Genomic DNA, 459,008 nt, shown 5'->3' on the forward strand with positions numbered 1-459,008 from the left:
CCAGGCCGCCACGTTCGGGTATGGCTGCAGCTTGCCGCGCGCCTTGGCCAGCTCGCCGATGAAGCTCATCTGGATGTCCGCGCCTGTCAACTCTTCGCCCACCAGGTACGGCGTCAGGCCCAGGGCTTCGTTCAGATAACCCAAGTAGTTGGCCACTTCCGATTCGATACGAGGGTGCAACGGCGCGCCCGCATCGCCCAGACGCCCAACGTACAGATCGAGCATGAGCGGCAGCATGGCCGAGCCTTCGGCGAAGTGCAGCCATTGCACGTATTCGTCGTAGGTGGCAGTGGCAGGGTCCGGCTGCAGACGGCCATCGCCGTGGCGACGGATCAGGTAGTCGATAATGGCGGCGGACTCGATCACCACATGAGGACCGTCCTGAATGACCGGCGACTTGCCCAGCGGGTGAACAGCCTTGAGCTCGGGCGGGGCGAGGTTGGTCTGGGTGTCGCGCTCGTATCGCTTGATCTCGTAGGGCAGGCCGAGTTCTTCGAGCAGCCAGAGAATACGTTGTGAACGCGAGTTATTGAGGTGGTGAACAGTGATCATGAGGGCTCCGCTGTTAAAGAAGGTGTAAGGAGCAGACTGCTGTGTCATCGCAGAGTGCCCTGAAATCATGCGTGCTCAGCGACACCGGTTTACACGCGTCCGGCATACAGTGGAAAAGAGCCATTCCACTGCGCCGAACATTCGCAAAGCGTTTTCACGCATCGATCATTTCGCGCACCTTGGTGGCCAGCGTATCGATCGAAAAAGGCTTCGTGAGCACCTCCATCCCAGGCCCCAGACGGCCACCGCCAATGACTGCATTTTCGGCATAGCCGGTGATGAACAGGGTTTTCAGGTTGGGCCGTACTTCACGTCCTGCATCGGCCATTTGCCGCCCGTTCATGCCACCAGGCAGGCCGACATCTGTAATGAGCAGGTCGATGTGAACGTCAGACCGCAGCACCTTCAAGCCCGCGACACTGTCTCCTGCCTCGATCAGGCTGTAGTCCAGACCGCCCAGCACATCCATCAGCAGCATGCGCACGCTCGGCTCGTCATCCACGATCAGAATGGTTTCGCCGGACTGGGTCGGCGCTGCAGACATGTTGTCGATCTCGCGGGTCTGCTTGTCTGCGTCTCCGTGGTAGCGAGGCAGGTAGATGCATATCGATGTGCCCAGTCCGACGGCTGAGCATATGCGCGCCTGACCACCGGACTGCTTGGCGAACCCGTAAATCATCGACAACCCCAGCCCGGTGCCTTGGCCGATGGGTTTGGTGGTGAAGAACGGGTCGAATGCCTTGGCAATGATGTCTGGGGCCATGCCCGAACCGGTGTCTGTCACGGTCAGCGACAGGTAGTCGCCTTCCGACATCTCGTGCGCACGGGCCGTGTCAGGGTCCATCCACACATTGGCCGTCTCGATGGTGATGCGTCCGCCATTCGGCATGGCGTCGCGGGCATTGATACAGAGATTCAGCAGAGCGTTTTCAAGCTGGCTGGCATCCACCAGCGTCGGCCAGACATCGACCGCGCCCAACGTCTCGACGGTAATGCTGGGCCCCACTGTACGTTGGATCAGCTCGCCCATGCCTTCCATCAGCATGTTCACATCCGTGGGTCGCGGGTCCAGGGTCTGCCGGCGGGAAAAGGCCAGCAGGCGGTGAGTCAGCGAGGCGGCACGGCGGGCAGCGCCTTGTGCGGTCAGGATGTACTTTTCAGTTTCTTGCCATCGGCCCTGCGAAGTCCTCAGTGCTATCAGTTCCAGAGCGCCCGAGATACCTGCCAGCAAATTGTTGAAGTCGTGAGCCAGGCCGCCAGTCAATTGCCCGACGGCTTCCATTTTCTGTGACTGGCGCAGTTTTTCTTCGGCCTGCATCAGCTCGACGGTTCGTTCTGCCACGCGCTGTTCCAGGGTTTCGTTCAGTGCGCGCAAGGCGGCGGTGGCGCGGTCGCGCTCGGCTTCCACCGAGCGGCGGCCTTCGACGTCAATGACCACGCCTGGCAGGCTCAGGGCAGTGCCGTCTTCGGCGAGGTCCACCCGGCCGTTCGCTTCGATCCAGTAATATTTTCCATCGGCGCGACGTACGCGGTACTGGTGAGCGTAGGCGCCTCCTTTCTCGATGGCCTCTTCGATTGCGGTCTTGAGCCCGGCCCTGTCCTCGGGATGAACGGAACCGATGACCTGCTTCATGGTGAGGCCTTCATGTCCAATGGCTGGGTCGAGGCCGAATGCACGCGAGAACGCCTCATCGATAGTGAGGCTGTCACTCTGCACGTCCCAATGCCAGGTGCCGATGATCGCGCCCGCCGCCAGGGCAAGCTGAACACGCTCCACGTTCTGCCGAGCGACGGCTTCGCTGATGCGCAGACGTTCCTGAGCATTTCGCCGCTCGGTGACGTCGCTGAAGATGATCGCGATCTGCCTGTCGGCCAGATCTCCGACGCTGACGGCGCGGACATCGAACCAGCGCTTGAACGCCTCGGCATAGTTCTCGAACGTTGCGGGTTCCCCTGTTTTGGCAACGTGTCCATACGTCTCGAACCAGAAACGCTCCAGGTCCGGTGCGAACTCGGTGACCCATTTCCCCCGCAGGTTGACGCCCGCCTGACGCTCGAAAGCCGGGTTGGCTTCCACAAAACGGTAGTCGATCGGTCGGTCGTCGGCATCGAATTTCACTTCCACGATGGCGAACGCGGATTCGATGGTTTCAAGAATGGTTCTGAAACGTTGTTCACTCTGACGCAGTGCGGTTTCGGCCTTGCGCATACCCGACATATCCAGCATCGCGCCGATCATGCGGACCGCCTGGCCTTCGGCATTACGCAGAACGTGGCCTCGATCCAGGACATCGGCGTAAGTGCCGTCCTCGCGGCGGAAGCGGTACTCGTGCGACCACGCAGTATCGGTGCCGTCGATGACCTGATGGATCGACGCGTAGACGTGTGCGCGTTCATCCGGATGGATCTGGGAAAGCCACCATTCTCCCGTCACGTCCACCGAGGCCAACGGGTGTCCGTACGCGTCTTCAAGCGCTTCATTCCACAGCACTTGGTTGGCCTGTAAATCCCAATCCCAGATGGCGTCACTGGTGGCTTTGGCGGCCAACCGGTAACGTTCCTGGGTGTGCTGGGCAGTCACGCTTGCAACGTTCTTGAGCATGCCGTTTGGCGTCGACTCAAGACCTGCGTCCTCAATAACCCTGCGCAAACGCGCGACTTCAGCCTCCAGCTCTTCATGAGTCAGATCTTTCAAGCTTTTACACTCTCGCTTTGTAATAACGGCCTCAATCCATAACACCGATGCGTTGGACGGGTGATCGTCATTATCCGTACTTTATGTCATTAATCATATGATCCTGTTGAGCGCGCGTTGCAGGGCGACCGGTCATCTGAAAAAGGTTCGCTTTGATAAGTTAAATAAAACTTAATCTTGCGCCAGGCCTTGTAAACCGCGGGTTATGGCGAGGTTCTATCAATTGATCAGTTATTCCAATCAAGGGGCCTATCAAGTTAACAGGTGCAGCGCCGATTGACGGGCATTCCGAAAAATCGAAGGCACCCGCTATGAGCGCAAAATGGTTAAACAATCTCAATGTCAGCAAAAAACTCGGGCTGGGCTTTGCCGCTATTCTGCTGGGCGTGTTAACGGTCAGTGCAATTGGTTATTCAAGCACCAACCTGTTGATCGAGCGTTTAGGTAAAAGCAGCAAGATTGCAGAGATCAAGGATGACGTGCTCAATGCGCGCATTGCCGCACAAGCCTACGCAACCGGCCCAAGTGCAGCGGGTGTGCAAGTGTATGCCAGTGCGCTGGACACCCTGAGCGCCAGCGTCGAACGTGGGCTGAAGGTCTTTGTCGTTTCCAGCAACCTGGCCAAACTCAAAGACATCAAGGAACAGATCGGCGGTCTGAAGCAGACGTTCGATCAACTGGTCAGTATCAACCAGAAAGTCGATGATGCCTTGAAGCCGCTGATCAAAGTGTCGGACGAGGTGAGCGCAACCTTCGAAAACCTGTTGCAGAAAACCATCGACGACACCTTGCGTGCGCCCAGTGAAACCGGGATTCGGCAAGTACAAATCGCCGGTGACCTGCGCAACGGCATGACCAACTTTCGCCTGGTGTTCCGCCGCTACCTGAGCATTCCGACCGCCGATAACCGGCAGGCGACGTTCAATGCGGCTGACGCGCTCATCGCCCAGGTCACGGCTGCACGCAGCCAGTTGCCGGTAGAGGCCAATAGCGCTGTAGACACCGCGCTGTCGGCCCTCAAGCAATACAAGGTGCTGATGGCCTCCATCTCCGAGATGCTGCAACAGACCGATCAAATGCGCAGCGCCCTGCAACAACAGTCCATCGCAACGGCGGCCCGTGCCGACGAGCTTGCAGCCGCTCAAGTGGTCAGCGCCAAGCGCGAGCAGGACACCGCAATCGTCCAGTTGTTGAGTGTGGCGCTGGTCGTGCTGCTGATCGGTATTTTCGCGGCGGTCATCATTACCCGGCAGATAACGATTCCGTTGAACGACACCGTCATCGCCGCTCGCCGAATCGCTGGCGGGGATCTGACTCAAGACACTGCAACCACGCGTCAGGACGAGCTGGGTCTGCTGCAAAACACCATGCAACACATGACCGTATCGCTGCGCGGCCTGATTGGCGGCATCGGTAACGGCATCACCCAGATCGCAACAGCGGCCGAGGAACTGTCGGCCGGAAGCGAGCAGACCAGCGCCGGTGTTGCCCAGCAAAAGCACGAAGTGGATCAGGTTGCCACGGCCATGAACGAGATGGCCTCGACCGTCCAGGAAGTCGCACGCAATACCGAAGACGCGTCCAGCGCAGCCAAACAGGCCAGCGAGCGGGCCGCCCACGGCAGTAGCGTGGTCCAGCATGCGACTCGGGAAATCGGCCAGTTGGCGGGTGAGGTCAAAGAACTGGGCCAGGCCATGCAGCGCCTGACCGAAGACAGCAGCAAGATCGGCAGTGTGATCGATGTGATCAAGGCGGTTGCCGAGCAGACCAACCTGCTGGCGCTCAACGCCGCCATCGAAGCGGCGCGGGCTGGTGAACAGGGCCGTGGTTTTGCGGTGGTGGCCGATGAAGTCCGCTCGCTCGCTCAACGTACCCAGAACTCGACAACCGAGATCGAAGCGCTGATCCAGGCTTTGCAACAAGGCACCGGCGCTGCATCCGGCCTGATGGACGCCAGCCTGCAACGCACCGAAGGCACTGTGGTATTGGCGCGCCAGGCCGAGCAGGCCTTGGTGGAAATCAATCAGTCGATCAGCACCATCGAGCAAATGAGCCAGCAGATTTCAGCCGCTGCGGAGCAGCAAAGTGCCGTGACGGACGAGATCAACCGCAGTGTACTCAGCGTCCGCGACATTGCCGATCAATCCGCAGCAGCCACCGAGCAAAGCGCAGCCTCGACCGTGGAATTGGCCCGCCTGGGCAGCGACCTGCAGAACATGGTGGCGCGGTTTCGGATCTGAGGCATGAGAAGGGGGCTTGCAGCAGAATGCAGGCCCCCATCAAGCAGCCGTAGTGCTCTGAAAAATGCTTCTTTGTTTTTGTAGGAGTGCGCTTGCCCACGATCGCGTTAGCTCATCGCTGATGGGCTGCCTGGAAGAATGCCTTGCCGGTAAGTTGAACCTGCCTGAAGACGTTTTAAAAATCAAAAGGCGCCTGATGCCCCTCGTACAAGTCAAAGGTATGGGCTCAGACGTGACACGTAAGAAAAAGCTCCAGATTTTTGGGGAGCTCAAGTGAGTAAAGCTGTTCTATAGCGCTAATTTGCTGATCGGTAAGCCGATAGTCGTACACACAATCGTCATCCTTCACCCAACCCATTAGTGATTTTAGGTCTGCGGCAGAGGCCGGAATCTCCTTTTCATAAGAAGCAAAATCCTCACCGTGAGGAACTCCCATAATCATATGCTTCATGGCTCTACTTTCCTTGCGGGATCTGCAGGTTTGTTTTGATGGCCAGTTTCGTGGTCGAACTCGCCTAAGTGCTTGCCTCGTTTGTTATATTTCTCAACAGCACCGTGCTGAAAATCCCATTCGTAAATGGTGCCATCCTTGCTCTTCCATCGTGGCCGCAAACCGTGACCGCCTTGAATTGACGTTTTCGACTTTGCCCATTTGGCATCTGGAAACGCGGGTAAGAAGTCAGGTTTAGGTTGATAGCTCAGTCCTGAAAGACTCAGCACAATGTACAGAGGTTTTATGCCCGAATTAGCCGGAAAAACAAGGATAAAGTCTTTGTAATCTGGTGGGTGAATCGGGTCAATGATCATGTTATCCGCTTGTTCGGTTGGCGGATAAATCCAGATGTGTGGGGCTCGTGGTGAGGCTCCCAGTGCCGGAATTCCCAAAGTGTCGGAGGGTTTTACGGCCGGCGTCCAAATTAACGTAACGCCGTTACCGAAATCTGCCACTTGCTGCGAGCGTTGTGCCCTGAACTGCACGACCGGAATCATTTCCCAATCGCGACGCTTCTGCGTGTTGTAACCGTAACCTTTCAGGGTCCCGTCGGATTGTTGCTCAACATGAAACCTGACACGTGTTCGGCCTTTCTTGAGCGACCTAAGCTGTTCGTCGGTGTAGAGGCTGCTATCACCGAGGCTTGATGGCCAGAGCAGCGCAACCACTCCGACCAAGACACCCGTTGCAACACCAGCTGTGACTAGGCCAGCTCCAGTCTCCGATCCAATTGCAGCAATCCCTTTACCCGCGGCAAAAGCCGCTCCGTCAAGTGAGAGGGTTCCCAGTGCAGTAGGTAACGCGTTACCGTTGATTTTTTTTAGCGGGATGCTGCTGTGGGGATCCGTTTGACGAGCGCCGAGCAGGATAAGCTCGCCATACTCGTTGACCGCGTCGGTAGGAATAGCTCCAGATGGACTGACGTAGTCAATGGTGCCGTTAGGTAGCTTGCAAGGTTTGGTAAATGAACACCCGATAGGTATCGGTTTCTCTGTAGAGACAGGCTTTGGAGGCGTTGTGTATTCTCGATTTTGAGCATCTGGAGCGTCCGCAGCGCGTTTCGGTGATCCATTCATTGGCGCAGGTCGCAGTACGTTCGGCACTGGGCCAGGCCTTGATTACTCGCCATAAGACATCCTTGTTTCTGATACAAAAAAACCTCCGGATATGGAGGCTTAAAAGCAAAGAAGTAATTTCCAACAAGCCCAACCTTACTCGAAAAGCTGATCATATAAATGTAGGGCTTTTCTGAAGTTCGCTGGCAAGGCGTCTCTCAGATAACTCGTTGAAAAAAAGCAATTTTTTGAGAGAAACCTGATCTGGATGGTGCTCAGAGGATGGACGATACGCTGTTCGGCTGACACACCGCGCCGAATTCATACAAGGCAAGTCGCCTCCCACGATCGGATATTTGCTGCGAAATAGCGCAGCCTAGGAGGGGTAGTGGAGACTCATAGCCACCCATCTATTGCGCGTGCCGTGTCAAACACACAGCACAGCTCAGGCGCGCTCTGCCTTGGGCTTCTCCGCTCGGATCACCACCCAGATACCGACCCCGGACACCACCATCCCCAACGCCATCTGCCATGACAGCGATTCATCGAACATCGCCCACGCCAGCAACATGGTCACCGGCGGGCTGAGGTAGAGAACGCTGGCCACTCGCGTTTCCGTCGCTCGACGCAGGCATGCCCAGTAAAGTCCATAGCCGCCCAGGGTCGACAAGCCTGCCGTCCACAGCACACTCAGCGCAAACCCGGTGTTCGGGACGGGGGCAAGGCCGCCTTGCATGCCTTCGACGACGGCGAAGACGATCCCGGATACGGCGCACTGCAACCATAGGTTGGGCAGCAAGCCCAAGTGTTGGGACGCGGGGAGCTGCTTGCGCCAGAGCGTCGCGATGGCCAGCGACAGCATGCCCAACAATGGCAGGCCATAGGCCCACCAAGGCGCTTTGCCCCATGCCAGCGCGCCGTGGGTGGCGATGACAACGCCCAGCAGGCCGGCCACCAATCCGACCCAGACCCGCGCACTTAACCGTTGCCCCAGCACGCCTGCCGCCAGCAGCGCCATGCCGATGGGCAACAAGTCAGCGAACAGCGCGGCCAGTCCTGTCGGTACGCCGAACGCGATGCCCTGGGTGATGCCCGCCAGGTAGCCGGTCATTGCCAGCAGGCCGATGCCTGCGTTTTTCAGCAGCGAGATCAGTGACGATCGCCTCAGTTGTCGAAAAACGAAGGGCGTCAGAATGAGGCACACCAGGACGCAGCGCCAGAGCACCACCAGCAAGGGGGAGGCGTAGTCCATCGAGAAGCGCGCGCCGATAAAGCCCGAGCTCCACGTCAGAATCAGTCCCGCTTCGAGCAGGGGGAGCGGCACGGATCGGCGATGAGCGGGGAGGGTGTTTTTGCTGTGGGGTAACGCGATTGGCTGGTTCATGCTCACAGACTACGAAACAGGTGTAATCTAATAAATCAAAATAAACCGCATCAGTTATTCAAGAAGATTGAATCATGACGCCGACCCTGGATATCGAACTTGTCAGAACCTTTCATGCCGTAGTGCGCACCGGAAAGTTTTCAGCGGCAGCCGACCAGCTTCATAAAAGTCCGGCAGCCGTGAGCGTCCACGTTCAGCGACTGGAGGCTGTGGCAGGTGGTCGCTTGCTCAATCGCGACAATCAGTCGGTCTCTCTGACGGCGTTGGGCAAACGTTTGCTGGTGTCCACCACCGAATTGCTGGCGACGCATGACCGGGTGTTGGCGGACCTGCACGGGACTCACCTGGCCGGTCGCATCCTGTTGGGCGTACCCGACGAGTACGCGACGCATGTCATCCGCGACATCCTGCCGACATTCATGGCCGCTTGGCCCAACGTGGTGCTGGAGTTGAAGACCGGGCCGAGCTACACCCTTCGCGACCACGTGCTGCGCGGTAAGCTTCAAGCCGCCGTGCTGGCGTTGCCGAAGGGCGAAGCGGGTGAACACACACAGGTGCTGGTATCGACCCAACCGGTCTGGGTGGGGGCGGCCAATCAGGCCTTCAATCCTGCTCAACCGCTTGCGCTGGCGGTACATGCGGCGCAGTGCCCGTATCGGCAAGCCATGATGGCGTCACTCAAACAGAGCGGGCACACAGTGCGTGTGGTGCTGGAGAGTCCGTCCAATCAGGCGGTAAAGGCCTGCGTGGAAGCGGGCCTTGGGCTCAGCCTCATAGACCGAGCGCGTGTCTCGCAGGGGATGCAGATTTTGGAAGGATTGCCCGCCATTGCGGAGCATGAGGTCGTGTTCATGCGCTCGGCAGGTTCACGGCAGGATGAGGCCGTCGACCTTCTGGCCTTGGCCATGCAGCAGTCTTTTCGGCTTCAGTGACGCGTCCGGTTCAGGCGCCATTCTGAACGAGGTGCGCCAACCGGGAGGCAATGTCCTGACGGCGGAAGGGTTTGGCCAGGATCTCGAAATCGTCTGTCGGCACTGGCTTGGCATTCGCGTAGCCGGTAATGATCAGAATGGGCAGGTCGTTCATGCGCTGACGTATCTGTCTGGCCAGTTGAACGCCAGTGGTGTCAGCCATGACGTAATCGGTCACCAGAATGTCCGGTTTCAGGCCTGCATCGAACAGGTCCAGCGCGACCGCCGCTGACGGCGCTTCGGTCACTTGATAGCCCAGATCTTTGAGCAGGTGTGAAGTGCTGTCCCTGACCAGATCCTCATCATCGACCAGCAGTACGTGGACAGACCCCTGAATGAGCGGTGCTTCCAGGTGCTTGGTGTCTGCCTGTGCTACGGGTCCACTGGCCACTGGAAGCCACAGTGTCACATCGGTGCCTCGGTCGGGTTGTGAACGAATGTCGAATTCACCGCCCGATTGCAGGGCGAGCCCTTGAACCATCGACAAACCCAGCCCGGTGCCTTTGCCCACGCCTTTGGTGGAGTAGAACGGCTCCACGCAATGCTTGAGCGTGTCGTCAGTCATGCCGCAGCCGTTATCGCTGACGGTCAACCGGACGTGGCCACCGTTGGCAGAGACTGCAAGCGTATCGATCACGTCGGATCGCGCACTGATGCTTACCCGCCCTCCGTCTTCCAGTGCATCGCGTGCGTTGACCGTCAGGTTGAGGATGGCCAGTTCCAGTTGGTGCGGATCGACGAACACTGCAGGCAGGTGCTCGGGGATGTCGATCTCGACCGTTATCATGGGGCCCAGTGAACGTTCGATCAGGTCTTTTAGCTCAGCGACCAGGCAGTGAAGGCTGATGGCTTCCGGGTTGAGCGTTTGCCTTCTGGCGAAAGTCAGCAGCCTGCCGACCAAAGTGCGGGCCCGATCGGCTGCCAGCATGGCGCTGTCGAGCAGTCGGGTGGAGCGGGGGTCTTCGACGCGGCGACGAACCAGTTCCAGCGATGCCATGATCGGTGTCAGCAGGTTATTGAAGTCATGGGCGACGCCGCCGCTCAACTGGCCGACCATCTCCATTTTGCGTGACTCATGCAGTTGGGCAACGGCTTTTTCACGCTGGGCCAGCATGGTCACGACCCGCTGCTCCAGGCTCTCGTTCAGATCGCGCAAGGCCCGCTCGGCACGCGCCTGGTTGATCCACAGCCAGGCTTGCTTGGCGGCCTCTTGAGCAAGCTCCAGCTCGTGGTCGCCAAAGGTCGTGGTGATCGATGGCTGAATCGTCAGTACCGCTTCCAGCCTGCCATGCAGCACGACCGGCACATAGATCGTGCAGGGCGGCTCGTCCTGAAGGTAGCGCGCCATGCGGGTATTGACGGGAATGATGGGACTTCCCGCACTCTCGTGCAGCACCGCGCGGTCTGCCCGCAAGTCCGCCGACATGCTGTCGGTCCAGCACGAGGGGGTGGCGGAGGAACTTGGCCGATTACTCATTTCGGCCTGACGGATCGTCAGGCAATGGCCATCGTCTTCGATCACGTTGAGTGCAATGTGCTGAACGGCCAATTCATCGCTCAGGCGGCTCAGCACATGGCACTCGATTGCGCAGGGGTCGGACGTGGAGGGCAGCGTTCGTCCCAACTCGATCAGGAACGCCTGACGCCGCTCGAACTGCACACGCTCGGTGGTTTCCGTGACGATGCACAACACGCCGCCAATCGAACCGTCGGCCTCGCAAACCGCCGAGTAGGAAACATTGAAGTAAACGGTTTCCCCGGCTCCAAAGCGCTTGATATAGAACGGCCGATCTTTGGCCGAAAAGGTTTTTCCGGTGTCACGGACACCTTGCAGCAACGGCTCCAGATCATCCCAAAGTTCGCCCCAGTTCTCGATGGCAGGACGGCCCAGTGCGCGCGGATGCTTGTCACCAATGCTGGGCGCATAGGCATCGTTGTACAGCGCAACGAACTGCGGCCCCCAGAACACCACGATCTGGGCATGCACGGGCAGGGCCGTGGCAATCAGATTCTTGAGGCAGCCGGACCACTGGGAAGGATGGCCCAGCGGCGAATCATTGAGAACGGCCGTTTGCAGAAGTGCGCCGATCTGCGTGCCGTCGTCGAGAAAGGACAGCTCATCAGGGTTGGCTGATTGTAAGGAGTTGACGTTGTCCATCGACCTTGACGCTCTGGTAAATAGGCGAAGCTTGCGCGATTAGAGCGTGCAAGTGCGCCGAGCGTTCACTGATTAGTTGAATTTAAACAGTCCAGGCGAGTTAGTTTGATACGGATTTCATGCATTGACCCGCCCGGCGCTGAATCAGCGTGATGCAACTAAACGCCTGAGGCGATATTGTTCAAGTACCGCGATAAAGCCAGCCCGCGATAGTCGCGGGCTGCCGAGCGTGCGTACGGCTCGGTGAACCAGGCTCAGCCGTCTTTGAACAAAAAGCTGTAGGCATTCAAGGCCGGCACGCCGCCCAAGTGGGCGTAGAGCACTTTCGAACCGTCCGGAAATTCGCCGTTGCGGACCCTGTCGATCATGCCGTGCATGGATTTACCTTCGTAGACCGGGTCGGTCAGTACGCCTTCCAGACGCGCGCACAGGCGGATCGCTTCCAGGGTACCTTCATTGGGCAGGCCGTATTCGGGGTAGGCGTAACGGGTGTCCAGCACCACATCCTCGGCGGTAATGTCGCGGCCCAGCTCGACCAGCTTTGCGGTGTTGCGGGCAATGCGCAGGACTTGTTCGCGGGTCTTGTCCGGCTTGGCCGAGGCATCGATACCGATGACCCGCTGCGCACGACCGTCGGCGGCAAAGCCTACCAGCATGCCAGCGTGGGTACTGCCGGTTACCGAGCAGACGACGATGTAGTCGAACTTGAAGCCCAGTTCTTCTTCCTGCTGACGCACTTCATCGGCAAAGCGCACGAAGCCCAAGCCGCCGAACGGGTGCTCCGAGCAGCCTGCCGGGATCGGGAAAGGCTTGCCGCCGCTCTCGACCACATCGGCCATCGCTTTTTCCCAACTGGGACGAATGCCGATGTCAAAACCTGCCGAATCCAAGCGCACATCAGCGCCCATGATGCGCGACATCTCGATGTTGCCGACCCGGTCGTAAAGCGCATCGGAGTAATTGACCCAGTTTTCCTGCACCAACACGCACTTCATGCCCAGATGCGCTGCCACCGCTGCCACCTGACGGGTCTGGTTGGACTGGATGCCGCCAATTGACACCAACGTGTCGTATCCCCCCTCGATGGCCTCCGGCACCAGGTATTCCAGCTTGCGCGTCTTATTGCCGCCAAAGGCCAGGCCACTGTTGCAGTCCTCTCGCTTGGCATACAGCTGCACCTTGCCACCCAGATGTTCGCTCAGGCGCTTGAGCGGTGTGATGGGCGAGGGGCCGAACGTCAGAGGGTAGCGTTTGAACTTGCTCAGGTTCATATCGAGTCTCCGTTGAGAGGTGAAACCAGGCAGGGGCGTTAACGCTGTGCCTGAGACAGGACCTATCATAGGAAATGCACGGATAATCGTGGTTGCAAAGAATTGTTCAATTAATGAATTAACGTTAGTGTCGAGCCAGTAAAACTTTTATTTATTTCGTGGAAGTGCACATGAAAGCAATAAATGAACGAAGCAAAAAGCTCACGCCAGATGCGCCACCCCCGCTGGACCGCATTGACCGCACCATTCTCAAGACGTTGCAGCGTGATGCGTCCATTTCCAACGTGGCGCTGGCGGAAAAAGTCAGGCTGAGCCCGCCGGCTTGCCTCAGGCGTGTGGAAAGACTCAAGGAAAGCGGCGTCATCAAGGGCGTGGTGGCGCTGCTCAATGGCGAAATGCTGGACGCGGGGATGGTGGTGCTGATCGGCGTAGTGCTGGACCGCTCGACGCCGGACTCTTTTGCGCAGTTCGAAGCTGCAGCGCAGAAAGTGTCCGGCTGTATGGAGTTTCATGTGGTCACAGGGGAGTTCGACTACTTCATGCTGCTGCGCACCAAAGACAGCCAGAGCTTCAATCGTCTGCATGCCGAACAGTTGCTGTACTTGCCGGGCGTGCGGCAGATCCGTTCCTTCATGGGGTTGCGGCAGGTGCTGTCGACGACGCACATACCGCTCTGAGCGTCCGAATGCCGACAGTTCGCGACAAATCAGGGACGTGTGCTGCTCGCTAGTGCCATCGGTGCCCAGCGTTTCAATGCGCGACGCCGGGCTGCGGACTGACGAATTCCAGATAGCCGGACACCACCACATACAGCGTGAAGTAGGCGAAGATCAGGGCCGAGACGATGTAGGTCCATCTCAGCATCCGCTCCCCCAGCAATTGCCCGCCATGATAGGCCAGACCGCACAGCACCAGCGTCCAGACCACCCCGGCGCTGAAAAAACCGGACAGGAACAGGATCGAGCTGTCCATGTCGGCACCCTGTTTGGCGATGATCGCGCCCCCGACGGCGGCGAACCACAGGATCGCGCTGGGGGATGACATGGCCAGGACGATGCCCTTGGTGAACAGCGCACCGTTTGTTCGCCCCCATTGAGTATCCGACGTGCTAACGGCGGCCGTTGCCTGCAGGGCGCTGATCACCATCTTGACGCACAGGTAGGCCAGGACCGCAGAGCCGCCCAGCCACAGCACCCAGCGCACCACTTCGTACTGAAGCAACACCGCCATGCCCGCCAAAGCAAGAATCGCGTACACCATGTCACCGATACAGGTCCCGAAGCCCAGCCATACGCCTTGCCTGAAACCGCGCTGCATCGACAGGGTGATCATCGCCATGTTGGCCAGACCGATTTCCAGGCACAGCGAAAGGCTCAGTAAAAATCCGTTGTAAAACTCCACTTACGCGTTCTCCAGCAAGGACTGTTCAGATAAGAAATATTTCGCACAGCGACAGTCCGAACACTTCATCCGTGTTTTTGACTAATAGGTGTATCAGGTTCGCAGGAAACGTTCGAAGGTTTCCAGATCCATCGTAAGGCTGCAATCAGAACACCCTGCGCGGGGGCACATATTGGAAATAATTGCGCTTAGGCACCAGACTGTTAGGCGCGCCACACAACCTTCGCGCTGAGTGCGGGTCAGAGTGGTGCGCTGTCCTGTTCCGGGCGCTGGCCTGTGATTCAATAAGCGCCGTTATTGGTTATCTACTTTGCTCAAGGACTTTGATTTTGGCTGCTGGAAGCTTGCTTACTCTACTGGACGATATTGCGACCCTGCTCGACGACGTGGCGCTGGCCACCAAGAAGACCGCAGGTGTATTGGGCGACGATCTGGCGCTCAATGCGCAACAGGTCACCGGCGTGACGGCCGACCGCGAACTGCCGGTGGTATGGGCCGTGGCCAAGGGCTCGCTGCTCAATAAGGCGATTCTGGTGCCGACTGCGCTGTTGATCAGCGCCTTCGCGCCTTGGGGCATCCTGCCGCTGTTGATGATTGGCGGTGCGTTTCTGTGCTTCGAAGGCTTCGAAAAAATCGCCCACAAGTGGCTGCACAAGGAAAGCGGCGACGAGCACGAGCAGCGTAAACAGGCCACGAGCGATGCCTCGGTGGACATGGTGGCATTCGAGAAAGAGCGCATCAAAGGCGCGATTCGTACGGACTTCATTCTTTCGGCGGAAATCATCGTGCTGGCGCTGGGCGTGGTTGCGACACGGCCGTTCATGGATCAGGTGGGCGTGCTGGTCATTGTAGCCGTGTTGATCACCGTCGGCGTGTACGGCCTGGTGGCCGGTATCGTGAAACTGGACGATCTGGGGCTGTACCTCAAAAAAAGCGCCAGTTCGTTCGCGCAAAACATCGGCGCAGGCCTGTTGTGGCTGGCGCCGGTGTTGATGAAACTGCTGTCGATTCTCGGCACGGCAGCCATGTTCATGGTCGGTGGCGGGATTCTGGTTCATGGCCTGCCATTCGCCCATCACTGGGTCGAAGGCGTGACAGCGGGTGCTGCGGGTGCGGTAGGGGGGCTGTCGGTCATTATCCCGACGCTGATCGATGCTGTCGCAGGCGTCATCGCCGGTGCGCTGCTGGTGGTGATCGTCACCTTCGCGGGCAAGGCGTGGAAGGCTGCGCGGGCTTAGTGCTGATCGGGCATGGAGTGCCAATGGGACGCGCAGCGTTCTGCTTATCCGCGAAAGCGGGTACATCCGACGAGGATGCTGCATCTGAAACACAGTATTCGCGGACACGTCCGCTCCCACGTGTTGGCATTTCATTAATCCGCGAGGATTTGTGGATAACGATGAGCGCAGAGCGTAGGCACGATCGGTGTATTGATCGTTCCTATGCTCCGCCTGGGAATGTCGCTCAGGACGCTCCGCGTCCGGCGTTTTATCAGAAGAACACTTTCACCAGCAGGCTTGCGGTGTTCTGGTCGGTGTCGAATGAACCGCTGTCCTTGATGCCGTATTTGTTGGTCCAGTAGTCATACTCGATACCCACATACAGCTGCCGCTCCGGGTAATTGAGCGCTTTGCCCAGGTCGTATTTGATCTGTGGGTTGAAGTGCAGGTTGGAGTGGTAAGTGCCGCGTGACGTCTCGTCGTTGTCCACCACCCAGTCCATGAAACCGTCGATCAGCACATCCGATTTGCCGACCGCAATGGTGTACGACCAGACTGGCGTGATCTGCCAGACGCCGTCGCCCGGACGGTTGCCCTCAGTGTGACGCTGATAAAAGTTGAGCTGGAAGTAGTCGAAACCCGGAATCTTCAGATCGAACGCAGGGCCGATCAGGTACGACTCGTTATCGCCTTCGCCGAACTCGTAAGTGGCGGCCAGCAACACGTCGGTAATCGGCCCGAACTCGAACTTCTGCCCGAATATCTTGCCCATCGACAAGCGCGGAGAGATTTCACCGTAGTAGGTGTTATCGCCCGCAGCCGCATCTTTTTTGCCGTTGTAAAAGATCTTGTCGACGAATAAGAAGTTGTCGCCATACTTCCAGCTGTCCGCGTGCTCAAAGGTGAAGGTCTGCTGTATTTCCGGATTGACGGCAAAGTCTCTGCCATTCAGATAGGTCAGGCTGTTGCTCTGCCACTGGAAAATATCCCCCGCCATAGCTGGCGTTGCCGCCAGCAGACTGCTGGCCAGTAACACGCTGGAAAGTGTGCGATTCATTCGGTGTATCCCTTGAGTTAGAACATCATGGAGCAGACTGGCGCTCTGAATGGCACCTTGTCCGGGGGTAATAATTTGTCTGTCTGGTCAACTTCCACTAGTTAGCAAGAGCTGCGCCAACCATCGAGAAAAAGCCGACGTAACACCAAAACCGCCACATGGATGTCGGTTTCAGCTGTTTTTCGGAATTCAGGACGCGTTAACGCACAGCCATTCAACGGGCTGCGCAGTTTGCGTTGATCAATGCGTGGGTGATCGGCACGTTCTGAAGCGGCGGCGGAGGATACTGGCTCGCGCTGTCTGGCTCAAGTGCTCCAGCGCAGGGCGGCCGGGGCGAAAACGGGGCGGCGTTCAGGTTGATCGCCGCCCGATTGAATCAGTCCAGTTTCGCGCCTTGGTCGATCCAGGCCCCGACCAGTTCGCGCTCCTGCGGCGTCATCTGGGTGATGTTGCCCAGTGGCATGATCGGCGAGGTGACAGCTTGAGCCTTTATCCGCTGAGCCTGCTGCTGCATCTGTTGAGGCGTGTCGAACATTACCCCGGCAGGCGCAACGCTGAACAACTGGCTGGTAGGGCTGGCTGAATGGCAAACGGTACAGCGTTGATGGATCACGTCATTCACTTTGTTGAAGTCGGCACCGGCTACCTTGGGCGGCTCTGGCTGAGCGGGCGCTGCGACCGGCTCAGGCGGCTTTTCATCGGCACGATGCCCACCCACGGCCGTGCCGGGCAACGGTTGATAGACGATCTTTGTTGCCTGCGGCGGTTGCGCGGGGCCGGTGACGTAGGCCAGGCACAGCATGCCCAATGCCGCCACCGGCAGTGTCCAGGCAAAGCGATGGCTGTCATGCCGGGTATTGAAGTAATGGCGCACCAACACCGCCAGCAGCGCGATGCCCGCCAGGATCAGCCAGTTATATTCGCTGCCATAGGTGCTCGGGAAGTGGTTGCTGATCATGATGAACAGCACCGGCAGGGTGAAATAGTTGTTGTGCCGCGAACGCAGTAGACCCTTGGCCGGCAGGCTCGGGTCCGGCGTGCGGTTTTCGGCAATGGCGGCGACCAGTGCGCGCTGCGCTGGCATGATGATGCGGAACACGTTGCCGACCATGATGGTGCCCATGATCGCCCCGACATGCAGGTATGCCCCGCGTCCGCTGAACACCTTGCTGAACCCGTAGGCTGCCGCGACCAGCAGAACGAACAGGATCAGGCCCAGCAGAGCAGGGCGCTTGCCCAGCGCCGAGTCGCACAGAAAGCTGTAGATGAACCAGCCGACGAACAGCGAACCCAGTCCGATGTGCACACCTTCCGCGCCCGACAGGCTGCTGCCCGGTGCCAGCAGGTACAACGTCGGGTTGGCATAAAACACCACGCACAATAGGGCCACGCCCGACAGCCAGGTCGAGTAGGCTTCCCATTTGAACCAATGCAGGTTCTCCGGCATGGTCGGCGGGGCGAGTTTGTATTTTTCCAGGTGATAAATGCCACCACCGTGGATCGCCCAAAGATCGCCTGAAAGTCCGTCACGCGGGTTTTTGCGGTTGAGGTTGTTTTCCAGCCAGACGAAGTAGAACGATGCGCCGATCCAGGCAACGCCCACAATCATGTGAATCCAGCGTATGCCCAGATTCAGCCATTCCATCAGATGTGCAGCCACGGTGCTTACCTAAATACCTGTCACCACTTCACGGGTGCTCAGGCCCTTCCTGGGTGTCGGGATCGAGCACCATCAACTGATGCTCTGCAAAGTAATGCTCATCGCAGTTATTGCCGGTTCCACTGCGATCAACCACCAGGAAATCATCCCGCTTTTCGATCGTCAGCACCGGATGGTGCCAGACGCCGCGATGGTAATTGATACCCTGCCTGCCGTTGGACACGAAGGCACGGGTCAGCCCTGAATCAGGTGCATCGCCAACTGGCGCGACCACGATCAGAAAAGGATTGCCGAGCAGCGGTATGAACGCCTGACTGCCCTGCGGATGACGCTCCAGCATGGTGATGGTCAACGGCATCGGCAGCGCCTCGGCGCGGAAGATGCTGATGATCGCCTTGTCGTCCGGCTGTGCGGTTTGCACCTCGGCCAGACGATGAAAGCGCATGGTCGAACCGTTATTGATCATGAAATGATCGCTGCCATCGGTTTCAATCACATCGCCGAACGGCGCAAAGGCTTGCTTGGTCAACGGCTCGATTATCAGTTTGCGCATGCGGGTTCTTCTGTTTTCAGGATGATCATCGTCCCAGTACAAACACGGATTCGGTGGGAGCGAGCTTGCTCGCGAAGAGGCCAATGCTCCCGGTCATTGCGATGCGTGAAACACAGCCTTCGCGAGCAAGCTCTCTCTCACGGATGTACGTGTCTGCCCAAGCCTATCGCGACACCTTGCCCAACACCCGCAACCGGCTCACGCCACCATCCGGGAACACGTTCAGGCGGATATGGGTGATAGGGCCGATGGCGTTGATCTGCTCGGCGAATTCGTGCTCGGCGTGCATGGTCAGTTTCTGGCTGGGCAGCAGTTCGCGCCAGAACAGGCTCTGGGTTTCGATCTGGCTGTCGGTGCCACCTTTGACGAACGCGCCCTGGATCGAGCAGCTGTCCGGGTAGTTGCCCTTGAAGTGCAGGGTGTCGACGATGACCTTCTCGACTTCTCCCGGATGCCCCAGCGCAACGATGACCCAGTCGTTGCCGGGCGTACGGCGGCGGGCGGTTTCCCAGCCGTCGCCCATGTTGACGCCACGGCCCGGATTGAGAATGTTGCTCATGCTGCCGTAGTGCTCATCCGAGCAGGCAATCGAACGACCGCCATTGAGCGCGGCCACCAGATCGATCTGCTCGCCGTCACCGACCGTGGTCCAGTCTCGATGCGGCACACCATGCACGCGCAGGCGGGCCACACCGCCGTCCGGGTAGATGTTGAAGCGCAAATGGCTGAACGGCTGCTCGTGGCTGATTTCGTGATAGTGATGGCTGTTGCCTTTCAGCTCCACTGAAGGCAGCACTTCGGTCCATGCGGTGTTTTCGTCAGGTTCGCCCGAGGCCAGAAAGCAGGCCTCCAGCGAGGCGGACGGCGGGAAGTTGCCCGTGAAAAAAGAGGTGTCGATGTCCACGCCCTTGATGGTGCCCGCCACGCCCAGGCGGATCACTGCGCTGTCGTAACCTTCGAAGCGTTTGCGACGCGACTCCCAGCCGTCCATCCACTTGCCGTTGTCATCGAACACGCCTTCCTTCCAGACCGCAGGCGTCGGCTGGAACAGGCGGTTGGCATCGGCAAACCAGTCGTCGGTCACAGACAAAACCTTCGTGCCCAGACGCGCATCAGCCAGGTTCACGAACTTCTCGAACGGTGCGGCGTAAACTTTCATGTTTCTTGTCTGCCTTCTAAACGTTGGATGAGCGCGGCGCTTCAAGCGCCTGCAAACGGAACAGCGCGATTTTGTTGATCTCGGCCAGGGCGCAAGCGAACTCGGCCTGCGGCGAGTGATGGAGGCGTTGTTCGAACGCCGCCAGTATCTTGTGCCTGTCGCTGCCCTTGACCGCCATGATGAACGGAAAGCCGAAGCGGGCCTTGTAAGCCTCATTCAACTCGGTGAAGCGCTGGAACTCTTCAGGTGTGCAGAGGTGGATGCCTGCGCCTGCCTGTTCATGGCTGCTGGCCTGGGTCAACTCGCCCTTAACTGCGGCCTTGCCAGCCAGGTCCGGGTGCGCATTGATCAGTGCCAGTTGTTGCGTTTGCGTGGCGCCAAGCAGGATATCGCTCATGCGCGCATGCAGGGTTTCGATGTGGTCCAGCACGTCTGGCGTCCCGAGATCGTAGGCGTGTTGCGCAACCCAGGGAGAGTGTTCGTAGATGTCGGCGAAGGTCGCGATGAACGCGTCGCGGCTTAGTGAAGAAGGCTTCAGGCCGGCAAAGACGGTCATTGTGCAACCTCGGTGAAGGGGTGTTCGGCGTGCCAGTGACGCGCGATGTCGATACGCCGTGCACACCACACCCGCTCATGGCCTTTGACGTATTCGATGAACCGCTTGAGCGCTGCGAGCCGGGCAGGGCGCCCGATCAGACGGCAGTGCAAGCCTATCGAAAGCATTTTCGGGGCCTCTTCGCCCTCGGCGTACAGCACGTCGAACGCATCCTTGAGGTACTGGAAGAACTGCTCGCCGTTGTTGAAGCCCTGCACTTGAGTGAAGCGCATGTCGTTGGTGTCCAGCGTGTACGGAATCACCAGATGCGGCTTGCCAGTGGGGTTGTTCGGTTCCCAGTAGGGCAGGTCGTCATCGTAGGTGTCGCAGTCATAAAGAAAGCCGCCTTCTTCCATCACCAGCCGACGGGTGTTGGGGCCGGTGCGGCCGGTGTACCAGCCCAGCGGACGTTCGCCGGTGATATCGGTGAGGATGCGAATAGCCTGGCGCATGTGTTCGCGCTCCAGGGCTTCGTCCATATTCTGGTAGTCGATCCAGCGATAGCCGTGGCTGCAGATTTCATGACCGTCGGCGACCATCGCGCGAATCACGTCAGGATGACGTTGCGCAGCCATCGCCACGGCGAAGATCGTCAGGGGAAGATCGAACTGTTTGAACAGCTTGAGAATGCGCCACACACCGGCGCGGCTGCCGTATTCGTAGAGCGATTCCATGCTCATGTTGCGCTGGCCCTGCAGCGGTTGCGCAGCGACCATTTCGGACAGAAACGCTTCGGACTCTTTGTCGCCATGCAGGATATTGCGCTCGCCGCCTTCCTCGTAGTTCAGCACGAAGGACAGCGCAATCCGTGCATTGCCCGGCCAGTGAGGGTGAGGCGGGTTGTTACCGTATCCGATCAGATCGCGTGGGTATTCGGCGCTCACTGCAGGCTTCCTTATGGGCGTGAAATCAGGTTCGGTGCGCAGGCTGAACGGCCCCGCAGCGCAAGGATTGTATACAATTTATTTTTGAAATTGTAACCTCGCATGCTGTCCGCCTTGGCGATATACAGCGTGCGAAGCCTCCGCATTCTTTGCACAAGCAAGAAACCTGCCTGACCGGTCAGCTTAATATGAAAAACCTGATTGATTTCCTTCGCTTCACTGTTTCTCGCCTTGGCCCGGCCAAATCAGCGCATTCAGCCCCAGCCGTTTTCAAGCCGAGCATGTACAGGTTTTTTGAAAGGTGTCTTAATCGCTGACAGCAGCCTCATGACGGGCACCCCTTTGGTGCAGTTTCGTCGCAACCATCACGGCAAGGAGCAGTGCCTTGGGAAAATTGACCACACACGTACTGGACGCCGCGCATGGCTGCCCAGGTGCCGCCATCGTTATCGAGCTGTACCGGGTTGAAGGCGAGCAACTGCGCAAGGTTGCAAGCACTGTCACCAATGACGATGGCCGCTGCGACGCGCCCTTGTTGCAGGGCGACGATTACCGATCCGGCGTCTACCAATTGCATTTCCATGCAGGCGATTATTACCGGGCGCGAGGTGTGGCGCTGAACGAACCGGCTTTTCTCGATGTGGTGGTACTGCGCTTCGGCATTGACGCAGGTCAGGCCCACTTCCATGTCCCGCTGTTAATCTCGCCCTACAGCTACTCGACCTACCGGGGCAGCTGATACTCGCTTGCCCGCGCACACTGCGGGCTTTTTTTCGGACGCTGTTCAGGTGTTCAGGTGTTCAGGTGTTCAGGTGCGCAGGCGCGAGTGAGCCATTCCGGTTTGGCCCTGTGTACAATGCGCGCGTCGCAACGCCGTTATCCACCTGCGCCCGAGTGCTCATGAACGATCAGTCCCTGCCCCTCAAGAAACCGACGCGACCTGCCAAAGCCAGCGTTAGCCTGACCCAGGACGACATCGTCTATGCGCATATTTTCGACGCCATCCTTGAGCAGCGTCTGGCACCGGGCACCAAGCTGAGTGAAGAGGCATTGGGGGACATCTTTGGTGTGAGTCGCACCATCATTCGTCGCGCGCTGTCGCGTCTGGGGCATGAGGGGGTTGTGCTGTTGCGGCCCAATCGGGGCGCAGTGGTCGCAAGTCCCAGTGTCGAGGAAGCCCGGCAGGTGTTCTTCGCCCGACGCATGGTGGAAAAGGCCATCACCGAGCTGGCTGTCGAGCACGCCAGTGCCGCACAACTCGCTCAGTTGCGCCAGATGGTGAGCGAGGAGCGCGACAGTTTTTCCCGTGGAGATCGAGGTGCAGGCATTCGCCTGTCCGGCGAGTTCCACCTGCAGTTGGCGGTCGCGGCCAAAAACGCACCGCTGATCAGCTTCCAGCGCAGCCTGGTGTCCCAAACGTCATTGATCATTGCCCAGTACGAAACCGGCAACCGCACGCACTGTTCCTACGACGAGCACAACCAGTTGATCGACGCCATCGAGGCCCGGGATGCGGTGCTGGCGGTCGAGCTGATGATGCATCACATGGATCACATCGACAGCAAGCTCAACCTGGATGAAGACGCGGGTTCGGATGATCTGCAAGCGGTGTTCTCGCACCTGCTGGCCAAGAAGAAGCCCAAGACACACTGACGCGCAATCAGCCTGCCTGCTGCTGCCTCAAGGCCTGCGCCTGACGGTACAGATAAACGCTCAGGCCCAATCCGCTCAGCGACGCGAGGGCGGCGAACAGGAAGATCGATACAAAGCCGAAACCGGCGGCAATCGCTCCGGCTAGCGGTCCTGTGATGCCCAGCGACAGGTCGATGAACAGCGAATAGGCACCCACTGCCGCGCCTCGGCTTGAAGCCGGAACCAGATTGACGGCTTCCACGCCCAGCGCCGGAAATACCAGCGAAAAGCCAAAACCTGTCAGTGCCGCACCCGCCAGCGCCAAGCCCGGCGTGGGTGCCATCCACAGGAACAGCAGGCCCAGTGTCTCGACCGACAGGCAGGCGATTGCCACTCGAAAGCCGCCCAGACGATTGATCAGGTTGCCGAACAGCAAGCGTGCCGTGATGAAGCTGGCACCGAATAGGGTCAGGCACAGGGCAGCGTTCGGCCAGTGATTGCTGGCGTAATACAGGGTAATGAAGGTCGCGATGGTGCCGAAGCCGATACCGCCCAGCGCCAAACCCATGCCGTGGGGAAAGACGCGTCCCAGCACGTGCATGAACGGCAAGCGCTCGCCATGAACGATAGGCGCACCCGGTTTCTTCCACGTCAGCAGCAGCCCCGTCGCGCACAGCAGCATGATGCTCACGCCCACCGTCCACAGGCCCAATTCTTTGACCATCCAGACACCCAGCGGCGCACCGATGGCCAGCGCGCCATAACTGGCGATGCCGTTCCAGGAAATCACCTTGGCGGTGTTCTGTGCGCCGACCCGGCCGATGCCCCAGCCAATCGAGCCCGAACCCACCAGACTTTCCGCGCTGCCCAGAATCACCCGACCAATCAACAGCACCACCAGGCTCGCCATCGGCCACGCTTGCAGCCAGACAGGCACCAGCATGAACACACCGCTCAGGCCGCACCCGGTGAGGCCTATCTGCACGGCTTTCTTACTGCCCAGGTTATCGATGATACGGCTCGCCCACGGGCGGCTGATCACGGTGGCCAGGTACTGCACGCTGATCACCAGGCCCGCCATTACCGCGCCGAACCCTAGATCGCTGTGGACATAACCGGGCAGGACGGCGAGGGGGATGCCGATGTTCAAGTAGCCGATGAAGGTGAACATGACGATGGACACCACCGTCAGCGTGATGGCCATCGGGGTTTGCGGTGCAGCAGTGTGTGTCTCGGGCATGGAGAAGGGTTTCATTCTGGTAACAAAGTGGACGTGTGACGTTAAGCCTTGCTATGGGACAGCGTGCAGGAAAAAATCCTTAGCAAGCTCTCGATCTGGTCATCATACGGCGCATCGGGCGATGCTGGTAACAGATTGAAATAAATCTGCGAGAGAAGGGCGGCGAGTCAAGGCTGCGCCGGTGCTACGAGATGGGTCGTGACCAGTGCGGCCAGGGCATTTTCCTGAGTGCTGAAGCGGGCCAGCAGAGCTTGCTGTTTTTCCGGGCTCAGGCGTGACCAGATTTCGATCATCTTTTCGGCGGTGCCGATCAGTGCGCTGGCTTGGGTTTCGGTGAAATCGTTCATGGGGTTTCCGGTTGTGCTGGCTGGTTTTCCAGGCGTATTGAAAATCGGCAACACCGTTTTTCGATACGCCTGAAAAAATCGCCGTCAGTCTTTGCTTCGGGCTTTTTGGCTGTCTTGAGCCGAGGGTGCAGCTTTCATTGCGGCAGGTTGACCGAGCTCCTGTTGAGCCAGAGTCGACTGCTGTGGTTCCTGTTGGCCTGGTGGGAAGTTAGGGATTTCATGCATCGTCATCGCTCCTCGCAAGGGGTTGCAGATAGAACCGTGCTTTAAAAAAGCCTGCGCAGAATACCCCACTAAAAATGACAATCCCGATATTTTTTTCAACGAATTGACTGAGTGGCGAAACAAAAAACGGATTTCACTGTCCGGGGCATGCTGGCTGGCGATAGGCCTTTATGGAGTGGCTCAATGCCACTTATGTAGGAGCTGACTCGTCCGCGATAGGCCGGTACGTCCAACGAAGATAGGGTGGCTGAAGTGCTGCATTCGCGGACAAGTCCGCTCCCACGGAACCGGTGTTTGTTGCTCGGCGGCACTGCGTTGAAGAGGGGGTGGGACCTCCACGTTTTCAGAGACGTCTTGGCCCAACACTGCGCCTGCTGCCAACTACTGCCCTTTATCCTTTGCACACCGCTGCAATCGCCTGCGCCAGTTGGTCCAGACGGCTGGCATCGATACCGGCCATGTTGGCTCTTCCATCGCTGACCATGTACACGCTCTGCTCTTCACGCAGCCGTGTCACGTGTTCGCTGTCGATGCCGGTGTAGGAAAACATGCCGCGTTGCCGGGCGATGTGGGCGAATCGGTCACCCAGCCCCAGAGGTGTCAGGGCTTCGACCAGCCCGTTACGCAGTTGGGCAACCCGTTGACGCATTTCTTCAACTTCGTCGGCCCACAGGCTTTTCAGCTCGGGATCGCCCAAAATCTCCGCCACCACCGCAGCCCCATGATCCGGTGGGTTCGACCACAGGTTGCGGGCGATGCTCGCCAACTGACTGCGTGCATCCAGCAGTTTCGGTGCATCATCTGCACAGACGATCAGCGCACCGGTGCGTTCACGGTACAACCCGAAGTTCTTCGAACACGAACTGGTCACCAGCAGTTCTGGCAACGCTTCGGCAAACAGGCGCACTGCCCAGGCATCTTCTTCCAGACCGTCCCCAAACCCTTGATAGGCGAAGTCGATCAGCGGCAGCAAGTCGCGGCTTTGCACGATTGCCAGCACTTCTCGCCACTCGTCATGAGACAGGTCAAAGCCGGTCGGGTTATGGCAGCACGCATGCAGCAGCACCACATCGCCCTGCGGAACCTGGCGCAGAGCGTCCAGCATGCCTTCCACGTTCAGCACGTTGTCGCTGCCCACGTAAGGGTAGTGACCGACCTTGAGGCCTGCATTGTTGAAGATGGTTTCATGCAGCGGCCAGGTCGGGTCGCTCAGCCAGATGCTCTTGCCAGGCAAGCATTGGGCGATGAACTCCGCCGCCAGCCGCAGTGCACCAGTGCCGCCCGGCGTCTGGGTCGCGCCTGCACGTTTGGCCTTCAGATGCGATGAATCGCCGCCCAACACCAACTCACTGATCAGCGCACCGAAGCGAGGATCGCCGTGGCTGCCGATATAGGTCTTGGTCATCTGCCGCTCGACCAGACGTTGCTCGGCGGCCTTCACCGCACGGGGGACAGGCGTCTGGCCCTGCGAATCCTTGTAGACACCCACGCCCAAATCGAACTTGCCCGGGTGCGTGTCGTTGGCATACGCCTCGATCAGGCCCAGGATCGGATCGCCCGGTACGCGCTGGATGTCCTTGAAATGCATTATTTGCGTCCCTCGGCGTCTTTGGCCACCTCGTCGGTGCGGGCGGCCATGATGAAGTCATTACGGTGCAGCCCTTTGATCGAATGGCTCCACCAGGTCACGGTCACTTTGCCCCATTCGGTCAGCAGGCCGGGATGATGGCCCTCGGCCTCGGCGATGTCACCGACCGCGTTGGTAAACGCCAGAGCAAACTTGAAATTCTTGAACAGGAAGACTTTTTCCAACTGCATGACGCTGTCGCGTACTTCGATGTTCCAGTCCGGGATCTGCTTGATCAGCGCTGGCAGCTCGGCTTCGCTGACTTGAGGCGCGTCGGCCCGGCAGGCTTCACAGTGGGCTTGGTTGAGTGTAGTCATGAAAAGGGTTCCTTATGACGCGTGGCTGCCGATCAGGCCGCGTGGTTTTTGGTTTTAGGCGGAAATTTTGGCGCATGCAGACCCATCTGCATACCGCGCTCGACCAGCCCCATGATGTCTTCCTGCGCCACATCGAACAGGCGCTTGAGGTCGGGCAGGACAAAATACACCGGTTGCAGGATGTCGATGCGATAAGGCGTGCGCATGGCTTCGAGGGGGTCGAAGGGCTGATGCTCGGGCTCAGACGACAGGCTGTACACCGCTTCCTTGGGCGAAGACAGAATGCCGCCGCCGTAGATTTTGCGCCCTTGGGGTGTGTCCACCAGACCAAATTCGATGGTCATCCAGTACAGCCGGGCCAGATAAACACGCTGTTCCTTGGTCGCGCTCAGGCCCAGCTTGCCGTAAGTGTGGGTAAATTCGGCGAACCAGGGGTTGGTCAGCAACGGGCAGTGGCCAAATATCTCGTGAAAGATGTCGGGCTCCTGCAGGTAATCCAGTTCTTCCTCAGTGCGGATGAATGTCGCAACGGGAAAGCGCTTGCTGGCCAGCAGTTCGAAAAAGGTCTGGAACGGAATCAGTGCGGGCACGCGCTCGACCTGCCAGCCGGTGGTTGCCCCCAGTACCTTGTTGATTTCGCCCAGTTGCGGGATGCGGTCATGGGGCAGGCCCAGTTGCTCGATGCCGTCCAGGTATTCCTGACAGGCACGGCCTTTGATCACTTTCATCTGGCGAGTGATCAGCGTGTTCCACACCGCGTGTTCGGCGGCCGGGTAATCGATGAAACCCTGTGCGTCGGGCTCACGCGCGACGTAGTGCGTCTGGGCCATGCTGGTCTCCTGAAGAGCGCTGTTGTTGTTATGCGGCTGCTTTCTAAGCAAAGAGCGATGAGCCAGAAATAGCGCAAATCCTGGGTAACGTCAGCGTCTTACCCTGAACGAGGCTCATCATTGATGGTCTTGTGCGTAACGAAAACTTTACGATCGCTTGGTCTGTTCGGTAAATAAAGGCCTCTGGAGCAGGTATTTGCGCTGGGCTGTCACGTATTGTTGACGCTAGACTTTGTGCAACCACAAAAACATCGACGCCAAGAAGGGCGAGCATCCATGCGCATCAAGGTCCATTGTCAGAATCGCATCGGCATTCTGCGCGACATACTCGATCTGCTCGTCGCCTACGGGGTGAACGTGGCCAGAGGGGAGGTGGGTGGCGAGCATGGCGATGCGATCTATCTGCACTGCCCAAACCTGATCAACATGCAGTTTCAGGCCTTGCGCCCCCGGTTCGAGGCGATTACCGGTGTGTTCGGCGTCAAACGCGTCGGTTTGATGCCCAGCGAACGTCGCCACATGGAGCTGAACGCTTTGCTGGGGGCGCTTGAGTTTCCGGTGCTGTCCATCGACATGGCTGGGGCCATCGTGGCTGCCAATCGGGCAGCGGCTCAACTGCTCGGCGTGCGGGTCGATGAAGTGCCCGGGATTCCACTCTCGCGCTATGCGGAGGATTTCGACCTGCCCGCGTTGGTGCGCGCCAACAAATCACGCATCAACGGTCTGCGCATCAAGGTGCGCGGCGATGTGTTCCTCGCCGACATCGCGCCGTTGCAGTCCGAGCATGACGACAGTGAGGCAATGGCGGGCGCGGTATTGACGCTGCACCGGGCGGACCGGGTGGGCGAGCGCATTTATCACGTGCGCAAGCAGGAACTGCGCGGCTTCGACAGTATCTTCCAGAGTTCGAAGGTCATGGCTGCCGTGGTGCGTGAGGCTCGGCGCATGGCGCCGCTGGACGCGCCGCTGTTGATAGAAGGCGAGACAGGAACCGGCAAGGAACTGCTGGCCCGCGCGTGTCATTTGTCCAGCCCGCGCGGGCAGTCACCGATGATGGCGCTCAACTGCGCGGGGCTTTCGGAATCGATGGCCGAAACCGAACTGTTCGGCTACGACCCCGGCGCGTTCGAAGGGGCTCGGGTAGAAGGTCGGCTGGGCCTCCTGGAGCTGACCGCAGGCGGTACGCTGTTTCTCGATGGTGTCGGCGAGTTGAGCGCGCGAATGCAGGCCAAATTGCTGCGATTCATTCAGGATGGCTGCTTTCGCCGCGTCGGCAGTGACGAAGACATGTACCTCGATGTGCGCGTGATGTGTTCAACCCAGGTCGACCTGTCCGAACTCTGCGCCCAGGGCGTCTTCCGGCAGGACCTTTATCACCGGCTCAATGTGCTCACACTGCACATTCCGCCGTTGCGCGAATGTCTGGATGGCCTGACGCCTCTGGTCGAGCACTTTCTCGATCAGGCCAGTCGCCAGATTGGCTGCGCGTTACCCGGTATTGCGCCTGCGGCTTTGAAACGACTGAGTCAGTACCACTGGCCGGGCAATGTGCGGCAATTGGAGAACGTGTTGTTCCAAGCTGTCTCGTTGTGCGAAGGCGCTCAGGTTCAGGCCGAGCATATCCGGCTGCCGGATTACGGCGTGCGCCAGACCCTGACCGACGTGTCACTGGACGGCGGGCTTGAGGCCATTGTCGGGCGGTTTGAAAAGTCGGTGCTGGAGCAACTTTATGCGCACTATCCCAGCAGTCGGCAGTTGGGTAAAAGACTGGGGGTTTCACATACGACCATTGCCAACAAGTTGCGTGAATATGAAGTGGGCAAACACGTTGAATAACACGGTGAATCTATTAGGAGGCGCCTCGCACGATCCGTCTGCACAACCATCTGCGAGGCGTCGCGCCCATCGAGCGGGTGTCAGCCGTTGCTGCAACCGTTGCCCATCACCTGATAACTCATGATGTGCTGCTTGCCCTGCGAGTCTTCATAAACCATGCGTGCCGGCACGACCTGACAGACGTCAGGGATCTGACTGGTGGAAATCACTTTGGCGATGTCCAGATGCGTGCCGTAGGTATATTGCTCGATGCGTGCCTGTTGCGCGGCGACCTTGGTTTGCGATTCTTCGGCCATTGCCAGAGTACTGAGACCGCAAAGTGCCAGAATCGCGATTGAAGCTTTCATTGCTGTTTACCTTCTTGAGTGCGAGCGAATGCGCCTGACGAATAATCGAGTTCAGGGGAGCATGGCGATTGAGTTGATTAAAACCGGGCCTGTGTGGGGGCTGCTGGTAGTTGCCAAGTTGGCGGAGTTGATTCTAGGCTTCTGGTGGCACGACATATATAAAGGCTTTTGATAAGCCTTTTTATCGAAACGGTAACAATCATTCGGCAAAGCTTGAAGTCGAGGCTTGCCGACCGTGCGGACAGGCCCGTGCCATTTCGGTAAGACCAACGTCGAATGGCCCTGTAGGATGGGGCGGGATACAACGGAGTCATAAAACAACAACTATCCACCGAGGTAACCAAGATGAGTGCAGCTTCCCTGTACCCCGTCCGCCCAGAAGTCGCAGCGAACACGCTGACGGATGAGGCAACCTACAAGGCCATGTACCAGCAGTCGGTGGTCAACCCCGATGGCTTCTGGCGTGAGCAGGCCAAGCGCCTCGATTGGATCAAGCCCTTCACAAACGTCAAACAGACTTCGTTCGACGATCACCGCGTCGACATCAAGTGGTTTTCCGATGGCACGCTGAACGTTGCCTATAACTGCCTGGACCGTCATCTGGAGGAGCGCGGCGACAGCATCGCGATTATCTGGGAAGGCGACGATCCTTCCGAACACCGTGAAATCACCTACCGCGAACTGCACGCCGAAGTCTGCAAGTTCGCCAACGCCTTGCGTGGCCAGGATGTACACCGTGGCGACGTGGTGACCATCTATATGCCAATGATCCCCGAGGCTGTGGTCGCCATGTTGGCGTGCGCCCGGATCGGAGCCATTCACTCGGTCGTGTTCGGCGGCTTCTCGCCGGAAGCGTTGGCCGGCCGCATCATCGATTGCAGCTCCAAAGTGGTCATCACCGCTGACGAAGGTCTGCGTGGCGGCAAGAAAACCCCGCTCAAGGCCAACGTCGACCGCGCCCTGACTAACCCTGAAACCAGCAGCGTGCAGAAAGTCATCGTCTGCAAGCGCACCGGCGGCGAGATCGAGTGGAACCGCCACCGCGATATCTGGTATCACGCGTTGCTGGAAGTGGCGTCGAGCATCTGTGCGCCGAAAGAAATGGGCGCTGAAGAATCCCTGTTCATCCTGTACACCTCAGGTTCCACCGGCAAGCCCAAGGGCGTGTTGCACACCACGGCCGGCTATCTGCTCTACGCAGCACTGACCCACGAGCGCGTGTTTGACTACAAGCCGGGCGAAATCTACTGGTGTACTGCAGACGTCGGTTGGGTGACCGGCCACAGTTACATTGTCTACGGCCCGCTGGCCAACGGTGCAACCACACTGCTGTTCGAAGGCGTGCCGAACTACCCGGACATCACCCGCGTGTCGAAAATCATCGACAAGCACAAGGTCAATATTCTCTACACCGCACCGACGGCCATTCGCGCCATGATGGCTGAAGGCACGCGTTCGGTAGAGGGCGCAGACGGTTCCAGCCTGCGTCTGCTGGGGTCGGTGGGCGAACCTATCAACCCTGAAGCCTGGGGCTGGTACTACGACACGGTGGGCAAGAAAAACTGCCCGATCGTCGACACCTGGTGGCAGACCGAAACCGGTGGCATCCTCATCAGCCCGTTGCCGGGTGCCACCGCGCTCAAGCCGGGTTCGGCAACGCGTCCTTTCTTTGGCGTGATTCCCGCGCTGGTGGACAACCTGGGCAACCTGATCGAAGGCGCAGCCGAAGGCAATCTGGTGATTCTCGATTCCTGGCCGGGTCAGTCGCGTTCGCTGTACGGCGATCATGACCGTTTCGTCGACACCTACTTCAAGACCTTTCGCGGCATGTACTTCACCGGTGACGGCGCGCGTCGTGACGAGGATGGCTACTACTGGATCACCGGCCGCGTGGACGACGTGCTCAACGTTTCTGGCCACCGCATGGGCACGGCCGAGATCGAAAGTGCGATGGTCGCGCACCCCAAAGTTGCCGAAGCGGCGGTGGTCGGTGTGCCGCATGACCTAAAAGGGCAGGGCATCTACGTGTACGTCACGCTCAACGCCGGTGAAACGGCTGACGAGGCGCTGCGTATCGAACTGCGCAACTGGGTGCGCAAGGAAATCGGCCCGATCGCGTCCCCGGACTTCATCCAATGGGCGCCGGGGCTGCCGAAAACCCGTTCGGGCAAGATCATGCGCCGTATCCTGCGCAAGATCGCCACGGCCGAGTATGACGCGCTGGGCGACATCTCGACCCTGGCCGATCCAGGCGTGGTGCAGCACTTGATCGACACCCACAAGACGATGAGCGCTGCCTGATACCTCTCTGATCATTCCCACGCTCCAGCGTGGGAATGCCTCTCAGGCGCTCCGCGCCTTCACATCTGCGTCAACCGAGCGATTGGGGATGCAATAGCTGAGTATTGATGCCATCCACGTCAGTCATCGTGCCGGGATATATCGACCTGTTACGCGTCTACCCGCCGTTTCTCCCGACGGCTACCTTGTGGGACATTCGTCCCGATATTTGTAGGAATAAGCCGCGCGTGGCCGTATTTCTCAAGCCCGGCGACACGCTGGGCTTGCCGGATTAGAAGGCTTTGCCAATAATGGGCGCGCTTTTTGCTGCATCAGCAGGTTAAATCTGTTTTGCTGGATCACGGGATTTCCTCTTCGTCAACAGGCTCGGCGTGCTTTTCAAGTGCTTCTGTAACTTGTTGTCGCATTGAAGAAATATCGACTTCAAGCCTGTCGTTAAAATGCCCCTCACTCGTCAGAGGCCGGTGACCCGCAACCCGGTATCGGATGCCTGACGTCGCTCTCTCTCTGGATGGTCCTTTCGCATAATGGGCGCTGCCCACTCTGCCACTTGTCGTGCTTTACCGATGGAGTTCTGTAAATGAAAAAGCTCATGCTTATTGGCGCGCTGGCGTTGTCCGTGCTTGCCCAGCCGACATTCGCTGATGAAAAGCCGCTGAAAATCGGTATTGAAGCCGCGTACCCTCCGTTTGCATCCAAGGCACCGGACGGCAGCATCGTCGGTTTCGACTACGACATCGGCAACGCGCTGTGTGAAGAAATGAAAGCCAAATGCACGTGGGTCGAGCAGGAGTTCGACGGCCTGATCCCTGCGTTGAAAGTGCGCAAGATCGACGCGATCCTGTCTTCGATGTCCATCACCGAAGACCGCAAGAAGTCCGTGGATTTCACCGGCAAGTACTACAATTCGCCGGCTCGTCTGGTGATGAAGGAAGGCACCAGGGTCAGCGACAACCTCGCTGAGCTCAAAGGCAAGAAAATCGGTGTGCAGCGTGGCGCGATCCATGAACGCTTCGCCCGTGAGACACTCGCGCCGCTGGGCGTAGAAGTGATTCCTTACGGTTCGCAGAACGAAATCTACCTGGACATCAGTGCCGGTCGTCTGGACGGAACAGTGGCTGACGCTACCCTGTTACAGGACGGTTTCCTGAAGACCGACGCGGGCAAAGGCTACGCATTCGTCGGCCCGTCGTTCACCGATCCGAAATACTTCGGTGACGGCATCGGCATCGCCGTGCGCAAAGGCGACAAAGCCAACCTTGACCGCCTCAATGCCGCTATCGCTGCTATCCGAGCCAACGGCAAGTACAAGGCAATACAGGACAAGTACTTCGACTTCGATATCTACGGCAAATAAAACCGCCGCAAGGTACCGACCTAAATGGCGCAAGCAGATCTGCTGGCTTGCGCCATTTTTTATTCCACGCTTGAGGACCGCACATGATGTTGAAAGGCTACGGGGCTGTGATCCTCGAAGGTGCCTGGCTGACGTTGCAGTTGGCGCTGTCGTCGATGGCCCTGGCGATCGTTCTCGGTCTGATCGGCGTGGCGCTTCGTCTGTCGCCGGTGCGCTGGCTGGCCTGGATGGGCGATCTGTATAGCACTGTGATTCGCGGTATTCCCGACCTGGTTTTGATCCTGCTGATCTTCTACGGCGGCCAGGACCTGCTCAATCGGGTCGCACCCCTGCTCGGTTTTGAGGATTACATCGATCTCGATCCGTTCGCGGCCGGAGTCTGCACGCTGGGCTTCATCTTTGGCGCATACCTGTCCGAAACCTTCCGTGGTGCGTTCATGGCCATCCCCAAGGGACAGGCCGAGGCGGGCATGGCGTATGGCATGAGCAGCGGCAAAGTGTTTTTCCGCATATTGGTGCCGCAGATGATCCGTCTGGCGATTCCCGGCTTCACCAATAACTGGCTGGTTCTGACCAAGGCCACCGCGCTGATTTCGGTGGTCGGTCTGCAGGACATGATGTTCAAGGCCAAGCAGGCGGCCGATGCCACCCGCGAGCCCTTTACCTTCTTTCTCGCGGTCGCAGCGATGTACCTGGTGATCACCAGCGTGTCGCTGCTGGCCCTGCGTTATCTGGAAAAACGCTACTCCGTAGGCGTTAGGGCGGCTGACCTATGATCTTCGATTACAACGTCGTCTGGGAAAGCCTGCCGCTGTACTTTGGCGGTCTGGTCGTCACTCTCAAGCTGCTGGCGATTTCTCTGGGCTTCGGCCTTGTTGCAGCCTTGCCGCTGGGCCTGATGCGGGTCTCGAAAAACCCGTGGGTGAACATGCCGGCCTGGCTCTATACCTATGTGATCCGCGGCACGCCGATGCTGGTGCAGTTGTTCCTGATCTATTACGGCCTGGCCCAGTTCGAAGCCGTGCGCGAGAGCGTTCTTTGGCCGTGGCTGTCCAGTGCAACGTTCTGTGCGTGCCTGGCATTCGCTGTGAACACCAGCGCCTATACCGCAGAAATCATCGCGGGCAGCCTCAAGGCCACGCCTGCCGGTGAGATCGAAGCCGCTCGGGCAATGGGGATGTCGCGCGCGAAGATGTACCGCCGCATCCTGCTGCCCTCGGCGCTGCGTCGGGCGCTGCCGCAGTACAGCAACGAAGTGATCATGATGCTGCAGACTACCAGTCTGGCCTCCATCGTGACCCTCATTGACATCACTGGCGCGGCGCGTACGGTCAACGCCCAGTTCTACCTGCCTTTCGAGGCGTACATCACCGCAGGCGTTTTCTATCTGTGCCTGACATTCATTCTGGTGCGGCTGTTCAAGATGGCTGAACGTCGCTGGCTGGGCTATATGGCCCCACGGAAGGTCTGAAATGCAAAGAATCGATCATGTATTGCCTTGGAGTACCTTGGGCACCGAGCGGAAACTGAGCGTGTTCAGTTTTGGCTCCGGCGAGCGCAAGGCCTACATCCAGGCCAGCCTGCACGCCGACGAGCTGCCCGGCATGCGCACGGCATGGGAGCTGAAAAAGCGTCTTGTCGAGCTTGAGCAGCAGGGTGCGCTCAAAGGCATCATCGAGCTGGTGCCGGTCGCCAACCCGCTGGGCCTTGGTCAGTTGCTGCAAGGTGCGCATCAAGGGCGTTTCGAGTTCGGCAGCGGTAAGAACTTCAACCGCGATTTCACCGAATTGAGCGAGCCGGTCGCCGAGTTGCTGGAAGGGCAACTGGGTGATGATCCGCGTGCCAACACGCACATGATCCGCCAGGCCATGAGCACTGTGCTCGATCGCCTGCCTGCGCCGCAATCCGAGCTGCAGGGCATGCAGCAGATTCTGCTCAAACATGCCTGCGTCGCTGATGTGGTGCTGGATCTGCACTGCGACGCCGATGCCGCATTGCACATGTACGCCTTGCCCCAGCACTGGCCTCAGTGGCGCTCGTTGTCGGCGCACCTGAACGTCAAGGTGGGGTTGCTGGCCGAGGATTCGGGCGGCAGCTCTTTCGATGAAGCCTGTTCGCTGCCGTGGCTGCGTTTGTCGCGCATGTTCCCTCAGTCACAGATTCCGTTGGCCTGTCTGGCGACCACCATCGAGCTGGGCGGTCAGGCCGACACTGGCAAGCCTGAGGCCGAAGCCCATGCCGAAGGTATTCTGGCGTTTCTGGCCGAGCAGGGTTTCATCAGTGGTGACTGGCCTCAGCCCGCCCACGAAGCCTGCGAAGGCATGCCGTTCGAAGGCACTGAGTTGCTCTACGCGCCGCACCCCGGCGTGGTGACTTTCCTGCGTGCCCCTGGCGAGTGGGTCGAGCCCGGCGAGCCGTTGTTCGAAGTCATCGATCCGCTGTCCGATCAGGTCAGCACCCTTTGCGCGACGACTGCCGGTGTGCTGTTTGCCATCGAGCGGCTTCGCTACGCTCAACCCGGTTTCTGGCTGGCCAAAGTGGCGGGGCGCACGGCGCTGCGCCAGGGACGCCTGCTCAGTGATTGATCGTTCTGTGAGAAACCAAAGCATGAACAAACTGGAAGTCCAGGACCTGCACAAGCGGTATGGCAGCCATGAAGTGATCAAGGGTGTGTCCCTGACCGCCCGCGCTGGCGATGTGATCAGCATCATCGGCTCCAGCGGATCGGGCAAAAGCACGTTCCTGCGCTGCATCAACCTGCTGGAACAACCCCATGCCGGCAAGATCCTGCTTAACGGTGAAGAGCTCAAGCTGGCCCCGAACAAGGACGGCGGCCTCAAGGCTGCAGATGGCAAGCAGTTGCAACGCATGCGTTCACGGCTGTCGATGGTGTTCCAGCATTTCAACCTGTGGTCGCACATGACGGCCCTGCAGAACATCATCGAGGCACCGGTGCATGTGCTGGGTGTTCCAAAGAAGCAAGCCCTGGAAAAGGCCGAATACTACCTGGCCAAGGTCGGCGTCGGGCACCGCAAGGATGCTTATCCGGGGCACATGTCCGGTGGCGAGCAGCAGCGCGTGGCGATTGCCCGGGCGCTGGCGATGGAGCCCGAAGTGATGCTCTTCGACGAGCCCACCTCGGCGCTCGATCCAGAGTTGGTCGGCGATGTGCTCAAGGTCATGCAGGGGCTGGCTCAGGAAGGTCGGACGATGGTGGTGGTGACGCACGAAATGGGCTTTGCCCGTGAAGTCTCCAACCAATTGGTGTTTTTGCACCAAGGTGTGGTGCTGGAGCGCGGTGATCCGCGTGAAGTGCTGGCCAACCCGCAGACCGAACGCTTGCAGCAGTTTTTGTCCGGCAGCTTGAAGTGATGAGCGGCACCGTCCTGGCGGTGCCTTTTTACAACAGAACAGGGCATGCTGCGCGACACGCGACATGACCTGGAGTTTCCAGATCGAGCCTGTTCGCGGGCTTGGCTTTTGCGGCGCTACGTATCGGATGTCCCAATGACTGCCCATCGAATAGGTTTCCTTGTCTGGCCTGGCACCAAAGCCCTGACCCTGGCGCTTGCCGAGGAAGCCTTGCGCGTGGCCCAGCGCGTGCACCCTGAAGTGGTCTATGAGTTGTCATTTCTTCAGGCCGAGCCTGCCGATCCCGCCGCGAGCGGTGGCTGGCAATTGCCGGGCCAGCCGTGGGCGGGGCGTCTGGATGGGCTGCACAAACTGTTTCTGTTGGCTGACGAGCCTCCTGCTCCGGTGGCATCGGTGCTGGGCAGTGCGCTCAAGCAGTTGGTGCGTGCAGGCTGTTCGATTGGGGGGTTGTCGGCAGGCGTCTATCCGCTGGCGCAACTGGGGCTGCTCGACGGCTATCGCGCCGCCGTACACTGGCGCTGGCAAGATGATTTCAGCGAGCGGTTCCCAAAAGTCATTGCCACCAGCCACTTGTTCGACTGGGACCGCGACCGCCTGACAGCTTGCGGCGGCATGTCGGTACTCGACCTGTTGCTGGCGGTGTTGTCCCGTGATCATGGCGCGGAACTGGCGGGGGCGGTTTCAGAAGAGTTAGTGGTCGAGCGCATTCGTGAGGGTGGCGAGCGTCAGCGCATTCCGTTGCAGAACCGTCTGGGTTCCAGCCATCCGAAGCTCACCCAGGCGGTGCTGCTGATGGAGGCCAATATCGAAGAGCCACTGACGACCGACGAAATCGCTCAGCACGTCTGCGTGTCGCGTCGTCAGCTGGAGCGCATCTTCAAGCAATATCTCAACCGCGTGCCGAGCCAGTACTACCTGGAACTGCGCCTGAACAAGGCGCGCCAGATGCTGATGCAAACCAGCAAGTCGATCATCCAGATCGGCCTGTCTTGCGGGTTTTCATCGGGGCCGCATTTCTCCAGCGCGTACCGCAACTTCTTCGGCGCCACGCCCCGTGAAGACCGCAACCAGCGACGCAGCAGCAGCCCCTTCGAGCTGTCGCCGGTGCCAGCCGAGCGCGGCTGAACGTTCAAAAAAGCATAAGCTGTCGAGGACGTTATTTGCTGTGGGAGGTTCCGTCTTGTCTAAGACGTGGTGCTTTCGCGCAGCAAACACTGCGGACTTGTCCGCGAATACTGCATTTCGATCGCTGAATATTCGTCGGATGTACTGGCCATTTCGTGGACAAGTCCGCTCCCACGAAGTTTGTCGTGCGACAGCGCCACGTCAAAGATACGGCGAGGCCTCCCACAGCGCTGTGAATCGTGTCCGCATCGAAACAGCGCCGGGCCAGACACCGGACTTCAATCGGTTTAAACTGCGTCTTTGTGACGCAATATGTCGCATTGCCGAAAACCCTGAAAAAACACGGTTTTGCGCTGTAACAAGTTGTCGCCTGGCGGCAAGGTCCAAGCCGAATCAATCCTTACAATCTTTCCATCGCTTGCCCGTTTCAGGCAGGCGTTCCTCATCAGGAGACTCCGATGTCCGTTGAGCATGCTGCGGTGCAACGCGCCGATTTCGACCAGGTAATGGTCCCCAACTACGCGCCGGCCGGGTTCATCCCTGTGCGTGGCGCGGGTTCCCGAGTCTGGGACCAGGCGGGCCGCGAGTTGGTGGATTTTTCGGGCGGGATCGCCGTCAACGTATTGGGCCACTGCCACCCGGCGCTGGTCGGTGCCTTGACCGAGCAGGCCAACAATCTGTGGCACGTGTCCAACGTCTTCACCAATGAGCCGACGTTGCGCCTGGCCAAGAAACTGGTGGAAGCAACGTTTGCGGATCGTGTGTTCTTCTGTAACTCCGGTGCCGAAGCGAACGAAGCGGCTTTCAAGCTGGCCCGTCGCGTAGCGCATGACCTGTATGGTCCGGAAAAGTACGAAATCATCGCCGCCGTGAACAGCTTTCATGGTCGCACCCTGTTCACCGTGAGCGTGGGCGGCCAGCCAAAGTACTCCGACGGTTTCGGCCCGAAGATCACCGGCATCACGCACGTACCGTACAACGATCTCGACGCGCTCAAAGCGGCTGTGTCCGATAGGACTTGCGCCGTGGTGCTGGAGCCGATTCAAGGCGAAGGCGGCGTGCTGCCCGGCGAGCTTGAATACCTGCAAGGCGCGCGCGCATTGTGCGACGAGCACAAAGCGCTGCTGGTGTTCGACGAAGTGCAGAGCGGCATGGGCCGTAGCGGTCACCTGTTCGCCTACATGCATTACGGCGTGACCCCGGACATTCTTTCCAGCGCCAAGAGCATTGGCGGCGGCTTCCCGCTGGCGGCGATGCTGACCACCGACGCGCTGGCCAAGCATCTGGCGGTCGGCGTACACGGCACCACGTACGGCGGCAACCCGTTGGCTTGCGCGGTGGGCGAGGCGGTCATCGATGTCGTCAACACTCCGCAAGTTCTGGCGGGCGTCAAGGCCAAGCACGAGCGCTTCAAGACCCGTCTGGAAAAGATCGGCCAGCAATACGGCGTGTTCAGCCAGGTTCGGGGCCTCGGTCTGTTGATCGGCTGCGTACTGTCCGATGCCTGGAAAGGCAAGGCCAAGGACTTCTTCAACGCAGCAGAAGCCCATGACCTGATGATTTTGCAGGCCGGTCCTGATGTGATTCGTTTTGCGCCAAGCTTGGTGATCGAAGACGCCGACATCGACGAAGGCCTGAACCGCTTCGAGCGCGCCGTCGCCAAACTGACGTCCTGATTCAACGCAGGACCTGCCGGTGTTCGCGTTGGCGGACACCGGCCACTTTCTGGCACCTTGCGGACATGACGCCGCGTGGTGCTTTTTTTAGCGCCGGTCGTTCCGGCCTGTGGATCTACAAGGAGTGGCACCATGCTGGTGATGCGCCCCGCGCAAATGGCTGATCTGGCCGAGGTTCAACGCCTCGCCGCCGACAGCCCGATTGGTGTCACGTCCTTGCCCGACGATGCTGGCCGCTTGAGCGACAAGATCGGCTCTTCGGAGGCGTCGTTCTCGGCTGAGGTCAGCTTCAACGGCGAAGAAACCTACTTCTTCGTGCTCGAGGACAGCGAGAGCGGCCAGTTGGTCGGCTGTTCGGGCATCGTCGCGTCGGCGGGTTACTCCGAGCCTTTCTACAGCTTTCGCAACGAAACCTTCGTGCATGCTTCTCGCGAACTGAAAATTCACAACAAGATTCACGTGTTGTCGCAGTGCCATGACCTGACCGGCAACAGCCTGCTGACCAGTTTCTACGTGGCGCCTGAGTTGGTGGGCACGGCCTGGTCGGAACTCAATTCTCGTGGCCGTCTGCTGTTCGTCGCCAGCCATCCTGAGCGCTTTGCCGACTCGGTGGTGACCGAGATCGTTGGCTACAGCGACGAGAATGGCGACTCGCCGTTCTGGGACGCCATCGGTCGCAACTTCTTCGACATCAACTACGCCGCCGCCGAACGCCTGTGCGGGCTGAAAAGCCGGACATTCCTTGCCGAGTTGATGCCGCATTACCCGATCTACGTCCCACTGTTGCCCGACGCGGCGCAGGAAGCGATGGGGCAGGTCCATCCGCGTGCGCAGATCACCTTCGACATCCTGATGCGCGAAGGCTTCGAAACCGATCATTACATCGACATATTCGACGGCGGCCCGACATTGCACGCGCGGGTTTCCGGGATTCGCTCGATCGCCCAGAGCCGTTTGGTGCCGGTGAAGATCGAACCCGGCCCTAACAGCGCCAGCGATGTGGGTCGCGGCGGGCGCTCGTATCTGGTTGCCAACGGGCTGCTGCAGGATTACCGCGCCGTGCTGCTGGAGCTGGACTGGGCCCCGGGACGCCCCGTGGTGCTGAGCCTGCAGGCCGCCGAGGCCTTGGGCGTCGGTGAAGGTGCCAGTGTGCGGATCGTGGCGGTCTGAGCAAGACCTGCGAATGCTGATAAGTGAGTGTCGAGGCTCTTGAGAGCCGCTGAGGAGATAACATGATCGTTCGTCCCGTACGCAGCAGTGACCTGCCCGCGCTGATTGAATTGGCGCGCAGCACCGGTGCTGGCCTGACGACTCTGCCTGCCAACGAGGAGCGTCTGGCGCACCGGGTCGGCTGGGCCGAAAAGACCTTTCGCGGCGAAGCCGAGCGGGGCGACGCGGACTACCTGTTCGTGCTCGAAGACGATGAAGGGCGTGTGGTCGGTATTTCGGCCATTGCTGGCGCCGTCGGTCTGCGCGAACCCTGGTACAACTACCGGGTCGGGCTGACCGTCAGTGCGTCGCAGGAGCTGAACATCTACCGTGAGATTCCGACGCTGTTTCTGGCCAACGACCTGACCGGCAATTCGGAGCTGTGTTCGCTGTTCTTGCGCAGCGATGCGCGCAACGGCCTCAACGGCCGCCTGCTGTCCAAAGCGCGGATGCTGTTCATCGCCGAGTTTCCGAAACTGTTTGGCAACAAGATCATCGCCGAGATGCGCGGCATGTCCGACGAGAACGGCCGTTCGCCGTTCTGGGAAAGCCTGGGTCGGCACTTCTTCAAGATGGAATTCAGCCAGGCCGATTACCTGACCGGCGTCGGCAACAAAGCGTTCATCGCCGAGCTGATGCCCAAGTTTCCGCTGTACACCTGCTTTCTTTCCGAAGATGCGCGCAACGTGGTTGGCCGTGTCCACGCCGACACCGAGCCTGCCCTGACCATGCTCAAGGCCGAAGGCTTCAGTTATCAGGGCTACGTCGACATCTTCGACGCAGGGCCTGCCATCGAGTGTGAAACCGGCAAGATTCGCGCGGTACACGACAGCCAGGCGCTGGTTCTGGCCATTGGCACGCCGGGCGACGACGCGCCACAATTTTTGATCTACAACCGCAAGCGCGAAGACTGCCGCATCACGGTCGGTCCGGCGCGTTTCGCCGCTGGCACGTTGGTGGTCGATCCGATGACCGCCAAGCGCCTGCGCATGAGTGCTGGCGACAATGTGCGGGCAGTGCCGCTGTCGGCGGCGCGGGAGGGGGTGTGATGAGTACGCTGTATATCGCAGGCGCCTGGCTGGCCGGGCAGGGTGAGACGATCACCTCGCTTAACCCGGTGACGCAGCAGGTGTTGTGGTCCGGTCAGGGCGCAACGGCCGGGCAGGTCGAACTGGCGGTGCAGGCTGCGCGACAGGCGTTTCCTGGCTGGGCGCGTCGTTCATTGCAGGAGCGGATCGACGTACTGGAAGCCTTCGCTGCACGGCTCAAGCACCACGCTGACGACCTGGCCCACTGCATTGGCGAAGAAACCGGCAAACCGCTGTGGGAGTCGGCCACCGAAGTCACCACCATGATCAACAAGGTCGCCATTTCGGTGCAGAGCTATCGCGAGCGCACCGGCGAAAAGAGTGGTCCGCTGGGTGACGCTACCGCAGTATTGCGTCACAAGCCGCATGGCGTGGTGGCGGTCTTCGGCCCTTACAACTTCCCCGGTCATCTGCCCAATGGTCACATCGTTCCGGCGCTGCTGGCGGGCAATAGTGTGCTGTTCAAACCCAGCGAGCTGACCCCGAAAGTGGCCGAGCTGACCGTCAAGTGCTGGATCGAAGCCGGTCTGCCGAGCGGGGTGCTGAACCTGTTGCAGGGTGACCGCGAAACCGGCATCGCGCTGGCTGCCAACCCCGGTATCGACGGGCTGTTCTTCACCGGTTCAAGCCGAACCGGCAACGCACTGCATCAGCAATTCGCCGGACGTCCGGACAAGATCCTCGCCCTGGAAATGGGCGGCAACAACCCGCTGGTGATCGATCAGGTGCAGGACATGGACGCTGCGGTGTACACCGTGATTCAGTCGGCCTTCATTTCTGCCGGTCAGCGTTGTACGTGTGCGCGTCGGCTGCTCGTGCCGCAGGGCGATTGGGGCGATGCCTTTCTGGCCCGGCTGGTCGCCGTGAGCGAAACCATCGAAGTCGGCTCGTTCGACCAGCAGCCTGCGCCGTTCATGGGCTCGGTGATCTCGCTGGACGCAGCGCTTGGTCTGCTGGACGCCCAGCGCGTTCTGCTGGCCAAAGGTGCTGTGTCGTTGCTGGAGATGCGCCAGCCGCTGGCCCAGTCTGCCTTGCTGACGCCGGGCATCATCGATGTGACGGCGGCCAGCGAGCGGTCTGACGAAGAGCTGTTCGGCCCGCTGCTGCAGGTGATTCGCTACGCCGATTTCGACGCCGCCATCGCCGAGGCCAACAACACCCAGTACGGTCTGGCCGCTGGCTTGCTGTCGGATTCACAGGCGCGCTATCAGCAGTTCTGGCTGGAAAGCCGCGCCGGTATCGTCAACTGGAACAAGCAGTTGACTGGCGCCGCCAGCAGCGCGCCGTTCGGTGGCGTGGGCGCGTCGGGCAATCACCGGGCCAGTGCGTATTACGCGGCCGATTACTGCGCGTATCCGGTGGCATCCCTTGAAACCGACAGCCTGACGCTGCCGACGACGCTGACTCCGGGCATCAGGCTGAGCTGACTGTGCACGCAACGATTGCTTATAAAAACAGATCCACGGAGCCTTGCCGATGAAATCCTGTGAAGTGAATTTTGACGGTCTGGTCGGGCCAACCCACAACTACGGCGGGTTGTCCTACGGTAATGTCGCGTCCCAAAGCAACAGCCAGCAATGTTCCAACCCTCGTGAGGCGGCGCTACAGGGCCTGGCGAAAATGAAAGCGCTGATGGACCTGGGCTTCACTCAGGGCGTACTGGCACCTCAAGAGCGCCCTGATGTGGCCGGTTTGCGTCAATTGGGCTTTACCGGCAGCGACGAACAGGTCATTGAAAAGGTCGCTCGACAGGACATGCCGCTGCTGGTGGCCAGTTGCTCGGCGTCGAGCATGTGGGTGGCCAACGCGGCGACCGTCAGCCCGAGCGCCGACACGGCCGACGGCCGGGTGCATTTCACTGCGGCCAACCTCAACTGCAAATACCATCGCAGCATCGAACACCCGACGACCAGTCGCGTGCTGGGTGCAATGTTTGCCGATGCTCAGCACTTCGCGCATCACGCGGCGTTGCCAGCCGTTGCCCAGTTCGGCGACGAAGGGGCCGCCAACCACACGCGTTTCTGCCGGGATTATGGCGAGGCGGGCGTCGAGTTTTTTGTGTTCGGGCGCAGCGCTTTCGACACACGTTATCCGGCGCCGCAGAAGTACCCCGCGCGGCAGACGCTGGAGGCTTCCAAAGCCGTAGCACGTCTTCACGGCCTGAACGATGACGGGGTGGTCTACGGGCAGCAAAACCCGGCGGTGATCGATCAGGGGGTATTTCACAACGACGTGATCGCGGTCGGCAACGGCGAGGTGCTGTTCTATCACGAGGACGCCTTCCTCCACACCGAGTCGATGCTGGACGAGTTGCGCGAAAAACTTGCGCGGGTCGGTGGCCAGTTGCGAGCGATCTGCGTGCCACGCGCCGACGTCTCGGTGGCCGATGCAGTGCGTTCTTACCTGTTCAACAGCCAACTGCTGTCACGCGCAGACGGCACGATGCTGCTGATCGTGCCGCAAGAGTGTCAAGCCAACAGCAGCGTCTGGAGCTACCTGCAACGTCTGGTCACTGACGATAGCCCGGTGGCCGAAGTCAAGGTGTTCGACCTCAAGCAAAGCATGCAGAACGGTGGTGGTCCCGCGTGCCTGCGCCTGCGCGTCGCACTGAATGAAGCCGAGCTGGCGGCTGTCAATTCCGGCGTGATCATGACTGCACCGCTGTATGAAACCCTGACCCAATGGGTCGACCGGCACTATCGTGATCGCATGAGCGAAAACGACCTGGCCGACCCCCGATTGCTGACCGAATGCCGAACGGCATTGGATGAACTGACGCAAATCCTTAAACTGGGCGCCGTTTATCCTTTTCAACTCGTTTGATACCTACGCGTCGAGCCAAGGCCCGACGCATGATTTCTCCTTTCAAGAGCATTCCCAACATGAGCGACGCCCTGCAGTTAATCCTCGAAGACACCGATGGCACCCAGTTGGAAACCTCCTGCACCCGCGTTGCCGTCATCTGGCAGGGCAAGGAATTGTGGATTCAGCAAGACGGCCGCGGCCAGTTGCTGATTGGCGTTGACGTCGAAGAAGACGACGCTGAATACGCCAACCTGCTGCTGCGTCCACTGGCCACCAACCTGGTCAGCCTGCAGCTGGAAATGGAACCGGCCGACATGGGCGCCGAGGAAGAAGACGGCCATGTACACGGTCCTGACTGCAACCACTGAAATAACCCGTAAGGAAGCGCGCCATGCTCGCTCTCGGCAAACTGCTTGATTTGACCCTGGCCGGACGTGAGCCGGCGGAAAAGACTCAACTGACCGTCGAAGGCGTGCGCATGCGCTGGCTGGGCGAGGGGGCGCTGGAAGTTCGCCCGCCTGAGGCTCGTGACAACGGCACTGACCTGCTGCTGTCAGCCGGTATTCACGGCAATGAGACGGCCCCCATCGAGCTGCTGGATCAACTGATCCGTAGCATTGCGCGCGGCGATCTGAAACCGCGCGCCCGTATTATGTTCCTGTTCGGCAACCCGGAAGCGATGCGTCGCGGCACTCGGTTCGTCGAGCAGGACGTCAACCGGCTTTTCAATGGCCGTCACGAACAAAGCGGCGGCTCCGAGGCCTTGCGCGCCTGCGAGCTGGAGCGACTGGCGGCGAGCTTTTTCAAGCTGCCCGACCGCTACCGACTGCACTACGACCTGCACACCGCGATCCGAGGGTCGAAGATCGAGCAGTTCGCACTGTATCCGTGGAAAGAAGGCCGTAAGCATTCACGCCGCGAACTGGCCCGATTGCGCGCCGCAGGCATGAGCGCGGTGCTGTTGCAGAACAAACCGTCGATCGTGTTCAGCGCCTACACCTACGATCAGTTGGGGGTTGAAGCCTTCACACTCGAACTGGGCAAGGCCCGGCCTTTCGGGCAGAACCAGCAGGTCAACCTTGGTCCGTTGCGCGCAAGCCTGGAGCAACTGATTGAAGGCACCGAGCCTGAGCCGGATGACTCGCTCGACGGCCTGCAATTGTTCAGCGTGGCACGGGAAGTGATCAAACGCAGTGATGCCTTCAAATTCCATCTGGCCGACGACGTGGAGAACTTTTCTCCGCTGAAAAAAGGGTTTGTGCTTGCTGAGGACGTGAGTGATTCACGCTGGGTGGTGAAGGAAGAGGGCGCTCGGATCATCTTCCCGAATCCGAAGGTGAAGAATGGTTTGCGGGCGGGGATTCTGGTGGTGCCGGTGGCGGCGGAAGGTCTTGCCTTGGCGTGAAGCGCGGCTAAGCATCGACGGGCAGAGTCGGGCTCACTGAATGAACGCGACCTTGTGGGAAGGTTCTTCACGTCTTCTACGTAGTGAGCGGGCCGCGCAGCAAACTCAGTGGGAGCGGACTTGTCCGCGAAGGCGGGTACGGCCGATGAAGGTTCAGCAACTGAAATGCAGCATTCACGGACGAGTCCGCTTCCACGACGCTCGTTGCTTACTGCGCGACAGCACTGCGTCGAAGACGTAGTGACGCCTCCCACAGGTTGCATACCTGCCTCAAATAACGCTCGCGTCGCATTCAACCCCGCACATGCACCCGCTCACCCGCCGACCAGGTTTCCTTGACGGTCCTGTCATCGCCAAGGGTCATCAGCACGAACAGAATCTCTTCAATGTCTTTCGCCTGCTTCAAGCGGTACGACAACAGCGGCGTGGCGTTGTAGTCCAGCACCACGAAGTCGGCTTCGTTGCCAACGTTGAGGCTCCCGACCTTGTCCTCCAGACGCAGCGCCCGTGCGCCACCCAGTGTCGCCAGGTACAGCGACTTGAGCGGACTCAACCGTGCGCCTTGCATCTGCATCACTTTGTAGGCTTCGTTGAGCGTTTGCAGGATGGAAAAGCTGGTACCGCCGCCCACGTCGGTGCCCAACCCAACGTTGACCTTGTGTTTCTCGGCCATCGGCAGGTTGAACAGGCCGCTGCCCAGGAACAGGTTCGAGGTCGGGCAGAAGGCGATGGCCGAGCCGGTCTGCGCCAGACGAGCGCATTGCTCGTCACACAGATGCACGCCGTGGGCGAACACCGAGCGTTCGCTCAGCAGGTTGAAATGGTCGTAGACATCCAGGTAATGCTTGCGCTCGGGGAACAGCGCCTTGACCCATTCGACTTCCTGCAGGTTTTCGCTGATGTGGGTCTGCATGTACAGGCCGGGGTATTCCTGCAGCAGTTGACCGGCCAGCGCTAGTTGCTCCGGGCTGCTGGTCGGGGCGAAACGCGGTGTGACGGCGTAGCTCAAGCGACCCTGGCCATGCCAGCGTTCGATCAGCGCCTTGCTGTCGGCATAACCGGATTCGGGCGTATCCACCAGATAGTCCGGTGCATTGCGGTCCATCATCACTTTGCCCGCGATCATGCGCAGGTTGAGCTGTTGCGCAGCGCTGAAGAACGCTTCCACCGACGCCTTGTGCACGCTGCCGAACACCAGTGCCGTCGTGGTGCCGTTGCGCAGCAGTTCTTTGATGAAAATATCCGCCACCTGCGCCGAATGCTCAGGATCGGCGAACTGGCGCTCGCAGGGGAAAGTGTAAGTGTTGAGCCAGTCCAGCAGCTGCTCGCCATAGGCACCGATCATGCCGGTTTGCGGCAGGTGGATGTGGGTGTCGATGAAGCCGGGCGTGATCAGGGCGTCAGGGTATCGAATAAGCTCAACATCGTCATTCAGCGTCGCCAGCAGCTCTTGGGCATGACCGATGGCCGTGATCTTGCCGTTTTCCACGAGTATCAGACCGTCCGCGAAGTATTCGAAGGACGCCTCAGGCCCGACGTCGGCAGGGTCGGCGATGCTATGGACGATGGCGGCGCGGTAGGCTTTGCGGGACGTAACTGAACTCATGGGCATCTCATGACGACCTGCTGCGACGCGAGGCGGGCAGCAGTTTGGCGATAGGTTGGGTGTTGGCGCTTTGCTGGCCGAAGTCTGCGTTATAGGTCGCAATGACCTCGGCGGCGATGGATACGGCAATCTCGATGGGCAGCTTGCCTTTGACCTCGGCAAGCCCCATCGGGCAGCGCATGCGTTGTAAAAGACCTGCGTCGAAACCGCGTTCACGCAGACGGTGTTCGAATTTGACCCGTTTGGTGCGCGAACCAATCAGGCCGAAGTAGCCGAAGTCCCCACGCTGGAGGATGGCAGCGGTCAGTTCGAAGTCCAGTTGATGATTGTGGGTCATCACGATGCAGTAGCTGCCAGCGGGCAGATTCGCGATTTCATCGACCGGATCGTCGTTGATGATTCTGGTCACGCCATCAGGCATCGATTCCGGGAATTCGTTCTCGCGCGAATCGATCCAGCGCACGCGGCACGGCAGGCTGGCCAGCAGCGGCACCAGGGCGCGGCCCACATGACCGGCGCCGAATACGGCGATCTGCGCGACCGGCTCGCCCATCGGTTCGAACAGCAGCACGTTAACACCGCCGCAGCATTGCCCCAGACTCGCGCCCAGATTGAAGCGCTCCAGCCGGGTTTGCCGTGTGCCACTGGCCAGCATTTCGCGGGCGATGTGCATGGCCTTGTATTCCAGATGCCCGCCGCCAATGGTGTCGTGAATCCGCTCGGCACTGACCACCATCTTAGAGCCGGCATTGCGTGGTGTGGACCCCAGTTCTTCGATGATCGTCACCAGAATCGCAGGCTCACCACGGGCCTGAAGATCGGCAAGGGCGCTTATCCAGTTATTCATGGCTCTGTCCGCCAAACCCGTGGGAGCGAGCTTGCTCGCGAAGACCGTGTTTCAGGCAGCCTAGGCGCGGCGAGTGTTCTGCACCTTTCGCGAGCAGGCTCGCTCCCACGGCTGGAGTGATCATCGTGCCTGCATGCTGCGTCCCAAAGGGTTGGGTTACGCAGGTGTTTCTGTGTAAACGCCTGGACGCGGAGCAAGGGAGACGATCAGCGATGGTCACAAGCATGTGGCTTTCCCCAGTTCGCGCATCTGTTCACAGCCCCACAACACCTTTTCTGGTGTTGCAGGCGCGTCAATGCGGGGTTGGTGGCGGTAGTCGCCCAGGCTGGCCACGGCGTCCTTGATGGCGCACCAGGCGGCAATGCCCAGCATGAACGGCGGTTCGCCCACGGCCTTGGAGTGGAACACCGTGTCTTCGGGGTTCTTGCGGTTTTCCACCAGCTTTACCCGCAGGTCCAGCGGCATGTCGGCCACCGCAGGGATCTTGTACGACGCAGGCCCTGTGGTCAGCAGTTTGCCCTTGGCGCTCCACACCAACTCCTCGGTGGTCAGCCAGCCCGCGCCCTGAATGTAGCCGCCTTCGACCTGGCCAATGTCGATGGCCGGATTCAGCGAGGCGCCGACGTCATGCAGGATGTCGGTGCGCAGCATCTTGTATTCGCCAGTCAAGGTGTCGACGATCACCTCGGCGCAGGCTGCGCCAAAAGCGAAGTAGTAGAACGGCCGTCCGCGTGCCTGGCTGCGGTCGTAGAAAATCTTGGGCGTTTTGTAATAGCCGGTGCTGGACAGCGACACCTGGCCCATCCACGCCAATTGCGCCAGCTCGGCGAACGACAGCAGCGTCTCGCCAGCCCTCACATGGCCGTTACGGAACTCGACCTGGCTCTCCTCAATCTTGAAGTGCTTCGCGGCAAACTCGACCAGCCGCTGCCTGAGGATTTCGGCGGCATTTTGCGCGGCCTTGCCGTTGAGGTCGGTGCCGCTGGAAGCGGCCGTAGGCGAGGTGTTGGGCACCTTGTCGGTGTTGGTCGCCGTGATCTGGATGCGTTCGATATCGACCTGAAACACCTCGGCCACGACCTGCGCCACCTTGACGTTGAGCCCTTGGCCCATCTCGGTGCCGCCGTGGTTCAGGTGAATGCTGCCATCGGTGTAGATATGGATCAGCGCCCCGGCCTGATTGAGAAAGCTGGCGGTGAACGAAATGCCGAACTTGACCGGCGTCAGGGCCAAACCCTTTTTCAGAATCGGGCTGCCCGCGTTGAACACGCGAATCGCCTCACGACGCTCCGCGTACTCGCAGCTCTGCTCAAGATCGGCGGTCATTTCTTCCAGCAGATTGTGCTCCACCGTCTGGTAGTAGTGGGTGACGTTGCGCTCAGTCTTGCCGTAATAGTTGGCCTTGCGCACCGCCAGCGGGTCTTTGCCCAGGTAACGGGCGATGCAGTCCATGACTTCTTCAATAGCGACCATGCCCTGCGGGCCACCGAAGCCGCGATAGGCCGTGTTGGACGCTGTATGAGTCTTGCAGCGATGGCCATTGATCGTGGCTTCGCCCAAGTAATAGGCGTTGTCTGCGTGAAACATGGCGCGGTCGACGATGGACGCCGACAGGTCAGGTGAATAGCCGCAGTTGCCCGCCAGGTCCAGTTCGATGCCCTGCAACCGACCGTTATCGTCGAACCCCACGTCGTACTCGATATAGAAGGGGTGACGCTTGCCGGTCATGATCATGTCTTCGACCCGTTGCAGGCGCATCTTGGTCGGTTGCCCGGTCAAGCGTGCGACCACGGCACACAGGCACGCAGGGCTGGCCGCCTGGGTTTCCTTGCCGCCGAAGCCGCCACCCATGCGGCGCATGTCGACCACGATCCGATTCATCGGAACGTCCAGCACTTCGGCCACCAGCTTCTGAATTTCGGTGGGGTTCTGGGTCGAGCTGTACACGATCATGCCGCCATCTTCGGTGGGCATTACTGAAGCGATCTGCGTCTCCAGATAAAAATGCTCCTGCCCGCCAATGTGCAGGCTGCCTTGCAAGCGGTGAGTGGCGCCTTGCAGCGCGGTCGCCGAATCGCCACGCTTGTGGGTGTGGCTGTCGAGCACGAAATGCTTTTGTCGCAGGGCCTGTACCACGTCCAGTACCGGCTCCAGGTCTTCGTATTCGATCACCGCCGCCATCGCCGCTTTGCGAGCGGTGTCCAGATCACGTGCAGCGACGGCCAGCACCGGCTGACCGACGAATTCGACCTTGTCGATGGCCAGCAGCGGGTCGCCGGGCAGCAGCGGGCCGATGTCTTTCAGGCCTGGAATGTCCTCGTGGGTAATGACGATGCGCACGCCTTCGACGGCATGGCATGGGGCGGTGTCGATGCTGAGGATGCGCGCATGGGCGCGGTCCGAAAGCCGCGCATACACATGCAGTTGATTGGGAAATTCCAGCCGGTCATCGATGTACACAGCTTCGCCGGACACATGCTTGTCGGCGCTGTCGTGCTTCACGCTGCGTCCTGCCCCCGTGGTGATCCCTTGCTGGAACAGCTCGGCCATCTCGGCCTGAGTCTTTTGCGGGGCGTGATCAGACATAGTGAGTCACCCGCGTTGGTGTGTGAGGCGTCTGCAACTCTATAAAGCACTTGCGCAGCAGGTTGCGGGCACTCAACAGGCGGTATTCCTTGCTGGCGCGGAAGTCTGATAGAGGGGTGAAGTCGTCCCCCAATGCGGCGCAAGCGTGCTCGACGGTTTCACTGTTCCACGGCTGACCGATGAGTGCTCGTTCACAGGCCGCAGCGCGTTTGGGAATGGCCGCCATCCCGCCGAACGCAATGCGAGCTTCCTCAATCGCGCCGTCTTTTATCTGCAAACGGAAGGCCGCACAGACCGCCGAAATATCGTCGTCCAGTCGCTTGGACACCTTATAGGCCTTGAAGATCTGATGGTGATTGGCAGTCGGTACGATGATTTTCTCGATGAACTCGCTTTCCTGCCGTGCCGTGACCTTGTAATCGATGAAGTAATCTTCCAGCGCCAGGGTGCGCCGGGCCTCGCCTTTGCGCAGCATGATCTGCGCGCCGAGGGCGATAAGCAGGGGCGGGGCGTCGCCAATCGGGGAGGCGTTGCCGATGTTGCCGCCCAGCGTGCCCTGATTGCGAATCTGCAATGATGCGAAGCGTTGCAACAATTCGCCGAAATCGGGGTACTCGGCTTTCAAGGCAGCGTAACAATCGGTCAACGGTGTGGCGGCACCGATTTCCAGCCGATCCTCGAAACGCTCGACGCGCTTCATGGTCTCGATATGGCCCACATAGATCATCACCGGCAGCGACTTGTGAAACTGGGTGACTTCCAGGGCCAGGTCAGTACCGCCTGCCAGCAGGCGCGCATGGGGATTGGCGTCGTACAGGTCGGCGAGGTCGGCCACGGTCAGCGGAACAAGACAGCGTTTTTCGCCGTCGTTCAGCTCGCCGGTCTGCTGCGGGGCGATGGCGCGCAAGCGTTCGAGGGTCTGTGCCTGATGCTGGTCGAATTGATCCGGCTGGCGTTGCCCGCACGCTTGCTCGGCGGCGGCCAGGATCGGACGGTAACCCGTGCATCGACACAGATTGCCGGCCAGTGCTTCATGAGTCTGATGCGCATCGGCCTGCTCGCTGTTCTTTTGCAAGGCGAACAGCGACATCACAAAACCCGGCGTACAGAAACCGCATTGTGAGCCGTGGCACTCGACCATCGCCTGCTGAACGCTGTGCAACCGGCCCTGGTGCTTGAGGTCTTCGACGCTGATCAACTGCTTGCCATGCAGCGACGCCACGAACGTCAGGCATGAATTGAGACTGCGATAGCGCAGGCGTTGCTCGCCTGTGGCGTCGGTGTGCAGCTCGCCGATCACGACAGTACACGCGCCACAGTCACCGCTGGCGCACCCTTCCTTGGTGCCGGGCTTGTGTGCCTGCTCGCGCAGGTAGGTCAGCACCGTCATGTTTGGATCGAGGGTTCGCTCGGTCTTTAGCTCTTGGTTCAAAAGGAACTGAATCACGGCGTAATGCCCTCAATTAACTGTCATCGGACATGTCGATGAATCTAGCAGTTTTGCTTATTGGGTCAATTTGTTTCTGACTTCAGAGTCAGGAAATCAGGTTTTTTGCACCTCTGCCGATCAAAGGCGTCACAAGCGTTGAATCCGCCCTAGGGCGATGTGCGAGGTTTTGCGTGTTTCGTGCCAGTTTCATGGGATATGGCCCTGCGCCATCCCCTTGGCTTGCGATACACTCCGCCTCTTGTATGTAGAACTGGTTTTTGAAGGATAGTCATGACGTTCAAGGCACCGGACAGCCTCGCTGAGCAAATAGCCCATCACCTTGCAGAAAGGATTATCCGCGGTGAGCTCAAGCCAGGAGAGCGAATTCAGGAGCAAAAAGTCACGCAGGCATTGAACGTCAGCCGTGGTTCGGTGCGTGAAGCATTGCTGATTCTGGAACGCCGCCATCTGGTGGCGATCCTGCCGCGCCGTGGTGCGCAGGTCACGATACTCAACGCCCACAATGTCACCAGCTTGTGCTCGTTGATGAGCGAGCTTTATATTCTGCAGGCCAATGCCGTTGCCGAACGCTGGAAAACCCAGGATGATCTCGCCCCGTTCCTGGCGATCCAGCAGCGTTTGCAGGCCAGTCTGGACAGCGAGGACGTCAAGTCCTTCGTCGAGGAGAGCTTCAACGTCATGCGCGCCGCGTATCCCTTTGCCAATAACCCGTACCTGGAGGAAACCATCGAAAACCTTCAGCCTTCCATGAGCCGCAGCTATTTTCTCGCCCTCGAACAGCGCAAGACGGAGATGAGGGATTACCTCGACCTGTTCGGTCGCTTGCTCGAAGCCGTGGTCGCGCGGGATCTGGCGCAGATTCGCGTTGTATTGGTCAGCTACTGCCAGCGCAGTTGTCAGTTGGTTCTTTCCGCTTTGGCAGCAGGCTGATGAGATGCGTCTGAAGTGCATCAAGCTGGCGGGGTTCAAGTCCTTCGTCGACCCCACCACGGTGAACTTCCCCAGTAACATGGCGGCCGTTGTCGGCCCTAACGGCTGCGGTAAATCCAACATCATCGACGCCGTGCGCTGGGTCATGGGCGAAAGCTCGGCCAAGAACCTGCGCGGCGAGTCGATGACCGACGTCATCTTCAACGGGTCCACCAGCCGCAAGCCGGTCAGTCAGGCCAGCATCGAGCTGGTGTTCGACAACTCCGACGGCACGCTGGTGGGTGAATACGCGGCCTACGCGGAAATCTCCATTCGCCGCAAAGTGACCCGCGACAGCCAGAACAGCTATTACCTCAACGGCACCAAATGCCGTCGTCGTGACATCACCGACATCTTCCTTGGCACCGGCCTGGGGCCACGCAGCTACTCGATCATCGAGCAGGGCATGATCTCCAAGCTGATCGAAGCCAAGCCGGAGGACCTGCGTAACTTCATCGAAGAAGCGGCCGGTATCTCCAAGTACAAGGAACGCCGTCGCGAAACCGAGAACCGCATTCGTCGCACCCACGAAAACCTGGCACGCCTGACCGACCTGCGTGAAGAGCTGGAGCGTCAGTTGGAGCGGCTGCACCGTCAGGCCCAGGCCGCCGAGAAGTATCAGGAATACAAGACCGAAGAGCGTCAGCTCAAGGCGCAACTGTCGGCGTTGCGCTGGCAGGCCTTGAACGATCAGGTCGGCCAGCGTGAAGCGGTGATTGGCGGTCAGGAAGTCGGATTCGAAGCGCTGGTCGCCGATCAGCGCAGTGCCGATGCCAGCATCGAAAGGCTGCGGGACGGCCATCATGACCTCTCTGAACGCTTCAATCTGGTGCAGGGCCGCTTCTATTCGGTGGGTGGCGACATTGCCCGCGTCGAGCAGAGTATTCAGCACGGCCAGCAGCGTCTGCGTCAGTTGCAGGACGATCTGCGCGAAGCCGAGCGTGCCCGTCAGGAAACCGAATCGCACCTTGGGCACGACACCACGTTGCTGGCCACCCTCAGTGAAGAGCTTGAGATGCTCGAACCCGAGCAGGAGATGACCAGCGCGGCTGCCGAAGAGTCCGCCGTCGCCCTGGAAGATGCCGAAGCCGCGATGCACGGCTGGCAAGAACAGTGGGATGTGTTCAATCAACGGTCCGCCGAGCCGCAGCGCCAGGCCCAGGTTCAGCAATCGCGCATTCAGCAGCTAGAACAGAGCATGGAGCGGCTGGCCGAGCGCCAGCGGCGTCTGGGTGAGGAGCGTCAATTGTTGGCGGCCGACCCTGAAGACGCCGCCATCCTGGAGCTGAGCGAAGACCTTGCCAGTCGCCAGATGACCCTCGAAGAGCTGCACATGGGCGAGGAGCAGGCAGTTGAACGTCTTGAGCAACTGCGCGATGCCTTGCAGCGCGCCAATCAGGATCAGCAGCAGGCTCAGGGCGAGCTGCAACGCCTCAATGGGCGGCTGGCCTCGCTGGAAGCCTTGCAACAGGCTGCACTCGATCCCGACACCGGCACCGCCGAATGGCTGCGCGATCAGCAACTGGATCAGCGTCCGCGTCTGGCGGAAAACCTCAGGGTCGAGGCTGGCTGGGAAATGGCAGTCGAAACAGTGCTTGGCGCTGACTTGCAAGCCGTTCTGGTGGATGACTTCGGTGAGCTGGACGTCGCCAGCTTTCAGCAGGGCGATTTGCGTCTGTTGAGTGCGGGTGCCGATACCCCGCGAATGGCAGGCAGTCTGCTGGACAAGGTAGAAAGTGACATTGATTTGTCTGCCTGGTTGGGGCAGGTGATTCCGGTCAACGATCTGGACGAAGCGTTGGCGCGCCGGGGCGAGCTGGCGGCAGGGCAGAGTCTGATCAGTCGCGACGGTTATTGGGTCGGGCGGCACTTTTTGCGGGTGCGACGCGCCAGCGAAGCGCAGAGCGGGGTGCTGGCGCGAGGGCAGGAATTGCAGCAGCTCGGGCTTGAGCGTGACGAACGCGAAGTCACGCTGGTCGCGCTAGAAGAACAATTGCTGAGCCTGCGCGAGCAGCAAGCGCAGCAGGAGGAATCAAGAGAGCAGTTGCGCCGCCGTGTGCAGGATGAAACCCGTCAGCAAAGCGAACTCAATGCGCAACTGTCGGCGGCCAAGGCCAAGGTCGAACAGCTGACGTTGCGCCGCACACGACTGGACGAAGAGTTGGCCGAACTGGCCGAGCAGCGAGCGCTTGAACATGAGCATCTGGGTGAGTCTCGCCTGGAGTTGCAGGACGCACTGGACGCAATGGCGCTGGACACCGAACAGCGCGAGGTGCTGCAGGCTCAGCGCGACAGCCTTCGCGAGCGGCTGGATCGCGTGCGTCAGGAAGCGCGCCTGCACAAAGATCGCAGCCACCAGTTGGCAGTGCGTCTGGGTTCACTCAAGGCCCAGCATGATTCGACGCGCCAGGCCCTTGAGCGTTTGCAGATGCAATCCGAGCGCCTGACGGAAAAGCGCGAGCAGTTGAGCCTGAATCTTGAGGAGGGCGAGGCACCGCTGGAAGAATTGCGGCTCAAGCTGGAAGAATTGCTTGAGCGGCGCATGGTGGTCGATGACGAGATGCGCATCGCCAAGAACGCACTGGAGGACGCCGACCGTGAGCTGCGGGACGCTGAAAAGCGCCGCACCCAGGCCGAACAGCAGTCGCAATTGTTGCGTGGCCAACTCGAGCAGCAACGGCTGGAATGGCAGGCCCTGACAGTCCGTCGCAAGGCGTTGCAGGATCAGTTGCACGAGGACGGCTACGACCTGCACGGTGTGCTTGCCACGCTGACGCCGGAAGCGAGTGAGCAGGCCGCCGAGCAGCAACTGGAGAGCATCGCCGCCCGCATTCAGCGACTGGGCGCCATCAACCTGGCGGCCATCGATGAGTATCAGCAGCAGTCCGAGCGCAAGCGTTATCTGGACGCTCAGGATGCCGACCTGGTGGAAGCGCTCGACACGCTCGAAAACGTCATCCGCAAGATCGATAAGGAGACGCGCAATCGCTTCAAAGATACCTTCGATCAGATAAATAGCGGAATTCAGGCACTTTTCCCAAAAGTTTTCGGTGGCGGCTCCGCTTATTTGGAACTGACGGGCGAAGATTTACTCGATACAGGGGTGACAATCATGGCGCGTCCCCCCGGCAAGAAGAACAGCACCATTCATTTGCTGTCCGGCGGGGAAAAAGCACTGACTGCGCTGGCATTGGTTTTTGCCATTTTCAAACTCAATCCCGCGCCGTTCTGCATGCTCGACGAAGTCGATGCGCCGCTGGACGACGCCAACGTCGGACGCTATGCGCGGCTGGTGAAGGAGATGTCGCAAACGGTGCAATTCATCTACATCACTCACAACAAGATCGCCATGGAAATGGCCGATCAGCTGATGGGTGTGACGATGCATGAACCCGGGTGTTCAAGGCTGGTTGCGGTGGATGTCGAAGAGGCTATGGCCTTGGTGGATGCGTAGGCTGATAACCGCCGAATGATCTGCAAAACGACATCTGAACGGCTGAAAATGTGACGCGCGTGAGGCAGATATCAGTTTGCGCACCAAAGAGGTGTAACAGACGGTGTAAAGTTACCTTTGGTCGTGCTAGTTTAGGGACCACTTTTTATTTTTTCGTGGGCAAAATGCCAGTCAGAACATAGACTTGGCTCCACGTATTAAAGGGGTTTAGGCCCTTATTTTCAGAATTCTTCATTAGAGGCACTGGATTACATGGAAATCGGTCTGCGCGAGTGGCTGATCGTCATCGGCATAATTGTCATTGCCGGTATTCTCTTCGATGGCTGGCGCCGTATGCGCGGCGGTAAGGGAAAATTGAAATTCAGGCTTGATCGGAGCTTTTCCAACCTTCCGGACGACGAGGAACCTGCCTCCGCCGAAGTGCTGGGGCCGCCCCGTGTGCTGGATACCCACAAAGAGCCGCATCTGGACGAGCACGACCTTCCGTCGATGAGTGCCAGCCCGCGAGACAACGTGCGCGAGAGCGCTCGTGAGAGCAAGCGCAGCAATGGCGACAAGAAGCGCAAGGGCGAGCCGCATCAGGGCGACCTGAATCTGGACATGGACGGCCCGAGCCTGTTTACCGGCCGTGACGAAGACTTCCCGGACGACAAGCCTGCGCAACGCATCACTGAAGACAAAGACCTGCCTCCGGTTGAGGAAGTGCTGGTCATCAGCGTGATTTCCCGCAGCGAAGGCGGTTTCAAAGGGCCTGCGCTGTTGCAGAACATCCTGGAAAGCGGCCTGCGTTTCGGCGAGATGGACATCTTCCATCGTCACGAAAGCATGGCGGGTAACGGCGAAGTGCTGTTCTCGATGGCCAACGCCGTCAAGCCGGGGATTTTCGATCTGGACGACATCGACCATTTCAGCACCCGCGCCGTGAGCTTCTTCCTGGGTCTGCCGGGTCCTCGTCATCCCAAGCAGGCGTTTGACGTGATGGTCGCAGCAGCACGCAAGCTGGCGCATGAACTGGACGGCGAGCTGAAAGATGATCAGCGCAGCGTCATGACCGCGCAAACCATCGAGCACTACCGCCAGCGCATCGTTGAGTTCGAGCGTCGCGCACTGACTCAGCGTCGCGGCTGAGGCTCGCTTGCCAGCCCTTGTTGAACGGCGTTCTGCAAGGGCTGCGCACCGCAACGGCAGAACCACCCGATTGAGCAGCCCAGGCTGCTCTTTTGCTTTTTGAGAGAACACCGTATGAAGGCCGTCGAAACCCGAATCCTGGAACTGCGCGCAGAGCTGGATCAGCACAACTACCGCTATCACGTTCTGGACGAACCCAGCATCCCCGATGTCGAGTACGACCGCCTGTTCCACGAACTCAAGGCGCTTGAAGCCGAGAATCCGCATCTGGTCACGCCTGACTCGCCCACTCAGCGTGTCGGCAGCGCGGCGTTGTCGGCGTTCACTCAGGTGCGCCACGAAATGCCGATGCTCAGTTTGGGCAACGCATTCGAAGAAAACGACATGCATGAGTTCGACCGTCGTGTGACCGAAGGGCTGGACTTGCCTGAAGGCAGCCGCAAGGTTCAATACAGTTGCGAGCCCAAGCTGGATGGTCTGGCAGTCAGTCTGCTGTACCGCGACGGGGCGCTGGTGCGCGGTGCGACGCGGGGCGACGGTACGACGGGGGAGGACATCAGCGTCAACGTGCGCACCGTCCGTAACATCCCGCTCAAACTGCACGGCACCGGCTGGCCTGAGGTGTTGGAGGTGCGCGGCGAGGTGTTCATGTCCAAGGCCGGTTTCGAGCGGCTCAACGCAAGCCAGCTGGAAGTCGGCGGCAAGACCTTCGCCAACCCGCGCAACGCCGCAGCGGGCAGCCTGCGCCAACTGGATTCGAAGATCACGGCCAATCGTCCGCTGGAATTCTGTGGTTATGGCCTGGGTCAGACCTCTGCGGAGGTCGCCGACACTCATGTGGGCGTGCTGAACCAGCTCAAGGCATGGGGCGTGCCGGTCAGCCGCGAGCTCAAACTCGCCAATGGCATCGAAGAGTGTCTGGCGTATTACCACGACATCGGCGAGCGACGCCTGTCGCTGAGCTACGAAATTGATGGCGTGGTGTTCAAGGTCAACAAGCTCGCTGATCAGCGCGAGCTGGGTTTTCGCGCCCGGGAGCCGCGCTGGGCGATTGCGCATAAATTTCCCGCAATGGAAGAGCTGACCGAGTTGTTGGACGTCGAATTCCAGGTGGGCCGCACCGGCGCGGTCACCCCCGTTGCCCGCTTGAAACCCGTCAAGGTTGCGGGGGTGATGGTTGCCAATGCAACGCTGCACAACATGGACGAGGTGGCACGGCTGGGCCTGATGATCGGTGACACCGTGATCATTCGCCGTGCCGGTGATGTCATTCCGCAGGTGGTGCAGGTGGTCATGGAGCGTCGTCCTGAGGACGCCAGGCCGGTCGAGGTCCCGCAGACCTGTCCGGTGTGCGGCTCCCATGTCGAACGCACCCAACTGGTCAAACGCAGCAAAGGCAAGGAAACGGTTAGCGAAGGCGCGGTGTATCGCTGCATCGGGCGTCTGGCCTGTGGCGCGCAGCTCAAGCAGGCGATCATTCATTACGTGTCGCGCCGCGCAATGGACATCGAAGGCCTGGGCGACAAGACCATCGAGCAATTGGTGGACGAAAAACTCATCGGCTCGCCGGCTGATCTCTACAAGCTTCAGTTTGATCAGATCATCGACCTGGAGGGCTTTGCCAAAATCTCCAGTGAAAAGCTGCTCAAAGCGATTGCCGACAGCCGCCAGCCGACTCTGTCGCGCTTCATCTACGCGCTCGGTATCCCTGACGTAGGCGAGGAGACGGCCAAGGTACTGGGGCGCTCGCTGGCGTCGCTGGATCGTGTCAAGCAGGCGTTGCCGGAAGTCCTCACCTACCTGCCGGATATCGGCATGGAAGTCGCTTACGAAATCCACAGTTTCTTCGAAGACGAGCACAACCAGAACGTGATCGACGCGTTGCTGGGTGAGTGCGGCCTGCAGTTGCAGGATCAAGGCGAGTTGGGCGCCGAGTTTGCTGCGAGCACCACGCTGGGCGGGCTGATCGACAAGCTGCACGTGCCCTCGGTCGGGCCCGGTGCGGCGCAGAAGCTGGCCGACAAGTTCGGCACGCTGGAAGCGATCATCGGCGCAGACTGGCTGGACATGCGTCAGGCGCTGCCCGAGAAACAAGCCAAGGCGGTACGCGATTTCTTTGACAGCGTGGCCAACGCTGAGCGCGCACGCGCCATCGAAGCCCAGCTCAAGGACTTCGGCATGCATTGGCGCAGCGAGAAGAAAGCCGTAGAAGGTTTGCCGCTGGCTGGGCAGACCTGGGTCCTCACCGGATCGCTGGAGCGCATGAGTCGCGACGTCGCCAAGGAGAAACTCGAAAGCCTGGGCGCCAAGGTGTCCGGGTCGGTGTCGGCGAAAACCCATACGGTGGTCGCAGGGCCGGGCGCGGGATCGAAGCTGACCAAGGCTCGGGAATTGGAGATTACCGTTCTGGACGAAGATGAACTGCTAACGCGTCTGACCGAACTGGGCGTAAAGATAACGTGAGCCATGCGCTCGGCTCACTGAATGCGCAGCCTTACCATTTGTGACGCGGAGCATCCCGGGATGCATGCCCACCGGAGCGGTGGGCACGATCAGTGCTGAGGCGGGTTTGTGTATAAAGCGAGCGATTGATCGCTCTCATGCTCCGCGTGGTAATGCCTCTCAGGACGCTCTGCTTCCCGGGCGGCATGCCCACGCGGAGCGATGAGTATGATCAGGTTGGGTTGTGTGTAATGACAGCACCATTCTGGTCTGGAAAACCTGCGCTTTTCGCCTTTATTCACTGGGCCCAATTATATTTTGAACCCCTGAAGCTCCCGCACGATCTAGTCCATGCAAGGCCCACGGGAGATCGCCATGTATCGCTTTTTCGAACAATTGAGTTCACGTATTACCGCGCCCTTTGTCGGTGAAACCAAACGCAACAGCAAAGTCTGGCAATGTCAGTGCGGACAATCGGTGTTTTTCCCTAATACCCAATGCCTGGCGTGCTCGGCAGCACTGGGTTACCTGCCGGAGCAGGGCCGTATTGCGGCGCTGGAGCCGGGGCCTGAGCCTACCACATGGCGTTTGAGCGATGAGCCGGGTGCAGGTGTCTATCGACGCTGCGCCAATCTCGACACGCCGGCTGCGTGCAACTGGTTGTTTCCGGCCCACAACATGGGCGAGTTCTGCGTAGCCTGCAGCCTGAATCGCACCATCCCTGACCTGTCCATCCCGGAAAACGGTGAGCGCTGGCGTAAGGTCGAAACCGCAAAGCGGCGTCTGGTCGCACAGTTGATTTCATTGGGCTTGCAGGTCATTCCCAAGGCAGTCGATGAAGAAGCCGGGCTGGCGTTCGACTTTGTCGGCGTAGATCTGGAAGGCAATCTCCCCACCACTGGCCACGCCAATGGCCTGATCACGCTGAACATCGAAGAGGCCGACGACGCGCACCGCGAAGCCATGCGCGTACAGATGCACGAACCTTACCGTACCTTGCTTGGCCACTTTCGCCATGAAGTCGGGCACTACTACTGGGACAGGCTGATCGCCAATACCTACTGGCAGGAAAGCTACCGCAACCTGTTTGGCGACGAGCGAGCCAGTTATGCCGACGCGCTGGATCACCATTATCAGAACGGTGCGCCTGATAATTGGCAGGAAAGCTTCGTCAGCGCGTACGCCACCATGCACCCGTGGGAAGACTGGGCCGAAACCTGGGCGCATTACCTGCACATGATGGATGCGGTCGACACGGCGCTGGGCTTTGGCATGAGCGCACGCGACATGGAGCTCGACTACCAGCCATTCCCGCTGGAAACGCTGTTCGACCCACAGCACCCTGGCGGCCCGGCGTTCTTGTCGTTCGTCAACGCCTGGATCGAACTGGCGGGGATGCTCAACGAGCTCTCACGCAGTATGGGTCAGCCGGATTTCTACCCGTTCGTGCTGTCGCCCGCGGTCATCGCCAAGCTGCACTTCATCCATCTGGTAATCCAGGATGCCGGTGGCAAGGCGGATGAGGTGTTGCAGGCGCAATAAACAGTCGGGAAAAGACACCCGACCGTGGGCGGCGGCTTGCTGGCGATGGCGTTGATGCGTGTATCAGCTGATCTGCGTGATCGCACATGGCCGGCCAGCCGCCTCTTATCAAGCAACCTGTAATCCACTGAAGAAACGCGTTTTTGTGGGAGCGGACCGGGCGGCGCTCCGTCGAAGACGTGGTGGTGCCGCCGACTAGAGCATGCCTTGGCGTTCGTCAAAGCTTCAACACTAGCCGCCGCTCAAAGCCTATCCGTCCGCGGTAGGCTTCGCCGGTATCGATCCAGCCTTGCCCCACATACAGCCCGATAGCTGCCGCATTGTCGGCATCCACCGAGAGCATCAGTTGCGTGATGTCGGGCCACTTCAGACTCAACGCCGCTGGCAGCGCTTTCAAGCATGCCTTGCCTAATCCCTTTCCCTGTTCGCGACGATCGATTTGCAGTGCATGCAGGGTCGCGGTCGCCTCTTCCAGTGCCCAGTGCGGCAGGCAATCCCCACGTTTGAGCATGAAAAAACCTTTGGGCAGCTCATCGATCAGCAGCACGAAACCCGCAATGTTGACGCTGGGATTGACGAGAAGTGTGTTAAGCGCGGCGTGGATATCGCCCGAAAACTGAATCTGTTCCGGCGCGATCTCCAGCGTTTCGAGCTGCTGACACTGGGTTGGAGTGAGTTCTTCGTAGCTGACCAATCGAGTCTGCATGGGCAACCTGTCGGCTGAGGGTGATCGGACGGGCAGGGTACAGGATCATTCTGTCTCTCTTCCAGCGCCCGAAGCCCATCCCGGCCCCGTCACACAAGTGCTTGAGCCTGATCGAAATTTTTATCCAGCCAGTGGTTGTAAACTCGTTCCAGACCGGTACAATGGCGCGGCTCGCCAACTGGTGAGCGTCGTTATGGTGACCCCATCGGTCCCCCCGCAACGATTACCCGTGAACCTGGTCAGATCCGGAAGGAAGCAGCCACAGCGGGAACATTGTGTGCCGGGGTGTGGCTGGTGGGGGCACCACCTTAACGAACCTCTGTCGGTCCTCGACGCAGCATTACCTCCCAACATCCAATCTCCTGTTGCATCCCCTTCAAAGCCTCGCGTCTGAAAAAACAGGGCTGATGCACGAAGTCGGCAAATAATCTGAACACTCGCGTCAGCAGACCACCTAAAACCCTACGCGTCGCTTGAAACCGTTTTACGGCAAGGGGCATATCGGGTCGCTGCGGGTGTCAAAGGCTTTTCGGTCGGGCGTCTCGCAGCTATGCAGCCGGAGGACCGAATGGAACATGACATCATCCTTTTTTTCACCGAATCGGAATTTTTAGGCATTTCACTGGCGAACTGGATTTTGGCCATCGTCGCTTCGACGCTGAGCTTCGTCCTGGTTCGCGGTGCGATTGGTTTTGTATTGCGCAAGATCCGCACGCGTTCATCCGCGCCCAACGCGCAGTTGAGTTATATCGCCGTTGAGGTGCTATCCGGCACCAGCAATACGCTGATTTTGCTGGCGTCACTGCTGATCGGCGTCGGCATGCTCGATCTGCCGGAGCGCTGGCTCGGGCGTGTCAGCAGCCTGTGGTTCGTGGTTGCGGCGCTCCAGGTCGGGCTGTGGGCGAACCGGGCGATTGCGCTGGCGTTGTATCGCTATTTTGCACGGCACAGTACGACCAGCACTTTTCAGGGCAGCGCGCTGGCGACCTTGAGTCTCTGGGGTGCGAAGGTTCTGTTGTGGGCCACGGTGCTGATGGCAATGCTGTCCAACGTTGGGGTCAACATCACGGCGTTCGTAGCCAGTCTTGGCGTGGGCGGTATCGCCGTGGCGCTGGCGGTGCAGAACATTCTGGGTGATGTGTTCGCTTCGCTGGCCATTGCCGTGGACAAGCCCTTTGAGATCGGCGATTTCATTGTGGTGGGCACGTTGTCCGGTACGGTTGAGCATGTGGGCCTCAAGACCACGCGCATCCGCAGTCTGGGCGGCGAGCAGATCGTCATGGCCAATGCCGACATGATCGGCAGCACCATTCAGAACTACAAGCGATTGCAGGAGCGGCGCATCGTGTTCGACTTCAGGCTGACCTACGACTGTTCCGTGGATCAGGTGCGTGAAGTGCCGAAGAAGGTCGAAGAAATCATCCGCCGCCAGAAGAATGCGCGCTTCGACCGTTCGCACTTTCGCAGCTTTGGCGAAACGTCGCTGGAGTTCGAGACGGTCTACATCGTGCTCGACCCCAGTTACAACATCTATATGGATGTGCAGCAGGCGATCAATCTGGACATCATGGAAGCGTTTGCCGACATGGATGTGCGCTTCGCCTTTCCGTCACGCACGGTGTACGTGGCATCCTTGCCCGAGTCCAGAGCGTCGAAGCAGACCGCTCTGGAGATGGACAACGTTCAGGCCTGACACCCGATTCAGGCCTTGTGGTGGCTGAACTGCAAGGCATTGGTCAGATCACCCATCGGCTGTTGCCCGCGGGCGATCATTGCGTCGTCGCGGCGTTTGAGGCCGTCGAGCTTTTCCAGGCCGTGAACACGGGTGATCAGGCGCAGGATCGATGCCGTGTCGTAAACCGTATGGTCGACCGTGCCCTTGCGGGCGAACGGTGAGATGACCAGCGCCGGAACGCGTGTGCCGGGGCCGAAACGGTCGCCTTTGGGCGGCGCTACGTGGTCCCACCAGCCGCCGTTTTCATCCACGGTGATCACGATCACCATGTTTTCCCACTGCGGACTGTTGCGCAGCACCTTGACCACACGGTCTATGTGTCGATCACCCGAGGCCACGTCGGCGTAGCCCGCGTGCATGTTCAAGTTGCCTTGAGGTTTATAGAACGTGACGGCAGGCAGCTTGCCGGCTTCAGCGTCGGCCAGAAAGCGGTTGGTGCTCGACTCGTCACCCAGGCCGCCGTCACGCAACCGGCGTTTGCGCTCGGCAGGGTTTTGCGGGCCTTGCTTCACGAAGTAGTTGAACGGTTGGTGATGGTATTGGAAGTTGGGGATCTTGGGGATGCCGGTAGAGTCCTTGAATTCATCCAGCGTGACCTGCCACGCGCCTGCGTACCACGCCCAGTCGATGTCTTTTTTCGACAGCTTGTCGCCAATGTGCTCATGGCTCTGAGGCACCAGCACGTTGGCCAGATCCGGTTTGGAGTAGTCGGGGTTTTGCGGATCACGCAGCCAGGTAGGCCAGTAGGGCGGGGCCAGGGTGTTGACCGCGTAGCCGTCCGGGGTGATCGCGCTGGGGCCGAACTGTGGCGGTCCTTCCATCGCGCTGGCGGGGGACTTGTCCAATGGCTTGAGGCGCGGGTCTTGCGGGTCGTCACTTTGCAGCGTCGCGATCTGCGATTTGGCAGGCGAGTTTGCAGCGTCGGGGTAGACCGGCGCCGTCGCTGAAATCAGGTACTGGTGGTTGAGGAACGAGCCGCCGAAGGCACCCTGGAAAAAGTTGTCGCACAGCACGAACTCTTTCGCCACGTCCCACAGGCGCAGCGAATATTGCGTCTGTGCGTAATGGCCCATCGTCAGACCGCCGGAATCGGCCCAGGCCACGAAGTGGTCGTTTTTGCCTTCGTTGATCTGCATCTGGTTCTGATAGAACACATGCCACAGGTCGCGGGTGACTAGGCTCAGCGGCAAGTCTTCGCTGTTCGGCCCTTTGAGCGGGAAGGGCGCATTGGGCAGATTTTCCTGAAACTGCACGCCGGCCGGGTAGCTGACCCCATCCACGCTCTGCGGACCGACCTGCAATACGCCGCCCCAGGCTGGCGGGAGTTTTTCCAGTAGATGGCCATCTCGGTCGCGCTGTTGATAGTCGGCAGGCTTAAGTGCAGACAACGGTTTCTCTACGCCTGGGAAATTGCCAAACAGGTTATTGAAGCTGCGGTTTTCCGCGTAGATCACCACGACCGTCTTGATGTTGTCGCTCAAGGCTTTGTCCAGCGCGGCACCGGTCAGGTGTTTTTCAGCGGCAGCCGGTGGCTTTTCACCCGCAGTGACATAACTGCTGAGCGTAACCCCCGCGCCTAGCGCCGCCATGCCGCCCAGAAAGCGACGACGGCTGGGGTGGAGGGTGGAATCGTCGTCGGGTCTGTCGGTCATCGCGAATACCTGTCTGAATTATGTGTTACCAAAGATTTCAGGCGAGCGTAGCGATGGAATATGACGCTATTGCTACAACGCCGGCAGCCTCTTTTGATGAAAACATGTTCATGGGCAGGCAAATTCGGCCGTCAGGCCACAATAAGCAGGACACCGGATGCAATTTTGTCCCTGCTCGGCTAGCATTGGCGGTCTTCCGCTTACCAGTCGCGACGGTTTTCAATGAGTTATCAGGTTCTTGCACGTAAATGGCGTCCGCGCTCGTTCCGCGAAATGGTCGGCCAGACACATGTGTTGAAGGCCCTGATCAACGCGCTCGACAGCCAGCGCCTGCACCACGCCTATTTGTTCACCGGCACCCGTGGCGTGGGCAAGACCACCATCGCGCGCATCATCGCCAAGTGCCTGAACTGCGAAACCGGCATTACCTCAACGCCCTGCGGCGTGTGTTCGGTGTGCAAAGAGATTGATGAAGGCCGTTTCGTCGACCTCATCGAGATCGACGCCGCGAGCCGTACCAAGGTCGAAGACACCCGCGAGCTGCTGGACAACGTGCAATACGCGCCCAGCCGTGGTCGCTTCAAGGTCTACCTGATCGACGAAGTGCACATGCTGTCCAGTCACTCGTTCAACGCCTTGCTCAAGACGCTCGAAGAGCCGCCGCCCTACGTCAAATTTATCCTCGCAACCACCGATCCGCAGAAGCTGCCGGCGACCATCCTGTCGCGCTGCCTGCAGTTTTCCCTGAAGAACATGACGCCGGAACGCGTGGTCGAGCACTTGACCCACGTGCTGGGTGTCGAGAACGTGCCGTTCGAAGACGACGCGCTCTGGTTGCTGGGCCGCGCTGCCGACGGTTCGATGCGCGACGCCATGAGCCTGACCGATCAAGCGATTGCCTTTGGTGAAGGCAAGGTCATGGCCGCCGACGTTCGCGCCATGCTGGGCACGCTGGATCATGGTCAGGTGTTCGACGTGCTGACCGCGTTGCTGGAGGGCGATGCCCGTGGCGTGCTCGAAGCCGTGCGCCATCTGGCCGAGCAGGGGCCCGACTGGAACGGCGTGCTCTCGGAAATACTCAACGTGCTGCACCGCGTGGCGATTGCCCAGGCGTTGCCTGAGGGCGTCGACAACGGTCATGGCGACCGTGATCGGGTGTTGGCGCTGGCGCAAGCGCTGCCTGCCGAAGACGTGCAATTCTATTACCAGATGGGCCTGATCGGTCGACGTGATCTGCCCTTGGCTCCGGACCCGCGTGGCGGCTTCGAGATGGTGCTGCTGCGCATGCTGGCGTTCCGGCCTGCCGACAGCGATAACGCGCCGAGGCAGCCGCTAAAGCCAGTGGGGATCAGCCAGGCCACGGTTGATTCCCAGAAGGCGGTGGCCGATGCGACCCCTGTTGCATCGGTCGCTTCCCGACCGCCTGTCATGGCTGCACCTGATCCAGCGTTCGAAGCGACGGTTCCAGAGCCTGAGCCGGTAAAGCCTGCGCCTGCGCACCCAGAGCAGAAGCAGGCTGAGCCCACACAGCCCACACCCGTACAGCCCGAGCCTGTGGAAGACATCGACCTGCCGTGGAACGAGCCTAAAGCGCCCGCTGCCGAGAAGATGCCTGAAACCGTTGCGCAACCAGCTGAAACGCCTGTTGCCGAGCCAGTACTGGAAACCCTCGGCGAACAGCCCGATCTGACCCCGATGCCGACGCCCGCGCCTGCGAGTCCGGTGCCTGATGCACCGCAGATGGATGAGCCGCAGGAGCAAGAACTGCCAGCCGAGGAGCCTAAGCCGGTTGCCGAGCAGGCTGTTACCCCTGCGATGCTCGAAGCCATCCCGGATGCGGCGTATCTGTCTGCGCCGATGGATCGCGACGATGAGCCACCACCGGACGACGATTATGTCGAGCCGGATGTGGACATCGATCCTGCCTCTTACGCTTATCTGGATGAGTTGGCGCACGAGAGCGTCAGCGACGCCGAACCGGTCGAGCCAGAACCCGCACCGGCCGCGATGCCCGCGACAGGACTTGCCCTGGAATGGCTGGAGATGTTTCCCGGCTTGCCAATTTCCGGCATGACCGGCAGCATCGCTGCCAACTGCACGTTGATGGGCAAGGAGGGTGACCACTGGTTGCTGCACCTGGACCCGGCGCACAGTGCGCTGTTCAACGCGACTCAGCAGCGTCGTCTGAACGATGCGTTGAACCAGTTCCTGGGGCGCACGATCAATTTGTCTATCGAGCTGATCAAGCCTGAGCAGGAAACCCCTGCCCAAGCCGCTTCGCGTCTGCGTGCCGAACGCCAGCGACAGGCCGAGGCCTCGATTCACGCCGACCCGTTCATCCAGCAGATGCTGCAACAGTTTGGCGCGATGATTCGAGAGGATACGATCAAGCCTGTGGACGCTCCGGCAGCGCAGGCTCAATAACTGACGGCACGGCGTTTAAGCGCCGCGCCAACGAACCATCCATATTCGAGGAGATTTCCCATGATGAAAGGTGGCATGGCTGGCCTGATGAAGCAGGCCCAGCAAATGCAGGAAAAAATGGCCAAGATGCAGGAAGAACTGGCCAACGCGGAAGTCACCGGTCAATCGGGCGCAGGCCTGGTGAGCGTGGTGATGACCGGTCGTCATGACGTCAAGCGCATCAACCTGGATGACAGCCTGATGCAGGAAGACAAGGAAGTGCTGGAAGACCTGATCGCCGCAGCCGTCAACGACGCTGTGCGCAAGATCGAACAGGCCAGCCAGGACAAGACCGCTTCCATGACCGCCGGCATGCAACTGCCGCCGGGCATGAAGCTGCCGTTCTGACGGTCGCTCTTGCGGGTATCAATGCCAGGCCATGTGCCTGGCATTTTTTTGGGCGCAGGATTGTGTCTGCCACTGAACCCTCTATGTGGCCAGAGGAATAGGGCGTTCCGCGTCCCGGCGTACCGACTGACGCGTCCGCTGCCGGGTTCACTCCGCCCCAAACCCCACAATCGCTTTGGTTTCCAGATACTCCTCGAACCCCTGCACGCCATACTCGCGCCCGTTGCCTGAACGCTTATAGCCACCGAACGGTGCCATCGGATTCCAGGCCGGGTAGTTGAGGTGCACTTGCCCGGCGCGGATCCGCGAGGCCACGGCGCGTGCCTGCTGCAGGTCCTCGCCCTGTACATGGGCGCCCAGCCCGTACACCGTGTCATTGGCGATGGCGACCGCTTCGTCGAGGGAGTCGTAGGCGATCAGACACAGCACCGGGCCGAAGATCTCCTCCTGAGCGATGCGCATCGAAGAGTCTACGTCGGAGAACACGGTCGGCCGGGTGTAAAAGCCTTTTACATGGCCCTCCACGCGGCCCGGTCCGCCACAGATCAGTTTAGCGCCTTCGCCGATGCCCGCCTCCATCATCGCCTGCACGCGATGAAACTGGGCTTCGTTGGCGATCGGGCCCAGTACGGTGTGTTCCGATTGGGGGTCGCCCACGATGATCGCGTTGGCGGTTTCGATGGCCAATGCTTCGACGTCTGCCAGCCTGTCCCTGGGCACGATCATGCGGGTCGGAGCACTGCACGATTGGCCGACGTTACGGAATGCCGCCATGACGCCCAGCGGTACGGCCTTGGCGAAGTCTGCATCCGGCAGCAGCACGTTGGGGGACTTGCCGCCCAGTTCCTGGGTGACGCGTTTGACGGTTGGTGCCGCCGCCTGCGCGACAAGCGCGCCCGCGCGGTTGGAGCCGGTGATGGAAATCATGTCGATGTCGGGGTGGGCCGCCATCGCGCCGCCGACGTCAGGGCCGTTGCCGTTGACCAGGTTGAATACCCCGGCAGGCAGCCCGGCGTCGTGTATCAGTTTCGCGAACAACAATGCGCTCAAAGGGGACAGTTCGCTGGGCTTGAGCACCACCGTGCAGCCTGCGGCGATGGCTGGCGCGACCTTGGCCGTGATTTGGTACAGCGGCCAATTCCACGGTGTGATGAGACCGCACACCCCGATGGGTTCGCGCTGAATCGCGGTGGTGCCTTCGACGGTTTGAAACGGATACGTCGTCAGCAGATCCCGGGCAACCCGAACGTGTTCAGCCGCCAGTGGAACCTGCATGGCCCGCGCCGAGCTGATCGAGGCCCCCATTTCCAGCGACAGCGCCTGCGCCAGATCTTCCTTGCGTTCGATGATCAGCTTGTGGAGCCGGCCGATCACCTTGGCCCGCGCTTCAGGCGAGGTAGCAGACCAGGCAGGGAAGGCCGCCCGCGCTGCCGCCACTGCGCGATCCACGTCCGCGGCCGAGCCGCTTGCAACGTGTGCGACGACTTCTTCGGTGGCCGGGTTGATCACCGGCAGGGTCGCCGGAACCACGGGCGAGCACCAGCGGCCATCAATGTAAAGCTGCTGCGCGGTCTGCGGATCGACGCGATGGCTGTTCAAGGAATAGGTAGTCATCCAGCGGGCTCCCCGGAGCGATAAAGGATCGACGGCAGTGGATGGCCTGTGAAGCCAATCCGTTTCATATCAATAAGCTAACAAAGCGATCTGGATAAAAAGCGCCGATCTGTAGGGCTGCGAAGAATAATCTGCTGTATGCGGCCTGCTAAGCGCATACAGCCGGTTTTCAGCTACAACGTTTATGTGCGAGCGCTTCGATTTCGATCAGATAGCCGTGGTGCAGTTCTGGAACCGGCACCACGGCACGGGCCGGACGGTGTTCGCCCAGAGACCCGGCATAAAGACGGTCGAACGCAGGCCAATGGGTTACACCAACCACGTAGACCGTGACCTTGATCAGGTCGTCGGCGCTGCACCCGGCGGCATTGAGAATCGCCAGCAGGTTGTCCAGCGCGACGGCTGCCTGGACCTCGAACGGCTCGTCGACACTGTGGCTGCCGTCGGCGCGCACCGGCAGTTGTCCTGAAACATGCAGCACGCCCTGATGCAGCACCGCCTGGGAATAATGCCCGCCCGGCGCTGCGGCGCGGGGCGTGCTGATCAGTTCGATATCACCAGCCATGTAAGCGACCCCACGTGTTTACGTCACCTTCGCCATCCAGCGCGTGGTAGTCGGGGAATTGCGCCCCCGTGGCACAGGCGTGGTTTGGCAGGATGCGCAGACGGCTGCCGATCGGGAAGTGCACAGTGATATCGCTGCTATCCTGGGCGGCAAGGGTGACGATGCCGTGCTCCTGATTGGCACCGGTGACGCGCGCACCCTCGATCCAGTCGCCCGTTTCGGTACAGACCTGGCCATAACCGAAATCCTGCCGCTGGCGCTGGGTGCCGCGATCTCGGCTCATGGCCATCCAGCCGGCATCGACGATGATCCAGCCTTTGTCCCGCTGATGGCCGATGACGGTGGTCAGCACGCTCAAAGCCAGTTCATCGGCCGCGCACACACCAATGTTATGCATGACCAGGTCGAAGAACACATACACACCGGCCCTGACTTCGGTTACGCCTTCCAGGTTTTGCGCCGACAAGGCGGTTGGCGTCGAGCCGATGCTGACACCGGGGCAGGGCAGTCCTGCGTCACGGAGGCGCTCCGCAGCCCAGACGCACAGATGGCGCTCCTGTTCGGCCATCGCTTGCAGTGCGTTGGGCGTATCGAGGTCGTAGCTGGAGCCGGCATGGGTCATCACGCCGCGCAGTTGCTGGCCGCCCTCGACCAGCACGCGGGCGACATCCAGCAGCATGTCGTCATCAGCCGCCAGGCCGGATCGATGACCATCACAGTCGATCTCGATCCACACCTCGAAACGTTCGTCCTGCGCCTGACCGAACGCAACGATGCTCTGCGCCGCGACGACGCTGTCCGTCAGGATGCTCAGGCGGCATCCCTTGCGGCGCAGCGCCAGGGCCTGGCCCAGCTTGCCGGGGGCAATGGCGACGGCATAGAACACATCGTCGATGCCATCGGCGAAACAGTGTTCGGCTTCTTTAAGGGTCGAGACCGTGACACCGCTGGCACCGGCGGCCAGCTGCGCCTGGATGACTGGCAGGGATTTGCTGGTCTTGACGTGCGGACGTAAACGCACCCCAAGGTGGTTCATGCGTTGCTGCATGCGCTGAATATTGCGCTGCATGCGCGGCACATCGATCAGGGCGACAGGGGTGTCGAAGGCAGGCGGAACGCGGTGTATCGAAGGCGCTGACATGAGGGTTGCTCGGGTGGCTGGGGACATGTCCACTCTACTCACCGAGCATGAAGCTGTGGTTCAATCGCGTGTCATCAATCCTTAAGCTGAACTGAATGATTGCCATCGAAGATTTGCGTCTGGCCGTCACCTTGTCGCGTTGCGAATCGCTGAGTGCCGCAGCCAGAATCCTCAACGTTTCGCCCCCAGCGCTGTCGATGCGGTTGCGCAAGCTGGAAGCGCAACTGGGCATCATCCTGGCCAATCGCGATGCCCGCCGCTTGAGCCTGACCGCCGACGGAGAACGTTTTGCCCGGGAAAGCGCGTACTTGCTTGAGCAGTTGGAGGCGCTGCCTGAATCGTTCAAACAGCATGACGAACGTCTGGTCGGCACGCTCAGGTTGGCCGCGCCTTTCGGGTATGGCCGCCAGCGCATTGCGCCGCTGCTTGCACGTTTTGCCAAGCTGCACCCTCAGTTGCGATTGCACCTGGATCTGCGTGAAACACCCTGGCCTGATCGGCACGACAGCGATGCGGTGATTCACATCGGCAGCCTCAACGACAGCCTGTGGATCGCCCGCCCGCTGGCCCACAACAACCGCTGGCTGTGCGCCAGCCCGGACTATCTGGAGCAGCACGGGATGCCTGCCTCGCCTGACGAACTGGCCCGGCATCGCTGCATCTGTATTCGGGAGAATGACGAAGACGTGACCCTCTTGCACATGCACAAGGGTGCCACGAAAAAGACCTTGCGCATCGAGCCTGCGCTGTTGAGCAACGATGGCTCCGTCGCCCGCCGCTGGGCCGAGCAGGGACTGGGTATCGTCCTGCGCTCGGAGTGGGACGTCAGCGACGCCATCGCCCGCGGCGCATTGGTGCGGGTGCTTGCCGACTGGCAATTGACCAGCGCGCCAATCAACCTGCTGGTGCCGGTGCGCAAACAACGCAGCGCAAGGGTGCAGGCGTTGATGGAATTTCTGGAGGGGGCGTTGAAGGGGTGAGGGTGTTCGTCATTATCAAGGCCGTACTCAGAGGGTGGGGGCGAGCTCGCTCCTACGCACGTTGGAAACAGTTCACCAACGTTGCACATCGCAATCGGCTTGAGCCGTAAACCCCGACTATTGGTCGCAGCCCCTCATCCCCGAATTGACGCTGGCAGCAACGCGCGGGTATAAACCGCGTCTTGTGTTTTTGTCGGATTTTTCTTCATGAGCTTCAGCCCCCTGATTCGCCAGTTGATCGATGCCTTCCGCGTACTGCCGGGTGTGGGTCAGAAAACCGCGCAGCGCATGGCGTTGCAGCTGCTGGAGCGTGATCGCAGCGGCGGTTCGCGACTGGCGCTGGCCCTGAGTCAGGCGATGGAGGGGGTCGGTCACTGCCGTCTGTGCCGCACGCTGACTGAGGAAGAACTCTGCCCGCAATGTGCCGACACGCGCCGCGACGATACGCTGCTGTGCGTGGTCGAAGGGCCGACGGACGTGTATGCCGTGGAGCAGACTGGCTATCGCGGTCGTTACTTCGTGCTCAAGGGCCATTTGTCGCCACTCGACGGCCTTGGCCCTGACGCCATTGGCATCCCGCAGTTGATGGAGCGTATCGCCGAGCAGTGCACCTTCACCGAAGTCATCCTGGCCACCAATCCGACGGTGGAAGGCGAGGCGACTGCTCACTACATCGCTCAGTTGCTCAACCAGAAGGGCCTGATCGCCTCACGCATCGCCCACGGCGTACCGCTGGGCGGCGAACTGGATCTGGTGGACGGCGGCACGCTGGCGCATTCCTTTGCCGGGCGCAAACCGATCGCGATGTAGCAACGCTTCGTCGTTGCAGGCGTTTGGCCTTAGCGAAGCGGCGTAATATCCCGCTCCACGGGGGGGGCGTCCGGGTCCTGGCCTGCGGGGAACTTGCCCTTCAAATGCCAGGCAAAGGCAATGATTTCGGCGATGGTGCGGTACAGCGGTTCGGGAATGCTGTCACCCAGTTCCATGCGCGCCAGCAGTTTGACCAGCTCGGCGTTTTCGTAGATCGGCACTTCGTATTCGCGTGCAATGTCCAGAATGGCTTCGGCCAGTTGATCGTCGCCCTTGGCGCTCAGTGTCGGGGCGCTTTGTCCGTCGTAGGTGAGCGCGATGGCCTGGCGAGGTGTATCAAGGGTTTGTGTCATCAGGCGTTCTCGTCAATCCAGCGTTGTTCGACCGCCGTTCGCGGCCCTTGGGGCGGTGCGCCGTGGTTGCAGGCCAGTTCACCGACGGACAGGCCACAGGCAATCAACCGCTCGCGCAAATGCCCCAGCTCCTGCCCGATCAGCGCGGCGCTGTCGGGTCGCTCTGCCCATAACTGGCTCGACAACGTACCGCGCAACAGTTGGGCATGCACCTGCATTGGCCCCAGTGGATCGAGGTCGAAGGCCAGGTCCACCTTCCAGAGCTTTTCCCGGGTTTCCTGAACGTCGCCGTCGCCTTTTTCGTTGGCCGTGTCCTCGTCCGGTTTGTCTTCGCGCTGCACCTTCACCTGCAACGGCACGAGGTCGTGAGCGTTGCGCATCGGCACTTCCATCTGCCAGGTGGTGACCTGCGTACCGTCAGCGTTGGTGCGTGTCTGGTCCAGACCACCCAGTTGATGGCTCTGCACGCGTGAAACGGCAGCGGCGGCCAGTTTGAGAAGGATTTCCAGATCGCCTTCCTTCTCGCCGCCGACCGAACGCGATGGCAACGGAAACACACTGGGCTGGGTGCGTGCCGCCACCAGCCCCAGGGTGCCCAGCGCGTTGCGAATGGCGTTGGGCATGACCCGTGCCAAGGTGTTGGCCGCCGCCGCAGCATTGTAGGACGCGTTGTCAGGCAACCCCGGCAGAACCTGGGCAATCAGGCGCATCAGGTTGGCCTTCATGTCCGGCACCTGCATCGGATTCAGGCCGGCCTGCAATCTGGCTTCCAGAAACACGCCGCTGGCGTTCAGGGCCTGGGCGACGGTTCTGGGTGATGTCATCTGTTCGACATCCGGAATGTCGGCCAGCAATTGATTGATGCTCGCCTGCAACGGCGCGCTGATCGCCGGGCTGTTGCGCGGCAAGGTCTGCAGCACATTGATCAGGTTTTCCAGCGAGCCTTGGCGGCTCTGCTGGGTCGCGAGTTGCTGCGCCACCGCCAACTGGTCGAACCGACCGGGCAGGGCGACGAAATTAAGTGCCTGATTGCCCTGCACCTGAGCGCTGAGCAAGCTGCCGACTTTCAACGGCTGAGGGCTGTCGATGGTCAGGCTGGAACCTGCGAGGGCGGTATTGAGCAGCATCACGATCGAGCGGTAGGTCGCCGGTGTTGCCGCCGCCGAATTCGGAAGGGCGCTGGTCAACTGATCGACGGCCTGGGCCATGATCTGGGTGGTCAACACCTTGCCTTGCAGCAGTGTGCCAACGGGCAATTGCCGGGTATCGATCGTGGTCAGCGAGTTTTTCAGCGCGCTGTTGAGCTGCTGCAGAGTCAGGGTCAGTTCATTGGGCGAGGCCTGCGTCAACTGCAACAGGCTGCCAGGGGTGAACGGCACGGTGCTGCTGACCGGCAAATTGGCCTGAGTACCGTTGGCGAGTATCAGCTTGAGCAGCAACTGAAAGTTCTGATCAACCTGCTTGAGGGTCAGCACTTCGGCTTCGGCGGTCTGGCCTTCCGGTATCAGTTGAGCGGAGGCCTGGAGCAGTGTCAGGACCTGCGCCTGGGTAATCGTGGCGCGTAGCTGCGCAGCCGTCGGGGCTGTTGCAGGAACACTGGTGATATCGCCTGTCATTGAATAGTCGACCTGAGGAAATTGCCCCTTGGGTGTCAGGAGTCGTATGTATAATACCGACCCAAAGCGGTCTGGCCGTCATTAAGTTCCCTTCATTTAACGGCCGTTTCATGCTCGACTTGAACTGCCATTTCCTCCGTTTGTGCTGTTTTCGGCGCATTTCGAGACACCGCGACACTGGAAGCGCTCGATGACTGCTGCGACCCCACTTCTGCAGGCCACTGCGCTCACATGCGAGCGTGATGGACGCCTGCTGTTCGAAGACCTCGATCTTGCGCTGCATGCCAGCGAGATGCTGCAGGTCAGCGGCCCCAATGGCAGTGGCAAGACCAGCCTGTTGCGATTGCTGTGCGGGCTGATGCAACCCACTTCGGGGCAGGTATTGCTCAGCGGGCGGTCGGTGAGTCGGCAGGGCGCCGAGCTGGCCGGGTACTTACTGTGGATTGGCCATGCGTCGGGACTGAAGCAGTGGCTGACGCCGCTGGAAAATCTCTCCTGGCTGTATGCGCTGCATGGATCCGGCGAGCCTGCCGACTTCGACCGGGCGCTCGACACTGTCGGTCTGGCCGGTTTCGACGACGTACCTTGCCATACCCTGTCCGCCGGCCAGCAACGCCGCGTTGCGCTGGCACGACTGTATGTGCCGAGTCCGCCCATATGGATGCTCGATGAGCCGTTCACCGCCCTCGACCCGCAAGGCATCGCCCAACTGGAAGGGCGTCTGGCTGAACATTGCGCGGGCGGCGGCGTGGTTGTCCTGACCACTCATCATGACTTGGTCCTCAAACCTGCCGGTTATCGACAACTGGATCTGGGAAGCAGGCCGGTATGAGCAACGTGTTCGTCCTTTTGTTGCAGCGCGAGGCGCGATTGCTGGTTCGCCGTCCTGCAGAGCTGGCCAATCCGCTGATTTTCTTCGCCATCGTGATTGCGATGTTTCCGTTGGCGGTCGGGCCGGAAGCGCAATTGTTGCAAACCTTGTCGCCTGGTCTGGTCTGGGTGGCGGCGCTGTTGGCCGTCCTGCTCTCGCTGGACGGGCTGTTTCGCAGTGATTTCGAAGACGGATCGCTGGAGCAGTGGGTCCTTTCGCCGCACCCCCTGGCCCTTCTGGTTTTGATCAAGGTGCTGGCACACTGGGTCTTCTCGGGACTGGCGCTGGTGCTGGTCGCACCGGTGCTGGCCTTGATGCTGGGCTTGCCCGCAGGTTGCCTGCCGGTGCTGATGCTGTCGCTGCTGTTGGGCACGCCGGTATTGAGCCTGCTGGGCGCGGTCGGCGCTGCGTTGACGGTCGGGCTCAAGCGCGGTGGTCTGTTGCTCGCGCTGTTGATCCTGCCGTTGTATATACCGGTGTTGATTCTGGGCAGTGGCGCGTTGCAGGCCGCTCTGCACGGCATGCCAGCGACTGGCCATCTGCTGTGGCTGGGCAGCCTGACGGCACTTGCGGTTACCCTGACACCCTTTGCGATAGCGGCTGGCCTGAAGATCAGTGTCGGCGAATAATTGAGGTTCCGCGGCCTGCCTGTCGGGCGCTCGGTAAAACCCTGGATACACCGTGATGAAAAGCGATTCACTCAAAAAGAGCAGCATCGGTTGGGCCTGGCTGCACCGGCTCGGCTCGCCGAAGGTTTTCTACGGCCTCAGCACGCGCCTGTTGCCGTGGCTGAGTGTCGCGGCGCTATTACTGATCGGCATGGGTGTGGTCTGGGGCCTTGCGTTCGCGCCACCGGATTACCAGCAGGGCAACAGCTTTCGCATCATTTATATTCATGTGCCTGCCGCGATGCTGGCCCAGTCCTGTTACGTGCTGCTGGCGATCTGTGGCGTAATCGGGCTGGTGTGGAAGATCAAACTTGCGGACGTGGCCCTGCAATCAGCCGCTCCCATCGGCGCATGGATGACCGCGCTGGCGCTGGCGACCGGCGCGATTTGGGGCAAACCAACCTGGGGCGCCTGGTGGGTCTGGGATGCGCGCCTGACCTCGATGCTGATTCTGCTGTTTTTGTATGTCGGGCTGATCGCGCTGGGTAATGCCATCAATCACCGTGACAGCGCGGCCAAGGCGTGTGCGGTGCTGGCAATCGTGGGAGTGGTGAATATCCCGATCATCAAATACTCGGTCGAGTGGTGGAACACCCTGCATCAGGGCGCGACGTTCAGCCTGACCGAAAAACCGACCATGCCCGCCGAAATGTGGCTGCCGTTGCTGTTCACCACGCTGGGGTTTTATTGCTTTTTCGGTGCCGTGCTGTTGATGCGCATGCGCCTTGAGGTGTTGAAGCGTGAATCACGTGCCCAGTGGGTGCAGGCTGAAATCCTGCGCTGCCTCGGTCAGCCGGAGCGCACAACGTGAGTTTTGAATCATTCGGCGACTTTTTGGCAATGGGCCGCCACGGACTCTTCGTCTGGTCCGCGTATGGCCTCTGCCTGCTGGTGCTGCTCATCAACGTGGCGTTGCCGGTAGCAGCGCGTCGCCGCTACCTGCAACAAGAGGCGCGTCGTGTGCGTCGGGAGAAACGCACGTGAATCCACTGCGCAGAAAGCGCCTGTTGATCATCCTGGCGGTTGTAGCGGGCGTCGGTCTGGCCCTGACGCTGGCCCTCAGCGCATTGCAGGAAAACATCAACCTGTTCTACACCCCAAGCCAGATCGCCAATGGCGAGGCGCCCATCGATACCCGCATCCGGGCGGGCGGCATGGTCGAAAAAGGTTCGTTGCAACGCTCGGCCGACTCGCTCGACGTGCGCTTTGTGGTGACCGACTTCAGCAAGTCCGTGACGATCACTTATCGCGGCATCCTGCCGGACCTGTTCCGCGAAGGGCAGGGCATCGTCGCACTGGGCAAACTGAACGCACAAGGCGTGGTGGTCGCCGATGAAGTACTGGCCAAGCACGATGAGAAATACATGCCCCCCGAAGTGACCAAGGCGTTGCGCGACAGCGGCCAGGCCGCACCGGCTGCGCCTCCCACTCCATCGAAACAGGGTTGATCCATGATTCCCGAACTCGGCCATCTGGCCATGATTCTGGCGCTGTGCTTTGCCCTCGTGCAGGCCGTCATTCCGCTGATTGGCGCGTGGCGCGGCGACCCGCTGTGGATGGGGTTGGCGCGCCCTGCGGCGTGGGGCCAGTTCAGTTTCCTGATCTTTGCGTTCGGTTGCCTGACCTACGCCTTCATGGTGGACGATTTCTCGGTCGCTTACGTCGCGCAAAACTCCAACACGGCGTTGCCCTGGTTCTACAAGTTCAGCGCCGTATGGGGCGCGCATGAAGGTTCGCTGCTGCTCTGGGCTCTGATTCTTGGCGGCTGGACCTTTGCGGTTTCGGTGTTCTCGCGTCATCTGCCGCAAGTAATGTTGGCGCGCGTGCTGGCCGTGATGGGCATGATCAGCCTGGGTTTTCTGTCATTTCTGATTCTGACCTCCAATCCGTTTGCGCGAATCCTGCCGCAAATGCCAGCCAACGGACGCGATCTCAACCCATTGTTGCAGGACATCGGCCTGATCGTGCACCCGCCGATGCTCTATATGGGCTACGTCGGTTTTTCCGTGGCGTTCGCCTTTGCCATCGCGGCGTTGCTAGGCGGACGACTGGATGCCGCCTGGGCCCGTTGGTCGCGTCCCTGGACGTTGGTGGCCTGGGCTTTTCTCGGTGTCGGGATCACCTTGGGTTCCTGGTGGGCCTACTACGAGTTGGGCTGGGGTGGCTGGTGGTTCTGGGACCCGGTGGAAAACGCCTCGTTCATGCCCTGGCTGGTGGGCACGGCACTGATTCATTCATTGGCCGTCACGGAAAAGCGCGGCGTGTTCAAGAGCTGGACCGTACTGCTGGCCATCGCTGCGTTTTCCCTGAGCCTGCTGGGGACCTTTCTGGTGCGCTCGGGGGTGTTGACCTCGGTACACGCGTTTGCCTCCGACCCCGCCCGCGGCGTGTTCATCCTGATCTTCCTGTTGATGGTGGTGGGCGGCTCGCTGACCCTTTTTGCGATTCGTGCCCCAGTGGTGAGAAGTCAGGTCGGCTTTGGCCTGTGGTCGCGGGAGACGTTGCTGCTGGGTAATAACCTGGTGCTGGTGGTAGCGGCGTCGATGATCCTGCTCGGTACGCTGTACCCATTGGTGATCGACGCCATGAGCGGCGCAAAAATGTCCGTCGGTCCGCCGTACTTCAACGCCTTGTTCGTGCCGCTGATGGGGCTTTTGATGGTGGTGATGGCGGTGGGCGTGCTGGTGCGCTGGAAAGACACTCCACTCAAATGGCTGCTGAGCATGCTGGCCCCGGTACTGGTCGCCAGCGCAGGGCTGGCCGTGATCGCTGGCTGTGTGCTGGGCGATTTCCAATGGGCTGTGCTGGCGACGTTCATGCTGGCGGCCTGGGTGCTGCTGGCTGGCATGCGTGACCTGCTCGACAAGACCCGTCACAAAGGCTTGATCAACGGCGCGCGAGGCCTGCATCGCAGTTACTGGGGCATGCAACTGGCGCACCTCGGGATTGCCGTGTGCGCGCTGGGTGTGGTGCTGTCGAGCCAGAATAGCGCCGAACGCGACCTGCGTCTGGCGCCTGGCCAGTCCGTCGAGCTGGGTGGCTACGTATTTGTGTTCGAAGGCGCAAAGCATTATGAAGGACCGAATTTCACCTCCGATCGCGGCACGATCCGGGTTTTGCGTGATGGCGAAACGGTCACGGCGTTGCATCCGGAGAAACGCCTGTACACCGTCCAGCAGTCGATGATGACCGAGGCGGGCATTGATGCCGGTTTCAGTCGTGACCTCTATGTCGCGCTGGGCGAGCCTTTAGGCGAGGGCGCCTGGGCGGTGCGTGTGCATGTGAAACCGTTCGTGCGCTGGATCTGGCTGGGTGGCCTGCTGACCGGGCTGGGCGGCGTGCTGGCAGCCATAGACCGGCGTTATCGCGTCAAGATCAAAGGCCGGGTGCGTGACGCACTCGGTTTGTCGGAGGCCACCGCATGAAGCGCTGGATCATGGTGTTGCCGCTGGTGGGCTTTCTCGGCGTGGCGGCGGTTCTGTTTCGCGGTTTGTACCTGGACCCGGCCGAGCTGCCGTCGGCCTTGATCAACAAGCCGTTTCCCGAGTTTTCCTTACGTGAAGTGCAGGGTGAGCGGACATTGACCCGTGCCGATCTGCTGGGCAAGCCTGCGCTGGTCAATGTCTGGGCGACCTGGTGCATCGCCTGTCGCGTAGAACACCCGGTACTCAACCGGCTGGCGCAGCAGGGCGTGGTGATCTATGGCGTGAACTACAAGGACGCCAACGCCGATGCGCTCAAGTGGCTCAAGGACTTTCATGATCCCTATCGGCTCAATATTCGCGACGACGAAGGCTCGCTGGGCTTGAACCTGGGGGTGTACGGCGCGCCGGAAACCTTCCTGATCGATGCCAAGGGTGTGATTCGTCACAAGTACGTTGGCGTGATCGACGATACCGTCTGGCGCGAGCAGCTTGCCGCGCTGTATCAAGGGCTGGTCGACGAGGCCGGACCATGAACCGGTCGCTAAGCGCTGTACTGCTGATGGTGGGGCTGGCGTTTTGCGGTCTCGCTCAGGCGGCCATCGACGCTTACACCTTTCGTGACGAGGCCGAGCGCGCACGCTACGCCGAGCTGACTCGCGAGCTGCGGTGCCCCAAGTGCCAGAATCAGGACATCGCCGATTCCAACGCGCCGATTGCCGCAGACCTGCGCAAGGAAATCTACCGCATGCTGGGCGAAGGCCGGAGCAATCAGCAGATCATTGAGTTCATGGTCGATCGTTATGGCGATTTCGTGCGCTACAAGCCCGCCCTCACCAGCCGAACCTGGCTGCTGTGGTTCGGTCCGGCAGGCCTGCTGCTCGGCGGTCTGGCGGTGATGACCGTGATCGTAAGACGTCGCCGCGATCTGACTGCCGGGCACGTCGATACGCTGTCCGATGAGGAGCGGCAACGCCTCGCCCATTTGCTGGATGAACACCGAAAATGATCGATTTCTGGATGGCAACCGGGCTGTTGCTGCTGGTGGCGCTGGGCTTTTTGCTGATACCTGTGCTGCGCGGACAACACGCACAGCGCGAAGAGGACCGCACCGCGCTGAACGTTGCGCTGTATCAGGAGCGACTCGCCGAGCTGCACCGTCAGCAGGAAGAGGGCATGCTGTCGGCGGCGCAGTTGCGCAACGCGCGTGACGAGGCCGCACGGGAGTTGCTGGCGGATACCGAAGGCACCGAGAACGTCCGCACCGCCAGGCTTGGCAAGCGCTGGCCGTTGCTGGCGGCAATAGTGGTCCCGGTCTTGGGCATGGGGGTTTATGTGCAGCTTGGGGCCAGCGACAAGGTCGAGCTGAGCCGCGAACTCTCTCAGCCGCCCACCTCGCTGGCCGACATGACCCAGCGCCTGGAGCGCACCGTACAGGCGCAGCCGGACTCGTCCGAGAGCCTGTATTTTCTGGCCCGCAGCTACATGGCACAAAACCGGCCGGGTGACGCCGCGCTGATGTTCCAGCGTGCGGCTGCGCTGGCCGGACGGCCCCCGGAGTTGCTCGGACAATGGGCGCAGGCGGTATATTTCGCCAGCGACAAGCACTTCACGCCACAGGTGCAGGCCCTGACCGATGAGGCGCTCAAGGCTGATCCCAGGGAAGTCACCAGTTTGGGACTGCTGGGCATTGCCGCCTTCGAGACCGAGCGCTATCAGGCGGCGGTCGATTACTGGACCCGCTTGCTCGATGTACTGCCTGCCCAGGACCCGTCGCGTTCGGCGCTGGAAAGCGGTATTGCCCGCGCCAGGGAACATCTGACGTCAGGTGCAAAAGCTGTGCAGGCCGCCGGCAAGCCGGTATCCATCAAGGTCCGGGTCGATCTTTCTCCTGCCCTCAAGGGCAAGGTACAGCCGCGTGACAGCGTGTTCATCTTCGCTCGCGCCATCGATGGGCCGCCCGCGCCGCTGGCGGTCAAGCGCATCACTGTCGCCGAACTGCCAGCCGAGGTCGAACTGAGCGATGCAGACGCAATGATGCCGCAGCTGAAACTGTCGAACTTCCCGCAAGTCCAATTGGTAGCCCGTGTGTCTCGCGCAGGGCAGCCGACCACCGGTGAGTGGGTCGGCCGCAGCCAGCCACTGGCCAGCGACGACGGGGCGCAGCAGGCGTTGATCATCGACAGCCCTGATAAATAGACAGTCAGACAAGAAGAGAGCCCGCTTATGTACCGCACTGCACGTATCACCTTGTTGGGTCTGGCCCTGGGCTTGAGCGCCTGTGCGGTTCAGCCACCGGCACCGACCAGTCAGGAACCGATTCAGTCCTTGCCCGGCGGTCAGGTGCCCGGCGCTCCGCGTCCCACGCCGACGCCAAGCAAACCGCCCGTCAAAGCACCGTCGAGTGGTCCGAAAACCTCGGCCAGTTTTGCGCCGCCGCCAGGCGGCAACAGCCATTGGGATGCGCGCATGGGCGTTTACGTAATGGATGACCAAGCCAATACCTTCTATCGCCAGCGCACCTATTATCAGTGGAACAACGGCTGGAGCTGGGCGACCAACCCGAACGGCCCGTGGCAGCCGACCGACGCCAGCGGCGTGCCGGCAGGGCTGGGGCGTCAGTTCAGCAACTGATTGCCAGAAATGAAAACGGCGACCTTGAGGGTCGCCGTTTTGCGGGGGGCGGGGTGGTGACTGGCCCAGGTTATTTGCCCGAGTAAATTTGATCGAACACGCCGCCGTCGATGAAGTGGGTCTTCTGCACGGTGCGCCAGTCGCCGAAGGTTTTCTCCACTGACAGGAAATCCACTTTCGGGAATCGGTCCTTGTACTTGGCCAGAATCGCCGGATCACGCGGGCGCAAATAATTGGCGGCGGCGATTTCCTGACCTTCGGGCGACCACAGGTATTTCAGGTATTCCTCAGCCAGAGGGCGGGACTTCTTGCGGTCCACGACCTTGTCCACCACGCTCACCGGCGGCTCGGCTTCTGCCGACACGGACGGGTAGACCACTTCGAACTGATCACGGCCGAATTCACGGGCGATCATTTCCGCCTCGTTCTCGAAGGTCACCAGCACGTCGCCGATCTGGTTGGTCATGAAGGTGGTGGTCGCCCCACGCCCACCGGTATCCAGTACCGGCACATGCTTGAACAGCTTGCCGACAAAATCTTTCGCAGCCGCTTCATCGCCGCCGTTCTTCAATGTGTAGCCCCACGCCGACAGGTAGGTGTAGCGACCGTTACCCGAGGTCTTGGGGTTGGGCACGATGACTTCCACGCCGTCCTTGATCAGGTCCGGCCAGTCTTTCAGTGCTTTTGGGTTGCCCTTGCGTACGATGAACACGGTGGCGGACGTGAAGGGCGCGCTGTTGTTCGGCAGACGGCTGACCCAATCCTTCGGCACCAACTCACCGTTATCGGCCAAGGCATTGATGTCGGTGGCCATGTTCATGGTGATCACATCGGCCGGCAAGCCGTCGATGACCGAACGCGCCTGCTTGCTCGACCCGCCGAAGGACATCTGTACGGTCACGTCTTCGTTTTTCTCGGCTTTCCAGTGCTTCTGGAAGGCGCTGTTGTAGTCCTTGTAGAAGTCGCGCATCACGTCGTACGAGACGTTGAGCAAGGTGGGCGCAGCCTGGGCGGCGGTCGAGAGCGCCAGGCCTGCGGCCAGTAGCGAAGCGGCGAAAAGTCTGTTCACTGCAAAGTCCTTGGAAGATGAATCGTCGTGGTCTGATGGCTCAATGCCGCGACACTAGCAGCCGCGCATCCTTGTGCCTAAATATCAAAAACGTCTGTGCTTATGCTTTATTTGCTTCTCTTGGGAAAAGCTGATTGCCGCAGCGTGAGCAGAAAGCGGCACCGTGCTCATGAAATTTCTTCGCGCACACCGGGCAATCATGCTTCAACTGCTCGCCGCGCAGGGCGTTGGCCAGCTCGGCGGTGAATATACCGGTGGGTACGGCGATGATCGAGTAACCGGTGATCATCACCAGCGACGACAGTATCTGCCCGAGTGGCGTCTTGGGCACGATGTCGCCGAAGCCCACGGTGGTCAGGGTGACGATAGCCCAATAGATGCCTTTGGGAATGCTGGTGAAGCCGTGCTCCGGCCCTTCGATCACGTACATCAGCGTGCCGAATACGGTGACCAGCGTCGACACGGCGACCAGAAACACGATGATCTTCTGCTTGCTGCCGCGCAACGCAGACAACAGATAGTTGGCCTGGCGCAGGTACGTGCCAAGCTTGAGCACCCGAAAAATCCGCATCATGCGGATGATCCGCACGATCAGCAGGTATTGGGCATCGCTGTAGTAGATCGCCAGCACCCCCGGCACGATGGCCAGCAAGTCCACCAGCCCGTAAAAGCTGAACGCGTACTTGAGCGGTCGGGGCGAGCAATACAGACGCAGGATGTACTCGATGGCAAACACCAGCGTGAAGCCCCATTCGACCCAGGCAAACACCTGCGAGTAATCGCGGTGAATGCTCTCGATGCTGTCAATGATCGTGACCAGCAGGCTGAGCAGGATGAGGACCAGCAGGATCTTGTCAAAGCGCCGCCCGGCAGGCGTGTCAGCCTCGAAAATAACGATATGCAGCCGCTCGCGGCGGCTGAGAGAGGTGTCCATTGTGCATTCCGAGTTGAAGATCGGGTGAGCCTAGGAGTAATGAGGGCTGGAGTGCAAGCGGTGGTGTCAACTCAGCTTGCCCATGCCCCGCGTGGGCATGCAGCCCGTGACGCTTTGCGTCACCTCACGGCCGGACGCGGAGCGTCCTGAGCGGCTTTACCACGCTGGAGCGTGGACGATCAGCGATACCTGACGTGTGGGAGCGAGCTCGCTCGCGAATAGGCAGTTGCAGACCCCGAAAATAGCGTGTCTGAACCATCGCTTTCGTGAGCAAGCTCACTCCCACAGGGATGCGTTAAACCGCCGCCCTTGTTTTATCCGCTTTTTACGGGCGTCGGTGACGTTCTGTGTCACAGGCTCAAGCTGGAACAGAGCCGGTTATTTGCCCGCAACGTCCTCCTTCTCCCAACCCCCACCCAATGCCAGGAACAGGTTGATCTGGCCCATTGCAACTTGCGTGTTGGCCTCGGCCAATTGCGCGCGGACCTCGGTGTAGGTGCGGGTGGCTTGCAGGTCGGCGAGGAATGAGGCGCGGCCGGCCTGGTAGAAGCGGTGGGTCTGGTCGGCGGCTTCTTTTGCCGATTGCTCGGCGTCTTTCAAGGCATCGCGGCGGTCGAGCAGGGCGGTGTACTGGGCGAGCCCGGTCTGGGTTTCGCGGATGGCGTTGAGCACCACGCCGTCGAAGCGAGCCAGTGAGGCTTGTGCCGAGGCTTCGGCCTGATGAATGCGCGCACGGGAGCCGTTGGAGGGGATGGTCCAGTTCAATAGCGGCCCGAAGCCCCAGCGGTTGGCTGCCGGTTTGCCCAGGTTCTCGATGCTGCCAATGGTGCCAATGGTTGCGCCGATGCTGATGTCGGGGTACAGCTCGCCGGTCGCGACGCCGATCTGCGCGGTGGACATCGCCAGATGACGCTCCGCCTGACGAATATCCGGGCGGCGCTTGAGCAGTGCCGCGCCATCGCCCACCGGCATGATCTGCGCGATGTGCGGCAGCTCATTGCAGGTGCTGACGCCCGCGGGCAACTGTTCGACAGGCCGGGCCAGCAGCATGGATAGGCGGAACAGCGCCGCCTGACGCTGGGCTTCGTAACGCGGCAGCTCGGCGCGCAACGACTTAAATTGTGTCTGCGAGCGGGTGACCTGCGTTTCGTCGCCACGCCCGGCATCACGCAGGCGCTGGTTCAATTTCACGCTTTGTTGTTGCAGGTCCAGGGATTCGCGGGCGATGTCATGCTCTTCATTGGCGGCGCACACCTGCGTGTAGGCGCGCACCACGTCGGCGACGACGGTGATGCGGGCGGTATCGACTGCCGCCTGACTGGCGTCGACATTGGCTTGAGCCGCTTCGATGCCGCGCTGCAAGGTGCCGAACAGATCAAACTGATAGGACGTGGTGAGGCCGACATCGCCCACGTTGGTCACGGGCACTTTCTCGGGCAGCAAAAACGCTTCGCCCGACTCCTGCAAGCGCTGCGCACCGATTTTCGCGCTGTTGGTGAAGCCGCCTGCGGCCTCGGCTTCGGCACCCTGATAACGCGAGCGTTGCAGGTTGGCGGCGGCAATGCGCAGGTCGGTATTGGACGCCATCGCCTGGCGCACCAGTTCATCCAGTTTCGGGTCTTGGTACAGACGCCACCAATGAGCGGGCACCGGAGCCGAAACGGTATTCACCGACTGGCCAGCCAGTTCACCTTGCAGATCCGGACGATTAATCGCGCCATCCCTGGGCAGCTCATAGTCCGGTCCGACCATCTGGCAAGCCGACAACAGCGCGCCGATACCCAGCATCATCAGGCGAGGAGCCCGTTTCATCGTGTGGCCTCCGGGGTGTCTTCGATGATCGACACGGTCGCGGTACGTCCAGCGATCATGCGGAAATCCTTGGGCACGTCATCGAACGCAATCCGCACTGGAATACGCTGGGCCAGTCGCACCCAGCTGAACGCCGGGTTGACGTTGGGCAGCATATTGGAGCCGCTGGTCCGGTCGCGGTCTTCGATCCCGGCCACGATGCTGACCACATGACCGGTCAGCCGTGCGTTATCGCCTATGACCCGTATGTCCACACCCTGACCGACATGAATGCCGTCGAGTTTGGTTTCTTCGAAATAACCGTCGATGTGGAACGACGCCGCATCCACCACCGACAGCACAGGGCGTCCGGCGCTGACGAACTCGTGTTCGCGAGGCGCTCGGTCGTTGAGGTAGCCATCGACCGGGCTCTTGATCACCGAGCGGTTCAGGTTCAATTGTGCGGCATCCACGGCCACGCGCGCTTCGCCCAAGGCTGACAATGCGCGGGCTTCGCGTGACTGGCTTTCTTCCAGTTGCTCGCGTGCCACCAGGTTACCCAAGCCACGGTTACGCTTGTTCTCGCGGCGCGCCTGCTCCCAGGTTTCCTGACGTTCGGCAACCGTGGCCTGGGCTTGGCGCAAGGCGAGGCGGAAGCGGTCCTGGTCGATGGTGAATAGCACCTGGCCTTTGTGCACCGGTTGGTTGTCGGTGACTTCGACCTTCTGGATCAGTCCGGACACGTCCGGGGCAATCTGCACGATATCGGCGCGGATGTGGCCGTCGCGGGTCCAGGGGGCGTACATGTAGTACATCACCATGCGCCAGACAACGACGGCAGCCAGAGTCACCACCAGCAGGGTCAGGACCACACGGCCCAGAGTCAGTATCGGTTTTTTCATGTCATCAGGTATCGACTGAGAGTATCCACGGCGCCGAGCAACAAAGCGTATAGACCTACGTTGAACAAAGCCCGGTGCCAGACCAGACGGTAGAAGTGGGCGCGCGACAGCACAGCGTGCACGCCGAGAAACAGCAGATAGGCGACGCCCATCATGGCCAGAAAGGTGGGGATGAAAATCCCGCTGATGTCCAGATCGCCGATCATAAAGGCGCTCCATCGATGTTATGCGGCAGTTGTTCGGTCAACTCGTCGGCCACGGTGACGATTTCCACCCCAGGCAGCAGGGCCAGACGCAGGCCGCTGAGCGCGTGCAGCAGGTGGACGCGGGCCGGGTTGCCGCCCATGTCCTGGTCGGTCAGCGAACGGCGCGCGCGATCCATGAGTATCAACAGGCCCCGTGGCGCAGGCAGGCGCTCACCGGCCTTGGTGCAGTGCCGGAAATAGCCGCTGACTTCGTTGATCACCTGGCGCAGCAGCACCTGAGCCTGTGGGGTCGCACGACGGGTGTAGGCGAGCAGGTCCAGCATGTTCAGCGCGACCCGCAACTCCCGCAGCGCAATACCCGTGTCTTGGGAAGTGAGGGTCAGGCGCGGCAATTGCTGCATCAGTCGATCCAGCATCTGCACGCCCATGCGCCGGTGTTCGGCCAGGGTCGAGTCTTCGCTCAGGCTGGCGATGTCGCGCCAACTGAAGCGGGTCAGGCGCTTGACCGCCAGATCGACACCGAACGGACGGAACACCAGGGTCCAGATGAAGGCAAATAATAAACCGGCGGGGCCTGCCAGATTGGAGTTGAGGAAGTTTAGAAAGTCCGCGTCGTACGCGCTCTGGATGCTGATGAACGACGAGGTGTTGACGATGGTCAGCAGCGTGCCGAGAAAGAAACGCGGCTGTACGGTCAGGGTTCCGACGCAGATGAAGGGCACCGAGAAGGCCAGCACCAGCATCGGGAAATCGTGCAGGTTGGGCAGCACCACGAACAGGTACAGGCTGGCGAACACCACCGACAGCATGGTCCAGAAAAAGAACCGATAGATCTGCGGCGCAGGGTCGTCCATCGCGGCAAAGAAGCTGCAGGACACCGCCGCCAGCGCCACGGCACTTGCGCCATCTTTCCAGCCCAGCAGAATCCACAGCACCGAGGCGACGATGATGGCCAACACGGTCGAGGCCACCGAATAGAGCATAAGGCCCCGGTCAAGAAACGGCGTTAGTCGACCCAGACGCCAGTGACGATAAACGGCGCGCCACTGCGATTGATCGTCAGTCTTGATCGCGTATTGCAGCGTGCGGCAGTCTTGCCACAGGTCGACCCATTCGCCCAGCCTGAACAGCACGTTGGACAGCAACAGGTGATCACGGTCGTCCAGTTGTGCCGAATCCGGTTGCAACTGATCCAGTGTGCGATGCAGCTGTTGCCATTGTTCCAATTGCGGGCCGTCGGCTGTGTTCGCCAGCCAGTCGCGAGTTTGCAGGAGCAGGAGCGACAGGCTGGCGAGCAGTTCCGGCGTGCGCCGCTCCAGCGCCCAGAGTGCATCGTCGAGTGCATCAATGACCGGCAGCAGGTGAATCATGCGGCCGCGCAGTTCGTGGGCATTGCGCACGGTCTGCTTGCGTGCGCCTTCGTGGCTCAACTGGCCAATCATCATTTCCAGCGAGTTGAAGCTGCCGACCATCGAGTTGCGCAGCGTGCCGATTTCTTCGGGCTGGCAGGTGCGGCTGAGAAAGTGTTCGCTGTAGCTTGAGGCATCCCCAAACCATTTTTCCGTGGTCGCCTGAAACACCGGGGCCAGGCGCCTTGGCCAGAACATTGCGCCCACGACAGCGGCACAAATGATCCCCAGAAAAATCTCCTCGGTACGCGACACTGCTATCTCGAACACTGCTTGCGGGTTGTCCACCACGGGCAGCGAGATCAGCGGCATGGTGTAACCCGCGAGCATCAAGGCGTAGCTGTTGGCGGTCCGTAAATGCAGGGACAGAAACAGCAGTGTGCCGGTCCACAAACCGACCACAACAGCCAGCAGGAAAGGGGTCTGCACGAACATCGGCACCAGCAGCACCGACGCTGCCGCACCCGCCAGCGTACCGGCTGCGCGGTACAGCGCCTTGGAACTGGTCGGGCCCACAAACGGACTCGACACAATGTACACGGTGGCCATCGCCCAATAGGGGCGCGGCATTTCCATCAGCAGCGCGATGTACAGCGCCAGCATCGAGGCGCCAAAGGTTCGCACGCCATAGAACCAGTCGCGTGCAGGCGGCACGCTGGAGAAGAAACCGCTCATGGCTGCGCCCCTTGGTCAGCGCGGCTGGTGTCGGAAAAGGCCTGGAACACGCGCAAGGCGGCATCCAGGTCGGCAGGGGCCACCTCTTTCAGCACTTCGGCACGCAGACGTGTCAGTTCGGTTTCGATGGCGCTTGCCAGTTCGCGGCCTTTGTCCGTCAGGCTCAAGGCCTTGGCGCGACGGTCATTAGGGTCTTCGGTTCTGCAGACGATCCCGGCCTTGCACAACTGGTCCAGCAGGCGAACCAGCGTTGGGCTTTCCATGCCAGCCGCATGCGCCACTTTTACCTGATGCACGCCGTCTCCCAGCCGCGCAATGGCCAACAACGGCCCTGCGCAGGCTTCGGAAATACCGTAGGTGACCAGCGTGGTCTGGCAGTCGCGTCGCCAGTGGCGTGATGCCGCAACCAGACCGCTGCTGATCGCCCTGTGAAGCGCATCGACAGACATGGAAAACAACCTGAAATTTAGTTAGGAGCGATATTGTTAGTGAGGATATTAGTAGCTTGCTAACTAATATCCCGTAACAACTTGTGTCAGTCAACCCGAAATCGCCAAGCGGCGCATCCCTGTGGGCGAAGCAATAAATCGTGGGATGTCAGTTGTAATACAGCGATAAACGGTCGTGCGTAGTAAGTCAAAACGACGAAAAGTTCCTTTCTTGAGGAAATATTAGCTACCGTTCGTCGGCTATTTTTGATCAATGAGTGGATTTTTTGAGCTTTCTCTTCAAAAAAATGACGCCAGGTCGAAATCAACAGGTCCGCACAGAACGACGCCTGCAGGACAAAGCTGGCAATTGGCTTTACTTTAAAAAGTAGCATCAAAGTAATGGCATTGATGCAGTTGTGACATTTTGTTGGCGCCAATGCGTTGTCGTTTATGTTTAAAAAATACCCGATTCAGCCGATAGTCTGGATGAACCGAACGGGCCACGGTGCCTGTTCTAGAGACCTTCTGCTGTTGCGCGACGCGCACCTTGCGAGTGACGCCATGATCGATCTTGCCACTTGGAACCTGTCCGTCCCTGTCGGGACTCCCGCGACCATCATCGAAACCCCTAAATTGATGAAGGGTTATCAGGACGGTTATTTTCGCTCCGGCGACACGCTGTTTTTCTGGGCGCCCGTAACCGGTTCCACGACCGAGAACGCCAAATACCCTCGTTCCGAATTGCGCGAAACGACGCCCGACGGCAGGGCGTACAACTGGAACTATTCCAGTGCCGACAATTTTCTGCGGGCCACGCTGGAAGTGGACCAGGTGCCGTCCAGCGGCAAGATCGTGATCGGTCAGATTCACTGCTACCAGAGCACCGAGCCGTTGCTGAAAGTGGAGTATCAGTACAAAGAGAAATTGCAGACCGGCAACATCGTCGCCAAATTTCGCCGCACCCCGGATGCAGAAATCGAGGTCATCACCATTGCCCAGGGCGTGCCGCTCAATCAGCGGTTCAACTACGCAATCAACCTGTCGCCTTCAGGGGAGCTGACGGTCAACGCGTTCGATGCGGTCTGGGTCGCCAAACTCGACTCTGCCTGGAGCTCCAAACTGTTTTACTTCAAGGCCGGGGTCTATACCCAGGACAACACCGGTTACACCAACGAGGGGGGGTCGGCGACGTTCTACAAGCTGGCGATCGCTCACGAGAAGAAATAATGTTTCAGCCCGTCTTGCCGGTCACGATGCCGGGAAGATCAGGCTGAAACAGATGCGCCCGGCGGCGGGCTGTGCCACGTCGACCCGACCGCCGTGCAGGTGCATGATTGCCGCGACAATGGCCAGCCCCAGGCCATTGGAGTCCGAACGCTGATGACGTGAGGCATCGCCGCGATAGAAACGGTCGAACAGGCGCGCCAGAGTGGCTTGCGGCAACACCGGCCCCCGGTTTTCCACGTCGATTTTCCAGTACTCGTCGAGTGCAACGACGCGCATCAGGATCTCGCTGTTCTCATCGGCGTAACGGATGGCATTCGCCACCAGGTTGCTCAACGCGCGACGCAGCAGAATCGGGTCGGCCTGCACGGTGCCTTGGCCGCTCGGGGTCAGGGTCATGTTGCGTTCTTCGGCCAGCCCTTCGAAATAGCCGGCCACTCGGTGCAGCTCGTCATTCAGGTCCAGCGCTTTGCGCTCCAGCGCAGACTGGGCTTCGTCGGCGCGGGCCAGAAACAGAATGCTTTCCACCAGCCGTGAAATTCGCTCCAGCTCTTCCAGATTGGAGGCCAGTAACGCCTGATACTCGTCCGCGCTGCGGTTCTGGCGCAGCGCGACCTGGCAATGGCCCATCAGCGAGCCGACGGGTGTGCGGATTTCGTGCGCCAGATCGGCGGAAAACTGGGTCAGGCGACGGTAGCCGTCGTCCAGCCGGTCGAGCATGGCATTGAACGCATCGCTCAGTTGTTGCAGTTCGACCGGCGTGTCCTGGCTGTCCAGGCGGCTGTGCAGGCTGGCGGGCGTAATGGCGGCGGCATGTGCGGCCATTCTGCGCAGTGGTCGCAGACCGCGCCGCAGCAGCACGTAGCCGAGCAGGGCGGTGATCAGAAAGGCCAGCGCCACCGCTGCATAGATACGCTCGCGGAACGTCGCAAGCATGGCCATTTCTTTGACCATCAGGTGCGCGGCCTGCAAACGCACTTCGACGCCGTTGGACATGACTTGCGCAGCGGCCGCGCGCAAGGGCACGCCTTGCAGGCTCATGCCGCTGCGCAGGTCTTCGGCACGCAACGGTTGATCCTGGGCCGCGGTCGGCAGCTCCGGCAAGGGCGCTCGCTGCGGGTTGACCGAGATCACCGGCGGCTTGCCCGGCTCGCCAATGATGAAAATGTCCTCCTCGCTGTCGAGCATGTTCTCGAACAGCTGCGGGCTGCTCTTGAGGTTGTCCATCGTCAGGTCGTAGCGCAGCAGCTTGCGAAAGTGATCCAGCCGCGCCAGCACAGCATGGTCGGAGCGCTGCAGGACGGTCTGCTCGATCGACTGATACAGGTACAGACCGGCACCGCCGACGGTGAGCATCGCCACCAGTGCGAACGCCAGCGTCGAACGCAGGGTCAGGGAAGGTTGGCGTCTGCGCTGCATGCTCGCACCTCGCACACGTAACCGATGCCGCGCACGGTGTGGATGAGTTTGACCGGGTAGGGCAGGTCAATCTTGCTGCGCAGACGCTTGATCGCAACATCCACCACATTGGTGTCGCTGTCGAAATTCATGTCCCAGACCTCCGAAGCGATCTGGGTGCGCGACAGCACATCGCCTTCGCGACGCAGGAACAGGTGCAGCAGGGCGAACTCCTTGTTGGTCAGCACGATGACCTGTTGCTGACGGGTGACCCGGCGCCGCAGCAGGTCCAGTTCAAGGTCAGCCAGATGAAAGTGATCGGCTTCGCGCACCACGCCACGGCGCAGGATGGTGCGGATGCGCAGCAGCAGTTCGGTGAACGAGAAGGGTTTGACCAGGTAATCGTCGGCCCCCAGTTCCAGCCCGCGAATGCGGTCCTGCAATTGATCGCGGGCGGTCAGAAACAGTACCGGTACGTCCTGCCGGGCGCGCAGGACTTCGATGATCTGCCAGCCGTCGATACCGGGCAGCATCACGTCGAGCACGATAAGGTCGTAGCGGTTTTCCAGCGCCAGATGCAGGCCGTCGGCACCGTGCTGGGTCCAGTCGACCTTATAGCCGGATTCGCCCAGGCCCTTCTTCAGGTACTCCCCGGTCTTGGTGTCGTCTTCGATCAGAAGGATATGCATCGTAATGTCCGCTACGCTCTGCAGGCGCCCTCAACGCGCCGATGCCGAAGTCTAACCAGTTGCCGGGAAGGTGTCCGGCGAATGACAAAAATGTCATTGCCCGGTCATTCTGCGGTGCCGGTAGCGGTGTAAAGATGCGTCCAGACCCCCTCTGCCAAGGAATTACCGATGAAGACTGCACTGTCCACTACGTTCGGCCTGTTGCTGCTCAGCGCCGCTGTCATGACCCAGGCTGCCGACATGCCGGTGGTCAAGCCGATGCGCGGCACCGTCGACAGCCTTCAGGCCGATACGCTGAATTTCACCACCCGCGCCGGTCAGCACCAGAGCATCCAGTTGACCGACAAGACCGGCATCCGCCTGGTGTCCAAGGCTGATCTGGAAACCATCAAGGCGGACAGCTTTGTCGGCTCGGCGGCCATTCCGCAGGCGGACGGCACGTTGAAAGCGCTGGAAGTCACCGTTTTCGAAGCCAGCCTGAAGGGCAGCGGTGAAGGTCACTACGGCTGGGAAAACGCTGACGGCACTACCGGCACCATGACCAATGGCACGGTGGGCAAGCTGTCCAAAGCCAACGGTCGCACACTGACCGTTCAGTACAAAGGCGGCGAGAAGCAACTGGTGGTTCCGGAAGACGTACCGATTGCCTACGTCGAGCCTGGCCAGCGCAGCGAGCTGAAAGCCGGTGCCAAGGTCGTGCTGTTCCCGGCCGATGACGGCAAGTCGGCACGTGGCGTCGCGGTCGGCAAGGACGGTTTCACGCCTCCTATGTAATCGCACCTGACGAGCGCAACGGCAGGCGACTTCGGTCGCCTGTCTGCCTTGTCGTTCTGCATCGCCTCATGTCGAGGAACAATAAAATGAAAACCCGCCCGATCCATCCTTGGCCGGTGCGCCTCACGCACTGGGTCAATGCCGTAGGCATGGTCTGTATGTTCATGAGCGGCTGGGCCATTTACAACGCCGCGCCCTTGATGCCGTTTACCTTTCCAAAATCCCTGACCCTCGGCGGCTGGCTGGGCGGCTCCATTGCCTGGCATTTCGCGGTGATGTGGCTGCTTGTCATCAATGGCTTGATCTATGTGCTTTACGGTCTGTTCAGTCGACATTTCAAGCGTGACCTGTTGCCGGTGCGTCCCAGCGAAGTGAAGCGTGATGTGGTCGACGCGTTGCGCTTCAAACTGGCCCATATCAAAGGCCAGTACAACGCTGTGCAGCGCCTGATGTACTGGCTGGTGCTGGCAATGGGTGTCCTGATTGTCGTGTCGGGCCTGGCGCTCTGGAAGCCGGTGCAGTTTCAGGAACTGGCTAATCTGCTGGGCGGCTACGATTTTGCCCGCTGGGTACATTTTGGGGCCATGAGCGCCATCGGTGCCTTCGTCGTCGTGCATCTGGCGCTGGTGCTGCTGGTGCCACGAACCCTGTTACCGATGATCACCGGCGGCCGACAGCCGAACGAAGAGGGAGCTGCCAAGCCATGAGCGAGCCACGTAAACGCATGACCCAGCGCATTCGGCTGGAGCCTGCGCAACAGACGCAATTGATCGACATTCAACGCCGTTCTTTTCTGCGGGCCGGTTTGACCGTGGGCGCGATGTCGATGCTGACCGGTTGCAACCTGCAGGATGGCGATCAGGTCGACAAAGCGCTGTGGGCCATGTCGCGTTGGAACGATCGGGTACAGGCCTGGCTGTTCAACGGTCAGAAACTGGCCCCGACCTACAGCAAAGCGCAGTTGACCAACCCGTTCCCGTTCAATGCGTTCTATCCCGAGTACAACGTGCCGGAGCTCGACCTGGCCGATTACCGATTGGCGGTGTCCGGGCTGGTGCGCGACAAGCAGCCGTGGACCATCGAAGCCCTGCGCAAACTGCCGCAGCGCACCGACATCACCCGGTTGATCTGTATTGAAGGCTGGAGCGCGATAGGGCAGTGGGGCGGCGTGCCGCTGAAGACTTTCCTGGAGTACATCGGCGCAGACACCACGGCGCGGTTTGTCGGCTTCAAATGTGCCGACCGCTACTATTCGAGCCTGGACATGCCCACGGCGCTGCATCCGCAGACCTTGCTGGCGCTGGACTTTGGCGACGTGGCGCTGTCACCCGACTACGGCTACCCGCTGCGCGTTCGCGTGCCGACCAAGCTGGGCTTCAAGAACCCCAAGCACATCGTCGAGATCTTCGTCAGCAACGAGAACCCGGGCGGGTATTGGGAAGATCAGGGGTATAACTGGTTCAGCGGGATTTGAGGGTGATTGCGGTGTGAGCAGGTGTTGCGTCACCTTCGAGAGCGGACGCGGAGCGTCACGGGCGGCATGCCCACGCTCCAGCGTGGTAACGCCTCTCAGGACGCTCCCCGTCCGCGGCTGAATGTCAGTTCAGCCCCAGTTTTCCGCGCAGGGTCGAAAGGTCTTCGGCCAGGGTGTTGACCGGGCCGATCAGGGCTTTGCGGTCGTTTTCCTTCACCTTGTCGTAGGTTTCAAAGCCTCCGTCCTTGGTCTTGTACTTGGCCAGGATCTTCTCCACGGTGGCGAAGTTTTTGTCGACCTTGCCCGCGAATGCCTTGTCCTGCTGCTCGATCTGCGGGCGGAACAGGTCGACGATTTTCTTCGCGCCGTCGATGTTGCCCTGGAAGTCATACAGATCGGTGTGGCTGTAACGGTCTTCTTCACCGGAGATCTTCGTGGCCGCCACTTCTTCCAGAAGGGCTGCTGCGCCGCCGACGACTTTTTCAGGCGGGAAGGTCAGGTCGGCCACGCGCTTTTCCAGGTCCTTGACGTCGCTCATCAGCTTGTCGGCGATAGGGCCTTGATCCTGGGTGGTGTTTTGCGAGAACAGCGCGTATTCCAGACGGTGAAAACCGGTGAAGTCTTCAGCCGTCACGCCCTTTTCGTGGTCGTCGACGCGTGAGTCGATGGACGCGTCCAGGTCACTGAACAGCTCGGCAATCGGCTCAACGGATTCGTAAAACACACGGGTCGGCGCATACAGCTTCTTGGCCGTCGCCAGGTCGCCTTTCTTCACCGCGTCGGTGAATTTCTGTGTGTGGCTGACCAGTTCATCGAGGTTCTCGGTGACGTAGATCTTGTAATCCGAAACCGGGCCCACCAGGTCCAGCGGCGCTGTGGCGGCGAAAGCGGCCAGCGGCGTCTGGAGCAGGCCAAGGGTCAACAGCAAAGCCAGGGGCGTCTTTTTCATGGTGCTCTTCCGGGTCAGGAGGTTGAAAGTCATGCGGTTTGGGTGTTCGAGACGGCCGCCAGCAATGAGCGTCCGATGAAGTCTTTGTCGTCGGTCACGCCCGGCAGGGTGAAGAAATAGCCACCACCGACCGGCTTGAGGTATTCCTCCAGCGGCTCGCCGTTGAGGCGGCTTTGCACGGTGATAAAGCCTTTTTCCAGGTCCGCCTGATAGCAAATGAACAGCAGGCCCATGTCCAGCTGGCCATTCTTGTTCACGCCGTTGGAATAGTTGAACGGGCGACGCAGGATCAGGTTGCGCTGGGTTTCGGCGGTGCGCGGGTTGGCCAGGCGTATGTGCGAATCCAGACGGGTCTTCTTGCCTTCCGGGTCGGCGGCATAGTTGGGTACGTCGGTTTCGACCTTGCCGTCCATCGGCGCACCGGTGCTTTTGGTGCGTCCGAAGATCGACTCCTGCTCCTGCAGGGGCGTGCGGTCCCAGCGCTCGACGAAGTTACGAATGATGCGCACCGCCTGATAGCTGCCGTTGGCGGCCCAGGCCGGTTCGTCGCTGCCCGGTTGCACCCATACCAGCTCGTTCATGGTCTTCTGATTGTTGGAGTCCGGGTTGGCCGAGCCGTCCCGGAAGCCCAGAAAGTTGCGGGCGCTTTCGGGAGGTTGACCGGGTTTCTTCGGCGCTTGAGGCGGCACGGTGCCTTCCTGTTTCCAGCGCACCAGCAACAGGTCGGGCAGGTTCTTGACGATGTCGCGCAGGGCGTGGATGTTGCTGTCGGCGGTGTTGGCGCAGAACTGGATGCTCAGGTCGCCGTGGCAATTGGCAGGCTCCAGCGCATCGTTGGGGAAGCCGACCATGCGGCTCAGGCGCTTGGGTTTGACGTCTGTCAGGCCAAAACGCTCATCGAACAGCGATTCGCCCACCGACACGGTGATGGTCAGGTTGTCGGGCGTGACGACCGGTCCGAGAATGCCGGAGTCCAGCGGCGGCAGTTTCGGATCGACATCCGGCACCGGCCCGCCGGTCATCAGGAACGCGATGCGCTCGTTCAGGGTACGGAACAGGCGCTCAAGGTCATCACGGTCGGCGGCCAGCACATCGAACGCGACGAACATGCCCGCAGCCGGGCGCGGGTTGACGATGCCGGTCTGGTGCAGGCCGTGGAACGCATTGCGGTCTTCGGTCTTGTCGCTGTTCGGCGCTTCGGTGACTTGCGCGGGCGCTGCGGCCAGTACGTTGCCGCTCAGGCTGCTGCCAGCCAGGGCGGCCCCGGCAGCGCCGAGGCCCATCAATACGCGGCGGCGCTGAATCGAAGCAGGGGCATTGTTGGCGTCGGGGGTTTTCATGAGGCTCTGCTGTGCTCCTGATGTGCGGAATCGGTTCGGTTCATAGCCCGGACAGGCCGAGCGCCGGGTCGATGGTGTTCAGCGCGTCGGCCAATGCCGCAGCGTTGGTCGCGATCTGCTTGCGCTGTTCGGCATCGACCTGGTCATAAGGGCGGTAGCCGTCATCGGTACTCAATGCGTCCAGCGTGGTGTCCAGATTCGCCATCGCCGCATCAATGTTCTGTAGCTGCGGGCCTGCGCTTTTGCTCAGCAAGGGGCGCAGCAGGTCGACCACCTTGCGCGTCCCGTCCAGATTGGCGGCGAAGCCATTCAGGTCGCTGTGGCTGTAACGTTCTTCCTCACCGTTGCTGCGCACATCGGCCAGGCTGCGCATGTTGCGCGTGACGATGGCGGCGAGTTGCTCCGGAGCCAGCGACTGGGCCAGCAGCTGTTGCTTGAGTTGGGTGACGTCGGTCTGCAGACGCTGGGCCACCGGGCTCAGGCCTTCGACACTGTGTTGTTCGAACAGGGCGTACTCGATGCGGTGGAACCCGCTGAAACCCGGGTCCTGCTCGCGTTTTTCGTAATAATCGGCACGAGCGTTGATGGCGTTGTCCAGTTCGGCCAGACGCTGCGCGGCGGGCGCGACGCGTTGGTAGGCGGCGCGGGCGGGCAGATAGGCCGCTTGCGCCGCGCTCAGATCGCCAGCGTCAATCGCCTGTTGCAGGGTCGTGACCGCCTTGATCAGCGCAGAACCCTGCTGGCTCAGGTACACACGGTATTCGGACAGCGGGCCGATGAAGGCGGTCATCGAAGGACGTGCCTTGGCCTTGGCGTCAGACTCGGCCGTCGGCGTCACATGCAGCGTGCCGCGCGGGTTGCTCAGCAGGCCGCAGGTGATGGCGTAGTCACCGGGCGCCAGGTTGGCATTGATGACCTGGCTCAGGCCGGGGGCGATGTTCTCCCGCTCCTCGACCACCAGCACGCCATCGAGGATTTCCCATTCGACGGCGCGTTCGGAGCGGTTGACGATGCGGAACGCATTTTGGCCTGCCGCCACGGTCAGGGAATTCGGCTCGCAGTTGTGGGCGTGAATGTTGACCACGGTTTCGGTCCCGGCGTTGGCGGCGCGCTTTTTGGCAGCCACCTGCGACGCGTAATAGAACAACCCGCCTGCGGCGATCATCAGGATCACTGAGCCGGCGACAGCCAATCGCAGGGCACGGGGAGGCCGGGCTTTCTCGGAAGGCCCTGAGGGACGGTTCGACATGGGTGCCCTTATTCGTTCGTCACGGAAGATGGAGGTTGCTGCAACGGTGTGGGGTTCGTCGGGGCGTGCGGCAGGAAAAACAGCACCAGCGCCCCAATCAGGTAAATGAGGTAGACGCTCAGCGTGCTGACGGTCGGCGCGTCCTGATAACCGAACATGCCTGCCAGCACCGAGCCGGTCGGGCCGTCCATCGGCAGCCAGGCGCTGATGTCGAAGACCACGTCCTGCAAGTGGTTCCACACGCCCGCTTCATGCAGGGCCTGCACTGAGTTGGCCAGAATACCTGCGGCCACGATCAGGATGAACAGGCCGGTCCAGCGGAAGAACAGACTCAGGTTCAAGCGCATGCTGCCGCTGTAGATCGCCACGCCAAAACCGACCGCCAACAACAGGCCGAGCAGGGCACCCAATGGCGCACCAGAGCCCTCGCTCTGCTGGAACACAGCGAGCAGGAAAAATACGGTTTCCAGACCTTCACGGGCCACCGCGAAAAACACCATTGCGATCAGTGCATAGGTCTGGTTCTTCGAGCCGGTCAGGGCGGCGTCCAGCGATTCATGCAGCGCGTGCTTGATCGAGCGCGCCACCCTGCGCATCCAGAACACCATCGAACTCAGAATGCCCACCGCGATCAGGCCGACAATACCCTCGAACAGCTCTTGCTGTTTCTGCGGGAACTCGGCGCTCATCAGCTCCAGACCGCCGCCGGCGAACAGCGAGAGCGCAACCGCCAGGAACACACCGATCCACACGGCGGGCATCCACTCGCCACGGCCGGTCTGTTTCAGGTAGCTGGCGATGATGCCAACGATGAGCGCGGCTTCAATGCCTTCGCGCAGCATGATCAAAAAGGGAACGAGCATATTTCACCGGGTTGAGACTGAAGGCGAACGTATTTCGACGGGTCTCGGCAGAGTGATCGCCAGACATAATGCATAACATAATGATATTCATTCTTGAATGGCGGTAGTGGTTTTTTGTCTGAAAGTCGTTTTTGCGATGTCGTTCAGGTGAGGTTCAGGTTTTTTCGATGCGGTGCAGGAACTCCTTAACAAGGCCTGCGTTTGCACACGCGCAGTGCTCTGCGGCAGAGTCGTGTTGCCGCAAATTGCGTTTTTATGGGGTGTCAGGATGTCAGCAGAACCGGAAATGCCCGTCGCCCACGCTCGGGCCGTTGAGTCGCTCAAGACCGTTGATGCGCGCTGGTGCGCCCTCATTAACGATGTCGGCCCTTGCCTGCATCCCGTCACTGCCGCGCAAGATCCGTTTCAGGCGCTGATCAAAGGCGTCGCGTACCAGCAACTGCATGCCAAGGCGGGCGACGCGATGGTGATGCGCCTGCGTGCGCTGTTCCCAGGTTCAGGTTTTCCCGACCCGCAGGCGCTGGTCGAACTGGACGATCAGGCGTTGCGAGGCTGCGGGTTCTCGGCGTCCAAGAGCCGGGCGATCAAGGCGATTGCCGCTGCCAGAGTCGCAGGCCTGGTGCCGGACGTGTCTGAAGCGTTGACCTTGAGCGACGATGCGCTGATCGCTCGTCTCACTCAACTGCCCGGGGTCGGCCGCTGGACCGTGGAGATGATGCTCATCTATGGGCTGGGCAAGCTGGACGTCATGCCCGCCAGTGATTTCGGGGTATGCGAGGGCTATCGACGGCTATACGGCCTGAACCTAAAACCCACGCCCAAGGCCATGACACTGCTTGCCGAACGGTTCGCGCCCTTTCGAACCGTTGCGGCGTGGTATCTGTGGCGTGTGCCGGTCAACTTCGCGGTTGGCGAGCAGGTTCCTGAAGCCTAAGGTTTGCAGTCGAAACACTGCACCTGATTCAGAATCCGGTACGCCAGTTTCACCCGTTCCTCGTTCGGGTAGTTTCGGTTGGCCAAAATCACGATGCCTAGCCGCTGCTCTGGGATGAAGGCAACATAGCCGCCAAAGCCGTTGGTGGAACCGGTCTTGTTGACCCAGGTGTTGGATTGCGCGGCAAGGGGCGGGGTGATCGGTTCGGCTTTCTGAGTCTGTAGAACCATGTTGCTGGCATTGCCTTCAAGCAGCGTGTCGAGCTTCACCGGCATCGGGTACTGCTCCCAGATCAGGTCCTGAGTCATGCCGCCGACTTTGAAGTAACCGGTTCGGGTGTCTTTGAGCGCTTGTTGCAGGGGCGCGTCGTACTGGCCCAAGCCCATGTTGGCCTCGACAAAGCTCAGCACATCGCGGCTGCTGGATTTCACGCCGTAAGCTTCGGCTGCCAGCACACCGGGGTTGACCCTGACCGGCTCATCGAGCTTGTTGTAACCCTGTGCGTAGCGCGACATCTGATCTTCGGGCACGATGAGGAAGGTGTTCTTCAGGCCCAATGCCGGAAACAGGCCTTGCTGCATGGCGTTCTCGAAAGGTACTTGCATGCTGCGCGCCGCGACCAACCCCAGCAGGCCGACGCTGGGGTTGGCGTAGCTGCGGTGGGTGCCGGGCAGGTAGTTGGGTTGCCAGGCTTTGAAGTACGCCATCATCTGTCCGGTGGTCTGGACCTTGTCGGGAAACTGCAGCGGGAAGCCGCCCGCAGTGTGGGTGCCCAGATGAAAAATCGGCACCTTGCCCAGGCGCGTGTCACGCAATTGCGGCACATAGGTGTCGATGCGCTTGGTCAGCGATAACTGTCTGTTGGCCTGCGCCCAGGTGGCCAGCGTTGCGGTGAAGGTTTTGCTGATCGAGCCCAGTTCGAACAGCGTGTCCGGGGTGACGGCTTGAACGGTATCTTTCACCGCCTTGCCGTAGGTGTAGAACTGTTGCTTGCCGTTGTGGGTAATGGCAATCGACAGGCCCGCGATGCCGTTTTCCTGCATGACCTTGCTGGCCGTTTCCCGCAGGAAGTCGTCCAGTGCCGGAGTTTGATCTTCGGCGACTACGAACGAAGAGTTCAGCGTGAGTGTGGTCAGCAGCAGGGCGGGCAATGACCGCGTTTGATTCCATCGCATGAAAGCATTCCTTGTTTTTGTGGTGCAGATCGTTGGGTTACGCGGTGGGGAGGATATTCCGGATCTGTGGGATTCCTCCACCTCGGCTTCAACGTAGCGCTGTCGCGCAGCAAACGGGTGGGAGCGGACTTGTCCGTGAAAAGGCTGGTACATCCGACGCCTATGCAGCGGCTGAAATATTGCATTCGCGGACAAGTCCGCTCCCCCCATTTTTTCTTGACCGAGACGCAGCTCAACAGGCTTCGCTACTTAAAACCTCTCTCATCATCTCCACAAACCGGTTCGCCGCAGGGCTCAGTGTTTGCCCGGAGCGGGTGATCAAGCCGATTTCGCGGCTGACGCCCGGGTGGTCGATGGGGACTTGAACCGTGTCGGACCTGCCTTCGTCGGCCGACTCCGGCAGTAGGGTCATGCCCAGTCCCTGACGCACCAGCGCCAGAACAGTCGACATGTAGTTGGCTTCAAGGCCTGGCACCAGAGCAAGGCCTTCGTCGGCGAACAGTTGCTCGACACGTTCGCGCACACTGCTGTCGCGGCCGGTCAGGATAATCGGTTGGTTTGCCAGATCCGCCAGGCCGACTGACGTTCGCGTGGCCAGCGGATGAGTGGCGCGTACAAACAGCCGCAGCCGATCCACCATCAGGCGTTCGAATTCAAGTCCGTGGGCCATTCGGGCGCGAACACCCAGCCCGAAATCCACTTCGCCTTCACGCACCAGCGCGTCGATGCGTTGCGCCACCACATCGCGCAGACGCACTTCGATGCCGGGAAAACGCGTGCGGAAGTCGCGCAGAATGATCGGCAGCGCGCTGGAACACATCGAGGGCAGGGCGGCGAGGGTCACCACACCTCGGCGCAGCGAAGCCAGATCCCGTGAGCCACTGACGATGTTGTCCAGGTCCAGCAACAGCTTTTCCATAGGTTGCAGATTGTTCTGGCCCGCCGCCGTCAGGCTGAGATGGCGCGGGCTGCGTTCGAGCAGCGCGACGCCCAGCCATTCTTCCAGTTGCTGAATCTGTACGGTCAACGCGGACGGCGAGAGGTTCAGCTCCACCGCAGCCTTGGTAAAACTGCCGCTACGGGCGACCGCCAGGAACGCCCGGATGTGTTGGATCGAATTCTTCATGGGAGCCTACTGCTCGTTGTCAGTGTTCTGTTTTTTGAAATGTCAGGTGCCGAACATTTCAATTTACAAAGCATAGCCCCGTTTCGATACTCGTTGAAAACAACAACAACTCGTCCCGCCGCATGCCGGTCAGGGATGACAAAACGGGACCTGCCCATGCTCGCCACCCTCGGTGTCATTACCATCCTTTGCCTGCTTGCGGCTGTCATGAGCAAGCGTCTTTCGCCCTTGGTCGCACTTATTGCCTTGCCGATCATTGCGGCATTGATCGGCGGCTTCGGTCTGCAAACCAGTGCGTTCATCATTACTGGTATCAAGAACGTCGCCCCGGTGGTCGGCATGTTCGTGTTCGCCATCCTGTTTTTCGGGGTGATGACCGATGCCGGCATGCTCGACCCGATCATCGACAGGATTCTCAAGGCCGTCGGCACGCGGCCCACGCGCATTGTGATGGGCACGGCGCTGCTGGCATTGCTGGTGCATCTGGACGGTTCGGGGGCGGTGACTTTTCTGGTGACCATCCCGGCGATGCTGCCGCTCTACACGCGGCTGGGCATGGACAAGCGCATTCTGGCCTGCGTCACGGCGATGGCGGCAGGTGTCAACTTTTTGCCCTGGACCGGTCCGGTGCTGCGCTCGTCGGCGGCCTTGCACGTGCCGGTGGCGGACCTTTTTCAGCCACTGATTCCGGTGCAAATTGTCGGTCTTGCATTCGTCTTCATCTGCGCGTGGTTTCTGGGCCGCCGTGAAGAGCGGCGTCTGGGACTGGGCGCCGGTGCGCAGGTGGACGTGGTGCCCAAGCGGGTGCTGACCGAGCAGGAAGAACTGCTGCGTCGGCCGCGTCTGTTCTGGGTCAACCTCTTGCTGACCATTGCGGTGATGAGCGTGATGATTTCCGGGGTGGTCGATCCGGTGGTGATGTTCATGCTCGGCACCGTGGTTGCGCTGTGCCTCAATTACCCCAATGTCGACGCCCAGCGCACGCGTATCGATGCTCACGCCAAGACGGCCCTGACGATGGCCAGCATCCTGCTGGCGGCCGGGGTCTTCACCGGCATCATGCAGGGCACTGGCATGCTCAAAGCAATGGCCGAAGTGGCGGTGCATCAGATTCCGGCCGGACACGGCAAGCTGATCCCGATGGTGGTGGGGTTCATTTCGATGCCGCTGAGCCTGCTGTTCGACCCGGATTCGTTCTATTTTGGCGTGATGCCGGTGATTGCCGAGGTCGGCAAGGCGCTGGGCGTCGATCCGTTGCAGGTGGCTCAGGCGTCGCTGTTGGGTGTGCACACCACCGGATTTCCGGTCAGTCCGCTGACGCCCGCCACCTTCTTATTGGTGGGGCTGTGCAAGATCGAGCTGGCCGATCACCAACGCTTCACCATCCCTTTCCTGTTCGCGGCGTCGGTCCTGATGACCCTGACGGCCATGCTCCTGGGAGTATTTTGAATGAAAACCCTGCGTATCGGCTCCGGTGCCGGTTATTCCGGCGACCGCATCGAGCCCGCGGTAGAGCTGGCTGAACACGGCAAGCTGGACTACCTGATTTTCGAATGCCTGGCCGAACGCACCATTGCGCTGGCACAGCAGGCCCGGTTGAGAGATCCCGACGCCGGTTACGATCCCTTGCTGAGCGAGCGCATGCGCCGGGTGCTGCCTTTTGTGGGGCGCGCAGGCGGTGATTCGCGCAGGTTGCGGGTGATCACCAACATGGGCGCGGCCAACCCGTTGGCGGCGGCGCGGGAAGTGCGGCGTATCGCTGCGGAACTGGGTCTGTCAGGGCTTAAGGTCGCGGCATTGACCGGTGATGACGTGCTGGCCGCGTTGCAGAGCGACGCTTCCAGGACGCTGGACAATGGCATGACGCTGGCTTCGCTGGGTGACCGGCTGATCTCGGCCAACGCTTATCTGGGCGCCGAAGGCATCGTGCAGGCGCTTGAAGCCGATGCCGATGTGGTGATAACCGGTCGTGTGGCCGATCCGTCGCTGTTTCTGGCGCCGCAGGTGTTCGAGTTCGGCTGGGCCAGCCATGACTGGACCTTGCTGGGGCGCGGCACGCTGGTCGGTCACCTGCTGGAATGCGCAGGCCAGATCAGCGGCGGGTACTTTGCCGATCCGGGTTTCAAGGAGGTGCCGGACCTGGCTCGACTGGGATTCCCGTTGGCCGAGGTCAATGCCGCGGGTGAGGCGACTATCACTAAGGTTGAAGGCTCGGGCGGTCGCATCGACACCGCCACCTGCACCGAGCAACTGATATATGAAGTGCATGACCCGGCGGCGTACCTGACCCCCGATGTGAGCGCCGATTTTTCCGGTGTCAGCTTCCAGGCAGATGCCGAGAACCGGGTGCGGGTTACCGGTGCGGATGGGCGTACGCGTCCCGAGACCCTGAAGGTGTCGGTCGGTTACCTGGATGGGTGGATCGGCGAAGGGCAGATTTCCTACGGCGGGCCTGGTGCGTTGGCGCGTGCGCAACTGGCGCGTGAGATTGTCCTGCAGCGTTTGACGCTGACGGCGGTAAGGGTCGAGGACGTTCGCGCCGAACTGATAGGCGTCGATGCTTTGCACGGCAGTGAGCTGGGTTCGCGCTCACCTGCCGCCCCCTGGGAAGTCCGGCTGCGCGTTGCGGCACGTTGTGTGGACCGCAGCGAGGCGGTCAGGGTGGGCAATGAAGTCGAGACGCTCTACACCAACGGCCCTTACGGCGGTGGCGGGGCGACCAAGGCGGTGCGGCAGGTGGTGGCCGTCGCTTCATTGTTTCTGGCGCGCGATGCGGTAGAACCGATGGTGCATCTGGAGGATTCGGTATGAACGGCCCCGTCAAGCTACGAGAACTTGCCCATTCGCGGACCGGTGACAAGGGCGATACCTCCAACATCTCGGTGATCGCTTACCGTGCCGAAGACTACGCAAAGCTTTGCCAGGCGCTGACCGTTGATCGGGTGACGGCCTATTTCTCTCAACTGCTGGACCCGCGCGCCGAGCCGATTCAGCGTTATGAGCTGCCCAACGTGTACGCCCTCAACTTCGTTATTCCCGGCGTGCTGCGAGGCGGGGTGACCCGTTCATTGGCGCTGGACGCTCATGGCAAGGCGCTGGGCGCAGCGTTGCTGGACATCGAAATCGCCTGACGCGCAGGCGCTTGGATGCCTGGCTGAACCCTTGCAGCGGTGGCCGATGAGGGCGTGTTTGAGTAATATGCCCCCTTTTTCGCATCGCTGCGGGTCGCCCCGCAGGCGCAGTTCAGGTAAGCCATGAAATCTATCCGTATACGCGCCGAGGTCCTGGCAGGGCTCACGACGTCCTTCGCTCTGGTGCCTGAGTGCATCGCCTTTGCGCTGGTCGCGCACCTCAATCCGCTGATGGGGCTCTACGGCGCGTTCATTATCTGCACACTGACCGCATTGTTTGGCGGACGACCGGGAATGGTGTCGGGGGCTGCGGGCTCGATGGCCGTGGTCATCGTCGCGCTGGTGGTGCAACAGGGCGTTCAGTATCTGTTGGCCACCGTGCTGCTGGGCGGTCTGTTGATGATCCTGTTCGGGGCGCTGCGTCTGGGCAAACTGGTGCGGCTGGTGCCTTATCCGGTGATGCTCGGTTTTGTGAACGGTCTGGCGATTGTCATTGCAATGGCCCAGCTTGAGCATTTCAAGGTCGGCGAAACCTGGCTGAGCGGAACGCCGCTCTACGTGATGCTGGGGATGGTGGCACTGACGATGGCCGTGGTTTACCTGTTGCCGCGTGTGACCCGCGCCGCGCCACCGGCCCTGGTGGCGATTCTGGGTGTCGGTCTGGCGGTTTATTTCCTTGACCTGCCAACCCGCACACTGGGCGACATGGCGCACATCGCAGGCGGGTTACCGGCGTTTGCGCTGCCCGACATCCCGTGGAATCTGGACACCCTGCGCATCATCGCGCCTTACGCGATATTAATGGCAATGGTGGGGCTGCTGGAAACCCTGCTGACCCTTAACCTGACCGACGAAATCACCGAAACCCGTGGCTACCCGGACCGTGAATGCATGGCGCTGGGTGCCGCCAACGTGGTGTCGGGTGCGTTCGGCGGCATGGGCGGTTGCGCGATGATCGGCCAGACCGTCATCAACCTCAGCTCCGGTGGCCGCGGTCGGGTGTCCGGGGTTGTGGCCGGCATGATGATTTTGATGTTCGTGCTGTTCCTGTCGCCCTTGATCGAGCGTATTCCGTTGGCGGCCCTGGTCGGTGTGATGTTCGTGGTTGCCCAGCAGACCTTCGCCTGGGCCTCGCTGCGAGTAGTGCGCAAGGTGCCGGTGAACGATGTGTTGGCGATCATCGCCGTCACCGTGGTCACGGTACTCACCGATCTGGCGACAGCGGTGGTGTTCGGCATTATCATCGCCGCGATCAATTTTTCCTGGCAGCAGGCCCGTGAACTGTACGCCGACAGCCATATAGAAGCCGATGGCAGCAAAATCTATCACTTGCATGGCACGCTGTTCTTCGCCTCGACCACGCCGTTTCTCGACCAGTTCGACCCGGCCGAAGACCCTGCGCAGGTCACTCTGGATTGCCGTCACCTGAGTTTCGTGGATTACTCGGCCATTGCCGCCCTGAAGACCTTGCGCGAACGTTACGCCAAGGCAGGCAAGCATTTGCGTGTGGTGCACCTGTCCGAGCGTTGCAAGCGGCTGCTCAAACGTGCGGGCGTGCAGCACGCCTGAACCGGTATAGGCTCAATGTTCTTCCCGTTGCCCAAGGAGTGTGATCGATGAGTGCCCTGTCTCCGCTGGATGCCTACGAACGTGCGGTCCAGCGTGGCTTTCAGCCCGATCAGGCGCAATTGCAGGCAGCCCGGCAGTTGCAGGCGTGCTATCTGGCGCTGAACACGCCACGAGGCAGGGCGCAGGGCGTCTATCTGTGGGGGCCGGTCGGGCGAGGCAAGACCTGGCTGATGGACCGTTTCTTCGAAAGTTTGAGCGTTCCGGCCCGGCGTCAGCATTTTCATCACTTCATGCGCTGGGTTCACAAGCGCATGTTCGAGCTGATCGGCACACCGCATCCACTGACGGTGGTGGCCAAAGAGCTGGCGCGTGAAGTCCGTGTGCTGTGTTTTGACGAGCTGTTCGTTACGGATATCGGCGATGCAGTGATTCTTGGCGGGCTGTTGCAGGTCATGTTCGAAGAAGGCGTGGTGCTGGTCTGCACCTCCAACCAGCCACCGGATCAGTTGTACAGCCACGGCCATAACCGTGAGCGGTTCATGCCCGCGATTGTGGCCATTCAAACGTACATGAATGTGGTCGCCGTCGATGGCGGCGAGGACCATCGTCTGCACCCCGGTCAGTTGCATCAGCGTTACTGGGTGGCCAAAGCTGGACGTTCCAGCGCCTTGCAGGGGATTTTCGAGGCACTCAGTGCCGGGCAGCCGGTTCACGATTCCCAAGTCATGCTCGGCTACCGCAGTATCAACGTGGTACAGCATTCGGATACGGCGGTCTGGTGCCGTTATCGCGACCTGTGCGAGCAGCCGCTGGCGGCGATGGATTTCATTGCCTTGTGTGATCGGTTTTCGGTGATTCTCGTCAGCGAAGTCCCGTCCCTGAGCGCGGCGCAGCGGGAATCGAAAATCGCCCGTGGCACCGAAGATGGTGTGGAGCAGGTCGCAGCGGGTGATCGGGAACTGCCACAGTTATCACCCCATGACGATGGCGTGCGGCGTTTCATCGCGTTGGTGGACGAGTGCTACGACCGGCGCATTCCGCTATATGTCGAAGCGCAGGTGGCGATGGACGCGCTGTACACCGAAGGCTATTTGTCTTTCGCGTTCCGTCGCACGCTCAGCCGCCTTCAGGAAATGCAGCTGGAACGCTTCACCGACCACTGAGGTTCAGACGGCATCCCGACGCCGCTGGGCCAGCATGTGTTTGGCGCCTTCGAGAATCAGCACGCCGACTGCGATCCAGATCGGGATGTACGTCAGCATCTCGTCACGGCTGATGCTTTCGCCCAGCAGCAGCGCGACGCCCACCAACAGCACCGGCTCGACGTAACTGAGCAGCCCGAACAGGCTGAACGGAAGCAGGCGGCTGGCGATGATGTAACTGACCAGCGCCGATGCGCTGATGACGCCCAGCAGCGGAATCAACAGGTAAAGGAGAGGCGTCTGCTGGATGCCCATCGGATCGCCGCTGGCAATGAACCAGAGGCCGATGGGCAACATGAACAACATGTCGAACCATAGCCCGCCCAGGTTATCGGTCCTGAGCTTGCGCCGTAGCACGAAATACATCGGATAGCCGATGGCGACCAACAGCGTCTCCCAGGAAAAACCGCCCAGCCGCCATAACTCGTGACCGACGCCAATCATGGCAAAGACCGCAGCGATCTTTTGCAGGTAGGACAGATGCTCGCCGTAAACGACGCGTCCGGTGAGAATCATGCTTAGCGGCAGCAGGAAGTAGCCCAGCGATACTTCCAGGCTACGTCCGTGCAGTGGCGCCCACATGAAGATCAACAACTGTGCGCCCAGCAGCATCGACGACAGCAGCAGCCCGAAGAACAGCAACGGTTGCTGCCTCAGCCTCGTGCCCAAGGCACGAACCAGCTTCCAGTCGCCACTGATCAGCATGAACAGGGTGGCGCACGGCACCGTCAGCAACATGCGCCAGCCGAAGATTTCCTGACCGTCCAGCGGCTTCATCAGCGAGGTATAGAGATACATGACCCCGAACAGGACCGAAGCCAGTACTGACAGCACGACACCTTTGTACACAGCGGCCTCTTTGGGTCTTTCTGAACGAAGGCCCGCCCCGGTTTGGGGCGAGCGGTCGCCAGTTTAGTGCGTGGGCGGGTAAAAAGCTTCATTGCAGACGGACAATAAACGCCGCCATCAGCGGCGATGTCAGTCCAGCAGACGATGCAGTTTGGCGTACTGCAGCAGCATGATGGTTTTGCCGTCGCAGATTTCCCCGGTGTCGATCATCGCCAGCGCCTCGTCGAGAGGGAGTTCCAGCACCTCGATTTCTTCACCTTCGTCTGCCAGACCGCCGCCATCGCTGCGCTTGTCTTCATCGAAGTATTCCCCGACGAAAAAATACAGCCGCTCGGTGACCGATCCCGGGCTCATGAACGCTTCGAACACCTTGCGCACTTCCTGAACGCGATAACCGGTTTCCTCTTGGGTTTCCTTGCGGATGCAGGTGTGGGGGTCATCTCGGTCAAGCAGGCCCGCGCAGGTTTCGATGAGCATGCCGTCATGTTCGTTGACGAAGGCCGGAAACCTGAATTGCCGGGTCAGCACGATGGTCTGTTTGAGTCTGCTGTAGAGCAGAATCGTCGCGCCATTGCCCCGGTCGTAGGTTTCACGGCTCAGGGTGCTCCACGTACCGTCGCGGCCGAGAAAGTCATAGGTGGTCTTGCGCAGTACGTACCAGTTGTCCGACAGCACCTCGATCTGCTTGATGCGCACGCGGTCCTGAGTGGCGACAGATCGCGTCATGGCGTAGTCCCTGAGTGAATGGCAGGCAGTTGTTTTGATGTCGGGTGCATAAATCAATTGTCCTTGAATAACAGGTGCTTCCCTGACGCGTCCCCGGATTGGTGGCCAAACCGTCGCGGCAGACTGGTGCACCGATTCCGTGCGAAACTGAATTTATATCCACGCTCGCAACGTGGCAAGGCGCGGTCATAGGCCGACAGCTCATTCAGGGATGTTTCAGGATTTACGCAGGTGGATGGGCGGTACGTCTGTGAGGATCGATGCTTATGATTGTTAAGGATTTTCCTCTTGATCCTTTGTCCGCTGGCTTGAGTTCACGCGCGTGTATTTAATTTTCAAGGCATATGCACTTGTTCTTAGACTTGCCTTTACGCTGTAGACCTTCAGTTAACCCAGCTTCGCCGGACCGTCACGTGTGCTGACACTGTCCGGCCTTTACAAGGAGTATGCATGACCTCTTTCAGCACCGTAGCCCAAGATGCCAAGGCACGGGCCGAACAGTCTTCCACGCGTATTGCGTTTTTCATCGCCGGTTTCAGCGTCGCCTCGTGGGCGCCTTTGGTGCCTTACGCCAAGCAACGGATGGGGCTCGACGAGGGCACACTGGGCCTGTTGTTGCTGTGTCTGGGCGTGGGTTCGATCATTGCGATGCCGCTGGCCGGAGCCTTGGCGGCACGCTTTGGCTGCCGTCGCTTGCTGGTGTGCTCGACGTTGTTGATCTGCCTGTGCCTGCCGCTGCTGGCGACTGTTTCCAGCCTGTCACTGCTGATTGCCGTGCTGTTTCTGTTCGGCGCCAGCATGGGCGGGGTGGATTGCACGGCCAACGTGCAGGCAGTGATTGTCGAACGGGCCAGTGGCAAGACCATGATGTCGGGGTTTCATGGCCTGTTCAGTCTGGGCGGTATTGCCGGCGCTGCCGGCGTCAGTGGTTTGCTCAGTCTGGGCATCTCGCCCTTCATATCGATGCTGGTCGTGGTCGTACTGACGCTGCTGGCGCTGGCCAAGGCCGCGCCCAATCTTCTTTCCTACGGCAGCCGCTCCGACGGGCCGGCGTTTGCCATTCCGCACGGCGTGGTGCTGTTCATCGGTCTGCTGTGCTTTACGGTGTTTCTGGCCGAAGGCGCGATGCTGGACTGGAGCGCCGTGTTCCTGACCTCGCTGCGTGGCGTGGAGGTCTCTTATGCCGGGCTGGGCTACGCGGTATTTGCGGTGACCATGACGCTGGGACGGCTGTTTGGCGATGCCATCGTGAAGCGAGTCGGTTCCAATCGGGTGATCATCCTCGGCGGGCTATGTGCGGCGGCTGGCCTGGCGGTGGCCACGCTGATTCCGGCCTGGGAAGCCGCCTTGCTCGGGTATTCGCTGGTCGGTGCGGGTTGCTCGAACATCGTCCCGGTGTGCTACAGCGCAATCGGTCGACAGAAAACCATGCCGGAAAGCGTGGCCATCCCGGCGATCACCACCGTGGGCTACGCCGGGATTCTGATCGGTCCTGCGGCCATCGGTTTCATCGCCCACGTCAGCAGCCTTGAAGTGGCTTTCATGATCGTCGCCGTTATGTTGCTCGGCGTGGCGATCGGTGGCAGCAAGCTGAGAGCCTGAGCGTCAACACCCGAACGCCTGTATTTGGGCGTCAGAGTCTGCGTGCCATGCCGGACACGCGGATCGAACTGCCGATCTGCGCCGGTATTTCGGCGCGCAGGCGCGAGCGGCAACCCATGTCCTCGCCTTGTAGAATGTCGATCATTGCGCCATGCGGCCAACCGATGTCACGCAGATAACCCGCCAGTGCTGCGGTGGCTGCGCCGGTCGCGGGGTCCTCATAGACCCCGCCGAACGCAAACGGATTGCGGGTATGGAAAAACTGCTCGCGCTCGGCATAGGCCAGCAGAATCGTGGCCCATCCCTCACGGACCATCAGGTCGTGCCCGATCTGCTGGTCGTAGTGCATGGCTTTGAGCTTCGCCCGGCTGTTCAACGCCAGAATCAGGTGCCCGGCACCGCCGTTGATATGGGCAGGCGCGATGCGTGGGTCCAGATCGTCATGGGTGTAGCCAAACAGTGCCAATGCCTCATCCAGCACCTGTGCACTGACCGGTTGGCTGTGTGTCGGGGGCGATTGCAGCGCTGCCGAGGTCAGCGAGCCCTGAGCGTGGCCTTCAACGGTGATCTGCGCGTGGTTGAGCGTGAGGTTGAACACGCCATCGCCTTGCTGAGCGGCAAGAGCGGCACCCAGCGCGATGGTCGCGTGGCCACAGAAGGGCACTTCAGCCAGCGGCGAGAAATAACGCACTCGCCAGCCGCCTTCGACAGGTGCTGCGAAAGCGGTTTCGGAAAACCCGACCTCGGCGGCAATGCGCTGCATGACCTGCTCGTCCGGCAAGGCTTCGCCAATCCATACGCCCGCCGGGTTACCCCCTTGATCCCCGTCGCTGAACGCAGCCAGTTTGAGTATTTCAGTCGCCATTGTTGCGGGTCCTTTGCCGTCGTCATGGCCTGACAGTGTGCGCCAGAGACTTCAAGGAAATCCAACCGGAATTCGTGATGCCAGGCATCTTTGCGCTTGATGCATCGCCGTCCTCACAGCGCCTCGCATTTCGACAGACGCCGCTGCAAAACGCGCTCGCGTACCTTGTCGTAAGCCCAGTTGAACAGCATGGTGTAGGGCAGAAACATCAGCAGCAGGCCGATATCCAGCACGAAGGCTTCGAACAGGCTGATTGACAGCCACCAGGCCGCCAGGGGCACCACCGCAAGAATCAACCCACCCTCGAAGCCCAGTGCGTGCTGGGCACGCGTCGTCAGGCTCATGGCAAACCCGAGCCGGGCACGCAGACGGTCAAACAACGCGTTGTAGACCATGTTCCAGAGCATGGCGACGGTGGAGATCATGACGGTCATGGCACCCATCATGGCCAACGAATGATTCATCAGCCACGCCAGCAGCGGGGCGACCAGAATCACACCGCCCATCTCGAACAGGGTGGCGTGCAGGACGCGCTCCTTGATGGATTTCGCCGGTACCTGAAGCTGGCTTCGGGTGTTCTGGATGATGTCGCTCATGACGCGTCGGCCCTTTGTGGTCATTCGTGGGGGCATTATCATCGGGGATTGCGTTAAGCTGAAAATCATTGCCATCGGTAAAACCGATAGAGGTCGTCCATGAGTTATTCACCCGAAGCGCTGGAAGCCTTTGCACAGATCGCAGCGCTGGGCTCGTTCAGCGCGGCGGCACGGCGTCTGGGCAAGAGCCAGTCGACCATCAGCGAGGCGATTGCCCGACTGGAAATCGATCTGGGGCTGGAGCTGTTCGACCGGTCGTCGCGCCAACCGGTGCTGACCGAGGCGGGCAAGGTGATGCTGGGCCGGGTCGATGATGTGCTGTGCGCTGCCGACCGCTTGCGCAGGGCTGCCGGAAGACTGGTCCAGGGCGTAGAACCGAGGCTGACGCTGGTGCTGTCGGACGCCAACCAGTTTGCCGATTTCGAGCGGTTGATGACCGAGCTGGATCAGCGCTTCCCGGAGCTGGAGATGGAATGCGTGTTCGCCGAGCATGGTGATGCGATCAGCCTGGTGCAGTCGGGGAGGGCGTCGCTGGGGCTGCTCTCCGCGCAGGCGAGTTACCCTCCCGAAATCGGTCACGCGACCATCGATGAAAGCGCCGACTTCGGTCTGTTCGTGTCGCACAAGCATCCGCTGGCCGCGCTGGAGCGGGTCGATTATCAGCACCTGGCGCGTTACCGGGCGTTGCGCCTGAATACGCTGGTCGAGCAAAGCATACCCACCGATGACCTGCCCACCAGCGGCCACAGGCACTGGTCGGCGCCCAATTACCTGTTGCTGATGGACATGGCGGCATTTGGCTTTGGCTGGTCGGCACTGCCGCGATGGTTGGTGTCGCGCTACTCGGGCGGGCTGCTCAAGGAGCTCAATGTTTCCGGCTGGCCGCGTCGTTCGGCGGTGGATGTGATCTGGTCGTTTCAACGCAGCCTGGGGCCTGCCGGTTCGTGGCTGCTGGACTCACTGGCGCCCTTTGCGGGGGAGTGAACAGGCCATCTTGGTGAAGCTTCATGCGCCCAGTGCAGAATCGTCCGACAGATAACGTCGAGCATGTTCTTTAGTGTCGTCACCCCTGCGTCCCGCAGGCCACTGATGATGAAGCCAAGGACCCCGAATGATCCCTTTCGCACGCCAGGGCGACCTGCATGTCTGCCCGATACCCGGGCACCTTCCAACACCCATCGTCAGCGCGTCCAGCGACGTGCTCGCCAACGGATCGGGCATCGCACGCGTGGGCGATATCTGCGCCTGCGGAGCCGTGATCGTGACAGGCGTCGCGTCGATTCTGGTCAATGGCCGCCCTATGGCCCATGTGGGCAGCCCTACCCGTCATGGCGGGATGATCGTCAACGGCAGTCTGGATGTGGTGGGCGGGATGGGTGCAGACGGATAGTTTGAATCGCGCTATAACAGATCGCGTTTCCTTGAAGGATGAATCGGACATGACATTCGACTGGCACAGCGATCTGATTACCCGCGACACGGCGGTAGATGCGCACTATCGAAACACTCAGAACGTACGGCGCTTCATGACCGAGCAGTGCGGGCCGCAGTTCAAGTTTGATCGCGCCCTCATGGCCTGGATCATTGATGGCACGCCCAAGAGCATGGGGCAGGTGGTGGATGAATGGGTGCGCAGGCGAGCGGTTGTTTGACGATGCGCGCGCGCTCAGGCGTGTGACGCGCAGCGTCACGGATGTCCGGTCGACCAGTCCTGTTTTCTACAGGTAAATCTCCATTATTTTTGCCAGCAGGCTGTTTTTCTCGTAGCGTGCTCGTGCCGGCCTGTTGAATGGGGAAACGGCGACGACCATTCTCCCAGGTACAGCCGCTTTGACCCCGACCGAACTGCAACAATTGCAGCGCCGAATGAAGGCGCTGGAAGACGAAAACGCCCTGCTCAAGGAGCGGCTGAGTATCAACGGCCGTAAAGCCGAGAATGAACTGGCGTTATCACAGGAGCGCTATCGTTTTCTGTTCGATGCAATGGACGAAGGTTTTTGCATCATCGAATTCTTTGACGGGCCTCACGGTCCGCTCAGTGACTACATTCACATTGAGGCTAACCCTGCTTACGAATACCACGCCGGCATTCCCAATGTGGTGGGCAAGAAGCTGCGCGAGATGGTTCGCGAAGAGGCCGATGACTGGGTGCAGTTTTACGGCAAGGTGTTGGCCACGGGGCAGCCGATCCGGTTTGAGCGTGAGCTTGAGGCGACCGGGCGCTATCTGGCGCTAACGGCGTTTCGCATCGAACCGGCGAGCCGCAAGCAGGTGGCCGTGCTCTTTCAGGACATCACTGAACGCAAGCGAGCGGAGCGCGCGCTTCAGCAGCTCAACGAAACCCTTGAAGCGCGTGTGGTGGAGGCTATAGCCGAGCGCAATGTGCTGGCCGATGTCGTCAATGGCACTAATGCGTTCATTCATGTCATTGACTGCAGTTACCGCTGGATTGCCATCAATGGCTCGGCTTCCCGGGAGTTCGAACGGTTATTCGGTGTGCGGCCCAAGGTGGGTGACAACATGCTGGAGGTGCTCAACGATCGGCCCGAAAGTCAGACAGGCCTTCGTCAGCGCTGGGCTCGGGCACTGTCCGGTGAAGACTTCGCCATCAGTGTCAACTTCGCGGATTCGAACGACCCCGCCAGCCATTTCGAGATGCGCTACAGCACCTTGCGCAATGCCGAAGGCCGGCCGAGCGGGGCGTACCTGTTCGCCTACGACGTGAGCGAGCGTCGGCGCGAGCAGGAGCGTCTGTCGAAGGCCGAAGAAGCGTTGCGCCAGTCGCAAAAAATGGAAGCGGTCGGCCAACTGACCGGCGGTATCGCCCACGACTTCAATAACCTGCTGACTGGCATCACGGGTTCGCTGGAGTTACTCAAGAATCGTCTGAGCCAGGGACGCTTCACCGAAATCGACCGCTATGTGGCTGCCGCCCAAGACGCCTCCAAGCGTGCCGCTTCGCTGACGCATCGTCTGCTGGCGTTCTCCAGGCGGCAGACGCTGGACCCCAAACCGGTCGATATCAACCGGCTGGTGGTGGGCATGGAAGAGCTGATCCGCCGTACGGTGGGGCCGCACATCACTGTGGAAGTCGTGACCTCGGTGGGGTTGTGGTCGACGTTCATCGACGCACCGCAACTGGAAAACGCATTGCTGAACCTGTGCATCAACGCGCGGGACGCGATGCCGAAAGGCGGACGGATTACCATCGAAACCGCCAATAAGTGGATTGACCAGCGCGGCTCTCAGACCCGTGACCTGTCCCCGGGCCAGTATTTGTCGCTGTGTGTCAGCGACACCGGGACCGGCATGACACCTGAGGTGATAAACCGCGCTTTCGATCCGTTTTTCACGACCAAGCCACTGGGCCAGGGCACCGGCCTGGGGCTTTCTATGGTCTATGGTTTCGTGCGCCAGTCCGGCGGTCAGGTACGGATCTATTCGGAACCGGATCAGGGCACCACGATGTGTCTTTATCTGCCACGTCATTACTTGGGAGCCCCGGAAGAGGTGGAATCCGAAGAGACGTCAGAATCGATACGCGCGCAGAGTCTGCAGACGGTGATGATCGTCGACGACGAGCCCACCATTCGCATGCTGGTGGCCGAGGTGCTTGAAGATCAGGGCTACATTCCCATTGAAGCCGGTGAGGGTGCTTCGGCGCTCAAAGTGCTGGAGTCCGACAAGCGTATTGATCTGCTGGTGACCGACGTCGGATTGCCGGGTGGCATGAACGGTCGGCAACTGGCTGATGCAGCACGCGTCATTCGTCCTGACCTTAAAGTCCTGTTCATTACCGGCTACGCTGAAAATGCCATTATCGGCAATGGACATCTGGACCCTGGCATGTGGGTCCTGACCAAACCGTTCACGATGGAAGCGCTGGCCAGCCGTATTTTCGAAATGATCGAGCGTCAGGACTGACTCGCCCTGCGTGCTCGGGCTCGTCCTGGTCCTGGTCCTAGTCAATAAGGAGGTGCCGGGCGTTGTTCCGTTGATAAAGACGATGAACGGTGTCGCGTCTGCCTTTCGTCGCACACTGCGTTTTCTTGCGAATCTTTCTGCCGAATTGCTCCCTCTCAACCTTGATGGCGATGTTTGCTACGTCATTGACGCGTCTTTGACGGCCATTGGCTGATTTTGCCTGATCAAGAATGCTTCATGCCTGAGAGGGGAGAAATCATGTTTCTTCATAATAAACGTTTGCAATACACCGTCCGTGTTTCGGAGCCCAATCCAGGGCTGGCCAATCTGTTGCTGGAGCAGTTCGGCGGGGCGCAGGGCGAACTCGCCGCTGCAAGCCGATATTTCACACAAGCGTTGTCCGAAGATGATCCAGGTCGTAAGGACCTGCTATTTGACATCGCCACCGAAGAGCTGAGCCATCTTGAGGTGGTGGGCTCCATCATCGTGATGCTCAACAAAGGTGCCAAGGGCAAAATTGCCGAAGGTATCCAGGAAGAAGGGGAGTTGTATCGTGATATCACCGGTGCGGGTAATGACTCGCACATCACCAGCGTGCTGTATGGCGCTGGAGCGCCGTTGATCAACTCGGCTGGCGTGCCGTGGACAGCGGCTTACATCGACACCATTGGTGAGCCAACCGCTGACATGCGCTCCAATATCGCTGCTGAAGCGCGGGCCAAGATCGTTTACGAGCGGCTGATGAATGTGACGGACGACCCGGGCGTCAAGGATGCGCTCGGCTTCCTGATGACCCGGGAAATCGCTCATCAGCTTTCATTCGAGAAAGCGCTGCACTCGATCCAGCCGAACTTTCCTCAGGGCAAGCTGCCCGGCATGCCGGAGTTCACCCGTAAGTACTTCAACATGTCCAACGGTGACGCCAGCCCACGGGGTCCGTGGAACAGTGATGAAGCGTTCGAATACGTTGAACATCCGCTTCCAGCCGTTGACGGCGGAGACGGGACGGCTTCAGTCATGTTGAGTGAAGACGATGAGGCGACGCTGATGGTCATGAAGAAGAGGACGCAATCCGACCCGGCCGCAGAAGTGCCGGTCACTGGCGCGGAGTTGGGTTCGAGGATGCTGCCTGAAAGCTCTGGCAGCGGCGGTAGCCAGATCTGACGTTGAACGTCGTCGCTCGACAAAACTGCTGTCCTGAACGGATGGCAGTTTTCCAATACAGGCAGGATCCTGTAAGCGCTGGAATCGATGTGTCAGCGTGTCGGCAAGGTCTGGAACTCGCCCTTGGACAAGCCTTCCACGTCGTTACCCATGCTGTCTCGGATGCTCAGGTCTGCGCCTTTGTCCTTTAGCTCCTTGAGCACTTCGGTGCGTTTGAACAGTGCGGCATACATCGCGGCCGTCTGCCCCGCATTGTTGGTCAGGTTCGCGCCGCAATCGGCCTGAACCAGACGTTTGGCGATGCTCAGTTCGCCTTTGAAAATCGCACCCATCAACGCTGTATTGCCGCGTTTGTCTTTGGCGCATGGATCGGCACCGGCGTCGATCAATCTGACGACCGAATCCTCGTGACCGTGATAGGCCGCCAGGATCAAACCGGTATAGCCCTGCTCGTCACGCACATTAAGGTCGTAATGGGCTTCGATGAAGGTGTCCAGCATTGGATTGTTGCCTTCACGCGAGGCGTCGAAAAACAGTGTGCGCAACTGGCTTGCGGTCTGTTCTGCGGTGAGTGTCTGGGTGGGTGGCGTGGGCGCGGGTTGCTCGGCGTGGGCAACGGCGGTCAACAGCAGCAGTCCGTAAAGAAGGGTTTTCACTGGCGTTCTCCTGGCCTGAACCGCCCCGGCCATTAAGCACCGGGGCGGAACATCCGATCATCAGTCTTTAAGGTTTGCAGCCAAGGATTTGACTTTGCCCAGATCGCCTTTGGCTACTTCGGTTACCCGAGTGCCGTAGGTTGGGTCGGCCTTGTACAGGAACGACAGGATGATGTTCTTGCTTTCAGTGTCGGTGTCAGCCAGCGACTCACCAAAGCTCTGAACCAGATCGGTCTGGTCTTTCGGGCTGTAAGAACGATACAGATCACCGGCCTGCTTGAAGTTCTGCTCACGCGTGATCTTCGCTTGCTGGGTGGTGCCACTGAGCGGCAGCTGGCTGTAGCGCGCGCTTTCCACGGAAGGACGCGGCTCCAGACGGCTTGGCTCATAGTTCACGCCGCTGGTGGTGTGGCCTGTGTTCAACGAACCGTCCTGGTTGCCATTGTTGACGGCAACTTTAGGCTGGTTGACGGGAAGGCTCAGACCGTTGGCGCCCAAACGGTACATCTGGGTATCGGCGTAGGAGAAAACACGACCTTGCAACAGACGGTCTTCGGACGGCTCGATGCCGGGCACCAGATTGGCTGGCGCCATCGCGACCTGCTCGGTTTCCTGGAAGAAGTTGTCGACGTTCTTGTTCAAGACCATCTGACCGATTTTCTTCTCGGGAACGTCAGGCCAGATTTTGGTGGCGTCCAATGGATCGAAGTCGAATTTAGCCAGTTCTTCAGGCTTGAGCACCTGAACGTAGAGGTCCCATTTCGGGAAATCGCCTTTCTTGATGGCACCGACCAGGTCGTTGGTCAGGTGGCTGTAGTCCTTGGACTGGACCTTGGCCACTTCGGCCGGATCAAGGTTCTTGATACCTTGCAGGGATTTCCAGTGGAACTTGACGTAGTGTACTTCGCCCTTGGCATTGACCAGCTTGTAGGCGTGTACGCCGTTGCCGTCCATGAAGCGATAGCCGGCTGGCGTCCCTTCGTTGGAGTACAGCAGGGTCAGGGTGCGCGTGGCTTCCGGTACGTGGGAGAAGAAGTCGAAGCGACGTGAGTCGTTATCCAGGTTGGTGCGAGGGTCAGGCTTGAACGCGTGCACCATGTCCGGGAACTTGATGGCGTCACGGATGAAGAAGGTCGGAAAGTTGTTGCCTACCAGGTCCCAGTTACCGTCTGCCGTGTAGAACTTGGTGGCGAAGCCGTGCGGGTCGCGCAGGGTTTCAGGCGAGTGGTTGCCGTGGACCACGGAAGAAAAGCGCACGAAAACCGGGGTCTTTTCACCGGATTTGAAGACGGTTGCCTTGCTCAGGTCGCTAATGTCGGCCGAGGCGGTGAACTCGCCTTTCACGCCGGTACCGCGTGCATGCACAACGCGCTCCGGGATACGTTCGCGGTCGAAACGCTGAAGTTTCTGCAGCAACTGAACGTCCTGCAACAGCACCGGGCCTTGAGCGCCGGCGGTCTGGGAGTTCTGGTTGTCGCCGACCGCGGCACCATTGTCGCGGGTCAGCGTATCGGCTGCGTACGCGGTCGGAATGGTGATTAAGCCGACAGCTGTTAAACGAACCATGTTTCTGGACCAGTTTAATAACGGCATTTTGAATCCCTCATATTTTTTTAGTAGGCCGGGCCATGTTATGCGCGCGGGGAGGATATCAGCGATTATAAAAATCAATCGGGGTGATTAAGATAAATAAGGGTGACGGTTTGGAACGGCACTATCAGTTGTCTTAAATGACGTGAACACCGGTTTATTAAAGAGTGGCCTATTAGAGGTTTAAAACGTTGTATGTCAACTTAAATATTGCAGGTCATTGAATCAATTGAGGTTTAATCTGGGTGCGGTGCCACTATTTCATACTCGAAGATCATAAATGCATGCGGCGGTAATGCAAACCAGTCGCAGTAATGACAGGTGGTTTTTAGAACGCCCGTGCCAGTTAGGCGGTGACGGATGATCGCGATAGTGGCTTTTTGAGATTCTTGTTTAGTTGAGTGTCCACTGCCCTGAAACAAACAGTAGCCTTTATAAGGGAAATAAAAGGACTGGTTCTGGCGTCTGCAAAACCCGTAAATCCAATTGGCATTCTGTGGTCAGCACCTGGCGTACCGACGAGGTATCATGCCCCGCTACCTGTCTCAGCACAGCCTTATCCCTCGGAGCCAGACGTTCAATGCCCACTGTCATGCTGTTGCAAAGCCCGCCGCCGGAATTCATTCGAAGCCAGATCCAGCAAATGGTGGTCGATTACGTCACCGATATCAGTCTGGTTGCCATCGCGCCCAGCAACCCGCTGTACAACCTCTATCAGTACGGGGTCGGTTACGAGGTACACCTTTACCTGAATGCGATGGACGGCTCCGGCAACATGGCGGTTGAACTGATCGTGGCACTGGATGACGAGGATCCGGAAACGGTATTGGGTTTCCTGCTGTATTTACCTGTGCAGGGCGATCCGCAGGCGTGCGCGGTGACCTACCTTGCGGTGCGGGAAAGCCATCGGGGGCAAGGCATCGCACGCTCGATGCTGGAGAAGATGGTCAGTCGATACCCGCATGCGGAATTGTACTGCGTGGTCGACAAGGTGCCTTACTTCGAGTGGCTGGGCTTTCAGGTATTGGGTGCCCGCGGGCCGCACGTGATCATGAACACCCGTGATCATGGCACTGAAGGGCTGCTCGCGGTGATGGACATTGCGCCCATCTACAGTTCGGTGGAAGTGCGACAGATTCACGCCTACCTGCTTAAACAGCACGGCGACAAGGCAATGGCCGATGCTGAAAAAGAACGTGATCGACGACTTGACCGCATGACGCGCGAGGCAAAGGTCTTCGTCGCGAAGCATCAAGGACAGGGTGGAGCACAGCAGCCGATTCTGCTTCACTGATCATCAATCATGAGCCTCTTGATGCGCTCGAACGGGTGCCCCGCAGCATCATATGCTGAAGTGTTATTAATTTTGCGGCGTGTTGAACGTTTGCGAGATGAGTGAAGTCACTATGACATCATTGCTGAGTGCAAAATCATTTCAGCGTAGTCGTGATCCCTCATCTTGCAACGGTCCACCCTATGAATATCCTGCGTCAGTTCAAGTTTTCGACCAAGCTTCTCTCGGCGTTCATCATCTGTGCGCTTATTACACTGGCTGTGGGTGGGTTGGGCATGACGGGCGTGACCCGTCTTGGCAATTCGCTGGAACAGACGTTCTCCAACAACCTGGTTTCAGTCAGCAACACCAACGAAACGCTGACCAGCATGACCGCACACAACCGTGGCCTGTATCGCCTGCTCGATGCACAGGATGGTGGCGTATCGGAAACTGACAAGGAGCGTGTTCGCCAGGCGCTGGCCGATGACCTGGCTCGCGCTCAGAAAGTGTTTGCCACTTATCGTGCGACGCCGCTCGAAGACGACGAGCGCGTGGCGGGCGATCAGCTTGAGCAGATGTTGCCTGCCTACGTTGCCGGTTCCCAGCAAGTGGTCGAGATGATGAGGGCCGGTGATCTGCAGAACGCCAGGACCCGCCTCAACACGCTGTCCACCGAAGGGTTTGTGAAAATTCGCGCTTATCTGCGGACCATCATCGACTCCAACAATCGCCAGATCAAGGAAGGCGCAATAGCCGCTGCCGAGTTGAGAAACAAATCCGTGATGATGCTGGAAGTCGGCGTCGTGATTGCGTTCATCGTGGCGATTCTGCTGGGTATCTTCATCACCCGCATGATCACCCGTCCGCTGGCTGTTGCCGTTGTCAGCGCCCAGCGCATCGCTGGCGGTGACCTGACCCAGCCGATCGTGTCGACCAGTGGCGATGAAGCCGGGTTGCTGCTCGATGCACTGTCAAACATGCAGGGCGGCCTCAAGAACACCATTCAACAGATCGCCAGTGCTTCTGATCAGTTGGCCTCGGCGGCAGAAGAACTCAGCGCCGTGACCAACGAAAGCACCCGTGGGCTGACTCGTCAGAACGATGAAATCCAGCAGGCGGCGACCGCCGTGAACCAGATGACGGCTGCCGTTGAAGAGGTGGCGCGCAACGCTGTGTCGACGTCTGAGGCGTCCAAGGCCGCCACCGAAGATGCCGTCGACGGTCGCGGGCAAGTGGATCATACGGTCAAGGGCATTACGACGATGGTGCACGAGATCACCGAGTCGACCGAGGCCGTTTCCGAGCTGGCCGGGCATGTACGTGAGATCAGCAAGGTGCTGGATGTGATCCGCAGCATTGCCGAACAGACCAACCTGCTGGCGCTCAACGCGGCCATCGAAGCGGCACGTGCCGGTGAACAGGGCCGCGGCTTTGCGGTGGTGGCTGATGAGGTTCGCGCACTGGCTCATCGTACCCAGGCCTCGACCGTGGAAATCGAAGGCATGATCAGCACGGTGCAGTCCGGTGCCGACGGCGCTGTCGCCGCAATGGGCAAGAGCCTGTCGCTGGCCACCAATACGCAAGAGCTGGCACTGCGTGCGGGTTCTGCGCTGGAGAAAATCACCCAGGGGGTGGTCACCATCAACGAACGTAATCTGGTGATCGCCTCGGCGTCTGAAGAGCAGGCTCAAGTGGCCCGCGAAGTGGACCGCAACCTGCTGAACATTCAGGACCTCTCGACCCAAAGCGCGGCCGGTGCCGACCAGACCAACGCATCGAGTCAGGAGCTGTCGCGCCTGGCAACATCCTTCAATACGTTGGTGGCGCAGTTCAAGATTTGACGGCGCAGATAACCATCACCTGCTGAAGAAACGCTGAATCTGCAGCCATGTGAGCGCTTGCCAGCGATGCGTTTCTTTAGTCGATGTGGAAGAGAGGGCAGGAGCCATCGCCGACAAAAAGCCTCCCACCGTGAAGTGGCGGTTGAGGCTCTTTGCTTGCTGACTGGCCAGTAAACGCTGTAACAACCTCAAAAAGCAGTTGCACCCCACCGGGTGAGGTCGCGCATGATAGGCGCTCTCAATTTTCCGGAGATTTTCATGGTATCCATCACGTCCGTCTTACGCGTAGCGATACTGTCATTTGGGGTGCTTGCCGCCCAACCGTCGCTGGCCTCTGATGAAACGCAATTGATCGAGTCGCTCAATGCGTGGCGTGGCGTGGCCCAGCGCTGTGGGGATCAGGTGTCGATGGAACTGCCGCCGCTGGTGAGCGATTCTCGCCTGGTGCTGCCAGCCAGTGGCAGTGTTGACCTTCAGCAGTCGCTGGCGCGGGCCTCCTACCCGATGGTCACGGTGCAAGCCATCAGCCTTTCCGGGCCGCGCGATGCACCATCGGCGTTGAAGGCCGTGCAGGAAAGCTTCTGCCAGGTGGTACTGGATCCGCAGTTCATTGACATCGGTGTGAGCCGGGAGGGCCGCGACTGGCGCATCGTACTGGCGCGCTCGCTGGTGGCGGCACGTCTGGGTGATTCGCAGGCCGAGGGCCAGAAAATTCTGGAAATGATCAACGTGGCCCGCGCTGCGCCGCGCCAGTGTGGAGCCCAGTCTTTTACGGCTACCACACCGCTGACCTGGAACGCCACGCTGGGTACGGCAGCTCAAAGTCATTCCCAAGCGATGGCCAACCATAATTTCTTCGACCACAAGGACCGCGAAGGCCGCACCCCCGGCGACCGCGCTGAACTGGCTGGCTACATCGGTCAACAGGTCGGTGAGAACATCGCCGCAGGACAAGACACAGCGCGCAAGGTCGTGGATGGCTGGCTTGGCAGCCCCGGGCATTGTGCCAACCTGATGAACGCAGGCTTTCGGGAACTGGGCGCGGCCTATGCGACCGATCCCAAGAGTGATGCAGGCATTTACTGGACGGCGATGTTTGGTACACAGGAGTGACAGGCGTCACTCCTGTGGGATCAGTGTGTTACAGGCTAATGATCAGAAGCGGAACGCCTGACGGCCGATCAGCAGCCACTGGCCTTTCTGCTTCTGCCATATCTGGAAGTTTTCGATTTCGGTTGGCACCACTTTTCCGCTGTTCACGGCCTGTGCCGAAAAGTGGTTGCGAACCATCGCGACGTCGCCGGACAGGGTGATTTTCTGGTTGAGCATTTTCAGGTCATTGAATGCGCTCTTGCCGGTTTCGATGTCGGCAATGAACGCCTGCTTGTCCTGGATGTTGCCGCTGGAGTGCCCGTAGGTCAGGTTGTCGGCGGTCAGCGCTTGCAGTTGCGCTATATCCTTGTGCCACATGGCTTGGGTCAGCTTGTCCACGGCTTGCGCGACATCCGCCTCATCGGACGGTGCGGCGACCACATAGCCTGTGAACAGGCACACAAATCCTACGAGCAGTTTGAGTTTTCTCATACACGTTCCTTCTTATTGTCATTGTCAGGTGGGTTGTCGAAGCGTGCCTTGACGGCAGCGTGGCAGATTGACGTTCATCTGTCGTCGTACAACTTAGTCGAGCGCCGGGTGCATGACAAGCAGGACAGGTGTCGAGGCCGTGGGAATGGTATTTAGGGGGAGCCGGGAACCTGAGTTCCCGGTGAAGCGAGAGGGGGCTTAGACGACGCGGAACTGTTTGGTCAGACGGCTGAGGTCAGACGCCAGCTTGGTCAGTTCTGCCGTGGCGACAGCGGTCTGGCCGGCGCCTTCGGACGTCTGGCTGGACAGGTCGCGAATGCTGACCAGACTGCGGTCCACTTCACGTGCGACCTGCGCCTGTTCCTCGGCAGCCGTGGCGATCATGAGGTTGCGCTCGTTGATCTGGCTGATGGAGTCTGTGATGTCGAGCAAGGCTTTGCCAGCGCCATTGGCCATGTCGAGGGTTTTTTGGGCCTGGAAGCTGGTCTGCTCCATCGCTGTTACGGCGTTGCCTGTCCCCAGTTGGATAGAGCTGACCATCTGCTCGATTTCGCGGGTCGATTGCTGGGTGCGGTGCGCCAATGCACGCACCTCATCGGCGACCACGGCGAAGCCTCGACCGGCTTCACCGGCACGGGCCGCTTCGATGGCAGCGTTGAGCGCCAGCAAGTTGGTCTGTTCGGCGATGGCCCGGATCACATCCAGCACTTTGCTGATGTCGGTTGCCATGACCGCAAGACCCTGTACCTCGGTCGAGGTGACCTGAACCTTGGAAACCATCAGGTTGATCGCAGTCACCGTTTCATCCACCTGCGCACGCCCGGCTATCGCCGCGGTACTGGACTGCGAGGTGACTTGCGAAGCCGACGCGGCGTTGCTGGCCACTTCCTCGACGGCCGCGCTCATTTGGTTGACCGCTGTGGCCGCCATTTCGATTTCGTTGGTCTGACGTTGAATGGTGCGTGAGGCGTCTTCGGTCACTGCATGCATTTCTTCCGACGTGGCCGCAAGTTGAGTCGAGGAGTCGCCAATCAATGTGAGCGCACTGCGCAGATTGGTCTGCATGGTCGCCAGCGCTGCGATCAGTTTGGCGGCTTCGTCGCTACCGTCAACCTTGATGTCCATGCTCAGGTTGTTGGCTGCAATGCGCTCGGCAATTTCCAGGGAGTCGTTAATAGGGCCGGTCAGACTGCGGGTGTACATCCAGGCCAGCACCAGGGTGGTGAGGACACCCACGGCGATAAACAGACCGACCATCCAGAGAGTCTGGTTATAGGCGGCGTCCGCACTTTCACCGGACCTCTTTGCTTTGCCGTCGTTGATGGCAATAAGGTTTTTGAGAGACGTTTCTACCAGATCAGCCGCGCTCTTCATTTCATTATTGGAAATCGCCACTGCGGTTTCCAGGTCGCCGGCAGCCACGGACGCCAGGTAACGATCCTGATTGGTCTGGTAGTCGGCATTGGCTTTGGTCAGTTCATCGAACGCCTTGCGACCTTGGGGCGTCACGATCAGCTTGCTCAAGGCACTGGTGTAGCTGGCGATCACTGTCCTTGCCTGTTGGATATCGCTCAGGGCTTTGGTCTTTCGCTCTTGAGGTTCGATCGGGTTACGCAGGCGTGCGTTATTACCGCGAATGCCGACAAACTCCCGGTCTAACGAGCCCATCAGTTTCACGCTGGGCAGCACGTTTTCTTCAATGAATTTTTCCGCCTCGTTCAATATCGAGGCTTGGCGTAAAGACAGCACGCCTAGGGCAACGATCATGAGGCAGAAAAAACCAAAGCATAAAGCCGAGCGGGGTGCGAGGTTCAGCTTGCGCAAAATCATGAGCCTTCTCCGTGATAGGTAAGAAGACTATCGCCTGCTCGGGGTTTTTCTTGATGATGCCTGCCATATAAACCGCGCCGGCCACCCGAATGAGTGCATGGCTGGAAATACGCGGTGGCTCGAAGGCAAGTCTTTGCAGAAGAAATACGGCCGATATGCCGGATTTAGCGACACAGTGTTGTGAACTCAGCGTTGACCCATGCCCGATAGAAAGGTGTCGACGGCTCGTTCAACCATCACATGAATCTGCGCGAAGCTCAGGGGCATCGGGCACTCCTGATAAAGCCGTATCTCGGTTTCTGCAGTCAACAACGAAGTGAGTTGAAGGGCCGCAATATCCGGATCGGCTGCGCGCAATTGCCCATTCTTCATGGCATGGGCCATCAGCGTAGAAACGGTCTGCATGCATTGGCGGGGGCCTGACTCGTAGAACATCATGCCAATGTCCGAACGGCCCGACTCGGCGACCACCATGCGATACACGGCCAGCGCGGTATTGTCATTGATCAGCACCGTCAGCATCCGCTCACCAAACCGTATGAGAACTGCACGCAGGTCCGGCACTTTATCGCTGTAAGCCGTCAGTTCCGACACCGCGTCGGCCAGGTGAGAGGTGGCGTGTCGGTTGACCACCGCGATAAAAAGCTCTTCTTTTGAAGGGAAGTAGCTGTAGATCGTTGCTTTGGAGCCGCCCATTCGTTTGGTGACTTCGTTCATCGACGTGCGCTCGTAGCCCATTTCGAGGAACACGCTTGCTGCCGCGTCGATGATGGCTTCACGGCGAGCTTCAGTACGCACCTTCATTTGAATCCTCAATCCTTCAGGGAAACTTCATTTGCATGCCTGACGCAAAATAACATAGACGGAAACTGAACCGTTCGGTACGATTTAATCCGTCTCCGTGGAGCTTACTGGAAACCAGGCTTCAAATAAACGCCGTTGCATCACCGCTGCGTCAGGCGGATGCTTCAGTTCTACCGTTGCTGACGCCTTACCATTGTGTTTTTACCGAACCTTGGAGTGAGCGGACCTATGAACATCATCGACTTCAAGAAGCCTCGCAACCCATCCGTTCGTGACGTTCAGGGCGGCAGGGCGCCCCTGTTGGAAAAAGTGCTGACCATCACCCTGAAGACCGATGCCCCCACGCTGATGGGCATTTGCAGCGATGGATTGCGCAGCAACAGTTCCATTCTTGGCGGTGAGTTTCAGGGAGAGAACATTCGGGGTTCGGTGCTGTCTGGCGGCAGTGATTTTTTCGTCGAACTGTCGAGCGAACTGGCCTTTTTCAATGCACGTTTCACCTTGCGAACCCGGCTGGGGGAATTGATTAACGTGGAGAGCTCGGGTGTCCTGATCATGGACGAAGTGGGTCAGGATGAATTACAGGGCGGCAACTGGCCCATTTCCGAAGGGCATTACCAGTGCACCTGCACGCCAAAGTTTCAGGTGTCACTGGGGCCCAACGACTGGTTGGAAAAGAGTGTATTCATCGGGACCATCGAATACCTGTTTTTCAACGAGAAGGTCATGAATATCTATCGCATCAGACACTGATCGTCGCCCATTCGGTCATTCCTGTGAGGGGTGTGGGCACGTCACGGGAATGATTCGATCAGGTTGCAGGCCAGCGTTTATCCGGCCCAACGGCGTTAGAACGTGACGCTGGCGCTCAGGCGTGCGGTGCGGGGCTCGCCCACGTTGACCTGTAGCTGACTGCCGGTGCTGGACGGGTAGTACTGTTTGTCGAACAGATTATCCACGTTCAATTGCAGGCGGGTCTTGTAACCAGCCATCGGTACATCCCAACGCAGAAAGGCGTCCGCCACGGTGTAACTGCTCATGTAGAACGAGTTGGCGTCGTCACCGGCGCGCTCGCCCACGTAACGTGCGCCGCCCCCTGCATGCCAATCCCCCATGCTCGACGGCACCTGCAAGTGATGCGTGAGGTAGAGGCTGGCCGTGTGTTCGGGCGCCTGGCTCAAGCGGTTGCCTTTGTTGCTCGGGTCATCCAGCACTTCAGTGTGGGTGTAGGCGTAGGTGCCGATCATGTCCCAGCGCTCGGCGATACGGCCCGTCACGTCCAGTTCCACGCCCCTGGAACCGACCTTGCCGGCCGCTTCGCTGACGCCCGTTACTCCGGTAGGGGTGACGACGTTTTTCTTCTCGATATCGAACATGGCCATGTTGAAGTCCAGGCCTGGGGCAAGGGCGTACTTGGCACCCACTTCGTAGCTGCGGCCTTCCTCGGGGTCGAAGGTCGTACCGTCATCGTTCACGTCTTCGTTGGGTACGAACGAGCGGCTGTAGTTGCCATACAACGACAGGTCTTCGTTGACCTTGAACACCAGCCCGGCCATTGGCAGGAAGACGTCATCATTCTTGTCCAGGTTCGTAACGCGATTGTTGCCCAGGCCTTGCGCGGTGTATTGATCGTAGTGCTGATAGCGACCGCCGAGTACCAGAATCCAGCGCTCGTTCAGGTGCCAGTTGTCCTTCACATAGAGCGAGGACGACGTCAGCTGACTACTCAAGTTGCTGGTGGTCGGACTCACCACGCTCGGTTCAGCCAGGCTGCCATAGACCGGGTTGAAAACGTTGAAGCCGTTCTGCGCGGTATTGCGGTACGTCTTGCCGCGAAACTTGTCGGAGTCTTCTTGTTCGGCACCGATCAACAGGTCGTGCTCCTGGCCCAGAAACTCCTGCTTGCCGATGAAATCCCAGCTGGCGTAGCGGGTTTCATAATCGTAATGCCCGCCATTGGCCTGACGGCGCAGTACCCCAGTGCTGGACAAGGTACTGGGTTGGGCGATGGAAAGGCTGTAGCGGTCGTTGTTCCAACCGTAAGTCAGGCGGGTTTTCCAGTCATCGCTGAGTTGGTATTCGAAGCGCGCGGTGGCCGTTTCGCTGATGCCCACGGTATTGGCCCATTTCTCGTCCAGACGCTTGTTGTAGCTGACGTCGGCAGGATGGCCGCCGCTGAACACGGTGCCACGGTCGAATGGGCTGAGGTAATCGTTGTATTCGTAGGCCAGCGTGAGGCTGGCGCGCTCACCGGTCCAAGACAGGGAGGGCGCAATCAGCGTGTGCTGGTCGATGCCGTAGTTGCGCCAGTAATCTTCGCTCTGGCGCTCGGCAACCAGGCGATAGGCCAAGCCGCTGTCGCCCAGCGGACCGGTGGTGTCCACGCCGAAACTGCCGCCGCCTTCACTGAACGCCGAACCGCTCAATGTCGTGCTCTGGACATACTGGGGCTGCTTGCTGATCACGTTGATCACACCGCCCGGTTCCATCGCGCCGTAAAGCAGTGAGGCCGGCCCCTTGAGCACTTCGACCCGGTCGGTGGTTGCGCTGAAGTTTTTCGACACCACCGAGCGCACGCCGTCTCGCAGGATCGAGCCATCATCGTTGGTCCCGAAGCCGCGTTTGACCAGCGAGTCCTTGGTATTGCCCAGCGTGTTGCCTTGGCTGACGCCACTGACGAACTTCATGGCGTCGTCCAGCGAGCGCACGTTGTAGTCGGCGATGGTCTGGGGTGTCACCACGTTGACTGACTGAGCTTCTTCCTTGAGCGGCACGTCACTTTTGCTGGCGGTACTGGTGCTTCTGGCGCTATAGCCTTCCTCGTTTTGAGTGGCGGCAGACACCTGGGTCGCGGGCAATGTGGCAGCCCCTGCGGCAAAAGCCGTACCGCTGGACAACATGGCCAGGGACAGTGCGGACAGCAGAAAGGGGCCGGGGCGGCGAGGGCGATGGAAGGTGCTCAAGAGAAATGCTCTGTCAGGACGTGAATAGCAATAATTGTAATTTGATATTAATTCTCATGTAAATGAGCGAATTGCCTCACGTCGTTTGTATCGTGTTCCTACTGTTTTTTATCGAGACCGGACAAGATCCGTTTGCCCAGGCTGATAATGGGTTCCTGAACGTACCCCAGCGTTTCATAGAACGCCTTTACGCCCTCGTTGCGTGTACGAACCTGCAGGTTGATCTTGATGCAGCCAAGCTTGATCAGTGCCTGTTCGGCGTGCCTTACCAGTAACGTTCCAACGCCTTGACCCCGGTGCTGCGGATCGACCGCAACCGAATACAGCCAGCCCCGATGACCGTCGTAACCGGCCATGAGGGTGCCGGTAATCCGGTCTTCCAGGACGGCGACGAAAAACAGTTCGTCCCCAACCGCCAGCTTCATGTCGATCGATAGATCCGGACGGTTGTGCGGGGCATCGTCGTCAAATACCGCCTGCCACAATTCGATGACTGCCAAGCGATGGTGTGAGTCCGCATAGTTGATCACGCGATGCATGGCGCAGCCTTGGAAGTGGGTGGCCTCAACGCTATCGCGTGATATTGCAGCTGTCTATCGCTGGAACGGTTGCCCTTATCAGCCTGCGTGTTGGCGCGCCTCGCCCTGTGCAGTGGCTTTGGGCAGCGAAGCCGGTGTTTTCAGAAGTGCTTGTATCGCCTTGCTATAAGCCTCCTGACCCAGACGCATGCTGTTGTTGTGGGTGCCCCCTGGCACCAGCAGCAGATGTTTCGGTTCTTTGGCGACCTTGAACAGCTCTTCACTGAAGCGGGCAGGCACATAACGATCGTCGGTGCCGTGCACAATGAGCACCGGCATGTGAACGTCGGCGATTTTGTCGATCGAGTCGAATTTCTGCGACAGCAACCAGCGCACCGGCAGCGACGTATTGGCGATGGCGGTAGCCACGTCTGCCAGGTTGGTGAACGTGGACTCGATGATCAGTCCCCGTGCCGCTACCGGGCCATCCTCGCTGTCGGCTTCACGGCCCAGTTCCGCAGCCAGATCCACTGCCACGGCTCCGCCCAGCGAGTGACCATAGATCACCCGTCGCTGTGGATCAGGTTGCAGCTGTTTGAGGCGCTCCCAGGCGATGCGTGCGTCTTCATAGACGGTTTTTTCGGAAGGCAACTGGCCCATGCTTTGACCAAAGCCGCGATAGTCGATGGCCAGGATCGAAAAGCCCAGCGCCCGGAGTTGCTCGATGCGGAACAGCTGACCGGTCAGGTTCCACCGCGAACCGTGCAGATACAGAACTGCTGGGGCGTCCTTGTCTGGCGCAGGCCACCACCAGCCGTGGATGTTCTGAGAGGTGCCGAAGCCGGGGGCCGTCAGTTCGAGCTCCTGCACATCGGAGGGCAAGCCGCTGTACCAACTGGCGGTGCCCGGTTCGATGCGAAATACCAGCTCGCGCTCTTTGTGTTCAAGCACCGCGCAGCCGACGGGCAGGCCCACGATGATCGCGATCATGCAGAGCCACCTGAAGGGACGTGCCTTGAAATGGTCGAACGACAAAGAGGGCATAAAATGCGTTCCGGTAAGCGACGTGGATTAAATGCCGTTTCCGCGCAGACGTTGCAAGCGTGGTCGGGAAACATCGGTTACAGGATATTGCGTACCGGTTCAGCACGGCGTGTTGTTGAGCGTTTGGCAGAACCGGCAGGGCGGGAGAATGCTGCCAATGAGTCGTTAAAGGCTATAAAAATCAATCGGTTATAACATTTTTAGCGATTTTCCGTGTTTGGCCGAGGAACAGTTCGGGCGTATTGAACCGCTCAGTGTCAGCAACTCTCACGTTTTCAGAGGCTTGCGCCAGGCAATGCAGGTAGGCTCGCCTAAGCTACGGTTTTAAGTCTGATTCGTTATTGAATTAGCCCTTTTTGATAGCCGGGGCTTATGCTGTGCTGGTCAGGGCGCTGTATTTCCGTCGTCTGGCGATGCCGGATGTGCAGTTTCTTAGCTAACCTGCTCTGCATGTTTTTCAATTTCTTCAAGAGGTTATCTCTCAATGTTTCTACATCGTCCCCTGGAAGAAAAAGACATCCCGATCATTTGTGAGCTGCCCCAGAATGCCGACGAGCTGTTTTACATGTTTCCTCGGGCCACGTACCCCCTCACACCTGCACAATTGGCCGACGCGCTGGAAACCCGCTATGACTCGATCGTGATCGAGATGGACGGCGAGGTGGTAGGCTATGCGAACTTCTCCCGGTGTGATTTTCGCGGCCGGTGCGCGCTGGGCAATGTGATAATCGCGCCCAAGGCCAGGTCCAAAGGTGTCGGCCGCTACATGATCAGTTGCATGATGGACATCGCCTTCGACAAACACGAAGCCACGGAGCTGATTGCCTCCTGTTACAACCATAATGTTCCGGGCCTGCTGTTCTACCCCCGCATGGATTTTCGTCCGTATGCGATAGAAGAGCGGCGTGACAAGCAGGGGGCTAGGGTGGCGGTCATTCATTTTCGTCTGCCTCGCTCGGTAGACTGACGCACTGCGCACTGGCCACGACGCAGATCAGGCGTCGTGGCCAGTGCTTCCTGTTTTATAAGAACATCCACTAAGTAAAGCAATGTGTCCGGAATCTGACTGTGAAGTGCAGTTTTGATGACCGTTCGTCGCTCCGTGGCTGTGCCTGAAAAAGCGCTTAGACTTTTTAATGATACAGATCATGCCTTTCGCCGCTTGAAGCCTTAAAGTGAATCGTTTTTTCAACCAGCGGTTACAAATAAATACATTTAAGCGGTGGGTAATTCACCTACGCTGTACATTGATCAGTCCGCAGCGTCAGGCGTATAAAGGACGTCAGGGATCAAGTAAGTGGCGACAATTAATTGGCAGGCAAGGGTATGCCTCGTTTCAATTAGTTAACTGTTAAAAGCGTTAGTAATCTGCCGGTGTCCGGCAGCGCTTACATCAATAAGGAGATAGCAAATGATCGCGAGTGGACTGTCTACGCTGGAGCTTCGCAGCATTGTCGAGGGTGCTTTTTTACCGTTACGTTGTACCTGCACGGTGGCACCGGATTATTCCATGACGGTGCAGGTCAATGACCCGTCTTCCGGACGCGTTGAATTATTGGTCACTGGTATTTCGTTGGGCAAGCTGAGAACCAGCCGTGATATCTCTCAGCTTGTGGCAGAGCTGCGTGACGAGCTGAACCATAGCGGCGTCACGCAAGTACACTACCGCACTGCCTGACGCCTGAACATGCCGCATCCGTTGAGTTGAACCCTTTTCTGTCCCGACCAACGCAGGCCGGGACATCCCTTTTTCAGGCAGGGCATTGGCGCAAGTGAATGCTCTGTCTTGCCATGTTCACGATTTAATAAAACGTCTTTAACGTGCCACCGCTGTCAATAGATAGGCGCTGGGTTTCTATGGGTTTAAATGCGTTCCATATAGAATCTAAAACCCGTTGAGTGGAGCATTATCCGTTCAGGCAGAACGTCCTGTTTACGGCGTGCGTTTTCCGACGTTTAAAATCAGCGGTTTGCAGGGGCAAGCGGTAACGTCCAAGAGGGCGCAAGCTGTTATTTGACACCTCGTCGTTTCTTTGCAACTATCAGTGCACGCTGTACACCCGGTTGCGTTACACCCCTCCTGATAAAACACTGCCGCTTGAAACCTCCGGTTTGAAGGTCTGGCGGTAGCATGGCGCATTGTGTTTCCCGTCAGGGTATTAACCCCTGTGACGGGTGCTTATTCTGGATGTAAAAAATTGAAGTAATAAATGAACGGCGCTTTCAAGTGCCGTCAGAACGCTGTGCGTGCGTTGTTTATTCTCGTGCCTTCTTTTTAACGTGTGCATGGACGCTGGTTCGTCGTGTTGGCCAGGTATTCGATCATCCAGCATTTCTGGAGTGCACCAACGTGTCGCTATGACGATGGAGCATCATTATGTTTGAAGAACCTTTGGAAACAGTCTGCGGGTGTGTCGTAGGCGGTGCGGGGCTTGCTGGAATGGGGTTTCTGTTCAACGCCTTGAAAAGTGGCACGCTGGCGGACATTGCAGCGAGCGGGCTGATTGTCATCGACGCCAGTGACCGGCCGGGGGCGGGTGTGCTGGGTCAGTACCGGATTACCGCCAATTCGGTGGGCGACGTCTTTATCGACTGCCTGCGTGACCCCGCACTGCGAGACATATTCGAACCTCTGGAATATTCGCCCGCCTATTGGCGTATCCGTGGCCAGGCCCACAGTGCTCCGCAGTTGTCGGATGTGGGGCAATTGATGGTGGAAGCGTCCCGATTGGTACTGGAGCACATGGCGCGGTATTACGGGGTGAAAGTCTGGCACAGCACGACCATCACCGATGTGATCAGCGAAGACGACGAGTTTTGTGTCAGGGTGGAGATCGAGGGCTGTGTCAGGCACGTACGCTGTCAGACGCTGGTACTCAATCTGGGTGGACGTCAGGACCCTCAACATCTGATCGACAGCTTCGCGCAGCAAGGCATTACGCTGTCCCCGGCAACCAATATCCAGAGTGCGGACCAATTGCTGCGAATGAACGCTGTGCAATTGCGTGAAGTGTTCGCCCTGGCGCTGGCCGGTGGCGGTCGTATCTGCGTCGTAGGTGGCTCACACAGTGCGTTTTCGATGCTGGAAAATCTGGCGGACGCCCTGGAGTTCGCAGGGCTTGAAGAGTTGACCCTGATTCATCGAACCCGAATCAGACTGTTTTATGAAAGCGCCGGGCATGCCGAGGCAGCGGGCTACGCGTTCGATTCGCAGCTGGATGTATGCCCGGTGTCGGGGCGCATCAATCGCTCCGGTGGCTTGCGTTATCGGGCGTTGGACATCGGTCGCGAAGCGTTGAAGAACGGTCGTATTGGCAAAACAGGCGTGCGCATTCAGATGTTACAGACCAAGGACGGTCCGGCCGGTGCGCTTGAAAAGGCGAAGCTCGCCTTGGCGCAGTCTTGCGTGGTGGTGCAATGCTCCGGGTATCAGCCACGATTGCCCACCCTGCGCTACAGCGATGGCAGCTTGATCACGCTGCGTGAAACCAAGGGTGGACTGGATTCGGACCAGGCAGGTTGCCCGTTGGATCAGAACGGACGACGACTCAAAGGGCTCTATCTATTTGGCTTGGGGGCCGGTCTGGGAGCCGATCCGCAGTTGGGCAGCGAACCCTCGTTTGACGGCAAGATCTACGGTGTCTGGCAATTTCACCATGATGCCAGTCGAGCGGTCATTCAGGCCGTCACCGCACGATTGCATCACAAGGCATCTGCATTCGATACTTCATGCCTGACCGGTTTCATGCAGTTGGAACCCCGTTTCCAGGCCTGATTGCAGGTGCCGGGCAATTCCCCGCCGCGAGGGGGCCGGGCAGCGCTTGAGGCCGCCAACTATCCGCTGTACGCGAAAGTAAGCCGTCGGTACTACGAGCTGCCGACTGCGAAAGCCTCGACGCTCACGGCATCCATGATGAGAGATATCGAACGGGGTGCACCCACCGAGGTCGAACAGATTCTGGGCGATATGCTGGTGAGGCGTAACGCTCTGGGTGTCGTTTCAGGTGATCTGTCCGTGCTGAAATTTGCCTGCACACATGTCAGGGCCTATGAAGCGCGCCGCGTTCGGGGTCCGCTGTGAGGTATCGATTCATCGCGGCTGCCCTTGCATTCAAGTAGTCATTTGGAGGTGCTACTCATGCCAGTCAAACACGATTTATTCGCGGACCTGAACTTGACCCGAGACGAGGTGGTCGAGCGCAGCCGAAAGGATGCCAGATTGCAGCAATTGCTCAGTGACTACGACAGTGCGGATGTTGAGGTTCTGGCTGCGGAAAAAGGACCGGCCGGCGGCATCGGCGATGATGAGCTGAGAAAACTCAAGGAAAAGCGCCTGCTGGTAAAAGACCGGATCGTGCAGCGTCTTTCCGAGATGCAGTGACGTCGCAGCGTTTGTTTGAGTTTTTAAGTTAATAAAAAACGGCCCCGCACAGGGGCCGTTTTCGTTGAGGGACATTTCAGAATACGGTGACGTTCAACCCAGTCCCGGCGAAGTCGGGCGTTCGGCCGCAGAAGCATCCCTCGTGCTGCCATCCTGCGCAGTGCCCTGCTGATTGCTGTAGCTGCCGGACGTCGAACCGGACGCCGTTGCAGACCCCAAACCTGTGCCTGACGCAGGCGATGCAGACGAAGAACCGCCGGCGCCTCGCAGTTTTCCCCGTGCCTGATCGACGATACGTTTCTCGGGTTCCGTCGCTGGCAACACTGCGCCTATCACAGCGCCTACGGCAATGCCCAATGCTGCAAGCGTCAGTGGCTGCTCATGAATCATCTGGCTGGCGCTGGACTTGATCCGCAGTTGTGTTTCCTGAAGTGACTGGCCCACATGATGAGCTGATCCGGAATTGCCGGAGAATGTATCGCCAACGCTGCCCGTCAGGTGCGTCGTCTTGTCTTTCACATGGCTGGCCTTGTCTTTCATGTGGGAAACGGTTTCCGCGACCCGTGCCTTGGCGCTGCCCAGGCTGTCGCCGACCGAGCCGGCTACGCTGCCGACCCGTTCACTGACACTGCCCAATACCGATGAGCCGGAAGACGAAGTCGAAGATGAATAGGGCGTGCGATTGCTGCCCATCATCATCCAGAGCACACCCACCGTGGTCAGCACAGCAGGCACCGGATTGGCCTTGACGTTATTGCCCAGATTGCCGAAGAACTCCCCGCCGTTGTCCTTGACGTAAGCCAGTGCCTGATCGACCAATTGGCCAGGCGACATTTTTTTTTCGAGCGCATCGACGATATTGCCAATGCTGGAGCGCTGCTGGTCGATTTCCCGCTCAAGGGTTTCCGGGCTTTTTTGGGACTCTTCTTCAAAATGTTCGGGTGTGTCGAAGCTGCTGTCGATGCTCATGAGACTTTCCTCTGAATGGCGTCCTTGTCTTTTTGCAGGGTGCTTGCGGTGCGCTCGGGAACCAGATTCGAAGGTTCCAGCTTCTTGTTGCCGGCCTGAACCATGAAGAAGCCGATGACCATCGCGGCGACACCGACAATCAATGCTGCCAGCCACGGATCCATCACGTAACTGAGCGCATATACGCCGGCCAACAGGACCATGATCAGCCCGCCGAGCATGATGATCGCGCCAATACCTACCGTCGTGGCACCTTGTTTAGTGGAACGAATGGATTCGCGAAATTCCGCTTTGACCAGCGCCATCTCCTTGGTGACGAGCGCTGGCACTTCATGGGCCAACTGGCGTATCAGACTCAGCACCGAGGTTTCGTTTTCGGGATTTGAACCCTGCCGAGTATTGGGTGGTGTACTCATTACACGCCTCCTTTGGGCAGACCGGAGCTTGAGCCATCTCTGGAAACGTCGCCGTCCAGATCATCGTTGAATTCGGTCATAGCCGGACTGTCAGGAATGCCGGTTCCGGGTCGCGCGCTGTGCAGAACGTCGTTGTCTTGGGGATGGGTCGCGACCATTTCTTCAGCAGCCAGCGCCGAAGGGCTGATGGGGTCATAGGGCGCTGAAGAGTCGACATCCGTCAGATCGCTTTGCGTCGATGTGTCCATAGACAAAGGTCCGGAGGCGCGGGTGCCGCTTGAAGTGTCGGTCGACGCACTGGACGCGGTAGAGGAGGTGGTCGCCTTTAACAGCCGCGACAAACCCAGCCCCAACGCTACGCTGGCACTGATGAACAGCGCCGGATTTTCCTTGGCCAGCCTGCGCGCATCCTGCAACAGCTGTTCGGCGTTTTTGTGCCGCAGGTTCTCTGCCAGGCGTGTCATGCTCTGCGCCACATCGGTGACGTAGCCAGAGATTCCCAATGTATCGCTGCCCTCCATCTGCCGGGCGGCAGACTCGGCGTTCTGCGCAAGGTTCTCTATCTGTTGCGCAGCGCTGTCGCGGTACTGTTCAAACTGTGCGCCTCCCTGTTGGGTGACGTTTTCTGCGTTGCCGTGGCTATCGTCGTGCAACCCTTGCAGGTGGTCTTGACCTGCGGTGCTGCTGGTATGGGCGTTGCCGCTCATGGAGGTTTCGTTGGTAGTCACCATTATCATTCACCGTTTCCGTCGCCAGATAAGAGAATGCTCGGCTCACTGCTTACTACGGGCTGGCATTGTTATGCGTACTTGCAAAGTGTCGACCGGTCATTTTTCGACGACGTTCCGAGCGGGTGACAAATGGTCGTATCGCGATAGGGCGGGTAAACGGCGGGCATAAAAAACGGCGTCTAGAGAGACGCCGTACGGCTGATGATCCGCCACAGGAGCAGATCAGCATGAATAAGGGGGGGGCGCGAGGGACTTATTGTGGGTCCTGGTTGGGAGCCAATTCCGCCTGGATACGTTTGTAGATTTCTTCGCGGTGTACAGACACATTTTTGGGTGCGTTGATGCCCAGACGGACTTGAAGCCCTTGAACGCCAAGAATTGTCACGGTGATTTCGTCACCGATATTTATGCTTTCGCCAACTTTGCGAGTGAGTATCAACATAATCTTTTCCTTGATGGCCTCTTGAAAACGCCTCTCTCAAGAGGCTGGCGTTTGCCTTTGCGTGGTGATTGTTGCCGAGTGCATCCAAATGCATCCGTCACTAAGACGTTGCGGTGGTGAATTTAATTCCCTCGGTTCATTTTCTTGTCATCGAGATTTGCATCTCCGATACGACGAGCGCGCCAATTCTGCCCGTTTTGGCCTGAAAATGCCCGTATTTACTGGCCTAACCTAAAAAGTAACGTGACGCGGTGCGCAAATCGGGTGTGCCATGACTGTGCTGGAGACGATCAAGCGCGCTGATTTCAGGTTGTTCCTAAGCGTAGGCATGACTTTAAGACATTGCCCGAGCTTTCTGAAAATTCAAATGAAAGAGATGTAATCATGCGTAGGAAACAGCGCGCAGACAGGTTCTCAAGTCAACATGATGGGCGTCATATCAGGTTGTCGGCCGCGGGGGCAAAGGCTTGAATGGCTAAAAAGGGAGGTGACTGCAAGAGGGGAGTGCACCTTCGCGGGTCTGGTCACCCGCGAAGGTGTTGAGGAATGTTGACGCTTACAGCGCCATCGACAGCAGCATGATGAAAATCAGGCCCACCACCGACAGGATCGTTTCCATCACGGTCCAGGTTTTGAAGGTTTCGGCAACGGTCATATTGAAGTACTGCTTCACCAGCCAGAAACCTGCATCGTTGACGTGCGACAGAATCAGCGAGCCGGCGCCAGTGGCCAGCACCAGCAATTCACGGTTCACGCCTGGAATCAGACCCACCACTGGAGCCACGATGCCTGCGCCCGTGATGGTCGCAACGGTCGCTGAACCGGTTGCGACACGAATGACCGCCGCCACCAGCCAGGCGAGCATGATCGGGTTGATCTGCGCCTGCACCGCCATATGGCCAATCACGTCACCTACGCCGCTGGCGACCAGCATCTGCTTGAAGCCACCGCCCGCGCCCACGATCAGCACGATGGCCGCGACCGGAGCCAGGCTTTGATCCAGGAGTTTCATGATTTTGGAACGATCGAAGCCACGCGCCGCGCCGAAGGTGTAGAACGCCAGCAGCAACGCCGCAAGCAGCGCGGTGATCGGGTGACCGATCAGGTCCATCCAGATGCGGAACAGGTTGCCTTCCGGCAACGCAACGTCAGCGAAGGTCTTGAGCAGCATCAGAAAGACCGGCAGCAGAATCGTCACCAGGGTAATGCCGAAGCCAGGCAAGTTCTCGGTGCTCGATTCCTTGGCGATCTGATCCATCAATTCCTGCGAGGGGGTGCCTGGAATGTATTTGGAAATCCACTTGCCGTAGATCGGGCCTGCAATGATGGCGGTCGGCAGCGCAACGATCAGACCGTAAAAAATGGTCTTGCCGATGTCCGCGTTAAAAATACCGATCGCCAACAACGGACCCGGGTGCGGCGGAACCAGGCCGTGTACAGCCGACAGGCCAGCCAGCAGTGGGATACCGATCTTCACGATCGACACGCCGGTGCGACGCGCTACGATGAATACCAGCGGAATCAGTAGCACGAAGCCAATCTCGAAGAACAGCGGGATGCCCACCAGAAAGGCCGAGAACATCATGGCCCAGTGGACTTTCTGCTTGCCGAACGTACGGATCAGCGTCTGTGCGATCTGGTCCGCACCGCCCGAATCGGCCATCAATTTGCCGAGCATGGTGCCCAGGCCAAGAATGATACCGACGAAACCCAGTACGCCGCCGAAGCCGTCCTGGAAGGATTTCATGACTTTTTCCACCGGCATCCCGGAGGTCAGCCCGAGGAAGCCGGCCGCCAGGGTCAGCGCGATGAAAGGGTGAACCTTGAACTGGGTGATCAGCAGCACAAGGCCGACAATGGTCACTAACGCATCGACGAGCAGGAACGTCTCATGGGTCATACCGAACATGGGTGTCTCTCCGGTTATTATTCTAAGGTGCTGCTACCAGCGCCATCCTTACTGAGTGTGTGAAAGACAGCGCTGTCTTTTGCACTCACTCCTTTATCAGGCGTGGGAGTCTTTCCACCAGGCTGCCGCTTGCGTACCAATCTCTTCGATCGATTGAGTCGCATCGACCACCAGCGTCAGCGGTTCGCCGTACGGTGCTTCAAGCGTTGCAAACTGGCTGTCTACCAGACTGGCAGGCATGAAATGGCCCGGACGGTGTGAGCAGCGTTCGGCAGCGAGTTCTTTGGTGAGTTCCAGAAAAACGAAGCCCAGCCCCGGAACGGCGTCGCGCAGGCGCTGGCGGTAGATCAGCTTGAGGGCAGAGCAGGTCAGCACAGGGTGCTCGCCTCGGGCGAGGGCGGCGGCGAGTTCTTCACCCAGGCGGGTGAGCCAGCCGGCACGGTCCTGATCGTTGAGCGGGGTTCCTGCGCTCATCTTTTCGATGTTGGCGGGCGGGTGGAAGGCATCACCTTCGATCAGACGACCTCCGCTCTTGAGTGCGATTTCGGCACCCACAGCGCTCTTGCCGCAGCCCGAAACACCCATCACTACAAGGGAAGAAATAGCAGTAGTCGCAGTTGTCACAGTAGGCACCTCGTCTGGAGACAGCGCTGTCTTTGATCGGAGGGCGTCATGCCCAGCCGTGGCTGTTCCAGTTCTTGTCGTTGTTTTGGGTTCAACAATTAACATCGGAGGCTGTTCTCCGTGCAACCCGGTGCGGGTGGCTAAATGCGAAACCAGCGATAAAGCATTGTCACGGTCCATGAGACAGCGCTACCTTATGGGGCATTCGACACATTTGGCAACCCCTATGTTAGTTGGCAGCGCATGATACGCATCGGTTCCCGCTCTACCGGTCGTCCGACCCTTAACGAAGTTGCCCGTCTGGCTGCGGTTTCCCCCATTACAGCGTCCCGCGCATTGCGCGGCGTCAGTACGGTGGCACCGGAATTGGTGGAAAAGGTCAGGGCTGCGGCCCAGAGCCTGGGGTACGTCGCCAACGCCGCGGCCCGTGCGCTGGCTTCGTCCTGCAGCCAGACCGTCGTGGTGTTGGTGCCCTCGCTTTCCAACCAGTTATTCATCGAGACGCTGGAGGCCATTCAGGACGTCTTGCGTCCTCGTGGCCTGGATGTGGTGATCGGCAACTACCACTATTCCCCCGATGAAGAAGAAAAGCTGCTGCGCAACCATTTGGTCAACCGCCCACGCGGCATCCTGCTGACCGGCTTCGACCGCACGCAGGCGTCACGCCAGATGCTGGAAGCCAGCGGCGTCCCCTGTGTGCACATGATGGAGCTGGATGCGTCGCAAGGGGCTTACAGCGTAGGCTTCTCTCAAGAGCAGGCCGGCGCGCAGGCAGCCGCCCATTTGCTGGGCCGCGGTCGCAAACGATTGGCCTACATGGCCGCCCAGCTCGACACCCGTGTACTACAGCGTGGCGCAGGGTTTCGGCAGGTGCTGGAAAACGCCGGTCTGTTCGACGCCGCACTGCAAGTCACCACACCGCTGCCGTCCTCCATCGGCCTGGGTGGCGAATTGTTCGCGCAACTGCTGGATGAACATCCCGATGTCGACGGCGTGTTCTTCTGTAACGACGACCTTGCCCAAGGCGCCGCGCTGGAAGCCTTGCGTCTCGGTGTTGCGATCCCGCAGCGGGTATCGCTGGTCGGTTTCAACGACTTGCCAGGCTCGGCCCACATGGTGCCGCGCCTGACGTCCATTCGTACCCCGCGTCAGGAGGTGGGGCAGCGAGCCGCCCAGGTGCTGCTGGGTCTGCTGGACGGCGTCACCCAGCAAGCCCGGGTGGATCTGGGCTTTGAGCTGGTTATTCGTGAGAGTTCGTGAGTCGGTCATGAGACAGAGGCTGACCAATGGCGTCACTGCTCAAAGCCGCCTCTGACCTATCCGCCAGCCCCCGGCGGGGTTGACTCTCAGCCCCGAAACGCTCTTTCGCCACCGGTTTCAGTGCGCCGGTGACTGTCATTTCTGTCAGTACCCAAGCCGTCTTGGTGAGTATTCAATGACTTCAGGTTTTTGGATCCGAGCGGCATCAGTGCAGTCGCTGCATCGTGTGTTTGATGGGGCTCTACCTTGTTATCTGTGCCCCATTTTGGCGGTCTATCGAGACCTGTACAGGGTGAATGACATGCACAAAAAAGCATCCCAGGAAATACACGCATTGACTCAGATGGCAGATCCGTCGGGTATAGGAATACCGCTGGATATTGCATGGCTGACCGGCATCATCCCGCTGGGCTTCGTGCCCAGGGAGATGGTACTGAGCCCCGATGAAAAAACACTCTACGTGTCGAACGAAAATGGCCGGGAAATCAGCGTCATCGATGTCCAGACATCGAGCGTGGTGAATTGTATCAAGGGGGCAGGGGCGGGAAATCTCACACTGAGCCCCGATGGCAAACACCTTTACACGATCGGCTACAACAAGTGCTTTGTGATCAATACCCAGACGCATGAAGTGATCAGGGTTATGGGATCGGGCAGCGTTAACCGAATCGTTTGCAGCCTGGATGGCCGGTTCATCTACCTGTCTTTTCGTTACGCACCCGGCGGGCTGATTCGCCAGATCGAAACGCAACACTACAGCGTCGTGAACGATTTCGATCTGGGCACGCTGTCCAACGGCTCGCTGGCGCTGGGTGTCAGCCCTGAAAACGACTGCGTGTATGCCTCGGCTCCTGCGGAAGGCTCAGGCACGAGCGCTGTGTCCGCCATCGGTACGATTGATTACCTGCAGCACGATATTGCAGGCTTCACCGACCCGCGATCCCTGGCGGTGAGCACTGATGGCACTCGGCTGTACGTGGGGGGAATCGATGAGGTCTACATCGTCGACACAACGACTCGCCGCATGTTCTACCGGGAAAAAATCGGCTCGCAGGGTTATCCCGTCACAGTGATTGGCATCACGCCGGATGATCGCTATGTGTACGCGGTGTATACCTGCAACTTCGACGTGTACAGGATCGATACGATCAAAGGGACGGTCACCTGTGTTGCCTTCTTCCCGTCGCTGGGCAGTTCGGTGCTGAACAAGGCGGGGACTCATCTGTATAGCACGCACACCGACATGAACTGGGTGTCCATCTACAAGCTGTAGCGTCACCTGCACTGATCTCTGCGCTGTGAGCGGTTCGATCATTTTTCCGTCAGATGAAGGCCGAATGTTTCTCTGGGCACCGTCCGTGGTGCGCGAGAAGTATTCGGCTCTCAGCAGTGGGATGTCATTGCGGGTGCTTGAAGGCCAGTCTGGATTCATGCAGCAACGGTTCGGTGTACCCGGCAGGCTGCTCGCAGCCCTTGAATACCAGGTCGCAGGCGGCTTTGAAGGCGACGGACTGTTTGAAGTCCTTGGCCATTGCGCGGTAGTGCGAGTCACCGGCGTTCTGCTTGTCCACCACCTTGGCCATGCGCTCCAGCACACTTTGCACGTACTCCTTGTCGACCACCTTATGCAGCAGCCAGTTGGCCATGTGCTGGCTGGAAATGCGCAGCGTTGCCCGGTCCTCCATCAGCCCGACGTTATGAATGTCCGGCACCTTGGAACAGCCCACGCCTTGCTCCACCCAACGCACCACGTAACCGAGCAGGCCTTGCGCGTTGTTCTCCAGCTCTTCGCGAATCTGTTCGAGGGTCCACTGCGGTTCGGCCACCACCGGAATTGTCAGCAGGTCGTCGAGCAACTGTGAACGGGCTTCGGCCAGGCTGACTTGCTCAAGTGTCTGCTGAACAGCGCGCACATCGACCCGATGGTAATGCAGGGCATGCAACGTGGCTGCGGTCGGCGAGGGCACCCATGCGGTGGTCGCACCGGACTGTGGGTGGGCGATCTTCTGCTCCAGCATGTCGGCCATCCGGTCAGGCATCGCCCACATGCCTTTGCCGATCTGCGCCCGGCCTCGCAGGCCGCAGGCCAGTCCGACCAGCACGTTGCTGCGCTCGTAAGCCTTGATCCAGGGCGCATGCTTCATTTCGCCCTTGCGCAGCACGGGGCCTGCCTGCATCGCGCTGTGGATCTCGTCGCCGGTGCGGTCCAGAAACCCCGTGTTGATGAACGCCACGCGTGCCGAAGCGGCTGCAATGCAGGCCTTGAGGTTGACGCTGGTGCGGCGCTCCTCGTCCATGATGCCCATTTTCAGCGTATGGCGTGGCAGCGTCAGAAGGTCCTCGATGCGGCTGAACAACTGATCGGCAAAGGCGACCTCGTCCGGTCCGTGCATCTTGGGTTTGACGATGTAGACGCTGCCTGCGCGTGAGTTGCCGCGCCGCTTGAGGTCATGCAGGGCAATCAGGCTGGTCATGACGCCGTCGAGAATGCCCTCGGGAATTTCATGCCCGTCGTGATCGACAATTGCCGGGTTGGTCATCAAGTGGCCGACGTTGCGGATGAACAGCAGCGAGCGCCCGCGCAGTTTCAGCTCGCCGCCGTGGGCAGCGGTGTAGCTGCGGTCCGGGTTGAGACGACGCGTGAGCGCCTTGCCGCCTTTGTCGATCGTTTCGGTCAGGTCGCCCTTCATCAGGCCCAGCCAGTTGCGATACACCAGAACCTTGTCATCGGCATCCACGGCGGCGACCGAGTCCTCGCAATCAATGATGGTCGACAAGGCAGACTCCAGCAGCAGGTCCTTGATCCCAGCCACGTCGCTGCTGCCGACCGGATGACGCGGGTCGATCTGAATCTCGATATGCAGCCCGTTGTTCTTGAGCAAAATCGCGTCCGGCTTGTCGGGCTGACCCTGAAACCCTACGTATTTCTCCGGGTGTTGCAGCACGGTATGAGTCCCATCGGCCAGTGTGATGCGCAGTTGACCGTCTTCGATGCGGTAGCTGCGGGCGTTGATGTGGCTGCCATTGGCGAGGGGGGTGCTGGCGTCGAGCAGTTCGCGGGCGTAGGCGATGACTTTGGCACCGCGCAACGGGTTGTAGCCGGCGCTGACCTCAGCACCGTTGGAGGTCGAAATGGCGTCAGTGCCATAAAGCGCGTCATACAGCGAGCCCCAGCGCGCGTTGGCGGCGTTGAGCGCATAGCGCGCGTTGCTGGCAGGAACCACCAGTTGCGGACCGGCCTGTTCGCTGATCTCCAGGTCGACGTTGGCCGTGGTCGCCGTGACCTGTTCAGGCTCCGGGCGCAGATAGCCGATGGAGTGCAGAAACTCGCGGTAGGCAGGCATGTCGGCTATCGGGCCGGGGTGCTTCTTGTGCCACGTGTCCAGCTCGGCCTGCAAGCGCTCGCGCTCTGCCAGCAACTCGCGGTTGCGGGGAGCCAGTTCATGGATCAGCGCATCGAAGCCTTCCCAGAACGTTGTCGGGGTCAGGTCGGTGCCGGGCAGAACCTCTTCATCGACGAAACGTTGCAAGTTGACGGCGACCTTGAGGCGTTGGCATTTGATGAAGTCGGTCATGGGCGCGGGCTCCTTAGGTCCCTGGTGAGTCAATGTATGAGCGTCGCTGCACATAGTGGGTGAGAGTGAGCGTGCGTTGATCAGCCATCAATCCGCATTCAGCGCCGCAACCCCCGCCTTGGCGACCTGTGCATCCTGATCGGCCTTCACACCCGAGACGCCGACGGCGCCAATCACCTGGCCATCGACGATCACCGGCACGCCGCCTTCCAGGGAGGTCAGCAGCGGGGCGCTGAGGAACGCGGTACGACCGCCGTTGACCATCTCTTCGTAGCCTTTTGATTCGCGCTTGCCCAGCGCCGAGGTACGGGCCTTTTCGATCGAGATGTAGCTGCTGATCGGCGAAGCGTCGTCCAGGCGTTCAAAGGCCAGCAGGTGGCCGCCGTCGTCGACGATGGCGATGGCCACTGCCCATCCATTGGTGTGGGCTTCATCGCGGGCGGCGATGAGCATCTGGCTGACTTCGTTCTGGGTCAAAACGGCTTTGATTTTCATGCGTTCTCCTGAGAATGCTGTTGTAAAAATGTTCAGTGGTGAGCGTTGAGTGCCTGGTCGACCAACTCGATCCAGTGCCGCACCGGTGTTCGATTGGCGCTCGCCAGATGCGTCTGACAACCTATGTTCGCGGTTGCGATGACCTGCGGCTTGCCGTTTTCCAGCGCGTTCATGCGGTTGTCGCGTAGCTGGCGGGCCAGGTCGGGCTGCGTAATGGAATAGGTGCCTGCCGAGCCGCAGCACAGATGCCCATCCGGTACGGCCGTCAGGTTGAAGCCTAGACGAGTCAACACCCGTTCGACCTCACCGCCGAGCCTTTGCGCGTGTTGCAAGGTGCAGGGGCAATGGAACGCCAGCCGCGTGTCGGTTTTGATGCCCAGCGTCTCCAGAGGTTCGTCGCGCAGGACCTCCACCAGATCCCGGGCCTTGGCGCTGACCTGTGCGGCCTTGTCGGCATAGGCCGGATCGTGGCGCAACAGATGGCCGTAATCCTTGACGAATGCACCGCAGCCACTGGCTGTCTGAAGGATGTGTTCAGCGCCGCCTTCAAGTGCGGGCCACCACGCATCGATGTTGCGCCTGGCGCGATCCAGTCCGGCGTCCTGCGCATTGAGGTGGTAATCCACGGCGCCGCAACAGCCCGCTTCGCTGATCGGCGTAACGCTGATGCCGAGTCGGTCCAGCACCCGTGCAGTCGCAGCGTTGGTGTTGGGCGACAGTGTCGGCTGTACGCACCCTTCGAGCATCAGCACCTGGCGCGGGTGACGGGTGACGGGGCGCATGCCTGCGGAGTGAATTTCGGTCGGCAGCTTGTCTTTGAGCGCGCCCGGCAGCAGTGGGCGGAAGGTGGTGCCGATGCGCGTCAATGCCTTGAACACGCCCGCGTTGGGCACCACATTGCGCAGGCTTTCGCGCAACATTCGCTGGCCCAGCGGGCGCGGCACGGCGGCCTCGACGGCAGCCCGGCCAATGTCCAGCAGGTTGTGGTAGTCGACCCCTGACGGGCAGGTGGTTTCGCAATTGCGACAGCTGAGGCAGCGGTCCAGATGCAACTGGGTTTTTTCGGTGACTTCATTGCCCTCCAGCACCTGTTTGATGAGGTAGATCCGTCCGCGCGGGCCGTCCAGTTCATCGCCCAACAACTGATAGGTGGGGCAGGTAGCATTGCAGAAACCGCAATGCACGCAGCTGCGCAGAATGCGCTCGGCCTCTTCGGCACGGGGGAGTTGCCGGGCCTGTTCACTCAAGGTGGTCTGCATGGTTCAGAACTCCGCGTACAGTCGGCCGGGGTTGAAGATCCCCTGAGGATCGAGTCGGGTCTTGAGTTGATGGTGGTAGCGCAGCAAGGGCGTGGCCAGCGGCTGGAACGGGCTGTCGTGGTGGCCTGGGGTGTAGCAGGTCGCGTGCCCGCCGACGGCACTGGCACGAGCGCGAATGGTTTCCCCGCTGGCATCGGACTTCAGCCAGCGTTGCGCGCCAGCCCAGTCGATCAGTTGTTCGCCCGGCAGGTCCAGCACACCGGTATCGGCAGGTACGCAGACCCGCCAGAGCGGACGCGGATCGTCGAAGAATGGCAGGCGCTGTTCATTGAGCGCCTGCCAGTAAGCGGGCTCCAGCTTTTCGCCGCCCAGCCTGTCGTGTGCGGCGGCCACCGAGCCTTCGCCCCCTTCAAAGCGCAAGTGCAGGCGTTGTCCGTCATGGCTGGCGGCGCTGATCGGGATCGGCTGTTGGCCCCATTGCGTCAGGCTCGCCAGCGCTCGGGTACTGTCCATTTCCAGCGCAATGCTGCTGCACAGGCGCGGTCTGGGCAGGACCTTGAGCGAGACTTCAGTCAGCACGCCCAAGCAACCCAGGCTGCCCGCCATCAAGCGCGAGACGTCATAGCCCGCCACGTTTTTCATCACCTCGCCGCCAAATCGCAGGTGCTTGCCGTGGCCGGTGATCACGCGGGTGCCCAACACAAAATCGCGCACCGAACCGCTCCACGGGCGACGCGGCCCCGACAGTCCGGCCGCGACCATGCCGCCCAGCGTGGCGTTGCCGAAGGTGGGTGGCTCGCAGGGCAGCATCTGCTCGGCATCGTCCAGTGCCAGTATTAGCTCGCTCAACGGCGTGCCGGCACGAGCGGTAATGACCAGCTCGGTGGGGTCATAGCTGACGATGCCGCAATGGCTGCGCATATCCAGCACCTGGCCTGAGACTTCACGACCGAGAAACGCCTTGCTGTTGCCACCCTGGATTCGCAGCGGCGTCGCCTCATGCAGTGCCTGGTTGACCTGTTCCAGCAGCGCCTCACTGGTGTCTCTGTCTTCGCGGATCATCAGAAGCGCTCCAGGTCAGGGAAGGGCAGTTGGCCGGCATGTACATGCATGGCACCGAACTCCGCACAGCGGTGCAGCGTCGGGATGTTCTTGCCGGGGTTGAGCAAACCGCTGGCGTCGAACGCGGCCTTGATGGCGTGGAACAGGGTCAGTTCGTCGCTATTGAATTGCGCGCACATCTGGTTGATTTTCTCCCGCCCGACGCCGTGCTCGCCGGTAATGCTGCCGCCGACCTTCACGCACAGTTCAAGAATCTTGCCGCCCAGTTCCTCGGCGCGCGCAAGCTCGCCGGGTTGATTGGCATCGAACAGAATCAACGGGTGCATGTTGCCGTCTCCGGCATGGAATACGTTGGCCACGCGCAGGCCATACTGCTCGGACAGCTCGGTAATGCCGCGCAGGACACCGGGCAGTTCACGGCGCGGAATGGTGCCGTCCATGCAGTAGTAGTCTGGTGACAGGCGGCCTACTGCGGGAAAGGCATTTTTGCGACCGGCCCAGAAACGCGCGCGCTCAGCTTCGTCCTTTGCCTGGCGCACTTCTGTAGCACCCGCGAGGGTCAGGACCTCACGCACCCGTTCGCAGTCATCGTGGACATCGGCTTCGACGCCATCCAGCTCGCAGAGCAGAATGGCTTCGGCCTCGACCGGGTAGCCTGCGTGGATAAAATCTTCGGCTGCGCGGATCGCCAGGTTATCCATCATTTCCAGCCCGCCGGGAATGATCCCCGCGGCGATGATATCGCCCACCGCACGACCGGCTTTCTCCACCGAATCGAACGCCGCCAGCAGCACTTTGGCGACCTGAGGCCGGGGCAGCAGCTTGACGGTTACCTCGGTGATGATGCCCAGCATGCCCTCCGATCCGGTAAACAGCGCGAGCAGGTCGAAACCGGGAGAGTCCAGCGCATCGCTGCCCAGCGTCATGTATTCGCCTTCGACCGTGAGGATTTCGACCTTGAGCAGGTTATGCACGGTCAGGCCGTATTTGAGGCAGTGCACACCGCCGGCGTTTTCAGCGACGTTGCCGCCAATCGAACACGCGATCTGCGACGACGGGTCGGGTGCGTAATACAAACCGTGCGGCGCTGCCGCTTGAGAAATGGCCAGATTGCGCACGCCAGGCTGTACACGCGCCAGACGTGCGGCAGGGTTGATCTCCAGAATCCGATTGAAGCGTGCCATCACCAGCAGCACGCCTTGCTCCAGCGGCAACGCGCCCCCCGAAAGCCCTGTGCCCGCGCCGCGAGCGACCACAGGCACGTGCCGCTCATGGCACAGTTTAAGGAGCGTCTGCACTTCCTCTATGTGCCGGGGCAAGACCACCAACATCGGCGTGGTGCGGTAGGCGGACAACCCGTCGCACTCATAAGGCCGCAGCTCTTCTTCGCGGTGCAGGATGTCCAGGTCGGGTAATTGCTGCTTGAGGTCGTGCAACAGGCGCTGCTTGTCGACAACAGGCAGCACGCCATCAAGACGTTCGTCGTAGAGAATGTTCATCAGGCAACCCAGGATTGTTTTTATTGGGCTAACGGTTGAGTTGCATCATTAGGGGCGCGGGACGTAGTGTCTACGGGTGGAGTGACTGGTCGAACCAGTTTTTAAATAATAAGTTGGGTAAAATTATTTATTACTGCTTATAAATCAGTTGGTTAAGTTTTTTAATTTTGCGCCTTGTTTTAGCGTTATCAACTGGTCATACCAGTTTTATCAAGCGCAGTGGGAGCAAGCTTGCTCGCGAAAACAGGTTCGACCCATCGAGATCAATGCCTGAAATAGCATTTTCGTGAGCACGCTCACTCCCACACTGGAAGTGTTTTTCCCCGTTGGCAGGATATGCACTGCTTGATGCCCGCGTCATCCAGGAGAATTCATGAACAACGATTCCACCCCAAGACCTCCCCAAGTCGCCGATGTGGTGTGCGAGCGGATCGAGCGGCTGATCGTTGATGGCGTGCTGAAGGTCGGGCAACTGCTGCCTTCCGAGCGGCGTCTGACGGAAAAGCTCGGCGTGTCGCGCACGGCTTTGCGCGAAGGCCTCAAGTTGCTGCGGGCGCGGGGCATCATTGAAACGAGACAGGGCAAGGGTTCGTTCGTCGCACGGATGAACGCCGATCAACACACCTCGCCGCTGATGCACCTGTTCGGCTCTCAGCCTCGCACGCTCTACGACCTGTTTGAAGTGCGCAGCCTGCTGGAGGGCGAGTCGGCGCGGCTGGCGGCCCTGCGTGGCACGGATGCGGACTTCGTGTTGATTACCCGCAGCTACGACGCGCTGGTCGCCGCGCAAGGCAGTGAGCTGTCGGCCAGCGAACATGCGCGCCTGGATCATGCTTTTCACTTGGCCATCTGCGAGGCCTCGCACAACCCGGTGCTGGTGCAAACCCTGCGCTCGCTGACCGACCTGTTGCTCAATACCGTGTTCGCCTCGGTCAACAACCTCTATCACCGCGAGCCACACAAACGCCAGATCGACCGCCAACATGCCCGCCTGTACAACGCAGTCACCGGCCGCCTGCCGGAGCAGGCGCGCAAAGCCGCGCTGGCGCACATTCACAGTGTCAGCGACAACCTGCGCGAGATCGAAAACGAGGAGCAACGGCTGGTCCGTGCGACCTTGCGGCTGGAAGGCTGGACCTGAGTGGCGTGCAGAGGTGAGTTGACAGGTGACCGGCAATCCCTCAATTTACGCATTACGTAACATGATTACGACGCAGTGCCGGTCTCGACAAGAATAAGCAAAAACAGGCAACGCCAGGTGCGTTCCCGCGGGTGACTTCTGTGGATCTATTCACGTACTACCGTTCGACATCCAGTTACCGGGTGCGCATTGCGCTGGCCCTCAAGGGGATTGAGCCCGCAGCGATCCCGGTCAACCTGTTACGCGACGGCGGCGAGCAGCTCAAGCCCGAGTTTCGCATGGTCAATCCGCAGGGCAGGGTGCCTACGCTGCGGCTCGACAGCGGCGAGGTCATCACCCAGTCGCCTGCCATCATCGAATACCTCGAAGAACGCTACCCGACTCCGCCCTTACTGGCGCGGGATCTGACACTGCGCGCCCGTCAGCGGGCGGTCGCTGCGCTCATCGGGTGCGACATCCATCCACTGCACAACGTGGCAGTGCTCAACCGGTTGCGTAGCCTGGGCCATGAAGAACAGGTCGTTTCAAGCTGGATCGACCACTGGATCAGCGAAGGCCTGAAAGCCGTCGAGCAATTGATCGACGATGACCGCTTTTGTTTTGGTGACACACCCAGCGTTGCCGATGTGTACCTGCTGCCTCAGCTCTATGCGGCGCACCGCTTCAATGTCGATCTCGATGCCTGTCCGCGTATTCGACAGGTGGAGCAGCAAGCCTTGCAACATCCGGCCTTTTTGCAGGCGCACCCGGATGCACAATCGGACAAGCCGGAGTAGGCTGCACGTATGAAGATTCTTGGGCTGCAACTGATTTTTGGTGATTTCCTCGCCCGCAGTGTGCGAGGGATTCCGTGTGCGCCACCCGCAGGGTTGTGACGGTATTTGTTCTCGCTTACCCACTTTCCTGCAAGGAGCCAGACATGGCTGATCTCTACGAAAACCCGATGGGCCTGATGGGCTTTGAATTCATCGAATTCGCTTCGCCGACACCCAACACCCTTGAGCCCGTGTTCGAAATCATGGGCTTCACCAAGGTAGCGACCCACCGGTCCAAGGACGTGACCCTCTACCGCCAGGGCGCGATCAACATCATCCTCAACAACGAGCCCCACAGCCTGGCTTCGTATTTCGCGGCCGAGCACGGTCCCTCCGTGTGTGGCATGGCGTTCCGGGTCAAGGATGCGCAGAAGGCCTACAACCGTGCACTGGAACTGGGCGCGCAACCGCTGGAAATCGCCACGGGGCCTATGGAGTTGCGTCTGCCGGCCATCAAGGGTATAGGCGGGGCCCCGCTGTACCTGATCGACCGTTTTGGCGAAGGCACCTCGATCTATGACATCGACTTCAATTTCATTGAGGGCGTGGATCGTCATCCGGTCGGTGCGGGCCTTAAATTCATCGACCATTTGACGCACAACGTCTATCGCGGGCGTATGGCGTACTGGGCGAACTTCTACGAGAAGCTGTTCAACTTCCGCGAAATCCGCTATTTCGACATCAAGGGCGAATACACCGGACTGACGTCAAAAGCCATGACCGCGCCGGATGGCATGATCCGCATTCCGCTGAACGAGGAGTCTTCCAAGGGGGCGGGGCAGATCGAAGAATTCCTGATGCAGTTCAACGGCGAAGGCATCCAGCACGTGGCGTTCTTCACCGACGACCTGATCAAGACCTGGGACGCGCTGACGTCCATCGGCATGCGCTTCATGACCGCCCCACCGGACACCTATTACGAGATGCTCCAGGGCCGTCTGCCGAATCATGGCGAGCCTGAAGGGGAATTGAAATCCCGAGGCATTCTGCTCGACGGTTCTTCCGACAGTGGGGAGCGCCGTCTGCTGTTGCAGATATTCTCGGAAACCCTGATGGGGCCGGTGTTCTTCGAGTTCATCCAGCGCAAGGGCGATGACGGGTTCGGCGAGGGCAATTTCAAGGCCCTGTTCGAATCCATTGAGCGGGACCAGATCAAGCGTGGCGTACTGACCGCCGACTGCTGACGTCGATGCCCGGCGCTTTCGGCGCCGGGCATCGCTTGCCAGCCTTCAGGCGGGCATGACGCCGCCCATGCGTTCGCTGATGGCGATTGCCGTTTCCAGCAGGCGCGTCGCAGCCTTGCTGTGGACCTGGTCGGTCAACACCGAGCCTGGACCTACCACCGTAATCACCCCCACCAGCTTGTTGCCCATCGCAAACAGCGGGCAGGACGCCGCGTTGATACCAGGCATCAGCAGGCCCTGAATCTGATGCACACCCATCGTGCGGATCTGTTGCAGGTGGCGTTCCACTTCCTTCAATTGAGCCGCGTTCAGCTGTGGCGCTTCCTGTTCACGCAGGGGTGCCGTTTCGGCAGCGGTCAGGAAGCTTTCGAACACCATGCCGGTCGATGAACTGAGCAACGGCAGTACCGAGCCGACCTGCGTGACCAGCGTCACAGCCCCCAACGAGGGCTCGACGTACACCACGGTTGGGCCCTTGTTGCCCCACACCGCGAGAAAGCAGGTCTGATTCAACTCGTCGCGCAGGTTGGCCAACCAAGGGGCAGACACCTTCAGTACGTCCAGTTTGCCCAGCGAAGCCAGTCCGACCTGTAGTGCTTCGCGGCCCAGCCCGTAATGGCTGGTCACCAGGTCCTGCTCGGCAAAGCCGCTGGCGACCAGCGCCTGCAGATAGCGATGAACTTTGGCTGCCGGCATGCCCAAATGCTCGGCCAGTTTTGACAGGGAGGTGGCGGGTGACAGTTCTGCCAATGCCTTGAGCACGCCCAGGCCTACTTCGGCGGCCTGGACCTTCTGTTGGCGTCCGTTTGCCGGACTTTCAGTCGCTTGGGTCATGGGGGAGTGCGCCGGTCTCGAAAGGCAGCTTTATAGCTTGACCGACCCACAAACTCAAATTACGTTATGCGTAAACGTTTTACGTTAAACACAATAAATCCTACGCTGTGCCCTATAACAATGAGGTCGTGATGCCTGCACACTTCCCACAACAGCCGCCAGCCCCGCAACATCTCCTGGCTTATCAGACCGGTTTTGGCAATCAGTTCAGCAGTGAAGCATTGCCTGGCGCGCTGCCCATCGGCCAGAACTCGCCGCAGAAGCATCCGTTAGGCCTTTACGCCGAGCAGTTGTCCGGTACTGCGTTTACGGTGTCGCGCGATGAGGCACGACGCAGTTGGCTGTATCGAATCAAACCTTCTGCCGCACACCCGGCGTACCAACGCATGGCGCAACAGATCATCGGAACCGGGCAGGGGCCGATCACGCCCAACCGTTTGCGCTGGAATGCGTTCGACATTCCAGCAGACCCGACGGACTTTCTGGACGGTTTGATTGCACTGGCGAGCACCTGCGCGGCGGATCAGGCTGAAGGCGTGAGCGTGTACGTGTACGCGGCCAACCGGTCGATGCAGCGGGCGTTCTTCAATGCTGACGGGGAATGGCTGATTGTGCCGCAGCAGGGGCGTCTGCGACTGGTGACCGAGCTGGGGCTGCTGGACATCGAGCCGCAGGAAATCGCCGTATTGCCGCGCGGCATGAAGTTCAGCGTCCAACTGCTCGACAGCGATGCGCGCGGTTACGTCTGCGAAAACCACGGCTGTGCCTTGCGCCTGCCCGAGCTGGGACCGATCGGCAGCAACGGCCTGGCCAATCCGAGAGACTTCTTGGCGCCGGTCGCCTGGTTCGAAGAACGTGATGAACCCGTGCAACTGGTGCAGAAATTTCTTGGAGAACTGTGGGCCACGCAACTGGACCACTCGCCGTTCGACGTGGTCGGCTGGCATGGCAATAACGTGCCTTACAAGTACGACCTGCGCCGTTTCAACACCATCGGCACGGTCAGCTTCGATCATCCCGACCCGTCGATCTTCACCGTACTGACCTCGCCGAGCGCGCATCATGGTCAGGCCAACGTCGACTTCGTGATCTTCCCACCGCGCTGGATGGTGGCGGAAAATACCTTCCGGCCGCCCTGGTTCCATCGCAACCTGATGAACGAATTCATGGGCCTGATCGACGGTGCCTACGACGCCAAGGCCGAGGGTTTCATGCCCGGTGGTTCGTCGTTGCACAACTGCATGAGCGCTCACGGCCCCGACAACGTCACCGCCCAGAAAGCGTCCATCGTCGAGCTCAAACCGCACAAGATCGAGAACACGATGGCGTTCATGTTCGAAACCGGCAAAGTGCTGCGTCCGAGTCGCCATGCGCTGGACTGCCCGCAATTGCAGACCGATTACGACGCCTGCTGGAACGGCATGGCCAAGACGTTCAACAAGGAACTGCCCTGATGACTAACGTTTCTTCCCCTCGCAGCTGGGTGGCCTCTGCCAATGGTCACGCTGATTTCCCTTTGCAAAACCTCCCGCTGGGGATCTTCAGTCACGGCGGCTCAGGCCCGCGGGGCGGGGTGGCCATCGGTGAGGTTATTCTGGATCTGCGCGCTGCCGTGCAGGCCGGTGTGTTCGACGGCGCTGCTGCCAAGGCCGCAGACGTCGCCAGTCGCGATCAGCTCAACGATTTCTTTGCGCTCGGCGCGGATGCCCGCCGAACCCTGCGCGCTGCGCTGCTGCGCTGGCTGGACGAAGCGAACCCGCCTCCACAGTCGGTTGTCGAGCACCTGCTGCTGCCCATGAGCGACTGCCAGATGCACATGCCTGCCAGGGTGGGCGATTACACTGACTTTTATGTCGGAATTCATCATGCGCTGAACGTCGGCAAACTGTTCAGGCCCGACAATCCGCTGCTGCCCAACTACAAGTATGTGCCCATCGGTTACCACGGCCGGGCGTCGACTCTGTGTACGTCGGGCACGCCGATCAAACGCCCCACCGGCCAGACGCTCCCGGCGGGCCAGGAGGTTCCCGCTTTCGGGCCGTGCAAGCGGCTGGACTACGAGCTGGAACTGGGGGTCTGGATCGGACCGGGTAACGCGCAAGGCGAAGCCATCGAGATCGGCCGGGCGGCCGAGCACATTGCCGGTTTCTGCCTGCTCAATGACTGGTCGGCACGGGATATCCAGGCGTGGGAATACCAGCCGCTGGGTCCGTTCCTCTCCAAGAGTTTCGCGACCACGATTTCGGCCTGGGTGGTAACCGCCGAAGCGCTGGAGCCTTTCCGCAGCCCTCAGCCGGCACGCCCGGAAGGTGATCCGCAACCGTTGCCGTACCTGCTTGATCAGGCGGATCAACAGGGCGGTGCGCTGGACATCGAGCTTGAGGTCCTGCTGCTGACCGAAAAGATGAAAGCTGATAGCGCACCTGCCCATCGTCTGGCCTTGAGCAACGCCCTCAACATGTACTGGACCGTCGCACAGATGGTCGCGCATCACAGCGTCAACGGTTGCAGATTACAGCCGGGCGACCTGTTCGGCACAGGCACCTTGTCCGGCCCGCAGGCAGGGCAGTTCGGCAGCCTGCTGGAGATGACCGAGGGCGGCAAACAGGCGGTGACTTTGCCCAATGGCGAGGAGCGACGCTTTCTGGAGCATGGGGACGAGGTCATCCTGCGTGCCCGTTGTCACCGTGAAGGGCAGGTGTCGATTGGCTTTGGCGAGTGCCGGGGTACGGTGGTCGGCTGATCCCTCTTGTGCGGGTCAGCCTGTCGCGAACCCTTCCCTCAGCGAACCCGAGCGGGGCAGAAATTGCCCCCCTCGTTCGGCCTGACCCCGGCCTTCGGCGTAGCTCAGGCGGCCATTGACCCACACGCCGTCAATCCCCTCGGCGGCGCGTTGCGGCACCTTGAAATCGGCGATGTCCTTGATGCGTTGTGGGTCGAACAGCACCAGGTCCGCCCAATAACCCTCACGCACCAGACCGCGCTGATGCAGGCCGAAGCGTGAGGCCGAAAGCCCGGTCATCTTGTGGACGGCGGTGTGCAGCTCGAACAGTTTGCGGTCGCGACTGAAATGCCCCAACACCCGTGGAAACGCGCCCCACAGACGCGGATGAGGGAACGGGTCTTCGGGCAGCCCGTCAGAACCGATCATGGTCAGCGGGTGGCTGAGGATGCGCTCTACGTCGGCTTCGTCCATCCCGTAATACACCGCACCGGCAGGCTGCAAGCGGCGTGCGGCTTCCTGCAAGGACAGGTTCCAGTCGGCGGCAATCTTAGCCAGATCGCGTCCGCCCTGATCGGGGTGCGGGGTCGACCAGGTGATGGTTATTCTGAATGCGTCGGTCACCTGCTTGAGGTCCAGGGTCGAGGAACTGGCGGCGTAGGGGTAACAGTCGCAGCCCACCGGATGCCTCGATGCGGCATCTTCCAGCGCTGCCAGCAACTGCGGACTGCGGCCCCAGTTGCCCGCACCTGCGCATTTGAGGTGTGAGATGACCACCGGCACCCGTGCATGGCTGCCGATGCGAAACGCTTCGTCCATCGCCTCCAGCACCGGCTCGAATTCGCTGCGCAGGTGAGTGGTGTACACCGCGCCGAACTCGGTCAGTTCTTCGGCCAGTTGCATGACTTCGTCCGTTTCGGCGTTGAAAGCCGAGGCATAGGCCAGCCCGGTGGAAAGCCCCAGCGCGCCGTCCGCCAGGCTGTCGCGCAGTTGCTCGCGCATGGCGGCGATCTCGCGTGCGCTGGCGGTGCGCAGCAGGTCGTTCATGTGATTGCTGCGCAGGGCGGTGTGGCCGATCAACGCCGCGACATTGACCGCAGGCCGGGCGGCCTCAACGGCGGCGCGATAATCGGCAAAACGTGGATAGATGAAATCACGGGCTGATCCGAGCAGGTTCATCGGATCGGGTGGGGCGCCTGCCAGGCTGACCGGTGAAGCGCTGATGCCGCAATTGCCGACGATGACCGTGGTCACGCCCTGGCTGATTTTGGGCAGCATGTCGGGTCTGCGAATCACCACGGTGTCGTCATGGGTGTGCACGTCGATGAACCCGGGTGCCAATACCCGCTCGTGGGCGTCGACCTCTTCGGTTGCAGTGGCATCCTGCAACGCGCCGATGCGCACGATACGGCCCTCATGGATCGCCACGTCAGCCCGGTAACCGGGTGTGTTGCTGCCATCGATCACCCACGCGTTGCGAATCAGCAGGTCGTACAGCATCACGGACTCCTTAACGCTGGGGGACGGGTCAGGCCTCGGTCGGTTTTTCGTACCAGCCCAGAAACAGGTTCACTGCCGATTCCACCACTTCATGTTGTTTTTCGGCGCTGAGCAGTTCGGCGCTGAAGGTCACCTGTGGCCAGAACGCGAAGGATTTGAGCAGGGCGTGCATCTGTGTGGCGGCAAAGCCCGGGTCGACGGGCTTGAGCCGTCCGTCCTTCTGCGCGGCACGGATCCAGGCGCTGAAGGTTTCCTCACGTTCGTTGATGCGGGCCAGCCAGACCTGAGCGCGCTCAGGTGAGTGGATGGTTGCGCCGACCACGACCCGTGCGAGGTCCAGGAAACTGCTGTCATTGAGGGTGCGCATTTTGCCCCACAGCAGGTCCCGTAGCTGTTCGCGCAGGCCGATGTCGGCGTGATACACAACGTCCGACTGTGGGGGAGAGCAGTTCCACAGGCGCTGAAGGATCTCGGCGAAGAGTTCTTCCTTGCTGGGAAAGTGATTGTAAACCGTGCGTTTGGACACCTCGGCCCGTGCGGCAATCCGATCCATGCTGGTGACTTCGAACCCACGGTCACCGAACTCGGCGATGGCTGCCAGGACGATGGCTTCACGTTTCTGATCGGTAAGGCGCATGGGGGCTGTCATAGGTTCGCTTCAAGGGTCCGGTTCAAACGTGCGTTTAGAGAAAAAGTACACTCGGCAGTTTACTTGTCGCCACGGATCATGCAAGCTTAAAACTACACCGTGTAGTGTAATACACTGTTACACATTTGATGCCTTACGCGTTGGCGTCAACATCCTGCAACGGGATCGAGTACAGAATGCACGGCTGGAGCCCAACCTGTTTCCAGGAGTCAGCACATCATGTCAACACAGCACCAGAAAGCGGACCTCTCTTCACTGCCCGTATTGTCTCGTCATGAAGGGCGTTACCGTAACCACGCGCCGATGAAGCCCTTCAGCCTGGTGCGAACCCTGGGCATCTTCTGGGATCAAGCGTTCAACAAGCCCAAACATACACGTCCGGCGGGCGAGGTGCCGGTGCAGCCTCTGTCGCGACAGCAATTGCTCGCTGCGCCCAATAACACGGTGTATCGCCTGGGGCATTCAACCGTGTTGTTGAAACTGCGCAACCGCTTCTGGCTGACTGATCCGGTGTTTGCCGAGCGCGCATCGCCCGTGCAATGGGCCGGGCCGCAGCGCTTTCATCAACCGCCCATCAGCCTGCAAGACCTGCCACCGATCACGGCAGTGATCCTCTCGCACAATCATTACGATCACCTGGACCGCATGGCGATCAAGGCGCTGATGGCCAAGACCGAGCATTTCATCGCACCGTTGGGCGTCGGCGATACGCTGATCGAGTGGGGCGTGCCTGCACACAAGGTGCGTCAGCTGGACTGGTGGCAATCGACTGACGTAGAAGGCATTGAATTCGTCGCGACACCGTCACAGCATTTCTCGGGGCGCACGTTGCGCGACAGCAACCAGACCCTGTGGGCGTCGTGGGTGATGATCAACGATCAACAGCGGATTTTCTTCAGTGGCGACAGCGGTTATTTCGACGGCTTCAAGACCATTGGCGAGCAGTACGGCCCGTTCGATCTGACGCTGATGGAAACCGGTGCCTACAACGTGGAGTGGCCGCAGGTGCACATGCAGCCGGAAGAGACGCTGCAGGCGCATCTGGATCTGCGCGGTCGCTGGCTGTTGCCGATCCACAACGGCACGTTCGACCTGTCGATGCATGCCTGGTATGAACCGTTCGACCGGATTCTGGCCTTGGCCTGGGAGCAGAACGTGACCATCACCACGCCCATGATGGGCCAGCCGTTTTATATGGATTATCCCTGCCGCGGGATGACCTGGTGGATGACGGTGGATGAGCAGGCGGCGCCAGAAATCGAGCCTGAAACCCACAGCGCCGCCTGCACGTGCCGTCGTCAAAACGCCTGACCCGATTTCTCGATAACACCCTGCATTTTTTGATTTGCCGCCTGACAGAACGACCGGCCTAATTGTTGCCTCGATGGATCAAGGTGATGATATGCAAGGCGTTCGCGGTTCTGCTTTTCAAGGTTTCTGGCTCATGGTTGGCGTGGTGCTGGTCGCCCTGAATCTGCGCCCCTCAATGGCAGCGGTAGGTCCGTTGCTGGCGGCGATCCGTGTGGATATTGCGTTGGGGTTCTCCACCGCATCGCTGCTGACCATGCTGCCCGTCATGACGATGGGGCTGGCAATGTTCACCGGCATGGGCATTGCCCGTCGAGTGGGTTCCTATCGCACGGTCATGCTTGCCCTGGGGCTTATCGGCCTGGCGACACTGGCCCGCGGGTTCCTCGATTCTGCCGCCGAGCTGATCGTCAGCGCCGTGCTGGCAGGGCTGGGCATCGCGATGATCCAGGCGTTGATGCCCGCGCTGATCAAGTCCCGCTTCAAGGCCAATGTTTCGCTGTGCATGGGGCTGTACGTGACAGCAATCATGGGCGGCGCTGCGATTGCCGCCTCATTCAGTCCGCTGGTGGTCGCGCGCAGTGGCAGTTGGCGTTTGGGGCTGGCGGTCTGGGCCGCGCTGGCCGTGCTGGCGCTGTGTGTCTGGGTTGCCCAGCGTAGCGCCCTCACCGGGCATGCCCCGTCGGCTGCGCCGCGCAGACAAACGTTCTCGCGTATGCCAAGAGCCTGGACACTGGGCATTTTCTTCGGTTTGGGCACGGCGTCTTATACCTGCGTGCTGGCCTGGCTGGCGCCGTATTACCTGGAGAATGGCTGGAGTGAACAACAGGCCGGTCTGTTGCTGGGCTTCTTGACACTGATGGAGGTGGTGTCCGGTCTGCTCGCCCCGGCACTGGCCAACCGCAGCCGGGACAAGCGCCGGGTGCTGGCGGTTCTGCTGGGCCTGATCATGGCCGGTTTTGCAGGGCTTATCCTGATGCCTCAACACATGAGCCTGTTGTGGACCGCGCTGCTGGGGCTGGGGATCGGCGGCTTGTTCCCCATGAGCCTGATCGTGTCGATGGATCACTATGAAGACCCTCAACAAGCGGGTGGCCTGACGGCCTTCGTGCAGGGGGTGGGTTATCTGATCGCTGGCCTGTCACCGCTGCTGGCGGGTGTGATCCGTGACGTGACGGGCAGTTTTGCAGGCGCATGGTGGTCGCTGACCGGGCTGGTTGCCGTCATGCTGTTGATCGTCATGCGGCTCGACCCGCGACAGTACGCGATGAGCCTGCAGGCAGGCGATGCGCCGCGTGATATCAGCGAACGGAGAACAGTGTGATTTCGTTTTGATGTTATCTTGCGGGGGCTGACCTGATCGTCCGGTCGCAGTGCCCACGAGAACATTCGATGCTTAACAGCAATGCCCTCAGAAAGCTGGACATGCAGGACCTGATGGTCTTCGTGGCGGTATACGATCAGCGCAACCTGACCTTGGTGTCGGAAGCGTTGCACGTCAGCCAGTCAACGGTCAGCTACTGCCTCAAGAAGCTGCGGGCCAACTTCGACGACGACCTGTTTATCAGTACCCGCAACGGTATGCGCCCCACGCGCAAGGCCATCGCGATGCACAGCCATGTGCAGCAGATTCTGCAAAAGGTCAACGTGTGCCACGACGGGCTGGCACTGTTCAACCCCAGTAGCGGGCAGACGACCTTCACTGTCTGCGCCCCGGAATATTTCGAACTGCTGGTGTTGCCCCATGTATTGCGCGGGTTCACGGCGGCAGGCTTCTCGGTGGCGGTCAACGTTCAGAAACTCGACAAACAGTTGCCCGTCGATCAGCTCAATGGCGGTCATTTCGATCTGGCGCTGTGTTTCGGCCCAGGATTCCATCAAGTCCCGGACAGCCTGATCGCTCAGGTTTTGCTCGAAGACGATCTGGTCTGCGTGATGGACAGTCAGTCGGCGCCGCTAACCGCGTCGATAGACGTCGAGACATTCACCCGGCGGCAGCACATCTACCCGACCCCCTGGACATCGGACACCAACATGATCGACGGCTGGCTGCAGCGCCAGGGCCTTAGGCGCCAGATCGTGGCGCGGGCCAACAGCTACCGCGCTGCGTTGCAGTTGCTGGAAGGCACGGATTTCATACTGGTGTTGCCACGGCGTATCCAGACCCTGCTGTGCAATGAGCCTTGGGTCTGCGTTTACGAGTTGCCACCGGATCTGCACGGCTTCAGCCTGGACATGGTATGGAGTGCCCAGGCCGATCAGGACGAGGCCAATGGCTGGTTTCGCGAGCAGGTCGTCAAAGTGTGTGCCGAGCAGGGGCTGCTCTGATCAGCGGTCTTTTTGCGGATCCGGTTCGGTGGCAGGCCTTGGCTGTTCGCCTTTCTCGTTGAGCTGTTTGTTTTTCTCGCCCACCTTGCCAGCGTTTTCCGGCTTGTGATCGAGGTCTTCGCGTTCCGATTCTTGGGTCATGACCAATCTCCAGATGAAGGGGCTGTCCCTGTATTGGTCAGCATAGCGTGAGCAAGATTCGATTTATCTGAAGCGCGACCCGGCTGCAAGGCGTGTGAAGCCGGGTCGGTGGCCGATCAGCTTAACAGGGTAATCAGGTCCTTGGCGGCCTGCGCGGAGCTGGCAGGGTTCTGGCCGGTGACCAGCTTGCCGTCGGTCAGCACATGAACGCCCCAGTCATCGGTCTTGGAGTAGTCGCCGCCCAGATCCTTGAGCATGTCTTCAACCAGAAACGGCACAACATCGGTCAGGCCGACGGCTTCTTCTTCGGTGTTGGTAAAACCGGTCACGCGACGGCCTTTGACCAGCGGCTCACCGTTCTGCGCACGAACCTTGCGCAACACGCCCGGGGCATGGCACACCAGACCGTGCGGCTTGTCGGCCTTGGCGAAGGCCTCGATCAGTGCGATCGATTTCGGGTCTTCGGCCAGGTCCCACAGCGGGCCGTGGCCGCCCGGGTAGAACACGGCATCGAAATCATCGGCCTTCACATCCGCCAGGCGACCGGTCGTGGCCAGTGCCTGCTGCGCAGCCGAATCTTCGCGGAAACGCTGGGTTTCGGCGGTCTGTGCGTCTTCTTCATCGCTTTTGGGGTCCAGAGGCGGCTGGCCACCTGCGGGCGAAACCAGGGTGATCTCGGCGCCGGCATCCTTGAACACGTAATAAGGCGCAGCAAATTCCTCGAGCCAGAAACCGGTTTTCTTGCCGGTGTCGCCCAGTTGGTCGTGCGAAGTCAGAACCATCAGGATTTTCATAGTCGCGCTCTTCGTTGAAGGGTTGAACGGGTGTAGACAGACGAAAGCGGCAAGTGTTGTGCGCGCATAACGAAAAGGCCGGATTCGACGTCTCGTGTCGAATCCGGCCTAGGGGTGCAGCGGCGTCGTTGTCGACGTCAGTGAGCGATGATCACTCTTTGGTCAGGTCCACCAGGGGTTCCTGACGGACTTCAGTGTCGCGGCCTGCCTGAATGGTCCTGATCTGGCCCAGCACCTTATCGACCGCGCCCTTGTCGGCCAGCAGGCTGTAGCTGATCTGGAACTGACGCTGCTCTTTCGGTGCGATGGTCGGCACCAGATTCAGCGGACGCTGGAAGCGGCGGTTGTAGGAGAAGCTGGTGCCAGGCTCCAGGCCGGTCACATAGCCCTGGCCCTTGGTGTCGGTGTTTTTCCACAGCGAGAACACCGGCAATTGCTGGGTGTTGAAGCCTACCGCCACGCCCAGGCTACCGGCCTTGTTATGCAGCACGGTGACGGTGTCGCCCTTGGCATCGCCGTACGGCACGATGTTGTAGACGGTTTCGTCATAGTCCGGGGTCGGCCCGCGGTAAGTCTGCCAGTCGCCGAGATCACCCTTGGCCTTTTCATTGAAGGGCGACACCTGCTTGACCGGCGCTTCGAAACGCGCGCCCTGTTCCAGGAACGGTGTACTGAAATTGCTGTGGTACAGCGCCTGATATTCCTTCGGATAGTCGCCGTTATTGGTCAGCGTGTCGTTCAGCGAGAAGCTCGTGCTGCCAGGTTCGGTGACCAGTTCGGTCTGCACCGAGAAGTCGACCTTCTTGAACGCCTGCTCCTTGAGTTCGCCTTTCAGACGAATCGCGTAAGGCGGCTTCTCGTCGATGTGCAGCGTGACTTTGCTGGCCGGAATGTTGGCCGCACGGCCGTGCAGGGTCAGCAGCTCGCCGTTGTCCATGCCCGGATGGCCGACCCATTCGTAGCCGCAACGCACGACCAGCTCGTTGAACCCTTCCAGCCAGCCCAGGCCGCCACGGCCGTTCAATTCGATGAACGCCGGATTGACCACTTCCTTGACGGGCGAATCCCAGCCCATGCGCACATCACCCACCGACGCCTGCAACACGTTCATGCCACGTGTCGGTACCACTGAGAGTTTCAGGGTGCCGTTGTCGATGTCGATGATGCTCACGCCTTCCTGGCGACCGCCATGCAGGGTGCGCAAGGTAATGGTGAACGGCTTGTCGGTCTTGACGCCCAGTTGTTTGCTGGTGATCTGTTGGTTCTGCGCAGCCTTGTCGGTGTCGAGCAGAACGTAGTCCCAGGCAAAAGCGCTTGAAGCGAGGGTCAGGGCGCTGAGGCCCACCAGCAGGGGAAGGGTTTTCATGAACGGTGGTCCTTCTGAATTATTGGAATTATGGGCATGCTGGACTGGATTAAACGTTTCAGCAGTCGGTTGAGTCTAGCCAAACTCGCGGTCGCTGTGGAGCAGAATTTATGTAAGCTTGCGCGGGCAGCGCAGGTTTCATCGGCAAGCGCTGTTTTGCGGTATCAGGATTTACGATAGTGCCAACTGTCGATCATAAGGAGATTCATCGTGCACGCGCTTATCATCGTTGCTCATTACGACCCTCGGTCGCTTACCCAGAGCGTTGCCCACCAGGTTGCAGCGGGAATATCACAGACAGGTACAGGGAACAGCGCCGAGATCGTCGATCTGGTGGCCGAAGGCTTCAATCCAGTGTTCACCGCCGCCGATCATGACGTCCACCGCCAAAAGGCCGGACCGCCTGCCGATATTCTCGCCGAACACGCCCGGATCGAGGGTGCCGATGCGCTGGTGCTGGTTTACCCGATCTACTGGTGGTCTATGCCTGCGCTCATGAAAGGCTGGATCGACCGGGTCTTCGTCAACGGCTGGGCATTTGACTTCAGCCCGAATGAAGGACTGGTGAAGAAGCTGGGGCACATGAAGATTCATCTGGTCGGGGTAGGCGGTGCCGACGCAGGCACTTACCAACGACACGGCTACGAACAGGCCATCAAGACCCAGATCGATCACGGCATCTTTGGCTATTGCGGCGCGCCTGTCTTGCAGTCAGCGTTGTTGCTGGATTCCGAGACTGCAGACCCTGCCGTCACGCTGGCGACGGCATTTGAGCTGGGGCGTGGGGTGTTTTCGCAGGCTTGAAGCTGCAGGTCGTGATCAGTCGATCTGCCCTACCAATCGCTCGATCTGAGCCTGCTCCCACCCGCTGAGCAGGCTCACCGGGTCGGTGCGTGGCCAGTCTTCGGTGGAACCTTGTTGCCCCTCCGCATTCAGGCAGTGCAGGCAGCCTGTCACGCGGTTGCCTGAGATTTCCAGCGTCAGGCGCCAGTCTTCGATGTCGACCCTGATCAGGTTCGACTCGTAATCATAAAGGCGGCGCAACGAGCGAACGCCCAGCGCGGCTTCTTTCAAGCGCTGATAGACCTCGCGGGCGCTCAGGGTCGCAGTGGTTGTCATGGCATCGTTGATCAGGTTGAAGGACGACCAGCATAAAAGCCGGTTGTCCTGCTGTCACTCGGCGGGTGTTTCATCGGGCTGAGATGCACCGAACAGGGTCTCGACTTCAGGCTCTGTCTGGTTGATTGCGCCCAGTTGGCAAATCAGTTGGGCCTGACGACTGCCGCGAATACCGGCCGTGGTCATGACCCCGTCGCGCACGTAGGTGTAGACGCCGCTGACGCCGAAGGGCGTGATATGGCTGACGTGGGCGCTGATGCCGTGGGTGATCGACTTGAAACGTTCACTGGCGTAGCAGGTGCGTCGGGTCCAGGCCGATTCGAAGGTCAGCTCCATGAACACGATATTCAGGCGCGGTTCGCTGGCGTAATGGGCGACATCCGGTGCAGGTGGCGCGGGCTGATTGTTATCGTAAGGTTCGGCCAGATGCAGGCGCAGCTTCAGCACCTCATCCAGACCGGCCAGTTCCCGGGCCAGCGTGTCGAGGGCGTTGCGGGCGGCTGCCGGATTGTTGCGGTTCAAGTGAAAATGCAGATGCAGGCGGTCCAGCGTCGAGGTTTCATTGGGCGATGGGTCGGGCAGGCGATCCATCAGCGTGTTGGAGCCGTCCGGCACGTCATAGGCCAATGTCTCCTTGAACATGTTCTGCTCATCGGAGAACAGAATGGCGCTGGCCTTCTCAAAGCGTCGCTGATCGTCGGCAGACAGAAAACCGATCTCCACATCGCCGTCCAGCACGTAGCCTTCCAGCGGCTTGACGCCTTCGATAATGGGCCACAAGTGGGCGTCCTGTTCGCGGGCCAGGTGGTGTTGCACGTACCAGCCAAGCCCGTCGAGGCGGGCGCACAGCGGGCCGTGTACGTCGCGCCAGTACGTGGCGAAGAGTTCGTGGGGCACGCCGGGTCTGCGCAATACCGTGGTGTAGGTATTGATGACGATGCGCTGGTCGCGTGCGCCGTGGTTGTCGGCAAACGTTGAGGTGGGCATGGAGGGCTCTCTGCGCTGAAGGTGTCTGAGTGAGGCGTTTACAGGGCTGCTTAAGTTCAAGGCATTTGCCGGCCGGGTCGAAATATCCAGATCCGTTGCAATGGCCCGCTCGCGTTATGATCTGCACGACGTTGCCAATGGATGACCTTATGCAGTTGCCCGACCTGAACCTGTTGATCGCTCTGGATGCTTTGCTCGACGAAGGCAGTGTGGTGGGCGCAGCGCGGCGCATGCACTTGAGCCCGGCGGCCATGAGCCGCACGCTGACACGCATTCGCGAAGCCACCGGTGATCCGGTGCTGGTACGTGCCGGTCGCGGGCTGGTCCCGACGCCCCGTGCGCTGGCCATGCAGGCGCAAGTGCGCGAGCTGGTCGAGCAGGCGGCTCAAGTGTTCCAGGCGCGTGATGAAGTGGACATGAGTACGCTGGAGCGCTGTTTCAATGTGCGCTCCAATGACGTGTTCTTCGGCTCGTTCGGGGCGCGTGTGCTGGAGGCGATCCGCGTCGGGGCGCCCGGTTGCACCCTGCGTTTCGTGCCCGAAGGCGCAGACGACGATGACGCACTGCGCGAGGGCAGGATCGACCTGTACATCTCGTCACGGCTCAATTTCGGTCCGGAGATCAAGATTCAGAACCTGTTCAATACGCGCTTCTGTGGACTGGCGCGGGAGGGGCATCCGATTTTCGACGAACCGATCACGCCCGAGCGCTTCGCCGCGTTCGATCACGTCAGCGTGTCACGCAGAGGACTTGCCCGCGGACCGATCGATCCGGCGCTGGCAGAGCTGGGGCTGGAACGGCGCATTGCGCTGATCACGCCGCATTTTCACTCGGCGATTTTTGGTGTGGCCGAATCTGACCTGGTTCTGTCGTTGCCCGAACCGGTGCTCTGGGGGCTGAAGCAGCTGGGCCTGAAGATGCGGGCCTTCGCGATTCCGCTGGCGCTGGAAACCGTCTCGGTCAACCAAGCCTGGCACCCGCGTTTCGACAAGGATCCGGCGCATCGCTGGCTGCGCCAGACCCTCAAGCAGGTGTGTTCGGTGCCCCGGCGAATCGTCCTTTAACGCGGGCCATTCGGGCACTTCGCAATGCAAGGTGAAACAAACAGGTGGCCCTGCCATGCGCCTGCTATCGTCCGGGTCGCTACCAGTGTCCACATCAGCACCAGCAGGGCGACCAGCGCCATGCCGAAGCTGTCGAAAAAGTCCAGTTGCAGGGTCGAGCCCAGCTTCAGTGTGGCCAGCGCATACACGCCAAGCGGAAAGGTGAAGGCCCACCAGCCCAGATTGAATTCGATACCCGCCTTGAAATAACGCAGCGTGATCAGCGCAGCCAGCGCCATCCACCACAGGCCAAGGCCCCAGAACAGCGTACCGACGATCACGCCGACACCTGCGGCCACCTCGCCGACCGACGCCAGCCCGTGCGCGGCGAACACCTGAGAGGCGTCGCTGCCCATCACCAGCATGCCCAGCGCGCCGGTGCCGATCGGCCCCAGTGCCAGCCAGCTCGAGGCGGCCATGCTTTCGTGGGGCAGTTTGTGCAAGGCCAGACGCAGCAGCAGGATCACCAGAATGCTCAGCGCCACCGGCACCGAGTAGGCCCACAACACGTAGCTGGTGATCAGCACAGTGAATTGAGACGCCGTGTCGATCAGGTGCGGTGTCAGCAGGCCGCCGCAGGCAGCGGCAACTTCGGCGGCCACCACGGGTAACAGCCAGACAGCCGTCATCTTTTCGATGCTGTGTTCCTGGCGTGTGAACATCATGAACGGGATCAGCACACCACATGCCAGCGCCATCGCCACATCCAGCCACCAAAGTGCCTCGGCCACGGGAATCACGCCATCGCCCCAGCGCGCGGGTCCGAACACCAGCAGGCCACTGATGATCGTCGCCAGGCCCATGGGAATGGTGCCGAAGAACATCGATACGGTGGAATGCCCGAACACCTGCTGTGCTTCGTCAAAGAACAGCAGCCAGCGGGCGGCGTACATCACACTGAACAACACGAACAGGCCAATATTGAACATCCACAATGCTTCGCCCACATCGCGCAGTAACGTGATGTCTCCTGGCAGTTGCGCCAGCGCGAGGGAAAGGATACCGGTACCCATTGTCACGGCGAACCAATTGGGGGTGAATTGCCTGACAGCTTCGCGGGGGCTCGACAGCGAGGCGAGGGGGGCGATGCCCTCTATAAAGGTTACAAGCCGGCTCATGATGCTCTCCTGCTGACGGCTAAAAGGAACAGGCGTCATTGTATAGGCGAGCAATCGATTCTCTAAACGGGTAATCTCGGTTCTAGTTACCTGTTTTTCAGGTAGGTTTGCCAGTCGGGAGTGACCGCTTGAAACTCAGCCTGCGTCAGTTACAAATCTTCTGCGCCATCACCCGGCAAGGCAGTACAACCGGTGCAGGCCAACTGGTATCGCTTTCACAATCGGCCGCCAGCGCAGCGCTCAACGAGCTGGAAAACGCGTTGGGTACACGCTTGTTCGACCGGGTCGGTAAACGGCTGGTCCTGAACGACAATGGGCATGCCTTGCTGCCGCAGGCCATGAAAATGCTGGAAAGCGCACAACAGATTGAAGACAGCTTTTTACTGCCCGACGCAGGCTTGACCACCCGATTACAGATCGGTTGCAGCAGCACCATCGGCAACTACGTGCTACCGCACATCATTGCAGCCCTGCGGGCGTCGGCCCCCTCATTGCGGGTGGACATGGACATCGGCAACAGCGCGATGATTGCTCGCAAGGTCGCGCAATTCGAGATCGACATGGGGTTGATCGAGGCGCCGTGTCATCTGCCCGAGTTGATTTCCGAGCCTTGGTTGGTGGACGAGATGGTCATTGTGGCCGGGCGAAGTCATCCGCTTGCCTCGCAGACAGAGGTTTCCTTGAGTGACCTTCAGCACGCCGAGTGGCTGCTGCGCGAGCCGGGTTCCGGGACGCGCGGCGAGGTCGAGCACCTGCTGCTCAGGCATCTTCATGACTTGGCGGACATGCGTCAGATGGGCAGCTCCGAAGCGATCAAACGTACCCTGGCTCAAGGCATCGGCATCAGTTGCCTGTCTCGCCGTGTGGTGGCTGATCTGTTGGCGAGCGGGGAGTTGCAGGTGCTCAGCAGTCCCTTGCCACCGCTGACTCGCCGGTTCTTCCTGATTCGGCACCGCGACAAATTTGTTTCGACCAGTTTGCAGCGATTCGGTGAACAGTGCAGGGAATCGGTGGGTGGAGCGTGATCTGAGCAACACCCACTGTCTTCTGCGCAAAAATGTAACCTACTGAATAAAAGCAGTTTTTGTGGGATGCCTTACCACGTCTTCGACGTAGCGCTGTCGCGCAGCAAACATCGGCCGTCGTGGGAGCGGACCGGGCGGCGTTGCGCTTGTCCGCGAAAGGGCAGCACAGCCGATGAAGGCTCAGCGACTTAAATAGAGCATTCGCGGACAAGTTCGCTCCCACGGTTTTTGAACTTTGCACGAATCATGTGGGAGCGAGCTTGCTCGCGAATAGGCCGCCAACTTCACACTGATCCCTGACTTGAAATCCGTCTCTGCCGAACAGCGAGACATCGACTGCTCATTCTTTTGATGAATTACTCAGCCCGCCACGGCTTCAGCCACAGCGCCAACCCCGCCAGCAACACCGCACCATATGCACTGCTAAGCCCCAGTTGCAGCCAAGTATTGTGCAATGGATGCAGCACCAGCGCAGCGAGTGTCATCAACCCTGCGGCGATCAGCCAGTGGCTGCGCCACGGCAGCACCGCTAGCAGTGACTGGCGACGCATCAGCAGCACCCCGGTCACCAGTGCGCCGCCCAGTGCGGCGATGGCGATGCCGGTCAGGCCGAACAGGAAGGGCAGCAGGGCAAGCAGTACGGCATTGCACAGGCTGCCGATCAGCTCACAGTTGAGTGGCAACCGCGTGTCCCCGGCCGCATAGGCATAACGGGCCAGCAAGGCATTCCAGGCACCGAACATCAGCGGTACGGCGAACCAGGCCAGCAATCCGGGCAGCGGACCGTCGTGGGTCTGGCTGGGTAATAACAAAACGACCAAGGCGCCTGCTGCGCCGATCAGGCCCGCCACGGCAGGCAGCGTCAGCAGGGTTGCGCTGCCCAGTCCCCGTTTCAGCAGGCTCAGACGTTGGTCACCTGCGCTGCCGCTCATCAGCCCCAGCAGCACCTGATTCAGGCTCATCAGGGCAATCAAGGGCAGGTTAATGAGCTTGCGCGCCAGATTGACCCAGGTCACCGCCCCTTCTCCCAGCAACGAGGCGACCATTCGCTCCAGCAAGGCGAGGCCTTGGCTGGCCAGATTACTGCTCAACAGCGGTCCGATGCGTTGCAACAGTTCACGTACCACGCCCGCTTCGGCCTGCCACTGCCAAGGTCGCCAGCCGCAGTGATACAGGCTCGGCAGCAGCACGCCCGGCATCAGCACGCTCCCCAGCACGCAGGCGCTGGCCAGTCCCGTGGGCGTGGCTGCATGACCAAGCACCGCGAGATAGGCTACCGGCGGCAGGTTGAACAGAAGAGAACCCAACCCGGCCAGTACAAAGCGCGAGCGCGCCTGCAACGGAATGCAGAGCAGACCGTGCAGCATGAAGCCGGGCGCGCACCAGGCCAGCCAGCGCAAGCCGCTGGCAGCCTGCGCATAACCCTGCGCATCCAGACCCGGTCCGATCAGGCGCACCAGCAGCCCGGCCCCCAGCGCCAACAGGACCGCCAGCAGCACACCGGTCAACGCCAGCCGCGGCACCATCGCACCCAGCCAGCGCTGTTGTCTGTCAGCCGAGCGCTGCTGGTAAAGGGGCAGTGCGGCGGCGCTGAGCAGCCCGGCAGCCAGTGACATACGCAGCGCTTCAGGCAAAAACATCGACACCAGAAACGCATCGCTCTGACCGCCCGCGCCCCAGGCGGCGACCAGTAGCCATTCGCGGGCAAAGCCTGCGGCCAGCCCGGTGAGCGTGGCCAGCGTCAGCCACAGTGTCGAACCCAGCATGGCCTTCGTTTCCGTCAGTGAAACAGGGTGAACAGGCCTTTGCCGCCCACCTTGTAATTGAGGTGGCGGGCGCGCTCGCCTTTGATTTCGGCATTGGGGCCGCTGACGATGGCGTAAGGCGGCACCGGTTTGGAAACCACGCTGTTGCCGCCGACCACCGCGCCTTCGCCGATATCGGCGCCAAACGAGAGCAGCGCGCGGCTGCAGATCCAGGCGTAGTCACCGATGAACACCGGACCGCCGACGGCCCAGAACTCGGGCTCGCCCAGGTCATGTCCGCCGGCGATGATCAGCACATGAGAAGCGATGGTGACGTGATCGCCGATCACCAATCCGCCACGGGCGTCCAGTTGGCAATGCCAGCCCACCGTGGTGTCGTTGCCGATGCGCAGGCTGTCCACGCCCAGTACTTCGGTGTTGCGCCACACCGTCGAGCCCTTGCCGATCTTCGCGCCGCCCATGCGTAACCAGAGTAAACGCAGTGTATGACTGGGGATCTTGCAAATCAGGATGTTGTACACCTGTTCCCAGGTGCGCAACATTCGGTCACGCAGCGTGGGCCAGTTGATGCCATACAGCGGGATCAGCGCGCCCAGGGTTTCGCTGGCCAGCAAGCGATAGAAACGTCGGGCCAGCGGTGGCTCGATCCGGGGCTCGATGTTCAGGTAGCAAATGAACGACAGGGTGGTGTCTTTGATGCGTGTTTCGAAACACACTTCGTTGTCCAGCATCCATTGGTAGGTGGCCTGCAACTCTTCGAGCGGCACAGCCATCTTGCGAGCGTAATCAGGCAATGCGTCGCGCAGATTGTGCGAATGCATCATGCGATGTTTCATGTGGCGGCTCCCTGCTCGGGTAAGTCGACGGGGGAAGAATACGGTCTGGCTGCGACGGCACGCAGTCGTCTGCTCTCATGCAGGCTGATGCCGATCAGCAACCAGAACAACGCGATCAATACACTGGTGAAGCTGAAATAGTGGTCAAACAGGCCGCTGCACAGGGCTGCCAGCACGCCGCTGATACAGCCCAGGTTGATGGCGTTTTCCGGCGTCAACACAATGCGGCCTGCGGCTGGGCGGACTTCCTTCCACCAGCTTATCGTCACCGCAATGAATAACAGCATCCCTGGCAGCCCCATCTTGTAGATGAAGTTCAGCCACAGGTTGGAGATCCCGAAGTCGGTATAACCCGACACCGGCGGATCGGTCTTGAAGCCGATGCCGAAGGGGAACGTGGCCATCGCATCCGGGAAATGGGTGTACTCCAGAAAGCGGATCGCGGTGCTGGTGTCGTCATCGGAAAACAGTCCCATCAGACGTTCCTGAAGCGGCGGATAGAACATCATCAACACCACGCCCGCCGCTGCGCCACCCATCAACAGTCGACCCAGGTGCGGGATGCGTCGGCGGGTCATCCACAGCATGACGATGACCAGACTGACCAATGCGCCCCGCGATCCGGTCAGCAAAAGGCCGAGCGCCCCCAGCACCGCCACCGTCAGGCCCAATGTGCGGGCAGCGCCGGTGCGGGTCATGCCGAAACAGAAGGCCAGCGGCAACAGCATCGCCAACGCACCCCCCGCCACGTTCGGGTGCATCCAGGGTGAGCCCATGCGGCTGGACAGCGATAACAAGGCTTCGCCCAACACATCCGCACCGCTGTAACCCATCACCCTGAGGATGGGCGTGATGGTCAGCGCCGAGCCGCTGATCACGTAGACCGGAATCGATAGCAGCAACAGCATCAATGTACCGCCCAGCAGCGCGATGACCAGTTTTTCCAGGGTTTGCAGGTCCAGCAGCAGGCGCGGCACCAGAAACAGGATCGACAGGTTGAATAGCCACCGTACCCAGTTGACCGGGCCGTTGCCTTCGGCGACCACGGTCAATTCGCCGACGAGAAACGGGAACGCGCTGAACATCATGAGCGCCACCAGCAGCCGTTCGGTGCGCAGCATTTTAGGAATTCTGGCCTGTTGCTGGATCACCGCTTGAAGCAGGTAACTGCCCCAGGTCAGCATGATCAAGGCTTCGGACACGGTGGTGCGGATACCGATTTGTACGGTGGAGTAGGGGATGAACGTACCGATCACACAAAACAGCAAAAGCCCGCGCACCGGTTTACGGATGATCGTAATGACCGAGGCGGCTCCGACAGCCGCCAGCAGCACGAATGGCACCGGCAGCACCCAGATCATCACGCCGAACAGCAGACCGAAAAACAGTCCTATGGGCATGGCCATCGGCATCAGCGAAGCTCCTCCAGCGTGGCATGCACCTGCTTGCAGAAGGCCTCAAGGTTGTAGCGTGCCGCCCAAGCCTTTGCCACGGCCGGATCTTCTTCCGGCGCGTTCGACAGGGTGCCCATCAAGTGAATCAGAGCGGCGCTGTCAGTGGGCGAGAAGTGTGGGCTGTCGGGCGGCGCGATTTCATCCAGTGACGAGCCGGTAGCCACGGCGACACGGGTGCCGACGCTCAGTGCCTCAATGACCGGCAGGCCGAACCCTTCGCACAGCGAGGGTTGCCAAAGACGGTCGGCGTCGCGGTAGACGGCATGCAGTTCTGCATCACTCAGGCCGGTGAGCACGTGCAGGCCCGGCAACTGGCGCTGGGCTTCGGTCAGCGGTTCGTCGCCACCGACCAGCACCAGGTCCGGCGTGTCGACGAATTGCATGCGTGCCGTTTGCCAGGCATCGACGAACCATCTGATGTTCTTGCGTGGCTCGCGCGTGCCTACACACAGCCAGTAGCGCAGCGGCAGCTTCAGTTCGCTGATGTCGGCCGCCTCACCTTTGAAGCCTTCGACCAACAGCGGCACGATGCGAATTTTGTCCCGCGCCTTGGGAAACAGGCGCAGCACCTCGCTCGCCGTGTACTGCGACGGCAGCCAGACCTGATCGGCTACCCGGATCGAGTGGGCAATCGAGAGGTGGTCCGTCAGGCGGTAAATACGCGCCTTGAGACGCGAGCCGTGATTATTCTGCTGGGTGATCTGAAACACATCGTGCAACTGCAACACATAGCGCATGTCAGCAGGTTTGCGGCCCAGCGGCAGCCCCATGTTGATGTTGGCAAAATAGACCTGAATATCTGCATCGCGCAGCGCATGAGGCAGGAAAAGACCCTCGAACCGCAGCCGGTCCGGGATCCGGTGCACCGAGTTCAGCGGTATGGCCCACCTGGGCGCATGGATAAGGCGGCGGATCGGATGGCCGTAAGGGGCCACGCCGAACAGCTGTAATTGAACATCGGGATGTGCGCGAAACGCTTCTTCGAGCGCAAAATTCTGGCGGCCGATACCGCTGACGGGGTAACCGGCTGCTGCGCGGTAATCAAGTCCTATACGCATGAGCGCGATCCTTGCCTGGTTGCGTGAGTCGGGTGTAGATGACTTCCAGTTGTGATGCCGAAACCGACCAGTCGTGTCGGGAGCGAACATAGGCGCGCCCGGCTTCGCCAATCTTGTCCAGAAGCACCGGCTTGTCGATATTGTCGATGATCAAGGCTGCCAGTCCTGCGGCTTCTTCGCTGCCCAGATAGTGTTCGCCATGAGTGACCGCCAGCCCGGAAACACCCTGGCTTGTGGTGATAATCGGCAGTCCGGCGGCCATTGATTCCAGTGTCTTGAGTTTCGAGCCGCCGCCCTGGCGCAGCGGGGCGAAAAAAATCGCCGTGGTGGTCTGCAAGGCGCGCAGGTCCGGCACGAACCCCAGCCATTCGATGCGTGGATCCGGCCAGCGCTCGCGCCACGACTCAGGCATCGCGAAGCCGCCGATGGCAAAGCGCACGTCGGGCGACCGGGCCCAGACCTGCGGCATGATCTCGTCCAGCGCCCATTCGATGGCGTCGATGTTGGGGCCGTATTCATAGTTGCCGATGTACAGCAGGCGAAGGCTCGTGCGGTCGGCATGGACGCTGGCGTAGTAGCCACAATCGACACTGTTGACCACGAAAGACGTTGCTTTGCCGCTCAGGCGCGAAAGCACCTTGGCATCGTCCTCGGTCACCGCGACCAATTCGCCAGCCTGCCTGAACACCCGCGTTTCCCAACGGCGGTAACGCCAGCGGTCGTACATTGTGAAGGCGCGGGCCCAGCGCGGTATGCGCTCGTAGCTGGCGGCTCCCAAGTCCGATTCGACGTTATGTTCGGTGAGCACGAACGGTTTGCCCGAGCGCCTGAGCGCCTGCTCGAACGGCTGAAAGGCATAGGTGTGCTGAAGCTGGATCACGTCCCAGTCTTCGAGCAACAGTTCTTCAAAGACTTTTTCCAGCTTCGGTGCATAGCCATTGACGCTGGCCAGCATCGGCGGCGGTGCCAGTGCAACGGCCAGCAAGGTCTTTACGCTGTGCAGTGGCCGTCGTTCGACGACGATCAGGCGTTCAAGCCAGGGCTCCAGCGCCGAGCGGCAGCTGTCGTTGAGCGGCGTCTTGGATTGCACCAGCAGGGTGATGCGATGGCCGCGAGCGGCCAGGTTGCGCAACAGATGATACTCCCGCGTCTTGCCACCACTGGTGGTGGGCCAAGGCAGGTACGGGAGTGTCCACAGTATCCGCATGATCAGGGCTTCCATTCCAGAATTTGCAGGGTCGGCTTCAACGCCAGGGTGATGCCTTGGCTGGCGGACAACGGCACTCGGCTTCCGCTCAGCGGATCGTGCACGATGGCGTTATTGATGGCTGGAAAATTCAGTGTGACGCCGGTGGCGCTCCAGAACATCAGCAGACGCTTGCCGTCTTCGCGATTCCACGTGACCGCGTACAGGTCATCCGGCACCTTGCTGACCGCAGGTGGATCGGCCGGAGAAAGGCGCTGCCCGGTCACGTTGAGAAAGTTCTTCAGTGCGGTGTAGACCGGCTTCGGGTTGGCTTGCAGGTCCAGCAGTCCATAGCCCTGATCGCGTGCCGAGGCCCGTTCGTCCAGGTCGCTGAGGTTGAACAGAAAGATGCGTTGGAAACCCAGTGCGCTCATCAGGGCCAGACGACGCAGGGTGTAGTCGGCCTGACCGGACGTGCCGATCAGTCTCTGCATTTCGACCGGACCGTCGTAGCTTGACCAGCCCCATTCGGTGGCCCACACCTGACTGACGCCATTGCTGTGCAGTAACTGGTTCATGGCATTGGCTCGCACCAGAAAGTCCCGGTCCGGGACCGAGTCGCCCTCTGGGTATTCGGAATACGGGTGATACGCCGCAACGATATTCTGACTGCCCAGGCCATTGTCGAGCAGGCTCTGCAGCATGTAGCCGGGTGTGCTGTGCATTTGGCTGTAATAGGCCATGCCAGCGGTCACGATGGTTTTGTCCGGCAGTGCGGCGCGCAGGGCATCAGCGGTGGTTTTCAGTAATCGGCCATAGGCCGCCGGGTCTTCCTTGGGCAGCCAGACAATGTTCGGTTCGTTCCAGACCTGCCAATTGTCCACCTGCGGGTAGCGCTGGGCCAGGGTGACCATGCGGGCTGCGAATGCAGTGAAGTCCTTGGGCGGATACTGATCACGACTCTGTGCATCGGCCGGGGCGCTGCTGGCAAACGGGGCCGAGCCCACCAGGTAGGCCAGCGTGTTGTAATGGTGCGCCTTGATGGCCTCCATCGCCGCGTCCAGCTCCGTCAACGCCAGTTTGTTCTTCTGCGGTTCGATGATAGGCCAGTGAATGGTCAGGCGTACCCAGTTCAGACCCAGTTCGTCCAGGCGAGCCATCTGCTGCTGATAGATATCCGGCGCAAAATACTGGAACTGGACGTTAACGCCGAGAAAGTCCTGCCAGACCACCGGACGGGGGGCTTTCAACACGGTGGCTGCGTGGCTGGCAGAGGCCAGTGTTGCGGTGACCAGGGCAGCGGCAACGGACCGCCAGAGGGTTGAACGGAGCGACATTTCAATGCACCTCGCAGGCTTGCCGGAACACCATCTCAAACCGCTCTGCGGTGTGGCTCCAGACTCTGGCGCGTCCCATCAATGAAGCCTGTTCTGCCCATTGCCCGATTCGTTCCGGATGGGTGCAGACATTGACCAATGCATCGGCAAGCGCCTGCACATCGCCCTGCGGATAAATCATGCCATTGCCGTGGGATACCTCTTCGGCGAACGAGCGCGCATCGGACGTGATCACACCGCGACCGCAAGCGACGGCCCAGGACAACGCACCGCTGGTGCCGCGCAACTTGCCCAGGACTTTGAGCTTGCTCGACTCGCGGTACGGCAGCACCATCACATGGTGCGCCTGAATCACCTGAGGAATCTGTTCGGCGGGCAGGTCGAGTTGCCAGTCGATCAGGTCCGTCAGCCCCAGTTGCCGGATACGCAGGCGCAGTTGGTCCAGGTAGCTGCCGGATGGGCCGAACGCCATTTCCGGCTCGCTGCCACCGGCCAGGGTCAGGCGCACCGTCGAGCGCAGCGCCGGCTTTTCAGTGAACACGTTGGCCAGCGCATCGAGCAGGTCTTCAATGCCCTTGCCGCGATAGATGAAGCCGAAGTACAGCAGGCGTAGGGGTTTCATGGGGGGCAATGGCACAGGATCGATAGCCACGTTGCCGTGGTTGATAACCTCCATTTGCCCAGGCTTGAGCCCCATGCGCTGGCGCAGGCTCTGGCTGCCCGCTTGGGTCAGTGTCACCAGACGCGTCATATGACGGGCCAGATGACGCTCTTCATGCAGGCACAGCGGGTCGGCCAGTACCGTTGCGATCTCCGGCAGCGGTGAGCGCAGGGTGCTGGCGATCGATAGCGGCCAGGGCAGTTTTTCCCTGCGCCAGACCAGGCGCTCGGGATCATGCACGGTGGCCGTCAACGGCAGTTTGGGAAAGCGGCGTTGTAAGGCACGCAACGCCTGGAATTCTGCCAGTCGACCGCCACCCAGTTCGGCATGCACCATGTCGATCCCGCTCCAGTCGGCGTCTGCCACACGTTGCGTGGCGGCCCGTGGATCGTTGCCGACGCCTTGCAACGGCGTCATGACCTGCACGCCCAATTCCTCCAGGGCATGTTTGAGATGCCCCGCGTAGTCGGCAATGCCGTTCTGTTCCGGCGGCAAGGGCGCGAGCAAGGCGATTCGCATCAGACACGGCTCCCGATACGTTTGAGAAACTTGAGCACGCCCTCGGGCACTTCGAAGCGACGGCGGTTGATGATGACGCCGTCCACTTTCTTGAATGCGGTATTGAGGTTGTGCAGCGTGTCTTCAAGCATCGGCACGGTGGTGTCCTTGGCCCGCACCACCAGCAGGATCAGGTCGGCATTGCGCAACAGCACGAACGCTTCCTGGTTGGTGGAAACCCCTGAAGCGTTGATCAGTACGATTTCGCCGGGTCGGGCAGGGGCGCGGTTTTCAGTGCGCACCTGATGACCCTGTTCAATCAGCAGCGCAGCCAGGCGCTCGATGACGAACGACACTCCGGCGCCAGCTTTAACGGAGGTGAAACCGAGCGTCAGGCCTTTTTCGTCCACCTGATCCAGCGGCAGGATGCCGTACACCCGGTGCAGGTTGGAGATAAACGCTGCGCTGCGTTCCTGAGCGTGTTCCAGGTCGGGGAGGGTGGTCCAGACCGGCACCTTGAACGTGCTTTCGATCTTGTCGCCGTCGTGGATGCGCTGATCCAGCAGATAGAAGAAGTACAGCGCCAGGGCTCCCACCACCAGACTGAGCGGGAAGGCAAGCAGCACCATCATCAGACTTTTCGGGAACACCCGGCTTGGGTTGTAGGTGGCTTCTTCGATGGTTGCGATGTTGCTGATCTGACTGTTATCCAGCTCCCGGTCGATGCGGGCCTTTTCCAGGCTGTCGGTGTACAGCGCATAGCTTTTTTCCGCCGCATCCAACTCGTTTTGCAGGCGGGAAAGCTCCGGCTCCAGATTCAAGGCCTGCTGGCGGTCGGCTTCCAGTTGCGCAATTTGCGTATTCTGCTGGGCCAATTGCGTCTGTAGGCGCGCATAACTGGTCTGCTGATCGGCATACACGTTCTGCATCCGGTTGTAGATCGGATTGGGCGTGATGCTTTCCGAGCGCTGGACCGTGGCGTCCTGCTCGTTGAGCAGTTTCTTCAGGTTGTTGATTTCCTCGTTAACCGCGCGGATCGGTGGTGCCTGTTCCTTGAATGAGCGCAGCAGTTCCTGACGCTCGACTTCCTTGCCGTTGATGCGGTTCTGCAGGTCTTGGCGGTTGGGGTTGAGGGTCAGTTCACGTCCGGCGGAAACCGTCTTGGGCTGCGCGGCCAGTTGCTTCTTCAGCAGGTCCAGGCCAGCCTTGGTCGAGGCAATAGCGCGGGTGGTGTTGTTGCGCTCGGTACGCAGGTCATTCAGCCCCTGAGAAGTGTCCGCCAGACGCTGAGAAATGCTCACTGCGCTGAGCTGGTTCAGGTAATTCTGAATCTGCTTCTTGTACGAAATGATGTTGTCGCCAGTGTTCTTGACCTCCGATTCATAGAACGTATACAGGCTGACGCGGCCCAGGGTCTTGGTGCGTTGCACCTGATATTCCTCGATCCACGTCTTGAGCACGGTCTGTGCGGTGGTCGGGTCGTTCCAGGTGAACGTGAGCTCCATGACCGAGGAGCCGGGCTCGTGACGGACCTTGAAATTCTTTTCCAAGTCTTCGGCCATGCGTTCGGCCTGGGTGCGTTTTTCGACCAGGCCGATGAATTGCAGAACACCGCGTCCGGCGTCCACGACCGCCCCAAGCGTACTTTTGATGACTTGCTTGACCGAGGCCATGACGCCGGTTTCAGGCTCTGCCCGTGACAGTTCGGCCAGGTATTTCTCGGACACTTTGCGCATGATCGGACGTCCCGTCAGCATGCGCTCTTCATCCAGCAGCGGGTCGCGCAGAGCGCTCGGCACCACGATGGCCTGGCGGTTGGACAGTTCGATAGGCACGGTGCTGCTGTCACGGCCTGGCTTGACCAACAGCAGCGCGGTAGATTCATAGCGGTTGGGCAGCAGCAATGCCCCTAGCAGTACGACGATGAAGGTCGCCAGCACAGTGATCTTGACTTCGCGCCTGAAAATGAAGAGCAGGCGCAGCAGATCGCGAAATGAGCGGATATTGATCATGTCTGTTTCCCTGACAATTAATTGCTGTTGCGCAACTCGTAGTTCAAGCCCAGGCCGATCGACTTCGCGAACGGAATCAACTGGTTGAAATACAAGGTGACACCGTCAACTTTGTTGCCGACCGTGGATTTGGGAACGAACACGATGTCGCCGCGCTTGAGCAGGACCGGCCCGGTGGGGCCGCCTGCGCTTGCCCAGAGAAACTTGCTGTAATCGAAGAAATAGGTCTTGTAGAGCCCGTCGTCTTCCTGTCGCAGCAGGGCCACCTGAGACGCATCGGCGTCGAGCGCGACACCGCCAGCGCCAACAATGGCCTGGGCCAGACTGGTGGCTACATTGATGGGCAGGGTCACCGAATTGCGCACCGCACCGCCCACGAACACCGTGTTGCCGGGTGACTGTGCGATGTTGATGGTCAGTGCGGTTTCGCGATAGACGCTCTGCAACTTGCTTTCCAACAGGTCGTTGAGTTGCTGGAGTGTCAGACCGGCCGCCTTGATCGTACCGATGTACGGATAGGAAAAGGTCCCGTCGTTGAGCACCTGGAACAGGGTCAATTCGTAAATGGAGTTGGCGGTAAACGCCGAGATCGACGGCGACTCACCGGTATTGCGCACGATGCGCAAGGTGTCCCCGGCACGGATGCGCTCCGGTGGCAATGGCTTGCCCGCCAATGCGCGCCCGGCAGCCTGGCCTGCTTCGATCTGCGCGGGGTCATCGGGCAGACCCACCCTTGATGGGGTGTTGCAAGCGCTTAGCAGCAATACGCTGGCGATCAGCATCACGCTCTTCATTTATCCTGAACTCCTGTCATGCACGAATACGGCTCCCTTTCGGGTAATAAAAACATGGTTTAGGGGTACGGCCAGGTGCATTTATGTGCGCTCATCCCTCAATGTGGGGACCCGGGGGCGGTTTCATCGGCCCCGAGCATTTTCCCGTTTCAGACCTTTACAGCTTGCTCCGGCACGCGCCCGTAGACATCGGTGAAGCGCACGATGTCGTCTTCACCCAAGTATTCGCCGCTCTGCACTTCGATCATCACCAGGTCAATCACGCCGGGATTGACCAGACGGTGGGTGAAACCGGGTTTGATGAACGTCGATTCGTTGGTGTCGAGCATGAATTCGCGTTCGCCGTTGGTGACGCGGGCCATGCCGCTGACCACGATCCAGTGCTCGCTACGGTGGTGGTGCATCTGCAACGAAAGCGAGGCTTGCGGACGGACCACGATGCGCTTGATCTTGAAACGCTTGCCTTCCTCCAGAACGGTGTACGTGCCCCAAGGGCGGGTGACCGTGCGGTGCAGGCGATAGGCATCATGACCCTGGCGCTTGAGTTCCTGGGCAATGACCTTGACGTCCTGCGTGCGTGTGCCATCGGCGATCAGCAAGGCGTCGGGGGTGTCGATGATAATCAGATTGTCCAGGCCGATACCGCCGACCAGCCGCTTGGGCGAGTCGATGTAGCAGTTGGTCACGTCATGCAGCACGGTCTGGCCGTTGCACTGATTGCCCTGAGGGTCGGCACCGCTCAGTTCGCGCACCGCTTCCCAGGAGCCGATGTCGCTCCAGCCAAGCTCGCACGGCACGACGGCGACTTTGTCGGAGTGCTCCATTAACGCGTAATCGATCGAAATGTCCGGCACCAGGCCGAACGTTTCGCTGTCCAGCTCGACTTGCAACTCGCGATTGCCTTCCTTGCTCAGGCTCAGTTCCAGGCAAGCATTGACGGCGCTCACGACTTCGGGAGCATGGGTCTGGAGTTCACGCAACACGGCATCGGCGCGCATGCAGAACATGCCAGCGTTCCACAAGTGCAGACCGCCATCCAGATAGCCCTTAGCCGTGGCGGCATCGGGTTTTTCGACAAAGCGGGCGACTTGCCAGGCATCGGGGGTGAGCGATTGGCCTTTCTCGATGTAACCAAAGCCGGTTTCAGGTTTGGTCGGCACGATGCCGAAAGTGACCAGCCATCCTTGCGCTGCCAGGTCCTGCGCAGCCGTCACGGCGCGAGAAAAGGCCTCGACGTCGGTGATCAGATGGTCGGCAGGCAACACCAGCAATTGTGCGTCGCCACCGTACAGCCGGGTGACGTGCAAGGCAGCGGCCGCGATGGCGGCTGCCGTGTTGCGACCGAACGGTTCCAGAATGAAATCCAGCCGGACCTTGGTTTTGTTCAACTGACGATAGTCATCGACCGTGCGGAAATAGACTTCGCGATTGGTCACGGTCAACAGGCGTTCGACGTGGGGCAGGGTCGCCGCGCGCTTGAAGGTTTTTTGCAGCAAACTTTCCCCGTCGGGAAGGCGCATGAACGGCTTGGGCATGGCCTCCCGGGAAACGGGCCACAAACGGGTGCCGGAGCCGCCGGCGATGATGCAGGGAATGAGGGAGCTCATCAATAAGCCTCACGAGTGAAGAGCACTGCCGGAACAGTGCGCATAAGGATGTAGAGGTCGAACCAGACGGACCAGTTTTCTATGTACTCAAGATCGAATTCGACGCGTTTTTCGATTTTTTCCACGGTGTCTGTTTCCCCACGATAGCCGTTGATCTGAGCCAGCCCGGTGATGCCGGGTTTGACTCGATGTCGCGACGTGTACTCCTTCACCGCCTGCTCGAAAAGAATGCCGGCCGCTTTCGTTGCCGTTGCATGGGGGCGCGGGCCCACCATCGACATGCTGCCTGCCACTACATTGAACAGCTGTGGCAGTTCATCCAGGCTGGTCTTGCGGATGAAGCGCCCGACCCGGGTGATCCTGGCATCGCCCCGGGTGGTCTGTTTTTCCGCCGTTGCATCGGCCTGGTGCTGATGCATTGAACGAAACTTGAATACCTCAATGAGGCGATTGTTGTAGCCATAGCGCTTTTGTTTGAAGAACACCGGTCCCGGCGAGTCGAGCTTGATGGCCAGTGCGACCAGCGCCATGAGGGGAGAGAGCACCAGCAATGCCAACGAGGACAGCACGATGTCCTCTGCGCGTTTGATAAAAGGGGACCAGCCGCTGAGCGGCATGTCCGAGGCATTGAACATCGGCAGCTTCGCCACTTCGGTGATGCGGTTATGGCTGTGACGAAAGGCAACCATGTCCGGCACCAGCAACACGTTGACCGGGAACCGGCGCAGCTCGTGAATGATGTGGTCCATTCGGTTTTCCGCCGTCCAGGGCAAGGCAACCAGCACCTGAGTGACTTTTTCCTCGCGGATCAACCGCTCCAGGTCGCTGGTGTTGCCCAGCAATGGCAGGTTGGCAACGGTCTTGGGCATACGGCCGATGCGGTCATCGATAAAACCGGTCACGCCGGAACGAATATCCTGATGCTGGAGCAGGTATTCGGCCAGGCGCAGGCCGTTTTCGGTCGCCCCCAGAATCACCGAGTTCTGCAGGAAAACACCTTTGCGCATCTGATGTTTGAACAGCGCCAGCAGGATCAGCCGAACGACGAAGAACAGTACGAGGCTGGCCAGGTACCAGATCACCAGTTGCTCGTTGGAGAAATAGCTGAATAGCCCCAGGGTGCGCTGCATGAACAGCAGGAGCCCGAAAGACGCCGACCAGGCGATGACGATCGAGCGCAGTCGCAGCGCGTTGCTGAACAGTGCCTCCGAGTACACGCCCATCGCCTGGAAAATCAGCACCACGACAATGCCGAAGAACAGCTGCATCGCCACATAACTCTGCGGTTTATCCACCCCTCCGTCCTGCACGAAGGCAGCGAGCAGCAGGCCGGGCAGCATGCAGGCCAGGCCATGCACAATGCGTATCCCGAACAAAAGGTACTCCACCAGGCTGGTGCGAGTGAGCGACAGGCTGTCTACCGGTTGCAACCTCATAAGGCTCCCTTACTTCCTGTAAACCCACGGCGTTGTGGCCGACTGTTCATATGAGCTGTGGGGGTGTCGTGCAGAGTCAAAAAAACGCCTTTTCCCGATAGTTGGCTCAAGCGTAGCCAATAATTTGTCGAGTCGAGGAGTTTTGGCACCGTTATTTGTGGCTAACCCTTTGTGTATATCGGCCGACCCCTGCGTTAACGTGAGAAATTTCAACCATTTGTGAGTGAAAGCACTCAAACGAATGTTCTGGCCTTAGTAAAGCCCATGAAACAGGAGAGCGGAGGAAGAAAAATCCGTCAGTGAGTACAGGCCGAGTGCCGGTAGACGGGGGGTGGGCCATTTGCCTCAGGTTTTACGGAGCGATGGGTGGCCAGAGGGTCTGAAAAAATATTCATAAGGAAGGGGTTTTTTTGAGTTCGGCGGGGTCACAACCATGCGCTGTGCCAACTGCAGTCAGGCGCTGGCCAACACAGGCGTCACTCATACGGGGTACTCGTACCGGTCACCAGAGGGAGTTTTCATGACACAACGCAGGGCTATGCTCATTCTTCATGGCAAGCAATCGCTCAACGAAGACGTGAGAAACGGCGTCGCCGAAAAACGCAGGCAGGGCTGGGAGCTGGAGGTACGCCTGACCTGGGAGGCGGGCGACGCACAGAGACTGGTTGCCGAGGCGCTGGCAGCCGGGCATCGGCATATCGTGGCGGGAGGTGGAGACGGCACGCTGCGTGACATCGCCGAAGCGCTGGCGCAGGCGTCGACGCCCGATACCAGCCTCACCATTCTGCCGCTGGGCACCGCCAATGATTTTGCACGGGCGGCGGGTGTGCCGCTTGAGGTTGATCAGGCGTTGGAGCTGATGGACGTCACGCCTCGGGCTGTGGATCTGGGGGAGGTGGGCGGCAAGCTCTTCCTGAACATGGCCACGGGCGGCTTCGGTAGTCAGGTGACGGCTAACACGTCGGAAGACCTCAAGAAAGTGCTTGGCGGCGCGGCCTATCTGTTCACCGGTCTGACACGGTTCAGCGAGCTGCACGCTGCGTATGGCGAACTGACGGGACCTGATTTTCACTGGCGTGGCGATCTTCTCGCGCTGGGCATCGGCAACGGTCGCCAGGCGGGTGGCGGGCATGTGCTTTGCCCGACTGCGCTGGCCGACGATGGCTTGCTCGATATCAGTATCCTGCCCGCGCCTCAAGAGGTCGTCGGCACGTTGAAAAGCTTGCTGGAGGGTGGTTTGGGCTTGGACAATATGTTCGTTCGTGCACGCCTGCCCTGGGTCGAACTCAAGTCTGCGAAAGGGCTGGAAATCAACCTGGATGGGGAGCCGTTGTCGGGTGAAGATCTGCGGTTCGTCGCACGTCCGGGTGCGCTGAACGTGCACCTGCCCGAAGACTCGGCGGTGTTGGGACGTGTGGCGCAGCTCAATCGTCCAGGCTGATAATTCGCTCTCTGACGCAGAACAGTACAAGACCGGCCACATCGAAGATCTGCAGGCGCTTCATTATTTGCGAACGGTGCGTTTCGACGGTCTTGATGCTCAGGTTCAAACCCGTGGCGATTTCGCGCGTGGATTTGCCTCGCACGATCAGCCGCAGGATTTCCAGCTGGCGAGCCGTGAGGTTGTATTTTTCCTGCGGCAGTTCGGGTTTTGTCGCACGCTGTCCCAGCAGGGCGCGCTTGATGACGGTATGCGCAATCGCCGGGCTCAGGTAGCGTTCACCGTTGCGCAGCGCCTTGAGGGCCTGTTCCAGTTCTGTCGCGGTCGCATCCTTGAGTAGATAGCCGTGAGCACCGGCTTCCAGTGCGCGCATGATGACATCCGGTTCGGTGTGCATCGACAGAATCAGCACTTTGCAATCGGGCTGGACCTCAAGCAGCTGCGCCAGGGCGTCGAGACCGTCGATGTCCTTCATGCTGATATCCAGCAGAATGATGTCAGGCCTCAAGCGTTGTGCAAGGCTCGTTAACTGGCTGCCGTCGCAGGCTTCTCCCACGATGGCGTAACCGGGGATGTCCGACACTAGCGCACGGACGCCAGCTCTGATCAGTGAATGGTCGTCGACCAGTAACAGGTTGCAGGTCATGTGGGTTTCTTGTGCAAACGGGCGCGCTCGTTGGAACGGGGTGCCCAAGGAAACGATACCTCGATTCGGGTGCCCAGCCCCGGACTGCTCTGCAACGACCAGGAACCGCCCAGCAGCATCACACGTTCGCGCATGCCGGCCAGGCCTCGTTGCCCCTCGTTGAGCGGATGGACAGCCGGGTCGAAGCCTTTTCCGTCATCGGCGATGAATAGAGACAAACCGCCCGGTTGACGCTCCAGGCGTATCAACAGGTTTTTCGCCTCTGCGTAGCGCAGCATGTTGGTCGCGGCTTCCTGGCAAATTCGATACGCAGCGACGGCCATCTCGTCAGGAACACCGTTCAGACTTTGCCGACACTCCAGGCTCCAACTGATCGGGCTGCCCGCCAGGGCGGTGACCAAGTGGGCGCGCAACCCGTCTTCAAGCCCCAGGCTCGCCAATTGACGAGGATTGAGAATGGTCGAGAGGTCGCGGACTTTGTCCAACGTCTGCGCAAGCGTTGCATCCAGTTGCTCGGCGTGGGTATCGAGCTCGGCAGGCATTCGACGCTGCAGCCAGGCGAGTTGCAACTGCGCACTGGTCAGCATCTGGCCGATATCGTCATGAAGTTCACGACTGAGGTGATGTCGCTCGGTTTCCTGCACCGCCAGCATCCGCTCCGCCAGTTCCTGTGGCCGCAGCTGGATCAACCTGCTGGCGCGCCATTGGTAGAGGCCAACGCTGGCAAACGTTGCGAGATTGAGGGTCAGTAGCAGGGCGGGGAATTCTGCAGAGCGGGCGAACAGCACAAGATTGCCGAGTGCTGCGCTGGCGCACAGTGCGGCAGTGCCCCACTGGACCGTCTTGGTCGTGTTGGGCCAGTACCTGAAAGACCGGAGGATGGCATTCATGTCGATCAGCGCCGTTAATCGTCATCGCCGTTAATGTGACTGGGTGATATCAAATTGATGTCGCTCGACGTATTAATGAACAGACTCAGTATATTCATGAAAACAGAACTCGACACTTTTGATTCCTTTCCGGTCACGCCTGAGAACGATAAGTCACAGGCACCGGGCAATCTTACCTTAATGCGGCACTCGCCAAGCGTTTACCTGCGCCTTCCCGATAAAGTGAAGGCACTCAGGCCGATAATTGAAAGAGGGGGTAATGAACAGTTGGAACGGCGGCGAGCGAGGCATAACAGTATTCGGACTCCAGCGCCGTCCCTTGCGAAAGTAAGTCAGGTCGGGCACGAAGAAGGCATGGGGTTTTCCGGTACATTCCAATGTTTTTCGTTGCGCTTTATTCTCGAGCGGAGCCCGCTGCATGGTCTGCACACGCCGACAGGGAAGCGAGCTTGCCCAACAGTTCCTGCTGCTCCTCGTTGTCCATCGTAAGTTCTCCGGTCTTTGGATCCAGAAACTCCAGTTGCCAGGAAATCAATGCAAGGCAACTTTTAACCGTTGCCAGTGTTTCCTGTGACAGTCGGGTCACAGGTTCGGCACCGTCGAGTAAACCCCGCAGTTGCCGCGAAAAGTCGGCGATGCATTTGACTGATGCGTTATCCGCCTTATCGGTGAGCGTCAGCAGTGACGCCAACAGACAACGAATGGCATCTTCGTCATCACCGATCAACTCAAGGTGCGACAGGCATTCTTCCGATTTATACAGAAGCGCCTGCGACTCGGTTAGAAACTGGTCACGTTTTTCGTGCCAATCGTTACTGCTCAGCATCCTTTATCTCCACGCATCATGGATAGCGAACTCGCGCCCGCCGCGAATGGCTGACAGTTAATGTCGATTTCATTTGAAAGTCTGTAGGGCGTTTCGGAATGTATCTCCGCGATGTCGTATTGATATATGGGGGCTGGATCCTGGCGGATTCAATCGAGTTACCAGTGCGCAAAAAACGCTCTGCTTCGTCTGCAATCACAACCCCGGCGAGCGAAACGGCGGCCGCTAAAGGGTTGGTTGATTGCAAGGACTGAAAAGCAAACACAAGCCTGACTCCATTCGTGCAATGAGAATGGCGTCACAATAGTGGCAATAAGATACCGATCATATCAGGCTGCCCCCGATAGACATTCAGGCGTACCCCTAGGGTCGAAGCGATCGATCCTGTTTATGGGGATGCAGGCCCTGAGCGCGTTTGCTGGCGCGCAGGACTTCTTTTGAAGTGAGACACCAGTAAAGCATGATGTTAATGTGATATCAATTATCGAAATTGGCCGTTCATCGCCATTAAGGTCCGGCTTTTTCAGCCGATACACGGTAAGCAGACTCATAGTGACCATCGCTTCAGGAGCTAAAATGGCCGGCATTCTCGACACAGTAGATCAACGCACACAGCTGGTGGGCGAGAATCGCCTGGAAATCCTCATGTTCCGCCTTGCCGGTCGGCAATTGTTCGCGATTAACGTGTTCAAGGTTCAGGAAGTGCTGCAGCTTCCCAAGTTGACACTCATGCCGCAACGCCACTCTTTTGTCTGCGGCGTCGTTAACCTGCGGGGCCAGACGCTTCCGGTCATCGACCTGTCCCAGGCCATCGGCATGCGGCCTTTGGTGCCGGGCCCTGGCAGCACCATTATCGTGACTGAATACAACCGTTCGGTTCAGGCCTTCCTGGTGGGCGGTGTGGACCGCATCGTCAACATGAACTGGGACGCGATCATGCCGCCGCCTGCCAGCGCGGGTCGTCAACACTACCTGACGGCCATCAGTAAGGTTGACGACCAGTTGGTGGAAATCATAGACGTCGAAAAAGTGCTGGCCGAAATTGTGCCTTACAACGCCAAGGTTTCGCGCGAGAAACTCGAAGATCCGGTGCTTGAAGGCGCTCGTGGTCGTGAAGTGCTGCTGGTGGACGATTCCAAGGTGGCGCTGGCACAGCTGCGCGACACCCTGTCGCAACTGGGGCTCAAGCTGCATGTTGCCAGCGATGGTCTCAAAGCACTGAATATGCTCAAGGGCTGGGCGGATGCCGGTGAGGACGTGCATAAGAAGCTGCTGATGGTCTTTACCGACGCAGAAATGCCGGAAATGGATGGCTATCGCCTGACCACCGAGATCCGCAACGATCCGCGTCTGCGTGCCCTGTACATCGTGCTGCACACCTCGCTGTCCGGCAGCTTCAACGAGTCGATGGTCAAGAAAGTCGGCTGTGACAACTTCCTGTCCAAGTTCCAGCCCGACAAGCTGGTTGAAGTGGTGCGTGAACGTTTGATGATGCTCAATAACTGAACCGACGTTGTTCAGAGTCTGCCTGCCGGTTCCGTGTTCGTATAAGCTTTGCCGTTCACGTCAAAGCTTGTCGAACAACCCAAGGAACAGGTCATGTTACGTCTGCGCGCCCTCTATCGTTACCCTCTGAAGTCATGCAAGGCAGAAATCCTGCAACGGGCGTCGTTCGACGGCTTGGGACTGGCGGGTGACCGACGCTGGATGTTGGTCGATGAAAGCACAGGACGTTTTCTGACCCAGCGTGCGTTGCCACAGATGTCACAGTTATCGGTTTTGTGGAACGCCAGCGGTGGGGTGACCCTCAGCGCGCCTGGCATGGCGCCGCTGGATGTCGAGGTCCCGGTTGATGCACAAGACAGCCTGCGCGGTGTGACCGTGTGGCGCGATTCGCTGCAAGTGCCAGACGCAGGCGACGCGGCGGCCGAGTGGGTCAGCCGCTTCATCGGCAAGCCGACCCGGATGGTCTACATGCCTGTCGAGCGTGCCCGCTGGTTGCCCGGCGGCTACGGATCGGTCGATCACCGCATCAACTTTGCCGACGGGTTTCCACTGCTGTTGATCGGCCAAGGCTCGCTGGACGACCTGTCAGCCAGGCTGGGCAAGTCTGTGGAGATGCTGCGCTTCAGACCCAATCTGGTGATCGAAGGCGCTGGAGCCTTCGCTGAAGACACTTGGAAGCGCATTCGCATCGGCGACCTACAGTTCGAACTGCTCAAGCCCTGCGCCCGCTGCATCCTCACCACGATCGACCCTGCGACCGGCGAACGCAGCCCGGACCGAGAACCTTTCGCTACCCTCAAGACTTATCGCGAAGTTGAAGGCGACGTCATGTTCGGGCAGAACATGGTCAATGTCGGGCCGGGTGAGCTTGAAGTGGGGATGGATGTTGAAGTGTTGGAGTGATCGAGTTTGATCGCAATGTCACGCAAGTCAAACTTGCGCCGTCCATAAATGGCCCTTGCGTTGAAGCGCCCTTCGAAAATGAAGGAGCCCCGGCGAAGCCGGGGCCGGAATCGGAGTAGGGGACTTTGCCTGCTTTGGCCCCTTTAAAGTAGGGCGCCGTAAGGACGCAAAGGTGACCGGAGTCGAGCATTTGGTCACTGAATCCTCAGTCCATGCCAGTTGAGACGCGGAGCGTTATGGATGGCATATCCACGCGAAGCGGTAGCTATGATCACATCGATGTCTTATCCGCCATCGCGTGAGTAAAGCTGTTTCTTCGCCTCTAACCCTGCACAGTCAAACTCACAAATCATCAAAAAACCGTTCATGCCAGTCCACCAGCGGCTGCGGCGAGTTGAGTTTCTGGCCGTAGATCACCGAATACGACAGAACGTTCTGCACGTATTGACGCGTCTCGTCGAACGGAATGCTTTCCACCCACACGTCGAAGGCCAGGTGATTGGCACCTTTGAGCCACTGACGTACGCGCCCGGGCCCGGCGTTATAGGCGGCCGAGGCGAGCACACGGTTGCCGTTGAACTGGCTGTGCACCGAACTCAGGTAAGCAGCGCCGAGCTGGATGTTGGTGTCCGGGTCGAGCACCTGCTGGGGCGACGCGAGCGGAATGCTGAACTTGCGAGCGGTTTCTTTGGCTGTAGCCGGCATCAACTGCATCAGGCCGCTGGCACCGACGCCCGAACGCGCGTCGTCCATGAACGCACTTTCCTGACGAGTGATCGCAAACACCCAGCTGGAATGCAGGCCGCGGATCTTGGCTTCACGGACCAGCGTATCGCGGTGCGCCATCGGGAAACGGATATCCAGATCGTCCCAGTACTGCGCCTGACTGATAGTGCGGATGGCCGGGAAATACCATTTCAGGTCGTAGGCCAGCTTGGCCTGGGCAACCATCTCATCGCGGCTGAAATGGCGGCTGACGTGATACCACTCGCGACGCCCATCGACGATCTCGCCACGGTCATGAAACTCCAGTGCGCGGCGCACCCCTGGCGTATTGCGAACCTTGTTGATCAGTGCCTGACTCAGCACCAGCGGCTTGTTGTTGAGCTGGTAAGGGCTCTGGGTGCGGTCGGCAGCCAGAAAGCCGTAGAAATCGCGCTCCTTGGCCACGTCCTTGTACAGCGCGGCAATCAGAGGGCTGTTGGGTTGGGCCAGTTCGAGCGAGCGGGCCTCCCAGTAACGCCAGCGGTTGGTGTTAGCCAGATCCTTGGGCAGGCGGCGCGTCAGCTCGTAGGCATCTTCCCAGCGGCCCAGACGCAGCAGCAGGCGCAGGCGCCATTCGGTCACCGTGTTGTCGCGCAGGTCCGGGTCATACTTGGTCATGACTTCAAGGGCGCGATCATCGTAGCGGCGCGCCAGGGTCAAGCCGATTTCCTTGGCGATTTCCACCTGTTCTTCCCGGGAGAAGTGCATGGTGATCGCGTAACTGTCCAGCATCGCAAGGGCTTTCTGCGGATCCTGACGAGCCAGTCGACGCAGGCCCAGGCCCACCACGTCAGACATGGCTTCGTCCACCGGCAGGAACTGCCCCGGGTTGTTGATCATTTCCGGTTTCTGGGCCACCGCAACCAGCAGTTTGCCTTGAGGTGCCAGCGAGTTGAGGCTGTTGACCAGCGTGTTGGCCAAGGTGTAGTTGCGGCCCTGAGCCGCCAGCTTGGCGCGCTGCCAACGTTTCTGCTCGGTCAACTGGCCTGCCGCAGCCCATTGAGCGAAGAACGCGTCGCAGGCCGCAGGCAGGGTTTTGCCGGTCATCCAGAGCTTCTCGGCACTGGCGAAACCTTCCGCACGCTTGTTGTTGTTCAACTGATACTGGCCATACAGGCAGTCCAGTTCGACGAAATTCATTTTCGGGTCGTAGTATTTGACGAACGGCTGCCAGTCGCCGCGCTCGGCCAGCCAGCGCAACCAGCGCAACTTCATCCAGTTGGCCTGGGGAAGGTCACCATGCTCAGCGAGAAACTTTTCGATCTCGGCGTTGCTGGCGGTTTTCAGGCGCGCGGTCAGCTCGTCGTATTCCAGATAGGGTTCGAGCGGATAGTCGGCAAGTGCCGTGCTGTACATCTGGTAGGGACCCGAGTCGCCCTTGGCCAGCGCACGTTTTGCCTCGTCGTAATATTGGCGTTGTTGGGTAAGGTCTGCCGCGTGAGCAGTCTGGACGGCAGTAGCGGTGAGGAGCAGGCACGATAGAAAGCTGAACAAACGACTGCGCATGAGACTTCCGAGCAGATGAGTCGTGAAAAGTGTCGCTAGCTTAGCCTTTTGCCAGCTCATCGTGAAAGCACTGCCGACAAGCTTGACTCATGCAGAAATAATTGGCCGGTATAAAGAAGCACCGGTGCGGACCGTTCGTGTGACGAATCCCGACATCCACCGCCTATCTCAGGTAGAATGCGCGCCCGGTTTTTGGAGAAGCTCATGACCCTGCTCAAATTCAGCGATGTGTCCCTTGCTTTCGGCGCCATGCCGTTATTGGACAAGGTGTCCTGGCAGATCGCCCGTGGTGAGCGGGTGTGTATCATTGGCCGCAACGGCACTGGCAAGTCCAGCATGCTGAAGCTGGTCAAAGGCGTTCAGAAGCCCGATGAAGGCGCCGTGTGGCGCGCGCCCGGTCTGAAGATCGGCGAACTTCCACAGGAATTGCCGGTGGCCGACGGACGGACGGTGTTCGACGTGGTGGCCGAGGGTCTTGACGGTGTCGGCGCCTTGCTCGCCGAGTACCATCACCTGGCCCAGAACTGCGTGACCGAGGAAGACCTCAACAAGCTCATGCATGTGCAGCAGGATCTAGAAGCCCGTGATGGCTGGCGCTTGCAGCAGTTGGTCGACAGCACCCTGAGCCGCTTGCAGCTGCCTGCCGACAAAACGCTGGCCGAGCTGTCCGGCGGCTGGCGTCGCCGCGTTCTGCTGGCCCAGGCCCTGGTTTCCGAGCCAGATCTGCTGCTGCTTGACGAGCCAACCAACCACCTGGACATCGGCGCGATTGCCTGGCTTGAAGAAGCCCTCAAGGATTTCCAGGGTGCCGTGTTGTTCATCACGCACGACCGGGCATTCCTGCAAAACCTGGCCACGCGCATCCTGGAGCTGGATCGCGGCGGCCTGATCGACTGGAACGGCGACTACGCCAGCTTCCTCGTCCACAAGGAAGCGGCGCTGGCGGCCGAAGAAACGGCCAACGCGCTGTTCGACAAGCGTCTGGCGCAGGAAGAAGTCTGGATTCGTCAGGGTATCAAGGCCCGCCGTACCCGTAACGAAGGGCGCGTGCGTGCGCTCAAAGAGTTGCGTGTCGAACGCAGCGAGCGCCGCGAGCGTACCGGCAAGGCCAACATCCAGCTGGATACCGCAGAGAAATCCGGCAAGCAGGTCATGGTGCTGGACAATGTCAGCTTCGCGCATCCGGGCGGTCCGATGCTGATCAAGGACTTCTCGATGGTCCTGCAGCGCGAAGACCGTATCGGTCTGCTCGGTGCCAACGGTACAGGCAAGACCACCTTGCTCAAGCTGATGCTCGACAACCTGCAGCCAACCGGCGGCAAGGTCGAGGTCGGTACGCGTCTGGACGTTGCCTACTTCGACCAGTTGCGTCACCAGCTCGATCTGGAAAAGACCGTGATCGACAACGTGGCCGAAGGCCGCGACTTTATCGATATCGATGGTCAGAGCCGCCATGTGCTGAGCTACCTGGGCGACTTCCTGTTCAGTCCTCAGCGTGCACGTACGCCGGTAAAAGCATTGTCCGGTGGTGAGCGCGCCCGCCTTTTGCTGGCCAAGCTGTTCAGCAAGCCGGCCAATCTGCTGGTACTCGACGAGCCGACCAACGACCTGGACGTTGAAACCCTTGAGCTGCTCGAAGAGGTGTTGTTGACCTTCAAGGGCACCGTACTGATGGTCAGCCACGACCGGGCATTTCTCGACAACGTCGTCACCAGCACGCTGGTGTTCGAAGGTGAAGGCAAGGTCCGCGAGTACGTGGGTGGTTATCAGGACTGGCTGCGTCAGGGCGGTTCTCCGCGCCTGTTGGGCGTGGCTGATACCAAGTCGGGCAAGGCCGAGCTGGCCAGTGCCGTTGTTCAAGCCGCGCCGGTGGCTGCTCAGGACATGCCGGTCGCCAAGAAAAAACTCAGCTACAAGCATCAGCGTGAGCTGGAAGCCTTGCCAGGCCAGATCGACGAGGTTGAAGGCAAGATGGCAGCCCTGACGGCTGAAATGGCTGCACCAGGGTTTTATCAGCAGCCAGCCGAGCAGACCACTGCTGCATTGGCGCAGATGGAAAGCCTGCAGGGTGAGCTGGATGCCTTGCTGGAACGCTGGGCCGAACTGGACGAGTGATCGCCTGACGGCATCTGTAGAAAAGCCCGGACATGTCCGGGCTTTTCTCTGTTGCGCAGGGTTACTCGGGTTTTTTGAGGCGTACGGCCAGTACGTCGCACGGTGCGCCGTGCAGTACGTCATTGGCCGTAGAACCGAGCAGCAGCGCCAGACCGTGACGTCCGTGACTGCCGACCACGATCAGGTCGCAGTTCTGGTTCTTGGCCAACTGGTGGATTTCCTGACGCGGCTGTCCATAAACCAGATGGCTTTCACCCGCTTTCATCTGCGGGTATTTCACTTTCAGCTTTTCCAGTTTTTCCTTGGCTTGGTCGAACTGCTGTTGTTGCAGTTGAGACAGGTCCATCGGAACGTCGCCCCCGAAGGCCATCGCCATCGGTTCCACGATGTGCACCATCGAAAGCGTCGCGCCGCTGGCTTCAGCCAATACTCGAGCCCGGCGAATGACAGGGTCGCATTCGTCGGTGAGGTCAATGGCAACCAGAATATGTTGATACGACATGAGGGTGTCCTCCGAGAGGGTTGCGATAGTGTGAGTATGGCTCTTTCGTTCGCATCTGGGCAGACCCCGTGCAAGCCACTGTTTTCAATTGTTGTAATAGCCTGAGTCGGGCGGGGGCAAGAAATATGACGGTCTGGATAGTCCTGTCAATCATTTGTGTCATGTTGAGTCCACTTGTGTGGCTGCGTCCATCGCGTCATCAGAGCGGCCGGATGGCATTGCGCATGGAAGCCCGGCGTATTGGCATGGCCATGCAACTAGCACCGCAGGAGTGGCCGCACTGGCTTCCCAAAGAGCCGCCCAGCCCTTGCGCTCAGTACCATCGCCCTCGCAAGAGTTCCAATTCCGATGCCTGGGTCTACTGGCAGCTCGAGCCCGGAGTCTGGGTCAATCGCTGGCGTGAGCCTTGCGAGGACGATGCGTTGCTCGCCCATTTCAGTACGCTTCCAGCCGATGTGTTCAAGGTTGAAGCGGACGCGCAGATGATTGCGGTGTACTGGGCCGAGCGGGGCGAGGCAGAAGTATTACAGCGTATTAACGCGGTGCTCAAGGCGTTGGCGTAAAGCACTCGCCGGCAAATCGCAGGCAATAAAAAGCCCGATAACAACATCGGGCCGGGGTTGGCCAGGCAGGCCGATAATTCCTTGGGCGCCGGCATCCAGTATCTGAATGCCGGTTATCACCGCTGCGCACCTGCGATCAACTTCATCTCAGGCCTCTTATGGCGCAGTGGCGTGACTCTAGTCCTTCTGCTCTCTTTTGTCGCGTTTTTCCCTACACTTCTTTCAAATGAGCCTCAACGGTGCAGAGTCTGCGGAGTTTGGCTTAGGCTGTGCATTATCATTTCGTCGAATGATGGCAAATCAAACATGGGTTTGTTGGTCAGGAATCGCTTGTGCGTTCGGCAATCCGCCGTTTTTATGGGTGTTTTGGCGAATTGACAATTATCCGGTTTTGCCCGATGGTGTGCGTACCCAAATCAAACGGGCGTATGAAATGAGCGTTTGGTCGTCAGACGGCTCTGACAGAATCCTGGCTACCACGTCGCAGCGGATGTACGTGTGATTTGGCGTGTTCATCGACGGCGACGTCGTAGTCTCGCTGAGCGGTAATGTTCAGCGAGTATTGTTCAGCTTCCATATTGTGGAGATCAGTTGATGATTTACGAAGGTAAAGCCATCACGGTTAAGGCTCTTGAAAGTGGCATCGTCGAATTGAATTTCGACCTCAAGGGTGAGTCCGTCAACAAGTTCAACCGTCTCACCCTCAACGAGCTGCGTCAGGCCGTGGATGCCCTCAAGGCTGACGCGTCGGTTAAAGGTGTGGTTGTCACCAGCGGCAAGGACGCTTTTATCGTCGGCGCTGACATCACCGAGTTTGTCGACAACTTCAAGCTGCCCGAAGCCGAGCTGGTCGCCGGCAACCTGGAAGCCAACCGCATCTTCAGTGATTTTGAAGACCTCGGCGTGCCGACAGTCGTGGCCATCAACGGCATCGCGCTGGGCGGCGGCCTGGAAATGTGCCTGGCGGCTGATTACCGTGTCATGTCCAGCAGTGCCAAAATTGGCCTGCCGGAAGTCAAACTGGGCCTGTACCCAGGCTTCGGCGGCACGGTTCGTCTGCCTCGCATCATCGGTGCCGACAACGCCATCGAATGGATTGCATCCGGCAAGGAAAACGCCGCTGAAGACGCCCTGAAAGTGGGGGCTGTCGATGCGGTCGTCGCACCGGAAAAACTCCAGGCTGCGGCGCTGGACCTGATCAAGCGCGCCATCTCCGGCGAGTTCGATTTCAAGGCCAAGCGTCAGCCCAAGCTGGACAAGCTCAAGCTCAATGCCATCGAGCAGATGATGGCATTCGAAACCGCCAAGGGTTTTGTTGCAGGTCAGGCCGGCCCGAACTATCCGGCTCCGGTCGAAGCGATCAAGACCATCCAGAAAGCCGCGAACTTTGGTCGTGACAAGGCGTTGGAAATCGAAGCCGCCGGCTTCGTGAAAATGGCCAAGACGTCTGCTGCACAGAGCCTGATCGGCCTGTTCCTGAACGATCAGGAGCTCAAAAAGAAAGCCAAGGGTTATGACGAAGTCGCCAAGGACGTGAAGCAGGCTGCCGTACTGGGTGCTGGCATCATGGGTGGCGGCATCGCCTATCAGTCGGCCGTGAAGGGTACGCCGATTCTGATGAAGGACATTCGCGAAGAGGCCATTCAGTTGGGCCTCAACGAAGCTTCGAAACTGCTGGGTAACCGTGTCGAGAAGGGACGTCTGACGCCTGCGAAGATGGCTGAAGCGCTTAACGCGATTCGTCCTACGCTGTCTTACGGCGATTTCGGCAATGTCGATCTGGTGGTCGAAGCGGTTGTCGAGAACCCGAAAGTCAAACAGGCCGTTCTGGCCGAAGTCGAAGCGCAGGTGGGTGAAACTACCATTCTGGCGTCCAACACCTCGACCATTTCGATCAGCTTGCTGGCGCAGGCCCTCAAGCGTCCGGAAAATTTCGTCGGTATGCACTTCTTCAATCCGGTGCACATGATGCCGCTGGTGGAAGTGATTCGCGGTGAGAAGTCCAGCGAAGAAGCGGTCGCAACCACCGTCGCCTACGCCAAGAAAATGGGCAAGAACCCGATCGTGGTCAATGACTGCCCGGGCTTTCTGGTCAACCGTGTGTTGTTCCCGTACTTCGGCGGTTTCGCCAAGCTGGTCAGCGCGGGTGTCGACTTTGTTCGCATCGACAAGGTGATGGAAAAGTTCGGCTGGCCAATGGGTCCTGCCTACCTGATGGACGTGGTCGGCATCGACACCGGCCACCACGGTCGTGATGTCATGGCCGAAGGCTTCCCGGATCGCATGAAAGATGACCGCCGTTCGGCTGTCGACGTGCTGTACGAAGCCAAGCGCCTGGGTCAGAAGAACGGTAAAGGCTTCTATGCCTATGAGATGGACAAGAAAGGCAAGCCGAAGAAGGTCAACGACCCGGCCGTGCTGGACGTGCTCAAGCCTATCGTTTTCGAGCAGCGTGAAGTGACCGACGAAGACATCATCAACTGGATGATGATCCCGCTGTGCATGGAAACCGTGCGTTGCCTGGAAGACGGCATCGTGGAGACCGCAGCCGAAGCCGATATGGGCCTGATCTACGGTATTGGTTTCCCTCCTTTCCGTGGTGGTGCGCTGCGTTACATCGACTCGATCGGTGTCGCCGAATTCGTTGCCCTCGCTGACCAATATGCCGAGCTGGGTGCCTTGTATCAACCGACCGCGAAGCTGCGTGAGATGGCCAAAAACGGCCAAAGCTTCTTCGGTTAAGCGCCTTTCTGAGGAATGAACGTATGAGCTTGAATCCAAGAGACGTCGTGATTGTCGACTTCGGTCGCACACCGATGGGCCGCTCCAAGGGCGGCATGCACCGCAACACCCGCGCCGAAGACATGTCCGCGCACCTGATCAGCAAGCTGTTGGAGCGTAACGACAAGATTGACCCGGCAGAAGTCGAGGACGTGATCTGGGGCTGCGTCAACCAGACCCTGGAGCAGGGCTGGAACATCGCGCGCATGGCGTCGTTGCTGACTCAGATCCCGCACACCTCAGCCGCGCAAACCGTGAGCCGCCTGTGCGGTTCGTCCATGAGCGCATTGCACACCGCTGCGCAGGCGATCATGACCGGTAATGGTGATGTATTCGTCATCGGCGGCGTGGAGCACATGGGTCACGTCAGCATGATGCACGGTGTCGATCCCAACCCGCACATGTCCCTGTACGCTGCCAAAGCGTCGGGCATGATGGGCCTGACTGCCGAAATGCTGGGCAAGATGCACGGCATCAGCCGTGAGCAACAGGATGCCTTCGGCCTGCGTTCCCACCAGCTCGCTCACAAGGCGACGCTTGAAGGCAAGTTCAAGGACGAGATCATCCCGATGCAGGGCTACGACGAGAACGGTTTCCTCAAGGTCTTCGACTACGATGAAACCATTCGTCCGGATACCACCCTGGAAAGTCTGGCGGCCCTCAAGCCTGCCTTCAATCCAAAGGGCGGCACGGTAACGGCAGGCACGTCTTCGCAGATCACCGACGGTGCGTCGTGCATGATCGTGATGTCGGCGCAGCGTGCCAAAGACCTCGGAATCCAGCCGATGGCCGTGATTCGCTCAATGGCCGTTGCCGGTGTCGACCCCGCAATCATGGGCTATGGTCCGGTGCCAGCGACTCAAAAGGCACTCAAGCGGGCGGGCCTGAGCATTTCGGATATCGACTTCTTCGAACTCAACGAAGCGTTCGCCGCACAGGCGCTGCCGGTGTTGAAAGATTTGAAAGTTCTCGACAAGATGAATGAGAAGGTTAACCTGCATGGCGGCGCCATCGCTCTAGGCCATCCATTTGGATGTTCCGGCGCACGTATCTCCGGCACCTTGCTCAATGTCATGAAGCAGAATGGCGGCAACCTCGGGGTTTCTACCATGTGCATCGGGCTGGGTCAGGGCATCGCGACCGTTTTCGAACGCGTCTGATTGCCTGGCGTGATGCAAGCCGGGGCTTGATGCCCCGGCTTTTGCTTTTTTGAAAAAGCAGTTTTTTACTAAATGTTTTAGCGGTGTTTTTGTTTTGAATCCGTTTCACGAGGGCTGCACCATGCAACTGCAACCAGGGCTCTACCGCCATTACAAAGGCCCCGAATACCGGGTGTTCAGCGTGGCCAAGCATTCCGAAACCGAAGAAGACGTCGTGTTTTATCAGGCGCTCTATGGCGATTTCGGCATGTGGGTTCGTCCCCTGGAAATGTTTCTGGAGTCCGTCGAGGTTGACGGCGAGCAGGTCCCGCGCTTTGCTTTGGTCCAGGCCGAGCCGAGTCTGTTTTCCGGGGCGTGACGCGGAAATTCACAACAGGCTGTGCTTGACCTCACCTTGTAGCCACTATATATAGCGTGGCCTTTGCAAGCTCCTCATTGTCTTTCATCTAGTATTCAGGAATTTTCTGATCCATGGGCAAATCGCTGGTCATCGTGGAATCCCCGGCTAAGGCCAAGACCATCAACAAGTATTTGGGCAACCAGTACGTGGTGAAGTCGAGTATCGGCCATATCCGAGACCTGCCCACCAGCGGTTCGGCCAGTGCTGCCAAAGAGCCTGCCGCCAAGCGTGGCAAGGCCGCCGCAGGCGAGGGTCCGGTACTGACGCCGAAAGAAAAGGCGCAACGCCAGCTGGTTTCGCGCATGGGCGTCGATCCGGAGCAAGGCTGGAAAGCCAAATACGAAATCCTTCCCGGCAAGGAGAAGGTCATCGAAGAGCTGCGCAAGCTCGCCAAAGATGCCGACACCATCTATCTCGCGACGGACTTGGACCGCGAAGGGGAAGCCATTGCCTGGCACCTGCGCGAAGCCATTGGTGGCGATGACAGCCGCTACAAACGCGTGGTGTTCAACGAAATCACCAAGAAGGCCATTCAGGAAGCCTTCTCCAAGCCAGGAGAGCTGGACATCGCCCGGGTCAACGCCCAGCAGGCGCGTCGCTTCCTGGACCGCGTCGTGGGCTACATGGTGTCACCACTGCTGTGGCAGAAAGTGGCGCGTGGCCTGTCCGCTGGCCGGGTACAGTCGGTTGCCGTGAAGCTGGTGGTGGAGCGTGAGCGGGAAATCCGTGCGTTCAATCCCGAAGAATACTGGGAAATCCACGCCGATCTGGGCACCGCCAAAGGCGCCAACGTGCGTTTTGAAGTTGCCCGTGAAAATGGCGAGGCGTTCAAGCCGCTGAATGAAGCGCAGGCGATGGCCGCGCTGGAAAAGCTCAAGGCGTCCAGCTACAGCATCGTCAAGCGTGAAGACAAACCGACCAGCAGCAAGCCATCTGCGCCGTTCATCACTTCGACCCTGCAGCAGGCGGCGAGCAATCGCCTCGGCTTTGGCGTGAAGAAGACTATGATGATGGCCCAGCGCTTGTATGAGGCGGGCTACATCACGTACATGCGTACCGACTCGACCAACCTGTCGGCCGACGCCGTCAGCATGGCCCGCGATTACATCGAAAGCGAATTCGGCAAGAAATACCTGCCGGAATCGCCGAACGTTTACAGCAGCAAGGAAGGCGCTCAGGAGGCGCACGAAGCGATTCGTCCGTCCGACGTCAACATGCACCCGTCCAAGCTGTCGGGCATGGAGCGCGACGCCGAGCGCCTGTATGAGCTGATCTGGCGTCAGTTCGTGGCCTGTCAGATGCCGCCCGCGCAATACCTGTCGACCACCGTCAGCGTGGCCGCCAGCGACTTCGAGCTGCGTGCCAAAGGTCGCATCCTAAAGTTCGACGGTTACACCCGCGTGTTGCCGCAGATGGCCAAGCCTGGCGATGACGATGTACTGCCCGATATGGCGCAGGGTGAGGCGCTGAAGCTGAACAAGCTCGACCCGACCCAGCACTTCACCAAGCCGCCTGCGCGTTACTCAGAAGCGAGCCTGGTCAAGGAAATGGAAAAGCGCGGTATCGGTCGCCCGTCGACCTACGCGGCGATCATCTCGACCATTCAGGACCGTGGCTATGTAGCGCTTCATAACCGTCGCTTCTATTCGGAGAAGATGGGCGATATCGTCACCGGACGTCTGTCCGAGAGCTTCGCCAACCTGATGGACTACGGCTTCACCGCCGGCATGGAAGAAAATCTCGACGACGTGGCCCAAGGGCAGCGCGACTGGAAAAACGTGCTGGACGAGTTTTACGGCGATTTCCGCAAAAAGCTGGAAGTGGCCGAAGCCCCGGACAGCGGCATGCGCGCCAATCAGCCAGTCATGACCGACATTCCGTGCAAGGTGTGTGGTCGCCCAATGCAGATTCGCACCGCCTCCACCGGCGTGTTTCTGGGCTGCTCGGGCTACAGCCTGCCGCCCAAGGAGCGCTGCAAGGCGACCGTCAACCTTACGCCTGGCGACGAGATTGCCGAGGATGACGAGGGCGAGTCCGAATCCCGCGTTCTGCGCGGCAAGCACCGCTGCCCGATTTGCAGCACGGCGATGGATGCCTACCTGCTCGACGAGAACCACAAGCTGCACATTTGCGGTAACAACCCGGATTGCACCGGCTACGAAATCGAGAAGGGCACCTATCGGATCAAGGGCTATGAAGGTCCGAGCCTTGAGTGCGACAAGTGTGGCAGCGAGATGCAGCTCAAGACCGGCCGCTTCGGCAAGTTCTTCGGCTGTACCAATTCCGAGTGCAAGAACACCCGCAAGCTGCTCAAGAGCGGTGATGCGGCGCCGCCGAAGATGGACCCGGTCAAAATGCCGGAGCTCAAGTGCGATAAGGTCGATGACACGTATATTTTGCGTGACGGGGCATCGGGGTTGTTCCTGGCTGCCAGCCAATTTCCGAAGAACCGTGAGACACGCGCACCCCTGGTGATCGAGATCGCGCCCCATAAGGACGAAATCGATCCTAAGTACCACTTCCTCTGCGAAGCGCCGAAGAAAGACCCGGATGGCCGCCCGTCGGTGATCCGTTACAGCCGCAAGACCAAAGAGCAGTACGTACAGACCGAAGTCGAAGGCAAGCCTACCGGCTGGCGCGCGTTCTACGACGGCAGTGCCTGGAAGGTCGAAGACAAGCGCTGATCAGACGGCGTCCGGTATTTGCGTGCCGGACGTCTGATGTTAGTGATGCGGTCGGTCTATGCTGGTGATTACACGATTGTGATGGAGACTGCGGTCATGGCTCATGAACTCTATACCCGCACCAACCAGAAGATTTACTTTGCAGGGCTTGCGCTCGAAGCGCTTGGCAAGTCTGAGAAAGGCGAGGGCATCAATGCGCAAGCGTTGCAGCAAGCGGAGCGTGAGTCCGTGCTGTTTCATCTGTACGGCGCTTTATTGGGGCTGTGTCATGAAATTGCCGGTTACTATCGTCTGCCTCAGGCAAACGCACCTCGTGCCGAGCAACTGCTGACCCAGGAAGTGCTGGACGCTATCGCAATTCCGGAAATGGCAGAGCTGGTCGAACTGGCTCAGCATCGCGAGACGTGGCTGGCCAGGCTTCTCGCCGCCTATAACGCTTTATTCCAGCCGCCTCGTGCTCCGATCAAACCCAAGGGCGACGTGACCCAGCCGATGATCGTCGCCGTAAATCTCGATGCCGAGCCCGAGCCCGAGTTGAACCGTGAAGAGCTGGAAAACTGGCGCCAACAGCTGAAAAGTCTGGCAGTTCGTTTCCGTGAAGGTTTGAGCGAGTGCTGAAAAGCAATGATGGATAGGTTGGCAGGCTGTTACAATGCCGGCTTATTGCGGAGTAACTGTACTGATGCCTACCTCATTTCTTGAAATTGTCGAACTGCCTGACGGCCGTATTGAACTGCGTCGCGCTGATGATGAAGGTTCATTGGTGACGCTGGATTTCTCGGCCGATGCCAAAGCATTCATGCAGGGACAGCACGTCGAAGTTGCCAAGGCCATGTTGAGCGTAGGTGTTCAAATGGCGGGTCGTCTGGCTGAAGGCGAAGTCGAAAAAGACGACGGCCCTCACGTACTGCACTGATACGTTGGATGGTCAGCGACCAGGCCTTAGCCCAGTCGAATATTAAGGCTCTGTGCTTCCCCGACCTTCGCTGCACTGATCAACTGCTGACGCGCCGGCGTGCTTAGCGGGTTGATCCAACTCACCACCGTATGGCTACGTCCCAGCCGTAGCGCCTCACGCGTCAGTTCCAATGCACTTTGAGTGCCGCGCGGCTGAAGCAGAAGAATCCGTTCCCGATTCAATCCCGCATCACGCAGCCAGGCCTGGGTCAGGCTTGAAGGCGGCGCTATGAGGGTGAGCCAGCGTGCGTCGGCATCCTGGCTCAGTTCCCGAAGGATAGGCGCAAGAAGATTCAGGCAGTTCCCGGCGGCACCGCGCAAGGACAGCTCGCTGAAGGGCTCCGGCTCGTTGCTCCAGGGCGCTTCGACGATATCGGTGATCATCGGGGCGATGGGCTGAGCCATGAAGGCCTCGAACAACGGCAGTTGCGAATGCGGTGCTTGATGGAACTGCATAACGTCTCCTTATCGGCGAATGACGCCAACGCTCAAACCTTCGATCACCAGATCTTGATCCTTGAGATCGACCTCGATCGGCGCGAAATCAGGGTTTTCAGCCAGCAGCCAGACCTTGCTGCCTTCACGTTTGAAACGCTTGACCGTGACTTCGTCACCGATCCGGGCTACGACGATCTGGCCGTTACGCGCTTCACGGGTGGTGTGCACTGCCAGCAGATCACCGTCCAGAATGCCGATGTCTTTCATGCTCATGCCATGCACGCGCAGCAGGTAGTCGGCACTGGGGTGAAAGAACGTCGGATTGATGTTGCAGGATTCTTCGATGTGCTGCTGAGCAAGAATCGGGGCACCAGCTGCAACCCGGCCAATGATCGGCAGGCTGCTTTCGTCGGGTTTGGCTTCGAAGCCCGGAATGCGGATGCCTCGTGAAGCGCCAGGTGTCATTTCGATAGCGCCTTTACGGGCAAGCGCCTTGAGGTGTTCCTCCGCGGCGTTTGGAGATTTGAAGCCCAGTTCCTGAGCGATTTCTGCACGTGTCGGGGGGAAGCCGTTGTCTTCAAGACAGCGTTTGATGAAACCCAGGATCTCGGCCTGGCGGGGCGTTAGTTTAATCATGTCGAGCGCTCTGTCTTTTTATACAGTGACTGGGATTATATACAGTGAAGGAGTCTTGGCAATCGCCTATTTCGTTTTCACCGCCGAGTGGTTGTCTGCATGACGGAACATTTAACGAGAGGCCGCATTGGGAAGGGAGAATGCAGCTTATCGTCAAGCGGGTGATTTCGTGACTGTGCAGCCACAAAATGAACCCGTTCGCTTGACAATCGGGGCGTATGATACGTATGTTTCAAACGTTCGTTTGTTAGGCAGAGAGCCATGGCCCAGTCGGAAACCGTAGAACGCATTCTTGATGCTGCCGAGCAGTTGTTCGCAGAGAAGGGGTTCGCTGAAACTTCATTGCGCCTGATCACCAGCAAGGCCTCCGTCAACCTGGCTGCGGTGAATTACCATTTCGGCTCTAAAAAAGCGCTTATCCAGGCCGTGTTCTCACGTTTCCTTGGGCCTTTCTGCATCAGTCTGGATCGCGAGCTGGAGCGCCGTCAGGCGAAGCCCGATCACAAGCCTACCCTTGAAGAGCTGCTTGAGATTCTGGTCGAGCAGGCCTTGGTCGTGCAGCCGCGCAGCGGCAATGACCTGTCGATCTTCATGCGTCTGTTGGGGCTGGCGTTCAGCCAGAGCCAAGGGCATCTGCGTCGTTACCTGGAAGACATGTACGGCAAGGTGTTTCGCCGCTACATGACGCTGGTCAACGAAGCCGCACCGCGTATTCCACCCATCGAGCTGTTCTGGCGCGTGCATTTCATGCTCGGGGCGGCGGCGTTCAGTATGTCCGGCATCAAGGCATTGCGTGCCATTGCCGAAACCGATTTCGGGGTCAACACCTCGATCGAGCAGGTGATGCGTCTCATGGTGCCATTTCTGGCTGCGGGCATGCGCGCTGACACCGGCGTGACGGATGCTGCAATGATTGCCGCCCAGCTCAAACCGCGTACCAAAAGCAGCGCGCCGGCACCAGTCGCCGCCAAGGCCTGATTCCTGCGTCAACCTTACATCGCCAGCCCCTTCGCATTGCGCGGGGCTTCAGGATCAAGCACCATGCCCGCATTGTAATCGGGCACTGGTGTGTAAGGGTTTTTCTATGAGTTCTGGCCTGCAAGGCTCCCTGATGGTCGATGTCGCCGGCACATGGCTGACCAGCGAAGACCGTCAGTTTCTGCGTCAGCCCGAAGTGGGCGGTCTCATTATCTTCGCTCGAAATATCGAGCATCCCCGTCAGGTTCGTGAACTGAGCGCCGCTATCCGTGCGATTCGCCCCGACTTGTTGTTGGCGGTGGATCAGGAGGGCGGGCGAGTCCAGCGCTTGCGTCAGGGATTTGTGCGTTTGCCTGCGATGCGTGCCATTGCCGATAAGCGCGACGCCGAAACCCTCGCTGAGCATTGTGGCTGGCTGATGGCGACCGAGGTGCTGGCGGTAGGGCTTGATCTGAGTTTCGCTCCGGTGCTTGACCTGGATTACCAGCGCAGCGCTGTAGTCGGAACGCGCTCGTTCGAGGGGGATCCTGAGCGGGCCGCGCTGCTGGCAGGCGCGTTCATTCGCGGTATGAACGAGGCGGGCATGGCTGCCACGGGCAAGCATTTTCCAGGTCATGGTTGGGCAGAGGCCGATTCCCACGTCGCGATCCCGACCGATGATCGCACCCTTGAACAGATCCGCGCCAACGACCTGGTGCCGTTCGCGCGCCTGAGTCGGCAGCTGGCGGCCGTGATGCCGGCGCATGTCATCTACCCGAAAGTCGATGCTCAGCCTGCCGGGTTTTCGCGCCGCTGGTTGCAGGACATTCTGCGCAACGAATTGAAATTTGATGGCGTTATCTTCAGTGACGATCTGTCGATGGCCGGTGCCCACGTGGTCGGCGACGCGGCGAGCCGTATCGAGGCCGCGCTGACGGCTGGCTGTGACATGGGGCTGGTGTGCAACGACCGCGCAGCGGCGGAATTGGCGCTCAGTGCGGCGCAACGCATGAAGGTCAAGCCTTCGGCGCGCATCGCCCGCATGCGCGGCAATGCCGTTGCCAGCACCGACTATCGGCAGCACCCGCGCTGGCTGACCGCGCTTGCCGCGCTGCGCAGCGCCCATTTGATCGACTGAGGATGTGCAATGACTGTTTACGCAATTATCGGCGGCACCGGCCTGACTCAGCTTGAAGGGCTGAACATTCGTCAGTCGCTGCCTATGAACACCCCTTACGGTACACCGTCCGGCGAAATCCAGATGGGCGAGTATGCGGGTCGTGAGGTGATGTTTCTGGCGCGTCATGGTCATCCGCATCGCTTGCCGCCCCATCAGGTCAACTACCGCGCCAATATATGGGCTTTGAAGCAGGCTGGTGCCGAGGCCATTCTGGCCGTGAATGCAGTAGGCGGCATTCATCCCGCGATGGGCACCGGCCATTTCTGTGTTCCCCATGACCTGATCGATTACACCAGCGGTCGTCAGCACACCTTTTTTGCCGACGATCTGGAGCAGGTCACTCATATTGATTTCAGCTATCCCTACAGCGAGGCGCTGCGCATCCGGTTGATTGCGGCGCTTGCGGCAGAAGGCTGCGCATTCAGCGATCGCGGTGTTTATGCCTGCACCCAGGGGCCGCGTCTGGAAACCGTGGCCGAGATCGTCCGTCTGGAGCGCGACGGCTGCGACATCGTTGGCATGACCGGTATGCCTGAGGCTGCACTGGCCCGCGAACTGGAGCTGGATTACGCCTGTCTGGCGCTTGTGGTGAATCCTGCGGCTGGCAAGTCGACGGCCATTATCACGATGGCCGAAATCGAGCAGGCGCTGCGCGACGGTATGGGCAAAGTCAAATCGACGCTGGCGCGCGTCCTCTCGGCCCAATAAGCGTGACGGCGGGCTCAGGGGTTGAGACCCTTGAGCTTGCCGTCAAATCATGCGTTTGAGGGTATTGTCCTTGCGCACGACGTGATGCCACAGCGCTGCCGCCACGTGCAGCCCGATCACGTAGTAGAAAATCGAGCCCAGTAGTTTGTGAAAGTCCTCGAAGGACTCCGCGATACGGTCGGACGTGGCGAATGGCCAAGGTATCTGCACATCAGTCAGCGGGATGGGCAGGGCGCCTTTTTCCACCATGACGGTCAACAGTCCCAGCACCGGCTGGATGAACAGGAAAGCATACAGCGCGTAATGCGACACGGTCGCGGCCACGCGCAGTATGCCCTCCAGTGGCGGAGTGATGCCGGGCGGGGCATGGCGACGCCTTTCAGCGACGCGAAAGAATGCCATCGCCAGAATCAGAAGCCCCACCCAGAAATGACTCTGCACCACCAGGACGCGATAGTCGGAACCTTTGCCGAACTGTGTACGGCTGAGAATCAGGGTGTACGCCAGCACGATCAGTGCCGCCATCGCCCAGTGGAACCAGCGTGCTCGTGAGGTATAGCGTTGTGACGTCGGTACATCCACAGTCGAATTCCTGGTCGCTTTAATTCAAGGCTCGGCGCACATGTGCCAGCGCACAGGTTAAGAGTCCCCGGGCAGCCATGCGTTTCATGTGCTGCGTGGATAAATACGTGGACGTCGTGTTGTTTTCCTGACGCCTCGCTGGCCTGGGTAAAGGCATAAGCAAACCTTGTGCCTCAATGGGGTCTGCGCCTTACGTTGCGAGGAGAAGGTGGCACGATGGGGCGCTTCAGGGGTAGCTGAACTCCCCCTCAGGTCTGCTCGCAGTCGAGGTTGCCCTGCGGCATGCCTGTGAACTCCTAACAGGTGTGGCTCTGAATCACCGGGACCCTGGCGCTGGCCGGTGCGGTTTCACTTCGCAGGCTTCGCCGCAGGAACTTCCAGCCTAAATCAGGCAAACGGCAACAACCGCGCAGGACTGTCTCCAGAATTTGCGCCTCGTGGTCATCGTCCTGACGGTTTATCCAGACGTTCAGAATTTGGGAATGGGCCGCCCGACCTAAGTTCGGCGACCCGGATGAGTGACGGCTCATGGCAAACGCCCATCATTGCCCGTTCAAGGACGGAACCTGTGCCAGCAGCAGGCTTCATATGAGTTGAATATTTATCCAGGAGTCAGTCTTGACCAGTGCCAATATGCCTGCCGGCCCGTCAACGCCGGTATCGGCCAGCATTTCTCTGAATGTACTGACCATGAACATGCACATGGGCTTCGGCATTTTTAATCGGCGTTTCATTCTGCCCGAGTTGCGCGAGGCCGTTCGAAGTGTGTCGGCTGACGTGGTGTTTCTGCAGGAAGTGCATGGAGAGCATCAGACTCACGCCCGCAACGTGAAGGATTGGCCGACTATTTCGCAGTACGAGTTTCTGGCCGACAGCATGTGGGGCGATTTCGCCTACGGGCGTAACGCGGTCTACCCGCACGGCCATCACGGTAACGCGGTGTTGTCGAAGTACCCGATCCTGCGCCATGAAAATCTGGACATTTCCATCCACGGTACTGAGCAGCGGGGCCTGCTGCATTGCGTCCTCGATGTGCCCGAATACGGTGAGGTACACGCGGTCTGCGTACATCTGGGCCTGTTCGAAAGTCACCGCCGTCAACAGCTCAAGCTGCTCGCCGAACTGATGGGGCGGTTACCGGCAGGGGCACCCGTGATCGTCGCTGGCGATTTCAACGACTGGCGTCAGCGTGCGGATGCCTTGTTGGAAGGGACAGGGCTGCATGAGGTTTTCGTTCAACGCTTCGGGGCCCCGGCCAAAAGCTTTCCAGCCCGCTGGCCATTGCTCAGGCTCGACCGCATCTATGTGCGCAACGCCACTACCCACAGGCCCAAGGTGTTGTCCAATCGACCCTGGTCTCATCTTTCCGATCATGCACCGCTGGCGGTGGAGGTGACCCTATGAGCAACACGACAGATCGCACTAAAGAACAGTGGCGCGACGGCAACTCTGTGGAGTTGCTGATTAACGGTGAGGATTTTTTTACACGGGTTTTCGAGTGCATTCGTGCCGCGCGCGAGGAGGTCCTGATCGAGACCTTCATCATTTTTGAAGACCGCATAGGCGAGGGCTTGCAGCAGGCGGTGATCGAGGCGGCTAACAATGGCGCGAAAGTTGTCATCACGGTCGACGATTACGGTACCTCGGATCTCAGTTCGGCGTTCGTCAGGGCCATGATTGATGCCGGCGTGCAGATCCAGCTGTTTGATCCGCGCCCGCGCTTCATGGGCATGCGGACCAATCTGTTCCGCCGCCTGCACCGCAAGGTGGTGGTGATCGATGGTGAGCTGGGCTTCATCGGCGGCATCAACTACAGCGTCGATCACATGACCGACACGGGCCTGACCGCCAAGCAGGATTACGCTGTGCTAGTGCGCGGTCCCATCGTTGAAGACATCCATCGCAGCGCCGTGCGCATGCTCAGCGATGCGGTGCGTGCCAAGTTGACACCGATCCCGCTCAAGCTGGAGCCGGCGGGTGCGGCCCGGATGCTTTTGGCCGAGCGTGACAACGCCGATCACACCACCGACATCGAAGAGCGTTATCTGGAAGCGATTCGTGGGGCAAAGCAGCGCATCACGCTGGCCAATGCCTATTTCTTCCCCAGCTATCGCTTCTTGCGAGAACTGCGCAATGCCTCACGGCGCGGGGTCAAGGTCACGCTGATTCTTCAAGGTAAGCCGGACATGCCGTTCGTAAGGGTGTGTTCGCGTCTTACCTACACCTACCTGTTGCGCGACGGCGTGATCATTCATGAATACAAGCAGCGCGCATTGCACGGCAAGGTCGCGCTGATCGACCAGGATTGGTCCACTGTGGGCTCCAGCAACCTCGATCCGTTGAGCCTGGCGCTGAATCTGGAAGCCAATCTGTTCATCCGCGATCAGTCGCTCAATGATCGGCTGCAAACGCATCTGATGGAACTTGCTGCCGCGCACAGCACCCAGATGAGTTTGAAGGGTGCGGCGCGAGGCCAATGGTGGCGCGCGCCAATGATTGTGTTGAGCTTCTTTTTTCTGCGCAGGTTTCCAGCCATTGCCGGCCTGTTCCCGGTCCATGGCATGCGTCTGAAGCCACTGCGAGCGGGCGACGTGGTGCCGGAAGCCAGGGTGATCGAGCAGCAACAGGCGCACCACGAGTTGGATCAGGAGAAAACATCATGACTCAGGCGGCCAGCGCCTCCTCGCAGAGCACGAAGGGCGACAAGAAGAGTGACAAGTGGAAATGGGCAAAACGGGCTTTCAACCTGTTTTTCTTCATTGCCGTACCGGTATTGCTGTTTCTGCTGGTCAAGAATCTGGACTGGCAGGAGGTCAAGCAGGGGCTGCAGTCGTACAGGCTCAGCACGTTGCTGATGGCGGCCTTCGTGGCCTTGCTCAGCTACCTGACCTATTGCGGGTTCGACGTGCTGGCGCGTTACTACACCCGGCACAAGCTGTCGATCAAGCAGATTGTGCCGGTAACGTTCGTCTGCTACGCCTTCAACCTCAACCTGAGCTCATGGGTGGGCGGTATTGCCCTGCGCTACCGGCTTTATTCAAGGCTCGGTCTGGATGTGGCGACCATCACCCGTATCCTCAGCCTCAGCCTGATCACCAACTGGCTGGGCTACATGCTGTTGGCAGGCTTCGTGTTTTCGATGCGCTTTTTGTCGCTGCCCAAGGAATGGTCGATCGGTACGGACACGCTGCAACTGATCGGCTTCGGTCTTCTGGCGGTGTGTTTTGCCTACCTGGCAGCGTGCCGTTTCTCCACACGTCGTTCGTGGAAGATTCGTGATCAGGAGTTCAACCTGCCTTCGCTGAAGCAGGCGTTGATGCAGGCCAGCCTCGGTGCATTGAACTGGTCGTTGATGGCGGCGGTGATCTTCACGCTCTTGCCGGAAAAAGCGTTTTACCCGGCGATTCTCGGTGTGTTGCTGATCAGCAGCATCGCGGGCGTGATCACCCACATCCCAGCCGGACTCGGCGTGCTCGAAACCGTGTTCATTACGTTGTTGTCACACCAATTCTCCAAGGGCAGCCTGCTGGCCGCCTTGATTGGCTACCGCGCAATTTACTTCCTGTTGCCGTTACTGCTGGCCCTGGTGGTGTATCTGGTGCTGGAGAAACGCGCAAAGAAGATGAACGAGAACAACCAGAAGCGCATGGGCGATCAAGCCAAGTCCTGAGCGTGGAATTCGACTTGGCGCCGGGTGGGAGCGGACTTGTCCGCGAAAAGGCAGAAGTACTGGGCGAAGATTCAGCGCCTGAAATGCAGCATTCGCGGACGAGTCCACTCCCACGAGTTACCGGAGTTCGATGTAGCGCCGGTGGGAGCGGACTTGTCCGCGAAAAGGCAGAGATGCTCGACGAAGATTCAGCGCCTGACATGCAGCGTTCGCGGACAAGTCCCACAACATCGCGTTCCACTCTAGTCGTCGAAGCCGACCTGTTCGTGTATTTCGTCCACTTTCAACTCCAGGCGGTAGGCCACGGCTATGAACAGCGCCTGGCACAAACACAGCGTTGCGCTCAGTGAGCGGAAAGCGAAGGAGCTGCCTTCGTTGACCAGCAGCACTGAGTTGGCGCGTTTGGCCAGCGGCGACAGATTGCTGTCGGTGATAATCAGGGTCTTGGCTTGATGGTGTTGGGCGATCCGCAGGCAGTGCTGGGTTTCCTTGCCGTACGGCGTAAAACTGATGGCAATCACCAGGTCGTTGGCTCTTACGCTGCGCATCTGCTCGCGATAACTGCCGCCCAGGCCTGAGATCAGGTGAATACGCTTGTTGGTGTGCTGCAGGTTGTAGACCAGATAGTCCGCGACCGCGAACGAACGTCGCACCCCCACGACGTAGATGTTGTCGGCGTTGACTACCAGATCCACGGCTTTCTCGAACTCTTCATCATCCAGGTCCGCACCCAGTCGCTCCAGACCGGACAATGTCGCGTTCACGCACTCGCGCGCAAGGTCGCCGCCGCTGGCCTTGTGCGACTTGTTGGCAATCATGCTGCGGATACGCTGTTGGTAGTTCTGCACCGGCGTGGTTTTGTGCGTATACGCTTCGCGGAACAGGGTCTGCATTTCGCTGAAGCCACTGAACCCGAAGCGTTGCGAAAACCGGACGATGGCCGAAGGATGAACTTCGCATTCCCGGGCGATATCGCTGATGCGATCGACCATGATTCGGTCGCTCTGCTGGCTCATATAACTGGCAATGCGTTTGAGTTGACGGGGCAGGGCGTCGTACTCATCCGTGATCAGCCGCAGCAGGCCTTCAGCACTGCTGGGTGGCATGTCAACGCTGGCGTCAGGCAGAGTCGGCTGATCGGTGCTGTTCATAGTCAATCCTTTTACGTTTTTCCGGGAAGCGGCTCATGGATAGGCCCCGGCACTAAAATCTGCATCTGGCAGGATTGGGCACTATATCGCACCTGCCCGGCCTGCGCGCCAGCACTTGCAATAGCTTATGGAAAAAATATTCTACGTCAAAAAATTATAGAATAAATATTGATTGATCCTGCAGGACGTTTTAGGCTGAGGTCACAAAGGCATTGTGCGCACCCGATGCATGCAGTGCAGGCTGATAAAAATAACAGGAGCCATCATGGGCCAGACACGCTTTGCTTCCGGGCGTCCGTTGGATCTTATTTGTCTTGGGCGACTGGGCGTCGATCTTTATGCGCAGCAGGTGGGCGCTCGCCTGGAAGACGTTTCCAGTTTCGCTAAGTACCTGGGCGGCTCTTCGGCCAACATCGCGTTCGGCACTGCACGATTGGGTTTGAGATCGGCCATGCTCAGTCGCGTCGGCGACGACCACATGGGGCGTTTTCTGGTCGAATCCCTTGCCCGTGAAGGCTGCGATGTCAGTGCAATCAAACGCGACCCCGAGCGTCTTACCGCAATGGTGCTGCTGGGATTGAAAGATCGCGAAACATTTCCGCTGGTCTTCTACCGCGAAAATTGCGCCGACATGGCCCTGCGCGCCGACGACATCGATGAGCAGCAGATCGCCTCCAGCAAGGCGCTCCTTATTACTGGGACCCATTTCTCCACCGATCAGGTGTTCAAGGCCAGCATGCAGGCCCTCGACTATGCGGAAAAACACCAGGTACATCGGGTCCTGGATATCGATTACCGCCCGGTGCTCTGGGGGCTGGCCGGCAAGGCCGACGGCGAGACGCGCTTTGTCGCCGATCAGAACGTCAGCCAGCATGTTCAGCGCATCTTGCCGCGCTTCGACCTGATCGTCGGTACCGAAGAAGAATTCCTCATTGCCGGAGGATCCGAGGATCTGCTCACCGCCCTGCGCACGGTGCGTGGGCTCACTGCCGCAACGCTGGTGGTCAAGCTCGGTCCGCAAGGGTGTACGGTCATTCACGGAGCGATTCCGGCGCGTCTTGAAGACGGCGCAATCTACCCCGGCGTACGGGTCGAAGTGCTTAACGTATTGGGGGCGGGCGACGCGTTCATGTCCGGTTTCCTCAGTGGCTGGCTCAAAGATGCCAGCGACGAGCGTTGCTGTCAGTTGGCTAATGCGTGTGGCGGGCTGGTGGTGTCGCGCCACGCCTGCGCGCCCGCCATGCCGACGCCTGCCGAGCTTGAGTATCTGTTCGACAGTGAACAACCGGTTACCCGGCCGGATCAGGACGTGGGCTTGCAGCGGTTGCATCAAGTCAGCACCGCGCGCCGGCAATGGCGACAACTGTTTATCTTCGCCTTCGACCATCGCGGGCAACTGGTTGAACTGGCCCAGCAGGCGGGTCGAGACCTGAGCGCCATCGGGCAGATCAAACAACTGTTCGTACAGGCGGTGGAGCGGGTCGAAAACGATTTGCGCACACGGGGTGTCGAGGCCGATGTCGGGCTGCTGGCCGATCAGCGCTTTGGTCAGGACGCGCTCAACGCTGCCACGGGTCGCGGCTGGTGGGTGGCGCGCCCAGTGGAAATCCAGGGCTCCAGACCGTTGGCGTTCGAACATGGCCGATCAATTGGTAGCAACCTGATCAACTGGCCGCAGGAGCAAATAATCAAGTGCCTGGTGCAATACCACCCCGATGACGAGCCGATGCTGCGCCTCGAACAGGAAGCGCAGATCAAGGCGCTGTATGAGGCTTCGAAAGTCAGTGGTCACGAACTGCTGCTTGAAATCATCCCGCCCAAGGATCACCCCTCGACCTATCCCGACGTCATGCTGCGTGCTCTGAAGCGTTTGTACAACCTGGGCATCTATCCTGCGTGGTGGAAGATCGAAGCGCAGACTGCCGAGGTCTGGCAGCAGCTGGATGCCTTGATCGAAGCGCGTGATCCGTATTGCCGGGGTGTTGTGCTGCTGGGCCTGAATGCGCCCGTCGAAAGCCTGGCGGCGGGATTTGCCGCAGCACGCCATAGCCGCACCTGTCAGGGTTTTGCCGTCGGCAGGACGATCTTTCGCGAACCGAGCCGGGCCTGGATGGCCAGGGAAATCGATGACGCGACCCTGGTGGCCAGGGTGCAGAGCACGTTCAACTGGTTGATTGAGTCCTGGCGCGAAAGCCGCGCCTGAATTCAAACGTCATTGACGCCGTGATAACAACAAAAAAGGTCCAGCCATGCCCGCTTCCGTATCCAACATCCGCATCGGCATCAACCCGATTTCCTGGAGCAACGATGACCTGCCCGCGCTGGGCGGTGAAACGCCGCTGAGTACTGCGCTGAGCGAAGGCAAAGCCATCGGCTACGAAGGATTCGAACTCAACGGAAAATTTCCCAAGGACGCCAAAGGCGTCGGCGATGTGCTGCGCCCTTATGGGCTGGCGCTGGTGTCGGGCTGGTATTCGAGTCGACTGGCCCGTCGCTCTGTGGCGGAGGAGATCGAAGCCATCGCCTCCCATGTGCAACTGCTTGCCGAAAACGGCGCGTCGGTGCTGGTGTACGGCGAAGTGGCCGATTCGATCCAGGGCCAGCGCATTGCGCTGGTTGAGCGCCCGCGCTTCCACACCGACGAGGCCTGGCATAACTATGCCGACAAACTCACCGAACTGGCTCGTTTCACCCTGTCGCACGGCGTGCGTCTGGCGTATCACCATCATATGGGTGCCTACATCGAATCGCCGCAGGACATTGATCGCTTGATGGCGTTGACCGGCAGCGAGGTCGGCCTGCTGTTCGATTCGGGTCACTGCTACATGGGGGGCGGCGAGCCGCTTGCCGTGTTAACCCGACACATTGATCGCGTCTGCCACGTGCATTTCAAGGACGTGCGCAAGCCGGTTGTGCAATTGGCGCGTAATAATCTCTGGAGTTTTCCGGATTGCATCATCAACGGTACGTTCACCGTACCGGGTGATGGCGACATTGATTTCTCGGCGCTGCTGAACGTGCTGTTGCAGGCCGACTACACAGGCTGGCTGGTGGTCGAGGCCGAACAGGATCCGGCGGTCGCGCCCAGCTATGTCTACGCCAAGAAAGGCTACGACACGCTGCGCCAACTGCTGGCCGATGCTCGATAAAGAGGACTGGACAATGAATCTGTTGATCAAAAGCGAGGCTCAGGGGCGGGACGTGGTGGCATTGCCCCACGGTGTGCTCGAGTACGTGGGGTTTTCGGCCTACCGTCTCGAAGCGGGCGAACGGTTGCCTCTGAGTGCCGGTGAAAACGAATTGTGTGTGGTGCTGCTGGCCGGACACGCCAGTGTGAGTGGCGAGGCGCCGGGACAGGGCGCGTTCAATTGGGAAAACATCGGCGACCGGCATTCGGTGTTCGAAGAAAAATCCCCGTTCGCGGTCTACCTGCCGCCCAACAGCCAGGCGCATTTCACGGCGCTTGGGCCTGCGCATCTGGCCGTCTGCGCCGCACCCGGGGACGGCACCAAGCGCGTTCCTGCGCGGCTGATCACCCCCGACAGCATGAAGCGCAGCGTGCGCGGCAAGAACGCCAATACCCGCTACGTGTGCGACATTCTGCCGGACACTGAAGTGGCGCACTCGCTGTTGGTGGTCGAGGTGCGCACGCCCTCCGGGCACTCCTCCAGTTACCCGCCGCACAAACACGACCTGGACAATCTGCCCCACGAAAGCTTTCTCGAAGAAACCTATTACCACCAGGTGAACCCGCCCCAGGGGTATGTGTTTCAGCGCGTCTACACCGACGACCGCAGCATCGATCAGGCAATGGCCGTGGAAAACAGCGACCTGGTGGTCGTGCCCAAAGGTTACCACCCGGTCACGGTGCCATACGGCTATGAATCCTATTACCTCAACGTGATGGCCGGTCCGACGCGTGCCTGGCAGTTCCATAACGATCCGCAGCACAGTTGGCTGCTGGAACTTTAATTCTTTCTTTTATGTGGAGTCAGTCAGATGAGCGATTCACCGGTGATCGGCCACTACATCAACGGGCAGGTGCATGACGGCGATGGCGAGCGCTTCAGCGATGTGTTCAATCCGGCACTCGGCAGTGTTCAGGCGCGTGTAGCGTTGGCCAGCCTAAAGACGGTCGACGAAGCGGTCGCTTCAGCGAAAGCGGCATTCCCTGCCTGGGCCGATCAATCTTCGTTGCGCCGCGCCCGGGTGATGTTCAAGTTCAAGGAATTGCTGGACCGTCACCACGACGAGCTGGCGCAGATCATCTGTCGTGAGCACGGCAAGGTGCTGTCGGATGCACGGGGTGAGGTGGTACGCGGCATCGAGATCGTTGAGTTTGCCTGCGGTGCGCCGAGCCTGCTCAAGAGCGATTTCAGCGACAACATCGGGGGTGGCATCGACAACTGGAACCTGCGTCAGCCGCTCGGCGTCTGTGCCGGGGTCACGCCGTTCAACTTTCCGGTGATGGTGCCGCTGTGGATGATTCCGATGGCGTTGGTCACCGGCAACTGTTTCATTCTCAAGCCGTCCGAACGCGACCCGTCGGCCAGTCTGTTGATGGCGCGCCTATTGAAGGAAGCCGGTCTGCCCGATGGCGTTTTCAACGTGGTGCAGGGCGACAAGGTGGCCGTGGATGCGCTGCTGCAACACCCGGACATCGAAGCCATGTCGTTCGTAGGCTCCACCCCGATTGCCGAGTACATCTACCAGCAGGGCACCGCACACGGCAAGCGCGTGCAGGCGCTGGGCGGTGCCAAGAACCACATGATCGTCATGCCCGATGCCGACCTGGACCAGGCGGCCGACGCGCTGATCGGTGCGGCCTTTGGTTCGGCGGGTGAGCGCTGCATGGCGATTTCCATTGCCGTGGTGGTCGGTGATGTCGGCCAGGCGTTGATCGACACGCTGCTGCCGCGCATCGATAAGCTGAAGGTCGGCAATGGCATGAACGCCGATTCCGACATGGGGCCACTGGTCACGGCCGTGCACAAGGCCAAGGTCGAAGGCTATATCGATCAGGGCGTCAAAGAGGGCGCGAAGCTGATCGTCGATGGGCGTCACTTCAAGGTGCCGGGCGCCGAGCAGGGGTTTTTCGTCGGCGCGACCCTGTTCGATCACGTCACGCCAGCGATGCAGATCTACAAGGAAGAAATCTTCGGGCCGGTGCTGGGTATCGTGCATGTGCCCGATTTCGCCAGCGCGGTGGAGCTGATCAACGCCCACGAGTTTGGCAACGGCGTGTCGTGTTTCACCAGCGACGGCGGCGTGGCGCGCGCGTTTACCCGCTCCATCAAGGTGGGAATGGTCGGCATCAATGTGCCAATTCCGGTGCCGATGGCCTGGCACTCATTCGGTGGCTGGAAACGCTCGCTGTTCGGCGATCACCACGCCTACGGCGAGGAAGGCCTGCGTTTCTACAGCCGCTACAAAAGCGTGATGCAGCGCTGGCCGGACAGCATCGCCAAGGGCGCGGAGTTCAGCATGCCGACGGCCAAATAGTCCGGTGTGTTGCAGCACTGCGGGCATTCGATAGGCGTCACAGCGTCTTCGAGGCCGCGCAGTCTTGCAGCACACAGAGACACCGTAAGCGCGAGCGTGCTCGCAAACGAGCCACTTGGCGCGTATCAGAGGCACAGCAACACCTTCCACCTCAAACAACAACAAGGTGCGAGCATGAGTACTACCCGACTGACCATGGCCCAGGCTCTGGTGAAGTTTCTGGATAACCAGTACGTCGAAATCGACGGCGTGCAGAGCAAATTCGTGGCCGGCGTGTTCACCATCTTCGGGCATGGCAACGTGCTGGGTCTGGGGCAAGCCCTGGAGCAGGACAGCGGTGCGCTGGTGGTCCATCAGGGGCGCAACGAACAGGGCATGTGCCACGCAGCCATCGGCTTTGCCAAGCAGCATCTGCGTCGCAAGATTTACGCTTGCACCTCGTCTGTGGGGCCGGGGGCAGCCAACATGATCACCGCTGCCGCCACCGCGTCGGCCAACCGCATTCCGCTGCTACTGTTGCCGGGCGATGTCTACGCCAGCCGCCAGCCAGACCCGGTGCTGCAACAGATCGAACAATTTCATGACCTGAGCATCAGCACCAACGACGCGTTCAAGGCCGTCAGCAAATACTGGGACCGGATCAATCGTCCCGAGCAGTTGATGAGCGCCGCTCTCAATGCCATGCGCGTGCTGACCGACCCGGCCGACACCGGCGCCGTGACTCTTTCACTGCCTCAGGACGTGCAGGCCGAAGCCTGGGATTACCCGGACAGTTTTCTGCAAAAACGGGTACACCGTATCGACCGCCGCCCTCCGAGCAAGGCCATGCTCGACGACGCCGTGGCTTTATTATCGAGCAAGCGCAAACCGCTGCTGATCTGTGGTGGAGGTGTGCGGTATTCCGGCGCGGCACAGGCGTTGCTGGCGTTTGCCGAACGCTTCGGCATTCCCTTCGCGGAAACCCAGGCGGGTAAAAGCGCTGTGGTGTCGGCGCATCCGTTGAACATGGGCGGCATTGGCGAAACCGGCACGGTCGCGGCCAATCGGCTGGCGAAAGAGGCTGACCTGATCATTGGCGTCGGCACGCGTTACAGCGACTTCACCACAGCTTCCAAATGGCTGTTTCAGAACCCGCAGGTGCAGTTTCTCAACCTCAACGTGGGTGCGTTCGATGTGCAGAAACTGGACGGCGTGCAGGTATTGGCTGACGCCCAAGTGGCCTTGCAGGCGCTGACTGAATCATTGGCACACCTCGACTTTCAAGCTGCGTGGGGCGATGCACCGAAGGCAGCCAAAGCCGAGCTGGAGGCCGAGGTCGACCGGCTCTATGCCATCGATTACCGGAGCGAGGACTTTGCCCCGGAAATCGACGACCACATGGACCCGGCCGTGCTGCGTGAATTCATTGAGCTGACCGGCTCTTGCCTGACACAAAGCCGGGTACTGGGCGTTCTCAATCATCACCTGCCGGAAGATGCGGTCATCGTCGCTGCGGCGGGCAGTCTGCCCGGCGATCTGCAGCGTGCGTGGCGCAGCACCGGTGTGGATACCTACCATGTCGAGTATGGCTATTCGTGCATGGGTTATGAGGTCAATGCCGCGCTGGGTGTCAAGCTCGCACAGCCCTATCGGGAGGTGTTCGCGCTGGTGGGCGATGGCTCGTACATGATGCTGCATTCAGAGCTGGCGACCTCGATTCAGGAACGGCGCAAGATCAACATCGTGCTGTTGGACAACATGACGTTCGGTTGCATCAACAACCTGCAGATGGGCAACGGCATGAACAGTTTCGGCACCGAATTCCGGTTTCGCAACGAGCAGACCGGCCAGCTCGATGGCGACTTCGTGCCGGTGGACTTCGCCATGAGTGCTGCAGCCTATGGCTGCAAGACCTACAAGGTGAGCACCGCTGAACAACTGCGCGATGCGCTGCTGGACGCCAGGCACCAGACTGTCTCGACCCTGATTGATATCAAGGTGCTGCCCAAGACCATGATTCACAACTACCTGTCGTGGTGGCGGGTCGGCGTGGCGCAAGTATCGACCAGCGACGCGACAACCCAGGCCCGTCAGCGGCTCGATCAGCAGTTGGCCAAGGCTCGCCAGTACTGATTACCGGATTCTTACCGGCTGTATTCCAACAAGAACAATCATTCGTACAGGACAGTGAAATGACGTTGAAACTAGGCGTGATCGGTACAGGCGCAATCGGTCAGGATCATATCCGGCGGTGCAGCCAAACTTTGCTCGGCAGTCAGGTCGTGGCCGTGACCGACATCAATCTGGAGCAGGCAGCGAGCGTGGTGAGCGATTTGGGCATCAGCGCCGAGGTGTATGCCGACGGCCATGCGCTGATCGCCGCGCCCGATGTCGAGGCGGTGCTGATCTGCTCATGGGGGGCGACCCACGAAGAGTATGTGCTGGCGGCCATCGCCGCGGGTAAACCGGTGTTCTGTGAAAAGCCTCTGGCGGTGACAGCAGCCGGCTGCCGCCACATTGTGGAAGCTGAAATTGCCAGTGGCAGGCGTCTGGTCCAGGTCGGTTTCATGCGTCCCTACGATCAGGGTTATCGTGCCCTCAAGGCGGTGATCGACAGCGGTCAGATCGGTGAGCCGCTGATGCTGCATTGCGCTCATCGCAACCCGCGCGTCGGCGAAAACTACAAGACCGATATGGCCATTACCGACACGCTGATTCACGAACTCGACGTACTGCGCTGGCTGCTCAACGATGACTACGTGTCGGTGCAGGTGGTGTTTGCGCGCAAGACCAGCAAGGCGCTGGCCCACTTGCGCGACCCGCAGATCGTGATGCTGGAAACGGCTAGAGGAACACGCATCGACGTCGAGGTTTTCGTCAACTGCCAGTATGGCTACGACATTCAGTGCGAAGTGGTCGGCGAAACCGGAATTGCCAAACTGCCGGAGCCGTCACAGGTCCAGTTGCGCAGTGAGGCCAAGCTGTCCAATGCCATCCTGATGGACTGGAAGGACCGCTTCATTGCCGCCTATGACGTGGAGTTGCAGGCGTTCATCGATGCCGTCAAGGCAGGCACTATCAATGGGCCTTCAGCCTGGGACGGTTACTGCGCGGCGGTGGCTGCCGATGCGTGCATCGAGGCTCAGAACAGTGGGGCGATCGTACCGGTCAGCCTGGAGCTGCGTCCGGCGTTTTACAGCTGATCGATTGCGGTCCGGGGCAGGTGCTTCTATAAAGGCGGCACGTTGACTGGCTATTGCTGAACAGGAGAAAGCCATGCGAGCAGGACTGGTGGGCTACGGCAAGGGAGGGCGCTATTTTCATGCGACGCTGATATCGAGTCTGCCCGGTGCGACCTTCGTGGGGGTGGTGACCCGTTCACCTGAACGCAGGCAGGAAGTGGCCAAGGATCATCCCGGCGTGGCGACGTTCGATACGCTGGCTGATCTGGTAGCAGCCGGGGTGGATGTGGTGGTCATTTCCACGCCTCTGGCCTCGCGACGCGCCTTGATACTGGAGGCGATCGAAAGGGGAGTGGGCGTGGTGAGCGACAAACCCTTCGCTCACGACGCAGCCCAGGCTCTGGAACTGATCGAGGCGGCCGAGCGGCGCGGCGTGCTGCTCAGCGTCTATCAGAATCGGCGCTGGGACTCGGATTTTCTGACCGTGCGCAAGTTGATCGACAACCAGGTGCTGGGCTCGATCAGTCGGTTCGAGTCCAGTATCGAGCGCTATTCGCCGCGCTCCGTCGGCAAGGCCAGTGGCGGTGGCGTGCTGCGTGACTTGGGCAGCCATCTGGTGGATCAGGCGTTAGTGCTGTTCGGCCCGGTTGAGCGGGTGTATGCCGAACTGCAGTTCGCGAATCCGGAAAGTGAGCTGGACCACACCTTTTTCGTTTCACTGACCCATGCCAATGGCGTGATGTCGCACCTGTCCGGGAGTTGCCTGCAAAGCACCGCCAAGCCACGGTTTCGCGTCAGTGGCTCGCTGGGTTGCTACAGCGTCGAGGGGCTTGACGGTCAGGAGGACGCCGCGTTCGCCGGTCTTACGCCCCGGTCGGAGGGTGAGCGTTGGGGGGTTGAAGAGCATCGGCGCTGGGGGTGGTTCGAGCAGGGTGATCATCGCGAGCGGGTGCCTTCCGAGCGAGGTTGCTGGCTGGCGTTCTATCGCCAGTTGCAGGACGCCATGGCCGGGCAGGCACCTGTGCCGGTCGACCCTCGTGACGCCCTCGCGTCGACTGTGGTGATGGACGCTGCGCGCCTGAGCGCTCATGAAGGGCGTGTGGTCGTTCTGTAGCGTATTGAGTGGTTGAATCGATGCATCCGGATAGCCCGGCCTCCAACAGGAAGCCGGGCTTCTCGCATTTTCGGTTCGCCAGAAGGAAAAACAGAATAAATTCTAAAATTAGTTGAATTGGAAAATATTTTCCAATAGAGTCGTTTTCAGGTTACCGACTATCGAATCACCCAAGCCTTCGGACACTGCCGAGGTCATGGGAAACAAGCCAACAAAAACAAAACAAGATAGGTACTGTCGATGAAAACCCCCACTCATGGCCCTCGCGCCAGTCGTAATACCCCAACTGCATTCTGGGTCCGCTTGATGGAGCGATTCCTGACCGTTGTCGCACATGGCATGTGCGTGCGCCACAAGGACGCACTGTTGTTCTGCATTCCCGGTGCAACCGGAGTCCGCCTTCCACGATAAGTGGCTGCATCGCGTCCTCGTTACCCAGTCCTAACAACAACAAGAATGTGGAGACAGACCCTCATGAAGACCCCGATTCGCTTTACCGCTCTGGCCTTGGCACTGATGCTGGGCAGCGGTGCCGCACTGGCCGATATCAAAGTCGGCGTGGCCATGTCGCAGTTCGATGACACTTGGCTGACCTACCTGCGCGAGGACATGAGCGCCAAGGCCAAGACGCTGCCCGATGGCGTGACGCTGCAGTTCGTCGACGCCCGCGCAGACGTCAACAAACAGCTCGACCAGGTTCAGGAGTTGATCGGAAAGAAAGTCGACGCCTTGATCGTCAACCCCGTAGACACCGCTGCAACCGCCAGGATCACCAAAATTGCCGTCGCCGCCGGTATTCCCCTGGTGTACGTCAATCGTCGCCCGGATGACCTCAAACTGCCGGAAGGCGTCGCCACCGTCACCTCCGATGATGTCGAGGCGGGGCGGCTGCAGATGCAGTACATCGCCGACAAGATGGGCGGCAAAGGCAGCGTGATGATTCTGCTGGGTGACCTGGCCAACAATTCCACGAAAGGCCGTACCGATGGCGTGAAAGAAGTTCTGAAAAAATACCCGGACATCAAGATCGACCAGGAGCAGACCGGCACCTGGCTGCGTCAGAAAGGCATGGACCTGACCAACGACTGGATTACCCAGGGCAAGGCGTTCAACGCGGTTCTGGCCAACAATGACGAGATGGCCATTGGCGCCGCGATGGCCCTGAAACAGGCCGGGATTAAAAAAGGCACCGTATTCGTGGCAGGCGTGGACGGCACCCCTGATGGTCTGAATGCCGTGAGCAAGGGCGACCTCACCGTTTCGGTCTACCAGGACGCCAAGGGGCAGGCCAACGGAGCGGTCGATGCGGCAGTGAAGATGGCCAAGAAGGAAAAGCTTGAAACCCAGGCCATTGTCATACCGTACCGCCTGATCACGCCTGAAAACGTCGTCTCTTTCAAATAAGAACAGCCGACAGGCCCGATGGCCTTCGGGCCATCGCCTGTCGCTTGAGGAGCTTGTCACCATGTCCGGTTCAGCGACTGCCACCACGCCCGCCCAGCATGACTCTTTTTCCGGTCGTGCAGGCCATGACGCCCAGGACACCCAATCGCCTTACCTGCTGGAAATCAGCCATATCAGCAAAGGCTTCCCCGGCGTTATTGCGCTCAACGATGTGCAATTGCGGGTCCGGCCCGGCAGCGTTCTGGCACTGATGGGCGAAAATGGTGCTGGCAAATCGACCCTGATGAAAATCATTGCCGGCATCTATCAGCCTGACGCGGGTGAAATCCGCCTGCGCGGCAAGCCAGTCACGTTCGAAACGCCCCTTGCAGCGCTCAAGGCGGGTATCGCCATGATCCATCAGGAGCTGAACCTGATGCCGTTCATGAGCATTGCAGAAAACATCTGGATCGGGCGCGAGCAACTCAACGGCCTGCACATGATCGATCACCGGGAGATGTTCCGCTGCACCGCTGAACTGCTCGAGCGCCTGCGCATCAGGCTGGATCCGGAGGAGTTGGTGGGCAACCTGAGCATCGCCGAGCGGCAGATGGTCGAGATCGCCAAAGCGGTTTCCTATGACTCCGATGTGCTGATCATGGATGAGCCCACCTCGGCCATCACCGAAACCGAAGTGGCGCACCTGTTCTCGATCATTGCCGACCTGCGGGCTCAAGGCAAAGGCATCGTGTACATCACGCACAAGATGAACGAGGTGTTCGAGATCGCCGATGAAGTGGCGGTGTTTCGCGACGGCTGTTACATCGGCTTGCAGCGCGCCGACAGCATGGACGGCGACAGCCTGATTTCGATGATGGTGGGGCGTGAGCTGACGCAGCTGTTTCCGGAGCGCGAAAAACCGATTGGCGATCTGCTGCTGTCGGTGCGGGACTTGCGCCTTGACGGGGTTTTTCAGGGTGTGTCCTTTGACTTGCACGCCGGGGAAATTCTCGGCATTGCCGGCCTGATGGGCTCGGGCCGCACCAATGTTGCGGAAACCCTGTTCGGCATCACGCCCAGTGACGGGGGAGACATTCAATTCGATGGCGCAGCGGTACGCATCGGCGACCCGCACCAGGCCATAGGGCTGGGTTTTGCGCTGCTGACCGAGGATCGAAAACTGACCGGCCTGTTCCCCTGTCTTTCAGTGATGGAAAACATGGAAATGGCCGTGCTGGCCAATTATTCCGGCAGTGGGTTCGTCAAGCAGAAGGCCTTGCGCGCGCTCTGCGAGGATATGTGCAAGAAGTTGCGGGTCAAGACGCCGTCACTGGAGCAGTGCATCGACACGTTGTCTGGCGGCAATCAGCAGAAGGCCTTGCTGGCCCGTTGGCTGATGACCAACCCCAGGGTGCTGATTCTCGACGAGCCAACTCGCGGTATCGACGTGGGCGCCAAGGCCGAGATTTATCGCCTGATCGCGTTCCTGGCCAGCGAAGGCATGGCGGTCATCATGATTTCCTCCGAGCTGCCGGAAGTGCTGGGCATGAGCGACCGGGTCATGGTCATGCATGAAGGTGAAATGATGGGCATTTTGCCGCGCAGCGAGGCGACTCAGGAAAAAGTCATGCACCTGGCTTCCGGGCATCGAGCCCAGTGAGTCTTCACGGCTGACTGTCGGCAGCAGAACACGCCAGAACAAGAACAAGAGGGGAACATCATGAGCAACGCAATTCTGCAGAATAAACCGGCCCTGGCGCCGACCAAGAGCAAACGGCGGCTGCCCACCGAACTGAGTATTTTTCTGGTGCTGATCGGCATCGGCCTGATTTTCGAACTGTTCGGCTGGATCGTGCGCGACCAAAGCTTTTTGCTTAACTCGCAGCGTTTGGTGCTGATGATCCTGCAGGTCTCGATCATCGGTCTGTTGGCCATTGGTGTGACCCAGGTGATCATCACCACCGGCATCGATTTGTCGTCGGGCTCGGTGCTGGCCTTGTCTGCGATGGTTGCGGCGAGCCTGGCGCAGACCTCGGATTTTTCCCGTGCGGTATTTCCCTCACTGACCGATCTGCCGGTCTGGATCCCCGTGGTGGTAGGGCTGGGTGTCGGTTTGCTGGCGGGAGCGATCAACGGCAGCATCATCGCCATCACCGGTATCCCGCCATTTATTGCCACGCTGGGCATGATGGTTTCGGCCCGTGGCCTGGCGCGTTTCTACACTGAAGGCCAGCCGGTGAGCATGCTCTCGGACTCCTACACGGCGATCGGGCAGGGCGCGATGCCAGTCATCATTTTTCTGGTAGTGGCGGTCATTTTCCACATCGCACTGCGCTACACCAAGTACGGCAAATACACCTATGCCATCGGCGGCAACATGCAGGCGGCCCGTACCTCGGGTATCAACGTCAAGCGTCATCTGATCATCGTCTACAGCATCGCCGGGCTTCTGGCCGGCCTAGCCGGCGTGGTGGCCTCGGCACGCGCCGCCACCGGGCAGGCGGGTATGGGCATGTCTTATGAGCTGGACGCCATCGCAGCCGCGGTGATCGGCGGCACCAGCCTGGCAGGCGGCGTGGGGCGCATCACCGGCACCGTCATCGGCGCGCTGATTCTGGGGGTCATGGCCAGTGGATTCACCTTTGTCGGCGTGGATGCTTACGTCCAGGACATCATCAAGGGCCTGATCATTGTGGTGGCGGTGGTAATCGACCAGTATCGCAACAAGCGCAAGACCAAACGCTGAGGGGCATGCGATGTACACAAGGGCCTTCGTGGCCCTTTTGTGCGTTATAAAGATGCTGGAACCGATGAGTTCTGTGCCGGTCAGACCCTCATCCAGGCACGCTTGATAGGGGTTTGAAGCCCGGTTTTCAGGGGCTATTGCGCAATTGTCGTCGAAATCCCTTCAATTGTGTTGCCGAGTGCGCGAGGCGGCCTTAGACTGCCGCCCCTCGTAAATTGAGTGCCAGGTGGCGCTTGGAGATGATGGCGCTTTTACGGCAACGTTGAGCCGCTCCTCAATGCACGTTTTTTATTAGAGAAATCAATGACAAAGGAAAAGTTGCTGGCCATGCCGGCCGATGATTACATGAACGCCGAGCAGCACGCTTTCTTCGTCGAGCTGTTGCAGAACATGAAGGTCGAAATCCACGAGCGAATCGAGCAGAGCCGCATTGCCATCGAAAGCCTGGATACGCCTGCAGACCCTGCTGACGCTGCTTCCGTGGAAGAAGAGCGTCACTGGCTGGTGAATGTAATCGATCGCGATCAACGCATGCTTCCTCAGCTTGAAATGGCGTTGTCGCGCATTGCCGAAGACACCTTTGGCTGGTGCGACGACAGCGGTGAGCCGATCGGCCTGAAGCGTCTGCTGATCAGCCCGACGACCAAGTATTGCATCGAAGCGCAAGAGCGCCACGAGCAGATCGACAAGCACCAGCGTCAGGCCTGATTCCAGGGTTTGAGCGTGATGCGGTCCAGTCTGTACCGAACCGGGAGGCATTGATGGCCTCCCGGTTTTGTTGTGCCTGCGATTTATTTACGTGAATGTCGCTCTTTACCACTAACGGCTCATGGCAGATGGCCGGTTTCTGGCGTTTAATGAGGACAAACAACGATAAATGAACGCTGGGGTGACGCAGCATGTCCGAAAACGCAGTCGTGGCAAATCGCCCATTCATCCTCTTGTTGCAAAGCATAGGGTTGTGCCTGCTGATGGCGGCCATCGCCTTCGCCAGCCTCTCTGTCTATATCGCTACGCCCATTGCGCTCCTGTTGATCTGGCTGCCACGTTTTTTGCCCGCAAACTCTGCCGTACCGGTGGCCACGCAGGGTGACAGCGCCATCGAGCGCCTGACTCGCGACCTTTCCCATACCACCAGCCACAATGCACTTTCTGCCGCGCAGGTGGCGTTTGCCGTGCGCCAGCTGGCGGGCAAAGTGCAGTCCCAACTCGATGCGGCGGAGCAGGTGGTCAGCAGCGCCGACGTCATGATCGCGACCGAGCGGCAGACCGCGCAGTTGAGCCAGCAGGCGCTCAGCGCCGCCAGTCAGGCCCGTGAGCGCAGTGATGCCGGCAGCGTTGTGTTGAATGAGTCCATCCGGCGCATGCACCGCCTCAGTCGGGGCGCGGTGGACAGCCGCGAGCTGATCGAGGCGTTGAATCAACGCAGCGAGGAGATCCAGCGCGTGACGCTGGTGATCCAGTCCATTGCCAGCCAGACCAACCTGCTGGCACTCAACGCCGCCATCGAGGCTGCCCGTGCTGGCGAGCACGGGCGAGGGTTTGCCGTGGTCGCCGATGAGGTGCGTGGGCTCGCCGGCCGTACCGCCAGCGCGACACAGGAGGTCGGCCAGATGGTTGCCGATATCCAGCAACGCACGTCGCAGGTTGTTGAGCAGATTCAGCAGTTGTCCGCTGATCTGGACAGCGGTGTCGAGCAGGTGGAACTGACGGGTCAGCACCTTGAAAACATCGCGCGGCTGGCGGTCGAGGTAGAGAGCCAGGTGGGCGAAATTGCCCACGGCGCACAGACCAATCAGGATCAATTGGCGAGCCTGTTCGTCGCGGTGGAGCGCATGCGCAGCGACCTGGCGGTCAGCGACGAGCAGACCCGGCATCTGGCGCAGTCGGCGGTGCAGATGGAAGGCCAGGCCGAAACCATTAGCCAGCGTCTGGCGCAGGTGGGGCTGGATGATTACCACCAGCGTATCTACGACCTGGCCCAAGAGGGCGCACGGCAGATTGCCGCAACCTTCGAAGCCGACGTGGAACGTGGGCACCTCAGTCTCGACGACTTGTTCGACCGGCAGTACAAGCCGATTCCCAACACATCACCGACACGTTTCAACACCCGTTTCGACCGTTACACCGATCAGGTCTTGCCCGGTGTGCAGGAACCGCTGTTGTCACGTCATGAAGGCCTGGTGTTCGCGATTGCCTGCACCCAGCAAGGCTATGTGCCTACCCACAACAACGCCTTCAACCAACCGCTGACCGGCGACCCTGCCGTCGATAACGCGCGAAACCGCAGCAAACGCAAGTTCGACGACCGCACCGGTATTCGGTGCGGCAGCCATCAGCAGCCCGTCCTGTTGCAGACCTACACCCGGGACACCGGCGAACTGATGCATGACCTTTCGGTGCCGATCATGGTGAAAGGCAGGCATTGGGGTGGTTTGAGGCTGGGGTACAAGCCTCAGAGTGCGGTATCGAAATAGTTGCTTACGCGTCTGTGGCGAAGCTGCATGGCGCCGTTTTTATCTTCAACGGATGTGTTGCAGGTAAATAACGAGTGAGTTAGGCGTATCGAACTCTGCTATTTGGTGGTTTAGGTTTTTTATTGTAGGAGTTTTCCTAAAAGCCGCTCTGTCCCTTGACTGTAGGTGCTCGCTGAGCAAGCTATTTATATCGACGTAATAAATTGTCGATGTAAAGGCTGCCTATACGTGGCCGACTCTAAGGACGGAAACAAGATGAAAAATACAGGGAGTATTAACAGTCACCCAATCGTTTCAGACGCAGCGGCACTGCGCGTCACGGCACGAGCCGGTATCTTCTTCGATGGAACGGGCAATAATCGTTGCAATAGCCGGATTGGCGCTGACTGTCAGGCGTTGATGGAAATCAACGGCAATCGTCATATACAGGAGTGCGCCGGGCGACATGCAGACCCCGGCAGTAGTTACAGCAATGATCGGACTAACATTGCGCGGCTGGTTGATCTGTATCGAGATCAACCGGTGGCGGCCAATGACGGAACAGGGCTGCGAGTGTATTGGCCTGTGTATATCAGTGGCGTTGGAACGACCTCGGGCAGTCGCGACTCGCTCTGGCCAGGTCAGAGTTTCGGTAGAGGGCCTACCGGGGTCGTAGCCAAGGTCGAACGCGCGATCAAAAAACTGGACGCGTGCCTCAGAGCATTCCCGGAACAGAACCCGGGATGCGTCATTGAGGCTATCGAGCTGGACGTATTCGGATTCAGCCGGGGGGCTGCATCCGCCAGGCACTTCGTCAATGAGATGCTCAAACAGTCCACAGGGCTGTTGGCCCCGGTACTGGCAAGCAGAAAACTGCGTCTGAGCGATGATTTTGGCTGGAAGGCAGGCAGCGTCCGCGTCAAGGTGATCGGTCTGTTCGATACGGTCGCCGCCATCGGCAGCCTGAAGGATCTGGGCAGCGTCTGCGATGCAGACAACCGGCACGTCAATCTTTACCTGCCGCCTGGCTGCGCCCAACAGGTGCTGCATTTGGTGGCCCGCGATGAGTTGCGGCGCAATTTTGCGCTCAATAGCATCCGGCCTGTCTGGCCGCAGGAAATCGTGCTGCCCGGTGCGCATGCGGACATTGGCGGTGGCTACCTGGCTCAGATGAACGAGAACGTACTGCTGACTCGCCCGCGTCTGGACAACCTCCACTCAGGCAAAAAGAGTCTGCCGACCCCGACCTGGGTGGCGGCGCACGCCGAGCTGAGCAGGATGGACGCGTCGCGCTGGATCGACCCGCTGGACACCCAGGCATCGTTACGTGTGCAGGCATGGGATGCACAATGCCGGTCGCTTGGCAGGGCGGCGTTTGGGGGGCGTTGCACCGTGGTGGCCGTCTGTTTGCAACGTCAGGTGTTCGGACACTTGTCGCGCGTCCATTTGCGCGTGATGCACGCATTGGCGTGTGATGAGGGTGTACCGTTCAAGCCGGTTCCCGAGACGCAGGAGCTTGGCCTGCCGCCAGAGCTGGAAGGTGTTGCTCACAAGCTGATCGATTACGCCCGCGGTGGGCGGTATACGCTGAGCGATCATGAGGAGCAGATGCTGCGCTGGCGCTACATTCACCATTCGGCTCACTGGAATGCGGCCGTTGGCAGACTGGGGAGGCTCAGCGATGCCGTTTTCGTGCATGCGCCGCAAGTTGGCGGAAGAATATTGCACCCTAATATTGGACAGCCCGGTTATCCCGATTGATGGGCTTGGGATGCAGGCGATTGAAGCCTGCATCCTTCCAGACGTTATGGGCGCTTGTGCAACAGGACATTCAGTTCGTCCACTACGGGGGCCCACTCGGCATCGCTGCGCATCTCTTCTTTAAGAAACGCTGCCTGCTGCGGTGTCCAGAATGGCGCGTCGATCAGCTTCACGTCGTCTTCCAGTCGGTGGCTGGCCACAAACTCTTCAATACGCTGTTCGTCATTGTCCAGACCCAGTTGGGCGAACAGGCCTGGCAAGTCAGGGTTTGGCAGTTCCATTTCATCTCCTTGACGAGGGGCGGCCTCGTGCTGTCATTGGTCTTTATCGGAGTGAGCGCAACGGCCAAGAGTTCGATGTGATTTTAAGGAACCTCAAGTCGCCCTTGTCGTCTGCAGGGCAGGTGCTATGTTTATGCAGGTGACGACACTGTTCCACACCGGTCCGCGACCCTCTCACAACCCTTTGTCTGCAAGTGTGCTGTCCACGTTCAAGTGGGGTGACGCCTGTGCGACATCGTTTGTACAAAAGGTATATATCCCGTAGAGGCCGGTAGCCGGTAGAATCCGTCGCCAGCCTGCACAGGGCACGCGATGGCCTGGCAGGGCACCGCGCAGTGCAGCGCATCAGCAGGTCTTGGCCGCGCCATGCGGCAACACGGATGAACGACTTCTAACTGCCTGGCTATCGGGGCAGCATCATTTATCACGTTGAGGGTTTGTACTTTGGCTGTAAGCAACCTGGATACCCATGCTTTATTCGTGCTCGGCGATTTGCGGGCACAGCTGGTCAAGCAGTTTCAATCGCGGTTCGTCTATGTCACTGAACAGTCGGCCGAAGGCATTTACATTGCAGAAATCGATACCGAAGCCGCAATGGTCGTCGATGACAAACCACGCCTTGAACTCAAGGTAGGCGACCATTTTCGCGCCTCCGTATTACCGAGTCGTGAAGGTGGCAAGTTCGAAATCAGGTTTCGCGAAATCAAAATGACCGTTTACGGCCTCGGCGAATATGCGTTTGTCGATACTGCCGAAGGTCATGGCATCGTCTTCAAGGAAGGGCACACCGTATTCATGGTGTTTGCCGCCAACGAGCAGCTTCAGGCGGGCATGAGCAAGACCCTGAAAGCGGCTGTCGGCAAGGCCGCCAAATGGCGCAAGGGCGAACTCGCCTTCAAGGCGAGCGAGTAATACATCACGTTGCGGCGAATCACTTTCCGGCCGATTCGCCTTCAGTACGCCCACCACTGACTTCTGCCGGCACGTCGTGCCCTGCCATACGTTGCCGGAACAGCGCGGTTCGTGCCAGCAGCAGCGTGGTCACCGGTACGGTAATCGCCAGTAGTACAGGAATTAGCCAGGCGTGGATGACCGGCTCCGACTTGAGTGCGGAAAAGTAGATGATCGACGCCAGCGCCACGCACCATGCACCCACTGTGGACGCCAGGGCGGGCGGATGCATGCGCTGGAAGAAGTCCCTCAGGCGCAGCAGCCCCATTGCGCCGGTCAGGGTAAACAGGCTGCTGGCAATCAGTAGCACTGCTGTGAGAATTTCTGCCCAGAAGGGCACATCCATAGGCGAGCCGCTCATTCGATAACTTCTCCACGCAACAGAAACTTGGCCAGGGCGAACGAGCCGACGAAGCCGAACAGCGCGATCAGCAACGCCGCCTCGAAATAGGTGTCGCTGCCATAGCGAATCCCCAGGACCAGCATCATCAACATCGCGGTGATGTACAGGTAGTCGAGGGCCAGTACACGGTCTTGGGCGGATGGTCCTATGATCAGTCGGATCAGCGTGACGACCATCGACAGGGCGAAGATCAGCAGGCTGATCAGGATGGCGTTGTCGAGCAGGGCACTCATTGGAATATCTCCATCAAGGGGCGCTCATAAGTGGCCTTGAAGTGTTCGATGAATTGCGCCTCGTCTTTAAGGTCGAAGACATGCATCAGCAGTACGCTGCGATCCAGTGCCAGCTCCGACCAGACTGTTCCGGGCACCACCGTCGTGACCATCGCCAGGGCCGCCAGACCGTGGGCATCGTGCAGTTCCAGCGGAATGCGCACGAAGGCCGAGCGCGGTGGGCGGCGTTCGAGTCTCCAGACGCTCACGCCGACCTGAATATTGGACACCACCACTTGCAGTCCCACCATCAGCAGAAACTTCAGGATTGTGCCGGGCTTGCGAATACGCACCGGCAGAGGACGCAGCGGTGCCATGAGCAATGGCGCGAGAAACCCCAACACCGCGCCGAGCAACAGGTGGCCGGGGCTGATCGAGACGTTCAGGACCAGCCAGAGCAGCCACAGGGCCAGTGAAAAAAGCGGCGCAGGGAACAGGCGTTTCATGGCTGCACCTCCGGCGTGCCGGCGTTGCTGTTAGGGCCGGGTACGGGGCGCGCTGCCAGAACCGACTGCACATACTGCTTGGGCTCATGCAGGGCGGCGGCCGTGTCCTGGGTGTAACGCAGCAACGGTTCGGCCTTGAACGTCAGCGCGACGCACAGGCCCAGGAGAATGATGATGGGCAGGCACTCGTTGCGACGCAGCACGGGCGACGGTCGCTCATAGGGTGTCCAGAAACGCTGAGTGCCGAGCCTTGAGAACGCAACCAGTGAAGCCAGCCCGGAAAAAATCAACAGGCTGATCAGCATCCACGCGGGTGTCGAGAGGGCTTCGTCCTGAGCGACGTCCAGCCCGAGGGGATTCATCAGGGCGCTGAGCAACGTCAGCTTGCCGATAAAACCCGACAGTGGCGGCATGCCAATGATCAGCAGTGCGCAAATGACAAAGCTCAGCCCCAGAAACGCCATCGTGACCGGGATGACCTGCCCGACAACGACTTTCTGTTGTTCATCCAGGTTGGTTCCCGGCTGCGGATGCAGTGATTCAAGGGCTCGTGGCAACTGATCTGCGTCTTCTTCCAGCGGAATCTCGTTGGCGGTGCGGGAGCGCTCGATCAACTCGGCGAGCAGGAACATCGCGCTCAAGGCCAGGGTGGAGCTGACCAGATAGAACAGGGCACCCGAGGTGAGGCTGGGTTGGGCGAAGCCGATGGCCGACAGCAGAATGCCTGCCGACACCAGAATGCTCAGGCTGGCCATGCGCTCCAGCCGCTGGGCGGCGATGATGGCGATAGCGGCAGTGAAAATGGTCGCCATGCCGCCATAGATCAGCCAGTCGCCGCCGAAAAAGGCCGAAGCGCCGGCCTGGCCCGAGAACAGCAGGGTCCAGAGGCGAAGCAGGGTGTAGGCGCCGACTTTGGTCATGATCGCGAACATCGCCGCCACCGGTGCGCTGGCAGCGGAGTAGGCGGGCACCAGCCAGAAGTTCAGCGGCCACATGCCGGCCTTGGCCAAGAATGCGGTGGCCAGGATCGCGGCGCCTGCGTGCAGCAAGCCCTGATCGGCTTCGGTGACCTGCGGAATTTTGATCGCCAGGTCGGCAAAATTCAGCGTGCCGGTCACGCCGTAGATCAGTGCCGCGCCAATCAGAAACAATGACGAGGCCAGCAGGTTGATCGAAATATAGTGCAGCCCTGTGGTGACCCTTGCACGTCCCGATCCGTGCAGCATCAGGCCGTAGGAGGCGGCGAGCAGGACCTCGAAGAACACGAACAGGTTGAACAGGTCTGCCGTCAGGAAGGCGCCGTACAACCCCATCAACTGAATCTGGAACAGCGCATGAAAGCTGGCGCCAGCCTTGTCCCAGCGGGCCAGAGCGAACAGCAGGGCGCAGACACCGACGATACCGGTCAGCACCATCATCAACGCCGACAGGTGATCCACCACCAGCACGATGCCGAACGGCACGCCCCAGTTGCCGGGCAGGTACACACCAATCGAGCCGGAGCTGCCAGTGTCCTGTACCCACGTGAAAAGCACGATGGAGATACCCAGCCCCAAGAGGCTTGAAACCAGATTGATGCGGCCCTTGAGTGGGCGACGCTTTTCGCCCAGCCAGAGCATCAGGCCGGCCGTCAACAGTGGCAACAGGATGGGTGCGATGATCAGTTGATTCAGCCAGCTCATGCCTTGGGCTCCCGGCCATCAACGTGGTCGGTGCCGGTCAGGCCTCGGGAAGCCAGCAGGACGACCAGAAACAGCGCGGTCATGGCGAAGCTGATCACGATAGCGGTCAGTACCAGTGCCTGAGGCAGGGGGTCGGTGTAATTGAGCAGGTCTTGAGGGACGCCGTCTTTGATGATCGGCTCCCGGCCGATGAACAGGCTGCCCATGCTGAAGATGAACAGGTTCACGCCGTAGGACAGCAGGCACAGGCCCATCACCACCTGAAAAGTTCGCGGTCGCAGCATCAGCCAGACACCGGAGGCGGCCAGGACGCCGATGGCCACTGCAATCACTTCTTCCATCAGAGGACTCCTTGCGGGTTGGCGACAGGCTTGGGCAGTTGGGTCGGGCGATGGCTGCGCACCGACTGGTGGGCCAGCGCGGTCAGGATCAACAGCGTCGCCCCGACCACGACGGCGTAGACGCCTACATCGAAAAACAGTGCGCTGGCGAAGTGAAGGTCACCCAGCACCGGCAGGTGCAGATGCGCGGTGTGAGTGGTCATGAACGGATAACCCAGCGCCATCGAACCTGCTCCGGTCAGCACGGCGCACAGCAGGCCGGTGCCCATCCAGCGCAGCGGTCGCAGGCTCATCTGGGCTTCGACCCACTGGGTGCCGGCGACCATGTACTGCAGAATGAACGCGACCGACATCACCAGTCCGGCAACGAAGCCACCGCCAGGCTGATTGTGGCCGCGCATGAACAGGTACATCGACACGATGAATGCGATGGGCAACAACAGGCGAACCAGCGCTGCAGGCACCATCATGAAGCCCAGTGCGGTATCGCTGGCGCTGCGCGGGTTGATCAGGTCGGTGACCACATCGCGAGCCAGCAGGCGCTGCTGCGTGGGGAGCGCAATGCTTTCCTTTGGCGGGCGGAAGCGACGCAGCAAGGCAAATACAGTCATGGCCACGGCAGCCAGTACGGTGATTTCACCGAAGGTATCGAAGCCGCGGAAGTCCACCAGCATCACGTTGACCACGTTGGTGCCACCGCCTTCCGGAAGGGCGCGACTGAGGTAGAACGAGGAGATGGCATTGGGCGTCTGGCGGGTCAGCATGGCGTACGACAGGATCGCCATCCCCAGCCCGACCATGACCGCGAGCACGAAGTCTCGGATTCTGCGGGTACGGGCCCTTAGGCGGGTACTGGTTGCGGCCACGTCTTCGTTTCGGCGTGGCAGCCAGCGCAGTCCAAGCAGGATCAGTACGGTCGTGACAACCTCTACCACCAACTGAGTGAGGGCCAGATCCGGGGCGGAGAACCAGACGAAGGTAATGCAGGTCATCAGGCCGCAGACGCTGACCATCACAAGTGCAGCCAGGCGGTGATACTTGCCCTGCCATGCCGCGCCCAGCGCGCACACGATGGCAATCAACCACAGGGTCACGAAGACTCCGGAGCCCGGAATCTTCGGACGATCGCCCCAGGTCAGGCCGCTGAAATACATCGGGATGAAGCCGCCCATGACCGCCGCCAGGACCAGCAGAAACAGCTGAGGCTGGAGCCTGCGGGTGCTGACCTTGCGCTCGAAGCGTCGCGCCCAGTGCATCACGACCACCAGGCTGCGTTCGAAGAAACGTTTGCCGTTCAAACGTCCCACCAGCGGCGGAACGGGGAACCGGTCTTTTTTGAGTGAATTGCGCAGCAACAGGTACAGGAGAATGCCACCCGCCATCGCCACCAGACTCATGATCATCGGGGCGTTCCAGCCGTGCCAGATCGCCAGGCTGTACTCGGGCAGGGTTCCGCCTACCACCGGTTGCGCGGCAGCGGCCAGCAATGGCGCGACCGACTGCGACGGGAAGATGCCGACGATCAGGCAGGCCAGAACCAGAAACTCGACCGGCGCACGCATCCAGCGCGGGGGTTCATGAGGCATATGGGGGAGGTCTTTGGCCGCCGGGCCGAAAAACACATCGACGGTGAAGCGCAGTGAGTACGCGACGCTGAACACCCCGGCGATGGTCGCCACCACCGGCAGAGCGATCTCGACCCAGGCGGTGGCTGAGATGAACACCGTTTCGGCGAAGAACATCTCTTTGGACAGAAAGCCGTTCAGCAGTGGCACGCCAGCCATCGAAGCGCTGGCGACCATCGCCAGCGTCGCGGTGTAGGGCAGCAGTTTTATCAGCCCGCTAAGCCGCTGGATGTCTCGCGTGCCGCTTTCATGGTCGATGATGCCAGCGGCCATGAACAGCGAGGCTTTGAACGTCGCGTGGTTAAGAATGTGGAAGACGGCAGCGACCGCCGCCAGTGGGCTGTTGAGGCCCAGCAACAGCGTGATCAGCCCCAGGTGGCTGATGGTCGAGTAGGCCAGCAGGCCTTTAAGGTCGTTCTGAAAGATCGCGGCATAAGCGCCGAGCATCAGTGTGCAGGCACCCGCGCCGCTGACGATCCAGAACCATTGTTCGGTGCCCGACAGGGCGGGCCACAGGCGCGCCATGAGGAATACACCGGCTTTGACCATCGTCGCCGAGTGCAGGTAGGCCGAAACCGGCGTGGGTGCGGCCATCGCATGGGGCAGCCAGAAGTGGAACGGGAACTGGGCGCTTTTGCTCAGTGCGCCGATCAGCACCAGGGTCAGCATTACCGGGTACAGCCCATGAGCGCGGATGGCGTCGCCTGAGGCCAGCACCCGATCCAGATCGTAGCTGCCCGCAATGTGCCCCAGCAGCATCATCCCCGCCAGCAGGGCCAGACCGCCCGCGCCGGTGACCATGAGCGCCATGTAGGCACCCCGTCGGGCATCGGCCCGGTGGTGCCAATAGCCGATCAGCAGGAACGAGAACACGCTGGTCAGTTCCCAGAAAAATACGATCTGGATGAGGTTGCCGGACATCACCAGCCCGAGCATGGCGCCCATGAAGGCCAGAAAAAACGAGAAGAAGCGCGGTACCGGATCGTCCGGCGACATGTAATAACGGGCATACAGCGAAACCAGCGCGCCGATCCCCAGCACCAGCATCGAGAACATCCAGGCGAAGCCGTCGATGCGCAGTACAAAATTCATTCCCAGGCTGGGCAGCCAGAAATACTCTTCGCGAATCACGCCGCCGTCGGCAATTTGCGGGAACCACAGCGCCATTTGCACCGCGCCGATCGTGGCGACGAGGCCCGCAAGAATGGATTCTGCATTACGCGCATTGTGCGGCAAAAAAGCCGCCAGACAGCTGCCGATGAAAGGCAGAAGCAGTAGAACTATCAGGGACATAGGCTTCTAATCTGCGGAGAAATATCAAGCATCATACGTGCCAGAGACTTCGATACCAAAGGGACAGTTTTTCGAATTTCCTACAAAAAGTGTCTAGTGGCGTTTCGCAAGCTATCTTCGTCGTGTCTGATTGCAGTTACAGCATCAGGCGCTCGCGTCAGTCCGGTTTTTCCACACCGTTCCGTTCCAGGCTCATCTGATCGGCGAGGGCAGGCCGACGCCTCATTTCACTGACAATCACACCGATGACAATCAAGGCCGCGCCCAACAGGGCGATACCCGGCAAACGCTCACCAGCCAGTCGTCCGACAATACCTGCCCATACGGGTTCACCTGCATAAATGACCGTTGCGCGGGTCGGCGAGACGCTTTTCTGTGCCCAGTTCATGGCCACCTGAATCACGGCGCTCATTGCTCCAAGCCCCACGGCGATGAAGACCAGCAACCAGGAGAAGTCGGGCAGGCGCTCCTGTGTCGGTACGATCATCAGGAACGCCAGGATTGATGCGGTCGCCAGTTGCACCACGGTGACTCGCCGCACGTCGACCTTGCCGGCGTAGGCGCTGATCAGGATGATTTCGGCTGAAATGGCCACCGCGCTGATCAAGGTGGCGATCTCACCGGGGCTCATGTGCAGTGACATCCCTTGCGGGCCTGAAAGCAGCAGCAGCCCGGTGAATGCCAGCACAATGCCCAGGCTGGGCATCAGGCCCGGCCGCCGCCCCAATACCAGCCACTGCAGCAACGGTACGAAAGGCACGTAAAGCGCGGTGATGAAAGCCGACTGACTGCTGGGAATGGTCTGAAGGCCGATGGTCTGCAAGCCGTAGCCCAGCATGATCGCCGTGCCGATCAGGATACCTGCCTTGAGTTCGAGTAACGTGAGGCCGCGCATGACGTTCATCGAGCACAGCGCGACGATCAAGGCGGCGGCAGCGAAGCGCAGGCCGACGAAGAACATCGGCCCGCTGACGGTCATGGCGAACTGCACGAGCAGAAACGTGCCGCCCCAGAGCATGGTGATGAAAATGAGCACGGCTTCCGCCTTGCTGATACGGGGTGTGCGGCTGATAGACTTCATGTCGGCTCCAGATCCCACGGCTTTGCTTGTGACAAGAGGCTCGACACACAACGGTGTCGCGAAAGTGTGCAGTATAATGCGCAACGGATTCAGATGAGCACTCTCATGGATAAAGAAAATTCCCAGCGCGCGCCGGTTTTGCAGCACGTCAGTCAAAACGTTCGCCGCCTGCGCAACGCGGCGGACCTGAGTCAGACGGCGCTGTCAGAACGCTCCGGGGTCAGTCGGCGGATGCTGGTGGCCATCGAGGCCGGCGAGAAGAACGTCAGCCTGGCAACCCTGGACCGTGTCGCCGAAGCGCTGGAAGTGGCGTTCAGCGACCTGATCCAGGCACCTGACGTTCGCGATCATAGCCGTATCAATGAACTGGCCTGGGCCGGTTCGATTCACGGTAGCAAGGCGGTGTTGCTGGCCAAGGCCAATGCCCGGCGCGAAGTCGAATTGTGGGAGTTCTGCCTGGCGCCCGGCGACCTTTACGCGGCCGATGCCGACCCGGAAGGCTGGAGCGAGCAGGTGTATGTCGTGGAAGGCCATCTGACCATCCGGTTCTCCGATGCCGTCGAAACCCGGCGGGTCGGGCCCGGCGAGTTCTACATGTTCCCCAGCAGCCAGCCTCACCGTTATTGCAATGAAAGTACTGTCACGCTGCGTTTTGTGCGCAACGTAGTACTGTAACGCCATGAATTCACTCAGGCTCCTGCGCGAGGCGACTTTCCATGACCGATGACAAGCACACGACCGCCGACGTTCTGATAGTGGGTGGGGGATTGAGTGGCGTCATGCTGGCGGTGCAGCTACTGCGCAGGCCCGGGCAGCGCAGAATCCTGATCATCGAAACCCGTGAGGAACTTGGCCGCGGAGAGGCCTACAGCGCGACCGAAACCGGTCATACCCTCAATGGCAACGCAGCCCGCATGAGTGCTGATGCGGATAATGCCGAGGACCTGACCCGATGGCTCACCGAATACCTGGCCGCAGGCGGCTGGCCTGAGGCCGCCGAACAGCGTGTGTCGGTTGCCGAGCTGTTTCCGCCACGTGGCGTGTTCGGGCTTTATGTGCAACAGCGCCTGAGGGAGGCGCAGGCCTTGGGGTTGAGTCGCGGCTCCACTGTGGAGCATGTGCGCGGTGAGGTGGTGGATCTTCAGGTCCGGACGGACACGGTGCTTGCCACGCTGGCCGACGGGCGAACAATGCATGGTCGCTTTGCCGTCCTGGCCACTGGCATGTACGCCGCGTCACGTACGCCGCAGCGTGAGTCGAGCGGCCTCAATGCCGCAGCGCTGGATCCCTGGAATGTCGACCTCATGCGTCAGCTCGACCCTCAGGCGCGGGTGCTGATCATCGGCTCGGGGCTGACGATGGTCGATGCCGTGGTGTCCCTTGAGCAGGCTGGCCATCGTGGTCCTATCCAGGTCTATTCCCGTCACGGGTTGCTCCCTCATGTGCGGCGTCAGCCACCGGAGTGGCCTGACTTTCTGGGCCAGGATCACCGAATTCGCAGCACCCGGCAGTTGGTGCGCGCGGTCCGCGAGCAGTGTGAGCTGGCCATCGAGAGCGGCATCGACTGGCAGGCGCCGCTGGATACCGTCCGCGCCAACATCGGTCGGCTCTGGAACCAAGCCACCGACAGCCAGCGTCGGCAATTCGTCCGGCATGTGCGGCCCTGGTGGGAAAGTCACCACCATCGCTCGCCGCCACTCAGTGCCGCGTTGTTGGCCAAGCGTCTGAAAGAGGGCCGATTGACCATCGAGGCGGCGTCTCTGAAAGGCGTCGCCACGCTGGGAACGGGTCAGGTACAGATCACGTTGCGTCATCGAGGTGATGAGCGGGTGTCGCAGGTCACGGGCGATGCCTTGATCAACTCCACCGGCATCGAATACGACTGGCGACGCGTGGACCGTCCGCTGCCGCGTCAGTTACTGGCAAGGGGTTTGATTCAACCCGGGCCCCTGGCGCTAGGCATCGCCGCCAATGCTCATGGTGCGGTTCTGGACGCGCAAGGCCGCTGTTCGTCACGTCTGTTCGCAATGGGGCCGCCTTTGCGTGGCATGTGGTGGGAAAGCACGGCCGTGAACGATGTGGCCAGTCAGGCCAAGGCGCTGGCTATTCATCTGGCGGATTGAGAGGCAGCGTCTCAAAACGGGCCCAGCAAATGGGCGCCCACCCCCCGCCTGCCCAGTTCGTCGCCCTTGTTGCGAAGCGGGCAGGCCTCCATCGACAGGCAGCCGCAGCCGATACAACCGGTCAATTGATCGCGCAGCGTGGTCAGGCTTCTGATTCGCTCATCCAGTTCGGTTTTCCATTGTTCGGACAGCCTTTGCCAGTCCGCCGCAGTGGGTGCGCGGCCTTCGGGCAGATTCTGAAACGCGGCATGGATGCTGGCCAGCGGAATGCCAAGGCGTTGCGCGACCTTGATCAATGACACACGCCGCAAGGTTTCTCGAGAGTAGCGCCGCTGGTTGCCAGCATTGCGCTGGCTACTGATCAAGCCTTTGGTCTCGTAGAAATGCAACGCGGTGACCGCAACGCCGCTGCGCGCCGCCAGTTGGCCGACCGTCAGCATCGGGGCGGGCGTTTTTTCTGAAGGGGGCATCATATTCGTACGTCTCGCTTGACCTCTAGTTAGGTAGAGGTTTTACCCTGCCTGCACTTTGGTAGCAACAGCGCCCAGCGGGGAGAGCGTCATGGGGTCATCTTTCAGTCAACATCCTTACAGTCAGGTCGTAGAGTTCGCTGTGGAGGCGCAGCATCAGCTTGAGTTGATCAATGCATTGATGGCGCGAGACGAATGCCTCACTTCAACCTGGCCAGGTTTCATCAGCTCCAGCGTACACGCCAGCGAAGACGGGCGGCGGGTCTTGCACCAGGTGCTCTGGCGCTCCAGGCCGCAGTGTGAAGACGCAAAGACGAAGGTCGATTCCAGCGATCTGGACCTTCATGCGCTGATGCGCCGCTACCGGGCCACGAGTGCGACGTTTGGCAGCTTTCAGGTCATGGGGCAGGTGACGGCTCGTCCTTGAGCGACGGGGTCAGACCGACAGATGCAGCATGCGGTCGCCCTGCAGGGTTTCGCCGGGCCTGCGCTTGTTGACTGCCAGTTCGCCGATCCGTATCAGACGCGTGCGGGTCACGTTACGCGTCAGGCCCAGCAGGCTGGCGGTGTGGACCTGGTTGTGGTGACAAAAGCGGTATGCGGCCCGGAGCAACGAGTCCTCGACCTTTTCGTGCAATGCACCGGGCTGTTCCTCGAACAGTTTTTGAAACGCCCTGTTCAATAGCTGTTCCGGGGTTTCCTCGTGCTGAGCATAGTCATCCTGGCGTTCGATTTTCAGGTTGGACATGCGCAGGTCGTCGTGCTGAATCACGCCATCACGGCACACCAACAGCGTGTGGTGGATGACGTTTTCCAGCTCGCGAATATTGCCCGGCCAACTGTAGGTTTTCAGCTTTTGCTCGGCCTCCGGGCTTACTTTGACCGGGCCGTGCTTCAAGCGCAGGCGATAGACCTCAATGAAATGCAGTACCAGCGGCAGGATATCCCCCGGCCGGTCGCGCAGCGGGCTCAGCTCCAGATTGACCACGTCCAGCCGGTAGTAAAGGTCCTCCCGGAAATGCCCGGCATTAATGGCTTTTTCCAACTGAATATTGGTGGCTGCCAGCACCCGCACATCGATCGGGATGCTTTTACGTGACCCCAAGCGCACCACCTCACGCTCCTGAAGCACGCGCAGCAGCTTGACCTGCAAACTCATGGGCAGGTCGCCGATCTCGTCGAGAAACAACGTGCCGCCGTTGGCCTCTTCGAACCAGCCAGCCTTGGCGCCGACCGCACCGGTGAATGCGCCTTTCTCGTGACCGAACAGCTCGGCCTCGATCAGGTTCTCGGAAAACGCCCCGCAATTGACCGCCACGAACGGTTTGTCGCGACGGGCGCTCAAGGCATGGACATGGCGCGCCACCAGCTCCTTGCCGGTGCCGGTTTCGCCAATGATCAGCACGCTGGCATCGCTGGGGGCGACCTGCCGGACATGCGCCAGCAAGGCGCGGGATTTGGGGTCTTCGAACACCTGCGCAGTGGCCCGGATCGAAGTGGCCAGTGCCGGCGAGTGGGGTAGGGTCAGCAGTTGCACCGACATTACTTGGCCTGCGGCGGCAGATCGTTGGCGATCATCTCGCCGAACGGGCCGGTCAGGTTGGTGATGCCGCGTCCTGCCAGGCTGGCGTAAGGCTCGGGGAGCAGCGGGAACACCAGCTCGGCAAAGCGATAGGCTTCTTCCAGATGCGGGTAGCCCGAGAAGATAAAGCTCTCGATGCCCAGGTCGGCGTATTCCTTGATGCGTTCGGCGACTTCCTGCGGATTGCCGACCAGTGCCGTGCCAGCGCCACCGCGTACCAGACCGACACCGGCCCACAGGTTTGGCGCTATCTCCAGATTGTCGCGGCGTCCGTCGTGCAGGGCGGCCATGCGGCGCTGCCCCTCGGAGTCAAAACGTGAAAAGGATTTCTGCGCCGCTGCGATGGTTTCATCGCTGATGTGCTCGATCAGCGTGCTGGCCGCTTTCCAGGCTTCCTCACTGGTTTCGCGCACGATGACGTGCAGGCGGATGCCGAACTTCACGGTACGGCCCTTGCGTGCAGCTCGCTCGCGCACATCGGCCAGTTTCTGGGCGACGGCGGCTGGGGGTTCACCCCAGGTCAGGTAGACGTCCACCTGATCGGCCGCCAGGTCATGGGCCGCGTCGGATGAGCCGCCGAAGTACAGGGGCGGGTAGGGTTTCTGGAGGGGCGGGTACAACGCCTTGGCGTTCTGCACGCGCAGGTGCTTGCCTTCGAAATCCACCGCTTCGCCTTGTAGCACGCGTCGCCAGATCTGCAGGAACTCGTCGGTCACTTCGTAACGTTCGCTGTGATCGAGAAAGCTGCCATCGCCACGGTTTTCATCCGGGTCACCGCCGGTCACGACGTTGATCAACAACCGGCCACCGGACAGCCGGTCCAGCGTGGCGGCCATGCGCGCCGATACCGTGGGTGAAATGATGCCCGGACGGATCGCCACCAGGTATTTGAGCTTTTCCGTCAGCGGCACCAGTGCCGAGGCGATCACCCAGGAATCTTCGCACGAGCGACCGGTGGGGATCAGCACGCCGTAGTAGCCCAGATCGTCCGCCGCTTGTGCCACCTGCTTGAGGTAATTGAGCGTGACCGGACGCGCGCCTTTGGTCGTGCCCAGGTAATGGCCATCGCCGTGAGTTGGAAGAAACCAGAAAACGTTCATGACAAATCCTTGAATGGTCAGCCGGGTCAGGTTCATGAAAGGCAACTGTTGGATCCCGGACAGCGGACCAACAGGGCCTTGAAGTGACGCCAGTTATAGACAGTAAGATTTATTCCGTAAAAGAACGTTAATCCATATTTTTAGATTTTTAGGTTATATAAGCGACCGGCAGTCCGCGCGGTTGGCTGGCTGTGCGTGAACCGCGACACCATCACTGCCGTTCGAGGGGCGCTCGTCCGCTTGCCGAAACTTTTATTCACGTTGGCCTGTCACCTTTCTACGTTCAAAGGGAGTCACGCAATGGCAAGGGCAATCTGGAAGGGCGCGATCAGTTTCGGGCTGGTGCATATACCGGTGGCGCTTATCTCGGCGACATCGTCCAAAGGCGTCGATTTCGACTGGCTCGACAAACGCAGCATGGATCCGGTGGGCTACAAGCGCATCAACAAGGTCACCGGCAAGGAAGTCTCCAGCGAGAACATCGTCAAAGGCGTGGAGTACGAGAAAGACCGCTATGTCGTACTCAGCGAACAGGAGATCCGGGCCGCGCATCCCAAATCAACCCAGACCATCGACATCTTCGGCTTTGTCGACAGTCAGCAGATCCCGTTGCAGAACATCGACACTCCTTATTTTCTGACCCCTGACAAGCGCGGCGAAAAAGTCTACGCCTTGCTGCGCGAAACGCTGCACGACACCAAAAAGGTGGCGTTGGCCAATGTCGTGCTGCACACCAAGGAACACCTGGCGGCGGTCATGCCGCTGGCCTCGGCATTGGTGATGGTGATCCTGCGCTGGCCCGCCGACGTACGTGAGCTCGATGACCTTGACCTGAGCGATGCGGTCACCGACGTGCAACTGAACAAGAGTGAACGTGACATGGCCAAGCGTTTGGTGAAGGACATGAGTGCCGACTGGCAGCCTGAAGAGTACCGAGACACCTTTCAGGACAAGATCATGCAACTGGTCGAAACCAAGGCGCGGGACGGCAAGATTCAGGACATTGAAACCGATCCGGGCGAGGAAGAGCGCAAGAGCGCCGACGTCATCGACCTCACCGATCTGCTACGCCGCAGCCTGGCGGGCAAGGGCGGTGCAGCCAAGAGCAAGGCAAGCAAACCCGCCGCCAAAGCCAAAGCTGCCGACAAGACGTCTGACAGTGAAAGCGCCAAGCCCAAAGCGCCCGCCAAGCGTCGAGCCCCTGCTCGCAAGAAAACCAGCAAGGCCTCCTGAGCCCTACGGAGTGAGCGAAGATGGCCAAGCCTGTCAGTGAATACACACGCAAACGTAACTTTGATATCACGTCGGAACCTGCCGAAGCTGGCGGTAAAAAGCGTAAGGTCAAAGCCCATGCCTTGAGTTTTGTTATCCAGAAGCACGACGCACGTAACCTGCATTACGACTTCCGGCTTGAGCTGGATGGAACGCTGAAAAGCTGGGCGGTGCCCAAGGGGCCGAGCCTGGACCCGACGCAGAAGCGTCTTGCGGTGCATGTCGAAGACCACCCGCTGGGTTACGCCAGTTTCGAGGGCAGCATTCCCAAAGGGCAGTACGGCGGCGGCGACGTCATCGTCTGGGACCGGGGCGTGTGGCAACCCCACGGCGATCCGCGCAAGACCTACGAGGAGGGCAAACTCAAATTCACCTTGGTCGGGGAGAAACTGACCGGCGACTGGGCGCTGGTGCGTACGCGCCTCAGGGGCAGTGGCAGCAAAGAGCAGTGGCTGTTGATCAAGGAAAAGGACGCGGTGGCCCGACCCGCCGCCGAGTACGACATCACCGAGCAACAGCCGCAGAGCGTTATCAGCGGGACCCATGTTGGTGTAGGGCGCGGGGCGCCTGCGAAAGCCAAGGCGACGAAAGCGAAAGCCGTGCCCAAGGCTGCCGACAAAAAAACCACCCCTGTCAAATCGGATGCGGCCATTCCCGAACTGCTCACCCCGCAACTGGCCACACTGGTGGACGCGCCGCCTGCGGGTGAATGGCTGTACGAGATCAAGTTCGACGGCTACCGCATCCTGACCCGCATTCAGGGCGATGACGTGCGATTGTTCACGCGCAACGGTAATGACTGGACGGATCGCCTGCCTGAGCTGGTCAAGGCGATCAAAGCCCTGAAACTGCAAGACACCTGGTTCGATGGCGAAGTGGTTGTGCTCAACGATCAGGGTTTGCCAGACTTTCAGGCGTTGCAGAATGCCTTCGAGATCGGCCGCAGCAAGGACATTCTTTACTACCTGTTCGACATGCCTTACCTGAGTGGCGAGGATTTACGCCAGATACCGATCGAACAGCGTCGCGATGCGCTCAGGCAAGTACTCGGCAAACAGCGCAGTCGTCTGCTGCGTTTCTCCGATGCGTTCCGGTCGGGGCATCAGGACATCATCGAGAGTGCCAGTGCGATGGGGCTCGAGGGCGTCATCGGCAAACGCGCGGGTAGCCCCTACGTCAGCAGGCGCAACGCCGACTGGATCAAGCTCAAATGCCGGCTGCGTCAGGAATTCGTGATCGTTGGTTACACCGCACCTCAAGGCAGTCGCTCGGCATTCGGGGCGTTGCTGCTGGCGGTCAATGATGACAAGGGCCTGGTCTACGCCGGGCGGGTCGGCACTGGCTTTAGCAGCCTCACCCTCAAACAGTTGCATGAGCAATTGAAGCCTCTGGAGCGCGACACCTCGCCACTGGACAAAAAACTCACGTCTGCCCAGGGGCGCGGTGTGCAGTGGGTGGAAGCGACATTGCTCTGCGAGGCCGAGTTCGCCGAGTGGACGCGTGAGGGGATTTTGCGCCAGGCCGCTTTTGTCGGACTGCGCAGCGATAAGCCCGCCAGCGAAGTAGTGCGTGAATACCCTCAGCCTGCGGAGGCCGCCAGTCGACCGAAGGCCGCCAGGTCTGCCAAAGCCAAGCCTGCCGATGCTCCCGCCGTGCGCAAGACGACGCGAGGCAAAGTCAATGTGGTAGGCGTTGGCATCAGCCATGCGGAGCGGGTGATCGACAGCAAGACGGGCACGCAAAAGATCGAACTGGCGCAATTCTACGAATCCATCGCCGAATGGATTCTGCCGTACCTGGACAGCCGCCCCGTTGCGCTGCTGCGGTGCCCGGAAGGCATCGACGGCGAGCAGTTCTTCCAGAAACACGCTGAACGCCTCGCGATCCCCCACATCCGGCAATTGGATCGAACGCTCGATCCTGGCCACGCTGCGCTGATGGAGATCGATACGGTTCAGGCGCTGGTCGGCGCAACGCAGATGGGCGCGATTGAGTTGCACACGTGGGGCGCAACCAGCGACCGCATCGAGACACCGGACCACTTGGTGCTCGACCTTGACCCGGATCCCGTGTTGCCTTGGCGCAGCATGATCGAAGCCACGCAAATGGTGCTCGCCGTGCTAGAGGAACTGGGGTTGCAGGCCTTTCTGAAAACCAGCGGCGGCAAGGGCATGCACATCATCGTGCCGCTTGCCCGGCATGCTGATTGGGATACGGTGAAGGGCTTCGCCAAGGCGATTGCCGAATTCGTGACCCAACAGTTGCCGGAGCGCTTTACCGCGACGATGAGCCCGAAAAACCGTGTGGGCCGGATTTTCGTTGACTACCTGCGCAACAGTCGCGGTGGCAGCACGGTCACGGCCTACTCGGTACGGGCCCGGCCGGGCTTGCCCGTGTCGGTGCCGATTGCGCTGGACGAACTGGCGGGCCTTACCTCTTCGGCCCAGTGGGACATCACTAACCTGGAGCAGCGACTGCGGTCCTTGAAAAGCGATCCGTGGGCGGGCTATGCAAACCGGCAGAGAATCACGCAAAAAATGTGGAAACAACTGGGGGCGAAACGGCCGTAAAGTAGCGTTCGACGGGCACGTTCAGCTCCGCCCGACGGTCTGCCTGCATGGCGAGGCTGAAAAAACCAACACGTGCAGGAGAGATAAGGAGAACGTCATGACGCCACCCCATCACCTGACCCGCAGAAGACTGCTCACCCTGGCGGCAGGTGTGAGCGCCGCACTGGTGTTCGACAGCGCCGCTGGCGGCGAGAAGCCGACGACGCTGCCATCGCCTTCAACCCCCTCGTCACTCCCCCCGAAACTCACACTTGGAGCCAAGACCATGCAGACCCGAGTGATCCCCTCCAGCAATGAACCGTTGCCTGTCGTTGGCCTGGGCACCTATCGCGGCTTCGACGTGGCCACTGCCAGCCCGGCGTACAAACAGCTGCGCCCGGTACTCGATGCACTGTTTGCGGCAGGCGGCAGCGTTGTCGACAGCTCACCGATGTATGGCCGGGCGGAACAGACTACCGGGGAATTGCTGTCGATCCATGAGCCGCGTTCGCCTGCGTTTCTGGCCACCAAAGTCTGGACCCGAGGGCGCAAGGAGGGCATCGAGCAGATGGAAGCGTCGTTCAGGTTGCTGCAAACCGACCGGATCGACCTGATGCAGATTCATAACCTGCTGGACTGGGAGACCCACCTGCCGACGTTACGTGAGTGGAAAGAGCAAGGTCGGATTCGCTACATCGGGATCAGCCACTACACCGCTTCGGCCTATGCGGATGTGGAAGCGGTGCTCAAGAGCGAGCCGCTGGATTTTCTGCAAATCAACTATGCGCTGGACGAGCGCGAGGCTGAAAAACGGTTGCTGCCCCTGTGTCGCGAGCGCGGGGTGGCCGTCATCTGCAACCGGCCCTTCGGCGGCGGCGGGCTGCTGTCACGGCTCAAGAACAAGCCTTTGCCCGGTTGGGCGGCGCAAGTGGAAGTGAGCAACTGGCCGCAATTGGCACTCAAGTTTCTGCTCGCCAACCCGGCCGTGACGTGCGTGATACCGGGAACCGGAAATCCGCGCTACATGGCTGAAAACGTCGGTGCCGGGTTTGGTCCAACGTTGACCGATGCACAGCGGCAGCAGTTGATCGCACTGGTTGAGTGACGGAAGCGGTGTTCGCCAGAAGGTCTGGCGAACACCGCTGCAACCTTCAGCATTTACAGGATCCGGTACAACAGTCGCTCGACCCGGACCCGGCTGACGCGGGTCAGAAACTTGCGCACACCTTCAGGGTAACTGGCCAGCGTGTCCAGCTCGTCATATTGGCTGACGCGCTGGGTGTTGCGCATCAAGTGAGCAATCTCCGCTTCCCTGGGCGCGCTCCACACACCTTGCGGATCGTCGATCAGCAGACCGTTTTCCAGGTCGAGGTTGAACGCACGCGGGTTGAGGTTGTTGCCGGTGAGCAGCGTGTAACGGTGGTCGACCCAGATGCCCTTGAGGTGAAAGGTGTTATCGCCGTGCTTCCACAAATGGACGTTCAAGCGGTGCTGGTCGATGGCCTTGCGGTGTTTTTGAGCGAAGCGTCGCAGGCTGATTTCGTACAGATAGGGCAGGGCGGAGATCACCTTGAATGGCTCATCCGGGTGGATGAAGAAATCGTTGGCGGTCTTGTCGCCAATGATGATGTCCACGTTTACGCCCCGTTTGAGCGCTCGATTGATCTCGCGGGTGACGGCCACCGGCAGATTGAAATAGGGCGTGCAGATCGTCAGCTGGATCTTGCTCGACGCAATCAGGTCGCAGAGGGTGCGGTTCAATCCATTGCGCGGACCCACCCCCAATAGCGGCACGACGCGAAATTCACCGTTCTCCTTTTCGCCGGCAGACGTGTCGTAGGCCGCACGCTTGAGGTTGCTGCGAAAGGCACGAATTTCACCGCGCAGGCTGCGTGAACTCGGAGGGGATTGCAGGTCCAGGCGATGCACGGCGGGTGACGGCAGGATTTCACGCTGGACCAGATCCACGAAGCTGTCGGCCAGCGGCGCGCTTTCGATCAGGTGATAGCGGTCCAGCCGGTACTTGTCGAGCTTGTGCAGGTACACATTATTGATGCTGGCGCCGCTGTAGATGACGCAGTCGTCGACAATACTGCCCTTGAGGTGCAGCACGCCAAACAGTTCGCGGGTCTGGACGGGCACGCCATAGATCGGCACTTCCTGGTCGTACTCCAGATTCTGCGCCTGATACCAGGTCGAATTGCCCGGCTGACGTCCGGCCCCGATCAGGCCGCGTTGAGCCCGGAACCAGTCGACCAGCACCACCACGTCTAGCTCCGGGCGGGCGGTCTTTGCCGCGTACAGGGCATCGAGAATTTCCTGGCCCGCTTCATCCTGCTGCAGATACAACGCGATGATGTAAATGCGACGGGTCGCGTGAGCGATCTTTTCCAGCAGACTACGCCGATAGTCGGCGGCAGAAGGGACGATGGTGATTGCATCGCCCGGCAGGGCAAAACCGCGGAGCGCCGCCAGGGTCGAGCGTCGGAAGTTGGACTGCATAGGCCTCTCGATGGGATAACCAACAGCGGACGAGCTTACACCAGACAACGCAACAGGTCGCCGCCAGTGTCCTGTTTCAACGTGTGACCATGCGTTTCAAGGCATTTCCTTATCTCAGTGGGCTCCCTGAGAGGTGACGCACATCGAGCGTTCGGCTGAATGATCCGGAGGACTGATCGTAGCCATGCTCCGCGTGAGCATGCATCTCAGGACGCTCCGCGTCCGCCTTTCGTCGTGAAACCCGCGTTATAGCTCTTTGCAAACAAATAAACGATAACCGTTCCCAGTCACACCTGATAGCATTTCGCATCTAAATAGCAAGGGCGCAGTCAGGGAAGGACGCTGCCCAGCCCCTCTTATCGTTTAGCAGGACCTCCCCATGCACACCTCGCCGATTCCTTTTCGTCTGACGCTGATTGCGTTTTGCTGTTCCCTTGGGCTGCCCGTCTGGGCGGCAACCGACACACCGGTTTTACCGGGCGGTGCGATGGTGCTGGGCGAAACCGCGATCAGCGCCGACAAGGTTGACCCGCAAGCGCTGCCTTCCGCTTACGCGGGAGGCCAGGTTGCGCGCGGCGGCCAATTGGGTGTGCTGGGCAGCTCGGACATCATGGACGTACCGTTCAGCATGACCAGCTACACCGAGCAGTTGATCGAGGATCAGCAGGCCGAGGACATTGGTGACGTGTTGCTCAACGACGCCTCGGTTCGTCAGTCGTCGGGCTATGCCAACGCGTCGCAAGTCTTCGTAATCCGCGGCTTTGAGCTTGCGACTGACGACATTTCCTACAACGGCCTTTACGGCGTATTGCCTCGACAGATCATTTCCACCGATGCGCTGGAGCGTGTCGAAGTGTTCAAGGGGCCCAATGCGTTCATCAATGGAGTCACGCCCACCGGCTCAGGCATCGGAGGTGGCGTGAACCTGCAGCCCAAACGCGCAGGGGACACGCCGACACGTCGGTTCACCACCGACATCAGCAGCGACGGCCGGGTGGGCGAACATCTGGACCTGGGCCAGCGTTTCGGTGAGGACAACCGCTTCGGTGCACGCCTGAATCTGTCACAGCGTGAAGGTGAGACCGGCGTCGATGACGAAGAGCACCGCAGCAAACTGTTCGCGCTGGGTCTGGATTATCGGGGCGACAACTTTCGCGTGTCCGGCGATTTCGCTTATCAGAAGCAACGCATCAACCAGAGTCGCAATACGGTATTTCTCGGCAGCAGCCTGACCCGCGTGCCCCATGCGCCCGACTCGGATAACAATTACGCGCCGAACTGGACCTGGACCGAAACCGAGGACACCTTCGGCATGAGCCGCGTCGAGTACGACCTCAATGATGACTGGATGCTTTACGCGGCGGCTGGTGCCAAGCACACCCGCGAAACCGGTATTTATGGTTCCCCGACCATCAACGACGCCGCAGGCAACACCACGGCGCGACCGTCTTTCATTCCTCATGATGAAGACAACAAGACCGCAATGACGGGCATCAACGGCAACCTGCAGACCGGTCCGGTCAGCCACAAGGTCAACTTCGGGCTCTCGGGTATCTGGACCGAGCAGCGCAACGCGTACGCGTTCGGCCGCACGGAAAACCCTGTCAGCGGCAATATCTACGACCCGGTGTCCACGACTCGCCCGGCGCTGGACGGATCAACGGCGGGCGATCTGAACGACCCTGGCATTACGGGCAAGAGCCGCATGCGCAGCGCTGCGGTTTCCGACACGCTGGGGTTCTTCGATGATCGCTTGCTCATCACGGCAGGCCTGCGCCGTCAACAGTTGCGGGTTCAGGGTTACGCCTATGGCAGCGGGCCGCGCACGTCGCTGTACGACGAGGCAATCACTACGCCGATTTATGGCGTGGTGTTCAAGCCCTGGCGCTACGTGTCCTTCTACGCCAACCGCATCGAAGGTCTGGCGCAAGGCCCGACCGCACCGAACGGCGTTACGATCAACCCCGGCGAGATCTTCCCGCCCGCGCGTTCCAAACAGGTCGAAGCCGGTGTGAAGCTGGACATGGGCACGTTCGGCGCGAGCCTTGGAGTTTTCCGCATCGAGCAACCGGCCGACGGTTATCAGGTTCAGGAAAGCAGTGGGACGCGTTATGTGCGTGAGGGCGAGCAGCGCAACAAGGGCGTGGAAATGAACGTGTTCGGCGAGCCTGTCAGCGGTGTGCGTCTGCTGGCCGGCCTGACCCTGATGGACACCGAATTGAGCGGCACCTCTGGCGGCAGCAACGATGGTAATAACGCGGTGGGCGTGCCGACTTTCCAGTTCAACGCCGGGGCTGACTGGGACATTCCGGGCATCGAAGGGGCCGCGGTCAATGCGCGCATGCTGCGCACAGGCGGCCAGTACCTCAATGCGGCCAACACCCAAAGCATTCCGACCTGGAACCGCTTCGACCTGGGCGCACGCTACACCTTCAACGTGGCACAGAAGGACGTCACCTTACGCGCCAACGTTGAAAACCTGATGAACAAAGACTACTGGGCATCGGCCAACGGCGGCTACCTGACCCAGGGCGAGCCGCGTACGCTGAAAGTGTCTGGCACTATCAACTTCTGACGGACAGACAGCAAACCGCCGACTGCATAGCGCTATGCAGTCGGCGGTTACAGGTCATCAGTAGCCGTTGCGCTTCAGGATCGCGTCGATGCTTTCCTTGGCCGGACGGTCGTAGAACTTAAGCAGCTCGGCGGTGCGGTTGGTGAAGAAACCGTCTGCGCCGTCCTGGCTGATACGTTTGAAGTCCGCCGCGTCATCCACGGTGTAGGGATGAATCACCATGCCTTTCTCGTGGGTCAGGTTGTTCATCCACGGTTTGACCAGGTCCATGTAGCTCTGGTCGCCGCCCTTGGCCAATTGGGAGGACGGGCCGGTGCCGATGGCGCCGTGGGCTTTGGCCCAGTTGATCCAGCTTTCGAACTCTTCAGGCGACTTGACCTCCTGGGCCGCGTAATAGCTGGATTTGTCCTTGAAGCCTGAATCCTTGAAGGCAACGTCGGATTTGGGTTCGATGGAGCCTTTGCCGATCCACAGCAGCATGACCTTGGGCACTTTCGGCATTTCTTTCTGCAGCAGCTCCAGGCTCTGTTTCTCAAACGTCTGCAACACCACACGCCCCGGCATGTGCGCCACATTCACACGCCCCGGCGCTGCAGCCGGGCGGTCAGCGAGCCAGCCGCGTTTGGCCAGGACTTTCTTCAGGTCGGCTTCGACACCGGGAAACTGCGACGGCACTTTGGTTTCGATGTACAGGCCGGGTTTGTTCGCGCCGCCCTCGGCAATGTCGATCACCTCATCCAGCGTCAGGATCTGCAAGCCGACATAGCTGTCACGGGCGCGGTCCGGGTAAGCCTTGTTGTACCAGGAGCCTGCGTCCAGCTGCTTGAGTTCTTCCAGGGTAAAGGTGCTGACGGGGTCTTTGGCACGTTTCGGAAAGACTTCGGCAATATTGGTCGTGCGTTCCAGCACATCGTCATGCAGGGCGATCAACACGCCGTCCTTGGTGCGCTGAATATCCATCTCCAGATAATCCGCGCCCAAGTCCCGCGCCAAGGTATAGGCCGGGATGGTCTCTTCCGGTGCGTCGAACGAAGCACCTCGGTGGGCAATCACGGCTGGCCACGGCAGGCCCAGTTTCGCGCTCAATACTTTGCCTGGCGCATCGGCTGCCGAAACGGCACCTGAAGACAGCATTGCCCCGGCAATGGCCGTCGCAACCAGCAGTCTGGCCAGCGGAGTCTTGTTGAACCGGAAGGTGGAAAATCCTTGCATGGGCTGATGATTCCTTGAAATGAGAAAGCGGTTGATCGCCTCGCGCAGTGTCGACGCCGGCGCACTCTTGAGCATTAACAACATCGCTTTCGATACGGCAAGTGGGGTGTCGTTCCTTGCTGCGCGATGTCGCCCTGAATGCCGTTTACGGCACGCAATAATAGCGCAACGCTATACCTGCGCCGGGCCGGGGATTCTTGATAACAGTGTGTCCGCCGAATGAGACGACTGTGTGAACGCGGGCTGTCCCTTCGCTAAATGCCTCTGCACAAGCACGTCGACTCGGGTTACTGTCTGGCTTTTGATCCTCAGACAGGAGCGGGCATGACAACGGTATTGGTGCTGGTCGAGAATCTGGATACCTATTTGCCGATTCTGGAAAACAGTGGCTTCGAGCTGATTCGCGCACCCACAGCCGAGCTGCGCGCTAAAGCCATTGCGGCGCACGCAGAGGCCATCGATGCGGTCGTCACGCGCGGTCCGTTGGGGTTCTTCGCCGAAGAGATGGATGCCTTGCCCAATTTGCGCATCATTTGCGTGAGCGGCGCAGGCTATGAAAAGGTCGACCTGCCAGCCGCCGAGGCGCGCAGCATTACGGTCACCAACGGCGCGGGCGTCAATGCGCCGACCGTCGCCGATCATGCGCTGGCGCTGCTGCTGTCACTGGTGCGTGATATCCCGCAGGCCGATGCGTCGGTGCGCCGCAGCGAATGGCGCAAGGTGGTGCGGCCTTCGCTGGCGGGCAAGCGTCTGGGCATCATCGGCCTGGGTGCGGTCGGGCTGGCGATTGCCAAGCGTGCTGAGGCCTTCGATATCAGCATCGGTTATCACAATCGCACGCCGCGATCCGATTGCGACTACACCTGGCACGCCTCCGTACAGGCGCTGGCCAGCGCATCGGATTTTCTGGTCATCGCGACGCCAGGCGGCAGCAGCACCCATCATCTGGTCGACGCCTCGGTACTGGCGGCACTGGGGCCCGAGGGTTTTCTCGTCAACATCGCCCGTGCCAGTGTCGTGGACACGGACGCTCTGGTCGCGGCCCTGCAAAACCAAGAGATTGCCGGCGCGGCACTGGACGTGTTCGACGACGAGCCCAGCGTACCCGACGTGTTCAAGGCCTTGGGCAATGCGGTGCTGACGCCACACGTGGCAGGCCTGTCGCCCGAGGCGTCGAAAGACAGCGTGCAGAAGGTCAACGACAATCTGCTGGCCTTCTTCGCCGGCAAGCCGGTGCTGACGCCCGTTTGCAGTTGAAAAATATTGCGTGGCTGCACGGATAACGTGCCTGATTGCCCATTCTGCTTGCGCTTTTGCCTGCTTATAGTTCTGCCCATAATGCATGACATTGATCAGGGAGCAGGGCATGGACGTGATAAGCGGGAAGGGCGAAACACCAACGTTGCATAAGGTTTTCCGGGGCGTGTGCCGAATCGGTCATCACGGTGATCACCGATGATCGCCTCACGTTTTCCCACACCTTATTACGCCGTGGTATTCACCTCATTGCGCAAGGTTGATGACGGGCTGGACTACGGTGAAGCCGCGCAGCGGATGATCGAGTTGGCTCGGCAGCAGCCGGGATTCTTCGGGGTTGAGTCGGCGCGAGATGAAAGCGGCCTGGGCATTACCCTATCTTACTGGGCCGATGAGGCTGCGATTCGGGCCTGGAAGGCACATGCCGAGCATGCTGAGGTGCGCGAGCAGGGCCGAGCCTGCTGGTATCAATCGTTCACGACGCGGGTGTGTAAGGTCGAGCGGGATTATTCGTTTTGAGAGCCGGTCATATTCTGGAATATCGCCCACCGGGCAAGACGCAGAAACAGAATGCGACCCAAGGTGCTGTTTCAATTTGCGGGGATATGCCAGCATTGCGCGCTAGACACGGGAGCCCCTATGAATCACGACCTGACCCCGAACGGTACGCTGCGTATTCCGGAAGGCCTGAATGTTCCCGCGCAGGTGATTTGCCACGCCACCAGCCTGCGCCGGGCGAGCCGCCGTATCTGCCAGCTGTACGACGCTGTAATGGCACCGTGCGGTTTGCGCTCGACGCAACGCTCGATCCTGATGCAGATCGCCCGCAATCAGGCGCTGACCATGACTGAGCTGGCCACGATACTGATTATCGATCGTTCCGCGCTGGCGCAGAATCTCAAGCCCCTGGAGCGCGAAGGACTGGTGTCGGTTGGGGTAGACCCGGACGACAGGCGCAGCCGTCGGGTTCACTTGACCCAGGCCGGTATCGAAAAGCTGCTTGAGTCTCAGGCGCTGTGGGAGCAGGCCCAACGCTCTTATGAAACGGCGTTGGGACCTGAACGGGCGCTGGAATTGCGTGCCTTGCTGGCCCAGGTGGCAGCGGCCGATTACGGTGACGAAGTAACCTGAGCCGTTCAGCCCGGTTTCATGGCATCACGGGCGGCGTGTACGTGAGCGTCGTGCCCAAGGCCCACAGCAGGAACAGCACCAGGGGCGTGTGTACCAGCAACTGGACGAACGAAAAACCGATCAGATCGCGTGCTTTCAGGCCCAGTACGCCCAGCAGCGGCAACATGTAGAACGGGTTGATCAGGTTGGGTAAGGCTTCGGCAGCGTTATAAATCTGCACGGCCCAGCCCAAGTGATACTGCAAGTCGTTGGCGACCTGCATCACGTAGGGCGCTTCGATGATCCACTTGCCGCCGCCCGACGGGATGAAGAAACCGAGCACTGCGGAGTACACGCCCATCAACACCGCGTAAGTGTCGTGGGACGCAATGCTGGTGAAGAATGTCGAGATGTAATGCGCCAGCGTCTGCGCATCGCCGCCCTTGACCGTGGTCAGCAGCGCTGCAATCGAGCCATACAGCGGAAACTGGATCAGCACGCCGGTGGTGGTCGGCACTGCGCGTGCTACGGCATCCAGAAAACTGCGGGGCCGCCAATGCAGCAGTGCGCCGAGCATGATGAACAGGAAGTTATAGGTGTTCAGCCCGGAAATCGCAGTGATTGCCGGTTTGGTCGAGAACTCGTTGAACAACCATCCCGCGCCGAGCATTACCATCAGGATGATCAACAGCGGACTGTATTCCAGCCACTCGCCGGGGCGCGAGCGGGCAGGCAGGGGCGGCAGGCTGAACGCAGGGTCTATGCCGCAGGCGTTGGCATCGCGTGCGCTGTTGGGGCCGGGTGCTGTGGCGTAGGCGACGATCAGCGAAATGACCACCAGCGCCGCCAGCATGACGCCGGACTGCCAGAGAAAGATGGTTTCGGTGAAGGGGATGACGCCGGTGATCGCCAGAATCGAGGGCGGCAGGCTGGCGGGGTTGGCCTGCAATTGCGCGGCCGACGATGACAGCCCGAGCGCCCAGACAGCACCCAGACCCAGGTAGGCGGCGGCACCGGCGGCACGGTAGTCCATGCGCAGGTCGGTACGGCGTGCAAGGGCGCGCACCAGCAGGCCACCAAATACCAGCGACAGTCCCCAGTTGAGCAGGGATGCGAGCATGGAAATCAAGGCGACCCAGGCCACCGCCGAGCGACCGTTGCGCGGGATGCGCGCCAGACGGTCGATCAGCCTGACCGCAGGGGGGGAACTGGCCACCACGTAACCGCCAATCACGACGAACGCCATTTGCATGGTGAACGGGATCAGGCTCCAGAAGCCATCGCCGAAGGCTTTTGCCGCTTCGGCAGGTCTGGCACCAATGGCTAGCGTGGCCAGGGTGACGATCACTACAGCCAGTGCGGCAAAGACCCAGGAGTCGGGAAACCAGCGTTCAGCCCATGCGGCGCAGCGCAGGGCAAATCTGGCGGAGCGGCTTTCTTCGAGGTTGGCGGCCATCTGGCTGTCCTGTTGTCATTATTATTGGTTTTTCGATGGTGACGGTGTTCTGCGTTCGCGTGAGACTGGGACGTGGAGCGTCACGGGCTCCATGCCAACGCGGAGCGTTGGCATGGTCATCCTTCAGCCTTCATATGGGTCGTTCCCATGCTCCGCATGGGAATGCAGCTCAGGACGCTCCGCGTCCGCATCCCGATGCGCCGCGGATACCCGACAGTGACGAAATCAAAACGTCATTTCGATCACATCATCCGGCACGATCAGTTTGCCGGCAGTCTTGGCGACGATTTCTTCAACGCTCACCCCCGGCGCGCGTTCGCGCAGGATGAACGCGCCGTTCTCGATTTCAAGGTAGGCCAGGTCGGTCAGCACCTTGCGAATACAACCTGCGCCAGTCAATGGCAGGCTGCAGCGAGGCAGCAGTTTGGATTCGCCGTCCTTGGAGGCGTGGGTCATGGTGACGATGATGTTGTCTGCGCCCGCCACCAGGTCCATTGCGCCGCCCATGCCCTTGACCAGTTTGCCGGGGATCATCCAGGAGGCGATATTGCCTTCGACGTCCACTTCAAACGCGCCCAGCACCGTCAGGTCTACATGACCGCCGCGGATCATGGCAAACGATTCGGCGGAAGAAAAAATCGATGCGCCGACGCGCGCGGTGACGGTCTGCTTGCCGGCATTGATCATGTCGGCGTCGATGGTGTCTTCGGTGGGAAATTCGCCCATGCCCAGCAGGCCGTTTTCCGATTGCAACATGACGTCGATGTCGTTCGGGACATAGTTGGCGACCAGCGTCGGAATGCCGATCCCCAAGTTCACGTAGTAGCCGTCCTTGAGTTCACGGGCGACGCGCTGAGCCATTTGTTCGCGGGAGAGTGCCATGATCTGAAATCTCTTTGTGGTGTGTGCCGATTCGTGCTTCGTGGAGCGCTTGTTGCCCTCAGAATTTTCTGAGGGTGCGCTGCTCGATGCGTTTTTCGAAAGTGCCCTGGATCACACGGTCGACATAAATGCCAGGGGTGTGGATCTGGGTCGGCAACAGCACGCCGGGCTCGACGATTTCCTCGACCTCGACCACAGTGATCTTGCCTGCGGTGGCCACGACGGGATTGAAATTCTGCGCGGTGTGACGATAGACCACGTTGCCGAAGTGATCAGCTTTCCAGCCCTTGATCAGTGCAAAGTCGCCGGTGATGGCTTCTTCGAGAATGACATTGCGGCCATTGAACTGGCGGGTTTCCTTGCCTTCAGCCACGGGCGTGCCGTAGCCGGTGGCGGTGTAAAACGCAGGAATGCCCGCGCCGCCAGCCCGCAGTTTTTCAGCAAGGGTGCCTTGCGGGGTCAGTTCGACCTCCAGTTCGCCGCTCAGCAACTGGCGTTCGAACAAGGCGTTTTCACCCACGTAGGAAGAAATCATTTTTCGGATCTGCCGGTCTTCGAGCAGGATGCCCAGGCCGAAACCGTCGACGCCGCAGTTGTTGGACACCACCGTCAGGCCCTTGATGCCCATGCGTTTGATCTGCGCGATCAGGTTCTCCGGGATGCCGCACAGGCCAAAGCCGCCGCACAGCACGGTCATGTTGTCGGTCAGCCCGGCGAGGGCCTCCTCGTACGTTGCCACTCGCTTGTCGAGCCCAGCCATGATGATCCGCCTTTTAGAGTTGTGACCGGCACGTTGCCGGAGGATCGGTGACCTGCATCTTCTCTCGGGACCAGTGATTTGTTAATTTTGTTTTTCTGATCGATTAATAAGAAAGATAAATATATGAACGTGAAGCAGCTTCGTGCTTTTCTGGCCGTGGCGCAGTACCTGAGTTTCGCCCAGGCAGGCGAGCGTTTGCACTTGTCGCAGCCGGCCCTGAGCCTGACGATCAAGGGACTTGAAGAGGATCTGGGCGGCCAGTTGCTCACGCGCACCACCCGCAACGTCAGCCTCACACCGGAAGGTGAAACCCTCTTGCCGCTGGCGCGCCAGCTGCTGGCCGACTGGGACAACACCGAGGAGCTGCTGCGTCAGCGCTTTACCTTGCAGACGGGGCGAGTCTCCATCGCGGCGATGCCTTCGTTCGCTGGCAACCTCCTGCCGGGCGCGCTGAAGACGTTTCGCGACCGTTACCCGCGGGTCAACGTCGCCGTGCATGACGTGGTCAATGAGCAGGTGCTGGAAATGGTGCGCCATCGCCGGGTCGAACTGGGGATCGGTTTTGAGCCGGAGTCGAGCAGTGCGCTGTTATTCACGCCGTTTTACATGGATCGATTCGTCGCCGTCGTGGCCATCGATTCGCCGCTGGCCACGCGTGCGCAGGTGACTTGGGCCGAGCTGTTGGAAGAGGACTTCATTGCCTTGCAGCGGCCGTCCGCCGTGCGTTTGCTGCTGGAGCACGCCATCGAATCGCGTCACGGCAAGTTGTCGGTGGCGTTCGAAAGCCACCAGTTGTCGACCATCGGGCGTATGGTCGCCAGCGGGCTGGGCGTGAGTGCGGTGCCTTCACTGTGCATCGAGCAGATGCAGGAACTCGGCGCACGCTGTGTTCCCCTGGTCGAGCCGCTGATCGAACGGCGTATCGGTTTGATGATGCTGACCGATCACAAGCTGTCGGCGGCGGCACAGGCATTGCGTGAAGTGCTGATCGAACACGCCCGTAAACAGGGGCTGTAAAAGTCGATAGCCACTATCACGCCGGTTGATTTTTGCCGCGAGAGGGCGGGGCGTAACCTTGCTTCATTCCCGAAATGAAGCCAGCCTGGAGGCCCCTCATGAACCGCATGCTTGCCCTTGCTCTTGTTCTGTCATTCACCGTAGCGCTGCTGTCCGGCTGTTCCACTCATCACGCTGTCGAGTTGCGTCCTTATTCGGTCGAGGAAAGCCATCAACTGGCGCTGGAAGATTTGAATCGTCGCGGTCTGTCTTTCGAGGAATATCAGGCACGCAAGTCGCAGCTGTTGGCCGATCCGCAAATCCAGCAGGTTCGTCAGTTCGACAGCCAGGGCGAAATCAGTGTTGATCGCGGCACTCTGGATCAGAACCCTCAGGGCTGATCGCGCGATTCCCGTTTTCTCGAACGTCCAAAGAGCCTTAGCCTGACGTCCTGTCGTTATCTGTCGGTCAGATCAAGGCGTTCAGCGTTTCAAGTAGAACCCGAACCTTGGTAAAGGTCTCCTGATACTCCGCTTCGCAATCGGAATCGGCAACGATGCCGCCACCGGCCCAGCATGAAACCTGCCCGTCCTTGACCAGCAGGCTGCGGATGGCGATGGAACTGTCCATCTGCCCACGCACATCCAGGTACATCAGCGAACCGCAATAGACACTGCGCCGGGTGGGCTCCAGTTCATCGATGATTTGCATCGCCCGAATCTTCGGCGCGCCCGTGATCGAGCCTCCGGGAAAACTGCCCGCGATCAGGTCCAGTGCATCATGTTCAGCCGCCAGTTCGCCCGTCACGCTGCTGACCAGATGGTGCACGTTGGGGTAGCTCTCCAGGCTGAACAGCTCCGGCACTTTCACGGAGCCTGTTTTGCAACTGCGGCCGAGGTCGTTGCGCAAGAGGTCGACGATCATCAGGTTCTCGGCACGATCCTTTTCACTGCCCATCAGTTGCTCGGCGAACTCCGCATCCTGTTCCGGGTCGCCGCCACGCGGGCGGGTGCCCTTGATCGGCCGGGTTTCGACGTGCCTGTCGCTGACTTTCACGAATCGTTCGGGTGAAAGACTGAGGATCGCCTCGTCACCCGACAACGCCATGAACCCTGCGAAGGGCGTCGGACAAGCTGAGCGCAGTGCCTGGTAGGCTTGCCACGGATCACCGACGCACGGTGCCTGAAAACGCTGGGTCAGGTTGACCTGATAACAGTCGCCTGCCTGGATGTAGTCCTGAATCCGCTCGAATGCCTGCCGGTACTCGCGGGCGTTGATGCTGGCGGCGAAGGGCTTTTGCAGCGAAAAAGGCGGGTCGGCAGGTGCCGATGTGCCTTCGAACAGCTCAATCAGGCGGGCGCGCTCGACTTCGGTCACGACTGGATGAAAGACTAATTGGCTGGTCTGCGCCTGATGGTCGCTGATCAACGCCCAGCCATACAGCGCTAGACGCGCTTCAGGCAGTTGCAGATCGTCAATCGACTGATTCGGCAGCGGTTCCAGACGGCGACCGAAGTCATAACTCAGGTACCCCATCAGGCCGCCCGCGAAGGGCAGCTCGGCACCGCTCGGCAAACAGGTGTTGCCCAGCACAGCCAGGCCTTTGCGCAGGCGGTCAATGTAAGCGCCGCCGGTTTCCTCTGCCTGGATCGTCAGGTCCTGCAAGGGCCAGGCGCTGAGCAGATCAAAGCGGCCTCGATCAGCTGTAGGCCTGCCGCTGTCGAGCAGCACCGCACCCGCAGCCTGGCGGATTCGTGAAAAATACACCGCCGGGTCGGCGCTATAGGGCAGGGGGTGTATCAGGCAGGTGGGCATGTCGAAACGTCAGTATGGAGGCGCGGCCGGGGATTGTAGTCCTGTGGCGTGTCGCCTCCTAGGGGTATGTCGGGATTGGGCAGAAGCTGATCGCTCTCAGGCGCTGGGCACGTGGCCGAACAGTGCCTGCACGAACTCGACCCGCTCCTGTGGCGTTTCCTGTCGGCCGTCCTGGGCCAATTGCTCGATACGTGCTTCTACCGCCTGGGTTCGGTGCGTCAGGCCGCTGTCGTTGGCAATCTGGATATTCAGACCGGGACGGGCGTTGAGTTCCAGGATCAGCGGCCCTTTGTCCTGATCCAGCACCATGTCCACACCAATGTAGCCCAGTCCGCACAGCTCGTAGCATTCGGCGGCAAGCTTCATGAAACCGTCCCAGTTGGGCAGTTGCACGCCATCGACCGAATTGGTGGTGTCCGGGTGCTTGCTGATGATGCTGTTCAGCCAGGTGCCCTGCAGGGTTATGCCGGTGGCCAGGTCCACGCCGACGCCGATGGCGCCCTGGTGCAGGTTGGCCTTGCCGCCCGATTGACGGGTGGGCAGGCGCAACATGGCCATGACCGGGTAGCCCATCAGCACGATGATGCGAATGTCCGGTACGCCTTCGTAGCTGATGCTTTTGAAGATAGGGTCCGGGGTGACGCGGTATTCGATCAGCGCCCGGTCTCGGTGCCCGCCCAGTGAATACAGGCCTGTCAGGATGCTGGATACCTGATGCTCGATTTCCGACTTGCTGATGATGCGTCCCGACACCGTGCGATAACGGTCCTCGAAACGGTCGGCGATCACCAGGATGCCGTCACCGCCCGCGCCCTGTGCCGGCTTGATCACGAAATCGCTGCGCCCACCGATGATCTCGTCGAGCTGGTCAATCTCCTTTTCCGTGGAAATCACGCCATACATCTCGGGCACGTGAATACCAGCCTGGATGGCCCGCTCCTTGGTGATGATCTTGTCATCGACGATCGGGTACAGGCTGCGCTTGTTGTACTTGAGCACGTAGTCGGCATTACGCCGATTGATGCCCATGATCCCGCGCGCTTCCAGTGCCTTCCAGGTTTTCCACCAGCCGATCACTTGGCCTGTTCCTCTTTCAGGAACGCTTTGAAGCGCATCAGCTCGGTCAGGCGATAGCCGCGGTATCTGCCCATCGCCAGCATGAAGCCGACCAGCACCAGCAGCACGGCGGGGAAGGTGAACACGAAGTAGGTCAGTTCCGGCACGCTCATGATCAGGTGCGCCAAGGAGGCCGCGAACAGCGTGCCGATGGCCACTTTCATGGCATGGCTGGCGCCGCGCTCTTCCCAAGTGATCGACAGGCGTTCGATGGTCATGGTCAAGATGACCATCGGGAACAGTGCCACCGACAGACCGCGTTCCAGCCCCAGTTTATGACTGAACAGGCTGATGGCGGCGATCAGCACCACCACAAAGGTCAGCACGACGGACAGGCGCGGCAGCATTTGCAGTTTGAGGTGCTCAAGGTACGAACGCAGCGACAGCCCCAGCGCGGTGATCACCGTAAACAGGGCGATGCCGAAGCCCAATTGGGTTTCGCGGAACGCCAAGGCAATCAGCACGGGCGTGAAGGTGCCCAGGGTCTGCAGGCCGATCAGGTTGCGCAGGATCAGGATGACCAGCACGCCAATCGGGATCATGACCATGATCATGAACGTCTGCTGGGTCTGCAGCGGCAGGCCGTACAGCGAGTAGGCGAGGAAGTCCGAGTCGGTGCTGGCGTCGGTCAGCTTGGCCAGGCGCATGGCGTTCATTTCGCTGTTGTTCAGGCTGAAGGTGACCTGCACCTTTTTGCCGCCTTCGACCGTGACCAGATTTTCTTCACCCGTCCACCAGAGCAGGCGGTCGTCCGGCAAACCGGCTTCGCCCGTGTCCGGGTTGAAATACAGCCATTCCTTGCCATTGAAGCTGCGCAGCCACAGTTCAGGTGTCTGGGGCTGATCGGCGTTCAGGCGGATGGTGTGGGCTTTCTCAAGCGGCACGTGGGCAATGGACAGCAGCAGTTCGGTGACCTGGGCTTTCTTGCCAGCGGAAGTGTCGCCCGCCAGCAGCAGCTTGACGTTGTCATCGCTCAGGTTGTTGACCCGCTTGATGGCTTCGGTGATGAAGGTTTCGACATCGGCCGAGTGCTGGCGAATCGGTGCGAGCAACGCTTCGGCAGCGACTTTTTCCGGGCCTTCCACGGGCAGGCTGTCGCGGAAGATCGGGCCTTTTACCTTCGGCTTTTCGCCGCTGTAGCGCTTGGTCAAAACCAGCCTGTAATACAGCGTCTGGTTGCCGGTGGCGCGGCGGGTCGACCAGGTGACCCGACGATTGCCGTCGCCACGGTTGACGCTGACGCCGTAATTGTTGGAGATGAAGCTTTCATTGAGGCTGATGTAATCGTGGGCCAGTGGCGGCACGAACATCTGGATCTTGACCGAGTCCTTGGGGTTGGCGATGAACTCGACCTTGGCGTCGATGTTCCACAGGTCGTCGGTTTCGTCTTCGGACACCGGAATGCCGAGCGCCAGTATCTGATAGGCCGTGATCGCAATGCCCAGGGTCACCAGGACAGTGATCAGGATTTTCAGATGGAGCGTGAGAGCGCGCATGTATTTACTCTGCGTTTTGAGCGACGGAAGCGCAGCCAGGCTTCCCTGCCGCATATTTAAGACTTGGATCGACCAGCGCATCGAAGTGTTTCAACGCTTCGGAGCCGATCAAAAGCGGGTATTGGAAAGCACTTCGGTCGGTCAAGTTCACTTCTATGGTGCGTAAAACTTCACCCATGCAGACAGCCAGGCTGATAACCGGCCGTGCGGTGTACTGTTTTTCATCATCCGGGTCGCGATCATCGGCGCGACGCTTGATCTTGCTGACCCGCGCCAGCGGCATTTCTATGGGGTGCGCATGGGTGTTGTCGATGGCCAGGTAGAAGCGAACCCAACGCTCGCCATTGCGATTGAAATGCTTGATTTCACGAGCGCTCAGCGAGGCCGTTTTGGCGCCGGTGTCGAGCTTGGCCGCCACCTCCAGATTAATGTCGGTCAACCGGGCGTATTCGTTGAGGCCATAGACCGTTTTGGCGGCAGCAGCGCAGAAAGGCGACACACACAGAAGGCAGAGCAGCGTAGTGAGGGTATGGAATCTCATAAATCCTGGCGCGATGAGCGAAAAACTGGAAGGTCAGGGCGCAAGCGGGATGGACCTGATGATGAAGAACAGGCAGTGGCGCAACGGCGCACCAGCACTGTGCAGATGTGGCGCGGATTCTAGCATGAAGCGGTCAGGGTGCCAGTTATCCAGTGGTTCGCGGCCTGGATTGGCGATTAATCTGTTGGTCACCTTCATTAGACGATTGTCGACAATGCCTGATTTATCTTTGACGCAATAGCGTTCAAGCGCTAGATTTGCGCCTAACCAGTGCCGAGGTGTCGACAATGTTGGCTTCGCTTGAAAATACGCCTGCTTCTGCAGATGAGTCGGAAACGCTTTCCGAGAACGTCTTTCGGCGCATTCAGGCAGCCATCGTCAAGGGCGAGATCGCGCCAGGCAGCAAGATTTCCGAACCGGAACTGGCACGCACCTATGGCATCAGCCGTGGGCCACTGCGTGAAGCGATCCATCGGCTTGAAGGTCAGCGTCTGGTGGTTCGTATCCCCCATGTCGGTGCCCGTGTTGTCTCGCTCAGCCACGCCGAGATGATCGAACTCTACGAAATCCGCGAATCCCTTGAAGGCATGGCCTGTCGGTTGGCGGCGCAGCGGATGACGAGCGAAGAGATCGACGAGTTGCGTCGGGTGCTCGATACCCACGAACGCGATGCCGCGTTTCAGGCTGGCGTCGGCTACTACCAGCAGGAAGGTGATTTCGACTTTCATTATCGGATCATTCAGGGCAGTGGCAATCGCACCCTCAGCCAGATGCTCTGCGGCGAGCTTTATCAACTGGTGCGCATGTATCGCATCCAGTTTTCCACCACGCCCAACAGACCCCGCCAGGCCTTTGCCGAACACCACCGTATTCTCGATGCCATTGCCGAGCGCGATGGCGAGCTGGCCGAATTATTGATGCGCCGTCATATCGGTGCTTCCAGACGCAACATCGAGCGCCACTATCAGGCCGCTACCGAACGAGGTGAACCATGAGTCGCGACACCACAACTCCCGGACAGCGTTTTCGTGACGCGGTTGCCAGCGAACAGCCGTTACAGGTGGTGGGTGCAATCAATGCCAACCACGCCTTGTTGGCCAAGCGTGCCGGTTTCAGGGCCATTTACCTGTCCGGCGGCGGTGTGGCGGCAGGCTCGTTGGGCATTCCCGATCTGGGCATCACCGGGCTTGAGGATGTTCTGATCGACGTGCGCCGGATTACCGATGTCTGTGATCTGCCATTACTGGTCGATGTCGACACCGGCTTCGGCTCCTCTGCCTTTAACGTGGCGCGTACCGTGCGCTCGATGATCAAGGCAGGCGCGGCCGCGATTCACATCGAGGATCAGGTCGGCGCCAAACGCTGCGGGCACCGGCCCAACAAGGAAATCGTATCGCAGCAGGAAATGGTCGACCGTATCAAGGCCGCCGTCGATGCGCGGACGGACGACAGCTTCGTGATCATGGCGCGCACCGATGCGCTGGCGGTGGAGGGGCTGGAGTCGGCGGTGGAGCGGGCGGAGGCCTGCATCGAAGCCGGGGCGGACATGATCTTTCCGGAAGCGATCACTGAACTGGCGATGTACAAGCAGTTCGCCAACCGCGCCGGTGTGCCGATTCTGGCCAACATCACCGAGTTCGGCGCCACGCCATTGTTTACCGTGGACGAGCTGCGCGACGCTGACGTTTCGCTGGTGCTCTATCCTCTTTCTGCCTTCCGCGCCATGAACAAGGCGGCGGAAAACGTCTACGGCGCGATCCGCCGCGACGGCACCCAGCAACAGGTGATCGATACGATGCAAACCCGAATGGAGCTGTACGACGCCATCGACTACCACACCTTCGAGCAGAAGCTCGATGCGCTGTTTGCGCAGAAGAAAGGCTGAACGAAGCCTATTGATCGTTCCTACGCTCCTGCGTGGTAACGCCGCCCGGGACGCTCGGCGTCCGCTCTCGAGTGTTTCGCGGCGCACGAGCGGGATATTCAAAGGATCATTCCCGACAATTTCAAGAACTGGAGAATGCAATGGCTGAAGCAAAAGTATTGAGCGGCGCAGGTCTGCGGGGCCAGGTCGCCGGACAGACTGCCCTGTCCACCGTCGGCATGGCTGGCGCTGGCCTGACCTATCGCGGCTATGACGTTCGCGAACTGGCGGCGCAGGCACGTTTCGAAGAAGTCGCCTACCTGCTGCTGTACGGCGAGTTACCCACCCCAATCCAGTTGACCACCTACATGCAGCGTCTCAGAGAGCTGCGCGAACTGCCTCAGGCCCTCAAGGAAGTGCTTGAGCGCATCCCCGCCGACACTCACCCGATGGACGTGATGCGCACCGGCGCCTCCATGCTGGGCACCCTGGAACCAGAGCGCAGTTTCGAACAGCAGCGCGACTCAACCGACCGCCTGCTGGCCGCCTTTCCGGCAATCATGTGCTACTGGTATCGTTTCAGCCACGACGGCAAACGCATCGACTGCATCACCGACGAAGACTCTATCGGCGGACATTTCCTGCACCTGCTGTTGGACAAGACCCCCAGCGAACTGCACCGCAAGGTCATGGACGTGTCGCTGATTCTGTACGCCGAACACGAGTTCAACGCCTCGACATTCACCGCACGGGTCTGCGCATCGACGCTGTCCGATTTGTATTCCTGCATCACTGCGGCCATTGGCACATTGCGCGGTCCGTTGCATGGCGGTGCCAACGAAGCGGCGATGGACATGATTCAGCGTTTCGGCTCGGCCGATGAGGCGACGCAAGGCACGTTGGGCATGCTGGAGCGCAAGGAAAAGATCATGGGCTTCGGCCATGCGATTTATAAAGAGTCCGACCCGCGCAACGAGGTGATCAAGGGTTGGTCGAAGAAGCTTGCCGATGAAGTGGGCGATACCGTGCTGTTTCCGGTGTCCGAGGCCATCGACAAGGTCATGTGGGAGCAGAAGAAGCTGTTTCCCAACGCCGACTTCTACCATGCCTCGGCGTATCACTTCATGGGCATTCCAACCAAGCTGTTCACGCCGATCTTCGTCTGCTCGCGCCTGACCGGCTGGGCAGCGCATGTGTTCGAACAGCGCAGCAATAACCGCATCATTCGTCCGAGCGCCGAGTACACCGGTGTTGAACAGCGCAGTTTCGTGCCCATCGAGCAGCGCTGATTCAGACGGGCAGGGAAGCCGCCGATGAGCTTCCCGCCTGTTCTTGGAAACCATCCTGATGTCGTCCGCAATGAACCGAGCCCGCAATGAACAGTGAATTTCGCAAACCGCTCCATGGCACCCGGCTGGATTATTTCGACGCCCGTGCCGCCATCGAAGCCATCAAACCCGGCGCTTACGCCGCTCTCCCGTACACCTCCCGCGTGCTGGCCGAGAACCTGGTGCGTCGCTGTGATCCGGCGACCTTGACTGCCTCGCTGACTCAATTGATCGAGCGCCGCCGCGACCTGGACTTTCCGTGGTTCCCGGCGCGCGTGGTCTGTCACGACATTCTCGGTCAGACGGCATTGGTCGACCTTGCGGGGCTGCGTGATGCCATCGCGTCTCAAGGCGGCGACCCTGCGCAGGTCAACCCGGTGGTGCCGGTGCAACTGATCGTCGACCACTCACTGGCCGTGGAATGCGGCGGTAACGATCCGCAGGCGTTCGAAAAAAATCGCGCCATCGAGGATCGTCGCAACGAGGATCGCTTCCACTTCATCGACTGGACCAAGCAGGCGTTCAAGAATGTCGAAGTGATCCCGCCCGGCAACGGCATCATGCACCAGATCAATCTGGAGAAAATGTCGCCGGTGGTTCAGGTGCTCGATGGGGTGGCCTTTCCCGACACGCTGGTCGGCACCGACAGCCACACCCCGCATGTCGATGCGCTGGGCGTGATTGCCATTGGCGTCGGCGGCCTTGAAGCGGAAAACGTGATGCTTGGCCGTGCCTCCTGGATGCGCCTGCCGGACATCATTGGTGTCGAGCTGACCGGTCGCCGCCAGCCCGGCATTACCGCCACCGACGTGGTGCTGGCCCTGACCGAATACTTGCGCCAGCAGAAGGTGGTGGGTGCTTACCTGGAATTCTACGGCGAAGGCGCGGCCAGCCTGACGTTGGGCGACCGGGCGACGATTTCCAACATGGCGCCTGAATACGGCGCCACTGCGGCGATGTTCTCCATCGATTCGCAGACCATCGATTACCTGCGCCTGACCGGGCGCGAAGACGAGCAGGTCAAGCTGGTCGAGCTGTACGCCAGGCACACGGGGCTGTGGTCCGACAGCTTGCAGGACGTCGAGTACGAGCGTGTTCTGAGTTTTGACCTGTCCAGCGTAGTGCGCAACATGGCCGGGCCGTCGAACCCCCATGCCCGCGTGGCGACGTCCGATCTGGCGGCCAAAGGCATCGCCGGGCAGTGGGAGCAAGTGCCAGGGCAGATGCCCGATGGTGCGGTGATCATCGCGGCGATCACCAGTTGCACCAACACCAGTAATCCGCGCAACGTGATTGCCGCAGGCCTTTTGGCACGCAACGCCAATCGTCTGGGGCTGACGCGCAAGCCCTGGGTGAAGTCATCGCTGGCCCCCGGTTCGAAAACCGTGGCGCTTTACCTGGACGCCGCTGGCCTGACCACTGAGCTTGAGCAATTGGGTTTTGGCGTGGTGGCCTTTGCCTGTACGACCTGCAACGGCATGTCGGGTGCGCTGGACCCTGTCATTCAGCAGGAAATCATCGACCGTGACCTTTACGCCACGGCGGTGCTGTCCGGTAACCGCAACTTCGACGGACGGATTCATCCTTATGCCAAACAAGCCTTTCTCGCCTCGCCGCCACTGGTGGTGGCCTACGCCATCGCGGGCACGATCCGCTTCGATATCGAGAAGGATGTGCTGGGCGTCGTTGACGGCAAGGAAATACGCCTGATGGACCTCTGGCCAACGGACGAAGAAATCGACGCCGTGGTGCAGGCTTCGGTCAAGCCGGAGCAGTTTCGTCAGGTCTACATCCCGATGTTTGCCATCGAAGAACACACCGGCCCGAAAGTCGAGCCGTTGTACGACTGGCGCCCCATGAGCACCTACATTCGTCGTCCGCCGTACTGGGAAGGCGCGCTGGCCGGGGAACGAACGCTCAAGGGCATGCGCCCGCTGGCCGTGCTGCCGGACAACATCACCACCGATCACCTGTCGCCATCGAACGCGATCATGCTCAACAGCGCCGCCGGTGAATACCTGGCGAAAATGGGCGTTCCGGAAGAGGACTTCAACTCCTACGCAACCCATCGGGGCGATCACCTGACAGCCCAGCGCGCTACCTTCGCCAACCCGCAACTGGTCAACGAAATGGCCGTGGTGGATGGCAAGGTCAAGAAGGGCTCGCTGACCCGTATCGAGCCTGAAGGTAAGGTCACGCGCATGTGGGAAGCCATCGAAACCTACATGGCACGCAAGCAGCCGCTGATCATCATTGCCGGTGCCGATTACGGTCAGGGCTCGTCCCGCGACTGGGCGGCCAAAGGCGTGCGGCTGGCGGGCGTCGAGGCGATTGCGGCAGAGGGCTTCGAGCGTATTCACCGCACCAATCTGGTGGGCATGGGCGTGTTGCCGCTGGAATTCAAGCCGGGCACCAACCGGCTGACGTTGGGCATCGACGGCAGTGAGACCTACGACGTGATCGGCCAGCGCACGCCGCGTGCAACCCTGACCCTGGTGATCACTCGCAAGAGCGGCGAGCGCCTTGAAGTGCCGGTGACCTGTCGTCTGGATACCGGCGAAGAGCTCTCCATTTATGAGGCGGGCGGCGTGCTGCAACGCTTCGCCCAGGACTTCCTCGAAGCGACTGCGTCGTGAATGAATGCAATGGTGATCGTGCCCATGCAGAGCATGGGAACGATCGATGACCGGGACAGGAACAGACATGACTCATTTACCGCAAATCAGAATCCCTGCCACCTACATGCGTGGCGGTACCAGCAAAGGTGTGTTTTTCAACCTGCTTGATCTGCCCGACGTTGCGCAGGTTCCTGGCGCGGCCAGGGACGCACTGCTGCTGCGTGTGATCGGCAGCCCCGACCCTTATGAAAAGCAGATCGATGGCATGGGCGGTGCGACGTCCAGCACCAGTAAGGCCGTGATCCTGTCGCGCTCCGGCAGGGCCGATCACGATGTGGATTATCTGTTCGGTCAGGTGTCCATCGACAAGCCGTTCGTGGACTGGAGCGGCAACTGCGGCAATTTGTCGGCAGCGGTCGGTTCGTTTGCGATTCTCAGCGGTCTGGTGGATGCTAGCCGCATTGCGCAGGACGGCATTGCCACGGTTCGCATCTGGCAGGCCAATATCGGCAAGACCATCATCGCTCACGTACCGATCAGCAAGGGCGAGGTTCAGGAAACCGGTGACTTCGAGCTCGATGGCGTGACCTTTCCCGCAGCCGAGGTGCAACTGGAGTTTCTCGATCCGGCAGCGGACGAAGAGGGCGCAGGGGGGACAATGTTTCCCACCGGCAATCTGATCGACGACCTGGACGTGCCGGGCGTAGGCACGCTGAAGGCCACCCTGATCAATGCGGGAATCCCGACCATTTTCATCAACGCCGCTGACATCGGCTACACCGGCACCGAGCTGCAGGGCGACATCAATGGTAGCCCCGAGGCGCTGGCGAAGCTGGAAGCCATCAGGGCTTATGGCGCTGTCCGCATGGGGCTGATCGCTCATGTGGATGAAGCCGCGCGCCGACAACACACGCCGAAGGTTGCGTTTGTCGCACCGCCTTGCGGTTACGTATCGTCCAGCGGCAAGCCAGTCGGGGTGCAGGATGTCGATCTGCTGGTGCGCGCCGTGTCGATGGGCAAGTTGCACCACGCGATGATGGGCACTGCTGCGGTCGCCATCGGCACTGCGGCTGCCATTCCGGGCACGCTGGTGAACCTGGCGGCAGGTGGTGAGACTCGCAGCGCGGTGCGGTTTGGTCATCCCTCCGGCACCTTGCGAGTGGGGGCCGAGGCGCATCAGTCGGGCGGCGAGTGGACCGTTACCAAAGCCATCATGAGCCGCAGCGCCAGGGTCTTGATGGAAGGTTGGGTGCGAGTGCCGGGCGATATTTTGCAAGCGGTGCAGGCTTGATCGAGGGTTGCGCCTGTTTTACAGGCGCAACCCGCCACGATTTATTGCAGAGGTTCAAAGTAGCCGTAGGAGCTCTTGCCGTCCAGATTGCCGCCGTTAGACACTTCCACCTTGATGACTCCATCGTTGTAAGAATGGTTAAAGCTTGGAATCACTCGGGGTACGATGATGTCCTGCAGCACAGTAACGGCGGCTTTGCCCTGATTGAACGTCCCGTCCGGATTGCCCACCAGCGAAAAATAAGAGCCTTTCTTTGCCCTGACGACCGTGGCAGACCTGATTTCGTCGTTGTCGCAGCCATAAGGGTTATTGCCTGCGCCCATCTTGAATCGGTCATTTCTGGCAAAGGGCACCGTACAGACGGTGTTTTCGGTCGCATTATTTTGTTCGTGGAAAACAATTTCCGCCCCCGAAAAGTCGCTGTCCATTGGCGTTTTTCCGATGACGATTCGCGACACTTTACCGTCCATTCCGTTGTTGCGTAACGCCGTAACGGTCACTTGATTATTCGAGAAACTGTGCTCCAGAGAGGCGATAGTCACTGGGGATTCAATGGGCATGGTGTTTTTGACGTCGATGTAAACAAAGTCATCGGACTTGATGCCGTTCGGTGAGTCGTAAAGGGTAATACGTGTGCCTCGGGCTACGCCGGCCAGCTGCACGGATCTGACCTCATCGTTTTCGCAGCCATGCGCTGGCAGCCTGAAGTTGTAGTCGTTCAAGGCTGGCAATACGCAGACCGTATCCCCGCTTCGATCGGCGTTAGGCTTTTCATAAAAATAGACGCCTCCCTGGCTCAGCGCCGCGGCGTACAAAAGGGTATCACCGGTCTGGTTGTAATCCACCGCTATGTAGTTAGGGTTCTTGTGGCTCTTAGGTAAACATTCATCAAGCACGCGACGTTGCAGCCAGGTCAGGTTGTTGTCGACGTCGCCGGCATGGGCCTGACTGCTGCCCCACGTGTGAAACTGATTCATGACGAACAATAGCGGCCAGCCTCTGGCATCGTTTGATTGTTCTGCATCCAGCGGATGGTTGATGTCTCGGGTTTTACATGCCCAATCATGGTTAATGATGAGTCCCAGATCGTAGGTGTTTTCGACAGCCACCTGGGTGTTTTTCAGAATGGTCACATCAATGCCGTCGACAGTGAAGGTACCCGTCGATTCGTCCCTGTCGGCAAGGATCACCACACGCTGGTTCTTCAGGATCATATCGCTAAGCAGTGGCCAGCTACCCTCGCCAAAAAGAATGGGGTTGAACACCATCGACAGTAACTCGGGAGATACTTTTTTCAGTTCGTTGTTAAGCGGTTCGCGATCGGCATAAGACTCCAGCAACAGCGTGATCACTGCTGACGGATTGGCTTGCAAAAACGGCAGATAGACCTCATTGAGTGTTTTGGCTAATTCGTCGTTCAATTCATTTTTGTCAATGCAGAAGTTGTCGTCTTGCGCATGGCAAAGCGCAAGATAAGGCTCTCCGCCGATGTGGTTGCGAGGATGCAGGTCCAGCATGAACCCTCGTATGCCTCGCTCCAATTGTTCCTTGATGCTGTTCAGGTACGCATTATGAGCCGTCGCCCATGTGTAGCGGTTGAATGGACGGGAAAAGTCGTTGATACCCGGCGCGGTCTGGACACTGTCGGCCAGATGTGTCCACGTTGCGTTGCTGGTCGTGCCTGCCGGGTAATACCAGTTATGTTCGCTGGGGACACCTGCCGCTCGGGCCGTATAAAAGTAAGTTTTATCAGGCTGAATATACCGGTGTATGGCGCCTGGCCAAGTGGGTTCATCCCAATCCTTGGGGTCGGCCAAGGTGCCGGCGTACCTCCCTTTGTCTATCCAGTACGCATTGCTTGAGCCATTCGCCGGGAATTCCCATCCGGAGTCTGTGGCGCTGCCTTCTTGGCGGGCTTCGTAATAACGTGCCGTCCCCGCATTGTCGATCAGGCTGATCGCGCCCGGCCATACCGGGTCTGCAAGGGTCTTGGGATCATCAAAGGTCCCGTAGTGCTTACTGGCGTAAGTCCAGTAATTGTTGGTGGTTTCTCCTGTAGGGAAGTACCAGTTGTGCTCAGCGGCATTGCCGGTGAACCTTGCGGTATAAAAATAAGGAATGTTGTCGCGCAGGATAATATGTTTTGCCCCTGGCGACGTCGGTTCGTTCCAGTTCCGCGGGTCAATAAAGGTGCCTGCATGAGCCTGACCCGCAAACGTCCAGTTTGCGTCATCGTGCTCTGTCAGCGGGTAGTGCCATGCATTTTGCGACGGCACACCTTCGTTTTTTGATGCGAACAATACGCGACGGTTATTCACGGTCGAATAATGCAATGCGCCGGGCCAGGTGAATTCATTCAGTTCCTTGGCGTCGTACGCTTCTCCCGAATGACGGCCGGTGCCTTTGTAGATCCAGTGATCGTTATCGGTTTCACCCCTCGGATAGTGCCACGCATTGTCTGCAGGTATGCCTGCGTTGAGCGAGATGTAGTAAAAGTAGTGACCGGTCTGATCGATATTAACGTGAGTGGCTCCCGGCCAAGTGGGCTCACCCCATACATTAGGGTCTGCCGGCGTGCCCTGGTGGGTTCCCGTTGCCAGATAAAGCCAGTTGTTGTCGCTGACCGCGCCACTTGGGTAATGCCATCCTTCTTTAGACGGAATACCATCGTTGCGGCTTTCATAGTAATAACGTGTGGCGTCCACCTGATTCAGGTGAATGGCGCCAGGCCAGGTCGGCTCATTCAGTTCTTTGGGGTCGGCATACGTCCCCTCATGAAGCTGCGTCGAGAGGTATGTCCAGTAGCCGTTGTCACTGTTTCCGCCAATGGGGTAGTTCCATTCGTTATCCGAAGGAACCCCGCCTGCCTTGGCCGCATAGAACCGTCGTACGCCGTCGACTAGATAGGCATGAATGGCGCCCGGCCAAGTAACGTCTTCCCAATCCTTGGGGTCAGCGAAGGTGCCCTTGTGGCGGCTTTCCTGCATAAATGCCCAATAATTGTTTGAGGTGCCCGTGGTCGGATACAGCCAGCCCTGTTGCGAAGGAACACCCGACACTTTTGCCGCAAAATAAAGAACCTTGCCGGCATACTCATAGCGATGGATAAGCCCTTCCCAAGTGAGCTCATCCCACGTCTTCGGATCGGTATAGGTGCCGTCGTGCTTGCTTTCTCCTATGTAAGTAAAAAAATCATTGTCGCTATGCCCCTGAGGCAGGCGAGCGCCTGTTTCTTCTGGCAGACCGTGCATGCGTGATGCGTAAAAGTCCCAGGTGTCTGTGTGGCTTCGAGATATTTTATGGATGGCGCCGACATGGGTCACATCGTCTATGTTTTTGGGGTCGTCGAATGTACCTTTGGATTTCTCTCTTCTTGCAAAAAACCAGTGTTCGTTGTCGACCGCGTCTGTCGGGTAGGTCCAGCTCTCTTTCGAAGGCACTCCGTGATCGCGTGCGATGAAATACAGGTGCCCGGCATCATCATACTGATCATGAATGGCGCCCGGCCAAGTCATGTCTTCCCAGGTTTTGGGGTCCGCATATGTCCCGCGGTGTCTGGAGGTAACAAGGTACGTCCAGGACTTGTTACTGAACTTTTCCTTCGGATATTCCCAGCCCTGATCCAGCGGTGGCGTGCCGTAGAAGGTGGATGAGAAATACCTCAAACGTGCCTTTTCGTCGACTAAGTGAATCGCGCCAGGCCACGTGAAATCGTGCTCTGTCTTGGGATCTACAAAGGTTCCTGCATGGTCATCCGTACCAATGTATGTCCAGGCATCGCTGTTCTGAGCCCTCGCAGGAAAAGGTCTGCTGCCGGCGGGGGCATTCCCCTCGACCTGGGAAATAAAAAAATGTCTTGGCTCATCAGCTGTTGCGCGGGACGCATGAATGGCTCCTTTCCAGGTAACCTCGATTTCATCCTTGGGTGACTGGAATGTGCCGGCACCGGGTGCGCCACCTCGGAATATCCAGTGTTTGTCACTGTGCAGGCCGCCCTGAGGGTAGTCGATGCCCAATACTGCGGGCGTGCCTGAGAATGTCGACTCGTAGTAAAGAGACACAGTGCTTGATCCGTCAAAATACCCGTCCCGTTTGTGGACAGCCCCCGGCCAGGTCAGGTCTTCGAGCGTTTTTGGGTCCTCGTAGGTGCCCACATGCCTGCTCTCGCCTTTGTACGCCCAATTCACCGGATCGGCTTGTACGTCTCCCACCGAAGGATAGCGGTCCGATGGAAGCCCCTCGAAGTGCGCTTCGTAATACACCTTGCGCTCAGGCAGTTCGAACGCATGGATTTGTCCTGGCCACGTAGGGTCATTCAGGCCTTTGGGGTTGGCCAGCGTGCCGAGCGTTTCATCGATGGCCCCCACGTAGCTGAAAAACTCATTGCTCGCAGCGGTCTCTGGTACTGCTGGATTGACAGTCGCCTCCGAACCTTCAAACCGTGACACAAAATAAGTCGGCTTGCCACCGATGGGAAAACTGTAGACGGCGCCTATCCAGGTCAGGCCGCCCGATCCCAGTCCTTGTGCGGGGTGCTGGTACGTCGCCTTCATTCGATTGCCAACGAATGCCCAGTGCTCGGTGTCGTCTCTACGTGTGGGATCAGGCCGGGTCCAGGCGCTCGATACGGTACCTTCCTGCTTTGAGGCGTAAAAGGCATCTATTTCATGATCCATCCGGAACACATGGCGTGCGCCTTTCCATGTGAAGTCTGCAACGGTTTCGTCGCCTTTGGGATCGCTGAGGGTACCGAGGTGAGACGTGCTTTCCAGATACGTCCAGCCGTTATCACTGGCGGCTGTTGTGGGCATGGGTGCCCAGCATGACACTGCATCGAAGTCGTCGCCGGTGGAGTTTGACTCCTTGAAAAAAGCATACGTTTTTTCGTTGGACTGAGCCGAGCGCAGTTCGATCCGATGAATGGCGCCGGCGTAAGTAGCACCGCACGGGATTTGCGGGTCGGCATACGTGCCTGCGTGGGTGCCTCGGTAGAGCCAGTCTTCGTTAGTAATGATCTGAGGCGGTACAGTGGGTAAAACATCCTGATAGCCATCCGGTAACGACGGGGGGGCACTTTTGTCGGCCGGGTAGCCGACGAATTTTGACGAGTAAAGGCGTCGCACGCCTTCTGAATCATTGATGGCATAGACGGTCCCGATCTTGTCGCTGGGCTCTTCCAGGCTCTTGGGATCCTCATAAGTGCCAGCGTGCTCGACAGCCCGAGGTAAACCAGTCATTGCGTCGGGGCTATCCGATGCTTGTACTGTCGTAAAGTGCTGCCCGAGGGTAGGGTTCAACAGCGCCAGTGCGAAGGCCGCTGGTAGCCAGGCTGTTAGGTTCATTGTTCACCGTCCCTGGTGACCTTCTGCATCGCATCCGGCGAGTCGTGTTGCCACCCGTGTTGATCTGTCCTCGCGCCACGGCGGCGTCAAGGGATGTCGGGATCATCTTCAGGCGGCGCACACGGGCTGGCTACTGTAATAGCTGCTAGGTCGCAGGGAGGTCCTTAGCAGACCGCGCAGGTCCGATAGCCAGGCTACTTGAACCGCCGCTCAACCCCTTTCTCGACCAGCACCTTGGCGGAAATCTCTTCCACCGAGAAATGGGTCGAGTTGATATGCGGGATGTTTTCACGACGGAACAGGCTCTCCACTTCCCGCACTTCGAATTCGCACTGGGCAAAGCTTGAGTAGCGGCTGTTGGGCTTGCGCTCGTGGCGGATGGCAGTCAGGCGGTCGGGGTCGATGGTCAGGCCGAACAGCTTCTCACGATGCTGCTTGAGCGCGGCGGGCAGTTGCAGGCGCTCCATGTCGTCCTCGGTCAGCGGATAGTTGGCCGCACGGATACCGAATTGCATGGCCATGTACAGGCAGGTCGGGGTCTTTCCGCAGCGCGAAACGCCCACCAGAATGATGTCGGCCTTGTCGTAATAATGCGTGCGAGCCCCGTCATCGTTGTCCAGTGCGAAATTGACCGCTTCGATGCGCTCCATGTAGTTTGAGTTGTGACCGATGGAGTGCGATTTGCCCACCGAATAGGAGGAGTGTGAACTAAGCTCCTGTTCCAGCGGCGCCAGGAAGGTCGAGAAAATATCGATCATGAAGCCGTTGGACGTTGCCAGGATTTCCCGAATATCCTGATTGACGATGGTATCGAAGATAATCGGCCGCACATCGTCCTTGTCGGCGGCGTTGTTGATTTGTTGTACCATCGCTCGCGCTTTCTCGACGCTGTCGATATAGGGCCTGGTGAACTTGTTGAACGTGATGTTTTCAAATTGCGCTAACAGGCTCTGCCCCAGGGTTTCGGCTGTAATGCCGGTACCGTCGGAAATAAAGAAAGCGGATCGTTTCATGTGCGCCTCTGGCCATAAGCAGTTGACGATTGCTGGATATCATAGGCGCGCTTGCGGGCCCTGAGGGGCGGCATTCTCGCCTATTTTCAAGGCTCAGGTTCGCGCCTGTTCCGAAACGCTGCGGTCACGTTGCCCGTGCCTGCGGTGAATGAGCTTTTCCCAACAATAAACACAGTTAGTGGAGAGATCACCTTGGTAGAGTACGTAGTTTCCCTCGATAAGCTCGGCGTCCATGATGTGGAGCACGTGGGAGGCAAGAACGCATCCCTCGGCGAAATGATCAGCAACCTTGCAGGCGCTGGTGTTTCAGTGCCCGGCGGTTTCGCGACTACGGCCCAGGCCTACCGTGATTTCCTTGAGCTCAGCGGTCTGAACGATCAGATCCACGCAGCTCTGGATGCTCTTGATGTCGACGACGTCAACGCGCTGGCCAAGACCGGCGCGCAGATTCGTCAGTGGATCATGGAGGCCGAGTTTCCCGAGAAGCTCAACGCCGAGATTCGTACCGCCTTTGCCGCTTTGTCGGCAGGCAACCCGAATCTGGCCGTTGCCGTGCGTTCCTCCGCCACCGCCGAAGACCTGCCGGACGCCTCCTTTGCCGGCCAGCAGGAAACCTTCCTGAACATCCGCGGGGTCGAGAACGTCATTCGCGCCGCCAAGGAAGTGTTCGCCTCCCTGTTCAACGACCGCGCCATTTCCTACCGCGTGCATCAAGGGTTTGACCACAAGCTGGTGGCGCTTTCTGCTGGCGTGCAGCGCATGGTGCGCTCTGAAACCGGCACGGCAGGCGTGATGTTCACCCTCGACACCGAATCCGGCTTCCGCGATGTTGTGTTCATCACGGGTGCCTATGGCCTGGGTGAAACGGTGGTGCAGGGCGCGGTCAACCCGGACGAGTTCTACGTACACAAAGACACCCTGGCCGCTGGCCGCCCTGCGATCCTGCGTCGCAACCTGGGCAGCAAGGCCATCAAGATGATTTACGGCGAAGAAGCCAAGGCCGGTCGTTCGGTCAAGGTCATCGATGTCGAGCCCGCCGATCGTGCGCGTTTCTGCCTGACCGATGCCGAAGTGTCCGAATTGGCCAAGCAGGCAATGATCATCGAGAAGCACTACAAGTGCCCGATGGACATCGAGTGGGCCAAGGACGGTGACGACGGCAAGCTCTACATCGTTCAGGCGCGCCCTGAGACCGTGAAGAGTCGCGCTTCGGCCAACGTCATGGAGCGCTACCTGCTCAAGGAAACCGGCAAGGTGCTGGTTGAGGGCCGTGCGATTGGCCAGCGCATCGGCGCGGGCAAGGTGCGGATTATCAAGGACGTGTCCGAGATGGACAAGGTCCAGGCAGGCGACGTACTGGTTTCCGACATGACCGACCCGGACTGGGAACCGGTCATGAAGCGTGCAAGCGCCATCGTCACCAACCGTGGTGGTCGTACCTGTCACGCAGCGATCATTGCCCGTGAGCTCGGCATCCCGGCCGTGGTCGGTTGCGGCAACGCCACCCAGTTGTTGCAGGACGGGCAGGGCGTCACTGTGTCCTGCGCCGAAGGCGACACCGGTTACATCTTCGAAGGCGAACTGGGTTTCGACATCAAGACCAACTCGGTCGATGCGATGCCTGAGCTGCCGTTCAAGATCATGATGAACGTCGGCAACCCCGACCGCGCGTTCGATTTCGCCCAGTTGCCCAACGCCGGTGTCGGCCTGGCGCGTCTGGAGTTCATCATCAACCGCATGATCGGCGTGCATCCCAAGGCGCTGCTCAACTACTCGCTGCTGCCGCCGGAAATCAAGGACAGTGTCGACAAGCGCATCGCCGGTTACGACGATCCGGTTGGCTTCTATGTCGAGAAACTGGTTGAAGGCATCAGCACCCTGGCCGCTGCGTTTACGCCGAAGAAAGTCATCGTGCGGCTGTCGGACTTCAAGTCCAACGAGTACGCCAACCTGATCGGCGGCAAACTGTACGAGCCGGAAGAAGAGAACCCGATGCTGGGCTTCCGGGGTGCTTCACGCTACATCAGTGAGAACTTCCGCGATTGCTTCGAGCTGGAATGCCGTGCCCTCAAACGCGTGCGCGAAGACATGGGCCTGACCAACGTCGAAATCATGGTGCCGTTCGTGCGCACCTTGGGCGAGGCGAGTCAGGTCATCGATCTGCTGGCGGCCAATGGGCTGAAGCGAGGCGAAAACGGTCTGCGCATCATCATGATGTGCGAGCTGCCGTCCAATGCGATCCTGGCTGAAGAGTTCCTCGAGTACTTCGACGGCTTCTCCATCGGCTCCAACGACCTGACTCAGCTCACGCTGGGCCTGGACCGTGATTCCGGCGTGATCGCGCACCTGTTCGACGAGCGTAACCCTGCGGTCAAGAAGCTGCTCTCCAATGCGATCCAGGCGTGCAACAAGGCGGGCAAATACATCGGCATTTGCGGTCAGGGGCCTTCCGATCACCCCGATCTGGCGCGCTGGTTGATGGATCAGGGTATCGAGAGTGTTTCGCTCAACCCGGATTCGGTTCTGGAAACCTGGTTCTTCCTGGCCGAAGCACAAGCACCGGTCTGATGTGACGTCCTTAAACCCTGGGCCGTCTTGTGGTTCAGGGTTTCATCCAGAAAAGGCGGTTTTTTCGGAAACCGCCTTTTTTATGCGTCGCGGCAAGGCGCTATCTAAGCATTTTCATACAGTCTGTCAGAGGCGACCCGATGCCTTTGAATTTCCGAAAAGAGCAATATGCAAAGCAGCAGTCAACTATTTCCCGTTGCCTTGATCAGTGCCGAGCGTCGTGGTGATCTGGTCGAAGACGTCTACCGCCTCAAGCCTGCCAACAGTCCTGACCCGAGCGTCGAACTGGCCGTTACCCGCCTGGGTCTGGTCGACCAGACTCACGGGCGAGGCGTGCCGGTCATTCTGCTGCACGGCAGTTTTTCCAATCGCAGGTTCTGGTATTCGCCCAAGGGGATCGGGCTGGGGCCGTTTCTGGCGCGTGCCGGTTATGACGTCTGGATCCCAGAGATGCGCGGGCACGGGCTGTCGGCGCGCAATCAGAATTATCGCGCCAATTGCGTGGCCGATTACGCCCGCTATGACCTGCCCGTGATCGGAGCGTTCGTTCAGGAGCAAAGCGGCCAATTACCTCACTGGATCGGCCATTCCCTGGGTGGCACGACACTGGCTGCTGCGTTGGGCGGTCAATATCTGGGGGTAGAGAGCGCGGCGTCGGTTGCGATGTTCGGCAGTCAGGTCAGTCGCACCTATTGGCCGCTGAAGATTCCGCCCCTGCAATGGTCCGGTCGCCTGCTGCTCAGGCGTTTCGAGCACGTTTCCGGGCCACGCTTCAAACGCGGTCCTGAGGACGAGCCGATGGGCGTGATGCTGGAAAGCATGCGCTGGCACGGCCTGTTCGGGCGTTTCGGTGATCGTCACAGCGATTGGTGGGCCGGCTTGAGAGAGGTGCAGGTCCCGCTTCTGGCCGTGGCGGCGGTGGGTGATCATCAGGATCCGGCCTGGGCCTGCCGGATGCTGTTCGACCAAGTGGGCAGCGAGACCCGGCAGTTTCTCTGCCTGGGCCGCGAGCATGGATTCAACGAAGATTTCGGCCATGTGCAAATGCTGGTCAGCAAAGGGGCCCAGCAACAGGTGTGGCCGCGAGTGATCGATTGGCTGCGCGAGCGGTCTGCACCTGAACGGGCAGCAGCGTTTCAGACGGCGGTAGGCAGTTAGCGGTTAAAGTCGCTATAAAGAGACTGCGCTGCGCACTAAGCTGAGTCTGTAGCCTTTTTGAGCCCATGCCTCGATAACAGGAGTTGATCTCATGCACTACCTCACCCCCGATCTGTGTGACGCTTATCCGGAACTGGTACAGGTTGTCGAACCGATGTTCAGCAATTTTGGTGGACGCGACTCGTTTGGTGGCCAGGTCGTGACCCTCAAATGCTTCGAAGACAACTCACTGGTCAAGGAGCAGATCGAACTGGACGGTAAAGGCAAGGTGCTGGTGGTCGACGGCGGCGGTTCGCTGCGTTGCGCCTTGCTGGGCGACATGGTGGCTGACAAGGCCTCTAAGAATGGCTGGGAAGGCCTGCTGATTTACGGCTGCGTGCGCGATGTCGACATGCTGGCCCAGACCGATCTGGGGGTGCAGGCGCTGGCCAGCCATCCCAGGAAGAGCGAGAAGCGCGGCATCGGTGAGCTGAATGTCCCGCTAACGTTCGGCGGCGTGACCTTCAAGCCTGGCGATTACCTGTACGCCGACAACAACGGTGTGATCATTTCTCCTTCTCCCCTCACGATGCCGGAATAAGCGAAGTCTCAATGTTCGATGAAGCAAACGCGCAGTGGGGGCTGGTTCATGCCCTCGTATTGGATGGTAAAGGCGGAGCGCGTTTCATCGCTCGAACCGAGCTTGAGGACCTCCAGTTGCAGCCTCATGAGAGCCTGTGGCTGCACTGGGATCGCAGTCACCCGCAAACGCACACGTGGCTGCGTAACGCCAGCGGCCTGAGCGAGTTCGCCTGCGACCTGTTGCTGGAAGAAAACACCCGGCCGCGTCTTCTGGCGTTGCCGGAGCAGGAATTGCTGCTGTTTCTGCGCGGCGTGAACCTCAATCCTGGCGCGGAGCCGGAAGACATGGTGTCGGTGCGCATCTTCGCGGCGGCCCAGCGTGTGATTTCGCTGCGCCTGCGGCCATTGCGCGCCACCGAAGAGCTGATCGAATTGCTGGGCCAGTCCAAAGGCCCGAAAACCGCCTCGGAACTGATTCTTTATCTTGCGCAATACTTGACCGACAAGGTTCAGGACTTGGTCGGCGAGTTGACCGAATCGGTCGACGAAGAGGAAGAAAAGACCGACGCCGACGAACGGTACAGTCCCGAGCATGGCAGGTTGCTGCACATCCGTCGCCGTGCCGCCGGGTTGAGGCGTTTTCTGGGGCCGCAACGCGATATCTATGGGCAGCTTTCGCGGATCAAGCTGACCTGGTTCGACGACGAAGACGCCGATTACTGGAACGAGTTGAACAACAGCCTGACCCGCTACCTGGAAGAGCTTGAACTGACCCGAGAGCGAGTCGGGCTGCTGCTGGAGTCCGAAGACCGGCGTTTGCGCGAGCACATGAACCGCACCATGTACCGCTTCGGTATTATCACCGGTATCTTCCTGCCGATGAGCTTTCTGACCGGCCTGCTGGGCATCAACGTCGGCGGCATTCCCGGGGCCGCAAATCCCTATGGTTTTCTGGTGGCGTGCGGGCTGATCGTGGCCGTTGCCGTCGGGCAGTGGTGGCTGTTCAGACGGTTGCGTTGGGTCTAAGGCCTGGCACTTATATGTTTTTTCATGAAGCCTGTGTGACTCGCTTCGAAAGCGTCACGTCTTTGACTTACATTGCGTGAGGTGCCTGATGCACGATCCGTTCGAAGAATCTTTACGAGATATGCTTAAGTCGTCATCCTCCAGCCGGGACGACGATGCATGTCTGGGGCGCGTCCTCAAAACCGCCAACCGCCAGGTCGGTGCCGGTGTGTTGTTCGGGCTGTTGGGACGTTGGTCCGAGGCGATGATGATCGCGCTCAACAACGGCTCTGCCCATGTCGCTCCCGTTTCCCGTCGCACCCGAGCGGGTGCCCGTTTTACCGATAAGGCTGATTGAGCATGGAATTGAACCTCTGGACGCAGAGCCTTCTTGCTGCAATGACTGCATTGTGGACCAAAGTCGCCAACTTCATCCCTAACCTGTTTGGCGCGCTGGTTGTTGTTGTGCTGGGTTTCGCAGTCGCCAAGCTGCTGGACGCCTTGTTATCCAAACTGCTCGCCAAGCTGGGTCTTGATCGCCTGGTGGGTGGTACGGGTTTGACCAAAATCATGGGGCGAGCCGGCGTCAAGGTGCCGATCTCCACATTGATAGGCAGAATTGTTTACTGGTTCGTGCTGTTGATCTTCCTGGTGTCTGCCGCCGAATCACTGGGTTTGCAGCGTGTGTCGGCTACCCTGGACATGCTGGCCTTGTATCTGCCGAAGGTGTTCGGCGCAGCGCTTGTGCTGCTGGTCGGTGTATTGCTGGCGCAGTTGGTCAATGGCCTGGTGCGCGGTGCGGCCGAGGGTGTCGGCATCGATTATTCGGCAGGCCTTGGGCGAATCGCTCAGGGGCTGGTCATTATCATCAGCATTTCGGTCGCAATCAGCCAGCTTGAGGTCAAAACCGACCTGCTGAACCATGTCATTGTCATTGCATTGCTGACCGTTGGTCTGGCAGTTGCCTTGGCATTGGGACTGGGAAGCCGCGAAATAGCGGGCCAGATCATCGCCGGGATTTATGTGCGTGAGCTTTATCAGGTGGGCCAGCAGGTGCAGATAGGCGACACCGAGGGGCAAATAGAAGAAATCGGTACGGTCAAAACGACCCTGCTGACAGATGAGGGGGAGCTGGTGTCTTTTTCGAACCGCATCCTTCTCGATCAGAGAGTAAGCAGCCGTTAAGCGGCTAACCTGCTAATCTATGCCGCCCAGTTGCCGGAACAGGCCGTGGCGGACATTGACCTGACTGTCGGCACGATTCGTTTTGAATAAACCCCAACCGCTTTCAACGCGCTACGACCCCCGCGATCTCTCTGATGAGGAGCTGGTCGCACGCGCTCACGTTGAGCTGTTCAATGTGACTCGGGCGTACGAAGAATTGATGCGTCGCTATCAACGAACACTTTTTAACGTCTGTGCACGTTATTTGGGGAACGATCGCGACGCGGACGATGTCTGTCAGGAGGTGATGCTTAAGGTGTTGTATGGCTTGAAGAATTTCGAGGGTAAATCGAAATTCAAGACCTGGCTGTACAGCATCACGTACAACGAGTGCATCACTCAATACAGAAAGGAACGGCGTAAGCGTCGCTTGATGGACGCTTTGAGTCTGGATCCGCTTGAGGAAGCGTCGGAAGAAAAGGCGCCAAAACCTGAAGAGCGGGGCGGTCTCGATCGCTGGCTTGTGTATGTGAACCCGATCGATCGGGAGATTCTGGTGCTGCGATTTGTCGCAGAATTAGAGTTCCAGGAGATCGCAGACATTATGCACATGGGCTTGAGCGCAACGAAAATGCGCTACAAGCGGGCGCTTGATAAACTACGTGAGAAATTTGCAGGTATCGCCGAAACTTAACGGCCAGCAAATATCTCTAACGAACTGGCAAGGTCTGGTAGACTTGCCGACGAGTTGTCCCCAGTTACGTGGGACTGCTTTACAATCACCAGATGGGGATTTAACGGATGAAACTGAAAAACACCTTGGGCTTGGCAATCGGTACTATCGTTGCCGCCACTTCTTTCGGCGCGCTGGCTCAAGGCCAAGGCGCAGTCGAAATCGAAGGCTTTGCCAAAAAAGAATATTACGATAGCGATCGTAACTTCAAAAACGACGGCAACCTGTTCGGCGGTTCCGTTGGTTACTTCCTGACTGACGACGTTGAATTGCGTCTGGGCTACGACGAAGTTCACAACGTTCGTAGCGACAGCGGCAAGAACATCAAGGGCGCCAACACTGCTCTGGACGCTCTGTACCACTTCAACAACCCGGGCGACATGCTGCGTCCATACCTGTCTGCCGGTTTCTCTGACCAGAGCATTGGCCAGGACGCTCGCAACGGCCGTGACGGTTCCACCTTCGCCAACATCGGCGGCGGCGCCAAGCTGTACTTCACTGACAACTTCTATGCCCGTGCAGGCGTTGAAGCTCAGTACAACATCGACCAAGGCAACACCGAGTGGGCGCCAAGCGTCGGTATCGGCGTTAACTTCGGTGGCGGCAGCAAGAAAGTTGAAGCAGCACCAGCTCCAGTAGCTGAAGTGTGCTCCGACAGCGACAACGATGGCGTGTGCGACAACGTTGACAAGTGCCCAGACACCCCTGCAAACGTGACTGTTGACGCTGATGGCTGCCCAGCCGTTGCTGAAGTCGTTCGCGTTGAGCTGGACGTCAAGTTCGATTTCGACAAATCCGTAGTCAAGCCTAGCAGCTACGGCGACATCAAGAACCTGGCTGACTTCATGCAGCAGTACCCACAAACCTCCACCACTGTTGAAGGTCACACTGACTCCGTCGGTCCTGACGCTTACAACCAGAAACTGTCCGAGCGTCGTGCAAACGCCGTTAAGCAAGTTCTGGTCAACCAGTATGGCGTTGGTGCTAGCCGCGTAAACTCGGTTGGTTACGGCGAATCCCGTCCAGTTGCTGACAACGCAACTGAGTCTGGCCGTGCAGTTAACCGTCGCGTAGAAGCAGAAGTAGAAGCTCAAGCTAAGTAATTAGCCGCTTGTACTGAAAAGCCCGGCTTATGCCGGGCTTTTCTTTGTCTGCGATTTGAGGGTGGTAGCGCTTGCTGACAGGTAGGCAATAAACCTTGAATTCAGCCGACTTGTCGGTGCAGATTGTCCAGTACGTCTTGTGCCGTGACGTTTTCGCTGCCCGCAGCCACTGCGCCTATGACCAGAATCGCCGGGCTCTTAAGTTCAAATGCCGTTGCGTCACGCTGCATCGTCGCCAAGGTGCTGCGGCATTCACGTTGCCAGGGCAGTGATGCGTTCTCGATCATCGCCACCGGCATGTCTTCACGCATCCCGCCTGCCAACAGGTTTTCGCGGATGTCCGGCAGCTTTGCCACGCCCATGTACACCACCAACGTGGTTCCACTTTGCGCCAACGCCTGCCAGTTGAGGCTGCTGTCGTCCTGCGTGTGGGCGGTGACCAGCGTTACGCCACGGCTGATGCCACGTAAGGTCAGCGAAATGCCACATTGGGTGGCACCCGCCAGGCCCGCGGTGATGCCATTGACCAGCTCAACGTCGACGCCACGCGCTTGCAACCACTCGGCTTCTTCGCCGCCACGGCCGAAGATGCACGGATCGCCACCCTTGAGGCGTACTACGCATTTGCCCTGACGGACGTAGCGCAGCATCAAGCGATGGATGAAGGCCTGTGGCGTGGAGCGGCAACCGCCTCGTTTGCCAACCGGAATAATCCGGGCTGCAGGGCAGTGCTCAAGCACGGCGGTGTTGACCAGATCGTCGATCAGCACCACATCGGCGTCACGCAAGGCTCGCACGGCCTTGAGGGTCAGCAATTCGGGATCACCCGGGCCTGCGCCCACCAGCCACACTTTTGAGCTCATGCTGTGTTCCTCATTCAGTGACCATTACGGTGTTGATCAGTCTTTTTATTTCAGGGACGCAAGAACCGCACTGTGTACCGCAGCCCAATCGTTTTTTGAGTTGGTTAAGGTCCAGTCCGCTGTCGATGCCTTTCATCACAGCGCTCTGGCTGACGTTCATGCAGTTGCACAGGATTGTGTCGCGCGTTCCGGATCCGTCTCTGCCCGGCTCTTGACTCAATGGCGCAAGGAGCCAGCGGCGCAGTGGTGGTTCTACGCGTTCTTCAAGCCAGAGCGCCTGGAGCCAGTGCTGGGCCGCCGTTTCACCCGCAAGACGAATGGCGGTGATGCGGCCGTTATCGATGCGTACCCGCTTGCCGATGGCGCGTTTGGGGTCGTCGTAAGCCATGACTGGCCCTTCACCCACGCCCAGCAGCGTATCGATTTCATTCAGAAGGCTTTGGGGCGGAGCGCCAGCATGAGCGGCACGAACCACCAGTGCCGGGCGCTCACGACCAACCAGGCCAAGGCTCAGGAAGGTGAAGGTCTCGCACGCGAGCCGCAGGCGTTCCCATTGTTGTTGCACATTGCCCTCGACCAGTGCGAAGAACTGCCAAGACAAGTTGGCTTTTTCAATCCTGACGCCGGAATGCTTGAGTTCCGGTTGTTTGGAAATCGGGTCGAGCGCCGGTTGCGTCAGCACGTTTACGCCGCCCTTGAGAAAGCGGTCGCCCCAGTGCATGGGCAGAAAGGCCTGACCGGGGCACACGCTTTCATCGCTGCTCACTGGCAGATACAGTTCGCCGCGACGGCTGATCAGCTTGATCACATCGCCCGCCTGCACACCATGCAATTGCAGATCCTGAGGATGCAGACCCAACACCGCTTCGCTGACATGGCCAAACAGGCGTGCGGCAGTGCCGGTGCGGCTCATGCCATGCCACTGGTCTCGCAGGCGACCGGTGTTCAGTGTCAGGGGAAACTCGGCATCACGCAGCTCCTTGGCGGCGCTGTAGGGCTCACTCAGAAACTGCGCGCGTCCCGACGCGGTGGGAAAAATGCCGTCGGTGTACAGGCGAGTCGTACCCCCGCGTGCGCCTTGGGGGAATGGCCACTGCTGCGGGCCCTGACGGTCGATCAACGCACGATCGATGCCGGACATGTCCAGATCGCGTCCTGTCGTCAGGCCTTTGAATTCATCGAACAGCGCTGCGGGCGTGTTGAAATCGAACAACGCTGGGGCTTCGGGTTGCAAACGCTGTTGCAGCCGTTGCGCGAAGTCTACGGTGATCGCCCAGTCCGGACGTGCCTGGCCAGGTGCTTGAACGGCCTTGCGCACGTTTGAAAGGCGTCGTTCCGAGTTGGTGACAGTGCCTTCCTTTTCACCCCAACTGGCGGCGGGCAGCAGCAGGTCGGCAAAGCGCGCCGTTTCCGTGGTCTTGAAAGCCTCCTGCAACACCACGAATGGACAGGTTTTAAGAGCCGCCCGGACTCTGTTCTGATCGGGTAATGACTGCGCGGGGTTGGTGCAGGCAATCCACAGCGCCTTGATCGTGCCGCTCTGCAACTGCTCGAACAACTCGATGGCAGACAGGCCGGGGTTCGCGGGTAACTGATCGACGCCCCAGTATTGCGCCACTTCGGCGCGATGCTCGGGGTTGGCGGCTTCGCGATGACCGGGGAGCAAATTGGACAGGCTGCCGGTTTCGCGGCCACCCATTGCATTGGGCTGACCTGTCAGCGAAAAAGGCCCGGCACCGGCTCGACCGATCTGGCCGGTGGCAAGGTGAATATTGATCAGGGCGCTGTTCTTGGCGCTGCCTGAGGTGGACTGGTTCAGCCCCATGCACCACAGCGACAGAAAACCTGGCGATGCGCCAATCCACCGGGCACAGGTCAACAGTTCCTCGACGCCAATGCCGCACAGCTGCGCGGCGGTTTCTGGCGGGTAATCACGCACCAGCGTTTCAAGCGCCTCGTAACCCTGTGTATGGGCTGCGATGAAGGCCGTGTCCACAAGGCCCTGATTCATCAGAACGTGCAGGATGCCGTGAAACAGGGCCACGTCGGTGCCCGGCTGAATCGCCAGATGCAGATCGGCCAGCTCGCAGGTATCGGTGCGCCGAGGGTCTATGACGATGAGCTTCATCTGGGGCCGACGGCTTTTGGCGTCTTCCAGGCGACGGAACAGAATCGGATGGGCGTAGGCCATGTTGCTGCCGACAATCATCACGCAGTCGCTCAGTTCGATGTCTTCATAGCTGCAGGGCGGTGCGTCGGCCCCAAGGCTGCGTTTGTAGCCTGCAACGGCCGACGACATGCACAACCGCGAATTGCTGTCGATGTTGTTGGTGCCGATCAGGGCGCGGGCCAGCTTGTTGAACGCGTAGTAATCCTCTGTCAGCAACTGGCCTGAAATGTAGAACGCCACGCTGTCGGGGCCGTGTTCACGGATGCTGTCGGCGAATACATTGGCAGCGTGTTCCAGTGCGGTGTCCCAATCGGTGACGCTGCGGGCCAGGCCTTTGCTCAGGCGCAACTCCGGGTACAGCGCGCGCGCGTCGAGGTCGCCGGTCAGGTGCAGGCTCGAACCCTTGCTGCACAATTTGCCGAAATTGGCCGGGTGGTGCGGATCACCGCTGACGCCCAGGATGTTCTGCCCGTCATGTTCGATCAGTACGCCACAGCCCACGCCGCAATAACAGCAGGTGGAGGCGGTGACTTGAGTGGGAGGGAGGGCCAGGCTGGTCATGCGCAGGCCGCCTCGATTGGCGCGGGTTCGCCGAACATCAGGTGATTACGAATGGCATCGATACCTTGGCCGTCACGAATCTGCTTCAAGTACCAGTTGCCATCGGCGGTGTCGCCATACAGACAGGCGCCCACCAGTACGTCGTTTTTGATCACCAGTTTCTTGTACACCCCACTAATAGGGTCTGACAGCGTGATGCTTTCCGTACCTTCGCCGCCCAGAAAATCGCCAGCAGAGAACAGATCGATGCCGGTAACCTTGAGTTTGGTCGATGTCACCGAGCCCGGATAACGGGCAAAACCCAGCTGCGCGAGATGGTTGGCGCAGACCCTGGCCTGTTCGAACAGCGGGGCGACCAGGCCGTAGGCGATGCCTCGATGGCTCACGCATTCGCCGATGGCATAAATGCGTGGGTCATAAGTTTGCAGCGTGTCATTGACCAGAATGCCCCGGCTGCAGGGCAGGCCGGCCTGTTCGGCCAGTTCGGTGTTGGGGCGAATGCCAGCCGCCATCACCACCAGATCGGCAGCGATGACGTCGCCGTTCTTGAAACGCACCGCTTGCACGCGACCTAGGTCGTCGCCCAGCAAGGCTTCGGTCTGCTCGTTGAGGCGAAAACTCAAGCCGCGTTGTTCGAGCGCGGCCTGGAGCATCAGACCGCTGGTTTTGTCCAGTTGGCGCTCCAACAGGGTTTGCCCGTTATGCACGACGGTGACTTGCATGCCGCGCATGCTCAGACCATTGGCCGCCTCCAGACCCAACAGCCCGCCACCGATGACCACTGCGCGTTTGTGTGTGGCCGCAGTGTCGATCATTTCCCGGGTGTGGCCGATGTCGCGATAGCCGATCACCCCATTCAGCGTATTGCCGGGGATCGGCAGAATGAAGGGGCTCGAACCGGTGGCGATCAGCAGGCGGTCGTAATGGGCTTCGGTGCCATCGTCGGCAAGCACCAGACGCTTGATGCGATCGATCTTGACCACGCGCCGATTGAGCAGCAACTGGATACCATTGTTTTCGTACCAGGCAAGGTCGTTGAGGACGATCTCTTCGAACGTCTGTTCGCCCGCCAGCACTGGCGACAGCAGAATCCGGTTGTAGTTGGGGTGTGGCTCGGCGCCGAACACGGTGATGTCGTAAAGGTCTTCGCTCAATGTGAGCAACTCTTCAAGTGTGCGCACCCCGGCCATGCCGTTGCCAATCATCACCAGTTTGAGTTTTTTCATCGTGCCTCCGAGTCACCATCAGGGTGCGCTCGACAAATTGCGCGCAAACAAAAAAGGCGTCCCGTCAGTTGCCTGACAGGGACGCCTTTGTCCGGTCCCGTTCTCTCGGGAAGCGCTGCCTTCATCGTTGAGGGCGGCGCGTTATGAAACTGCTGAGAGGGATCATGCAGTGGTTGTGCCAACTTGGCTCAAGCCGTGAATGCGGGGTTCGATGCTGGAAACCAGGGGCGTGCCTGCACTGCCTTGAGGCATGTCGCACAGAAGCGGGGCGGCCGTCTCGATCATGCTCTGCTTAGGCGTGGCGCCCTTGAGCCAGTGCGTATTGCAGATTCAGTGAGCCGAGCGACCGACTCGCTGCGCGCAACGGCGAAACGTCAATGACGGCTCATCAGCCAGACCAGCCCCACCAGATTGATCAGCAGTGACACCAGCGCCAGCGTGCGCCAGACCTTCAGCGGTTCACGCTCCAGCAGCGGACGGGGGCGCGCCGCGACCGGACGCTGTTCGGCTTGTTCCAGTTCCAGCAACCACTGCTCGGCCGTTTCATAACGTTGGGCCGGGTTGGCCTGCACGGCCTTGTCCAGGCTCAGGCTCAGCCAGAGCGGTAAATCCGGGCGATAGCGGCTGGCTGGAATCGGCGTGCCAAAACGGCGATGCTGAAAGGCTTCGATCTCGCCATAGGGATACTGGCCAGTCAGCAGGTAATAAAGGGTGACGCCAACGGCGTATAAATCCTGTTGCGGGTCGGGCTCGGCGCCGTTGAAAGCCTCTGGTGCAATGTAGCTCGGCGTGCCCGGCAAATCCTCCGTATTGGTCGCAGACAGACCGGGGCAGAACGCCACACCGAAATCCAGCAGACGCAACTCGCCGTCGTCACCCAGCAGCAGGTTCTCAGGCTTGATGTCGCGATGAACGATGTTGCGCCGGTGCAGCAAGCCCGTGGCCCGCAGCAGACGCGTCGCCAGATCCTGCCACTGCGCCAACGGCAGCGGACCGCTCAAGGTGAAGAGGTGGGCGAGTGTGCGACCGGCATATTCGCGCATCGCGTAATACAGGTGCTGACGCTCGGGCAGCGGGTGGATTTCCGGGAAATGGCGCCCAGCAACTCGGCGCAGAAACCACTCCTCCAGCAAAAGACACTGGCCTGCGCCCGATTCGTCATGCCGTGATGTTGGCAATGTCTTGAGCAGCCAAGGCAGCCCGTGGGCATCGTGAGCGCGGTACAGGATGGATTGGCGAGACTGGGCCACCACGTTGCCAATGCTCCAGCCTTCGAAGCGCTGGCCGGGTTTGAGGGCAGGCGGTAGCGGCCATTGTTGTAACTGCAAAAGGGCATCGCCCAGGTCGTCCGCGCCCAGGCTGTCGACCTGGATCAGCAGGGCGCTGGCATTGTCCTGACCGCCTGCCAGGTGGGCCGCACTGACCAAGGTTTTGACTGCCGAATCGAGGTCGTCCTGTTCGGTGAGGATCGACCGAATGCTGGCATCGCCCAGTGTCGCCCAGACCCCGTCGCTGACCAGCAGCAAACGTTCGCCTTCACTCAGTTCGCCTTCCAGATAGTCCATGACCACGTACTGATCCAGCCCCAGCGCACGTTTGAGCACGTGCTGCATGTCGGCCTGTTCCCAGACGTGATCTTCACTGATGCGGCTCAGCTTGCCGCTTTGCCAGCGATAGGCGCGACAATCGCCCACGTGGGCAAGGGTGAAACGTCTGCCGCGTAGCACCAGCGCACTCAGGGTAGTGAGCAGACCGTTGGCCAGCAGCCAGCGGTTCTGCGCGAGCAACAGACGATCCAGGGACTGCGCCACCCCCCAGGTTTCCGGCGTGGCGTAGTAGTCCAGTGCCAGGGCTTGCAGGGTCGACTGCGCAGCCAGCGCGCCATCGGCACACTGGCTGACCCCGTCGGCCAAGGCAAAGAGATACCCTTTGCTGGCTGCCAGTGACGCAACCGGGGTTACCAGGCGCATGGCGTCCTGATTTTCCGGTCGCGGACCGCTGGCGCTGAATTCGGCAAAACGCAGTGTCAGCGTCATGGGTCATCAGACCCGTGCAGCGGTCACGGCGGCCGAACCCCAAGTGGTTCTCCAGCGGCGTTTAACGTTCATCAAGCCGAACCAGGCCAGCACGGCCAGGCTTGCAAACAGCCATAGCCCAAGCTGGTAATCACCCGTGTTCTGCTTGATGCTGCCCAGGCCTGCAGCCAGCAGGAAACCCCCGATACCGCCCGCCATGCCGATCAGACCGGTCATGACACCGATCTCCTTGCGAAAGCGTTGTGGGACCAGTTGGAAAACTGCGCCGTTACCGGCACCCAGGCCCAGCATGGCGGCGACGAACAGTGCCAGTGCAGCCCATGAACTGGGCAGGTTGAAGCCGACTGCGGCGATGCCAATGGCGGCGACCGCGTACATGACGGTCAGCGTGCGGATGCCGCCGAAACGGTCAGCCAGCGCACCGCCCAACGGGCGCATCAGGCTGCCGCCGAACACGCAGGCCGCCGTGTAATAACCGGCGGTGATCGGGCTCAGGCCGTACTGGTCGTTGAAATAGCCGGGCAGGGCGCTGGCCAGACCGATGAAACCGCCGAAGGTCACGCTGTAGAAAAACATGAACCACCAGCTGTCCCGATCGCCCAACGCCTTGAGGTAGTCAGCGGTGGATTTGGGTTTGCTGCGTTCCGGGGCGTTGCGCGCCATCAGCGTAAACGCGATCAATGTCAGCATCAGCGGAATCAACGCCAGGCCGAACACATTGCCCCAGCCGAAGCTGGCCGCCAATACCGGCGCGATCAGCGCCGCGAGCACGGTGCCTGAGTTGCCCGCACCGGCGATGCCCATCGCCTTGCCCTGATGCTGCGGCGGATACCACTGCGAGGCCAGTGGCAGTGCAACGGCGAACGATGCGCCCGCCATGCCGAGAAATACGCCCAGCAGCAGAACTTGCCCATAGCTGTGGATGCCCAGTTGCCAGGCGGCCAGCAGAGCGCCGATCACGATCACCTGGCCGATGATGCCGGCCGTCTTGGGCGACAGCTGGTCGGCCAGCAGCCCCATGAAGAAGCGCAGGATTGCACCGGCCAGAATCGGCGTGGCAACCATCAGGCCGCGCTGTTGCGTGGTCAGTTGCAGGTCGGTGGCGATCTGCACCGCCATCGGACCCAGCAGATACCAGACCATGAAGCTCAGGTCGAAGTAGAGAAAGGCTGCGAACAGGGTCGGTCTGTGACCGGCCTTCCAGAAGCTTGTATCCATGTGCACACCTCATCATCTGCCAGTGAGTCAGTCGGGTTCTTGGCCTCGACAGGAAAAATTCCAGACGCTGTGGTGGAGTGTTCCGAATGCTGGCGACTCCACCGACCCCATCACTGGGGCCAAACGCAAAAAACGTCGCCTCTCTGTCCGCGTGAGCGAAAGAGATGAGCGACGTCTTTGTCGTAAGGGGGTGGCAACCGCCGTTGGCTACCTGCCAGGTGATAAAGCAAGAGGCGGGCCAGATTCGGTCTTCCTCGACAGCGTGCGCCAAAAGCCTCACAGAGCGGCATTATGTGCAGGCCGTGGACGTCATCGGCCTGCAGGCCGCGACCTTGAACCGAGCACCGCCTGCAAGGGGCGCCGCAAAAAAGTGCAGGTTCACCGGCCTCGGCTGGAGTCGAGTGAGGCCTGCGCATGTTGGGGTTTCAGGTGGAGTGCGATATAAACCAAACGTTCGTTCCACTAACAAACGCCACTATTAAGTTCGTTTAATTAAAGCACAATGACAGTGTTTTGATGCCTTGGAATGACGGGTCTAATGCTGAACGAAATCAAATATTAATAATGGTTCATGTATCTTTTTAAAATTAGAGTGTCGCTTAAGGGGGGTAATATTTAATTTACTTTCCGGCGTGTCTCTGACACGATCCTTCTCGTCGTGCAGAACACGGCACCTATCGACAGGGTAATCCCTGTGCAATAAGCACCTTTCATAAAGTGGCTGATTGCAATCAACGGGCGACACATCATCGTGTCGCTGCATTGTTTTTTCTACAGTCTCGGTCACGTCGCAGTGTCAGTCGCTGCCGTGACAGCAGACATGTTAAAGCGCACTTCAGCGATGTAATAAGTTTGCATGCTGCCTTGTCTTCATCTACGCGTCGGCTTTGTCCGTCGCCAATAAAGGACATCAACATGAGTAACGTCACTTACAAGCCTACTGTGTGGACCCGCGCGGATGCGCTCAAGGTCAACGAAAACGATCCGACCACCACTCAGCCTCTGGTCAGTCCCGACTTTCCGGTGATGAGTGATACCGTCTTCATCTGGGACACCATGCCCCTGCGCCAGCTGGACGGCACGGTGGTGTCAGTCAACGGCTGGTCGGTCATTCTGACGCTCACGGCTGATCGACACCCGAATGATCCCCAGTATCTGGGGGCCAATGGCCGCTATGACATCAAGCGTGACTGGGAAGACCGTCACGGCCGGGCGCGCATGTGCTACTGGTATTCGCGTACCGGCAAGGACTGGATCTTCGGCGGTCGGGTCATGGCCGAAGGTGTCTCGCCGACGACGCGCGAATGGGCCGGTACGCCGATCCTGCTCAACGACAAGGGCGAAATCGATCTGTATTACACCTGCGTGACGCCAGGTGCGGCCATTGCCAAAGTCCGCGGCCGTGTCGTGACATCCGACAGCGGCGTGATACTGACGGACTTTACGGAAGTTAAAACACTGTTCGAGGCTGACGGTACTTATTATCAGACCGAAGCCCAGAACTCGACCTGGAACTTTCGTGATCCCAGTCCGTTCATTGATCCCCATGATGGCAAGTTGTACATGGTGTTTGAAGGTAATGTGGCAGGCGAGCGCGGTTCGCATACAGTGGGCGCCACTGAGCTGGGGCATGTACCGCCGGGTCATGAAGAAATAGGCGGTGCCAGATTTCAGGTGGGCTGTATTGGGTTGGCGGTTGCCAAGGATCTTAATGGCGATGAATGGGATATCCTGCCGCCGTTAGTGACGGCGGTCGGTGTTAATGATCAGACTGAACGCCCGCATTATGTGTTTCAGGATAATAAGTATTACTTGTTTACCATCAGTCACAAGTTTACCTATGCCGACGGTATAACCGGTCCCGATGGCGTATACGGGTTTGTCAGTGAACAGTTGTTTGGCCCGTACCGCCCCATGAATGCATCAGGTCTGGTGCTCGGGAATCCGCCTTCGCAGCCTTTTCAGACCTACTCGCACTGCGTGATGCCCAACGGGCTGGTGACCTCGTTCATCGACAGCGTACCGACCACGGGGCAGGACTTCCGCATCGGCGGCACCGAAGCGCCGACGGTGAAGATCCTCTTGCAGGGGGATCGCTCATTCGTTCAGGAGTCGTATGACTATGGCTACATACCGGCGATGAAGGACGTGGTGCTGACTCAGTAGGCAGACCCACGCACGGCGGCGTTGGAAGGCCCACCACGGGTTTGACGTAACGCTGCCGTGCAGCAAATACCGGGCGCGGCGCTCCCACAAACCCTCCAATGGGTTACAGGTTATTTGACAAGAGGCGGCTTGCCGGCGATGCAGTCGACGCGGTGTGTCAGAAGACAAGGTGTCATCCTTCATCGCTGGCAAGCGCGCTCCCACCAAATGCGCTTCGCCCATTCAGCCCAGCATTTCGCTCATCGCGATGATCTGCTCAGCCACCTGAATCAACTTCTGCTGCCGGCTCATGGCCTGGCGTCGCATCAGGGTGTAAGCCTCTTCTTCGTTACAGTCCTTGAGCTTCATAAGCAGTCCCTTTGCCAATTCGATCCGTTTGCGTTCGGCCAGTTGCTGGTCGCGGGCGTGCAACTGTGCGCGTAACGCCTGGTCGCTTTCGAAGCGGGCCATCGCTACGTCCAGGATCGGCTGCAGGCGCTGGGCCTGAATGCCTTCGACAATGTAGGCGCTGACACCGGACTTGATGGCCTGGCGCATGACGCCAGGGTCGTGCTCGTCGGTGAACATCACGATAGGACGGGGTTGGTCGCGACTGACCAGCACCACCTGCTCCATGACATCGCGGCCCGGCGACTCGGTGTCGATGAGGATGACGTCGGGACGCACGGCGTCGACGCGTGACGGCAGGTCGATAACGAAACCGGATTCATCGATCACCTCGAAACCGGCTTCGATCAGCGCGGTTCTCAGACGACCGACTTTCTTTGCCGTGTCATTGATCAGCAGGATACGCAGCATGGTCACGTTCTCCTTCAATGACGGGCGGCAACGGGGGCGGTATCGGCCCATGCGTTGAGCGTGAAGCTGCGTGCATAGGCGGCCGGATCGCTGCCGTCCCAGACCTTGCCGTCGATCAACTGGCTGCTGCGCAAGGTGGCGCTCGGTACATCGATCCCCAACACCTCAGCGGCCTGACCATACAGCTCAAGTTGCTGGACGCGGCCGGCAACGGCCAGGTAATCGGGATCTTCGCGCAGCAGTCCCCACCGACGAAACTGGGTCATGAACCACATGCCGTCGGACAACCAGGGGTAGTTGACCCGGCCTTGACCATGAAAGCTCACCGCATGGTGGTCTTCCCAGTGATTGCCAAGGCCATCGCTGTACTGCCCGAGCAGACGCGGCTCGATGCAGTCCAGTGGCGTGTCCAGGTAGTCCGCGCCGCTGAGCAGCTGTGCGGTGCTGCGTCGATTGTGCTCGCTCTGTTCGATGAAGCGGCTGGCTTCCAGTACGGCCATGACCAGCGCCCTGGCGGTATTGGGGTTCTGTTCGACGAATTCTCGGGTGCAACCCAGCACCTTGCCAGGATGGTCGGGCCAGATCGCCTGGCTGGTGGCCATGCTGAAGCCCAGTTGCTGATTGACTGCACTGGCAGCCCAGGGCTCGCCCACGCAGAAGCCGTCGATGCGGCCCGCCTGGAGGTGCTGAACCATTTGCGGCGGTGGCACGACTACGCTGTTCACGTCGTCCAGAGGATGAATGCCCTGGCTTGCGAGCCAGTAATACAGCCACATGGCGTGGTTGCCGGTGGGGAAGGTCTGGGCGAAGGTCAGTTTCGGACCGCTTTGGTGCACCCGTTTGTCCAGTGCCTCAGGAGTGATCACGCCACGCTCCTGTAAACCCCGTGACAAGTTGATGCACTGACCGTTCTGGTTGAGCCCCATCAGAATGGCCATGTCCTTGCTCGGTCCTCCGCCAATGCCCAGTTCGACGGCGTAAATCATGCCATAAAGGCTATGAGCGGCCTGCAATTGCCCGCTGACCAGTTTGTCGCGCAAGCCTGCCCACGAGGATTGGCGCTTGAGGTTCAGGGTCAGGCCGTAAGGCTGGGCAAATCCCTGGGTAGCTGCGACCACCAGCGAGGCGCAGTCGGTCAGGGCCATGAAGCCCAGGTCCAGGCTGTTCATTTCAGGGGCATCGCTGCCGGTTACCCAGTCCAGCGCATTGCTTGTGCGTTCGTTCATTGCGCTTGCTTCATCAAGGACATCCATAAAAAAGGCGTCGTCCAGCCGTTGCAAGGTGCAAGAGCCGGATCGACGCCATTGTCCAGGCGCAGCGCCGTCGTTGGCGCGAGTGCCGATAACGGTTTCAAGCAAGGCATATGCCAGCGTCCAGCGGCGCAGGGTAACAAGTTTGTCGCACGCCTCGCGCGCAGAGCCCTCACACGGCTATAATCGCGCCCCTGAATTCAGCTGCTCATGAGCTTAGCCCTCCCATGTATAACCTGGCCCGCCAGTTACTGTTCAAGCTTTCCCCGGAAACCTCCCACGACCTGTCGCTGGACCTGATCGGTGCTGGCGGGCGGCTGGGCCTCAATGGTCTGCTGAACAAGGCACCGGCGAAGGTGCCAGTCACGGTCATGGGCCTGGAATTTCCCAATCCCGTCGGCCTGGCGGCCGGTCTGGACAAGAACGGCGCGGCCATCGACGGCTTTGCGCAACTGGGTTTTGGCTTCGTCGAGATCGGCACCGTCACGCCTCGTCCGCAGCCGGGCAACCCCAAGCCACGGATTTTCCGCCTGCCGGACGCCGAAGCGATCATCAACCGGATGGGCTTCAACAATCTGGGCGTCGATAATCTGGTCAGTCGTGTCCAGGCCGCGAAATACAAGGGCATCCTGGGCATCAATATCGGCAAGAATGCCGACACGCCGGTCGAGCGTGCAGTGGACGACTACCTGATCTGCCTGGATAAGGTGTACGCCCATGCCAGCTATGTGACCGTCAACGTCAGCTCGCCCAATACACCGGGCTTGCGAAGCCTACAGTTCGGCGATTCGCTCAAGCAACTGCTGGAGGCCCTGAGTCTGCGTCAGCAGGCACTCACCCAGCTTCATGGCAAGCGTGTGCCACTGGCGATCAAGATCGCCCCGGACATGACCGACGAAGAAACCGTGCTGGTGGCCGCTGCGTTGATCGAGTCCGGCATGGATGCGGTCATCGCCACCAATACCACCCTGAGCCGCGAAGGCGTCGAAGGCCTTCCTCACGCTGACGAGGCGGGCGGTCTGTCGGGCGCACCGGTTCGTGAGAAGAGCACCCACACGGTGAAGATCCTGGCTGGCGAGCTGGCGGGGCGTATGCCGATCATTGCCGCAGGTGGAATTACCAAAGGGCGTCACGCTGCCGAGAAAATCGCTGCGGGTGCCAGTCTGGTGCAGATCTACTCAGGCTTCATTTACAAGGGGCCGCCACTGATTCGCGAGTCTGTGGATGCGATTGCGGCGATGCCGCGTCGGCAAGTCTGAATCGCAGGCAAAAAAAGGGGCTCTTGAAGAGCCCCTGGGCTTTTGGCCCGCCGCCCGGATGGGACGTGCATGGTATGGATGTAGAAGGTCAGTCAATAAAACTGTGATGGACTGGTCGGGTGCTGTATCTCCAGAAGCGCCTTATCCGACCGCGTGAAGTTCGTTGAGTCTGTGGATTCCCGCAGTGCCGGTCATACCGTCCCAGTTGTCGCCGCGTCCTTCTCGCCAACCATTGATCCATGCCTGGCGTACTGACGGTAGAGTAAATGGGCAAAGCTCACGGGATTTACCATGAACGCCGTACTGATATCCGCGTAAAAATGCTCTTTCCAACGGATCACGCTTAAGTCTTCTCATAGGGTATTGCCCTCGTCTGTTGACTGTAATGTCCCTGAGACCTCATGGTGAGGTCGGGCAGAAATGTCTGCCGTTGGTGCCCGCTGCCGGCGTCGCGGGCCTTGGTGTCATAACCATTGCAGTGATGACCTGAGGTGATTTCTAACCAAAGCGCTGGATGCTGTGAATGATCGTTTTGTCATAAGGACGTCACATTTAGGTCTGTCGAGCGATAAGCAAGGTTGGGTTTCAACACCGCTTTTTGACGCGAGCCTTTTGACGCGCGGGTTTGAGCCCTGATTGAAAGCGCGTCTCAGGTGCAGATGATGGCTGAATGCTTTAAGCCTTTATTCGACGAAGGGTCGAAATGTGACTTTTTATTGCCCACTTCGTCGGGTTGAATGAGCCTTCCTCATATATGAAAGCTATGTATGGAAGGGTATGGATTGAAAACTGCCGCACCGATATCGCCTTGGCAACAAGACAGCTTCATGCGGCGGACCGGCACATTCAACGTGCCATGCAGGCGTTCTCCAAGAAAGACGCCTGTTTAAAATCTGGTCGGGCAATGCGTTGCCCGCCACTGACGGCTCAGGCCTTGGAATATACATGTCGGATCGTTACGAACTTTTCCTCACTTGCCCCAAAGGCCTCGAGGGGCTGCTGGCCGAGGAGGCCACGGCACTTGGCCTTGAGGACACCCGCGAACATACGTCGGCCATTCGCGGCTCCGCCGACATGGAAACCGCCTACCGGCTGTGCCTGTGGTCCCGGCTGGCCAACCGCGTGCTGCTGGTGCTCAAGCGCTTCCCGATGAAGGACGCCGAAGACCTGTATCACGGCGTGCTTGACGTGGAATGGCACGATCATCTTGAATCGGATGGCACCATCGCCGTTGAGTTCAGCGGCCACGGTTCGGGCATCGACAACACCCACTTCGGTGCGCTGAAGGTCAAGGATGCGATTGTCGACAAGCTGCGTACTCCCGATGGCGAGCGTCCTTCGGTCGACAAGATCAATCCCGACCTGCGCGTGCACCTGCGCCTGGACCGTGGCGAAGCGATTCTGTCCCTGGACCTGTCCGGACACAGCCTGCACCAGCGTGGCTATCGTCTGCAGCAGGGTGCTGCTCCCCTGAAGGAAAACCTCGCTGCCGCCATTCTGGTGCGTGCCGGCTGGCCGCGTATCGCCGCCGAGGGTGGCGCGCTGGCGGACCCGATGTGCGGTGTGGGGACTTTTCTGGTGGAAGCAGGCCTGATCGCCGCCGACATCGCGCCCAACATCAAGCGTGAACGCTGGGGTTTCTCTGCCTGGCTGGGCCACGTGCCAGCCTTGTGGCGCAAGCTGCATGACGAGGCGCTGGCCCGGGCCGAGGCCGGTCTTGCCAAACCACCGCTGTGGATTCGGGGCTATGAAGCCGACCCGCGCCTGATTCAGCCTGCCCGCAACAACATCGAGCGTGCGGGGCTGAGCGACTGGATCAAGGTCTATCAGGGCGAAGTGGCGACGTTCGAGCCGCGCCCGGACCAGAACCAGAAGGGCCTGGTTATCTGCAACCCGCCATATGGCGAGCGTCTCGGTGACGAAGCCAGCCTGTTGTATCTCTACCAGAACCTGGGCGAGCGCCTGCGTCAGTCCTGCCTGAACTGGGAAGCAGCGGTGTTCACCGGCGCGCCGGATCTGGGCAAGCGCATGGGTATTCGCAGCCACAAACAGTATTCGTTCTGGAACGGCGCATTGCCGTGCAAGCTGCTGCTGATCAAAGTGCTGCCGGATCAATTCGTCACTGGCGAGCGCCGCACCCCGGAGCAGCGTCAGATCGAGCGTGACACGCCCGTGGAAGCCGAGGTTGAAGTCGAGAAGAAATTCAACAAGAACGGCAACCCGATCAAGCCTGCTCCGGTGGTGGTCGAGCAGCCGCGCTTGAGTGAAGGCGGGCAGATGTTTGCCAACCGCCTGCAGAAAAACCTCAAGCTGATGGGCAAGTGGGTGCGCCGCGAGGGCATTGACTGCTACCGCGTGTATGACGCCGACATGCCTGAATATTCGATGGCCATCGACCTGTACCACGACTGGGTTCATGTGCAGGAATACGCTGCGCCCAAATCCATCGACCCGGAGAAAGCCTCGGCCCGCCTGTTCGATGCTCTGGCCGCGATTCCTCAGGCGCTGAGCATCGACAAGAGCCGCGTGGTGATCAAGCGCCGCGAGCGTCAGAGCGGCACGCGTCAGTACGAACGCCAGAGCACGCAAGGTCAGTTTCTGGAAGTGAACGAAGGGGGCGTCAAGTTGCTGGTCAACTTGACCGACTACCTGGACACCGGCCTGTTCCTCGATCACCGCCCGATGCGTATGCGTATTCAGCGTGAGGCCGCCGGCAAGCGCTTCCTCAACCTGTTCGCCTATACGGCAACGGCCAGTGTGCATGCGGCAAATGGCGGGGCGCGCAGCACCACCAGCGTCGACCTGTCGCGTACGTATCTGGACTGGGCGCGTCGTAACCTGTCGCTCAACGGTTTTTCCGACAAGAACCGTCTGGAACAGAGCGATGTCATGGCCTGGCTGCAGGCTTGTCGTGACGAGTACGACCTGATCTTCATCGATCCGCCGACCTTCTCCAACTCCAAGCGCATGGAAGGGGTATTCGATGTGCAACGCGATCAGGTGGAGTTGATCGACCTGGCAATGGCGCGTCTGGCACCAGGTGGCGTGTTGTATTTCTCTAACAACTTCCGCAAGTTCGTGCTCGATGAAAACCTCGGCCAGCGCTACACGGTGGAAGAGATCACGGCGCAGACCATCGACCAGGACTTTGCGCGCAACAGCAAGATCCACCGAGCCTGGAAAATCACCGCCCGCGCCTGATAATGGGTTTGATGAGCGAATCTGTGCGTTGCTTGCGCAGGTTCGTTCATCCTCCACTAGGCAAATTACTGGCGAATAGCTATAACCAATGCACAGCCAGCGTGGCGCGATACCCTGTTGGCGTCATGAGTTGTGTCTATGACGGCGAAACGGTTCAGGCTCAGGGTACTGGGCTTCATCAGCGAGCAGGTTTCAGCGTGGCTGGTCGCAGTGCTGACGTTTCTGGTCGGTGCTGCACTGACGGTCATCCTGACGCTGGTTGACCGCGAGGCGTATCAGCACCAGTTGCACCAGCGCTTCGACATTCTGGCCAGCGAGCGCTTCAGTCGTATTCAGGAGCGCCTTGACCGTCAGGTCACCCGGCTGGGCACCATCCGCCGTTTCTTTCTCTATTCCCGTGATGTAACGCGTGCTGATTATGTCGGCTTCGTGGAGCCGTTGCTGATCGGTACGCAGGCGTATGGCTGGAACCCCAGGGTGACCCAGGCCGAGCGGGCTGCGTTCGAAGCCGGGGTTCGTCAGGACGGGGTGCCAGACTTTGCGATCCGCGAACTGGATGGCAGCGGTAAGCTCTCAGTCGCACCGGTGCGCGAGGAATACTTTCCCGTTTTGTACATTGAGTCGGTTAGTGAGTACCCAGTGCCACTGGGCTTCGATATTCGCTCCGAACCAGTGCGCCAACAAGCGCTGGAACGCGCACGGCTGCTGGGCCGTATCACCGCCACACCGCGTATCAGGCTGCTGGCGCTGGATCCATCGGACACCCGAGGCGTGTTACTAATGGCGCCGGTGTTCTCAAGCACTGATACGCCAGGCGAGAAGGCTGAGCTCAAAGGCATGCTGACGGCAGTGATCGCGCTCTCTGAGTTGATGAACGTTGGCTCGCCCGAGCGCGACAACCTGGCGGTCACCTTGACTGACTTGAACGCTCAGCCTGAGCCTGAACGTGTCTATCAGTCTGCCGCCGCTGCGGTATCCGATGAGCTGTACCAGAGCACCCTGTTCAGTTTCGGGGATCGCGACTACCTGTTTGAGGTTCGTCCTACCGACGTGTTTCAGTCCGGCAACCAGCCAACGTCCAGCATCGTGCTGTGGCTGGGCGGGTTGTTGAGCCTGATGCTCAGTGCGTTGCTTTACAGCCTGATCAGCCAACGCCAGCGTGCGCTGGCACGGGTGGAGCAGCGCACCCGGGAGCTGCGGGTGCGCGAACAGCAGTTGAGTGTTGCCAATGGTCAGCTACGCAATATCCTGAATGCCGCGACTGAAGTGGCGATCATTGCCATTGACCTTAACGGCATCATCAACACTTTCAATGTGGGCGCGCAGCGCATGCTCGGTTATTCGGACCAGGAGGTGCTGGGTATTTTCAGCCTCGGCGATTTTCTGCCGTCTGCGCCTGCATCGTCCCTTGTCGAAGGTATCGACGAGGCTCAGGTCCTGCAGGAGATGCTGGTCGCCGCCACCCGGGAAGGAAGCCATCCCGCACGAGAACTGACCTTCCAGCGGCGCAACGGCAGCACACTTGTCATCAACATGCTGGTCACTGCCATGCGCGACGATCAGGGGCGATGGAACGGTTGCCTGGCGGTCTGTACCGACATGACGGAGCATCGACGGGTGCATGGCGCGCTGGAGGCTCAGGGAGAGCTGCTTAAGAAGCTCGGCTCGCAGGTGCCAGGTGGCATCTATCAGTACCAGCTGGATACCGACGGCAGCTCGCGATTCAGGTATGTCAGTGTGGGCATGTGCGAGTTGTTCGAGCTGGACGAGCCACAGTTGCTCATCGACGCCGACATTCTTCTGCAACGGATTCATCCTATGGACCTTGCCCGAATCAAAAGCTCGATCATCCCCAGCGCCCAACAGCTGACGCCGTGGCGTGAGGAGTACCGCGTTCAATTGCCGGGCAAAGGACTGCGCTGGCTGCGGGCCGCCTCGACGCCCGAACAACTGGCGGACGGTGCGGTGTTGTGGCACGGCTTCGTGTCCGACATTTCCGACCTCAAGCGGGTCGAGCAGGAGTTGCGGGCGTTGTCCGTCACGGATGTGCTGACCGGCGCCTACAACCGGCGCTACTTTCAGGATCGGTTGCAGGCCGAACTCAAGCGTATTGATCGGCATGGAGGTCGCCTTTCCATCATCATGCTCGATATTGACCACTTCAAGCGCATCAACGACCGGTTTGGGCACGGCGTGGGTGATGACGTGCTCAAGGCGTTCTCGCGGCGAATCACGCATCGGCTGCGCACCGATGACGTGTTCTGTCGGTTGGGTGGCGAAGAGTTCATGGTGCTGTGTCCCGGAACCCAGAGCGAGCAGGCGTACTTGCTGGCGTTGAGTCTTCGCGAAGAATTGAGCAAGCAGGATTTCGAAGCGGTAGGCCGCGTCACAGCCAGCTTTGGAATTGCCAGTTGGCGAGAAGGCGAGGGGGTCGATGGCATGCTGCTGCGCGCCGATTCGGGTGTTTACGCGGCCAAGCAGGCAGGTCGGGATAGGGTGGAGCCGGAGCAGGTCTGACGCCTGTCAGGGCTGCTCCGTGTCGACTTCCGATGGCCGTGTCAGGGCTGCTGGATCGATACCGTGGTGTTGGTCACCTTAGGCTGGCGATAGAGGTCGACCAGCACTTCATCGAGCACCGACGAAGCGCCGAACGGGCGCGGATCATTGAGGATCGCCACGACCGCCCACGTGTTGCCGTTGCTGTCGCGACTGAAACCCGCAATGGCCCGCACGGTATTCAACGTGCCGGTCTTGATGTGCGCTTCACCCAATAGTGGCGTGCGTTTTAGGCGCTTGCGCATGGTGCCGTCGAGCCCGGCCAGCGGCATGGAACTCATGAACTCGGCCGCATAGGGGCTGCGCCATGCCGCTTGCAGAATGACCGCCATCTCACGTGCACTGACGCGTTCCGCTCTGGACAGACCCGAACCGTTTTCCATCACAAGGTGCGGTGCAGTGATCCCTTTTTTCGCCAGCCAGCCGCGAATCACCCGTTGCGCAGCCTTGGCGTCGTCGCCGTCGGCATCACTGCGGAACTCTTCACCCAGGCTGAGAAACAGCTGCTGCGCCATCGTGTTGTTGCTGTACTTGTTGATGTCGCGAATGACTTCGACCAGATCCGGGGAAAAAGCCTTGGCCAGCAGCTTGGCACTGGAAGGCACGACGTCGACCCGGTTCTTGCCTTGAATGGTGCCACCCAGTTCCTGCCAGATGGCGCGCACGGCACCGGCTGCATAGGTTGGGTGATCCAGCAGTGAAAGGTAGGTCTGGGAGTTACAGCCGTTGCCCAGTTGGCCAGTTACCGTCACGTTGACGCTGCCGTCGGGCTGGGTGACCGGGTTGTAGCGCACGTCGCCGGTGCACTGCTTGGAGGCAACGGCCTTGACTTGATTGTCGATACGAATCGTGGCGATGGGCGGCTCTACCGAAACCAGAATGCGGCCGTCGTCATTGCGGGTGACAAAGCGCAATGCCTTGAGGTTGACCATCAGCGAGTCGGGCTTGACCAGAAACGGCTTGTTATCGTCGTTGCCATCGTCATTGAACGCCGGCAATTGCGGCTGCACGAAATGACTGCGGTCCAGCACCAGATCGCCCGTCACTTGCTGCACGCCGTTGGCGCGCAGGTCGCGCATCAACAGCCAGAGCTTTTCCATGTTCAGCTTGGGGTCGCCGCCGCCCTTGAGGTACAGGTTGCCCCGCAGCACGCCATTGCTCAGGGTGCCGTCGGTAAAGAATTCGGTTTTCCACTGGTGGGTAGGCCCGAGGATTTCCAGCGCGGCATAGGTCGTGATCAGCTTCATGGTCGAAGCAGGGTTGACCGACACGTCAGCGTTGAACACCGTTGGAGTGCCCGGGCCATTGAGTGGCAGCATCACCAGCGAGAGTGCGTCATCGCCAAGCTTGCTGGCCCTGAGCGCCTGTTGAACCTTGGGGGAGAGGGTGGTGTTGATGACGGCCGCGTTGGCAGCGAAGGCCAGAGGCAAGAGCAAGGAAGCAATCAGAAGAGGGCGGAACGACTTGATCATGAATAAACCCTACTGCAAAAGGGGAAACAAAAAAGAGGGCATGGATGAATTCCCTCGGTAATTCTGGATGACGACAGGTAACTACGGATACCCGGTAACAACTATAGTGAACGCGTGAAAAATGAAGATTGAATGTGCAGCGTTTTCGTAGTGCCCGCAGGCGACGCCTTCAACTGGCGGCATTATGCCCCAAGCAGAGGGTGCATGTGAGGAGGCAATGGTCATGGAAACGCTATTTTTTTAGCGAAGTGCTCCGTATGTCAGCCAAGCGGTCGAACATGGCCTGTCACTTTCAATTCTCGGGCTTTTACATTGATGAACTGGTAAAGTGCCGCCCGATATTTACTGATGAGGATTGTCCCATGGCCACTAACCGTTCCCGCCGTCTGCGCAAAAAACTCTGCGTTGATGAATTTCAGGAGTTGGGTTTTGAGCTGAACCTGGACTTCAAGCAAGAGCTGGATGATCAGGCAATCGATGCTTTCCTCGACGCTTTCCTGAAAGAAGCTATGGAAGCCAACGGTCTTGGCTATGTCGGCGGCGACGACTTCGGTCTGGTTTGCCTGAGCAAGCGTGGCTCGGTCAGCGAAGAGCAGCGCGCTGCCGTTGAAGCCTGGCTCAAAGGCCGCGGCGAACTGACGGAAGTGACTGTCAGCCCGTTGATCGACGTCTGGTACCCGGAAAACGAAATCAACCCGGTCGCCTGATGTATCAGGAAGCAGGTCCAGGCCTGCTTCCTTGTTGCTCCCCCCTTTACACCCTCCGCGCTTCCCGTCGTCCCCGATTGCGTCCATTACAGCGCTCGATCTGTCGCGATCATCATTCGCCAGCCTTTCGCATCGCCTCGGTTTTGTCCTGTTGCGCGGTCAAAGCGTGTTCCAGTTCAAGCAGGGTGCGGTCTACCGCTTCGTGGCAGTCATGAAGGTCTGTCTCGGATGTTTCCGGCTCACAGGCCAGTTCGAGGGCATGACAGGCGTCGACTACGCGTGATGCGCTGATAATACGTGCGGCTCCCTTGATCCGGTGCGCCATGTCACGCAGGTCATCGAGCCGACGTTCAAGGGCATGCTCGGCAAGCCGTTGCCGATCTTCCCGATTGCTGCGCAGCAATTCGGCCAGCAGGCGCGACACCATTTCCGGCCGATCACCGGTCAGTCGGCTGACGCTGCCCAGCTTGAACGCAGGTGGCGTGTGCGACAGGGGCGAAAGCCTGGCGAGCTTTTCGCTGAGTACGGCGAGGCTGATGGGCTTGAACAGACAATCGTCCATGCCCGCTTCGCGACAACGCTGGATCTCTTCCGGTTGGGCATTGGCGGTAAATCCCCAGATCGTACAGGGCTGAAGGCTTTCAGAGCGCTCGTGCGCCCGGATTGCGCGGGTGAGGTCGTAGCCATTCATGACGGGCATGTTGCAATCTGCGACCACCAGATCGAAACCGCGCAGGTGCCATGACTCAAGCCCCAGCGCTCCGTTTTCGGCGACTTCGCACTGGTGGCCCAGATACCCGAGTTGCTCGCAGAGCAGCAAGCGGTTGGCAGGATGATCATCGGCGATCAGAATATTCAGCGCGTGATGAGGCGCGGGTTCCCGCTCACGTCTGGCCGGCTCCTGAGCGAGTGGATCGAGCGAGGTCAGCGCCAGGTGCAGGTTGACCTGAGTGCCTTGTCCCGGCTCGCTGTCAAGCGTGAGGGTACCTCCCATCATTTCACACAGGCTGCGGCAGATGACCAGCCCCAGCCCAGCCCCCGTGCGTGCCATCTGGCCGTTGCTTTCCACCTGCGCAAAGGGCTCGAAGAGCCGTTGCTGATCCTGCGCGTTGATGCCTATACCGCTGTCCTGCACGGCAAGGTGCAGGTGCAGACGGTGCGCATCGGTCAGGTCGCTCGTCTGCAAGCTGATCCTGACCTGACCTTTTTGCGTGAACTTGATGGCGTTGCTGACCAGATTGGAAAGGATCTGTTTGAAGCGCAGCGGATCGACAAGGACGTCGGTATTGATACGGCTGTCCAGTTCCAGCGCCAGTGTCAGGCTTTTCTGTCGGGCCAGACCGTCGAACACCCTGACCACCGATTCCACCAACTGGCGCAGATTGGCGCGTTCAGGGTTGAGCGCCAGTCGACCCGATTCGATACGGGCAATATCGAGAATATCGCCGATGAGATCCAGCAGCTCCTTTGCAGAACCGTAGGCCACTTCAATGGCCGAGCGATCGAGCTCGCCCTGGTCGGCGCGTTTGAGCGCCAGTTCGAGCATGCCGATTACCGCATTCATCGGGGTTCTGATTTCATGGCTCATGGTGGCCAGGAAGGTGCTTTTGGCACGATTGGCGGCGTCGGCCTGCTCCTTCGCGGTTTGCAGGTCTTCGATGAGTTGTCGGCGTTCGCTGATGTCGATCCATCCGCCAATGATGCCCTGCACCTCTCCCAGCGAATCGCGGAACGGCAGGATCCAGTGGTAGATGGTCAACTGCTGCCCGCCGATATTCAGAGCCCGGTCCTGAATCAGTGCAGTGTTGGTGGCCATGACACGCTGATAATCGGCGGCGTATTCCCGGGCTTCGAATTCGTTGTTCAGTACTCCGTTGGTGGTGTTCTTGCCGATGATGTCTTCGCGTTGCGCCGAGAAGGACGTCAGGTAGCTGTCATTGCACATGCGCAGCAGGCCTTCACGATCGCGGACATAGATCGGATGGGGCGTTCCGTCCACCAGCGCCCGCATGAATTCGAACTGGTCACCCAAGGCGCGCTCGGCGGCTTCGCGCTGTTTGATCTGACGCCGCATGTAGCCATTCCAGACCAACAGGCCGACCAGCAACAGGCCTGCACCGGTCAGAATCTGATAGATCAGTCGCTGGTAGTCGTGCCAGTTGGCACTTGCCGGTGCGTAAGAGCGCCAGCGGTTGTTGATCACGGCCAGTTCCTGCGGGGCGATACTGGCCAGGGCCTTGTCCAGGATCGAGCTCAGTTCGGTGGCGTTGCGTGAAGTGGCCATTGATATCAACGCCGGGTTTTCCCCGGTCGTGGCTGCGATCTGCAGGCGCTCACCAAAGATGCCTGAGGACAGAAAGTAATTCGCGCTGATCAATGACGTCGCGGCCGCCTCGGTTCTGCCGATGGCCAGCATGTCCAGCGCCTGAAACGGATTGTCGACCTCGACCGTCACGATGTCCGGATGCTCGCGTTTCAGCCACGCCAGCAGGGCGCTGCCCTGGGTGACGGCCAAACGTTTTCCGCGCAGGTTTTCCAGATGCACCGGTGAGCCCGTTTCCTTGCGCGTCACCAGGACGAATGAGTTGTCGATGTAAGGGCGGCTGAAGCTGAGCCGGTCTTCGCGTTCGTCGCTGGCATCCAGTGCGCCGATCATGTCTGCCTGGCCCTGACTGACCTGATTGATCATGTCGCCCAGGCTTGCAGCGCGTTTGACATCGAAATTGATGCCGGTGCGCAGGCGTACCAGTTCAAGCAGCTCGGCGGTAATGCCGCGAAAGTTGCCGTTGGCGTCGAAGAACGTGAGGGGCGCATAGGCTTCGTTGACCAGCACGCGCACGGTCGGGTGCTGTGCAATCCAGCGCTCCTCCCGCTGCGTCAATTGCAACTTCTGATCGGTCAGCAGCAGGTCGCTGCCGGCGCTCCAGCGTTTGGATATGTCGATGCGCTCGTCGACCGGTATGGCCTTGAGGGTCTGGTTGATGATCGCCAGCAGTTGTGGGTTCTCCTGGCTGATGGCAAAGCTGAAACCGTTGGCTTCATGCCTGCCGAAGTTGGCCATTTGCACATTGTTCAGGTAGCCCCTGTTGATGATGTACTGGGTGGAAATGGTGTCGCCCAGAAAAACATCAGCCTGGTTGAAGGCCACGGCGTTGATTGCGTTTTGAAAGGACGGGTAGGTGTCGATGATCGCTTCGGGGTAGGCAGCCTTGACGGCACTCAGCGGCAGGTAGTGGTAGACCATGCTCAGACGCAGCCCCCTCAGGCCATCGGTCAGTGGACGGGTTTCACCGATCCGTGTGACCAGTACCGGCTGATCGACCGAGTAAGGGTGCGTCAGCGTGATGTCGCGTTCCTTGGCTTCGAATCCATTGGCGGTCCCCAACAGATCGATTTGCCCGGCGATCAGTGCTTTCATCGCAGCGTCGCGGGTGTCGAAGCGCTGGATTCTGACGGGCAGGTCCAGCGTCCGGGAAATGATGCCGGCGTAGTCGGCGGTGATGCCTTCGTAGTCGTTGCCGGAGATAGTGATATCGAAGGGCGGGTAGTCGGGTGCCGAGGTGCCGAGGATCAGCTCGCGTTTACTGCGTACCCACTGCCATTGTTCGCTGTCCAGCTTCACGTCCATGTGAGCCGGGCTCGAGCGGCCGAGCAGGGTGTAATGGTCGGCGGCTTCCAGTCGGGCCAGCGGACCCCAGCTCAGTAGCAGGCTTGTGGCCAGTATCAGGAATTGCTTGAAGCGCTTGGACATCCGGTCTCTCACACTAGCGCGTTGCGTTTTGCCATCTCGATAAGTTCTACCAAGGTCTTTGTTTTCAGTTTTTGCATCAGCCGTGTTTTGTAAGTACTGACTGTCTTATTGCTGAGGAACATGCCCTTGGCTATTTCTTTGTTGGAACGGCCTTGGGCGAACAGTTGCAAGACCATCAGTTCACGATCGTTGACCAACTTGAACAGTTCGATTTCGCTCGGCTCGTCATCTTCGCGTACGGCTGGCGTCAGTGCCTGACTGGGAAAGTAATTGTAGCCGGATAATACCGCTTTCACCGAGCTGAGCAGTTCGCTCAGGTCTTCCTGTTTACACACATAACCGGCGGCACCGGATTGCATGCAACGGATGGCGAACAGTTTCGGGGTCTGCGAGGTGAGCACCAGGATCTTGGAAGGCAGGCCCATCGTATTGAAGCGGGCCAGTACCTCCAGGCCATCGAGCTTGGGAATGCTGATGTCCAGAATGATCAGGTCAGGCATGCATTCGCGCACCATTTGCATGGCGTCCACACCGTTGTCGGTTTCACCGACTACCTCATAGTTTTCGTTCTCCAACAGCATTCTCACGGCCAATCGAACAACAGGGTGGTCGTCAATGATAAAAACTGAGTTCATATTCCAATCCATACAAGCAGTGAAGAAAGCGCGCACCTTAGCTCAGATGTTCAGGCAGGCCCATTAAGAGACGTGGTCGGCAGGTGTATATAGGAAACTTCCTACAGTAATTAGAGTATGAGAGTACGTAAAAGCCTACTTTTAACACTCGATGTTTAAAAAGAACACGCAGTTGATTCTGAATGTTAGTTAGGTTTCGAATGCGTATTTATTGCGTTTCGGAATTGGCGTTCGTGTGTATCGCTTTATTCCTACAGCGTCTGGAGTGTATTCAGCAGAAGGACTGATTTGTTGAGCAATCGGCCAAGGCTGAATCGCTGTTTATTCGTGCGTGGAAGGTGTACTCGTCAGCAGGCGCGCCAGGTCCGGTCCGCTCAGGGGCTTGCTCAGGCAGCCAAGCAACGGCAAGCCGCGTTGGCTGGCAAGCTGCTCTATTTGCGCCAGTTGCGTTGCAGGGAGGCCGCTGAGAACGATGGCTCGACGAACCAGCCCGCGCTGACAGGCTTGCTCGATCAGGTCCAGTCCGTCGAGATCAGGCAGTCGCTGGTCGCACAGAATGAGGTCGTAGGGCTCGGGGCTGCGTTCAAGTGCGGCCAGCGCTTCGATGGCGGTCAGGACGGGCGTCAGAAGAAAGTAGCCTTGGTTGTTGAGCAGTATCTGGGTGGCGATCAACTGAAACGGGTGATCCTCCACCAGCAGGATCCGCAGGGTGTGCTTGAGCATGAGATTTCCGGCTGAGACGAAGCAGGGAAGGCTCGAGCCGGGTCGACAGGTATCATGCGGCTCTCTGGAGGGGCGCATGCAGCTGGATGGCTTACCGGTTCGGCCATGAAGTGCCGGGATTATTGGGGGGTGTTGAAAACGCTGCGATAGGACGATTCCTACAAGGACGTAGGGCGTTTCCGAAGTTGTGGTGCGGGGTCGGGTGGTCGAACGAGCGAGCATGCCTTTCGGATGACTCAGCCCGTTCGACTCCGGCTATCAGAACTGGCCTGAGCGGCCTGTCATCTCTCTGGCCATTTCTGTGGCGTAGCTGTCGGTCATCCCCGCGATGAAGTCGATCATGCGCAGAAACGATGCATGTAACGGAGCCTTGGGATCCGGCGCGCTGTTACCCAGCAGGTCGAGAATTCGCCGATGCTTGAACGAGGGCGTACGACCGCCAAACTGCTCGACCGCCGCACCGCAGAAGGCGTTGAGGAGGATTTCCAGGGTGGTGTAGGCACCTATCTCGTGCAATGTCTTGCGCTTGTCCTGGAAAATTTTCTTGCGGGCCATGTCTTTGGCGCTCAACACACAGTGTTTTGCCGGTCCATGCATGTGTTCCACCAGATCGCCCGTCAGCGTACCGGCCAGCAACGCATCCTGCTGTTCCACGAACGCGCGTGCCGCCGCGTTGGTCAGGTGTTCGATGGCCTTGCCGCGCAGGATCGCCAGCTTGCGTCGTCGCGAATCCTCAGGGCCTAGTTGCCGGTAGGTTTCCGGCAGATCATCGCCTACCAGCCCCAGCAACAGCGCTTCCACCTCTGCGTACTCAAGCAGGTCCATCTCCAGGCCGTCTTCAAGGTCGATCAGGGCGTAGCAGATGTCGTCGGCCGCCTCCATCAGGTAAACCAGCGGATGACGCGCCCAGCGCTGTTCCTCGAGTTGCGGCAGGCCGAGCTTGCTGGCGATTTGCTCCAAGATCGGCAGTTCGCTCTGGTAGCAGCCGAATTTGTGTTTCTTGTAGCCCAGCGAGTCGGCATGCCGCGCCGTCCACGGGTATTTGAGGTAGGTGCCCAATGTGGCGTAGGTCAACCGGGTTCCGCCATCGAACTGGTGATATTCCAGTTGGGTCAGCACGCGAAAGCCCTGAGCGTTGCCCTCAAAATTGAGAAAGTCATTGCGCTCGGTTTCGCTCATCGCATCGAGCCAGCCACGCCCTGCAGCCTGGTTGAACCAGTTGCGGATCGCGTCTTCACCCGAGTGGCCGAAGGGTGGATTGCCGATATCGTGGGCCAGGCAGGCCGACTGGATGACCATGCCCAGATCGCTGGGGTCGCACCAGTCGGGCAGGGCGCTGCGCAGGGTTTCTCCGACCCGCATACCCAACGAGCGACCGACGCAGCTGACTTCCAGCGAGTGAGTCAGGCGGGTATGGATGTGGTCGTTGCTGGAGACGGGATGCACCTGCGTCTTGCGACCCAGACGCCGGAAGGCACCGGAAAATATGATGCGGTCGTGGTCTTTATGGAACGGACTGCGCCCCAGTTCCTCGGGGCTGTGCAGGGTTTTGCCAAGTCGTTCGCGGTTAAGCAGGGTTTGCCAATCCAAGGCGGTCACTCCGTCAGTCGTAGGGGCCTAGCTTCCCGGTTCGGCGCGTCGGCCGCAAGGGCTTCGCAACGGGGCCGCATTGATCGGGAGCAGGCAACGCAGATGCAATCTGCCCGCTGGGAGTGTCCGCAGCGGGCAGATGTTTTGAGGCAAGCGTCGGTGGCGCGTGTCCATCAGGCGTATCAGGGCCTGCGGGCACGGCTCTGAAGGGCGACCTTGATCAAGGGCGTCAAAGTGATGCCCAACTTGAGCAACTTGCCCAACATACTGGTGCGTCCGGTCTTGGCGCGTTTGCCGCTGAGAAACCCCAGCAGTGCCACCGAGCCTACTCCCCACAAGGGAGCGTGACGGATGCCCAAAGCGCTTTTCCAGTCGTGACGCAAGCCCCTGAACCGTTGCAAAGGCTGCAACAGCGCGGTGGACTCGTGACGTATTTCCTGGCGATGCATTTCCATGCGTAGACGAATCAGCGCTTTGCGCAGTTCGCGACGGGTGTTGCCCTGATGTGACTTTGGTTCGCTCATGGCATCAGTCGCTCACGGTCGTTGGCCAGCTCTTCAAGCGTCGCATGGAAGGGCGAGGACTCGTCGAAAATGGCCGCTTTCAACCGAAGTGCGCAGAACATGGCGGCCAGGAAGTAAAAGACGCAGAGGCCGACAATCCCGGCCAGTCGATAGCTGTCCCACAGCACGATCAGCAACAACGCTGAAAGGCCGGTCAGCAACAGCAGACCGAAGACCAGCGCCAGGCCTGCAAACAGCAGAAGGCTGACGGTACGGGCCTTTTGCTCTTGCAGTTCGATGCCGAACAATTCGACATGGCTGTGCAACAAGCCCATAAACGCGGCACCCAAGCGCCGCGGTGAAGAGCCTTGGTCCGCGTGGGGCGGACCTGATTCCGTTCCCAAAGTCATGGTATTAGCGCCTTGTGGCCAGCAGGCCGATCAGGAAACCGGCACCGGCGGCCAGGCCGACCGACTGCCAGGGATTGTTCTGCACATATTCTTCGGTTGCTATGATTGCCGCTTCGCCACGTTCGCGCAGGGACTCTTCGGTCTGCTTGAGCGTCTCTTTGGCACGCAGCAGGCTTTCCTGAATCTGCGCACGCAGTTCGTCTGCCTGATCACCTGCGAGGGTCGCGGTGTGCGCCAGCAACTTTTCGGTGTCGGCGACCAGGACCTGGAAGTCTGCCATCAAGATTTCCTGAGCATTCTGTGCGGTTTGGCGAGGCATGGTTTTCTCCGTTAGGTGGCGTATGGATGTTTCGAGTACAGGGAATTGGTGAAGGTTCATTTCAATTATCGCGCCGGTGCAGGTCAGGTGCAGGGGCGCGACGCAGAAGAGCTCATGGTGTAACAGCCCGGCGCGGGAGCACAACCTTACGCTATCTGCGCAGGGGGCGAGAAAAAACCGGGCGATGGCGCGATCTGTTTCATAATCGCTGCGGTTGGCTATGCTCGTGGTGCGCGGGCCGGTAACACCGTGCTCTATGGCAGTCGTGGCGGGACCACCCACATAGAAATACGGCGTTTAATGCGCCTTCGTTTTGGTCGAGCGTGAAGCAGTTCTGGAAGTACCGACATAGGGTCGGTCAGTGATGGAGAAGGGCATGGAGCGGCTGTATTCGCTGCAAGGGTTGAGGGGGCTGGCCGTTCTAGGGGTGGTGCTGTTTCACATGATGCCCTTGGAATCGAGGTTTTCCGGGGGCGACATTCTCTTGCCGTCTTCGCTGGATTTCTTCCAGCTCGGCGTCGATCTCTTTTTCGTCATCAGCGGCTTTGTCATGGTGATCGTCAGTCGCGGCCGGTTTCAGAACGGCGTCGAAGCGCAGCGCTTTCTGTTCAATCGCGTGTCGCGCATCTATCCGACTTACTGGCTGTATTTCTTCATCACGCTGGGGGTTTTTCTGGTGCAGCCCGGCATGGTCAACAGCGGTCACGGGTCATCGAACCTGCTGATGTCATTTCTGTTGCTGCCCAACGACAAAGTGCTGTTGGTGATGGTCGCCTGGTCACTGCTGTTCGAACTGTGGTTCTACCTGGTGTTCTGCGCCCTGCTGATGTTCAAGGAACGTTACCTGCCGTGGCTGATGGCGGGGTGGGCGGGGATTATCGTGGCGTTCAATGCCCTGCAGGACTGGCAGGATCAATCCTCGGCCTTGAAAATTATCCTGCATCCCTATTCGCTGGAATTCATCATCGGCGTTGCGCTGGCCCTGTTTTTTTACGGCCGTCACAGCACGCGCCTTCCGACGTCGGCGGTCTTGGGCTTGCTGGTCGCCGCGCTTTTAGCCGGTGTGCCGCTGATCGCGACCTATCGGCTCTACGACAGCCAGGGCCTGCTGCGCATGCTGGCGGTCGGAATCACCTTCGGCCTTTTGGTACTGACCCTGGCCTTGCTGGAGCGTCGCCGCAAGATCTCCATCCCGATGCCGCTGGTGGCCGTGGGCGACATGTCGTACACCGTTTACTTGTCTCACCTGCTGGTACTGGGCGTGATCGGACGTGTTTGGGGCTGGCTGGGCGCGTGGCCGCAAAACTACCTGGACAACCTGTTCTTCGCTGCGCTGATGCTGTCGGCAACCGTGTGCTACGGCTGGGTCGGCTATCGCTGTTTCGAGAAGCCGGTGCTGGATTGCGCCAATGCGTTTGGCAAACGGCGCTTTAGAACTGACGCGGCGAAGGTGGGTGCATAGAAAGTTTTGCCTGGCGCAGGGCGGCAGGCCTCTGTTGAGATGCGTCGTTGTACCGACGACCCATCCCTGGAGGCTTCTTGTGGATCCACACCTGTTCACGCCTTATGGCGGCATTACCGTGATGCTGCCTGCCGCGCTGGTAATTGCAGCGTGGCTCTGGTCTGCCCGCTCCAGTCGTTCTGCGCTGTTGTGGGCTGCAACGATTTTCGTGGCCTACTCGGCGGTGGTGATCAGCAAGGTGCTGTTCAAGGGCTGGGGCGTTGCCCTTGAAAGCCTGGGGATCTACGTGCTCAGCGGGCACGCCATGAACACCTGCCTGATACTGACGGTCGGCTTGAGCCTGTTGGCGCGCCAGTACGATCAGCGTCTGCGTTGGCCCGGCGCGCTATTGGGGCTGCTGCTCGGCTGGCTCTACAGCGTTTTTTCGGTTGCGCCGCTCATTCATCCCCTGCCCGAGGCGGTGGCCGGTGCGCTGCTGGGGTCGACCGCCGCCTGCGTATTCCTGCTGTGCCTCGACCACCAGACTGCCAGGCGAATTCCGTCTTCAGCGGTGGTCGTCGGCCTGCTGTTCATCGCCATCAACACGACGACGACCAAATACAACGCCGAACGTCTGCTGGACCGCATATCGGTGAAAATCTCCGGTTCCGAACGCGCGTTCAAGCAACCGGAATGGCGGGTTCCGGCTGAACCGCTGTAGCGCTTATGCGTCGGTCGGATGCCTCGACGGGATTGGGGGGCGCGCCTAGAATGGTGTCAGATCGTGATGCGCGTCTTTGTGAGGATGTTTCGATGCTTCCTGAATGCCAGCTCTTCGGCACCCACGGTTGCCACCTGTGCGACATTGCTGAGGCTGTGTTGCTGCCCTTCGTCGAGGAGTGCGGGCTGTTGGTGGAGCGGCGTGACATCTGTGAAGAGGAGTGGCTGTTTGAGCGTTACGAGTTGCGAGTGCCCGTGTTGCGTCGCGTGGACAACGGCGATGAGTTGGACTGGCCTTTCGATGCGCCCCAAGTGGCGTCCTTTCTGAGCAAGTAGCGGATCTTCTTTTCTTCTCAAGGCTTTTTCCCTCAAGGCAAGGCACGCATTGAATATCGATACCCGAATCAAGTTCCGCCATCTTGTGTGCTTTCTTGAGGTTGCGCGTCAGGGCAGTCTGGCCAGGGCCTGCAATGCGCTGTCGATCAGCCAGCCGGCGCTCTCCAAGACCCTCAAGGAGCTGGAAACCCTGCTGGAAACCACCTTGTTCGTGCGCAGCAAAAGCGGTGCGGCGCTGACCGACGCTGGCGTGGCGTTCATGCGCTTTGCCGGGCCCAGTGTCCAGGCGTTGCGTGAGGGCGTGAACAGCCTGCGCTCCGGGGAGCATGAAACGGTGACGGCGCGGCTGGGCGTGCTTTCGACGGCGGAGAGCCTGCTGGTTCCGGAAGTCGTCACGCGGTTGCATGAACGGCACCCGGCGCTGATCGTCAGCGTCATGACCGGCCCTAGCGCTTACCTCTTGTCGCAGCTTCGGGTCGGTGAGCTGGACCTGGTGGTCGGGCGAATGACCGACAGCCCGCAGATTCAGGGGCTGACGTTCGAACACCTGTACAACGAATCGATGACGCTGGTAGTACGCACCGATCACCCGTTGCTGGCGGCACCGCTCAGGCGTGAAAGCCTTGAGCAGTATCCGCTGGTGCTGCCGTTGGCCGGCACCACCATTCGCAAGTTCGCTGACAGCCTGTTCGTGCAGTGTGGCATTCAGCCGCCGCGCCAGCGCCTTGAAACCCTCTCGCTGACCCTGAGTCGACGCTATGTCGAATGCAGCAACGCCATCTGGATCGCGCCTCTGGATGCCGTTCTCAAAGAGCTGGACGCCGGCACGCTGGTCGAGCTGGACATGGGCATCCGCGAACCGGGCGGATCCGTCGGGATCTGCAGCAACCCGGCCGTGCCGCTGACCCGCGCTGCACAGTGGTGTGTGGATGAATTGCGGGTGGTGGGACAGGCGTATCGCGAGGTGTCACATCCATAACCATATGGTTATGGATGGCAGGCGATTATTCAGTATTCGATGATGCATGAACCGCGCGACACTCCGCCGCAGCCTGTCGCGCGAGTACTTGACGCTTGCGTGCTCATAAGAAAGCCAATAACAAGGAGAACGCCATGCCTGTCGCGGACAATAGCCGCTTCGTCATTCGTGATCGCAACTGGCACCCCAAAGCCCTCACGCCTGATTACAAGACCTCGATCCTGCGCTCGCCGCGTCAGGCGCTGGTCAGCATCCCCCAGTCCATTTCCGAAGCGTCGGGGCCGGATTTCTCGCACCTCACATTCGGTCAGCACGACAACGACCTGCTGCTCAATTTCAACAACGGCGGGTTGCCGATCGGCGAGCGTATTCTGCTCGCAGGCCGCGTCTGCGATCAGTACGGTAAGCCGATCCCCCACACGTTGGTGGAAATCTGGCAGGCCAATGCGGGCGGTCGCTATCGCCACAAGCGTGACGCCTATCTAGCCCCCATCGACCCCAACTTTGGCGGCGTGGGCCGTGCCCTCACTGACAGCGAGGGCAATTACAGCTTCCGCACCGTCAAGCCCGGTCCTTATCCCTGGCGCAACGGCCCCAACGACTGGCGTCCGGCGCACATTCATGTCTCGATCAGCGGGCCTTCCATTGCCACCCGGCTGATCACTCAGTTGTATTTCGAAGGCGATCCATTGATCCCGATCTGCCCGATCGTGAAGGCCATCGCCAACCCGGATGCGGTTCAGAGCCTGATCGCCAGACTCGACCTGGCCTTGGGCAATCCGATGGATTGTCTGGCCTATCGCTTTGACATCGTTCTGCGCGGCCAGCGCAAGACTCACTTCGAAAACTGCTGAGGAGGCCCGCCATGCCCGTTCAACTGCTGCAGGAAACCCCCTCGCAAACCGCTGGCCCTTATGTACACATCGGTCTGGCACCTCAGGTGGCTGGCAACCCGACCCGCGAACTGGAGATCTGGAACGAGATGGCCAAGCCTGGCGCGCCGGGTGAGCACATCGTTCTGGTGGGTAACGTGTTCGACGGTAACGGCCACCTGATCCGCGATGCGTATCTTGAGTTCTGGCAAGCCGATCACGAGGGCGTGTATCACGCCGACTATGACCCGGCGAATGCCTTTAACGGCTTCGGTCGCACTGCCACGAGTGATGACGGGCAGTGGATCCTGAAGACCATCAAGCCCGGCTCGGCACGTAATGCGGCCGGCGTGCCGATGGCGTCGCACATCAATGTTTCGCTGTTCGCACGCGGCATCAATATTCATTTGCAGACCCGCCTGTATTTCGATGATCAAGCGCAAGCCAACATCGTCGACCCGGTGCTCAATTTGATCGAGCAGCCGCAGCGCCGCGAGACGCTGATCGCCCGCCGATGCGAGGTGGAGGGGAAAACGGCCTATCGTTTCGACATCCGCGTTCAGGGTGAAGGCGAGACGGTGTTCTTCGATTTCTGAGTGATGTAAGCGCGCTAAACGGGCTTTGCGCAGGCGGTAAGAAAACGCAGGCGACCTTATAAAAATAAAAGGAAAGGTACATGACACTATCAGCGCAGGGGCCTGCGACGCGCACGCTCGACGTTCAGGCTTTCATCAATGCCCAGCCGTTGTCGGGATATCAGTGGCGGGTGGTGATGCTGTGTTTCTTGATTGTTTTTCTCGACGGTCTGGACACGGCGGCAATGGGCTTTATTGCGCCGGCCCTGAGCCAGGATTGGGGGATCGACCGTGCCAGTCTCGGCCCGGTCATGAGTGCTGCGCTGATCGGCATGGTGTTCGGTGCCTTGGGGTCCGGTCCGCTGGCCGACCGCTTTGGTCGCAAGGTGGTGCTGGTGGTGGCGGTGTTCCTGTTCGGGCTGTTCAGCCTGGCGTCGGCTTACAGCACCAACATCGATCAACTGTTGGTGCTACGGCTGCTGACCGGCCTGGGGCTGGGCGCGGCGATGCCTAACGCAACCACGCTGCTGTCCGAGTACACGCCCGAACGCCTCAAGTCGTTGCTGGTCACTAGCATGTTCTGCGGCTTCAACCTGGGTATGGCCTGTGGCGGTTTCGTGTCCGCCAAGATGATCCCAAGCCTTGGCTGGCATAGCCTGTTGATGCTCGGCGGCATCCTGCCACTGGTGCTGGCCGTCGTGCTGTTGGTCTGGCTGCCTGAGTCGGCGCGGTTTCTGGTCGTGCGCAACCGTGGCGTGGAGCGTATCCGCAAAGTGCTGGCCCCGATTGCGCCCAAGGCAATGGCGGGTGTGACTGCTTTCAGCGTGCCTGAACAGAAGACCGTCAGCAGTCGCAATGTCTTGAAAGTGATTTTCTCCGGCACCTATAGCGCGGGCACCTTATTGCTCTGGCTGACCTATTTCATGGGGCTGGTGATCGTCTATCTGCTGACCAGCTGGCTGCCGACGTTGATGCGTGACAGCGGCGCGAGCATGGAACAGTCAGCGTTCATTGGTGCGTTGTTTCAGTTCGGCGGTGTGCTCAGTGCCGTGGGCGTCGGCTGGGCGATGGACCGGTATAACCCGCACAAGGTGATAGGCGTCGCCTACGCACTGGCGGGCGTGTTCGCCTGGCTGGTCGGGCAGAGCCTGGGTAATGTCGCCGTGCTGGCAACGCTGGTGCTGGTCGCAGGCATGTGCATCAACGGCGCACAATCGGCGATGCCGTCACTGGCGGCACGGTTTTACCCGACTCAGGGCCGCGCCACGGGCGTGTCATGGATGCTGGGTATCGGTCGGTTCGGCGCCATTCTGGGTGCATGGGCCGGTGCCACCCTGCTGGGCCTGGGCTGGACGTTCGAGCAAGTGCTGACGGCGCTGGTGGTGCCTGCTGCACTCGCTGCACTGGCGATCCTGGTCAAAGGCTGGGTCAGCCATTCGGACGCCACTTGAAACCTTTTACTCTGGAGTGCTGATGTGAACAGACCGGGCAATCAACTTTTCGACCTGTATTTCACGCAGCCCGATATGCGCCAAATCTTTTCAGACCAGGGACGCGTGCAGGCCATGCTCGATTTCGAGGCTGCGCTGGCACGGGCTGAGGCCCGGATCGGGCTGATCCCGCAGAACGTGGTGGCGGACATCAGCCAAAGCTGCCGCGCCGAGCTGTTCGATTTCGATGAGTTGGCGGTTGCCATCGGCAATGCAGGCAACTCGGCGATTCCGCTGGTCAAGGCGCTGGGCAAGCGCATCGCGGCACAAAGCCCTGAGGCAGAGCGCTACGTGCACATGGGCGCGACCAGTCAGGACGTCATGGACAGCGGGCTGATTCTGCAGATCCGCCACGCTATCGTTTTGCTGGAACGCGACCTTGAGCAATTGGGCACAGCATTGGCGCAACAGGCCCAGGCGCATGCCGGGACGCCGCTGGCCGGTCGTACCTGGCTGCAACAAGCCACGCCCGTCACCCTGGGCATGAAAATCGCCGGCTGGCTGGGGGCGATCACGCGACATCGCCAGCGCCTCAGCGAGCTCAAGCCACGTTTACTGTGTCTGCAATTTGGTGGCGCCTCCGGCAGCCTTGCCGCCTTGGGCGATCAGGCGTTCGTTGTCGCCGAAGCGCTGGCTATGGAACTGCAATTGGGTTTGCCCGAGCAGCCCTGGCACACGCAACGGGATCGTCTGGTGGAGTTCGCCTCGCTGCTGGGCCTGATTGCAGGCAGCCTGGGCAAGCTGGGCCGCGATGTGAGCCTGCTGATGCAGACCGAAGTGGGCGAAGTGTTCGAACCTGCTTCACCAGGCAAAGGCGGCTCCTCCACGATGCCGCACAAGCGCAACCCGGTGGGCGCCGCAGTCATGATCGGCGCGGCGACACGTGCGCCGGGTCTGGTCGCGACGATGTTTTCAGCCATGCCGCAGGAACATGAACGCAGCCTGGGGTTGTGGCATGCCGAATGGGAAACCTTGCCTGAGCTGTGTTGCCTGGTGTCGGGTTCGTTGCAACAGGCGCTTCAAGTGGTGCCTGGCCTGCAGGTCGACGCCGAGCGCATGGGCGCCAATCTGGAGTCCACCCAAGGCCTGGTGCTGGCCGAAGCGGTCAGCATCGCGCTGGCTCAACGAATCGGCCGCGACGCCGCGCATCACCTGGTCGAACAGAGCTGTCGTCAGGCGGTGGAGCAGGGCGCGCATCTGCGTCAGATACTGGGTGAAAAACTTGAGGTGACTGAGCAACTTTCTTCCGACGAGCTGGATCGCTTGCTTGATCCTGCCCATTACCTTGGCCAGGCCCGACGTTGGGTCGAACGCGCCGTGGCCGAACACACAAGGATCACGCAATGACCGAAGACGAACGTTATCAGGCTGGCATGCAGGTGCGCCGTGCGGTACTGGGCGATGCGCATGTCGATAACAGCCTGAAGAAGCTGACGCCGTTCAATGAGGAATTTCAGGAAATGATCACCCGGCATGCCTGGGGGGATATCTGGACACGTCCGGGCCTGCCGCGTCATACCCGAAGCCTGGTTACCATCGCCATGCTCATCGGGATGAACCGCGAAGGCGAACTGCGTTTGCACCTCAAGGCTGCAAAAAACAATGGCGTGACCCGCGAAGAGATCAAGGAAGTGCTGATGCAAAGCGCGATCTATTGCGGCATTCCAGCGGCCAACGCGACCTTTCATCTGGCCGAAGAAGTGTGGGATGAAATGGGTGTGGAGTCACTGAACAAGGATTGATCGCGTGACTAAAAAACGCTGCCGCAGTGCTGAACTGCGGCGGCGTTTTTTGTGGGGCCGCAGTGTCAGAGCAGCGAGAGCGGGTAGCTGACGATCAGCCGGTTTTCGTCGAACTGATTGGTGCTGTAGTCCCGGCGCATGGTTGAGTTGCGCCACTTCAGCGACAGGCTCTTGAACGCGCCGCTTTGAAATACGTACGCCAACTCGGTTTCCCGTGCCCATTCCTCGCCATCGGTGACCGCGCCGGTGTGTACGTTTTCGCCACTGATGTAGCGGTTCATCAGGGTCAGGCCGGGCACGCCCAGCCCCGCGAAATCGTAGTCGTGACGCAACTGCCAGGATTTTTCCCGGGCGTTGTCGAAGCTGGAGTTGTAGCTGTCGTTGGCCAGTGTTCCGCCACTGGTGCCGTTGACGCGCATCCAGGCGCTGTCGCCGCTGACCTTTTGAAGGCCTACGTAGAACGTGTTGCTGCCATGACGAGCGGACAACAGGGCCGACCAGGTCTTGTTGTCCAGATCGCCCGCCAGCGACCGGCCATCGTCCTTGCCCTGGAAGTAGCCCAGGTTGGCGCCCAGCGTCCAGCTGCCCAGTGGTTGACTGTGCAGCAGATTCACGTATTGCTGGTGGTAGATGTCTTCCAGTTCGGCGTACCACAGGCCGACCTGCGTGCGTTTTTCGTTGAAAACGTACTCGCCGCCGCCGAAGGTGAAGCGGTCCGATGTGAAGGCTGCGCGGCCGTTCATGGACATGTCTTCCATGCTGGCGTCATTGCGCGGGCTGTTGCCTCGGAACTGGCCGCCGTACAAGGTCAGCCCGTCGATCTCCCTGGAGGTGATCTGACCCCCCTGGAAGGTCTGCGGCAGGGATCGTCCATCGTCGGAGCGCAGAATCGGAAGGACCGGCATCCATTCGCCGACCTTCAGTTCAGTCCTGGAAAAACGTGCCTTGCCCGCCACGGCCAGGCGACCGAAATCATCGGCGGGGCGTCCATCGCTGTGAATCGGCAGCAATTGTGTGCCGCCAGTGCCTTTACCGCCGTCCAGTTTGAGCGAGTAAAGGCCCAGTACGTCGACGCCGAAACCTACGGTGCCCTGGGTAAAACCCGAACGGGCATCGAGGATGAAGTTCTGGGTCCATTCCTCAGCGTAGTTCTGCGCGTTGGCGGGGTCGACGAAGTTGCGGTTGATGTAGAAGTTGCGTAGGTTCAGATTCACCTTGGCATCGTCAACGAAGCCGTCGGCCTGACTGATGGCGGGTATCAAACTGGTGGTGATGGCCGCAGAGAGGCCGCAAACGACTTTGCAGGGAAGAATCGAGCGCATTGAGACAGACCTTTTTTGTAATTATTCAGTCGGTGGAACTGCTGTGATAGTGAAAGGGCGCCCACCTGTCCGCAATTGTGAAACCGTGTTTTCGGGCGATTACCGAACGTTAATGAACCAGTTCGAACATTTTAAGCGAGACGCTGCCGTGACAGGCTGCGATGCTCCTTGAATATGTTTTTCCATGACCACGCAAGGCCTGATTCCGAGTCTGTTCAGCCCCGGCACTATTGAGTAAGGAAGCCCAATGAGCACTGCCAGCACGCCACTCTCCGGCGTCAATCAACCCCTCAAAGGTATCGGTTTCATTCTGCTGGCTACCTTTCTGTTTGCCAGCCACGACACACTCTCCAAGTACCTCTCCGGTTTCTACCCGATCATTTTGGTGGTGTGGGCGCGCTACCTGGTACACACGCTGCTGATGGCCTGCATCTTCATGCCGTCGTCCGGATTACGCGTACTGCGCACCAAGCGGCCTGGTTTGCAGGCGTTGCGTGCGTTGGCGCTGCTGGGGACGAGCCTGTTGTTTACCAGCAGCCTGATGTTCATCCCCCAGGCCGAAGCCACGGCGGTGAACTTTCTTGCGCCGCTGCTGGTGACTGCGTTGTCGGTGCCACTGCTGCATGAACGCGTGACGCGGGGCCAGTGGATTGCGGTCATCGTCGGCTTCATGGGGGTGATGATCATCATTCATCCGGGGGGCGAGCTGTTCACGCCAGCGATTCTTTTACCGTTGTCGTCGGCGTTTTGCTTTGCGCTCTATCAATTGCTGACCCGGTTGGTGAGCCCTTTCGACAGCCCGACGACCAGCAACTTCTTTGCCGGGCTGTTCAATACCTTGTTGATGAGCGCGCTGGTGCCCTTTTTCTGGGAGGTGCCTGAGCTGTGGCATCTGCCGTTTTTGCTGGCGCTGGGGGCATGCGGCATGGCGGCGCACTTGCTGTTGACTCAGGCCTTCCGTTTCGCCGCGCCGGCGATGCTGGCGCCGTTCAGCTATTGCCAGATCGTATTTGCCGGGCTGCTGGGGTTCATCGTCTTCGACCACATGCCATCGCCTGAAGCCCAGGCGGGTATCGCCATCATCTGTTTGAGTGGGCTGGCTGCTGCGTGGCAGCAGCGGCGTAAAGGCGGGTAGCGATCGCAGTCTGCTGACGCGGTATCAGCAGAAAGTAAGGGGCTTAGAAGCGTACCGTGGGAGCGGACGTGTCCGCGAAGGCAGCACTTGAGCCACTGCCTCTTCGTCGGATGTTCCGGCCTTTTCGCGGACACGTCCGCTCCCTCATTCCATTCCCCCTATTTTTGTCCCGCTCACTCACGTGAACGGACCTTTCTCATGTGCAGCACCCCATCATTCGCTCAGGTTGGGCACCTTGCGCGGGGCCATGAAGTACATCCAGATCAGTGCGATGAAGTACATCGCCGGGATCATGGTGAACAACACGTTGTAGTTGTTGTGGGTAGCGGTCAGCACTGCACCGACGATCTGGGTCATGAACATGCCGCCGATGGCGGCGCACATGCCGCCGAAGCCGAACACAGTGCTCATCATGTGCTTGGGCGTGTAGTCCATCACCAGACTCCAGATGTTGGCGGTCCAGGCCTGATGCGCACCGACGGCCAGCGAGATCGCCAGTACCGCCACCCATAAGCCGCTGGCGTTGGCGGCAAAGACCACGCTGCAGATGGTGATGGCGAAGATCAGCATCGACACCAGACGCGCTGTAGTGGCGCGTACACCCCGGCCAATCAGCCATGAAGACAGAATGCCTCCGCCGATGCTGCCGAAGTCTGCGGTCAGCCAGATCAGGATCAGCGGGATACCCATCTGGGTCACGCTGATGCCCAGGTTGTATTGCTGATTGAGAAATGGCGGCAGCCAGTAGAGGTAGAACCAGAAGACAGGCGCGGTGATCGCATAGGCCAGCGCAAACGCCCAGGTGCCGCGCATTTTCAGAATGGCCGAGAACGGCATTTTGACCGGCTCAGGCTCGACTTCCTGGTTGATGTAATCCAGCTCGCTCTTGCTGACGGTAGGGTGTTCTTCCGGGTTGTAGTACTTCAGGCGCCACAAAATGACCCAGAGCAGGCCGAGCGAACCCATTGCCACGAATGCGGCTTGCCAGCCCCATACCGTGAGAATCAATGGCAGCAAGGCGGGCGTCAACATCGCACCGACGTTGGTTCCGGCATTGAAAATGCCGGTCGCCACGGCCCGTTCGCCAGCCGGGAACCAGAGGCGCGTGGTTTTTACGCAGGCCGGGTAGTTGGCCGCTTCGGTCAGGCCCAGAATGAACCGGCAGACCATGAAGCCGACCGCTGAAGTGGCCAGGCCGTGCGCACCGGTGGCCAGGCTCCACAGCAACACGGCGAGGAAGAATGCGCGCTTGACGCCGACCCTGTCGATGAACCGGCCTTGCAGCACGAAGCCCACCGCGTAGCCAACCTGAAACCAGAAATTGATGTTGGCGTAATCCATCGCCGTCCAGCTCATCTCCTTGGCAAGAATCGGCTGCATGACCCCCAGGGCTGCGCGGTCTATGTAGTTCAGCGTGGTGGCGAAGAACACCAGAGCGAGCATGCCCCAGCGAGTCTTGCCCACGGCGAGTGCGCCGCGAATCTTTTCGCCCATGCCCGCATGGGCGGCCTGGGCGACAGGGTTGGTCTGGGTATTGAGCATGATGTTCTAACCATCCGTTCCAAGACTGCGCGGCAGGCGACAGTCGGACTGAGAAGTCCACTCGATTCAGGCGTTATGCATGTGCAGTCAAGCCGCTGATAGGCGAAAGCCGTTATCGCAGGGTTTCGCGATACGTTTTCAGGGCCGACAATTTACAGGCTGTCGCTGACGAGTGCGCTGGATTGTTTCAGGAAACGAAGTGTCGGCTCGGTTTATTAGCCGAAGAGATTCTTCGAACCAGCCATTCTGAAAGCCGGAGGTGCGAGCTGGAGAGTGGGACGAGAAGGGTGCACATGAGCAATGTTCCTGTTGTTTGAATTGTTATGGTTGCTGCTGATGAAACGCCGATCGAACCGCTTGACGGCGATGCAAGGTGAGGCAGATGTTGGGCACTGCATCACCCAGCGTCAATCGAGTAATACGGCTTTTGTTCGATAATCGAACGTAAAACTAACCAGTTCGTACACTTTTTATTGCCGTCGTATTTTGACAGGCAAATACTTGGCTCGCACCACTGAATAAGGCCGAGAAAGGCCGTGAATGCGGTGCTGTCCAGTCACGATCCGTCAGGGGTTGTGTTCATTCAGGAGCTAAAAGCATGCAGCGTTCAATTGCCACCGTTTCCTTGAGCGGTACTCTGCCCGAAAAGCTCGAAGCCATCGCCGCAGCCGGCTTTGATGGCGTCGAGATTTTCGAAAACGATCTTCTGTACTACGACGGCAGCCCACGTAACGTTCGGCAGATGTGTGCCGACCTGGGCATCGCCATCACTCTTTTCCAGCCGTTCCGCGACTTCGAAGGCTGCCGCCGTGATCGCTTGCAGCGCAACGTTGACCGTGCCGAACGCAAATTCGACCTGATGCAGGAACTCGGTACTGACCTGGTATTGGTTTGCAGCAATGCGTCCGCCGATTCGGTGGGTGACGAGAACATCCTGCTCGATGACTTGAGCCTGTTGGCCGAGCACGCCGGCGCACGCGGTCTGCGCGTCGGCTATGAGGCCCTTGCGTGGGGGCGTCATGTGAACACCTGGCAGCAGGTCTGGAACCTGGTGCGTCAGGTGGATCATCCGGCGCTCGGTGTCTTGCTCGACAGCTTCCACACCTTGTCGCTCAAGGGGGATCCGAGCGCGATTGCGCAGATTCCGGGCGACAAGATTTTCTTTGTGCAAATGGCCGATGCACCGATTCTGGCGATGGACGTGCTGGAGTGGAGCCGCCACTTCCGCTGCTTCCCGGGTCAGGGCGAGTTCGATCTGGCGGGTTTTCTAGCGCCGATCCTGCGCACGGGATACACCGGTCCACTGTCGCTGGAAGTTTTCAACGACGGTTTTCGCGCCGCGCCGACACGCGCCAATGCCGCCGACGGTTTGCGATCGCTGCTGTACCTGGAAGAAAAGACCCGCCGGTTGCTGGCCAGCGAAGCTGATGCGAACGTTCCGGACATCTTGTTCAGCCCGCCACCGGCCAGTACGTACAACGGTGTCGAGTTTCTTGAGTTTGCTGTCGATGAAAGCCATGGCGCGCGCTTGTCCGGATGGCTACAGCGACTGGGCTTTGCCAAGCTGGGCCAGCACCGCTCCAAAGCGGTCAGTCTGTTGGGGCAGGGCGATATCAGGATTGTGCTCAACGCCGAGCCCTATTCCTTCGCCCACAGCTTCTTCGAGTCCCACGGACCGTCGCTGTGTGCGACCGCCCTGCGAGTCGATGACGGCCATCAGGCGCTGGAACGTGCGCGAGCGTTCAAAGGGCAACCCTATCGCGGGCTGGTCGGCCCCAATGAACGCGAGATTCCATCGGTACGTGCGCCCGACGGCAGTCTGATCTATCTGGTCGACAATGCTGCCCCAGGCGACTCGATCTACGACAGTGACTTCGTCATCGACCCTGAGGCGGCCAGTAAAGGCGGCCTGCAACGCATCGACCACATGGCGATGGCGCTGCCGGCCGACAGCCTGGACAGCTGGGTGCTGTTCTACAAGAGCATTCTGGATTTTGAAGCCGACGATGAGGTCGTGCTGCCGGACCCTTACGGGCTGGTCAAGAGCCGCGCATTGCGCAGCCGTTGCAGCACCGTGCGCCTGCCGCTGAACATCTCGGAAAACCGCAATACGGCGATCTCACACGCGTTGTCGAGCTATCGCGGCTCGGGTGTGCATCACATTGCATTCTCGTGTGAAGACATTTTTGCCGAGGTCAGTCGCGCCAAGGAGGCGGGCGTGCCGCTGCTGGACATTCCACTTAATTATTACGACGATTTGGCGGCGCGCTTCGATTTCGACGACGAGTTCCTCAGCGAACTGGCGTACTACAACGTGTTGTATGACCGCGATGCGCAAGGCGGCGAGCTGTTTCACGTCTACACCGACGCGTTCGACGGGCGCTTTTTCTTCGAGATTCTGCAGCGCAAGAACGGCTATGTCGGGTATGGCGCGGCCAATGTTGCAGTGCGTCTGGCCGCAATGGCCAAGGCGCGCAGCGTCGCGGTGCGGCAGGCGCGGCTGTAAGCCTTTGCCTGATCTGGCAGGTCGCTGCGAGCACTCAAGGTGCCACGCAGCTTCCCTGCCTTGGCGGTCGGCGGCATACTCCGCGTACTACCCGTGGTCATGAGCCAACAATGAAAACAACTGACGACTCCGTTGCCCTCGAATCTGTCCCGTCGCTGCTCAAGGGCCGCAAGAACAACCCTGAAAAGACCCGCGAAGACATTCTGCAGGCCGCGGTGGCCGAGTTCGTTGCCCACGGACTGTCGGGCGCACGCGTCGACGCCATTGCCGAGCGCACCAAGACCTCCAAGCGGATGATCTATTACTACTTCGGCAGCAAGGAGCAGTTGTACGTCGAGGTGCTGGAAAAACTCTATGGCGCGATCCGCAACACTGAAAGCGAGCTGAATCTGGGTGAACTGGAGCCAGTTGAGGCGATTCATCGGGTCGTTGAGTTCACCTTCGACCACCACGACAACAACGTCGATTTCGTGCGCATCGTGTGCATCGAAAACATTCACAACGGCGAAAACGTCAAGCAGTCCGACACCATTCAGGCCAAAAGCCAGAACATCATCCGGGCGCTGGAAGGCATCTTGCGTCGGGGCGAAGAAAGCGGAGCATTTCGCACAGGCGTACATCCCATCGACCTGCACCTGATGATCAGCTCGTTCTGTTTCTATCGCATCTCAAACCGCCACACCTTCAGCGAGATCTTCCAGATCGAGTTATGGAGCGAGGAGGTCAAACAGCGTCACAAAGCGATGATCTGCGACGCTGTGCTGCGCTACCTGAAAGCCTGACGACTAAAGGCTGTGAAAGTGCTGCATCATGCGTTCGGCATCCGCTGACCGGCCGCTGAACAGCTCGAAAGCTTTCACGGCTTGAAACACCGCCATCGTGGTGCCATCCAGGGTGCGGCATCCCAGCGAGCGGGCATGTTTCAACAGCTCGGTCTCCAATGGAAAATAAATGATTTCCGCGACCCACTGTGCTGCGCGCAGCAACTCCACCGGTAATGGCGTGCCAGGCAGTTTGGCCATGCCGACCGGTGTGGTGTTGACCACGCCATCGGCTTCGGCCATTGCAGCAGACAGATTCACACCGACCTGTGCGCGGCCAGCGCCGAAATGGGCGTTGAGGTTTTCCACCAGGCCTTGGCCGCGTTGCAGATCCACCTCAAATACGCTCAGACGCCCCACGCCTGCGCTCAACAGCGCGTAGGCCACCGCTGCTCCGGCGCCGCCTGCACCCATTTGCACGACGTGCTGGCGGGGCGCCTTGTCCAGGCCTCGCTTGAAGCCTTCGGCAAAGCCAAGGCAGTCGGTGTTGTGGCCGGTGCTTTTACCGTCTTTGAACACCACGGTATTGACCGCGCCAATACCGCGAGCCTCTTCGGACAGCTCGTCCAGCAGCGGGATCACCGCCTGCTTGCAGGGAAACGTGATGTTCAGGCCGGTGAAGCCACAGTCGCGGGCACCTTCAAGAAGCCGGGGGAGGGCGCTGATGTCCAGCTTGAGCGCATCAAGGTCGATCAGGCGATATAGGTAGCGCATACCCTGTGCGTCGCCTTCGTGCTCATGCAGTGCCGGGGTGCGGGAGGCCTGAATGCCTGAGCCGATCAGGCCGGCGAGGACGGAGGGATGTTCTGCTTGACTCATGACGGTCGATCTCTTGTTTTTGTCGTGCCACCCGGTTGCGGGTAGGTTTCGAAAAAATGTACCAGATGGTTAATAGTGACGCAGTGTTCGAACGATTGCCATGCGTTGATTCTGTGCGGTGATCGCCCCGATCAGGGATAATGCCCGGCCAGCCGCTCCCGGCCATTTCAAGAGATGACGAGTTCACGCATGTCCGAGTCCGTTTTCCGCGCCGCCCATCAACAAGCCAGCACGCTGTACTTGCCCGCAGGCCCCTGGACGACCGTGCTGGACTGCCTGTGCGCGAAGTTCTCCGCCATCAGCCGCGAAGAGTGGCTGGACCGTATCGCGCGCGGTCGGGTGCTGAACGCTGACGGCCAAGCCATTACGGCTGATCTGGCGTACCGCGAAGGTTTGAAGATCCATTATTTTCGTGAAGTGCCCAACGAGACACCAATTCCGGTCGTGGAAACGATTCTGTATGCCGACGAACACCTGGTGGTCGCCGACAAGCCGCATTTTCTGCCGGTCACGCCCGCAGGCGAGTACGTCGAGCACACCTTGCTGCGCCGCTTGATCCATCGTCTCGACAACCCGGATCTGGTGCCGCTGCACCGCATTGATCGCCACACCGCCGGGCTGGTGCTGTTTTCGGCCAACAGGCAGACCCGTTCGGCATACCAGACGTTGTTTCCCACGCGGCGTATCGACAAGGTTTACGAGGCCATTGCGCCCGCGTTGCCGTCGTTGGTGTTTCCGCGGTTGCATGAGAGTCGGCTGGTCGATGGCGAGCCGTTCTTTCGCATGCAGGAAGCTTCAGGCCCTACCAACACCCAGACCCGCATCGAAGTGCTAGAACGTAATGACTCGCTCTGGCGATACGGGCTGTACCCGGTCACCGGCAAGAAGCATCAGTTGCGCGTCCACATGGCGGCGCTGGGCGCTGCGATCTGCAACGATCCTTTCTATCCGCACGTGATCAGCGACGCGGTAGACGACTATCGGCAGCCGCTCAAGCTGCTGGCCAAGGCACTGCGATTCGACGATCCGCTCAGCGGTGATCCGCGTGAGTTTCACACCCAGCTGCAGCTCGACTGGTAACGGGGAAAAAACGGCAGGCAAAAAAAACCCGCACTCGGCGGGTTTTTTCACATCAGTCACGTCTCGCGCGGATCACAGATCCTTAACGGTACGTACCTGATCCTTGTTGATGCGAGTCTGCTTGCCATCAAGCTGCTTGAACTCGTAGAAGCCGGAGTCTTCATCGTACTTCGGAGTGTCGACAGCCTGGATTTCACGACCATCATTCAGAGTGATCACAGTGGGCGATGCGCAGCCAGCCAGTGTGGCGATGCCCAGTGCAAGCAGAAAGGCAGCGGGAAGGGTCCGTTGTTTCATTACTGTGTCTCCAGATGGATTCTTGATTAACTGACCGTAAGACGTATACACCCGCTGCAAGTTCAATGAACAGTCAATTGCGTCGGGTGTCATCTATCCCGGCCAGTAGACAGGGTGTGTTCAGGTTGGCCAGCCTTGGGTCACCGGCATTCAGTTGCAATGCCACTGGCTTCAAGGGTTCCAGTGCCCGCCTTGGGCTGCGTTCGCCCTTCTGCCATGCGGCTTCCAGCGTCGCAGCGTGAGCGGTGGGGATGATACATAAAAGTGGCTGCCAATGTTCGCCTTCACGCACCATGACCGGGTTATCCGGGTGTTTGTCTGCCATTTCTCGCAAGGCATGCAGCAGCGATTTATCGATCAATGGCGCATCGCAGGGCATTACCAGCAGCGCGGGGTGGCGAGCCAGCGGCAGGGCGGCGCGAATCCCGGCCAGGGGGCCATTGAAGTCAGTGTCACTGTCCTGAACCAGTCGATCGGCGAAGACGGCGTACTGCTCAAGGTTGCGATTGCAGGAGATGATCAGGTCGTCGGTCAGTGGGCGTGCCAGGCGATGCAAGTGCTGGATCATCGGCTCGCCGCGCCATTCGACCAGTCCCTTGTCGCGTCCGCCCATGCGCTGTCCACGTCCCCCCGCAAGCAGCAGGATCGAACAGGGTGGCAGTGTGTCAGGGGTATTCATCATCGACTCGGCGGGCGGCGAAAAGGAGTGCTGTGATATAACACCGGCCTGTTCCCTTAACAACCGGATCGAGGCCATGAAAGCCAAGGCTGACACACCCTTTGTACCCCTGAATATCGCTGTGCTGACTGTCAGCGACACCCGCACCCACGAAACCGATACGTCTGGCCAGATGTTCGTCGATCGCCTGACCGACGCCGGTCATGGTCTGATCGAACGCGTCCTGCTCAAGGACGACCTTTACAAGATTCGCGCTCAGGTCGCGACCTGGATCGCCGATGAGCAGGTTCAAGTGGTACTGATCACCGGCGGCACCGGCTTTACCGGCCGCGACAGCACACCCGAAGCCGTGGCGTGCCTGCTGGACAAGCAGGTCGATGGGTTTGGCGAGCTATTCCGGCAGATTTCGGTGCCGGACATCGGCACCTCGACCATCCAGTCTCGCGCGTTGGCCGGCCTGTCCAATGGCACGCTTGTCTGCTGCCTGCCCGGCTCCACCAATGCCGTGCGTACCGCTTGGGACGGGATTCTGGCCCAGCAACTGGATTCGCGTTTCCGGCCCTGTAATTTTGTGCCGCACCTCAAGCAGGCCGAGCCCTGCGCGACCCGTGGTTGATCGGCGATGAGTGCTGAACCCAAGGCCTTGTTGCCTGTTGAAGACGCCATCGCACGGTTGCTGGCGATGGCCGAAGCCGCGCCCATCCAAAACCGTGAACGCGTGGCACTGGCGGATGCCGAGGGGCGTGTGCTGGCGACGGACATGGTGTCCTCGCTGGACCTGCCGCCCTGGCCCAACAGCGCAATGGACGGTTATGCCATGCGCGCAGAGGACGGGCAGGGTAAGCCGCTGCCGGTCAGCCAACGCATCTTTGCCGGGCAAGCGCCCGAGCCGCTGGCGGTGGGAACCTGCGCCCGCATCTTTACCGGTGCGCCGGTTCCCGAGGGTGCCGATTGCGTGGAGATGCAGGAAAACGCCGAGGTGCTGGACGATCAGCGTGTGCGTTTCACAGAGTCGTTGAAGGTGGGGCAGAACATTCGGCCCCAAGGTCAGGAAACGCGGATTGGCGACACCGTACTGGCGGCCGGAACCCGACTGGGGCCTATCGAGCTGGGACTGGCCGCCTCATTGGGCTTTGCCGAGCTTGAGGTGATCCGCCGTGTGCGGGTTGCAGTGCTTTCTACGGGTGACGAATTGATCGAGCCGGGCCAGCCGCTTGGACCGGGACAGATCTATAACAGCAATCGCGTGCTGTTGTGCAGTTGGTTGAGACGCCTGCAATGCGACGTGATTGACGCAGGGATCCTGCCGGACGACCTTGCTCAGACGCGCGCTGCACTGACGAGCCTGCACGGGGTCGATCTGATTCTGTCCACTGGCGGCGTGTCGGTGGGCGAGGCAGATTTTCTGGGTCACGCACTGCGCGAAGAGGGTGAGCTGACGCTCTGGAAACTGGCGATCAAGCCAGGCAAGCCGTTGACGTTCGGGCATTTTCGCGGCGTGCCGGTGATCGGTCTGCCGGGTAATCCGGCGTCGACCCTGGTGACCTTTGCGTTGCTGGCACGTGCCTATCTGCTGCGCCGCCAAGGCGTGCTCGACGTCACGCCCTTGAAGTTTCCTGTGCCTGCGGGCTTCGCCTGGACCCGCCCAGGCAACCGTCGCGAATACTTGCGCGGACGTTTGGAGCAGGGCAGGGCCGTTCCCTATCGCAATCAGAGTTCCGGCGTGTTGCGCAGCGCCGCCTGGGCCGATGGCCTGATCGAGGTGCGTGAGGGGGCCACGGTTGCAGAAGGCGACTGGGTCAACTTCATTCCTTTGAGCGAGGTCATGGGCTGACGTCGTGGTTGGCAGCCTTGGCATGAGCTACCCTCAACAACGCTGACAAGTAGGGCAACCTGTTTTCGCCCCGGAGTATTGTTATGGCGTCACTGAGAGTGGCTTGTGTCATCCCGACCTACAACGGACGTAGCGACCTGGAGCGCCTGCTGGACTCTCTGGCCACGCAGACGGCCGCGTTCGACACCTTGATCGTCGACTCCAGCTCATTGGACGGCACACTCGAACTGGCGCGTTCGCGTTGCGCGAATGTATTGCGCATCGACAGCAAGGATTTCAACCACGGCGGCACTCGGCAGATGATGGTCGACCTGCACCCCGCGTATGACGTTTACGTCTACATGACTCAGGACGCGTACGTCGAAGATGTGGACGCCATTGCCAATATTCTTCAGCCTTTCGCCGACCCCAAGGTCGGTGCGGTGTGCGGGCGTCAATTGCCGCACAAGAATGCCAATCTGTTGGCCCAGCACGCCAGGCTGTTCAATTACCCGCCAACTTCGCAGATCAAGACCCTGGCGGACGCGCCCGTACTCGGCATCAAGACGCCTTTCATGTCCAACTCCTTTGCGGCGTATCGCGGCGAAGCGTTACTGGCCATCGGCGGGTTCCCCCGGCATGTGATTCTGTCCGAAGACATGTACGTCACGGCGAAGATGCTGATCGCTGGCTGGAAAGTGGCCTACGAAGGCTCTGCGGTCTGCCGGCATTCGCACAATTACAGCCTGCGTGAGGAGTTTCGGCGCTATTTCGATATCGGCGTGTTCCAGTCCCGCGAGTCGTGGATCTACGAGACCTTCGGCGGCGTTGCGGGCGAGGGCATGCGCTATGTGAAGTCCGAACTCCAATTTCTGGGGCCCAGGCGTTTACTGTGGTGGCCGATGTCCTTCTTGCGCAATGGGCTCAAACTGCTGGCCTACAAATTGAGCAAGCAGGAAAAACGCCTGCCCCGAGGCTTGAAAAAAAAGCTTGGGATGTACAAGCGTTATTGGGACAGCCCGTATGCGTAAGCCTGCGGTAGCGTCACGCTCCCCGTTCATCGGTATACAGATCTTGCAGCAGCCAATGGACTGGGGAGGCGGCTTGCCGGCGATGCGCTTTGCGAAGCGACCTATCGGTGACTGAGCTGATGCTATCGCCGGCAAGCCGCCTCCCGCGGTTATGCATTCAGTCAGACTCTTTCGTGTTGGCACCGTTTTGCACGTCTTGTGGGCATGCCGACCCCCTCACGTATACATCTGCATTCGTGCGTCCCATGCACTTATACGCTGTGCAAATGTAAATTTTCCTGAGCGGCGTCGTTTTTTAAAATGACCGGGCTTCCTTTCTTTCGGATCTCGCTGCTCATGTCTTCCTTCGTCGCCATCGACTCTGCCGTCCCGGCTGCCCAGCCTGTCAGACCTGCCCCGGCAGTGTTCGACCTGCGCATCATCATTGGCCTTTTGGGGGTGCTGTTGGCCGTGCTAGTCGCCGGCATCAACGAAGGCGTCACGCGCACCGCGATGGCCGACATCCGAGGGGCGATGTTCATCGGAGCTGACGAAGCCACCTGGTTGGTGGCCGCCTATTCGGCGACCTCGGTAGCAGCAATGGCGTTCGCGCCCTGGTTCGCGGTCAGCCTGTCGCTACGGCGTTTCACCTTGGGCGCTATTACGGCCTTCATCGTACTGGGCCTGTTATGCCCGTTCGCGCCGAATTACCCCAGCCTATTGGCGTTGCGCACCCTACAAGGTCTCGCCGCAGGCTGCCTGCCGCCCATGTTGATGACCGTTGCATTGCGTTTTCTGCCGCCTCACATAAAGCTCTACGGTCTGGCCGGTTACGCGCTGACCGCAACGTTCGGCCCGAGCCTGGGAATGCCACTGGCGGCCTTGTGGACCGAGTATTTCAATTGGCAGTGGACGTTCTGGCAGGTCATTCCTGCGTGTCTGTTGGCGATGGTCGCCATCGGCCACGGTATTCCTCAGGATCCGTTGCGGCTGGAACGCTTCAAGACATTCAACTGGCGTGGCGTGGCGTTGGGGCTGCCCGCCATTGCAGCGTTGGTGATCGGCATCCTGCAAGGCAATCGGCTGGACTGGTTCGAGTCCACCCTGATCTGCTGGCTGCTGGGGGGCGGGCTGGTGCTGCTGGTGGCGTTCATGGTCAATGAATGGCTGAACCCAGTACCGTTTTTCAAGTTGCAGTTGCTGGCGAGCCGAAACCTCTCTCACGCGCTGCTCACGCTGGGCGGCGTCTTGATCGTGCTGACGGCGGTGGCTTCGATTCCATCCTCCTATCTGGCCCAGGTTCAGGGTTATCGGCCGTTACAGACAGCGCCGCTGATGCTGATCGTTGCCTTGCCCCAGCTGTTTGCGCTGCCTCTGGTCGCGGCGCTGTGCAACGTGCGCTGGATCGATTGTCGCTGGGTGCTGGCGATCGGGCTTGGTTTATTGGCGCTGTATTGCGCGCTGGCGACGCAGATGACGTCTGAGTGGATTCGCGACAACTTTTACAGCCTGCAGCTGCTGCAAATCATCGCCCAGCCGATGGCGGTGTTGCCGTTACTGATGCAGGCGACTGGCGGGATCGCGCCGCCTGATGGGCCGTTCGCGTCTTCCTGGTTTAACACCGTACGTGGGCTGTCGGCGGTCATCGCCACCGGCGTGCTGGAAGCCCTGACAACCTCGCGTCAGCATTTTCATTCCAACGTGCTGGTCGATCGTCTGGGCAACTCGCCCTGGCTGGCCGCCGACGACTCGGTCGCTTCCCTGACGCATCGGTTGCACGAACAGGCGGTGGTCCTGACCAGTGCCGATTTGTATGTCTGCATGGGCTGGCTGGCCGCCGGATTGATCCTCCTGATTCCCCTGATGCCGACGCGGGTCTATCCGCCTCGTGCGCCGAACTGATTTCTGTCGAGACCCTTTTCATGAGCATGACTTCAAAACAGACCCTGGCTTTGTGCGGCGCGGCCATCGTGGTCGCCGGCCTGAGCCTCTACACATTGACCGGTGAAAGCACCTATCAGGCCACTAACGATGCGTTCATTATTGCGGACTATTCGGTGGTGGCGCCCAAAGTGTCCGGTTTCATCAGTCAAGTGCTGGTGGAAGACAACCAGCCGGTCAAGGCAGGCCAGTTACTGGCTGTGATTGACGATCGCGACGCGCAGACGGAGTTGGCGTCGGCCGAAGCGGGTGTGCTGAGCGCTGCTGCAGAACTTGAGCAGGTCACCGCACTGTTGGAGCGCCAGACAGCAGTGATCGATCAGGCCAGGGCTGCGTTGACGGCCAGCGGCGCCGCAGTGCGGTTTGCCGAGCAGGAACGCGCCCGTTACGAGCACCTGGCAGGTGCGGGTGCAGGCACCGTGCAGAACGCGCAACAGGCACGCAACCGGATCGACACCGCCAATGCCCATCACGCCAGCGCCAGTGCTTCGCTGGTGGCCGAGCGTAAGCAGGTCGACATCCTGACCGCTCGCCAGCACAGCGCCAAAGCCGGCCTCAAACACGCACAGGCTGCTCGCGATCAAGCGCAGTTGCAGTTGTCGTACACGCGCATCGTTGCGCCCATCGACGGCATGGTTGGCGAGCGGGCAGTGCGCGTCGGTAACTACGTCAACCCGGGCAGCAAGCTGTTGTCGGTGGTGCCACTCGCCGACGCCTACGTAGTGGGCAATTTCCAGGAAACCCAGTTGACCCATGTGAGCGTGGGGCAGGCGGTCGAGGTGCGAGTCGACACCTATCCGGATGAAGTGCTCAAGGCCCACGTGCATAGCATCGCCCCGGCTACCGGGGTGACCTTCGCCGCAGTGCGGCCCGATAATGCTACGGGCAATTTCACCAAGGTCGTGCAGCGCATTCCCGTGAAAATCGTCCTCGATCCCGGACAACCACTGACCGCTCGGTTGCGGGTGGGCATGTCGGTGGACGCCCGTATCGACACGCAATCTTCGTCTGCTGACCCGCTGGCAGGTGCCTTGTGAACCGCGTTCTTGCGGCCAGCAGTCTGGCAGTGTTGGCAAGCTTGTCGGGTTGCCAGGTCGGACACGATTTTCAGCGGCCGCCAGCCAGCGAGGTGCAATGGCTACCAGTTCAGGGAGAGCAAGCCGCGAGCCGAATTAATACCACCCCTTATGGTGCGCGATGGTGGGAGATCTTCCGTGACGCCCAATTGTCATCATTGATTGACCGGGCTGCGACCTCCAACCTCGATCTGAAAATGGCGGAGGCGCGGTTGGCGCAGAGCCGTGCAGCGCGTCAGGTCGTGGCCGGTGAGCAGACGCCCGGTGTGGATGGCAAGCTGGGTTACCAGCGCAAGCGCAACAGCGCCGAAGGGCTGAATGATCCGTCTGGCAACGAGGGCAGGGCGGCTTTCAATCAGTGGGATGGCGGCATCAATGCCAGTTGGGAAGTCGATTTGTGGGGACGGGTCAAGCGCGAAGTCGAGGCCGCCGACGCCAACGTGGATGTCGCGGAAAACGACCGACGCGCAGCCCTGCTGTCGCTTCAGGCCGAAGTCGCCAGAGACTATCTGCAACTGCGTGGGACCCAGGCCGTGCTCGCCGTGACGCGACAGAATCTGCAGTTGTCACGCAACAGCCTTGAGTTGTCACAGATCAGGCAGGGCAGCGGGGTTGCCACCAACCTGGACGTGGCCGAGGCTGCAGCGCAGGTGTCGGCGGTCGAGTCCCGCCTGCCGGTGCTTGAGCAGCGGCAGACGCAGTTGATTAACGCACTGGGCCTGTTGCTGGCGCAGTCGCCGAGAGCGCTGCAAGGTGAGCTGGAAAAACCGATGGAGATGATCGCCGTTCCCGCCACAGTGCCAGTGGGCCTGCCTTCGGAGCTGGCGCAACGCCGCCCGGACATTCGCCGCGCCGAAGCGCGCCTGCATGCGGCCACCGCGAGCATTGGCGTGGCGCAGGGCGATTTCTATCCGCGTATCGTGCTGTCGGGTAACGTGGGTTTTCAAGCCTTGCAGTTGTCCGATCTCGGCAGTTGGGGGTCGCGCCAATTCGGTATCGGCCCGCAACTGAGCCTGCCGATCTTCGAAGGCGGTCGCTTGCGCGGCATGCTGCGTTTGCGCGAAGCCCAGGAGCAGGAAACAGCCTTGGCCTATCAACAGACCGTGTTGAGGGCCTGGCAGGAAATCGACGACAGCATGAGCCTCTACAACGCCAGTCAGTTGCAGCAACGCAAGCTGGATGACGCGGTGCGCCAGAATCGTATCGCGCTCGACACCGCCAGGCAGCAATACGCAGAAGGCGTGGTGGATTTTCTCAACGTCCTGACGGTGCAGCGCACCCTGCTGGACATCGAGCAGCAATGGGTCCAGAGCTCGACCACTCAGGCCCAGGCGCTGGTGGGGTTGTACAGCGCGCTGGGCGGTGGTTGGTAATGTCAGCTCCTGGCGGCTTCTTCTTCCTCCAGGCGATCCGCTTCGAACAGTTGAGCGAGTTCGGCCCGGGCCTCGCGAGCCGTTTGCAGAACCTTCGCTTCGTCGTCGTAGATCTCGTGCTGCGCGGCGAGTACCTGTTCGTCATGGCGCTTGAACCGGCTGATCCGCGCATCGGCCTGGGCCTCGCTCAGGCCTAGCCCCAGCAAGGTCTGACGGGACATCTCAAGGCTTGAATAAAACGTCTCGCGCACAGCCTGTGCCCCGGCATCCATCAGCTTGTGCACGTGCTGACGGTTACGAGCGCGCGCGATGATTTTCATGTGCGGGTAGAGCTTGCTGATCAACTCGGCGGTCTTGATGTTGATGTCCGGATCATCGGTGGCAATGATGAAAAATTCGGCGTCCTGGACCTTGGCCGCCCTGAGGATTTCAGGGCGCAAGGGGTCGCCGTAGAACACCGGCACGTTGCCGAAACTGCGTGAGAACTCGATGGACTCCACGGCGGTGTCCAGTGCCACGAACGGGATCTTCTGAGCGCGCAGAATCCGCGCCACGATCTGGCCCATCCGGCCCATGCCCGCAATCACTACCCGGGGTTTGTCGGTCTGGATGTCGCGGTATTCTTCCGGGACTTCCACCACTTTGGCCTTGGGTTTGATCCAGCGTGCCAAGGCAATGAACAACAAAGGCGTAATGGCCATCGACAGGGTGATGGTCAGCACCAGCATGTCGTAGAGGCCTGCTTCGAACAGCCCCTGAGCGCTACCGATCTTGAACACCACGAACGCGAACTCGCCACCTGCTGCCAGCACCAAACCCAGACGCAGTGCGCTGCGCTTGCTCAGGCCTCCCGCTGAGCGGCCAATGATGAACAGCAGGGGCAGCTTGATCCCCACCAGCAAGACCGTGAGGCCGAGTACCACCAACGGTGCGCTGAACAGCAGGCCGACATTGGCACCCATGCCGACGCTGATGAAAAACAGCCCCAGCAGCAGACCCTTGAACGGCTCGATCTGGGCTTCGAGTTCATGCCGGTACTCGGAGTCCGCCAGCAACAGACCGGCCAGAAAGGCTCCCAGCGCCATTGAGACGCCAACCAGTTCCATCAGCCACGCAGTACCGATGACGACCAGCAAGGCAGTGGCAGTCGAGACTTCCTGAATTTTGGTCTTGGCGACGATGCGAAACACCGGGCGCAACAGGTAGCGTCCGCCCACCACAACGATGGCGATGCTGCCCAGAACCTGCAGGCCGTGATTGATGCTTTCCTGGGTGCTGGTCGCATGGTCCGCGCCAGCCAGAAAGGGCACCAGCGCGATCAGCGGAATGGCCGCGATATCCTGGAACAGCAGAATGGCGAAAGCCATGCGCCCGTGAGGGCTGTTCAGTTCCTTGCGCTCTGCCAGGCTCTGCAGGCCGAACGCGGTCGACGACAGGGCCAGGCCAAGCCCCAGCACGATCGCCGTGTTCATGGACTGGCCGAACGCGAACAGGGCGACGGCGCCAATGACCAGGCCGGTCAGCAGCACCTGTGCCATGCCGACGCCAAACACCGCCTTGCGCATCACCCATAAACGTTTTGGCGACAGCTCGAGGCCGATAATGAACAGCAGTAATACCACCCCAAGTTCGGAGATGTGGCTGACACTCTCCGTATCGCCTATCAACCCCAGCACCGAGGGGCCGATCACGACACCTGCGACCAGGTAACCGATCACGGCGCCCAGTTTCAGGCGTTTGGCTAACGGTACGGCAATGACGGCGGCAAATAGAAACACCACTGCGGCCTGCAGCAGGCTGCCTTCATGGGGCATGTGAAACTCCTTGGCAATGACGGGAAACGATTTGAAACAGGTCGGCATTAAACCACGTGAGTTTTACACGGCAACGTTGAATCCGGCATGTCCATCATCAACCGCATTGATGATTGCAGCCAGGACGGCAGGCGAGGGGAGAGGGAAAGTGGGTGTAAAGTATCTCGCCATGCCATCTGGCGAGCATCGGCGTAAGATGTCGGCGCATTTGCGCAGCGCCAATGCCGTTCGTGACGTACTCAGGAAACCCGAAATGACCAACAAGCAGCGTTTGATTTACTCGATTCTGATCGCCTTGGGTGTTCTGGCAATCATGCTGGGCCTGTCGCATTTGCAGAACAGTGGTGTGATCACCGAGAAGACCTTCCAGTACATCGCCATCGGCGTTGCGGTGCTGGTCGTGATCCTCAACGGGATCATGCGCCGTAAGGTCAGGCGTTGAGTTGACGAACTGTCAGTTCATCCGCCCGATTCACCCAGCCACTCCATCGCGCGGGGATGCAGGCTATACGTCTTGTCCTCGTTGAGGTGGATGACACCCTCGTCGCACAAGCGCTTTAGCACCTCGCGTACGCTGAGGAAAGACAGCGGCACGTCCAGCCTGAGCAATTGACTGTGGACGCCTCGCACACCTAGCGACTGGCCGTTTTCGTTCGACACCAGCAGTGCGTCCAGCACCTTGAGCCTGACCAGGCTGGTGCGCAAGCCAAAACTCTTAAGCAGCAGTCGGATGTGGTCATTGCCTGGCCGTTCCACCTCTGCGGCGGGCGATTGCGCCTGCGCAGAAATGGCCGTCTGCCGGAGCATCGTACGGGTCGTTGTTCCTTGACGATTGAACATGCGCAAACTCCTTTTCAGGCTTTTTAAACAAATCTCATCTACTAAGACGAACGAGCAGACCAAAACCTCAGTTATGAATGAAAAAAAAGTAGCAGAGCGTTGCGCGTTGGGTTTGCGCAATCAGCGTTTACCCTTGCACAGAGGGACCTGGGGCGAGCAAAACAAGGCATGCGATGTGTTTCAGGATGTGGGGGTCAGGCTTGTTTGGCTGGGCCGTCAGCCTTTGGGTGAGTCAGGCAGACGCCTGTTAAGCACCGGATTGCCGTTCTGGTTCTGCGTAACCTTGACCGGCAATACTTTGGGCAGTGAAGCGAGCAGATTTGGAATGTCGCGGGTGTTGTAGGTCCCGCCAAGACGGATCTTTCCCGTCGCACTGTCGGCCAGCAGGATGGGGGTCTGAAGGTAACGGTTGATCATCGGCAGCGCCTGACTCAGGGGCAAGTCGTTGAAGATCAGCTTGCCGTTACGCCATGCCAGCGCGGTGTCATTGGGGTCGATAGGGCTGACGCCAGGGTGGTTGTCGCCTGCCTTGTAACGGGCTTGCATACCCGGGGCGAGTGCGGCGCTGTGACCTGGCTGTGAACGATCACTGCTGACCTGCACCGATCCTTCTACGAGCATGACCCGAACCTGGTCCTGATACGTCCACACGTTGAAGCGAGTGCCGGTCACCTTGATGCTCCCTTGGCCTGCATCCACCACGAACGGATGATTGACGTCGTGGCTAACCTCGAAAAAGGCTTCACCCTTTTTCAAGGTGACGCTGCGACGATCCTTGTAATCGGCGTAGACCAGCTCGGTGCTCAGGTCCATTTCCACGCGACTGCCGTCGTCCATCGTCACCAGCCGAGTGGCATCCGTGGTGGTGTAAGTCTGGTAGGCCGTGGGGATCAGGCCCTGATTCCAGCCCATGTACCCGGCAATCGGGATGGCCAGTGTCGCAACCGCAGCAGCCACTGCGAGAGGACGCCAGTGAACGCCTCGTTGCCTGCCAGGGGGCGGCTGGGTGTGCGACAGTGTGGGGATGATTACGGGCGATGGATTGACCGGCTGCACCTGTCCGGAAATGTCCCAGACTTCCTGCATGGCCTGGAATTCCACAGCATGCAACGGATGCGCCTTGAGCCAATGATCGAATTGTTTTTTCTCGGCAGGCGAGCAGTCGTCAGCGTGCAGACGCATGCACCAGTGCGCGGCGGCATCGGTGATCTGGTCGTATTGCGCTTCGCTGAGGCTGGGCTCGTTCATGGGGTCTCCGGTGCTGACCGTTGGCGCATTCTACCCTTGGATGACGCCAAGAAAGAACATGGGATGGTTACTATGTATCAACCAAAACTTAATTTTTCGTGAATGTAATCAGCTCTCATTGATGCATCGGTATAGGCAAGTGGCTCGTTCTCCCGCTGAGCGCTACGCTGTGTGGCCGCGATCAATGCATTTTCCGACCGTTATGACTCCGGAGTTCAGATGCCCACTTCTCACCCTGACGACTCGAACCGGACCCTGTCCTTCCAGCACTTGACTGGCCTGTTGCAGCGCGTGTTTCTGGCTCACGGCACCTCACTGGACGTGGCCACTGTTCTTGCCAAAAACTGCGCCAGCGCTCAACGCGACGGCTCCCACAGCCACGGCATCTTTCGGATACCGGGCTATCTGTCTTCGCTGGCCAGTGGGTGGGTCGATGGCAAGGCGGTGCCGGTGGTCGAAGATGTCGCAGCCGCTTTCGTGAGGGTCGATGCGGTCAACGGTTTCGCCCAGCCCGCGCTTGCCGCCGCACAGTCATTGTTGGTCGAAAAGGCACGCAGTGCAGGCATTGCCGTTTTAGCCATCCGTAACTCCCACCACTTTGCGGCCCTGTGGCCGGATGTCGAGCCATTCGCCGAGCAGGGGCTGGTTGCGCTGAGCATGGTCAACAGCATGACGTGTGTCGTACCGCACGGTGCGCAAAAACCCTTATTTGGCACCAACCCGATTGCCTTCGCAGCGCCCCGTGCAGGCTCTTCACCGTTAGTCCTGGACCTTGCAACCAGCGCAATCGCGCATGGCGACGTGCAGATCGCAGCTCGCGAGGGACGCATGCTGCCGGAGGGGATGGGCGTTGACTGTAACGGACAAGCAACCTGTGATCCCAACGCCATTCTTGCCGGAGGGGCGTTGCTGCCGTTCGGAGGCCACAAGGGATCGGCGCTGTCGATGATGGTCGAACTGTTGGCGGCGGGCCTGACCGGTGGGAATTTTTCGTTCGAGTTCGACTGGTCCAGGCACCCTGGCGCCCAGACGCCCTGGACTGGCCAACTGTTGATCGTCATTGATCCCGACAAAGGAGGTGGCCAGCCATTTGCTCAACGCAGCGAAGAACTGGTTCGACAGCTTCACGGCGTGGGCCAGCAGCGCATGCCGGGTGATCGCCGCTACGGTGAGCGAGCCAAATCGATGTCCTGGGGTATCGAGATCAGCCAAAACGACTTGGCTCGTTTGCAGGCCTTGGCCGGAGATTGCACTGAAGACGCTCATGACCATTCGTCGTAAGCGGGCTTGTATTAGGCTCTCGATCTAAATACTGTATGCATAACCAGTAAAGAGAAAGAGGTGTTTCATGTCCCTGAAGTCAGCGCATAGCCCTGTGGTTCATCAGATGCGCCCCCATGCATCGGTTAACGAGATGCAACGTGAAGATTTTCTAGCCCTGGCCGCTGCACTGCGCCAATTCAATGCGTATGAAGCCCCGGTTTCCATGATTGTCGCCGCTGCGCAAGCGGGCGCCGAGTGCCGTGAAATACGTACCGGCGACTAAAACCCGATATCTCAACATGTACTGTGGATGCAGCGTATCGTGATGGAGGTAATTTCGCCTCAGGTGCATCCAAATGAACGATTTCGGCGCGCGATTGAAAGAGGAGCGCCAGGCATTGGGGCTTTCGCAACACAGGTTTGCTGCCATTGGTGGTGTTGAGGCCAATGCGCAAGGCAAGTATGAAAATGGTAAGCGGGTGCCGCGTTCCACCTATCTGGTGGCGCTCGGTGAGATGGGCGTCGATGTGCTTTACGTGCTATCCGGGAAACGACTGCCGGTGTGCATCGAATCACTTTCGGCTGCCGAGAAGGACATCATTCTGCGCTTCCGATCCCTTAGTAATGTTGACCAGAGTGCGATCAGCCAATTGGCGTTGTCGTTGTGCAAACGTCTCGACTGATCGTCATCGCCACTGGGCCTGTTGCTTGTGAATATATGAAGCGTATATGCTTCGTATATTAACGGTGAGGTAAATCATGGGCCTGGTAAAAATTTCCGAACATATGCACGCCAATCTGCGTTCTGCCAGCGTTGCATTGAGTCGCTCCATCAATGCTCAGGCAGAGCACTGGATGCGCATTGGCATGCTGTCAGAGTTGCACCCAACGCTGGACTACAGCGAGATCTGCCAGATGCTGATTCGTCTCAAAGACGTAGACAGCACGGTTCTGGCTACTCAATCGTTCAAAGTGACCGAACTGTCGAAGGCGGCCTCATGAGCGGCGGGATCAGTATCAAGACCGAGCAGGACCTTGTTCATTTGCGTATAGCCGGCAGGCTTGCAGCCGATGTGCTTGCGATGATCACGCCTTACGTCAAGGCAGGCGTGAGCACTGAAGCGCTGGACGACATCTGCAACGAGTACATCGTCAAGGAACTCAAGGTGATTCCCGCCAACGTCGGGTATCACGGCTTTACCAAGACCACCTGCATTTCTCCAAATGCCGTGGTGTGTCATGGCATACCTTCGGCCAAGGACATCCTTAAAGACGGCGACATCGTGAATATCGACGTGGCAGTGATCAAGGATGGCTGGTATGGGGATACCAGCCGCATGTACCTGGTAGGCGAAGTCAGTCCGCTGGCACGGCGTCTGGTTGAAACCACTTACGAGGCGACCCGCGCGGGCATACACGCCGTGAAGCCCGGTGCAACGTTGGGTGACATCGGCTACGCGATCCAGAGCGTTGCACACCGTGAGGGTTTCAGTGTGGTGCGCGAATACTGCGGGCATGGCATTGGACGTAAATATCATGAAGAACCTCAGGTGCTGCACTATGGCACGCAGGGCAAAGGCCTGAAACTCAAGGAAGGCATGGTCTTTACCATCGAGCCGATGATCAACGCCGGAAAGGCGGGGACGAAAACATTGCCGGATGGCTGGACAGTGTTGACCAGCGACCTTTCGTTGTCTGCACAATGGGAGCACATGGTTGCGGTCACCGCGAACGGCTTTGAGCTGCTGACGCCTTGGCCTGAAGGTACAGGGGCTTACCCTGCGATCTGAGGCTTGAGTCTGTGCCACTCAAAAAAACGACCTCCTGAGAGGTCGTTTTTTTTGATCAGGGCCGTGTCATGTCCTGTCCTGCCGCACGGCGCCGTTTCCAATGCACTTCAGTTACGCCAAACCCTTGTGCTTGAAGGGTTGCCAGTCGAACCGGTCCGGCTACAACGTGATCGCTGACCGTGCCGACCCCCGCGTGCAACGTGGCGCAATGCAGCGCGTCGCTCTGGCAAAGCTGATGGGCCTGATGAACAAAGCAGCGCGTTTCGCCCTTGAATCGATAGTGAATTTCAAATTCCGTTTGATTCATCGTTACCTGCCTGCAAGGCGTATCAATGACGCCATCTTAAAATGAGTACGGTGGGGTACTTGCAGCATGAGGCTTTGGAGACTCAAGACCGCTACTTCATTTCGAGATCGATACTGGCTTCTACTGCGGGAATGGCCTTGATCGAACTGCTGTCTCTGAGAGGGGCCAAATGAGCATTGCACTGTTTCGAGCGAAGATGAACAGTCATCCGACAACAGGCATTAGGCCACATTTATTTGGATGAGAAAAGCTTGTATTTCCACTCAAATGGATAGGCCGTACTCAGGTGCAGGACTTCATATTCACAGGTCCTACGAACTCGTTACCGTGTCCCATGACGCAGGCGACTCGCTGATTGCGCTGCCGCTCCCAGGGTTGGGGCGGATAGGTCTTGTTCCAGGCTTGATAGAGCTGTTGATCTTGGCGGGACAGCCTGAGGTTGTAGCGCTTGCTCATGTAGAAATAAGTGCGTGCGATCATCCCGCGTATCGACGGGCGTGGCATGACCTTCCTGGCTTTGAAATCCACCTGCGTCAGGCACGAGCCGTATTGGCGTTTCTGCTCGGGGATCCAGCCAAAACTGAAGTTGTTGCGATCGCCGTTGACCTCGCCGATGCTGGGCACAAGATTGTGCAGATCCGCCTCCGCACGTTTGTAGACCGCATCGTTTTTCGTGCAGTTTTTGCGTCCGCCGTTCTGCCAGCATTGGCGCAGATGGCCGATTTGCCAAGCCGGTACGATGTGTTCCCACTCGATACGTTTCGCACGTGCTGCGTTCTTGCGTGGCACGTAGCCGCAACCTGCCAGATCAACCTTGTTGCCGGTGTATTTGCACCCACAGTAGAACTCGGTCGATTGTGGCGCATATAAACCCCACGCAACCTTCTTTGCTTCGCTGAAAGTGCGTGGAGCTTCTGCGAGGGCCGTCAACGAGAAACAGGCGAGAAGGGTCAGGCAAGGCACTGCTGAGAATCTGAACATCATGCCGTCAGTCTTCCTTGGGCACGGTCCAGAACAACTGCACACCACCGTCATCGCGCCAGGCGAGGGTGACGTTATCGTTCTCTGCGATCTCTTCAAGAAGCTGCGCCCAATCGTCTTCCGACTCGTCTTGCAGACGAAAGAGCAGAGCAGCCCTGGCTTTCTGCGCGGTTTGCGAGTTGATGATCTTCTGTATCCGAATGCCCATGCGTTGATAGGAATCGGGCGTGGAGGTCGCTGAGGAGGAATTTGCCACGTAAAAGGTCCCTGAATAGGCTGTACGTGCGTACAGTATTTCAGTGCATGATCTTTCGCAACACCCGTGTAGGATAATGTTTCCGGTGCTTGCAGATGCCTGTATCGTTTTGCCGACGCTTTCGTCATGGCCCTCAGGAGTAAACATGAATATCAAATCAGGTGTGTTGCCTGCCGTTGTCGTCGTTTCTCTCATGCTGACAGGATGCTCCACGCCCTCGGTCGTCACGCTTCAGGATGGAACGCAATACATCACCAAGGATGCGCCGAAGACCAAGAGCCGTGACGGCTTCTATGAGTTCGAAGATATTTCGGGCAAGACCATCAGAATCAAGGCCGGTGAAGTGGCCACGGTCAAACCGCAGGACTGAGACAGCGCTGCCCCATGCAAGCCTTGGGGCAGACTTCATTTGGGCGATTGACAAAGCGCCTGACATTTTTCATAGTTCGCCTCTCGCAAACGTTTGCGCATCTATCCCACGGATGGATTCTGCACCGTTCGCCCGAACAATAATCACAAGATCGGAGATGAACCCATGAAGCTGCCATTCGCTGGACGCCTTCTCGCTGTCGCCATGTTTTCTGCCCTCGCGGCAGTCGTGCCCCTCTCTGCCGTACACGCCCAATCACCTGAAAAGCCCAAAGTCGCGCTGGTCATGAAATCCCTGGCCAACGAGTTCTTCCGGACGATGGAAGACGGTGCCAAGGCTTACCAGAAAGAACACGCCAGCGAGTTTGACCTTGTCTCCAACGGCATCAAGGACGAATCCGATACCGCCAGCCAGATTCGTATCGTCGAGCAGATGATCGTTTCCAAAGTCGACGCGCTGGTCATTGCACCTGCCGATTCGAAAGCGCTGGTGTCGGTTCTGAAGAAGGCCACCGATGCCGGAATCAAGGTCGTCAACATCGATAACCAGCTCGATGCCGACGTACTCAAAAGCAAGAACCTGCAGATTCCGTTCGTAGGCCCGGATAACCGCAAGGGTGCTGCGCAAGTGGGGGATTACCTGGCGACCAAGCTGAAGGCAGGCGATGAAGTCGGCATCATCGAAGGCGTGCCGACCACCACCAACGCCCAGCAGCGTACCGCAGGCTTCAAGGACGCGATGGACAAGGCTCAGATGAAGGTCGTGTCGGTACAGTCCGGTAACTGGGAAATCGACAAGGGCAACGCCGTAGCGTCTGCCATGCTCAATGAATACCCGAACCTCAAAGCATTGTTGGCCGGCAACGACAGCATGGCGCTGGGCGCCGTGTCTGCCGTGCGTGCCGCAGGCAAGGCCGGCAAAGTGATGGTTGTCGGTTACGACAACATCAACGCCATCAAGCCGATGCTCAAGGACGGTCGCGTCCTCGCCACCGCCGACCAGTACGCTGCCAAGCAGGCGGTGTTCGGGATCGAAGCGGCGCTTAAGGCCGTCAAGGGCGAGAAAGTCGACACCAACGAGAAGGGCGTTATCGAAACGCCGGTCGAGCTCGTCACCCAACCTTGATCCACACCGAGTGAAAGGCGTCTGCCCGAACAGGGCAGGCGCTGGGAGAAACGTATGTCAGCGTCTGCTCAGACGGCTGTTCTTTCGGTCAGTGGCATTGGTAAAACCTACGCTCAACCCGTGCTTGGCGATGTCGACCTGACGTTGATGCGCGGTGAAGTGCTGGCCCTGACCGGGGAAAACGGTGCTGGTAAAAGCACCTTGTCAAAGATCATTGGCGGGCTGGTCACGCCCACCACCGGCAGCATGCAATTTCAGGGTCAGCCCTACCAGCCTGCCAATCGTACTCAAGCCGAAAAGCTCGGGGTGCGCATGGTTATGCAGGAGCTGAACCTGCTGCCAACCCTGACCGTTGCTGAAAACCTGTTTCTGGATGACCTGCCACGTCGCGCGGGCTGGATCGACCGCAAACGCTTGCGTGAGAATGCGATCAAGGCAATGGCGCAGGTTGGCCTTGAAGCCATCGATCCGGACACGCTGGTCGGCGATCTGGGCATCGGGCATCAGCAGATGGTGGAGATTGCCCGCAACCTTGCCGGCGACTGCCACGTGCTTATTCTCGATGAGCCGACGGCGATGCTGACCTCGCGTGAAGTCGAGATGCTGTTTGAGCAGATCACGCGGTTGCAGGCTCGTGGTGTCTCGATCATTTACATTTCCCACCGCCTTGAAGAACTGGCCAGGGTGTCGCAGCGCATCGCCGTGTTGCGTGACGGCAAGCTGGTCTGCGTTGAGCCCATTTCACGTTACAACAGCGAGCAACTGGTCACCCTGATGGTGGGGCGCGAGTTGGGCGAGCACATGGACATGGGCGCCCGGCAGATCGGTGAAGTGGCGCTGGCGGTCAAATCGCTCAATCGCAAAGGCAAGGTTCAGGATGTCTCGTTCGAGGTTCGTCGTGGCGAGATCTTTGGTATCTCCGGACTGATCGGTGCGGGGCGAACCGAGCTGCTGCGCCTGATCTATGGCGCTGATATCGCCGACAGCGGCACCATTGAAGTGGGTCAGCCGTTGCAGGCCGTTACCATTCGTTCGCCTGCCGATGCCGTCGAGCAGGGCATCGCCCTGATCACTGAAGATCGCAAGAGCGAAGGCTTGCTGATGTCGCAATCAATCAGCGCCAACATCGCGCTGGGCAACATGAAGGCTATCTCCAGCGCTGGCATCGTCAATACCGCTGACGAACTCAAGCTCGCCCAACGTCAGGTGGATGCCATGCGCATTCGCAGCTCCAGCCCGACCCAACTGGTCTCGGAACTGTCTGGCGGCAATCAACAGAAGGTGGTGATCGGCCGCTGGCTGGAGCGCGACTGCCCGGTCATGTTGTTCGACGAGCCAACGCGAGGCATTGACGTCGGCGCCAAATTCGATATCTACGCGCTGCTGGGCGAACTGACCCGTCAGGGTAGAGCGCTGGTGGTGGTGTCCAGTGATCTGCGTGAATTGATGTTGATCTGTGACCGCATCGGTGTGCTGTCGGCCGGTCGCCTGATCGATACGTTCGAGCGCGACAGCTGGACTCAGGACCAATTGCTGGCCGCAGCCTTTGCCGGTTATCAGAAACGTGATGCGCTGCTCAATGATGCAGCGCCCAGGAACGAGCCATGAAAAACGACACATCCCCGACGCTGACATTGCCGGCCCGTCCCGGCGGCAATTATTTTGGCCTGGGCACTTACCTTGGACTGGCAGGCGCCTTGCTTGCCATGATCGTCCTGTTCTCGCTGCTTAGTGACCATTTTCTGTCGTATCAGACCTTCAGCACCCTGGCCAACCAGATTCCGGACCTGATGGTGCTGTCTGTCGGCATGACCCTGATTTTGATCATCGGCGGCATCGATCTGTCGGTAGGTTCAGTATTGGCATTGGCGGCCGCCGCAGTCAGCGTGGCTGTTCTGGGGTGGGGCTGGAGTGTATTTCCGGCCGCCTTGCTGGGGATCGCCTGCGCAACGCTGGCGGGCACCATCACCGGCTCGATCACTGTTGCGTGGCGCATTCCGTCATTCATCGTCTCGCTGGGTGTGCTGGAAATGGCCCGCGGCGTGGCGTACCAGATGACCGACTCGCGCACGGCCTACATCGGTGATTCGTTCGCCTGGCTGTCCGATCCCGTGGCATTCGGTATTTCCCCATCCTTCATCATTGCGCTGCTGGTGATCGTCATCGCTCAGGCTGTGCTGACACGAACCGTCTTCGGCCGCTACCTGATCGGTATCGGGACCAATGAAGAAGCTGTGCGTCTGGCAGGTATCAATCCCAAGCCCTACAAGATTCTGGTGTTCTCGCTGATGGGGCTGCTGGCGGGCGTCGCGGCGCTGTTCCAGATATCGCGTCTGGAAGCCGCTGACCCGAATGCCGGTGCCGGACTTGAACTGCAAGTGATTGCGGCCGTGGTCATTGGCGGTACCAGTCTTATGGGCGGGCGCGGTTCGATCATCAGCACGTTCTTCGGCGTACTGATCATCTCGGTGCTGGCCGCAGGCCTTGCGCAGATCGGCGCCACCGAACCCACCAAACGCATCATCACCGGTGCCGTCATCGTGATAGCCGTGGTGCTGGACACCTACCGCAGCAACCGGGCGCGGCGACAGGGCTGACATGGCAACCATCAAGGACGTAGCAGCACTGGCCGGGATTTCCTACACGACGGTTTCCCATGTGCTGAACAAGACCCGCCCGGTCAGTGAACCGGTCCGGCTCAAGGTTGAGGCCGCCATCGCGCAACTGGATTATGTGCCCAGTGCGGTGGCTCGTTCGCTCAAGGCTAAAAGCACGTCGACCATCGGCTTGCTGATTCCCAATGGGATGAACCCTTACTTCGCCGAGCTGGCCCGTGGTATCGAGGACTACTGCGAGCGCAACGGTTTCTGCGTGATTCTCTGCAACTCGGATGATAATCCCGAGAAGCAGCGCGGCTACCTGCGCGTTTTGCTGGAGAAGCGGGTGGACGGCCTGATCGTCTCGTCGGTGGGAGGGGACGCCAGCGTTGCTGGCGGTCTTGCGGACGTTCGCACACCGCTGGTGATCGTTGACCGTGAACTGGATGGCATTGAAGCCGACATGGTTCGTATCGATCACGAGCAGGGGGCCTACCTGGCCACGCGGCACCTGCTCGACCTGGGGCACCGGCGCATCGCATGCATCGGCGGGCCGCACAACAGCCTGGTCGCCGCAATGCGTCTGACGGGTTATCGGCGTGCGATGCAGCAGGCGGTTGTCGACGTTGCCGAAGGCCTCGCCGTTCACAGCGAATTCACCAGTTCTGCCGGTTACGAAGCCGCAGGCCGACTGCTGGACGAGCATCGGCCCACGGCAATTTTTGCCGGTAACGATGTCATCGCCATCGGCGTGTTGCGAGCGGCTGCCGAGCGAGCCATCAGTGTGCCTCGCGACCTGTCGGTTGTGGGCTTTGACGATATCGAAATCAGTCGCTACGTCTATCCGGCACTCACCACAGTTGGGCAGTCGATCATGCAGTTGGGTGAAACGGCAGCAGAAATGCTTTTGGGCAGAATTGCATCGCCCGACGCCTTGCCCGTCGAGAAACGGCTCGTGACGCCTGTCGTCGTGGTTCGTGAATCCACGGCTGCACCCAACCCTGCTCCTGAGCAATGACAAGCCCCCACCGCAACGAGTAATGAGCCATGCAAGCAAAAATAGTAATAGTGGGCAGTCTCAATATGGATCTGGTCATTCGCGCTCAGCGTCTACCGCGTCCTGGTGAAACATTGACCGGAGAGACATTCAATACTGTTCCCGGCGGCAAAGGTGCCAATCAGGCGGTTGCCGCTGCGCGCCTGGGGGCCGACGTAGCCATGATCGGTTGTGTCGGTGCGGATGCCTACGGTGAGCAGTTGCGGGCTGCGCTGCTGGCTGAGCGCATCGACTGCCAGGCTGTGACGGTCATCGAAGGCATCCCCACAGGCATTGCGTCGATTGTGGTCGATGACAACAGTCAGAACGCAATTGTGATCGTGGCCGGCGGTAATGGTCAGCTGACGCCCGCCTTGATTGATCGTTTCGACGCGTTGCTGGCCGGTTCCGACATTGTGATTTGCCAGCTGGAAGTACCGACCGAGACAGTCTTTCACACCCTGTCGAGAGCGCGTGAGCTGGGCAAGATCGTTATTCTGAACCCGGCGCCTGCCAGCGAGCCGCTGCCGGGGAATTGGTACGGCCTGATCGATTACCTGATTCCCAACGAGAGCGAGGCGCAGGCCTTGACCGGGATCGCCGTGAACTCACCTGCGTCCGCTGAAAAAGCCGCAGCAGCATTGCTGGCGGCGGGCGCCGGCAACGTTATTGTCACGCTCGGGGAGCAGGGTACGCTGTTTGCCAGTGCTGCTGGCGTCGAACATATTCCTGCGCGGCGCGTTCAGGCCGTGGACACCACCGCCGCAGGTGATACCTTTGTCGGTGGTTTTGCGGCGGCGCTCGCCAGAGGGCAGAGCGAATCGCAGGCCATCCGCTTTGGTCAGGCTGCTGCTGCGCTGTCGGTTACCCGCGCAGGTGCGCAGCCATCCATTCCGACGTTTGAGGAAGTACAAGGATTCAATCCCACATGAAAAAAACACCGCTACTCAATATTGCCTTGTCCCGCGCGATCGCATCGCTGGGGCATGGTGATGTGCTGATGATTGTCGATGCTGGTATGCCCGTACCCTCGGGCGTTGAGCTGATCGACCTGGCGTTGACGCGCGGCGTCCCGGATTTCGTCAGCGTGCTGGATGTCGTGCTGAGCGAAATGCAGGTTGAAAGCCACGTACTGGCCAGCGAAATGGCCGAGGTGAAGCCTCCGGCATTGCAGGTCATCGAGAGCCTGAATCTGGAAGATCAGTTGGGTCACCAGCGCTGGATCAGCCATGAAGATCTGAAAATTCTGAGCCGCAAGGCCAAAGCCATCGTACGCACCGGTGAGTGCCAGCCCTACAGCAATGTGGCGCTGGTTTCCGGAGTCGTGTTCTAAGCATCCAGCTTGAACGACTATTCATGACAGGGAGTTTCATATGACGTTGATTCAGTTTTCCAGACAACTCATTCGGGGAGCGCTGCTCTTGTCCATTCTGGGTGCGACCGCCGTGCAGGCTGGGCAAAAGCGTGACCTGATCATCGACACCGATCCGGGCGCAGACGATGTCGTTGCGCTCCTGCTGGCGCTGGCATCGCCTGAAGAACTCAATGTGATGGCAATCACCACCGTTGCCGGTAATGTGCGTCTGGACAAGACCTCGCGTAATGCCAGGCTGGCGCGCGAATGGGCCGGGCGTGAAGAGGTGCCGGTGTATGCCGGTGCGCCGAAGCCGTTGGTGCGCACGCCCATCTATGCGGAAAACGTGCATGGCAAAGAGGGTTTGCCCGGCGTACCGATCCATGAACCTGCCAAAGGACTGGCCGATGGCAACGCGGTTCAGTACCTGATCGAGACGCTGAGCAAGGCCAAGCCTCACAGCATTACTCTGGCAATGCTCGGCCCGCAGACCAACCTTGCGCTCGCATTGGTGCAGGCGCCGGAAATCACTCAGGGCATCAAGGAAGTGATCGTCATGGGCGGCGCGCACTTCAACGGCGGCAATATCACCCCGTCCGCCGAATTCAATATTTTTGCCGATCCTCACGCGGCCCAGATCGTCCTGGCCAGCGGCGTGAAGCTGACCTACGTGCCCTTGGACGTGACCCATAAGATTCTCACCAGCGAAAAACGCCTCCAGCAGATTGCTGCGTTGAATAATCAGGCAGGCAAGCTGGTGGAAGGGATTCTGAATGAGTACGTCAAGCTGGACATGGAGCATTACGGTCTGCCCGGTGGCCCTGTGCATGACGCCAGTGTGATCGCCTGGATGCTCAAGCCTGAGTTGTTCTCTGGCCGGCAGATAAACGTGGCGATCGACACTCGCGAAGGGATCGGCTTTGGCCAGACCGTCGCCGACTGGAATGGCACCCTCAAGCAACCGCAGAACGTGTTCTGGGTCGAGAACGGTGACGCTCAGGGTTTCTTCGACCTGCTGACCGAACGTCTGGCCCGGTTGAAGTGACCGTCTGCGCAGCCGATCCCGGTCAGGCAGGCAATTGCGTTGCTGCGTATCGGCTCCACACTTGAGTGATAAAGGCTCGGGCACCTTCGGTGCCCAGTTCCTTGATCAGCAGGTCAACAGCGATGATCATCAGTTCCTCCGGGGTGCCCGGGCTGTGCGAGCAATGACCTTGAGGCCACTTCGCTTTGATGTCCGCGTCGATTGAAATCACTGTCATGTCCGTCTCATCTTCAAGAAGCACCGCACTGCTCAGGCGGCCGTGCATCGCCCGTCGTCCATATGGTCAATGGCAGTAAACCATTGTGCGAGGCATTTGACACTTCTACTTACGCATCATGAGCGCGACTTGATGTGCCCCTAAAACATGTTGTGACGATTTGCTGGCGCGCAGGTGCTTATGCCCGGTCAGACTGCGCGCGCCTTACAAGCCGCTCCGTTTCCGGGCGGTCGTGATGAGTGCAGTGCAACCAAAGCGGCGATGTGCGGTCGCACAAGGTCTGGAAAATGTTCATTGGCAAAGGAGGGTGTATGCCCTGGAAATTCGCAACATTGGGTTTTGTGGTCGTGACGTCGGTTCTGGCAGGATGCAGCAGCACGCCGGAGTCGACGCCTCAGTCCGCAAGCAAGACAGAGGCTCCGGCAGGCAACTCGATCCCGGGCCGCTGTGACGCAGAGGCTGCGCAATTTGCCATCGGCAAGCAGGCCTCCATCGAATTGCTGACCCAGGTACGCAGCCGTTCCGGTTCAATGGATGCACGCATACTGGGCCCAAACGACATGGTCACGCTTGAATACCGCTCTGAGCGCGTCAACGTCAATACCGATGCGTCCGGCAAGGTGGTCCGCGTCAACTGCGGGTAAACCCTGCATTTTCAGACCGGCATAAAAAAACCCCGTCAATGACGGGGTTTTTTCAAATCAAGTGGATCAGTCCACTTTGACTTCTTCTGCCTGCATGCCTTTCTGGCCTTTAGCAGCAACGAAAGAAACGGTCTGGCCTTCTTTCAGGCTTTTGAAACCGTCGCTTTGAATTGCTTTGAAGTGTACGAACAGGTCGTCACCGCCACCTTGTGGAGTGATAAAGCCGAAGCCTTTTTCATCGTTGAACCATTTTACGGTGCCGGTTTGGCGATTAGACATGGTGTATCTCCAAGAACATAATTTTCAATAGCGTGCTGCTCAGGCCAACTGGGCACACCGGCCTATCATAGTCGAAATGTACGAAAAGACAGCTATTTAGGTGGGAACTTTGAGCGCTTGACGTAGGTATGCAGGTCATCATATTCGCCGATGGCTGAATCGGCCTGTTTGCCAACCTGAGAGGGCGGTGTGTTGGAAGAGCCTCAAGCCCGCGTGAACAGGGGCTTGAGGCCACGTTTTAGCTGAAGCGATAACGGCAACGAAGAGGGCGTTTTTACACGCGCTATTGAAAATTAATTTTTTGCTTTGGTGCAGTTTTCAGCGACGACTTTCTGCAGTTTTGCAGTCAGTTCCGGGTTTGGCGCGGTGCCTGTGTTGTTCAGTGACGCGATTTCCTTGTCCGTGAAATGGCTGTCCACCTGTTTGGCGCCACAGTCGCAGTGAGCCTTGGCGGTCTTCTCATCCAGGTTCTGCGCCTTGGCGGCACTGATGCACTCTTGAGTGAAAGTGGTGCGGGTCGCTCCATCCATTGCAGCCTGGGCTCCCAGAGGGGCCAGGATTGCAGCGCAAGCGAGGACGGCGGACAGGCGTGGAAGCTTCATGGTGTTCTCCTTTGCTGGAAAAATTCTTACAAGGTGACGACTAGTCAGACGGCTCTGAGTCGAACCAGTTCAGATGGCGTCTAATTTCGTGTTCTTCCAATCGGCTATGCGACGCCAAGGGCTCAACTGTGGTAGGATGCGCGTCCTGTTATTTTCAAGCGTTGCGAACGGCGTGTTTTTCAGCCCGGCGCAGACAGGTTTTTTCGTACACTCCAGTCATCTGGTCCGTTTCAAGGTTGGCCGCAAGGCTCCTGCCACTGTGAGGCAGGCGTACCACCGGATCACGTACTGGCTCATCCCAACCCACGTGACCTTTGGTAGGGGTCACCACTAGGAGAGGAGGCGCCATGCCAACTATTACTCTTCCCGACGGCAGTCAACGCTCATTCGATCATGCGGTTTCCGTAGCTGATGTCGCGCTTTCAATCGGAGCGGGTCTGGCCAAGGCCACCGTAGCCGGTAAAGTCGATGGCAAGCTTGTCGACGCCTGCGATCTGATCGAACACGATGCCAGCCTGCAGATCATTACCCCGAAAGATCAGGAAGGACTGGAAATCATCCGTCACTCTTGCGCTCACCTGGTAGGCCATGCCGTCAAGCAGTTGTACCCCACTGCGAAAATGGTGATCGGCCCGGTGATTGATGACGGCTTCTATTACGATATCGCTTATGAGCGCCCGTTCACGCCTGACGATATGGCGGCGATCGAGCAGCGCATGCAGCAGTTGATCGAAAAAGACTACGACGTCATCAAGAAGGTAACGCCGCGTGCCGAAGTAATCGAGGTGTTCACCGCCCGTCACGAAGACTACAAGCTGCGTCTCGTCGAAGACATGCCGAACGAGCAGGCGATGGGTCTGTACTATCACGAAGAATACGTCGACATGTGCCGCGGTCCGCACGTGCCCAATACGCGCTTCCTGAAATCCTTCAAGCTGACCAAGCTGTCCGGCGCCTACTGGCGCGGCGATGCCAAGAACGAGCAATTGCAGCGCGTCTACGGCACTGCCTGGGCAGACAAGAAGCAATTGGCGGCTTACATCCAGCGTATCGAAGAAGCCGAAAAGCGCGACCATCGCAAGATCGGCAAGCGTCTGGGCCTGTTCCATACTCAGGAAGAAGCGCCAGGCATGGTGTTCTGGCACCCTCAGGGCTGGACTCTGTATCAGGTGCTCGAACAGTACATGCGTAAGGTTCAGCACGAGAACGGCTATCTTGAGATCAAGACGCCGCAGGTGGTCGATCGTTCGTTGTGGGAAAAGTCCGGCCACTGGGCCAACTATGCCGACAACATGTTCACCACCGAGTCCGAGAGTCGCGACTACGCCATCAAGCCCATGAACTGCCCTTGCCACGTGCAGGTGTTCAATCAGGGTTTGAAGAGCTACCGCGAGCTGCCGATGCGTCTGGCCGAGTTCGGTGCCTGCCACCGCAACGAGCCCTCGGGGGCTTTGCATGGCATCATGCGGGTACGCGGCTTTACTCAGGACGATGCGCACATCTTCTGTACCGAAGAGCAGATGCAGTCCGAGTCCGCAGCCTTCATCAAGCTGACCCTTGATGTCTACGCCGATTTCGGCTTCAAAGACATTGAGCTCAAGTTGTCCACTCGCCCTGAAAAGCGAGTCGGCTCCGATGAGTTGTGGGACCGTGCAGAATCGGCTCTGGCAGCTGCGCTCGACAGTGCAGGCCTGCCTTACGATCTTCAGCCGGGCGAAGGTGCGTTCTACGGTCCGAAGATCGAGTTCTCCCTCAAGGATTGCCTGGGTCGTGTCTGGCAGTGCGGTACGCTGCAGCTGGACTTCAACCTGCCGATTCGCCTGAGCGCCGAGTACGTTTCGGAAGACAACAGCCGTAAGAGCCCGGTCATGCTTCACCGTGCAATCCTCGGCTCCTTCGAGCGTTTCATCGGTATTCTGATCGAGCATTACGAAGGCGCGTTCCCGGCCTGGCTGGCACCGACTCAGGCAGTGATCATGAATATCACTGATAAACAGGCTGATTTTGCCCTTGAAGTCGAAAAAACCTTGGCTCAAAGCGGGTTTCGTGCCAAGTCCGACTTGAGAAATGAAAAGATCGGCTTTAAAATCCGTGAGCATACTTTGCTCAAGGTTCCTTATCTCCTTGTGATAGGAGATCGAGAAGTTGAAATGCAAACTGTCGCTGTGCGGACACGTGAAGGCGCTGACCTCGGCTCGATGCCGGTCGCGCAATTCGCTGAATTCCTCGCACAAGCGGTTTCCCGGCGTGGTCGCCAAGATTCGGAGTAATTATTATTAAGCGTGAAATGAGACAAGATAAACGAGCTGCACCCAAGGCCCCGATCAATGAGAATATCTCGGCCCGCGAGGTTCGGTTAATTGGCGCTGACGGCGAGCAGATTGGCATCGTCTCGATTGATGAAGCGCTTCGTATAGCCGAAGAGTCGAAGCTGGATCTGGTAGAGATTTCTGCCGACGCAGTACCTCCTGTCTGCCGTGTGATGGATTACGGCAAGTCGATCTTCGAGAAGAAGAAGCAGGTCGCTGCAGCGAAGAAAAACCAGAAGCAGATCCAGGTTAAAGAAATCAAGTTTCGTCCAGGGACGGAGGAAGGGGATTACCAGGTAAAACTGCGCAACCTGGTACGTTTCCTGAGTGATGGGGACAGGGCCAAGGTATCGTTAAGATTCCGTGGCCGTGAGATGGCCCACCAGGAGCTGGGTATGGAATTGTTGAAGCGGGTTGAAGCTGACCTTCTTGAATACGGTTCCGTTGAACAGCATCCTAAGATGGAAGGACGCCAGCTGATCATGGTCATCGCCCCGAAAAAGAAGAAGTAACCACCAGGGCACGGCAGGCCTTGCGGTTATGTTTATCAACTGAATGCGGAGTATCCGAACATGCCAAAGATGAAGACTAAAAGTGGTGCAGCTAAGCGGTTTCTGAAAACTGCTAACGGCATCAAGCACAAACACGCTTTCAAGAGCCACATCCTGACCAAAATGTCGACAAAGCGTAAGCGTCAACTGCGCGGAAGCAGCCTGCTGCATCCGTCCGACGTGGCGAAAGTCGAGCGCATGCTGCGCCTTCGTTAATTTTGATCAAGATATAGAGGAAGTAACTCATGGCTCGTGTTAAGCGTGGCGTCATTGCCCGTAAGCGTCACAAGAAAATTCTGAAACTTGCCAAAGGCTACTACGGCGCGCGTTCACGCGTATTCCGTGTTGCCAAGCAAGCGGTAATCAAGGCAGGCCAATACGCCTACCGTGACCGTCGTCAGAAAAAACGTCAGTTCCGCGCTCTGTGGATCGCTCGTATCAATGCTGGTGCTCGTGTTAACGGTCTGTCCTACAGCCGTTTCATCGCTGGCCTGAAAAAAGCGTCCATCGAGATCGACCGCAAGGTTCTGGCTGATCTGGCAGTGAACGAAAAAGCGGCGTTTGCTGCGATTGTCGAGAAAGCTAAAGCCACTTTGGCCTAAGTCCCCGACAATCACCGGCTCCGATTTTCGGAGCCGGTGTTGAACGTCATAAATAGGGGAAGAGCCTTAAGCTCTTCCCCTATTTCGTATCTGGAGTCTGTACATGGAAAACCTGGACGCGCTGGTCTCTCAAGCTCTTGAGGCTGTGCAAAGCGCCGAAGATATCAATGCCCTGGAGCAAATCCGGGTTCACTACCTTGGCAAGAAAGGCGAGTTGACTCAGGTGATGAAGACCCTGGGGAACCTGCCTGCTGAAGAGCGCCCGCAAGTCGGTGCGCTGATCAACGTTGCCAAGGAGCGTGTTACAGAGGTCCTTAATGCGCGCAAAGCATCGTTTGAGCAGGCAGAACTGACTGCCAGGCTCGCGGCCGAGTGCATTGACGTGACCCTGCCGGGCCGCGGTCAGACCTCAGGTGGTCTGCACCCGATCACCCGAACTCTGGAACGTATCGAACAATTCTTCACCCACATTGGCTACGGCATTGCCGAAGGCCCTGAGGTCGAAGACGATTACCACAATTTCGAGGCGCTCAACATCCCTGGCCACCACCCGGCGCGGGCGATGCACGACACCTTCTATTTCAATGCGAACATGCTGTTGCGTACCCACACCTCTCCGGTGCAGGTGCGGACGATGGAATCGCAGCAGCCGCCGATCCGGATCGTTTGTCCGGGCCGGGTTTATCGCTGCGACTCTGATATCACCCACTCGCCGATGTTCCACCAGATCGAAGGCTTGCTGGTCGACCGTGACATCAATTTCGCGGACCTGAAAGGCACCATCGAAGAGTTCCTGCGCGTGTTCTTCGAGAAAGAGCTGGCCGTTCGCTTTCGTCCGTCGTTCTTCCCGTTCACCGAGCCATCGGCGGAAGTGGATATGGAATGCGTGATGTGCAGCGGCAAGGGCTGCCGTGTCTGTAAGCAGACCGGCTGGCTGGAAGTCATGGGCTGCGGCATGGTCCACCCGAACGTGCTGCGCATGTCCGGTATCGATCCTGAAGAGTTTCAGGGCTTTGCATTCGGCATGGGCGTAGAGCGTCTGGCCATGCTGCGTTACGGCGTCAATGATTTGCGCCTGTTCTTCGACAACGATTTGCGGTTCCTCGCGCAATTTCGCTAGGTCGCACGTAACGAATCTTTCAGGAGAGCAGGATGAAATTCAGTGAACAATGGCTGCGCGGCTGGGTAAGCCCGCAGGTTTCCCGCGACGAGCTGGTTGCTCGTCTGTCGATGGCCGGTCTTGAGGTCGACAGCGTCACGCTGGCCGCCGGCGTTTTTACCGGTGTCGTGGTGGGCGAAGTGCTGAGCACCGAGCAACACCCTGATGCCGACAAACTGCGTGTTTGCCAGGTCAGCAATGGCACCGAGACGTTCCAGGTCGTCTGCGGCGCGCCCAATGTGCGTCCGGGCTTGAAGATTCCTTTCGCCATGATCGGCGCAGAACTGCCGGGCGATTTCAAGATCAAGAAAGCCAAGCTGCGTGGCGTCGAGTCCAATGGCATGTTGTGCTCGGCTGCCGAATTGCAGGCAGGCGAGGGCAATGATGGCCTGATGGAGTTGGCTGCCGATGCGCCTGTGGGTCAGGACATTCGTGTCTATCTGGGCCTGGACGATGCCAGCATCGAAGTCGATCTGACCCCTAACCGTGGCGACTGCCTGTCGGTTGCCGGTCTGGCGCGTGAAGTCGGCGCGCTGTATGCCGCTGAAGTCACGCGTCCGCAAGTGGCAACCGTTGCTGCCGTGCACGACGAAGTGCGCCCTGTGGAAGTGCTGGCTCCGGCAGCCTGCCCGCGTTATCTGGGTCGCGTCATTCGCAACGTCGACCTGTCGCGTCCGACTCCGTTGTGGATGGTCGAGCGTCTGCGTCGTTCTGACGTGCGCAGCATCGACGCTGCTGTCGACATCACCAACTACGTGATGCTGGAGCTGGGTCAGCCGTTGCACGCATTCGATCTGGCCGAAATCAATGGTGGAATTCGTGTGCGCATGGCCGAGGAGGGCGAGAAGCTCGTTCTGCTCGACGGTCAGGAAGTCAGTCTGCGTGCCGACACCCTGGTCATCGCCGACCATCAGCGCGCCTTGGCGATTGCCGGTGTCATGGGTGGCGAACACAGCGGCGTGACCGCTGGCACACGCGACATTTTCCTGGAAAGCGCCTTCTTCGACACCATCTCTGTGGCGGGCAAGGCGCGCTCTTACGGGCTGCACACCGACGCCTCGCATCGCTATGAGCGCGGTGTCGACTGGCAACTGGCTCGTGAAGCAATGGAGCGGGCAACCGGTCTGCTGCTGGAAATCACAGGGGGCGAAGCCGGTCCTGTGACTGAAGTGGTCAGTGAACAGCACCTACCGTCCGTTGCTCCGGTAACACTGCGCGCGAGCCGCGTCGAGCAGATGCTGGGTCTGGTGATCGAGAACGCTGAAATCGAGCGTCTGCTCAAAGCGCTCGGTCTGGGCGTATCGGCTGAAGCGAATGGCCAGTGGCATGTCACCGTGCCAAGTCATCGCTTCGATATCAGTCTTGAAGTGGATCTGATCGAAGAGCTGGCGCGTCTGTATGGGTACAACCGCCTGCCGGTGCGTTACCCACAGGCCCGTCTGGCGCCGCAGGCCAAGGCCGAAGCCCAGGGCGATCTGCCTGAGCTGCGCCGTCTGCTGGTTGCGCGCGGTTATCAGGAAGCGATCACTTACAGTTTCATCGACCCCAAGTGGTTCGAGCTGTTCACGCCAGGCGTCAAGCCGCTCTTGCTGGCCAATCCGATCTCCAACGACATGGCGGCCATGCGCGCTTCGCTCTGGCCGGGCCTGGTCAAAGCGCTGCAGCACAACCTCAATCGTCAGCAGGATCGCGTGCGGATGTTCGAAAGTGGCCTGCGTTTTGTCGGGCAACTGGAAGGATTGAAGCAAGAGCCAATGCTGGCTGGCGTGGTATGCGGTAGCCGTCTGCCGGAAGGTTGGGCGCAGGGACGTGACGCCGTCGACTTCTTCGACGTGAAAGCGGATGTGGAAGCTGTGCTGGGCTTCGCCGGTGCGCTGGACGATTTCAGCTTCACGCCGGGTGAGCATCCTGCGCTTCATCCAGGTCAGACCGCACGCATCCTGCGCGATGGTCGTGAAGTCGGCTTCCTGGGTGCGATCCATCCTGAGCTGTCGAAGAACCTGGGGCTGGATCGGCCGGTATTCGTTTTCGAGCTGGTTCTGGGCGAAGTTGCCAAAGGCCGTCTGCCGAAGTTCCATGAGCTGTCGCGCTTCCCTGAAGTGCGTCGCGACCTGGCACTCCTGGCCGATCGGGAGGTCTCTTCCAGTGCAGTTATGGACGTTATTCGTGAAAATGCAGGCGAATGGCTCACAGACCTCAGGCTATTTGATGTTTATCAGGGTAAAGGCATTGATCCGCATAGAAAAAGCCTTGCGGTCGGCTTGACCTGGCAGCATCCATCGCGCACTCTTAATGACGATGAGGTCAACGCAACGACACTTGCCATCCTCACCTCACTTGAGGAGAGGTTAAACGCCACATTAAGGAAGTAGCGTATGGGGGCTCTGACGAAAGCTGAGATGGCCGAACGTCTGTACGAAGAGCTGGGCCTGAATAAACGAGAAGCCAAAGAATTGGTGGAGCTGTTTTTCGAAGAAATCAGGCACGCTCTGGAAGACAACGAACAGGTTAAACTGTCCGGCTTCGGCAATTTCGACCTGCGAGACAAACGCCAACGGCCTGGGAGAAATCCCAAGACCGGCGAAGAAATTCCGATCACGGCACGCCGTGTGGTCACCTTTCGTCCAGGGCAGAAGTTGAAGGCCCGAGTTGAGGCATATGCTGGAACCAAGTCATAACGACGAGCTGCCGCCGATTCCTGGCAAACGCTACTTCACCATCGGTGAGGTGAGTGAGCTCTGCGCGGTGAAACCGCACGTTTTGCGCTATTGGGAACAGGAATTTCCTCAGCTCAACCCCGTAAAACGCCGCGGAAACCGCCGGTATTATCAGCGCCAGGATGTGCTGATGATCCGCCAGATTCGCGGTTTGCTATACGACCAGGGTTTCACCATCGGTGGTGCGCGTTTGCGCCTTACCAACGGGGAAGCCAAGGACGATACCCAGCAGTACAAGCAGATGATCCGGCAGATGATTGTCGAGCTGGAAGACGTGCTGGTCATGCTCAAGTCGTAACCGAGCTAACTGGATACTTCCATAATTCAAAAGCTTAGGGTATATTCCTCGAAGTTTTCGCAACACGCGAAACGGTTTCACGCCTAGTCGGGGCGTAGCGCAGTCCGGTAGCGCACTAGCATGGGGTGCTAGGGGTCGAGTGTTCGAATCACTCCGTCCCGACCATATTATTCAGTGACTTAGCCCAACCTTTTCAGGTTGGGCTTTTTCATGCGCGCGACTTTTTCGTGTCATGACTCGATCTCTTGACGGATCAGGCTGCCGTTACTTTTGCGTTGACGATGAGCGAACCGGTGTGACTCAGTCATCATGAAAGACGCCGGCAAAAGTCCCGCTTTTCAAACCAAGCGATGATCGGCAACAAATCGGTACAGCAATCGTCTATTCTCGATGAAACGATTTTGTCAGCGGGGATGCATGATGTTTTCAAGGTCCGATCTTCAACGAGTTCTGGAAACGGCGTTTTTGCCCTCCAGGTGTGAGTGCGTCATGGGCGCGAACGAAAGCTTTTCCGTCAAGCTTCTCCACCCCGAGTCCGGTGATATCCAGTTGTACGTAACGGGTATGCCTCTTTCCGAACTCTCTACTAGCCGATCCATTGCGCGATTGGTGCTCTCTCTGAAAGAGCAGAGAGACCTCATGGGCCAGATGCAATTATCGATGAAGCGACTGGCGTAAAGTGCGTCGGAAGATCCTGTGCTGAACGGTGTTCTTCACTGCTGAGTGCTTTAAAAAACAGAGCCCATCTTGTAGATGGGCTTTGTCTTTTCTGCGGCACCGATTCACACCCGTTGCAGCAGTGCCTGGGTCAGGCTACTGAACAATCAGAATCTTTTTCGGTTGGCATATCAGAAGCGAGTTACTGTCCGGCATTTCCAGAATAATGCCGTATGCGCCAGTTTCCAGGTCAGACAGATCGGCGTTAAACGTAAAGCCCGTCTTAAGCAGCTTTTCGTTGTTGAAGTTTTTTACCACGTCCGCACGATCTATCCGGGTTGGGTTCTCGAATATACGCGGAACACCCTTTGCGCCTGTGAGGCGAAGTCTCAACTCAGAGGGCGACGTCTGTTTCTGCGTGTCTACGGCCCAGCCAGACACCCCGACCACGCCTCGTTTGACATAGACAGTCGCGTCAGTCTTTCCATTGATCAGGTCGACAAAACACTTGTCAGTCGCGAACCGATTAACGGTCTTGCCTGCTTCCTTGTCGCCGCATCCCGCAATGACGGTCAAGCCTACGGCCAGTGCAACAAGTGCGGTAAGTTTTCTGGACATGATGTTTCCTGAGAGCAACGCATTATGAAATATAGTCGGTCATTCGCCTGTTTCTGGAAAAGGGGAAAGGCCAGACAGACCGCTCGCACAATGCTGAGCGGATGAGGGCGCGCGATTATGGAGCGAGAGGCGACATGCAACAAGATAGCATTCAGATGTTTCACACGCCGCCCTCACTTGCGTTGACCCCGCAGTTGTGTGCCGTCAGATGCTGCCGCATAGCGTCCCAGGCCAGATAAAGGACTGACGCAAGGACGCTCATGCTCCTTAACGCAAGGCCGTCAGATAATCGTCCACGGACGTGACCTTGGCGTAGCCGAACTCGAACGCCGCCATCATCGCGGCATGTACGTGAGCTGCCGGAACATCCACGCCGTTGAAGCTGAGGTCCAGGGTTGCGCAAGCGTCATGAAGCACCGTCACCGGGTACCCCATGTCTGCCGCAGCGCGTACGACCGCGTCGATGCACATGTGGCTCATCGCACCGATGACCACGACTTCCTCAACCCCGGCGGCATCCAGCTGATGCTTTAGGTCGGTTTCTCGAAAGGCATTGATGTGCTTTTTGACTGCCACCGGTTCCTCGTTCAGCGGAGCCACTGCCGATTGAATCTGTGCGCCATTGGAGCCCTTGACGAAGATCCCGTCACCTGCGCCCTCTGATTCATGACGGATGTGAAATACCGGAACGCCTGCGTGTCTGGCGTGAGCGATTACCCGGGCTGCCTTTGCGACGGCCGCTTCGATGCCGGTCAAAGGCAGTTTGCCGGTTGGCGAGTATTCGTTCTGAAGGTCTACAACGATAAGGCCTTGTTTCATGAGCTATCTCCACTTGGATGATGAGCGTGACAGGGGCACCGCCAAAAAGCCGAACCTGCGTTCCGGCGGCGACCCTTGGTGAAATCAGAGTTCGAGTGAGGCACCGTCCTGCGGTATGTCCACCCGGCTCTCGATGCCGTGTTGCTCGACGTAGGCGCGCAACGCTTCGCGGGTCAGGGACATGTGGTTGACGGCATCCAGGTGCACCGCGACGATTTTTGCGTAGGGGGCGACCTGTGACGCACGCAGCACATCCTCCTCGCCCATGATGATCGCCCCCTCGAATCCGGTCATTTTGGCTTTGCCGGCATTGAGGACCATGATGTCTGGATGGAATTTCTCGATGGCCTGGTCAACCTCTTTGCGCCAGATGGTATCACCGGCCAGGTAGAGGGTCTTGTAACCGTGGGCCTGGAAAATCACACCCATCGCTTCACCCAAAGGCTTTGCAAGAGCAGGGACGGCATACATTTCGTCAGTGCCATGTTGCCCACCGGTCTTGGTGATCTTCACGCCGCTGAACTCGGCTTCATCAGTCAGTACGCGCACATTCTTGAACCCCTGTGAACGTATCAGTTGTGCGTCCTCTTCGTGCTGAGCGAACAACGGGATGTCCTTAGGCAGCGCTTTTTGCGCGGCGTCATCCCAGTGGTCCAGGTGCGTATGCGTCACGATGACAGCGTCGACGCCGGACAGGACCTGGTCGGTAGATTCCGGCAGATCGACCAACGGATTTCGGAGGTTGCTGCGGTAAGTATTTTCAAACCCGGGATAGGCTCCCTTTTTAGCCAGCATCGGATCGATCAGAAACGTAGTACCGGCGTAGGTGATTTTCACCGTCGCATTTCGAATCTGCTGCATCTCTACTTTATGTAAGGCATTGGAAACCGGGGCAGTGCTGGAATCGGCAAGCGCGGCCGTGGTGACTGCGCCGCCAGCGATATAAATCGCCATTGGCAGTGTTTTGAAATTCATGGATCGTAACCTGTCGATGTGTTCAAGGACTCCATTTTTGCCGAACGCCTCACGGCTCAACAGTGGCCTGAATGACATTATTAGTTAGAATCGGGCCAATCCTCGTCAATCGGAAGACTCAACGATGCCCGCCATACGAGTTGCTGTACTCGCGTTCAATGGCATAAGCCTGTTTCACCTGTCCGTGCCCGGTATCGTGCTGGGCGCTGTCGAAGCCGGGCCGGAACAATCTCGGTATGAAGTCAACTACTGTGCCCAAGTGCCGGGCATGGTCCGCAGTGACCAAGGGCTCGGCATAGCGGTCGAGCATGGGCTTGAGCTGATGGACAGCTGCGACGTCATCATCATTCCGGCCTGGGGCGATGACCTGGAGCCTGCGTCTGTATCGCTCATCCAGGCGCTTCAAACCGCCGACGCGCAGGGCAAACTGATCGTGGGTTTGTGTCTGGGGTCCTTCGCGCTGGGGGACGCAGGTTTGCTGGACGGGAAAGAGGCCACCACGCACTGGATCGCCCGCGACGTCTTCGCGCAGCGTTTTCCCAAGGCTCGTTTTCGACCCGATGTGCTGTATGTCAGCGCGGGCAACATCATGACCTCCGCCGGAACGATGGCCGCCATCGACTGCTGTCTGCACCTGATACGTGAACGCCACGGCGCCGATGCGGCCAATCGCACCGCCAGATTGCTGGTGACACCTCCACACAGGCAGGGCGGTCAGGCCCAGTACGTAGAAAATCCCGTCCCTCAACTGGCGACCGACACCCATCTCTCCGAAGTGCTGGCATGGGCACGCGTCAACTTGGGCAACGATCTGTCTCTGGATGTTCTGGCTGAAAAAGCAAGGATGAGCAGGCGCACGTTCACTCGCCGCTTCAAGGAAACGACGGGAAGTACGGTTTCCCATTGGCTGAACGTGGAGCGGGTTTCCAGGGCACAGCAATTGCTGGAAACCACTGATCTGCCCATTGAATGCATCGCCGGTGAAGCCGGATTCGGAACGCCGCTGTCGTTGCGGCAACAGTTCAGTGCGCAGTTGGGTACGTCGCCTTCGGATTATCGGCGGATGTTTTTCGGCAGAAAAGTTCGGTAAAGAGGATGAAAAGCGCGAGCAGGCAATCGCAACGGCTGACTTGCACTTTCAAGAATGACTAGCCGTTTTCGGCACAAATCACCCAATCCTAATTCCACCGGAATGAAACTTGCCTGTCTTCACCCTCGTGACCTTGAAACGCATTGAGGGCAAGGCCGATGAATAACAATAATGTCGCGACACAGACCGCACCTCACCTGCGACACTTTCAGACCTGCGACATTGATGAGCACGGCCGCAACATGGTCGGCTGGCAGGTTTGTTACGATCAGTTGACGCCCGGTGGCTTCGAAGGCGAGTTGACGGAGTTTCGCTCGGATTGGCTGCAATTGGTTCGCGACCGCTCTAATCAGGCGCTGACCAAGCGTGGCATGGCCTGGAAGGGCGCCATTGTCTTTGCATTGCCTTTGAGCGCCAGCGGTCCGGCGTTCTGTGACGGGCATACGCTTCAAGCGCCCAGCATCCTCGTCGCTCACGGCGAAAACCTGCCAGAACTGAGCACGCCGTTGCAACTGGATGCAGTGGGCGTCGCGATCGAGGAGGAGTCTTTGGCAGATGCCTTGGAGCGTCAGGGCAGTCGTTTTGAGATTACCGATCTTCCCAGGTGTTACCGTCTGGCTGATCCGACGGTCCAAACGCGGTTCGCAGCGCTGTTCGATAACCTACTGAACGGTGAGCGCGTCTGCGTAGAGAAGCTTGAATATGATTCGATCCGCCGTGGCATCCGTGACGCGGTGATGTTGCAGGTGCTGGAACTGGTAGCCCCAGACAAGGCCCCGCCCCTTAATCCGACGGCACGCAAAAGGATGGTCGATCGGGCGCGTGACTATGTTCTGGCGCATCTGGACGAGCCGTTGTCGATTCTGGATGTGTGCAATCATATCGGCGCCAGCCGCCGCAAACTTCAATACTGCTTTCAGGAAACGCTGGGCATCAATCCTGTGGCTTATCTGCGCACGTTGCGCCTCAACGCGGTCAGGCGAGAGTTGCGCGAGCGCAGCCCGGTCGAGCAAATACAGGCGGTGGCGGCGCGCTGGGGCTTCTGGCATCTGAGCCGGTTTTCCAGCGACTACCGCACGCTGTTTGGGGAGACGCCTTCGCAGACCGTGCAGCGCACACACCTGTGCTGAGCCGCACGACCCCTTCAAGCCCGTGTGCGCGTTGCCGTCAAAGCATCCTGCGCAACACGTCGTTGCGAGGATCCTTGTCGTAAAGCCGGTGTTTCAGGGTGCCGGTGATATGGAGAAGGATCAGGCCGAGAAGGGCATAGGCAAGTATCTTGTGCAGGGACTGGAAGACGACGAACCACGCGTCATTCTTCGCCAGCAATTCCGGAAGGTTGACCCCGAAAAAGAAAACGCCGTCGCTCATTGTGTAGGTACTCGACATCGAGTAACCCATCAAGGGCACGATCACGAGCAGCGCGTACATCGTTCGCTGCACCAGCTTTGCAAAAAACCGCTCATGCCGCGCCAGGGTGACCGGCGGCTCCGGCAGCCTTGGTGTTCGAAAACGCATGGCGATCTGGGCCAGAATCACAAGAAACACCAAGACCCCAAACGATTTATGCCAAGGGTAATAGAGTTCGTACTTGCTCGCGTTCTCGTCCTCCAGCTCGGTCATGTGCCAGCCTGCCCAGAGCAGGCCTATGACCAGTACGGCGCGCACCCAGTGCAAAACGAGCAGGGACGTGGGATACCGATCTGTTGTCGGTTGATCTATCGGACTCATCGTGAGCTATCCATTGGTCATCAAGGCGTGAGGGGAGGTTTGAGCGACCACCCTCGGCGTCACAAGCCTGAAGGATGGTCAGGGGACCGCTTTTCAGCCAGGCATCAGCACAGTGATGACCTTTTCTTCGGTGTAGGCAATTGCGCCGCCAAAACCGCCCTCGCGGCCAATGCCGCTGGTTTTGAGTCCGCCCCAAGGCAGGTTGGCGTCCAGCGGACTCCAGCAGTTGATGCCCACGGCACCGGCTTTCACCGCAGCGGCAACACGGTGGGCACGCACCAGGTCGGTGGTCCACACGGTCGCTGCCAAGCCGTAAGAGGAATCGTTGGCCAGTTCCACGGCTTGCTCTTCGCTATCGAAAATGATGACCGTGCCGACAGGTCCGAAGATTTCGTCGCGCGCTATTGCCATGTCGTTGCGGGCGTTGAAGAAAATGGTCGGGCGCACAAACCAGCCCTGCTCAGGCGTCGACACTCCGCCTGTCAGCAGTGAGGCGCCTTCATCGATGCCCAGCTGGATGTAGCGGTTAACGCGCTCGAATTGCGTTTTCTTGGCCACCGGCCCCATCTGTGTGTCCGGCTGACGAGGGTCACCGACCTTTACTGCACGGGCGGCATCGGCCAGTGCCGCGGCAAAACGCTCAGCGATGTTGCGCTGGACCAGAATGCGCGATCCGGCTGCACAGACCTGGCCCTGATTGGCAAACAGTCCGAGCGCACAACCGCGTAGCGCGTCGTCGAAAGAAGCGTCGTCGAAGACGATCTGTGGACTCTTGCCTCCCAGCTCAAGCGCCACGCGTTTGAACAGTACACCGGCAGTGCGCTGAATCTCCCGCCCGGCCTCGGGGCTGCCCGTGAAACTGATTTTGGCGACATGCGGATGCTCGCACAAGGCACGTCCCACTTCGTTGCCATAGCCGGTGACCACGTTGATCACGCCGTCCGGGAAGCCGGCTTCCTGCGCGAGCGCTGCCAAGTGCAACGCAGACTGAGGCGTCTCTTCCGAAGGCTTGATCACCACGGTACAGCCCGCCGCCAGCAACGCGGCGAGTTTCCACACGGTTATCATCAGCGGTGAGTTCCAGGGCACGATCGCCCCGACCACGCCCACCGGCTCCCGCACCGTGTAGGAGAGCGTCCGGGTGCCGAAATAGCCGCCGGTGGGAATCGTGCGGCCTTCGAGCTGATTGGCCCAGCCTGCTGCGGCACGCAAGTTGGCGAGCACGTTGGGCAGGTCCATCCGGCGTGGTTCGATGGGTGAGCGACCGATAGCGTTGGCGTCCATATCGGCCAGCGATTCGCTGTCGCGCTCTACCAGGTCGGCCAGCTTGAGCAGCAGTCGGGCACGTTGGGCGCCATCAAGCCTGCTCCAGGCGCCGCCCTCAAGTTGGCTGCGGGCGGCTTCCACGGCGCGATCCACGTCTTTAGCGGTGCCGCGTGCACAACTGCCATAGATGGCTTCCGTCACGGGGTTGATCAAGTCTATGCGACGACTGTCGGAAGCTTCGAAGCGCGCGCCTTCAATAAAATGAGTCAGGTGCTGAGTCATAGGGCGATCCATGAGTGGTATGAAGGAGTCGGGCGAGCGTATGTCATGCCTTGAGAGAGGCCAGTGCATCGCCAAAGATATCCAGTGCCTTGAAAAACAGCGCACGTGAGATCGTCAGTGAGGGCATGACACGCATTACGTTGCTGTAGCGACCGCAGGGAATCATCAGCACACCGTGATCCAGCAGATAGCCCATCAACTGGCCGATTCTGGCGGGCTGCAGTGGGGCTTTGGTTTCCAGATCCTCGACCAGCTCAATGCCGATCATCAGGCCACGGCCTCGCACTTCTCCCACGAACGGGCTGTTGAAGTCTCGAATGCGTTCCTGGGCCTCCAGGCCCATTGCGTGGGCACGGTTCAGCAGGTCGAGCTCCGGGTCCTGCAAGATGCTGATGTTGGTCAGCGCAACGGCTGCGGATAACGAATTGGCGGCAAAGGTATTAGGCATCGAGCCGTCAGGGATCGCGGCGGCCAGATCCGAGCGCATGATCAGGCCTGCCATCGGCAGGTCGCTGCCGATGCCCTTGCCGAACGTCAGCATGTCGGGCTTCACGCCCGAATGTTCCACCGCCCACATCTTGCCGGTGCGTCCAGCGCCGGACTGTACTTCGTCGACGATCAACAGCGTACCGCTGCGGTCGCACGCCTTGCGCAGAAGCTGCAGGAATTCGGGCGAGGGCGGCACGTAGCCGCCTTCGCCCTGGACCGGTTCCACAATCACGGCGGCCACATCATCGGCAGCGGTGTAAGGGGTATTCAACAGGTAATCGACATATTCGCCAGCGATCTGCTCGGCACTTTTGTGGGTGGTGTCGAAGGGGAAGCGGTAAGCATAAGGGTAGGGGGCATGAATAACGCCGCCCATCTGTGCGCCATAGCCCTTGCGGTAGGCCGTGCCTGTGGTGAGTGAGCCCGAGGCGTTCCATACCCCGTGATAGCCGCCGTGGAAGGCAATGATCTGATGCCGGCCCGTGATGCGTTTGGCGAACTTGATGGCGGCCTCCAGCGCGTCACTGCCGCTTTGCGTGAAGAAGGTGATGCAGTCGCCACGCAAGCCTTGCGGTGCAATGTCGGACATCTTGGCCGCCAGCTCGGTACGCCGGGTGCTGTTGACCTCCAGCGCGTGCATGAGCACTTCAGACTGTTCGCGAATTGCCTGCACCACTTTGGGATGGCAGCGGCCTACGCTGCTGACACCCACGCCTGCGGACAGGTCGATGTAGGTGTTTCCATCCGGATCCTTGAAAGTCGCACCCAAGGCGCGATCCATAGCCACAGGCATGCGCCCGCCGCCACGTGCCATCGACTCGGTACGCGCCGACAGGGCCAGTGCCTCGCGGGTCTTCGGGCCGGGCAGTGCGCCTGAGGTGATCTGCGGAGCATCCGGGAAGTGGAGGGATTCAAACTGGGCTTCGCTCATGACGGTCTCTCGGAGGTCGGTTTAAGTGCGCCGATCATCCCCGTGACGCAGCAATGGCCGGTAGCCCGAATCGGCACATGCTTGAACGGGTAACGCACACAGAGCCCAAACGACGGTTCCACAAAGAATTTGCAGGATTTTTCCGATATGCGACTATCACCCCGTCATGCGGCTGAAACAAAATCTTGGGCAGGGGCTTTCCATCAGATGAACAACAAGAGCATCAGCCATTTTCGAGACGTTCATGCCCATGCCGCCACCGTTCGGGAGTGGAGTCAGGACTACAGTCAACTGACTCCCGGCTCTGCGCAAAGCTCGCTGATGCAATTGACGACCCAGGGCTGCCATCTGTTTCTCGAGCAGATCAACCAGCGCGTCGTGCAGCAAGGCGTCGCACCCCGGGGCAAAATGTGTTTCGCGGTGCCGATCAACATCCCCGGCTCCATCCGCATGCAGGGGCGGGATGTGGACGACAGCAGTCTGTTCTTTCTTCACGGTGGCGAAGAATTCATGTTCCACATGCCCAAGGGCATGGAGCTGCTGTCGATCACCTTCGAGCGCGACTTGTTCGAGCAGGCGCTGGCACAAACCGTCTCGGCCAAAGAAGTGGGGCTGTTACTGCGTCAACCCGTGATCAGGGTGTCGGCACGCCGTTTCGCAGAGTCCCGCCGCCGTCTGGTGGCGCTGTTCTACCAGGCCTTGAGGCATGACAGCACAACAGGTCCGCAGTGGCAGTTGGCGCTTGAGCAGGCGATGCTTGATGAGGTGTTGCAACTCATGACGGATCCGGCGTGCGACAAACATCAGCGCATCGCCAGTTCGACGCGCAGCTTCATTGTCGAGAAATGCCATCGTCTGACCGCGGCCGACATGACCTGCGTGCCCAGCGTGATCGAATTGTGCCAGCGACTCCAGGTGAGTCGGCGTACCTTGCAGAACGCCTTCCGTTCGGTCGCCGAGACGACGCCGCTCAACTACCTGCGCTCGGTAAGGCTCAATGGCGTACGCCGCGCCTTGATGTCGTCACGTGCGTCCAGTCTGTCTATCGGCGATGCGGCGGCGCAATGGGGCTTCTACCACCTGAGCCATTTTGCGGCGGAATACCATGCGCTGTTCGCCGAGTTGCCCTCTCATACCGCCCGCGCCGCGATCATCGGTCACGCCCGCGTCTGAACGCACCATTCTTCTCAAGCCTTCTTCAATCAGGCACCTACTGCTCGGCAATGACGCCAACGACACGCACGTATTGCCGCTCTTCTGCGCAGCGAGTTGCTCGCGTCTGGACTTCGCAGGGTAGTCTCATAGCAGCTTCTGGCCTTGAGTGGCCACAGACTTCGAACGAGACGAACACATCTAACGCTGTTCTACAGCGTTCGCCCGGGGTGTCATGACCCACGAAGCCAGTGTTTAGTGATGGCGGTGGTTGCAGGGTCAGTTGCGCTGATCTGTTTTGGTGCGCCGTTTTTGATGTTACCGATTTGGGATAGCGAGGGGCTTGCAGGTGGGAATAGCATCGAATCCAGTGCGTGACAAAACAATAAGATTCGGTGCAGGCAGATGGTTGACCTGACCCTTCCTACAGCGACTGCCTCATACAATAAGGTCAACAAAATGAGTGTATCTATCCCGGTCAACAGCTCTACGGAGCTGAAGCGTGGTGCCTTGGGTGTGGGCTTCATCATCTTTTTCGTGGTGTCGGCGGCAAGCCCGCTCAGTGTGATCGCCGGGGGCTTTCCCATTGGTATCATGCTGGGCAACGGCGCCGGTACGCCCGCCCTGTTGGTGCTGGCCCTGCTGGTGTTACTGGCGTTTTCAGTCGGCTACACGACGATGTCTCGCCACGTTGTCAACGCAGGCGGCTTCTATGCCTTCACCTCTCTGGGGTTGGGCGGACTGGCAGGCGGTGCCGCGGGTGTACTGGCGATGTTCGCCTACAACATTCTTCAGGTCGGCCTCTACGGCATGTTTGGTGGCGTGGTCAGCGGCACCATGTCCAGTGTCTTCGGCCTGGACTTGCCCTGGTGGTCCTACTCGCTGATGGCGATGCTCAGCGTCGCGATTCTGGGTTACAGAAAGATCGATCTTTCGGCACGGCTGTTATCGATCATGGTGATTGCCGAGTACCTGGCGATCCTGACGCTGGACGTTGCCATTCTCAAGACCGGGGGTGACAGCGGCATCAATCTTGATTCATTCGATCGCACACATGTGTTCAGCGGTACGCCGTCCATCGGCCTGCTCTTCTGCTTCGCCGCGTTCATCGGTTTCGAGGCCACGACCATTTATGGTGAGGAGGCCAAGGATCCAAAGCGTACGATCCCTATTGCGACCTATTGCTCGGTACTGTTGATCGGCGGCTTTTATGCGTTGTCGATCTGGGCAATGGTCATCGGTGTCGGCGCAGACAAGATCGTGCCGACACTTCAGGCCCTGCAAGATCCGACCACCTTTATCTATGGCATGTCCGACCACTTCGTCGGGCCGCAGCTGACCCAGATCATCCGGGTGTTGTTCATGGTCAGTATCTATGCCGGTCTGCTGGCGTTTCACAACGCGGCGGCGCGTTACTTTTACGCCATTGGACGCGACGGTTTGCTGCCTAGCCAGTTGGGCACCACCCATCGTGTGCACCAGAGTCCTCACATGGGGTCAGCCCTGCAGAGTCTGATTGCTGCAGTCGTGGTGCTGATTTTCGCGGCAATGGATGCCGACCCGATTCTGCAGTTGTTCGCCTGGCTCTCCAACCTGGCCACGCTGTGCGTGATCCTGTTGATGGCGCTGACCTCGGCTGCTGTGTTCGTTTATTTCCAGCGTCATCCGCAGCTCAAACTCGGTATCTGGCGTGGCCGGATACTGCCGGGCTTTTCGTGCCTGGCCTTGCTGGCGGTGCTGGTGCTTGCCGTCGTGCATTTCGACGTGCTGACCGGGGCCAGCAAGCTGATGTCCTACGGCCTTTGCGCGGTCATTCCCTGTGCCCTGATCGGCGGCGTGATCCTGGCCATGCGACTGCGCAAGCGGTCACCGGAGCGCTTTGCGGCACTGGGCAGCCACACGCTTTAGCGCGTCACGCGACACCTCTCCATCCCTCAAGTCAATACCGGTCTGCCGCTGTTCGGGACGTCCCGTCGGTGCGCGAAAGGAAGGTTCTTTATGCACGTCTATAAAATGCTCATCAATGGTGTTCAGGTTGAAGGTGACAGAGGCCACTTTCACGTCGTCAATCCGGCGACCGGCATCGCGTTTGCGCAATGTCCTGCCGGGTCGCTGGCTCAACTGGATCAGGCCGTCGACGCGGCGCAGACGGCATTCAAGGCGTGGCGCCATTCTACGCATCAGGACCGCCGCGAGCGGCTGCTGCGCATCGCTGTCGATATCGAGCAGCACGCCCAGGAACTGGCCCGACTGATCGTTCTGGAGCAAGGCAAGCCGCTGGCGCTCGCGCTCTCCGAGGTCATGGGGGCGGTGGCCTGGACTCGCTATGCTGCCGAACAGCAGATCCCGGTTGAGCTGATAGAGGAAACCCCTGCCCAGCGCATCGAGCTGCATCGCAAACCCTTGGGCGTAGTGGCGTCCATCACGCCCTGGAACTGGCCTTTCATGATTGCGGTCTGGCACATCATGCCGGCGTTGCGTGCGGGTAACTGTGTGATCAGCAAGCCTTCAAGCCTCACGCCGCTCAGCACCCTGGGCCTGGTAGAGATCATCGCTCGTCATGTGCCGCAAGGCGTGATCAACGTCGTGACGGGAGAGCAAGGGTTTGGCAGCGCCATAACGTCGCATGCCGGTATCGATAAGATCGTGTTCACCGGCTCGACGGCGACAGGCCAGAGTGTCATGCGCGGCGCGGCCGGCAATCTCAAACGCCTGACCCTGGAGCTGGGAGGCAATGATGCGGCAATCGTGCTGCCCGGCACGCCGGTCGATGACGTGGCCGAGGACATTTTTCAGGCAGCGTTTCTCAACATGGGCCAGACCTGTGCGGCGCTAAAGCGTCTCTATGTTCACGCCTCGCAGTACGAAGACTTTGCCAGGGCGCTGACGCTCATCGCTGCGCGTCAGGTGGTGGGTGACGGGCTGCAACCTGGCGTCGACTTTGGTCCTGTGCAGAACCTTGAGCAACTGCAACTGGTCGAGACGCTGGTTGCCGACGCAAGGTCTCAGGGTGCCCGAGTGCTGTGCGGCGGGGCCCGTCTGGAGCGCCCAGGCTTTTTCTACCCACCGACCCTGGTGGCGGATGTCACGGATGGTCAGCGTCTGGTCGATGAAGAACAGTTCGGCCCGGTCTTGCCGCTGATTGCCTATCAGGATGTGGAGGACGTGTTATGCCGGGCCAATGCCAGCGACATGGCGTTGGGCGGCTCGGTCTGGGGCCACGATACCGATCATGCACAAGCGCTGGCCAGTCGGCTGGAAAGCGGCGTCGCGTGGGTCAACTGCCACGCACAGATCCAGCCGAACACGCCATTCGGCGGCAGCAAGATGTCAGGGTTTGGTGTCGAGTTCGGTCTCGAAGGCCTACTGGAATTCACCGGCCAGCAACTTCTGTTTATCCGCAAGCGCGACGCTCAGTGAGGGAGTGAATCATGTACGAGACGTATAAGACCGCACAGAAAAAATTCTGGCACCCGATGGGTTCTTCAGCACCCGAAAACCGATCCAGAACGTTGATCATCGCCAGCGGAGACGGTAACTGCATCACCGATGTAGAGGGTCACCGAATGCTCGACGGCGTAGGCGGCTTGTGGAATGTGAACGTGGGCCACAATCGTGCGTCAGTCAAAGCGGCCATTGCGGCACAGCTGGACGAACTGGCCTATTACCAGACCTTCGACGGCATTGCCCACCCTCGGGTATTCGACCTGGCCGAGCGACTGACCTCAATGTTCGCTCAGGAGAACATGACGCGGGTGTTGTTCAGTTCGGGCGGCTCCGACGCCGTCGAGACGGCTCTGAAGATGGCGCGTCAGTACTGGGTCGCCAGCGGCGAGCCGGGGCGCACACGGTTTTTGTCGTTGCGCAACGGTTACCACGGCGTACACATGGGCGGTACGTCTGTGGGCGGCAATGGCGTCTATCACTACAACCACGGGCAATTACTGGCTGGTTGTCATTTGCTCGATACGCCCTGGCTGTATCGCAACCCTTGGGATTGCCGTGACCCGGACGAGTTGACTCACCATTGTATTCGCCAGCTTGAAGATCAGATCGCCTTGCTCGGGGCGCAAACCATTGCCGCGCTGATCGCCGAGCCGGTGCAGGGCGCTGGCGGGGTCATCGTGCCGCCCGAGCGCTACTGGAAGCGTCTGCGCGAGGTGTGCGACCGGCACGGGATTCTGTTGATCGCCGACGAAGTGGTGACGGGGTTCGGTCGCTCGGGCTGCATGCTCGGCAGCCGGGGCTGGGGTGTCGCACCTGACATGCTATGCCTGGCCAAAGGCATCACGGCGGGCTATATCCCGATGGGCGCCACCGTCTTTAACCAGCGGATCGTCGACGCCATCGAGAATGGCCCAGGCTTCAGCAGCGTGATCATGCACGGATACACCTACAGCGGGCATCCGGTGGCCTGCGCCGCAGCGCTGGCAGTTCTGGACATCGTGGAAGCCGAGGATCTGCCAGGCAACGCCGCCACCGTCGGCACTCGTCTATTGGAGCAGTTGCAGCCGCTGACCGAGCGTTACGAGGTGGTCGGCGAAGTACGCGGCAAAGGCTTGATGATTGCGTTGGATCTGGTCGTGGACAAAACCACCCGTCAACCAATAGACCCGGCCGCCGGTCACGCCTCTCGTATCGCCGAAGAAGCTCGCCGGGCCGGTGTGCTGGTGCGCCCGATAGGCAACAAAATTGTGCTGTCACCCCCGCTGACCCTCACACCTGATGAAGCGGATCTGATCGTCTACGCGCTTGATACAGCGCTTGCCACCTGCCGCTAGCGCACAAACGTCCGGTGCGGCAAGCCCGCACCGGCACAAGCCAACACCTGAAAAACACTCTAAAGACGATCATAAGGAGCTTCAGCCATGCGGCATCCGTCAGGTATCCCGTTGTTCAGTCGCGGGCTGTTCTACACGCTGGCGCTCTCGGCCGCCAGCCAGGTCCACGCGTATGAGTTGTATGGCGATGAGAGTCGTCATCTCAATGCCGATGTGCTGGCCGTATTCGGTCACTTCAACAGTCGCAAGAACTATGATGGCGCGCCAGGGGGATCCACCTGGAATGAAGGCTTTATCAAGTACGGCTTGAGTGGTGATCAGGCGTTGAAGGATAACGGCACCGCTTATGGCGCATTCAGTCTGGTCAGTTCAGGGACGTGGGGTGACGGTGACCCTGCCGGGAACACGCTGGGTACGGAGCGTAAGACGAACATCGAAGAGGCGTATCTGGGCTGGCGCTCGGCTGATCTGTTTCCGGCGTTGGGCAAGGACGGCGTCGATTTTTCCGTCGGGCGTCAGGTGGTCAAGGTGGGCAGAGGGTTTCTGATCAACGATGACGGCCCCAACCTCGGAAAAGGTCCGGCAGACGGCCGTCTGGATCGCGGGGGAGCCTATTATCTGGCGGCTCGGCATGCGTTCGATCAGACCGCCGTATTGCGTCTGGGTGGGCAGGAGGGGTGGCACGGCAGCGCGTTATGGCTCAAGTCCGATAACCGCGCTCAAGCCGAAACCGAACTGGCTGCCGGTACGCTGGATTACACCGCCAAGGCGGGCACACTCGGGCTGACTTGGGTACATGGGCTTGATGTGAATGATCGATGGGCCAATGCGCTCCAGACGCAACGCAAGGACATGGACATCTACAGTGTTCGCGGTGAAGGCGATGCAGGGATCGAGCATGCAAGCTTTGCGTTCGAGTACGCCTGGCAGGACAAGGACAGCGGCCCACAGAACGCCTGGTATGGCGAGGCGGGGTATACCTTTGCAGAGGTTGCCTGGGCACCGAAACTGACCTATCGCTATACCCGTTATTCGCAGCAGTGGGACGCGTTGTTTACTGGTCTGAGTACCGGCTATGGGACCTGGTTTCAAGGTGAGGTCGCTGGCAACTATGCCGGGCCGTTCAATAGCAACGTCGGTATTCATCACCTGGGCCTCAAGGCGACGCCATTGGAAAATCTCACCCTTGGTGCGCTGTACTTCGATTACAACACTGTGCGCAAACGCAACGCGCTTGATCTGGACGGTCGAGAGCTGGACCTCTACGCCGAGTGGGCGGTTAACCCGCACCTGATCATCACGCCGCTCGTAGGGCTTTACAAACCGAAACAGGATGCGGGCACAGGCGGCAATCAGGTAGGCGGCAACGGCACCAATCTGTACAGCCAACTGACCCTCGCCGTTCCGTTCTGACCGTGCACGAGCCGTAATCTATTGTGGGATGAGAGGTGGCTCGACAGCGATGCGTTCTACCCGGCAGGAATCATCCTTTCGGGTTTTGCATGTTCCAGGCAATGCGCCGGGTTGTGTCCATCACCATGTCGATCACTGTTTCCTGGCGCAGCAGCTTGAAGCTGTTTGTGCTGCCAACAGCAGACAGGCTGCCGACGACCTCGTCGATATCATGGCTGATGATCGGGGCCGCAATGCCGGTCAGGCCGACATTGAGCTCATCGTGGGTCAGGCAATAACCGTCCTTGCGGATCTTTTTGACGGCTTTGGAAAAGCTTGCCCAGTCATAGGGATTGTCCGGCGCCTTGGCCAGGTGCTCGTCGAACAATCGCTGCAGGCGACGACCCTTCTGAAAAGCAATCAGCACCTTGGATTGGGCGCCGCGAAAAAAGGGCAGCGGTTGGCCGCGGCCGAAGGAAAAGCGAAAGGTGTCAGTCGGCTCGGCGATGTAGGTGTTGATGATATGTCCGTCGTAGAAAACGCTGGCGAATACCGCCAACCCCGTTTCCTCCGACAGTTGATGCATCAGATCGCGTCCGGCCACCAGGATCGGGTCGTACTGACGCATCATCCAGTCCAGCTCAATGATGCGCGGTCCCAGGCCATAACTGCCAGCGTCTACTCGGCTGAGCAGGCCTGCATCACACAAATCCTTGACGTAGCGATACACGGTGGCGCGAGACAGCCCCATTCGCTCTGCAATGGTGTCGGGTTCGATCTTCAGTGTCTCGGGACCGAAAAGATCTAGAACACTCAACATTTTACTCAGACTGCTCATTTCGCTCCTAGGGTCGGCTGGCGCTGCATTGGCGGCTCGGTGAGCACTATAGGCAGGCGAACCCGTTAAGGAAAGCCTGCGTACCGCTCAATATTCGTATTCTTTATGGTGAGAAAATAAGTATTTTTCAAGGTTTAAAACGCGTTAAAAATACATAAAATCTCAAAATACGAGTTTTTAGTAAAAAATTAGCTTGTTTGAATAGTTTTCTTGTGTGATAAATCTCGCTCATTGCAAACGCTCGAGTGAGAGGGCAGGAAATGAATGGTGCGCAACTGATCGTGAAGGCTGCGGCGGCAAGTGGTATCGAGTACTGCTTTGCCAATCCGGGAACGACCGAAATTCCTTTGGTAGCGGCTATGGCCAGCGCACCCTCCCTTAAACCGGTGTTGTCCCTGTTCGAAGGTGTCTGCACCGGTGCGGCGGACGGGTATGGTCGGGTGGCCGGCAAACCGGCGATGACCCTGACGCATCTGGGTCCCGGCTTTGCCAATGGCCTTGCCAACCTGCACAACGCCCGTCGAGCCAATACGCCCATCGTCAACGTGATCGGTGATCACGCCTCCTGGCACGTCAACTACGACCCGCCACTGGCCAGCGACATTCAGGCGCTGGCCGGGACCGTTTCCGGCTGGGTGCGGACATCGCGTACCGCGTCAGGCGTGGGTGAGGATTTCCAGGAAGCCGTGCGGGCGGCCTGGCAAGCCAAGGGCCAGATTGCCAGCCTGATTCTGCCGATGGACCTGCAGGCAAATGCCGTCGTGGATCAACGTGCTTTCACTGCCTTGCAGGCGCCTGTCCGGCGTTTTGCAGGCGATCGCGTCGAGGCTGTGGCGCAGGCGCTGCGTGAGGGGCGGCGGCTCTTATTCATAGTGGGCGATCAGGGTTTGTCGGTGGCTGGCCTTGAAGCGGCCGGCCGGTTGGCGCAACTGCCGGGTGTGCGTTTGTTCGCTGAAACCTTCCCGCGGCTGAGCTACCGTGGCGGCGGTTTGCCGGACCTGGATCGTCTGCCGTATTTCCCTGAAGTCGCCATCGAAATTCTGCAGCAGTACGACGCCGTGGTCTGTGCCGGTGTCCCGGAACCCATCAGCTATTTCGGTTACGAAGGCATTCCTTCGCGGTTGGCCGAGCGTGACCGTTTGTTGTCGCTGGCCGAGGTCGGAGATGACGTCGCGGGAGCGCTTGCGGCCCTTGCCGATGCCCTGAACGCGCCGGCTTATAGACCCACGGCATCCGGCGTCGAACTGCCGCCGGGCGATGACGAACTGACGCCGCAGTCAGTGGGGCAAGTTCTGGCCGCCGCGCTGCCGGACGACAGTATCGTGTCCGTGGAAGGCGGAACCTGCGGTTACCCATTCTTCACAGCCTCGGCCCGTGCCGCACGGCATCGGGTGCTCACCAATACCGGCGGTGCAATCGGGCAGGGCATCCCGGTCGGTTTTGGCGCCGCTCTGGCAGAGCGTGGCAATCGGGTGTTCTGCCTGCAATCGGACGGCAGCGCCCAATACACCATTCAGACCCTCTGGAGTATCGCCCGTGAGCAACTGCCGGTGGTGATCCTGATCGCAGCCAACCATCGATACGCCATTTTGCAGAACGAGTTGCGTCGTTTCGGTATGACCGAATTCGGTCCGCAGGCCCTGAGCCTGACCGAACTGGATCGTCCCCGGGTCGACTGGAAAGCCTTGGCTAAAGGTTACGGCGTACCCGCCTGTACGGTGCACACCAATGCGCAATTGCAACGCGCGTTGGCCAATGCAAGCGCCGACAGCGGCCCTTGCCTGATTGAAATGGCGCTGTGAAGGAGCACGTATGAGTCAGATTCAGGTGTTGCCAGCCGTTGAAGCCTTCTTGTCCCGTCCCGGGCAACTGTTCATCGCAGGAACCTGGCAGGACGCGGCCAGCGGTCGGCGTTTTTCTGTCGAGAATCCCGCCACTGAAGGCACGCTCACAGAGGTCGCCGAGGGTGATGAGCGGGACGTGAATGCTGCGGTCGATGCGGCCGTTGCCGCGTTCAACGGCACCTGGCGCCAGGTGTCGCCCGCCCAGCGCAGCCTGCTGATCTTTCGGTTGGCCGAGCTGGTGGATCAGTATCGCGAAGAGTTGGCTCAACTGATCACGCTGGAGAACGGCAAACCGATTGCTGCCGCGCGCGGGGAGGCGGCCAGCGCCGCCAATATTCTGCGGTACTTCGCGGGGTGGCCGACCAAGATAGAAGGCAGCACAGTTCCCGTGTCACCTGCCAGCGGCGCACCGATGCTCAACTACACCCTGCGCGAGCCGGTGGGTGTCTGCGCGTTGATCGTGCCCTGGAACTTTCCGTTGACCATGTGCGTGTGGAAGCTGGGTCCGGTGCTGGCAACCGGGTGTGTGGCAGTGCTTAAGCCTGCCGAACAGACGCCTCTCGTGGCGATCAGGCTGGTGCAACTGATCGAGGCGGCGGGCTTTGCGCCCGGGGTGGTCAACCTGATCACAGGCCTGGGCGCGCAAACCGGCGCTCCGCTGGCGCAGCATCCCGATGTGGACAAGATCGCCTTTACCGGGTCGACCCACGTGGGTCGTCTCATCGCTCAGGCGGCCACCGGCAACATGAAAAAGGTGTCGCTGGAGCTGGGCGGCAAATCGCCCAACATCATTTTGCCGGACGCCGACATCGTTCGCGCCGCCAAGGGTGCCGCCGACGGGATCTTCTATAACCAGGGGCAGGTTTGCACGGCCGGTTCGCGTCTGTACGTACACGCCAGTGTGCTGGATCAGGTCCTCGAAGAGCTTCAGCGCCACGCCAGTGGTTATGTCCTTGGCAGCGGTCTGGACCCGGCTAATAGCATGGGACCGCTGGTGTCTGCCCGGCAGTTGAGCACGGTAAAGGGGTATCTGCAGCGTGGGCAGGAAGAGGGTGCCGAACTGATCTGCGGCGGAGGCCGGCCTGAGCATTTGGATCAGGGCCACTTCATCCAGCCCAGCGTGTTTCTTGACCGTGCCGAGCGCGCCTGTGTCGCCCGTGAAGAAATCTTCGGGCCGGTTCTGACCGTCATGAGCTGGACCGAAATCGATGAGTTGGTGCTGCGCGCCAACGATTCACCCTATGGCCTGGCGGCCGGTCTATGGACCCGTGACTTGCGCTCGGCTCATCGCGTGGCCGCGCAACTGAAAGCCGGATCGGTCTGGATCAACTGCTGGAACGTCGTCGATCCCGCCTCTCCATTCGGCGGTTACAAACAATCCGGCTGGGGCCGGGAAATGGGCAAAAACGTCATCGACGCGTACACCGAAACCAAGAGTGTCTTTGTCGATCTCGCCTGAGCCAACAACCACAAGAGGAACTGCTATGGATCTGGAATTGCAAGGCCGCGTGGCAATCGTCACCGGCGGCGGTATGGGTATCGGCAAGGAGGTCGCACGTTTTCTTTCCCAGGAGGGCTGCAAGGTCGTGATCTGTGCGCGCCGCATGGAGTTCCTGCAGCAGGCTGCCGAGGAGATCACGGCAGAGACGGGTAATGAAGTGCTGCCCCTGTTCTGCGACACCAATCAGATGACGGCTGTGTCGGACATGGTGCGGGCGGCTCACACACATTTCGGTCGTATCGACATTCTGGTCAATGGCGCCGCTGCACCGTCCGGCGTTGTGCGCAATGACATCGAGCATGCCGGCGATGACGAGCTGCTATCGGACCTCAACACCAAGGTGATCGGCTATTTCCGTTGCGCCAAGGCGGTGACACCGCACATGAAAGCCGCAGGCTTCGGTCGCATTATCAACATCGGCGGGCTGACCGGGCGTGGCAGCAAAGTGCTCTCCGGCATGCGCAACCTGGCGATTGCACACATGACCAAAACCCTTTCCGACCAGTTGGGGCCGTCCGGCATCACGGTCAATCTGATCCACCCGGGCGTGGTGGATACCCCACATATCCAGGAGCTTTACGAGCGTGAAGGGGTCAAGCAGGGCAAGACTCCGAAGCAGGTCGAGCAAGGCTATATCGAGGCAACCCCGATTCGCCGCACCCTTGCGCCGATCGAAATGGGCTGGCTGATAGGTTTTCTGGCATCCCCCAAGGCGGGCGCAGTAACCGGTGAGTCGATTGGCATCGACGGCGGTTTGACGCGTGGCATCTTCATCTGAGGAGCAGCAGTGATGAGTAATGGAACCCTTTTGGTCGCCACCGTCGGGCAAGCCGTGATTCGCAGTGCCGACGATGGCCGTACCTGGCATCGCCTGGGGCTTGGACAAGATCTGGAGTTCGACGCGATCACCCGATCCCTGAGCTTCAACCTCGCCCATCCCGAAGTGCTGTACGCGGGCACCGATATCGGTCTTTGTGTCAGCCACGACACGGGAGGTCATTGGCAGCAGGTGGATTCACCGTTCAATGGTCAGACCGTGTGGAAAGTGGCCGTCGACCCGCAGGATGCAACGCGTATTTTCGTCGGCACCGGTGCACCTTCCCGTGCCGTGATGTGGCGCACCCTCGACGGCGGTCAGACCTGGGATCGCGCGCCTGTGGAGATACCCGAGTTCTGCGACGGAGTCAGTCGCCCGCGCTTGCTGGCCTTTGCTTTCGATCCTACGGATCGCAACCAGGTGTGGTTCGGCCTGGAAGAAGGCGGGCTGTTCCATAGCCGCGATGGCGGCGACACCTGGACGCGTGTCGATGACCGGCTGCTGTGGGATTACAACTCCGACATCCACAACATCCTCGTACTGCCCAACCAGGGCCGCAAGGTCATCGTTGTGGTCTGCGTCAACGCCGTGTACCGCAGCCTGGATGAAGGCCTGACGTGGACGGGCATCATCGCCCGTGAAACCTTTGGCTTGTACTACGTGCGTGCCATGAATGCCCCGTTGGGCAGTGACAGTACGCTTTATCTGAGCATCTCCGATGGCACGCCGGGCACGACCAGCAAGGTGCTCGTCTCCCGTGACGCGGCCGTCAGTTGGGAGGTGTTGCCGCTTTCGCAGCAACCCAATTCGTGTATCTGGGCCATTGCGTTCAACCCGGCCGATCCTCGACAGATTGTTGCCGGGACCAAGTACGGCCATCTGTTCACCTCTGAAAATGGCGGCGACAGCTGGCAGAAACAGTGGCGTGAATTCAGCGAGATCGCTGATGTGCTCTGGACGCCTGCGGTGGCGCAGATCAAGTCCGGGCATCAATCCATCGTCCAGAAAAACTGAGGGCGCGCACGATGAAAGTCGAAGTCGTTCGTACTCATCTTTCGCTGTTCGTCAGCGACCCCGAGCTGTCCGCGCGCTGGTACGCCGACATCCTGGGCATGCACGAAAGTGCCCGCGGCGAGAGCTGGGTCATGATGGCGTTTGGTAGCAAGCACCACGACATTGCGTTGATCCGCGCAGAGCCAGGCGCCCATCAGGGCGGCCTGGGCCTGCAGCACTATGGTCTGGAAATCGCTGGCGACATGACGACCCTGCGCCAGCTGTACGGCATGTTGCTCTCCAAGGGCATCGAGGTGGTGAAGATCACAGACCACGAAATCGGTCACGGGGTTTACTTCAACGACCCCGACGGTAATCGCATGGAGTTCTTCCTGGAGACCGAACACGACGACGCCCTCGGCAAGGCCCGTTTCAAGGCCGCCGGAGCGCCCAGCCGAAACTTCAAGCTTGACCCACTTTGAACACGAGGGACATCGGATGAAAACCGCGAACTTTGCCCGCTATCACATTCGCAAATGGTACAGCTTCATCGAAGAAACCCATGCTAACGAAAGCGGTGAGCTGGCAGATGGTGAGCCAGTGTTCAAATACGCCATTGCAGCTGTGATCAGCAATCCGTATGCCGGTCGCTACAGCGAAGCGTTGACGGAGTTGGTGGATGACTCGCCAGCGCTGGGCGAGGAGTTCGGCCGCCGTATTCAGGCATTGGCCGGTCAGCGCACCATCGTGAGCTATGGCAAGGCTTGTCTGGTCGGCAGTCAAGGCGAGTATGAACACGGCAACGCCTTCCTGACCAATCCGGCTGCAGATCCTGTTCGCGAGGCGCTGGGTGGCGGTAAGTCGTGGGTCCCGTCTACCGGCAAGCGTGGCGGTCCGGGTGCGACCATCGATGTGCCGCTGGCCCATAAAGATGCGCTTTATGTGCGTTCGCACTACGACAGCCTGTCTCTTTCGTTCGGTGATGGGCCGTCGCCTGACGAAGTCATCATTATCTGGGCGTTCGCCACCCGCGGGCGCTTGCATGCACGTCTGGGCGGTCTTCAGGCGGCCGACGTCAAGGGCACTGACGGGCTGCATTGAAGCCTGCTGACCGAGGGAGCAGAGCAATGTCTGCAAGCAGCCATTTTTTTACCAATCGCTCGTCGATGCGCCTGCACTATCTGCGCACGGGTGATCCATCCGCAATCCCGGTGGTGCTGTTGCACGGGCTTCGAGCGTACGCGCAGACCTGGGAGTCCCTGGTCGCGGCGCTGGGTGAGCGTTACTGCTGCTACGCGCTGGACCAGCGGGGGCGTGGCTCAAGCGAGTGGGCGGACGCGATCACCTATCGCACTGACGCTTACGTCGCAGATCTGGAAGACCTCGTGGCGCACCTGGGTCTGCAGCGTTTCGTTCTGATCGGGCACTCGCTAGGCGGCACCAATGCGCTGGAGTACACCAGGCTCAATCCGGGACGGCTGCTGGCATTGGTGATCGAAGATATAGGTCCCGGTTCGTCGATCAGTGGCGAGGGTGCGTCGCGCATTCGTCGCGAAATGAGCCAGACACCGCTAGCGTTTGCAGACTGGGAAAGCGCTGCGGCGTTCTGGCGACAGTCGCGCCCGGGCCTGACGCCTGAGGGACTGGCCTCCAGGCTTTCGTTTTCGATGAAAGAAACGCCGACAGGCATCACGTGGCGACATGATCAGAAAGGCATTGCCGAGGCGCGCCTGAGCATCACGCCGACCGATCTGTGGCCAGCCGTCAGAGCGCTGGATTGCCCTGCGCTGTTCATTCGCGGTGCGCGCTCGGACTTCCTTCCCCTGCTAACGCTGAAAGCCATCAAGGCTGCGAATCCGCTGGCCGAAACGCTGGAAATCGCCGATGCGAGCCATTATGTCCATGATGATCAGCCCGACGTGTTCAATCGAGTCGTCACCGATTATCTGCATAGCCAACCCTTGCAACCCCAACAAGAAAGCGGTGACTGACCATGAAGCAGGAAAGAACCCGGGTTGTCATTGTGGGCGCAGGCCCCAATGGAATGACCGCTGCTCATTACATGGGGCTGTACGGCATCGACTGCGTCGTGCTCGAACTGGCTGACGGGATCCTGCCGTATCCCCGCGCGGTGGGCATGGATGACGAAGCATTACGTGTTTTGCAGGGCATCGGCATTGCCGAGCTGGCGGCGCGGGACATGATCAGCAACGTTCCTCTGCGCTACTACAACGCCCGTGGCGTGTGCTTCGCCGAAGTCAAACCGAGCACTGCGCACTACGGCTGGCCCATGCGAAATATTTTCATGCAACAGTTGCTGGAAGGGACCTTGCGCGAGCAACTGGTCAATTACCCGTGCGTCGAGCTGCGCCAGGGTCATGAAATGCTGGAGCTGGAGCAGGATGCCGACACGGTGACCTTGCTGGTGCGTGATGCTCAGGGCGAGGTCTACCGGCTGCAGGCCGACTATGTGGTCGGTGCCGATGGAGGACGCTCCAGTGTGCGCAAACAACTGGGCATCGAGCTGTTGGGGCTGACTCATCCTCGTAAATGGGTCGTCGTGGACACGGCCAACGACACCCTGGATGCACCCTACACGGCGCTGCACGCCGACCCTCAACGTCCGTTTGTCTGCATCTACCTGCCTTACCGGCAGCGTCGCTGGGAGTTCATGCTACTGGAAGGCGAGGACGAGGCCGGGATGTGCGAAGAAACCACGATTCGGAACCTGATTCGCGGGCACATTGGCGATGCGGTCGATCAGTTGCAGATCATCCGCATCCGCGCTTATACCCATAATTCGCGTGTGGCGGCGCGTTTCGTCCAGGGGCGTGTGGCGCTGGTAGGCGATGCGGCGCACATTTCCCCGCCCTGGGCCGGCCAAGGTTTGAATTCAGGGTTGCGAGACGTTGCCAACGTGGTCTGGAAACTGGCCGCGATCATTCAAGGCAGGGCCTGTGCCTCGATCTTTTCCAGCTACGACCAGGAGCGGCGAGGGCATGCCACTGACCTGATCGCTCTGGCGGACAACATGGGTGCGGTGTTGGGTTTGACCAACCCGCTCATGGCCGGGGTTCGGGACTGGCTATTTCAGGCTGTGAACAGCGTCGACAACCTGCGTTCTCACCTTCTTGAGTTCAAATTCAAACCGAAGGCCACCATTACCAAAGGGCTGGTTTATCACGAGCGAGCGCAGTTGCATGAGGACGATCTGGTGGGGCAGTTGTTCGTACAGCCCGATATCGAAGATCCACTTGGGCAACGGCGACGCCTCGATGAAGTGCTGGGGCGTTCGTACTCGATACTGGGGTATCGGGTCAATCCGGCTGAACATCTCAGCGAAGAAATGACCGCATATTGGGCTCGCTGGGAGACGCAATTCATCCAGATCAATCGATCCCGCAGTGGGGCGGGGCGTCATCAGCCCTTGAGTGCGCCGGGGATTCTGAGCATCGAGGACGTCGATAACCGCTTGGGTGAATGGTTCTCCAACGTGCGTGACTGCATCGTGGTGGTACGTCCCGACCGCTTTGTCGCAGCCATCACCACCCCCGAACGACTGGACGGCGTACTGCGCAAATTGGCGGAGCAACTTTCATGAATCAGAGCAAGCTAGTCATGAGCCGGCTCCAAGAGGCCAACCGGTCTGTTGAAGCCCTGGAGCCTCTGGCGGCGGACGCCATTGATGTGGTGACAGGTTACTGCATGCAGTGCCAGGCGCTGGATCAGCGTCTGGCTGGCGGCGAGCGTCTCACCGGTTGGAAAATCGCGTTCGCAGGCAGCGCGGCGCAAAAGCGTTTTGGCATCACCGAGCCCGTATTCGGCGCGCTGACCAATGCCATGCGGGTCGACGCGGGAAGTACGGTGAAACTGTCCCGCCTGATAGCGCCGAAACTCGAGGTCGAGCTTGCGTTCGTGTTGGGCCGAACGCTGGTGCCAGGCGATTACGAGGACAGAGACATTCTGGCTGCCATTTCCGACGTCGCTCCCGCATTCGAAATCGCCGATTGCCGGTGGCAGAACTGGCGCTTCGAGGTCGGGGCGTTTCTTGCTGATAATGCTGCATCCGGGCTGTATTGCCTGGGTCCGACAGTTGCCTTTGATCCTGAGGCGCATGCCTGCACGGCCTATGCGCTTCACCGTGGCGAGGTCGCGTGCGGTGCAGGCTATACCGAGGGCCGTGAAGACACGCCTCAGGTCAATCTGTGCTGGTTGATTCGACGCCTGTTGGCAGACGGTCATCCGGTGGAAGCGGGACAAATCGTGTTGTCCGGCGCGCTGCTACCGCCTCTGGACATTCAGCCCGCAGCGTACCGGTTGCAGATGCTTGGCATGGAGTTGGCTCTGGTTTTCGAGGCCGATACTCACGCCGTGTAAGCCGTGGCTGCGGCATGGATGACGCAGCGTTCTGTTACAGGCCGACGGACCATCGCTACGAGGAGGAATGACCATGCTCGCCGAAGTGCGTACTTTCAATGACCCTCAGCAACATGCAGGCTCTATCCCGGGCTGGCAGCAGGTTTATGATCAGTTGGGTCGTGGCTGCCTCTCCAGCGAGCTACATCAATTGTCCGCCGAACGTTTCCAGATGTTCCACGAAGTGCTGGACAAACGGGTGGTGCAACGAGGCTGTGCACCGAGCGGGCGGTTGTGCATCGCGATGTGCCTGGGCTCAGGCAAAGCGCCTGTCATACAAGGGCATCAGGTCGGTGCGCAGAGCGTGGTGCTGCTGCGTGATGCCGAAGAGTTTGTCCTGCACACGCCGGAGGGGACGCACTTTTTCGCCATCAATGTCGACACCGTAAGGTTCGCCCGACTGGCAGCGTTTGAGTTGTCGGATGAGCAACTCAAACGGCTTAAAACCGTGTCCCAGATTACGGTAGATGCAGCCGTGCTGGCACGTGTGCAGCAGCGTGTTTACCCACTGTTTCGTCAACTTTGCAAAACGGCCGACGTCAGTCTTGTGTCGGAAAAAATGTTCGAAGATGTACTGCTCGACAGCTTGCTCGACCTGTTCAGCAACGCGTCCGATGAAGCTCGATGTCGTCGGGGTAACTTTGCCGTCAGCGCCTACCTGGTCAAACGTTGCCAGGCGCTGGCAGTCGCCAGTGGTGACACACCGCTGAGCATCCTCGAGGTGTGCGAGCAGTTGCGCGTGAGCCGCAGGACGTTGCAGAACAGTTTTCAGGCGGTGACCGGAATGCGTCCGGTCGAGTTCCTGCGCAATCTGAGGCTCAACGCAGTCAGGCGGCGTCTGATCGCGACTCGCGCCTCTGCACAAAACGTTGGGGAAATTGCCGTTGCGATGGGCTTTTTTCACCTGAGCCATTTTGCTGCCCATTATCAAGCGTTATTCGGTGAATTGCCTTCGCAGACCTTGAGGGCCGTGCAATGAGACCGTGTGGTAACAGGTATTGATTGCACGCATCTGTGCTGAAAACGGATAACGGCAAGAAACCTGAGTGAATAGCATGAGCCCACCACCTTCGTGGTCAGGGGCATGCGATGACTCATAATAATAAATTAAGTATCAAACGCTTCATGTGCTTGACGCTCTGCCTGATGAGTCTTGGGTCCACCGTTCAGGCCACTGAAAATGGAGCGCCCACGACCTCGTTCGGAGTCTACGATTTCGGTGCGGGCATACTGCCGCCAGCGACGCCTGTGGGCTTGTTCGGCGTGCGGGTCGCGTTCTATTCGGCCAACGTTCAGAAAGACCGTCAAGGCCGGTCGCTGGGCAACAATTTTTCTCTGGACGTCCTGTCCATCGGCGTTGCGTACTTTCGCATGACCGATTATCGAATGCTGGGTGCACGTTTTGGCTACAGCGTGGCAGTGCCCTTTTTCCAGATGGACGCCTCGTTTCGGGTTCAAACCCCTAGCGGTCCTCTGGACCTGAAAGCAGATCCGTTTCGGATGGCCGATATGTCGGTATCGCCGCTGATTCTGCAGTGGGATCTTTCTCCCAACCTGTTTGTGAACGCGCGTTTGCAGGTTCAGGCACCGACGGGCGACTACGACAAGAATCGCCTGATCTCGCCGGGCCTGAACCACTGGACGTTTTCGCCTACGGTCAATGCGACCTACATCACCGACACGGGTTTTGAAGTGTCCAGCAGCCTGCAGACCGATATCAACACCCGCAACCCTGCAACCGACTACAAGAGCGGCGTCGAGTATCGGCATGAGTTTGCGGTCGGTCAGCACGCAGGTCCGTTCACCGTGGGACTGGGCGGCTATTACTACCGGCAGTTTTCCGATGACGATGCGCCAGGGCTGGAAGCGGGCAATCGCTCACGCGTGATCGCAGCAGGCCCTGCAATCAGCTATTTCACACCCGGCATGCCAGCGGCGTGGTTTCATCTCTATAAGGAATTCGGCGCGCGCAACCGTTCCGAGGGCTACACCGTGGCACTGCGCGTCGGCCACAGTTTCTAGCGCAATTGCCATGACTGGCGAGCTTCATTTTCAGCCTTAATCCATACCATCAAGGGCTTTCGCATGAGCGATATTCAGAAGTTGTTGAACGACGAAGACGCGACCGGTCTGGCCGAGTGGGTCAGGCGTGGGGAGGTCGAGCCGATCGATCTGCTGGAGGCGGTGATTGTGCGCATCGAGCAGGTCGAACCCCAGCTCAATGCCATCGCCGAGCGTTTGTATGACTCGGCCCGCAGCGCCGCGCGGGCTCTGAAAAAAGACGAGGGCGCGTTTGCCGGTGTGCCGACGCTCATTAAGGACCTGTTTTCGCCGGTCAACGGCGCAGTGATGAGCAATGGCTCGCTGTCGATGGGTGAATTCCGCGCCAACGTTGATGCTGAAGGCGTCAGCCGTCTGAGACGCGCCGGCTGCGTGTTTGCCGCGACCACCACAGCCCCGGAATTCGGTACGTCCTATTCCACCGAATCGACACGCTTCGGCGCAACGCGCAACCCCTGGAATCCTGAGCACAGCGCCGGAGGTTCCAGTGGGGGAGCCGCAGCCTTGGTCGCGGCCCGGGTCGTGCCGTTTGCCCACGGCAATGACGGTGGCGGTTCGTTGCGGGTACCCGCATCCTGCTGCGGCGTCTTCGGCTTCAAACCCAGTCGTGGTCTGATGCCTTCCGGCCCGATGGTGGGCGAGGGGTGGGCAGGCCTGAGCACCGCCCATGCAATTACCCTGACGGTACGCGACAGCGCGGCCTTGCTGGATGCTACGGCGGGCATGGACCTGGGGGCGCCCTACGCAGGGCCCGTACAGAGCCTGCCTTACCTCAGCGCCGTGCAACGTGACCCCAAAACATTGCGCATCGCCCTCATCGAACAGTCAGGCAGTTGGCCCACGTCGGCCGAGAGCCTGGCGGCGGTGCGTGAGGCCGCGCAGTTGTGCGAGTCCCTCGGGCACCGGATCGAACCGGTCAGCCTGCCCGTCGTCTTGCCTGAGTTCCTGGACCATGTTTTCACGATCATCGGAGCCAATACTCGCAACCATGTCGACCTGATGGGGCGCATGCGTGGCTTCGGCGTGCAGGATCAGGAACTCGAAGCCCGCACGCGCATCATTCTGCGCGACAAGGGCGGCGTCAGCGGTGCGCAGTACACCGCCGCTGTGGAGTGGGTTCACGGGCTGGGCCGCCAGTTGGCGAGGTTCATGCTGAATTACGACGTGATTCTCTCACCTGTGCTGACGCGCGAGCCTGCACGCATTGGCGAGCTGGTCATCGCCGATGACAGCATGCGCCTGGACGAGATGCTTGAGCGCTCTCACAGTTACTCGCCATTCGCGGCGCTATTCAATGCCAGTGGTCAACCGGCGATGTCGGTGCCTTTGTCCTGGAGCGCGACGGGGCTGCCAATGGGCGCACATTTCGCCGGGCGGTTCGGTGAGGAAAGCACACTGCTGGGGCTCGCCGCGCAACTGGAGCGCGCCCAGCCGTGGCGTGGACGCGTGCCGGTGGTCAATGCCTGTCGTTTGTGACAGCCCGTTTTCCATTATCGGGCTGGCCGACCAATGCAAGCTTTGCCAGCCTGTTGTCAAGGCCCATGTGTCCCAAAGCAGATGTTCGGCGATCCCCGGCCACGTCCATGTGAATCGCCAGACGTTGGCCGCAGATCCGTCAGGCACCCGTGACTACACCCGCTTCAAGAGGTCGGCTGAGGAATGAAATTCCTCAGCCGCGTTCTGGCGCCAGTTCACAGGATCGCGCAGATAGTGTGACAGCATCCAGTAAATGGCCACCGCCTGCTCATCTTCGGAGTTTTCGGGGATCTCATAACCCAAAAGCCTCAGACCCTGTGCGATGGACATGCAACTGAAGTTCGCTCTGCCAAGGATGTATCGCAGATCATCGTCAAGCGGTAGATGGCCTGGGCCTGTGATCAACTCACGAAGTTCTTGCACCGCCGCCGACTGATCAGGACACGGCAGTTCGTCGATTTTTGCCAGCCGTTCCAGCAGAGAGGACGGCACTAATTCACATCTGTTGTTCATGCTAACTCCGGGTCGCACTGTTCGATCATCCTCCTTGATTTGCATCGGTATTCTCGTTTGCACGTGGGCAAAAATCCTTGTTTTACGGTACAGCGGGCATATGGCTTTAATATCTTGATTCATTACGTGAATAATATTAGATGGCCATATTATATTGTAGGCTCTCTATTTATAGGGTTGTTAAAAACAGTACAAGTTCGTTTAATTGAATGCTGATTTGTATGAGCGGTATCTGGACGAATCGCCTTATGCCTGAGTGCTGCGTATGCCTTTGAAACTGAGGGTGGCCAGTATGTCCGGCGGTCGGTCTGACGTTGAGAAAGCACAACTTCACTGGTTGCGTCCGGTCATTTCGTAAGAGCCTTGAGCGAGGGCTTACCGTTCGTTTGGCAGGGAGGAAATCAACGTGTTAGATGAAGCGACTGTCCGAGAAAAAGCCTATGAGCTCTGGGAACAGGCGGGCCGCCCGGAGGGAGGAGATCTTGCGTTCTGGGATCAGGCTCGACATCAACTTGAGGCGGACCAGCCCCCGCCGGACGTCGACCTGCTGGATTCAGCGGAGCGGATAGGGTCTAGCGGCGAGCAATCTGCAGGCTAGCGGTTGCCTGGCTTGCGAGGAGGGGGCAATAGCTGCGCCCGGTGGGTGACACTGGGCGCAGGCTGCTTGAACAGCGTGGCTGTGAGCAGGGTCACGCTGTGTTTTACGCCGTTCTGGACGTAGTGAAATTCGAAACGGGCAGGGATGTTCATGAGGCTGCTCTCTTGTTGTGCCGCTCAGGGCAATCAGCAATTGCCCTGAGCGGTCATATTCAGTCGACCTGTGCCAGAACGTTCTCTTTGAGGATGGTGCGGATCGCACTCAAGTGCTCTTCTTCCTCACGCAATGCCCGTTCGAAGTCGCTGGCGATCATCGGATGCCCGGCCTTGCGAGTGAGTTCAATCAACATGGCCCAGGCGTCATTGTCCTCAAGCTCAAGGGTCAGTATGGCGCTCAGGCATTGCGAGGTGGTGGTGCGCGGATCGGTCAGCACCTGCATCACGCCCTGTGATTTGACGGCAACCACATCGGCGCAGGGCGTCATAGCGGTTGGGTCGCCCCCCAGCGTCTCGATCGCCTTGCGCAGGACTGCCATGTGCTCGTCTTCTTCCTGCTGGATTTGGCGAAGCGTATCGACCAGAACACTGTCCGAACCTTTGTCCGCCACCGCCTTGGCGATCATGGCTTCGTACATGCGCACGCCGGTGCGTTCGAACGCCAGACGCTCGCCCAGCTTGTCCACCAGCACCTCAGGATTCTTGCCGCGCAACTTGTCCAGTGCTGTTTTGACCATCCCCTTGAGTGAGCCGGGAATCGGTACGGACCCCACATTGTCCGCCTGGTCAATGGCTTCACGCCGTTCCTGGGTCAGTTGTTCGATGCTCCCGGGCACATCGGCCGGGTACTGTTGTGTGGCTTCGATTTGTTTTTTTGTGTCATCGGGAGACAGTTGGACAGGTGTACGGTTGAGGCCAAGTTTCAATTCAGGACGGTTCATGACGGTTCCCCCACGCGCTTACAGAGTGTGATTGAGTTCGGTGCCGGGCTGCCAGTTGTAACCGGCAGACGCCACGTCTGCCGGCACGCCTTGTGCGTTGAGGCGAGCGCGGTACTCAAGTGAGGCCTGGCTTTCTTCCTGCTTGTGGACGTAGTCGATCCCATGCGCCCGCAGGTCGACTTCTGCCGCCAGCGTAGCCCGCACAAAGTCTCTCTGGCTCTTGAAGGCCATCATCTCGGGCAATTGTCCACCCAGGATCTCAGCCGGATCGCGGCGTTCATGGGTCTTGAACAGCTTGCAGGCCAGGTTCAGATGCCCCAGTTCATAATCGACGAAACGTTCCCACAGGGCCTTGATGCGCGGGTTTTCCTCCTGCTCGGCACAACTGGCGTAGGCATAGACTTCCATCGCTTCATGGATCAACCACTTCTCCATGAAGGTTTCACCGGGGTCCTGCAGCGAACCGTACTGAGTGACGTGCTGCTCCTCCACCGAGGCGATTTCTGCGTAAAGAGCGCGTGCCACAGGGTCGGCAAAGGTGGGGCCGATGTTCATGTAATAGTCATGAGTCTGGTATTCGGCGGCTGTGATCAGCGCTGCGTGGATCTTGGTAATCAGTTGCGCTTCATCCTTGCCGTAGTTATCGCGCACGTCGTCCTGTGGGGCGCGATGGTGCTCGCTGGTCGGGCGCCCCGGAATGAGGTCGGTGTAGCCCTGGAGAATGTTATTCGCGTCCTTGCCCTCCAGCCGGTCGAGCATGGCCGAGTAGCGGTAAAGATGGTCGAAATCCTCAAGCAGCCCGAACCGGTAGGTTTGTGCCTGATAGGGATCAGGCTCGGTCTGGGCGACGGCGGCTGTGATCTCGATGGCCGTCTGCTCGTAGGCGACGGTGGTTTCCAGAGGCGAGTGATCTGCCGACAATAGCCAGTTGACCATCGTCATCTGGTGCTGCTCTGCGCGCCGGATCCGGGCGAGCGGTTCGCGCAGTTCCTTGTGAAACCGCGAGCCGAAATGCTTCAGGCGCAGTGCGTCCGATTCGACCCCGTTCATCAGAATGACCCGCACCCGAGTGAAGGCGTCGTCGTCCAGTTTGGAAATCGGCTTGCCAGCCATTTCCTTCCATGTGAACTGCTGTTTGTCGATCGGCGTGCCTGTGTTATCGAGCAGATTTGAAAGTGATGTCATGCGCGTTCTCCCATCGTCAGGCTCGGGATGAACCTGTGCGTTCCTTTGGATGACCCGTCATGACGTAACAGGATTTCCAGCGTCGGACCAGTGGCCGTAGAGCAAGCGGCGAGACTGACGAATGGACGCAGAAGCCTTTGAAAAGGCCTCTGCGCTGCGCTAGAGGGATGGGTTTGCAGAGCCTTGGCTTTTGCCCAGTGTATTTTTTACGGTGTGGGAAAACTCGACGAGGTTGAAGGGCTTGAAAAGCACTTTTCCCATGAGCTGTCCTTCGGTGATGCCTTCAGCTTTGGCGTAGCCGGTGATGAATAACACTTTGAGGTCTGGCTGCTTCGCTGTCAGCTCCTGAGCCAGCATGATGCCGTTCATGGGGCCGGGTAGCCCGATGTCGGTGATCAACAGGTCAAGCGAGCCGAGCTTTTCCGCGTGATCGAGCGCTGAGATGCAATCGGCGGCTTCACATACCGTGTAACCCTGTTCGGTGAGTAATTCTGCAGCGATTTCGCGGACCCCGGTTTCGTCGTCCACGATCAGAATCCGCTCGCCATGTCCGGGCTTTTCCGGCATGGCTGCGTCTTCGACGTCGGCCGGTCGCTCAGCACTGCGCCGGTCAACCGGGAAACACATGGTCACGGTTGTGCCTTTACCGGGTTCGCTCTGAATGCGTACCTGCCCGCCAGACTGCCGGGTAAAGCCATAAATCATGGACAACCCAAGACCGGTACCCTGACCGATTTTCTTGGTTGTAAAGAAGGGATCGAAAGCACGACGCAGCACCTCCTCGTCCATCCCGCAGCCGTCATCGGTGACTGAAATCACCACATGGGGTACGGGCTGTAAATCCTCGGCCAGCGCCAGTGCCTGATCCGCGTCTACACGCCGGGTACTGATGGTCAGTGTGCCACCCTGCGGCATCGCGTCTCGTGCGTTGATCGACAGGTTGAGCAGCGCGTTTTCCAGCTGGTTAAGGTCGCAATTGATGTTGCCGGTACTGCACAGTTGGCATTGCACCTGAATCATCGGCCCCATCGTGCGACGGATCATGTCTTCCATGCTGGCGACCACTGCGGTGGGGTCCAGTATCTGGGGTTCCAGCGGTTGCAGCCGCGAAAAGGCCAACAGACGTGCGGTCAGGGCCGCTGCTCGCTTGACGGCCGTCAATGCCAGAGCCTGATATTTGCCCACCTCGGCAAAGCGCTTGCTATCCAGACGCAACTGGATCAGCTCAAGGCTGGCGGAAATGCTGCCGAGCAGATTATTGAAGTCGTGGGCGATACCGCCGGTGAGCTGACCCACAGCCTCCATTTTCTGGCTCTGTCGCAGCTTGGCCTCAGCGGCTTCGCGTTCACGCTGCTCCAGTTGCAACTGCTGGGTGCGTTCGGCGATCCGCTCCTCCAACTGGTCGTTCCATTGCCGCAGTACCGACTCCAGCTGAACGCGGTCATTGATGTCTTCCACCGTGCCGTACCACTGCCTGCAAAGACCGGTCTCATCCAGATCGGGAAATGCCCGAACCCGATACCAGTGATAATCGCCCATGCTCTTGCGCAACCGGACTTGAATGTCGAACGGCTGCAGCGTTGCCACCGACTGCCGCCACTGCTGAATGATCATGGGCATGTCATCCGGGTGTGTGGATTGCCTCCAGCCCTGGCCCAGGGTTCTTTCGCGGAGCACGCCTGAAAAGTCCGACCAGCGATGGTCCAGCGACGTGATGGTGCCTTGGGTATCGGCTGTCCAAGGGATCTGTGGGTTCAGTTGCACCGCGATGCGGTATTGCCGTTCGCTTTCACGCAGTCGCGCTTCGGTCGCTTTCAGCGCATCGGTGATTCTGAACCGCTCGAAGCAGCCGGCGATCAGGTTGGCGTAGCTGCGCAGAAAATCCACATCACTTCCGCTGAAATCGCGTGAGACGCGACTGTCGACCTGGAAAATTCCGATCGGCTCCTGATTGTGCGGGGCGTAGACGATGACATTGACGAACGCTTTTACATGATTTTCCGTCTGGAAAGGGTGCAGCTGGAATCGGCTGTCCTGGAGCGCATCGGTGGAAATCACCGGTTGATTGATGTTCAGCGAGTACCACTCGGGACACCCTGGCTTTAACGGCAATTTCAACTGCCCGACAATGCCCGGTGTCCAGCCGACACCATTGCGAACCCACAGCTGGCGTCGGTCTGGCATGATCTGAACGAATTTCGCTAAATGGGTGCCAAGTGCTTCGCCTGCCTTGGCGCACGCGGAATTGATGACCACATCCAGGTCTGGACTGATCAAGGCCAGCTCACCGAACTCTGCCAGTACCCTGCGCTGGCGCAGCAATGCCTGCTCGCGCTCAAACCGGTTCATCTGATTTTTCCCGCAGGCCCATTGTTCATGTGCTCCTGATGCTGGCATATCCTTATCCCGTAAACCTGAAAGTCTGTAATTGAAACAATGGAGCTGTCGGCGGGCGATGGATAAACGCGTTCGCCGGAAAGAACGTTTTATAGACTGCTAAACCGCCAGGCTGCGGCGAGAAGTTCGAAAATCCGTTGATTACCTTAATCGCCACATGCCGTAAGTTTTTGGAGTGAAACTACGAAATAAAAGTGCCTAGTTTTTGCAGTAAAGTCGATATCCTTTTGAGTGGGTTGTATATTCAAAAGGGTGTAAGTTGATCATTAGTTATCGGCTTCTAACGTTTTTGCAACCTGGCCGTTTTGGCTGAGTGCAGTGGCCGCCCATCGCACGACAACTGCACGTTACTGGAGCCTCAAACGGTGCCGGAAGTTGCCTTCGATTTTATCTTTCCAGCCTTTTTTAAGGGCTGGCGGGCTTTTTTCTGTGGGGCGGGAGGGGCAACGCTACTGGTAATCGAACCTGTCAGGCCATCACTGTTCTGACCGTCCAGCTCACGCTTCGCCTCGAGCCAGTGTTCGAAGTCCATGCCTTCGGGCTTGCCTTGTTCTTCCCAGAGGCGGTAAGCGATCTGTTTGAGGGTATCTTCGTTCATTGCGTTCTCCTACGGTGTGAAACAAATAACTAATCAAGCCCTGAGGAGAAAGATTAGTTTATCTTTTTCCTCAGGGAGTGTTTCAGCGGTAAAACAGATGAGTGGAGGGCTTAATGCAGAGTGGTGCAGTATAAAAGTGGGTGCGTTACCCGTAACGAACTGCGTGTGTCGTCAGTGCGCGAGCATGTTGTGGTGAATGCTGAACATGATCCACAACGTCAGCCCGACCAACAGCACAATAATCACGAGTGAAAAGATCAGCGCTCTCAAGTTCCAGCGTTGCTCGGCGGCCGTGTCCAGATGCAGGAAATACTTCAAGTGCACCACGATCTGGATCATGCCAGTCAAGACCACCACCCAGACGGTCGTCATGCGGGACAGGGCCGGGTACATGGCCAATAGAAAGGGAATGAGGGTCAGCACCACCGAGAGGATGAAGCCGACCCTGTAAGAGCGGCTGCTGCCGTGGCTGGTGCCAGCCGAACTGCGCACAGGACTTTGAGTGTACATATCAGACGACTCCCAGAATGTAGACAACGGTAAATACGCAGATCCAGACGACATCCAGGAAGTGCCAGAACAGACTCAGGCAACTGAGCCGTGTCGCATGCACGGTGGTGAGCCCTCGGCTGTGAACCTGCCACATCAGAATTGCCATCCAGATCAGCCCGGTGAGCACGTGAGCACCGTGGGTGCCGACGAGCGTGAAGAACGCCGTCAGGAATGCGCTGCGGTCAGGCCCGTAACCTTGCTGGATCAAGTGATGAAATTCATTGATCTCCATGGCGATGAAAGCGCTGCCCAATAAGAAAGTCACAGCCAGCCAGCGCAGCACGCCTGTGCGGTCATCGCGGTTCATGGCAAGCATGGCGTAGCCGTAGGTGATGCTGCTCAACAGCAGCAGCATGGTTTCGGTCAGTACGTAAGGCAGTTCGAAGATATCGACCGTGGAAGGCCCGCCCGCCACACTGTCACGCAGCACCGCATAGCCCGCGAACAGCGTCGCGAACAAAATGCAGTCGGTCATCAGGTAGATCCAGAAGCCGAAGACTGACATTGACCCTGAGTCTTCGTGGCCTTGCTCTTCGCTGTGGGCAATGTCCTTGTCGATCACGATGTTAGACATACTCAGGCCTCCGCCAATGCTTTGAGTCGCGCCTGTTCGATGTCTGCCACCTCGCGCGCCGGGATGAAATAGTCGATGTCATCGTTGTTACTGCGAATGACCATCGTGACCACCGAAGCGACCAGGCCGAACGCGGCCAGCCACCATATATGCCAGACCAGCGCGAAGCTTGCGATCAGCGCGAACAGGCTGATGACCAGCCCGGCAGGTGTATTGCGCGGCATGTGGATGGCCCGGTAGTCGGTATGGCTGAGCGTACTGACGCCGCGTTCTTTCATGCCCCAGTAAGCGTCCAGATCGTCGACTTTGGGCTGCTCGGCAAAGTTGTAGACGGGGGGAGGGGATGCCGTCGCCCATTCCAGGGTTCTGGCATCCCAAGGGTCGCCCGTGGTGTCTCGGGTCTTGTGGCGGTGACGGATACTGACGAACAACTGCAAGGCTTGCCCGGCAACCCCAACCAAAATGATCGCCACGCCGATCAGCTCCAGCATCAGCCAAGGCGCCCATTCCGGATTGTCGAAGTGATTGAGACGTCGTGTCATGCCCATGAAGCCCAGTACGTAGGACGGCATAAAGGCGAAGTAGAAACCGACGATCCAGCACCAGAAGGAGAGACGCCCGAGTCTGTCGTTAAGCCTGAAACCGAACGCTTTGGGGAACCAGTACGTGAGGCCCGCCATGTAGCCGAACACTGCGCCGCCGATGATCACGTTATGGAAGTGGGCGACCAGGAACAGGCTGTTGTGCAACAGGAAGTCTGCGCCGGGTACGGCCAGCAGCACGCCGGTCATGCCGCCGATGCTGAAGGTCACGATGAAGCCGATGGTCCAGAGCATGGGTGTTTCGAAGCGCACCCGGCCGCGGTACATGGTGAACAGCCAAGTGAAGATCTTCACGCCCGTCGGCACGGCGATGATCATTGTCATGATGCCGAAGAACGCGTTGACGTTGGCTCCTGCGCCCATCGTGAAAAAATGGTGCAGCCAGACGATGAACGACAGCACGGTGATCACAATGGTCGCCCACACCAGCGATTTGTAGCCGAACAGGCGTTTGCTGCTGAACGTGGCCGCGATCTCGGAAAAGATACCGAAGGCGGGCAGGATAAGGATGTAGACCTCCGGATGCCCCCAGGCCCAGATCAGGTTCACGTACATCATGGGGTTGCCGCCGGCTTCGCTGGTGAAGAAGTGCATGCCCAGGTAGCGGTCCAGGGTCAGCATGAACAGCGTGGCGGTCAGGATCGGAAAGGCGGCCAGGATCAGGATCGAGGTGCATAGCGCCGTCCAGGTGAATACCGGCATCTTGAACAGCGTCATGCCTGTGGTGCGCATTTTCAGGATCGTGACGAAAAAATTGAGCCCCGTCAGCAGCGTCCCTATCCCTGATATCTGTAACGACCAGATGTAATAGTCCACGCCGACCCCGGGGCTGTACCCCAGCTCTGACAGCGGAGGGTAGGCCACCCAGCCCGTCCGTGCGAACTCTCCCACACCCAGTGAAATATTCACCAGCGCAGCGCCTACGACGAACAGCCAGAAGCTCAACGCATTGAGAAACGGGTAGGCCACGTCACGGGCACCGATCTGCAGTGGCACCACGATATTCAGCAAGCCGACCATAAAGGGCATCGCCATGAAAAAGATCATGATGACGCCGTGTGCGGTGAAGATCTGGTCGTAGTGCTCAGGCGGCAGATAGCCCGGTCCGCCATCAGCGGCCATCGCTTGTTGGGTACGCATCATGATGGCGTCGGAGAAACCGCGCAGCAGCATGACCAGCGCCACGATGATGTACATGCAGCCAATCTTCTTGTGATCCACCGAGGTGAACCATTCCCGCCACAGGTAACCCCAGGCACCTTTCCAGGTAATCGAGCCGATCATCCCAATGGCAATAAGTCCAACCACACCCAAGGTGTACATGACGATGGGTTCATGAAGCGGGATGGCATCCCAGGACAGTTTTCCGAACATCTCAGCGCTCCTTCGTCATCGTATTCCGGTCATCGGCGTCTTCGGCAGCCACAGGCTCCGGTATCGTTTTTTTGGCTTTGTTCATCCCCTCGTACTTGTCGACGATGGTCTTGAACAACTGCTGATCGACAGACGAGTAGTAGGTGATGTCATACCCGTGCGTGGGAATGGCCAGTGCCTTGTAGGCCGATTGATCAAGTGCTCCGGACGTGCCCTTGACCTTGTTCACCCAGGCCTCGAATTCGGCCGGCGTGGTGGCCAGCGTGCTGAAATGCATGTCGGAAAAGCCCTGGCCGCTGTAGTTGGCAGAGAAACCCCGGTATTGGCCTGGCTGGTTGGCGATCAGGTGCAATTTGGTCTGCATCCCGGCCATCGCGTAGATCTGCCCGCCCAGCGCCGGGATGAAGAACGAGTTCATGGCGGCGTCGGACGTTACCGTGAAACTCACAGGTGTATGCACCGGCATGGCCAGTTCATTCACGGTGGCGATGCCCAGGTCCGGGTAGATGAACAGCCATTTCCAGTCCATCGCGACGACCTGAACATTGAGCGGCGGGTTGTCGGATTCGATGGGCCGGTAAGGATCCAGTTTGTGGGTGGTGACCCAAGTGACCCAGCCCAGGATGATAATAATGATCAGCGGAACGCCCCAGACCACCGCTTCGATCTTGTGAGAACTGGCCCAGCGAGGCGAGTACTGGGCTTTTTTGTTGGTCGCCCGGTACTTGTAAGCGAACAGAAAGGTCATGAAGATGACCGGAATCACCACCAACAGCATCAGGACGGTGGCCAGAATGATCAGATTGCGCTCTTCAATGGCAATCTGCCCTTTGGGGTTGAAAATCACCCAGTTACAGCCAGACATCAACAGGGCAATGAACAATAAAAGACAATGCTTGGTAGTTCGCATTGACGCTCTTCCTTACGCTTCAAATAAAAAACCGGTTGCTAGTCTTTTGCCATCACGGGCGGCAGATGAATCTGCCACCGGGTATGAACTGACTGAACAACTGCAGGACGTCTGATAAGACCTGGTAATTACCGGGCAACAGGGTCCCGTCGCTCCATGCATTCGAAGTTTTCCTCGGGCTGCAGGGCGCAGGATCGATAACGCTGGCCTTCCGGCTGCCCGGCATTAGTTGCCCGATTACCCGAGTTTTCCGAAAAGCGCTCATACACTTTGTCTGCCTGTGTAGAGGCTGTAGAGGCGGAGCGGTTATAGCGCTCATAGTGCGAAGGATGCGACATTTAGGGACTCCCGGCCACGCGCGTAAAGCACAGCCTTTTGCCATTATTCATGCCGACTGCGTATCTGGCTACCAACCTGTTTGAAGGGGCAAGTGTGGCTTGGTTTTAAAAAAATGCCCGAAAGTCGACGAGTGGTCTAACTAACGAAGCGACGTTATTACCTTTGGTCGGCCCCCTCTGGCAGGCAGGCGTAAGTTTCATATGCTGAACGAGTGGGTCTTGTATGCCATAGCGTTTTTGGAGGGCAATATGTTCAATAAAGCATCAACTTCTGCCGCGCCGCCTGACAATCCTGTGACCGAGAAAAGTTACGAGCGCGATCTGGAAAATGGGTGTAAAGCCAATGTCTGTGCTCACGAGTTGCCGGAAGGCGATATTGAGTTGGTGGTGTGCGTGTATGGGGCGGACGGGCACACTGTCGCCAAACGAACCACAAAACTGCCCGCTGCCGAATGGACCGTCCCGGATGCCATGAAACGAGGCCGGGATCAGGCCGAGCGCATTGCTGGTGGGGAGTCTGGGCGGCTGCCCTGTGCTGACCGCGCCGACCGTGATGACGACGATGAGGAAGATTGACTTTTATCAGGCCCGTCATGAGTAGACGGCGTGGATGACGAAGTCGCCTTGCAGTTCAGGCGCTTCTATCGCGTGAATCATTCCGGCTGCCTTCGCCTGTGCGGGATCGAGAATCCTGGGCGCAGCGGTCAGGTACTTCTCGATCTCCAGCGTTTGCTGCGCATCTTCAGTGCGTTCGCCAACAATACGTGCATATAAGTGAAGGTCATAATCCAGGCTCATGGCGTATTCAGACATGCGTGCGTGATCGACCGAGCCGTTTAAGTACCAGTGGAACGGATGAAACAGGAACTTGCTGTGTTCGCAAGCCGTTCTGCGTTGCCCTGCGAGGAACACGATATTACCCATCGATTCGACCGTGCCAAGATTATGGGTGTGCAGAGGGATGGGGAGTGTCAGCAGAAAGTTGTACATGGTGAATCCGTAGCTGCTTTCGCCCCCCATCGTTGCGATATTGACCCTCAGCCCGGTGGCTTTACGCTGTACGGCCAGTGCGGCTTTATCGATGAGCTGCCCGCAGGTCGATGCGTTGATAGGGCCGGTGAAATTGATGACGTGTAAGGTCATGGCGCACCTTCAGATGATTGCTGCCTGTATTCGCTCTGAAAAGCTGGCAAAGGATCGCCCGGCGAATGCGGTGCAGTGAAGCCGCCGTGTCCGCCGGGCGATCATGAAGAATAGAGGAAAGGTGATCCCTCACGTTCATCCTGCAAGCTTAGCTATTTCCTCCACCACCGTGGCTGTTCTGGCCTCCCTTGCGTCCCGCTTCGGAGGCTTTTTCACGGTCATTGGCAAAGTTGCCGCCGCTGTTTTGACCGCCTTTACTGCCCGCTTCTGCAGCACGTTCAGGGTCGTTCTTGAAGTTGCCACCGCTGTTTTGACCGCCTTTGCTGCCCGCCTCGGCGGCACGCTCAGGATCGTTCTTGAAGTTGCCGCCACTGTTTTGGCCGCCCTTGCTGCCGATCTCTTGATAGAACTCTTTATCGTGGCTGGCGGAAGTGGCTTCCCCACCTTTTTTACCCGCTTCGTTTACGCTCATGCCGCCTTGTTTATCTTGTGCCATGTTCTGATACCTCATGGAAGTTGCAGTTGTGTACAAGTCAACAATCGGAGTCGATTGCCTGAGTCCTGGGCGCACGACCTGCAACGGTCTGATCGATCGCGCAGGGTTCCGGACGTGTCTCTATGGCAATAGCGTGCAGTACTGATCAGGAACTGCGAAGCCTTTGTTCGGAAAAGGCAACAACTACGCCATCACATCCGGAACGTGATAAGCCGTTAGTCAATCAAGACTGGCGGCCACCACCGTGACTGTGCTGTCCACCTTTTTTACCGGCCTCGGATGCTTTTTCTCTGTCATTGGCAAAGTTGCCGCCCGATGCCTGTCCTCCTTTCTTACCTGCTTCCGATGCCTTTTCGCGATCATTGGCAAAGTTGCCCGGGTTTTTATTACCTGTCGTCATGATGGCTCTCCAGTATCAAATAAGGGTGCTTGAGGTTTACATCCGTTTATTGCAACGGACATCTACTCCGATACGTGCCAGACGCAGAATGCTTTTACTATTTTTTGCTGGCCGGATGAACGGCAGTAGTTGTAATAGCTGTGTACAAGTAACCCACCGTGCAGGTGAAGTTGTACAACTTTGATAACGGAACGCCCTGCGTCGATACCTGTTGCACTTTTCATTTATTTTATAGGCCACCTCTTGTGGGAAGCGGCAACGTCACACGGGCAGAGAAGAGTTGGATGCAGCCACGGATTCCTATTGGTAACGACGCAAGGTCGTACCACTACGTCCCGTAACACGGAAAAATATTCTTCGGCCCCGTGATCCACGTCAGCCTCGCACACGTATCTAGGCGTTATTTTTTTTCAGGCACTTGTTCTGTCACGTTCGGGAGGCACATGGATCCGCGTCTGGCAGGGCTTTCTTTCCTGCTCACTCTCGCCTGGGCCGGGGCGGTTGCCCTGGTTATCTGGCTTTTTTCCTGATGGCCCAACACGGAACACGGCATCCGATCATTGGTAGTGGCGAACTAGTGGCGTGGGGCGCAATCTGTACATACTAAGGTGCAGTAGCAGTCTCGTTTGCCGCTCATCGCTGATTCTGGTGGCTGCAGCGGTATCGCAGCGCTATCGGATTCATTGAGAAATACGATTACCCGTTTTGCCAGGCAGGCAGCAACGTCACACGTGTCGTGGAGGTTTGCCTGGCCTGCGAATACCAGCGCGTACCACTTTTAATCACTGCTTTCACTTTCTGAGCACTTTTCATGTCGACCACAACTGTAAGTACCCCTAAGGACACAACCGGGGTGCAGTTGGACCTCCACTCGCTAATGGCAGCCATTGATCGGTCGCAGGCGATGATCGAGTTCGATCTCGAAGGCAATATCCTGCACGCCAATACCAATTTCCTGGACTCCGTGGGGTATCGGCTGGACGAGATTCAGGGGCGTCACCACCGAATTTTCTGCACCCCTGACCACGCTTCCAGCCTTGAATACGCCACGTTCTGGAAAACGCTGGGTGAGGGCGCCTTCGAAAAAGGTCAGTACAAACGGTTGGGCAAGGGCGGCAAGGAAATCTGGTTGCAGGCCACCTACAACCCTGTGTTCGACGAACAGGGTAACCCGTTCAAAGTCGTGAAGTTCGCGACCGATGTGACCCATCAGCGCAAAACCAATGCCGAGTACGAAGGCAAGGTGGCGGCCATTGAACGCTCGCAGGCCGTGATCGAGTTCGACCTGAACGGTCGGGTGCTCAGCGCCAATGAAAACTTTCTGGCGATTCTGGGCTATCGCCTCGACGAAGTTCAGGGCCAGCATCACCGCATGTTTTGCGACGACGAGTACCTCAACAGCCCGGCCTACCGTGCTTTCTGGGCCAAGCTTGAGCGTGGCGAATATGATTCGGGCGAGTACAAGCGTGTCGGCAAGGGCGGTCGCGAGTTGTGGATCAGCGCCACCTACAACCCCATCCTTGACCCGGAAGGTCGTCCGTACAAGGTCGTCAAGTTCGCCAACGACGTGACGGAAAGCCGTGCGCGCCAGGCCGAACAGGCTGGCAAGGTCACTGCCATCGAGCGTTCTCAGGCCGTGATCGAGTTCGACCTGACCGGTAAGGTTCTGACGGCCAATCGCAACTTTCTGAACGTATTTGGTTACGACCTGAGCGAAATCGTGGGCGAACACCACCGCATGTTCTGTTGCGAGGAGTTCATCAGCAGCCTTGGCTATCGTGAGCTGTGGGAGAAACTCGGCCGTGGTGAATACGACGCCAGCGAATACAAGCGCAAGCGCAAGGACGGCAAAGAGATCTGGATCCAGGCCACCTACAACCCGATTTTCGACGCTCAGGGCAACGCGTACAAGATCGTCAAGTTCGCCCTGGACGTCACCGACGCCAAGGAAAGCAGTGTCGAGGACAAAGGCAAAGTCACGGCGATCGACCGTGCCCAAGCGGTCATAGAATTCGACATGGCCGGTAATATCCTCACCGCCAACCCCAACTTCCTCAAGGCGATGGGTTACGGGATGCAGGAGCTCAAGGGCCAGCATCACCGGATCTTTTGCGAAGAGGAGTATGTGCGCAGCACGCCTTATCGCGAGTTCTGGCATGGGCTGGGGCAGGGCGAGTTCTTCTCGGGACGCTTCATGCGCCTGAGCAAGTACGGCCAGCACATCTGGATTCAGGCGACCTACAACCCGATCTTCGATCACGAAGGCAAGCCGTTCAAAGTGGTCAAGTTCGCCACCGATATCACCCGTCAGGTCGAAATCGAGCAAGCCATCGAGGCCAAGACCCTGGCAATGCGCGAGTCGGTCAATACGCTGATGAACGCCATTGCCTACGTGGCGCAAAGCACCGACACGGCCACCGAACTGGCCAGGTTGACCCGCGACCAGGCCAGCCGTGGATCGCAGACGCTGGGCAAGGCGTCAGAAGCGATGAGCATGATCGCCAAATCGGCGGAAGGCATTCAGGACATCGTTCAGGTCATCAGCGAAATCGCCAGCCAGACCAACATGCTCGCCTTCAACGCGGCCATCGAAGCGGCGCGCGCGGGTGAGCACGGCCTGGGTTTCTCGGTGGTTGCCGATGAGGTGCGCAAGCTGGCCGAGAAGTCGTCGCGGGCCACCAAGGAGATCAACAAGTTGATCCTTGAGACGGTGGGACGGATCGAGTCGGGCAACGAAATCTCCCGCAGTGCGGGTGAGGCATTCGAGCACATTGTCGAGGGTGTGATGCAGACGACCCAGGCGATTGACGGAATCAATACGGCCACCGAGAAACAGCGCATCTCTGCTCAGGAAGTCGAATCGCTGATTATCGAACTGCACAAGACCAATTCGAACAGCAACACCGAAGCGATGGAAAAAATATCCTTAGGGCAGCCTGCATGAACGACGTGAAGGCCTACGGTGTGGTGCAGATAAACGGCACGTACCTGGCCGTGACCGCCGATGCACTGATGGAAGCGGTGCATTGGCCGACCGATTTGCAGCCGCATCCGCTTACACGCGGGGCGCTGCTGGGGGTATTTACGTTGCGTGGCAAGCCCGTACCGCTGGTCGATTTACGCGGCCAGCTTGCCGAAGGCACCGACGCGTCGGCCGTCACGCCGTTGGTGGCCATCCTGAAGTTCGGTGCTGGCTACCTGGGGCTTGCGATCCATGCGGTGTGCGACATTCTCAAGGCGCGCGATGCGCAGTTCTGCTCGATAGGGCCGCAAGGTTCCCGTACCGGATTGTTGCCGGAGTTGCTGTTGAGCAGCGAAGAGTCGCGCATGATCTACAAACTGGACTTGCAGGTTCTGGCCAGCCTGCCGTGCGTCATGTTTGCGGCGGATCAGCATGCACAGTTGCTCAAGGAAGAAGCCCAGGCGGCCAAACGTCGCTTGCTGCATTACCTGGTCTTCGAGTGTGACGGCCGCCACTTCTGCATCGATGCCAGCGTGGTCACCGAACTGGTGGACGGGCCTGAGATCAGCGCCTCGGATTTCGGCAGCGACTGCTGTTTCGGCGTGACGTCGGTACGGGGTACAAAGGTGCCGGCGCTTAACCTCTCTGAAGTCTTGGGGCTGGACCATGTGCGTCAAGCAGCCAAGCCCCAGTTGTTGTTGCTGACCGCGCCGGATGGCCGCGTATGCGGATTCGGCTACGACCGGATGGTGGCGATCCATCGCCAGGACCCCGACAGCCTGTTGGCGGTGCCCGCGTATGGTTTGCCGCATCCCAAGCTGTTCGCAGGCGTGATGAACCTTCAGGACGGCGAGCAGGCGTTGCTGCTCGATCATCTGCAGTTGCTACAGCGGCCCGAGGTCACGAGTTACACCAAGGTCTATCAGAACGATGTGCAACCCGCTCAGGCCTCCCACGATGTCACCAAGGCGATGCTGCGCCACGCCTGCCTGTTGTTCGACGCGCCGACCCGCTTCGTGGCGCCATTGAGTCAGATCGTCGAGATTCTTGCCGTGCCCGACCGGTTGATCGGTCTGGCCCAGCCCTCGACCCATTTGCTGGGGCAGTTCAATCTGCGCGGTGAGCAGGTGCCGCTGATCTGCCTGAGCAGCTTGCTCGGGGAGACGCCGCCCGCTCAGAGCGAAACCTCTCGGGTGCTGATCGTGCGTGGCGAACGTCTATGTTTTGGTTTCGCCGTGAGTCGTGTGGATTCGATCGATGCGTTCAATCAGTTCGACCCCGCCATGCTCGATCAGGGCTGGCAGACCAACCTGGGCAAGGAAGTATCGGTCAATGACCGGGCGCGTTCATTGGTCAGTGTCGGCAGCGCTGAACGCAGTTGGCGTCTGACGCTACTGGACCTACAGGGTGTCGCCCGACAACTGGAACGCAGTGTCGAGCCGCGTGCAGTTGCTTGATGCGGTATGAATCAATCTGAACCGATTGCTGCACACGTGGCCTTATGTGAACAGCCACCTGTGGAGCATCGGACAATGACCGACCAGAAAGACGAGAAGAAACCGGAGCCTGACGACGATGTGCCTGCGCACTCGACACCCGAGGAAAAGGAACGCCTGAAGGACTTCAACAAGGATGGCATTCCGCCCGGTGTGTGCTGAAATACGCGCCATCAAAAACGCCCGGCCTATAACAGGTCGGGCGTTTTCGTTTTCGTTTACGGCTGCCGGCGTTCATGCGCCCGCTGCGAAATCGCGCAGCACAGGGCCTTCCATTCGATACCGCACCCACTCATCCTGCGGTGCTGCACCGATGGCTTCATAGAACTGGATGGCCGGCTCGTTCCAGTCCAACACGCTCCACTCCAGACGACCGCAATCGTTGGCCACCGCTTCGCGAGCGATGTGGCGTAGCAGCGCGCGGCCAGCACCGACGCTGCGGTGCTGCGGCGTGATGTAGAGGTCCTCCAGGTACACGCCGTTGCGTCCCAGCCAGGTGGAATAGCTGTAGAAGTACACGGCGTAACCGATGGGGACGCCATCGTGCAGGCAAATCAGCGCCTTGGCGGGCGCGTTTTCGGCAAACAGTGAGCGCTGAATGTCCTCTGCGCTGGCCTTGACTTCATGACCGGCCCGCTCATAGATCGCAAGTTCGGTAATGAAGGCCAGGATTTGACCGGTGTCGGCGGCAGTAGCAGGACGAATGTCGAGGGGCACGAAGACTTTCCTTGGCGAGTGGGCGCGTCATGATAGTCGATTCGCTACTCAGGCATCACGCAGCAGGTCGTTGGCGTTGAGCAATTGCCAGGCGATCTGTGGGTTGGCTTCCAGGGCCCGGCGGATGGCGGTGGGGATCGACTGGCGAGTCTTGCGGCATAAACCGGTCTTGTGTTGGACCACGATGTTGATGCCGCGCATGGTCCGCACCTCGTTGACGCCCGGTTCCACGCCCACGTAGACACCCAACTGTTCAGCGACTTTGTACAGAACATGCTCAAGGTCGTTCAGGCTGGTGACGCGTTCGAGGCGTTCCAGTAGGCGCCGTTCTTCATCGCGAGTCAGCAGCAGCACTCGCCTGTCGGCATCCGGCGCATCCAGCCGTTCCCACTCGCAATCGCAGGCTCCGGGAGGACAGGGGTTTCGGACGGTAAGGGGAGCATTCATCGGCGCAGCATAGCCATTGTGTGAGGCCTCTGACCATAGGTGTTTCAGGCCATCTGTCGTGACGCAGGCGACTGAGCACCGAAGAAACGTAATGGTGCCGGAGCGGAACGATGTTGGCTGCGAGACAGCGCTGCGTCAAAGGCATGGGCAACACCGGCTGCAACGGTCTAACCCCCAAGGCGTATGCAGAACACTGAGCGCGCAGTGTGCTGACGTGCGCAAGAATGTCCGAGACGCCCGGCCGGGTTTCTGCGAAAGTTGCTCCCCCATCATCGGTCGTGCGGGTTTTCATGTTTCGTTATTCATCGCCTTATCAGGCGTTTAGCCAAGGTGCCATTGCGGTCATGCCACTGTCGCTGGCGTGTGCGCCTTGGGGGCTGCTGGCCGGGTCGCTGGCGCTGGAAGCCAATCTGACGCCGCTGGAGAGCCAGGGTTTATCCGCCATCGTGTTTGCTGGCGCTGCGCAACTGGTTGCCATCGGTATGCTGAAAAGCGGGGCGGGCATCGGTTCGATTCTGCTGACGACCCTGCTACTGACTTCCCAGCACCTGCTTTATGGACTGCACATGCGCCCGACACTCTCCAGCTTGCCGCTGCGCTGGCGACTGAGTCTGGGCTTTTTGCTGACCGATGAGTTCTTTGCCCTCAACAGTCAGCACGGCGGGGCATCCTTCAATCGCTGGTTCGCGCTCGGGGTCGGGCTGACGTTCTACCTGCTCTGGAACCTGTTCACGTTTGTAGGCATCGTGCTGGGTAACAGTATTCCGGGGCTGGAACATTTGGGGCTGGAGTTCTCGATCATCGCTACGTTTATTGCCCTGGTCACCCCACTGGTGCGCAGTGTGCCGGTGGTGGTCTGTGTGGCCGTTTCACTGTTTTGTTCAGTGCTGTTCAGCTACTGGCAGTTGAGTGCTGCGCTGGTCTTGGCGGGAATAGCGGGCATGACGGCCGGCTTCGTCTGCAAGCGCGCACTGGGGCAGGGGGCATCATGATGTTCGTCGTGATCATCGGAATGGGGTTGGCAGTGTTTTTCAATCGCTACCTGTTTCTGGAGCCGCGCCTGCCGTTCACCCTTGGGCGCAACGCACGGGATTTTCTAGGATTTGCAGTGCCAGGCATGCTGACCGCGATTTGTGGGCCGATCATCTTTCTGCCTGAACATCAGCTCGAACTGAGCCTGACCAACCCTTATTTGCTGGGCGCCCTGTGTACCATCGCATTGATGCTCTGGACCCGGCGAGTCCTGACCAGCGTGGTGCTCGGCATGGCTTGCTTCTACGGGTTTCGCTGGTGGTTTGCCCTGTAGCATGCGGTGTCGCCAATGAGGCCGGCCTTGCGAGCGCAGGCCTGCCTGGTTTAAAGCCGTCGACCGAATATCACCTCAGTTTGGCCATTTCATCTCACCCTTGATGACCTTCGCGCTCATTTCCAGCGAACCGGGCTCGGCCAGTTGCGGCCAGGCTTTGTGCATGGCGTCGATCAGCGCTGCGGAGTCCTTGGCCTTAGTGGCGTTCTCTTCGAAAGACCTGAGGTAGTCAGCGGTAAACGTGACGGCTTTGGTCCCTTCAGGCACCTGGCCCAGGTAATGGCCTGGAATGACGGTGGCCGGCTTCAACGCTTCGATGCCCTTGAGGGTGGCGAGCCAGTCCTGGCGGGATTTCGGCGTCTGGGTGTCGGCGACCCAGACATGAATGCCGCTGGACACCACAACGCCACCGACAACCGTCTTGAGCGAGGGAATCCACACGTAGCTGCGTTCCGGAGCCGCGCTATCCAGCCCTTTGATTTGCAACGGCTGACCTTCCAGCGTCAGATGATTTCCCTTGAGCACTTCAGGCAAGACCAGTTTGGCTGGCGCGTTGTCTTTCAGGATAGGACCCCAGTACGCCAGCTTGCCTTGCATCGAGGCCTTGATGGCGTTCACTGTCGGTTCGCTGGCGACAATTTTGGCCTCAGGGAAGGCCGCCTGGATAACGTCCAGACCGAAGTAGTAGTCCGGGTCACTGTGGCTGATGTAAACCGTGGTGAGCTTCTTGCCGCTGGCCTTGATCTTCTGTACCAGCGCCTGGGCGTCATTGCGCTGAAACTGGGCATCGATCAGCACGGCGTCATGCTGGCCGATGATCAGTTCGGATGAAACCGGGAAGATGGCCTTTTCGGCCGGGTTGTAGACATCGATCTTCAGCGGATCGGCCGCTTGAGCGGCGAGCGGCAAAAGGGTGGCGAAGGAGAGGGCGAGCAGGGCACGGCGCAGCATGGGAACGACCTTTTCGAGTGGCAGAACGGAAGTGGCCTTATCTTAAGTTGCTTGAAGTGAAACAAAAGCCTCACTATCGGCAACTATCAATTGCTTGAATCGGACGAATCATGGATCGCATCGTGGCAGCTCGGGTGTTCGTGGCCATCAACGAGCGTGGCAGCTTGGTCGCGGCCGCCGAGTCGCTGGACATGTCCCGGGCGATGGTTACGCGGTATCTGGCGCAAATGGAAACCTGGGCGGGTGCACGCTTGCTGCACCGCACCACCCGCAAGCTGGGTCTGACGGCCCCTGGTCAGGTGACCCTGGCTCGGTGTCGGCAGCTGCTTGAACTGGCCGACGCCGTGCCGCTGGCTGCCGACACGCAGGTGGACGAGCCACGCGGAATGTTGCGAATCGCCTGCTCGCAGTCATTGGCGCAGGCGGTGTTGGCACCGGCAGTGACGGCTTACCTGCGACGTTATCCGGGGACTTCGGTGGATCTGCTGATCGGCAATCAGGCGGTGGACCTGGTCAGCGAACGGATCGATCTGGCGATCCGCATCACCAATCAACTGGACCCCAACCTCATTGCCCGTCCCCTGGGGAGCTGTGAGTCCGTCGTCTGTGCAGCGCCCGGCTATCTGGCCATACATGGCACGCCGAACCGGCCGCAGGCGCTGAGCACTCACAACTGCCTGACGTATTCCTACTTCGGCAAAAGCCTTTGGGAGTTCGTCCACGCCGAGCAACCGCTGAGCGTACCCGTAGGCGGCAATCTGAGCGCCAATGACTCAGTGGTGCTGCTTGAGGCCGCCGTGGCCGGTGCCGGGATCACCTTGCAGCCGGTGCATTCGGCTGCGCCGCTGATTGCCAACGGAACGCTTGTTGCGCTGATGCCCGATTACCAGCCTCGTTCGCTGGGCATGCATGGGGTCTATACCTCACGACACCATCAATCGGCGACCTTGCGTACCATGCTGGACTTTTTGTCGGGTCGGTTTGGGGGGGAGATGTTGGTGCGCGGGTAGGCGGGTAGAGGCACTCATTGCATGCTGCGCAACACCGCGTGCGCAGGCCTTGCTGACGGTTCCCGGCAGATCGCCGGCAAGCCGCCTCCCACGCGGCTAGGTGTTTGCTGCGCGACAGCGCCACGGCGAACACCGGGTGGGGTCTCCCATAACAACGCGTGTCCTCAGCAGGTCACGCGCTGTTCGTGCAGGCTTCTATAAAAGCCTTTGCCATCACGTCTTGAACTTGCGCACCAGTGCATCCAGCTCGTTGGACAATGACGCCAGGCTGGTGGAGTCGGCGCGGGCCGAATCGGACAGGGTGGCGATCAGTTGTGCATCGCCATGAATCTGGCTGATATGGCGGTTAATATCCTCGGCCACTTGATGCTGTTCTTCGGCCGCCGTGGCGATCTGGGTGTTCATGTCGCGGATCACGTCCACCGACTCACGGATCTGCCCAAAGCTGCTGCGCGCCTGCCCGATCTTGGTGACCGACTGTTGCGACACATCCAGGCTTGCGTTCATCTGTTGTGCCACGGACTTGGTGCGTTTGGCCAGGTTGCCCAACAGCGTATCGATCTCGGCAGTCGAGTCGGCCGTGCGCTTGGCGAGCGCCCGGACTTCATCGGCCACCACGGCAAACCCGCGACCCTGTTCACCGGCACGGGCAGCTTCGATGGCGGCGTTGAGCGCCAGCAGGTTGGTCTGTTCGGCAATCGAGCGAATGGTGGCCAGAATCGATTGGATGTCGATGCTGTCCTTCTCCAATTGCGTCACGTCCTTGGCCGAGCGGGCGATTTCCTCGCTCAACTGATCCACGCTGCGCACGGCATCGTCGATCTGAAGCTGACCTTCGCGTGCCTGTTGCTGACCGTTGTCGGCCGAATCGGCGGCCTGGCTGCACGAGCGGGCGACTTCGTTGGAGGTAGCGACCATCTCATGGAACGCCGTGGACACCATGTCCACCGCTTCGCGCTGACGACCTGCGGCTTCGGCCATGTCGTTGGAAACACGGGTCGAGCTGTGTGACGCTTCGAGAATTTTATGCGCTGCCTGGCCGATGTGCTGGATCAGGCTGCGAATCGCGGTCAGGAACTTGTTGAACCAGCCCGCCAGCTGTGCGGTTTCATCGTTGCCGCGCACTGTCAGGTTATGGGTCAAGTCGCCTTCACCGCCCGCGATGCCTTCAAGCCCGGTCGAGACACTGTGAATCGGGCGCACGATGACGCTGGCGAAACTGGCACCGACGATAGCGAACACCAGTGCCAGCACGGCAGCGATGATGCCGATCAGCCAGGTCAGACGGGTGGCCGAAGCCATCACTTCGTCCTGTTTGATCAGGCCAATGAAGTTCCAGCCCAACTGATCGGACGGGTAAACGTTGGCCATGTAGCGCTCGCCGTTGAGCGTGAGTTCGACCAACCCACTGCTGGTCTTGGCCAGCTCGGCAAAACCGTCACCCAGTTCACCCAGCTTTTTGAAATTGTGTTCCGGCTGCTTGGGGTCGACCAGTACCGTGCCGTTCTTCTCCATCAGCATCAGATAACCGCTTTCACCCAGCTTGATCTGCTTGACGATGTTGGTCAGCTGCTTGAGCGACACGTCGATATTGACCACGCCGCCGGGGTTGCCCAGCTTGTTGGGTATCGCACGGATGGTGCTGACCAGCACCGCGTCGTCGGCGGCCCAGTAATAGGCGTCGCTGCGCACAGTCTTGCCGACATTGGCCATCGCGGTCTTGTACCAGGGGCGGACGCGCGGGTCGTAGTTGCTCATCCGCGGGTCTTCCGGCGTCATGATGTAGGTGCCGTTGATCAGACCGTACGAAACGTAGGAATAAGCCGGGTGCGCCTTGGCGATGCTGGCGAACAGCTCGGTGGCCTGCCTGTCGTTCTCCGACTGAGGCGTCGCCGCTGCGCCCATGTAACTTCTGAAGTCGTCGCTGGCGCCCGCGATCAGCGGATGCGCGGCGATGTAGTTGACGTTCTGAGTGATGCCATCGAAGAACAACTGCATGGCATTGTCGACCTGACGAATTTCGCGTCCGCTGCCATCTACAAAACCCTTGGTCGCTTCGTCCCGCAAGTTCACTACAACGATCGTCGCCACGACGATGATGGGCAAGCACGCAATCACTGCGAACGCCCAAGTCAATTTCTGTTTGATGTTCATGTGAGCTCCGGAGTGTCCATTACTACCGTGTGTTGGGCGCTGCATTTATCCATGCAGTCTGTTGAACCATGTCATCACTCGGGAGCGCTGTCTTATGGTCTACCACTAGCGAGTCGGCGTCTGCGCAGGATTCTTTAAGGCGGGTGGCGCTTACAGATATTTATGTCGTTTCTGGATCAAGAGTGGTGACCCGGTTCGCTGCTACATGCCGTTTTGGGTCAGATTTCCGCGTCTGTCAGCGTGAGCCGAAGGGCAGATCCCGGCCGCCCGACGAGCTCATGAATGCCGGGCGAACGGTTTGCGCTGAACCTGTGCCCGGCACAGCGCTGTGCGGGAGCAAACCTCACCGAAAAGCGGGGACCACGTGTTTGATGAACAGCTCCAGCGACTTCTTCTTCTCGGCGTGCGGCAGGCTGTTGTCGCACCAGAAGCTGAACTCGTCGACGCCCAGTTCCTGGTAGTACTGGATGCGTGGAATGATCTCTTCCGGTGTGCCGATCATCGCCGTCTTGTGCAGGCTTTCGAGGGCGAATTCGGGACGCTCGACGAATTTCTCTTCAGGGCTCGGCGCGAGGAAGCCGTTGACGGGCGTCTGCTTGTTGCCGAACCAGGCATCGAAGGTGCGATAAAACTTCGAGATCGCTTTGGCCCCGACCTGCCAGCCTTCAGGGTCGTCTGCGGCGTGGACGTGGGTATGGCGCAGGACCATGAGTTGTGGGCGTGGCACGTCTGGGTTGTTGGCCAGCGCGGCCTCGAACTTGTTCTTCAGGTCGACAACTTCCTCGTCGCCCTTCATCAGTGGTGTGACCATGACGTTGCAGCCGTTCGCCACCGCAAAGTTGTGCGAGTCCGGATCGCGAGCAGCAATCCACATTGGCGGCGTATTGATGGGCTTGGGCACGCAGGTCGAGGTCGGGAATTTCCAGATATCGCCGTCGTGGGCATAGTCGCCTCGCCACAAGGCTCGCACCACTGGGACCATTTCGCGCAGGGCCTTGCCGCCTTCGGACGCCGGCATGCCACCGGCCATCCGATCAAATTCGACCTGATAGGCACCGCGTGCCAGGCCGACCTCCATGCGCCCGTTACTGATCACGTCCAGCAGCGCACATTCGCCTGCAACCCGCAGCGGGTGCCAGAACGGCGCGATGATGGTGCCTGCGCCCAGGTGGATGGTCTCGGTTCTGGCCGCCAGATACGCCAGCAACGGCATGGGGCTTGGGGAGATGGTGTATTCCATCGCGTGGTGCTCGCCGATCCAGACTGTGCTGAAGCCGCCTTTCTCGGCCATCAGCGTGAGCTCGGTGAGGTCTTCGAAAAGCTGGCGGTGGCTGACGGTTTCGTCCCAGCGTTCCATGTGCACGAACAGCGAAAATTTCATGACACTTACCTCGATCAGATCGGAGTGCGGTTGTGGCAGCACTCGTATTTTCAAATGAGTGGTATGAGCAAATGCGTATCAGGCCAGCGCGGGAAGGGTGCTCATCTTGCCCCGGCAATACACCATCGGGTCGACAGGTTGTTGAGGCTGAATCAGGTTCTTGATCGCGCCCACCATGATCGCGTGATCGCCACCTTCATACTCGCGCCACAATTCACACTCGATGATCGCCGTGGCGTTGCTCAGCAGCGGGTTGCCCAGCGCGCTCAACGTCCACTGGATCCCTTCGGCCTTGAGTTTGCCTTTGCGGGCGAAGGCGTAGGCTTCTTCCTGCTGTGAACCGGAGAGCAGATGAATCGCGAAGCGCTTGCTCTTGATCAACGTGGCGTAGGAGTCGGAGCTGTAATTGGGGCAGAACAGGACCAGGGGCGGATCCATCGACAATGAGCTGAAGGCACTGGCGGTCAGGCCGACGACGTCGCCCTCGTCGTTGAGCGTGGTGATGACGGTGACACCCGACGGAAATGAGGCCATGACGTTCTTGTAGTCGGTTGCGTCGATCATTTGCTACCTCTGCGCGGTGTGCCGACAGGCATGATGATTGTCTGTCTGATGGTATACCGTAATACTAATAGTGCAAATGTTTTTTGTCTGTTCAGCGCGCAGGCGATCACGCAATGCGTCCTGAGAAGGTTGCATTGTGCTGACTGATGTCGCCCAAGAATGCGGTAGAGAGGGAAGCGTCCAGGAGCCTGAACGCTTGGAGAGGCGCTACTTAACTGCAGGCTTCATTCTGAATGTATTCGGACGTGGAATCTGGAATCACCGGTCCCATGCCGCTGACAGCGTGAGCGCTTTCCATGATCTCAAGCGTTGCGCCCGTACCCACCAGATTGACCGTGTGGTTGTCGCAGTTGTAAACGCGCTTGGAATAGATCACGCCCAGCAAACTTTCTCGCTTGGTGACAACGATCCGATGAGTGAGTGCGCCGGTCTTTTCCACCAGCGCGTGCTGTGCCGCCGGGTCGTGAGGAATCGATATGGGCTTGCTTTCGGCATGAGCCGAAATAGCGGGGAGGAGGAGTGCCAGACACCAGGCGTGAAATTTCATCAGTGCTCCTGCGGATGAACAAGGCTTCATTGGATCCAAACCTACGCTGGGCCTGAGCAGTTGAATAGCCAGTGGCCATGCATTTCGTCGGGTTTGTATCACGCTTCAGACAGGTGGTCAGCCAAGCCTGCCGTCCGTCGTCGTCGCCCTATTTTCAGTGGGCTGAATTCGTTTTTGGCCGATGCAGTCTGTGAAGCCTAGTCGGAATCTGTTGAGCGTCAGGCAAACGCTTGAGTCACCAGAGCCGCCACCACCAGATACCGAGCGCCCTTGGCCAATGTGACGATCAGCACGAAGCGCCACAGTGGTTCGCGCAATACGCCGGCCATGACTGTGAGCGGATCCCCAATGATGGGCACCCAGCTCAGAAGCAGTGACCCGTAGCCGTACTTCAGATAAAACCCTTGGGCCTTGTGTAGCTGTGTCTGGCTGATCGGGAACCAGCGCTTGTGGCGCAGGCGCTCTATAAAGCGCCCCAGCATCCAGTTCACTATCGAACCCAGTACATTGCCCAGGGTTGCGACCCACAACAGGGTCAAGGTCGAATACGCCTTGCTGGCCAACATGCCGGCCAGCACGGTTTCCGACTGCATCGGCAACAACGTCGCCGCACCCAGTGCTGCCATGAAGAGGCCGAAATAGCTTGAAAGCTCGAACATCGAAAGATGCCTTGTGGGTGCAGAACCTTCGCGAAGGGCGGGACGGGTCTGAGCCATCAGTAGACCGAATGAGCATTGTGTTGCACGTCGCCGCCTGCTTTCAAGGCAACGAACTGTTGCCTGGGCAACACCGGCTCGACACCTTGCCCGGCTGCCGACAGATGGTCTGCTGTTAGAGACGCTTCAACCCTTTGATTTTCTTGAATAACCTTCGGTGGCACGGTTGCTGCTCTGTTGCTCATCGCCAAGCCCGCTCGATTCTTGTGTCCGGGACCCTGAAGCCAGAGGAGTAACGATATGAGCCAGACCCCTATTAAATTTGCGTACTGGGTGCCGAACGTCAGCGGCGGGCTGGTGGTGAGCAAGATCGAACAGCGCACCAGCTGGACCATCGACTACAACCGAAAACTGGCGCAGATCGCCGAAAAGTCGGGATTTGAATACGCTCTGACTCAGATTCGCTTTACAGCAGGTTACGGCGCCGAATATCAGCATGAATCGGTCGCGTTCAGTCATGCGCTGCTGGCGGCGACTGAAAAGCTCAAAGTGATCGCCGCGATTCTACCGGGGCCTTGGACGCCCTCGGTGGTCGCCAAACAGTTGGCGACCATTGATCAGCTCACCGCCGGGCGCGTGGCGGTAAACATCGTCAGCGGCTGGTTCAAAGGCGAATTCACCGCCATCGGCGAGCCCTGGCTTGAGCATGATGAGCGCTATCGCCGTTCCGAGGAGTTCATCCGCGCGTTGAAAGGCATCTGGACCACCGACAACTTCACGTTCAAGGGCGATTTCTACCGCTTCCACGATTACACCCTCAAGCCCAAGCCGATCCAGCGTCCGCACCCGGAAATCTTTCAAGGGGGCAGCTCCAGGGCCGCGCGGGACATGGCCGCTCGGGTGTCGGACTGGTATTTCACCAACGGCAATACCGTCGAAGGCATCAAGGCCCAGGTCGATGACATTCGGGCCAAAGCTGCCGCCAACGGGCACTCGGTGAAGATCGGCGTCAATGCGTTCATCATCGCCCGGGATACGGAGGAGGAGGCCCGAGCCGTGCTGGCCGAGATCGTCGACAAAGCGGATCCGGAAGCCGTCAATGCCTTTGGCGACGCCGCGAAGCAGGCTGGCAAGTCGAGTCCGGAAGGTGAGGGCAACTGGGCCAAATCCACCTTTCAAGACTTGATCCAGTACAACGACGGCTTCAAGACCAACCTGATTGGCACGCCACGCCAGATTGCCGAGCGCATCGTGCAACTGAAAGCCGTCGGCGTTGACCTGGTGTTGTCAGCCTTTCTGCATTTTCAGGAGGAAGTCGCCTACTTTGGCGAACATGTGCTGCCACTGGTGCGTGAACTGGAGGCTGCTTCTCTACGCACGCCCGAAAAAGCTGCCGCCACCGCCTGATCGATCCAGCTCCCCCTCGCAACGAACCTGCCCCATCGCCGTGAGCCGTTGCGCTCACGGTCCCTCTAAAAATATTCTTCAACTTGTGATCCAATCCACACGCTTACGCGTATGTTGACCCCTGTTTGCCGTGTGATCCCGCTTCATTCAGTCGCCCCAAGCGATTCCCGGGTGCGACATCGGGCGCCTTGGCTCACGACTGTGATGCCGATGAAGGACTATCGATGTATCTGAATACCCACGCTCAGGTTTCGTGCGAGTCGGTTGCGCGAGCGCTCATTGCTTACGGAGGCAGGTTTTGAAACGCGATCTCAGACTTGCCTCATGGCTGATCTGCACAGTCTGCACCTGCGTTGTGCTGCTGATGGCCTGGCAAACCTGGACTGCTCGCCAGAAAACCCTCGAAAACATTCAAACCAGCAGCGCAAACCTGGCCAGCGCGTTGAGCACTTACACCGACGGCATTTTCAAGCAAAGCGAGCTGATGCTCATCGGCCTGACTGAGCGTGTAGAAAAGGACGGCAGCGGACCGGATCAGGTCGAACGCTTGCGGTCGGTCATCGCACGTGAAATGGGGGCTTTGCCGCAAATCAGCAGTGTGTCGCTGTACAACGCCGAGGGCATCTGCACCTTCTCCACCAACGACAACGCGGTGGGCATCAACAGCACGCATCGGGAGTTTTTCAGGCACCACGCCGAAAACCCAGGACGTGCCCCGTTCATTGGCCCGACCATCCGCAGCCGTGCCAACGGGCAGTGGGTGGTGTCGGTGAGCCGCAGGATCAATCACCCGGACTCAAGCTTTGCAGGCCTGATGGTGGTGACCATCAGCATTGATTATCTGATCAAATTCTATTCCGGCATTCAGGTGGGCAGTTCCGGGGTCATTAGTCTGACGTCGGCAAGCGGGCGGCTGCATGTGCGGTTTCCCTATCGTGAAAACGACATCGGTCGCGACCTGTCCTCGACGCCCATTTTCGGGCGTTATCAAAGTGCGCATTCTGGTATCACTGAATTTGTATCCCGACTGGACGGTGTGCCGCGTTTCTACGCGTTCAAGCGCAGCGACGTCTATCCGCTGGTGACGGTGGTCGCGCTGGGCCAAGAGGAAGCCATGAGTGCCTGGCTGGGGCAGGCCAAGCAATCGCTGTTGCTTGTGCTGGTGCTACTCGCGCTGGTGGTAGGGTTGGGGGTTCGCCTGATCGGCCATATCCACAGCCGCATCCGGGTCGAGGAGCAGTTGCGGGTGTCGCAGGCAGCGTTGATCGAACTCAACCAGAACCTTGAGTTGATTGCCTCTGAAGACAAACTGACCGGCCTGGCCAACCGCAGGCGCTTCGATCAGTTCATCGAACTTGAATTCAAGCGCGCCCGCCGCGAGCGCAGTATCTTGTCGTTGATCCTGATCGATGCCGACCATTTCAAACGCTACAACGACCATTTTGGCCATTTGGCCGGGGATGAGTGCCTGGTCGCAATCAGTCGGCTCGTCGAGCAATGCATACGCCGTCCTGGCGACATCGCTGCCCGTTATGGCGGTGAAGAAATCGCCGTGGTGCTGCCCAGCACCGACGAAGCGAGCGCACGCCGAGTGGCCGAAAGCATTCTGCTCAAGTTGCAGGAACAGCGCATCGCGCACCCGGCAAGCCCGTTCGAGATCGTGACCGTCAGCCTCGGGGTGGCAACGTTTGTCGGCACCGATCGACAACTGGATCAGCGCGGGCTGATTCAGTTGGCGGACCGGGCGCTGTATGCCGCCAAATCACAGGGCCGCAACCGGGTGAGCGTCGCGTCTGAAGCGGTGAACGACACGTTGCCAGCCTGGACGAATGGCCATGATCCCTCTGCCGAAACTCCCAGTCAGGCCTCTGATACCCTGTCCTGAGTCTGCGCTGCGGAATTCCCCAGACACAGCACATCTGCATCACACCCACGCCCTGTGCCGTTTTGTCGCACCCGCGCTGCGGCCCGCCACAGCACGGTTAGCCTGTCAGCACGTTTTTTGTAACAGCATTCGCGGTGTTCGCCAGCACGAGTGAGTGGTAGATTCGCCGCCATGAATTTCGTCCGAACCCACCGCTCACTCATCGCCTGGATGCTGTACGGCTTCGTCCTGTTCAATGGCGTGGCGTGCGGTTTCGGACATGGGCAGATGCTGTCGGCGATTTCGTCGGTTTCAGCGGACGACATCTGCGGCGACGCAGGGGCCGCCTTGCCTTCGCTGGACAAAGCCAGTCATGCCCTGGTCATGCAACTGGCCATGTTCGATTGCGTTTTCGCCGGCAAGCTGACCGTTGCGCTGTTGTTCTTCATCGGCCTTGGCTGGCTGGCGCGCGCCCTGAATGTCAGGTTACGCCTGCCGCACAGGTTGATTCGCGAAGTGCCTCGTCATGTCTCGCCGGGGTGTTTGCCGCAGGCGCCTTGAGCGTGGACGCCTATGCTCATCGTTTGTGGCAAGGCATCGACACGATGCTGTTGGTCTTGCCGGTTTACGGGAATGGCTGCCGGTTAGATACCCGTGGTCGCGCCTTATCCTTCAAGGGACGTAATACATGACGCAGAATTTCACCCGCCGCGAGGTCGTCTCCGGCCTCTCGCTGCTCAGCCTTGGCCTGCTGGCCGGCTGCGGCAACTCCAATGCTTTGCCCTTCAAGCATGGCAAGGACATGAGCAATGAAATCGTCGGTCGCAACTTCCGGCTCAAAGACCCGAAAGGCGAGGTCAAGACGCTGTCCAGCTTTCGCGGCCTGATGCCGATGGTCTTCTTTGGTTTCACCCAATGCCCGGCCATTTGCCCGACGGCGCTGGCTCGCGCTGCGCAAATCAGAAAGTTGATGGGCGAAGACGGCAAAACCTTTCAGGTGGTGTTCATCACGCTGGATCCGGAGCGCGACACGCCGCAAGTGATCGATGCTTACGTAAAAGCATTCGATCCGACCTTCGTCGCCCTTTCCGGGACGCTTGAAGAAACCGCTGCCACCGCTAAAGAGTTCGGTGTGTTCTTCGAAAAGGTCCCGCTTGGCGATACCTACACGATCTCTCACACCGCTACCAGCTATGTCTACGACACCCGAGGCGTGTTGCGCCTTGGCCTGTCGCACAAACTGTCTGCCCAGCAATGCGCCGAAGACCTGCTCACTTTGATGGAAGTATGCTGATGAATACGCTGATTCGTAACGCCGTAAAACCGATGCTGCTGGCTGTCTCGCTGCTGGGCCTGAGCGTTCAGGCGTTTGCCGAGACCCGGGTTGATGATGCCTGGGTACGCGCCACCGTGCCGGGCCAGCCTGCAACCGGTGCGTTCATGCAGATCACCGCAAGCGAGGACAGCAAGCTGGTTGACGTTGCTTCGCCCGTTGCCAAGACCGTTCAGATCCATCAGATGAGCATGAAAAACGATGTGATGAACATGGGGCAGGTCGCTTACATAGACCTGCCGGCTGGCAAGACCGTGGCGCTCGATGCCGACGGTTATCACGTAATGTTCATGGGGCTGCTGGCGCAAGTCAAAGAGGGCGATCAGGTACCGTTGACGCTGACCGTGGAAAACGCCAAGGGTGTGAAGGAGTCGATCAAAGTGACAGCGGTGGCCAGGTCCTTGACCGCTGATGCACACAGCGGTCACGGCGATCACAGCGGGCATTGAGCCTGTCGGCTGAGCGGCCCGCACAGGCAGGCCGCTCAGGAGTAAGGTAGGCGGGGCATCACGATATTTCTCTTGCGACTGGAGGTGAATATGAGTGCTCCCATGCTGTCCAAAACCCAGATCAACGGCTATCAACTGATCAGCGTCAATCGCGGTCCCTGGACCGTCTGTACACCGAGAGACCGTCTTGCCTCATTCAATACCCGTCAGTAAGCGATGGCCTGCGCCGCTTCCCTGCCGGTTCGTGACTGGGGCAGGCTGCGTCCGGCTTGATGTGGAAAGCCCTCGTTCTGCAAGCGTCTGAGCGAACGCCTCCCACGGTCTTATATCGATTCCGCTTAGCCCGCTCATATCTCTTAAAGGAATAACCAGAGAATCAAATATTCCTTTCAGGAACAAGCACTTTTAGGCCATGATTGCCTTGCCACATCAACGTTGGAAAGGTGACTGATACCGACAGAACCTGGATTTTTATCAAAAAATGCAGGGAGTGTATCAATGGGCAATGTCCAGACCGCCGCCAGCGCACTTGATGTGCCACGGCGCCAGACGTCGAATGGCGATCTGGTCGATCTGGGGCGTCTTTTTCATGGACCCTTGTCTTCATCGCGATTGCACAGCCCCCCCAAGCCCTTTGTTGGCCGCCGGGAAGCCATTCTGCTGGGTGTGCTTGCGCTCTTTCTGCATGGTGCGGTGATCTATTGGCTAAGCCAGAAGCCAGCACCCGTGTTGCCAGTGGTACCGCCGGAAATTCCGCTGATGACCATCGAATTCTCAAGGCCTGCGCCGCCGGTGGATGCACCGCCGCCGCCACCGGAGCCTGTTGTACAGCCGGTGGTTGAGCCACCGCCTCCGGTCGAGGATGAGCTGGCCGTCAAGCCGCCGCCCAAACCGCTACCCAAACCGAAGCCGACACCGCCCAAACCGGTCGTGAAGCCGGTCGCGAAACCCGTTGAGCCGACGCCTGCGCCACTGGTACCTGGACCGCCAGTCGCAGCACCTGCACCTCCTGCTCCGCCCGCGCCAAAACCCGTCACGCCAGCTTCGGCCAGCGCCGGTTATTTGCGCAACCCGGCACCGGAATACCCCTCGCTGGCCATGCGTCGCGGCTGGGAAGGGACCGTGATGTTGCGGGTACACGTACTGGCCAGCGGCAAACCCGGCGAAATTCAGATTCAAAAGAGCAGCGGTCGCGAGTCGCTTGACGATGCCGCCCTGGTCGCGGTGAAACGCTGGAGCTTCGTACCGGCCAAACAGGACGATATTGCCCAGGACGGCTGGGTCAGCGTGCCCATTGATTTCAAGATCAACTAAAACCACCCATTCGATTGACCGTGCGGGCTACCTGACAAAAGGCGCATCGCGACACCCCATGCCCTGTTCAGAGAGAGCTGCGCCATGAACCTACTTGCTTCGCCGTTTGAATCCATCGAACACGCCGTCATCTGGCTGCTGGTGATTTTTTCCGTCGCCACCTGGGGCCTGGCCCTGCTCAAGGGCGTGCAGTTCTCGCGCCTCAAGGCTCAGGATCGCACCTTTCACAGGCAGTTCTGGGCTGCGTCGAGCCTGGACTCTGCCGCTCAACTGGCTGACGAACACCCCGGTGCTGCCGCCCGCGTTGCACTGGCGGGTTACGCAGCGATTCAGGTCAACGAAGGTGCGCAGCCTCACGACTTGAGTCAGTCCATCAACCATCAGGATCGACTCGAGCGCTCGTTGCGTCAGCAGATCGTGCGCGAGCGTCGTTCGCTGGAGAACGGTCTGGCGATCGTTGCCAGTATCGGCAGCACGTCGCCCTTCATCGGTCTGTTCGGTACGGTGTGGGGCATCATGTCGGCGCTCAAAGGCATCAGCGCGGCCGGTTCTGCGAGCCTTGAAACCGTGGCTGGCCCCATCGGCGCTGCGCTGGTGGCAACGGGCGTCGGTATCGCGGTCGCCGTGCCAGCGGTACTCGTTTACAACTACTACCTGCGTCGCCTGAAGCTGACGGTTGCCGATCTCGACGATTTTGCCCACGACTTCTTCAGCCTGGCGCAGAAAAGTGCCTTCCGGGTGCTGTTGCATCCGGTGCTTAAGTCCGGCGCCACCGCAGCCGGGCAAAAAGTGAAGGAGGCATCCTGACATGGCTTTTTCCACTCAAGACAGCGATGAAGTGCTCAGCGAGATCAACGTCACACCATTGGTAGATGTCATGCTGGTGCTGCTGGTGGTGTTCATCGTCACTGCGCCGCTGCTGACCAACTCGATCCCGATCAACCTCCCCAAGACCGAATCCGTTGCACCGGTGGAGCAGAAAGATCCGTTGGTGGTGAGCATTGACGGGCAGGGCAAGCTGTTCATCAACAAGGATGAAATCCAGCCGGACCTGTTGGAAAACAGCCTCAAGGCCGCCAAGGACAAGGCCCCGGACGTACGCGTGCAGTTACAGGCCGACGACGGGGTGAATTACGGCGAAGTGGCGCGAGCAATGGCCTCGATCGAGCGGGCCGGGATTACCAAACTGTCAGTGATCACTGCCAAATAGCCGAGGTTCAACCTGGATCCATCACCTTTTGGGGTCGCATTCTCAGGCAGATGTGGCCCTTTTTTTTATGCCTCTTCCAGGACGTTCAGGCACGACAAAAAAGCAGCCGCTTATGCAGGGTGGGTATCTGAATGTGAAAGGTATAAAGCTGGCTCAGGTACATCAACCTCACGCCGTCAGTTCGGTGTACTGACGGCGCCTGGACTGATGTCGAATTACCCCAGCAGCTCGGTCCCCAGCTGGAACGCTACCCACAGCGCAAGGCCCGTGGCGAAGGTCAGGGCGATGTTCTCGAACAGGTTATTGCGGTACTCCTTGGCCAGCAGCGATTTTTGGTTGGACATGATCAGCAGGCCCAGCGAAATGATCGGCAGGCCGACGATGTTCAGCGCGTTGACGCCCAGGGTCAGTGTCACGAAGTCTGGCATGCCGGGCAGGGACCAGATCAGCGGGGTGACCAGAATGAACAACATGAACCACTTGTGCATCGGATCACGATGAAACTCTTTGCCATAACGCGTGCGGCGTTCCGGACGTATGTGCTGGAAGGCATCGGTGATGAGCATCGGAAACGCCGTCGTCTTGCCGGAAATACTGGCGAACAGCGTGGCGAACACGCCGATGAAAAAGATGTACCAGCCCAGCGGACCGAAGAACAGCTCCAGTGCCTTGCCCAGATCGCCCAAGGTGTTCACCTGAATGCCGTTGGGGCGCAGAATCTCCACGCCGACCACCCAGATCGCCAGGTTGATGACGATGCCGACGATGACCGCGAACAGCAGGTCGTTGCGCTGAATACGTTTGTGTTGAGGCCCAATCCAGCCTTTTTCACGCATCACGTAAGGGTGAACGAAGTTGGCGATGGAGCCGGCTACTGCTCCGATGACCGACACCGCCACCAACAGTGCGCCATGCACGCCCTCATCGGGTGGAATGCTGAAGCCGATGGTGCCCTTGATGATGCCGGTGACATCCGGTCCGGACATGATCGCCAGGGTCAGGAAGGCCAGCGTCATGATCGCCAGCAGCACTTTCATCACGCCCTCGATCATCGCGTAAATGTTGCGTCCCACCAGCAGCCAGACGGCAATCACCACTGCGACCGAGCAGAGCAGCGGCTGGTTGATGTGCAGCAGCATCGCCAGCGCCTCGCCAGCGCCCTTGATCATGTATGCGTTGATCAGATGACCCATCAGCAGCGCATAGGCGAGCATGAACCAGGCGAAGAATGGATGCAGCTGCGCATAACCTTGCAGGATCGTCATGCCTCGGTTATTGCAGAGCTGGAAGCGGGCAATGATGTTGACGATCAGGAACCTGAGCAGCAGCGAAATCGCCAGCACCCACATCATGGCGTAGCCGTAACTGGCACCGGCCACTGAAGAGGTAATCAGATCACCAGCGCCAAGCCAGGACAGCACCGCGATGATGCCAGGCCCCAACAGCTTGGCGAGTTTTTTCAAGCGGGGTTCTGCGACGGGCGTAACCTTTTCGTCGATCGAAGGGCTGCCGGGCATGTGTCGAATCTCCATTGTTCTTGTAGTGAGATGAAAGACAGTCGCAGATAAGATAGGACGTCGTACAACATGCGTGGGGATTCAAATGTAACTTCTTATGAATGCGGATTGTTCCGAAGCGCTGCGTCACATTAGAGAGCGGATGCGGAGCATGGGCACAATCAACTCAGTCGTCACACTGGTCGTCACAACGCTCTGCGTGGGCATGGCCCTCAGGACGCTACGCGTCCGGTCTGAAGTTCGCGCACAATGCCCAGGACAACTCGCGGATCTGCATGATCAACCAACGGAGAACTGCCATGCCCATTGCGATACTCGCCGCTGCGCAATTCCATTCCGAGCGGGGCCAGCTTGCACGCAATCTGGATGGCCACCTGACCTTCATGCGCCACGCCGCCGAACGGGGTGCCCATTACCTGCTGTTCCCCGAACTGTCCCTGATTGGCTACGAGCCGGAGATTGCCCGTGAGCTGGCGGTCGACCCTCACGACAACCGTCTGGACCCCTTACGCTCATTGGCCATGCAACTGAACCTGACAACCACCGTCGGCATGCCGCTGAAGGGGCCAAGCGACACCGTGCTGATCGGTGCGTTGACGTTCACGGCACAGGGCGAGGTCATCGCGTACGCCAAGCAATACCTGCACCCCGGCGAAGATGCAGTGTTCAGAGCCGGATCGACCGATTGTTTTCTGCCGCTGGAGCAGCAGTTGGTTGGCCTGTGCGTTTGCGCCGATTTCAGTCATCCCGAGCATGTGCAACGCATGGCAGCAGGCAACGCGTGGGTGTATGCCGCGAGCGTGCTGATTTCACCGGGTGGTTACGAAAACGATGCAGCACTGCTGCAAGGCCACGCCCGACGCCACGGCTTACCCGTCTTGATGGCCAACCACGGCGGACCCACCGGTGGTTGGGAATCGGCAGGCCGTAGCGGTCTGTGGAATGAGAAGGGCAACTGGGTGGGCGGCCTGGAGGCCGCAGGCAACGGCTTGGTGATTGCGACCTGCCAACCGCAAGGCTGGCAGGTGCAGACGGTCAGGCTGGCGTGACAGTGGTCATCGCGTCAGGGTCCGAATCGGTCGGGCCTTTTCCATCGGAGTTGCGTTCGGCCTGAGCCAGGGTTTCCGGCACGGCGACCCACAGCAGGCAGAATGCCACGGCAGCGACGCCAGCCAGGGTCAGGAACGCGGCGCTGTAACCTGAGGTATGCACCACGAACCCCGCCAGGCTGTTGCTCAACGCAGCCCCCAGCCCGAACATCGTGGAGAGCGCGCCCAGGCTGACGTTGAAGCGTCCGGTGCCTTGGGTCAGGTCCTTGACCATCAATGGGAACAGCGCGCCGAAGAGGCCTGCGCCGATACCGTCCAGCATCTGCACCGCCACCAGCCAGTACGGGTCATCAGACAACGTATAGAGTACGCCGCGAATCGGCAGAATCAGAAAGCCTGCCAACAACAAAGGCTTACGGCCCCACACGTCGGCTTTCATGCCCACCAGCAGGGCCGCCGGGACCATGACCAGTTGTGCTGCGACGATACACGCGGAGGTCAAAGGCGTGGCCATCTGCATGTTGATCTGCGAAAGCTTCTGACTCACCAGTGGCAGCATCGCGGCGTTGGCCAGGTGGAAGAGGGCGCAGCAGAAGCCAAACAACAGCAACGGCTTGTTGCTCAATAAAGTCTTGAGAACTGAAGGCGCACCGTCATGGGCCTTATGACTGGCGTCGAAACCTCGGGCCACATCGTGGTCAATCGCTTCGGCTGAAACGAAGCTGACCGCCAGGATGCTCGCCAGCGCCATCACCGCCATCAAATAGAACACGGCGACCGGGCCGAACAGGTAGGCGAACCCCCCGGCCAGCAGCGCGGCGCAGGCATTACCCGCGTGATTGAAGGTCTCGTTGCGACCGGTGCGTCGGGTAAAGGCGCGAGGGCCGGTGATGCCCAGCGAAATGGCCGCAATGGCGGGGGCAAACACGGACGCTGCTACGCTGCTCAACGCCTGGGTCAATGCCACCAGCGTAAATGACGACGTAAACGGCAACACCAGACAACTCAATGTCACCAGCAGCGCGGCAGCAGCGATGATCGCGCGTTTGTAGGTCGTCCTGTCAATCAGTGCGCCAGCCGGGGCCTGCGTCACCAACCCGGCAATGCCGGCGATGGTCATCACCACGCCGATGCTGGCCGGGTCCCAATGATGGACCGCAAGCAGGTAGATGGCCAGATACGGGCCTAGTCCGTCGCGCACATCGGCGAGGAAGAAATTGAGGCTGTCCAGGGAGAGGGTATTGCGGCGATCTGCGTGACTGGCCAAGGCGAGCATTCTCGTAATTCGTCAGACTCCAACCCACCGAGCCACGGGAAATACAGACCTGAATCGTTTTAAATAAGTTTCAGCATGTTTCATGAATTAAAGGTTTCAGACAGTCTTTTTCTGCAAGCTTTTCATGCGCTGGGTGGCCCGCTGTACGGCCGCCATTTTTTCCGGGCGCTTCATGCGCTTCCATTTACGGATATCGTCCTTGGTCCGGCCACAACTCACGCATAAGTCGCCGCTGAGCTGGCACACCGAAATGCAGGGATTTTCAATGTCCTTGGCCATGCATCCACCTCACCTGGCGTATTTACGTAAAAGCCGCAGCGCCCAGTTGCCACCGTTCTCGCGTTGGCACTGTTCTTCACTGTCCACATGCACCTGTCTGGGCAGGGCCTTCAGTTGGATGTCGAGTTCGTCCAGCGCCTCGGCGGTCAGCTGGATCATGCGTTTATCCAGCCCTTGGTTTACCGCCTGATCTTTTGCCACCACGGTATCGAATACCCAAATCACCTGAAGGCTTTCCGGAAAGACGGCGTAGTCGACCTCGTGGGTCAGCCAGCGGAAGCCCTCGATTTCGGACTTTGCCGTTTCGCAGGCGTGTGTCAGTGCTGCGACCAGGCGCCGCTCTGTCTGTGCCTGTTCGCGTTTGCTCGACGGCATGCGTGAGTCCTCGGATGGTGTTGAAACAGATGGCGCTGCACGATACCTGAATTTGACGTCAGGCCCCAGCGCGTTCATTCATGATCCGGTGATGGTACACAAACAGCTTTTCGGCTGTCAGATTGCCTGGACATCGCCAAACAGGAGCGATGTCGTACCCACCGACAATAAATAAGGGACATAAATCATGGATATTTCTCAAGCAGGTAGTGCTGCCGACCAAGGACGCAGGGGGTTTCTGAAAAAGTCGTTGGCGGTGTCGGCCAGCGTTGCAGCCATCGGCGCATTGCCACGCTTTTCGCTCGCCGAACCACTGACCCAGCGCTATCCCGATCCGTTGATCAATGTGCTGGACGACAGCTTTCTTGACCTGCGCATCTTCAATGCCAGCGTCGAAAAACTCGCCAGTGGCATGCGCTGGGCAGAGGGGCCGGTGTGGATCGGCGATGGTCGCTACCTGCTGGTTAGCGACATTCCCAACAACCGCATCATGCGTTGGGATGAAGTCACCGGGAGCCTGTCGGTGTTCCGCGAGCACTCGAATTTTTCCAACGGACTGTGCCGTGATCGTCAGGGCCGTCTGCTGGTCTGCGAAGGGTCATCGACGACTAATGAGGGGCGGCGTGTCACCCGCACTGAATACAACGGGCGCATCACCGTGCTGGCCGACAGTTTCGAGGACAAGCCCTTCAATTCGCCGAATGACCTGGTGTGCAAGCGGGACGGCTCCATCTGGTTCACCGATCCCATGTTCCAGGCCAACAGCGATTACGAAGGCCACAAGGTGCCGCAATCGCAGCCGTTTGGGGTCTATCGCATCGATCAGGCCGACAACAAGGTCAGCCGAGTGATTGATGACCTGGCCGGGCCCAACGGTTTGTGCTTCTCGCCGGATGAAAAAACCCTTTATGTCGTGGAAGGCCGCGCCAAACCCAATGGCATTATCTGGGCCATGACGGTCAACGACGACGGCACGCTAGGCGCGCGCCGCAAGCACGTCGAAGGGGCGGACTACGCCGCCATCGACGGCATCAAGTGCGATGAGGCCGGCAATCTGTGGTGCGGCTGGGGCGGCAACGGCAATCCCCAGGCTGATCTTGAAAAACTCGACGGTGTGCGGGTGTTCAATCCACAGGGCAAGGCCATCGGCCACATCACATTGCCGGAACGTTGCGCCAATATCTGTTTTGGCGGCCGGGAAGGCAATCGGCTGTTCATGGCGAGCAGCCATGCGCTGTACTCGGTGTTCGTCAACGCCCGAGGCGCCACCTTCGCCTGACGCTACGTTAGGGTGCAGAGCGGTTCATTTCGCGCTGCACCTCAATTGCTTCGAACCCCTTGAGTGGTCACGGGTCTGTTCGTGTATCACTCTTTTCAGGGAAGGTCCTTATGTCTGCGCAACGCAGCCTTGTCATGCTTGCACGAGGCGGTTACGCCGCTCGTGGTGTTGTTTATCTGATCATCGGTCTGTTCGCCGTACTGGCAGCGCAGGGCTCCTCGCAACCGGCAGACAGCCATAGCAGCCTTGAAGCTTTGTTGAGTCAGCCGTTCGGTAACGTGCTGGTCGGTATCGTCGTGGTGGGCCTGCTCGCGTTCGCCGCCTGGCGTGTGCTGCAAGCGACCCGCGATGTCGATCATCACGGTCGCGAACTCAAGGGGCTGGTGATCCGTGGTGGTCTGCTGGTAGGCGGTATCACGTATGGCGCGCTGGCCTTCTTCGCCGCGGGGCTTTTGATCAGCGGTCTGAAAAGCTCCGGTGGTTCGGGCGGCGGCCAGACGCAGGATCTGCTGCAGTCGATCCTGTCCTGGGACCATTCCAACCTGTTGGTTTATGTGGTGGCGCTGGTGCCGCTGGCACTGGGCATCGTCCACATCATCAAGGGTTACAAGGCATCGTTCGAAAAGTATTTCGAGGCCGACGAAGACGTCATGCGTTATGTGCGTCCTGTCTCGCGCTTCGGTCTGATTGCCCGAGGCGTGGCCTTCATCGAGATCGCCGTGCTGCTTGTCGTGAGCGGTTCCAGCTATCAGGCGATGCACCCACCGGGTATGAAGGATGCCCTCAACGGCCTGCAGGACCTTCCCGCCGGTGGACTGGTGCTGCTGGTCGTGGCGCTCGGGCTGATTGCATTTTCGGTGTACAGCTTCGCTCAGGCGGCCTGGCGGCGTATCAATATGGATGTCCCTGATGCGCCGGATGCGGTTACTCGGCATTTTCGTTGAGTGACGACAGGGGCGCGCCTGAGGTTGCGTCAGGCGCCCCCTGACCCCGTCGTCCATATTTGCCAGCAAGCCGAGCAGGCCAACGGCGCCGTGGACGCAGCATTGAGCATAGCGCGAGGTGAAACGCTGGCGTCTCCGGTGATCTGGGTACCGTTCAAGCTGATCACCCCGGAAAACCGCCAGCAATTCGAATAATGCCCGGGCAGTGCTTCCGCCGGGTTGTTACAGCCGGATGTCCTGCGGTCCTCGGATCTGCGCTTCGATGCGGGTGCCGGTCAGGCGCTCCTCGTTGGAGAAACCGTCATAGTCCGCCAACTTGCCGAAGTCGATACCGGTGAGCTGCTCGATCTGCGCGACGCTGCGTTGCCAAGTCTTGAGCTGGCCGAAGACGATGCTCAACTCGCCCAGTTCGCGGCTCTGGTCGATCATGTAAGCGCTGGCCGATGGCTTGCCGTCATCGCCGAGAAACGCCACGACCTTCCAAAAGGCCGAAGGGATTTTCACGTTGCGGTAGCTGCGATCATCGTCGCGCAGGATTGGCCCGCTGAACACCGTCACCCGTGATTTCCAGCGGCGGGTGTTGTCCAGAATGTAGTCTTCCAGTTCCAGCCAGGTTTTCTGGTTGAACGCGCTCATCTGTGGCGAGCAGTTGGTGAAGTGGAAGGTGTCAGCATTGGCGGTTTGCGCGTCTTTGCCCCAGTTGGGGTCTTGCCGCCTGACCAGATGCCCGCGATCCAGCAGGTTGCTTGCATACAGGCTTTCACCAATCTGTGCGTCGGCTGGCAACCTGCCATCGAGCGACCATTGATCGTTGCTGCGCTTGACCTCCACGCTGCTGTCGCCATCGATGTTCACGCCCACGTAGAGGGCCAGGCGTCGACTGCGCGACATGGTGATCGAGAAGTGCATGTAGTCCAGCCGATCCCCGGTGTTTTTCAGGGGATAGACGTCGGCGGCCAGCTCAGTGTCCGGCGAGGGCCAAGGCACCACGAAGTCGCCCAGAAAATTCTCCGCGTAGCCTTTTCGTGATTTCAATTCGCTGGCAGGCGTGGTGCGTGGCGACACCAGCGGCTCGGCCTGCGGCGCCAGCAGGCTGGCGGGCGGGTTGAGAGGCTTGAGGTCGGCCAGGCGTGGGCGATAGGTGAGATCGGCTTTCAAAGTCTTGTCAGGCACTGCGCTTGCTCCTGCGGTGGGCGTGGTTTCCATTCAGTTCACCATAGACGCATGACAGCGCTGCGTCAGGTTTGCGTGCGTGCTGAGCTTGAGTGGCTGAACACTGTCTGGGAGCAGATACCCGCCCGTAGGAGCGCGCTTGCCCGCGATCTGCCGGGCACCGGCAGCAAACCTGCAAACGCGGTGCATCCGTTAAAACCCGGGGCCTGCTGCGCAGCCCATCGCTGCCGTCGTAACCTCCGGGAGCTCCTACGGCCTGCGGGCGGAAGCGGATTTCGCCAAGACCTTCGCTGTTTTAGCCGATAATCGCCCGGTATCGCGCGATCTTTCACGAAATATGAATGTTTAAGAAAGTGTTTTTTTAGCGCGGATCACGGCAAATCGTCGTTCTTGGCGAATGATGTAGACAGATTTTAGAACCGGTTCCGCTTCGCCTTTCTCAAAACCCATTGACGTTATTAACCGGCTGGTACATTTTTATCCCATAACCGCCTGTGCCGTTCCAGGCAGGAACACAATAAGAACAATCGAGGCACACCGTCATGCTCCAGGGACCGATTCTTTCCGTTTCACCTTCACCCGTCGTTGACGTCCGATGCCGCTATGCAGGCATTGGCTGTATTCGTTCGCAGTAGTTTTCCGATTCGCCCATCCGCTTCAGCGCAGCCCACGTCACTGCCTGCCCATCTCATCGATAGGGCGTTCATGGTGTCTGGCCGTTGCGCTGGCTCTTGTGCATCTGCGAGGTCTGGCCCATGACGAAAATCGTCGATCTGTATTTCAAGCTGCTCAAACTGTTGATCGTGCTGTGCATGGTGGCAATGGTCGTGCTGGTGTTCGGCAATGTCGTACTGCGCTATGCGTTCAACTCGGGGATCAGTGTGTCCGAAGAGCTCTCGCGCTGGTTCTTCGTCTGGATGATTTTTCTCGGAGCGCTGGTGGCGATGAAAGAGCGCGGCCATCTCGGTCTGGACAGTCTGGTCAAACGCTTGCCGCCGCTGGGGCAGCGCATTTGCCTGATCGCAAGCCAGTTGTTGATGCTCTACATCTGCTGGCTGATTTCCAGTGGCAGTTGGCAGCAGGCGGTGATCAATCTGCATGTCGTGGCGCCTGCGTCCGGGTTTTCGATGGCCGTGTTCTATGCCGCCGGACTGGTGTTTGGCGTCAGTGCCGCAGCCATCCTGCTTTACCAGATGTGTCTGACTTTGAGCGGCAGGCTCGATGCCGAGGAGCTGCTCCCGGTCAGCGAAAACCAAGCCGACGCCGCCATCAAGCCCGACCTGTCGTCTGCCTCGCGAGGTGACCGACCATGACGCTGATGATCTTTCTCGGTTCGTTGCTGGGCAGCATGGCGCTGGGTATCCCGATTGCGTTCGCCCTGTTGCTGGTGAGCGTCGCGTTGATGCTGCACCTGGACCTGTTCGATGCGCAGATCATCGCCCAGAACCTGCTCAACGGGGCCGACAGCTTTCCGCTGATGGCCGTGCCGTTCTTCATGCTGGCAGGCGAGTTGATGAACGCCGGTGGCCTGTCCAAACGTATCGTCAACATCGCGATGGCGCTGGTGGGCCATAAGCGCGGCGGGTTGGGCTATGTGGCGATCATCGCCTCCTGCCTGCTGGCGTCGTTGTCCGGTTCGGCGGTCGCCGATGCCGCGGCACTGGCTGCGCTGCTGGTGCCGATGATGGTTCATGCCGGGCACAACCGTTCGCACTCGGCCGGGCTGATCGCCGCCGGTGGCATCATTGCGCCGATCATCCCGCCGAGCATTGGCTTCATCGTGTTCGGGGTCGCGTCCGGCGTTTCGATCTCCAAGCTGTTTCTGGCCGGCATCGTCCCTGGGCTGATGCTGGGGGCGGCGCTGGCGATCGCCTGGTGGTTCATATCCCGTCGCGAGCATGTCGAAACGCCGCCCAAGCGCAGCGGCAAGGAGATTGTGCGCACGCTCATTGACGGCTCATGGGCGCTGGGCCTGCCACTGATCATCGTCTTCGGGTTGAAGTTCGGCATCTTCACGCCGACCGAAGCCGCCGTGGTCGCGGCGGTGTATGCCTTGTTCGTGTCGCTGGTGATCTACCGCGAGCTGAAGATCAATCAGCTGTACGACCTGGTGCTTGCATCCGCCAAAACCACGTCAGTGGTGATGCTGCTGGTGGCCGCCGCGATGGTGTCGTCCTGGTTGGTGACCATTGCCGAGCTGCCTGACCAACTGGCTTCCCTGCTCGAACCGTTTATGGACAACCCGACGCTGCTACTGATGGTGATCATGCTGCTGGTGATTATGGTCGGCACCGTGATGGACATGACTCCGACCATTCTGATCCTGACGCCGGTTCTGATGCCTGCCGTGACGATGGCGGGCATTGATCCGGTGTACTTCGGCGTGCTGTTTCTGATCAACACCGCCATCGGCCTGATTACACCGCCCGTAGGCACCGTGCTCAACGTGGTGTGCGGCGTCTCGAAGATCAGCATGGACGAGATTATCCGCGGTGTATGGCCGTTCATGCTGGCGCAACTTGTCGTGCTGTTGTTGCTGGTGCTGTTCCCGCAACTGGTGCTGGCGCCCCTGCATTTTCTGTCCCGTTGACGCCAGAGCGACCTTTGGCCTTTCTATACCCAGACGACTTCCAATAACAAGACCGGAGAGTGACATGCAGAAACTGATCAAAACCTTGCTGGCCGGGGCCTGTGCCACCAGCCTGCTGCTGGCGAGCGTGGCCAGCCAGGCTGCGGACATTCGCGAGCGCACGTTGCGTTTTGCCTTTCAGAACGTCAAGGAACACCCTCAGGGGCAGGGCGCGCAGAAGTTTGCCGATCTGCTCAGTGAAAGCAGTGGCGGCAAGATCAAGGTACGACTGTTCCCCGGTGGTACGCTGGGCGGCGATGTGCAGACGGTGTCTGCGTTGCAGGGCGGCACGCTGGATATTACGGTGCTCAACTCCGGTATTCTTGCCGCTCAAGCGCCGGATTTCGCCATGCTCGATTTCCCGTTCCTGTTCAACGACGTGAAGGAAGCGCATGCGGTGATCGATGGCCCCATCGGCCAGAAACTGGCCGCACAGCTCGACAGCAAAGGACTGGTTGCGTTGGGTTATTGGGATCTCGGGTTTCGCAACGTTACCAATAGCAAGCATCCCATCACTCGCCTTGAAGACATGCAGGGCTTGAAAATCCGCGTCATCCAGTCACCCATCTACCTGAAAACCTTTTCAGCGCTGGGCGCCAATCCGGTGCCGATGGCATTTCCCGAGGTTTATACCGGCCTTGAACAGCGCACCATCGACGGTCAGGAAAACCCGTTTACGGTGATCGAAGGCAGCAAGTTCTTCGAAGTGCAGAAGTACCTGTCCGTGACCGGGCATATCTTCAATCCGCAATCGCTGATCATGAGTCAGAAAACCTGGAACCGTTTGAACGACGACGAAAAGGCCCTGATTCGCGATGCGGCGGCCAAGGCGCAGGTTTTCCAGCGGGAAGTGACGGCCGCCAGCATGGACAAGGCTCGGGCCAATCTGGAAGAGCACATTGCAGTCAACGATATTTCTCCGGCCGAGAAAGACCGGTTTCGTGAGCGGGTTAAACCTGTGATCGACGAATTCTCGCAGCAACTGGATGCCGGTCTGGTGAAGATGATGTACGACGAAATAGCTAAGGTACGCGCCGCACAATAAGGCTGCTTCGAGCCTGTGTAACGTCCTTTAGCCGCATCGGCGTTCTCCCCGGGAACCCGATGCGGCTTCTCAAGACGGTATAGGCCGATTTAAAACGGTCAGTTCCTGAAATTAGTCTTAAATAACGGACAACAAGCGTCGATATGCTTTGTATAAGAGCAATCTGCAGCTCGCGTTATTTAATTGACCGCAGGGGAGCTTCAGGATGTCGATCAAACTTCGTTTGTTCTTGTTGATAGCCACCGGTGTACTGGCCGTGCTGATCATCACGCTGGTCAGTTATTTGGGTAACAGCCGAATGGCTGCGGCGATGGCCGACAACGAGGTCAGCATGGCCGCGCTGAGCAATCATCTGCAGGCGGACATGATGCACGACGCCCTGCGCGCCGATGTGCTCTCGGCAATGCTGGTCGGGGTGGGCAAGAGCGAGACCTCGCGGGACGAGGTGCTGGCTTCTCTGAATGAGCACGCAACGCAGTTTCGCAAAGTGGTGAGCGACAACCTTGCGCTGCCGATCAGCGACACCCTCAAGGCAGAACTGAACAAGGTCAAGCCTAGCCTCGATGCCTATATCACTGCGGGCGAGCGCATCGTTGGCCTGGCGCTGGACAGCCCGGAGCGCGCCCAGCAGGATCTGGGCACGTTCTCGGCCGCTTTCACCCAGTTGGAAGGTCAGATGTCCACGTTAAGCGACCTGATCGAAAACAACGCCAAAGCCAGCGGTGACATCGCGCGCGATGCGATCAGTACGGCCAACGCCACGCTAGGTGTGGTTCTGGTCATCAGTCTGTTGATGCTGGTGGCGCAGGGACACTGGGTGACTCGCAGCATCATGATTCCTCTGCAGTCTGCCAGCCGCATTGCCGACAGCATCGCCCACGGGAACCTCAGCGAGCCGATTGCCGAGCCAGGCAGTCGGGACGAAGCCAGCATGTTGATTCGCAGCCTGGCCATCATGCAGCGTGACCTGCGCGGCATGATCGAAGTCGTGCGCAGCAACGCGCATGGCGTGAGTGGCATGAGCGGGCAGTTGAGCAGCGGTTGTCACGAGGTGGCGGGCAGCAGCCAGCAGCAGAGCTCGGCGGCGGCGACCATGTCGGCAGCGGCCAGCGAAATGACTGCCAGCATCGAAGAGATCACCCGCCATGCCGAACAGGCGCGGGAAATGGCCAATCAGGCCGAAACACTGGCCAAAAATGGTGGGCGGGTGATTCAGCAAGTCGTCAGTGATATGGGGGGCATCGCTCGCTCGTCGCAGCAGTCGGCCCTGGTGATTCGCACGCTGGACAAAGAGTCGGAAGCCATTTTCAACATCATTCAGGTGATCAGAAGCATCGCTGACCAGACCAACCTGCTGGCCCTCAACGCCGCGATCGAGGCGGCGCGTGCCGGTGAGCAGGGCAGAGGGTTCGCCGTGGTGGCTGACGAGGTGCGCAGCCTGGCAGGACGCACCAGCGCGTCCACCCAGGAAATCACCGGCATGGTCGCCCGCATCCAGCAGAGCACCCGCGAGGCGGTGACCAGCATGGAGGCCGGCGTGGCACAGGTCGATAAAGGCATGGCAGTGACCGTGGAAGTTGAGCAGGCCATCCGGGACATCCTGGATGCGACACTCAACACCACACAGCTGGTCAACGACATCACCCGAACTATCGGCGAGCAAAGCCTGGCCAGTAATGAAATTGCCCATCAAGTGGAAATGATCGCCAGCATGTCCGAGGGAAACAGCCGGGTCATCGGCGAGACGGCGGTCACCACCGATCAATTGTCTGCGCTGGCAGGTCAGCTGTCGCAGTCGGTGGATCGATTCCGGCTCTGATATCCAAGAGCCATTATCTAGCGTAACCTCGCGACCCTACCGTTCATCGCCTGTTTGCAGATCTGAACGGTTTGATCTTCTTCATTCCTTACCGTGCGTTAAAGCTTTTGCACTCACAGACGTTAACCACACCGTCTGTGTCGAAACCGAACACCTTCCACGCCCAGGAGCTGCTGCATGCAAACGTTAAAGGCTTTGTACGAGTCGGTCGAAAAGCAGTTTTTCAACACCTTGACCAAAAAGCTCTCAAGCCTTTTTCTGCTGGTGATCGTCAGCGCGCTGTTGTACTGGGTGGCGCTGTCAGTGCGTGCCGATATCGTCATGTTGTTGCGCAGTTCGCAACTGGAAGCCGGCGTACTGGCGCGCATCGAAGGCAGGCTGGATGCCCTGAGCAACGCGATTCTCATCAGCACGCTGTTCACGCTGGGCATGGTCGGCTTCATGGTCTGGTACTTGCGCCATCTCATCGTAAGGCCGGTGATGTTCATGACCGGGGCGCTCGAAGAAATTGCCAATGGCGAGGGTGACCTGTCCAAGGACCTGCCGTTGCTGACCCACGATGAAATCCGCGTGTTGGCCAGCACTTGCAACCGTTTTCTGGCCAAGCAGCGCGAAGTGATCAGCAGTATTCAGGCGCTGACCGTGCAGATTGCGGTGGAGTCTGCACGCTCGCTCAAGAACATCAGTGACTCCAGCGACAGTGCGACCGATCAGGCGCGCTTTGCCAAGGAGGTCATGGATCAAAGCAACATGGCGGTAGGCAGTATCGAGGATGTGTCGCAGCAGACCCAAGGCATTTCCAGCACCACCGCGCAGAACCTGAGCATGGCGCGTGGTTCCTACTCCGAGCTGCTGGAGGTGACGGGCAATATCAGCCAGATATCCAGCAGCCTCAACGAGTTCGGGGTGCTGGTGTCGGCACTGAATCAACGTTCATCGAGCATCAAGTCCATCGTCGGCCTCATCCAGCAGATTTCCTCGCAGACCAACCTGCTGGCGCTCAACGCAGCCATCGAAGCGGCGCGTGCCGGGGAAAGCGGACGTGGCTTTGCCGTCGTCGCGGATGAAGTTCGCACCCTGGCGCAGAACGTCAGCAAGGCCACCGACGATATCTCGCAAAACATTGATGCCATGCTGCTGGAAGTGAGCTCTACCTACGAGCAAACCACCCAGATCAGCCAGAGCGCACGGGAAACGCAATTGGTCGTGGAGCGTGCTTCTGGCCATTTCGAAACCATGATCGTCGACTTTGAGTCGACCAATGGCAAGCTCGCCGACATCGCCTCTCATATCCAGCAGTTCGCCAATACCAACACCGGCATCAACGACCGGGTGACACGCATCTACGCGGACAGCCAGGCCATCGACCAGCGCATGCAGCATTCGGCAACGGCCACCCGCGACCTGTCGGGCGTTGCCGAGCGGGTGCAGGCGTTGCTGGGACGTTTCGTGCTTGGGCACGGTGAGCTGGACGCGGCCATCACGCGGGCCAGTCAATGCCGCGATAGCTTGCAGGCGCGGCTGTCGGTGCTGCACAAGGAAGGCGTCAATCTGTTCGATCAGAGTTACAAACTGATTCCCGGCACCGATCCCAAGCAATACATGACCAGCTACACCGAGCGTTTCGCGCTGATCTGTCAGGAGGAGTGTGACAAGCTGACCAAGGGCACCCGAGGCGGCAAGGTCTCGTTCATTGTCGATAACAAGGGCTATTGCCCGGTCAATAATAGTTGGGTGTCGCAGAAACCGACCGGCAATCGCGCCGTCGACCTGCCGGTGTGCCGTAACAAGCGGATGTTTTCGGACCCGGTCGGGCTGCGGGCCGCTGGCAACAAGCAGCGCTTTCTGCTGCAGACCTACCTGCGCGACACCGGGGAGATCATGACTGAGATTGATGTGCCGTTCTTCTTCGAAGGGCGCCACTGGGGCAACCTGCGGATGGGCTTTGATGCGGCTCAGTTGCTGGGTAGCTGAGTGATCGAGCCGGTTCAGGCCAGCCTGTCATCAGGATGGCCCGAATCGCATAGGTCAGCCGAGCAAGTGCTGGGAGATGTACCGGGAGATCTGGACCACGGAGGTCTTGCCCGTGAATTCGAACTTCACTTTTCCGATCGCCGAGTAATAGATTTCCAGTTCCGAATCCATGTCGAAGGTCCCTGCAGTTTCTACCGACCAGGCCACGATGTTCTTGTAAGGCAGCGACGTGAAGTCTTTCTTGCTGCCCGTCAGTCCCTGAACGTTGACCGAGATAATGCGCTTGGTGGTAAACACAACCCCGTCACGCATCGACTTGTAAGCATCGATAACTTCTTCGCCGTCCAATAGCAGGTCTTTGACGCGTTCTGCGTACTCGTCATTCTGTTTGAGCTTGAAAAAACCTTTGTTATTGAAATCAATCATTTTCTATCCTTGAACCATTACCGGAGGGCTAATTGTCTGGTCTGTGCGTCTGCCAAAACGGGCACAGAATAGCATCTGGCCATCTTTTATGGGGTGTGCCTGCGAAAGGGACTGTCGATTTCAGACCCGACTGCGATGGAACGATAGCGCATCCTGGCGCTCAACTTCTGTGTCGCTCTGATTCCCGGAACGCCCACGGAGGTGTGATTTTGAACATTCAAGACCTGTCCAGTGATATCAAGGCTGGCAAGATTAGTGAACTCAATCTGGTGTCGATGGAAGGCGGTTCCTACGTGCTCCATGCACTTATGGAAGGCAAGTCAGTGCCGGTTCAGGACTCACACGGCAAACCTTTGCATCTGGCTTCGGTCGAGGAAGCCCGCAAGGTACTGTCGTCAGTGCCTGATGTGCGCCTGTTTCTCAGCCAGGACGTTGTTTATGACGAAATGGTCGGGCAGGACCATATTCAAGGTGAGTCGTCCCGGCATGAAATTCCGTTACGCTCCAGTCTCTGATGTTTCCACGTCACCTGTTTGAATGAATGGAAACCGCTCTGCGCAGCAGGGCGGTCAGTTGTTACTGCTGCTTCAGGTATTGGCAGTGGTTCACTACTCAGGAGCAGTCATGTCTTTTCAGAAATTATCCCGAATCCTGATCACCAACGACGACGGCTTTGACGCCCCGGGCTTGCTGGTACTTGCAGAAGTGGCACGCGAACTGGCGGATGAAGTCTGGATCGTAGCCCCTGATCAAGACCAGAGCGGCATCTCCCACGCGTTAAGTATTCACCATCCCCTGCGTGTTACCGAGCGGGGTGCGCGCACGTTTTCAGTGTCGGGCACTCCTGCCGATTGCGTGGCGATGGCCTTGCAGCAATTGATGGGCGAGCCGCCGCAATTGATCCTTTCCGGCATCAACAAAGGCGCGAATCTGGGCGTGGAAACCGTTTTTTCTGGAACGGTCGGCGCGGCGATGGCGGGCTTGCTGCTGGGTGTGCCTTCGATTGCCCTGAGCCAGGCCCTGACGCGCCGTGACTCGGTTCGCTGGGACACGGCGCGGCAATTGGCGCCTGATGTGATTCGTAATGTATGGGGACTGGGCTGGGAGCAGGGCAGTTGCCTGAATATCAATTTCCCGGATGTTCCCGCAGCAGAAGCTGGCCCGATGCAGTTCACCACCCAGGGGGCCGGCCGCATCGACGCGTTGGAAGTGACGTCACGCACCGACATGCGCGAACGCGACTACTTCTGGCTGAGCATCCATCGTCACGATCTTGCGGATGCGCCTGGCAGCGAAACCCATGTGGTCATGAACGGTGGTGTTTCCGTGACACCGCTGCGGTTCGAACGCACCGACACGGCGATGCTGGAGCAGTTGAGAACGCGCTTGAATAAGCCCTTTTGATCAGGATTGGCGTACCACGGCGACGCATTTGATCTCTAACAGCAGGCCGGGGTGCGCCAGCTCTGCAACGCCGATGCAGGTCCAGGCGCATTGTCCGCGGGGGAACAACCGGTTCTTCACATCGCGAAAGACCGGCATGTGCTCGCTCATCGACACGTGATAGGTGGTCATGTCGACGATGTCGTCAAAGGTGCAGCCCGCCTCGGCCAGGACCGTGCGCAGGTTTTCCCAGCAGGCAATGAACTGTGCCTCAGGATTCAGGATGACTTCCATTTCCCGCGTACGCCCGACTTGCCCCGAGCAGTAGAGCGTATGGCCGACCCTGACCGCAGGCGCATAGCCGGCACGGTCCATGACCAGTTCCATGCTGGGAGGGACGATGATTTCTCGGTCTGACATGTGAAGGCACCTGGTTATGCAGTTTTGAATTGATTCCTTGCAGCGAACACCTGCGTGGCGGGCTACATTTTGCTGGCGGGTTTCGCGGCACGGCGCGGTTTTTTCGCAGTGGTGCCGGTTGCCTTGTCGCTGCCAGCAGCCTTGCGCGGGCTGGCCTTGCGCTTTTTCTTCCACGGCGGCTTCACGCCTGCCGGGCTCGCCGGCCCGCTGATGGACATGCGCATGCCGACGCAGCGACTGACGTGTTTGCTCATCCACGCGGCCTGCCGGGTGACGAATTCTTCAAGGCTCATCTCGCCGCTCTGCACCATGTCCAGCGCCTGTTCCCAAATGGCGGTGGTGCCGGGGTCGGCGATGGCGCGCGGTACGGCGTCGATCAGGCTGAAGGCCGCCGGTGTGGCGCACAGCGCCTTGCCCTGTTTGGTCAGATAGCCACGGTCTAGCAAGCCCTGGATGATCCCTGCGCGAGTCGCCTCGGTGCCGATGCCGGTAGTGTCCTTGAGTTTCTGCTTGAGCAGCGGGTCTTCTACCAGTTTGGCGACGTTTTTCATCGCCTTGATCAAGTCGCCTTCGGTGAATGGCTTGGGCGGTTGGGTCCATAGGTCCTTGAGGAGGACATCGGCAATGGCGCATTCGCAGCCCTGGAACAGTTTGGGCAAGGGCTGCGGCGCGGGTGTTTCGCGACCTTTTGCCGGGGCCAAAGCTTCTGGCATGGCACGCTTCCAGCCCGGTTCCACGATCTGTTTGCCGACCGCGCGCAAGGCGTGACCTGCGCAATCGAAGTCGGCCTGGGTGCGGTCATATTCATGATTGGGCAGAAACTGCGCCAGATAACGAGCCCTGATCAGCGTGTAGACCGCTCTCGGTTTTCCGGTCAGGCGCTCGATGCCTCGCGCCGCCGCGGTGGGGATGATGCCGTGGTGCGCACTGACCTTGGCATCGTTCCATGCCCTTGAGCGGCGCTGTGCATCGAGATGCGGCAGCAGTTCACCCAGCGCCGGATCGGCTTTGCCCAGAGCCGCGATGATGCCTGCGGCTTCGCTGTGCTGGCTGTTGGGCAGGTAGCCGCAATCGCTGCGCGGGTAGGTGATGACTTTGTGGGTTTCGTAGAGAGACTGGGCGATGTCGAGGGTTTCCTGAGCGCCGAGCCCCAGTTTCTTTGAACAGATTTCCTGCAGCGTGCCAAGGTCGAAGGGCAGGGGCGCTGCCTCGCGGATGCGCTCGGTGCGCAGCTTGACCAGCCGTGCGCTGCCCGCATTGCGCATGTCTTCGGCGGCGTGCTGCGCCAGTGGCTGATTCAGGCAGCGGTCCTGATCATCACACGAGTCCGACGGTGCCCGCCATTGGGCGATGAACGCCTGCTGGTCATGCAGCAGCCTGACGTCGATGGCCCAGTAGGGCACGGGTACGAAGTTGGCGATGCTGCGGTCACGGTCCACCACCAGTCGCAGGGTCGGGGTCTGCACGCGTCCGACCGGCAGCACACCCTGATAACCGGACTGCCGGCCCAGCAGCGTGAACAGGCGACTCATGTTCATGCCGATTAGCCAGTCGGCGCGTGAGCGACCCAATGCCGAGTGATAAAGGCTGAACGTGTCAGCGCCAGGCTTGAGGGTGGCCAGTGCCTTGCGAATTGACGCATCGTCCAGTGCCGACAACCACAGGCGCTGAATCGGCCCGCGATAACGACAATGCTCGACCAGCTCCCGGGCAATCATCTCGCCCTCACGGTCGGCATCCGTGGCAATCACCAGCTCTTTCGCTTCGCCCAGCAGGCGCTTCACCGCCTTGAACTGGCTGGCGGTTCTGGGCTTGACCAGCATCTTCCATTGCTGCGGAACGATAGGCAGGTCTTCCAGCACCCAGCGCTTGTAACGGGCGTCGTAAGCATCTGGCGGTGCGGTTTCCAGCAAATGGCCGATGCACCAGGTCACGGTGGCATGGGTACCCACCCAGCAGCCGTCCCCACGCCGCGTTGCGCCGAGCACTGCCGCGATGTCTTTGGCCTGAGAGGGTTTTTCGCAAAGGAACAGCCGCATGACTACCGTCTTCGATTACCGGTGGTGAAGGCTGCAAGGATGAACTTTGGAGCGGCGATGGGCAAGTTTTATCTGTATGGATATACAGATAAATGTCTCGGGATGTCATATTTCTCTGATCAGTACCGGCGGGGCGCGGAGCGCTCACCAGAGTCGATAAAGGCGCAAAAGGAGCCAAAACGAGGGTGTCTGGTTGAATGCATCACCTGTGGAAGGCGGCTTGCCGCCCAGACCAAGCCCTCCCACAGTCCGGTTTTTGCCCTGCGACAGCGCTAGACCGCAATCTCCACCCGATCACCGTTCAACCGCACCGGCCAGACGTCCAGTCGTTGTTCTGGATACTCCAGACAGGAGCCGTCATGCAGGCGGAAATGCTGTTTGTACAGCGGCGATGCGATCACCAGATCGCCCGCAATCTGACCCATCAACCCGCGTCCGATCACGTTGGCCCCGGATTTGGGGTCACGATTATGGATGGCGTAAAGCTGTTCGCCATCCGCAGCATCAGGCACATAGAACAGCGCGACCTGCGTACCGTCGAGCCACGCCACCACGCCTGAGTTGGCCACCAGGTCCTGGCGACCGCAGAGGGCATGCCAGTGCAAGTGCATCGCCGCGTGAGTGTTTTCCGCAAGTGCCACGTCGGACGAATTCATCAGACCACCTCTTTGAACAATGGAATAAGCGCGAGCTCTTCAGGTTTGGCGGGACGGCGCTGAGCGCGTTCCTTGACGAAATGCACGTCCGGATCGCCACGGCCGTCGTTGACGAAGGTGCGGAAGCGCTTGAGTTTTTCCGGGTCCTTGAGGGCGTTGGCCCATTCGCATTCATAACGATCCACCACCAGTTGCATCTGCGATTCCAGCTCTGCCGCCAGCCCGAGGCTGTCGTCGAGAATGACGGCCTTCAGGTAATCCAGTCCGCCTTCCAGCGATTCGCGCCACACGGACGTGCGTTGCAGTTTGTCGGCGGTGCGAATGTAGAGCATCAGGAAACGATCGATGTAGCGAATCAGCGTCTCGTCGTCCAGGTCGGTAGCGAACAGTTCGGCATGGCGCGGACGCATGCCGCCGTTGCCGCACAGGTACAGGTTCCAGCCGTTTTCGGTGGCGATCACGCCCACGTCCTTGCTCTGTGCCTCCGCGCATTCACGGGTGCAGCCGGAGACTGCGAACTTGAGCTTGTGCGGGGAGCGCAGGCCCTTGTAACGATCTTCGATGCGCAGCGCCATCGCGACGCTGTCCTGAACGCCGTAGCGGCACCAAGTGCTGCCGACGCAGGACTTCACGGTCCGGGTCGATTTGCCGTAGGCGTGACCGGTTTCGAAACCTGCTTCGATCAGTTCGCTCCAGATGTCCGGCAACTCGTGCAGTTGCGCGCCGAACAGGTCGATGCGCTGGCCGCCGGTAATCTTGGTGTACAAGTCGTATTTCTTGGCCACCGCGCCAATGGCAATCAGGCCGTCGGGTGTGATTTCGCCGCCGGGAATGCGCGGTACGACTGAGTAGGTGCCGTTCTTTTGCATGTTGGCCATGAACGTGTCGTTGGTGTCCTGCAGGGGCACCAGCGAAGGCTCGGTGATCGGCCGGTTCCAGCACGACGCGAGAATCGAGCCGACCGCAGGCTTGCAGATATCGCAGCCGTGGGCACCCTTGCCGTGGCGGGCGAACAACGCTTCGAAGGTTTCAATGCCTTCGACGCGCACCATCGAATACAGCTCCTGGCGGGTGTAGGCGAAGTGTTCGCACAGGCTTTTGTCGACGGCGACGCCGCGGGCAATCAGTTCATGTTCAAAGACCTGCTTGAGCAGCGCAGTACAGCCGCCGCAGCCGGTCGCCGCCTTGGTGCAGGCCTTGATCCCGGCAAGGTCGGTGCAGCCATTGTCGATGGCCGAGCAGATCGAACCCTTGCTGACGTTATGGCAGGAGCAGATGGTCGCTGTGGCGGGCAGGGCGTCGGCCCCCAACGTGGGCGCGCCTTCGCTGTGGGGCAGGATCAGGCTCGACGGATCGGCCGGCAGGGTAATGCCGTTCTGCGCGTATTGCAGCAGCGTGTCGTAATAACTGTTGTCGCCCACCAGCACCGCCCCCAGCACCTGCTTGCCGTCGGCCGACACCACCAGCCGGCGGTAGCTGGCGGTGGCTTCGTCGATGAACCGATAGCTGACCGCGCCGGCCAGCGCGCCGTGGGCATCGCCAATGGAGCCAACGTCCACACCGAGCAATTTGAGCTTGGTAGACATGTCGGCGCCGAAGAACGGTTCGGTGTCCTTGTCGCACAACTGCGCCGCCACGCCCCGCGCCATCTGATAGCCTGGCGCAACCAGGCCGAACACGCTGCCGTTCCAGGCTGCGCACTCGCCGATGGCATAGATGTCCTGATCGCTGGTGCGGCAGTGTTCATCGATGGCGATGCCGCCGCGTGGTCCCAATTCGAGTTCGCATTGACGGGCCAAGGCATCCTGAGGGCGAATGCCGGCGGAGAACACGATCAGGTCGGTTTCGAGGAATTCGTCATTGGCGAAGTTCATGCGGTAGCGGAACTGCTTGCCGTCACTGATCGACTGCGTGGCGCGTGACAGGTGTACACCCACGCCAAGCGCTTCGATCCGGGCCTTCAAGGCCGCGCCGCCAAGCTCATCCAGCTGGACCGGCATCAGGCGTGGCGCGAACTCCACCACGTGGGCTTCAAGGCCCAGTGATTTCAGCGCGTTGGCCGCTTCCAGACCCAACAGACCTCCACCGACCACCACGCCGCGACGGGCTTTGGAGGCCGCGTAACGAATATTGTCCAGGTCTTCCAGCGTGCGATAGACCAGCTTCGAGTTGCCCTGCGCGCCCTCGATGGGCGGCACGAAAGGGTAGGACCCTGTCGCCAGAACCAGCTTGTCGTAGCTGAAGCAACCTTCAGCGGTGATGATCTCGTGGCGGTCACGGTCGATTTCCAGCACCGGCACGCCCAGGTGCAGGGTCAGTCCTGCCTGTTGGTAAAGCGCCATTTCGCTCATGGCCAGCGAC

Annotated in this window: 416 protein-coding genes, 1 tRNA gene, 1 other RNA gene and 8 pseudogenes (2 of these 426 running past the window's edge); 236 read left to right on the top strand and 190 right to left on the bottom strand. The window is 59.5% G+C overall.

The window, feature by feature from the left end:
• A protein-coding gene (locus ALP40_RS02870) for a glutathione S-transferase family protein (RefSeq protein WP_122206779.1) crosses the window boundary here: on the bottom strand, positions 1-552 show its 5' portion. The gene continues 75 nt to the left of window position 1, outside the view; only the first 552 of its 627 coding nucleotides appear in the window; it begins with the start codon at positions 550-552; its stop codon lies beyond the left edge, outside the window.
• A 154-nt stretch (positions 553-706) separates the two neighbouring features.
• Positions 707-3,154: a PAS domain-containing protein gene (locus ALP40_RS02875; RefSeq protein ID WP_122207417.1), complete on the bottom strand. Its 2,448-nt coding sequence runs from the start codon at positions 3,152-3,154 to the stop codon at positions 707-709.
• 404 nt (positions 3,155-3,558) lie between these two features.
• On the opposite strand from ALP40_RS02875, the pseudogene ALP40_RS26005 reads away from it, so the two are divergent.
• Positions 3,559-4,740, top strand: a pseudogene (locus tag ALP40_RS26005) (methyl-accepting chemotaxis protein); the annotation flags it as partial.
• Between the two features lie 42 nt (positions 4,741-4,782).
• Entirely contained in the window at positions 4,783-5,487 is a 705-nt protein-coding gene (locus ALP40_RS26010) for a methyl-accepting chemotaxis protein (RefSeq protein ID WP_375139984.1), read from the top strand.
• A 226-nt stretch (positions 5,488-5,713) separates the two neighbouring features.
• On the opposite strand, the gene ALP40_RS02885 is transcribed toward ALP40_RS26010, so the two are convergent.
• The 3 genes from ALP40_RS02885 to ALP40_RS02895 form a co-directional block, all read right to left on the bottom strand.
• Entirely contained in the window at positions 5,714-5,938 is a 225-nt protein-coding gene (locus tag ALP40_RS02885; protein WP_122206781.1) for a hypothetical protein, read from the bottom strand.
• Positions 5,935-7,083 carry a colicin E3/pyocin S6 family cytotoxin gene (locus tag ALP40_RS02890; protein WP_259640669.1) on the bottom strand — a complete coding sequence of 383 codons (1,149 nt, stop codon included), beginning with the start codon at positions 7,081-7,083 and terminating at the stop codon, positions 5,935-5,937. The genes ALP40_RS02885 and ALP40_RS02890 overlap by 4 nt, the downstream gene beginning before the upstream one ends.
• Positions 7,084-7,480: 397 nt before the next feature.
• Complete coding sequence (locus tag ALP40_RS02895; RefSeq protein ID WP_122206783.1) at positions 7,481-8,419, bottom strand: DMT family transporter; 939 nt, start codon at positions 8,417-8,419, stop codon at positions 7,481-7,483.
• 74 nt (positions 8,420-8,493) lie between these two features.
• On the opposite strand from ALP40_RS02895, the gene ALP40_RS02900 reads away from it, so the two are divergent.
• A complete protein-coding gene (locus tag ALP40_RS02900; RefSeq protein ID WP_122206784.1) occupies positions 8,494-9,351 on the top strand; it encodes a LysR family transcriptional regulator in 858 nt (285 codons plus the stop codon).
• Positions 9,352-9,361: 10 nt separating this feature from the next.
• Here the strand turns inward: ALP40_RS02900 and ALP40_RS02905 are convergent, their stop codons facing one another.
• Complete coding sequence (locus tag ALP40_RS02905) at positions 9,362-11,548, bottom strand: ATP-binding protein (RefSeq protein ID WP_122206785.1); 2,187 nt, start codon at positions 11,546-11,548, stop codon at positions 9,362-9,364.
• A 254-nt stretch (positions 11,549-11,802) separates the two neighbouring features.
• On the bottom strand, positions 11,803-12,819 hold the full coding sequence (locus tag ALP40_RS02910) for a 1-aminocyclopropane-1-carboxylate deaminase (protein ID WP_122206786.1): 1,017 nt from the start codon (positions 12,817-12,819) through the stop codon (positions 11,803-11,805).
• Between the two features lie 170 nt (positions 12,820-12,989).
• On the opposite strand from ALP40_RS02910, the gene ALP40_RS02915 reads away from it, so the two are divergent.
• Positions 12,990-13,496 carry an Lrp/AsnC family transcriptional regulator gene (locus ALP40_RS02915; RefSeq protein WP_122206787.1) on the top strand — a complete coding sequence of 169 codons (507 nt, stop codon included), beginning with the start codon at positions 12,990-12,992 and terminating at the stop codon, positions 13,494-13,496.
• 73 nt (positions 13,497-13,569) lie between these two features.
• Here the strand turns inward: ALP40_RS02915 and ALP40_RS02920 are convergent, their stop codons facing one another.
• Positions 13,570-14,220, bottom strand: coding sequence for a LysE family translocator (locus ALP40_RS02920; protein WP_122206788.1), 651 nt, complete (start codon positions 14,218-14,220; stop codon positions 13,570-13,572).
• Between the two features lie 329 nt (positions 14,221-14,549).
• On the opposite strand from ALP40_RS02920, the gene ALP40_RS02925 reads away from it, so the two are divergent.
• The gene (locus tag ALP40_RS02925) at positions 14,550-15,458 is read left to right on the top strand and encodes a DUF808 domain-containing protein (protein ID WP_122206789.1); all 909 of its coding nucleotides are present in this window, start codon (positions 14,550-14,552) and stop codon (positions 15,456-15,458) included.
• A gap of 253 nt (positions 15,459-15,711) precedes the next feature.
• Here ALP40_RS02925 and ALP40_RS02930 read toward each other — a convergent pair whose 3' ends face one another.
• The 6 genes from ALP40_RS02930 to puuE form a co-directional block, all read right to left on the bottom strand.
• Entirely contained in the window at positions 15,712-16,497 is a 786-nt protein-coding gene (locus tag ALP40_RS02930) for an outer membrane protein OmpK (RefSeq protein ID WP_122206790.1), read from the bottom strand.
• 376 nt (positions 16,498-16,873) lie between these two features.
• On the bottom strand, positions 16,874-18,157 hold the full coding sequence (locus tag ALP40_RS02935) for a urate hydroxylase PuuD (RefSeq protein WP_122206791.1): 1,284 nt from the start codon (positions 18,155-18,157) through the stop codon (positions 16,874-16,876).
• A 28-nt stretch (positions 18,158-18,185) separates the two neighbouring features.
• Positions 18,186-18,710, bottom strand: a complete 525-nt coding sequence (locus ALP40_RS02940) for an ureidoglycolate lyase (protein WP_122206792.1) — start codon at positions 18,708-18,710, stop codon at positions 18,186-18,188.
• A 163-nt stretch (positions 18,711-18,873) separates the two neighbouring features.
• Positions 18,874-19,869, bottom strand: coding sequence for an allantoicase (gene alc / locus ALP40_RS02945; RefSeq protein WP_122206793.1), 996 nt, complete (start codon positions 19,867-19,869; stop codon positions 18,874-18,876).
• Positions 19,870-19,885: 16 nt separating this feature from the next.
• Complete coding sequence (gene uraD, locus ALP40_RS02950; protein ID WP_122206794.1) at positions 19,886-20,425, bottom strand: 2-oxo-4-hydroxy-4-carboxy-5-ureidoimidazoline decarboxylase; 540 nt, start codon at positions 20,423-20,425, stop codon at positions 19,886-19,888.
• Positions 20,422-21,348, bottom strand: a complete 927-nt coding sequence (gene puuE / locus ALP40_RS02955; RefSeq protein ID WP_122206795.1) for an allantoinase PuuE — start codon at positions 21,346-21,348, stop codon at positions 20,422-20,424. The genes uraD and puuE overlap by 4 nt, the downstream gene beginning before the upstream one ends.
• 385 nt (positions 21,349-21,733) lie before the next feature.
• On the opposite strand from puuE, the gene uraH reads away from it, so the two are divergent.
• Positions 21,734-22,087 (top strand): hydroxyisourate hydrolase, encoded by a 354-nt coding sequence (gene uraH / locus ALP40_RS02960; protein ID WP_122206796.1) that lies wholly within the window; start codon positions 21,734-21,736, stop codon positions 22,085-22,087.
• 161 nt (positions 22,088-22,248) lie between these two features.
• On the top strand, positions 22,249-23,001 hold the full coding sequence (locus tag ALP40_RS02965) for a GntR family transcriptional regulator (RefSeq protein WP_122206797.1): 753 nt from the start codon (positions 22,249-22,251) through the stop codon (positions 22,999-23,001).
• Between the two features lie 7 nt (positions 23,002-23,008).
• Here the strand turns inward: ALP40_RS02965 and ALP40_RS02970 are convergent, their stop codons facing one another.
• The 5 genes from ALP40_RS02970 to phhA form a co-directional block, all read right to left on the bottom strand.
• Complete coding sequence (locus tag ALP40_RS02970) at positions 23,009-24,220, bottom strand: MFS transporter (RefSeq protein ID WP_122206798.1); 1,212 nt, start codon at positions 24,218-24,220, stop codon at positions 23,009-23,011.
• 167 nt (positions 24,221-24,387) lie between these two features.
• Positions 24,388-24,567 (bottom strand): hypothetical protein, encoded by a 180-nt coding sequence (locus ALP40_RS02975; RefSeq protein ID WP_122206799.1) that lies wholly within the window; start codon positions 24,565-24,567, stop codon positions 24,388-24,390.
• Between the two features lie 616 nt (positions 24,568-25,183).
• Positions 25,184-26,380 carry an amino acid aminotransferase gene (locus ALP40_RS02980; RefSeq protein ID WP_122206800.1) on the bottom strand — a complete coding sequence of 399 codons (1,197 nt, stop codon included), beginning with the start codon at positions 26,378-26,380 and terminating at the stop codon, positions 25,184-25,186.
• Positions 26,380-26,736 carry a 4a-hydroxytetrahydrobiopterin dehydratase gene (locus ALP40_RS02985; protein WP_122206801.1) on the bottom strand — a complete coding sequence of 119 codons (357 nt, stop codon included), beginning with the start codon at positions 26,734-26,736 and terminating at the stop codon, positions 26,380-26,382. Before ALP40_RS02985 ends, ALP40_RS02980 begins: the two co-directional genes overlap by 1 nt.
• Positions 26,737-26,768: 32 nt before the next feature.
• Complete coding sequence (phhA, locus tag ALP40_RS02990; RefSeq protein ID WP_122206802.1) at positions 26,769-27,566, bottom strand: phenylalanine 4-monooxygenase; 798 nt, start codon at positions 27,564-27,566, stop codon at positions 26,769-26,771.
• 276 nt (positions 27,567-27,842) lie between these two features.
• Between phhA and ALP40_RS02995 the strand changes: the two genes are divergently transcribed.
• On the top strand, positions 27,843-29,402 hold the full coding sequence (locus ALP40_RS02995) for a sigma-54-dependent transcriptional regulator (RefSeq protein WP_122206803.1): 1,560 nt from the start codon (positions 27,843-27,845) through the stop codon (positions 29,400-29,402).
• 80 nt (positions 29,403-29,482) lie between these two features.
• Here ALP40_RS02995 and ALP40_RS03000 read toward each other — a convergent pair whose 3' ends face one another.
• Positions 29,483-29,749: a DUF2790 domain-containing protein gene (locus tag ALP40_RS03000; RefSeq protein ID WP_122206804.1), complete on the bottom strand. Its 267-nt coding sequence runs from the start codon at positions 29,747-29,749 to the stop codon at positions 29,483-29,485.
• Positions 29,750-30,094: 345 nt separating this feature from the next.
• Here ALP40_RS03000 and acs point away from each other — a divergent pair, with 345 nt between their 5' ends.
• The 15 genes from acs (at position 30,095) to astE (ending at position 46,087) form a co-directional block, all read left to right on the top strand.
• Entirely contained in the window at positions 30,095-32,050 is a 1,956-nt protein-coding gene (acs, locus tag ALP40_RS03005; protein WP_122206805.1) for an acetate--CoA ligase, read from the top strand.
• 107 nt (positions 32,051-32,157) lie between these two features.
• Positions 32,158-32,325 carry a hypothetical protein gene (locus ALP40_RS25475; protein WP_183135989.1) on the top strand — a complete coding sequence of 56 codons (168 nt, stop codon included), beginning with the start codon at positions 32,158-32,160 and terminating at the stop codon, positions 32,323-32,325.
• 305 nt (positions 32,326-32,630) lie between these two features.
• Positions 32,631-33,407, top strand: coding sequence for an ABC transporter substrate-binding protein (locus ALP40_RS03010; protein WP_122206806.1), 777 nt, complete (start codon positions 32,631-32,633; stop codon positions 33,405-33,407).
• 86 nt (positions 33,408-33,493) lie between these two features.
• Complete coding sequence (locus ALP40_RS03015; protein WP_122207418.1) at positions 33,494-34,183, top strand: ABC transporter permease; 690 nt, start codon at positions 33,494-33,496, stop codon at positions 34,181-34,183.
• Positions 34,180-34,878 (top strand): ABC transporter permease, encoded by a 699-nt coding sequence (locus ALP40_RS03020; protein ID WP_122206807.1) that lies wholly within the window; start codon positions 34,180-34,182, stop codon positions 34,876-34,878. Before ALP40_RS03015 ends, ALP40_RS03020 begins: the two co-directional genes overlap by 4 nt.
• A 1-nt stretch (position 34,879) precedes the next feature.
• Positions 34,880-35,992, top strand: coding sequence for a M14 family metallopeptidase (locus ALP40_RS03025; RefSeq protein ID WP_122206808.1), 1,113 nt, complete (start codon positions 34,880-34,882; stop codon positions 35,990-35,992).
• Between the two features lie 22 nt (positions 35,993-36,014).
• Complete coding sequence (locus ALP40_RS03030; protein ID WP_122206809.1) at positions 36,015-36,779, top strand: ABC transporter ATP-binding protein; 765 nt, start codon at positions 36,015-36,017, stop codon at positions 36,777-36,779.
• Positions 36,780-36,914: 135 nt separating this feature from the next.
• The gene (gene argR / locus ALP40_RS03035) at positions 36,915-37,904 is read left to right on the top strand and encodes a transcriptional regulator ArgR (RefSeq protein ID WP_181112305.1); all 990 of its coding nucleotides are present in this window, start codon (positions 36,915-36,917) and stop codon (positions 37,902-37,904) included.
• A gap of 458 nt (positions 37,905-38,362) precedes the next feature.
• Positions 38,363-39,580: an aspartate aminotransferase family protein gene (locus tag ALP40_RS03045; RefSeq protein ID WP_122206811.1), complete on the top strand. Its 1,218-nt coding sequence runs from the start codon at positions 38,363-38,365 to the stop codon at positions 39,578-39,580.
• A 132-nt stretch (positions 39,581-39,712) separates the two neighbouring features.
• Complete coding sequence (gene aruF / locus ALP40_RS03050; RefSeq protein ID WP_122206812.1) at positions 39,713-40,750, top strand: arginine/ornithine succinyltransferase subunit alpha; 1,038 nt, start codon at positions 39,713-39,715, stop codon at positions 40,748-40,750.
• Positions 40,751-40,812: 62 nt separating this feature from the next.
• Positions 40,813-41,838 (top strand): arginine N-succinyltransferase, encoded by a 1,026-nt coding sequence (gene astA / locus ALP40_RS03055; protein WP_122206813.1) that lies wholly within the window; start codon positions 40,813-40,815, stop codon positions 41,836-41,838.
• A complete protein-coding gene (gene astD / locus ALP40_RS03060; RefSeq protein WP_181112307.1) occupies positions 41,835-43,304 on the top strand; it encodes a succinylglutamate-semialdehyde dehydrogenase in 1,470 nt (489 codons plus the stop codon). Before astA ends, astD begins: the two co-directional genes overlap by 4 nt.
• A gap of 49 nt (positions 43,305-43,353) precedes the next feature.
• Positions 43,354-44,700 carry an N-succinylarginine dihydrolase gene (astB, locus tag ALP40_RS03065; RefSeq protein ID WP_122206815.1) on the top strand — a complete coding sequence of 449 codons (1,347 nt, stop codon included), beginning with the start codon at positions 43,354-43,356 and terminating at the stop codon, positions 44,698-44,700.
• Between the two features lie 59 nt (positions 44,701-44,759).
• Positions 44,760-45,050, top strand: coding sequence for a topoisomerase II (locus tag ALP40_RS03070; RefSeq protein WP_122207420.1), 291 nt, complete (start codon positions 44,760-44,762; stop codon positions 45,048-45,050).
• 23 nt (positions 45,051-45,073) lie between these two features.
• Positions 45,074-46,087 carry a succinylglutamate desuccinylase gene (gene astE, locus ALP40_RS03075; protein ID WP_122206816.1) on the top strand — a complete coding sequence of 338 codons (1,014 nt, stop codon included), beginning with the start codon at positions 45,074-45,076 and terminating at the stop codon, positions 46,085-46,087.
• 292 nt (positions 46,088-46,379) lie between these two features.
• Here the strand turns inward: astE and guaD are convergent, their stop codons facing one another.
• From guaD to xdhA, 4 genes are all read right to left on the bottom strand, one after another.
• Positions 46,380-47,693 carry a guanine deaminase gene (guaD, locus tag ALP40_RS03080; protein ID WP_122206817.1) on the bottom strand — a complete coding sequence of 438 codons (1,314 nt, stop codon included), beginning with the start codon at positions 47,691-47,693 and terminating at the stop codon, positions 46,380-46,382.
• Between the two features lie 7 nt (positions 47,694-47,700).
• The gene (gene xdhC / locus ALP40_RS03085) at positions 47,701-48,540 is read right to left on the bottom strand and encodes a xanthine dehydrogenase accessory protein XdhC (protein ID WP_122206818.1); all 840 of its coding nucleotides are present in this window, start codon (positions 48,538-48,540) and stop codon (positions 47,701-47,703) included.
• A 216-nt stretch (positions 48,541-48,756) separates the two neighbouring features.
• Positions 48,757-51,126 carry a xanthine dehydrogenase molybdopterin binding subunit gene (gene xdhB, locus ALP40_RS03090; protein WP_122206819.1) on the bottom strand — a complete coding sequence of 790 codons (2,370 nt, stop codon included), beginning with the start codon at positions 51,124-51,126 and terminating at the stop codon, positions 48,757-48,759.
• Positions 51,119-52,573 carry a xanthine dehydrogenase small subunit gene (xdhA, locus tag ALP40_RS03095; RefSeq protein WP_122206820.1) on the bottom strand — a complete coding sequence of 485 codons (1,455 nt, stop codon included), beginning with the start codon at positions 52,571-52,573 and terminating at the stop codon, positions 51,119-51,121. The genes xdhB and xdhA overlap by 8 nt, the downstream gene beginning before the upstream one ends.
• A 273-nt stretch (positions 52,574-52,846) precedes the next feature.
• Between xdhA and ALP40_RS03100 the strand changes: the two genes are divergently transcribed.
• The 5 genes from ALP40_RS03100 (at position 52,847) to ALP40_RS03120 (ending at position 62,111) form a co-directional block, all read left to right on the top strand.
• Entirely contained in the window at positions 52,847-53,506 is a 660-nt protein-coding gene (locus ALP40_RS03100; protein WP_122206821.1) for a GntR family transcriptional regulator, read from the top strand.
• A 4-nt stretch (positions 53,507-53,510) separates the two neighbouring features.
• Positions 53,511-56,999 (top strand): chromosome segregation protein SMC, encoded by a 3,489-nt coding sequence (gene smc / locus ALP40_RS03105; protein ID WP_122206822.1) that lies wholly within the window; start codon positions 53,511-53,513, stop codon positions 56,997-56,999.
• A gap of 252 nt (positions 57,000-57,251) precedes the next feature.
• A complete protein-coding gene (gene zipA / locus ALP40_RS03110) occupies positions 57,252-58,127 on the top strand; it encodes a cell division protein ZipA (RefSeq protein ID WP_122206823.1) in 876 nt (291 codons plus the stop codon).
• A 114-nt stretch (positions 58,128-58,241) separates the two neighbouring features.
• Positions 58,242-60,590 carry an NAD-dependent DNA ligase LigA gene (ligA, locus tag ALP40_RS03115; protein ID WP_122206824.1) on the top strand — a complete coding sequence of 783 codons (2,349 nt, stop codon included), beginning with the start codon at positions 58,242-58,244 and terminating at the stop codon, positions 60,588-60,590.
• A gap of 354 nt (positions 60,591-60,944) precedes the next feature.
• The gene (locus tag ALP40_RS03120) at positions 60,945-62,111 is read left to right on the top strand and encodes a putative zinc-binding metallopeptidase (protein WP_122206825.1); all 1,167 of its coding nucleotides are present in this window, start codon (positions 60,945-60,947) and stop codon (positions 62,109-62,111) included.
• A gap of 217 nt (positions 62,112-62,328) precedes the next feature.
• Here ALP40_RS03120 and ALP40_RS03125 read toward each other — a convergent pair whose 3' ends face one another.
• On the bottom strand, positions 62,329-62,817 hold the full coding sequence (locus ALP40_RS03125; RefSeq protein ID WP_122206826.1) for an N-acetyltransferase: 489 nt from the start codon (positions 62,815-62,817) through the stop codon (positions 62,329-62,331).
• A gap of 203 nt (positions 62,818-63,020) precedes the next feature.
• On the opposite strand from ALP40_RS03125, the gene ffs reads away from it, so the two are divergent.
• Positions 63,021-63,117: signal recognition particle sRNA small type (gene ffs, locus ALP40_RS03130), an RNA gene on the top strand.
• Between the two features lie 268 nt (positions 63,118-63,385).
• On the top strand, positions 63,386-64,510 hold the full coding sequence (locus ALP40_RS03135; RefSeq protein ID WP_122206827.1) for a mechanosensitive ion channel family protein: 1,125 nt from the start codon (positions 63,386-63,388) through the stop codon (positions 64,508-64,510).
• 8 nt (positions 64,511-64,518) lie between these two features.
• Here the strand turns inward: ALP40_RS03135 and acpA are convergent, their stop codons facing one another.
• The gene (acpA, locus tag ALP40_RS03140) at positions 64,519-66,204 is read right to left on the bottom strand and encodes an acid phosphatase (protein WP_122206828.1); all 1,686 of its coding nucleotides are present in this window, start codon (positions 66,202-66,204) and stop codon (positions 64,519-64,521) included.
• A 222-nt stretch (positions 66,205-66,426) separates the two neighbouring features.
• Between acpA and dnaX the strand changes: the two genes are divergently transcribed.
• Together dnaX and ALP40_RS03150 are read left to right on the top strand one after the other, a co-directional pair.
• Positions 66,427-68,628 carry a DNA polymerase III subunit gamma/tau gene (gene dnaX, locus ALP40_RS03145; RefSeq protein WP_122206829.1) on the top strand — a complete coding sequence of 734 codons (2,202 nt, stop codon included), beginning with the start codon at positions 66,427-66,429 and terminating at the stop codon, positions 68,626-68,628.
• Between the two features lie 60 nt (positions 68,629-68,688).
• Entirely contained in the window at positions 68,689-69,015 is a 327-nt protein-coding gene (locus ALP40_RS03150; protein ID WP_002552818.1) for a YbaB/EbfC family nucleoid-associated protein, read from the top strand.
• A 147-nt stretch (positions 69,016-69,162) separates the two neighbouring features.
• Here ALP40_RS03150 and ALP40_RS03155 read toward each other — a convergent pair whose 3' ends face one another.
• The 3 genes from ALP40_RS03155 to ALP40_RS03165 form a co-directional block, all read right to left on the bottom strand.
• Positions 69,163-70,629 carry an aldehyde dehydrogenase family protein gene (locus ALP40_RS03155; RefSeq protein WP_122206830.1) on the bottom strand — a complete coding sequence of 489 codons (1,467 nt, stop codon included), beginning with the start codon at positions 70,627-70,629 and terminating at the stop codon, positions 69,163-69,165.
• Positions 70,630-70,798: 169 nt separating this feature from the next.
• Entirely contained in the window at positions 70,799-71,194 is a 396-nt protein-coding gene (locus ALP40_RS03160; protein WP_122206831.1) for a RidA family protein, read from the bottom strand.
• Entirely contained in the window at positions 71,184-72,335 is a 1,152-nt protein-coding gene (locus ALP40_RS03165) for a DSD1 family PLP-dependent enzyme (RefSeq protein WP_122206832.1), read from the bottom strand. Before ALP40_RS03165 ends, ALP40_RS03160 begins: the two co-directional genes overlap by 11 nt.
• A 95-nt stretch (positions 72,336-72,430) precedes the next feature.
• Here ALP40_RS03165 and ALP40_RS03170 point away from each other — a divergent pair, with 95 nt between their 5' ends.
• Positions 72,431-73,315, top strand: coding sequence for a LysR family transcriptional regulator (locus tag ALP40_RS03170; protein WP_122206833.1), 885 nt, complete (start codon positions 72,431-72,433; stop codon positions 73,313-73,315).
• 207 nt (positions 73,316-73,522) lie between these two features.
• The gene (gene recR, locus ALP40_RS03175; protein WP_122206834.1) at positions 73,523-74,125 is read left to right on the top strand and encodes a recombination mediator RecR; all 603 of its coding nucleotides are present in this window, start codon (positions 73,523-73,525) and stop codon (positions 74,123-74,125) included.
• 29 nt (positions 74,126-74,154) lie between these two features.
• Here the strand turns inward: recR and ALP40_RS03180 are convergent, their stop codons facing one another.
• Positions 74,155-74,478 (bottom strand): EscU/YscU/HrcU family type III secretion system export apparatus switch protein, encoded by a 324-nt coding sequence (locus tag ALP40_RS03180; RefSeq protein ID WP_122206835.1) that lies wholly within the window; start codon positions 74,476-74,478, stop codon positions 74,155-74,157.
• Positions 74,478-76,094, bottom strand: a complete 1,617-nt coding sequence (locus ALP40_RS03185) for a flagellar hook-length control protein FliK (protein WP_122206836.1) — start codon at positions 76,092-76,094, stop codon at positions 74,478-74,480. Before ALP40_RS03185 ends, ALP40_RS03180 begins: the two co-directional genes overlap by 1 nt.
• 190 nt (positions 76,095-76,284) lie before the next feature.
• Here ALP40_RS03185 and ccmA point away from each other — a divergent pair, with 190 nt between their 5' ends.
• Genes ccmA through ALP40_RS03235 form a run of 10 tightly spaced genes read left to right on the top strand, consistent with a single transcriptional unit; the run spans position 76,285 to position 83,689 of the window.
• Positions 76,285-76,926 carry a cytochrome c biogenesis heme-transporting ATPase CcmA gene (gene ccmA / locus ALP40_RS03190; RefSeq protein WP_122206837.1) on the top strand — a complete coding sequence of 214 codons (642 nt, stop codon included), beginning with the start codon at positions 76,285-76,287 and terminating at the stop codon, positions 76,924-76,926.
• Positions 76,923-77,594, top strand: coding sequence for a heme exporter protein CcmB (gene ccmB, locus ALP40_RS03195; RefSeq protein WP_122206838.1), 672 nt, complete (start codon positions 76,923-76,925; stop codon positions 77,592-77,594). Before ccmA ends, ccmB begins: the two co-directional genes overlap by 4 nt.
• Before the next feature lie 55 nt (positions 77,595-77,649).
• Positions 77,650-78,444 carry a heme ABC transporter permease gene (locus ALP40_RS03200; RefSeq protein ID WP_122206839.1) on the top strand — a complete coding sequence of 265 codons (795 nt, stop codon included), beginning with the start codon at positions 77,650-77,652 and terminating at the stop codon, positions 78,442-78,444.
• On the top strand, positions 78,441-78,617 hold the full coding sequence (gene ccmD / locus ALP40_RS03205) for a heme exporter protein CcmD (RefSeq protein WP_122206840.1): 177 nt from the start codon (positions 78,441-78,443) through the stop codon (positions 78,615-78,617). The genes ALP40_RS03200 and ccmD overlap by 4 nt, the downstream gene beginning before the upstream one ends.
• Entirely contained in the window at positions 78,614-79,081 is a 468-nt protein-coding gene (gene ccmE / locus ALP40_RS03210; protein WP_122206841.1) for a cytochrome c maturation protein CcmE, read from the top strand. Before ccmD ends, ccmE begins: the two co-directional genes overlap by 4 nt.
• A gap of 3 nt (positions 79,082-79,084) precedes the next feature.
• Positions 79,085-81,058 carry a heme lyase CcmF/NrfE family subunit gene (locus ALP40_RS03215; RefSeq protein WP_122206842.1) on the top strand — a complete coding sequence of 658 codons (1,974 nt, stop codon included), beginning with the start codon at positions 79,085-79,087 and terminating at the stop codon, positions 81,056-81,058.
• Entirely contained in the window at positions 81,055-81,591 is a 537-nt protein-coding gene (locus tag ALP40_RS03220; protein WP_122206843.1) for a DsbE family thiol:disulfide interchange protein, read from the top strand. The genes ALP40_RS03215 and ALP40_RS03220 overlap by 4 nt, the downstream gene beginning before the upstream one ends.
• Entirely contained in the window at positions 81,588-82,064 is a 477-nt protein-coding gene (locus ALP40_RS03225; RefSeq protein WP_219853626.1) for a cytochrome c-type biogenesis protein, read from the top strand. The genes ALP40_RS03220 and ALP40_RS03225 overlap by 4 nt, the downstream gene beginning before the upstream one ends.
• Positions 82,061-83,254, top strand: a complete 1,194-nt coding sequence (gene ccmI / locus ALP40_RS03230) for a c-type cytochrome biogenesis protein CcmI (protein WP_122206845.1) — start codon at positions 82,061-82,063, stop codon at positions 83,252-83,254. Before ALP40_RS03225 ends, ccmI begins: the two co-directional genes overlap by 4 nt.
• Positions 83,255-83,281: 27 nt before the next feature.
• Positions 83,282-83,689 carry a hypothetical protein gene (locus ALP40_RS03235; protein WP_122206846.1) on the top strand — a complete coding sequence of 136 codons (408 nt, stop codon included), beginning with the start codon at positions 83,282-83,284 and terminating at the stop codon, positions 83,687-83,689.
• A 70-nt stretch (positions 83,690-83,759) separates the two neighbouring features.
• On the opposite strand, the gene ALP40_RS03240 is transcribed toward ALP40_RS03235, so the two are convergent.
• The 7 genes from ALP40_RS03240 to ALP40_RS03270 all read right to left on the bottom strand — a co-directional run bounded on the left by ALP40_RS03240 (position 83,760) and on the right by ALP40_RS03270 (position 91,124).
• Positions 83,760-84,758 carry a sulfate ABC transporter substrate-binding protein gene (locus ALP40_RS03240; RefSeq protein WP_122206847.1) on the bottom strand — a complete coding sequence of 333 codons (999 nt, stop codon included), beginning with the start codon at positions 84,756-84,758 and terminating at the stop codon, positions 83,760-83,762.
• A gap of 100 nt (positions 84,759-84,858) precedes the next feature.
• Positions 84,859-85,692: an ion transporter gene (locus tag ALP40_RS03245; protein ID WP_122206848.1), complete on the bottom strand. Its 834-nt coding sequence runs from the start codon at positions 85,690-85,692 to the stop codon at positions 84,859-84,861.
• A 378-nt stretch (positions 85,693-86,070) separates the two neighbouring features.
• The gene (locus tag ALP40_RS03250) at positions 86,071-87,504 is read right to left on the bottom strand and encodes an efflux transporter outer membrane subunit (RefSeq protein ID WP_122206849.1); all 1,434 of its coding nucleotides are present in this window, start codon (positions 87,502-87,504) and stop codon (positions 86,071-86,073) included.
• Positions 87,501-88,385, bottom strand: coding sequence for an HlyD family secretion protein (locus tag ALP40_RS03255; RefSeq protein WP_122206850.1), 885 nt, complete (start codon positions 88,383-88,385; stop codon positions 87,501-87,503). Before ALP40_RS03255 ends, ALP40_RS03250 begins: the two co-directional genes overlap by 4 nt.
• Positions 88,382-88,591 (bottom strand): DUF1656 domain-containing protein, encoded by a 210-nt coding sequence (locus ALP40_RS03260; RefSeq protein ID WP_058431103.1) that lies wholly within the window; start codon positions 88,589-88,591, stop codon positions 88,382-88,384. The genes ALP40_RS03255 and ALP40_RS03260 overlap by 4 nt, the downstream gene beginning before the upstream one ends.
• The gene (locus ALP40_RS03265) at positions 88,588-90,675 is read right to left on the bottom strand and encodes an FUSC family protein (RefSeq protein ID WP_122206851.1); all 2,088 of its coding nucleotides are present in this window, start codon (positions 90,673-90,675) and stop codon (positions 88,588-88,590) included. Before ALP40_RS03265 ends, ALP40_RS03260 begins: the two co-directional genes overlap by 4 nt.
• Positions 90,672-91,124 (bottom strand): MarR family winged helix-turn-helix transcriptional regulator, encoded by a 453-nt coding sequence (locus tag ALP40_RS03270; protein WP_122206852.1) that lies wholly within the window; start codon positions 91,122-91,124, stop codon positions 90,672-90,674. The genes ALP40_RS03265 and ALP40_RS03270 overlap by 4 nt, the downstream gene beginning before the upstream one ends.
• A gap of 543 nt (positions 91,125-91,667) precedes the next feature.
• Between ALP40_RS03270 and ALP40_RS03275 the strand changes: the two genes are divergently transcribed.
• The gene (locus ALP40_RS03275) at positions 91,668-92,333 is read left to right on the top strand and encodes a polysaccharide lyase family 7 protein (RefSeq protein WP_122207421.1); all 666 of its coding nucleotides are present in this window, start codon (positions 91,668-91,670) and stop codon (positions 92,331-92,333) included.
• Between the two features lie 21 nt (positions 92,334-92,354).
• Here the strand turns inward: ALP40_RS03275 and ALP40_RS03280 are convergent, their stop codons facing one another.
• Both ALP40_RS03280 and ALP40_RS03285 read right to left on the bottom strand, forming a co-directional pair.
• Complete coding sequence (locus ALP40_RS03280; protein WP_122206853.1) at positions 92,355-93,749, bottom strand: heavy metal sensor histidine kinase; 1,395 nt, start codon at positions 93,747-93,749, stop codon at positions 92,355-92,357.
• Positions 93,722-94,417: a heavy metal response regulator transcription factor gene (locus ALP40_RS03285; RefSeq protein ID WP_122206854.1), complete on the bottom strand. Its 696-nt coding sequence runs from the start codon at positions 94,415-94,417 to the stop codon at positions 93,722-93,724. Before ALP40_RS03285 ends, ALP40_RS03280 begins: the two co-directional genes overlap by 28 nt.
• A gap of 168 nt (positions 94,418-94,585) precedes the next feature.
• Between ALP40_RS03285 and ALP40_RS03290 the strand changes: the two genes are divergently transcribed.
• The 3 genes from ALP40_RS03290 (at position 94,586) to ALP40_RS03300 (ending at position 96,665) form a co-directional block, all read left to right on the top strand.
• Positions 94,586-95,191: a hypothetical protein gene (locus ALP40_RS03290; RefSeq protein WP_122206855.1), complete on the top strand. Its 606-nt coding sequence runs from the start codon at positions 94,586-94,588 to the stop codon at positions 95,189-95,191.
• Positions 95,192-95,277: 86 nt separating this feature from the next.
• Positions 95,278-95,898 carry a cytochrome b/b6 domain-containing protein gene (locus ALP40_RS03295; protein WP_122206856.1) on the top strand — a complete coding sequence of 207 codons (621 nt, stop codon included), beginning with the start codon at positions 95,278-95,280 and terminating at the stop codon, positions 95,896-95,898.
• Complete coding sequence (locus tag ALP40_RS03300) at positions 95,895-96,665, top strand: molybdopterin-dependent oxidoreductase (protein WP_122206857.1); 771 nt, start codon at positions 95,895-95,897, stop codon at positions 96,663-96,665. Before ALP40_RS03295 ends, ALP40_RS03300 begins: the two co-directional genes overlap by 4 nt.
• A gap of 124 nt (positions 96,666-96,789) precedes the next feature.
• On the opposite strand, the gene efeO (ALP40_RS03305) is transcribed toward ALP40_RS03300, so the two are convergent.
• The 4 genes from efeO (ALP40_RS03305) to efeU are packed head-to-tail and all read right to left on the bottom strand — an operon-like array spanning position 96,790 to position 101,066.
• The gene (gene efeO / locus ALP40_RS03305) at positions 96,790-97,614 is read right to left on the bottom strand and encodes an iron uptake system protein EfeO (RefSeq protein ID WP_122206858.1); all 825 of its coding nucleotides are present in this window, start codon (positions 97,612-97,614) and stop codon (positions 96,790-96,792) included.
• A 29-nt stretch (positions 97,615-97,643) separates the two neighbouring features.
• Positions 97,644-98,954 carry an iron uptake transporter deferrochelatase/peroxidase subunit gene (gene efeB / locus ALP40_RS03310; RefSeq protein ID WP_122206859.1) on the bottom strand — a complete coding sequence of 437 codons (1,311 nt, stop codon included), beginning with the start codon at positions 98,952-98,954 and terminating at the stop codon, positions 97,644-97,646.
• Positions 98,955-98,994: 40 nt separating this feature from the next.
• Positions 98,995-100,203, bottom strand: a complete 1,209-nt coding sequence (efeO, locus tag ALP40_RS03315; RefSeq protein ID WP_122206860.1) for an iron uptake system protein EfeO — start codon at positions 100,201-100,203, stop codon at positions 98,995-98,997.
• Between the two features lie 8 nt (positions 100,204-100,211).
• Complete coding sequence (gene efeU / locus ALP40_RS03320; RefSeq protein WP_122206861.1) at positions 100,212-101,066, bottom strand: iron uptake transporter permease EfeU; 855 nt, start codon at positions 101,064-101,066, stop codon at positions 100,212-100,214.
• A gap of 268 nt (positions 101,067-101,334) precedes the next feature.
• Between efeU and ALP40_RS03325 the strand changes: the two genes are divergently transcribed.
• A complete protein-coding gene (locus tag ALP40_RS03325; RefSeq protein ID WP_122206862.1) occupies positions 101,335-102,000 on the top strand; it encodes a DNA-3-methyladenine glycosylase in 666 nt (221 codons plus the stop codon).
• Here ALP40_RS03325 and ampC read toward each other — a convergent pair.
• Both ampC and ALP40_RS03335 read right to left on the bottom strand, forming a co-directional pair.
• Complete coding sequence (gene ampC, locus ALP40_RS03330) at positions 101,997-103,175, bottom strand: class C beta-lactamase (protein WP_122206863.1); 1,179 nt, start codon at positions 103,173-103,175, stop codon at positions 101,997-101,999. The two genes, ALP40_RS03325 and ampC, sit on opposite strands and share 4 nt — an antisense overlap.
• Positions 103,176-103,407: 232 nt before the next feature.
• Positions 103,408-104,301 carry a LysR family transcriptional regulator gene (locus ALP40_RS03335; protein WP_122206864.1) on the bottom strand — a complete coding sequence of 298 codons (894 nt, stop codon included), beginning with the start codon at positions 104,299-104,301 and terminating at the stop codon, positions 103,408-103,410.
• Between the two features lie 39 nt (positions 104,302-104,340).
• Here ALP40_RS03335 and ALP40_RS03340 point away from each other — a divergent pair, with 39 nt between their 5' ends.
• The 5 genes from ALP40_RS03340 (at position 104,341) to zapE (ending at position 110,164) form a co-directional block, all read left to right on the top strand.
• Positions 104,341-105,750 (top strand): CitMHS family transporter, encoded by a 1,410-nt coding sequence (locus ALP40_RS03340; protein WP_409077496.1) that lies wholly within the window; start codon positions 104,341-104,343, stop codon positions 105,748-105,750.
• Positions 105,751-107,112, top strand: coding sequence for an acyclic terpene utilization AtuA family protein (locus tag ALP40_RS03345; protein WP_122206866.1), 1,362 nt, complete (start codon positions 105,751-105,753; stop codon positions 107,110-107,112).
• Positions 107,109-107,432, top strand: a complete 324-nt coding sequence (locus tag ALP40_RS03350; protein ID WP_122206867.1) for a hypothetical protein — start codon at positions 107,109-107,111, stop codon at positions 107,430-107,432. The genes ALP40_RS03345 and ALP40_RS03350 overlap by 4 nt, the downstream gene beginning before the upstream one ends.
• A 123-nt stretch (positions 107,433-107,555) precedes the next feature.
• Positions 107,556-109,001 carry a SulP family inorganic anion transporter gene (locus ALP40_RS03355; RefSeq protein WP_122206868.1) on the top strand — a complete coding sequence of 482 codons (1,446 nt, stop codon included), beginning with the start codon at positions 107,556-107,558 and terminating at the stop codon, positions 108,999-109,001.
• Positions 109,002-109,048: 47 nt separating this feature from the next.
• Positions 109,049-110,164 (top strand): cell division protein ZapE, encoded by a 1,116-nt coding sequence (zapE, locus tag ALP40_RS03360; RefSeq protein WP_122206869.1) that lies wholly within the window; start codon positions 109,049-109,051, stop codon positions 110,162-110,164.
• A 3-nt stretch (positions 110,165-110,167) separates the two neighbouring features.
• Here the strand turns inward: zapE and rarD are convergent, their stop codons facing one another.
• Positions 110,168-111,052 carry an EamA family transporter RarD gene (rarD, locus tag ALP40_RS03365; RefSeq protein ID WP_122206870.1) on the bottom strand — a complete coding sequence of 295 codons (885 nt, stop codon included), beginning with the start codon at positions 111,050-111,052 and terminating at the stop codon, positions 110,168-110,170.
• A gap of 129 nt (positions 111,053-111,181) precedes the next feature.
• The gene (nudK, locus tag ALP40_RS03370) at positions 111,182-111,778 is read right to left on the bottom strand and encodes a GDP-mannose pyrophosphatase NudK (protein ID WP_122206871.1); all 597 of its coding nucleotides are present in this window, start codon (positions 111,776-111,778) and stop codon (positions 111,182-111,184) included.
• 450 nt (positions 111,779-112,228) lie between these two features.
• On the opposite strand from nudK, the gene ALP40_RS03375 reads away from it, so the two are divergent.
• Positions 112,229-113,380: an MFS transporter gene (locus ALP40_RS03375; protein WP_122206872.1), complete on the top strand. Its 1,152-nt coding sequence runs from the start codon at positions 112,229-112,231 to the stop codon at positions 113,378-113,380.
• Between the two features lie 31 nt (positions 113,381-113,411).
• On the opposite strand, the gene ALP40_RS03380 is transcribed toward ALP40_RS03375, so the two are convergent.
• Positions 113,412-114,245: a PhzF family phenazine biosynthesis protein gene (locus ALP40_RS03380; protein ID WP_122206873.1), complete on the bottom strand. Its 834-nt coding sequence runs from the start codon at positions 114,243-114,245 to the stop codon at positions 113,412-113,414.
• Between the two features lie 113 nt (positions 114,246-114,358).
• Complete coding sequence (locus ALP40_RS03385) at positions 114,359-114,841, bottom strand: multidrug/biocide efflux PACE transporter (protein ID WP_122206874.1); 483 nt, start codon at positions 114,839-114,841, stop codon at positions 114,359-114,361.
• A gap of 99 nt (positions 114,842-114,940) precedes the next feature.
• On the opposite strand from ALP40_RS03385, the gene ALP40_RS03390 reads away from it, so the two are divergent.
• The 5 genes and pseudogenes from ALP40_RS03390 (at position 114,941) to ALP40_RS03415 (ending at position 119,929) form a co-directional block, all read left to right on the top strand.
• The gene (locus tag ALP40_RS03390; RefSeq protein ID WP_122206875.1) at positions 114,941-115,825 is read left to right on the top strand and encodes a LysR family transcriptional regulator; all 885 of its coding nucleotides are present in this window, start codon (positions 114,941-114,943) and stop codon (positions 115,823-115,825) included.
• Between the two features lie 127 nt (positions 115,826-115,952).
• Positions 115,953-116,228, top strand: a pseudogene (locus ALP40_RS03395) (PAAR domain-containing protein); the annotation flags it as partial.
• A 52-nt stretch (positions 116,229-116,280) separates the two neighbouring features.
• Positions 116,281-116,493, top strand: coding sequence for a DUF6434 domain-containing protein (locus tag ALP40_RS03400; protein WP_122206877.1), 213 nt, complete (start codon positions 116,281-116,283; stop codon positions 116,491-116,493).
• Positions 116,494-116,671: 178 nt separating this feature from the next.
• Entirely contained in the window at positions 116,672-118,765 is a 2,094-nt protein-coding gene (locus tag ALP40_RS03405; RefSeq protein WP_183135990.1) for a PAS domain-containing protein, read from the top strand.
• A gap of 258 nt (positions 118,766-119,023) precedes the next feature.
• Positions 119,024-119,929, top strand: a complete 906-nt coding sequence (locus ALP40_RS03415; protein ID WP_122206879.1) for a manganese catalase family protein — start codon at positions 119,024-119,026, stop codon at positions 119,927-119,929.
• A gap of 92 nt (positions 119,930-120,021) precedes the next feature.
• Here the strand turns inward: ALP40_RS03415 and ALP40_RS03420 are convergent, their stop codons facing one another.
• Positions 120,022-120,585 (bottom strand): ankyrin repeat domain-containing protein, encoded by a 564-nt coding sequence (locus tag ALP40_RS03420; RefSeq protein WP_122206880.1) that lies wholly within the window; start codon positions 120,583-120,585, stop codon positions 120,022-120,024.
• 60 nt (positions 120,586-120,645) lie between these two features.
• A complete protein-coding gene (gene katB / locus ALP40_RS03425; protein ID WP_181112395.1) occupies positions 120,646-122,151 on the bottom strand; it encodes a catalase KatB in 1,506 nt (501 codons plus the stop codon).
• A 604-nt stretch (positions 122,152-122,755) separates the two neighbouring features.
• Between katB and ALP40_RS03430 the strand changes: the two genes are divergently transcribed.
• The 3 genes from ALP40_RS03430 (at position 122,756) to ALP40_RS03440 (ending at position 126,405) form a co-directional block, all read left to right on the top strand.
• On the top strand, positions 122,756-123,469 hold the full coding sequence (locus ALP40_RS03430) for a GNAT family N-acetyltransferase (protein WP_122206882.1): 714 nt from the start codon (positions 122,756-122,758) through the stop codon (positions 123,467-123,469).
• Between the two features lie 182 nt (positions 123,470-123,651).
• Positions 123,652-125,292, top strand: a complete 1,641-nt coding sequence (locus tag ALP40_RS03435) for a methyl-accepting chemotaxis protein (RefSeq protein WP_122206883.1) — start codon at positions 123,652-123,654, stop codon at positions 125,290-125,292.
• A gap of 258 nt (positions 125,293-125,550) precedes the next feature.
• Positions 125,551-126,405, top strand: coding sequence for a CAP domain-containing protein (locus tag ALP40_RS03440; protein ID WP_122206884.1), 855 nt, complete (start codon positions 125,551-125,553; stop codon positions 126,403-126,405).
• Positions 126,406-126,447: 42 nt separating this feature from the next.
• Here ALP40_RS03440 and ALP40_RS03445 read toward each other — a convergent pair whose 3' ends face one another.
• The 3 genes from ALP40_RS03445 to ALP40_RS03455 form a co-directional block, all read right to left on the bottom strand.
• Positions 126,448-126,876, bottom strand: coding sequence for a nuclear transport factor 2 family protein (locus tag ALP40_RS03445; RefSeq protein WP_122206885.1), 429 nt, complete (start codon positions 126,874-126,876; stop codon positions 126,448-126,450).
• A 198-nt stretch (positions 126,877-127,074) separates the two neighbouring features.
• Positions 127,075-128,706 carry a methyl-accepting chemotaxis protein gene (locus tag ALP40_RS03450; RefSeq protein WP_122206886.1) on the bottom strand — a complete coding sequence of 544 codons (1,632 nt, stop codon included), beginning with the start codon at positions 128,704-128,706 and terminating at the stop codon, positions 127,075-127,077.
• Positions 128,707-128,892: 186 nt separating this feature from the next.
• Positions 128,893-129,510 (bottom strand): TetR/AcrR family transcriptional regulator, encoded by a 618-nt coding sequence (locus tag ALP40_RS03455; protein WP_122206887.1) that lies wholly within the window; start codon positions 129,508-129,510, stop codon positions 128,893-128,895.
• A gap of 228 nt (positions 129,511-129,738) precedes the next feature.
• Between ALP40_RS03455 and ALP40_RS03460 the strand changes: the two genes are divergently transcribed.
• Positions 129,739-130,263: a DUF3237 domain-containing protein gene (locus ALP40_RS03460; RefSeq protein WP_122206888.1), complete on the top strand. Its 525-nt coding sequence runs from the start codon at positions 129,739-129,741 to the stop codon at positions 130,261-130,263.
• A gap of 95 nt (positions 130,264-130,358) precedes the next feature.
• Here ALP40_RS03460 and ALP40_RS03465 read toward each other — a convergent pair whose 3' ends face one another.
• The 3 genes from ALP40_RS03465 to ALP40_RS03475 form a co-directional block, all read right to left on the bottom strand.
• Positions 130,359-132,410 (bottom strand): TonB-dependent siderophore receptor, encoded by a 2,052-nt coding sequence (locus ALP40_RS03465; protein ID WP_258197788.1) that lies wholly within the window; start codon positions 132,408-132,410, stop codon positions 130,359-130,361.
• A gap of 161 nt (positions 132,411-132,571) precedes the next feature.
• Positions 132,572-133,012, bottom strand: coding sequence for a GNAT family acetyltransferase (locus tag ALP40_RS03470; protein WP_122206890.1), 441 nt, complete (start codon positions 133,010-133,012; stop codon positions 132,572-132,574).
• A gap of 78 nt (positions 133,013-133,090) precedes the next feature.
• Positions 133,091-134,035 carry an alpha/beta hydrolase gene (locus ALP40_RS03475; protein WP_259640670.1) on the bottom strand — a complete coding sequence of 315 codons (945 nt, stop codon included), beginning with the start codon at positions 134,033-134,035 and terminating at the stop codon, positions 133,091-133,093.
• A gap of 484 nt (positions 134,036-134,519) precedes the next feature.
• Here ALP40_RS03475 and ALP40_RS03480 point away from each other — a divergent pair, with 484 nt between their 5' ends.
• The 5 genes from ALP40_RS03480 (at position 134,520) to ALP40_RS03500 (ending at position 138,416) form a co-directional block, all read left to right on the top strand.
• Positions 134,520-135,002 (top strand): GNAT family N-acetyltransferase, encoded by a 483-nt coding sequence (locus ALP40_RS03480; RefSeq protein ID WP_122206891.1) that lies wholly within the window; start codon positions 134,520-134,522, stop codon positions 135,000-135,002.
• Positions 135,003-135,446: 444 nt separating this feature from the next.
• Positions 135,447-135,713: a DUF1652 domain-containing protein gene (locus tag ALP40_RS03485; RefSeq protein WP_122206892.1), complete on the top strand. Its 267-nt coding sequence runs from the start codon at positions 135,447-135,449 to the stop codon at positions 135,711-135,713.
• A 699-nt stretch (positions 135,714-136,412) separates the two neighbouring features.
• Positions 136,413-137,810 carry a pyridine nucleotide-disulfide oxidoreductase gene (locus ALP40_RS03490; RefSeq protein ID WP_122206893.1) on the top strand — a complete coding sequence of 466 codons (1,398 nt, stop codon included), beginning with the start codon at positions 136,413-136,415 and terminating at the stop codon, positions 137,808-137,810.
• 6 nt (positions 137,811-137,816) lie between these two features.
• On the top strand, positions 137,817-138,116 hold the full coding sequence (locus tag ALP40_RS03495) for a ketopantoate reductase family protein (RefSeq protein ID WP_259640671.1): 300 nt from the start codon (positions 137,817-137,819) through the stop codon (positions 138,114-138,116).
• A gap of 57 nt (positions 138,117-138,173) precedes the next feature.
• The gene (locus ALP40_RS03500; RefSeq protein WP_122206895.1) at positions 138,174-138,416 is read left to right on the top strand and encodes a DUF465 domain-containing protein; all 243 of its coding nucleotides are present in this window, start codon (positions 138,174-138,176) and stop codon (positions 138,414-138,416) included.
• Positions 138,417-138,509: 93 nt separating this feature from the next.
• On the opposite strand, the gene ALP40_RS03505 is transcribed toward ALP40_RS03500, so the two are convergent.
• From ALP40_RS03505 to ALP40_RS03530, 6 genes are all read right to left on the bottom strand, one after another.
• The gene (locus ALP40_RS03505) at positions 138,510-139,385 is read right to left on the bottom strand and encodes a DUF3618 domain-containing protein (protein WP_122206896.1); all 876 of its coding nucleotides are present in this window, start codon (positions 139,383-139,385) and stop codon (positions 138,510-138,512) included.
• Positions 139,382-139,801, bottom strand: coding sequence for a phage holin family protein (locus ALP40_RS03510; protein ID WP_122206897.1), 420 nt, complete (start codon positions 139,799-139,801; stop codon positions 139,382-139,384). Before ALP40_RS03510 ends, ALP40_RS03505 begins: the two co-directional genes overlap by 4 nt.
• Positions 139,801-140,532 (bottom strand): hypothetical protein, encoded by a 732-nt coding sequence (locus ALP40_RS03515; RefSeq protein ID WP_147478291.1) that lies wholly within the window; start codon positions 140,530-140,532, stop codon positions 139,801-139,803. The genes ALP40_RS03510 and ALP40_RS03515 overlap by 1 nt, the downstream gene beginning before the upstream one ends.
• Positions 140,533-140,785: 253 nt before the next feature.
• Positions 140,786-140,974: a carbon storage regulator CsrA gene (gene csrA, locus ALP40_RS03520; RefSeq protein ID WP_002554157.1), complete on the bottom strand. Its 189-nt coding sequence runs from the start codon at positions 140,972-140,974 to the stop codon at positions 140,786-140,788.
• Positions 140,975-141,530: 556 nt separating this feature from the next.
• On the bottom strand, positions 141,531-142,883 hold the full coding sequence (locus tag ALP40_RS03525) for a GntP family permease (protein WP_122206899.1): 1,353 nt from the start codon (positions 142,881-142,883) through the stop codon (positions 141,531-141,533).
• A 96-nt stretch (positions 142,884-142,979) separates the two neighbouring features.
• Positions 142,980-143,468 carry a gluconokinase gene (locus ALP40_RS03530; RefSeq protein WP_122206900.1) on the bottom strand — a complete coding sequence of 163 codons (489 nt, stop codon included), beginning with the start codon at positions 143,466-143,468 and terminating at the stop codon, positions 142,980-142,982.
• Positions 143,469-143,750: 282 nt separating this feature from the next.
• On the opposite strand from ALP40_RS03530, the gene ALP40_RS03535 reads away from it, so the two are divergent.
• Together ALP40_RS03535 and ALP40_RS03540 are read left to right on the top strand one after the other, a co-directional pair.
• Positions 143,751-144,767 (top strand): LacI family DNA-binding transcriptional regulator, encoded by a 1,017-nt coding sequence (locus tag ALP40_RS03535; protein WP_122206901.1) that lies wholly within the window; start codon positions 143,751-143,753, stop codon positions 144,765-144,767.
• A gap of 343 nt (positions 144,768-145,110) precedes the next feature.
• On the top strand, positions 145,111-146,040 hold the full coding sequence (locus tag ALP40_RS03540; RefSeq protein WP_183136000.1) for a YncE family protein: 930 nt from the start codon (positions 145,111-145,113) through the stop codon (positions 146,038-146,040).
• A gap of 124 nt (positions 146,041-146,164) precedes the next feature.
• On the opposite strand, the gene ALP40_RS03545 is transcribed toward ALP40_RS03540, so the two are convergent.
• From ALP40_RS03545 to glcD, 5 genes are all read right to left on the bottom strand, one after another.
• On the bottom strand, positions 146,165-148,342 hold the full coding sequence (locus tag ALP40_RS03545) for a malate synthase G (RefSeq protein ID WP_122206903.1): 2,178 nt from the start codon (positions 148,340-148,342) through the stop codon (positions 146,165-146,167).
• An 87-nt stretch (positions 148,343-148,429) separates the two neighbouring features.
• Positions 148,430-148,837 carry a heme-binding protein gene (locus ALP40_RS03550; protein ID WP_122206904.1) on the bottom strand — a complete coding sequence of 136 codons (408 nt, stop codon included), beginning with the start codon at positions 148,835-148,837 and terminating at the stop codon, positions 148,430-148,432.
• Between the two features lie 32 nt (positions 148,838-148,869).
• Positions 148,870-150,096 (bottom strand): glycolate oxidase subunit GlcF, encoded by a 1,227-nt coding sequence (gene glcF, locus ALP40_RS03555; RefSeq protein ID WP_122206905.1) that lies wholly within the window; start codon positions 150,094-150,096, stop codon positions 148,870-148,872.
• A 3-nt stretch (positions 150,097-150,099) separates the two neighbouring features.
• A complete protein-coding gene (glcE, locus tag ALP40_RS03560) occupies positions 150,100-151,158 on the bottom strand; it encodes a glycolate oxidase subunit GlcE (RefSeq protein ID WP_122206906.1) in 1,059 nt (352 codons plus the stop codon).
• Positions 151,158-152,657 (bottom strand): glycolate oxidase subunit GlcD, encoded by a 1,500-nt coding sequence (gene glcD / locus ALP40_RS03565; RefSeq protein ID WP_122206907.1) that lies wholly within the window; start codon positions 152,655-152,657, stop codon positions 151,158-151,160. Before glcD ends, glcE begins: the two co-directional genes overlap by 1 nt.
• 373 nt (positions 152,658-153,030) lie before the next feature.
• Here glcD and glcC point away from each other — a divergent pair, with 373 nt between their 5' ends.
• The 3 genes from glcC to hppD all read left to right on the top strand — a co-directional run bounded on the left by glcC (position 153,031) and on the right by hppD (position 155,797).
• Entirely contained in the window at positions 153,031-153,798 is a 768-nt protein-coding gene (glcC, locus tag ALP40_RS03570; protein ID WP_122206908.1) for a transcriptional regulator GlcC, read from the top strand.
• Between the two features lie 140 nt (positions 153,799-153,938).
• On the top strand, positions 153,939-154,574 hold the full coding sequence (maiA, locus tag ALP40_RS03575) for a maleylacetoacetate isomerase (RefSeq protein ID WP_122206909.1): 636 nt from the start codon (positions 153,939-153,941) through the stop codon (positions 154,572-154,574).
• A gap of 143 nt (positions 154,575-154,717) precedes the next feature.
• Positions 154,718-155,797: a 4-hydroxyphenylpyruvate dioxygenase gene (hppD, locus tag ALP40_RS03580; RefSeq protein WP_122206910.1), complete on the top strand. Its 1,080-nt coding sequence runs from the start codon at positions 154,718-154,720 to the stop codon at positions 155,795-155,797.
• A 45-nt stretch (positions 155,798-155,842) separates the two neighbouring features.
• On the opposite strand, the gene ALP40_RS03585 is transcribed toward hppD, so the two are convergent.
• Entirely contained in the window at positions 155,843-156,631 is a 789-nt protein-coding gene (locus tag ALP40_RS03585) for an IclR family transcriptional regulator (RefSeq protein ID WP_122206911.1), read from the bottom strand.
• A gap of 131 nt (positions 156,632-156,762) precedes the next feature.
• Here ALP40_RS03585 and hmgA point away from each other — a divergent pair, with 131 nt between their 5' ends.
• Together hmgA and fahA are read left to right on the top strand one after the other, a co-directional pair.
• Entirely contained in the window at positions 156,763-158,085 is a 1,323-nt protein-coding gene (hmgA, locus tag ALP40_RS03590; protein WP_122206912.1) for a homogentisate 1,2-dioxygenase, read from the top strand.
• Positions 158,085-159,374: a fumarylacetoacetase gene (fahA, locus tag ALP40_RS03595; RefSeq protein ID WP_122206913.1), complete on the top strand. Its 1,290-nt coding sequence runs from the start codon at positions 158,085-158,087 to the stop codon at positions 159,372-159,374. Before hmgA ends, fahA begins: the two co-directional genes overlap by 1 nt.
• A gap of 15 nt (positions 159,375-159,389) precedes the next feature.
• Here fahA and ALP40_RS03600 read toward each other — a convergent pair whose 3' ends face one another.
• On the bottom strand, positions 159,390-160,853 hold the full coding sequence (locus ALP40_RS03600) for an amidohydrolase family protein (protein ID WP_122206914.1): 1,464 nt from the start codon (positions 160,851-160,853) through the stop codon (positions 159,390-159,392).
• Between the two features lie 28 nt (positions 160,854-160,881).
• Positions 160,882-161,502 carry a TetR/AcrR family transcriptional regulator gene (locus tag ALP40_RS03605; RefSeq protein ID WP_147478292.1) on the bottom strand — a complete coding sequence of 207 codons (621 nt, stop codon included), beginning with the start codon at positions 161,500-161,502 and terminating at the stop codon, positions 160,882-160,884.
• Positions 161,503-161,721: 219 nt separating this feature from the next.
• On the opposite strand from ALP40_RS03605, the gene ALP40_RS03610 reads away from it, so the two are divergent.
• The 3 genes from ALP40_RS03610 (at position 161,722) to ALP40_RS03620 (ending at position 165,138) form a co-directional block, all read left to right on the top strand.
• A complete protein-coding gene (locus tag ALP40_RS03610; RefSeq protein ID WP_122206915.1) occupies positions 161,722-162,813 on the top strand; it encodes an MBL fold metallo-hydrolase in 1,092 nt (363 codons plus the stop codon).
• 91 nt (positions 162,814-162,904) lie between these two features.
• A complete protein-coding gene (locus ALP40_RS03615) occupies positions 162,905-164,134 on the top strand; it encodes a cyanate transporter (protein ID WP_122206916.1) in 1,230 nt (409 codons plus the stop codon).
• Positions 164,135-164,202: 68 nt separating this feature from the next.
• Positions 164,203-165,138, top strand: coding sequence for a LysR family transcriptional regulator (locus ALP40_RS03620; RefSeq protein WP_122206917.1), 936 nt, complete (start codon positions 164,203-164,205; stop codon positions 165,136-165,138).
• Here ALP40_RS03620 and ALP40_RS03625 read toward each other — a convergent pair whose 3' ends face one another.
• The 3 genes from ALP40_RS03625 to ALP40_RS03635 form a co-directional block, all read right to left on the bottom strand.
• Positions 165,139-165,279, bottom strand: coding sequence for a hypothetical protein (locus tag ALP40_RS03625; RefSeq protein ID WP_004882646.1), 141 nt, complete (start codon positions 165,277-165,279; stop codon positions 165,139-165,141).
• 116 nt (positions 165,280-165,395) lie between these two features.
• Positions 165,396-166,073: a type 1 glutamine amidotransferase domain-containing protein gene (locus ALP40_RS03630; RefSeq protein ID WP_122206918.1), complete on the bottom strand. Its 678-nt coding sequence runs from the start codon at positions 166,071-166,073 to the stop codon at positions 165,396-165,398.
• Between the two features lie 151 nt (positions 166,074-166,224).
• Positions 166,225-167,439: an aldose 1-epimerase family protein gene (locus ALP40_RS03635; RefSeq protein ID WP_122206919.1), complete on the bottom strand. Its 1,215-nt coding sequence runs from the start codon at positions 167,437-167,439 to the stop codon at positions 166,225-166,227.
• Between the two features lie 210 nt (positions 167,440-167,649).
• On the opposite strand from ALP40_RS03635, the gene ALP40_RS03640 reads away from it, so the two are divergent.
• On the top strand, positions 167,650-168,243 hold the full coding sequence (locus ALP40_RS03640; protein WP_122206920.1) for an NAD(P)H-dependent oxidoreductase: 594 nt from the start codon (positions 167,650-167,652) through the stop codon (positions 168,241-168,243).
• A gap of 15 nt (positions 168,244-168,258) precedes the next feature.
• Here ALP40_RS03640 and ALP40_RS03645 read toward each other — a convergent pair whose 3' ends face one another.
• On the bottom strand, positions 168,259-168,558 hold the full coding sequence (locus tag ALP40_RS03645; protein ID WP_122206921.1) for a hypothetical protein: 300 nt from the start codon (positions 168,556-168,558) through the stop codon (positions 168,259-168,261).
• Positions 168,559-168,612: 54 nt separating this feature from the next.
• On the bottom strand, positions 168,613-169,545 hold the full coding sequence (locus ALP40_RS03650) for a hypothetical protein (protein ID WP_122206922.1): 933 nt from the start codon (positions 169,543-169,545) through the stop codon (positions 168,613-168,615).
• A 149-nt stretch (positions 169,546-169,694) separates the two neighbouring features.
• Between ALP40_RS03650 and ALP40_RS03655 the strand changes: the two genes are divergently transcribed.
• Positions 169,695-170,609, top strand: coding sequence for a LysR family transcriptional regulator (locus ALP40_RS03655; RefSeq protein WP_122206923.1), 915 nt, complete (start codon positions 169,695-169,697; stop codon positions 170,607-170,609).
• Here the strand turns inward: ALP40_RS03655 and ALP40_RS03660 are convergent.
• Complete coding sequence (locus tag ALP40_RS03660) at positions 170,606-171,766, bottom strand: TDT family transporter (RefSeq protein ID WP_122206924.1); 1,161 nt, start codon at positions 171,764-171,766, stop codon at positions 170,606-170,608. The genes ALP40_RS03655 and ALP40_RS03660 overlap by 4 nt on opposite strands.
• Positions 171,767-171,894: 128 nt before the next feature.
• Here ALP40_RS03660 and ALP40_RS03665 point away from each other — a divergent pair, with 128 nt between their 5' ends.
• Positions 171,895-172,791 (top strand): LysR family transcriptional regulator, encoded by an 897-nt coding sequence (locus ALP40_RS03665; RefSeq protein WP_122206925.1) that lies wholly within the window; start codon positions 171,895-171,897, stop codon positions 172,789-172,791.
• Between the two features lie 356 nt (positions 172,792-173,147).
• Here ALP40_RS03665 and ALP40_RS03670 read toward each other — a convergent pair whose 3' ends face one another.
• The 11 genes from ALP40_RS03670 to ALP40_RS03720 all read right to left on the bottom strand — a co-directional run bounded on the left by ALP40_RS03670 (position 173,148) and on the right by ALP40_RS03720 (position 187,436).
• Positions 173,148-174,557, bottom strand: coding sequence for a lipid II flippase MurJ (locus ALP40_RS03670; RefSeq protein WP_122206926.1), 1,410 nt, complete (start codon positions 174,555-174,557; stop codon positions 173,148-173,150).
• A 14-nt stretch (positions 174,558-174,571) separates the two neighbouring features.
• Positions 174,572-175,393 (bottom strand): acyltransferase, encoded by an 822-nt coding sequence (locus ALP40_RS03675; RefSeq protein WP_122206927.1) that lies wholly within the window; start codon positions 175,391-175,393, stop codon positions 174,572-174,574.
• Positions 175,390-176,805 carry an O-antigen ligase gene (locus ALP40_RS03680; RefSeq protein WP_122206928.1) on the bottom strand — a complete coding sequence of 472 codons (1,416 nt, stop codon included), beginning with the start codon at positions 176,803-176,805 and terminating at the stop codon, positions 175,390-175,392. The genes ALP40_RS03675 and ALP40_RS03680 overlap by 4 nt, the downstream gene beginning before the upstream one ends.
• Positions 176,805-177,905: a glycosyltransferase family 1 protein gene (locus ALP40_RS03685; RefSeq protein WP_122206929.1), complete on the bottom strand. Its 1,101-nt coding sequence runs from the start codon at positions 177,903-177,905 to the stop codon at positions 176,805-176,807. The genes ALP40_RS03680 and ALP40_RS03685 overlap by 1 nt, the downstream gene beginning before the upstream one ends.
• A complete protein-coding gene (locus ALP40_RS03690) occupies positions 177,889-179,112 on the bottom strand; it encodes a glycosyltransferase family 4 protein (protein ID WP_122207425.1) in 1,224 nt (407 codons plus the stop codon). Before ALP40_RS03690 ends, ALP40_RS03685 begins: the two co-directional genes overlap by 17 nt.
• 2 nt (positions 179,113-179,114) lie before the next feature.
• Complete coding sequence (locus ALP40_RS03695; RefSeq protein WP_122206930.1) at positions 179,115-180,428, bottom strand: cellulase family glycosylhydrolase; 1,314 nt, start codon at positions 180,426-180,428, stop codon at positions 179,115-179,117.
• A 1-nt stretch (position 180,429) separates the two neighbouring features.
• The gene (locus tag ALP40_RS03700; RefSeq protein ID WP_122206931.1) at positions 180,430-181,608 is read right to left on the bottom strand and encodes a glycosyltransferase; all 1,179 of its coding nucleotides are present in this window, start codon (positions 181,606-181,608) and stop codon (positions 180,430-180,432) included.
• Complete coding sequence (locus ALP40_RS03705; RefSeq protein ID WP_122206932.1) at positions 181,608-183,599, bottom strand: exopolysaccharide transport family protein; 1,992 nt, start codon at positions 183,597-183,599, stop codon at positions 181,608-181,610. The genes ALP40_RS03700 and ALP40_RS03705 overlap by 1 nt, the downstream gene beginning before the upstream one ends.
• A gap of 17 nt (positions 183,600-183,616) precedes the next feature.
• Positions 183,617-184,393, bottom strand: a complete 777-nt coding sequence (locus tag ALP40_RS03710; RefSeq protein ID WP_122206933.1) for a polysaccharide biosynthesis/export family protein — start codon at positions 184,391-184,393, stop codon at positions 183,617-183,619.
• 149 nt (positions 184,394-184,542) lie between these two features.
• Positions 184,543-186,000 (bottom strand): mannose-1-phosphate guanylyltransferase/mannose-6-phosphate isomerase, encoded by a 1,458-nt coding sequence (locus ALP40_RS03715; protein ID WP_122206934.1) that lies wholly within the window; start codon positions 185,998-186,000, stop codon positions 184,543-184,545.
• Positions 186,000-187,436, bottom strand: a complete 1,437-nt coding sequence (locus ALP40_RS03720) for an undecaprenyl-phosphate glucose phosphotransferase (RefSeq protein WP_122206935.1) — start codon at positions 187,434-187,436, stop codon at positions 186,000-186,002. The genes ALP40_RS03715 and ALP40_RS03720 overlap by 1 nt, the downstream gene beginning before the upstream one ends.
• A 520-nt stretch (positions 187,437-187,956) precedes the next feature.
• Here ALP40_RS03720 and yegS point away from each other — a divergent pair.
• Positions 187,957-188,877 (top strand): lipid kinase YegS, encoded by a 921-nt coding sequence (yegS, locus tag ALP40_RS03725; protein WP_122206936.1) that lies wholly within the window; start codon positions 187,957-187,959, stop codon positions 188,875-188,877.
• Here yegS and ALP40_RS03730 read toward each other — a convergent pair.
• The 3 genes from ALP40_RS03730 to ALP40_RS03740 form a co-directional block, all read right to left on the bottom strand.
• Entirely contained in the window at positions 188,861-189,523 is a 663-nt protein-coding gene (locus tag ALP40_RS03730) for a response regulator transcription factor (RefSeq protein WP_122206937.1), read from the bottom strand. The genes yegS and ALP40_RS03730 overlap by 17 nt on opposite strands.
• Positions 189,520-190,413 carry a sensor histidine kinase gene (locus ALP40_RS03735; RefSeq protein WP_122206938.1) on the bottom strand — a complete coding sequence of 298 codons (894 nt, stop codon included), beginning with the start codon at positions 190,411-190,413 and terminating at the stop codon, positions 189,520-189,522. The genes ALP40_RS03730 and ALP40_RS03735 overlap by 4 nt, the downstream gene beginning before the upstream one ends.
• Positions 190,414-190,807: 394 nt before the next feature.
• On the bottom strand, positions 190,808-191,239 hold the full coding sequence (locus ALP40_RS03740; RefSeq protein ID WP_122206939.1) for a hypothetical protein: 432 nt from the start codon (positions 191,237-191,239) through the stop codon (positions 190,808-190,810).
• A 576-nt stretch (positions 191,240-191,815) separates the two neighbouring features.
• On the opposite strand from ALP40_RS03740, the gene ALP40_RS03745 reads away from it, so the two are divergent.
• Positions 191,816-192,745 carry a chemotaxis protein CheV gene (locus ALP40_RS03745; RefSeq protein WP_122206940.1) on the top strand — a complete coding sequence of 310 codons (930 nt, stop codon included), beginning with the start codon at positions 191,816-191,818 and terminating at the stop codon, positions 192,743-192,745.
• 93 nt (positions 192,746-192,838) lie between these two features.
• Positions 192,839-193,648: an MOSC domain-containing protein gene (locus ALP40_RS03750; protein WP_122206941.1), complete on the top strand. Its 810-nt coding sequence runs from the start codon at positions 192,839-192,841 to the stop codon at positions 193,646-193,648.
• A gap of 342 nt (positions 193,649-193,990) precedes the next feature.
• Here ALP40_RS03750 and ALP40_RS03755 read toward each other — a convergent pair whose 3' ends face one another.
• Positions 193,991-195,919, bottom strand: a complete 1,929-nt coding sequence (locus ALP40_RS03755) for a transglycosylase SLT domain-containing protein (RefSeq protein WP_122206942.1) — start codon at positions 195,917-195,919, stop codon at positions 193,991-193,993.
• Between the two features lie 204 nt (positions 195,920-196,123).
• On the opposite strand from ALP40_RS03755, the gene ALP40_RS03760 reads away from it, so the two are divergent.
• Positions 196,124-198,034, top strand: a complete 1,911-nt coding sequence (locus ALP40_RS03760) for an ATP-binding cassette domain-containing protein (RefSeq protein ID WP_122206943.1) — start codon at positions 196,124-196,126, stop codon at positions 198,032-198,034.
• A 61-nt stretch (positions 198,035-198,095) separates the two neighbouring features.
• On the opposite strand, the gene ALP40_RS03765 is transcribed toward ALP40_RS03760, so the two are convergent.
• On the bottom strand, positions 198,096-198,536 hold the full coding sequence (locus ALP40_RS03765) for a universal stress protein (RefSeq protein ID WP_122206944.1): 441 nt from the start codon (positions 198,534-198,536) through the stop codon (positions 198,096-198,098).
• Between the two features lie 125 nt (positions 198,537-198,661).
• Here ALP40_RS03765 and ALP40_RS03770 point away from each other — a divergent pair, with 125 nt between their 5' ends.
• The 7 genes from ALP40_RS03770 to ALP40_RS03805 all read left to right on the top strand — a co-directional run bounded on the left by ALP40_RS03770 (position 198,662) and on the right by ALP40_RS03805 (position 207,040).
• Positions 198,662-199,099 (top strand): hypothetical protein, encoded by a 438-nt coding sequence (locus tag ALP40_RS03770; protein WP_122206945.1) that lies wholly within the window; start codon positions 198,662-198,664, stop codon positions 199,097-199,099.
• A 594-nt stretch (positions 199,100-199,693) separates the two neighbouring features.
• On the top strand, positions 199,694-201,841 hold the full coding sequence (gene fadB / locus ALP40_RS03780) for a fatty acid oxidation complex subunit alpha FadB (RefSeq protein WP_122206946.1): 2,148 nt from the start codon (positions 199,694-199,696) through the stop codon (positions 201,839-201,841).
• 23 nt (positions 201,842-201,864) lie between these two features.
• Positions 201,865-203,040 carry an acetyl-CoA C-acyltransferase FadA gene (gene fadA, locus ALP40_RS03785; RefSeq protein WP_099228445.1) on the top strand — a complete coding sequence of 392 codons (1,176 nt, stop codon included), beginning with the start codon at positions 201,865-201,867 and terminating at the stop codon, positions 203,038-203,040.
• 121 nt (positions 203,041-203,161) lie between these two features.
• On the top strand, positions 203,162-203,398 hold the full coding sequence (locus ALP40_RS03790; protein ID WP_122206947.1) for a DUF1653 domain-containing protein: 237 nt from the start codon (positions 203,162-203,164) through the stop codon (positions 203,396-203,398).
• 113 nt (positions 203,399-203,511) lie between these two features.
• Positions 203,512-206,124, top strand: a complete 2,613-nt coding sequence (gene topA / locus ALP40_RS03795; protein WP_122206948.1) for a type I DNA topoisomerase — start codon at positions 203,512-203,514, stop codon at positions 206,122-206,124.
• A 96-nt stretch (positions 206,125-206,220) separates the two neighbouring features.
• A complete protein-coding gene (locus ALP40_RS03800) occupies positions 206,221-206,742 on the top strand; it encodes a DUF6586 family protein (protein WP_122207426.1) in 522 nt (173 codons plus the stop codon).
• A 64-nt stretch (positions 206,743-206,806) separates the two neighbouring features.
• A complete protein-coding gene (locus ALP40_RS03805) occupies positions 206,807-207,040 on the top strand; it encodes a hypothetical protein (RefSeq protein ID WP_025993436.1) in 234 nt (77 codons plus the stop codon).
• Positions 207,041-207,066: 26 nt separating this feature from the next.
• On the opposite strand, the gene sulA is transcribed toward ALP40_RS03805, so the two are convergent.
• Both sulA and lexA read right to left on the bottom strand, forming a co-directional pair.
• Positions 207,067-207,537 carry an SOS-induced cell division inhibitor SulA gene (gene sulA / locus ALP40_RS03810; RefSeq protein WP_122206949.1) on the bottom strand — a complete coding sequence of 157 codons (471 nt, stop codon included), beginning with the start codon at positions 207,535-207,537 and terminating at the stop codon, positions 207,067-207,069.
• A 9-nt stretch (positions 207,538-207,546) separates the two neighbouring features.
• Positions 207,547-208,155: a transcriptional repressor LexA gene (lexA, locus tag ALP40_RS03815; RefSeq protein ID WP_122206950.1), complete on the bottom strand. Its 609-nt coding sequence runs from the start codon at positions 208,153-208,155 to the stop codon at positions 207,547-207,549.
• Between the two features lie 261 nt (positions 208,156-208,416).
• Here lexA and psrA point away from each other — a divergent pair, with 261 nt between their 5' ends.
• From psrA to ALP40_RS03830, 3 genes are all read left to right on the top strand, one after another.
• A complete protein-coding gene (gene psrA, locus ALP40_RS03820) occupies positions 208,417-209,133 on the top strand; it encodes a transcriptional regulator PsrA (protein ID WP_122206951.1) in 717 nt (238 codons plus the stop codon).
• 106 nt (positions 209,134-209,239) lie between these two features.
• Positions 209,240-210,250 (top strand): beta-N-acetylhexosaminidase, encoded by a 1,011-nt coding sequence (nagZ, locus tag ALP40_RS03825; protein ID WP_122206952.1) that lies wholly within the window; start codon positions 209,240-209,242, stop codon positions 210,248-210,250.
• Between the two features lie 9 nt (positions 210,251-210,259).
• Positions 210,260-211,000, top strand: a complete 741-nt coding sequence (locus ALP40_RS03830) for an S-methyl-5'-thioinosine phosphorylase (protein WP_122206953.1) — start codon at positions 210,260-210,262, stop codon at positions 210,998-211,000.
• A 42-nt stretch (positions 211,001-211,042) separates the two neighbouring features.
• Here ALP40_RS03830 and ALP40_RS03835 read toward each other — a convergent pair whose 3' ends face one another.
• Positions 211,043-211,582, bottom strand: a complete 540-nt coding sequence (locus tag ALP40_RS03835; RefSeq protein WP_122206954.1) for a cytochrome b — start codon at positions 211,580-211,582, stop codon at positions 211,043-211,045.
• A 618-nt stretch (positions 211,583-212,200) separates the two neighbouring features.
• Between ALP40_RS03835 and ALP40_RS03840 the strand changes: the two genes are divergently transcribed.
• From ALP40_RS03840 to ALP40_RS03850, 3 genes are read left to right on the top strand one after another with little or no spacing between them, the layout of a single operon-like run.
• Entirely contained in the window at positions 212,201-212,986 is a 786-nt protein-coding gene (locus ALP40_RS03840) for an endonuclease/exonuclease/phosphatase family protein (RefSeq protein ID WP_181112460.1), read from the top strand.
• Positions 212,983-214,245, top strand: coding sequence for a cardiolipin synthase ClsB (clsB, locus tag ALP40_RS03845; protein ID WP_122206955.1), 1,263 nt, complete (start codon positions 212,983-212,985; stop codon positions 214,243-214,245). Before ALP40_RS03840 ends, clsB begins: the two co-directional genes overlap by 4 nt.
• Positions 214,242-215,252 (top strand): lysylphosphatidylglycerol synthase domain-containing protein, encoded by a 1,011-nt coding sequence (locus ALP40_RS03850; protein ID WP_122206956.1) that lies wholly within the window; start codon positions 214,242-214,244, stop codon positions 215,250-215,252. The genes clsB and ALP40_RS03850 overlap by 4 nt, the downstream gene beginning before the upstream one ends.
• A 242-nt stretch (positions 215,253-215,494) precedes the next feature.
• Here the strand turns inward: ALP40_RS03850 and ALP40_RS03855 are convergent, their stop codons facing one another.
• Entirely contained in the window at positions 215,495-216,403 is a 909-nt protein-coding gene (locus ALP40_RS03855) for a MurR/RpiR family transcriptional regulator (RefSeq protein ID WP_122206957.1), read from the bottom strand.
• 265 nt (positions 216,404-216,668) lie between these two features.
• Between ALP40_RS03855 and iolC the strand changes: the two genes are divergently transcribed.
• From iolC to ALP40_RS03920, 13 genes are all read left to right on the top strand, one after another.
• Positions 216,669-218,606, top strand: coding sequence for a bifunctional 5-dehydro-2-deoxygluconokinase/5-dehydro-2-deoxyphosphogluconate aldolase (iolC, locus tag ALP40_RS03860; RefSeq protein ID WP_122206958.1), 1,938 nt, complete (start codon positions 216,669-216,671; stop codon positions 218,604-218,606).
• 46 nt (positions 218,607-218,652) lie between these two features.
• A complete protein-coding gene (gene iolE / locus ALP40_RS03865) occupies positions 218,653-219,552 on the top strand; it encodes a myo-inosose-2 dehydratase (protein ID WP_122206959.1) in 900 nt (299 codons plus the stop codon).
• 13 nt (positions 219,553-219,565) lie between these two features.
• Positions 219,566-220,375 (top strand): 5-deoxy-glucuronate isomerase, encoded by an 810-nt coding sequence (gene iolB, locus ALP40_RS03870; protein WP_122206960.1) that lies wholly within the window; start codon positions 219,566-219,568, stop codon positions 220,373-220,375.
• A 27-nt stretch (positions 220,376-220,402) separates the two neighbouring features.
• On the top strand, positions 220,403-221,905 hold the full coding sequence (locus ALP40_RS03875) for a CoA-acylating methylmalonate-semialdehyde dehydrogenase (protein WP_122206961.1): 1,503 nt from the start codon (positions 220,403-220,405) through the stop codon (positions 221,903-221,905).
• Positions 221,906-222,079: 174 nt separating this feature from the next.
• Positions 222,080-224,017, top strand: a complete 1,938-nt coding sequence (gene iolD / locus ALP40_RS03880; RefSeq protein ID WP_122206962.1) for a 3D-(3,5/4)-trihydroxycyclohexane-1,2-dione acylhydrolase (decyclizing) — start codon at positions 222,080-222,082, stop codon at positions 224,015-224,017.
• Between the two features lie 59 nt (positions 224,018-224,076).
• On the top strand, positions 224,077-225,087 hold the full coding sequence (locus tag ALP40_RS03885; RefSeq protein WP_122206963.1) for a Gfo/Idh/MocA family protein: 1,011 nt from the start codon (positions 224,077-224,079) through the stop codon (positions 225,085-225,087).
• A 73-nt stretch (positions 225,088-225,160) separates the two neighbouring features.
• Entirely contained in the window at positions 225,161-226,180 is a 1,020-nt protein-coding gene (locus tag ALP40_RS03890; protein ID WP_122206964.1) for a Gfo/Idh/MocA family protein, read from the top strand.
• Between the two features lie 474 nt (positions 226,181-226,654).
• Complete coding sequence (locus ALP40_RS03895) at positions 226,655-227,584, top strand: sugar ABC transporter substrate-binding protein (protein ID WP_122206965.1); 930 nt, start codon at positions 226,655-226,657, stop codon at positions 227,582-227,584.
• Positions 227,585-227,645: 61 nt separating this feature from the next.
• A complete protein-coding gene (locus ALP40_RS03900; protein WP_122206966.1) occupies positions 227,646-229,223 on the top strand; it encodes a sugar ABC transporter ATP-binding protein in 1,578 nt (525 codons plus the stop codon).
• Between the two features lie 60 nt (positions 229,224-229,283).
• Complete coding sequence (locus ALP40_RS03905) at positions 229,284-230,309, top strand: ABC transporter permease (protein WP_122206967.1); 1,026 nt, start codon at positions 229,284-229,286, stop codon at positions 230,307-230,309.
• Between the two features lie 303 nt (positions 230,310-230,612).
• Positions 230,613-231,017 (top strand): TraR/DksA C4-type zinc finger protein, encoded by a 405-nt coding sequence (locus ALP40_RS03910; protein ID WP_004883780.1) that lies wholly within the window; start codon positions 230,613-230,615, stop codon positions 231,015-231,017.
• Positions 231,018-231,673: 656 nt separating this feature from the next.
• Positions 231,674-232,786, top strand: coding sequence for a methyl-accepting chemotaxis protein (locus tag ALP40_RS03915; protein ID WP_409077502.1), 1,113 nt, complete (start codon positions 231,674-231,676; stop codon positions 232,784-232,786).
• A gap of 255 nt (positions 232,787-233,041) precedes the next feature.
• The gene (locus ALP40_RS03920; RefSeq protein ID WP_122206969.1) at positions 233,042-234,526 is read left to right on the top strand and encodes a DUF2235 domain-containing protein; all 1,485 of its coding nucleotides are present in this window, start codon (positions 233,042-233,044) and stop codon (positions 234,524-234,526) included.
• Positions 234,527-234,570: 44 nt separating this feature from the next.
• Here the strand turns inward: ALP40_RS03920 and ALP40_RS03925 are convergent, their stop codons facing one another.
• Positions 234,571-234,807 carry a DUF2789 domain-containing protein gene (locus ALP40_RS03925; protein WP_122206970.1) on the bottom strand — a complete coding sequence of 79 codons (237 nt, stop codon included), beginning with the start codon at positions 234,805-234,807 and terminating at the stop codon, positions 234,571-234,573.
• Positions 234,808-235,251: 444 nt separating this feature from the next.
• Between ALP40_RS03925 and ALP40_RS03930 the strand changes: the two genes are divergently transcribed.
• Positions 235,252-235,719, top strand: a complete 468-nt coding sequence (locus tag ALP40_RS03930) for a hypothetical protein (RefSeq protein WP_122206971.1) — start codon at positions 235,252-235,254, stop codon at positions 235,717-235,719.
• Between the two features lie 19 nt (positions 235,720-235,738).
• Here the strand turns inward: ALP40_RS03930 and ALP40_RS03935 are convergent, their stop codons facing one another.
• The 7 genes from ALP40_RS03935 to ALP40_RS03965 all read right to left on the bottom strand — a co-directional run bounded on the left by ALP40_RS03935 (position 235,739) and on the right by ALP40_RS03965 (position 242,901).
• On the bottom strand, positions 235,739-236,119 hold the full coding sequence (locus tag ALP40_RS03935; protein ID WP_122206972.1) for a Na+/H+ antiporter subunit G: 381 nt from the start codon (positions 236,117-236,119) through the stop codon (positions 235,739-235,741).
• Positions 236,116-236,394, bottom strand: a complete 279-nt coding sequence (locus ALP40_RS03940) for a K+/H+ antiporter subunit F (protein ID WP_122206973.1) — start codon at positions 236,392-236,394, stop codon at positions 236,116-236,118. Before ALP40_RS03940 ends, ALP40_RS03935 begins: the two co-directional genes overlap by 4 nt.
• Positions 236,391-236,879 carry a Na+/H+ antiporter subunit E gene (locus ALP40_RS03945; RefSeq protein ID WP_122206974.1) on the bottom strand — a complete coding sequence of 163 codons (489 nt, stop codon included), beginning with the start codon at positions 236,877-236,879 and terminating at the stop codon, positions 236,391-236,393. Before ALP40_RS03945 ends, ALP40_RS03940 begins: the two co-directional genes overlap by 4 nt.
• The gene (locus tag ALP40_RS03950) at positions 236,876-238,561 is read right to left on the bottom strand and encodes a monovalent cation/H+ antiporter subunit D (RefSeq protein WP_122206975.1); all 1,686 of its coding nucleotides are present in this window, start codon (positions 238,559-238,561) and stop codon (positions 236,876-236,878) included. Before ALP40_RS03950 ends, ALP40_RS03945 begins: the two co-directional genes overlap by 4 nt.
• Positions 238,558-238,902 (bottom strand): Na+/H+ antiporter subunit C, encoded by a 345-nt coding sequence (locus ALP40_RS03955; protein ID WP_122206976.1) that lies wholly within the window; start codon positions 238,900-238,902, stop codon positions 238,558-238,560. Before ALP40_RS03955 ends, ALP40_RS03950 begins: the two co-directional genes overlap by 4 nt.
• Positions 238,902-241,820 (bottom strand): monovalent cation/H+ antiporter subunit A, encoded by a 2,919-nt coding sequence (locus ALP40_RS03960; protein ID WP_122206977.1) that lies wholly within the window; start codon positions 241,818-241,820, stop codon positions 238,902-238,904. The genes ALP40_RS03955 and ALP40_RS03960 overlap by 1 nt, the downstream gene beginning before the upstream one ends.
• 157 nt (positions 241,821-241,977) lie before the next feature.
• A complete protein-coding gene (locus ALP40_RS03965; RefSeq protein ID WP_122206978.1) occupies positions 241,978-242,901 on the bottom strand; it encodes a DMT family transporter in 924 nt (307 codons plus the stop codon).
• A 105-nt stretch (positions 242,902-243,006) separates the two neighbouring features.
• Here ALP40_RS03965 and ALP40_RS03970 point away from each other — a divergent pair, with 105 nt between their 5' ends.
• On the top strand, positions 243,007-243,576 hold the full coding sequence (locus ALP40_RS03970; RefSeq protein ID WP_122206979.1) for a helix-turn-helix domain-containing protein: 570 nt from the start codon (positions 243,007-243,009) through the stop codon (positions 243,574-243,576).
• A 41-nt stretch (positions 243,577-243,617) separates the two neighbouring features.
• Complete coding sequence (locus tag ALP40_RS03975) at positions 243,618-245,024, top strand: FAD/NAD(P)-binding protein (RefSeq protein ID WP_122206980.1); 1,407 nt, start codon at positions 243,618-243,620, stop codon at positions 245,022-245,024.
• 11 nt (positions 245,025-245,035) lie between these two features.
• Here ALP40_RS03975 and soxR read toward each other — a convergent pair whose 3' ends face one another.
• The gene (gene soxR, locus ALP40_RS03980) at positions 245,036-245,497 is read right to left on the bottom strand and encodes a redox-sensitive transcriptional activator SoxR (RefSeq protein WP_310887066.1); all 462 of its coding nucleotides are present in this window, start codon (positions 245,495-245,497) and stop codon (positions 245,036-245,038) included.
• Positions 245,498-245,585: 88 nt separating this feature from the next.
• Here soxR and ALP40_RS03985 point away from each other — a divergent pair, with 88 nt between their 5' ends.
• Complete coding sequence (locus tag ALP40_RS03985) at positions 245,586-245,921, top strand: antibiotic biosynthesis monooxygenase (protein ID WP_122206981.1); 336 nt, start codon at positions 245,586-245,588, stop codon at positions 245,919-245,921.
• A 9-nt stretch (positions 245,922-245,930) separates the two neighbouring features.
• Here the strand turns inward: ALP40_RS03985 and ALP40_RS03990 are convergent, their stop codons facing one another.
• The gene (locus ALP40_RS03990; protein ID WP_122206982.1) at positions 245,931-247,037 is read right to left on the bottom strand and encodes a sigma-54-dependent Fis family transcriptional regulator; all 1,107 of its coding nucleotides are present in this window, start codon (positions 247,035-247,037) and stop codon (positions 245,931-245,933) included.
• Entirely contained in the window at positions 247,037-248,176 is a 1,140-nt protein-coding gene (gene ssuD, locus ALP40_RS03995) for an FMNH2-dependent alkanesulfonate monooxygenase (protein WP_122207429.1), read from the bottom strand. Before ssuD ends, ALP40_RS03990 begins: the two co-directional genes overlap by 1 nt.
• A 300-nt stretch (positions 248,177-248,476) precedes the next feature.
• Between ssuD and ALP40_RS04000 the strand changes: the two genes are divergently transcribed.
• The 3 genes from ALP40_RS04000 to ALP40_RS04010 all read left to right on the top strand — a co-directional run bounded on the left by ALP40_RS04000 (position 248,477) and on the right by ALP40_RS04010 (position 253,102).
• Positions 248,477-249,409, top strand: a complete 933-nt coding sequence (locus ALP40_RS04000; RefSeq protein WP_122206983.1) for a Ku protein — start codon at positions 248,477-248,479, stop codon at positions 249,407-249,409.
• 20 nt (positions 249,410-249,429) lie between these two features.
• On the top strand, positions 249,430-252,018 hold the full coding sequence (ligD, locus tag ALP40_RS04005; protein WP_122206984.1) for a DNA ligase D: 2,589 nt from the start codon (positions 249,430-249,432) through the stop codon (positions 252,016-252,018).
• Positions 252,019-252,115: 97 nt separating this feature from the next.
• The gene (locus tag ALP40_RS04010; protein WP_122206985.1) at positions 252,116-253,102 is read left to right on the top strand and encodes an aldo/keto reductase; all 987 of its coding nucleotides are present in this window, start codon (positions 252,116-252,118) and stop codon (positions 253,100-253,102) included.
• Between the two features lie 53 nt (positions 253,103-253,155).
• On the opposite strand, the gene pssA is transcribed toward ALP40_RS04010, so the two are convergent.
• Positions 253,156-254,499: a CDP-diacylglycerol--serine O-phosphatidyltransferase gene (gene pssA, locus ALP40_RS04015; RefSeq protein ID WP_122206986.1), complete on the bottom strand. Its 1,344-nt coding sequence runs from the start codon at positions 254,497-254,499 to the stop codon at positions 253,156-253,158.
• 379 nt (positions 254,500-254,878) lie between these two features.
• Between pssA and ALP40_RS04020 the strand changes: the two genes are divergently transcribed.
• Complete coding sequence (locus ALP40_RS04020) at positions 254,879-257,074, top strand: TonB-dependent siderophore receptor (RefSeq protein ID WP_122206987.1); 2,196 nt, start codon at positions 254,879-254,881, stop codon at positions 257,072-257,074.
• A gap of 57 nt (positions 257,075-257,131) precedes the next feature.
• On the opposite strand, the gene ALP40_RS04025 is transcribed toward ALP40_RS04020, so the two are convergent.
• Positions 257,132-258,286 (bottom strand): glycerophosphodiester phosphodiesterase, encoded by a 1,155-nt coding sequence (locus ALP40_RS04025; RefSeq protein WP_122207430.1) that lies wholly within the window; start codon positions 258,284-258,286, stop codon positions 257,132-257,134.
• A gap of 324 nt (positions 258,287-258,610) precedes the next feature.
• Here ALP40_RS04025 and ALP40_RS04030 point away from each other — a divergent pair, with 324 nt between their 5' ends.
• The 3 genes from ALP40_RS04030 to ALP40_RS04040 all read left to right on the top strand — a co-directional run bounded on the left by ALP40_RS04030 (position 258,611) and on the right by ALP40_RS04040 (position 260,674).
• A complete protein-coding gene (locus ALP40_RS04030; protein WP_122206988.1) occupies positions 258,611-259,543 on the top strand; it encodes a 2-hydroxyacid dehydrogenase in 933 nt (310 codons plus the stop codon).
• 198 nt (positions 259,544-259,741) lie between these two features.
• Entirely contained in the window at positions 259,742-260,062 is a 321-nt protein-coding gene (locus ALP40_RS04035; protein ID WP_122206989.1) for an antibiotic biosynthesis monooxygenase, read from the top strand.
• Positions 260,063-260,182: 120 nt separating this feature from the next.
• Positions 260,183-260,674 carry a MarR family winged helix-turn-helix transcriptional regulator gene (locus tag ALP40_RS04040; protein ID WP_122206990.1) on the top strand — a complete coding sequence of 164 codons (492 nt, stop codon included), beginning with the start codon at positions 260,183-260,185 and terminating at the stop codon, positions 260,672-260,674.
• A gap of 16 nt (positions 260,675-260,690) precedes the next feature.
• On the opposite strand, the gene ALP40_RS04045 is transcribed toward ALP40_RS04040, so the two are convergent.
• The 3 genes from ALP40_RS04045 to ALP40_RS04055 all read right to left on the bottom strand — a co-directional run bounded on the left by ALP40_RS04045 (position 260,691) and on the right by ALP40_RS04055 (position 263,751).
• Positions 260,691-262,109, bottom strand: coding sequence for a short-chain fatty acid transporter (locus ALP40_RS04045; RefSeq protein WP_122206991.1), 1,419 nt, complete (start codon positions 262,107-262,109; stop codon positions 260,691-260,693).
• A gap of 225 nt (positions 262,110-262,334) precedes the next feature.
• A complete protein-coding gene (locus tag ALP40_RS04050) occupies positions 262,335-262,991 on the bottom strand; it encodes a CoA transferase subunit B (RefSeq protein WP_122206992.1) in 657 nt (218 codons plus the stop codon).
• A gap of 58 nt (positions 262,992-263,049) precedes the next feature.
• On the bottom strand, positions 263,050-263,751 hold the full coding sequence (locus ALP40_RS04055; protein ID WP_122206993.1) for a CoA transferase subunit A: 702 nt from the start codon (positions 263,749-263,751) through the stop codon (positions 263,050-263,052).
• 123 nt (positions 263,752-263,874) lie between these two features.
• Here ALP40_RS04055 and ALP40_RS04060 point away from each other — a divergent pair, with 123 nt between their 5' ends.
• Entirely contained in the window at positions 263,875-264,768 is an 894-nt protein-coding gene (locus tag ALP40_RS04060; protein ID WP_122206994.1) for a LysR family transcriptional regulator, read from the top strand.
• A gap of 98 nt (positions 264,769-264,866) precedes the next feature.
• Complete coding sequence (locus ALP40_RS04065; protein WP_122206995.1) at positions 264,867-265,148, top strand: hypothetical protein; 282 nt, start codon at positions 264,867-264,869, stop codon at positions 265,146-265,148.
• 67 nt (positions 265,149-265,215) lie between these two features.
• Here the strand turns inward: ALP40_RS04065 and pabB are convergent, their stop codons facing one another.
• The 4 genes from pabB to ALP40_RS04085 form a co-directional block, all read right to left on the bottom strand.
• Positions 265,216-266,562: an aminodeoxychorismate synthase component I gene (gene pabB, locus ALP40_RS04070; RefSeq protein ID WP_122206996.1), complete on the bottom strand. Its 1,347-nt coding sequence runs from the start codon at positions 266,560-266,562 to the stop codon at positions 265,216-265,218.
• A 96-nt stretch (positions 266,563-266,658) separates the two neighbouring features.
• Complete coding sequence (locus ALP40_RS04075; protein ID WP_183136001.1) at positions 266,659-267,636, bottom strand: alpha-L-glutamate ligase-like protein; 978 nt, start codon at positions 267,634-267,636, stop codon at positions 266,659-266,661.
• Positions 267,636-269,174 carry an inactive transglutaminase family protein gene (locus ALP40_RS04080; RefSeq protein ID WP_122206998.1) on the bottom strand — a complete coding sequence of 513 codons (1,539 nt, stop codon included), beginning with the start codon at positions 269,172-269,174 and terminating at the stop codon, positions 267,636-267,638. Before ALP40_RS04080 ends, ALP40_RS04075 begins: the two co-directional genes overlap by 1 nt.
• 4 nt (positions 269,175-269,178) lie before the next feature.
• Positions 269,179-269,715 (bottom strand): ATP-dependent zinc protease, encoded by a 537-nt coding sequence (locus ALP40_RS04085; protein ID WP_122206999.1) that lies wholly within the window; start codon positions 269,713-269,715, stop codon positions 269,179-269,181.
• Between the two features lie 287 nt (positions 269,716-270,002).
• Here ALP40_RS04085 and ALP40_RS04090 point away from each other — a divergent pair, with 287 nt between their 5' ends.
• The 5 genes from ALP40_RS04090 to prpF all read left to right on the top strand — a co-directional run bounded on the left by ALP40_RS04090 (position 270,003) and on the right by prpF (position 276,816).
• Positions 270,003-270,710, top strand: coding sequence for a GntR family transcriptional regulator (locus ALP40_RS04090; RefSeq protein ID WP_122207000.1), 708 nt, complete (start codon positions 270,003-270,005; stop codon positions 270,708-270,710).
• Positions 270,707-271,600: a methylisocitrate lyase gene (gene prpB / locus ALP40_RS04095; protein ID WP_122207001.1), complete on the top strand. Its 894-nt coding sequence runs from the start codon at positions 270,707-270,709 to the stop codon at positions 271,598-271,600. The genes ALP40_RS04090 and prpB overlap by 4 nt, the downstream gene beginning before the upstream one ends.
• A 140-nt stretch (positions 271,601-271,740) precedes the next feature.
• A complete protein-coding gene (gene prpC, locus ALP40_RS04100; protein ID WP_122207002.1) occupies positions 271,741-272,868 on the top strand; it encodes a 2-methylcitrate synthase in 1,128 nt (375 codons plus the stop codon).
• A gap of 86 nt (positions 272,869-272,954) precedes the next feature.
• Complete coding sequence (gene acnD, locus ALP40_RS04105; protein WP_122207003.1) at positions 272,955-275,543, top strand: Fe/S-dependent 2-methylisocitrate dehydratase AcnD; 2,589 nt, start codon at positions 272,955-272,957, stop codon at positions 275,541-275,543.
• Positions 275,544-275,610: 67 nt separating this feature from the next.
• Positions 275,611-276,816, top strand: a complete 1,206-nt coding sequence (gene prpF, locus ALP40_RS04110; protein ID WP_122207004.1) for a 2-methylaconitate cis-trans isomerase PrpF — start codon at positions 275,611-275,613, stop codon at positions 276,814-276,816.
• A 41-nt stretch (positions 276,817-276,857) separates the two neighbouring features.
• On the opposite strand, the gene ALP40_RS25655 is transcribed toward prpF, so the two are convergent.
• Positions 276,858-282,158 carry a hypothetical protein gene (locus ALP40_RS25655; RefSeq protein WP_221034591.1) on the bottom strand — a complete coding sequence of 1,767 codons (5,301 nt, stop codon included), beginning with the start codon at positions 282,156-282,158 and terminating at the stop codon, positions 276,858-276,860.
• Positions 282,159-282,352: 194 nt separating this feature from the next.
• Positions 282,353-283,171: a pyruvate, water dikinase regulatory protein gene (locus tag ALP40_RS04120; RefSeq protein ID WP_122207005.1), complete on the bottom strand. Its 819-nt coding sequence runs from the start codon at positions 283,169-283,171 to the stop codon at positions 282,353-282,355.
• Between the two features lie 192 nt (positions 283,172-283,363).
• Between ALP40_RS04120 and ppsA the strand changes: the two genes are divergently transcribed.
• From ppsA to ALP40_RS04160, 8 genes are all read left to right on the top strand, one after another.
• Positions 283,364-285,739, top strand: a complete 2,376-nt coding sequence (gene ppsA, locus ALP40_RS04125) for a phosphoenolpyruvate synthase (protein ID WP_122207006.1) — start codon at positions 283,364-283,366, stop codon at positions 285,737-285,739.
• Positions 285,740-285,907: 168 nt separating this feature from the next.
• Positions 285,908-286,897: an alpha/beta hydrolase gene (locus tag ALP40_RS04130; RefSeq protein WP_122207007.1), complete on the top strand. Its 990-nt coding sequence runs from the start codon at positions 285,908-285,910 to the stop codon at positions 286,895-286,897.
• A 91-nt stretch (positions 286,898-286,988) separates the two neighbouring features.
• Entirely contained in the window at positions 286,989-287,477 is a 489-nt protein-coding gene (rraA, locus tag ALP40_RS04135; protein ID WP_122207008.1) for a ribonuclease E activity regulator RraA, read from the top strand.
• Between the two features lie 11 nt (positions 287,478-287,488).
• Complete coding sequence (locus ALP40_RS04140; protein ID WP_122207009.1) at positions 287,489-288,484, top strand: zinc transporter ZntB; 996 nt, start codon at positions 287,489-287,491, stop codon at positions 288,482-288,484.
• 88 nt (positions 288,485-288,572) lie between these two features.
• Entirely contained in the window at positions 288,573-288,821 is a 249-nt protein-coding gene (locus ALP40_RS04145; protein ID WP_122207010.1) for a CrfX protein, read from the top strand.
• Between the two features lie 2 nt (positions 288,822-288,823).
• Entirely contained in the window at positions 288,824-289,648 is an 825-nt protein-coding gene (locus ALP40_RS04150; RefSeq protein ID WP_004885692.1) for a mechanosensitive ion channel family protein, read from the top strand.
• Between the two features lie 82 nt (positions 289,649-289,730).
• Positions 289,731-290,321, top strand: coding sequence for an RNA polymerase sigma factor SigX (gene sigX / locus ALP40_RS04155; protein WP_122207011.1), 591 nt, complete (start codon positions 289,731-289,733; stop codon positions 290,319-290,321).
• Between the two features lie 107 nt (positions 290,322-290,428).
• Positions 290,429-291,463 (top strand): OmpA family protein, encoded by a 1,035-nt coding sequence (locus ALP40_RS04160; RefSeq protein ID WP_122207012.1) that lies wholly within the window; start codon positions 290,429-290,431, stop codon positions 291,461-291,463.
• 101 nt (positions 291,464-291,564) lie between these two features.
• Here ALP40_RS04160 and cobA read toward each other — a convergent pair whose 3' ends face one another.
• From cobA to ALP40_RS04185, 5 genes and pseudogenes are all read right to left on the bottom strand, one after another.
• On the bottom strand, positions 291,565-292,326 hold the full coding sequence (cobA, locus tag ALP40_RS04165; RefSeq protein ID WP_122207013.1) for a uroporphyrinogen-III C-methyltransferase: 762 nt from the start codon (positions 292,324-292,326) through the stop codon (positions 291,565-291,567).
• 10 nt (positions 292,327-292,336) lie between these two features.
• Complete coding sequence (locus tag ALP40_RS04170) at positions 292,337-295,057, bottom strand: nitrate reductase (RefSeq protein WP_122207014.1); 2,721 nt, start codon at positions 295,055-295,057, stop codon at positions 292,337-292,339.
• A 20-nt stretch (positions 295,058-295,077) separates the two neighbouring features.
• Positions 295,078-296,283 (bottom strand): annotated as a pseudogene (locus ALP40_RS04175) (NAD(P)/FAD-dependent oxidoreductase); the annotation flags it as partial.
• A 374-nt stretch (positions 296,284-296,657) separates the two neighbouring features.
• On the bottom strand, positions 296,658-298,319 hold the full coding sequence (locus ALP40_RS04180; protein ID WP_122207016.1) for a bifunctional protein-serine/threonine kinase/phosphatase: 1,662 nt from the start codon (positions 298,317-298,319) through the stop codon (positions 296,658-296,660).
• Positions 298,320-298,325: 6 nt separating this feature from the next.
• The gene (locus tag ALP40_RS04185) at positions 298,326-299,537 is read right to left on the bottom strand and encodes a NarK/NasA family nitrate transporter (RefSeq protein WP_122207017.1); all 1,212 of its coding nucleotides are present in this window, start codon (positions 299,535-299,537) and stop codon (positions 298,326-298,328) included.
• A 915-nt stretch (positions 299,538-300,452) separates the two neighbouring features.
• Between ALP40_RS04185 and ALP40_RS04190 the strand changes: the two genes are divergently transcribed.
• Positions 300,453-301,703: a glycoside hydrolase family 68 protein gene (locus ALP40_RS04190; protein ID WP_122207018.1), complete on the top strand. Its 1,251-nt coding sequence runs from the start codon at positions 300,453-300,455 to the stop codon at positions 301,701-301,703.
• Positions 301,704-301,925: 222 nt separating this feature from the next.
• Here ALP40_RS04190 and ALP40_RS04195 read toward each other — a convergent pair whose 3' ends face one another.
• Together ALP40_RS04195 and ALP40_RS04200 are read right to left on the bottom strand one after the other, a co-directional pair.
• Positions 301,926-302,501 carry an ANTAR domain-containing response regulator gene (locus ALP40_RS04195; protein ID WP_122207019.1) on the bottom strand — a complete coding sequence of 192 codons (576 nt, stop codon included), beginning with the start codon at positions 302,499-302,501 and terminating at the stop codon, positions 301,926-301,928.
• A 14-nt stretch (positions 302,502-302,515) separates the two neighbouring features.
• The gene (locus tag ALP40_RS04200; protein ID WP_122207020.1) at positions 302,516-303,727 is read right to left on the bottom strand and encodes a CmpA/NrtA family ABC transporter substrate-binding protein; all 1,212 of its coding nucleotides are present in this window, start codon (positions 303,725-303,727) and stop codon (positions 302,516-302,518) included.
• Between the two features lie 251 nt (positions 303,728-303,978).
• Between ALP40_RS04200 and ALP40_RS04205 the strand changes: the two genes are divergently transcribed.
• A complete protein-coding gene (locus tag ALP40_RS04205; protein ID WP_122207021.1) occupies positions 303,979-305,010 on the top strand; it encodes a quinone-dependent dihydroorotate dehydrogenase in 1,032 nt (343 codons plus the stop codon).
• A gap of 141 nt (positions 305,011-305,151) precedes the next feature.
• On the opposite strand, the gene rmf is transcribed toward ALP40_RS04205, so the two are convergent.
• On the bottom strand, positions 305,152-305,367 hold the full coding sequence (gene rmf, locus ALP40_RS04210; protein ID WP_002553055.1) for a ribosome modulation factor: 216 nt from the start codon (positions 305,365-305,367) through the stop codon (positions 305,152-305,154).
• 588 nt (positions 305,368-305,955) lie between these two features.
• Between rmf and rlmKL the strand changes: the two genes are divergently transcribed.
• The gene (gene rlmKL, locus ALP40_RS04215; RefSeq protein ID WP_122207022.1) at positions 305,956-308,211 is read left to right on the top strand and encodes a bifunctional 23S rRNA (guanine(2069)-N(7))-methyltransferase RlmK/23S rRNA (guanine(2445)-N(2))-methyltransferase RlmL; all 2,256 of its coding nucleotides are present in this window, start codon (positions 305,956-305,958) and stop codon (positions 308,209-308,211) included.
• A 138-nt stretch (positions 308,212-308,349) separates the two neighbouring features.
• A complete protein-coding gene (locus tag ALP40_RS04220) occupies positions 308,350-310,728 on the top strand; it encodes a diguanylate cyclase (protein WP_122207023.1) in 2,379 nt (792 codons plus the stop codon).
• Between the two features lie 41 nt (positions 310,729-310,769).
• Here ALP40_RS04220 and dacB read toward each other — a convergent pair whose 3' ends face one another.
• The gene (dacB, locus tag ALP40_RS04225) at positions 310,770-312,239 is read right to left on the bottom strand and encodes a D-alanyl-D-alanine carboxypeptidase/D-alanyl-D-alanine-endopeptidase (RefSeq protein ID WP_122207024.1); all 1,470 of its coding nucleotides are present in this window, start codon (positions 312,237-312,239) and stop codon (positions 310,770-310,772) included.
• Between the two features lie 362 nt (positions 312,240-312,601).
• On the opposite strand from dacB, the gene ALP40_RS04230 reads away from it, so the two are divergent.
• Entirely contained in the window at positions 312,602-312,946 is a 345-nt protein-coding gene (locus ALP40_RS04230; RefSeq protein ID WP_122207025.1) for a YggL family protein, read from the top strand.
• Between the two features lie 112 nt (positions 312,947-313,058).
• On the opposite strand, the gene ALP40_RS04235 is transcribed toward ALP40_RS04230, so the two are convergent.
• The 7 genes from ALP40_RS04235 to ALP40_RS04265 all read right to left on the bottom strand — a co-directional run bounded on the left by ALP40_RS04235 (position 313,059) and on the right by ALP40_RS04265 (position 320,877).
• Positions 313,059-316,697, bottom strand: a complete 3,639-nt coding sequence (locus ALP40_RS04235) for a transporter substrate-binding domain-containing protein (protein WP_122207026.1) — start codon at positions 316,695-316,697, stop codon at positions 313,059-313,061.
• A gap of 8 nt (positions 316,698-316,705) precedes the next feature.
• Positions 316,706-317,332: a response regulator transcription factor gene (locus tag ALP40_RS04240; RefSeq protein WP_181112535.1), complete on the bottom strand. Its 627-nt coding sequence runs from the start codon at positions 317,330-317,332 to the stop codon at positions 316,706-316,708.
• Between the two features lie 321 nt (positions 317,333-317,653).
• On the bottom strand, positions 317,654-318,055 hold the full coding sequence (locus ALP40_RS04245; RefSeq protein ID WP_122207028.1) for a response regulator: 402 nt from the start codon (positions 318,053-318,055) through the stop codon (positions 317,654-317,656).
• A gap of 258 nt (positions 318,056-318,313) precedes the next feature.
• Entirely contained in the window at positions 318,314-319,645 is a 1,332-nt protein-coding gene (locus ALP40_RS04250) for a deoxyguanosinetriphosphate triphosphohydrolase (RefSeq protein ID WP_122207029.1), read from the bottom strand.
• A 182-nt stretch (positions 319,646-319,827) separates the two neighbouring features.
• Positions 319,828-320,169 (bottom strand): hypothetical protein, encoded by a 342-nt coding sequence (locus ALP40_RS04255; protein ID WP_122207030.1) that lies wholly within the window; start codon positions 320,167-320,169, stop codon positions 319,828-319,830.
• Complete coding sequence (locus ALP40_RS04260) at positions 320,166-320,558, bottom strand: phage holin family protein (protein ID WP_122207031.1); 393 nt, start codon at positions 320,556-320,558, stop codon at positions 320,166-320,168. Before ALP40_RS04260 ends, ALP40_RS04255 begins: the two co-directional genes overlap by 4 nt.
• A 4-nt stretch (positions 320,559-320,562) precedes the next feature.
• Positions 320,563-320,877, bottom strand: coding sequence for a YqjD family protein (locus tag ALP40_RS04265; RefSeq protein ID WP_083182033.1), 315 nt, complete (start codon positions 320,875-320,877; stop codon positions 320,563-320,565).
• 376 nt (positions 320,878-321,253) lie between these two features.
• Here ALP40_RS04265 and ALP40_RS04270 point away from each other — a divergent pair, with 376 nt between their 5' ends.
• The 9 genes from ALP40_RS04270 to pcaC all read left to right on the top strand — a co-directional run bounded on the left by ALP40_RS04270 (position 321,254) and on the right by pcaC (position 329,032).
• Entirely contained in the window at positions 321,254-322,339 is a 1,086-nt protein-coding gene (locus ALP40_RS04270) for an acyltransferase (protein ID WP_122207032.1), read from the top strand.
• Between the two features lie 79 nt (positions 322,340-322,418).
• Complete coding sequence (locus tag ALP40_RS04275; protein WP_122207033.1) at positions 322,419-323,039, top strand: hypothetical protein; 621 nt, start codon at positions 322,419-322,421, stop codon at positions 323,037-323,039.
• A 92-nt stretch (positions 323,040-323,131) separates the two neighbouring features.
• Positions 323,132-323,374: a glutaredoxin family protein gene (locus ALP40_RS04280; RefSeq protein WP_122207034.1), complete on the top strand. Its 243-nt coding sequence runs from the start codon at positions 323,132-323,134 to the stop codon at positions 323,372-323,374.
• A gap of 49 nt (positions 323,375-323,423) precedes the next feature.
• Complete coding sequence (gene pcaQ / locus ALP40_RS04285) at positions 323,424-324,353, top strand: pca operon transcription factor PcaQ (RefSeq protein ID WP_122207035.1); 930 nt, start codon at positions 323,424-323,426, stop codon at positions 324,351-324,353.
• A gap of 134 nt (positions 324,354-324,487) precedes the next feature.
• Complete coding sequence (pcaH, locus tag ALP40_RS04290) at positions 324,488-325,207, top strand: protocatechuate 3,4-dioxygenase subunit beta (RefSeq protein WP_122207036.1); 720 nt, start codon at positions 324,488-324,490, stop codon at positions 325,205-325,207.
• An 11-nt stretch (positions 325,208-325,218) separates the two neighbouring features.
• Positions 325,219-325,821 carry a protocatechuate 3,4-dioxygenase subunit alpha gene (gene pcaG, locus ALP40_RS04295; protein ID WP_122207037.1) on the top strand — a complete coding sequence of 201 codons (603 nt, stop codon included), beginning with the start codon at positions 325,219-325,221 and terminating at the stop codon, positions 325,819-325,821.
• Between the two features lie 80 nt (positions 325,822-325,901).
• Entirely contained in the window at positions 325,902-327,251 is a 1,350-nt protein-coding gene (locus ALP40_RS04300; protein WP_122207038.1) for an MFS transporter, read from the top strand.
• Positions 327,252-327,275: 24 nt separating this feature from the next.
• Complete coding sequence (locus ALP40_RS04305) at positions 327,276-328,637, top strand: 3-carboxy-cis,cis-muconate cycloisomerase (protein ID WP_122207039.1); 1,362 nt, start codon at positions 327,276-327,278, stop codon at positions 328,635-328,637.
• Entirely contained in the window at positions 328,634-329,032 is a 399-nt protein-coding gene (gene pcaC, locus ALP40_RS04310) for a 4-carboxymuconolactone decarboxylase (RefSeq protein ID WP_122207040.1), read from the top strand. The genes ALP40_RS04305 and pcaC overlap by 4 nt, the downstream gene beginning before the upstream one ends.
• A gap of 65 nt (positions 329,033-329,097) precedes the next feature.
• On the opposite strand, the gene ALP40_RS04315 is transcribed toward pcaC, so the two are convergent.
• The gene (locus ALP40_RS04315; protein WP_122207041.1) at positions 329,098-330,354 is read right to left on the bottom strand and encodes an OprD family porin; all 1,257 of its coding nucleotides are present in this window, start codon (positions 330,352-330,354) and stop codon (positions 329,098-329,100) included.
• A gap of 247 nt (positions 330,355-330,601) precedes the next feature.
• Between ALP40_RS04315 and ALP40_RS04320 the strand changes: the two genes are divergently transcribed.
• On the top strand, positions 330,602-331,489 hold the full coding sequence (locus tag ALP40_RS04320) for a DMT family transporter (RefSeq protein WP_122207042.1): 888 nt from the start codon (positions 330,602-330,604) through the stop codon (positions 331,487-331,489).
• A gap of 213 nt (positions 331,490-331,702) precedes the next feature.
• Here the strand turns inward: ALP40_RS04320 and ALP40_RS04325 are convergent, their stop codons facing one another.
• The gene (locus ALP40_RS04325; RefSeq protein ID WP_122207043.1) at positions 331,703-333,031 is read right to left on the bottom strand and encodes an MFS transporter; all 1,329 of its coding nucleotides are present in this window, start codon (positions 333,029-333,031) and stop codon (positions 331,703-331,705) included.
• 598 nt (positions 333,032-333,629) lie between these two features.
• Between ALP40_RS04325 and quiC the strand changes: the two genes are divergently transcribed.
• The gene (gene quiC / locus ALP40_RS04330; RefSeq protein WP_122207044.1) at positions 333,630-335,537 is read left to right on the top strand and encodes a 3-dehydroshikimate dehydratase QuiC; all 1,908 of its coding nucleotides are present in this window, start codon (positions 333,630-333,632) and stop codon (positions 335,535-335,537) included.
• Between the two features lie 110 nt (positions 335,538-335,647).
• On the top strand, positions 335,648-336,319 hold the full coding sequence (locus ALP40_RS04335; RefSeq protein ID WP_122207045.1) for a TetR/AcrR family transcriptional regulator: 672 nt from the start codon (positions 335,648-335,650) through the stop codon (positions 336,317-336,319).
• Positions 336,320-336,322: 3 nt separating this feature from the next.
• On the opposite strand, the gene ALP40_RS04340 is transcribed toward ALP40_RS04335, so the two are convergent.
• Complete coding sequence (locus tag ALP40_RS04340; protein WP_122207046.1) at positions 336,323-337,177, bottom strand: shikimate dehydrogenase; 855 nt, start codon at positions 337,175-337,177, stop codon at positions 336,323-336,325.
• 189 nt (positions 337,178-337,366) lie between these two features.
• Here ALP40_RS04340 and ALP40_RS04345 point away from each other — a divergent pair, with 189 nt between their 5' ends.
• Complete coding sequence (locus tag ALP40_RS04345; RefSeq protein WP_122207047.1) at positions 337,367-338,257, top strand: pseudouridine synthase; 891 nt, start codon at positions 337,367-337,369, stop codon at positions 338,255-338,257.
• A gap of 72 nt (positions 338,258-338,329) precedes the next feature.
• Here ALP40_RS04345 and ALP40_RS04350 read toward each other — a convergent pair whose 3' ends face one another.
• Both ALP40_RS04350 and mobA read right to left on the bottom strand, forming a co-directional pair.
• On the bottom strand, positions 338,330-338,554 hold the full coding sequence (locus tag ALP40_RS04350) for a YgdI/YgdR family lipoprotein (RefSeq protein ID WP_122207048.1): 225 nt from the start codon (positions 338,552-338,554) through the stop codon (positions 338,330-338,332).
• A gap of 73 nt (positions 338,555-338,627) precedes the next feature.
• On the bottom strand, positions 338,628-339,233 hold the full coding sequence (mobA, locus tag ALP40_RS04355; protein WP_122207049.1) for a molybdenum cofactor guanylyltransferase MobA: 606 nt from the start codon (positions 339,231-339,233) through the stop codon (positions 338,628-338,630).
• Positions 339,234-339,309: 76 nt separating this feature from the next.
• Between mobA and moaB the strand changes: the two genes are divergently transcribed.
• The 6 genes from moaB to ALP40_RS04385 all read left to right on the top strand — a co-directional run bounded on the left by moaB (position 339,310) and on the right by ALP40_RS04385 (position 346,446).
• Positions 339,310-339,849 carry a molybdenum cofactor biosynthesis protein B gene (gene moaB, locus ALP40_RS04360; protein WP_122207050.1) on the top strand — a complete coding sequence of 180 codons (540 nt, stop codon included), beginning with the start codon at positions 339,310-339,312 and terminating at the stop codon, positions 339,847-339,849.
• A gap of 6 nt (positions 339,850-339,855) precedes the next feature.
• Positions 339,856-341,067 carry a gephyrin-like molybdotransferase Glp gene (gene glp, locus ALP40_RS04365; protein WP_122207051.1) on the top strand — a complete coding sequence of 404 codons (1,212 nt, stop codon included), beginning with the start codon at positions 339,856-339,858 and terminating at the stop codon, positions 341,065-341,067.
• Positions 341,068-341,150: 83 nt separating this feature from the next.
• The gene (locus tag ALP40_RS04370) at positions 341,151-342,077 is read left to right on the top strand and encodes a glycosyltransferase family 2 protein (RefSeq protein WP_122207052.1); all 927 of its coding nucleotides are present in this window, start codon (positions 341,151-341,153) and stop codon (positions 342,075-342,077) included.
• A 336-nt stretch (positions 342,078-342,413) separates the two neighbouring features.
• Positions 342,414-343,958, top strand: a complete 1,545-nt coding sequence (locus tag ALP40_RS04375) for an MFS transporter (protein WP_122207432.1) — start codon at positions 342,414-342,416, stop codon at positions 343,956-343,958.
• Positions 343,959-343,978: 20 nt separating this feature from the next.
• Positions 343,979-345,034 carry an HlyD family secretion protein gene (locus tag ALP40_RS04380; protein WP_122207053.1) on the top strand — a complete coding sequence of 352 codons (1,056 nt, stop codon included), beginning with the start codon at positions 343,979-343,981 and terminating at the stop codon, positions 345,032-345,034.
• Positions 345,031-346,446 (top strand): efflux transporter outer membrane subunit, encoded by a 1,416-nt coding sequence (locus ALP40_RS04385; RefSeq protein ID WP_122207054.1) that lies wholly within the window; start codon positions 345,031-345,033, stop codon positions 346,444-346,446. The genes ALP40_RS04380 and ALP40_RS04385 overlap by 4 nt, the downstream gene beginning before the upstream one ends.
• A gap of 2 nt (positions 346,447-346,448) precedes the next feature.
• On the opposite strand, the gene ALP40_RS04390 is transcribed toward ALP40_RS04385, so the two are convergent.
• A complete protein-coding gene (locus ALP40_RS04390) occupies positions 346,449-348,260 on the bottom strand; it encodes a monovalent cation:proton antiporter-2 (CPA2) family protein (RefSeq protein WP_122207055.1) in 1,812 nt (603 codons plus the stop codon).
• Between the two features lie 253 nt (positions 348,261-348,513).
• Between ALP40_RS04390 and ALP40_RS04395 the strand changes: the two genes are divergently transcribed.
• Complete coding sequence (locus ALP40_RS04395; protein WP_122207056.1) at positions 348,514-348,702, top strand: hypothetical protein; 189 nt, start codon at positions 348,514-348,516, stop codon at positions 348,700-348,702.
• Between the two features lie 17 nt (positions 348,703-348,719).
• On the opposite strand, the gene ALP40_RS04400 is transcribed toward ALP40_RS04395, so the two are convergent.
• On the bottom strand, positions 348,720-349,100 hold the full coding sequence (locus tag ALP40_RS04400; RefSeq protein WP_122207057.1) for a Fe2+/Zn2+ uptake regulation protein: 381 nt from the start codon (positions 349,098-349,100) through the stop codon (positions 348,720-348,722).
• Between the two features lie 216 nt (positions 349,101-349,316).
• Positions 349,317-350,348, bottom strand: coding sequence for a FecR family protein (locus tag ALP40_RS04405; RefSeq protein WP_122207058.1), 1,032 nt, complete (start codon positions 350,346-350,348; stop codon positions 349,317-349,319).
• Positions 350,349-350,567: 219 nt separating this feature from the next.
• On the opposite strand from ALP40_RS04405, the gene ALP40_RS04410 reads away from it, so the two are divergent.
• The 5 genes from ALP40_RS04410 to map all read left to right on the top strand — a co-directional run bounded on the left by ALP40_RS04410 (position 350,568) and on the right by map (position 353,401).
• Positions 350,568-351,629, top strand: coding sequence for an Ldh family oxidoreductase (locus ALP40_RS04410; RefSeq protein ID WP_122207059.1), 1,062 nt, complete (start codon positions 350,568-350,570; stop codon positions 351,627-351,629).
• Positions 351,630-351,696: 67 nt separating this feature from the next.
• The gene (locus ALP40_RS04415) at positions 351,697-351,894 is read left to right on the top strand and encodes a hypothetical protein (protein WP_122207060.1); all 198 of its coding nucleotides are present in this window, start codon (positions 351,697-351,699) and stop codon (positions 351,892-351,894) included.
• Between the two features lie 73 nt (positions 351,895-351,967).
• The gene (locus ALP40_RS04420) at positions 351,968-352,294 is read left to right on the top strand and encodes a helix-turn-helix domain-containing protein (protein WP_122207061.1); all 327 of its coding nucleotides are present in this window, start codon (positions 351,968-351,970) and stop codon (positions 352,292-352,294) included.
• A gap of 76 nt (positions 352,295-352,370) precedes the next feature.
• Complete coding sequence (locus ALP40_RS04425; RefSeq protein WP_122207062.1) at positions 352,371-352,613, top strand: ParD-like family protein; 243 nt, start codon at positions 352,371-352,373, stop codon at positions 352,611-352,613.
• Positions 352,610-353,401 carry a type I methionyl aminopeptidase gene (gene map / locus ALP40_RS04430; RefSeq protein WP_122207063.1) on the top strand — a complete coding sequence of 264 codons (792 nt, stop codon included), beginning with the start codon at positions 352,610-352,612 and terminating at the stop codon, positions 353,399-353,401. The genes ALP40_RS04425 and map overlap by 4 nt, the downstream gene beginning before the upstream one ends.
• A gap of 55 nt (positions 353,402-353,456) precedes the next feature.
• Here map and ALP40_RS25705 read toward each other — a convergent pair whose 3' ends face one another.
• The 3 genes from ALP40_RS25705 to ALP40_RS04445 all read right to left on the bottom strand — a co-directional run bounded on the left by ALP40_RS25705 (position 353,457) and on the right by ALP40_RS04445 (position 354,897).
• A complete protein-coding gene (locus ALP40_RS25705) occupies positions 353,457-353,708 on the bottom strand; it encodes a DUF6555 family protein (RefSeq protein ID WP_122207064.1) in 252 nt (83 codons plus the stop codon).
• Positions 353,709-353,990: 282 nt separating this feature from the next.
• Positions 353,991-354,692: an endonuclease gene (locus ALP40_RS04440; protein WP_122207065.1), complete on the bottom strand. Its 702-nt coding sequence runs from the start codon at positions 354,690-354,692 to the stop codon at positions 353,991-353,993.
• A gap of 4 nt (positions 354,693-354,696) precedes the next feature.
• Positions 354,697-354,897: a DUF1654 domain-containing protein gene (locus tag ALP40_RS04445; protein ID WP_219853657.1), complete on the bottom strand. Its 201-nt coding sequence runs from the start codon at positions 354,895-354,897 to the stop codon at positions 354,697-354,699.
• Between the two features lie 193 nt (positions 354,898-355,090).
• Here ALP40_RS04445 and ALP40_RS04450 point away from each other — a divergent pair, with 193 nt between their 5' ends.
• The 8 genes from ALP40_RS04450 to ALP40_RS04485 all read left to right on the top strand — a co-directional run bounded on the left by ALP40_RS04450 (position 355,091) and on the right by ALP40_RS04485 (position 362,472).
• Positions 355,091-355,315, top strand: a complete 225-nt coding sequence (locus tag ALP40_RS04450; protein ID WP_122207067.1) for a YgdI/YgdR family lipoprotein — start codon at positions 355,091-355,093, stop codon at positions 355,313-355,315.
• 204 nt (positions 355,316-355,519) lie between these two features.
• On the top strand, positions 355,520-356,440 hold the full coding sequence (locus ALP40_RS04455; protein WP_375139986.1) for a sugar ABC transporter substrate-binding protein: 921 nt from the start codon (positions 355,520-355,522) through the stop codon (positions 356,438-356,440).
• Positions 356,441-356,494: 54 nt separating this feature from the next.
• Complete coding sequence (locus tag ALP40_RS04460; protein ID WP_122207069.1) at positions 356,495-358,048, top strand: sugar ABC transporter ATP-binding protein; 1,554 nt, start codon at positions 356,495-356,497, stop codon at positions 358,046-358,048.
• A complete protein-coding gene (locus tag ALP40_RS04465) occupies positions 358,045-359,037 on the top strand; it encodes an ABC transporter permease (protein WP_122207070.1) in 993 nt (330 codons plus the stop codon). Before ALP40_RS04460 ends, ALP40_RS04465 begins: the two co-directional genes overlap by 4 nt.
• Position 359,038: 1 nt before the next feature.
• On the top strand, positions 359,039-360,055 hold the full coding sequence (locus ALP40_RS04470; RefSeq protein ID WP_122207071.1) for a LacI family DNA-binding transcriptional regulator: 1,017 nt from the start codon (positions 359,039-359,041) through the stop codon (positions 360,053-360,055).
• A gap of 29 nt (positions 360,056-360,084) precedes the next feature.
• A complete protein-coding gene (gene rbsK, locus ALP40_RS04475; RefSeq protein WP_122207072.1) occupies positions 360,085-361,005 on the top strand; it encodes a ribokinase in 921 nt (306 codons plus the stop codon).
• Positions 361,002-361,406 (top strand): D-ribose pyranase, encoded by a 405-nt coding sequence (gene rbsD, locus ALP40_RS04480; RefSeq protein WP_122207073.1) that lies wholly within the window; start codon positions 361,002-361,004, stop codon positions 361,404-361,406. Before rbsK ends, rbsD begins: the two co-directional genes overlap by 4 nt.
• Before the next feature lie 40 nt (positions 361,407-361,446).
• Positions 361,447-362,472, top strand: coding sequence for a nucleoside hydrolase (locus ALP40_RS04485; protein ID WP_122207074.1), 1,026 nt, complete (start codon positions 361,447-361,449; stop codon positions 362,470-362,472).
• 22 nt (positions 362,473-362,494) lie between these two features.
• Here ALP40_RS04485 and ALP40_RS04490 read toward each other — a convergent pair whose 3' ends face one another.
• Positions 362,495-362,689 (bottom strand): hypothetical protein, encoded by a 195-nt coding sequence (locus tag ALP40_RS04490; protein ID WP_122207433.1) that lies wholly within the window; start codon positions 362,687-362,689, stop codon positions 362,495-362,497.
• A 311-nt stretch (positions 362,690-363,000) separates the two neighbouring features.
• On the opposite strand from ALP40_RS04490, the gene ALP40_RS04495 reads away from it, so the two are divergent.
• Positions 363,001-363,333 carry an I78 family peptidase inhibitor gene (locus ALP40_RS04495; protein ID WP_122207075.1) on the top strand — a complete coding sequence of 111 codons (333 nt, stop codon included), beginning with the start codon at positions 363,001-363,003 and terminating at the stop codon, positions 363,331-363,333.
• 66 nt (positions 363,334-363,399) lie between these two features.
• Here the strand turns inward: ALP40_RS04495 and ALP40_RS04500 are convergent, their stop codons facing one another.
• Entirely contained in the window at positions 363,400-363,612 is a 213-nt protein-coding gene (locus ALP40_RS04500; RefSeq protein WP_004886948.1) for a cold-shock protein, read from the bottom strand.
• A gap of 293 nt (positions 363,613-363,905) precedes the next feature.
• On the bottom strand, positions 363,906-364,214 hold the full coding sequence (locus ALP40_RS04505) for a hypothetical protein (protein ID WP_122207076.1): 309 nt from the start codon (positions 364,212-364,214) through the stop codon (positions 363,906-363,908).
• 347 nt (positions 364,215-364,561) lie between these two features.
• Between ALP40_RS04505 and thrS the strand changes: the two genes are divergently transcribed.
• The 10 genes from thrS to ALP40_RS04555 all read left to right on the top strand — a co-directional run bounded on the left by thrS (position 364,562) and on the right by ALP40_RS04555 (position 372,528).
• The gene (thrS, locus tag ALP40_RS04510; protein ID WP_122207077.1) at positions 364,562-366,484 is read left to right on the top strand and encodes a threonine--tRNA ligase; all 1,923 of its coding nucleotides are present in this window, start codon (positions 364,562-364,564) and stop codon (positions 366,482-366,484) included.
• Positions 366,484-367,035 (top strand): translation initiation factor IF-3, encoded by a 552-nt coding sequence (gene infC, locus ALP40_RS04515; RefSeq protein ID WP_177429407.1) that lies wholly within the window; start codon positions 366,484-366,486, stop codon positions 367,033-367,035. Before thrS ends, infC begins: the two co-directional genes overlap by 1 nt.
• Before the next feature lie 60 nt (positions 367,036-367,095).
• Positions 367,096-367,290: a 50S ribosomal protein L35 gene (gene rpmI, locus ALP40_RS04520; RefSeq protein ID WP_002553160.1), complete on the top strand. Its 195-nt coding sequence runs from the start codon at positions 367,096-367,098 to the stop codon at positions 367,288-367,290.
• A 29-nt stretch (positions 367,291-367,319) separates the two neighbouring features.
• The gene (gene rplT, locus ALP40_RS04525; protein ID WP_002553161.1) at positions 367,320-367,676 is read left to right on the top strand and encodes a 50S ribosomal protein L20; all 357 of its coding nucleotides are present in this window, start codon (positions 367,320-367,322) and stop codon (positions 367,674-367,676) included.
• A gap of 103 nt (positions 367,677-367,779) precedes the next feature.
• Positions 367,780-368,796, top strand: coding sequence for a phenylalanine--tRNA ligase subunit alpha (gene pheS, locus ALP40_RS04530; protein WP_024685429.1), 1,017 nt, complete (start codon positions 367,780-367,782; stop codon positions 368,794-368,796).
• 32 nt (positions 368,797-368,828) lie between these two features.
• A complete protein-coding gene (gene pheT, locus ALP40_RS04535; protein ID WP_122207078.1) occupies positions 368,829-371,207 on the top strand; it encodes a phenylalanine--tRNA ligase subunit beta in 2,379 nt (792 codons plus the stop codon).
• Between the two features lie 3 nt (positions 371,208-371,210).
• Complete coding sequence (gene ihfA / locus ALP40_RS04540) at positions 371,211-371,513, top strand: integration host factor subunit alpha (RefSeq protein ID WP_002553164.1); 303 nt, start codon at positions 371,211-371,213, stop codon at positions 371,511-371,513.
• Positions 371,494-371,850: a MerR family transcriptional regulator gene (locus ALP40_RS04545; protein ID WP_004886959.1), complete on the top strand. Its 357-nt coding sequence runs from the start codon at positions 371,494-371,496 to the stop codon at positions 371,848-371,850. The genes ihfA and ALP40_RS04545 overlap by 20 nt, the downstream gene beginning before the upstream one ends.
• A gap of 88 nt (positions 371,851-371,938) precedes the next feature.
• A tRNA-Pro gene (locus ALP40_RS04550) sits at positions 371,939-372,015 on the top strand.
• A 255-nt stretch (positions 372,016-372,270) separates the two neighbouring features.
• Positions 372,271-372,528: a DUF1652 domain-containing protein gene (locus ALP40_RS04555; protein WP_122207434.1), complete on the top strand. Its 258-nt coding sequence runs from the start codon at positions 372,271-372,273 to the stop codon at positions 372,526-372,528.
• A 135-nt stretch (positions 372,529-372,663) separates the two neighbouring features.
• Here the strand turns inward: ALP40_RS04555 and ALP40_RS04560 are convergent, their stop codons facing one another.
• From ALP40_RS04560 to ALP40_RS04570, 3 genes are all read right to left on the bottom strand, one after another.
• Complete coding sequence (locus ALP40_RS04560; protein WP_122207079.1) at positions 372,664-373,125, bottom strand: hypothetical protein; 462 nt, start codon at positions 373,123-373,125, stop codon at positions 372,664-372,666.
• 267 nt (positions 373,126-373,392) lie between these two features.
• A complete protein-coding gene (locus tag ALP40_RS04565) occupies positions 373,393-373,944 on the bottom strand; it encodes a cysteine hydrolase family protein (RefSeq protein WP_122207080.1) in 552 nt (183 codons plus the stop codon).
• An 84-nt stretch (positions 373,945-374,028) separates the two neighbouring features.
• Positions 374,029-374,919, bottom strand: a complete 891-nt coding sequence (locus tag ALP40_RS04570; protein WP_122207081.1) for an MBL fold metallo-hydrolase — start codon at positions 374,917-374,919, stop codon at positions 374,029-374,031.
• Between the two features lie 124 nt (positions 374,920-375,043).
• Between ALP40_RS04570 and ALP40_RS04575 the strand changes: the two genes are divergently transcribed.
• Together ALP40_RS04575 and ALP40_RS04580 are read left to right on the top strand one after the other, a co-directional pair.
• The gene (locus tag ALP40_RS04575; RefSeq protein WP_122207082.1) at positions 375,044-376,009 is read left to right on the top strand and encodes a GlxA family transcriptional regulator; all 966 of its coding nucleotides are present in this window, start codon (positions 375,044-375,046) and stop codon (positions 376,007-376,009) included.
• A gap of 158 nt (positions 376,010-376,167) precedes the next feature.
• Positions 376,168-377,139 (top strand): helix-turn-helix domain-containing protein, encoded by a 972-nt coding sequence (locus ALP40_RS04580; RefSeq protein WP_122207083.1) that lies wholly within the window; start codon positions 376,168-376,170, stop codon positions 377,137-377,139.
• A gap of 37 nt (positions 377,140-377,176) precedes the next feature.
• Here the strand turns inward: ALP40_RS04580 and ALP40_RS04585 are convergent, their stop codons facing one another.
• From ALP40_RS04585 to ALP40_RS04595, 3 genes are all read right to left on the bottom strand, one after another.
• Positions 377,177-377,740 carry a cytochrome b gene (locus ALP40_RS04585; protein ID WP_122207084.1) on the bottom strand — a complete coding sequence of 188 codons (564 nt, stop codon included), beginning with the start codon at positions 377,738-377,740 and terminating at the stop codon, positions 377,177-377,179.
• Positions 377,741-377,833: 93 nt separating this feature from the next.
• Positions 377,834-379,288 carry an aldehyde dehydrogenase gene (locus ALP40_RS04590; RefSeq protein WP_122207085.1) on the bottom strand — a complete coding sequence of 485 codons (1,455 nt, stop codon included), beginning with the start codon at positions 379,286-379,288 and terminating at the stop codon, positions 377,834-377,836.
• A gap of 43 nt (positions 379,289-379,331) precedes the next feature.
• Positions 379,332-380,708, bottom strand: coding sequence for an aspartate aminotransferase family protein (locus tag ALP40_RS04595; protein WP_122207086.1), 1,377 nt, complete (start codon positions 380,706-380,708; stop codon positions 379,332-379,334).
• Between the two features lie 207 nt (positions 380,709-380,915).
• On the opposite strand from ALP40_RS04595, the gene ALP40_RS04600 reads away from it, so the two are divergent.
• The 5 genes from ALP40_RS04600 to ALP40_RS04620 all read left to right on the top strand — a co-directional run bounded on the left by ALP40_RS04600 (position 380,916) and on the right by ALP40_RS04620 (position 388,054).
• Entirely contained in the window at positions 380,916-381,881 is a 966-nt protein-coding gene (locus tag ALP40_RS04600) for a helix-turn-helix domain-containing protein (RefSeq protein ID WP_122207087.1), read from the top strand.
• A gap of 438 nt (positions 381,882-382,319) precedes the next feature.
• Complete coding sequence (locus tag ALP40_RS04605; protein ID WP_122207435.1) at positions 382,320-383,768, top strand: APC family permease; 1,449 nt, start codon at positions 382,320-382,322, stop codon at positions 383,766-383,768.
• Positions 383,769-383,858: 90 nt separating this feature from the next.
• Positions 383,859-385,280, top strand: a complete 1,422-nt coding sequence (locus ALP40_RS04610; protein WP_122207088.1) for an aldehyde dehydrogenase family protein — start codon at positions 383,859-383,861, stop codon at positions 385,278-385,280.
• An 11-nt stretch (positions 385,281-385,291) separates the two neighbouring features.
• Positions 385,292-386,641 (top strand): aminotransferase class III-fold pyridoxal phosphate-dependent enzyme, encoded by a 1,350-nt coding sequence (locus ALP40_RS04615; RefSeq protein WP_122207089.1) that lies wholly within the window; start codon positions 385,292-385,294, stop codon positions 386,639-386,641.
• Between the two features lie 87 nt (positions 386,642-386,728).
• The gene (locus ALP40_RS04620) at positions 386,729-388,054 is read left to right on the top strand and encodes a hypothetical protein (RefSeq protein WP_122207090.1); all 1,326 of its coding nucleotides are present in this window, start codon (positions 386,729-386,731) and stop codon (positions 388,052-388,054) included.
• A gap of 70 nt (positions 388,055-388,124) precedes the next feature.
• On the opposite strand, the gene ALP40_RS04625 is transcribed toward ALP40_RS04620, so the two are convergent.
• Positions 388,125-388,871 carry an IclR family transcriptional regulator gene (locus ALP40_RS04625; RefSeq protein ID WP_122207091.1) on the bottom strand — a complete coding sequence of 249 codons (747 nt, stop codon included), beginning with the start codon at positions 388,869-388,871 and terminating at the stop codon, positions 388,125-388,127.
• Positions 388,872-389,131: 260 nt separating this feature from the next.
• Between ALP40_RS04625 and ALP40_RS04630 the strand changes: the two genes are divergently transcribed.
• The 12 genes from ALP40_RS04630 (at position 389,132) to ALP40_RS04685 (ending at position 401,979) form a co-directional block, all read left to right on the top strand.
• Positions 389,132-390,673: an acetolactate synthase large subunit gene (locus ALP40_RS04630; RefSeq protein ID WP_122207092.1), complete on the top strand. Its 1,542-nt coding sequence runs from the start codon at positions 389,132-389,134 to the stop codon at positions 390,671-390,673.
• A 10-nt stretch (positions 390,674-390,683) separates the two neighbouring features.
• Positions 390,684-392,174: an aldehyde dehydrogenase family protein gene (locus ALP40_RS04635; RefSeq protein WP_122207093.1), complete on the top strand. Its 1,491-nt coding sequence runs from the start codon at positions 390,684-390,686 to the stop codon at positions 392,172-392,174.
• 25 nt (positions 392,175-392,199) lie between these two features.
• Positions 392,200-392,994, top strand: a complete 795-nt coding sequence (locus ALP40_RS04640; protein ID WP_122207094.1) for an SDR family NAD(P)-dependent oxidoreductase — start codon at positions 392,200-392,202, stop codon at positions 392,992-392,994.
• A 12-nt stretch (positions 392,995-393,006) separates the two neighbouring features.
• A complete protein-coding gene (locus tag ALP40_RS04645) occupies positions 393,007-394,047 on the top strand; it encodes a VPS10 domain-containing protein (protein WP_122207095.1) in 1,041 nt (346 codons plus the stop codon).
• 11 nt (positions 394,048-394,058) lie between these two features.
• Positions 394,059-394,508: a VOC family protein gene (locus ALP40_RS04650; protein ID WP_122207096.1), complete on the top strand. Its 450-nt coding sequence runs from the start codon at positions 394,059-394,061 to the stop codon at positions 394,506-394,508.
• A 16-nt stretch (positions 394,509-394,524) separates the two neighbouring features.
• A complete protein-coding gene (locus ALP40_RS04655) occupies positions 394,525-395,127 on the top strand; it encodes an amino acid synthesis family protein (protein WP_122207097.1) in 603 nt (200 codons plus the stop codon).
• Positions 395,128-395,153: 26 nt separating this feature from the next.
• Complete coding sequence (locus ALP40_RS04660) at positions 395,154-396,017, top strand: alpha/beta fold hydrolase (protein WP_122207098.1); 864 nt, start codon at positions 395,154-395,156, stop codon at positions 396,015-396,017.
• Between the two features lie 2 nt (positions 396,018-396,019).
• Positions 396,020-397,627 carry a bifunctional 3-(3-hydroxy-phenyl)propionate/3-hydroxycinnamic acid hydroxylase gene (locus tag ALP40_RS04665; protein WP_122207099.1) on the top strand — a complete coding sequence of 536 codons (1,608 nt, stop codon included), beginning with the start codon at positions 396,020-396,022 and terminating at the stop codon, positions 397,625-397,627.
• Complete coding sequence (locus tag ALP40_RS04670; RefSeq protein WP_122207100.1) at positions 397,624-398,403, top strand: 2-keto-4-pentenoate hydratase; 780 nt, start codon at positions 397,624-397,626, stop codon at positions 398,401-398,403. Before ALP40_RS04665 ends, ALP40_RS04670 begins: the two co-directional genes overlap by 4 nt.
• Positions 398,404-398,476: 73 nt before the next feature.
• Positions 398,477-399,421, top strand: coding sequence for a helix-turn-helix domain-containing protein (locus tag ALP40_RS04675; RefSeq protein WP_122207101.1), 945 nt, complete (start codon positions 398,477-398,479; stop codon positions 399,419-399,421).
• Positions 399,422-399,531: 110 nt separating this feature from the next.
• Entirely contained in the window at positions 399,532-400,464 is a 933-nt protein-coding gene (locus ALP40_RS04680; RefSeq protein WP_122207102.1) for a transporter, read from the top strand.
• A gap of 63 nt (positions 400,465-400,527) precedes the next feature.
• Positions 400,528-401,979 carry an amidase gene (locus tag ALP40_RS04685; RefSeq protein WP_122207103.1) on the top strand — a complete coding sequence of 484 codons (1,452 nt, stop codon included), beginning with the start codon at positions 400,528-400,530 and terminating at the stop codon, positions 401,977-401,979.
• 153 nt (positions 401,980-402,132) lie between these two features.
• Here the strand turns inward: ALP40_RS04685 and ALP40_RS04690 are convergent, their stop codons facing one another.
• Positions 402,133-402,492: a hypothetical protein gene (locus ALP40_RS04690; RefSeq protein WP_122207104.1), complete on the bottom strand. Its 360-nt coding sequence runs from the start codon at positions 402,490-402,492 to the stop codon at positions 402,133-402,135.
• Positions 402,493-402,898: 406 nt separating this feature from the next.
• Between ALP40_RS04690 and ALP40_RS26015 the strand changes: the two genes are divergently transcribed.
• Complete coding sequence (locus ALP40_RS26015) at positions 402,899-403,090, top strand: DUF2934 domain-containing protein (protein WP_183135992.1); 192 nt, start codon at positions 402,899-402,901, stop codon at positions 403,088-403,090.
• Here the strand turns inward: ALP40_RS26015 and ALP40_RS25485 are convergent.
• The 9 genes from ALP40_RS25485 to cyoA form a co-directional block, all read right to left on the bottom strand.
• Positions 403,087-403,242, bottom strand: coding sequence for a hypothetical protein (locus ALP40_RS25485; RefSeq protein WP_181112621.1), 156 nt, complete (start codon positions 403,240-403,242; stop codon positions 403,087-403,089). The two genes, ALP40_RS26015 and ALP40_RS25485, sit on opposite strands and share 4 nt — an antisense overlap.
• A gap of 59 nt (positions 403,243-403,301) precedes the next feature.
• The gene (locus ALP40_RS04700; protein WP_122207106.1) at positions 403,302-404,027 is read right to left on the bottom strand and encodes a DUF892 family protein; all 726 of its coding nucleotides are present in this window, start codon (positions 404,025-404,027) and stop codon (positions 403,302-403,304) included.
• Positions 404,028-404,045: 18 nt separating this feature from the next.
• Complete coding sequence (locus ALP40_RS04705) at positions 404,046-405,212, bottom strand: hypothetical protein (RefSeq protein ID WP_122207107.1); 1,167 nt, start codon at positions 405,210-405,212, stop codon at positions 404,046-404,048.
• Positions 405,213-405,371: 159 nt separating this feature from the next.
• Positions 405,372-407,561 (bottom strand): ATP-binding protein, encoded by a 2,190-nt coding sequence (locus ALP40_RS04710; RefSeq protein ID WP_122207108.1) that lies wholly within the window; start codon positions 407,559-407,561, stop codon positions 405,372-405,374.
• 406 nt (positions 407,562-407,967) lie between these two features.
• Positions 407,968-408,207: a DUF2934 domain-containing protein gene (locus ALP40_RS04715; protein WP_122207109.1), complete on the bottom strand. Its 240-nt coding sequence runs from the start codon at positions 408,205-408,207 to the stop codon at positions 407,968-407,970.
• A gap of 171 nt (positions 408,208-408,378) precedes the next feature.
• Positions 408,379-408,717 (bottom strand): cytochrome o ubiquinol oxidase subunit IV, encoded by a 339-nt coding sequence (gene cyoD / locus ALP40_RS04720; RefSeq protein WP_122207110.1) that lies wholly within the window; start codon positions 408,715-408,717, stop codon positions 408,379-408,381.
• A gap of 1 nt (position 408,718) precedes the next feature.
• Entirely contained in the window at positions 408,719-409,333 is a 615-nt protein-coding gene (gene cyoC, locus ALP40_RS04725) for a cytochrome o ubiquinol oxidase subunit III (RefSeq protein ID WP_122207111.1), read from the bottom strand.
• A gap of 2 nt (positions 409,334-409,335) precedes the next feature.
• The gene (cyoB, locus tag ALP40_RS04730; RefSeq protein ID WP_122207112.1) at positions 409,336-411,309 is read right to left on the bottom strand and encodes a cytochrome o ubiquinol oxidase subunit I; all 1,974 of its coding nucleotides are present in this window, start codon (positions 411,307-411,309) and stop codon (positions 409,336-409,338) included.
• A 1-nt stretch (position 411,310) separates the two neighbouring features.
• On the bottom strand, positions 411,311-412,219 hold the full coding sequence (cyoA, locus tag ALP40_RS04735; protein ID WP_122207113.1) for a ubiquinol oxidase subunit II: 909 nt from the start codon (positions 412,217-412,219) through the stop codon (positions 411,311-411,313).
• A gap of 587 nt (positions 412,220-412,806) precedes the next feature.
• Between cyoA and ALP40_RS04740 the strand changes: the two genes are divergently transcribed.
• Positions 412,807-413,133, top strand: coding sequence for a hypothetical protein (locus ALP40_RS04740; protein ID WP_122207436.1), 327 nt, complete (start codon positions 412,807-412,809; stop codon positions 413,131-413,133).
• A 15-nt stretch (positions 413,134-413,148) separates the two neighbouring features.
• On the opposite strand, the gene ALP40_RS04745 is transcribed toward ALP40_RS04740, so the two are convergent.
• The 3 genes from ALP40_RS04745 to ALP40_RS04755 form a co-directional block, all read right to left on the bottom strand.
• Positions 413,149-413,700 (bottom strand): ATP-dependent Clp protease proteolytic subunit, encoded by a 552-nt coding sequence (locus tag ALP40_RS04745; protein WP_122207114.1) that lies wholly within the window; start codon positions 413,698-413,700, stop codon positions 413,149-413,151.
• A 148-nt stretch (positions 413,701-413,848) separates the two neighbouring features.
• A complete protein-coding gene (locus ALP40_RS04750; RefSeq protein ID WP_122207115.1) occupies positions 413,849-414,196 on the bottom strand; it encodes a general stress protein in 348 nt (115 codons plus the stop codon).
• Between the two features lie 223 nt (positions 414,197-414,419).
• Positions 414,420-414,596 carry a general stress protein gene (locus ALP40_RS04755; RefSeq protein ID WP_122207116.1) on the bottom strand — a complete coding sequence of 59 codons (177 nt, stop codon included), beginning with the start codon at positions 414,594-414,596 and terminating at the stop codon, positions 414,420-414,422.
• An 877-nt stretch (positions 414,597-415,473) separates the two neighbouring features.
• Between ALP40_RS04755 and ALP40_RS04760 the strand changes: the two are divergent.
• The 4 genes and pseudogenes from ALP40_RS04760 to ALP40_RS25715 form a co-directional block, all read left to right on the top strand.
• Positions 415,474-416,913: pseudogene (locus ALP40_RS04760) on the top strand (PAS domain S-box protein); the annotation flags it as partial.
• Between the two features lie 159 nt (positions 416,914-417,072).
• Positions 417,073-417,540 (top strand): annotated as a pseudogene (locus ALP40_RS26020) (methyl-accepting chemotaxis protein); the annotation flags it as partial.
• Positions 417,537-419,015 carry a chemotaxis protein CheW gene (locus tag ALP40_RS04765; protein ID WP_122207118.1) on the top strand — a complete coding sequence of 493 codons (1,479 nt, stop codon included), beginning with the start codon at positions 417,537-417,539 and terminating at the stop codon, positions 419,013-419,015. The pseudogene ALP40_RS26020 and the gene ALP40_RS04765, both read left to right, overlap by 4 nt.
• A gap of 75 nt (positions 419,016-419,090) precedes the next feature.
• Complete coding sequence (locus ALP40_RS25715) at positions 419,091-419,216, top strand: hypothetical protein (RefSeq protein WP_122207119.1); 126 nt, start codon at positions 419,091-419,093, stop codon at positions 419,214-419,216.
• Positions 419,217-419,288: 72 nt separating this feature from the next.
• On the opposite strand, the gene ALP40_RS04775 is transcribed toward ALP40_RS25715, so the two are convergent.
• Both ALP40_RS04775 and ALP40_RS04780 read right to left on the bottom strand, forming a co-directional pair.
• Complete coding sequence (locus ALP40_RS04775; RefSeq protein WP_122207120.1) at positions 419,289-419,771, bottom strand: GNAT family N-acetyltransferase; 483 nt, start codon at positions 419,769-419,771, stop codon at positions 419,289-419,291.
• A 48-nt stretch (positions 419,772-419,819) separates the two neighbouring features.
• Complete coding sequence (locus ALP40_RS04780; RefSeq protein WP_122207121.1) at positions 419,820-420,218, bottom strand: hypothetical protein; 399 nt, start codon at positions 420,216-420,218, stop codon at positions 419,820-419,822.
• A 290-nt stretch (positions 420,219-420,508) separates the two neighbouring features.
• Here ALP40_RS04780 and ALP40_RS04785 point away from each other — a divergent pair, with 290 nt between their 5' ends.
• Both ALP40_RS04785 and ALP40_RS04790 read left to right on the top strand, forming a co-directional pair.
• Positions 420,509-421,210 carry an AzlC family ABC transporter permease gene (locus ALP40_RS04785; protein WP_122207122.1) on the top strand — a complete coding sequence of 234 codons (702 nt, stop codon included), beginning with the start codon at positions 420,509-420,511 and terminating at the stop codon, positions 421,208-421,210.
• A complete protein-coding gene (locus ALP40_RS04790; RefSeq protein WP_122207123.1) occupies positions 421,207-421,524 on the top strand; it encodes an AzlD domain-containing protein in 318 nt (105 codons plus the stop codon). The genes ALP40_RS04785 and ALP40_RS04790 overlap by 4 nt, the downstream gene beginning before the upstream one ends.
• A gap of 75 nt (positions 421,525-421,599) precedes the next feature.
• On the opposite strand, the gene ALP40_RS04795 is transcribed toward ALP40_RS04790, so the two are convergent.
• Positions 421,600-422,475 carry an MBL fold metallo-hydrolase gene (locus ALP40_RS04795; RefSeq protein WP_122207124.1) on the bottom strand — a complete coding sequence of 292 codons (876 nt, stop codon included), beginning with the start codon at positions 422,473-422,475 and terminating at the stop codon, positions 421,600-421,602.
• A gap of 110 nt (positions 422,476-422,585) precedes the next feature.
• Here ALP40_RS04795 and ALP40_RS04800 point away from each other — a divergent pair, with 110 nt between their 5' ends.
• Positions 422,586-423,485 carry a LysR family transcriptional regulator gene (locus ALP40_RS04800; protein WP_122207125.1) on the top strand — a complete coding sequence of 300 codons (900 nt, stop codon included), beginning with the start codon at positions 422,586-422,588 and terminating at the stop codon, positions 423,483-423,485.
• Between the two features lie 213 nt (positions 423,486-423,698).
• On the opposite strand, the gene ALP40_RS26025 is transcribed toward ALP40_RS04800, so the two are convergent.
• From ALP40_RS26025 to ALP40_RS25350, 7 genes and pseudogenes are all read right to left on the bottom strand, one after another.
• Complete coding sequence (locus tag ALP40_RS26025; RefSeq protein WP_375139987.1) at positions 423,699-424,466, bottom strand: methyl-accepting chemotaxis protein; 768 nt, start codon at positions 424,464-424,466, stop codon at positions 423,699-423,701.
• 90 nt (positions 424,467-424,556) lie between these two features.
• Positions 424,557-425,684: pseudogene (locus ALP40_RS26030) on the bottom strand (cache domain-containing protein); the annotation flags it as partial.
• 298 nt (positions 425,685-425,982) lie between these two features.
• Positions 425,983-427,020, bottom strand: coding sequence for an LLM class flavin-dependent oxidoreductase (locus ALP40_RS04810; RefSeq protein ID WP_122207437.1), 1,038 nt, complete (start codon positions 427,018-427,020; stop codon positions 425,983-425,985).
• A 78-nt stretch (positions 427,021-427,098) separates the two neighbouring features.
• A complete protein-coding gene (locus ALP40_RS04815; RefSeq protein WP_122207127.1) occupies positions 427,099-427,584 on the bottom strand; it encodes a flavin reductase family protein in 486 nt (161 codons plus the stop codon).
• Positions 427,585-427,795: 211 nt separating this feature from the next.
• The gene (locus ALP40_RS04820) at positions 427,796-428,131 is read right to left on the bottom strand and encodes a hypothetical protein (protein ID WP_122207128.1); all 336 of its coding nucleotides are present in this window, start codon (positions 428,129-428,131) and stop codon (positions 427,796-427,798) included.
• 218 nt (positions 428,132-428,349) lie between these two features.
• Complete coding sequence (locus ALP40_RS04825) at positions 428,350-428,790, bottom strand: YqaA family protein (protein WP_122207129.1); 441 nt, start codon at positions 428,788-428,790, stop codon at positions 428,350-428,352.
• Positions 428,791-428,846: 56 nt separating this feature from the next.
• Positions 428,847-429,032 (bottom strand): hypothetical protein, encoded by a 186-nt coding sequence (locus tag ALP40_RS25350; RefSeq protein ID WP_147478293.1) that lies wholly within the window; start codon positions 429,030-429,032, stop codon positions 428,847-428,849.
• A 55-nt stretch (positions 429,033-429,087) separates the two neighbouring features.
• Between ALP40_RS25350 and sfnG the strand changes: the two genes are divergently transcribed.
• From sfnG to ALP40_RS04865, 9 genes are all read left to right on the top strand, one after another.
• Positions 429,088-430,194, top strand: coding sequence for a dimethylsulfone monooxygenase SfnG (gene sfnG / locus ALP40_RS04830; protein WP_122207130.1), 1,107 nt, complete (start codon positions 429,088-429,090; stop codon positions 430,192-430,194).
• A gap of 298 nt (positions 430,195-430,492) precedes the next feature.
• On the top strand, positions 430,493-432,079 hold the full coding sequence (locus ALP40_RS04835) for a sensor domain-containing diguanylate cyclase (protein WP_122207131.1): 1,587 nt from the start codon (positions 430,493-430,495) through the stop codon (positions 432,077-432,079).
• Positions 432,080-432,250: 171 nt separating this feature from the next.
• The gene (locus ALP40_RS04840; RefSeq protein WP_147478294.1) at positions 432,251-432,619 is read left to right on the top strand and encodes a DUF2946 domain-containing protein; all 369 of its coding nucleotides are present in this window, start codon (positions 432,251-432,253) and stop codon (positions 432,617-432,619) included.
• Positions 432,620-432,746: 127 nt separating this feature from the next.
• Positions 432,747-433,352, top strand: coding sequence for an SCO family protein (locus ALP40_RS04845; RefSeq protein ID WP_122207133.1), 606 nt, complete (start codon positions 432,747-432,749; stop codon positions 433,350-433,352).
• Complete coding sequence (locus tag ALP40_RS04850; RefSeq protein ID WP_122207134.1) at positions 433,346-433,840, top strand: copper chaperone PCu(A)C; 495 nt, start codon at positions 433,346-433,348, stop codon at positions 433,838-433,840. Before ALP40_RS04845 ends, ALP40_RS04850 begins: the two co-directional genes overlap by 7 nt.
• A gap of 90 nt (positions 433,841-433,930) precedes the next feature.
• A complete protein-coding gene (locus ALP40_RS25720) occupies positions 433,931-434,053 on the top strand; it encodes a hypothetical protein (RefSeq protein ID WP_409077497.1) in 123 nt (40 codons plus the stop codon).
• Positions 434,054-434,338: 285 nt separating this feature from the next.
• A complete protein-coding gene (locus ALP40_RS04855; RefSeq protein ID WP_122207135.1) occupies positions 434,339-435,154 on the top strand; it encodes an energy transducer TonB in 816 nt (271 codons plus the stop codon).
• A gap of 84 nt (positions 435,155-435,238) precedes the next feature.
• The gene (locus ALP40_RS04860) at positions 435,239-435,961 is read left to right on the top strand and encodes a MotA/TolQ/ExbB proton channel family protein (RefSeq protein WP_122207136.1); all 723 of its coding nucleotides are present in this window, start codon (positions 435,239-435,241) and stop codon (positions 435,959-435,961) included.
• Position 435,962: 1 nt separating this feature from the next.
• Positions 435,963-436,364: a biopolymer transporter ExbD gene (locus ALP40_RS04865; RefSeq protein ID WP_122207137.1), complete on the top strand. Its 402-nt coding sequence runs from the start codon at positions 435,963-435,965 to the stop codon at positions 436,362-436,364.
• A 215-nt stretch (positions 436,365-436,579) separates the two neighbouring features.
• Here ALP40_RS04865 and ALP40_RS04870 read toward each other — a convergent pair whose 3' ends face one another.
• Positions 436,580-437,881: an Nramp family divalent metal transporter gene (locus tag ALP40_RS04870; protein WP_122207138.1), complete on the bottom strand. Its 1,302-nt coding sequence runs from the start codon at positions 437,879-437,881 to the stop codon at positions 436,580-436,582.
• 299 nt (positions 437,882-438,180) lie between these two features.
• Here ALP40_RS04870 and ALP40_RS04875 point away from each other — a divergent pair, with 299 nt between their 5' ends.
• Positions 438,181-438,930 (top strand): carbon-nitrogen hydrolase family protein, encoded by a 750-nt coding sequence (locus ALP40_RS04875; protein WP_122207139.1) that lies wholly within the window; start codon positions 438,181-438,183, stop codon positions 438,928-438,930.
• Here ALP40_RS04875 and ALP40_RS04880 read toward each other — a convergent pair.
• The 3 genes from ALP40_RS04880 to ALP40_RS04890 form a co-directional block, all read right to left on the bottom strand.
• Positions 438,917-440,197, bottom strand: coding sequence for an MFS transporter (locus tag ALP40_RS04880; protein ID WP_258197790.1), 1,281 nt, complete (start codon positions 440,195-440,197; stop codon positions 438,917-438,919). The genes ALP40_RS04875 and ALP40_RS04880 overlap by 14 nt on opposite strands.
• A gap of 105 nt (positions 440,198-440,302) precedes the next feature.
• A complete protein-coding gene (locus ALP40_RS04885) occupies positions 440,303-440,485 on the bottom strand; it encodes a DUF1289 domain-containing protein (RefSeq protein WP_004886489.1) in 183 nt (60 codons plus the stop codon).
• A gap of 9 nt (positions 440,486-440,494) precedes the next feature.
• Entirely contained in the window at positions 440,495-440,860 is a 366-nt protein-coding gene (locus tag ALP40_RS04890) for a hypothetical protein (RefSeq protein ID WP_122207141.1), read from the bottom strand.
• 187 nt (positions 440,861-441,047) lie between these two features.
• Here ALP40_RS04890 and ALP40_RS04895 point away from each other — a divergent pair, with 187 nt between their 5' ends.
• From ALP40_RS04895 to ALP40_RS04905, 3 genes and pseudogenes are all read left to right on the top strand, one after another.
• Complete coding sequence (locus ALP40_RS04895; RefSeq protein ID WP_122207142.1) at positions 441,048-442,139, top strand: SMP-30/gluconolactonase/LRE family protein; 1,092 nt, start codon at positions 441,048-441,050, stop codon at positions 442,137-442,139.
• 110 nt (positions 442,140-442,249) lie between these two features.
• A complete protein-coding gene (locus ALP40_RS04900; protein WP_122207143.1) occupies positions 442,250-443,083 on the top strand; it encodes a DUF1206 domain-containing protein in 834 nt (277 codons plus the stop codon).
• Positions 443,084-443,158: 75 nt separating this feature from the next.
• Positions 443,159-443,278 (top strand): annotated as a pseudogene (locus ALP40_RS04905) (rhizopine-binding protein); the annotation flags it as partial.
• A gap of 27 nt (positions 443,279-443,305) precedes the next feature.
• On the opposite strand, the gene ALP40_RS04910 reads toward ALP40_RS04905, so the two are convergent.
• Positions 443,306-444,256, bottom strand: coding sequence for a DNA/RNA non-specific endonuclease (locus ALP40_RS04910; RefSeq protein ID WP_122207144.1), 951 nt, complete (start codon positions 444,254-444,256; stop codon positions 443,306-443,308).
• 755 nt (positions 444,257-445,011) lie between these two features.
• Between ALP40_RS04910 and ALP40_RS04915 the strand changes: the two genes are divergently transcribed.
• The 6 genes and pseudogenes from ALP40_RS04915 to ALP40_RS04935 all read left to right on the top strand — a co-directional run bounded on the left by ALP40_RS04915 (position 445,012) and on the right by ALP40_RS04935 (position 451,723).
• Positions 445,012-445,569 (top strand): TRAP transporter small permease, encoded by a 558-nt coding sequence (locus ALP40_RS04915; RefSeq protein ID WP_122207145.1) that lies wholly within the window; start codon positions 445,012-445,014, stop codon positions 445,567-445,569.
• Positions 445,566-446,846, top strand: coding sequence for a TRAP transporter large permease subunit (locus ALP40_RS04920; RefSeq protein WP_122207146.1), 1,281 nt, complete (start codon positions 445,566-445,568; stop codon positions 446,844-446,846). The genes ALP40_RS04915 and ALP40_RS04920 overlap by 4 nt, the downstream gene beginning before the upstream one ends.
• A 64-nt stretch (positions 446,847-446,910) precedes the next feature.
• Positions 446,911-447,930 carry a TRAP transporter substrate-binding protein gene (locus ALP40_RS04925; protein WP_122207147.1) on the top strand — a complete coding sequence of 340 codons (1,020 nt, stop codon included), beginning with the start codon at positions 446,911-446,913 and terminating at the stop codon, positions 447,928-447,930.
• 205 nt (positions 447,931-448,135) lie between these two features.
• A pseudogene (locus ALP40_RS26035) lies at positions 448,136-448,891 on the top strand (MCP four helix bundle domain-containing protein); the annotation flags it as partial.
• Positions 448,892-449,023: 132 nt separating this feature from the next.
• Entirely contained in the window at positions 449,024-449,749 is a 726-nt protein-coding gene (locus tag ALP40_RS26040; protein WP_409077503.1) for a methyl-accepting chemotaxis protein, read from the top strand.
• A gap of 177 nt (positions 449,750-449,926) precedes the next feature.
• Entirely contained in the window at positions 449,927-451,723 is a 1,797-nt protein-coding gene (locus tag ALP40_RS04935; RefSeq protein ID WP_122207149.1) for a methyl-accepting chemotaxis protein, read from the top strand.
• Between the two features lie 54 nt (positions 451,724-451,777).
• Here ALP40_RS04935 and ALP40_RS04940 read toward each other — a convergent pair whose 3' ends face one another.
• Positions 451,778-452,149 carry a PH domain-containing protein gene (locus tag ALP40_RS04940; protein ID WP_122207150.1) on the bottom strand — a complete coding sequence of 124 codons (372 nt, stop codon included), beginning with the start codon at positions 452,147-452,149 and terminating at the stop codon, positions 451,778-451,780.
• A gap of 203 nt (positions 452,150-452,352) precedes the next feature.
• Between ALP40_RS04940 and ALP40_RS04945 the strand changes: the two genes are divergently transcribed.
• Positions 452,353-452,664, top strand: a complete 312-nt coding sequence (locus ALP40_RS04945; protein WP_181112663.1) for a DUF6482 family protein — start codon at positions 452,353-452,355, stop codon at positions 452,662-452,664.
• A gap of 109 nt (positions 452,665-452,773) precedes the next feature.
• Positions 452,774-453,553 (top strand): 5'/3'-nucleotidase SurE, encoded by a 780-nt coding sequence (gene surE, locus ALP40_RS04950; protein ID WP_122207152.1) that lies wholly within the window; start codon positions 452,774-452,776, stop codon positions 453,551-453,553.
• Here the strand turns inward: surE and ALP40_RS04955 are convergent, their stop codons facing one another.
• The 4 genes from ALP40_RS04955 to nirB form a co-directional block, all read right to left on the bottom strand.
• On the bottom strand, positions 453,554-453,952 hold the full coding sequence (locus ALP40_RS04955) for a RidA family protein (RefSeq protein WP_122207153.1): 399 nt from the start codon (positions 453,950-453,952) through the stop codon (positions 453,554-453,556).
• 62 nt (positions 453,953-454,014) lie between these two features.
• Positions 454,015-455,991: a DNA topoisomerase III gene (locus tag ALP40_RS04960; protein ID WP_122207154.1), complete on the bottom strand. Its 1,977-nt coding sequence runs from the start codon at positions 455,989-455,991 to the stop codon at positions 454,015-454,017.
• Between the two features lie 272 nt (positions 455,992-456,263).
• A complete protein-coding gene (nirD, locus tag ALP40_RS04965; RefSeq protein WP_122207155.1) occupies positions 456,264-456,647 on the bottom strand; it encodes a nitrite reductase small subunit NirD in 384 nt (127 codons plus the stop codon).
• On the bottom strand, positions 456,647-459,008 hold the 3' portion of the coding sequence (nirB, locus tag ALP40_RS04970) for a nitrite reductase large subunit NirB (RefSeq protein WP_122207156.1). Its footprint extends 200 nt past the window's final position; the window shows 2,362 of its 2,562 coding nt (coding positions 201-2,562); the start codon falls outside the window, past its right edge; it ends in the stop codon at positions 456,647-456,649. The genes nirD and nirB overlap by 1 nt, the downstream gene beginning before the upstream one ends.

It is taken from the genome of Pseudomonas viridiflava (genome assembly GCF_003702045.1).
Lineage (GTDB): Bacteria > Pseudomonadota > Gammaproteobacteria > Pseudomonadales > Pseudomonadaceae > Aquipseudomonas > Aquipseudomonas viridiflava_C.

Coding starts and splice junctions, on each gene's coding strand:
- ALP40_RS02875 (WP_122207417.1), bottom strand. CDS start 3,154: ATGCTCAAGAACGTTGCAAGCGTGACTGCCCAGCACACCCAGGAACGT.
- ALP40_RS26010 (WP_375139984.1), top strand. CDS start 4,783: ATGGCCTCGACCGTCCAGGAAGTCGCACGCAATACCGAAGACGCGTCC.
- ALP40_RS02885 (WP_122206781.1), bottom strand. CDS start 5,938: ATGAAGCATATGATTATGGGAGTTCCTCACGGTGAGGATTTTGCTTCT.
- ALP40_RS02895 (WP_122206783.1), bottom strand. CDS start 8,419: ATGAACCAGCCAATCGCGTTACCCCACAGCAAAAACACCCTCCCCGCT.
- ALP40_RS02900 (WP_122206784.1), top strand. CDS start 8,494: ATGACGCCGACCCTGGATATCGAACTTGTCAGAACCTTTCATGCCGTA.
- ALP40_RS02905 (WP_122206785.1), bottom strand. CDS start 11,548: ATGGACAACGTCAACTCCTTACAATCAGCCAACCCTGATGAGCTGTCC.
- ALP40_RS02910 (WP_122206786.1), bottom strand. CDS start 12,819: ATGAACCTGAGCAAGTTCAAACGCTACCCTCTGACGTTCGGCCCCTCG.
- ALP40_RS02915 (WP_122206787.1), top strand. CDS start 12,990: ATGAAAGCAATAAATGAACGAAGCAAAAAGCTCACGCCAGATGCGCCA.
- ALP40_RS02930 (WP_122206790.1), bottom strand. CDS start 16,497: ATGAATCGCACACTTTCCAGCGTGTTACTGGCCAGCAGTCTGCTGGCG.
- ALP40_RS02940 (WP_122206792.1), bottom strand. CDS start 18,710: ATGCGCAAACTGATAATCGAGCCGTTGACCAAGCAAGCCTTTGCGCCG.
- alc (WP_122206793.1), bottom strand. CDS start 19,869: ATGAAAGTTTACGCCGCACCGTTCGAGAAGTTCGTGAACCTGGCTGAT.
- uraD (WP_122206794.1), bottom strand. CDS start 20,425: ATGACCGTCTTTGCCGGCCTGAAGCCTTCTTCACTAAGCCGCGACGCG.
- ALP40_RS02965 (WP_122206797.1), top strand. CDS start 22,249: ATGAACGATCAGTCCCTGCCCCTCAAGAAACCGACGCGACCTGCCAAA.
- ALP40_RS02970 (WP_122206798.1), bottom strand. CDS start 24,220: ATGCCCGAGACACACACTGCTGCACCGCAAACCCCGATGGCCATCACG.
- ALP40_RS02975 (WP_122206799.1), bottom strand. CDS start 24,567: ATGAACGATTTCACCGAAACCCAAGCCAGCGCACTGATCGGCACCGCC.
- ALP40_RS02980 (WP_122206800.1), bottom strand. CDS start 26,380: ATGCATTTCAAGGACATCCAGCGCGTACCGGGCGATCCGATCCTGGGC.
- ALP40_RS02985 (WP_122206801.1), bottom strand. CDS start 26,736: ATGACTACACTCAACCAAGCCCACTGTGAAGCCTGCCGGGCCGACGCG.
- phhA (WP_122206802.1), bottom strand. CDS start 27,566: ATGGCCCAGACGCACTACGTCGCGCGTGAGCCCGACGCACAGGGTTTC.
- ALP40_RS02995 (WP_122206803.1), top strand. CDS start 27,843: ATGCGCATCAAGGTCCATTGTCAGAATCGCATCGGCATTCTGCGCGAC.
- ALP40_RS03000 (WP_122206804.1), bottom strand. CDS start 29,749: ATGAAAGCTTCAATCGCGATTCTGGCACTTTGCGGTCTCAGTACTCTG.
- acs (WP_122206805.1), top strand. CDS start 30,095: ATGAGTGCAGCTTCCCTGTACCCCGTCCGCCCAGAAGTCGCAGCGAAC.
- ALP40_RS25475 (WP_183135989.1), top strand. CDS start 32,158: ATGCCATCCACGTCAGTCATCGTGCCGGGATATATCGACCTGTTACGC.
- ALP40_RS03010 (WP_122206806.1), top strand. CDS start 32,631: ATGAAAAAGCTCATGCTTATTGGCGCGCTGGCGTTGTCCGTGCTTGCC.
- ALP40_RS03015 (WP_122207418.1), top strand. CDS start 33,494: ATGTTGAAAGGCTACGGGGCTGTGATCCTCGAAGGTGCCTGGCTGACG.
- ALP40_RS03020 (WP_122206807.1), top strand. CDS start 34,180: ATGATCTTCGATTACAACGTCGTCTGGGAAAGCCTGCCGCTGTACTTT.
- ALP40_RS03025 (WP_122206808.1), top strand. CDS start 34,880: ATGCAAAGAATCGATCATGTATTGCCTTGGAGTACCTTGGGCACCGAG.
- ALP40_RS03030 (WP_122206809.1), top strand. CDS start 36,015: ATGAACAAACTGGAAGTCCAGGACCTGCACAAGCGGTATGGCAGCCAT.
- argR (WP_181112305.1), top strand. CDS start 36,915: ATGACTGCCCATCGAATAGGTTTCCTTGTCTGGCCTGGCACCAAAGCC.
- ALP40_RS03045 (WP_122206811.1), top strand. CDS start 38,363: ATGTCCGTTGAGCATGCTGCGGTGCAACGCGCCGATTTCGACCAGGTA.
- aruF (WP_122206812.1), top strand. CDS start 39,713: ATGCTGGTGATGCGCCCCGCGCAAATGGCTGATCTGGCCGAGGTTCAA.
- astA (WP_122206813.1), top strand. CDS start 40,813: ATGATCGTTCGTCCCGTACGCAGCAGTGACCTGCCCGCGCTGATTGAA.
- astB (WP_122206815.1), top strand. CDS start 43,354: ATGAAATCCTGTGAAGTGAATTTTGACGGTCTGGTCGGGCCAACCCAC.
- ALP40_RS03070 (WP_122207420.1), top strand. CDS start 44,760: ATGAGCGACGCCCTGCAGTTAATCCTCGAAGACACCGATGGCACCCAG.
- astE (WP_122206816.1), top strand. CDS start 45,074: ATGCTCGCTCTCGGCAAACTGCTTGATTTGACCCTGGCCGGACGTGAG.
- guaD (WP_122206817.1), bottom strand. CDS start 47,693: ATGAGTTCAGTTACGTCCCGCAAAGCCTACCGCGCCGCCATCGTCCAT.
- xdhC (WP_122206818.1), bottom strand. CDS start 48,540: ATGAATAACTGGATAAGCGCCCTTGCCGATCTTCAGGCCCGTGGTGAG.
- xdhB (WP_122206819.1), bottom strand. CDS start 51,126: ATGTCTGATCACGCCCCGCAAAAGACTCAGGCCGAGATGGCCGAGCTG.
- ALP40_RS03100 (WP_122206821.1), top strand. CDS start 52,847: ATGACGTTCAAGGCACCGGACAGCCTCGCTGAGCAAATAGCCCATCAC.
- smc (WP_122206822.1), top strand. CDS start 53,511: ATGCGTCTGAAGTGCATCAAGCTGGCGGGGTTCAAGTCCTTCGTCGAC.
- zipA (WP_122206823.1), top strand. CDS start 57,252: ATGGAAATCGGTCTGCGCGAGTGGCTGATCGTCATCGGCATAATTGTC.
- ligA (WP_122206824.1), top strand. CDS start 58,242: ATGAAGGCCGTCGAAACCCGAATCCTGGAACTGCGCGCAGAGCTGGAT.
- ALP40_RS03120 (WP_122206825.1), top strand. CDS start 60,945: ATGTATCGCTTTTTCGAACAATTGAGTTCACGTATTACCGCGCCCTTT.
- ALP40_RS03125 (WP_122206826.1), bottom strand. CDS start 62,817: ATGCAGACTCGATTGGTCAGCTACGAAGAACTCACTCCAACCCAGTGT.
- ALP40_RS03135 (WP_122206827.1), top strand. CDS start 63,386: ATGGAACATGACATCATCCTTTTTTTCACCGAATCGGAATTTTTAGGC.
- acpA (WP_122206828.1), bottom strand. CDS start 66,204: ATGACCGACAGACCCGACGACGATTCCACCCTCCACCCCAGCCGTCGT.
- dnaX (WP_122206829.1), top strand. CDS start 66,427: ATGAGTTATCAGGTTCTTGCACGTAAATGGCGTCCGCGCTCGTTCCGC.
- ALP40_RS03150 (WP_002552818.1), top strand. CDS start 68,689: ATGATGAAAGGTGGCATGGCTGGCCTGATGAAGCAGGCCCAGCAAATG.
- ALP40_RS03155 (WP_122206830.1), bottom strand. CDS start 70,629: ATGACTACCTATTCCTTGAACAGCCATCGCGTCGATCCGCAGACCGCG.
- ALP40_RS03160 (WP_122206831.1), bottom strand. CDS start 71,194: ATGGCTGGTGATATCGAACTGATCAGCACGCCCCGCGCCGCAGCGCCG.
- ALP40_RS03165 (WP_122206832.1), bottom strand. CDS start 72,335: ATGTCAGCGCCTTCGATACACCGCGTTCCGCCTGCCTTCGACACCCCT.
- ALP40_RS03170 (WP_122206833.1), top strand. CDS start 72,431: ATGATTGCCATCGAAGATTTGCGTCTGGCCGTCACCTTGTCGCGTTGC.
- recR (WP_122206834.1), top strand. CDS start 73,523: ATGAGCTTCAGCCCCCTGATTCGCCAGTTGATCGATGCCTTCCGCGTA.
- ALP40_RS03180 (WP_122206835.1), bottom strand. CDS start 74,478: ATGACACAAACCCTTGATACACCTCGCCAGGCCATCGCGCTCACCTAC.
- ALP40_RS03185 (WP_122206836.1), bottom strand. CDS start 76,094: ATGACAGGCGATATCACCAGTGTTCCTGCAACAGCCCCGACGGCTGCG.
- ccmA (WP_122206837.1), top strand. CDS start 76,285: ATGACTGCTGCGACCCCACTTCTGCAGGCCACTGCGCTCACATGCGAG.
- ccmB (WP_122206838.1), top strand. CDS start 76,923: ATGAGCAACGTGTTCGTCCTTTTGTTGCAGCGCGAGGCGCGATTGCTG.
- ALP40_RS03200 (WP_122206839.1), top strand. CDS start 77,650: ATGAAAAGCGATTCACTCAAAAAGAGCAGCATCGGTTGGGCCTGGCTG.
- ALP40_RS03215 (WP_122206842.1), top strand. CDS start 79,085: ATGATTCCCGAACTCGGCCATCTGGCCATGATTCTGGCGCTGTGCTTT.
- ALP40_RS03220 (WP_122206843.1), top strand. CDS start 81,055: ATGAAGCGCTGGATCATGGTGTTGCCGCTGGTGGGCTTTCTCGGCGTG.
- ALP40_RS03225 (WP_219853626.1), top strand. CDS start 81,588: ATGAACCGGTCGCTAAGCGCTGTACTGCTGATGGTGGGGCTGGCGTTT.
- ccmI (WP_122206845.1), top strand. CDS start 82,061: ATGATCGATTTCTGGATGGCAACCGGGCTGTTGCTGCTGGTGGCGCTG.
- ALP40_RS03235 (WP_122206846.1), top strand. CDS start 83,282: ATGTACCGCACTGCACGTATCACCTTGTTGGGTCTGGCCCTGGGCTTG.
- ALP40_RS03245 (WP_122206848.1), bottom strand. CDS start 85,692: ATGGACACCTCTCTCAGCCGCCGCGAGCGGCTGCATATCGTTATTTTC.
- ALP40_RS03250 (WP_122206849.1), bottom strand. CDS start 87,504: ATGAAACGGGCTCCTCGCCTGATGATGCTGGGTATCGGCGCGCTGTTG.
- ALP40_RS03255 (WP_122206850.1), bottom strand. CDS start 88,385: ATGAAAAAACCGATACTGACTCTGGGCCGTGTGGTCCTGACCCTGCTG.
- ALP40_RS03260 (WP_058431103.1), bottom strand. CDS start 88,591: ATGATCGGCGATCTGGACATCAGCGGGATTTTCATCCCCACCTTTCTG.
- ALP40_RS03265 (WP_122206851.1), bottom strand. CDS start 90,675: ATGAGCGGTTTCTTCTCCAGCGTGCCGCCTGCACGCGACTGGTTCTAT.
- ALP40_RS03270 (WP_122206852.1), bottom strand. CDS start 91,124: ATGTCTGTCGATGCGCTTCACAGGGCGATCAGCAGCGGTCTGGTTGCG.
- ALP40_RS03275 (WP_122207421.1), top strand. CDS start 91,668: ATGATCGATCTTGCCACTTGGAACCTGTCCGTCCCTGTCGGGACTCCC.
- ALP40_RS03280 (WP_122206853.1), bottom strand. CDS start 93,749: ATGCAGCGCAGACGCCAACCTTCCCTGACCCTGCGTTCGACGCTGGCG.
- ALP40_RS03285 (WP_122206854.1), bottom strand. CDS start 94,417: ATGCATATCCTTCTGATCGAAGACGACACCAAGACCGGGGAGTACCTG.
- ALP40_RS03290 (WP_122206855.1), top strand. CDS start 94,586: ATGAAGACTGCACTGTCCACTACGTTCGGCCTGTTGCTGCTCAGCGCC.
- ALP40_RS03295 (WP_122206856.1), top strand. CDS start 95,278: ATGAAAACCCGCCCGATCCATCCTTGGCCGGTGCGCCTCACGCACTGG.
- ALP40_RS03300 (WP_122206857.1), top strand. CDS start 95,895: ATGAGCGAGCCACGTAAACGCATGACCCAGCGCATTCGGCTGGAGCCT.
- efeO (WP_122206858.1), bottom strand. CDS start 97,614: ATGAAAAAGACGCCCCTGGCTTTGCTGTTGACCCTTGGCCTGCTCCAG.
- efeB (WP_122206859.1), bottom strand. CDS start 98,954: ATGAAAACCCCCGACGCCAACAATGCCCCTGCTTCGATTCAGCGCCGC.
- efeO (WP_122206860.1), bottom strand. CDS start 100,203: ATGTCGAACCGTCCCTCAGGGCCTTCCGAGAAAGCCCGGCCTCCCCGT.
- efeU (WP_122206861.1), bottom strand. CDS start 101,066: ATGCTCGTTCCCTTTTTGATCATGCTGCGCGAAGGCATTGAAGCCGCG.
- ALP40_RS03325 (WP_122206862.1), top strand. CDS start 101,335: ATGTCAGCAGAACCGGAAATGCCCGTCGCCCACGCTCGGGCCGTTGAG.
- ampC (WP_122206863.1), bottom strand. CDS start 103,175: ATGCGATGGAATCAAACGCGGTCATTGCCCGCCCTGCTGCTGACCACA.
- ALP40_RS03335 (WP_122206864.1), bottom strand. CDS start 104,301: ATGAAGAATTCGATCCAACACATCCGGGCGTTCCTGGCGGTCGCCCGT.
- ALP40_RS03340 (WP_409077496.1), top strand. CDS start 104,341: ATGTCAGGTGCCGAACATTTCAATTTACAAAGCATAGCCCCGTTTCGA.
- ALP40_RS03345 (WP_122206866.1), top strand. CDS start 105,751: ATGAAAACCCTGCGTATCGGCTCCGGTGCCGGTTATTCCGGCGACCGC.
- ALP40_RS03350 (WP_122206867.1), top strand. CDS start 107,109: ATGAACGGCCCCGTCAAGCTACGAGAACTTGCCCATTCGCGGACCGGT.
- ALP40_RS03355 (WP_122206868.1), top strand. CDS start 107,556: ATGAAATCTATCCGTATACGCGCCGAGGTCCTGGCAGGGCTCACGACG.
- zapE (WP_122206869.1), top strand. CDS start 109,049: ATGAGTGCCCTGTCTCCGCTGGATGCCTACGAACGTGCGGTCCAGCGT.
- nudK (WP_122206871.1), bottom strand. CDS start 111,778: ATGACGCGATCTGTCGCCACTCAGGACCGCGTGCGCATCAAGCAGATC.
- ALP40_RS03375 (WP_122206872.1), top strand. CDS start 112,229: ATGACCTCTTTCAGCACCGTAGCCCAAGATGCCAAGGCACGGGCCGAA.
- ALP40_RS03380 (WP_122206873.1), bottom strand. CDS start 114,245: ATGGCGACTGAAATACTCAAACTGGCTGCGTTCAGCGACGGGGATCAA.
- ALP40_RS03385 (WP_122206874.1), bottom strand. CDS start 114,841: ATGAGCGACATCATCCAGAACACCCGAAGCCAGCTTCAGGTACCGGCG.
- ALP40_RS03390 (WP_122206875.1), top strand. CDS start 114,941: ATGAGTTATTCACCCGAAGCGCTGGAAGCCTTTGCACAGATCGCAGCG.
- ALP40_RS03400 (WP_122206877.1), top strand. CDS start 116,281: ATGACATTCGACTGGCACAGCGATCTGATTACCCGCGACACGGCGGTA.
- ALP40_RS03415 (WP_122206879.1), top strand. CDS start 119,024: ATGTTTCTTCATAATAAACGTTTGCAATACACCGTCCGTGTTTCGGAG.
- katB (WP_181112395.1), bottom strand. CDS start 122,151: ATGGTTCGTTTAACAGCTGTCGGCTTAATCACCATTCCGACCGCGTAC.
- ALP40_RS03430 (WP_122206882.1), top strand. CDS start 122,756: ATGCCCACTGTCATGCTGTTGCAAAGCCCGCCGCCGGAATTCATTCGA.
- ALP40_RS03435 (WP_122206883.1), top strand. CDS start 123,652: ATGAATATCCTGCGTCAGTTCAAGTTTTCGACCAAGCTTCTCTCGGCG.
- ALP40_RS03440 (WP_122206884.1), top strand. CDS start 125,551: ATGGTATCCATCACGTCCGTCTTACGCGTAGCGATACTGTCATTTGGG.
- ALP40_RS03445 (WP_122206885.1), bottom strand. CDS start 126,876: ATGAGAAAACTCAAACTGCTCGTAGGATTTGTGTGCCTGTTCACAGGC.
- ALP40_RS03450 (WP_122206886.1), bottom strand. CDS start 128,706: ATGATTTTGCGCAAGCTGAACCTCGCACCCCGCTCGGCTTTATGCTTT.
- ALP40_RS03455 (WP_122206887.1), bottom strand. CDS start 129,510: ATGAAGGTGCGTACTGAAGCTCGCCGTGAAGCCATCATCGACGCGGCA.
- ALP40_RS03460 (WP_122206888.1), top strand. CDS start 129,739: ATGAACATCATCGACTTCAAGAAGCCTCGCAACCCATCCGTTCGTGAC.
- ALP40_RS03465 (WP_258197788.1), bottom strand. CDS start 132,410: ATGTTGTCCAGCGGTACGGCTTTTGCCGCAGGGGCTGCCACATTGCCC.
- ALP40_RS03470 (WP_122206890.1), bottom strand. CDS start 133,012: ATGCATCGCGTGATCAACTATGCGGACTCACACCATCGCTTGGCAGTC.
- ALP40_RS03475 (WP_259640670.1), bottom strand. CDS start 134,035: ATGCCCTCTTTGTCGTTCGACCATTTCAAGGCACGTCCCTTCAGGTGG.
- ALP40_RS03480 (WP_122206891.1), top strand. CDS start 134,520: ATGTTTCTACATCGTCCCCTGGAAGAAAAAGACATCCCGATCATTTGT.
- ALP40_RS03485 (WP_122206892.1), top strand. CDS start 135,447: ATGATCGCGAGTGGACTGTCTACGCTGGAGCTTCGCAGCATTGTCGAG.
- ALP40_RS03490 (WP_122206893.1), top strand. CDS start 136,413: ATGTTTGAAGAACCTTTGGAAACAGTCTGCGGGTGTGTCGTAGGCGGT.
- ALP40_RS03500 (WP_122206895.1), top strand. CDS start 138,174: ATGCCAGTCAAACACGATTTATTCGCGGACCTGAACTTGACCCGAGAC.
- ALP40_RS03505 (WP_122206896.1), bottom strand. CDS start 139,385: ATGAGCATCGACAGCAGCTTCGACACACCCGAACATTTTGAAGAAGAG.
- ALP40_RS03510 (WP_122206897.1), bottom strand. CDS start 139,801: ATGAGTACACCACCCAATACTCGGCAGGGTTCAAATCCCGAAAACGAA.
- ALP40_RS03515 (WP_147478291.1), bottom strand. CDS start 140,532: ATGGTGACTACCAACGAAACCTCCATGAGCGGCAACGCCCATACCAGC.
- csrA (WP_002554157.1), bottom strand. CDS start 140,974: ATGTTGATACTCACTCGCAAAGTTGGCGAAAGCATAAATATCGGTGAC.
- ALP40_RS03525 (WP_122206899.1), bottom strand. CDS start 142,883: ATGTTCGGTATGACCCATGAGACGTTCCTGCTCGTCGATGCGTTAGTG.
- ALP40_RS03530 (WP_122206900.1), bottom strand. CDS start 143,468: ATGGGTGTTTCGGGCTGCGGCAAGAGCGCTGTGGGTGCCGAAATCGCA.
- ALP40_RS03535 (WP_122206901.1), top strand. CDS start 143,751: ATGATACGCATCGGTTCCCGCTCTACCGGTCGTCCGACCCTTAACGAA.
- ALP40_RS03540 (WP_183136000.1), top strand. CDS start 145,111: ATGGCAGATCCGTCGGGTATAGGAATACCGCTGGATATTGCATGGCTG.
- ALP40_RS03545 (WP_122206903.1), bottom strand. CDS start 148,342: ATGACCGACTTCATCAAATGCCAACGCCTCAAGGTCGCCGTCAACTTG.
- ALP40_RS03550 (WP_122206904.1), bottom strand. CDS start 148,837: ATGAAAATCAAAGCCGTTTTGACCCAGAACGAAGTCAGCCAGATGCTC.
- glcF (WP_122206905.1), bottom strand. CDS start 150,096: ATGCAGACCACCTTGAGTGAACAGGCCCGGCAACTCCCCCGTGCCGAA.
- glcE (WP_122206906.1), bottom strand. CDS start 151,158: ATGATCCGCGAAGACAGAGACACCAGTGAGGCGCTGCTGGAACAGGTC.
- glcD (WP_122206907.1), bottom strand. CDS start 152,657: ATGAACATTCTCTACGACGAACGTCTTGATGGCGTGCTGCCTGTTGTC.
- glcC (WP_122206908.1), top strand. CDS start 153,031: ATGAACAACGATTCCACCCCAAGACCTCCCCAAGTCGCCGATGTGGTG.
- hppD (WP_122206910.1), top strand. CDS start 154,718: ATGGCTGATCTCTACGAAAACCCGATGGGCCTGATGGGCTTTGAATTC.
- ALP40_RS03585 (WP_122206911.1), bottom strand. CDS start 156,631: ATGACCCAAGCGACTGAAAGTCCGGCAAACGGACGCCAACAGAAGGTC.
- hmgA (WP_122206912.1), top strand. CDS start 156,763: ATGCCTGCACACTTCCCACAACAGCCGCCAGCCCCGCAACATCTCCTG.
- fahA (WP_122206913.1), top strand. CDS start 158,085: ATGACTAACGTTTCTTCCCCTCGCAGCTGGGTGGCCTCTGCCAATGGT.
- ALP40_RS03600 (WP_122206914.1), bottom strand. CDS start 160,853: ATGCTGTACGACCTGCTGATTCGCAACGCGTGGGTGATCGATGGCAGC.
- ALP40_RS03605 (WP_147478292.1), bottom strand. CDS start 161,502: ATGACAGCCCCCATGCGCCTTACCGATCAGAAACGTGAAGCCATCGTC.
- ALP40_RS03610 (WP_122206915.1), top strand. CDS start 161,722: ATGTCAACACAGCACCAGAAAGCGGACCTCTCTTCACTGCCCGTATTG.
- ALP40_RS03615 (WP_122206916.1), top strand. CDS start 162,905: ATGCAAGGCGTTCGCGGTTCTGCTTTTCAAGGTTTCTGGCTCATGGTT.
- ALP40_RS03620 (WP_122206917.1), top strand. CDS start 164,203: ATGCTTAACAGCAATGCCCTCAGAAAGCTGGACATGCAGGACCTGATG.
- ALP40_RS03625 (WP_004882646.1), bottom strand. CDS start 165,279: ATGACCCAAGAATCGGAACGCGAAGACCTCGATCACAAGCCGGAAAAC.
- ALP40_RS03630 (WP_122206918.1), bottom strand. CDS start 166,073: ATGAAAATCCTGATGGTTCTGACTTCGCACGACCAACTGGGCGACACC.
- ALP40_RS03635 (WP_122206919.1), bottom strand. CDS start 167,439: ATGAAAACCCTTCCCCTGCTGGTGGGCCTCAGCGCCCTGACCCTCGCT.
- ALP40_RS03645 (WP_122206921.1), bottom strand. CDS start 168,558: ATGACAACCACTGCGACCCTGAGCGCCCGCGAGGTCTATCAGCGCTTG.
- ALP40_RS03650 (WP_122206922.1), bottom strand. CDS start 169,545: ATGCCCACCTCAACGTTTGCCGACAACCACGGCGCACGCGACCAGCGC.
- ALP40_RS03655 (WP_122206923.1), top strand. CDS start 169,695: ATGCAGTTGCCCGACCTGAACCTGTTGATCGCTCTGGATGCTTTGCTC.
- ALP40_RS03660 (WP_122206924.1), bottom strand. CDS start 171,766: ATGAGCCGGCTTGTAACCTTTATAGAGGGCATCGCCCCCCTCGCCTCG.
- ALP40_RS03670 (WP_122206926.1), bottom strand. CDS start 174,557: ATGCTGGGTTCGACACTGTGGCTGACGCTGGCCACGCTCACCGGGCTG.
- ALP40_RS03675 (WP_122206927.1), bottom strand. CDS start 175,393: ATGAAACATCGCATGATGCATTCGCACAATCTGCGCGACGCATTGCCT.
- ALP40_RS03680 (WP_122206928.1), bottom strand. CDS start 176,805: ATGCCGATGGCCATGCCCATAGGACTGTTTTTCGGTCTGCTGTTCGGC.
- ALP40_RS03685 (WP_122206929.1), bottom strand. CDS start 177,905: ATGCGTATAGGACTTGATTACCGCGCAGCAGCCGGTTACCCCGTCAGC.
- ALP40_RS03690 (WP_122207425.1), bottom strand. CDS start 179,112: ATGCGGATACTGTGGACACTCCCGTACCTGCCTTGGCCCACCACCAGT.
- ALP40_RS03695 (WP_122206930.1), bottom strand. CDS start 180,428: ATGTCGCTCCGTTCAACCCTCTGGCGGTCCGTTGCCGCTGCCCTGGTC.
- ALP40_RS03700 (WP_122206931.1), bottom strand. CDS start 181,608: ATGCGAATCGCCTTGCTCGCGCCCTTGCCGCCGGAACAGAACGGCATT.
- ALP40_RS03705 (WP_122206932.1), bottom strand. CDS start 183,599: ATGATCAATATCCGCTCATTTCGCGATCTGCTGCGCCTGCTCTTCATT.
- ALP40_RS03710 (WP_122206933.1), bottom strand. CDS start 184,393: ATGAAGAGCGTGATGCTGATCGCCAGCGTATTGCTGCTAAGCGCTTGC.
- ALP40_RS03715 (WP_122206934.1), bottom strand. CDS start 186,000: ATGAGCTCCCTCATTCCCTGCATCATCGCCGGCGGCTCCGGCACCCGT.
- ALP40_RS03720 (WP_122206935.1), bottom strand. CDS start 187,436: ATGAGGTTGCAACCGGTAGACAGCCTGTCGCTCACTCGCACCAGCCTG.
- yegS (WP_122206936.1), top strand. CDS start 187,957: ATGACACAACGCAGGGCTATGCTCATTCTTCATGGCAAGCAATCGCTC.
- ALP40_RS03730 (WP_122206937.1), bottom strand. CDS start 189,523: ATGACCTGCAACCTGTTACTGGTCGACGACCATTCACTGATCAGAGCT.
- ALP40_RS03735 (WP_122206938.1), bottom strand. CDS start 190,413: ATGAATGCCATCCTCCGGTCTTTCAGGTACTGGCCCAACACGACCAAG.
- ALP40_RS03740 (WP_122206939.1), bottom strand. CDS start 191,239: ATGCTGAGCAGTAACGATTGGCACGAAAAACGTGACCAGTTTCTAACC.
- ALP40_RS03745 (WP_122206940.1), top strand. CDS start 191,816: ATGGCCGGCATTCTCGACACAGTAGATCAACGCACACAGCTGGTGGGC.
- ALP40_RS03750 (WP_122206941.1), top strand. CDS start 192,839: ATGTTACGTCTGCGCGCCCTCTATCGTTACCCTCTGAAGTCATGCAAG.
- ALP40_RS03755 (WP_122206942.1), bottom strand. CDS start 195,919: ATGCGCAGTCGTTTGTTCAGCTTTCTATCGTGCCTGCTCCTCACCGCT.
- ALP40_RS03760 (WP_122206943.1), top strand. CDS start 196,124: ATGACCCTGCTCAAATTCAGCGATGTGTCCCTTGCTTTCGGCGCCATG.
- ALP40_RS03765 (WP_122206944.1), bottom strand. CDS start 198,536: ATGTCGTATCAACATATTCTGGTTGCCATTGACCTCACCGACGAATGC.
- ALP40_RS03770 (WP_122206945.1), top strand. CDS start 198,662: ATGACGGTCTGGATAGTCCTGTCAATCATTTGTGTCATGTTGAGTCCA.
- fadB (WP_122206946.1), top strand. CDS start 199,694: ATGATTTACGAAGGTAAAGCCATCACGGTTAAGGCTCTTGAAAGTGGC.
- fadA (WP_099228445.1), top strand. CDS start 201,865: ATGAGCTTGAATCCAAGAGACGTCGTGATTGTCGACTTCGGTCGCACA.
- ALP40_RS03790 (WP_122206947.1), top strand. CDS start 203,162: ATGCAACTGCAACCAGGGCTCTACCGCCATTACAAAGGCCCCGAATAC.
- topA (WP_122206948.1), top strand. CDS start 203,512: ATGGGCAAATCGCTGGTCATCGTGGAATCCCCGGCTAAGGCCAAGACC.
- ALP40_RS03800 (WP_122207426.1), top strand. CDS start 206,221: ATGGCTCATGAACTCTATACCCGCACCAACCAGAAGATTTACTTTGCA.
- ALP40_RS03805 (WP_025993436.1), top strand. CDS start 206,807: ATGCCTACCTCATTTCTTGAAATTGTCGAACTGCCTGACGGCCGTATT.
- sulA (WP_122206949.1), bottom strand. CDS start 207,537: ATGCAGTTCCATCAAGCACCGCATTCGCAACTGCCGTTGTTCGAGGCC.
- lexA (WP_122206950.1), bottom strand. CDS start 208,155: ATGATTAAACTAACGCCCCGCCAGGCCGAGATCCTGGGTTTCATCAAA.
- psrA (WP_122206951.1), top strand. CDS start 208,417: ATGGCCCAGTCGGAAACCGTAGAACGCATTCTTGATGCTGCCGAGCAG.
- nagZ (WP_122206952.1), top strand. CDS start 209,240: ATGAGTTCTGGCCTGCAAGGCTCCCTGATGGTCGATGTCGCCGGCACA.
- ALP40_RS03830 (WP_122206953.1), top strand. CDS start 210,260: ATGACTGTTTACGCAATTATCGGCGGCACCGGCCTGACTCAGCTTGAA.
- clsB (WP_122206955.1), top strand. CDS start 212,983: ATGAGCAACACGACAGATCGCACTAAAGAACAGTGGCGCGACGGCAAC.
- ALP40_RS03850 (WP_122206956.1), top strand. CDS start 214,242: ATGACTCAGGCGGCCAGCGCCTCCTCGCAGAGCACGAAGGGCGACAAG.
- ALP40_RS03855 (WP_122206957.1), bottom strand. CDS start 216,403: ATGAACAGCACCGATCAGCCGACTCTGCCTGACGCCAGCGTTGACATG.
- iolC (WP_122206958.1), top strand. CDS start 216,669: ATGGGCCAGACACGCTTTGCTTCCGGGCGTCCGTTGGATCTTATTTGT.
- iolE (WP_122206959.1), top strand. CDS start 218,653: ATGCCCGCTTCCGTATCCAACATCCGCATCGGCATCAACCCGATTTCC.
- iolB (WP_122206960.1), top strand. CDS start 219,566: ATGAATCTGTTGATCAAAAGCGAGGCTCAGGGGCGGGACGTGGTGGCA.
- ALP40_RS03875 (WP_122206961.1), top strand. CDS start 220,403: ATGAGCGATTCACCGGTGATCGGCCACTACATCAACGGGCAGGTGCAT.
- iolD (WP_122206962.1), top strand. CDS start 222,080: ATGAGTACTACCCGACTGACCATGGCCCAGGCTCTGGTGAAGTTTCTG.
- ALP40_RS03885 (WP_122206963.1), top strand. CDS start 224,077: ATGACGTTGAAACTAGGCGTGATCGGTACAGGCGCAATCGGTCAGGAT.
- ALP40_RS03890 (WP_122206964.1), top strand. CDS start 225,161: ATGCGAGCAGGACTGGTGGGCTACGGCAAGGGAGGGCGCTATTTTCAT.
- ALP40_RS03895 (WP_122206965.1), top strand. CDS start 226,655: ATGAAGACCCCGATTCGCTTTACCGCTCTGGCCTTGGCACTGATGCTG.
- ALP40_RS03900 (WP_122206966.1), top strand. CDS start 227,646: ATGTCCGGTTCAGCGACTGCCACCACGCCCGCCCAGCATGACTCTTTT.
- ALP40_RS03905 (WP_122206967.1), top strand. CDS start 229,284: ATGAGCAACGCAATTCTGCAGAATAAACCGGCCCTGGCGCCGACCAAG.
- ALP40_RS03910 (WP_004883780.1), top strand. CDS start 230,613: ATGACAAAGGAAAAGTTGCTGGCCATGCCGGCCGATGATTACATGAAC.
- ALP40_RS03915 (WP_409077502.1), top strand. CDS start 231,674: ATGCACCGCCTCAGTCGGGGCGCGGTGGACAGCCGCGAGCTGATCGAG.
- ALP40_RS03920 (WP_122206969.1), top strand. CDS start 233,042: ATGAAAAATACAGGGAGTATTAACAGTCACCCAATCGTTTCAGACGCA.
- ALP40_RS03925 (WP_122206970.1), bottom strand. CDS start 234,807: ATGGAACTGCCAAACCCTGACTTGCCAGGCCTGTTCGCCCAACTGGGT.
- ALP40_RS03935 (WP_122206972.1), bottom strand. CDS start 236,119: ATGAGCGGCTCGCCTATGGATGTGCCCTTCTGGGCAGAAATTCTCACA.
- ALP40_RS03940 (WP_122206973.1), bottom strand. CDS start 236,394: ATGAGTGCCCTGCTCGACAACGCCATCCTGATCAGCCTGCTGATCTTC.
- ALP40_RS03945 (WP_122206974.1), bottom strand. CDS start 236,879: ATGAAACGCCTGTTCCCTGCGCCGCTTTTTTCACTGGCCCTGTGGCTG.
- ALP40_RS03950 (WP_122206975.1), bottom strand. CDS start 238,561: ATGAGCTGGCTGAATCAACTGATCATCGCACCCATCCTGTTGCCACTG.
- ALP40_RS03955 (WP_122206976.1), bottom strand. CDS start 238,902: ATGGAAGAAGTGATTGCAGTGGCCATCGGCGTCCTGGCCGCCTCCGGT.
- ALP40_RS03960 (WP_122206977.1), bottom strand. CDS start 241,820: ATGTCCCTGATAGTTCTACTGCTTCTGCCTTTCATCGGCAGCTGTCTG.
- ALP40_RS03965 (WP_122206978.1), bottom strand. CDS start 242,901: ATGAAGTCTATCAGCCGCACACCCCGTATCAGCAAGGCGGAAGCCGTG.
- ALP40_RS03970 (WP_122206979.1), top strand. CDS start 243,007: ATGGATAAAGAAAATTCCCAGCGCGCGCCGGTTTTGCAGCACGTCAGT.
- ALP40_RS03975 (WP_122206980.1), top strand. CDS start 243,618: ATGACCGATGACAAGCACACGACCGCCGACGTTCTGATAGTGGGTGGG.
- soxR (WP_310887066.1), bottom strand. CDS start 245,497: ATGATGCCCCCTTCAGAAAAAACGCCCGCCCCGATGCTGACGGTCGGC.
- ALP40_RS03985 (WP_122206981.1), top strand. CDS start 245,586: ATGGGGTCATCTTTCAGTCAACATCCTTACAGTCAGGTCGTAGAGTTC.
- ALP40_RS03990 (WP_122206982.1), bottom strand. CDS start 247,037: ATGTCGGTGCAACTGCTGACCCTACCCCACTCGCCGGCACTGGCCACT.
- ssuD (WP_122207429.1), bottom strand. CDS start 248,176: ATGAACGTTTTCTGGTTTCTTCCAACTCACGGCGATGGCCATTACCTG.
- ALP40_RS04000 (WP_122206983.1), top strand. CDS start 248,477: ATGGCAAGGGCAATCTGGAAGGGCGCGATCAGTTTCGGGCTGGTGCAT.
- ligD (WP_122206984.1), top strand. CDS start 249,430: ATGGCCAAGCCTGTCAGTGAATACACACGCAAACGTAACTTTGATATC.
- ALP40_RS04010 (WP_122206985.1), top strand. CDS start 252,116: ATGACGCCACCCCATCACCTGACCCGCAGAAGACTGCTCACCCTGGCG.
- pssA (WP_122206986.1), bottom strand. CDS start 254,499: ATGCAGTCCAACTTCCGACGCTCGACCCTGGCGGCGCTCCGCGGTTTT.
- ALP40_RS04020 (WP_122206987.1), top strand. CDS start 254,879: ATGCACACCTCGCCGATTCCTTTTCGTCTGACGCTGATTGCGTTTTGC.
- ALP40_RS04025 (WP_122207430.1), bottom strand. CDS start 258,286: ATGCAAGGATTTTCCACCTTCCGGTTCAACAAGACTCCGCTGGCCAGA.
- ALP40_RS04030 (WP_122206988.1), top strand. CDS start 258,611: ATGACAACGGTATTGGTGCTGGTCGAGAATCTGGATACCTATTTGCCG.
- ALP40_RS04035 (WP_122206989.1), top strand. CDS start 259,742: ATGATCGCCTCACGTTTTCCCACACCTTATTACGCCGTGGTATTCACC.
- ALP40_RS04040 (WP_122206990.1), top strand. CDS start 260,183: ATGAATCACGACCTGACCCCGAACGGTACGCTGCGTATTCCGGAAGGC.
- ALP40_RS04045 (WP_122206991.1), bottom strand. CDS start 262,109: ATGGCCGCCAACCTCGAAGAAAGCCGCTCCGCCAGATTTGCCCTGCGC.
- ALP40_RS04050 (WP_122206992.1), bottom strand. CDS start 262,991: ATGGCACTCTCCCGCGAACAAATGGCTCAGCGCGTCGCCCGTGAACTC.
- ALP40_RS04055 (WP_122206993.1), bottom strand. CDS start 263,751: ATGGCTGGGCTCGACAAGCGAGTGGCAACGTACGAGGAGGCCCTCGCC.
- ALP40_RS04060 (WP_122206994.1), top strand. CDS start 263,875: ATGAACGTGAAGCAGCTTCGTGCTTTTCTGGCCGTGGCGCAGTACCTG.
- ALP40_RS04065 (WP_122206995.1), top strand. CDS start 264,867: ATGAACCGCATGCTTGCCCTTGCTCTTGTTCTGTCATTCACCGTAGCG.
- pabB (WP_122206996.1), bottom strand. CDS start 266,562: ATGCCCACCTGCCTGATACACCCCCTGCCCTATAGCGCCGACCCGGCG.
- ALP40_RS04080 (WP_122206998.1), bottom strand. CDS start 269,174: ATGCGCGCTCTCACGCTCCATCTGAAAATCCTGATCACTGTCCTGGTG.
- ALP40_RS04085 (WP_122206999.1), bottom strand. CDS start 269,715: ATGAGATTCCATACCCTCACTACGCTGCTCTGCCTTCTGTGTGTGTCG.
- ALP40_RS04090 (WP_122207000.1), top strand. CDS start 270,003: ATGTTGGCTTCGCTTGAAAATACGCCTGCTTCTGCAGATGAGTCGGAA.
- prpB (WP_122207001.1), top strand. CDS start 270,707: ATGAGTCGCGACACCACAACTCCCGGACAGCGTTTTCGTGACGCGGTT.
- prpC (WP_122207002.1), top strand. CDS start 271,741: ATGGCTGAAGCAAAAGTATTGAGCGGCGCAGGTCTGCGGGGCCAGGTC.
- acnD (WP_122207003.1), top strand. CDS start 272,955: ATGAACAGTGAATTTCGCAAACCGCTCCATGGCACCCGGCTGGATTAT.
- prpF (WP_122207004.1), top strand. CDS start 275,611: ATGACTCATTTACCGCAAATCAGAATCCCTGCCACCTACATGCGTGGC.
- ALP40_RS25655 (WP_221034591.1), bottom strand. CDS start 282,158: ATGAACCTAACAGCCTGGCTACCAGCGGCCTTCGCACTGGCGCTGTTG.
- ALP40_RS04120 (WP_122207005.1), bottom strand. CDS start 283,171: ATGAAACGATCCGCTTTCTTTATTTCCGACGGTACCGGCATTACAGCC.
- ALP40_RS04130 (WP_122207007.1), top strand. CDS start 285,908: ATGCAAAGCAGCAGTCAACTATTTCCCGTTGCCTTGATCAGTGCCGAG.
- rraA (WP_122207008.1), top strand. CDS start 286,989: ATGCACTACCTCACCCCCGATCTGTGTGACGCTTATCCGGAACTGGTA.
- ALP40_RS04140 (WP_122207009.1), top strand. CDS start 287,489: ATGTTCGATGAAGCAAACGCGCAGTGGGGGCTGGTTCATGCCCTCGTA.
- ALP40_RS04145 (WP_122207010.1), top strand. CDS start 288,573: ATGCACGATCCGTTCGAAGAATCTTTACGAGATATGCTTAAGTCGTCA.
- ALP40_RS04150 (WP_004885692.1), top strand. CDS start 288,824: ATGGAATTGAACCTCTGGACGCAGAGCCTTCTTGCTGCAATGACTGCA.
- ALP40_RS04160 (WP_122207012.1), top strand. CDS start 290,429: ATGAAACTGAAAAACACCTTGGGCTTGGCAATCGGTACTATCGTTGCC.
- cobA (WP_122207013.1), bottom strand. CDS start 292,326: ATGAGCTCAAAAGTGTGGCTGGTGGGCGCAGGCCCGGGTGATCCCGAA.
- ALP40_RS04170 (WP_122207014.1), bottom strand. CDS start 295,057: ATGACCAGCCTGGCCCTCCCTCCCACTCAAGTCACCGCCTCCACCTGC.
- ALP40_RS04180 (WP_122207016.1), bottom strand. CDS start 298,319: ATGACGCTGACACTGCGTTTTGCCGAATTCAGCGCCAGCGGTCCGCGA.
- ALP40_RS04185 (WP_122207017.1), bottom strand. CDS start 299,537: ATGGATACAAGCTTCTGGAAGGCCGGTCACAGACCGACCCTGTTCGCA.
- ALP40_RS04190 (WP_122207018.1), top strand. CDS start 300,453: ATGAGTAACGTCACTTACAAGCCTACTGTGTGGACCCGCGCGGATGCG.
- ALP40_RS04195 (WP_122207019.1), bottom strand. CDS start 302,501: ATGCTGCGTATCCTGCTGATCAATGACACGGCAAAGAAAGTCGGTCGT.
- ALP40_RS04200 (WP_122207020.1), bottom strand. CDS start 303,727: ATGAACGAACGCACAAGCAATGCGCTGGACTGGGTAACCGGCAGCGAT.
- ALP40_RS04205 (WP_122207021.1), top strand. CDS start 303,979: ATGTATAACCTGGCCCGCCAGTTACTGTTCAAGCTTTCCCCGGAAACC.
- rmf (WP_002553055.1), bottom strand. CDS start 305,367: ATGAGAAGACTTAAGCGTGATCCGTTGGAAAGAGCATTTTTACGCGGA.
- rlmKL (WP_122207022.1), top strand. CDS start 305,956: ATGTCGGATCGTTACGAACTTTTCCTCACTTGCCCCAAAGGCCTCGAG.
- ALP40_RS04220 (WP_122207023.1), top strand. CDS start 308,350: ATGACGGCGAAACGGTTCAGGCTCAGGGTACTGGGCTTCATCAGCGAG.
- dacB (WP_122207024.1), bottom strand. CDS start 312,239: ATGATCAAGTCGTTCCGCCCTCTTCTGATTGCTTCCTTGCTCTTGCCT.
- ALP40_RS04230 (WP_122207025.1), top strand. CDS start 312,602: ATGGCCACTAACCGTTCCCGCCGTCTGCGCAAAAAACTCTGCGTTGAT.
- ALP40_RS04235 (WP_122207026.1), bottom strand. CDS start 316,697: ATGTCCAAGCGCTTCAAGCAATTCCTGATACTGGCCACAAGCCTGCTA.
- ALP40_RS04240 (WP_181112535.1), bottom strand. CDS start 317,332: ATGAACTCAGTTTTTATCATTGACGACCACCCTGTTGTTCGATTGGCC.
- ALP40_RS04245 (WP_122207028.1), bottom strand. CDS start 318,055: ATGCTCAAGCACACCCTGCGGATCCTGCTGGTGGAGGATCACCCGTTT.
- ALP40_RS04255 (WP_122207030.1), bottom strand. CDS start 320,169: ATGAGCGAACCAAAGTCACATCAGGGCAACACCCGTCGCGAACTGCGC.
- ALP40_RS04260 (WP_122207031.1), bottom strand. CDS start 320,558: ATGACTTTGGGAACGGAATCAGGTCCGCCCCACGCGGACCAAGGCTCT.
- ALP40_RS04265 (WP_083182033.1), bottom strand. CDS start 320,877: ATGCCTCGCCAAACCGCACAGAATGCTCAGGAAATCTTGATGGCAGAC.
- ALP40_RS04270 (WP_122207032.1), top strand. CDS start 321,254: ATGGAGCGGCTGTATTCGCTGCAAGGGTTGAGGGGGCTGGCCGTTCTA.
- ALP40_RS04280 (WP_122207034.1), top strand. CDS start 323,132: ATGCTTCCTGAATGCCAGCTCTTCGGCACCCACGGTTGCCACCTGTGC.
- pcaH (WP_122207036.1), top strand. CDS start 324,488: ATGCCTGTCGCGGACAATAGCCGCTTCGTCATTCGTGATCGCAACTGG.
- pcaG (WP_122207037.1), top strand. CDS start 325,219: ATGCCCGTTCAACTGCTGCAGGAAACCCCCTCGCAAACCGCTGGCCCT.
- ALP40_RS04300 (WP_122207038.1), top strand. CDS start 325,902: ATGACACTATCAGCGCAGGGGCCTGCGACGCGCACGCTCGACGTTCAG.
- pcaC (WP_122207040.1), top strand. CDS start 328,634: ATGACCGAAGACGAACGTTATCAGGCTGGCATGCAGGTGCGCCGTGCG.
- ALP40_RS04315 (WP_122207041.1), bottom strand. CDS start 330,354: ATGCGCTCGATTCTTCCCTGCAAAGTCGTTTGCGGCCTCTCTGCGGCC.
- ALP40_RS04320 (WP_122207042.1), top strand. CDS start 330,602: ATGAGCACTGCCAGCACGCCACTCTCCGGCGTCAATCAACCCCTCAAA.
- ALP40_RS04325 (WP_122207043.1), bottom strand. CDS start 333,031: ATGCTCAATACCCAGACCAACCCTGTCGCCCAGGCCGCCCATGCGGGC.
- quiC (WP_122207044.1), top strand. CDS start 333,630: ATGCAGCGTTCAATTGCCACCGTTTCCTTGAGCGGTACTCTGCCCGAA.
- ALP40_RS04335 (WP_122207045.1), top strand. CDS start 335,648: ATGAAAACAACTGACGACTCCGTTGCCCTCGAATCTGTCCCGTCGCTG.
- ALP40_RS04340 (WP_122207046.1), bottom strand. CDS start 337,177: ATGAGTCAAGCAGAACATCCCTCCGTCCTCGCCGGCCTGATCGGCTCA.
- ALP40_RS04345 (WP_122207047.1), top strand. CDS start 337,367: ATGTCCGAGTCCGTTTTCCGCGCCGCCCATCAACAAGCCAGCACGCTG.
- ALP40_RS04350 (WP_122207048.1), bottom strand. CDS start 338,554: ATGAAACAACGGACCCTTCCCGCTGCCTTTCTGCTTGCACTGGGCATC.
- mobA (WP_122207049.1), bottom strand. CDS start 339,233: ATGAATACCCCTGACACACTGCCACCCTGTTCGATCCTGCTGCTTGCG.
- moaB (WP_122207050.1), top strand. CDS start 339,310: ATGAAAGCCAAGGCTGACACACCCTTTGTACCCCTGAATATCGCTGTG.
- glp (WP_122207051.1), top strand. CDS start 339,856: ATGAGTGCTGAACCCAAGGCCTTGTTGCCTGTTGAAGACGCCATCGCA.
- ALP40_RS04370 (WP_122207052.1), top strand. CDS start 341,151: ATGGCGTCACTGAGAGTGGCTTGTGTCATCCCGACCTACAACGGACGT.
- ALP40_RS04375 (WP_122207432.1), top strand. CDS start 342,414: ATGTCTTCCTTCGTCGCCATCGACTCTGCCGTCCCGGCTGCCCAGCCT.
- ALP40_RS04380 (WP_122207053.1), top strand. CDS start 343,979: ATGAGCATGACTTCAAAACAGACCCTGGCTTTGTGCGGCGCGGCCATC.
- ALP40_RS04390 (WP_122207055.1), bottom strand. CDS start 348,260: ATGCCCCATGAAGGCAGCCTGCTGCAGGCCGCAGTGGTGTTTCTATTT.
- ALP40_RS04395 (WP_122207056.1), top strand. CDS start 348,514: ATGACCAACAAGCAGCGTTTGATTTACTCGATTCTGATCGCCTTGGGT.
- ALP40_RS04400 (WP_122207057.1), bottom strand. CDS start 349,100: ATGTTCAATCGTCAAGGAACAACGACCCGTACGATGCTCCGGCAGACG.
- ALP40_RS04405 (WP_122207058.1), bottom strand. CDS start 350,348: ATGAACGAGCCCAGCCTCAGCGAAGCGCAATACGACCAGATCACCGAT.
- ALP40_RS04410 (WP_122207059.1), top strand. CDS start 350,568: ATGCCCACTTCTCACCCTGACGACTCGAACCGGACCCTGTCCTTCCAG.
- ALP40_RS04415 (WP_122207060.1), top strand. CDS start 351,697: ATGTCCCTGAAGTCAGCGCATAGCCCTGTGGTTCATCAGATGCGCCCC.
- ALP40_RS04420 (WP_122207061.1), top strand. CDS start 351,968: ATGAACGATTTCGGCGCGCGATTGAAAGAGGAGCGCCAGGCATTGGGG.
- ALP40_RS04425 (WP_122207062.1), top strand. CDS start 352,371: ATGGGCCTGGTAAAAATTTCCGAACATATGCACGCCAATCTGCGTTCT.
- map (WP_122207063.1), top strand. CDS start 352,610: ATGAGCGGCGGGATCAGTATCAAGACCGAGCAGGACCTTGTTCATTTG.
- ALP40_RS25705 (WP_122207064.1), bottom strand. CDS start 353,708: ATGAATCAAACGGAATTTGAAATTCACTATCGATTCAAGGGCGAAACG.
- ALP40_RS04440 (WP_122207065.1), bottom strand. CDS start 354,692: ATGATGTTCAGATTCTCAGCAGTGCCTTGCCTGACCCTTCTCGCCTGT.
- ALP40_RS04445 (WP_219853657.1), bottom strand. CDS start 354,897: ATGGGCATTCGGATACAGAAGATCATCAACTCGCAAACCGCGCAGAAA.
- ALP40_RS04450 (WP_122207067.1), top strand. CDS start 355,091: ATGAATATCAAATCAGGTGTGTTGCCTGCCGTTGTCGTCGTTTCTCTC.
- ALP40_RS04455 (WP_375139986.1), top strand. CDS start 355,520: ATGTTTTCTGCCCTCGCGGCAGTCGTGCCCCTCTCTGCCGTACACGCC.
- ALP40_RS04460 (WP_122207069.1), top strand. CDS start 356,495: ATGTCAGCGTCTGCTCAGACGGCTGTTCTTTCGGTCAGTGGCATTGGT.
- ALP40_RS04465 (WP_122207070.1), top strand. CDS start 358,045: ATGAAAAACGACACATCCCCGACGCTGACATTGCCGGCCCGTCCCGGC.
- ALP40_RS04470 (WP_122207071.1), top strand. CDS start 359,039: ATGGCAACCATCAAGGACGTAGCAGCACTGGCCGGGATTTCCTACACG.
- rbsK (WP_122207072.1), top strand. CDS start 360,085: ATGCAAGCAAAAATAGTAATAGTGGGCAGTCTCAATATGGATCTGGTC.
- rbsD (WP_122207073.1), top strand. CDS start 361,002: ATGAAAAAAACACCGCTACTCAATATTGCCTTGTCCCGCGCGATCGCA.
- ALP40_RS04485 (WP_122207074.1), top strand. CDS start 361,447: ATGACGTTGATTCAGTTTTCCAGACAACTCATTCGGGGAGCGCTGCTC.
- ALP40_RS04490 (WP_122207433.1), bottom strand. CDS start 362,689: ATGACAGTGATTTCAATCGACGCGGACATCAAAGCGAAGTGGCCTCAA.
- ALP40_RS04495 (WP_122207075.1), top strand. CDS start 363,001: ATGCCCTGGAAATTCGCAACATTGGGTTTTGTGGTCGTGACGTCGGTT.
- ALP40_RS04500 (WP_004886948.1), bottom strand. CDS start 363,612: ATGTCTAATCGCCAAACCGGCACCGTAAAATGGTTCAACGATGAAAAA.
- ALP40_RS04505 (WP_122207076.1), bottom strand. CDS start 364,214: ATGAAGCTTCCACGCCTGTCCGCCGTCCTCGCTTGCGCTGCAATCCTG.
- thrS (WP_122207077.1), top strand. CDS start 364,562: ATGCCAACTATTACTCTTCCCGACGGCAGTCAACGCTCATTCGATCAT.
- rpmI (WP_002553160.1), top strand. CDS start 367,096: ATGCCAAAGATGAAGACTAAAAGTGGTGCAGCTAAGCGGTTTCTGAAA.
- rplT (WP_002553161.1), top strand. CDS start 367,320: ATGGCTCGTGTTAAGCGTGGCGTCATTGCCCGTAAGCGTCACAAGAAA.
- pheS (WP_024685429.1), top strand. CDS start 367,780: ATGGAAAACCTGGACGCGCTGGTCTCTCAAGCTCTTGAGGCTGTGCAA.
- pheT (WP_122207078.1), top strand. CDS start 368,829: ATGAAATTCAGTGAACAATGGCTGCGCGGCTGGGTAAGCCCGCAGGTT.
- ihfA (WP_002553164.1), top strand. CDS start 371,211: ATGGGGGCTCTGACGAAAGCTGAGATGGCCGAACGTCTGTACGAAGAG.
- ALP40_RS04545 (WP_004886959.1), top strand. CDS start 371,494: ATGCTGGAACCAAGTCATAACGACGAGCTGCCGCCGATTCCTGGCAAA.
- ALP40_RS04555 (WP_122207434.1), top strand. CDS start 372,271: ATGTTTTCAAGGTCCGATCTTCAACGAGTTCTGGAAACGGCGTTTTTG.
- ALP40_RS04560 (WP_122207079.1), bottom strand. CDS start 373,125: ATGTCCAGAAAACTTACCGCACTTGTTGCACTGGCCGTAGGCTTGACC.
- ALP40_RS04565 (WP_122207080.1), bottom strand. CDS start 373,944: ATGAAACAAGGCCTTATCGTTGTAGACCTTCAGAACGAATACTCGCCA.
- ALP40_RS04570 (WP_122207081.1), bottom strand. CDS start 374,919: ATGAATTTCAAAACACTGCCAATGGCGATTTATATCGCTGGCGGCGCA.
- ALP40_RS04575 (WP_122207082.1), top strand. CDS start 375,044: ATGCCCGCCATACGAGTTGCTGTACTCGCGTTCAATGGCATAAGCCTG.
- ALP40_RS04580 (WP_122207083.1), top strand. CDS start 376,168: ATGAATAACAATAATGTCGCGACACAGACCGCACCTCACCTGCGACAC.
- ALP40_RS04585 (WP_122207084.1), bottom strand. CDS start 377,740: ATGAGTCCGATAGATCAACCGACAACAGATCGGTATCCCACGTCCCTG.
- ALP40_RS04590 (WP_122207085.1), bottom strand. CDS start 379,288: ATGACTCAGCACCTGACTCATTTTATTGAAGGCGCGCGCTTCGAAGCT.
- ALP40_RS04595 (WP_122207086.1), bottom strand. CDS start 380,708: ATGAGCGAAGCCCAGTTTGAATCCCTCCACTTCCCGGATGCTCCGCAG.
- ALP40_RS04600 (WP_122207087.1), top strand. CDS start 380,916: ATGAACAACAAGAGCATCAGCCATTTTCGAGACGTTCATGCCCATGCC.
- ALP40_RS04605 (WP_122207435.1), top strand. CDS start 382,320: ATGAGTGTATCTATCCCGGTCAACAGCTCTACGGAGCTGAAGCGTGGT.
- ALP40_RS04610 (WP_122207088.1), top strand. CDS start 383,859: ATGCACGTCTATAAAATGCTCATCAATGGTGTTCAGGTTGAAGGTGAC.
- ALP40_RS04615 (WP_122207089.1), top strand. CDS start 385,292: ATGTACGAGACGTATAAGACCGCACAGAAAAAATTCTGGCACCCGATG.
- ALP40_RS04620 (WP_122207090.1), top strand. CDS start 386,729: ATGCGGCATCCGTCAGGTATCCCGTTGTTCAGTCGCGGGCTGTTCTAC.
- ALP40_RS04625 (WP_122207091.1), bottom strand. CDS start 388,871: ATGAGCAGTCTGAGTAAAATGTTGAGTGTTCTAGATCTTTTCGGTCCC.
- ALP40_RS04630 (WP_122207092.1), top strand. CDS start 389,132: ATGAATGGTGCGCAACTGATCGTGAAGGCTGCGGCGGCAAGTGGTATC.
- ALP40_RS04635 (WP_122207093.1), top strand. CDS start 390,684: ATGAGTCAGATTCAGGTGTTGCCAGCCGTTGAAGCCTTCTTGTCCCGT.
- ALP40_RS04640 (WP_122207094.1), top strand. CDS start 392,200: ATGGATCTGGAATTGCAAGGCCGCGTGGCAATCGTCACCGGCGGCGGT.
- ALP40_RS04645 (WP_122207095.1), top strand. CDS start 393,007: ATGAGTAATGGAACCCTTTTGGTCGCCACCGTCGGGCAAGCCGTGATT.
- ALP40_RS04650 (WP_122207096.1), top strand. CDS start 394,059: ATGAAAGTCGAAGTCGTTCGTACTCATCTTTCGCTGTTCGTCAGCGAC.
- ALP40_RS04655 (WP_122207097.1), top strand. CDS start 394,525: ATGAAAACCGCGAACTTTGCCCGCTATCACATTCGCAAATGGTACAGC.
- ALP40_RS04660 (WP_122207098.1), top strand. CDS start 395,154: ATGTCTGCAAGCAGCCATTTTTTTACCAATCGCTCGTCGATGCGCCTG.
- ALP40_RS04665 (WP_122207099.1), top strand. CDS start 396,020: ATGAAGCAGGAAAGAACCCGGGTTGTCATTGTGGGCGCAGGCCCCAAT.
- ALP40_RS04670 (WP_122207100.1), top strand. CDS start 397,624: ATGAATCAGAGCAAGCTAGTCATGAGCCGGCTCCAAGAGGCCAACCGG.
- ALP40_RS04675 (WP_122207101.1), top strand. CDS start 398,477: ATGCTCGCCGAAGTGCGTACTTTCAATGACCCTCAGCAACATGCAGGC.
- ALP40_RS04680 (WP_122207102.1), top strand. CDS start 399,532: ATGACTCATAATAATAAATTAAGTATCAAACGCTTCATGTGCTTGACG.
- ALP40_RS04685 (WP_122207103.1), top strand. CDS start 400,528: ATGAGCGATATTCAGAAGTTGTTGAACGACGAAGACGCGACCGGTCTG.
- ALP40_RS04690 (WP_122207104.1), bottom strand. CDS start 402,492: ATGAACAACAGATGTGAATTAGTGCCGTCCTCTCTGCTGGAACGGCTG.
- ALP40_RS25485 (WP_181112621.1), bottom strand. CDS start 403,242: ATGAACATCCCTGCCCGTTTCGAATTTCACTACGTCCAGAACGGCGTA.
- ALP40_RS04700 (WP_122207106.1), bottom strand. CDS start 404,027: ATGAACCGTCCTGAATTGAAACTTGGCCTCAACCGTACACCTGTCCAA.
- ALP40_RS04705 (WP_122207107.1), bottom strand. CDS start 405,212: ATGACATCACTTTCAAATCTGCTCGATAACACAGGCACGCCGATCGAC.
- ALP40_RS04710 (WP_122207108.1), bottom strand. CDS start 407,561: ATGAACCGGTTTGAGCGCGAGCAGGCATTGCTGCGCCAGCGCAGGGTA.
- ALP40_RS04715 (WP_122207109.1), bottom strand. CDS start 408,207: ATGAACGAAGATACCCTCAAACAGATCGCTTACCGCCTCTGGGAAGAA.
- cyoD (WP_122207110.1), bottom strand. CDS start 408,717: ATGTACACTCAAAGTCCTGTGCGCAGTTCGGCTGGCACCAGCCACGGC.
- cyoC (WP_122207111.1), bottom strand. CDS start 409,333: ATGTCTAACATCGTGATCGACAAGGACATTGCCCACAGCGAAGAGCAA.
- cyoB (WP_122207112.1), bottom strand. CDS start 411,309: ATGTTCGGAAAACTGTCCTGGGATGCCATCCCGCTTCATGAACCCATC.
- cyoA (WP_122207113.1), bottom strand. CDS start 412,219: ATGCGAACTACCAAGCATTGTCTTTTATTGTTCATTGCCCTGTTGATG.
- ALP40_RS04740 (WP_122207436.1), top strand. CDS start 412,807: ATGTTCAATAAAGCATCAACTTCTGCCGCGCCGCCTGACAATCCTGTG.
- ALP40_RS04745 (WP_122207114.1), bottom strand. CDS start 413,700: ATGACCTTACACGTCATCAATTTCACCGGCCCTATCAACGCATCGACC.
- ALP40_RS04750 (WP_122207115.1), bottom strand. CDS start 414,196: ATGGCACAAGATAAACAAGGCGGCATGAGCGTAAACGAAGCGGGTAAA.
- ALP40_RS04755 (WP_122207116.1), bottom strand. CDS start 414,596: ATGACGACAGGTAATAAAAACCCGGGCAACTTTGCCAATGATCGCGAA.
- ALP40_RS04765 (WP_122207118.1), top strand. CDS start 417,537: ATGAACGACGTGAAGGCCTACGGTGTGGTGCAGATAAACGGCACGTAC.
- ALP40_RS25715 (WP_122207119.1), top strand. CDS start 419,091: ATGACCGACCAGAAAGACGAGAAGAAACCGGAGCCTGACGACGATGTG.
- ALP40_RS04780 (WP_122207121.1), bottom strand. CDS start 420,218: ATGAATGCTCCCCTTACCGTCCGAAACCCCTGTCCTCCCGGAGCCTGC.
- ALP40_RS04785 (WP_122207122.1), top strand. CDS start 420,509: ATGTTTCGTTATTCATCGCCTTATCAGGCGTTTAGCCAAGGTGCCATT.
- ALP40_RS04790 (WP_122207123.1), top strand. CDS start 421,207: ATGATGTTCGTCGTGATCATCGGAATGGGGTTGGCAGTGTTTTTCAAT.
- ALP40_RS04795 (WP_122207124.1), bottom strand. CDS start 422,475: ATGCTGCGCCGTGCCCTGCTCGCCCTCTCCTTCGCCACCCTTTTGCCG.
- ALP40_RS04800 (WP_122207125.1), top strand. CDS start 422,586: ATGGATCGCATCGTGGCAGCTCGGGTGTTCGTGGCCATCAACGAGCGT.
- ALP40_RS26025 (WP_375139987.1), bottom strand. CDS start 424,466: ATGGCCGAAGCCGCAGGTCGTCAGCGCGAAGCGGTGGACATGGTGTCC.
- ALP40_RS04810 (WP_122207437.1), bottom strand. CDS start 427,020: ATGAAATTTTCGCTGTTCGTGCACATGGAACGCTGGGACGAAACCGTC.
- ALP40_RS04815 (WP_122207127.1), bottom strand. CDS start 427,584: ATGATCGACGCAACCGACTACAAGAACGTCATGGCCTCATTTCCGTCG.
- ALP40_RS04820 (WP_122207128.1), bottom strand. CDS start 428,131: ATGAAATTTCACGCCTGGTGTCTGGCACTCCTCCTCCCCGCTATTTCG.
- ALP40_RS04825 (WP_122207129.1), bottom strand. CDS start 428,790: ATGTTCGAGCTTTCAAGCTATTTCGGCCTCTTCATGGCAGCACTGGGT.
- ALP40_RS25350 (WP_147478293.1), bottom strand. CDS start 429,032: ATGAGCAACAGAGCAGCAACCGTGCCACCGAAGGTTATTCAAGAAAAT.
- sfnG (WP_122207130.1), top strand. CDS start 429,088: ATGAGCCAGACCCCTATTAAATTTGCGTACTGGGTGCCGAACGTCAGC.
- ALP40_RS04840 (WP_147478294.1), top strand. CDS start 432,251: ATGAATTTCGTCCGAACCCACCGCTCACTCATCGCCTGGATGCTGTAC.
- ALP40_RS04845 (WP_122207133.1), top strand. CDS start 432,747: ATGACGCAGAATTTCACCCGCCGCGAGGTCGTCTCCGGCCTCTCGCTG.
- ALP40_RS04850 (WP_122207134.1), top strand. CDS start 433,346: ATGCTGATGAATACGCTGATTCGTAACGCCGTAAAACCGATGCTGCTG.
- ALP40_RS25720 (WP_409077497.1), top strand. CDS start 433,931: ATGAGTGCTCCCATGCTGTCCAAAACCCAGATCAACGGCTATCAACTG.
- ALP40_RS04855 (WP_122207135.1), top strand. CDS start 434,339: ATGGGCAATGTCCAGACCGCCGCCAGCGCACTTGATGTGCCACGGCGC.
- ALP40_RS04860 (WP_122207136.1), top strand. CDS start 435,239: ATGAACCTACTTGCTTCGCCGTTTGAATCCATCGAACACGCCGTCATC.
- ALP40_RS04865 (WP_122207137.1), top strand. CDS start 435,963: ATGGCTTTTTCCACTCAAGACAGCGATGAAGTGCTCAGCGAGATCAAC.
- ALP40_RS04870 (WP_122207138.1), bottom strand. CDS start 437,881: ATGCCCGGCAGCCCTTCGATCGACGAAAAGGTTACGCCCGTCGCAGAA.
- ALP40_RS04875 (WP_122207139.1), top strand. CDS start 438,181: ATGCCCATTGCGATACTCGCCGCTGCGCAATTCCATTCCGAGCGGGGC.
- ALP40_RS04885 (WP_004886489.1), bottom strand. CDS start 440,485: ATGGCCAAGGACATTGAAAATCCCTGCATTTCGGTGTGCCAGCTCAGC.
- ALP40_RS04890 (WP_122207141.1), bottom strand. CDS start 440,860: ATGCCGTCGAGCAAACGCGAACAGGCACAGACAGAGCGGCGCCTGGTC.
- ALP40_RS04895 (WP_122207142.1), top strand. CDS start 441,048: ATGGATATTTCTCAAGCAGGTAGTGCTGCCGACCAAGGACGCAGGGGG.
- ALP40_RS04900 (WP_122207143.1), top strand. CDS start 442,250: ATGTCTGCGCAACGCAGCCTTGTCATGCTTGCACGAGGCGGTTACGCC.
- ALP40_RS04915 (WP_122207145.1), top strand. CDS start 445,012: ATGACGAAAATCGTCGATCTGTATTTCAAGCTGCTCAAACTGTTGATC.
- ALP40_RS04920 (WP_122207146.1), top strand. CDS start 445,566: ATGACGCTGATGATCTTTCTCGGTTCGTTGCTGGGCAGCATGGCGCTG.
- ALP40_RS04925 (WP_122207147.1), top strand. CDS start 446,911: ATGCAGAAACTGATCAAAACCTTGCTGGCCGGGGCCTGTGCCACCAGC.
- ALP40_RS26040 (WP_409077503.1), top strand. CDS start 449,024: ATGTCGGCAGCGGCCAGCGAAATGACTGCCAGCATCGAAGAGATCACC.
- ALP40_RS04935 (WP_122207149.1), top strand. CDS start 449,927: ATGCAAACGTTAAAGGCTTTGTACGAGTCGGTCGAAAAGCAGTTTTTC.
- ALP40_RS04940 (WP_122207150.1), bottom strand. CDS start 452,149: ATGATTGATTTCAATAACAAAGGTTTTTTCAAGCTCAAACAGAATGAC.
- surE (WP_122207152.1), top strand. CDS start 452,774: ATGTCTTTTCAGAAATTATCCCGAATCCTGATCACCAACGACGACGGC.
- ALP40_RS04955 (WP_122207153.1), bottom strand. CDS start 453,952: ATGTCAGACCGAGAAATCATCGTCCCTCCCAGCATGGAACTGGTCATG.
- ALP40_RS04960 (WP_122207154.1), bottom strand. CDS start 455,991: ATGCGGCTGTTCCTTTGCGAAAAACCCTCTCAGGCCAAAGACATCGCG.
- nirD (WP_122207155.1), bottom strand. CDS start 456,647: ATGAATTCGTCCGACGTGGCACTTGCGGAAAACACTCACGCGGCGATG.